This window comes from Methanolobus chelungpuianus, assembly GCF_024500045.1.
Classification (GTDB): domain Archaea; phylum Halobacteriota; class Methanosarcinia; order Methanosarcinales; family Methanosarcinaceae; genus Methanolobus; species Methanolobus chelungpuianus.
Genome location: NZ_JTEO01000002.1, coordinates 286366 through 694551 on the forward strand (window position 1 = coordinate 286366; position 408186 = coordinate 694551).

The 408186-nt window shown below is 48.9% G+C and carries 388 protein-coding genes, 12 tRNA genes, 1 other RNA gene and 1 pseudogene (1 of these 402 only partly in view); 196 read left to right on the plus strand and 206 right to left on the minus strand.

Annotation, left to right across the window (positions count from 1 at the left end; genetic code table 11):
* The 5 genes from PV02_RS02285 to PV02_RS02305 form a co-directional block, all read right to left on the minus strand.
* Positions 1–540: the 5' portion of a bile acid:sodium symporter family protein gene (locus PV02_RS02285; RefSeq protein ID WP_342765617.1), read on the minus strand. Its footprint begins 348 nt before the window's first position; 540 of the gene's 888 nt are visible here — the first part of the coding sequence; the start codon lies at positions 538–540; its stop codon lies off the left edge, out of view.
* 233 nt (positions 541–773) lie between these two features.
* Entirely contained in the window at positions 774–1202 is a 429-nt protein-coding gene (locus PV02_RS02290; RefSeq protein ID WP_256622136.1) for a nucleoside 2-deoxyribosyltransferase, read from the minus strand.
* Positions 1203–1294: 92 nt separating this feature from the next.
* Positions 1295–1918 carry a GbsR/MarR family transcriptional regulator gene (locus PV02_RS02295; RefSeq protein ID WP_256621759.1) on the minus strand — a complete coding sequence of 208 codons (624 nt, stop codon included), beginning with the start codon at positions 1916–1918 and terminating at the stop codon, positions 1295–1297.
* A 285-nt stretch (positions 1919–2203) separates the two neighbouring features.
* Positions 2204–2467: a carboxymuconolactone decarboxylase family protein gene (locus PV02_RS02300; protein ID WP_256621760.1), complete on the minus strand. Its 264-nt coding sequence runs from the start codon at positions 2465–2467 to the stop codon at positions 2204–2206.
* Complete coding sequence (locus PV02_RS02305; protein ID WP_256621761.1) at positions 2464–2805, minus strand: winged helix-turn-helix domain-containing protein; 342 nt, start codon at positions 2803–2805, stop codon at positions 2464–2466. Before PV02_RS02305 ends, PV02_RS02300 begins: the two co-directional genes overlap by 4 nt.
* 199 nt (positions 2806–3004) lie before the next feature.
* Between PV02_RS02305 and PV02_RS02310 the strand changes: the two genes are divergently transcribed.
* From PV02_RS02310 to PV02_RS02325, 4 genes are all read left to right on the plus strand, one after another.
* Complete coding sequence (locus PV02_RS02310; protein WP_256621762.1) at positions 3005–6049, plus strand: PAS domain S-box protein; 3045 nt, start codon at positions 3005–3007, stop codon at positions 6047–6049.
* A 76-nt stretch (positions 6050–6125) separates the two neighbouring features.
* The gene (locus tag PV02_RS02315; protein WP_256621763.1) at positions 6126–7163 is read left to right on the plus strand and encodes a GTP-binding protein; all 1038 of its coding nucleotides are present in this window, start codon (positions 6126–6128) and stop codon (positions 7161–7163) included.
* A 174-nt stretch (positions 7164–7337) separates the two neighbouring features.
* Positions 7338–7889, plus strand: coding sequence for a sugar O-acetyltransferase (locus PV02_RS02320; protein ID WP_256621764.1), 552 nt, complete (start codon positions 7338–7340; stop codon positions 7887–7889).
* Positions 7890–8063: 174 nt separating this feature from the next.
* The gene (locus tag PV02_RS02325) at positions 8064–8612 is read left to right on the plus strand and encodes a ferredoxin domain-containing protein (RefSeq protein ID WP_256621765.1); all 549 of its coding nucleotides are present in this window, start codon (positions 8064–8066) and stop codon (positions 8610–8612) included.
* A 171-nt stretch (positions 8613–8783) separates the two neighbouring features.
* Here PV02_RS02325 and PV02_RS02330 read toward each other — a convergent pair whose 3' ends face one another.
* Positions 8784–9143 carry a hypothetical protein gene (locus PV02_RS02330; protein ID WP_256621766.1) on the minus strand — a complete coding sequence of 120 codons (360 nt, stop codon included), beginning with the start codon at positions 9141–9143 and terminating at the stop codon, positions 8784–8786.
* Between the two features lie 358 nt (positions 9144–9501).
* On the opposite strand from PV02_RS02330, the gene PV02_RS02335 reads away from it, so the two are divergent.
* Positions 9502–10599, plus strand: a complete 1098-nt coding sequence (locus tag PV02_RS02335; protein ID WP_256621767.1) for a S8 family peptidase — start codon at positions 9502–9504, stop codon at positions 10597–10599.
* Between the two features lie 637 nt (positions 10600–11236).
* Here PV02_RS02335 and PV02_RS02340 read toward each other — a convergent pair.
* The gene (locus PV02_RS02340) at positions 11237–11761 is read right to left on the minus strand and encodes a hypothetical protein (RefSeq protein ID WP_256621768.1); all 525 of its coding nucleotides are present in this window, start codon (positions 11759–11761) and stop codon (positions 11237–11239) included.
* 616 nt (positions 11762–12377) lie between these two features.
* Here PV02_RS02340 and PV02_RS02345 point away from each other — a divergent pair.
* From PV02_RS02345 to PV02_RS02375, 7 genes are all read left to right on the plus strand, one after another.
* Positions 12378–12839 (plus strand): hypothetical protein, encoded by a 462-nt coding sequence (locus PV02_RS02345; RefSeq protein ID WP_256621769.1) that lies wholly within the window; start codon positions 12378–12380, stop codon positions 12837–12839.
* 132 nt (positions 12840–12971) lie between these two features.
* Positions 12972–13436, plus strand: a complete 465-nt coding sequence (locus tag PV02_RS02350) for a CBS domain-containing protein (protein ID WP_256621770.1) — start codon at positions 12972–12974, stop codon at positions 13434–13436.
* A 12-nt stretch (positions 13437–13448) separates the two neighbouring features.
* Complete coding sequence (argJ, locus tag PV02_RS02355; RefSeq protein ID WP_256621771.1) at positions 13449–14633, plus strand: bifunctional ornithine acetyltransferase/N-acetylglutamate synthase; 1185 nt, start codon at positions 13449–13451, stop codon at positions 14631–14633.
* A 15-nt stretch (positions 14634–14648) separates the two neighbouring features.
* A complete protein-coding gene (gene argC, locus PV02_RS02360) occupies positions 14649–15590 on the plus strand; it encodes an N-acetyl-gamma-glutamyl-phosphate reductase (protein ID WP_256621772.1) in 942 nt (313 codons plus the stop codon).
* A 220-nt stretch (positions 15591–15810) separates the two neighbouring features.
* Positions 15811–17301: an ADP-specific phosphofructokinase gene (gene pfkC, locus PV02_RS02365; RefSeq protein WP_256621773.1), complete on the plus strand. Its 1491-nt coding sequence runs from the start codon at positions 15811–15813 to the stop codon at positions 17299–17301.
* The gene (locus PV02_RS02370) at positions 17298–18650 is read left to right on the plus strand and encodes an ADP-dependent glucokinase/phosphofructokinase (protein WP_256621774.1); all 1353 of its coding nucleotides are present in this window, start codon (positions 17298–17300) and stop codon (positions 18648–18650) included. The genes pfkC and PV02_RS02370 overlap by 4 nt, the downstream gene beginning before the upstream one ends.
* Before the next feature lies 1 nt (position 18651).
* The gene (locus tag PV02_RS02375; protein ID WP_256622137.1) at positions 18652–19491 is read left to right on the plus strand and encodes a DNA-3-methyladenine glycosylase family protein; all 840 of its coding nucleotides are present in this window, start codon (positions 18652–18654) and stop codon (positions 19489–19491) included.
* A 56-nt stretch (positions 19492–19547) separates the two neighbouring features.
* Here the strand turns inward: PV02_RS02375 and cca are convergent, their stop codons facing one another.
* Positions 19548–20903 (minus strand): CCA tRNA nucleotidyltransferase, encoded by a 1356-nt coding sequence (gene cca, locus PV02_RS02380; protein WP_256621775.1) that lies wholly within the window; start codon positions 20901–20903, stop codon positions 19548–19550.
* A gap of 284 nt (positions 20904–21187) precedes the next feature.
* Here cca and PV02_RS02385 point away from each other — a divergent pair, with 284 nt between their 5' ends.
* The 4 genes from PV02_RS02385 (at position 21188) to PV02_RS02400 (ending at position 26655) form a co-directional block, all read left to right on the plus strand.
* The gene (locus PV02_RS02385) at positions 21188–23497 is read left to right on the plus strand and encodes a hydrophobe/amphiphile efflux-3 (HAE3) family transporter (protein WP_256622138.1); all 2310 of its coding nucleotides are present in this window, start codon (positions 21188–21190) and stop codon (positions 23495–23497) included.
* A complete protein-coding gene (locus tag PV02_RS02390; protein ID WP_256622139.1) occupies positions 23497–24594 on the plus strand; it encodes a COG1361 S-layer family protein in 1098 nt (365 codons plus the stop codon). The genes PV02_RS02385 and PV02_RS02390 overlap by 1 nt, the downstream gene beginning before the upstream one ends.
* Positions 24595–24621: 27 nt before the next feature.
* Positions 24622–25728: a COG1361 S-layer family protein gene (locus PV02_RS02395; RefSeq protein ID WP_256621776.1), complete on the plus strand. Its 1107-nt coding sequence runs from the start codon at positions 24622–24624 to the stop codon at positions 25726–25728.
* A 111-nt stretch (positions 25729–25839) separates the two neighbouring features.
* Complete coding sequence (locus tag PV02_RS02400) at positions 25840–26655, plus strand: TrmB family transcriptional regulator (protein WP_256621777.1); 816 nt, start codon at positions 25840–25842, stop codon at positions 26653–26655.
* Here the strand turns inward: PV02_RS02400 and proB are convergent.
* The gene (gene proB, locus PV02_RS02405; protein WP_256621778.1) at positions 26633–27775 is read right to left on the minus strand and encodes a glutamate 5-kinase; all 1143 of its coding nucleotides are present in this window, start codon (positions 27773–27775) and stop codon (positions 26633–26635) included. The two genes, PV02_RS02400 and proB, sit on opposite strands and share 23 nt — an antisense overlap.
* Before the next feature lie 58 nt (positions 27776–27833).
* On the minus strand, positions 27834–29189 hold the full coding sequence (locus PV02_RS02410) for a glutamate-5-semialdehyde dehydrogenase (RefSeq protein WP_256621779.1): 1356 nt from the start codon (positions 29187–29189) through the stop codon (positions 27834–27836).
* A gap of 189 nt (positions 29190–29378) precedes the next feature.
* Between PV02_RS02410 and PV02_RS02415 the strand changes: the two genes are divergently transcribed.
* Positions 29379–30095, plus strand: a complete 717-nt coding sequence (locus tag PV02_RS02415; protein WP_256621780.1) for a sulfite exporter TauE/SafE family protein — start codon at positions 29379–29381, stop codon at positions 30093–30095.
* Here the strand turns inward: PV02_RS02415 and PV02_RS02420 are convergent.
* Positions 30023–31084 (minus strand): hypothetical protein, encoded by a 1062-nt coding sequence (locus tag PV02_RS02420; RefSeq protein WP_256621781.1) that lies wholly within the window; start codon positions 31082–31084, stop codon positions 30023–30025. The genes PV02_RS02415 and PV02_RS02420 overlap by 73 nt on opposite strands.
* A 250-nt stretch (positions 31085–31334) precedes the next feature.
* Here PV02_RS02420 and iorA point away from each other — a divergent pair, with 250 nt between their 5' ends.
* A complete protein-coding gene (iorA, locus tag PV02_RS02425) occupies positions 31335–33161 on the plus strand; it encodes an indolepyruvate ferredoxin oxidoreductase subunit alpha (RefSeq protein ID WP_256621782.1) in 1827 nt (608 codons plus the stop codon).
* A complete protein-coding gene (locus PV02_RS02430) occupies positions 33158–33754 on the plus strand; it encodes an indolepyruvate oxidoreductase subunit beta (RefSeq protein WP_256621783.1) in 597 nt (198 codons plus the stop codon). Before iorA ends, PV02_RS02430 begins: the two co-directional genes overlap by 4 nt.
* 23 nt (positions 33755–33777) lie before the next feature.
* On the opposite strand, the gene galU is transcribed toward PV02_RS02430, so the two are convergent.
* Positions 33778–34659 (minus strand): UTP--glucose-1-phosphate uridylyltransferase GalU, encoded by an 882-nt coding sequence (galU, locus tag PV02_RS02435; RefSeq protein ID WP_256621784.1) that lies wholly within the window; start codon positions 34657–34659, stop codon positions 33778–33780.
* A 552-nt stretch (positions 34660–35211) separates the two neighbouring features.
* Here galU and rpl3p point away from each other — a divergent pair.
* The 30 genes from rpl3p to PV02_RS02585 all read left to right on the plus strand — a co-directional run bounded on the left by rpl3p (position 35212) and on the right by PV02_RS02585 (position 51865).
* A complete protein-coding gene (gene rpl3p / locus PV02_RS02440) occupies positions 35212–36225 on the plus strand; it encodes a 50S ribosomal protein L3 (RefSeq protein ID WP_256621785.1) in 1014 nt (337 codons plus the stop codon).
* A 5-nt stretch (positions 36226–36230) separates the two neighbouring features.
* Positions 36231–36992 (plus strand): 50S ribosomal protein L4, encoded by a 762-nt coding sequence (gene rpl4p, locus PV02_RS02445; RefSeq protein WP_256621786.1) that lies wholly within the window; start codon positions 36231–36233, stop codon positions 36990–36992.
* Positions 36989–37237, plus strand: coding sequence for a 50S ribosomal protein L23 (locus PV02_RS02450; protein WP_256621787.1), 249 nt, complete (start codon positions 36989–36991; stop codon positions 37235–37237). Before rpl4p ends, PV02_RS02450 begins: the two co-directional genes overlap by 4 nt.
* 11 nt (positions 37238–37248) lie before the next feature.
* The gene (locus PV02_RS02455; RefSeq protein ID WP_256621788.1) at positions 37249–37962 is read left to right on the plus strand and encodes a 50S ribosomal protein L2; all 714 of its coding nucleotides are present in this window, start codon (positions 37249–37251) and stop codon (positions 37960–37962) included.
* Positions 37963–37976: 14 nt separating this feature from the next.
* Positions 37977–38390 carry a 30S ribosomal protein S19 gene (locus PV02_RS02460; protein WP_256621789.1) on the plus strand — a complete coding sequence of 138 codons (414 nt, stop codon included), beginning with the start codon at positions 37977–37979 and terminating at the stop codon, positions 38388–38390.
* Positions 38391–38401: 11 nt separating this feature from the next.
* Complete coding sequence (locus tag PV02_RS02465) at positions 38402–38857, plus strand: 50S ribosomal protein L22 (RefSeq protein ID WP_256621790.1); 456 nt, start codon at positions 38402–38404, stop codon at positions 38855–38857.
* Positions 38857–39795, plus strand: a complete 939-nt coding sequence (locus PV02_RS02470; protein ID WP_256621791.1) for a 30S ribosomal protein S3 — start codon at positions 38857–38859, stop codon at positions 39793–39795. Before PV02_RS02465 ends, PV02_RS02470 begins: the two co-directional genes overlap by 1 nt.
* A complete protein-coding gene (gene rpmC / locus PV02_RS02475) occupies positions 39795–39998 on the plus strand; it encodes a 50S ribosomal protein L29 (RefSeq protein WP_256621792.1) in 204 nt (67 codons plus the stop codon). The genes PV02_RS02470 and rpmC overlap by 1 nt, the downstream gene beginning before the upstream one ends.
* Position 39999: 1 nt before the next feature.
* A complete protein-coding gene (gene rnp1 / locus PV02_RS02480; protein ID WP_256621793.1) occupies positions 40000–40311 on the plus strand; it encodes a ribonuclease P protein component 1 in 312 nt (103 codons plus the stop codon).
* 5 nt (positions 40312–40316) lie between these two features.
* Positions 40317–40646, plus strand: a complete 330-nt coding sequence (locus PV02_RS02485) for a 30S ribosomal protein S17 (RefSeq protein WP_256621794.1) — start codon at positions 40317–40319, stop codon at positions 40644–40646.
* Positions 40643–41041 (plus strand): 50S ribosomal protein L14, encoded by a 399-nt coding sequence (locus tag PV02_RS02490; protein ID WP_256621795.1) that lies wholly within the window; start codon positions 40643–40645, stop codon positions 41039–41041. The genes PV02_RS02485 and PV02_RS02490 overlap by 4 nt, the downstream gene beginning before the upstream one ends.
* 9 nt (positions 41042–41050) lie before the next feature.
* Complete coding sequence (gene rplX / locus PV02_RS02495) at positions 41051–41401, plus strand: 50S ribosomal protein L24 (protein ID WP_256621796.1); 351 nt, start codon at positions 41051–41053, stop codon at positions 41399–41401.
* 8 nt (positions 41402–41409) lie between these two features.
* Positions 41410–42120 carry a 30S ribosomal protein S4e gene (locus tag PV02_RS02500; RefSeq protein WP_256621797.1) on the plus strand — a complete coding sequence of 237 codons (711 nt, stop codon included), beginning with the start codon at positions 41410–41412 and terminating at the stop codon, positions 42118–42120.
* Positions 42121–42124: 4 nt separating this feature from the next.
* On the plus strand, positions 42125–42622 hold the full coding sequence (locus PV02_RS02505) for a 50S ribosomal protein L5 (RefSeq protein WP_256622140.1): 498 nt from the start codon (positions 42125–42127) through the stop codon (positions 42620–42622).
* Positions 42622–42774 carry a 30S ribosomal protein S14 gene (locus PV02_RS02510; protein WP_256621798.1) on the plus strand — a complete coding sequence of 51 codons (153 nt, stop codon included), beginning with the start codon at positions 42622–42624 and terminating at the stop codon, positions 42772–42774. Before PV02_RS02505 ends, PV02_RS02510 begins: the two co-directional genes overlap by 1 nt.
* A 10-nt stretch (positions 42775–42784) precedes the next feature.
* Positions 42785–43177: a 30S ribosomal protein S8 gene (locus PV02_RS02515; protein ID WP_256621799.1), complete on the plus strand. Its 393-nt coding sequence runs from the start codon at positions 42785–42787 to the stop codon at positions 43175–43177.
* Positions 43178–43194: 17 nt separating this feature from the next.
* Positions 43195–43728, plus strand: a complete 534-nt coding sequence (locus tag PV02_RS02520; protein WP_256621800.1) for a 50S ribosomal protein L6 — start codon at positions 43195–43197, stop codon at positions 43726–43728.
* Between the two features lie 9 nt (positions 43729–43737).
* On the plus strand, positions 43738–44127 hold the full coding sequence (locus PV02_RS02525; protein ID WP_256621801.1) for a 50S ribosomal protein L32e: 390 nt from the start codon (positions 43738–43740) through the stop codon (positions 44125–44127).
* 1 nt (position 44128) lies between these two features.
* Positions 44129–44587, plus strand: a complete 459-nt coding sequence (locus PV02_RS02530) for a 50S ribosomal protein L19e (protein ID WP_256621802.1) — start codon at positions 44129–44131, stop codon at positions 44585–44587.
* Between the two features lie 47 nt (positions 44588–44634).
* The gene (locus PV02_RS02535; protein ID WP_256621803.1) at positions 44635–45156 is read left to right on the plus strand and encodes a 50S ribosomal protein L18; all 522 of its coding nucleotides are present in this window, start codon (positions 44635–44637) and stop codon (positions 45154–45156) included.
* Between the two features lie 8 nt (positions 45157–45164).
* Positions 45165–45797: a 30S ribosomal protein S5 gene (locus tag PV02_RS02540; protein ID WP_256621804.1), complete on the plus strand. Its 633-nt coding sequence runs from the start codon at positions 45165–45167 to the stop codon at positions 45795–45797.
* Between the two features lies 1 nt (position 45798).
* A complete protein-coding gene (locus PV02_RS02545) occupies positions 45799–46260 on the plus strand; it encodes a 50S ribosomal protein L30 (protein ID WP_256621805.1) in 462 nt (153 codons plus the stop codon).
* Positions 46261–46265: 5 nt separating this feature from the next.
* Complete coding sequence (locus tag PV02_RS02550; protein ID WP_256621806.1) at positions 46266–46703, plus strand: uL15m family ribosomal protein; 438 nt, start codon at positions 46266–46268, stop codon at positions 46701–46703.
* Positions 46704–46832: 129 nt separating this feature from the next.
* On the plus strand, positions 46833–48308 hold the full coding sequence (gene secY / locus PV02_RS02555) for a preprotein translocase subunit SecY (RefSeq protein WP_256621807.1): 1476 nt from the start codon (positions 46833–46835) through the stop codon (positions 48306–48308).
* 15 nt (positions 48309–48323) lie between these two features.
* Complete coding sequence (locus PV02_RS02560) at positions 48324–48974, plus strand: adenylate kinase (protein WP_256621808.1); 651 nt, start codon at positions 48324–48326, stop codon at positions 48972–48974.
* Positions 48975–49012: 38 nt separating this feature from the next.
* Positions 49013–49633, plus strand: a complete 621-nt coding sequence (locus PV02_RS02565; protein ID WP_256621809.1) for a DUF106 domain-containing protein — start codon at positions 49013–49015, stop codon at positions 49631–49633.
* Positions 49634–50161 carry a (d)CMP kinase gene (gene cmk, locus PV02_RS02570; protein ID WP_256621810.1) on the plus strand — a complete coding sequence of 176 codons (528 nt, stop codon included), beginning with the start codon at positions 49634–49636 and terminating at the stop codon, positions 50159–50161.
* Positions 50162–50194: 33 nt separating this feature from the next.
* The gene (locus PV02_RS02575) at positions 50195–51220 is read left to right on the plus strand and encodes an RNA-guided pseudouridylation complex pseudouridine synthase subunit Cbf5 (RefSeq protein WP_256621811.1); all 1026 of its coding nucleotides are present in this window, start codon (positions 50195–50197) and stop codon (positions 51218–51220) included.
* A 1-nt stretch (position 51221) separates the two neighbouring features.
* Positions 51222–51305: transfer RNA gene (locus PV02_RS02580), tRNA-Ser, on the plus strand.
* Between the two features lie 101 nt (positions 51306–51406).
* The gene (locus tag PV02_RS02585; protein ID WP_256621812.1) at positions 51407–51865 is read left to right on the plus strand and encodes a GNAT family N-acetyltransferase; all 459 of its coding nucleotides are present in this window, start codon (positions 51407–51409) and stop codon (positions 51863–51865) included.
* A gap of 56 nt (positions 51866–51921) precedes the next feature.
* Here the strand turns inward: PV02_RS02585 and PV02_RS02590 are convergent, their stop codons facing one another.
* A complete protein-coding gene (locus PV02_RS02590) occupies positions 51922–52041 on the minus strand; it encodes a PEF-CTERM sorting domain-containing protein (protein ID WP_342765622.1) in 120 nt (39 codons plus the stop codon).
* A 386-nt stretch (positions 52042–52427) separates the two neighbouring features.
* Between PV02_RS02590 and PV02_RS02595 the strand changes: the two genes are divergently transcribed.
* The 7 genes from PV02_RS02595 to PV02_RS02625 all read left to right on the plus strand — a co-directional run bounded on the left by PV02_RS02595 (position 52428) and on the right by PV02_RS02625 (position 56292).
* Positions 52428–53537: an MFS transporter gene (locus PV02_RS02595; RefSeq protein ID WP_256621813.1), complete on the plus strand. Its 1110-nt coding sequence runs from the start codon at positions 52428–52430 to the stop codon at positions 53535–53537.
* A gap of 236 nt (positions 53538–53773) precedes the next feature.
* On the plus strand, positions 53774–54220 hold the full coding sequence (locus tag PV02_RS02600; RefSeq protein ID WP_256621814.1) for a 30S ribosomal protein S13: 447 nt from the start codon (positions 53774–53776) through the stop codon (positions 54218–54220).
* A gap of 9 nt (positions 54221–54229) precedes the next feature.
* Positions 54230–54775 carry a 30S ribosomal protein S4 gene (locus PV02_RS02605; protein WP_256621815.1) on the plus strand — a complete coding sequence of 182 codons (546 nt, stop codon included), beginning with the start codon at positions 54230–54232 and terminating at the stop codon, positions 54773–54775.
* Positions 54776–54789: 14 nt separating this feature from the next.
* Positions 54790–55173, plus strand: coding sequence for a 30S ribosomal protein S11 (locus PV02_RS02610; protein ID WP_256621816.1), 384 nt, complete (start codon positions 54790–54792; stop codon positions 55171–55173).
* A gap of 37 nt (positions 55174–55210) precedes the next feature.
* A complete protein-coding gene (locus PV02_RS02615; RefSeq protein WP_256621817.1) occupies positions 55211–56008 on the plus strand; it encodes a DNA-directed RNA polymerase subunit D in 798 nt (265 codons plus the stop codon).
* A 47-nt stretch (positions 56009–56055) separates the two neighbouring features.
* Positions 56056–56143 (plus strand) — tRNA-Leu (locus PV02_RS02620).
* Positions 56144–56207: 64 nt separating this feature from the next.
* Positions 56208–56292 (plus strand) — tRNA-Leu (locus PV02_RS02625).
* A gap of 59 nt (positions 56293–56351) precedes the next feature.
* On the opposite strand, the gene uppS is transcribed toward PV02_RS02625, so the two are convergent.
* The 3 genes from uppS to PV02_RS02640 form a co-directional block, all read right to left on the minus strand.
* Positions 56352–57233 carry a polyprenyl diphosphate synthase gene (uppS, locus tag PV02_RS02630; protein WP_256621818.1) on the minus strand — a complete coding sequence of 294 codons (882 nt, stop codon included), beginning with the start codon at positions 57231–57233 and terminating at the stop codon, positions 56352–56354.
* A 140-nt stretch (positions 57234–57373) separates the two neighbouring features.
* Positions 57374–57685 (minus strand): DUF2551 domain-containing protein, encoded by a 312-nt coding sequence (locus PV02_RS02635; protein ID WP_256621819.1) that lies wholly within the window; start codon positions 57683–57685, stop codon positions 57374–57376.
* A 119-nt stretch (positions 57686–57804) separates the two neighbouring features.
* Positions 57805–58860, minus strand: coding sequence for a radical SAM protein (locus tag PV02_RS02640; RefSeq protein WP_256621820.1), 1056 nt, complete (start codon positions 58858–58860; stop codon positions 57805–57807).
* A 90-nt stretch (positions 58861–58950) separates the two neighbouring features.
* Here PV02_RS02640 and PV02_RS02645 point away from each other — a divergent pair, with 90 nt between their 5' ends.
* On the plus strand, positions 58951–59136 hold the full coding sequence (locus PV02_RS02645) for a 4Fe-4S binding protein (RefSeq protein ID WP_256621821.1): 186 nt from the start codon (positions 58951–58953) through the stop codon (positions 59134–59136).
* 7 nt (positions 59137–59143) lie between these two features.
* Here the strand turns inward: PV02_RS02645 and PV02_RS02650 are convergent, their stop codons facing one another.
* Positions 59144–59713, minus strand: coding sequence for a flavin reductase family protein (locus PV02_RS02650; RefSeq protein ID WP_256621822.1), 570 nt, complete (start codon positions 59711–59713; stop codon positions 59144–59146).
* A gap of 729 nt (positions 59714–60442) precedes the next feature.
* Here PV02_RS02650 and xseA point away from each other — a divergent pair.
* Positions 60443–61663: an exodeoxyribonuclease VII large subunit gene (gene xseA, locus PV02_RS02655; RefSeq protein WP_256621823.1), complete on the plus strand. Its 1221-nt coding sequence runs from the start codon at positions 60443–60445 to the stop codon at positions 61661–61663.
* 14 nt (positions 61664–61677) lie between these two features.
* Positions 61678–61992, plus strand: coding sequence for an exodeoxyribonuclease VII small subunit (locus tag PV02_RS02660; RefSeq protein ID WP_256621824.1), 315 nt, complete (start codon positions 61678–61680; stop codon positions 61990–61992).
* Between the two features lie 50 nt (positions 61993–62042).
* On the opposite strand, the gene ccsA is transcribed toward PV02_RS02660, so the two are convergent.
* Together ccsA and PV02_RS02670 are read right to left on the minus strand one after the other, a co-directional pair.
* On the minus strand, positions 62043–63116 hold the full coding sequence (gene ccsA / locus PV02_RS02665) for a cytochrome c biogenesis protein CcsA (RefSeq protein ID WP_256621825.1): 1074 nt from the start codon (positions 63114–63116) through the stop codon (positions 62043–62045).
* Positions 63113–64042 (minus strand): cytochrome c-type biogenesis CcmF C-terminal domain-containing protein, encoded by a 930-nt coding sequence (locus PV02_RS02670; RefSeq protein WP_256621826.1) that lies wholly within the window; start codon positions 64040–64042, stop codon positions 63113–63115. Before PV02_RS02670 ends, ccsA begins: the two co-directional genes overlap by 4 nt.
* Before the next feature lie 158 nt (positions 64043–64200).
* Between PV02_RS02670 and PV02_RS02675 the strand changes: the two genes are divergently transcribed.
* The 8 genes from PV02_RS02675 to PV02_RS02710 all read left to right on the plus strand — a co-directional run bounded on the left by PV02_RS02675 (position 64201) and on the right by PV02_RS02710 (position 71431).
* Positions 64201–64758, plus strand: coding sequence for a CDP-2,3-bis-(O-geranylgeranyl)-sn-glycerol synthase (locus tag PV02_RS02675; protein WP_256622142.1), 558 nt, complete (start codon positions 64201–64203; stop codon positions 64756–64758).
* A 106-nt stretch (positions 64759–64864) separates the two neighbouring features.
* Entirely contained in the window at positions 64865–65410 is a 546-nt protein-coding gene (pyrE, locus tag PV02_RS02680) for an orotate phosphoribosyltransferase (RefSeq protein WP_256621827.1), read from the plus strand.
* Between the two features lie 180 nt (positions 65411–65590).
* Positions 65591–66895, plus strand: coding sequence for a phosphoribosylamine--glycine ligase (gene purD / locus PV02_RS02685; protein WP_256621828.1), 1305 nt, complete (start codon positions 65591–65593; stop codon positions 66893–66895).
* 15 nt (positions 66896–66910) lie between these two features.
* A complete protein-coding gene (argF, locus tag PV02_RS02690; protein ID WP_256621829.1) occupies positions 66911–67819 on the plus strand; it encodes an ornithine carbamoyltransferase in 909 nt (302 codons plus the stop codon).
* Between the two features lie 110 nt (positions 67820–67929).
* A tRNA-Leu gene (locus tag PV02_RS02695) sits at positions 67930–68017 on the plus strand.
* A gap of 526 nt (positions 68018–68543) precedes the next feature.
* A complete protein-coding gene (locus tag PV02_RS02700) occupies positions 68544–69122 on the plus strand; it encodes a flavodoxin family protein (RefSeq protein ID WP_256621830.1) in 579 nt (192 codons plus the stop codon).
* Positions 69123–69174: 52 nt separating this feature from the next.
* A complete protein-coding gene (locus PV02_RS02705) occupies positions 69175–70578 on the plus strand; it encodes a glutathione-independent formaldehyde dehydrogenase (protein ID WP_256621831.1) in 1404 nt (467 codons plus the stop codon).
* 145 nt (positions 70579–70723) lie between these two features.
* Entirely contained in the window at positions 70724–71431 is a 708-nt protein-coding gene (locus tag PV02_RS02710; RefSeq protein WP_256621832.1) for a DUF421 domain-containing protein, read from the plus strand.
* A 145-nt stretch (positions 71432–71576) separates the two neighbouring features.
* Here PV02_RS02710 and PV02_RS02715 read toward each other — a convergent pair whose 3' ends face one another.
* Positions 71577–72401 (minus strand): nitroreductase family protein, encoded by an 825-nt coding sequence (locus PV02_RS02715; RefSeq protein WP_342765623.1) that lies wholly within the window; start codon positions 72399–72401, stop codon positions 71577–71579.
* A 101-nt stretch (positions 72402–72502) separates the two neighbouring features.
* On the opposite strand from PV02_RS02715, the gene PV02_RS02720 reads away from it, so the two are divergent.
* From PV02_RS02720 to PV02_RS02735, 4 genes are all read left to right on the plus strand, one after another.
* Positions 72503–73276 carry a GTPase gene (locus PV02_RS02720; RefSeq protein ID WP_256621833.1) on the plus strand — a complete coding sequence of 258 codons (774 nt, stop codon included), beginning with the start codon at positions 72503–72505 and terminating at the stop codon, positions 73274–73276.
* 76 nt (positions 73277–73352) lie between these two features.
* Entirely contained in the window at positions 73353–73574 is a 222-nt protein-coding gene (locus tag PV02_RS02725; protein ID WP_256621834.1) for a DUF2769 domain-containing protein, read from the plus strand.
* Between the two features lie 54 nt (positions 73575–73628).
* Positions 73629–74363, plus strand: a complete 735-nt coding sequence (locus tag PV02_RS02730; protein WP_256621835.1) for a type 1 glutamine amidotransferase — start codon at positions 73629–73631, stop codon at positions 74361–74363.
* Positions 74363–74851 carry a hypothetical protein gene (locus PV02_RS02735; protein WP_256621836.1) on the plus strand — a complete coding sequence of 163 codons (489 nt, stop codon included), beginning with the start codon at positions 74363–74365 and terminating at the stop codon, positions 74849–74851. The genes PV02_RS02730 and PV02_RS02735 overlap by 1 nt, the downstream gene beginning before the upstream one ends.
* A 26-nt stretch (positions 74852–74877) precedes the next feature.
* Here the strand turns inward: PV02_RS02735 and PV02_RS02740 are convergent, their stop codons facing one another.
* The 4 genes and pseudogenes from PV02_RS02740 to PV02_RS02750 all read right to left on the minus strand — a co-directional run bounded on the left by PV02_RS02740 (position 74878) and on the right by PV02_RS02750 (position 77404).
* The gene (locus PV02_RS02740; protein WP_256621837.1) at positions 74878–75462 is read right to left on the minus strand and encodes a PHP domain-containing protein; all 585 of its coding nucleotides are present in this window, start codon (positions 75460–75462) and stop codon (positions 74878–74880) included.
* A 27-nt stretch (positions 75463–75489) separates the two neighbouring features.
* A pseudogene (locus PV02_RS13335) lies at positions 75490–75792 on the minus strand (PHP domain-containing protein); the annotation flags it as partial.
* A 72-nt stretch (positions 75793–75864) separates the two neighbouring features.
* Positions 75865–76197 carry a P-II family nitrogen regulator gene (locus PV02_RS02745; RefSeq protein WP_256621838.1) on the minus strand — a complete coding sequence of 111 codons (333 nt, stop codon included), beginning with the start codon at positions 76195–76197 and terminating at the stop codon, positions 75865–75867.
* 10 nt (positions 76198–76207) lie between these two features.
* Entirely contained in the window at positions 76208–77404 is a 1197-nt protein-coding gene (locus tag PV02_RS02750; RefSeq protein WP_256621839.1) for an ammonium transporter, read from the minus strand.
* Positions 77405–77790: 386 nt separating this feature from the next.
* Here PV02_RS02750 and purB point away from each other — a divergent pair, with 386 nt between their 5' ends.
* A complete protein-coding gene (gene purB, locus PV02_RS02755) occupies positions 77791–79128 on the plus strand; it encodes an adenylosuccinate lyase (protein WP_256621840.1) in 1338 nt (445 codons plus the stop codon).
* A gap of 55 nt (positions 79129–79183) precedes the next feature.
* Here the strand turns inward: purB and PV02_RS02760 are convergent, their stop codons facing one another.
* From PV02_RS02760 to uvrA, 3 genes are all read right to left on the minus strand, one after another.
* Positions 79184–79675, minus strand: a complete 492-nt coding sequence (locus tag PV02_RS02760) for a rubrerythrin family protein (RefSeq protein WP_256621841.1) — start codon at positions 79673–79675, stop codon at positions 79184–79186.
* Positions 79676–79714: 39 nt separating this feature from the next.
* The gene (locus PV02_RS02765; RefSeq protein ID WP_256621842.1) at positions 79715–80065 is read right to left on the minus strand and encodes a DUF2173 family protein; all 351 of its coding nucleotides are present in this window, start codon (positions 80063–80065) and stop codon (positions 79715–79717) included.
* Between the two features lie 179 nt (positions 80066–80244).
* On the minus strand, positions 80245–83076 hold the full coding sequence (gene uvrA / locus PV02_RS02770) for an excinuclease ABC subunit UvrA (protein WP_256621843.1): 2832 nt from the start codon (positions 83074–83076) through the stop codon (positions 80245–80247).
* Positions 83077–83337: 261 nt separating this feature from the next.
* On the opposite strand from uvrA, the gene htpX (PV02_RS02775) reads away from it, so the two are divergent.
* Both htpX (PV02_RS02775) and pspAB read left to right on the plus strand, forming a co-directional pair.
* Positions 83338–84219: a zinc metalloprotease HtpX gene (gene htpX, locus PV02_RS02775; protein ID WP_305891103.1), complete on the plus strand. Its 882-nt coding sequence runs from the start codon at positions 83338–83340 to the stop codon at positions 84217–84219.
* The gene (gene pspAB, locus PV02_RS02780; RefSeq protein WP_256621844.1) at positions 84219–84791 is read left to right on the plus strand and encodes a PspA-associated protein PspAB; all 573 of its coding nucleotides are present in this window, start codon (positions 84219–84221) and stop codon (positions 84789–84791) included. Before htpX (PV02_RS02775) ends, pspAB begins: the two co-directional genes overlap by 1 nt.
* Before the next feature lie 6 nt (positions 84792–84797).
* Here pspAB and pspAA read toward each other — a convergent pair whose 3' ends face one another.
* Positions 84798–85076 carry a PspA-associated protein PspAA gene (pspAA, locus tag PV02_RS02785; RefSeq protein ID WP_256621845.1) on the minus strand — a complete coding sequence of 93 codons (279 nt, stop codon included), beginning with the start codon at positions 85074–85076 and terminating at the stop codon, positions 84798–84800.
* On the minus strand, positions 85073–85771 hold the full coding sequence (locus tag PV02_RS02790) for a PspA/IM30 family protein (RefSeq protein ID WP_256621846.1): 699 nt from the start codon (positions 85769–85771) through the stop codon (positions 85073–85075). The genes pspAA and PV02_RS02790 overlap by 4 nt, the downstream gene beginning before the upstream one ends.
* A gap of 276 nt (positions 85772–86047) precedes the next feature.
* On the opposite strand from PV02_RS02790, the gene PV02_RS02795 reads away from it, so the two are divergent.
* Both PV02_RS02795 and PV02_RS02800 read left to right on the plus strand, forming a co-directional pair.
* Positions 86048–86545 carry a flavodoxin family protein gene (locus PV02_RS02795; RefSeq protein ID WP_256621847.1) on the plus strand — a complete coding sequence of 166 codons (498 nt, stop codon included), beginning with the start codon at positions 86048–86050 and terminating at the stop codon, positions 86543–86545.
* Positions 86546–86568: 23 nt separating this feature from the next.
* Positions 86569–86766 carry a hypothetical protein gene (locus PV02_RS02800; protein WP_256621848.1) on the plus strand — a complete coding sequence of 66 codons (198 nt, stop codon included), beginning with the start codon at positions 86569–86571 and terminating at the stop codon, positions 86764–86766.
* Positions 86767–86825: 59 nt separating this feature from the next.
* Here PV02_RS02800 and PV02_RS02805 read toward each other — a convergent pair whose 3' ends face one another.
* Complete coding sequence (locus tag PV02_RS02805; protein WP_256621849.1) at positions 86826–89873, minus strand: FAD-binding and (Fe-S)-binding domain-containing protein; 3048 nt, start codon at positions 89871–89873, stop codon at positions 86826–86828.
* A gap of 166 nt (positions 89874–90039) precedes the next feature.
* Between PV02_RS02805 and pyk the strand changes: the two genes are divergently transcribed.
* Complete coding sequence (pyk, locus tag PV02_RS02810) at positions 90040–91479, plus strand: pyruvate kinase (RefSeq protein ID WP_256622145.1); 1440 nt, start codon at positions 90040–90042, stop codon at positions 91477–91479.
* 189 nt (positions 91480–91668) lie between these two features.
* A complete protein-coding gene (locus tag PV02_RS02815; RefSeq protein WP_256622146.1) occupies positions 91669–93381 on the plus strand; it encodes a PhnD/SsuA/transferrin family substrate-binding protein in 1713 nt (570 codons plus the stop codon).
* 9 nt (positions 93382–93390) lie between these two features.
* Here the strand turns inward: PV02_RS02815 and PV02_RS02820 are convergent, their stop codons facing one another.
* The 4 genes from PV02_RS02820 to PV02_RS02835 all read right to left on the minus strand — a co-directional run bounded on the left by PV02_RS02820 (position 93391) and on the right by PV02_RS02835 (position 95851).
* Entirely contained in the window at positions 93391–94371 is a 981-nt protein-coding gene (locus PV02_RS02820; protein ID WP_256621850.1) for a formylmethanofuran dehydrogenase, read from the minus strand.
* A gap of 5 nt (positions 94372–94376) precedes the next feature.
* A complete protein-coding gene (locus tag PV02_RS02825) occupies positions 94377–94745 on the minus strand; it encodes an ATP-binding protein (RefSeq protein ID WP_256621851.1) in 369 nt (122 codons plus the stop codon).
* Between the two features lie 19 nt (positions 94746–94764).
* Positions 94765–95118 carry a CGGC domain-containing protein gene (locus tag PV02_RS02830; RefSeq protein WP_342765624.1) on the minus strand — a complete coding sequence of 118 codons (354 nt, stop codon included), beginning with the start codon at positions 95116–95118 and terminating at the stop codon, positions 94765–94767.
* Positions 95119–95191: 73 nt separating this feature from the next.
* Complete coding sequence (locus PV02_RS02835) at positions 95192–95851, minus strand: nitrite/sulfite reductase domain-containing protein (RefSeq protein ID WP_256621852.1); 660 nt, start codon at positions 95849–95851, stop codon at positions 95192–95194.
* A gap of 91 nt (positions 95852–95942) precedes the next feature.
* On the opposite strand from PV02_RS02835, the gene PV02_RS02840 reads away from it, so the two are divergent.
* From PV02_RS02840 to PV02_RS02855, 4 genes are all read left to right on the plus strand, one after another.
* On the plus strand, positions 95943–96299 hold the full coding sequence (locus PV02_RS02840) for a winged helix-turn-helix transcriptional regulator (protein ID WP_256621853.1): 357 nt from the start codon (positions 95943–95945) through the stop codon (positions 96297–96299).
* A 57-nt stretch (positions 96300–96356) separates the two neighbouring features.
* On the plus strand, positions 96357–96542 hold the full coding sequence (locus tag PV02_RS02845; protein WP_256621854.1) for a PspC domain-containing protein: 186 nt from the start codon (positions 96357–96359) through the stop codon (positions 96540–96542).
* Between the two features lie 135 nt (positions 96543–96677).
* Complete coding sequence (locus tag PV02_RS02850; protein WP_256621855.1) at positions 96678–97262, plus strand: YbhB/YbcL family Raf kinase inhibitor-like protein; 585 nt, start codon at positions 96678–96680, stop codon at positions 97260–97262.
* 30 nt (positions 97263–97292) lie between these two features.
* Entirely contained in the window at positions 97293–98621 is a 1329-nt protein-coding gene (locus PV02_RS02855) for a glycerate kinase type-2 family protein (protein WP_256621856.1), read from the plus strand.
* Between the two features lie 30 nt (positions 98622–98651).
* Here the strand turns inward: PV02_RS02855 and PV02_RS02860 are convergent, their stop codons facing one another.
* The 5 genes from PV02_RS02860 to PV02_RS02880 form a co-directional block, all read right to left on the minus strand.
* Positions 98652–99500, minus strand: coding sequence for a TatD family hydrolase (locus tag PV02_RS02860; RefSeq protein WP_256621857.1), 849 nt, complete (start codon positions 99498–99500; stop codon positions 98652–98654).
* Between the two features lie 89 nt (positions 99501–99589).
* The gene (locus tag PV02_RS02865; protein WP_256621858.1) at positions 99590–100633 is read right to left on the minus strand and encodes an AIR synthase family protein; all 1044 of its coding nucleotides are present in this window, start codon (positions 100631–100633) and stop codon (positions 99590–99592) included.
* The gene (locus PV02_RS02870) at positions 100626–100940 is read right to left on the minus strand and encodes an MTH1187 family thiamine-binding protein (protein ID WP_256621859.1); all 315 of its coding nucleotides are present in this window, start codon (positions 100938–100940) and stop codon (positions 100626–100628) included. The genes PV02_RS02865 and PV02_RS02870 overlap by 8 nt, the downstream gene beginning before the upstream one ends.
* Before the next feature lie 16 nt (positions 100941–100956).
* Entirely contained in the window at positions 100957–101559 is a 603-nt protein-coding gene (gene thiE / locus PV02_RS02875; protein WP_256621860.1) for a thiamine phosphate synthase, read from the minus strand.
* Between the two features lie 503 nt (positions 101560–102062).
* On the minus strand, positions 102063–102482 hold the full coding sequence (locus PV02_RS02880; protein WP_342765618.1) for a phosphate-starvation-inducible PsiE family protein: 420 nt from the start codon (positions 102480–102482) through the stop codon (positions 102063–102065).
* 407 nt (positions 102483–102889) lie between these two features.
* On the opposite strand from PV02_RS02880, the gene PV02_RS02885 reads away from it, so the two are divergent.
* Positions 102890–103918 (plus strand): isocitrate/isopropylmalate dehydrogenase family protein, encoded by a 1029-nt coding sequence (locus PV02_RS02885; RefSeq protein WP_256621862.1) that lies wholly within the window; start codon positions 102890–102892, stop codon positions 103916–103918.
* A gap of 131 nt (positions 103919–104049) precedes the next feature.
* Here the strand turns inward: PV02_RS02885 and PV02_RS02890 are convergent, their stop codons facing one another.
* Positions 104050–105393 carry a homocitrate synthase/isopropylmalate synthase family protein gene (locus PV02_RS02890; protein WP_256621863.1) on the minus strand — a complete coding sequence of 448 codons (1344 nt, stop codon included), beginning with the start codon at positions 105391–105393 and terminating at the stop codon, positions 104050–104052.
* Positions 105394–105649: 256 nt separating this feature from the next.
* On the opposite strand from PV02_RS02890, the gene trpY reads away from it, so the two are divergent.
* Positions 105650–106153, plus strand: a complete 504-nt coding sequence (trpY, locus tag PV02_RS02895; RefSeq protein WP_256621864.1) for a TrpY family transcription regulator — start codon at positions 105650–105652, stop codon at positions 106151–106153.
* Between the two features lie 8 nt (positions 106154–106161).
* On the opposite strand, the gene PV02_RS02900 is transcribed toward trpY, so the two are convergent.
* From PV02_RS02900 to PV02_RS02915, 4 genes are all read right to left on the minus strand, one after another.
* A complete protein-coding gene (locus tag PV02_RS02900; RefSeq protein ID WP_256621865.1) occupies positions 106162–107379 on the minus strand; it encodes an NAD(P)/FAD-dependent oxidoreductase in 1218 nt (405 codons plus the stop codon).
* Positions 107369–108061, minus strand: coding sequence for an HAD family hydrolase (locus PV02_RS02905; protein WP_256621866.1), 693 nt, complete (start codon positions 108059–108061; stop codon positions 107369–107371). The genes PV02_RS02900 and PV02_RS02905 overlap by 11 nt, the downstream gene beginning before the upstream one ends.
* Before the next feature lie 590 nt (positions 108062–108651).
* The gene (locus PV02_RS02910; RefSeq protein ID WP_256621867.1) at positions 108652–109521 is read right to left on the minus strand and encodes a helix-turn-helix transcriptional regulator; all 870 of its coding nucleotides are present in this window, start codon (positions 109519–109521) and stop codon (positions 108652–108654) included.
* Positions 109522–109696: 175 nt separating this feature from the next.
* Positions 109697–109768: transfer RNA gene (locus PV02_RS02915), tRNA-Arg, on the minus strand.
* Between the two features lie 165 nt (positions 109769–109933).
* Here PV02_RS02915 and thiS point away from each other — a divergent pair.
* The gene (thiS, locus tag PV02_RS02920; protein WP_256621868.1) at positions 109934–110128 is read left to right on the plus strand and encodes a sulfur carrier protein ThiS; all 195 of its coding nucleotides are present in this window, start codon (positions 109934–109936) and stop codon (positions 110126–110128) included.
* Between the two features lie 2 nt (positions 110129–110130).
* Here the strand turns inward: thiS and fdhD are convergent, their stop codons facing one another.
* Genes fdhD through PV02_RS02935 form a run of 3 tightly spaced genes read right to left on the minus strand, consistent with a single transcriptional unit; the run spans position 110131 to position 112464 of the window.
* Entirely contained in the window at positions 110131–110961 is an 831-nt protein-coding gene (fdhD, locus tag PV02_RS02925; protein ID WP_256621869.1) for a formate dehydrogenase accessory sulfurtransferase FdhD, read from the minus strand.
* Positions 110958–112148 (minus strand): aminotransferase class V-fold PLP-dependent enzyme, encoded by a 1191-nt coding sequence (locus PV02_RS02930; RefSeq protein WP_256621870.1) that lies wholly within the window; start codon positions 112146–112148, stop codon positions 110958–110960. Before PV02_RS02930 ends, fdhD begins: the two co-directional genes overlap by 4 nt.
* On the minus strand, positions 112120–112464 hold the full coding sequence (locus PV02_RS02935; RefSeq protein ID WP_256621871.1) for a transcriptional regulator: 345 nt from the start codon (positions 112462–112464) through the stop codon (positions 112120–112122). Before PV02_RS02935 ends, PV02_RS02930 begins: the two co-directional genes overlap by 29 nt.
* 166 nt (positions 112465–112630) lie before the next feature.
* On the opposite strand from PV02_RS02935, the gene PV02_RS02940 reads away from it, so the two are divergent.
* Positions 112631–113368, plus strand: a complete 738-nt coding sequence (locus PV02_RS02940) for a HesA/MoeB/ThiF family protein (RefSeq protein WP_256621872.1) — start codon at positions 112631–112633, stop codon at positions 113366–113368.
* Between the two features lie 11 nt (positions 113369–113379).
* Here PV02_RS02940 and nadA read toward each other — a convergent pair whose 3' ends face one another.
* The gene (gene nadA / locus PV02_RS02945) at positions 113380–114312 is read right to left on the minus strand and encodes a quinolinate synthase NadA (protein ID WP_425438340.1); all 933 of its coding nucleotides are present in this window, start codon (positions 114310–114312) and stop codon (positions 113380–113382) included.
* A 280-nt stretch (positions 114313–114592) separates the two neighbouring features.
* Here nadA and PV02_RS02950 point away from each other — a divergent pair, with 280 nt between their 5' ends.
* Positions 114593–116026: a sensor histidine kinase gene (locus tag PV02_RS02950; protein WP_256621873.1), complete on the plus strand. Its 1434-nt coding sequence runs from the start codon at positions 114593–114595 to the stop codon at positions 116024–116026.
* A 140-nt stretch (positions 116027–116166) separates the two neighbouring features.
* On the opposite strand, the gene rpsJ is transcribed toward PV02_RS02950, so the two are convergent.
* From rpsJ to coaBC, 19 genes are all read right to left on the minus strand, one after another.
* Positions 116167–116478 carry a 30S ribosomal protein S10 gene (rpsJ, locus tag PV02_RS02955; protein ID WP_015052947.1) on the minus strand — a complete coding sequence of 104 codons (312 nt, stop codon included), beginning with the start codon at positions 116476–116478 and terminating at the stop codon, positions 116167–116169.
* A gap of 32 nt (positions 116479–116510) precedes the next feature.
* Positions 116511–117779: a translation elongation factor EF-1 subunit alpha gene (gene tuf, locus PV02_RS02960; RefSeq protein WP_256621874.1), complete on the minus strand. Its 1269-nt coding sequence runs from the start codon at positions 117777–117779 to the stop codon at positions 116511–116513.
* A gap of 119 nt (positions 117780–117898) precedes the next feature.
* Positions 117899–120091, minus strand: a complete 2193-nt coding sequence (locus tag PV02_RS02965) for an elongation factor EF-2 (RefSeq protein WP_256621875.1) — start codon at positions 120089–120091, stop codon at positions 117899–117901.
* Between the two features lie 43 nt (positions 120092–120134).
* The gene (locus PV02_RS02970; protein WP_305891105.1) at positions 120135–120695 is read right to left on the minus strand and encodes a 30S ribosomal protein S7; all 561 of its coding nucleotides are present in this window, start codon (positions 120693–120695) and stop codon (positions 120135–120137) included.
* 5 nt (positions 120696–120700) lie between these two features.
* Positions 120701–121129: a 30S ribosomal protein S12 gene (locus tag PV02_RS02975; protein WP_256621876.1), complete on the minus strand. Its 429-nt coding sequence runs from the start codon at positions 121127–121129 to the stop codon at positions 120701–120703.
* 48 nt (positions 121130–121177) lie between these two features.
* Positions 121178–121603, minus strand: a complete 426-nt coding sequence (locus PV02_RS02980; RefSeq protein WP_256621877.1) for a NusA-like transcription termination signal-binding factor — start codon at positions 121601–121603, stop codon at positions 121178–121180.
* A gap of 15 nt (positions 121604–121618) precedes the next feature.
* On the minus strand, positions 121619–121906 hold the full coding sequence (locus tag PV02_RS02985) for a 50S ribosomal protein L30e (protein ID WP_256621878.1): 288 nt from the start codon (positions 121904–121906) through the stop codon (positions 121619–121621).
* A 100-nt stretch (positions 121907–122006) separates the two neighbouring features.
* The gene (rpoA2, locus tag PV02_RS02990) at positions 122007–123149 is read right to left on the minus strand and encodes a DNA-directed RNA polymerase subunit A'' (protein WP_342765619.1); all 1143 of its coding nucleotides are present in this window, start codon (positions 123147–123149) and stop codon (positions 122007–122009) included.
* A gap of 2 nt (positions 123150–123151) precedes the next feature.
* The gene (locus PV02_RS02995; RefSeq protein WP_256621879.1) at positions 123152–125794 is read right to left on the minus strand and encodes a DNA-directed RNA polymerase subunit A'; all 2643 of its coding nucleotides are present in this window, start codon (positions 125792–125794) and stop codon (positions 123152–123154) included.
* 12 nt (positions 125795–125806) lie between these two features.
* Complete coding sequence (gene rpoB, locus PV02_RS03000) at positions 125807–127621, minus strand: DNA-directed RNA polymerase subunit B (RefSeq protein WP_256621880.1); 1815 nt, start codon at positions 127619–127621, stop codon at positions 125807–125809.
* A complete protein-coding gene (locus PV02_RS03005) occupies positions 127614–129203 on the minus strand; it encodes a DNA-directed RNA polymerase subunit B'' (RefSeq protein WP_425438341.1) in 1590 nt (529 codons plus the stop codon). The genes rpoB and PV02_RS03005 overlap by 8 nt, the downstream gene beginning before the upstream one ends.
* 146 nt (positions 129204–129349) lie before the next feature.
* On the minus strand, positions 129350–129592 hold the full coding sequence (locus tag PV02_RS03010) for a DNA-directed RNA polymerase subunit H (RefSeq protein WP_256621881.1): 243 nt from the start codon (positions 129590–129592) through the stop codon (positions 129350–129352).
* A gap of 49 nt (positions 129593–129641) precedes the next feature.
* A tRNA-Lys gene (locus PV02_RS03015) sits at positions 129642–129718 on the minus strand.
* 299 nt (positions 129719–130017) lie between these two features.
* Positions 130018–131253 carry an adenosylhomocysteinase gene (locus PV02_RS03020; RefSeq protein ID WP_256621882.1) on the minus strand — a complete coding sequence of 412 codons (1236 nt, stop codon included), beginning with the start codon at positions 131251–131253 and terminating at the stop codon, positions 130018–130020.
* A 142-nt stretch (positions 131254–131395) separates the two neighbouring features.
* Positions 131396–132694, minus strand: a complete 1299-nt coding sequence (locus PV02_RS03025; RefSeq protein ID WP_256621883.1) for an amidohydrolase family protein — start codon at positions 132692–132694, stop codon at positions 131396–131398.
* A 26-nt stretch (positions 132695–132720) separates the two neighbouring features.
* Complete coding sequence (locus tag PV02_RS03030) at positions 132721–133353, minus strand: HD domain-containing protein (protein ID WP_256621884.1); 633 nt, start codon at positions 133351–133353, stop codon at positions 132721–132723.
* A complete protein-coding gene (locus PV02_RS03035; RefSeq protein WP_256621885.1) occupies positions 133344–134114 on the minus strand; it encodes a 4-phosphopantoate--beta-alanine ligase in 771 nt (256 codons plus the stop codon). The genes PV02_RS03030 and PV02_RS03035 overlap by 10 nt, the downstream gene beginning before the upstream one ends.
* Positions 134115–134149: 35 nt before the next feature.
* Positions 134150–135034 (minus strand): pantoate kinase, encoded by an 885-nt coding sequence (locus PV02_RS03040; RefSeq protein ID WP_256621886.1) that lies wholly within the window; start codon positions 135032–135034, stop codon positions 134150–134152.
* The gene (coaBC, locus tag PV02_RS03045) at positions 135031–136278 is read right to left on the minus strand and encodes a bifunctional phosphopantothenoylcysteine decarboxylase/phosphopantothenate--cysteine ligase CoaBC (protein ID WP_256621887.1); all 1248 of its coding nucleotides are present in this window, start codon (positions 136276–136278) and stop codon (positions 135031–135033) included. The genes PV02_RS03040 and coaBC overlap by 4 nt, the downstream gene beginning before the upstream one ends.
* 168 nt (positions 136279–136446) lie before the next feature.
* Between coaBC and PV02_RS03050 the strand changes: the two genes are divergently transcribed.
* From PV02_RS03050 to PV02_RS03090, 9 genes are all read left to right on the plus strand, one after another.
* A complete protein-coding gene (locus tag PV02_RS03050; RefSeq protein ID WP_256621888.1) occupies positions 136447–136983 on the plus strand; it encodes a GNAT family N-acetyltransferase in 537 nt (178 codons plus the stop codon).
* A gap of 141 nt (positions 136984–137124) precedes the next feature.
* Entirely contained in the window at positions 137125–137958 is an 834-nt protein-coding gene (locus PV02_RS03055; RefSeq protein WP_256621889.1) for a formylglycine-generating enzyme family protein, read from the plus strand.
* A gap of 271 nt (positions 137959–138229) precedes the next feature.
* A complete protein-coding gene (locus PV02_RS03060; RefSeq protein WP_256621890.1) occupies positions 138230–139270 on the plus strand; it encodes a Vms1/Ankzf1 family peptidyl-tRNA hydrolase in 1041 nt (346 codons plus the stop codon).
* Between the two features lie 51 nt (positions 139271–139321).
* Entirely contained in the window at positions 139322–139912 is a 591-nt protein-coding gene (locus tag PV02_RS03065) for a DUF7109 family protein (protein ID WP_256621891.1), read from the plus strand.
* A 31-nt stretch (positions 139913–139943) separates the two neighbouring features.
* The gene (locus tag PV02_RS03070; protein ID WP_256621892.1) at positions 139944–140720 is read left to right on the plus strand and encodes an SAM-dependent methyltransferase; all 777 of its coding nucleotides are present in this window, start codon (positions 139944–139946) and stop codon (positions 140718–140720) included.
* A 101-nt stretch (positions 140721–140821) separates the two neighbouring features.
* Positions 140822–141820 carry a tetratricopeptide repeat protein gene (locus PV02_RS03075; protein WP_256621893.1) on the plus strand — a complete coding sequence of 333 codons (999 nt, stop codon included), beginning with the start codon at positions 140822–140824 and terminating at the stop codon, positions 141818–141820.
* 97 nt (positions 141821–141917) lie between these two features.
* Entirely contained in the window at positions 141918–142559 is a 642-nt protein-coding gene (locus PV02_RS03080; RefSeq protein WP_256621894.1) for a histidinol phosphate phosphatase domain-containing protein, read from the plus strand.
* Positions 142560–142590: 31 nt separating this feature from the next.
* Positions 142591–143256 (plus strand): cyclase family protein, encoded by a 666-nt coding sequence (locus PV02_RS03085; RefSeq protein WP_256621895.1) that lies wholly within the window; start codon positions 142591–142593, stop codon positions 143254–143256.
* A 228-nt stretch (positions 143257–143484) separates the two neighbouring features.
* Positions 143485–144351, plus strand: coding sequence for an archaellin/type IV pilin N-terminal domain-containing protein (locus PV02_RS03090; protein WP_256621896.1), 867 nt, complete (start codon positions 143485–143487; stop codon positions 144349–144351).
* A gap of 152 nt (positions 144352–144503) precedes the next feature.
* Here the strand turns inward: PV02_RS03090 and PV02_RS03095 are convergent, their stop codons facing one another.
* From PV02_RS03095 to PV02_RS03180, 18 genes are all read right to left on the minus strand, one after another.
* Entirely contained in the window at positions 144504–144980 is a 477-nt protein-coding gene (locus tag PV02_RS03095; protein ID WP_256621897.1) for a hypothetical protein, read from the minus strand.
* A gap of 35 nt (positions 144981–145015) precedes the next feature.
* Positions 145016–145561, minus strand: coding sequence for an XTP/dITP diphosphatase (locus PV02_RS03100; RefSeq protein WP_256621898.1), 546 nt, complete (start codon positions 145559–145561; stop codon positions 145016–145018).
* Positions 145554–146153, minus strand: coding sequence for a Kae1-associated kinase Bud32 (locus tag PV02_RS03105; protein ID WP_256621899.1), 600 nt, complete (start codon positions 146151–146153; stop codon positions 145554–145556). The genes PV02_RS03100 and PV02_RS03105 overlap by 8 nt, the downstream gene beginning before the upstream one ends.
* Positions 146154–146158: 5 nt before the next feature.
* Positions 146159–147151, minus strand: a complete 993-nt coding sequence (locus PV02_RS03110; protein WP_256621900.1) for a bifunctional N(6)-L-threonylcarbamoyladenine synthase/serine/threonine protein kinase — start codon at positions 147149–147151, stop codon at positions 146159–146161.
* 38 nt (positions 147152–147189) lie between these two features.
* A complete protein-coding gene (locus tag PV02_RS03115) occupies positions 147190–150669 on the minus strand; it encodes a PGF-pre-PGF domain-containing protein (RefSeq protein WP_256621901.1) in 3480 nt (1159 codons plus the stop codon).
* Between the two features lie 171 nt (positions 150670–150840).
* Entirely contained in the window at positions 150841–151224 is a 384-nt protein-coding gene (locus PV02_RS03120) for a hypothetical protein (RefSeq protein WP_256621902.1), read from the minus strand.
* 134 nt (positions 151225–151358) lie between these two features.
* The gene (locus tag PV02_RS03125; protein ID WP_256621903.1) at positions 151359–155579 is read right to left on the minus strand and encodes a PGF-pre-PGF domain-containing protein; all 4221 of its coding nucleotides are present in this window, start codon (positions 155577–155579) and stop codon (positions 151359–151361) included.
* A 266-nt stretch (positions 155580–155845) separates the two neighbouring features.
* Positions 155846–155995 (minus strand): 30S ribosomal protein S27ae, encoded by a 150-nt coding sequence (locus PV02_RS03130; protein ID WP_256621904.1) that lies wholly within the window; start codon positions 155993–155995, stop codon positions 155846–155848.
* Between the two features lie 15 nt (positions 155996–156010).
* Positions 156011–156307, minus strand: a complete 297-nt coding sequence (locus PV02_RS03135; protein ID WP_256621905.1) for a 30S ribosomal protein S24e — start codon at positions 156305–156307, stop codon at positions 156011–156013.
* A complete protein-coding gene (locus PV02_RS03140) occupies positions 156282–156878 on the minus strand; it encodes a GTP-dependent dephospho-CoA kinase family protein (protein WP_256621906.1) in 597 nt (198 codons plus the stop codon). The genes PV02_RS03135 and PV02_RS03140 overlap by 26 nt, the downstream gene beginning before the upstream one ends.
* A complete protein-coding gene (gene spt4, locus PV02_RS03145) occupies positions 156879–157064 on the minus strand; it encodes a transcription elongation factor subunit Spt4 (protein WP_256621907.1) in 186 nt (61 codons plus the stop codon).
* A gap of 17 nt (positions 157065–157081) precedes the next feature.
* Positions 157082–157648: a DNA-directed RNA polymerase gene (locus tag PV02_RS03150; protein ID WP_256621908.1), complete on the minus strand. Its 567-nt coding sequence runs from the start codon at positions 157646–157648 to the stop codon at positions 157082–157084.
* 68 nt (positions 157649–157716) lie between these two features.
* On the minus strand, positions 157717–158094 hold the full coding sequence (locus tag PV02_RS03155) for a PIN domain-containing protein (RefSeq protein WP_256621909.1): 378 nt from the start codon (positions 158092–158094) through the stop codon (positions 157717–157719).
* Complete coding sequence (locus PV02_RS03160; RefSeq protein WP_256621910.1) at positions 158091–159317, minus strand: translation initiation factor IF-2 subunit gamma; 1227 nt, start codon at positions 159315–159317, stop codon at positions 158091–158093. Before PV02_RS03160 ends, PV02_RS03155 begins: the two co-directional genes overlap by 4 nt.
* A gap of 388 nt (positions 159318–159705) precedes the next feature.
* On the minus strand, positions 159706–159876 hold the full coding sequence (locus PV02_RS03165; protein ID WP_256621911.1) for a hypothetical protein: 171 nt from the start codon (positions 159874–159876) through the stop codon (positions 159706–159708).
* Positions 159877–159994: 118 nt separating this feature from the next.
* Positions 159995–161152, minus strand: a complete 1158-nt coding sequence (locus tag PV02_RS03170) for a formate--phosphoribosylaminoimidazolecarboxamide ligase family protein (RefSeq protein WP_256621912.1) — start codon at positions 161150–161152, stop codon at positions 159995–159997.
* A 126-nt stretch (positions 161153–161278) separates the two neighbouring features.
* A complete protein-coding gene (locus tag PV02_RS03175) occupies positions 161279–161884 on the minus strand; it encodes a stage II sporulation protein M (RefSeq protein ID WP_256621913.1) in 606 nt (201 codons plus the stop codon).
* Positions 161885–161888: 4 nt separating this feature from the next.
* The gene (locus PV02_RS03180; RefSeq protein ID WP_305891106.1) at positions 161889–162728 is read right to left on the minus strand and encodes a DUF63 family protein; all 840 of its coding nucleotides are present in this window, start codon (positions 162726–162728) and stop codon (positions 161889–161891) included.
* Positions 162729–162915: 187 nt separating this feature from the next.
* Between PV02_RS03180 and PV02_RS03185 the strand changes: the two genes are divergently transcribed.
* From PV02_RS03185 to cfbB, 7 genes are all read left to right on the plus strand, one after another.
* Complete coding sequence (locus PV02_RS03185) at positions 162916–163974, plus strand: NAD(P)-dependent glycerol-1-phosphate dehydrogenase (RefSeq protein ID WP_256621915.1); 1059 nt, start codon at positions 162916–162918, stop codon at positions 163972–163974.
* Positions 163975–163994: 20 nt separating this feature from the next.
* Positions 163995–164441, plus strand: coding sequence for a UPF0179 family protein (locus PV02_RS03190; protein ID WP_256621916.1), 447 nt, complete (start codon positions 163995–163997; stop codon positions 164439–164441).
* A gap of 85 nt (positions 164442–164526) precedes the next feature.
* Positions 164527–165150, plus strand: a complete 624-nt coding sequence (locus PV02_RS03195) for a DUF2150 family protein (protein ID WP_256621917.1) — start codon at positions 164527–164529, stop codon at positions 165148–165150.
* A gap of 117 nt (positions 165151–165267) precedes the next feature.
* A complete protein-coding gene (gene cfbE / locus PV02_RS03200) occupies positions 165268–166677 on the plus strand; it encodes a coenzyme F430 synthase (RefSeq protein WP_256621918.1) in 1410 nt (469 codons plus the stop codon).
* 252 nt (positions 166678–166929) lie between these two features.
* The gene (gene cfbD / locus PV02_RS03205) at positions 166930–168051 is read left to right on the plus strand and encodes a Ni-sirohydrochlorin a,c-diamide reductive cyclase catalytic subunit (protein WP_256622152.1); all 1122 of its coding nucleotides are present in this window, start codon (positions 166930–166932) and stop codon (positions 168049–168051) included.
* Positions 168052–168062: 11 nt separating this feature from the next.
* Positions 168063–168875 (plus strand): Ni-sirohydrochlorin a,c-diamide reductive cyclase ATP-dependent reductase subunit, encoded by an 813-nt coding sequence (cfbC, locus tag PV02_RS03210; protein ID WP_342765625.1) that lies wholly within the window; start codon positions 168063–168065, stop codon positions 168873–168875.
* Between the two features lie 32 nt (positions 168876–168907).
* Positions 168908–170410: a Ni-sirohydrochlorin a,c-diamide synthase gene (cfbB, locus tag PV02_RS03215; protein WP_425438342.1), complete on the plus strand. Its 1503-nt coding sequence runs from the start codon at positions 168908–168910 to the stop codon at positions 170408–170410.
* Between the two features lie 13 nt (positions 170411–170423).
* Here cfbB and PV02_RS03220 read toward each other — a convergent pair whose 3' ends face one another.
* Positions 170424–170645, minus strand: a complete 222-nt coding sequence (locus PV02_RS03220; RefSeq protein ID WP_256621920.1) for a DUF5652 family protein — start codon at positions 170643–170645, stop codon at positions 170424–170426.
* A gap of 84 nt (positions 170646–170729) precedes the next feature.
* Between PV02_RS03220 and PV02_RS03225 the strand changes: the two genes are divergently transcribed.
* Positions 170730–171224, plus strand: a complete 495-nt coding sequence (locus PV02_RS03225; protein WP_256621921.1) for a TspO/MBR family protein — start codon at positions 170730–170732, stop codon at positions 171222–171224.
* On the opposite strand, the gene PV02_RS03230 is transcribed toward PV02_RS03225, so the two are convergent.
* Positions 171214–172428, minus strand: a complete 1215-nt coding sequence (locus PV02_RS03230; protein ID WP_256621922.1) for a phage tail sheath family protein — start codon at positions 172426–172428, stop codon at positions 171214–171216. The genes PV02_RS03225 and PV02_RS03230 overlap by 11 nt on opposite strands.
* 23 nt (positions 172429–172451) lie before the next feature.
* Complete coding sequence (locus tag PV02_RS03235) at positions 172452–172751, minus strand: carboxymuconolactone decarboxylase family protein (RefSeq protein WP_256621923.1); 300 nt, start codon at positions 172749–172751, stop codon at positions 172452–172454.
* Positions 172752–172986: 235 nt separating this feature from the next.
* On the opposite strand from PV02_RS03235, the gene endA reads away from it, so the two are divergent.
* From endA to PV02_RS03255, 4 genes are all read left to right on the plus strand, one after another.
* Positions 172987–174045 (plus strand): tRNA-intron lyase, encoded by a 1059-nt coding sequence (endA, locus tag PV02_RS03240; protein ID WP_256621924.1) that lies wholly within the window; start codon positions 172987–172989, stop codon positions 174043–174045.
* 93 nt (positions 174046–174138) lie between these two features.
* Positions 174139–174528 (plus strand): DUF2209 domain-containing protein, encoded by a 390-nt coding sequence (locus PV02_RS03245; protein WP_256621925.1) that lies wholly within the window; start codon positions 174139–174141, stop codon positions 174526–174528.
* Positions 174529–174563: 35 nt separating this feature from the next.
* Positions 174564–175823, plus strand: coding sequence for a GTPase HflX (gene hflX, locus PV02_RS03250; RefSeq protein WP_256621926.1), 1260 nt, complete (start codon positions 174564–174566; stop codon positions 175821–175823).
* Between the two features lie 207 nt (positions 175824–176030).
* Positions 176031–176711 carry a CehA/McbA family metallohydrolase gene (locus PV02_RS03255; protein ID WP_256621927.1) on the plus strand — a complete coding sequence of 227 codons (681 nt, stop codon included), beginning with the start codon at positions 176031–176033 and terminating at the stop codon, positions 176709–176711.
* A gap of 36 nt (positions 176712–176747) precedes the next feature.
* Here PV02_RS03255 and PV02_RS03260 read toward each other — a convergent pair whose 3' ends face one another.
* From PV02_RS03260 to PV02_RS03270, 3 genes are read right to left on the minus strand one after another with little or no spacing between them, the layout of a single operon-like run.
* Positions 176748–177338: a DUF447 domain-containing protein gene (locus PV02_RS03260; protein WP_256621928.1), complete on the minus strand. Its 591-nt coding sequence runs from the start codon at positions 177336–177338 to the stop codon at positions 176748–176750.
* Complete coding sequence (locus PV02_RS03265; protein ID WP_256621929.1) at positions 177338–178309, minus strand: triphosphoribosyl-dephospho-CoA synthase; 972 nt, start codon at positions 178307–178309, stop codon at positions 177338–177340. Before PV02_RS03265 ends, PV02_RS03260 begins: the two co-directional genes overlap by 1 nt.
* Before the next feature lie 10 nt (positions 178310–178319).
* Positions 178320–179465, minus strand: coding sequence for a methanogenesis marker 9 domain-containing protein (locus tag PV02_RS03270; protein WP_256621930.1), 1146 nt, complete (start codon positions 179463–179465; stop codon positions 178320–178322).
* A gap of 208 nt (positions 179466–179673) precedes the next feature.
* On the opposite strand from PV02_RS03270, the gene PV02_RS03275 reads away from it, so the two are divergent.
* From PV02_RS03275 to npdG, 3 genes are all read left to right on the plus strand, one after another.
* Positions 179674–179880 carry a hypothetical protein gene (locus PV02_RS03275; protein WP_256621931.1) on the plus strand — a complete coding sequence of 69 codons (207 nt, stop codon included), beginning with the start codon at positions 179674–179676 and terminating at the stop codon, positions 179878–179880.
* A gap of 223 nt (positions 179881–180103) precedes the next feature.
* Positions 180104–181351, plus strand: coding sequence for a Glu/Leu/Phe/Val family dehydrogenase (locus PV02_RS03280; RefSeq protein ID WP_256621932.1), 1248 nt, complete (start codon positions 180104–180106; stop codon positions 181349–181351).
* A gap of 129 nt (positions 181352–181480) precedes the next feature.
* Positions 181481–182206 (plus strand): NADPH-dependent F420 reductase, encoded by a 726-nt coding sequence (gene npdG / locus PV02_RS03285; protein WP_256621933.1) that lies wholly within the window; start codon positions 181481–181483, stop codon positions 182204–182206.
* Positions 182207–182229: 23 nt separating this feature from the next.
* Here npdG and PV02_RS03290 read toward each other — a convergent pair whose 3' ends face one another.
* A complete protein-coding gene (locus PV02_RS03290) occupies positions 182230–184935 on the minus strand; it encodes a PEP/pyruvate-binding domain-containing protein (protein WP_256621934.1) in 2706 nt (901 codons plus the stop codon).
* A 192-nt stretch (positions 184936–185127) separates the two neighbouring features.
* Between PV02_RS03290 and PV02_RS03295 the strand changes: the two genes are divergently transcribed.
* Positions 185128–185679 (plus strand): TMEM165/GDT1 family protein, encoded by a 552-nt coding sequence (locus tag PV02_RS03295; protein ID WP_256621935.1) that lies wholly within the window; start codon positions 185128–185130, stop codon positions 185677–185679.
* A gap of 56 nt (positions 185680–185735) precedes the next feature.
* Positions 185736–185990 (plus strand): hypothetical protein, encoded by a 255-nt coding sequence (locus tag PV02_RS03300; protein ID WP_256621936.1) that lies wholly within the window; start codon positions 185736–185738, stop codon positions 185988–185990.
* A gap of 1 nt (position 185991) precedes the next feature.
* On the opposite strand, the gene PV02_RS03305 is transcribed toward PV02_RS03300, so the two are convergent.
* Positions 185992–186207, minus strand: a complete 216-nt coding sequence (locus tag PV02_RS03305; protein ID WP_256621937.1) for a hypothetical protein — start codon at positions 186205–186207, stop codon at positions 185992–185994.
* 187 nt (positions 186208–186394) lie between these two features.
* Here PV02_RS03305 and rnpB point away from each other — a divergent pair.
* An RNA gene (gene rnpB, locus PV02_RS03310) (RNase P RNA component) lies at positions 186395–186770 on the plus strand.
* Here the strand turns inward: rnpB and PV02_RS03315 are convergent.
* The 5 genes from PV02_RS03315 to PV02_RS03335 all read right to left on the minus strand — a co-directional run bounded on the left by PV02_RS03315 (position 186769) and on the right by PV02_RS03335 (position 191327).
* The gene (locus tag PV02_RS03315) at positions 186769–187926 is read right to left on the minus strand and encodes a geranylgeranyl reductase family protein (protein WP_256621938.1); all 1158 of its coding nucleotides are present in this window, start codon (positions 187924–187926) and stop codon (positions 186769–186771) included. The two genes, rnpB and PV02_RS03315, sit on opposite strands and share 2 nt — an antisense overlap.
* Positions 187927–187940: 14 nt before the next feature.
* On the minus strand, positions 187941–188573 hold the full coding sequence (locus PV02_RS03320; RefSeq protein ID WP_256621939.1) for a DUF116 domain-containing protein: 633 nt from the start codon (positions 188571–188573) through the stop codon (positions 187941–187943).
* Complete coding sequence (locus PV02_RS03325) at positions 188566–189204, minus strand: DUF116 domain-containing protein (RefSeq protein WP_256621940.1); 639 nt, start codon at positions 189202–189204, stop codon at positions 188566–188568. Before PV02_RS03325 ends, PV02_RS03320 begins: the two co-directional genes overlap by 8 nt.
* A gap of 80 nt (positions 189205–189284) precedes the next feature.
* A complete protein-coding gene (locus PV02_RS03330; RefSeq protein ID WP_256621941.1) occupies positions 189285–190529 on the minus strand; it encodes a (Fe-S)-binding protein in 1245 nt (414 codons plus the stop codon).
* 3 nt (positions 190530–190532) lie between these two features.
* Positions 190533–191327 (minus strand): disulfide reductase, encoded by a 795-nt coding sequence (locus PV02_RS03335; RefSeq protein WP_256622154.1) that lies wholly within the window; start codon positions 191325–191327, stop codon positions 190533–190535.
* Positions 191328–191614: 287 nt separating this feature from the next.
* On the opposite strand from PV02_RS03335, the gene PV02_RS03340 reads away from it, so the two are divergent.
* From PV02_RS03340 to PV02_RS03360, 5 genes are all read left to right on the plus strand, one after another.
* Positions 191615–192325: an RNA methyltransferase gene (locus PV02_RS03340; protein ID WP_256621942.1), complete on the plus strand. Its 711-nt coding sequence runs from the start codon at positions 191615–191617 to the stop codon at positions 192323–192325.
* 81 nt (positions 192326–192406) lie between these two features.
* Positions 192407–194497 carry a minichromosome maintenance protein MCM gene (locus PV02_RS03345; RefSeq protein WP_256621943.1) on the plus strand — a complete coding sequence of 697 codons (2091 nt, stop codon included), beginning with the start codon at positions 192407–192409 and terminating at the stop codon, positions 194495–194497.
* 13 nt (positions 194498–194510) lie between these two features.
* Positions 194511–194801: a DUF424 domain-containing protein gene (locus PV02_RS03350; RefSeq protein WP_256621944.1), complete on the plus strand. Its 291-nt coding sequence runs from the start codon at positions 194511–194513 to the stop codon at positions 194799–194801.
* 20 nt (positions 194802–194821) lie between these two features.
* Positions 194822–195496 carry a hypothetical protein gene (locus PV02_RS03355; protein ID WP_256621945.1) on the plus strand — a complete coding sequence of 225 codons (675 nt, stop codon included), beginning with the start codon at positions 194822–194824 and terminating at the stop codon, positions 195494–195496.
* Positions 195493–196410, plus strand: a complete 918-nt coding sequence (locus PV02_RS03360) for a coiled-coil protein (RefSeq protein ID WP_256621946.1) — start codon at positions 195493–195495, stop codon at positions 196408–196410. Before PV02_RS03355 ends, PV02_RS03360 begins: the two co-directional genes overlap by 4 nt.
* Before the next feature lie 31 nt (positions 196411–196441).
* Here PV02_RS03360 and PV02_RS03365 read toward each other — a convergent pair whose 3' ends face one another.
* The 4 genes from PV02_RS03365 to oadA are packed head-to-tail and all read right to left on the minus strand — an operon-like array spanning position 196442 to position 201252.
* Positions 196442–197011 (minus strand): S-layer protein domain-containing protein, encoded by a 570-nt coding sequence (locus PV02_RS03365; protein WP_256621947.1) that lies wholly within the window; start codon positions 197009–197011, stop codon positions 196442–196444.
* Positions 196998–197972, minus strand: coding sequence for a biotin--[acetyl-CoA-carboxylase] ligase (locus tag PV02_RS03370; protein ID WP_256621948.1), 975 nt, complete (start codon positions 197970–197972; stop codon positions 196998–197000). Before PV02_RS03370 ends, PV02_RS03365 begins: the two co-directional genes overlap by 14 nt.
* A 55-nt stretch (positions 197973–198027) precedes the next feature.
* Complete coding sequence (locus PV02_RS03375; protein ID WP_256621949.1) at positions 198028–199509, minus strand: acetyl-CoA carboxylase biotin carboxylase subunit; 1482 nt, start codon at positions 199507–199509, stop codon at positions 198028–198030.
* Between the two features lie 12 nt (positions 199510–199521).
* On the minus strand, positions 199522–201252 hold the full coding sequence (oadA, locus tag PV02_RS03380) for a sodium-extruding oxaloacetate decarboxylase subunit alpha (protein ID WP_256621950.1): 1731 nt from the start codon (positions 201250–201252) through the stop codon (positions 199522–199524).
* 597 nt (positions 201253–201849) lie between these two features.
* On the opposite strand from oadA, the gene PV02_RS03385 reads away from it, so the two are divergent.
* From PV02_RS03385 to PV02_RS03405, 5 genes are all read left to right on the plus strand, one after another.
* Positions 201850–204681: a methyl-accepting chemotaxis protein gene (locus PV02_RS03385; protein WP_256621951.1), complete on the plus strand. Its 2832-nt coding sequence runs from the start codon at positions 201850–201852 to the stop codon at positions 204679–204681.
* 17 nt (positions 204682–204698) lie between these two features.
* The gene (locus PV02_RS03390; protein ID WP_256621952.1) at positions 204699–205190 is read left to right on the plus strand and encodes a chemotaxis protein CheW; all 492 of its coding nucleotides are present in this window, start codon (positions 204699–204701) and stop codon (positions 205188–205190) included.
* Between the two features lie 125 nt (positions 205191–205315).
* Positions 205316–205603, plus strand: a complete 288-nt coding sequence (locus PV02_RS03395) for a CheR family methyltransferase (protein ID WP_256621953.1) — start codon at positions 205316–205318, stop codon at positions 205601–205603.
* Positions 205604–206093: 490 nt separating this feature from the next.
* A complete protein-coding gene (locus tag PV02_RS03400) occupies positions 206094–207194 on the plus strand; it encodes a rod shape-determining protein (RefSeq protein WP_256621954.1) in 1101 nt (366 codons plus the stop codon).
* Positions 207191–208999 (plus strand): coiled-coil domain-containing protein, encoded by a 1809-nt coding sequence (locus PV02_RS03405; RefSeq protein ID WP_256621955.1) that lies wholly within the window; start codon positions 207191–207193, stop codon positions 208997–208999. The genes PV02_RS03400 and PV02_RS03405 overlap by 4 nt, the downstream gene beginning before the upstream one ends.
* A gap of 103 nt (positions 209000–209102) precedes the next feature.
* On the opposite strand, the gene pyrF is transcribed toward PV02_RS03405, so the two are convergent.
* Entirely contained in the window at positions 209103–209756 is a 654-nt protein-coding gene (pyrF, locus tag PV02_RS03410) for an orotidine-5'-phosphate decarboxylase (protein ID WP_256621956.1), read from the minus strand.
* 28 nt (positions 209757–209784) lie between these two features.
* Positions 209785–210747 (minus strand): deoxyhypusine synthase, encoded by a 963-nt coding sequence (locus PV02_RS03415; protein ID WP_256621957.1) that lies wholly within the window; start codon positions 210745–210747, stop codon positions 209785–209787.
* Between the two features lie 172 nt (positions 210748–210919).
* Between PV02_RS03415 and PV02_RS03420 the strand changes: the two genes are divergently transcribed.
* The 4 genes from PV02_RS03420 to mtaA all read left to right on the plus strand — a co-directional run bounded on the left by PV02_RS03420 (position 210920) and on the right by mtaA (position 216268).
* A complete protein-coding gene (locus tag PV02_RS03420) occupies positions 210920–211330 on the plus strand; it encodes a hypothetical protein (RefSeq protein WP_256621958.1) in 411 nt (136 codons plus the stop codon).
* Positions 211331–211342: 12 nt separating this feature from the next.
* Complete coding sequence (locus PV02_RS03425; RefSeq protein WP_256621959.1) at positions 211343–212188, plus strand: metallophosphoesterase; 846 nt, start codon at positions 211343–211345, stop codon at positions 212186–212188.
* Complete coding sequence (locus PV02_RS03430) at positions 212185–215016, plus strand: DEAD/DEAH box helicase (protein ID WP_256622155.1); 2832 nt, start codon at positions 212185–212187, stop codon at positions 215014–215016. Before PV02_RS03425 ends, PV02_RS03430 begins: the two co-directional genes overlap by 4 nt.
* Positions 215017–215257: 241 nt before the next feature.
* Positions 215258–216268, plus strand: coding sequence for a methylcobamide:CoM methyltransferase MtaA (mtaA, locus tag PV02_RS03435; protein ID WP_256621960.1), 1011 nt, complete (start codon positions 215258–215260; stop codon positions 216266–216268).
* Positions 216269–216705: 437 nt separating this feature from the next.
* Here the strand turns inward: mtaA and mtaB are convergent, their stop codons facing one another.
* From mtaB to PV02_RS03490, 11 genes are all read right to left on the minus strand, one after another.
* On the minus strand, positions 216706–218094 hold the full coding sequence (gene mtaB / locus PV02_RS03440; protein ID WP_256621961.1) for a methanol--corrinoid protein co-methyltransferase MtaB: 1389 nt from the start codon (positions 218092–218094) through the stop codon (positions 216706–216708).
* 12 nt (positions 218095–218106) lie between these two features.
* A complete protein-coding gene (mtaC, locus tag PV02_RS03445) occupies positions 218107–218868 on the minus strand; it encodes a methanol--corrinoid protein MtaC (RefSeq protein WP_256621962.1) in 762 nt (253 codons plus the stop codon).
* A gap of 861 nt (positions 218869–219729) precedes the next feature.
* Positions 219730–220836 carry a GTP-binding protein gene (locus PV02_RS03450; RefSeq protein WP_256621963.1) on the minus strand — a complete coding sequence of 369 codons (1107 nt, stop codon included), beginning with the start codon at positions 220834–220836 and terminating at the stop codon, positions 219730–219732.
* 27 nt (positions 220837–220863) lie between these two features.
* The gene (locus tag PV02_RS03455; RefSeq protein WP_256621964.1) at positions 220864–222486 is read right to left on the minus strand and encodes a methylamine methyltransferase corrinoid protein reductive activase; all 1623 of its coding nucleotides are present in this window, start codon (positions 222484–222486) and stop codon (positions 220864–220866) included.
* 219 nt (positions 222487–222705) lie between these two features.
* Positions 222706–222984 (minus strand): FeoC-like transcriptional regulator, encoded by a 279-nt coding sequence (locus PV02_RS03460; RefSeq protein ID WP_256621965.1) that lies wholly within the window; start codon positions 222982–222984, stop codon positions 222706–222708.
* A 12-nt stretch (positions 222985–222996) separates the two neighbouring features.
* Complete coding sequence (locus tag PV02_RS03465; RefSeq protein WP_256621966.1) at positions 222997–223464, minus strand: hypothetical protein; 468 nt, start codon at positions 223462–223464, stop codon at positions 222997–222999.
* Between the two features lie 14 nt (positions 223465–223478).
* The gene (gene feoB, locus PV02_RS03470; RefSeq protein ID WP_256621967.1) at positions 223479–225476 is read right to left on the minus strand and encodes a ferrous iron transport protein B; all 1998 of its coding nucleotides are present in this window, start codon (positions 225474–225476) and stop codon (positions 223479–223481) included.
* A gap of 68 nt (positions 225477–225544) precedes the next feature.
* On the minus strand, positions 225545–225781 hold the full coding sequence (locus PV02_RS03475) for a FeoA family protein (RefSeq protein ID WP_256621968.1): 237 nt from the start codon (positions 225779–225781) through the stop codon (positions 225545–225547).
* Positions 225782–225974: 193 nt separating this feature from the next.
* The gene (locus PV02_RS03480) at positions 225975–226454 is read right to left on the minus strand and encodes a metal-dependent transcriptional regulator (RefSeq protein ID WP_256621969.1); all 480 of its coding nucleotides are present in this window, start codon (positions 226452–226454) and stop codon (positions 225975–225977) included.
* Positions 226455–226590: 136 nt separating this feature from the next.
* A complete protein-coding gene (locus PV02_RS03485) occupies positions 226591–227748 on the minus strand; it encodes a pyridoxal phosphate-dependent aminotransferase (protein WP_256621970.1) in 1158 nt (385 codons plus the stop codon).
* 175 nt (positions 227749–227923) lie between these two features.
* Positions 227924–228844 (minus strand): mechanosensitive ion channel family protein, encoded by a 921-nt coding sequence (locus tag PV02_RS03490; RefSeq protein ID WP_256621971.1) that lies wholly within the window; start codon positions 228842–228844, stop codon positions 227924–227926.
* Positions 228845–229057: 213 nt separating this feature from the next.
* On the opposite strand from PV02_RS03490, the gene PV02_RS03495 reads away from it, so the two are divergent.
* Both PV02_RS03495 and PV02_RS03500 read left to right on the plus strand, forming a co-directional pair.
* The gene (locus PV02_RS03495) at positions 229058–229861 is read left to right on the plus strand and encodes an HD domain-containing protein (protein ID WP_256621972.1); all 804 of its coding nucleotides are present in this window, start codon (positions 229058–229060) and stop codon (positions 229859–229861) included.
* A 32-nt stretch (positions 229862–229893) separates the two neighbouring features.
* Positions 229894–230823, plus strand: a complete 930-nt coding sequence (locus PV02_RS03500; RefSeq protein WP_256621973.1) for a hypothetical protein — start codon at positions 229894–229896, stop codon at positions 230821–230823.
* Between the two features lie 397 nt (positions 230824–231220).
* Here PV02_RS03500 and PV02_RS03505 read toward each other — a convergent pair whose 3' ends face one another.
* A complete protein-coding gene (locus PV02_RS03505; protein WP_256621974.1) occupies positions 231221–231625 on the minus strand; it encodes a cupin domain-containing protein in 405 nt (134 codons plus the stop codon).
* A 193-nt stretch (positions 231626–231818) separates the two neighbouring features.
* Positions 231819–233123 (minus strand): M18 family aminopeptidase, encoded by a 1305-nt coding sequence (locus PV02_RS03510; protein WP_256621975.1) that lies wholly within the window; start codon positions 233121–233123, stop codon positions 231819–231821.
* Between the two features lie 367 nt (positions 233124–233490).
* Here PV02_RS03510 and PV02_RS03515 point away from each other — a divergent pair, with 367 nt between their 5' ends.
* From PV02_RS03515 to PV02_RS03530, 4 genes are all read left to right on the plus strand, one after another.
* Positions 233491–234255 (plus strand): TrmB family transcriptional regulator, encoded by a 765-nt coding sequence (locus tag PV02_RS03515; protein ID WP_256621976.1) that lies wholly within the window; start codon positions 233491–233493, stop codon positions 234253–234255.
* Positions 234256–234459: 204 nt separating this feature from the next.
* Positions 234460–235329 carry an NmrA/HSCARG family protein gene (locus tag PV02_RS03520; protein WP_256621977.1) on the plus strand — a complete coding sequence of 290 codons (870 nt, stop codon included), beginning with the start codon at positions 234460–234462 and terminating at the stop codon, positions 235327–235329.
* Between the two features lie 271 nt (positions 235330–235600).
* Positions 235601–236266, plus strand: coding sequence for a flavodoxin family protein (locus tag PV02_RS03525; protein ID WP_256621978.1), 666 nt, complete (start codon positions 235601–235603; stop codon positions 236264–236266).
* 26 nt (positions 236267–236292) lie between these two features.
* Positions 236293–237081, plus strand: coding sequence for a DUF169 domain-containing protein (locus PV02_RS03530; RefSeq protein ID WP_256621979.1), 789 nt, complete (start codon positions 236293–236295; stop codon positions 237079–237081).
* 216 nt (positions 237082–237297) lie between these two features.
* Here PV02_RS03530 and PV02_RS03535 read toward each other — a convergent pair.
* From PV02_RS03535 to PV02_RS03555, 5 genes are all read right to left on the minus strand, one after another.
* A tRNA-Thr gene (locus PV02_RS03535) sits at positions 237298–237369 on the minus strand.
* A 105-nt stretch (positions 237370–237474) separates the two neighbouring features.
* Positions 237475–238476 (minus strand): class I SAM-dependent methyltransferase, encoded by a 1002-nt coding sequence (locus PV02_RS03540; RefSeq protein WP_256621980.1) that lies wholly within the window; start codon positions 238474–238476, stop codon positions 237475–237477.
* Between the two features lie 2 nt (positions 238477–238478).
* Positions 238479–239090, minus strand: coding sequence for a LysE family transporter (locus PV02_RS03545; protein WP_256621981.1), 612 nt, complete (start codon positions 239088–239090; stop codon positions 238479–238481).
* 112 nt (positions 239091–239202) lie between these two features.
* Entirely contained in the window at positions 239203–240216 is a 1014-nt protein-coding gene (locus PV02_RS03550) for a transcription initiation factor IIB (protein WP_256621982.1), read from the minus strand.
* Positions 240217–240312: 96 nt separating this feature from the next.
* Positions 240313–240573 carry an H/ACA ribonucleoprotein complex subunit GAR1 gene (locus PV02_RS03555; protein WP_256621983.1) on the minus strand — a complete coding sequence of 87 codons (261 nt, stop codon included), beginning with the start codon at positions 240571–240573 and terminating at the stop codon, positions 240313–240315.
* A gap of 300 nt (positions 240574–240873) precedes the next feature.
* Here PV02_RS03555 and ppdK point away from each other — a divergent pair, with 300 nt between their 5' ends.
* A complete protein-coding gene (ppdK, locus tag PV02_RS03560) occupies positions 240874–243552 on the plus strand; it encodes a pyruvate, phosphate dikinase (RefSeq protein WP_256621984.1) in 2679 nt (892 codons plus the stop codon).
* Between the two features lie 198 nt (positions 243553–243750).
* Here ppdK and PV02_RS03565 read toward each other — a convergent pair whose 3' ends face one another.
* From PV02_RS03565 to serA, 16 genes are all read right to left on the minus strand, one after another.
* Entirely contained in the window at positions 243751–244716 is a 966-nt protein-coding gene (locus PV02_RS03565) for a polyprenyl synthetase family protein (protein ID WP_256621985.1), read from the minus strand.
* Positions 244717–244749: 33 nt separating this feature from the next.
* On the minus strand, positions 244750–246096 hold the full coding sequence (locus PV02_RS03570) for an RNase J family beta-CASP ribonuclease (RefSeq protein WP_256621986.1): 1347 nt from the start codon (positions 246094–246096) through the stop codon (positions 244750–244752).
* A 77-nt stretch (positions 246097–246173) separates the two neighbouring features.
* On the minus strand, positions 246174–247277 hold the full coding sequence (fni, locus tag PV02_RS03575) for a type 2 isopentenyl-diphosphate Delta-isomerase (protein WP_256621987.1): 1104 nt from the start codon (positions 247275–247277) through the stop codon (positions 246174–246176).
* 5 nt (positions 247278–247282) lie between these two features.
* Positions 247283–248065: an isopentenyl phosphate kinase gene (locus tag PV02_RS03580; RefSeq protein WP_256621988.1), complete on the minus strand. Its 783-nt coding sequence runs from the start codon at positions 248063–248065 to the stop codon at positions 247283–247285.
* 1 nt (position 248066) lies between these two features.
* Complete coding sequence (locus PV02_RS03585) at positions 248067–248975, minus strand: mevalonate kinase (RefSeq protein WP_256621989.1); 909 nt, start codon at positions 248973–248975, stop codon at positions 248067–248069.
* A 37-nt stretch (positions 248976–249012) separates the two neighbouring features.
* A complete protein-coding gene (locus PV02_RS03590; RefSeq protein ID WP_256621990.1) occupies positions 249013–249810 on the minus strand; it encodes an MEMO1 family protein in 798 nt (265 codons plus the stop codon).
* A gap of 69 nt (positions 249811–249879) precedes the next feature.
* The gene (gene rpsB, locus PV02_RS03595; RefSeq protein WP_256621991.1) at positions 249880–250533 is read right to left on the minus strand and encodes a 30S ribosomal protein S2; all 654 of its coding nucleotides are present in this window, start codon (positions 250531–250533) and stop codon (positions 249880–249882) included.
* A 24-nt stretch (positions 250534–250557) separates the two neighbouring features.
* Positions 250558–250734 (minus strand): DNA-directed RNA polymerase subunit K, encoded by a 177-nt coding sequence (locus PV02_RS03600; RefSeq protein ID WP_256621992.1) that lies wholly within the window; start codon positions 250732–250734, stop codon positions 250558–250560.
* 211 nt (positions 250735–250945) lie between these two features.
* A tRNA-Pro gene (locus PV02_RS03605) sits at positions 250946–251042 on the minus strand.
* 1 nt (position 251043) lies between these two features.
* Positions 251044–251232 (minus strand): DNA-directed RNA polymerase subunit N, encoded by a 189-nt coding sequence (locus PV02_RS03610; RefSeq protein WP_256621993.1) that lies wholly within the window; start codon positions 251230–251232, stop codon positions 251044–251046.
* Between the two features lie 5 nt (positions 251233–251237).
* Positions 251238–251648, minus strand: coding sequence for a 30S ribosomal protein S9 (locus PV02_RS03615; RefSeq protein ID WP_256621994.1), 411 nt, complete (start codon positions 251646–251648; stop codon positions 251238–251240).
* 10 nt (positions 251649–251658) lie between these two features.
* The gene (locus PV02_RS03620; RefSeq protein ID WP_256621995.1) at positions 251659–252078 is read right to left on the minus strand and encodes a 50S ribosomal protein L13; all 420 of its coding nucleotides are present in this window, start codon (positions 252076–252078) and stop codon (positions 251659–251661) included.
* A gap of 9 nt (positions 252079–252087) precedes the next feature.
* Positions 252088–252468, minus strand: coding sequence for a 50S ribosomal protein L18e (locus tag PV02_RS03625; protein WP_256621996.1), 381 nt, complete (start codon positions 252466–252468; stop codon positions 252088–252090).
* Positions 252469–252605: 137 nt separating this feature from the next.
* Positions 252606–253079: a DUF2240 family protein gene (locus PV02_RS03630; RefSeq protein WP_256621997.1), complete on the minus strand. Its 474-nt coding sequence runs from the start codon at positions 253077–253079 to the stop codon at positions 252606–252608.
* Positions 253080–253562, minus strand: a complete 483-nt coding sequence (locus PV02_RS03635; protein WP_256621998.1) for a hypothetical protein — start codon at positions 253560–253562, stop codon at positions 253080–253082.
* 36 nt (positions 253563–253598) lie between these two features.
* Positions 253599–255170: a phosphoglycerate dehydrogenase gene (gene serA, locus PV02_RS03640; RefSeq protein ID WP_256621999.1), complete on the minus strand. Its 1572-nt coding sequence runs from the start codon at positions 255168–255170 to the stop codon at positions 253599–253601.
* A 393-nt stretch (positions 255171–255563) separates the two neighbouring features.
* Here serA and PV02_RS03645 point away from each other — a divergent pair, with 393 nt between their 5' ends.
* Positions 255564–257042, plus strand: a complete 1479-nt coding sequence (locus PV02_RS03645) for a sensor histidine kinase (RefSeq protein WP_256622000.1) — start codon at positions 255564–255566, stop codon at positions 257040–257042.
* 48 nt (positions 257043–257090) lie between these two features.
* Here PV02_RS03645 and PV02_RS03650 read toward each other — a convergent pair whose 3' ends face one another.
* Both PV02_RS03650 and PV02_RS03655 read right to left on the minus strand, forming a co-directional pair.
* Positions 257091–257396, minus strand: a complete 306-nt coding sequence (locus PV02_RS03650; RefSeq protein WP_256622001.1) for a YgaP family membrane protein — start codon at positions 257394–257396, stop codon at positions 257091–257093.
* 139 nt (positions 257397–257535) lie between these two features.
* Positions 257536–258858: an MFS transporter gene (locus PV02_RS03655; RefSeq protein ID WP_256622002.1), complete on the minus strand. Its 1323-nt coding sequence runs from the start codon at positions 258856–258858 to the stop codon at positions 257536–257538.
* A gap of 163 nt (positions 258859–259021) precedes the next feature.
* Here PV02_RS03655 and hsp20 point away from each other — a divergent pair, with 163 nt between their 5' ends.
* From hsp20 to PV02_RS03675, 4 genes are all read left to right on the plus strand, one after another.
* Entirely contained in the window at positions 259022–259549 is a 528-nt protein-coding gene (gene hsp20, locus PV02_RS03660; RefSeq protein ID WP_256622003.1) for an archaeal heat shock protein Hsp20, read from the plus strand.
* 217 nt (positions 259550–259766) lie between these two features.
* Positions 259767–261269, plus strand: a complete 1503-nt coding sequence (locus PV02_RS03665; protein ID WP_256622004.1) for a homocysteine biosynthesis protein — start codon at positions 259767–259769, stop codon at positions 261267–261269.
* 1 nt (position 261270) lies between these two features.
* A complete protein-coding gene (locus tag PV02_RS03670; RefSeq protein ID WP_256622005.1) occupies positions 261271–261663 on the plus strand; it encodes a 4Fe-4S binding protein in 393 nt (130 codons plus the stop codon).
* Positions 261664–261702: 39 nt separating this feature from the next.
* Positions 261703–262416: a UPF0280 family protein gene (locus tag PV02_RS03675; protein WP_256622006.1), complete on the plus strand. Its 714-nt coding sequence runs from the start codon at positions 261703–261705 to the stop codon at positions 262414–262416.
* Between the two features lie 59 nt (positions 262417–262475).
* Here the strand turns inward: PV02_RS03675 and PV02_RS03680 are convergent, their stop codons facing one another.
* The gene (locus tag PV02_RS03680) at positions 262476–263171 is read right to left on the minus strand and encodes an AIM24 family protein (protein WP_256622007.1); all 696 of its coding nucleotides are present in this window, start codon (positions 263169–263171) and stop codon (positions 262476–262478) included.
* A 215-nt stretch (positions 263172–263386) separates the two neighbouring features.
* On the opposite strand from PV02_RS03680, the gene PV02_RS03685 reads away from it, so the two are divergent.
* The 3 genes from PV02_RS03685 to PV02_RS03695 are packed head-to-tail and all read left to right on the plus strand — an operon-like array spanning position 263387 to position 265007.
* The gene (locus tag PV02_RS03685; RefSeq protein ID WP_256622008.1) at positions 263387–263632 is read left to right on the plus strand and encodes a glutaredoxin family protein; all 246 of its coding nucleotides are present in this window, start codon (positions 263387–263389) and stop codon (positions 263630–263632) included.
* Entirely contained in the window at positions 263629–264567 is a 939-nt protein-coding gene (gene trxB, locus PV02_RS03690) for a thioredoxin-disulfide reductase (RefSeq protein ID WP_256622009.1), read from the plus strand. Before PV02_RS03685 ends, trxB begins: the two co-directional genes overlap by 4 nt.
* Before the next feature lie 23 nt (positions 264568–264590).
* Positions 264591–265007 (plus strand): DUF2111 domain-containing protein, encoded by a 417-nt coding sequence (locus PV02_RS03695; RefSeq protein ID WP_256622010.1) that lies wholly within the window; start codon positions 264591–264593, stop codon positions 265005–265007.
* A 6-nt stretch (positions 265008–265013) separates the two neighbouring features.
* Here PV02_RS03695 and PV02_RS03700 read toward each other — a convergent pair whose 3' ends face one another.
* A complete protein-coding gene (locus PV02_RS03700) occupies positions 265014–265223 on the minus strand; it encodes a hypothetical protein (RefSeq protein ID WP_256622011.1) in 210 nt (69 codons plus the stop codon).
* 74 nt (positions 265224–265297) lie between these two features.
* Here PV02_RS03700 and larB point away from each other — a divergent pair, with 74 nt between their 5' ends.
* The 7 genes from larB to PV02_RS03735 all read left to right on the plus strand — a co-directional run bounded on the left by larB (position 265298) and on the right by PV02_RS03735 (position 272353).
* Positions 265298–266074: a nickel pincer cofactor biosynthesis protein LarB gene (larB, locus tag PV02_RS03705; RefSeq protein WP_256622012.1), complete on the plus strand. Its 777-nt coding sequence runs from the start codon at positions 265298–265300 to the stop codon at positions 266072–266074.
* A gap of 64 nt (positions 266075–266138) precedes the next feature.
* Complete coding sequence (gene larC / locus PV02_RS03710; protein ID WP_256622013.1) at positions 266139–267323, plus strand: nickel pincer cofactor biosynthesis protein LarC; 1185 nt, start codon at positions 266139–266141, stop codon at positions 267321–267323.
* A 105-nt stretch (positions 267324–267428) separates the two neighbouring features.
* Positions 267429–268325 carry a serine/threonine-protein kinase RIO2 gene (locus tag PV02_RS03715; RefSeq protein WP_256622014.1) on the plus strand — a complete coding sequence of 299 codons (897 nt, stop codon included), beginning with the start codon at positions 267429–267431 and terminating at the stop codon, positions 268323–268325.
* Between the two features lie 32 nt (positions 268326–268357).
* On the plus strand, positions 268358–270331 hold the full coding sequence (locus PV02_RS03720) for a DUF460 domain-containing protein (RefSeq protein WP_256622015.1): 1974 nt from the start codon (positions 268358–268360) through the stop codon (positions 270329–270331).
* 2 nt (positions 270332–270333) lie between these two features.
* Positions 270334–270939, plus strand: a complete 606-nt coding sequence (gene mobA, locus PV02_RS03725; protein ID WP_256622016.1) for a molybdenum cofactor guanylyltransferase — start codon at positions 270334–270336, stop codon at positions 270937–270939.
* Between the two features lie 25 nt (positions 270940–270964).
* Positions 270965–271489 (plus strand): hypothetical protein, encoded by a 525-nt coding sequence (locus tag PV02_RS03730; RefSeq protein ID WP_256622017.1) that lies wholly within the window; start codon positions 270965–270967, stop codon positions 271487–271489.
* Positions 271490–271690: 201 nt separating this feature from the next.
* The gene (locus PV02_RS03735; protein WP_256622018.1) at positions 271691–272353 is read left to right on the plus strand and encodes a tetratricopeptide repeat protein; all 663 of its coding nucleotides are present in this window, start codon (positions 271691–271693) and stop codon (positions 272351–272353) included.
* Here the strand turns inward: PV02_RS03735 and PV02_RS03740 are convergent.
* From PV02_RS03740 to PV02_RS03760, 5 genes are all read right to left on the minus strand, one after another.
* Positions 272346–273584, minus strand: a complete 1239-nt coding sequence (locus PV02_RS03740) for an MBL fold metallo-hydrolase (RefSeq protein ID WP_256622019.1) — start codon at positions 273582–273584, stop codon at positions 272346–272348. The genes PV02_RS03735 and PV02_RS03740 overlap by 8 nt on opposite strands.
* Positions 273585–273603: 19 nt before the next feature.
* Positions 273604–275829 (minus strand): DNA topoisomerase I, encoded by a 2226-nt coding sequence (locus PV02_RS03745; RefSeq protein ID WP_256622156.1) that lies wholly within the window; start codon positions 275827–275829, stop codon positions 273604–273606.
* Positions 275830–276392: 563 nt separating this feature from the next.
* Positions 276393–278651, minus strand: coding sequence for an amino acid permease (locus PV02_RS03750; protein ID WP_256622020.1), 2259 nt, complete (start codon positions 278649–278651; stop codon positions 276393–276395).
* An 896-nt stretch (positions 278652–279547) separates the two neighbouring features.
* The gene (locus tag PV02_RS03755; protein ID WP_256622021.1) at positions 279548–279685 is read right to left on the minus strand and encodes a hypothetical protein; all 138 of its coding nucleotides are present in this window, start codon (positions 279683–279685) and stop codon (positions 279548–279550) included.
* Positions 279686–280347: 662 nt separating this feature from the next.
* Positions 280348–281103 (minus strand): helix-turn-helix transcriptional regulator, encoded by a 756-nt coding sequence (locus tag PV02_RS03760; RefSeq protein WP_256622022.1) that lies wholly within the window; start codon positions 281101–281103, stop codon positions 280348–280350.
* A gap of 294 nt (positions 281104–281397) precedes the next feature.
* Between PV02_RS03760 and PV02_RS03765 the strand changes: the two genes are divergently transcribed.
* Entirely contained in the window at positions 281398–282171 is a 774-nt protein-coding gene (locus tag PV02_RS03765; RefSeq protein WP_256622023.1) for an exodeoxyribonuclease III, read from the plus strand.
* A gap of 38 nt (positions 282172–282209) precedes the next feature.
* Here PV02_RS03765 and PV02_RS03770 read toward each other — a convergent pair whose 3' ends face one another.
* Positions 282210–282665, minus strand: coding sequence for a TIGR00725 family protein (locus PV02_RS03770; RefSeq protein ID WP_256622024.1), 456 nt, complete (start codon positions 282663–282665; stop codon positions 282210–282212).
* 19 nt (positions 282666–282684) lie between these two features.
* Entirely contained in the window at positions 282685–283206 is a 522-nt protein-coding gene (locus tag PV02_RS03775) for a DUF367 family protein (RefSeq protein WP_256622025.1), read from the minus strand.
* Positions 283207–283409: 203 nt separating this feature from the next.
* Here PV02_RS03775 and minD point away from each other — a divergent pair, with 203 nt between their 5' ends.
* The 4 genes from minD to PV02_RS03795 are packed head-to-tail and all read left to right on the plus strand — an operon-like array spanning position 283410 to position 288215.
* Positions 283410–284204 carry a cell division ATPase MinD gene (gene minD, locus PV02_RS03780; RefSeq protein ID WP_256622026.1) on the plus strand — a complete coding sequence of 265 codons (795 nt, stop codon included), beginning with the start codon at positions 283410–283412 and terminating at the stop codon, positions 284202–284204.
* 22 nt (positions 284205–284226) lie between these two features.
* On the plus strand, positions 284227–286293 hold the full coding sequence (locus PV02_RS03785) for a type II/IV secretion system ATPase subunit (RefSeq protein ID WP_256622027.1): 2067 nt from the start codon (positions 284227–284229) through the stop codon (positions 286291–286293).
* Entirely contained in the window at positions 286286–287209 is a 924-nt protein-coding gene (locus PV02_RS03790; RefSeq protein ID WP_256622028.1) for a type II secretion system F family protein, read from the plus strand. The genes PV02_RS03785 and PV02_RS03790 overlap by 8 nt, the downstream gene beginning before the upstream one ends.
* Before the next feature lies 1 nt (position 287210).
* Positions 287211–288215 (plus strand): type II secretion system F family protein, encoded by a 1005-nt coding sequence (locus tag PV02_RS03795; protein ID WP_256622029.1) that lies wholly within the window; start codon positions 287211–287213, stop codon positions 288213–288215.
* Here PV02_RS03795 and PV02_RS03800 read toward each other — a convergent pair.
* The 3 genes from PV02_RS03800 to PV02_RS03810 all read right to left on the minus strand — a co-directional run bounded on the left by PV02_RS03800 (position 288208) and on the right by PV02_RS03810 (position 289723).
* Positions 288208–288786 carry a FumA C-terminus/TtdB family hydratase beta subunit gene (locus PV02_RS03800; protein ID WP_256622030.1) on the minus strand — a complete coding sequence of 193 codons (579 nt, stop codon included), beginning with the start codon at positions 288784–288786 and terminating at the stop codon, positions 288208–288210. The genes PV02_RS03795 and PV02_RS03800 overlap by 8 nt on opposite strands.
* The gene (locus PV02_RS03805) at positions 288783–289622 is read right to left on the minus strand and encodes a fumarate hydratase (RefSeq protein ID WP_256622031.1); all 840 of its coding nucleotides are present in this window, start codon (positions 289620–289622) and stop codon (positions 288783–288785) included. The genes PV02_RS03800 and PV02_RS03805 overlap by 4 nt, the downstream gene beginning before the upstream one ends.
* Before the next feature lie 15 nt (positions 289623–289637).
* Positions 289638–289723, minus strand: a tRNA-Leu gene (locus tag PV02_RS03810).
* Positions 289724–289985: 262 nt separating this feature from the next.
* Here PV02_RS03810 and PV02_RS03815 point away from each other — a divergent pair.
* A complete protein-coding gene (locus PV02_RS03815) occupies positions 289986–290198 on the plus strand; it encodes a winged helix-turn-helix domain-containing protein (protein WP_256622032.1) in 213 nt (70 codons plus the stop codon).
* Between the two features lie 166 nt (positions 290199–290364).
* Positions 290365–293784, plus strand: coding sequence for a DNA polymerase II large subunit (locus tag PV02_RS03820; RefSeq protein ID WP_256622033.1), 3420 nt, complete (start codon positions 290365–290367; stop codon positions 293782–293784).
* A 21-nt stretch (positions 293785–293805) separates the two neighbouring features.
* Here the strand turns inward: PV02_RS03820 and mmp10 are convergent, their stop codons facing one another.
* A complete protein-coding gene (gene mmp10 / locus PV02_RS03825) occupies positions 293806–295041 on the minus strand; it encodes a methyl coenzyme M reductase-arginine methyltransferase Mmp10 (protein ID WP_256622034.1) in 1236 nt (411 codons plus the stop codon).
* 337 nt (positions 295042–295378) lie between these two features.
* Here mmp10 and mcrB point away from each other — a divergent pair, with 337 nt between their 5' ends.
* The 6 genes from mcrB to PV02_RS03855 all read left to right on the plus strand — a co-directional run bounded on the left by mcrB (position 295379) and on the right by PV02_RS03855 (position 302559).
* Complete coding sequence (mcrB, locus tag PV02_RS03830; protein ID WP_256622035.1) at positions 295379–296683, plus strand: coenzyme-B sulfoethylthiotransferase subunit beta; 1305 nt, start codon at positions 295379–295381, stop codon at positions 296681–296683.
* Between the two features lie 39 nt (positions 296684–296722).
* Complete coding sequence (mcrD, locus tag PV02_RS03835) at positions 296723–297217, plus strand: methyl-coenzyme M reductase operon protein D (protein WP_256622036.1); 495 nt, start codon at positions 296723–296725, stop codon at positions 297215–297217.
* 4 nt (positions 297218–297221) lie between these two features.
* Positions 297222–297824 (plus strand): methyl-coenzyme M reductase I operon protein C, encoded by a 603-nt coding sequence (gene mcrC / locus PV02_RS03840; protein ID WP_256622037.1) that lies wholly within the window; start codon positions 297222–297224, stop codon positions 297822–297824.
* Between the two features lie 12 nt (positions 297825–297836).
* Entirely contained in the window at positions 297837–298589 is a 753-nt protein-coding gene (gene mcrG, locus PV02_RS03845) for a coenzyme-B sulfoethylthiotransferase subunit gamma (RefSeq protein WP_256622038.1), read from the plus strand.
* Between the two features lie 10 nt (positions 298590–298599).
* Positions 298600–300318, plus strand: coding sequence for a coenzyme-B sulfoethylthiotransferase subunit alpha (mcrA, locus tag PV02_RS03850; protein ID WP_256622039.1), 1719 nt, complete (start codon positions 298600–298602; stop codon positions 300316–300318).
* Between the two features lie 189 nt (positions 300319–300507).
* Entirely contained in the window at positions 300508–302559 is a 2052-nt protein-coding gene (locus tag PV02_RS03855) for a hydantoinase/oxoprolinase family protein (protein ID WP_256622040.1), read from the plus strand.
* An 11-nt stretch (positions 302560–302570) separates the two neighbouring features.
* Here PV02_RS03855 and aroA read toward each other — a convergent pair whose 3' ends face one another.
* Complete coding sequence (gene aroA, locus PV02_RS03860) at positions 302571–303857, minus strand: 3-phosphoshikimate 1-carboxyvinyltransferase (protein WP_256622041.1); 1287 nt, start codon at positions 303855–303857, stop codon at positions 302571–302573.
* Between the two features lie 206 nt (positions 303858–304063).
* Between aroA and PV02_RS03865 the strand changes: the two genes are divergently transcribed.
* Positions 304064–304312: a PAS domain S-box protein gene (locus tag PV02_RS03865; protein WP_256622157.1), complete on the plus strand. Its 249-nt coding sequence runs from the start codon at positions 304064–304066 to the stop codon at positions 304310–304312.
* 60 nt (positions 304313–304372) lie between these two features.
* Entirely contained in the window at positions 304373–304819 is a 447-nt protein-coding gene (locus PV02_RS03870) for a DUF488 domain-containing protein (RefSeq protein WP_256622042.1), read from the plus strand.
* 17 nt (positions 304820–304836) lie between these two features.
* On the opposite strand, the gene htpX (PV02_RS03875) is transcribed toward PV02_RS03870, so the two are convergent.
* The 3 genes from htpX (PV02_RS03875) to PV02_RS03885 form a co-directional block, all read right to left on the minus strand.
* A complete protein-coding gene (htpX, locus tag PV02_RS03875) occupies positions 304837–305694 on the minus strand; it encodes a zinc metalloprotease HtpX (RefSeq protein ID WP_256622043.1) in 858 nt (285 codons plus the stop codon).
* Positions 305695–305874: 180 nt separating this feature from the next.
* Positions 305875–306144: a hypothetical protein gene (locus PV02_RS03880; protein ID WP_256622044.1), complete on the minus strand. Its 270-nt coding sequence runs from the start codon at positions 306142–306144 to the stop codon at positions 305875–305877.
* 66 nt (positions 306145–306210) lie between these two features.
* Entirely contained in the window at positions 306211–307608 is a 1398-nt protein-coding gene (locus PV02_RS03885; protein WP_256622045.1) for a hypothetical protein, read from the minus strand.
* A gap of 464 nt (positions 307609–308072) precedes the next feature.
* Between PV02_RS03885 and PV02_RS03890 the strand changes: the two genes are divergently transcribed.
* The 7 genes from PV02_RS03890 (at position 308073) to PV02_RS03920 (ending at position 314709) form a co-directional block, all read left to right on the plus strand.
* A complete protein-coding gene (locus PV02_RS03890; RefSeq protein WP_256622046.1) occupies positions 308073–308819 on the plus strand; it encodes a helix-turn-helix transcriptional regulator in 747 nt (248 codons plus the stop codon).
* A 64-nt stretch (positions 308820–308883) separates the two neighbouring features.
* Entirely contained in the window at positions 308884–309384 is a 501-nt protein-coding gene (locus PV02_RS03895; RefSeq protein ID WP_256622047.1) for an amino acid-binding protein, read from the plus strand.
* A 10-nt stretch (positions 309385–309394) separates the two neighbouring features.
* Complete coding sequence (locus PV02_RS03900) at positions 309395–310390, plus strand: homoserine dehydrogenase (protein WP_256622048.1); 996 nt, start codon at positions 309395–309397, stop codon at positions 310388–310390.
* A gap of 15 nt (positions 310391–310405) precedes the next feature.
* The gene (locus PV02_RS03905) at positions 310406–312115 is read left to right on the plus strand and encodes an ATP-dependent DNA ligase (protein WP_256622049.1); all 1710 of its coding nucleotides are present in this window, start codon (positions 310406–310408) and stop codon (positions 312113–312115) included.
* A gap of 27 nt (positions 312116–312142) precedes the next feature.
* Positions 312143–312508, plus strand: coding sequence for a cupredoxin domain-containing protein (locus PV02_RS03910; protein WP_256622050.1), 366 nt, complete (start codon positions 312143–312145; stop codon positions 312506–312508).
* A 90-nt stretch (positions 312509–312598) separates the two neighbouring features.
* On the plus strand, positions 312599–313456 hold the full coding sequence (locus tag PV02_RS03915; RefSeq protein ID WP_256622051.1) for a phosphatase PAP2 family protein: 858 nt from the start codon (positions 312599–312601) through the stop codon (positions 313454–313456).
* Between the two features lie 23 nt (positions 313457–313479).
* Positions 313480–314709 (plus strand): MFS transporter, encoded by a 1230-nt coding sequence (locus PV02_RS03920; protein ID WP_256622052.1) that lies wholly within the window; start codon positions 313480–313482, stop codon positions 314707–314709.
* Here the strand turns inward: PV02_RS03920 and PV02_RS03925 are convergent.
* From PV02_RS03925 to lonB, 5 genes are all read right to left on the minus strand, one after another.
* A complete protein-coding gene (locus PV02_RS03925; protein ID WP_256622053.1) occupies positions 314706–315536 on the minus strand; it encodes a response regulator in 831 nt (276 codons plus the stop codon). The two genes, PV02_RS03920 and PV02_RS03925, sit on opposite strands and share 4 nt — an antisense overlap.
* A complete protein-coding gene (locus PV02_RS03930; protein ID WP_256622054.1) occupies positions 315536–317572 on the minus strand; it encodes a histidine kinase dimerization/phosphoacceptor domain -containing protein in 2037 nt (678 codons plus the stop codon). The genes PV02_RS03925 and PV02_RS03930 overlap by 1 nt, the downstream gene beginning before the upstream one ends.
* Positions 317573–317782: 210 nt before the next feature.
* Positions 317783–319096 carry a TldD/PmbA family protein gene (locus PV02_RS03935; protein WP_256622055.1) on the minus strand — a complete coding sequence of 438 codons (1314 nt, stop codon included), beginning with the start codon at positions 319094–319096 and terminating at the stop codon, positions 317783–317785.
* Entirely contained in the window at positions 319096–320427 is a 1332-nt protein-coding gene (locus tag PV02_RS03940; protein ID WP_256622056.1) for a TldD/PmbA family protein, read from the minus strand. The genes PV02_RS03935 and PV02_RS03940 overlap by 1 nt, the downstream gene beginning before the upstream one ends.
* 32 nt (positions 320428–320459) lie before the next feature.
* A complete protein-coding gene (lonB, locus tag PV02_RS03945; RefSeq protein WP_256622057.1) occupies positions 320460–322361 on the minus strand; it encodes an ATP-dependent protease LonB in 1902 nt (633 codons plus the stop codon).
* Positions 322362–322536: 175 nt separating this feature from the next.
* On the opposite strand from lonB, the gene PV02_RS03950 reads away from it, so the two are divergent.
* The 7 genes from PV02_RS03950 (at position 322537) to PV02_RS03980 (ending at position 328156) form a co-directional block, all read left to right on the plus strand.
* Positions 322537–322983, plus strand: a complete 447-nt coding sequence (locus PV02_RS03950) for a hypothetical protein (RefSeq protein ID WP_256622058.1) — start codon at positions 322537–322539, stop codon at positions 322981–322983.
* Between the two features lie 426 nt (positions 322984–323409).
* A tRNA-Val gene (locus PV02_RS03955) sits at positions 323410–323483 on the plus strand.
* 69 nt (positions 323484–323552) lie between these two features.
* A tRNA-Phe gene (locus PV02_RS03960) sits at positions 323553–323626 on the plus strand.
* Between the two features lie 18 nt (positions 323627–323644).
* Positions 323645–323716: transfer RNA gene (locus PV02_RS03965), tRNA-Gly, on the plus strand.
* 169 nt (positions 323717–323885) lie between these two features.
* Positions 323886–324080 (plus strand): MM0924 family protein, encoded by a 195-nt coding sequence (locus tag PV02_RS03970; protein ID WP_256622059.1) that lies wholly within the window; start codon positions 323886–323888, stop codon positions 324078–324080.
* Between the two features lie 714 nt (positions 324081–324794).
* The gene (locus PV02_RS03975; RefSeq protein ID WP_256622060.1) at positions 324795–325412 is read left to right on the plus strand and encodes a ferric reductase-like transmembrane domain-containing protein; all 618 of its coding nucleotides are present in this window, start codon (positions 324795–324797) and stop codon (positions 325410–325412) included.
* Between the two features lie 98 nt (positions 325413–325510).
* On the plus strand, positions 325511–328156 hold the full coding sequence (locus tag PV02_RS03980; protein ID WP_256622061.1) for a cation-translocating P-type ATPase: 2646 nt from the start codon (positions 325511–325513) through the stop codon (positions 328154–328156).
* A 39-nt stretch (positions 328157–328195) separates the two neighbouring features.
* Here PV02_RS03980 and PV02_RS03985 read toward each other — a convergent pair whose 3' ends face one another.
* Positions 328196–328711: a LabA-like NYN domain-containing protein gene (locus tag PV02_RS03985; RefSeq protein ID WP_256622062.1), complete on the minus strand. Its 516-nt coding sequence runs from the start codon at positions 328709–328711 to the stop codon at positions 328196–328198.
* Positions 328712–329004: 293 nt separating this feature from the next.
* Here PV02_RS03985 and PV02_RS03990 point away from each other — a divergent pair, with 293 nt between their 5' ends.
* Positions 329005–329985 carry a DMT family transporter gene (locus PV02_RS03990; protein WP_256622063.1) on the plus strand — a complete coding sequence of 327 codons (981 nt, stop codon included), beginning with the start codon at positions 329005–329007 and terminating at the stop codon, positions 329983–329985.
* 112 nt (positions 329986–330097) lie between these two features.
* On the opposite strand, the gene PV02_RS03995 is transcribed toward PV02_RS03990, so the two are convergent.
* Complete coding sequence (locus PV02_RS03995; protein WP_256622064.1) at positions 330098–332707, minus strand: S-layer protein domain-containing protein; 2610 nt, start codon at positions 332705–332707, stop codon at positions 330098–330100.
* A 199-nt stretch (positions 332708–332906) separates the two neighbouring features.
* On the opposite strand from PV02_RS03995, the gene glgP reads away from it, so the two are divergent.
* On the plus strand, positions 332907–334586 hold the full coding sequence (gene glgP, locus PV02_RS04000) for an alpha-glucan family phosphorylase (protein WP_256622065.1): 1680 nt from the start codon (positions 332907–332909) through the stop codon (positions 334584–334586).
* A gap of 20 nt (positions 334587–334606) precedes the next feature.
* Here the strand turns inward: glgP and PV02_RS04005 are convergent, their stop codons facing one another.
* Positions 334607–335104, minus strand: a complete 498-nt coding sequence (locus PV02_RS04005) for an inorganic diphosphatase (RefSeq protein ID WP_256622066.1) — start codon at positions 335102–335104, stop codon at positions 334607–334609.
* Positions 335105–335125: 21 nt separating this feature from the next.
* Positions 335126–336661 (minus strand): tetraether lipid synthase Tes, encoded by a 1536-nt coding sequence (gene tes / locus PV02_RS04010; RefSeq protein WP_342765620.1) that lies wholly within the window; start codon positions 336659–336661, stop codon positions 335126–335128.
* Between the two features lie 367 nt (positions 336662–337028).
* Here tes and PV02_RS04015 point away from each other — a divergent pair, with 367 nt between their 5' ends.
* Positions 337029–337391, plus strand: a complete 363-nt coding sequence (locus PV02_RS04015) for a PRC-barrel domain-containing protein (RefSeq protein WP_256622068.1) — start codon at positions 337029–337031, stop codon at positions 337389–337391.
* Between the two features lie 41 nt (positions 337392–337432).
* Here the strand turns inward: PV02_RS04015 and PV02_RS04020 are convergent, their stop codons facing one another.
* Positions 337433–338146, minus strand: coding sequence for a site-2 protease family protein (locus PV02_RS04020; protein WP_256622069.1), 714 nt, complete (start codon positions 338144–338146; stop codon positions 337433–337435).
* Between the two features lie 120 nt (positions 338147–338266).
* On the minus strand, positions 338267–339268 hold the full coding sequence (locus PV02_RS04025; RefSeq protein ID WP_256622070.1) for a TIGR03557 family F420-dependent LLM class oxidoreductase: 1002 nt from the start codon (positions 339266–339268) through the stop codon (positions 338267–338269).
* 241 nt (positions 339269–339509) lie between these two features.
* Between PV02_RS04025 and PV02_RS04030 the strand changes: the two genes are divergently transcribed.
* A complete protein-coding gene (locus PV02_RS04030) occupies positions 339510–339695 on the plus strand; it encodes a PLDc N-terminal domain-containing protein (protein WP_256622071.1) in 186 nt (61 codons plus the stop codon).
* A gap of 243 nt (positions 339696–339938) precedes the next feature.
* Here PV02_RS04030 and PV02_RS04035 read toward each other — a convergent pair whose 3' ends face one another.
* Positions 339939–341234, minus strand: coding sequence for an MgtC/SapB family protein (locus PV02_RS04035; protein WP_256622072.1), 1296 nt, complete (start codon positions 341232–341234; stop codon positions 339939–339941).
* Positions 341235–341543: 309 nt separating this feature from the next.
* Between PV02_RS04035 and PV02_RS04040 the strand changes: the two genes are divergently transcribed.
* Genes PV02_RS04040 through PV02_RS04050 form a run of 3 tightly spaced genes read left to right on the plus strand, consistent with a single transcriptional unit; the run spans position 341544 to position 342327 of the window.
* Positions 341544–341924, plus strand: coding sequence for a hypothetical protein (locus PV02_RS04040; RefSeq protein WP_256622073.1), 381 nt, complete (start codon positions 341544–341546; stop codon positions 341922–341924).
* A 43-nt stretch (positions 341925–341967) separates the two neighbouring features.
* Positions 341968–342096, plus strand: a complete 129-nt coding sequence (locus tag PV02_RS04045) for a hypothetical protein (RefSeq protein ID WP_256622074.1) — start codon at positions 341968–341970, stop codon at positions 342094–342096.
* A 39-nt stretch (positions 342097–342135) separates the two neighbouring features.
* Complete coding sequence (locus PV02_RS04050) at positions 342136–342327, plus strand: hypothetical protein (protein ID WP_256622075.1); 192 nt, start codon at positions 342136–342138, stop codon at positions 342325–342327.
* A 357-nt stretch (positions 342328–342684) separates the two neighbouring features.
* On the opposite strand, the gene PV02_RS04055 is transcribed toward PV02_RS04050, so the two are convergent.
* The 3 genes from PV02_RS04055 to PV02_RS04065 are packed head-to-tail and all read right to left on the minus strand — an operon-like array spanning position 342685 to position 346925.
* Entirely contained in the window at positions 342685–342897 is a 213-nt protein-coding gene (locus PV02_RS04055; protein ID WP_256622076.1) for a winged helix-turn-helix domain-containing protein, read from the minus strand.
* A 44-nt stretch (positions 342898–342941) separates the two neighbouring features.
* A complete protein-coding gene (locus PV02_RS04060; protein WP_256622077.1) occupies positions 342942–344933 on the minus strand; it encodes an amylo-alpha-1,6-glucosidase in 1992 nt (663 codons plus the stop codon).
* 24 nt (positions 344934–344957) lie between these two features.
* Positions 344958–346925: a glycoside hydrolase family 15 protein gene (locus tag PV02_RS04065; protein WP_256622078.1), complete on the minus strand. Its 1968-nt coding sequence runs from the start codon at positions 346923–346925 to the stop codon at positions 344958–344960.
* A 377-nt stretch (positions 346926–347302) separates the two neighbouring features.
* Between PV02_RS04065 and PV02_RS04070 the strand changes: the two genes are divergently transcribed.
* The gene (locus PV02_RS04070) at positions 347303–347497 is read left to right on the plus strand and encodes a hypothetical protein (RefSeq protein WP_256622079.1); all 195 of its coding nucleotides are present in this window, start codon (positions 347303–347305) and stop codon (positions 347495–347497) included.
* 276 nt (positions 347498–347773) lie between these two features.
* Here PV02_RS04070 and PV02_RS04075 read toward each other — a convergent pair whose 3' ends face one another.
* Together PV02_RS04075 and PV02_RS04080 are read right to left on the minus strand one after the other, a co-directional pair.
* Positions 347774–348175 carry a hypothetical protein gene (locus PV02_RS04075; protein ID WP_256622080.1) on the minus strand — a complete coding sequence of 134 codons (402 nt, stop codon included), beginning with the start codon at positions 348173–348175 and terminating at the stop codon, positions 347774–347776.
* A 46-nt stretch (positions 348176–348221) separates the two neighbouring features.
* A complete protein-coding gene (locus tag PV02_RS04080; RefSeq protein WP_256622081.1) occupies positions 348222–348488 on the minus strand; it encodes a hypothetical protein in 267 nt (88 codons plus the stop codon).
* Between the two features lie 653 nt (positions 348489–349141).
* Between PV02_RS04080 and PV02_RS04085 the strand changes: the two genes are divergently transcribed.
* Positions 349142–354541 carry an alkaline phosphatase family protein gene (locus PV02_RS04085; RefSeq protein ID WP_256622082.1) on the plus strand — a complete coding sequence of 1800 codons (5400 nt, stop codon included), beginning with the start codon at positions 349142–349144 and terminating at the stop codon, positions 354539–354541.
* Positions 354542–354575: 34 nt separating this feature from the next.
* Here the strand turns inward: PV02_RS04085 and PV02_RS04090 are convergent, their stop codons facing one another.
* The 11 genes from PV02_RS04090 to PV02_RS04140 form a co-directional block, all read right to left on the minus strand.
* Entirely contained in the window at positions 354576–355784 is a 1209-nt protein-coding gene (locus tag PV02_RS04090) for a glycoside hydrolase family 57 protein (protein WP_256622083.1), read from the minus strand.
* A complete protein-coding gene (locus PV02_RS04095) occupies positions 355781–356956 on the minus strand; it encodes a polysaccharide deacetylase family protein (RefSeq protein ID WP_256622084.1) in 1176 nt (391 codons plus the stop codon). Before PV02_RS04095 ends, PV02_RS04090 begins: the two co-directional genes overlap by 4 nt.
* Complete coding sequence (locus PV02_RS04100) at positions 356916–357863, minus strand: mechanosensitive ion channel family protein (protein ID WP_256622085.1); 948 nt, start codon at positions 357861–357863, stop codon at positions 356916–356918. The genes PV02_RS04095 and PV02_RS04100 overlap by 41 nt, the downstream gene beginning before the upstream one ends.
* The gene (locus PV02_RS04105; RefSeq protein ID WP_256622086.1) at positions 357860–358570 is read right to left on the minus strand and encodes a DUF432 domain-containing protein; all 711 of its coding nucleotides are present in this window, start codon (positions 358568–358570) and stop codon (positions 357860–357862) included. Before PV02_RS04105 ends, PV02_RS04100 begins: the two co-directional genes overlap by 4 nt.
* A 16-nt stretch (positions 358571–358586) precedes the next feature.
* Complete coding sequence (gene corA / locus PV02_RS04110) at positions 358587–359642, minus strand: magnesium/cobalt transporter CorA (RefSeq protein WP_256622087.1); 1056 nt, start codon at positions 359640–359642, stop codon at positions 358587–358589.
* Positions 359639–360802 carry a glycosyltransferase family 4 protein gene (locus PV02_RS04115; protein WP_256622088.1) on the minus strand — a complete coding sequence of 388 codons (1164 nt, stop codon included), beginning with the start codon at positions 360800–360802 and terminating at the stop codon, positions 359639–359641. Before PV02_RS04115 ends, corA begins: the two co-directional genes overlap by 4 nt.
* Before the next feature lie 25 nt (positions 360803–360827).
* Positions 360828–361805 carry a galactose-1-phosphate uridylyltransferase gene (locus tag PV02_RS04120; RefSeq protein WP_256622089.1) on the minus strand — a complete coding sequence of 326 codons (978 nt, stop codon included), beginning with the start codon at positions 361803–361805 and terminating at the stop codon, positions 360828–360830.
* A gap of 2 nt (positions 361806–361807) precedes the next feature.
* Positions 361808–363604 (minus strand): glycosyltransferase, encoded by a 1797-nt coding sequence (locus PV02_RS04125; protein WP_256622090.1) that lies wholly within the window; start codon positions 363602–363604, stop codon positions 361808–361810.
* 134 nt (positions 363605–363738) lie between these two features.
* The gene (locus PV02_RS04130; protein ID WP_256622091.1) at positions 363739–366465 is read right to left on the minus strand and encodes a cation-translocating P-type ATPase; all 2727 of its coding nucleotides are present in this window, start codon (positions 366463–366465) and stop codon (positions 363739–363741) included.
* Between the two features lie 64 nt (positions 366466–366529).
* Positions 366530–367171 carry a MarC family protein gene (locus tag PV02_RS04135; RefSeq protein ID WP_256622092.1) on the minus strand — a complete coding sequence of 214 codons (642 nt, stop codon included), beginning with the start codon at positions 367169–367171 and terminating at the stop codon, positions 366530–366532.
* Between the two features lie 550 nt (positions 367172–367721).
* Positions 367722–368681, minus strand: a complete 960-nt coding sequence (locus PV02_RS04140; RefSeq protein WP_256622093.1) for a cation diffusion facilitator family transporter — start codon at positions 368679–368681, stop codon at positions 367722–367724.
* A gap of 525 nt (positions 368682–369206) precedes the next feature.
* Here PV02_RS04140 and PV02_RS04145 point away from each other — a divergent pair.
* Complete coding sequence (locus PV02_RS04145) at positions 369207–369866, plus strand: MBL fold metallo-hydrolase (protein WP_256622094.1); 660 nt, start codon at positions 369207–369209, stop codon at positions 369864–369866.
* A gap of 52 nt (positions 369867–369918) precedes the next feature.
* On the opposite strand, the gene PV02_RS04150 is transcribed toward PV02_RS04145, so the two are convergent.
* Complete coding sequence (locus PV02_RS04150; protein ID WP_256622095.1) at positions 369919–370749, minus strand: hypothetical protein; 831 nt, start codon at positions 370747–370749, stop codon at positions 369919–369921.
* A gap of 373 nt (positions 370750–371122) precedes the next feature.
* Here PV02_RS04150 and PV02_RS04155 point away from each other — a divergent pair, with 373 nt between their 5' ends.
* Positions 371123–371782, plus strand: coding sequence for a peroxiredoxin (locus PV02_RS04155; RefSeq protein ID WP_256622158.1), 660 nt, complete (start codon positions 371123–371125; stop codon positions 371780–371782).
* Between the two features lie 57 nt (positions 371783–371839).
* On the opposite strand, the gene thiC is transcribed toward PV02_RS04155, so the two are convergent.
* The 3 genes from thiC to PV02_RS04170 form a co-directional block, all read right to left on the minus strand.
* Positions 371840–373126, minus strand: a complete 1287-nt coding sequence (thiC, locus tag PV02_RS04160) for a phosphomethylpyrimidine synthase ThiC (RefSeq protein ID WP_256622096.1) — start codon at positions 373124–373126, stop codon at positions 371840–371842.
* 230 nt (positions 373127–373356) lie between these two features.
* Entirely contained in the window at positions 373357–373758 is a 402-nt protein-coding gene (locus PV02_RS04165; RefSeq protein ID WP_256622097.1) for a hypothetical protein, read from the minus strand.
* 2 nt (positions 373759–373760) lie between these two features.
* Positions 373761–374165: a hypothetical protein gene (locus tag PV02_RS04170; protein WP_256622098.1), complete on the minus strand. Its 405-nt coding sequence runs from the start codon at positions 374163–374165 to the stop codon at positions 373761–373763.
* A gap of 155 nt (positions 374166–374320) precedes the next feature.
* Between PV02_RS04170 and PV02_RS04175 the strand changes: the two genes are divergently transcribed.
* Positions 374321–376687, plus strand: coding sequence for a DNA topoisomerase (locus PV02_RS04175; RefSeq protein ID WP_256622099.1), 2367 nt, complete (start codon positions 374321–374323; stop codon positions 376685–376687).
* 223 nt (positions 376688–376910) lie between these two features.
* On the opposite strand, the gene PV02_RS04180 is transcribed toward PV02_RS04175, so the two are convergent.
* The 9 genes from PV02_RS04180 to artC form a co-directional block, all read right to left on the minus strand.
* Positions 376911–377435 (minus strand): nitroreductase family protein, encoded by a 525-nt coding sequence (locus tag PV02_RS04180; protein ID WP_256622100.1) that lies wholly within the window; start codon positions 377433–377435, stop codon positions 376911–376913.
* A gap of 69 nt (positions 377436–377504) precedes the next feature.
* Positions 377505–378512, minus strand: coding sequence for a ketol-acid reductoisomerase (gene ilvC / locus PV02_RS04185; protein WP_256622101.1), 1008 nt, complete (start codon positions 378510–378512; stop codon positions 377505–377507).
* Between the two features lie 64 nt (positions 378513–378576).
* On the minus strand, positions 378577–379068 hold the full coding sequence (gene ilvN / locus PV02_RS04190; RefSeq protein ID WP_256622102.1) for an acetolactate synthase small subunit: 492 nt from the start codon (positions 379066–379068) through the stop codon (positions 378577–378579).
* Positions 379065–380762 carry an acetolactate synthase large subunit gene (locus PV02_RS04195; protein WP_256622103.1) on the minus strand — a complete coding sequence of 566 codons (1698 nt, stop codon included), beginning with the start codon at positions 380760–380762 and terminating at the stop codon, positions 379065–379067. Before PV02_RS04195 ends, ilvN begins: the two co-directional genes overlap by 4 nt.
* A gap of 44 nt (positions 380763–380806) precedes the next feature.
* Complete coding sequence (locus PV02_RS04200; protein WP_256622159.1) at positions 380807–382285, minus strand: (R)-citramalate synthase; 1479 nt, start codon at positions 382283–382285, stop codon at positions 380807–380809.
* 132 nt (positions 382286–382417) lie between these two features.
* Entirely contained in the window at positions 382418–383464 is a 1047-nt protein-coding gene (locus PV02_RS04205; protein ID WP_256622104.1) for a M42 family metallopeptidase, read from the minus strand.
* A 112-nt stretch (positions 383465–383576) separates the two neighbouring features.
* The gene (locus tag PV02_RS04210; RefSeq protein ID WP_256622105.1) at positions 383577–384062 is read right to left on the minus strand and encodes a PEF-CTERM sorting domain-containing protein; all 486 of its coding nucleotides are present in this window, start codon (positions 384060–384062) and stop codon (positions 383577–383579) included.
* A gap of 136 nt (positions 384063–384198) precedes the next feature.
* Positions 384199–386928, minus strand: coding sequence for a DUF1616 domain-containing protein (locus tag PV02_RS04215; RefSeq protein ID WP_425438343.1), 2730 nt, complete (start codon positions 386926–386928; stop codon positions 384199–384201).
* A 630-nt stretch (positions 386929–387558) separates the two neighbouring features.
* On the minus strand, positions 387559–388398 hold the full coding sequence (gene artC, locus PV02_RS04225) for an archaeosortase C (RefSeq protein WP_256622108.1): 840 nt from the start codon (positions 388396–388398) through the stop codon (positions 387559–387561).
* Between the two features lie 1063 nt (positions 388399–389461).
* On the opposite strand from artC, the gene PV02_RS04230 reads away from it, so the two are divergent.
* On the plus strand, positions 389462–390496 hold the full coding sequence (locus tag PV02_RS04230) for a DUF354 domain-containing protein (protein WP_256622109.1): 1035 nt from the start codon (positions 389462–389464) through the stop codon (positions 390494–390496).
* 17 nt (positions 390497–390513) lie between these two features.
* On the plus strand, positions 390514–391836 hold the full coding sequence (locus tag PV02_RS04235) for a nucleotide sugar dehydrogenase (protein ID WP_256622110.1): 1323 nt from the start codon (positions 390514–390516) through the stop codon (positions 391834–391836).
* A 166-nt stretch (positions 391837–392002) separates the two neighbouring features.
* On the opposite strand, the gene PV02_RS04240 is transcribed toward PV02_RS04235, so the two are convergent.
* The 4 genes from PV02_RS04240 to PV02_RS04255 all read right to left on the minus strand — a co-directional run bounded on the left by PV02_RS04240 (position 392003) and on the right by PV02_RS04255 (position 396531).
* Complete coding sequence (locus PV02_RS04240; RefSeq protein WP_256622111.1) at positions 392003–392872, minus strand: glycosyltransferase family 2 protein; 870 nt, start codon at positions 392870–392872, stop codon at positions 392003–392005.
* A gap of 13 nt (positions 392873–392885) precedes the next feature.
* Positions 392886–394226 carry a phenylacetate--CoA ligase family protein gene (locus PV02_RS04245; protein ID WP_256622112.1) on the minus strand — a complete coding sequence of 447 codons (1341 nt, stop codon included), beginning with the start codon at positions 394224–394226 and terminating at the stop codon, positions 392886–392888.
* 157 nt (positions 394227–394383) lie between these two features.
* Positions 394384–395565: a carboxylate--amine ligase gene (locus tag PV02_RS04250; RefSeq protein ID WP_256622113.1), complete on the minus strand. Its 1182-nt coding sequence runs from the start codon at positions 395563–395565 to the stop codon at positions 394384–394386.
* Between the two features lie 171 nt (positions 395566–395736).
* Positions 395737–396531 (minus strand): polysaccharide deacetylase family protein, encoded by a 795-nt coding sequence (locus PV02_RS04255; protein ID WP_256622114.1) that lies wholly within the window; start codon positions 396529–396531, stop codon positions 395737–395739.
* Between the two features lie 451 nt (positions 396532–396982).
* Between PV02_RS04255 and PV02_RS04260 the strand changes: the two genes are divergently transcribed.
* Together PV02_RS04260 and PV02_RS04265 are read left to right on the plus strand one after the other, a co-directional pair.
* Complete coding sequence (locus PV02_RS04260; protein WP_256622115.1) at positions 396983–398215, plus strand: ATP-grasp domain-containing protein; 1233 nt, start codon at positions 396983–396985, stop codon at positions 398213–398215.
* Between the two features lie 751 nt (positions 398216–398966).
* Complete coding sequence (locus PV02_RS04265; RefSeq protein WP_256622116.1) at positions 398967–399992, plus strand: hypothetical protein; 1026 nt, start codon at positions 398967–398969, stop codon at positions 399990–399992.
* A gap of 198 nt (positions 399993–400190) precedes the next feature.
* Here PV02_RS04265 and PV02_RS04270 read toward each other — a convergent pair whose 3' ends face one another.
* The 4 genes from PV02_RS04270 to PV02_RS04285 all read right to left on the minus strand — a co-directional run bounded on the left by PV02_RS04270 (position 400191) and on the right by PV02_RS04285 (position 405663).
* Positions 400191–401639, minus strand: a complete 1449-nt coding sequence (locus tag PV02_RS04270) for a lipopolysaccharide biosynthesis protein (RefSeq protein ID WP_256622117.1) — start codon at positions 401637–401639, stop codon at positions 400191–400193.
* Positions 401640–401892: 253 nt separating this feature from the next.
* Positions 401893–402906 carry a glycosyltransferase family 2 protein gene (locus PV02_RS04275; RefSeq protein ID WP_256622118.1) on the minus strand — a complete coding sequence of 338 codons (1014 nt, stop codon included), beginning with the start codon at positions 402904–402906 and terminating at the stop codon, positions 401893–401895.
* Positions 402899–404350, minus strand: a complete 1452-nt coding sequence (locus tag PV02_RS04280; protein ID WP_256622119.1) for a lipopolysaccharide biosynthesis protein — start codon at positions 404348–404350, stop codon at positions 402899–402901. The genes PV02_RS04275 and PV02_RS04280 overlap by 8 nt, the downstream gene beginning before the upstream one ends.
* Positions 404351–404904: 554 nt before the next feature.
* On the minus strand, positions 404905–405663 hold the full coding sequence (locus PV02_RS04285; RefSeq protein ID WP_256622120.1) for a cytochrome c biogenesis CcdA family protein: 759 nt from the start codon (positions 405661–405663) through the stop codon (positions 404905–404907).
* A gap of 1411 nt (positions 405664–407074) precedes the next feature.
* Between PV02_RS04285 and PV02_RS04290 the strand changes: the two genes are divergently transcribed.
* A partial coding sequence (locus PV02_RS04290; protein ID WP_256622121.1) for a hypothetical protein occupies positions 407075–408186 on the plus strand: 1112 nt, incomplete at its 3' end.

Consider the following 408186-nt stretch of genomic DNA (forward strand, 5'->3'; position numbering starts at 1 on the left):
TACTGAAAGTGCGGGGAAAGCATACCTGACCCTGTCGATATGCTCATGCAAGAGCGTATTGAAGGTTATTCCAAGGGTGACCGGCAGTACCACTATCTGCAGGATGCTGACGACCATGCCGTACATATCCACAGGAATGGTCTGGCCTATATAGAGCCATGTGAGCAGCGGAGTCATTACAAAGGCTATCAGCGTGGATACTGATGTAAGCATGATGGAAAGCGCCACGTCGCCCCTTGCAAGATAACAGATGACATTGGAAGCCGTACCCCCCGGGCAGCATCCCAGGAGCACGACCCCTGCAGTAAGCTCCGGAGAGAGGTCCAGTGCCACGGAGATAATGAAACCGATGAGTGGCATCAGTGTGTACTGCATGACAGTTCCCAGCAGGATCACTCCGGGCCTTCTGAGCACCAGCAGGAAATCCTTGATAGACAGTGTCATTCCCATGGCGAACATGACCATGCCCAGAAGCAGGGGGATAGCGTTACTCCAGGGAAGGAACACCTCTGGGTAAAGGAGTGCAACAGCAGAGAGCATTAATGCCCATAAAGGAAACAGGGAGGTGAACCTTTGTAGCATGGCTCCGATCCTAAATTCTTTTAATGTACTACGCTGGCAACTTTTAATAACATATCCTCGGTACCTAAAGTGACCGGTTGAGTATAATGTAGAAAGCGAATGCAGAATATGAGTTTAGGAAACTAATATAAAAAAATGCAAAAAAAGAATGTAGGAAAAGAAATGAAGGCCGGAAGGCGGCCAGACTGAACTTACCTGTAAACCTCAAGCACTTTAATTATCTCTTCCACATCCCTGGCCAGCACTTCGATCGACATCTCCATCATGAGGTTGACAATGCCCTCTTCTCCGAAGGTTCGGAAATCGGTCTTAAGCCCCAGGACTTTCTTGCCTTTTGCATAAGCGTATCCCATTTCCCATGCCGTCCCCGAGTCAACGTCACTTCCACCGTCAAGCACGGCAAGGACGATGTCTGACTGGTCTATTCCTTTGACATCATTCTCAAAAATGCACATCTGCTTCTCATGCATGCGGTTTTCAAGGTTATCCTCCCCGTCCACCTGTGGCAGAAAAACCTCAAATCCCATTTCTACGAGCCTGTCCCTGAGACTTAAATTAAAATCCCTCTCGGCCTTTGAAAAAAGGGGACCTGCAAGGTATATCTGTTTTTTATTTTCCATCATCTCATCCGTCCATTTCAGAGAGAACATAGATTATCGGGATGGTTAATAATATTGATCCAAGCGGGGTGAAAATGAATAGCCTGATCTTCTCATTTATCATCAAGAGCGATGTTTTCCATCGTATCAAGGAAATTTTCGACAATTGATTCGAGTTTTAGCATGTGCCTATAGTAGCGGGTGACTATCTCCAACTCGCTTTTGGCCTTGTCGGATTTTTCAAGCTCATATTTTCCGATGATGTTAGGCAGTATCTTCTTGGATGGAAGAATTATGTTATCGTATTTAATTCTCAGTGCCTGTGTACCAATGGCTGTGAGGTTTTTGTCAAGGAAAAAGAAAGCTTTCTTTGAACCGGTTTTTTGAAATCTTCTTACGATATGGAACTGCGAAAGATTCTTCATGGCTGTACTAACAGCAGATAAGCTATATCCGGTTTCGATGCATATCTCTTCAAATGACATTTCTTCAGGTTCTATGAAAAGTACACCGATAATCCTTGAAGATATTTCATCGAACCCTTCTGATTTTAAGTTCTGTGTTATGACTTGTATAAATTCTTCTTTCGGGCTTACCGGGTCTGAGGATATCATGGATACACTTTTTGCATCTTTTCTAGGTGAGAGCAGTGGGCATCGGTGTCTCTGATTGTTCCCTCTTTCATCGCCCGGATGCAGAGGTGCAATATTTGCTATTTCCTTTATTTTTTTATCCATGGAACTGCCTCAAAGCAAAATTACCGGAATGCTGTATATATAGTATTTTAGTCATGGACTTCGCGCCTATAAGCTTTTCTATAAAAAAGGATGTGAATTTTGTCAATTTCCGCATTCGCAGAAAGTTAATCCAAATCGGAATATAAATAGTCAGAATAGTAATTGGGAGGCTGGTAGAAAAAGAAATATTTCCCTTTTCCGACCCTTTCCCCTCCCGGGCGAGGAGGCAGCACCCTCGCTATCTTCTTTCCTAAGTAGTCTTCCTTGTCATTCATCCGTTATTTTCTATGTGTAGTTCAGTCCAGATCCCAGTCTGATGAGTGCAGCAACGAGTATTGCTTCATCAATTTCCTCATCCGAAATTCCGGCATTCCTTGCATATTTTTTCTGGGTGGAAAAACATGTATCACAGCCGACGGCAACAGCACTTGCCACTGCAAGCAGTTTCTTTGTTCTCCTGTCAATCGCTCCGTCTTCCATAATGGCTTTTTTCATGGACGAAAAGCCGATCTTTCTGTCGATATTATCGGCTTTTTGTTGTTTGTTCATAATTTCATTTCCTCTACGTTCTCAAGAAAACCTTCGCCTCTTAGGGATATCTGATACATTACCCGTTCACTGACCTCAACTTTGTCCACATAAAGTGCGTTTTCCAGCATTTCAACGTGGAATTTTGCCATTGAATTGTTAAGGCCCAGTTTATCTCCTATATCTTCCAAGCTAAGAGAACCCCTATACAACAGTTTGAGTATCTTCCTTCGCACCGGATTTTGCATTGTCCGAAGTCCAATAGCATGGTCTTCAGTGGGATTGGTCTTCATTCTTCCATCTTTCTCCATCTTGCTCAGCCATTCATGTTTTCTCTTTGCAAGGTCCTCATCAATCATATTATCACCCAGTATGTTTGAAAATATGTCATTTTCAGTATTTACTGAAAATAGTACCACTTAAGAATATTTAAATTTATGGTCAAGAATGAAACACTGGGTCTTTTTCTATGAATGCCTGTGAAGCACTTAAATACATATAAGAGGCAAATAATGTTGGTGTAGTAAGGATCTGCGGGGTTATAGCATCGTTGCGACAGTGAGTTCGGATATAGACTTTGTACGTGATATGCTTCAGGGAAGCTATTTCTCTCTTCTGTACGATACCACGGAGGAATTCACGAGCATAGTAGCGGTATTCCTCGAGGCGGGCCTGCAGAACAATGAACGCTGTGTGTGGGCAGTCTCGGGCCCTATCGATGCTGACCGCGCAAGGGAGTCTCTCAGTCAGAGGGGCGTGGATGTCGTAAGATATCTTAAGAGCGGACAGCTGATAATCACTTCCTGTACGGAATGCTACTTTTCGGGAAAGGGTCCCTTCCTGGGAAGTATTCCCGATATGTGGCATTCATTCTATAGCGAGTCTATGAATGCAGGCTATGAAGGTCTGCGTATCGTGGACAAGTTCACAATAGCCGGGGAAGAGGCATGGCACGCCTTTACAGGTTATCTCAAAGAAGGCATGGATGCAATACGCGGTAAACGTATCGTGGCCCTGTTCGCCTTTCTCAAGGATGCAAGGACGGGACAGGAAATACTGGATATAATAGGCATGCACGATGGCACAGTGATCAGGAGAGGTGACAAATGGACACTGCTCCAGAGTTCCTCCTACTGCAGGCCCTTCCTTAAAGAGAACCGTTTCCCGGATGATATGCTTGAAAATATCTGGACTGGAGTGTGGGCTGTTGACAGGAACGATAATATAGTATATTTTAACAAAGGCATGGAATCAATATCCGGCCTTTCAAGGGCCGATGTGCTGGGAAAGAAGCTGGTAAAGTTCATACCGAGGCAGCTGAACAATGAAGAACTCGGTTTTGTTGACCTTTTCCAGATAGCAAAAGAAAACCTGCAGTCAAAAAGCTATGACGTTTTTCCCTTCATCAAACCTGACGGTCAGTTCATCTACCACAGTGGCGTCCTGCTTCCATTGGTCGACGAGTACGGTAAGTATAAGGGAATGATGGGTACTATTGGTAAGGTTTTTGAGCAGAACATCACTCACAGCTTACTTCGGGACAGGCTTCGCTCCCTGGAAAAGCTGGAAGACATCTACAGGAAAAGCCCGGTGGTCGCTGTCCTCTGGAGGGCGGAAGAGGGCTGGCCTGTGGAATTTGTTTCCGAGAACATAAGTCAGTTCGGATACACCCCAGAATTTCTGACTTCCGGGCACCTGAGATATGAGGATATTGTGCATCCGGACGACCGTGATATGGTACGAAAGGATGTCTCACAGCTTGAGTTCGAAGGGAGGACATATTTTTCAAAGGAATATCGCCTGCTGACTAGGTCAGGAGAGGCACGCTGGGTGACTGAAAGATCATACCTGATAAGGGATGAGAAAGGAGCTCCCTCTTATTACCAGGGCATAATAATTGACATCAATGACCGGAAAAAAGCCGAGGAAGCTGCCCTGGAAGCTGAGAAGAAATATCACCTGATATTTGAGAACTCACCCCTGGGAATATTCCATTTTGATGAGAACGGTATCATTACCCATTGCAACGAGAAGTACCTGGAGATCATAGGACTTCAGAAAAAGGAGGACATTATCGGTTTTAACATGGTAACGACCGTAAAGGACGGAAACATGAAAAAAGCGGTTGATGCCGTGCTTTCAAGGAAAACCGGGCACTTTGAGGGAGAGTACCATACGGCAGTCAGCGGCATAACGGTAGCCATAAAAGGTCACTTCAGCCCGAATATCTCAGACGATGGCAAGTTCCTGGGTGGCATCGGCATATTTGAGGATATTTCGGGACGTAAGAAGGCTGAAGAGGCATTCCGCCTGGATGAGTCCAGGCTTGAAACACTGCTGAAGCTCAATCAGATAACAAATAAATCCCTCAAGGAAATAGCGGATTTTGTACAGGAGGAGGCCGTAAGGCTCACTCAGAGCAAAATGGGATATCTGGCCTTCCTCAACGAGGAGGGAAGTGTACTTACAATCTACTCATGGTCAAGGAATGTAATGATAGACTGCAATGTGGATGAAAAGAAATTTGATTACCTGCTCGAATCCACCGGCCTCTGGGGTGAGTCTGTCCGCCAGAAACGGCCTCTCATTATAAATGACTATACGGCGTCCAATCCCCTAAAAAAGGGTTATCCTCACGGCCACATCAAAATGAAGCGCTATATGAGTGTCCCGATTCTTGATGGTGATAAAGTCGTTGGGGTTGCGGGTGTTGGCAATAAGAGCAGCGATTACGACCAGGCTGATGTCAGGCAGTTGACCCTGCTCATGGAAGGCATGTGGCAGATAATCGAGCAGAAGAAAGTTGGTGATACGCTGCGCAGATATGCAGGTGAGCTTGCCCAGGTCAACAGGCAACTGTACAAGGCAAACCTTGAGCTATCTGCGGCTAATGAAGAACTGAAATCATTGGACAGGATGAAGGACGAATTCCTGTCCAATGTGAGCCATGAGTTCAAAACACCTCTTACTTCCATCCAGGGTTACAGCCAGCTCATATCCGACGGAACCCTCGGTGCGGTGAACGGGCAGCAGAAAAAGGCAGTGGATACCGTGATACGTAATTCCGAGAGGCTCAGGAAACTGGTGGATTCCCTATTATATATCAGCAGAGCGCAGGCGGGAAGTCTCACATACTCCTTTTCCGATGTATCAATAGTCTCGGTTATAGAAAACTCCATACAGGATCTTGCCCTGCAGGCTGAAAAGAAGGACATCACCATTAAAAAGGATGTAGCTGAAGACCTGCCTGTCATCTGGGCAGACAGGGACAAGCTTGTCGATGTAATGGTGAACCTTCTTGACAACGCGATCAAGTTCACTCCCCAGAGAGGAAGTGTGGAGATAAGCGCTTTGGTTGAAGAGGACCAACTTCACATCCGTGTAAGTGATTCGGGTATCGGTATTCCGGAAGACAAGTTGCCCAATCTCTTCGGGCGCTTCTACCAGGTGGATTCCTCCATCAGGAGAAGGTACGGCGGAACAGGCCTCGGCCTGTATATCTGTAAGATGATAGTGGAAGACCATAAGGGAAAGATCTGGGCTGAGAGCGAAGAGGGGAAGGGAAGCACTTTCCATGTGCTTCTGCCTTTGAAAAAAGCATGATCACCAAGGTCCCGCTAACCAAAATCCATATACATCTTCCTGCAATTCTTGTTTTATACAAGGAGAGGTGACAGAAATGAAAGTGATAATCATCGGTGGCTTCCTAGGAAGCGGGAAGACAACAGCCCTGCGGAATCTTGGTAAGCATCTCGTGGAGAAAGGTCACAAGATAGCGATAATCGTCAACGAGATAGGTGAAGTGGGTGTTGACGGCGAGACAATATCAGGTGGCGGGCTGGTGACAAAGGAACTCACCAGCGGCTGTATCTGCTGCTCCCTGCGCATCAGCATGGAATATACCCTGCAGACCCTTGTAGAAGAGTACAATCCTGATACCGTTATAATAGAGCCCACGGGCATAGCCTTCCCCATGCAGATAAAGGAGCACATAGAGCTGATGGATGTTGGGGATGTTTCCTTTGCTCCCGTAGTATCCCTGGTGGATGCCAGCAGGATCAACATGGAGATAAGCCAGGTCCCGACCTTCATAGCCAACCAGATCAAGGAGTCAGAGATTGTCTGCATCAACAAGATCGATCTGGTGGATATGGAGACCGTGGCCTCGGTCACCAGGACCGTAATGCAGCTTAACCCGGATGCTCTGGTCATAGAGATGTCCGCTAGGAGAATGGACGATAAGTTCCACATGTTCATGGACCTGCTTACGGGTGAGAGCCAGGCTGAACATATGGGTGCCGACCTGAATTCCATAGAGCTGTCAGGTGTCGGGAGCTATTCGGGAGAATATATCCTGCATGCTGATAACCTGCATGCAGACAGGGTCACTACCATGCTGGTACATCTGCTGTCCTCGATAAAGTCCGAGCTTCAGAAGATCAACCCGGAGTTCATCGGCCATGTGAAGATGACCCTGAAGTTCAGGGAGGGTCTCATCAAGGCAAACCTCACATCGTCACATGGTGAGCCCTTCGTGGAAATACTGGATGAGGCAGGGGATGGCGAGCAGCATCTCAGGTTCCTCTCAGCGGTGACACTTGTGCCCAAGGACAAGCTCATCGTGATAGTCGAGAACTCTATACGTGCTGTCCTTGAGAAGGAGGGCATCGGCTTTGAGAAGAGAATGCAGCAGGGCCAAACACCCATAAGCCTGTAACCGGCAAGGATTTCCGGGCTCAGATAAAAAGAATGCATAATCAGGGCTCTGTATAAAGCCATTTTCTGCTAAAACCGCATGTCCTTTTTAAAAGGATAAGCCCCAAAAGTGTTACTTGATATTGGCAAAGGAAGGTGATAGGCCCGGTACTAAACAAGATCAAGGAGGATCGTTATGAGGAGCGAAAAGGAGAAAATGTTAGCAGGCGAATTATACTGTCCTGAAGATGAAGAATTGGTAAAGGAAAGAAATTCTGTAAGAAACCTGATCTTTGAGCTCAATCACACAAGACCAGCTGAGAAAGAGCTGAGAGAAGAAATATTAAAACAATTGATTGTTGCGAAAGGTTCTTTTCACATCGAAGTGCCCTTTAATTGTGATTATGGGTACAATATCGAAGTTGGTGAGAACTTCTATGCAAACTATGGCTGCATAATCCTTGATGTAAATAAAGTTAGCATTGGAAAGAACGTACTTTTAGCTCCGAATGTACAGATATATACTGCCAGTCACCCTGTCGACCCAGAAGAAAGGCTTACTGGTAAAGAATTTGCTAAACCAATTAGTATTGGGGATAACACCTGGATCGGTGGAGGAACAATAATATGCCCGGGTGTAAGGATTGGCAATAATGTGACTATCGGTGCAGGAAGCGTAGTTACTAAGGATATACCTGATAATTCAGTTGCAGTTGGAAATCCGTGCAGAGTAAAAAGAATGATCTAAAATCGTATTATAAAGGCTTTGATTTGAGTATGTGATCACTTTTTTCCAAAAAGAATTGAGTGGCAAATATAATACATTCTTGAAATGCATTTCTGACCATTGCTATCCTTATTTAGTCCGGATAACGATGATTTCTGCAGAGCCCATAAATAGTAATATCTCCTTCCCTTCTCCATGAAAGTCAACGCCGAGATCGAAATCCTGGATTCGCTTGCAAAGGCCATCCTTGTAGCTGCAAGGACCGCACCAAAGGGCAAAGGTATCGATGATATTGTGACCTGCCTCCTAGACCATGATGACCAGGAAGAGCTTGCAAACAGGATGGAAGAGCTGAGCGACATCAAGGGCCTGAAGTTCCTGCTGCGTGATGCCAAGAACATCAGGGATTCCGATGCCGTTGTTCTCATCGGGCTAAAATCTTCAGGTGCAGCAGGTCTTGATTGCGGAGCATGCGGCTTCGAGACATGTAAAGGCATGCTTGAGGCCAAAAAGGTCAAAAAGGAATTTACCGGCCCTCACTGCATGATCAAGTACCTGGACCTTGGGATCGCAGTGGGCTGCGCGGCATCTAAGGCAAAGGACCTTTGCATTGATAACAGGATCATGTACAGTGCAGGTGCAGCGGCATGTTATTTTGAGATGATGGATGCGGATGTGGCTATGGCGCTGCCGCTGAGCGTGAAGGGGAAGAACGTTTTCTTTGATAGGACGTCTATGAAGTAGACATCCGACGGACCATCTACGAGGTAGATAGCCGATGGACTGTTGACGAAATAGAAATACTCACATGGAGAGAATCGAAGTCATTGCTACTGATTCAAGTAGATTTACCCGTAATCATTGTATTACTATCCATTCGGAATCATTACGTTGAGAAAGTACTGCGGTGAGTATTCACACTGATATCTCACCGATAAAAATTTGATTATCACTGATTTCTATCTCCGGTGTATTCCATAGCTGATAACCAATCTTATAGGAAGTGGAGCTATTATTATCAAGTGTTGCCACTACAACATAATCATCTAACGTTCCCTTAAATAGTGCTTTGAAAATCATTGAAAAGGGTTTTTCTTTTGATATGCTTTCATCTGGTTCGACAGTGTATTGTTCCCTGAGCAAAGATCTATCGTTCGAATCAAAAATTTGAATCGTCACTTCATGGGATACAACATCCCGGTTCCAGATTGTAAAGAACGAAGTTGGTGAGCCAACAAGAACGAAAGGGAAGACTATATAGAGCAATACCAGCACTGTTAGAATGCCTGTGACTATTCTGTAAAAGGTTTTGATAGTATCACCCTCAACTTATGTTGAATCAATGCGTGGAAAATGTAAATGATGCACAAAAATTTTGGGATTCACTTAAGGAAACAGGTTACATATATAAATATTTTCTCCTTAGCGTATAACTAGGACTATTATATCTGGATTAGAAATGATGATGGCTTTGTGAGTAGTTCATCGACTGATTCAGTTCAAGAAAAGGGCCATAAAGTTTTTATACGCTATTAATATTTTTTTTCTATTGCTGCGTGAAGAAATGTAGCCGAAATCCAGACAGTATGGTGATATCGTCCTGGGTTTTGGATTGCTCTGGAGATTAGAAAGCATGACTATTAAAACAATACTTCTCGCAGTAATGATAGTAGTATCATTTTCATTAGCTGTGGATGCAAAACCAGTTATCGTAGGATACAATGGAAACTTTGACTCTGCGATTCTCGAAAAACATAACATTTCGAATTATACTCTTCACAAAGAAATCAATGTTTTTTCCGCAGATATATCGGAGTCGACTATAGATGAATTGGCTTGTGAAAAGAAAATTCGCTATATTGAGGATGATGTCCTTGTCAGCGTTGAAAAGAATAATGTTCAATCTTCCCAAGTTATTGACTGGGGCGTTTCTGTAGTAAATGCACCAAGTGCCTGGACCAATTCCACAGGGTATGGGATCAGGGTTGCAGTATTGGATACCGGGATCAGTAAGAAGCACCCCGACCTGAGAGTTGCTGGAGGTGTCAATTTAGTAGGCGATACCTACAACAACAAATGGGATGATGATAATGGCCATGGTACACATGTTGCCGGCATAATCGGTGCCTGTAATAATTCAGTAGGGGTTGTTGGTGTGGCATATGATTCTGAATTGTATGCTGTCAAGGTCCTGGGCAGCAATGGCAATGGACGGATATCCGACGTGATAGAAGGCATTGAGTGGGCCGTTGCTAATGATATGGACATCATATCCATGAGTATTGGTACGACTTCCTATTCACAGGCACTTGAAGAGGCTTGTGACTATGCATACAGTTCTGATGCTCTTTTAGTCTCTGCGGCTGGCAATAGCGGAGATGGTGATCTGGCCTCGGATAATGTTGAATATCCTGCAAAATTTGATTCCGCCATTGCAGTTTCCGCTATAGATCACACTGGCGTTGCGCCGTTGTGGAGCTCTGAAGGGAATGAAGTGGAACTGGCTGCTCCAGGGGTTGATATCTATTCTACGTACCTTAGTGGAGGCTATGCTACCGAATCCGGGACTTCGATGGCAACACCTTTTGTAAGCGGAATTGCTGCCCTGGTCAAAAGTGAGAACCCCTCTTTGAGTTCACAGGAATTAAGAAATCTGCTTTGTTCGAGTGCAGTTGATCTGGGAAATTCGGGAAAGGATTCAGTGTACGGGTATGGATTGGCAACAGTTTAGAGGAGCCTATCGTTTTTGAGAAGACATCCACATCACTTAATACTACCAAGCCCGCATTACTTCCTCAGATCTGGATACTGGAAGAAAAACACCTGATCATTTATTGTAAAGGTGTTTGTGAGCTAACGCCTATCGGAGAACGGATAACCGAAAATGTGGTGTCTCTGGTAAGGATGATTGAGGTTCTTGATGCCGATATCTCCTATTTTGGACACCTAATTTTGATTTCATACCTGCTGACCTTTGAAAGCGCATCGCTGAACTTGGGAGATGCCGAGTATCAAAACCAGATGCATAGGAAATGTTGTCGATTGATAAGGAGTATGTTGATTCATGTTTGAGGTCAAAGGTTATTCATTTGTATGCCAGTTCTCCACCCAAATGTCGAGAAAATGTTCTCTTCTTTGGTGCGTCGGGACATCATGGTCAAGATGGTTGCGCATGAGGAATTGTTTTATAAAGTAAAGACGGAGCACTCTGCACTTTCAGAGAAATGATGAGCAGTCAACATCTCCATTTCTATGTCTGCCACAGAGAGCGAGGCCCGCGGTCCATTGGCCTGAATGATCATCGCTGCATTGTGCATCCATTTAAGAATGAAGGTACTTCCTATGGCAGGTGTATTTCAATCTCAGGCTCAAGTGCATTGAGATGCAGAGTCCCCATTTTCGCCTGCTGATGCATTTTCACTTGCAATAAAGCGTTCTGCCATGATCCTGTCTACCTCCTGTAGTACCAGATTATCTGTGACCACAAAACCATTCGGATACCTGTTCCAGATATCCTGTAAATCAGCTTTTAATTTTGCCTTCTTCCCGGCTTCAAGATCAGATTCATCGATTGCAGTCATATAGGCAGTCTGACTCTCTTTATCTGTTGCAGCAAATGCAATATAACTATAAGGCGATGCTTTCAAAGCATCCGGCAAAGAAGCCTGCAATTCTAAGTAATCATCAACTTCTTGCATGCCTTCCTCGCCCAGCTCCGTTCCCAGAGTCTCCATCTGCAACTGAGCAGTGTCTTTACTTATGTTATCTTGCAGTTCCTCGGCAGAAGATACAATGCATGACACAATAAATAATACCACGAAAATAACCATGTATAATTTTATTCTTCTGCCTTTAAGGCTCATTATTTCGTTTGTCGGTTTTAAGGAAACCACTATTTCACCTGCAAGTGGATATTAACTTATTTTTATCCTTCCCAATGTCAACAGAATCTGAAACAGCATTCAAGATGCAAAAACAAGCGTCTGCTGACTTGTTTCCTCCTCCTTACTTGACAGCAGGCTGACAGAAACGATTACCAGAAGTAAAACTCCAATTCCTATTTTGTGGAAGGTTTTCATTTGGTCGCCTCGTTCATTCTTGGACTAAAGTTAGAAAAGAATATAATCCTTTCTGTAATTTCATGCGACTGTTAAGTACACGCCATTTATATGTGTGTTTTCTTCATTCTGAGAAGGGCATGTTGTGCTATTTCAAAAGAAAAGGTAAAAAAGCTTGATGATTGCAATTATTTACATTTACTTATTTATATATTTAATTAGATTGCAAAAGATATAACTGCAATTACTACATATCTATACTAAGAAGTGTTCAAAAGAACACGTAACTGCCTGTAAAAACGTTCGCAATTGAACCAGGATAAGAGAGAACAGTTATTGGAATGCAGAAATGGCATTGAGATGCTTGTTGGTCCTGTTCAGTTGATATTATTTATGCTAGTTTTCGCAGAGTCTTGCAGTTAAAATTATGTGTTTCAAACGGAGGAAGTGGATGAAAAGGATATTAGTTGCATTAATGTTGATGCTTGCGCTTTTTGTTCCGGTGGCAAGTGCCGACATAGTCAGTGATCTTGGAAACAAGGTTGATGAATATAACCAGAATGCCGGATATGTGCCTTCTTACCTGAAAGCCCTCCTGGGAGAGGAGGTTATCCAGCTGGTTATAGTTACTGACGAAGGGGATGAGAGGTACATAAAAGTAGTGACCGAAGATTCCTATATTACTGCATTTGAAGAAGTTGACAAGGACACGGAGTTTAATGCAACCATGGTTGTAGGTGTAAACGAAGCTACAGCAAGAACTATTATTAATTCACAGGACCCACTGGATGAGTTTATTGCAGCAAAGGACAATGGAGAGATTGTGATTGAGCCGGTCGGCCTTGTAAACACTGTCAAGTATACTGTTGCAAACGTGGTAATGGAAGTTTCGCAACTGTTCGGTTTTATATGAGTCATAACGTTAGCTAAGTGGTACCGGGGATGGCTCACTCGACCATCCTAACCCTGTTTTTACAACAACTGGAAGCACACGTTTAGCTGCAGGCTGGCAATGCTGAAATAGAATTAAGCAATAGATATGTCCATGAAAGTTAGAGATGTGATGAATCCGGATGTCGTAGTATGCAGCCCTGAGGATACCATTGGGGATGTTGCACGCCTGCTCAAGCAGAACAACATAAGCGGGCTTCCTGTCGTGGATGATGGCAAGGTCGTTGGCATTGTGTCTGAGGGTGACCTGCTCAGGCTGCTCGAGATCCCGGACCGCAGCGGACTCTGGCTTCCCAGCCCCTTCGAGGTGTTTGAGGTTCCTATCCGGGAGCTGATCAACTGGGAGGAGACAAAGCGCATGCTCGACGACGTGGGTTCAAAACCCGTGGAGGAAATAATGAACAAGAAAGTGTACACTGTCTCCCCGGAAGATTCCATAGAGAAGGCATCCACTATCATCACAAAGCACAAGATAAACAGGCTTCCTGTCGTCGAAGGCGGCCTGCTGGTAGGTATTGTTACCCGCGGTGACATTATCCGCGGACTTGGCAAGTTATAAGAAGGGAATCATATGAAATTCATTGAGGGCGGTATTTGTGCGGTAAAGGGCGTGCGTGCCGGCGGCATCAAACCCGGAAAGATGGGAATTGCGGTCATACAGGCAGAAGGAAGTGCTGCAGGAGTATTTACAAGGAATAAGGTCATTGCAGCTCCTCTCATGCTCACAAGGGAGCGCCTGGCAAAGACCGGCAGGCTTTCAGGCGTTATCGTGAATAGTGGCAATGCCAATGCTTTTACTGGCGAGCAGGGAATGGCCGATGCAAGGACCATGGCTTCTCTGCTGGCAAGGAAGCTGGGAGTTGACGAGGAGCTTATAGGCGTATCATCAACCGGTGTTGTGGGACGCAAGCTCGATACCGACTGGATCAGCTCCCATCTCCAGGAGGCAATGGACTCCATGGGCAAGGATGCGGCAGCCAGCATGAGGGCGGCTCGTGCTATCATGACCACCGACACAATCCCTAAGGAGATTGCCATTGAGATGGAATCCGGTATACGTATAGGAGGCATTGCCAAGGGTTCGGGAATGATCGAACCCAACATGGGTACAATGCTTGCCTTCATCTACACCGATGCACAGATCCCGTCAAAGGAGCTGCAGTCATGCCTCACTACTGCTGTGGACAAGAGCTTCAACATGGTTGTTGTGGATGGAGACACCAGCTGCAACGATATGGCGCTGCTGACAGCTACCGGAAGCTCTGGCATCAGTCCCGGGATCGCGGACTTCCAGTCAGGCCTTGATCTTGTGCTGACCGAGCTTGCCAAGATGATAGCCGTCGATGGCGAAGGCGCCACCAAGCTGATCGAATCAAAGGTCACAGGCGCCGCCACGATAGAGGATGCCCGCCTGGTTGCCAAATCCATAGTCCGCTCCCCTCTGGTGAAGTCCGCCATCTTCGGCAAGGACCCCAACTGGGGCCGTATTGTAGTTGCAGCCGGCTATTCCGGTGCCAACATGGACCAGACGAAGATCTCCCTGTCGTTCTCAGCCGGCAGCGAGGTCGTCGAGCTTGTAAGGAGCGGCAAGGTCCTCCGCAACGACGAGGAGACCCTGTCCAGGCTCAAGTCCATCATGGGCAACGACGAAGTCTGCATTATTACCGACCTTGGCATGGGGCACGAGAGCGCAACGGCCTGGGGCTGCGACCTGACCTACGATTACGTAAGGATCAACGCGGATTATACGACCTGATCTGTTGAGGAAACGATGTACAAGATATATGTGGACGGCCAGCACGGGACTACAGGCCTGCTGGTGAACGAGCGTCTGGCGGATCATCCGGAAGTGGAGATCCTGGAGATCCCCTATGAAAAGCGCCACGACAAAGAACTGAGGAAGAAGCTGCTCAACGAGGCAGACCTGGTGTTCCTCTGCCTGCCGGACGAAGCCGTAGCAGAGGCAGTGGGTCTGATCACAAACCCTAATACGAAGATCATCGATGCATCCACGGCCAACCGCGTGAACGAGGCATGGGCTTACGGCCTGCCCGAGCTTTCTATCGCACACCGTGTCAGGGTGGCCGGAGCGAGCCGAGTCTCCAATCCCGGCTGCCATGCAACGGCGTCTATAGTTGCCCTATATCCGCTGGTGCAGGAAGGTATCATTTCCAGGGAAACCGCAGTCCCCTTGTTCTCCATCACCGGATACACCGGTGGCGGGAAGAAGATGATCGAGACCTATGAGACCACGACAGAGCGGGCCTACAAGGCACCACGGCAGTATGCCCTTGGCCTGAATCACAAGCATGTGCCCGAGATCATGGCCCACTCAGGCCTGAACGTCAAACCCATATTCATGCCTGTGGTCTCCAACTATCCGAGGGGACTGGCAGTCACACTGCCCCTGTCCGTGAAGGATCTGGAAAAACCCCTGACTAAGCAGGGCCTGCATGAGCTCTATCAGAAGTATTATGGGGATTCCATATTCATCCGCATTCATGTGGTTGATGAGACAAAGGATCTGGTGGAGAATGCCTTTGACGTGCAGGGAAGCAATGACACCAATTACCTGGACCTCTACATTTACGGCAACGAGGAACAGATACAGGTGCTATCCCGCCTGGACAATCTCTGGAAAGGCGCCTCGGGTGCGGCTATCCAGAACATGAACATCATGCTCAGCATGGATGAGACGACCGGCCTTTTGTGAGGCCGGTCATTTTACTGCCAGGGACTGCGATCTTGAGTATGGTTATGTGAGTAAGGCCAGCGGATTGATTATATAAATTGTTCCTAGGTCTTTTAGGGAGCAATCCATGTTTCATTCTCTTTTTTCAGTCCTTTACGTTGCAGAGTTAAACAGGATAGGTTCCCCATCCAATCCTTATATATGAATTCCTTACATAACTTCTATTCATTGGGTGAGATGCATGGAGATACAGGATTGGGAAAAGCATTACGAAGCTGCCTATTTAGATATAACCCGTTCTTTAAAGGATGTCCGCGGGGTGTTTGTGGCCTATAACAGCAATATAGATGCCATCAAGCATGTCAGGGAAGAAGAAGTGAGCAAGCTCGTTGACCTTCTCGGGTGCAGCGCCATCCAGGAGCAGGTCGTGCAGTATCCCCGTGAGATAAAGGATCCTGTGGAGCTTATGGCCAGGCTGGTGATATCCATGCGTGACGGGAAGGCTGCGGAAGTGCCGACATATGATACCGATATTCATGAGTGGCTGACGGACAATCTCGGGTTCGACCGGGCTCGCATGGGCGGGCAGGCGGGTATTATGTCCAACCTGCTGGCAAATCTGGGTGTGCAGAATGTCATCACCTATGTGCCCTGGCTGTCAAAGGAGCAGGCGGAGTACTTTGTCGAATCTCCCAATCTTGTGCATCCGGCAGTGGAGAACGGTCAGCTTGTCCTGAAGCACCCGAAGGAAATATACGATAAGAACCTGAAGCCAAAGGTGAACTGGATACTGGAATTCTCCAGGGGCACCAGGGTTTGCTGCTCAGGGGAATGCTTCACAGTTCCCAGAGATAACCGCCTGATAATATCATCCCGGCCCCAATGGCTGCACATCGATATGAGCAAAGAGCTCTATGAGAGCCTTCCTTACATAAGGAAGAAAATAGACGGGGCCCTGCTTGCAGGCTATCAGATGATCAGGGAGGAGTATGAGGACGGAACTACCTACCACGATTATGTGGAGAAGTCTGTCAATGTCATCTGCAGGCTGAAGGAATGTAATCCCAGGATGCAGATCCATGTCGAGTTCACATCCATACAGAACAAGGTCATCCGCAAGGCGATCCTTACAGAGATAGTCAAAGAGCATGCCACATCCCTTGGCCTCGATACCGTGGAAGTTGCCAATGCGCTCAACGTGCTCGGCTACGAAGAACTGGCATTTGCTGTCATGAGCAAGGACGAAAGAAGCGTGATAGCCCTATACGAAGGAGCTGTCAGGCTGCTCAGGGATTTGCAGCTGCAGGTGGTCAATATCCATTCCCTGGGTCACTATATCAGTCTTGTTTCCCCGGACCATCCCGTGGATGTGGACGGCCACCGCGATGCGCTGCTGTTCGCTTCGGTACTGGCAGCCACCCAGGCCTCTGTGGGGCATATCAACAGCATCGGCGACACAAAAGAAGGTCTGAAGGTGCCTGTCTACACAAAGGGTCATGAGGATCTTGCCAGCCTGGCTGAGTATCTTGTACGCAAGGGAGTGTGCTCCCTGGAAGAGTTCGAGGACGGATGCGTCAATGCAATGGGGCACAGCCTGGTGATCGTACCTACAAAGGTCGTAGACAAGCCCGCAGGTACCGTGGGAATAGGGGACGCAATTTCCGCGGGTGCCTTTGTGGCCTTGCTCACCAAGATAAAAGACAAAGGCGAAAAATGCGCGGAGCAGGCATGAACATCCTCTGTGCATACAATGCGAACATAGATGCCATCTATAAAGTGGAGGGTCCGCAGATAAGCCTGGTTGCCAGTGACTATGAGGAAGAGATAGCTGCAGGACTGAAGTGCCTCCCAGGCTCCATATCCTCGATACCTGACTTCTTTGCCGGACTCTTCTCCTGCATGCAGCATGGTACAGGGGCCGAATGGATGATTCTGGACAAGGGAGTCTACCAGTGGCTCAGGTCGAACTTCCTCGATGGCTCTTTCCTGCGCATGGGTGGCAATATGGGTATTATGGCGAATGTACTCTCGGAACTGGGAGCATCCAGAGTCATACCTAACGTTCCCAATCCTTCTCCGCTACAGATGTCTTTCTTCTCTGACAGGGCTATCTTCATCCCGTATGAGGGAAATATGAAAAAGAGCTCGCATTTATCTGAAGGTGATTCATCGGTGTCTGCCCCCGAACTGATACATTTCGTGTTCGATTTCAGGAAAGGGGATACCTTCATCCTTGGCGGGAAGGAGATAAGAGTGCCGAGGGAGAACAGGTTCATTGCCACCTACGACCTCCTCAACTTTGAACTGTATGCAGATGAGCACTTCAGCCGTTATGCCCGGGATAATATCAGGGATATGGAAGGGGCTTTGATAGCGGGTTACCACCTGCTCCGCGAGGTCTATCCGGACGGCAGCGGGTATGCGGATAAGCTTCGCAGGTCCCTGGACCAGTTAAGCTCATGGAAGGCAGACAACAGCAAACTGCAGATCCATGCGGAGCTGGGCCATTTCGCTTCTGTGAACATAGCTTCGGACGTATTTTCAGGCCTTGCTCCCATTGCTGACAGTATCGGCCTGAACGAGGATGAGCTTACCACACTTGCAGATATATATAAGGTCAGCAGTTCCGGAATACTTGATATGGACGCAATGTCCGTCATCAGGACCGCTGCATCCCTGTGCGATCTGTTCAACATCGGGAGGATACTGGTGCATACAAGGGAGTTCGTTATCTCGGTATCCAGGACGCCGGTCCCTTCATCACTGAAAACCTTCGAGGCTCTGCAATTCGGTATCAGGTGCGCTGCAGCATTTGCATGTACGGGGAAGCTCGCAGACAGGAATACGCTGGTGGCAGTCTCCTCCGAGATAGAGGAGAGCGGTCATGGCAGGATGCAGATAGCAGGACTGGAAAAGGAGATCCCTCTGGTGTACAGGGAGAACGGTGTTATTGCCGAGTATCGTAACTACTCGGTATGTGCTGTTCCAACCAGGCTATGCAGCCAGCCGGTATCCACAGTGGGACTGGGTGACACCGTATCTTCCGCCATATTCTTAAGGGAACTTGAACTTGGGTCCTGATATGTACGAGCTCTTCTGCGAGGATTTCAATCTTGATTACACTCTGGACTGCGGTCAGGTGTTCAGATGGGACAAGCCCGGTGACTGGTGGGTGGGTGTTGTGAAAGGCAGCGTCGTGCGGTTGCAGCAGGACAAAGTGACAGGTAAAGTGCTTGTCGACTCCTCCCTGCCAAAAGAGTTCCTTGAACACTACTTCAGGTTCGATGACGACCTCGATGATATCTTGCGCCGGGTCAACAGGGACGTTTTCATGGACGAAGCTATAAGTAAGTACAGGGGGCTCCGGCTTATACGACAGGATCCCTGGGAGTGCCTGATATCCTACATGCTCGCCACGGCCTGGAGCATTCCCAATATTAAGAGAGGCATATCCCTGTTATCAGCCCGCTACGGAAAGAAGATCGGGGATGGCTATTACAGCTTCCCGGAGCCGGAAACCCTTGCCGGCCTGTGTGATGGCGAGCTGAGGGACTGCAAGCTGGGATTCAGGTCCGGTCGCATTGTCAAGGCTGCAAGGCATGTGATGGGTGGCAATCTTGTACTGGACGAGCTCTTCAGCGCCGACTACAGGGAAGCAAGACAGAGGCTGATGTTCCTGGAGGGCATAGGTGAGAAAGTTGCGGACTGCATCCTGCTCTTTGCATTCGGGAAAATGGAAGCCTTCCCAGTGGACACCCATGTGGAAAAGGTCGTAAGGTACTATTATGGCAGCCATGAGTTCTTCAACGGCAGCGTCACAAAAAGCAAGATTGGTGACTGGGGGCGTATGTACTTCGGGGAGTACTGCGGCTACGCTCAGCAGTATTTCTTCTACCAGAAAAGGCTTGAAGGCCTTGTATGATCGTGGCCGAGGGAAAGCAAACAGGAAGGGGATGAGTACAATAGGGAATGGCAGGTTCAGTTCCCTTTCCATTTATTCAGGGACCGCCTGAAATCCTCCTCTTCTATAAGGCAGATCTCCTCATTCTCCAGTATCCTGAACCCCTGCCTTACGGATTCGGTAAGCTGTTTTCCCATAGAGCAGGCAGCCAGCTTTTCCTGGAGAAGGTCTTTTGCTGCCGTGAACTTCCTTTTTATATCTGCCACATAGTATCCGTCCTCTATGTAAAAGGCAAAAGTGTCTGCAGAGCCTTTGTACTTTGAAATGAAATTCTGTGCATGCTTACGCTCCCATACAGGAGGGCCCCTGTGCTTTTTCACATCAGGCAGCTTCGCACAAAGCAGTTCCACTACGATGGCGGCTTGTTCTCCTGCCCACCTGCTACTGTTCAATATACTGAAGCCATGCTGTTCAAGCAATGCTCTTACGCTCGATTCCATCTTGTCCAGCTGAGGATAGAGCACATCCTCAACAATGTCCGGCTTGCCGAACACTATTGCCACAAAGGAGCTTTCCCTCTCACTGATCATGCCAAGTACTTGCTGGTCTGTAAGCGGTATCTCCGGTTCGGGGAAGAAGAAGCTAAGGGAAGGTTCCTCCAGATATGAACAGCACGCGTCGATAAACCTGCAAAACCTGTCCAGGGAAAGTGCAGCAGCCACATTCCGCTTGGGGTCGGTGGGGTCAACGACTACAAGAGATTCGCTGTGTGTCACTGTCCCATGCCCGTGAAGGTCGATGACCACTCCAGGTTTCCAGTTGCATGCGCCGGATATGACTCCTTCGAAGGATTCATAGCTGATGATCAGCAGTTCTGTAAGATAGCCGGAAAAACCCTGGGTGCGCAGTTCCGAACCATATACTCCGGTCCCTTTCATGAACTGCTTCAGCTTGAGAACCTCGTCTTCCATCCCTCTGATATGCGTTTTGACAAACTCGCTGTGAAAAGGCGTCCTGTCAACAGCAGATTTCATATCGGAGGCGCAGCCGACTGCAAAACAGGGTACCATGTCAACATCGAACCCTCTGTAGTGCATATTAAGATAAGGATGTTCGGCATAGCGCTCTTCATACCTGTCTGCACCCTTTGCGATATCCCTTGCTATCAGGAGGCCATACTTTTCCAGTTCGTCTCTGGTCTTCTGCACAGGGAACGGGATAAATATGTCAAGGTCGTGCGTCCCGGATGTCCATGTATCCCTGGCAGCGGAACCTACCAGTTTTGCACGGATGCCACTGACACCAAGTCCGGCAGCGGTAGAATCCACTTTACTGAGCAGGTCCTGTACTACTGCCAGAAGCCTTTTTTTCTCTTCCGGGGATGGTTTCACCCTGCGGAGGACTTCATTTTCCACTTCGATTCTTCTATCCATCACTGAGGTAGTCATCCTTTTCTGATATCAAGTTTTGCATAATGCTGTACTTCAGCATCAATGGCTTTCACTTCTGTATCACACGTGCTCTGGCTTGCATACTTTGGTTTGTTGTTATTGAAATAACAACAGAAAACCGCATTTTGACAAAGTATTTATAGAATCAATCCTATCTATCCCCAAATCATAGATGTTCAAACCTGACTAAAAATCGAGGGGGCTTATGTATCAAAAATCTATTTGAGAAGCTTGGTCAGTTCATTGAAGATAATACTATCCCTATAATTCTCATCGCTTTTCTGTGCATCATCATATCATTCCAGGGTGCCCAGTTCATAGAAATGAAGTCGGGTACGGATACCTTCGTTGAGAAGACCTCAACTCTATATCAGGATTTTGATCATCTCTATCTCAACCTTTTCAGTACCGGATCCATAGTAATACTGGTGGAGGGGGATGATGTAGCAGACCCGGCCGCCTTGCAGGCAATGGACCGGATACATCAGATCACCCGGAATATTCCGGGCGTGCTGGAGGTTACATCCCCCTCCCAGGTGATAAAGGATGCCAATTACCGCAACACAGGCAGCCGTACGCTCCCGGATGATTCTGACACCCTCGATTCTATAATTGCCTCCGATATGCCTTCGTATATAATGCCTGACAGGACGCATGCTGTCATATCTGTTGTGTTCAGTGGTACAACTTCTGAAAGCATGCAGGAGGAAATCCTCAGGGAGACACAGGATGCTATCGGTTTTGCCGAGTTTCCTCCCGGCTACAAGGTAATAGTTACGGGCGATGTGGCCTTCGGCAATGCAATGAACGAGGAAATGAATACAAGCATGGGCACTCTGCTTGTTATTTCAGTGGTATTGATGGTTCTTGTATTATATCTTGTCTTCAGGCATGTTCGCTGGAGACTTCTGCCTCTTCCGGTGGTCCTGCTTGGCATTATATTCACATTCGGTGCAATGGGATACCTGGACATACCGATGACCATGGTATCTATGGCAGCCTTCCCTGTACTTATAGGCCTTGGTATTGATTATGCTATCCAGTTCCATAACCGCATCGAAGAGGAGTTCGAGCGCAATCATTCGGCAGCCACTGCAGTGATAGAGACCGTTAAGCATACAGGTCCTGCGGTACTGATAGCGCTCATCATTACAGCGCTTGGTTTTGCCTCGCTGTTCACATCCTCCGTCCCCATGGTGCAGGACTTTGGGAAACTGCTCCTGATAGGCGTAATAATGTGCTTCCTTGCCTCTCTCTTTGTGGGCGTTACGGTCCTCTATGGCTTCCATGAGTTTTCTCAGCATCCTGTTCTCAGTAAGCTTCCTTTCAGAAGGAAAATACCGGATGTGAACAAGAAAGCAAAGCATGAGGAGACAGTCCATGAACCCGACCTTACAGACAGGCTTCTGGAAAAGGCAGCCGTGCTCTCCATGCGCCATCCTCTCCTAGTGATAGGGGTTGCAGGTTTCCTTTGCCTCGGAGGGCTATATTTTGATGCACAGGTTCCTATACAGACCGATGTACAGACATTCGTTCCGCAGGATATGCCTGCGCTTATTGACCTGGTGCACATGGGTGAGATCCTTGGAGGGAGTGAGGAGCTCAATGTCATCATAAAAACAGACGACAATGCAAACCCGCAGCTGCTTGAGTGGATAGATCGCTTCTCTTCCCACGAGGTTGAGAACAGAGGTCACATCTACAGTTCTTCCAGTATCGTTGATGTTGTCAAGTCCATGAACGGCGGTACAATACCAGATGATTCCCGGGAGATCAGGGCATTGTATGCACAGGTCCCGGAAGTCCAGAGAGAGAGGCTGCTCCATGGCAACAACATGCTGATCCTTAACCTGGGAATCGGCAATGCCATGGGAGAGCTCGGGCTTGAAGGCATTAAGGACCTTACACGTGTGGTACAGGAGGATATAGGATGGATGCCGCCACCGCCGGGCACCAGTGTAACAATCACAGGTGGATCGGTTGTATTCTTCACGGTCATCTCGGCACTCACATCCGGGCGTATGCTCATGACCCTGCTTGGACTCGTACTGGTCTTTGCCGGCTTGCTTGTGATCTACCGTGATTACCTGAAGGCTCTGACGCCGGTAGTCACAATGTTCATGGTGATCGGTTGGTCAGGCGGCCTGATGTATTACCTGGGCGTGGAGTACACTCCCATGACAGCCACACTGGGAGCTCTTATCCTTGGTGTCGGCTCGGAGTATGCGGTGCTTATGATGGAAAGGTACTTCGAGGAAAGGGACAAGGGTGCGGCTCCCGAAGAGGCAATGAGGGAAGCCAGTGTCAAGATCGGAAAGGCGATCGTGACTTCCGGTCTTACGACAGTCTTCGGTTTCTCAGCCCTGATAGCCTCACCTTTCAGTATGACAAGCAATTTCGGCTTCATAACCGTCATGGATGTCATTCTGGCATTGCTCGCTTCTTTCATTGTGTTCCCGGCTGTTATCGTGTTGCTCGATAAGCATCGTGAGAGCCGCAGAGCCCGAAAGAGTGAGCGTACACTGCAAATTGCAGGTTCTGATGTAAAAACAGCCCATAAGGAGGCAGCGTTGTGATGGATATAAATGAAAGAATGCTTCTGAGGAGGTTTAGCCTGATTGCTGCAGGGATCTGTATCCTTATGGCTGCGATGATGCCTGTGGCAATTGCATCTGTATCAAAGGAATTCATACCTCCGTCTTATCAAACCACTACGAACTACTACCGGAGCTATGGTGAACCGGATATATCCGTTTCCGTATTGGGTGACACCGAACTCGAAAGAGGGGAAACGGCCAACCTGGAATTGGTCCTCTCTAACAGGGGAATATTCTATGGTGTCAAAAGCATCACCAGTGTAGGTGCGTCTACTTCGGCCCACGCTCTTTCTTTGCAGGAGCTGGAGTATGAAAAGCTCAGGACGACCGCATATGGGGTAAAGACGAGCCTGGTTTCCGGTACGGAATATATCAAGGTAGATCCCACTACCAGCAGCCAGACGCTGAAAGACCCCCTGTATCCCGGCTCATTGCCAAAGGATCCGCTCGTCTACACCATTACTGTTTCCAATAACGCACCTGCCGGAGTCTATGTGCTGGAAATGCCTGTTACCTACGAGTATCAGAGTGATGTAAGGATGACCCGGGGAGAGGCAGTGGCCCTGGGCCTGCCGGACCTGGACCATGTCAAATACTATTCTCCTGTAAACACGACACTTTCGGTTCCTGTTATCGTAAAGCCTGCCGCCAAATTCGAAGTGACGAATGTTTCAGGTGAACTCATAGCCGGCAGGCAGAGCTTTGTCAACATCACCTATACCAACATGGGCGAGCTTCCTGCAGCAGATGCGGTTGCCAGGCTGATAGTAATGAAGCCGCTCGCTACCGACAGCTCGGTAAGGCCCATGGGTACGCTTATGCCGGGTGAGAGCAGGACCGTATCTTTCAGCATATCTTCAGAGAGGGAGGCGCTTGATAAGATGTATGCCCTTGATACGGAAGTGAAATACCGCGATGTGAACGAAGACCTTGCCTACTCCGGGAATATGAAAGCCAATGTGGATATGCAGTCTTCGGAGAGACAATTTAACATTACCGCTCTGGCTCTGGCAGGTATAGTGGTAATGTGTATCGTACTGATCATAAAGACCGTGAAAAAGAATCGCAAAGGATAGCATCAATTAGGACAGAGGAGTAAGATCATGCCTAGAATAGGAAGCCTGAAGAAAGCAACTTCAATCTTTATATTAATGATTATAATTATGCAGGCCGTAGTGCCTGCAGGTGCGCAGATGGCCGTTATGGACATCAAGCTGCCTGATTTCTTCAATTTCGACGAGAACTACTATACGGTATATGGCGGTCCGGATGTGAGCGCCACATTCGTAGGAAGCAATGAGTTCTCGCGGGGAGATAAGGTAAGTATCAATCTCAACCTGATCAACAAGGGCGTTATTACAGGTTTCAAGTCTGAGACAAGATATGACTCCGTATCAACCCTCGATCAGAAGATCCAGCAGGCAGAGATGGGTTATGAATCACAGAGAACCACGGCTATCGGCATAGTCGCGGTGCTCAATTCAAGCACTCCCTATATCAAGGTCAAGTCCGGTCCTCAGGAAGCAGGGACGCTGCCCAGCGGCCAGCAGGTCGAAGATCCAATAAAGTTCAATATCGAGATATCAAAGAACGCACCTGCAGGCACTTATCCTCTCAGGCTCGACCTCTTCTATGGTTATCAGGAGAATGTGCAGATCAGCGGGGATGATGAAACCGATCTCGGAATAACCAATATGGAGGTCGGATTGTGGTATGCAGTGGGACATCAGAACCAGACAGTGAACGTTATCGTAAAGGATGAGGCAAAGTTTGAAGTGGTGGATGTAGAGGGCGATCTTTATGCAAACCAGGAGAACCTTCTCTACGTAATTTTCAGGAACAGTGGTGAGGAGCCTGTGAAAGATGCTATCGTAAGGATAAGCGCAGATACTCCCTTCAGTACAACGGATGACCAGGCATTCCTGGGTTCTCTTGCACCCGGGGAGACTGCACGGGCGCTCTTCAGGTTGAAGGTGGACGAGTCGGCCGTACCGAAAGATTATGCCATCAACAGCGAGATCAGATATGAAGACAGTGACGGGCACAGCCGGATCTCCGATACTCTCAAGATAAGGACACAGACACTGCCCGCAAGATCTGCCTTTGACGGGCTTGCAGCAAATGCAGGGATCCTGGCAGTTATAGTTCTCGCTCTTGTTGCTGTGGCAGGATACTTCGTATATGGCAGGTTCCTGAAAAAGAAGGAGTAAAAGAATGAGGGATAGGGCTTCCTTATCTCCTCCTTCCTCATGTCCGGTTCATCGAACACACTTACCAATCGTTCCTCTGAATCTCGTATATAGAAGAATTCTATCGATAACATGGCCACTTTATTTGATTCACTTCGTAACCTCGGACTTACCGCCTATGAAGCCAAAGTACTTGTAGCTCTCACTAAAAAAGGCAGCAGTACTGTTGCTGATGTTCACGAGCTTTCAGGCATTCCCAGGTCCGCTGTGTATGGTGCTTTGAAAAAACTGGAAGATAAGGGCATTGTTGAGATCCATAACACCAAGCCTCTGAAATATAAGTGCGTTCCTCCCGAGGATGCGATAGAGAGGCTGAAGCAGGATTTCACGATCGAGTCTTCCAATGCGCTCCGGCAGCTTGAGGATATTTACCGTTCAGCTGCTGCAGGTGATAAGGAAGAGGGCACCTGGACAATAAACGGGTATCGCCATGTGACAGAGAAGATGATACAGCTGCTCAGCAGCACAAAAGAAGAGCTCTTCCTGACAGCTCCTCATCCGTTCTACAGGAAGATACCAGGAGCTACTTCCAGGCTTGCCGAGAAAAAGCAGTGCATGATGCTTGGAATATTATCGGAGAAGATAAGCTCCGGCGTGAAGGTCCGTCTTATATCCTATGACCATGAAAAGGCCTTCTTCATATCAGAGGCCCTGCCCGGAGCTCATGTAAGGCTGTATGCCAGAAAGGAAGGGGAACTGCCTTCCAAAGGCGGTGTCATGGTTGTCGACTCAAGGGAAGTGCTCATAGATATAAAAGAAGCGGCAGGGAATAAGGAGGATCTGACTGCGCTGTGGTCTGACGGAAAGGAGTTAGTGACCATATTCAGGCACCTGCTGGAAGTCGAGTGGGAATCCTCGGAAGAGATCAATGCTTTTCCGAGTGATTGAATAATCCTATGTTCTCTTTTTTGACGACGTTATTGTAGTTCTTGTAGCCAAGGATGTCTGCTATCAGGTTGGTATGCTTGCCTTTAATCTTCTCAAGCTCCTCTGATGTATAGTCCGTTATGCCCTTTGCAAAAACCTCGCCATTACACCTGATCTCTATGATGTCTCCCCTATCAAAACTCCCATTGACATTGATTATCCCCGAAGGGAGCAGGCTCATGCTGTCAGTTATGGCATCCTTTGCACCCTGGTCCACTTCTACAGAACCTGAGGCTTTTGAAAGTATTATCCAGCGTATCCTGTTCTTGTGAACTTCCTGGTTCGCAAGGAACAATGTGCCTATATTTTCCCCTTCAAGCACTCTCCTGACAACGTCATCGGTGCTGCTGTTTGCAATTATCATGTTGCAGCCGGACATGTGGCATATCTTGGCCGCATCGATCTTTGTGCGCATCCCGCCAACACCTTTCATACTGGTGGGGCTGCCTCCATAACTCTCCACTTCAGGAGTTATATCCTCGATGACACTGATCATCTGGGCATCATTGTTGCGTTTCGGGTTCTTGTCATAGAGGCCGTCGATGTCGGAAAGTATTATCAGCAGGTCTGCCTCCGTCTTGCTCGCCACCACGGCTGAAAGCTTGTCATTGTCCCCGAAAGTGGCTTCGATCTCATTGACGCAGACGGTGTCGTTCTCGTTGATGATAGGGATGACCCCGTAGCTGAGCAGTGTGGAAATACTGTTCCTCAGGTTGAGGTAAGTGAGCCTGTTCGAGAATGATTCGTAGGTCAGGAGTATCTGGGCCACTTTCAGGTCATGCCTGGCAAAGGATTTGCTCCACTCCTGCATGAGCACACTCTGGCCCACTGCAGCGCAGGCCTGCCTGACTGGTATTTCCCTGGGGCGGCAACCAAGACCCAGTATGTCGATACCTATACCAATGGCACCTGAGCTTACCAGGATGACCTGCTTTCCCTGTCCATGAAGTGCAGCAACCTGGGCTGCCATGCCGTCCATGAAACGATGGTTAAGTCTCCCGTCCTCCGTACTGATGGAAGATGTGCCTATCTTCACTACTATTTTATTAAGGCCTTTAAACAGTTCTTTCCGATTGATCACGATCACTGCCTCTGTGTAAGGATATATTAGGTACTTGCTTCTGTGCGTTCACTGCATTTTATTCCCTATTGATGGTCTCCGAAAGGTCCTTGCTGAGCTTCCTGTGGGTGAACCCGCGGGCATCAGGACCAACGTAATCTGCTACCTTGTGACCGTCACCAAGTACTATATATTTGTATATCAGGAGTCCTTCCATACCCACCGGGCCTCTGGCATGGAGCTTGTTGGTACTGATGCCTACCTCCGCGCCCTTGCCATACCGGAAGCCGTCAGCGAACCTGGTGGACGCGTTCACCATTACGCTTGAGGAGTCCACAAGGTCTGTGAATGCTTTTCTGTTCAATGGGTTCTCTGTGATGATCACATCGGTGTGATGGGAACCATATGTGTTTATATGCTCAATGGCACTCTCGATGGAGTCCACGACCCTGATGGAAATAATAAGGTCGTTGTATTCTGTGGACCAGTCCTCTTCAGTAGCCCTGACAATGCTCTTGAGGAAATCGATGTGTTCAAGGATGGAGTAGGATCTTGCATCGCATCGCATCTCAACGCCTGCGCTGTCATAAATGCGTGCCATTGCAGGCAGGAACCTGTCAACTGCACTCTCGTGGATGAGCAGGGTCTCAATGGCGTTACAGACTGCCGGATACTGTACCTTTGAATCAAGGCAAACACTGTATGCTTTGCCAAGGTCCGCATAACTGTCAACATAGGCATGGCATATGCCGTCCGCGTGTCCCAGGACAGGTATCCTTGTATTGTCCTGGATGAATTTTACGAATTCGTTGGAGCCCCTGGGGATAAGCAGGTCTATGTATGCGTCCATGCTTAAGAGGTCCTTCACTTCCTCCCTGGTCTCTATCAACTGGAAAGCACCCTCCGGCATTCCCTCTACGGATTCTGCAGCCTCCAGCAGCAGGTCGAATATCGTACGGTTGGAACACGCTGCCTCGCTTCCTCCCTTGAATATTGTGGAATTCCCGCTTTTGAGGCACAGGGACATGACCTGGGGTACAACGTCAGGACGCGCCTCAAAGATGACTCCTATCAGGCCGATAGGGCAGCTTACCTGATAGAGGTCCAGGCCATTGTCCAGCTCAAGAGCATCGATCGTCTTACCTACTGGATCGTCCAGTCTTATGACATCCCTTATGCCGCTTATCATCCCGGTGATCTTGCTGTCATTGACCTTGAGCCTGTCGACCATTGCCTGCGGAAGCTCGCCTTTCCTTTTCAGCTTCTCCGCAAGCTCAACGTCCCTCCTGTTTGCTTCCAGGACCCTGTCGCGGTTCTCGTCCAGCGCCCTTGCCATAGCTTCAAGGGCAGCGTTCTTTGTCACCGTATCAACACTAGCTAGGACTATTGATGCTCTTTTTGCCTGTATTACCTTGGCCTCTATATCTGTAACCATGAATGATCATCCGGATAGATTCGTAAAATAGGATATGGGGTATGTCTCCCGTAACTAGGATATAAGCTATTGCAAATAATTCTTTACACATATATTTGTCGATTACGATTTGAAGTGGGCTCAGGTAGTAAAAAGAGTCAGCATAAGTGTCGAATAATACTTTTAATCTGTCCTGCATATATTCCTGTGATGCCAGAGCCGGATATCCTCTTTCTTTTAGCCTCCTTTTTCTCAGAGATAGTCGGCACCATGGCGGGCTTTGGCTCCTCGGCGATCCTCCTTCCGGTAGCCCTGTTCTTCTTTGATCTCAGAACTGCACTAATATTAGTAGCTATATTCCACATGTCAGGAAATATTGGCAGGATTGCCTTCTTCCGGCATGGCTTTGACAGATCCCTGCTTCTCAGGTTCGGTGTTCCAAGCATCCTATTCACGATTATCGGTGCACTGCTTGTAGATTCTGTCCCGCAGTCTGTCCTGAAGCTGATCCTTGGCATCTTCCTTGTTGGTTATGTCACTCTCTCCATTTTAAGGCCCTCTCTGTACAGCCAACACAAAGGAATACCCTGTTTGGCGGCAGTATCCCTGGCCGTGGATATCTCCAGGATACCGGTCTACCTGGCAGGCGGATATCTCCCGCAGGAGTACTACCATTTTATTCCGCTGCTTTTCTTGGCGGCTATCACGGGCTCATCCATTGGGAAAAGGACCGTGTCCCTGGTACCTCAGGAGAAATTCAGGACATTCGTACTGTTCTGCATAGGGGCGGTGAGCATGAAGTTCACCTATGATGGTCTTGACCACTTTTTTTATAAAGGAGATCACTACATCGTTCATATTACTCTTTCCGCCACCGCCATGATTATCTCAAATGCAATGAGGGCTATTACTATCCATTCCAGCTGATTGGAATGCTGGATGCGGACCTCTTCGGACAGCATGGAATAATTGTCCCTGATAACTTTGATCTTATGGTTCACGCTTTCACTCCACTGGCTGCTTCTCATTGTCTTCAGGACAGCCGCGTAGACCCTGGCGTAATAGGCATCCTCTGTTACCTTGACAAGGTTGTTGACCTTCTCGGTTATCTCGGACAGCTCTGCATTATTCTGCATGAGCTGCATCATTATCTTCCGGTACTTCTGCCTTCTTCTTAAAGGGGATAGCCTGTCGGCAAGCACGATATCTTCGTACATCTTTCCCATCTGGCGGCTCAGTTCCCTGTCATAGTAGCGTAGCTCAAAGACCTGGACGTTAGCAAACTCAATGAGATCGAAAAGATCGGTGGGGCTGTCAGGCTTACAGAGCAGCGCCGAGTCCCAGGAAAGGATGGCAATATCCTCTTTTGTATAGCTCTGCGAGTCCCTGAAGATCTCTTCTATCATCTGGGGGGAGAACTCCCTTTTTTCTCCTGCAAGCAAGGGTATCGGGTCTATGGAAGCATCCATCCAGTCCATGAGGTATACTGTGTAATCCTCAAAGAAATCAGGATTTAAAGCAAAACCCCTGCTGCGAGGTCTGAGTATATCCGCAAGTGTATTCAGGTGTGTCAGAAACAGGTCGGAAAGACCTTCCTGCCCTGCAAAGAGCAGTCCTGTTTCCTCCAGGAGCGCAAAATCCGATTCCGGTCTCTCATAGACAAAGCACAGGCTGATGGCCCCTATATCAAATATGCGGGCAAAGACATTGAAACTGAATGTTTTGCCTTCCTTTTGAACGACCGACTGCCCCATACCGATAGTCAGAGGCGTGACATCCATTAGAATAGATGTTGGCTTAACGCGCAGGAATCCCGTCCTGGCGGTAGTAAAACTCCTGGCAAGTTCTTTTTCCAGCCAGTCAAGATCTATTTCCAGCCCGATATCATAGATCCTGTAGAACCGAAGCATTATCAAGTTTTTCCATCTCCTGCAGCAGCACAATATGCTTATTTCTGCATGGTGTTCACTTGCACTCTCTTGATGCTGTTCATCCAGATATGGGCATTGGTCGGAGTAAATAGATCAGGGGATAACAGGGTATTATTGCCGGACCAATGATGAAACGCGTGAAGAGGAATATCTAAGCGACTCCTGAAGATTATCTCTTTTTTACGTAGGATATGTTTATTAATAATCGTTAGGTTAGGGCTAGCAGGAGATTCTCATGAGAAAACGCGAGTATATGCTGGGAAATGATGCGATAGCACGCGGTATAGTGGAAGCTGGGGTGCAGGTAATATCCGGTTACCCTGGCACGCCCTCGTCCGAAATTATCGGTACCCTTGCGTCAATGAAGGAAAGGAATTTCTATATAGAATGGTCGGTGAACGAGAAGGTCGCCTTTGAGGTAGCTGCAGGTGCTGCGATGGCGGGTGTGCGTTCCCTTGTGACCATGAAGCATGTGGGGCTGAATGTAGCTGCAGACCCGCTAATGACACTGGCCTATACAGGGGTCAAGGGCAGTATGATAATAATCGTGGCTGATGACCCGTCATGCCATTCCTCACAGAACGAGCAGGATTCCCGCAGGTATTCGCAGTTCTCACTTATCCCTTGTCTTGATCCTGCCACACCGCAGGAGGCAAAGGACATGATACCTTATGCCGTCGGCCTGTCCGGCAGAATGCAGCTCCCGGTGATATTCAGACCCACGACACGCATCTCCCACGGTAAATCCGATATCGAACCCGGGTCGGTGACAGAGAATATGCCGATTGCTGAATTCGAGAAGTCTCTTGAGAAATGGGTCATGATACCCAAGAATGCACGTATGCGCCATCCTCATCTGCTTCAGCTGCAGGAAGATATTTCAAGGGAACTGGAAGATTCACCATGGAACGAGCTTGAGATACGTGAAGGTTCAAACTTTGGTGTGATAGCCTCAGGCGTGGCTTCCGTTTATGCAAAGGAGGCGCTCCTCAGGCTGGGCGCCAATGCATCCTTCCTGAAAATAGGGACTTATCCTGCTCCCGAAGGCAAGATACGCTCCATGCTGCAGAGTGTCGATAAGGTAGTTATCCTGGAAGAGATGGAGCCTATGATTGAAGAGCAGGTGCGCATGATCGCCCAGGATATGGGTATGCGGGCCAATATCGTCGGAAAGATTAAAGGACCGGTCCCGAGGATTAACGAACTCAATGTCGAGATATGCATGGATGTACTTGCGGGCATACCTGAAGCAGGGTGCAAGCCGGAAGTGAGCATTATTGCAAGGGCCGAATCGGGAGGATGCGGCCTGGAACTGCCCCAGCGGCCTCCCGTGATGTGTCCCGGATGCTCTCACAGGGCTACCTTCCATGCCATGAAAAAAGCCTTTGGGAAAGACGCTATATTCCCCAGCGATATTGGGTGCTACACTCTGGGCATACTGAATGGGGCAGTGGACACCACTCTCTGTATGGGTGCAAGCATAACCGTTGCAAGCGGGCTGTACCATGCAGGTGAGAAGCGGCCCATATGCTGCTCCATAGGTGATTCCACATTCTTCCATACCGGGATGAACGGCCTGCTCAATGCCATCTATAACAAGGCAGATATCACTGTGACCATTGTTGATAACCGCATCACTGCCATGACCGGGCACCAGCAGAACCCCGGTATGGGGAAAACAGTCACCGGGGAGCCTACAGTGGAGGTCTCCATTGAGGCCCTGTGCCGTGGAATGGGTGCACAGTTCGTGGAAGTTGTTGATCCTTATGATATTGAAAGGACCGAAGAAGTCTTCAGGAGGGCGAAGGATTTCAAGGGTACTTCCGTGGTCATAGCCCGGCAGGCCTGCGTAATAGACGCAAAGCGTGCCGGCGTAAGGAGGAAGCCTTTTGCAATAGATGCCGCGAAGTGCACGGGTTGTAAGGTCTGTGTGAGGATCGGCTGTCCTGCCATTGAGTTTGACGCGGCTGCAAAACGTGCAGGCATTAATGCCATGTGCACCGGATGTGGTGTCTGTGCCAGGCTCTGCAGGTTTGAAGCCATAGGGGAGGTGAAGAGATGAGTGCTCAAGGAATATCTGTCTTCGATCTTGTGATAGCCGGTGTCGGAGGTCAGGGAGCAATCCTTGCATCTGATATCGTGGGCAGGGCGGCTGTTAAGGAGGGACTGTCCATCCGCGCCGCCGAGACACATGGCATGGCCCAGAGGGGTGGCTCAGTTGTCAACCATATAAGGATAGGCTGTGAGCTGGGTTCGATGATACCTCTGGGAGGTGCGGATGTATTGCTTGCACTGGAGCCCAGTGAAGCCCTCAGGTATCTTGATTATCTGGCTGAGGATGGAATAGTCATTGTGAACACGGCTCCGATACTGCCTGTGACTGTGACTTCCGGGCTTTGCTTATATCCTGGCATAGAGGAGATGATGGCATCGCTGGAGGGCAAAAGGAAAGTGATAGGTTTCAATGCAACCCGGGTAGCTCTAGGGGCGGGTAATGTGCAGGCCATGAATGTTGTCATGGTGGGAGCAGTCTCGAACTACCTGCCAGTTTCTCCTGAGGTCATGCTGGATTGTGTCAGGGAGCTTGTGCCTCCGAAGACAGTGGACGTTAATATAAAGGCATTTGAACTGGGGAGGGCTCAGACCAGGGTCTGAGCCGCAACCTAATTTTTACAACATTATTTTTTATCCTTATGCTTCAGGGCATATGTATTGATATGCTCTTTTATATGCTCTTTCATATCCTCTTTGTCAAGTGCAAAATCTATGATTGCTTTCACATACTCTGTCTTGTCACCAGTGTCATATCTTTTACCTGTGAACTTGTAGGCGTATATTTTCTGCTTACTGTTCAAGAGGCGTATCCCGTCCGTAAGCTGTATTTCGTTGCCGACCCCTATAGTGGTTTCTTTGATGCAGTCCAGTATCTCGGGCGTAAATACGTATCTACCAATAGCGCCTATGTTGGAAGGTGCATTTGCAGGCTCGGGTTTCTCAATGATGTCCTCAAGTATGTATAGTGAGTCGTCCAGTGGAACACCCTTAATTATACCGTAACTGCCGGTCTTTTCATGAGGTACCTCTTCAACCGCCAGCGTGGATCTTCCATATTTGTAGAAGTTATCTATCAGTTGCTTTGTACACGGTGTCTTATTAACGATGATATCATCGCCGAGCAACACTGCAAAAGGCTCGTCATTTATATGCTTATGGGCGGTAAGTATTGCATCGCCAAGACCCTTTGGTTCTTTCTGGCGTACGTAGTGCAGGTCAACCATTGAAGAAATGTCCTGGACGATTTTTAACAGGTTTTGCTGGTTCTTTTGTTTCAGATGGTGCTCAAGTTCCGGTGAATCATCAAAATAGTCCTCAATGGACCTTTTACTTCTGCCTGTAACAAATATTATGTCATCTATGCCTGAAGCAATGGCTTCCTCTACTACATAATGGATAACCGGCTTATCAATTATGGGAAGCATTTCCTTTGGCATTGACTTGGTGGCGGGCAGGAATCGTGTTCCAAGCCCTGCTACTGGAATGACGGCTTTTTTAACTTCCATATACTCACATCAGATATTTTTAATCTTAATAATGTATGGGGTATATAATAATATTTTTATCAAATTGTATAAGTTAAGCTGCGTTATAAATCATATTTATTTTAAGCCTGCGTGTATGCATCTTCAAGTTTCTCTGAAGCGTGCAAAGACTTTAAATACTTAATATACGTTTAATGGCGCAACGTTAGCTACAGTGAAGAGTATCTAACAAATTAAGATTACAGTGCGAAAAAGTCGGATTTAACATGAAGTATCAGGGCCTCTTCAAGAATGCCCGCCGCGCACCAAAATAGTGCGCCAAAGTGCAGATGTGTTTAAATCTTTTCGAGATGATCGCCGGAGTTTACCTGTTAAAGGGTATGCCAAGGTCCGTCAACAGTTAATGGAAAGCAGCAGTCCGCTATAAGAGTGCGTGCATATGTACGTGGAGTTCTTATGGCGATCAGACTCCCGGAAGCGGTGATTCTGGTAAACTTGATGGCTTTTTTGCATTCGGGCTGTGCAGTAATGCATGGTCGATTATGAAGAAAATGTAGAATCAGGAGAATAAGAATGGCAAAAGGACACAGACCAAGACGAGGTTCACTCGCTTACAGTCCTCGCAAAAGAGCAAAAAGCCACATACCGAGGTTCAACTCATGGCCGGAGTCTGCAGGAGCGCCAAGGCTTCAGGACTTCGCCGGTTACAAGGTAGGTATGACTCATGTTATACTGGTGGACGATGTTAAGAACAGCCTCACTGAGGGTATGGAGATATCCGTGCCTGTCACAATTGTGGAAACACCTGCTGTTCGCGTTGCTGCGATAAGGGCTTACGCTCACGACAGCTATGGAGACAAGGCTGTTGCAGAGGCATGGAGCTCCGAGCTTGACCCAAGCCTCGGGAAGACCATACACTTACCAAAGAACGCAAACACCGAAGCATCCCTTGAGAAGATTGGCAGTCTCATAGCAGACGGCACTGTTTCTGATATCAAGGTAGTCACTTATACTCTGCCAAAAAGCCTGACCGGTGTTCCCAAGAAGAACTCCGATATCATGGAAACTGCAGTAAGCGGCTCCGATGTCAAGGCAAAGTTCGAGTACGCAAGATCAATACTCGGCGGCGAGATCAAGATCAGTGATGTATTCAACAACGGTGCATTCATCGACGTGGCAGCTATCACTATAGGTAAGGGCACACAGGGTCCTGTCAAGAGATGGGGCATCAATCTGATGAAGAGCAAACACTCCCGTCAGGGAAGCCTCAGGCAGATCGGTACCCTCGGTCCGTGGCATCCTGACCACGTAAGCTGGAGAGTTCCTCAGCTTGGTCAGATGGGCTACCACCAGAGGACAGAATACAACAAGCGTATCCTCAAGGTCTCTACTAACGGTGAAGAGATCAACCCTGCAGGCGGTTTCATCAACTACGGCCTTGTAAGGGGAGATTATATACTTATCAAGGGAAGTATTCCCGGACCTTCCAAGAGACTTGTAAGGCTCAGAGATCCTGTAAGGGCAAAAGTGTCCGCGATGGGCGAACCACAGCTTCTCCACGTAAGCACACAGTCTCAGCAGGGGTGAAGTGAATGGCTACAGCAAATATTATCGATTTATCAGGGAATATAAAAGGCAATGTGGAACTGCCTGAGATATTCAACGAAACATACAGGCCCGACCTCATCAAGAGAGCGGTCGTCGCAGCACAGGCAAACAGGCTGCAGCCCTATGGTACAAAATTGTATGCAGGTATGGAAACATCTGCGGTGTCATGGGGTTCAGGCAGAGGTGCTGCACAGGTGCCAAGGATCGTCAACGGAAGCCGCGCCGCAAGAGTGCCGCAGGCAGTTGGTGGTAGAAGGGCACACCCGCCAAAGGTAGAGGCTGACAGGACCGAGAAGGTCAACAAGAAAGAGAGGCTTATGGCTATCCGCTCTGCCATTGCTTCAACCGCCAATGCGGACCTTGTGAAGGGACGCGGTCATAAGTTCGAAGCACAGCTTCCTCTGGTTGCTGACAATGCGCTCGAGAGCATAGAGAAGACAAAGGACGTTATCACTTTCCTGCAGGCTGCAGGCGTGTACGATGACGTGCTCCGCGCAAAGGAAGGCAGGAACATAAGGGCAGGCAGAGGAAAGCTCCGTGGCAGAAGATACAGGAACAAGAAGAGTATCCTTATTGTAGCTTCCGGCGATGCAGCAGTCTTCAGGTCTGCAAGGAACCTTGCAGGTGTCGATGTGGTATCAGTCAGTTCACTGAACGCTGAGATCCTCGCACCAGGTACCCACGCAGGCAGGCTGACAGTATGGACCGAGTCCGCAATAGCTGACCTGGAGGGAATGTTCCAATGACATCCATCAAGTACCCGTTCATAACTGAAAAAGCAATGATGCTCCTGGAAGACAACAAACTTCAGTTCATAGTTGATTCCCGCGCTAACAAGAATCAGATAAAATCCGAACTAATGAAGATGTATGGCTTCCCTGTAGCTTCAGTTTGTACGATGAGCACAATGAATGGCCTGAAGAAGGCTATAGTTACTTTCGAAGGCAGGGACGCTGCCCACGAAATAGCTACCAGGATAGGTCTGATGTGAGGTGAACTAGTATGGGTAAGCGAATAATTTCACAGAACAGAGGTCGTGGAACTCCAACATACAGGGCACCGTCTCACAGGTATAAAGCTTCAATGAAGCATCCCCGTGTAGATGAGAACGAGACCGTGTACGGTGTGGTACTTGAGGTTACACACGACCCGGCCCGCTCCGCACCTGTTGTGAAGGTTTCATTTGATAACGGAGAAGAACGCCTGATCCTTGCGCCGGAAGGAATTGCAGTCGGCGACAAGATAGCATGTGGTATCTCCGCTGAAGTAAAACCGGGTAACATCCTGCCACTGGCAGAGATCCCCGAGGGAGTCCCTGTATGTAACATAGAGGGCAGGCCGAACGATGGCGGACAGTTCGCAAGGGCTTCCGGAGTGTATGCAACTGTCGTTTCACACGAGCGTGGCAAGACTGTAGTACAGATGCCATCCGGCGAGATGAAATGGATGAACCCGAGGTGCCGTGCAACTATCGGTATCATCGCAGGTGGCGGCAGGGTTGACAGGCCGTTCCTGAAAGCTGGTAAGAAATTCCACAAGATGAGGACTAGGGCTGCAAAGTACCCGCGTGTAAGGGGAGTAGCCATGAACGTTATCGACCATCCCTTCGGAGGAGGTAACAGGCAGCACCCGGGAAGACCAACCACTGTAGGCAGGAATGCACCTCCAGGACGTAAGGTAGGACAGATCGCAGCACGCAGGACAGGAAGGCGTTAACGGAGGAATAGATCATGGCAAAGAAAGCATCATCAAAATTACCAAAACGAAAGGGTGAATATACATACCGTGGCAAGACGGTTGAGGAACTTCGCTCCCTGAGCCTTGAGGAATTTGCGGAGCTGCTGCCGGCACGTGAGCGCCGCACCATCCGCAGGGGATTCACTGAAGGCAGGAAGAATGTCATGCAGCAACTCAGGGACGGTAAGGACAGCATACGCACCCATCACAGGGATATCATAATATTCCCTGAGATGGTAGGCAAGCAGATAGAAGTGTACAACGGTAAGACATTTGTGGAAGTCGAAGTACAGCCTGAAATGATCGGCCACAGGTTCGGAGAGTTTGCACCAACACGTCCGAAGGTCACCCACGGAAGTGCAGGTGTCGGAGCAACCCGTTCAAGCAAGTTCGTTCCGCTGAAATAAGGTGATAGAGTATGGCAAGAATTGGATACACAGTGGACCTGGAACCGAAAACATCCTCCAGGGCAATGGGTTCGGAGCTTCACATATCACCTAAGAAATCCCGTGAGATCGGACATGCCATCAAGGGAATGCGCACCGATGTGGCACAGAGGTATCTCGAAGGAGTAGTAGAGCTCAAGCAGGCAGTTCCGTTCAAGAGATTCCACGACGGCACAGGCCACAGGAAAGGTCCGATGGCAACAGGCAGATACCCTGTAAAGGCCGCCGAGGCTTTCCTGAAGATCCTGGAAAACGCAAAGAGCAATGCCGAGTACAAGGGACTGGATGCAAGCAAGATGTATATCGCACACGTTGCCACAAAGCAGGGTCGTGTGATACACGGTATGATGGCCAGGGCCCGTGGACGTGGAAGTCCCAAGAACACGGACACAGTAAACATCGAGATTATCTTAAATGAGGTGCGGTAATGGCAATAGAGAAGAAATTCGTCCAGGAGGGATATGTTAAGGCCTCCATGGATGAATATTTCGCAAAACAGCTCAACAAGGCTGGTTACGGAGGTATGGAGCTCAACCGTACCCCTATGGGTACCCAGATCACCATCTACGCCGAAAAGCCTGGTATGGTTATCGGCAAGGCTGGTAAGGTCATCCGTAAGCTTACCCGTGATATTGACAGAATGTATGACATCGACAACCCGCAGATCGATGCACAGGAAGTCAAGAGGCCTGAACTCAATGCTCAGATGATGGCAACACGCCTTGCTTCCTCTATTGAGAGAGGCTGGTATTTCAGGAAGGCGGGCCACAACACCATGAGAGCTATCATGAACGCCGGTGCACTGGGCTGTGAGATCGTGATCTCAGGTAAGCTCACCGGCGCAAGGTCCAGGGTCGAGAAGATCGTTGATGGTTACATCAAGCACGCCGGGAAGCCTGTTGACGATATCGTTGACGAAGGTTTTGCGGTGGCTATCAAGAAGCTCGGAACCCTTGGATGCAAAGTAAGGATTATCCCTCCGGGAGCAGTATTGCCTGACTCCTTCCACCTCAAGGACATCGCAGAAGAACCAAAGGCTGAAGCAGCAGTCGTCAGCAAGGATGCAAAGGCTGGCGTAAAGAAGCTTGTTGAAGCTGAGGCAAAGGGCGAGGTCGCAGATGAGGAAGAGATCGCAGAAGCTCTTGAGAGTGAAAAATCAGAATCCCTGGGTCCGGTTGAAACAGAAGCGGATGCAGTGGTCTCTGATGTTACTGAAGACGCAAGCACCACTCCCGATGAAGGGCCGGCACCACTGGAAGACGTTGTCAATGAACAGCGCAGGCTTACAGATGGTGTATGGCAACACAAGCATGACGGCTATGATTACTGGCATCCCATTGCGCGTGTCCATAAGGAGGAGAAGTAATGGCGATTCTTCGATTGAATGAGATCAGGGATATGTCTCCCCAGGAAAGGATGGACGAACTTGACAAGATGAGGGACGAGCTTGTGCGCGAGCGTGCTCTCTCATCAGCAGGCGGCGCTCCTGACAACCCCGGCAGGATCGGGGAACTCAGGAGGACCATTGCCAGGGTCAAGACCATCCAGAAGGAAATGAAGGAGATATGAAGTGGAAATCACTGCTTCAAAACTGATATTCCATGAACTGATCGGATTAGGTGTTGAAGTAGTGGATGCCACAAACCCTGCGCTGATAGGTATCAGCGGAAGAGTGGTTGACGAAACGAAGAACATGCTCATTGTTCTGACAAAGGCTGGCAGCGAAATAATGGTTCCGAAGGCTGTCACGACCTTTGTGTTTCGGATACCTGCCCGCTTATCGGGCAAACATGCTGAGAGGCATGTAAAAATAGACGGGAACCTTCTGGTCTCACAACCTGAGAACAGGACAAAGAACATAAGAAAAATACGCATGAGGTAATAATCATGGCAAGAGATATAGGATTGGATGTCCCAGCCCCGGAAAAGGAGTGCAATGACGTCAATTGCCCCTTCCATGGGCAGCTCCCCGTCCGCGGACAGGTCCTTGTAGGAACTGTCGTCAGCAACAAGATGGACAGGACCGTGGTCATCCAGCGCAAGCACGAGATGCTTATCAAGAAATATCAAAGATACGAGAAAAGGCAATCCAAGATTCATGCACACAATCCTGACTGTATTGATGCAAAGGTAGGGGATATTGTGACGATCGCGGAGTGCAGGCCATTGAGTAAGACAAAGTCATATGTTGTCATCAAGGCGGAGGCACAGGCATGAGGGGTATAAGATCGACTATCCCGCGTGCTTTGAACAAAGGAGCACGTATCGAATGTGTGGACAACACCGGCGCACGTGTGGTCGAAATTGTGGCTGTCAAGGGATACAGAGGTGTCAAGAACAGATATCCAAAGGCAGGCATTGGAGACATGTGTGTCGTGTCCGTAAAGAAGGGCACACCAGAGATGCGTAAGCAGATCCTTCTTGCAGTCATAGTGCGCCAGAAGCAGGAATACCGCCGCCCCGATGGTCTCAGGGTTGCTTTTGAGGACAATGCCGTAGTTATCGTAGATAAGGACGGAGTGCCCAAGGGAACCGACTTCAAGGGTCCAGTAGCCAGGGAAGCAGCAGAAAGGTATCCGAAGATCGGAACCACCGCATCCATTGTAGCCTGAGGTGTGAAAATGGTATCAAATCAACCAAGGAAGCAGAGAAAGGCAAGATACAACGCTCCTCTGCATATCAGACAGAAATACATGGGTGCTGCACTTTCAAAGGAACTGCGCGAGAAGTACGGTTGCAGATCTGCAAACGTAATCGTCGGTGACACCGTAAAGGTCATGCGTGGAGACCACGCCGGCACTACGGGCAAGGTGGAAGCAGTCTCCCTGAAGCACGGTACTATCGTGATCGAAGGGGTCAGTGTGTCCAAGGCGGACGGCACTGAGGTTCCAAGACCTGTCTATCCATCCAATGTGATGATCACAACCCTGGAAATGAAGGATGAACGCAGGGAAGCAGTAATTAGGAAGTAGGTGGTTCTGTGGGCAAACATCAAAAGAGAATATCTGTTCCAAACAGCTGGCAGATATCTAAGAAATCCAATAAGTGGATCACTGCCACAAGGCCAGGTCCACACAACAAGCAGCAAAGTATCCCTCTCGCTGTAGTCCTGAGGGACATGCTGGGCGTCGTTGATAATCGTGCTGAGGCAAAGCGTGTGCTCTCAGAAGGTAAGGTACTTGTTGACGGAATAGTTCGCAAGGATCTGCGTTTCCCGGTAGGCTTACTGGATGTAATAAGCATCCCAGTGGAGAACGTAACATACCGCGTGCTGCTGGACGCTAAGGGAAGGCTTGGTCTTCACAAGATCAATGAAGCTACCGACAACAAGCTTTGCAGGATCAATGGAAAGACTGTACTTAAGGGCGGAGTGATACAGCTCAACCTCAATGACGGTTCCAATATCATCGGTTCCAATGACTACAACACAAAGGATTCTATCATCATCTCACTGCCTGACAAGAAAGTGCTCAAGCACATCAGGTACGAGGCAGGTAACCTTGCGATGATCGTTGGTGGAAAGCACACCGGTTCAATTGGTACTATCAAGGAGATCAACACGGTCCGCAGTTCCAGGCACAACACGGTATCCATCGCCGGAGATTACGACTTTGAGACCATCGAGGACTATGTCGTTGTCATCGGAGAAAAGGAGCCTGCTATCAAGCTGGGTGGTGAAGTAGTTGAGTAATGTAATGAAAGCACCTGTTGTTGAGAAGGTCGTTGTTCACATGGGTGTTGGAGAAAGCGGTCAGCACCTTGTGGACGCCGAAGGGATACTTGCGGAGATCACCGGACAGAAGGTCATCAGGACATACTCCAAGAGGACCCTGCCAGCCTTCAGTATCAAGAAGAACGAACCCATAGGATGCAAGGTCACCCTCAGGGGCGAGAATGCTGAGAAATTCCTCACCACGGCACTTGAGATAGTCGAGGGAAAACTTCGTCTGACCCAGTTCGACAAGAATGGGAACGTTGCTTTCGGTATAGAGGAACACACCGATTTCCCGGGTATGAGATATGATCCTAACATTGGTATCTTTGGTATGGACATCAATGTGGTCGTCAAGCGTCCGGGTTACAGGATCGCCAAAAGAAAGATCGCAAAAAGTAAGGTCCCTACATCCCACAGGATAACCAAGGATGACACGGTCGCCTTCTTTAAAGAGAGATACTCCGTGGAGGTCATTTAATGGTTCAGACCACTAAGAATTTCGGACGAGGCGCGTTCGAATGTAAGAGATGCGGCAGAAAGCAGGGTCTGGTAAGAAAATACGGTATTTACCTTTGCAGGCACTGCTTCCGCGAGATAGCCCACGATATGGGATTCGAGAAATATACGTGAGGTGTGACAAATGGTATTATTAGATCCACTCGCAGATGCATTATCCACAATAAAGAATGCAGAGGCTATAGGTAAGAGCTCCTGTACAATTCAGCCGGCTTCAAAGCTCATTGGAACCGTCCTGAAGGTCATGCAGTCCCGTGGATATGTTGGCGAGTTCGAGTTTATTGAAGATGGTAAGGCAGGAATCTACAAGGTGCAGCTTGTTGGAAGGATCAACAAGTGTGGTGCAATCAAGCCACGCTACTCTGTCGGCGCTGCAGACTTTGAAAAATGGGAGAAGCAGTATCTTCCTGCAAAGAACTTCGGTACCCTGATATTGACAACCTCCATGGGTGTAATATCACAGTACGAAGCCCGTGAGAACAACGTAGGCGGACAGCTTCTGGCTTATGTGTACTGAGACGACGGAGGGAAAGAATGGCAAAAGAGATCAGAACAACAGTTCCCATTCCCAGTGGTGTGACAGTCACACTCAAGGGGAACCTCATGTCAGTAACAGGTCCGAAGGGCTCCAACCAGAGGCAGTTCTGGTACCCCGGTATTAAGATAGAGATCGCTGATTCAAAGGTGATCATTGATACCGAGGTAACAAAGAAGACCCAGAGAGCAATGGTAGGTACCTTTGCATCACACATCGAGAATCTCATTACCGGTGTGACAGAAGGCTTTGAGTACCGCATGAAGATAGTCTACTCTCACTTCCCTATGCAGGTGAAGGTAGAAGGTAAGAAGCTCACCATAGGTAACTTCCTCGGTGAGAAGAAGCCCAGGTCCGCAAAGATCCTTGGTGAGACCAAGATAAAGACAAGCGCTGACGAGGTCCTTGTTACAGGTATCAACAAGGAGGATGTTGGCCAGACAGCAGCTAACATCGAACAGGCAACCAAGATCAAGGGATTCGACCCGCGTACATTCCAGGATGGAATATACATAGTGGAGAAGACAGCGTAGGTGATTTGAATGGATGTAAAAAGCAAACGCCTTTTCAAGGTAAGAAAAGTCCAGAAGGGTAAAAAGCCCCATTTCGTGAGGGCAGACTCTCATAAGTTCAAGCGTCTGGATTCCAACTGGAGGTGCCCGAGAGGTCTCCGTGGTAAAAAGCGCAGACACTACAAGGCAAAGGGTGCCCTCGTAGAAGCAGGCTATGGAAGCCCGCTCGCTGTCAAGGGACTCCACCCCTCAGGATACTCTGAGATCCTTGTATGCACAGCTGCCGATCTGGCAGGTCTGGATGCATCCTCCCAGGCGATAAGGATCGCCGCACAGGTCGGTGCAAGAAAGAAATCGATCATTGAGGCAAAAGCCCAGGAACTTGGTCTGAAGGTCCTGAACCCAAGCAGAGGTGAATAAGATGACCGATCTTACAAACCAGAAGAGGATCGCATCAGAGGTCCTCGGCTGCGGAGTTCACAGGGTATGGCTTAACCCCGAAGCAGCAGGTGATATAGCTGTTGCCATTACAAGAGCTGATATTCGTGAGCAGATCGAGAATGGTAACATCAAGGCAGAACCTATCAAGGGTGTCAGCCGCGGCCGCGCAAGGGCAAGGGATGCCAAGCGCAAGTATGGGCACCGCAAGGGCCAGGGTAAGAGAAAAGGTAAGAAAGGTGCACGTACCCCGAGCAAAGAGCAGTGGATAAAGAAGATCCGCGCTCTGAGACAGAAGCTCAAAGAGATGCGTGCAGACGGCTCACTGGATAAATCCACATACTGCAAGGTATACCGCAAGGCAAAAGGTGGAGAGTACCGCAGTGTTGCTCACCTGATGGCACACCTGGAGTCCGAGAAGCTTATAAAGCGCGAGGAATGATTGATGAAATCGAATTATGTATATGTTTCAATTAGGAGAAGTTAATCATGGCAACAGGACCCAGATATAAACTCGCTTTCAGGAGGCGAAGAGAAGGGCGCACTGATTACCACCTGAGACTCAGGTTACTCCTCTCAAAGGAGGACCGTGTGGTCGTGCGCAAGAGCTCAAAGCACATGCAGGTCCAGCTTGTTGCTCCTACCCCTGAAGGGGATGTAACCCTTTCATCTGCAATATCGACAGAACTGAAGAAGTACGGATACGACGCATCCACAGGCAACACAACGGCTGCGTACCTTACAGGTCTTCTGTTCGGTTACAGGGCACAGGCCAACGGATACGAATATGGTATCCTTGACCTTGGACTGCAGGTCGCATCACCCGGATCAAGGGTATATGCAACCCTGAAAGGCATCGTGGACGCCGGATTTGAGATCCCTCATGATCCGTCCATCCTGCCTTCAGATGAGAGGATAAGAGGAGAACACGTAGCAGAGTATATGGAAGGATCAAATCTGCCGGAACTGTTCGACGCAGTTAAGGAAAAGATCTCTGCTGACTTCAATTAGGTGATTATATGGCATATGAATATGAAGAAGAATGGGTTCCGCAGACAAGGCTTGGAATACTCGTTCAAGAAGGGCAGATCACTTCCATGGACGAGGCTATCGACTCCGGCCTCCCTATAAGGGAGCCCAAGATCGTTGATATCCTGTTGCCTGAGCTCGAGGATGAAGTGCTCGACATCAACATGGTCCAGAGGATGACTGACTCCGGCCGCCGTGTCAAGTTCAGAGCAACCGTCATTGTCGGGAACGGCAACGGTTTTGTAGGCCTCGGACAGGGTAAGGATGTCCAGGTCGGTCCGGCTATCAGGAAGGCAATAGACAATGCAAAGATCAACATTGTCAGAGTAAGCCGTGGATGCGGTTCATGGGAATGCACCTGTGGCCGCGAACACACCGTACCTTCAGAGGTAAAGGGCAAGGCAGGCAGTGTCATTGTTGCACTCAAGCCAGCTCCCCGTGGTCTTGGACTTGCTGCCGGTGACACCGCAAGGAAAGTGCTTGAGAAAGCAGGTGTCAAGGATGTATGGACAAGGACAGAGGGTACTACCAGGTCTACCCTGAACTTCGCAAAGGCAACATTCAACGCGCTGCAGAACACAGGCGTTGTGAAGCAGCCGCTCTGCATGGACAAGGAGGCCTGAGATGTACGCTTTAGTAAGAGTACGTGGTAATGTCAACGTAAGGGGATCCATTGAGGATACCCTTAAGATGCTTCGCCTGCACAGGGTAAACCACTGTGTGCTCCTCAGCGACAGCCCGCAGAACGTGGGTATGATCCAGAAGGTCAAGGACTACGTGGCCTATGGTGTAATTGATGCGGACACACTGGCAGAGATACTTAACAACCGTGGCATGCTCCAGGGTGGCGAAAGGCTCACCAACGAGTATCTGGCAGCAAATACCAAGTTCGCTTCCATTGAAGCCTTTGCACAGGCAGTATGTGAAGGCAGCGCAACCCTCAAGGATGTCCCCAACCTCAAGCCGGTCTTCAGGCTTCACCCCCCGAGGAAAGGCCATGCAGGCATCAAGAGGACAGTACAGCAGGGCGGTGTCCTTGGTAACCATGGTGAGGATATCAACCAGCTGTTGAAGAAGATGAGGTGATCTGGATGGTAAAAGGTAACACTAAAAAGTTCAGGGGATCACGCACATGCGGTGGAGGAACCGGTAAGAACAGGCGTGGTGCCGGTAACCGTGGTGGAAGAGGTAAGTGTGGTGGGAATGCCCATCATCAGACCCGTGCAATCCAGCGGGGCTACAACCTTGGTCTGGCAAAGGGATTTGTTCGTCCCTTCAAGACTCTCCATGATGCCTCCATCGTCAATGTAGGCGAACTGGACGAGCTGGCAGACCAGCTTGTGGAAGATGGCTTTGCCGAACTCCGGGACGGGGTCTACCACATAGATCTTGAAGACCTTGATATTGAGAAGGTGCTTGGTACAGGCCGTGTCTCTAAGAAACTGGCCATTACTGCATGCGAATTCTCAGCCACTGCAAAGGCCAAGATCGAGAGTGCAGGCGGTTCCTGCACAGAACCTGAAGAGTAATGCCCTCGGGCATTACCCGTTTATTTATTGTTCTATATCGCAAAGAAAGCGTATATTTATTAATATTTAAGATTATTAAGCCATACTCGTTTAATGAATCGTATGGATTTCCCAGCAAGGGTGGAATTAATGAGTCTTAAGGAAAGTTTAAAACCAATTTTTAATAAACTACCTGCGGTTGCAAGTCCCGAAGGGCACGTGCATTTCAAAAACAAGTTAATGTGGACACTTGGTATCCTCGTGCTTTACTTTACGCTTGCTAACGTTCCGCTGTTTGGATTGTCACCGGATTCGATAGACCTGTTCGAATCCTACAGAGCATTCTTTGCAGGAGCTTCCGGTTCCCTGATGCTCCTTGGTATAGGACCGATAGTCACTGCATCCATTGTTCTCCAGTTGCTTGTTGGTGCAGATGTAATAAAACTCGATATGTCCAATCCTGATGACCAGGCATTCTTCCAGGGTGCGCAGAAGGCTTTGGTTTTCGTGATGATAGTCCTTGAGGCTCTGCCACAGATAATAGGCGGCTTCGTCATGCCCGATGAAGCAATAGCGGCAGCTCTAGGAGTAGGTATCGGAGTTATCACATTCATCCTGTTCATCCAGATATGTATCGGCGGCATACTGATCCTCTTCATGGACGAAGTAGTTTCCAAGTGGGGTATCGGTTCAGGTGTCGGTCTGTTCATCGTGGCAGGCGTGTCTCAGCAGATAGTCACAGGTCTGTTCAGCTGGGTCGGAGATTCCACGGGCCTGCCAGCCGGTTTCTTCCCTAAGTGGATATACATAATACAGAATGTAGGTACTGATTATCTCTTCACTGGCGATGGCATAATGTTCATGCTTATCCGCGGAGGTATACTTGCCCTTCTGAGTACGATAATCATTTTCCTGCTTGTGGTGTATGTGGAGAGTACCCGTATAGAGATTCCCCTGGCACACAGCGCCGTAAGAGGAGCAAGGGGTAAGTTCCCGGTCAAGCTCATCTATGCATCAGTCCTTCCAATGATCCTTGTAAGGGCGTTGCAGGCTAACATCCAGCTCATAGGTCTTCTGCTCAGCAGCAGGGGCATTACCATACTGGGTGAGTTCCAGGGTTCTACGCCCGTTAATGGTCTCATGTACTATCTGGCTCCTATCAATAGTCCATACGACTGGATACCTTCCCTTGTCAGAGAGTCTTTCACCAGTTATGGTGTGGCTGCCCCTGCAACATGGCAGATCGGCCTGCACGTGCTGGTCGACGCACTGTTCCTGGTGGGAGGCGGCATAATATTCGCATTGTTCTGGATCGAAACCACAGGAATGGGTGCAAAGCCAACCGCAAAGAAGATATTCAATTCCGGTATGCAGATCCCTGGTTTCAGAAGGAACATAGGAAGTATTGAAAAAGTGATGATAAGGTACATCCCGAAAGTAACGGTCATCGGTGGAGCTTTCATAGGTCTCCTGACCCTGGTTGCAAGCCTTCTGGGTACTCTCGGAGGCGCGGGCGGTACAGGACTCTTGCTTGCGGTCAGTATAGTTTACCGTCTCTATGAGGACATAGCATCCGAGCAGATGATGGAAATGCATCCGATGGTAAGGTCCTTCTTCGGACAATAAGATAAGGTGTTGAACATGAACGTAGTATTATTCGGTCCGCCTGGTGCCGGGAAAGGTACCCAGGCCAAGGAACTGACCAAGAAATACAGTATTCCCCACATATCCACAGGGGATATCCTGAGGGCAAATGTCCGCGATGGGACCGAACTTGGCATGAAGGCAAAGGAGTACATGGACCGGGGCGAGCTTGTCCCGGATGCCGTACTCATAGGCCTTATAAAGAACAGGCTCAATGAGCCTGACTGTAAGGCCGGCTATCTTCTTGACGGTTATCCCAGAACTATCCCTCAGGCAGATGCGCTTGATACTATATTAAAGGAGATTGGTAAACCCCTGGATGTGGTGGTCAATATTGAGGTCTCGGATGATGAGCTTGTCAAGAGGCTAAGTGGTCGCAGGACATGCCCCAAGTGCGGTGAGAGCTATCATGTGATGTTCAATCCTCCCCAAAAGCAGGGGATCTGCGATGTATGCGGTTCCCAGTTGTACCAGAGGGACGATGACCGGGAAGAGGTTATCAGGCAGAGGCTTGCAGTCTATAACCAGAAGACAAAGCCTCTGATAGATTACTATGTGAAGGCCGGTATCCTTGTCAATATCGACGGCAGTGCCGGTGTGGATGAAGTATTCCGGCAGGTCTCCGGGGTAATGGACAATTACAAGTAAAAGATTGACTGATCTATTAAACAAGGTGATGATTACCTTTGGCAGCTGCCGAGTATAAGAAACAGATGGAGCGGGCCTTGCTCGCTCTGGGTATTTCCCTGATGATAGGCATAGTTATCCTGGGACAGGAGTTCAGGGACTCCCTGGGAAGTGCTGTAGGATTTATAATGGATCCTTTGGTCAACCTGCTGGGAGCTAACAACTTTCACATTGTATTATTCATAATGGCAGCCATAACTGCCCTCTATGCAACGCTTATCCAGAAATACACCATGGACTGGGAGCTCATGCGCAATGTCCAGGAAAAGATGCGCGTCTTCCAGAAAGAGTTCAGGGAGGCCCAGCTTTCCAATAACACTTCCCTGATGAAGAAGATGGAAGGCCAGCGTGCTGAAATGATGACGGAACAGCTTGAGATGTCCAAGCAGCAGTTCAAGCCGATGGCATATATCAGTATAATATCACTGCCACTTTTCATGTGGGCATACTTCTATATCAAGAGCCACGAAGCTGCATTCATGGTCTTTCCTTTCTGGGGAGAGCATCTGCTTACAGACACAATACTCGGTCCTTTCCAGTACTGGATATTCTGGTATTTCATAGCATCCCTGGCAGTAAGCCAGTTGATGAGAAAGGCACTTGATGTCGGTGGAATCTAATTGCTGTTGACAATAAGTGGCTTACCGGGCAGTGGTACAACCACTGTTTCCCGCATCCTTTCCCAGAAACATGGACTGGAGATGGTTTCTGCAGGCGAGGTGTTCCGTTCCCTTGCGAAAGAGTATGGTATGACCTTGGCAGAGTTCGGTGAACTGGCAGAATCGGATGATTCCATCGATCTTGAGATTGACGCGCGTCAGAAAGAGATTGCCGGTACAAGGGACAACATAATACTTGAAGGGAGGCTGGCGGGTCATATGGCACCACATGCTCTCAAAATATGGATCAAAGCTCCCGTGGAGCTAAGGGTCAGGCGTGTAGTTGCACGTGAATCCGGTTCCTTTGAACAGAAACTTGAAGAAACGAAACAGCGTGAAGCATCGGAAGCTATCCGGTACAGCACAATCTATGGTATTAATATAGGGGACCTTTCAGCCTATGACCTGGTCATTGATTCTGCCAGATGGGATCAGTTCCAGGTGGCTGATATCATCTCCTGTGCAGTTGAACGCTTTTCCGGGCAGTAGCCTTTGGCAGCTTATGATATGAGGTTCTATTAAATGAGTTCAGACATCAGGGAATCTGCCGGGAGCCTGCCCTCCGAATATCCGCGTGAGATGATCCAAAAGGCTGAAGCAACTACCAATCCTTCCTACGGATGCCCGCCGGCAGATCGTCCAATGCGGGAATATGTGGAAATGGGTGTTGTGAACCTTGATAAGCCGGGCGGGCCCACAAGCCATGAAGTCACTGCATGGGTCAAGAACATGCTTGAGCTTAAGCGTGCGGGTCACTCCGGATCTCTGGATCCGGGCGTCACTGGGGTCCAGCCGATCATGCTTGGCAGGGCTACCAAATGTGTTTCAGCTCTGCGTCTTTCCGGCAAGGAATATATCTGTCACATGCGCCTTCACGAGCCTGCTCCTGAGAAGAAGGTGCGCAGCGTATGTTCTGAATTCACGGGTCCTGTTTTCCAGATGCCTCCTGTCATATCCGCAGTAAAGCGGGAACTGAGGGTCAGGATGATCTATTATCTCGAAGTGCTTGAGGTGAATGACAAGTCGGTACTCATGAGAGTTGGCTGTGAGGCGGGCACTTACATGCGCAAGCTTTGCCACGATATTGGGATGGCCCTTGGCACCGGTGCCCACATGCAGCAATTGCGCAGGACCAAGACCGGTCCTTTCAGGGAGGATACGCTTGTAAGTCTGCAGGATCTGAAGGATGCCTATGTGTTCTGGAAGGAGGACGGCGATGAATCCTGCCTGCGCAGGGTTGTAAGGCCCCTTGAGGAAGGCCTGGCCCATCTGCCCCGAATTGTCATCCGCGACAGCGCCGTAGATGCCCTCTGCCAGGGTGCCGCACTTGCTGTGCCCGGAATAGTTAGCCTTGACCGGAATATTCAAAAAGATGATCAGGTATGCATCTTCACTTTAAAAGGCGAGGCTGTCTCCCTGTCAAGGTCCCTCATGGATGCCAGGGAAATGCTTAGTTCGGAGCATGGTATTGCCGCTCTGACCGAAAGAATAATAATGGTTGCTGGCACTTATCCGCAAGGCTGGAAGAGCAAATCCCACGAAACATAATGCCGAGGTAGTCTAGTGGTAGGGCGCAAGCCTGGAAAGCTTGTGGGGCATCCGCCCCTCGGGAGTTCGAATCTCCCCCTCGGCGTCATCCCAAACCCCGGACTGGTCTTAGTTCTTTTTACGTAACTCCTATTGTGGGAATACAGAAGCGATTCTTTTTAATCATTTTAAGATCCTACTTAAAATATGGCTGTTACTGGTGGATGTTCTTTTGATTTCTCCGGGATTCGTTTTGTTGAAGGTCCCGTGGGTGTAGACTGGAACGAAGCTTCCCTATTATTTGCGCGTGCTCCACTGGGCAGGCAAAGACGTGATCCTGAACAATTAAAAAGGGCTTTTGAGGCCAGTTATGCAGTTGCAGTTGCCTATGACCGGGACATGCTCATCGGTATGGGTCGCGCGCTCTGCGACGGTGAGTATCAGGCTGCCATCTATGATGTGGTAGTACTGCCGGAATATCAGGGAAAGGGTGTAGGGAAAGAGATAGTTGGCAGATTGTGCGGAAGACTGCCGGTTGAGAACATTATCCTGTATTCTGTCCCTGGCCGCGAGGGCTTCTACATGAGATGCGGTTTCAGGAAAATGCGTACTGCAATGGCAAAACTGAACCCTTCTATGTCAGAGCCGGATAGTGGATATTTCTGACAGATCCGGAGAATCATGTCTATGAGAAGACAAAGAAGAAAATAATAAGTTTACGCTTACTCTTCCTTGCGGCGCTGCATGAGGAATGCAAGACCGAGGATTGCTGCTACTGGGAGTGCAACTGTCGGGAACTCGGGGGTCTTCCGCTGAATCGCTGTGAGGCAGATTTTCAGTATCCCTAAGTTAAATTCTCATGCCTGGATACAACTCCGTAGTGCACATTCTCGCCCATGAAACTTTCTGACATTATAATGCCGTAATTTTCCGTAGCCCCAATCTTCTGGGTTACCAGCTTTGACGAACTTGTTCCGATGTCATCTATAAGTGTTACTGGATATTGGACACTTGCATTTCCTGCCGGCATCGCTTAAGCTGGCAATACTAATACTAATCGCTTCATATGTGCCCCTCCCGCCTAATATCGTGGAATAGTCATTTTTATTGGGCCTCTCACATCTATCATATTTTTATTAAACCCTCTCGCCTCAACTCTGCTGAACTCTCATTAAATTATAAATAAATAGATTGAAATAGACAAACATGGTTATGGTCTGGTTATAAGATGCGAATAAACACGATCCAGTTTCTTACGAACACATCGCACACAATGTCCAACGTGTTCGTTCCAATATTTGCAGCTTCTCTTGGAGCTTCCTTTTTTGAAATAGGCCTAATAAGCGCTCTTTTCGGCCTGACTTCTTTTGTGTCTTCTTTCATATTTGGTAAGGCCGCGGACATCAACCGTCTGCGCCCTATAGTGCTGATCGGCCTTGCAGTGTCCGGGATTGCTTTCTTTCTGCAGGTCCTTGCATATGATGCCCTCTCACTCGCGCTTTCCAGGGCTCTCGTGGGTTTCTGCATGAGCATATACCCGGCTGCCCTCACGGTTTATATCTACTACCAGAAGGGCAGTATCGGCAAGTTCACTTCTTTTGGCTCACTGGGGTGGATGATAGGCTATCTGCTTGCGGCTGTGATAGAGGATGTGCACTTTCTGTTCATACTTTCATCTGTCTTCTATTTTGTAGCTTTTCTCAATGCCCTCAAACTAAGGGATATAGAAAAGCCTTCCATGAAAATCAGCTATTTCTCAGTTGACACCTTTTCCCGCAATATCGGAGTATATCTCTCCATATTCGTAAGGCACATGGGTGCAGTTGCTGTCTGGACGATACTTCCTCTTTACCTGGTCCGCCTGGGAGCAACTAACTTCTGGATTGGCGTGATCTATGCAATCAATCCTCTTATCCAGTTCGTTATCATGCGCAGGATGGACGGACTTGATAATGAATGGCTTGTAAAGTGGGGATGTATCACTTCAGCTCTGGCCTTTACCTGCTATCTGCTTGCTCCCAGCTTCATCTTCGTGATACCGGGCATGGTCTGTGTGGCATTCGGGTGGTCGTTCCTCTATGTAGGAGGAAATCAACTGCTTGTGGAGCGTAATGCTGAAAAAGCCACAGCTACGGGTATTCTTAATTCAGTGATAGCTGCCGCCAGCATTGTTGGCTCAGTGGCAGGCGGTATTATGCTGGAGCAGTTCGGATATCAGGAAACTCTGATATTTGCGATAGTATGCTCTATGCTGGGAATGGTGTTCTTCAAGGTAAGGAACAGTTCCTCACTGACAGTTGCTGACAAGCAGCAGACGGGAAGTTCCCTGAACGAGTGATCCTATAAGATATTGTATGATGGTCATGTTTTCCGGGAAGTTATTCATCGGATTACAGACCAGTGTATTCTGCTTAAATACTATCTGTTTTACACAATAAGGTTAAATACAAAAGATAGTATATACTGCCGAGTCGTGTTCTATTATTAGAATAACATTACCCGCAAAGCCGGGTGTGCCGGACTTTCTGTGTTCCGGGGCTACGGGATGCATTGCATCCTTAAGGAGGAAATTTAATGGCAGACGAAGAAATAAGACATTTAGTCCGTATCATGAATACTGACCTTCAGGGAAGTCAGCCTGTGATGTATGCGCTGACCGGTATACGTGGTATCGGATTGAGGACATCAAGGATTATCGTAGACAGTACTGGTATTGACCCAAAAGGTGTAATAGGCTACCTTCCAGACGAAGATGTTGCAAAGCTGGATGCAGCTATTGCAGACCTTGAGAAAAGAATGCCCACCTGGATGCTTAACAGGCAGATGGACCCTCTGAGCGGAGATGACAAGCACCTGCTTGGACAGGACATACTCCTTACCTTCAGAGAGGACATAAACAACCTTAAGAAGGTCAGGGCTTACCGCGGTCTCAGGCACGAGAGAGGTCTCAAGGTAAGAGGTCAGAGGACAAAATCCACCGGAAGGCGTGGTTCCACCATTGGTGTGAGCAAGAAGAAATAAGGTGATCTTATGGGATATCCAGGTAAGAAGAGAAAGAGCTACGACACTCCAAAGCACCCGTGGCAGGCAGCCAGGATGGCAAGCGAACTTGAGCTTGTCAAGAAATACGGTCTCCGTAACAAGAAAGAACTCTGGAAGGCACACAGTGTCCTCAGGAGATACAGGGCAGATGCCCGCAGGCTTCTTGCAGAGGGTGAACTTCAGGGTCACAACAAGACTGAAGCTGACCAGATCCTTGCGAGGCTGATCCGCTTCTCCATGCTCGGCACTGATTCCAATATCGATGACATCCTTGGTCTTCAGACCAGCTCAATCCTTGAGCGTAGGTTGCAGACCCAGGTTCACAGGCTCGGACTTGCACGCAGTCCTAAGCAGGCAAGGCAGTTCATCACCCACGGCCACATTGCGATCAATGGTAAGAGGGTAACCGTTCCAAGCATGCTCATATCAAAGGATGAGGAGATGCTCATTGACTATTACGGTACTTCTCCGCTGACCAGTGAAACCCATCCGGAAAGGCCGGCACAGGTAGCATCTAATGTCGCAGGGGCATGAAAGGAGGAAAAGATATGGCGACAAACGGAATTTGGGGCATTGCTCACATAAAATGCTCATTCAATAACACTATCATCACGGTGACTGACATTACCGGTGCCGAGACACTGGCAAAGTCATCAGGCGGCATGGTTGTAAAGGCAGCACGTGATGAGAGCTCACCATATACTGCTATGCAGATGGCAAGCCAGCTCGCAGACATACTCAAGGACAAGGGCATCGAGGGAATCCACATCAAGGTACGTGCTCCCGGAGGCAACAAGCAGAGAAGCCCGGGTCCCGGAGCACAGGCTGCTATCAGGTCCTTTGCAAGAGCAGGGATCAAGATCGGCAGAATACAGGATGTAACTCCTGTACCACATGATGGGACACGTCCTAAGGGTGGAAGAAGGGTATAATTGTATATTAGATCAGTTAATTAATGGATATGAACTCATGACAATGGAAGTTGATGTACTGGAAATGTCAGAGAGGTCTGCAAAGTTCGTATTGTCCAATGTGAGCGCAGCTTTTGCAAACGGTATAAGGAGGGCAGCGCTCGCTGACGTACCGACCCTTGCAATAACTTACGTCAACATTTACAACAATACCTCTGTCCTCTTTGATGAACAGCTTGGATTAAGGCTTGCCCTTATTCCTCTAGCCGCAAACATTGAAGAGTTCGTACCTGTTGAAGAGTGTACATGTGGTGGCTCGGAGTGCCCTGGCTGCAGGGTCTCCCTGACACTGAGCGCTGAAGGTCCGAGGATGGTCTATTCAGGTGACTTTGTCTCATCCGATGAAAAAGTGAAGCCTGCAGACCCTAATATTCCTATCATCGAACTGAAGGAAGGCCAGAAGGTCGTGCTTGAGGCAATTGCCCATGTGGGTTATGGCAACCAGCATGCCAGATGGCAGGCCGGTGTTGCGTGCGGATACAAGAACATGCCAGTCGTGACCTTCACAAATTGTGATGGCTGCGGCGAGTGTGTGGAGGAGTGTCCCCAGGCGATCATTAAAATGGGGCCTGAGGGTGCAGAGATATCACAGGATGATATTCTGAAGTGTATACTCTGCAAACTCTGTCAGGGAATCTGTGAGATCGATGCAATCAAAGTTTCTCACGATGAGAATGCCTTCGTTTTCACTATGGAATCGGATGGTTCCTATACGATCCAACAGTTAATTATAAATGCAGGGAAGAACATTAAGGACAAAGCCGCCCGGATGGGGGAAATCCTAGAGTCCCTGTGATCCGGTCAGGAGAGCTATCTCCTGAAATTTATTTAATATGCACTCGTGCGGGGGTTGCCCAGCCAGGCCAAAGGCGCTAGGTTGAGGGCCTAGTCTCGTAGGAGTTCGTGTGTTCGAATCACACCTCCCGCACCAATCTTCTTTAACTTGAACAGGTATCATTCTGCGTATCCGCCAAGCTCATGCTTGCAAATCAGATGCGGGGGTTGCCCAGCCAGGCCAAAGGCGCTAGGTTGAGGGCCTAGTCTCGTAGGAGTTCGTGTGTTCGAATCACACCTCCCGCACTAGTTTTTTTATGTTACAGATAAAATCTCTGTCAGCTTCTACATTTTCAGCGCGGGGATCACTGATGCAGGCCTTCGATCTTCGTTGAGTGCCTGATCTCTGTGAGTTCGGCCTTCCCTAATGCCTTAAAGAAATGGGCTGCACGCATGGTTGCATGCTGTTCCCTCTCTTCTACCCGGGTCTGGTACACGCGTATGGAGCGCAGGAAATCGATCTTACGGAACTCAGGCCAGAAAGGGGCGCAAAAATAAGATGCGCATTCGTTCCCGTTTGCCTGCCAGGGCAGAAAGTTGGAGACACGCTCGTCGCCGCCTGTACGGATTATAAGGTCTACGTCAGGGAGGGCAGAGCCTCCTGCAGGATAGAGGTGGCTTGATATTGTGTCTTCGTTGATGTTGCTGAGCTCAATCTCCCCTTTCTGGAGCATGCCGGCTATTTCTTTGACAGCCTGTACTATTTCCTGGCGTCCTCCATAAGCTATTGCAACATTGAGATTGAACCTGTCATATCCGGACGTCACAAGTTCCACATTCTTTATGGATTCCCGGAGCATTTCAGGCAGCTTGTCCGTATCCCCTATGGCGTGTACGCGCATCCGCCTCTCATGCGTTCTCTCATCCTCGCCGATCTCATCGAACTTCAGCCTTATCAGTTCGAATAGCCTATCCTTCTCTTCATCAGAGCGGCTGAAGTTCTCTGTGGAGAATGCATAGATCGTCAGGTGTTCTATGCCCAGCTCACAGGACCACTCGATAACCTTCTCCGTAACATTTGCGCCTTTCATATGCCCAAAAGCAGCCATCTGCCCCAGTCTGCGTGCATATCTGCGATTACCATCCATTATAATGGCAACATGCCTTGGTATCCGGGCACTTTTGACTTCCTGTGTCAGAAGCCTTTCGTAGCCTTTATAGATCCACGGAGGTATGTGCTTTAGCATACGGAACACCATCTAATATGATCAATATCTCGCTCCAATATATCCCGTTTTGCTTTTTCAATTAAAATAAATAAGCCAATAAACGTTACTGGTTATTGAAGCTTTATAACAAAGATAGAGGCTCCCCAAAAGCCTGATAATTAATAGTTCTCCAGGACCGACTTAACGATATCCCTGTAATCTTCCTTCAGAAGATATATGTTATGGTCTCCGGTCACATCAATACTGAGAATCCCAAGCCTCGTGTTCATAAGGCCTACCATTGCAGAAACCCCTCTGTAGCTAACGTCAAAATCTGCATTGTTAAGATGTTCGTACACGTCACCTGTAGTGAATTTTCCTCCACTCAGGAACAACTTCAATACTACTTTACGTATACCTGTATCATCGCGACTGAGATATTTTATTAACCTATCCCTTACTCGCTCTTCTATCGTTTCCAGTACAAACACCTCTTTTTTTAAATATGTTATTTTATCTTATAAAACTATTGTACATGTCAACGCGCGCAAGTGTTTCGCGCGATGAAAATCGTACTACTTATATCATTCTAAGATATATAACTTGGCTTTTATAGGGGTATCTTCTCCACTACAAACCCATTCTCAAAAGGATATCTCTCCACAATGGACACATCCTCAGTGTTCTCTCTCACCAGCTCAGCGACATCTTCAAGTACCCACCAGGCTGTTTCAACAGAAAGACCTCTTACCTCCATCATCTCCGGAAGTATTCCTTCTTCTGTGAGCAATTCCGTTACTTCCTGGGCAGCCTCAGCATCCTTGCAAAGGATCTGCCCGTAAACAACGGTTCCTTCTTCTGTTATTTCATCGAACGCCCTTGCAGTGTTGCGGGCGACACGCACAAGGCGTTCCCTCAGTTGTACGGCGTCCTTGTATGTTGATGAACAGAAGTGCACTTTCCCTGCACCGCCTTTGCGGAACATGTCCCTTGCAAGTCCCATTGAACCGGCAACAGCATTAGATATGTCTCCTTCAAGTACAAAACCTTTAAGATTCATAGCTCCTGCATTAGAATCTGAAAACTCCAGCTCGTTGAGATTCAGGAAACAATCCATTTCCCTGGCAAAAGCTGCGACCTCTTCTATGCCCTCAATGGCAGGAACTTCTATTCCCGCTTCGATATTGCACTGCCTGGCATATCCTATGGAAGCAGCATAAGGGCTTGTTCCAAGCTCCCCCCACATAGAAACGGGAGGGTGGAACCTTATCTCATCCAGTCCTGCTTCGGCGAGCCTGCTGACAGTGTCCATATCAGGTGCAACGGATGTGTACAGGTGGATGTGATGCCCCCGTCCAAACTCCGATCTCAGGAGCCTGATGTAGCGAAGCACTCTCTCAGGCACGAGTAAAGGCTCCCCACCTGTAATCCCTGTGCCAAGGGCGTCCATGATGCGTGCCTCTTCTATCACGTCCTGGTCGCAGTTGACAGCCCTTTCATTAGCAAAGACCACATCCTTTCGCCTCTCGGCGGAAACCGGGCAGTAGAAGCAATCCCTATGGCACACCCCAGTGACGAAGAGCACCATCTTGGCACCCTGCTGGCATAGCCTGCAGCCTTCTGAAAGATATGTGTGGAATGATCCTGTATTGTTCACTTCGCTCATTGGCGGACTCTATACTCTGGTCATATATAAGGCTATTTAAACAGTGCAGGCTCAATACTTTAATGTAATATCCTCCCGATATGCTCCCATATGCAAGGAAAGGAGGGCCATATAGCGGTCATAGGCTGCAGAAGATGCCGGAAGTGTGACAGTGCCTGTACATGCAGGGCCCTGTACAGGGTTGATGGCCTTGCAAGGGTGGATTACAGCAAGTGCACCATGTGCATGGCCTGCGTGAAAGCCTGTCCAAACAAGGCACTGGTCCTTATCGACTGAAGCTGCCTTATTTCAATTCCCTTCCGATGGAGAACGCTTTGCCAAGGTTTTTTCCGATTCCATAATAATTCCTGGCCTCCGGGCCGAACACCAAGGGCCTCACCTTGTTAATATCAGGTACTCCATTCTCATCTATCACTGACTCATCAGCCTTGATATCCATTATCTCCCCGATGAACTGTGTATGGAGCCCAATCTCGAAACTATGGATCAGCTTGCATTCGATCACGACAGGGAACTCTGCAATATAAGGTGCATATACAAGGTCGCTTTTTACAGGAGTTAGTCCAGTGGTCTCGAACTTGTTCTCGTTCTTCCCGCTTGCCATCCCGCAGTAGTCCGTTTCTTTCACATGGTCTTCGGAAGGGATGTTCACAGTAAAGGCCTCCTTTTCCATGATATTGGTGTAACTGTAGGTCGCCTCCCTCAGGGAGATGCTGACGCAGGGTGGATTTGAACAGCAGATGCCTCCCCACGCAACGGTTGCAGCGTTAGGGGTACCGAACGCATCATATGTGCCAATAACCCACGCAGGTGCAGGATAAGCAAACGGTTTAGCTCCTATGGATCTTTTCATGATATCAACTCTCTAAGATATATCGGGCCTATCGATATTGAACTTTGCGGAGTGTGCTGCATATCAGACAAGTCCCCTGAAGCCCCCATCCAGCATATATCGGCTGTTCTTCCTGCCTGCAGGCCTCTTTCCATCCCGAGGGAATATGCTGTCGTTTCCTGCAGATACAGATAAACCCATTCAGGCACACTTCACATTCGGCATGTTTGCCGGTCCCGGTCAATAAGGCATTACAGGGATTGCAATGAATGTGGATGAGATAGCAGGCTTTCAGGGGTCGTGCCCGGATGTTGCAATTATGTCTGACAGCAGCTTTCTGTGAAGTTATAGTATCTCCTGCTCTCCTTATGGTCACAGCTCCAACATGCCAGCCTTGATGTGGAGCATGAGCTCAGTCTGTCGCGGAGCTGAGCCATGGCGTAAATCACGGAAAGGTCCTTTCCTGGGCCGGTATGGACAGGTCTTTTCTTCCGGTTCACCTCTCCTACCGGGAAATTGTATTCCGGAAATGACGGAAATCTATCTCCTGTTTGGATGTTCTCACAAGGAATTTCACTAAGCATTGGAACATTTAGAAATCAATCTGCAGGTTAATTTTTCGGCCGCTATTATTTTAAGCGTGCTCCTGACTCAGGGAACAATAATATAAAAGTTAGCCTAATACTTTCACACAACTTACTTAAGAGTATAATACCTTCAAAGCCTCCTGATAAAGGCCGGAAGATAAGGATGGGAATCTATACAGTTTCACAATTGAACGAGCATATCAAGCAATTGCTATGTCAGGATCCTCTGCTCAGCCAGGTCTGGGTGCGCGGTGAGATATCGAACCTCACAAAGCACAGCTCCGGTCATTACTATTTCACCCTGAAGGATAAGGGCAGCCAGATAAGCTGCGTCAGTTTCAGGTCAACCAACCGTTCCCTCAAATTCGAGCCCGAGTCCACAATGAAGGTGCTGATATTCGGTTCCCTAGACGTATACACTGTGCGGGGGCAATACCAGATCCACATCCTTGATATGAGGCCCGATGGCATAGGCGAGCTGTACAAGGCATACGAGCAGCTGCGTAAGAAGCTGGAGGATGAGGGCTTGTTCGATAAGGTCCGCAAGAAGCCCGTTCCCAGATTCCCGCAGAGGATAGGCATTGCCACATCTCCCACCGGTGCTGCTGTCCATGACATACTGCATGTGCTCAGGCGCAGGTATCCTGTGGATGTACTGCTGGCTCCTGCGATCGTACAGGGAGAGATGTCCGCCCCGAGCATTGTGAAAGCCCTGGAGCTCCTCAACAGGGCAAATGTGGATGTCATCATCGTAGGCAGGGGCGGCGGCTCACTGGAGGACCTGTGGTCCTTTAATGAGGAATCGGTTGCAAGGGCAATCTATGAGTCGCGGGTTCCGGTGATATCGGCAGTGGGCCATGAGACCGACTACACGATAGCCGACTTCACGGCTGACCTGAGGGCTCCTACACCGTCAGCAGCCGCTGAGATGGCAGTTCCTGACAGTACGGACCTGAAAAGGCACATCAGTTCCCTGTCACAGCGTATGGAGAAGGCTGCAATACGACATGTTTCCGACCTTTCTGACCGGCTGGATTATCTCTCGGGCAGGATAGGTCCTGAAAAGCTTAGTGAGTTCCTGAGGCAGAACTACCAGAGAGTGGACGAGCTAAACGTCCGGCTGGAGCGCCATGCGGGAAGGGTAATGGAATCCAAGCGCTCTTCCCTGGGCAGCCTGGCAGGCCGCTTGAACGCTGTCAGTCCTCTCAGCACGCTGGAGCGCGGATACTGTATAGCGATGAGTATCGACGGGGTCAGGCCCGTCCGCAGCGTGGATGATGTGGCCAAAGGAGAATCCCTGAGCCTGAAGGTAAAGGATGGAGCCATTCTTTGTAGTGTGAATGGTATAACAAAAGGCATAGTATTGAAGGACAAGCCGGATTGAGGAGATAAGAGATCATGGTCAAGGCAAAGAAGCTTGAGAAAGGTGCGGAAGATATGGCAACAGAGAATGCTGCCGGAGAGGGCCGGGGTGATATTGCTGAGTCCCTTGAAGACGATGCCACATTCGAGGAGTCCCTGGAAGAACTGGAGGCTCTCGTGGACAGGCTTGAACGGGGCCAGTTGCTGCTGGACGAGAGCCTGGAACTGTTCGAGAGAGGCATGAAACTGGCCCGCATATGCAACCGGAAACTCTCAAAAGCAGAAAGGAAGATTGAAATGCTCATTGAAGAGAACGGCAGCCTGAAGACCGGTCCGTTCATGGATGAATGATAGCTTCACAGGAAAGAAGAAAGGATTGTAAGAAAAGATGAGCTGCAGCTTTAAGTTGCAACTTCATCCTCCTCTTCAAAGTAGCGCCTGGCCAGCAGGACCGCACTGCTTCCCAGCAGGATCACAAGGAAGATCGCAATCACCATTCCCTCTGTACTGAAGTCCTGCCAGGAGTGGACCGAGGCCCACATGCCGCTGCGGGTCACGAAGGTGGCGAACACCACAAGTATGAATGACGCTATCGCCAGCAGGGGTGCGAGAAAACCATATTCTCCCTGGGATGTGCGCGTCCTCGCATGCAGGAAAGCAGTCGCGGTTATCCAGGGAATGAGGGACGAGGTTTCCACTGGATCCCATGACCAGTACCATGCTCCCCAGCCTAATACTTCATATGCCCAGAAACCACCGAGCCCGATCCCCAAAGTGAGGAAGAGCCACGCTGTGCGCATCCAGTCCCTTGCGATATCTGTCCATCTCCCATCCTTTGTCAGGAGGTTTGCAATGGCTGCAGCAAAGGGTATTGTAAAGGCCGCATAACCCAGGAACAGCATTGGCGGGTGTATGGCCATCCATGGATTGCGCAGCAGGGGGTTCATACCTTGGCCGTAGGGTACATTGTATAAACTGGCAAAAGGATTCCAGTTAGTGAGCACCGCGCCTGTGCCTGTGAGGGTGTAGCTTGCGAAGGGATTCTTCAGCACCAGTATCAGCAGGAACACGGATATTATTCCAAGGGACACCATTCTGGTGATGTTCATCAGTTTCGTGTCAGCAAGCTTCTTTGTATGTCCGGTGTACTGCACCAGCAGCAGTATGGCAAGTATGGCCCATGCCCAGAGCAGGAGCGATCCCTCCTGCCCGGCCCAGAGTGCCGAGACCCTGTAATACCACGCAAGGTCAGTGCTGGAATGGCTGTACACGTAGTAGTAAGATGCATTCACTCTAAGGAGATGTGCCACCAGCACCAGCATGGAAAGCGTGGCTGAGAGCATGCATGCTATTTCCATCTTCCTGGACTGACTGATGTAGCGCCGTTGCCCTCTGATGTGGTGGGCAAGCGAGAGGATTGTGGCCCCTGTCCCTGTGAGGAAGGCAACCCAGATCAGTATCATCCCAAAGTTCATCGTGATCCTCCCTTTGTTCCATTCTTCCTGCTTTTTGTGGGCTTTTCCTGTGTCTTCCTTGTGGTGCCGAAATCTGCTGCAATGAGCGCGATGATGCCTACCACCATCAGGTAGAAGCCGCCCCAGAGAAAGTTAATGTAGGGTACGGTCCTCATATACAGGTCAATTTCCCCTTTCTGGAGGCTGATGGCCCTTGGGGCAATGAACAGCTCTTCTGTGAGGCTACGGTGGATGTAGGTGGTGGTATAACTCTGCCCCCACTTGAAATCAGTGACGTATTGCACCTGACCTTCCTGGAAATAAGCTCCTTTCCTGTAGATATCAAGGTTGACCTCCGTGATGTAGGATGAGCCCGGGTAGTTCTGATACGGGTCCCCGGAATAATAGGAGTTCATGCTATTCACCCTGATGGCATAGTCCTGTCCGGGGAAATGCCCTATGTTACCGGAACTGACCGTATTGGACCCTTCCATTTTCATATTGGCGCTCAGAACGATCCCCAGCAGGATGAACAGTATCCCGAGGTGTATCAGGTGGGCGCTGACACTCCTGGCAGTAGCCCTGAAAGAATCCTTCTTAAGCGCTTTCCCTATCTTGTAAATAGTGGCAAAGACCGCAAGCGCGATAATGGGAACTGAGATATCTATTGCCAGATTCCTGAAGGGAGATATGAATGCAAAGAATGCTGCCAGTGCAATGTAACCTCCCACTACGGTCAGGGTGTTCCTTTGCCCGAGGTAGCCTGCCAGCATGCAGACGCTGAGCAGCACCACGAGGGCTGCGGTGGGCAGGGCTGTCCTGGCATTAAAATAAGAAGGTTCGAGACGTATCTCTGTCCCGGTGCCCAGTTTCGCAATTAACGGCGTTAACATGCCGACTAATATTATAGCCGCCAGAAGCAGGAAGACGACAACAGTAGCAAGCATGTTATTTTTCGGTGTCAGTAAAGGCCTTTTATTTTTCATCAGTTGTCTGCTTAAACCTACGATAAGTATGTGATATAGACTTTTCTCTTGCATCCACGATGTTTTAAATAGATGTTATACAATCATGGCATAGGAAACTGCGAAAACGGATGAACACAATGATAGAGATACTGGTTACTGCCCTGTGGCTTATGCTTCCGGCATATATCCCGAATTCATCTGCTGCTGTCTTTGGCGGCGGAAGACCCCTTGATGGCGGAAAGACGCTCAAGGACGGGCGTCGCATACTTGGTGACGGCAAGACCTACCGCGGCCTCATTGCAGGCACCCTTTGTGGCATGCTGCTCGGCCTGCTTCAGATGTACTACCTGTCAAGGCAGGATACAATGTTCGGAGTAACGCTGCCATCCTTTGGTGAGCTTCCCGGAGCCCTTGTGGTTATCTTCACACTGGCCTTCGGAGCACTTATCGGGGACCTTTCCATGAGTTTTGTCAAGCGCAGGCTGGGGCTGAAAAGGGGAGCTCCTCTGCCGGTTGTCGACCAGCTTGACTTCGTGCTTGGCGCATGGGTGCTGACATACCTGGTCTCTCCCGGATGGTTCACAGCCAGTTTCAGTTTTTACGTGGCACTTGCAGTGATCATTGTCACTCCTTTGCTGCACGTCTCTACAAACATTGTCGGCTATCTCATAGGAGTAAAGAAGGAGCCCTGGTGATCGCGGGGCTTGATTGTGTTCTATTGTAGTTTTAAGCAGTCAGGATGACATTGTTATAAGGTCAGTTCTTAATTGTTCATAAATCAGTATCAAACTGGTGATCATCATGCCGGGTTCGGAAAACAGCAAACAGTTACTTATCGATGCGCTCAAGGCCTGTGGCGCTGTCAGGTTCGGGGATTTCACGCTTGCCTCCGGAAAAAAAAGTACATACTATATAGATATCAAGAAAGCAAGCACGGATCCAGGGACCCTGAGAACCATTGCTCAGGAGGCCTCAAAGATCATAAAAGATATGCAGGCAGACAGTGTAGGCGGAGTTGTGCTCGGAGGAGTCCCGCTGGCTACTGCAGTGTCCCTTGAATCAGGGCTTCCGCTCCTGCTGATCCGCAAGGAGGATAAAGGATATGGCACAGGCGGGCGCTTTGTAGGTGAGCTCAGGCAGGGCTCCCGGGTACTGCTGCTGGAAGATGTGACCACCAGCGGCGGGTCAGTAAAGGATGCAATAGAGGCCATACGCGCGAGCGGAGGCGAGGTGGAGACTGTTATAACTGTCGTTGACAGGGAATCCGGAGCTACGGAAAGCTTGGCTTCCATGGGTGTGAGACTTGTGCCACTTGTGAGGGCAAGCGATCTGGTGAGCACTGCGTAGGTCCGGCCGAAACCAAAAGGTAAATTATTTATTACAATAGCAAGCACTTAATGCTATTCCAGTTTCGCATGAGACCATGGTGTAATTATAAGTTAAGATCATATCCTAACCAATATAGTCCTATTCAATGAATCCCTATGAGCAGCCTCTCAGAGGCAATTTAATAACGAGGTTTCAAGTATGAATGTTTTAATAGTAGGTGGTGGCGGGAGGGAACACGCCATCACGGCAGCACTGGCAAGGAGCAGCAAGAACCCCTCACTCTTTGCAGTGATGTCAAAGAAGAATCCCGGAATTGCAGGGCTTTGCAAGGATTTCCTTCTCTCAAAGGAAACTGATGTTGAGAAGGTAGTGGAGTTTGCAGTCAGGAAAAATGCAGAGATAGCAGTTATAGGGCCCGAGGCTCCTCTCTCAATGGGCCTCGCCGACGCGCTGGAGAATGCCGGCATCAGGGTGGCCGCCCCGAGAAAGGCAGTGGCGCAGATAGAATTCAATAAGGGCTGGGCCCGCAATTTCATGAAGGATAACGGGATAGCAGGCTGTCCGGCATTCGAGGTCTTCACGGAAAAGGGGCCAATGGACCAATTCATTGAGAAGCTTGGCGATGTCGCGATCAAGCCAGCGGGTCTTACGGGCGGAAAAGGCGTGAAGGTCATGGGAGACCAGCTGCCTCACCTGACCGCTGCCATGGAATACGCAGCAAGCCTGCTTGCATCCGGCAGCGTGGTCGTGGAGGAGAACCTTAAGGGCGAGGAGTTCACCCTGCAGGCCTTTGTAGACGGAGAGCACCTGGCTTTCATGCCCACGGTGCAGGACCACAAGCGTGCCTTTGAGGGCGACCTTGGGCCCAATACCGGCGGCATGGGCTCTTACAATGATGCGGGAGAGATACTGCCTTTCCTTGTGAAGGAAGATGTTGAGCAGGCAAAGCAGATAATGCTGGATACCGTGAAGGCCCTGCGCAAGGTCACGGGTATCGGCTACAAGGGCGCATTGTACGGCCAGTTCATGATCACGAAGGATGGCCCGAAAGTAATAGAGTTCAATGCCCGCTTCGGCGACCCCGAGGCGATGAACGTGCTGTCTCTGCTGGATACCGATTATGTGGATGTCCTGTATGCTATCGTTTCGGGGACCCTTGACAAGTTTGACGTGAAGTTCAGCAGGAAGGCTACCGTGTGCAAGTATGCAGTGCCTGCAGGCTACCCGGACAAGCCTACAAGCGACAGGGAGGTCATCGTTGGCGACATAGGCGATGCACTGCTCTTCTATTCAAGTGTCTATGAGGATGACGGCAAAGTCTATACCACGGGCTCAAGGGCGGTAGCGGTCGTTGGCATTGCAGATACCATTGCTGAGGCTGAGAAGGCCGCACAGCATGCTCTGGACAATATCAAAGGGGACCTGCATTCCAGGCGTGATATCGGCACTGCAGGACTTATACAGAAGCGCATCGATCATATGAAGAAGATCCGCGGCAAGTGAATCGGGGTTGACAGCATGAAACATCTCATTTCAATGTCTGACCTTACTCAGGAGGAGATCATAGCTCTCCTGGATGTGGCTACAGACCTGAAGGAAAAGCGTGCAAAAGGCAAGGTCACAGACCTGCTGAAGAACAAGAGCATAGGAATGATCTTCGAGAAGTCTTCAACACGTACCAGGGTCTCTTTCGAGGTTGCCATGAACGACCTCGGAGGGCATGCGCTCTACCTGAACCCGCGGGACATGCAGCTTGGCCGCGGGGAGACGATCGGGGATACTGCTAAAGTGCTCTCCAGATACCTCTACTGCATAGTTGCAAGGGTGTACAGCCACGACACAGTGACTGAGCTGGCGCTCCATTCGGATGTGCCGGTGATCAATGCTCTCTCAGACAGGGAGCACCCCTGCCAGATCCTTGCGGACCTGATGACCATCCGCGAGTACAAGAACAGGCTCAAGGGCCTGAAATTCGCCTGGGTCGGCGACGGGAACAACGTATGCAATTCCGCCATCCTCGGCTGCACACTGGTAGGGATGGAGGTTGCCGTTGCCTGCCCGCCCGGATATGAGCCCTACCCTGAGATTGTGAAGCATGCCAAGCGCCTTGGCGGTAAGGTCACAGTGACCAACAGCCCTGCAGAGGCTGCGAAGAACGCGGACATCCTCTACACTGACGTCTGGGTGTCCATGGGAGATGAGGACGAGCGCGATAAGCGTCTCACGGACCTTGCCCCCTACCAGATAAACACGAAGCTCGTCAACCAGGCAAAACATGATGTTATCGTGATGCACTGCCTGCCTGCCCACCGCGGCGAGGAGATCTCCGCAGAGGTTATGGACGGCCCTCACTCGGTGGTATTCGACCAGGCCGAGAACCGCCTGCACAGCCAGAAAGCCCTCCTGCTCAAACTGATGGCCTGCTGAGGCCGTCAGTAATTTTCCCTTCCGGTCTTTCCGCTATCCTCCCAAACCCCCATTCCAAACACAAAGTTTAACTAGAAAAAGCGCTACTAAGCATCATTCACATTCACCATGCGGGAGTCGCCCAGCCAGGCCAAAGGCGCTAGATTCAGAGTCTAGTCTCGTAGGAGTTCGTGCGTTCGAATCGCATCTCCCGCACCACTTTTATGAAATTTGTTTGTTATAATTCTTGCACTAAAGTGTAGGCACTGGCAAAAATTAAACTTTGGTATAATATTGGCCATTAGATTTAAATTTTTATGAACCTTCTTTTAATTCAATGCTGTATGCGAAAACAAGAGATGGACATAAATTAAGAGCCAATATCAAAAATAAAAGCAAGAGGATTGAGGAATTTCCACAGTATAGAGGCAAAGAATATTTTTTGCTTAATACAATAAAGCTTGGTTTTAAATGCCAATGGCATGAGATGCTAAAAGAAAACAAGTTATGTCGCACGTAATAATTTTATTTCCCGTACTGTATATTAAATATAAGACTTAGTTTATTTTGATATCTGAAATTAGCATCTCTCTTTTTCTCAACAAGGGACTAAGTTGGCTCTCTTTTTTTAATAAAAGGCATAATTCTACACTAATAACCTATTTCTTATTCAACTTCTAAGAAACCATTTTTACCCCTCCCGTCCATAAACTTCTCCACCTAACTATAAAAGAGGACCAACACCATGAAAGTAATAGCAATAAACGGCAGCCCCCGGAAAGAGGGCAACACCGCCGCCCTCCTGAAAGAGCTTCTTTCGGGTCTTGAGGACGAGGGCGTGGAGACGGAGCTCATGCACATAGGCGGGAAGAAGGTTCATGGATGCACAGCGTGCATGAAATGCTTTGAGATGAAGAACGGGCAGTGCGTGTTCGATGACGACCCGATCAACGAGTGCATCGCGAAAATGAGGGAGGCTGACGGGATCGTTATCGGATCGCCGACCTATTTTGCAGATGTGTCTACCGAGGTCAAGGCGCTGATCGACCGCGCGGGGTTCGTGTCAATGGCAAATGGCGGCTTCCTTGCGAGGAAGGCGGGGGCTGCGGTGGTGGCCGTGCGCCGGGCAGGGGCGATACATGCTTACGATTCCATCAACCATCTATTCGGGATATCCAATATGATCACCGTGGGCTCTTCCTACTGGAACCTGGGCGTGGGGCTCAGTCCGGGGGATGTGATCGATGATGCGGAAGGCATGCAGACCATGAGGAACCTGGCCTCCAATATGGCGTGGCTGCTGAAGAGGATTCATAATCCTTAGATTAAGTTCTGCGGCTCATTTATAGTCCCGGCTCGTCCTTGTCATAAGGATCATGCTGTATGGGGAAGGCGCTTTCAGCAGGTGCCGGAGCCTGTATCATGTATGGGGTGGTACTATAAGAGCTGTTGTTTACAAAGGACCTGAGAAGGTAGCCGTAGAGGAAGTGGATGACCCGAAAATAGAGCATCCGGCAGATGCCATAATCCGGCTGACCTCCACTGCCATCTGCGGAAGCGACCTTCACATGTATGAAGGCAGGACCGTCGAAAAGCCCGGCAAGATACTTGGCCACGAGCCGCTGGGAGTGATAGAGGAAGTCGGCAGCGCCGTCTATTCTTACAAGAAGGGCGACAGGGTGGTAGTTAATTTCAACGTGGCCTGCGGGCACTGCATGAATTGTGTCATGGGGTTCCCCAGCGCCTGTCTCACCATCAGGTCGGAGACTGCAGGAGGAGCTTTCGGGTATGCCAAGATGGGCAAATATGCGGGCGCGCAGGCGGAAAAGCTCAGGGTGCCCTTTGCCGACTTTAACTGCACCAAATTGCCGGGAAAGCCAAATGACAAGTGGGAGCATGATTTCGTAATGCTGGCCGACATCTTCCCGACCGGTTTCTTCGCCACAAAACTTGCATTTGTAATGCCCGGCTTCCCGGTAGCCGTCTTTGGCGCCGGCCCTGTGGGACTGCTGGCGGCATACTCCGCAATACTTCAGGGTGCAGGCCAGGTTTTCGTGGTGGACCACATCCCTGAGAGGCTGAAGCTGGCAAAAAGTATAGGTGCCATACCGATCGACTTCACCATGAGCGATCCTGTGGCGCAGATAGAAGCCCTCAGGGCCGAGTTCTCTGTCGTGGACACTCTGCTGCCCGGTGAGGAGAAGATTGAGAGCCTCATGTCCAGCATCTCGAAACTTGCCGGGAGTGCAGGCATCCAGCTTGACGTGGACCGGAGCGATCCTGTAAAGGTCATTCAGGCATTAAGGGCCGTGAATCCCATGGTCGCGCAGTCGCTGCTGCCTGGTGAAGAGAAAATGAAAGGGGTTATGTCCGGCATAGATGCTGTGGGATACCAGGCTCTTGACAGGGACGACCCTTCAAGGGAGAACCCCACTCAGGTAATAAGCGACCTGGTGAGGCTAATCAATCCAACCGGCCATCTTGCTTTGATCGGTGTCTACACTGCGGATGACCCGGGAGCTGCCAATGCACACGCCAGGAAGGGAGAGTTCATGCTGCCCCTCGGTGAGCTCTGGGAAAAGGGTATGACCGTGGGCACAGGCCAGACACCTGTGAAGAACTTCATAATCCTGCTCAGGGACCTGATAATTGCGGGAAAGGCCAATCCCGGTTTCATAGTAAGCCACAGGATATCCTTTGACGAGGTGCCGGATGCCTACAGGAAGTTCGCCAGGCGGGAGGGCGGCTACACCAAGGTGATAATAGACCCTGCAAAATGATCCTCTCCCTCTTTTATGCTTAAATCCGACACGCCCTCTACCGCTGTCCGGTATCGGCAGAGCGGTAATTGTCCTTAGCTGTAGCTGCTCTTTCGTAGCTGTCCTTCTGTAACTGTTCTTATATTCACGGGACAGAATATCTGTTATGACAACAGAGAATATTGTACCCTTTGACATGGCAAGGATATTCATAGGCTCCACCCCATGGGGCTTTCTTCTGGAGGTAATATTCAGGACTGCAGTACTGTTCATCATTTCTCTTGTTTTCATGCGGCTCATGGGCAGGAGGACTGTAAGGCAGCTTACCCTCTTTGACCAGCTCATAATCATAGCCCTTGGTACTTCCGTGGGTGAGCCGATGGTCTACCCGGACACGGCTCTTCTGTGGGGAGTTTTTGTGATAATTACTGTGGTCCTGATGTTCAAATTGCAGAATACCCTCCTGAACAGGAGTGCTTTTTACCAGGATCTTACCCTGGGCACGCCTCGTAAAATAATAAGCAACGGGGTAATAGATGTGGAAACGATGGGCAAGGTCTCTACAACCCGTGAAGAGGTTTTCCTCATGCTTAGGAACAAGAGCGTCAGGCACCTGGGAGAGATTGAGGCGGTGTATATTGAGAGGAACGGGAGCTTGAGCATTTACAGGCTTGAGCCCGATAAAGTGATTCCCGGCCTCACTACTCTGTCAGACGACCTGCCGGGACATCCCGAACACCACAAAACCAATACACATATTCCCAAATCTGACTACTACTCATGTTATGTTACAGGGGAAACAAAAAAGCTGGAGGAAGGTGATATGTTCCCTGCATGCAGGGGAGGTCAGTGGATAGAATCTACGGAACCATGACCCTTTAGAGGGTGGGTGGAAGGGCAGCTGCCTGTAAAGATAATGTCTCCAAGTTCTGTTCCCATAGAAGATGGGGTCTGCCCTTCTCAGCCCGCAGGGGATATCCTGCACTCAAAACAGAGTGCCAGGTCCCTCTTTCAGATGCTCATTTCCAGGTGATCCTGGCAGGTTCCCGTCCGGGAATGCTGCACACCTTGTACTTAGGATACCCGAACATCATTGCGTACTGCACTTCATGTCCTTCCGGCAGCCCCAGCTCCTCCTTCAGCTCCTGACAGGAGGATGCCGCTATCTTGAGGAAGCCTGCCCAGCAGGCACCCAGTCCGAAGGCGGGGGCTGCAAGCTCGAACCATGTAAGGGCAATGATGCTGTCAGTGAAAGCTATTGGATTTGCTGCAGCAGCATGTGCGACAGCCACATGAGGGGCGCCCCGGCATATCGGATCCTTCCCGCTCTCATATGCAGCTATGAGTGAGGGGATGACAGGCTTAAGGGGATGCTGCACATCGCTGTTCATCAGGCTGCGCATCCAGTCTATCGTAATGCGGGTGAGCCTGCGCACTTTTTCCGGGTCGTGGATGATGAGCCAGTGTACGGGCTGGTTGTTCATTCCGGAAGGCGAGTAGCGTACGATGTCAAGGATCTCCTCTATGGTTTCCCTGTCTGCCATTTTGCTCAGGTAGTTGCGTACGGACCTGCGCTGGCGCATGTAAATGCCCAGGGCTCCGGGAGTGATGCCCGGCTTTACTTCTTCGGCTATCTCCGGGTAGCGGGTACCGTATTCAGGGTATATCGCACCCTCAGGGCAGAAGGATTCGCAATTGCCGCATTTTGAGCAGAATGCTCCTGCCTCATCGGGCATGAATGGGATGCGTTCCTCTCCTTTCAATATAAGTCCCATAGGACATATCTGCAGGCAGGTGCCACATTTCGAGCAGGTGTCGGGATCGATGAAGATAGTGGCTATAATATCAACTCCGCTAGTAACTCACAAGAGAAACTAATAAACGTTTGCCCCATCCGATTGGGGCTGCGCAATATATCTATATCCTAAAATGCCGTAGCAATAGCATGGCAAGTTACAAGATGCTCGTAAAGGATGTGATCAAGCAGGCAGACGTCCTTCTTGAGATCGTGGATGCACGCTTTCCCCAGGAAACAAGGAACAGCCATGTGGAGAGTGATATCATCCGCCTTGGCAAGCCCTTTATCATAGTCCTGAACAAGTGCGACCTTGTATCAAGGAAAAGTCTCGAAAGGTCCAAATCATCCCTTTCCCCGGTGGCCCCCGCAGTCTTCATCTCAAGCAAGGACAGGTCAGGCACCACAATCCTGAGGCACAAGATAATGGAGATAGCTGCCATCAACGGCATAAAGGACCGGGATATCCTGGTGGGCTGCCTTGGGTACCCCAACGTGGGCAAATCCTCTGTGATAAACGGCGTGACAGGGCGGCACAGGGCCGGCACGTCTGCCATATCCGGCCACACAAAGGGAGTCCAGTTCGTGAATGCAGGCTCGCACATCAAGTTCATCGATACCCCCGGAGTGATTCCTTTTGACGAGCACGATGAGTACATGCAGGGTCTTCTTGCAATAAAGGATTCCACCCACCTGAAAGACACAGAAGGGGTAGCCCTCAGGATAATCGAGAAGATATGCGCTGAGAATAAAGAAGCCCTGGAAGCTGCGTACAATATTACTATTGAAGGTCAGGACTCTTATGGTATAATGGAGCTTATCGGTATGCAGAGCAATTTCCTCAAAAAGAAGGGCGAGATCGATGAAATGAGGGTGTCCAAGAAGATAATCGATGACTGGCAGCGAGGGGCGCTTGTCACATGACCTGTCCTCTCTGCATCCTGCCTGATCCTTCGGAACAGCTTTAATCCGGCTCACAAATCTTGGTATGAGGTGCCTTATGTCAGAGAACCGCGGAAAATATTTCGGTGTATGCACATCCTATCATCACTCCAAGGGCTGTAACTGTCCGCGCTGCCCTTCGTATCCTGAGAAAGGAGTATTCATGTTCTGTGCCAAAGGCAGCAGCGCCAAAGCAAAGCAAAAAGCGGGCTGCCTCTGTGCAGACTGCGAGGTTCACGGCAAGTTCGGTTTCAAAGGCGATTATTTCTGCCAGCCGTGATCCCTCGAAAAGGGTATAATCCGGCATGCACTTTAAGGTGGCATGGGAACTGGCATGAGGATACATTGCTTGCAGCATCTTGAGTTCGAGACCCTGGGAAATATTCCCGGGTGGGTGCATGACAGGGGGCATGTGCTCACAAAGAGCCTTCCTTATGTGGAAGTAGAATTCCCGCACACCGATGATTTTGATCTTCTGCTGATCATGGGCGGCCTGATGAGCATATACCAGGAGAATGAGCATCCATGGCTCAAAAAGGAAAAGGCATTCGTCAGGAGTTCCATCGAGGCTGGAAAAGCGGTCCTGGGCATATGTTTTGGTGCCCAGATGCTGTCGGAGGTACTGGGCTCATCCGTCCGCAGGAACAATCTCAAAGAAATTGGATGGCACAGCGTTGAAATGGTTGAGTCCTGGAAAGAAGAGTTCTTCCTGCAGGGCCTGTCCGGGAGCTTCACTGTCTTCCAGTGGCATGGCGATACCTACGGTCTTCCACCGGGAGCAAGGAGGCTTTTCACTTCTGCAGCCTGCATGGAGCAGGGTTTTGTTTACCGGGATAACATACTCGCACTGCAGTTCCACCCCGAGGTGAACGGGCAATGTTTATCAAACCTGGTAATGAACTGCAGGTCCGACCTGCAGACTGACGGCAGCTACGTCCAGTCCGAGGCAGAGATCCTCAACAGGCCGGAGATGATCGAAAGCTCTGCCAGATTAATGTTCTCCATTCTTGGCAGGTTCGAGGACCTTTACAGAAGCTCTCTGGCAGGAACTGAAGGGGGAAGGCTATAATGTCCTCCGATGAAGATCTGGCAGAGAGGCGGCCTGCAGTCCTCAGGGCCAGAGAACTGTGCAGGACGCGCCCTCTTATCTATTCTGACCTGGACCATCTCAAGAAAGGATCCACAGGATTCCTGCACGGGCTTGGTTTCACTGACGAGGAGATAGCTCTGGCTCTTGACCTGGAACTGCGGGAAGTTGAGAACAACCTTAAGGGGACCGGTTTTGAACCGGACCTTAAGAGGATTCTCCGGTTCAGTGACCGCATGCCCTCGAACATAGGCGACATCATCACTATCTGTGCTCCCGTATGGTTGCAGGAAGGTGCATGCACAACCACAAGGGTGATAGTGATCCAGTGCATTCCAAAAGGTGATAAATGCGGACTGCTGGTGGAGCTGCTGGAAGATACGGGCCCGAAACTTCCGGTACTGGGCGGTAAGAGAAAAGGTGAGGAAATAGTAGTGCCGCTGGATTGGTATGTGCCCGGGCCCCGGTGATGAAGCCGGCCCGTTCTCCGTGAAGTTCACGGGGGCATAATTTCTTTTTCAAGGAATCTTATCAGTTCTTTCTGATCAAATCCGGGCCCATGTACGTTATACTTCCCAAGCGGGCAGCGGCCTGTCCTTTCCGGGCCGTGGTAGTCCGAACCGCCTGTCTTCAGCAGCCCGTTTGCTTCTGATATATTGAACATTGTCTCTATATGCTCGATTGAACTTTTCCCGTAAAATACCTCAAAGCCATCCACTCCGCAGTTTATCAGGGTCCCGGCAACAAAGGATAGCATGTCCATCCTCTCATACATTTCCAGAGTCCTGAGCAGGTGTGCACAGATAGCTATACCTCCTGCCTGATGTATTGCCTTGATTGTCTGTGCAGCAGGGAACTTTTTCATCTCTATGGCATGGGGTGAGGTCTCAGCAAGCCACTCGTAATGGAAATCATAGTTGCTCATTCCCTTGTTCACCACGGATTGCGCGATGTCGTGACGCGTTGGGATGCCGCTGATATGCTCAAGGTTTTCATGGTCTATGATCCATCCATGTGACTCAAGCATAGAACATACTCTTTCGCAATATTCGTCTGCATTGCTCTTTGCCTCATCCATCATTCTGAGGAATGTTTCCTCTTCCCTGTCAAATCCGTATCCAAGAATATGCAGTTCGATGTCGGGAAGCTTAAGTTCGCTGGTGAACTCGATCCCGGGTATGAAGGTAAGGCCTCTTTTCGCACATTCCCTTTCTACGATATCAAGTCCCCCGATGGTGTCGTGGTCTGTGATGCTCAGTGCCCGTAATCCCGATTCGTGCGCCAGTTTTACGAGTTGTGCAGGATCCAGATCGCCGTCCGAGAATGTTGTGTGTGAATGCAGGTCTACGATGTTCTCTATTTTTACACCCTCATGAAAGTAAAGTGATTTTAAGAAAATATCAGCTTTTATCTATATAAAGCGATTTGAATAATAATATTCGATAGTAACAAAAAAAGAATGTTGAGGGTTGCCCTGGTATTTCTATGAGATTATCTCGTCATCTGTCCTGATGCCTACAACCATCTCCACGGGGGATACGAATATCTTACCGTCACCAAACTTCCCGGTGCGTGCGTTCAGCTTTATTGTATCGATGACTGTCTGGACATCTCCATCCCCGATGATCATCTCGATCTCAACCTTCGGGATCATATCGACCTTTATCTGCTTTCCTCTGTACTGCAGGCAGATACCTCTCTGGGCACCCCTGCCTTTTACCTCATGCACCGTCATTGCGAAGAATCCCTTCTCCTCCAGTGCTGCCTTGACATCGTTCAGCTTCTCGGGCCTTATGATCGCAACTACTCTCTTCATTATCATCACCTCAGGCTGTTGTGGACTCCCCATGCTGTGAGATATCCAGTCCTACGTACTCTTCTTCTTCAGTCACACGGAGTCCCATTACCTTGTCAACCGCCTTTGCAAGCAGGTAGGTCATACCGAATGCATAGGCAACAGCAACGAAAGCGTCAAGGATCTGAACGAGGAACTGGCTGACATTGCCGTTGACCAGTCCGTCAACACCTCCGATGGCTGCGCTTGCGAATATCCCGGTGGCAATGGCACCCCACAGGCCTCCCATGCCATGGATGGCCCATGCGTCAAGGCTCTCGTCAAGACCCCTGCGCACACGGAAGAGCAGTGCGTTGTAGCACAACAGTCCCGCAACACCTCCTATCAGGATGGCGGACATGGGGCTGACAAAGCCGCACCCCGGCGTAATGGCTACCAGTCCTGCGACAGCTCCGCTGATCATTCCCAGGGAGCTCGGCTTTCCCTTGGCCCATGCTGCCAGCATCCAGGTGATCGCACCTGCTGCGGCTGATATGTTTGTGGTCACAAGTGCGTTGACTGCTGTCCCGTTGGCCGAAAGTGCACTTCCTGCATTGAATGCGAACCAGCCGAACCACAGGAGTGCCCCTCCGAGCAGGGTGGTTGTAATGTTCTCTGCTTCCATGCTGTACTTTCCGTAATCCATGCGGTTACCTATGACAAGTGCAAGTGCAAGTGCACCAAATCCTGAGCTGATGTGCACCACGGTCCCTCCTGCAAAGTCAAGGGCACCCAGTGAATGGGCCCAGCCGCCTCCCCAGGACCAATGGGCAAGGGGATCGTATACGAGCGTGGTCCAGAGAAGGCCAAGCACTATGAATGAGCTGAGCTTGATGCGCTCGGCAACACCGGATGTAAGGATGGCGAGCGTAACTCCTGCGAACACGAGCTGGAATACCATGAAGAGCATGTCAGGTATGCCCTCGCCGTCAAGGCTGACCCCATTAAGGCCGATGTGGTCCAGCCCTCCGATAAATCCCGATATATCGGTACCGAAGGAGAGCGTATATCCCAGAAGTACCCACTGGATACTGACTATCGCAAAGGCGATGAAGGACATCGCTATCATCGAAATGACGTTCTTCTTACGCACCATGCCTCCGTAGAAAAGTCCAACGCCCGGCGTCATCAGCATAACAAGGGCTGTACAGACTATTATAAAAGCTGTGTCTCCCGTATCTATTGCCATATCAGCTCACCCTCTCATTGACTGCATGTGCCTTTCCTGAAGTTATGGACCTGCTTATTTTCTCTATCTTTTTTTCCATAAACTACACCAAGATTTGTGGTTTTCTTTTTTGTGAAATAATGTTCCTACTTCCTAGCTTCTAATATTTATTATTTTCTATTACTATCTGATTCATATCGATGAATTCTCTTTATTTCTTCAGGCTGCCATCGACAGTAATTCCAGAATGGCTTGCAGGTCGGTTATTGTTACATAGTCGAAAAATAAAAGGCATGGAGGGTCTCAGGAGCTTGTGCCCTTAGTCTTATTCAAAGGCTATTTATTTCCGTGAGTTATACCACTCCCATCAAGTTCACTGAATCATAGATCATCACGGAGAATCAAGAATGGCAATCCACCCAATAGAATACCGTTACGGGACAGACGAGATGAAACACGTCTGGAGCGAGGCGAACCGCCTTGAGAAGATCATGCAGGTAGAGGCAGCGCTGGCAAAAGCGGAGGCGGATATCGGGCTTATTCCCAGGGAAGCCGCAGATATGATCGAAAAGAGCATCACCGCCGTAAAGCTTGAGAGGGTTAACGAGATCGAGGATGAGATCCATCACGATATGATGGCTGTTGTGCTGGCTATCTCCGAGCAGTGTGCAGGGGATGCCGGCAAGTGGGTGCACTTCGGCGCAACGTCAAATGACATGCTCGACACCGCAACGGCCCTGCAGTTCAGGGAAGCCGTTGCCATACTGGAAGAAAAGATGTACAGGCTGCTTGACGTGCTGCTGGTGCAGGCTAGTGAGCACAAGCACCTGGTCTGCGCAGGCAGGACCCACGGGCAGATAGGCGTGCCCACCACTTACGGCCTGCGCTTCGCTATCTGGGCATCCGAGGTCGGGCGCCATATCGAGCGCCTGGAGCAGCTCAAGCCGCGCCTGCTGGTCGGGCAGATGACCGGCGCCGTGGGCACACAGGCTGCTTTCGGCAAGGACGGCATTGAGATCCAGAAGCGTTCCATGCAGTACCTTGGCATTGGCTCTGTGGATGTGTCCAACCAGATCATCCAGAGGGACCGCCACGCAGAGTTCGTGATGTGGATGGCCAGCACGGTGACCACACTGGACAAGATAGGTATTGAGATCCGCTCCCTGCAGAGAAGCGAGATCGCCGAGGTAGAGGAGAGCTTCAGGAAAAAGCAGGTCGGTTCTTCCACAATGCCCCACAAGCGCAACCCCATCAAGTCCGAACAGATATGCGGACTTGCAAGGATAGTGCGTGCGATGGTGGAGCCGGAGCTGCTGAATAACACGCTCTGGGACGAGCGCGACCTGACCAATTCCTCATGCGAGCGCGTGATCTTCCCCGAGGCCTGCGTCCTGACAGACCATATCATCAAGCTTTCTATCGGCGTGATCGGGAACCTGAGATTCTATCCCGACAACATCCGCCGCAACCTTGACCTGCTCAGGGGTCTCAACATGGGAGAGGCTGTTATGATCGAGCTTGCAAAGCGCGGCGTAGGCCGCCAGGAAGCCCATGAGCTCGTGCGCTCCAGCGCCATGGAGGCACACGAATCCGGCAGGCATTTTAAGGAAGTGCTGCTGGCCAATGCAGATGTTGCAAAATACCTGAACGAGCGGGATATTATGAACCTTGTGGACCCGGACAGGTACATAGGCACCGCCGTGGAACAGGTTGAAGCTGTCATCGGGAAGCTTAAAAGAAAGTGAAAAGAGGTGATTGAGGGTTAATAAACCCTCAACTGATTTTTTTTCTTCGAGGTTTTCAGTCCACTTTATCGTATTTGGACGGAGGCGCTCCGCAAACCGGGCAATTATCCTCGGGTTTGCCTTCGTGTGTATGGCCGCAGACACTGCAAACGTAGTAATCTGCTTCCTCATTCTTTCCGATATCCTCCAGGGCTTTTTCAAATAGCCTGGCATGGATCATTTCCACTTTGTTTGCGACCTCAAAGCTCCATAGAGCCCGTTTGTCTCCTTCCTTCTCTGCCTCTTCTATGAATTCCGGGTACATAGTCTGGAATTCATACTTCTCACCAGCGACAGCCTCTTTCAGGTTGTCCATTGTGGTCCCGATACCACCCATGCGCTGAAGATGGTTGTGGGCATGGACAGTTTCTGCTGCAGCAGCAGCCCTGAATAGCTTTGCTATCTGGGAATACCCTTCTGCATCTGCTTTTTTTGCAAACGCCAGGTAGGTCCTGTTAGCTATAGACTCGCCGGTAAATGCCGCTTTGAGGTTTTCTTTAGAGCCCATACATTATTTCTCCGTTCTGCTTTTTATATCGATTCGTATTTAACACATGCCCAAAGCCTTAAGAAGTTTCTCCAGGTCTGCTTTTGATGTCTGGACAAAAACACCTCTCGTCCCCGAGATAAGTACTGTCCAGTCCCCGCCGCTGTACATCCAGTTGTGCTGGGGCACCCAGTTCATCTTGAACAACTGAGTGTAGGCAGTGGCAAGGGCATCGAAGTTCATGTTCACTGCCCCGCAGAACTTTGCGGTCATTTCTGCCATTTCTTTGGACATTTCCATCTTGGCCTTGTAATCAGACAGTTTCCCGTCAGCGCTGAATATTCCGGCAGCCATAACACCTTCGAATTTCAGCAGTTCGTCTAATGATAGATTGCATTCTCTTCTTTCCATACTCTAACCCCACTTCAAGTTAAAAGGACCCAATTATCCTTATGAAAAAAGAGGCATATTGACTTATATAAAGGTATGGCAGTGCCTCTACAATTCCCTAAAAATCGCATACTATAGGTGTATTTGCTCATGTCGTAAACAGCAATAAAAGATAGAAGGGGCAGAAGATTAGAAGATGCTCATTTAGCAAGCATCTTCTTCAGGAACTGCCCAGTATGGGATACCTCGTTCTTTGCAACTTCCTCGGGCGTCCCTTCCGCTATGACTTCTCCGCCCCTTGCGCCGCCCTCAGGACCCATGTCTATTATCCAGTCCGCGGTCTTGATCACATCAAGGTTATGCTCGATGACGATCACACTATTGCCTGCCTCCACCAGCCTTTGCAGAACCTCGAGCAGCTTCTTCACATCATCAAAGTGCAGTCCGGTTGTGGGTTCATCCAGGATGTAGACGGTCTTTCCAGTGGATCGCTTGCTAAGTTCGGTTGCCAGCTTGACCCGCTGGGCCTCGCCTCCTGAAAGGGTCGTGGACGACTGGCCGAGTTTGATATAGCCGAGGCCCACATCGTAGAGTGTCTGCAGTTTGCGGCTGATGGCCGGTATGTTCTCAAAGAACTCCAGGCCCTCCTCCACTGTCATATCCAGCACCTCGGCGATATTCTTGTCCTTGTAGGTGACTTCCAGTGTCTCGCGGTTGTAGCGCTTCCCATGACACACCTCGCAGGGCACGTACACATCCGGCAGGAAGTGCATCTCGATGGTGATTATGCCGTCTCCTGAACAGGCCTCGCACCTGCCGCCGCGCACATTGAAACTAAAGCGGCCAGCCTGGTATCCCCTGGCACGGGCAGTCTTGGTCTGTGCGAACAGCTCCCTGATGGGAGTGAAGAGATTTGTATAAGTGGCAGGGTTGGATCGCGGAGTTCTTCCGATGGGCGACTGGTCTATGGTAATTACCTTGTCCACATGCTCCAGGCCCTCGATATCCCTGAACTTCCCGGGGATCTCCCTGGCCTTGCTGAGCTTTCTGGCAAGCACCTTATTCAGGGTCTCATTGATGAGCGTGCTCTTACCCGAGCCGGAAACCCCGGTGACGCATACGAGAATGCCCAGCGGGAACTCCACATCAACATCCTTGAGGTTGTTCTCGCCGGCTCCGTACAGAACAAGCTTGTTTTTAGAATTGCGCCTCTTTTCCGGTATATCGATGGTCACTTTTCCGCTGAGGTATTTTCCAGTAAGGGAGTCCTCATTTGCCATTATCTCATCAGGGGTGCCTTCGGCCACGATTGCACCGCCATGAATGCCAGCTCCCGGACCCATATCCACCACGTGATCGGCGCTGCAGATGGTCTCCTCGTCGTGCTCCACCACAAGCACGGTATTACCGATGTCCCTCAGGTGCCTGAGGGTGTTGATAAGACGCAGGTTGTCCCTCTGGTGCAGGCCAATGCTTGGTTCGTCAAGGATGTAGAGCACTCCCATGAGGCTTGAGCCTATCTGCGTGGCAAGCCTGATACGCTGAGCCTCCCCGCCTGAAAGTGTCAGGGTAGCCCTGCTCATTGTCAGATAGTCCAGGCCCACGTCCACCAGGAAGCCAAGTCTTGCTTTGATCTCTTTCAGAATAAGACGGGCAATGGAATACTCGCGCTCGTTCAGCTTCGTTTCCAGCAGCTGGAAGAAGTGCAGGCAATCCTCCACGGACATATTGGTGACTTCGATGATATTATATCCATCCACCTTAACCGCAAGGCTGGCAGGCTTGAGCCTCTTTCCATGGCATACCTGGCAGGGCTTTGTACTGATGTAGCGCTGCATTTTGTCCTTGCTGGTCTCGGATTCCGTGTTCTCGAATATCTTGGAAAGGCTCGCGATGACCCCTTTGAATCTGCCTGTATGCCGCCAGGTTCCTCCATTCCTGCCAACATGGGAAAAGGAGATGGGCTCATCACTTCCGTGGAATATGACATGCTGTATCTTGGGGTCCAGTTCGCTGAAGGGAACGTCCATGGAGAATTTAAAATGCCTTGCAAGCGATTCCACGGACTGCATGTAATAGCCGTCCTTGGTCTTGCTGTTCCAGGGTTCAATGGCACCCTGGGCAAGGCTGAGGCTCTTGTCCGGAACTATCAGATCAGGATCGAACTCCATTGCAGTGCCGAGGCCGTGGCATTCGGGACAGGCACCCTGCGGACTGTTGAAGGAGAACGCTGCGGGCTCCATTTCCTCAAAGCCTATGCCGCACTCGGAGCAGGCAAGGTTCTCGCTGAATGTCAGCTCCTCTCCGTCAATTATCTGTACCGTGAGAGTGCCGCCGCTCTTCTCAAGCGCCGTCTCCACCGATTGTGAGAGCCTTTCCTCTATGCCTTTCTTGATCACAAGCCTGTCCACAAGCACTTCTATGTTATGCTTGACATAGCGTTCGAGTTCGATATTGTCCGCATCTTCCAGTAAGTGGACCTCCCCGTCGATGCGGGCCCTGGTGAAGCCGTCGGCAAGCAGGTCTGTGAGGAGTTTCCTGTACTCGCCCTTCCTCTCCCTTACAACAGGGGCAAGCACGTGTATCTTTGAACCTTCGGGCAGCCTCATGATGCTGTCCACTATCTGGTCCACGCTCTGGGTGGCTATGACCCTGCCGCACTGGGGGCAGTGCCTTATGCCTATCCTTGCAAAGAGCAGTCTGAAGTAGTCGTATATCTCGGTAACCGTGCCCACAGTGGACCTGGGGTTCTTGCTTGTGGTCTTCTGTTCTATGGATATGGCAGGTGATAAGCCCTCGATGTATTCCACATCCGGCTTTTCCATAAGTCCGAGGAACTGCCTGGCATAGGCTGAGAGTGATTCCACATATCTCCTCTGCCCCTCGGCATAGATGGTATCAAAAGCGAGTGACGATTTCCCTGAACCGCTGAGCCCGGTTATCACAATGAGCTTATCCCGGGGCAATGTCAGGTCAAGGTTTTTAAGGTTATGTTCTTTTGCACCTTTTATTACTATATTACTCAAGGACATGTCTGTATTTTCATAAGGTGGTTAGTAAGTAAAGTTTGCGGTAACTATGTTCATGAATACGTTTCAGGCATATCCTGCTTTTCGCTGGCAGGCAAAACATGTCTTAACATGAGCTGGCAAAAATTAATTCGCTGCCCGCAAAAGTCTTTCAGACAAGGTTATATCCTGTAAAACACTATTAACCCAGGAGAGCATATCCTATAAGGATAACAGGACAGATGATACAAAGGATAATATACTGATGATACTGAGGCTTAGATTATGGTAAAGTGGAAACGGGACCTGGGACTGGAAGCAAGGATGGTAATTACGATGTTCCTGCTGGCTGCGGTTTACCTGTTTTTCCTGGCAGCTCTTACTTATCTGGAAACTCCTGCGGGGTTCATGCTGATATTCATAGCCTTGTTCATGGGGCTGCAATACTATTATTCTGACAGGCTGGTGCTGTGGTCAATGAACGCCAAAGTGGTTTCGGAAGCAGAGGCACCAAACCTTCACCAGACGATCACGAGGCTGTGTGCGATGGCCGACCTGCCCAAGCCCAAGGTAGCTATTGTGAGAACCCCGATGCCAAATGCCTTTGCAACAGGAAAGGGCCCCAAAAGCGCTGTGGTAGCGGTCACCACCGGGCTGATGGACAGGCTCAACCAGGGAGAGCTCGAGGCCGTACTGGCCCATGAGCTGAGCCACGTCAAGAACAGGGACATGACCGTGCTGACCATAGCCAGTTTCCTCTCCACAGCTGCCTTTTACCTTGTAAGGTATGGAATGTACTTTGGCGGTTTCGGCAACAACAGGAAAGGCGGAGGCAGTATAATCCTTGTATGGGTCATTTCCATTGCCGTATGGGTGATCAGCTTCCTGCTTATCCGCGTGCTTTCGCGCTACCGTGAACTTGCTGCCGACAGGGGTGCAGCCATGGTCACAGGCAATCCCGGCAACCTGATCTCTGCGCTGATGAAGATAAGCGATACTATGCCGAAGATACCTACGGAAGACCTGAGGAAGGCCGAAGGTATGAACGCGTTCTTTATCGTACCTGCTTTATCGGGTTCTTCTGTCATGAGCCTCTTCTCCACACATCCGACAACGGAAAAGCGTATAGCTGAGCTTGAGAAGATGCAGAGGGAGATGGAGTCCTGATGGGCCTGCGGGATATGTTCGACTCGGTGCTTGGAAAGAGCAGGCTTCCTGAAGCAAAGACGGACCGCTTGTTTGCAATATCCACAGCAGTTGTGACCATGGAGATGAACCTGAACCTGGCTCCATCTAGCTCAGCAGGCATTTGTTTTAAGTCTATGGATGTATCGCGCTATCAGGCGGTCAGGGAGGAGATAGAAGGCCTGCTCAAACACAGCGCGGCTGAGACGGGCACGGATTACCGGCTGGAGAAAGATGAGTACAATTTCCTCTGGGTAGTGCTTAAGGACCCTGATTTTGAGGATCTTGTGACCAATGTCCATATGATCTCCCAGACTCTCATTGAGAGTGGTTTCGGGGAACAGTTGCTGTGCGCCGTTTACAGGTTCGAGAGCAGCGGTCCTGTCTACTGGATATACAACTTCAAGCAGGGAAGCTACTATCCCTTCGTGCCAAGGGAAAAGAACAAAAGGGACAACTCCATGGAAATGAGGCTCAAGTCACTCATAGAGAAGGAGCTGCCCGTCGAAAAAAATCTGGAAAAATGGTATCCTCTCTGGGGAATGCCATTCTGAGTCTGTTCAGCCTTCCAGCAGACCGTCGCCTGCAAAAATTTGTCTTGCTTCCTTAAGGCTCAGGTCAGCAGGCGGGACTATGACATCAGACTCCTTGAGGTCGCTGTCATCAAGCTTTTTTCCCTTGGACCTTATGCAGTCAAGGAGCTTTGAGAGCTCGGTCCTGTATTCCTCCTCCTTTCCCTCTGCCACCAGTTGCACTATCCTGTTGTCGATGATATTGAGCTCATCGAACAGGCCGCTTGGCACCTCGTACTGCCCTTCCTCGGATATCCTTATTATCATTTTCCCGCCTCCTTCTTCAGCCTTGCAAGCTCGCTGTCCACGCCGGACTGTGCATTGAGCTTTGCAAGCTCCCGGTCTATATCGTCGCCACTGCTTGTGAAGTCTTCAAGGGTGCCTGCCTCGATGAGCTCATCAAGGGCTGAGGCACGGGCCTTCATGTCCTCGGTCTTGTTCTCGGCTCTCTCGATGGCAAGGCCCACATCGGCCATTTCCTCGCTGATGCCCGATACGGACTCGCTTATCTTGACCTGGGCCTCGGCAGCAGAGTACTGTGCCTTGATGGTCTCCTTCTTTGTCCTGAAGACCTCCACCTTGGTGGAAAGACGCTTCTCCGCAGCCACAAGTTTCTCCTGCTCCTTTTCCAGTTCCGCGATCTGCACATCAAGTCCCTGTATCTGTGTGCTGAGCGCACTCTTCCTCTCAAGTGCCAGCCTTGCAAGATCCTCCCTGTCGGCCTTGATGGCATCCCTTGCCTGTGCATCGAGCTTGTCTATGCTCTGCTGGAGCTTCGAGCGCTGCAGCTGGAGCCTCTTCTTGGAGGTGGCTACCTCCGCAACCCCTCTTTTCACATTTTGCAGCATCTCGAGCTGTTTTTCGTAAGAGTAGTCGAGTGTTTCCCTCGGGTCTTCCATCTTATTGAGCATTTTGTTCATTTTAGACTTAACCACGATTTCCATTCTATTGAATAAACCCATGATCTTCCTCCCGGTATATTTCCTCAAGTAGTGATATTGGCTTATGTTGTATCTGTCTGTCGGATACTTTAAATTTTCTTTACTGTGTACTATCTAAGTCACAAAAGCATATCATATTTATCCTGCAAGAGTGCCTGCTACTTTGAGCAATTATGATCTTCTCAGATGCAGGGTCACTATTTTGTACTTTTTCATACCAGGTGTATTTTTCTAACGCTCATCTATATTAATATGTAGAAACCAATCATAAGATACTAATTAACAGAAGGAATCGATATGAAAACACTGGTAACGTACCTCTCACAGACCGGAAAAACACAAAAAGTAGCTGAAGCCATCTATGGAGAACTCACAGAGGAAAAGGATATTAAGCCAATCTCTGAGGTCAAGGACCTTGCAGGATACGACCTTGCCTTCATAGGCTTCCCTGTGATGCAGTTCGACATCCCTCCAAAGATGCGTAGCTTCATTGAGAATAATACCAAAGGCAAGAACATTGCAGTGTTCATGACGCATGCTGTCCCGGAAGGTTTTGAAGCTATCCAGTCCTGGACAGGTTCAGTCAGGCAGACCGTGGCAGACGCTAATCTCCTTGGGATATTCGAATGCCAGGGTGAGCTTGCCCAGCATGTTATCGATATGCTGCTCAAGGCGGAAGACCCCCAGATGAAGGCATTCGGCGAGATGGGACCATCCACGAAGGGACAGCCTGACGAGAGCCGCCTTAAGAAGGCGCGCCAGTTCGCCAAGGAAATCCAGTCCAAGGTTAAATAAGCAAGTTTAAAGGAGACCGCCCCATGTCAGACCAAAAAAAAGCTCCGGTATTCTGCGAGAACTATTGCTTCATATGTAAAGGCGCAAGGGCCGGAAATAGTCTCTTTAAGAAGCTGCAGAACATAGAGTTGAAGATAGTCGGGAAGAACGGATGCATATGGGGTAAGGCAAGGACACAGTACTACGGTGTCACGCCAGACAAGCCATTGCCTAAAAAATAAGGATCAGATAAAAGGCCGGTTTCTGCCTTTTATCCTTCTTAGTCCTGTTTTTCTGTTCCTCAGTTAGCCTTGATGTACTCTATCATCTTCGGCGTCAGCAGCGGTGCGATCTGAGGCAGCATATTGGGCATCAGGTTCGCCATTGCCGCAGGCATGAGGTCAGGCATCTGCTCCTTCATGTGTGGGGGCATGGGCACTCTCTTCTCAACCGCCACGAGCATCTTCGGCATGACCTTGGGCATCAGGGACGGCATGAGCAGGGGCATCATTTTTGGCATCATGGGCTTCATGAGCGCATCCATGCCCGGCACGTACTTGACAGTCTTCATCATGGCCTGCATGTATGAAGGCATGGCGCCTATCATATCCGGCAGCAGCTCAACCATCATCTCTGTCATGTTCTCGGGCTCCATCAGCTCGATCATCTTCTCGAAGGTGACCCAGGCTCCCAGTGCCACATTGGTGGTGTCCGGGATATCGTACCCCAGGCTGCGGGCTGCCAGCGCTCCAAGGTCCTGTATCTCCATGTTGACATTGTTATCCCTTGCGGCCACCCTGAACTGTACAAGACAGCAGGGACAGAGCGCGGCCATGATATCAGCCTTCTGGTCCTTCGCCTCCTGCAGGCGAACGTTACCGATCTTACTTGCCACCTCCGGCTCATCGATAAGCGTCACGACGGAGCCGCAGCATAGTGCTCTCTCCCTGTTGTGCTCCATTTCCCTGAACTCCACACCCGGTATGGCCTTGAGCAGTTCCCTGGGGGCGTCGTATATGCCGGCACCCGCCCTTCCGATATGGCACGAGTCGTGCCATGCCACAACCTTGTTCAGGGGCTGCTTGAACTTCGGCTTGAGCACGTCAAGCTTATCGGCCAGCACTTCCGAGTAGTGCTTTGCCTCTATCCCGTACTCCATCCCCAGTTTCTCAGCCCACTGAGGGTAGATGGTCCTCCACATGAGCAGGCATGCGGGACATGAGGTGACAACCGTCTTTACACCCTTCTTCTGCATATTGGCGGTATTCATCTTCATGATCTTCTCGAACAGGTCCCATTTGCCTGCAACAAGCATGGGAATGCCGCAGCAGGATTCCTTATCTCCGAGGTATGTGAACTCCACTCCTGCCTCATCAAGCAGGCGCACGGTGCCCACGGCAACATCCCTTTCCACAAAGGAGGCAGTACATCCTGCAAAATAACCGATCTCTGCCTTGTCCTTGATCTTGGCCCTGATATCATCGGGAAGCCACTGATCCCTGTCCTTCCTGTAACTGGCCCAGATGTTCCTCTCCTTCTCCAGGCTCTGCGCCATGATCTCAAAGGGAGGGATGGTCATCATCTTCTTCTTCTGGACCAGATTCTCCCTGAGTGTCATCCAGGAACGCTCGATCGGCAGGTCCAGCTGGCAGTAATGATCGCACATCTCACATGTGGTGCATGCAAGGAAAGTGTCAGCCTGTTCCTGGTCCAGCTCCATTCTTCCCCCGACGTATTCCTTAAGGAAGAACCACTTGCCCCTGGGTGACTGGGATTCCCATCCCCTTCCATAGTACTGGTCGCATTCGTTGACGCAGTATCCGCACTGTGCGCAGGTGAAAGCGTGTGAGAGCACGTCCCCCGGAATGCCTTTCTCGTCCCTGAACTCCTGCCTGCCGACCCCTGACATGTTGCCCATGGTGCGTGCCATGGGTTCGAATGCCCTTGCAAAGGAAAGCCCTGTCTGCATAAGGGATTTGCCTGTCAGTGTCTCAGGATTCATGATGTCATCGGGGTCCGTGCTCTTCTTGAGTTCCCGTATGCTTTTCAGCCTTTCTCCAAAGACCTTTTCCGCCTTCCTGGAGAAGTACAGCCCCGATGAATAGATCCTTCCGCCGTTATCCTCTGCTATCTTTACAATACTCAGAGCCAGCGGGAAAGCAAGATTATATTTGGAAGACCTTTCGGAATGAGGTATGAAGCACAGCATAACTGCCTCGTGGCCCTTGACGACCATGCCTTCCACAAGTACCGGGAGGCCGATCTTCTTTCCGATCTCCTCGAACATCGTCCCTATGCTGCCAACAGGCACGACCACTTCGGCGGGTATGAAGGAAGGACCAAGCCTCTTGACCTTCATGGACCTGAACCATTCCTGTGTCTCATGTTCTGCTATCTCTTCCGGGAGCACCTCCCCGCCAGCTTCCCTTATGATATCCTTAAGGCCGCTTACATCCCTGGATGCCGGGTAAGCGAAATTGCATATATATAGTTCCGGCAGGTGAGGCCTGTGCTCGTCCACAGGCTTTCCGTAGTGGGTCTTAGGCGGCGCCTGGTTCTTCATATTCGCCCATTGAGGGTTCAGGAAAGAGACAGCCCACACCGGGACCTTCCTCTCACCGACTTTCTGTATGGCTGCCTGCATGCTCCGGGCATCCGGGAATCCTGCCGAGATGGCAGCTGTCTTCTCATGCTCCCTTACCCGGAGAGTGACCTGTGTGATTATACCGACGGTTCCCATGCTGCCTGTTATCTTGCCCAGCTCTTCTCCTGGGAAATCCCTTACCTCTCCGTTTGGCAGCACCACCCGGGCGGATTCCATGGTGTCCTGTGACCAGCCGTATTCGTAGCTCCCGTATCCCACACCATTCTGGGCAAGCCAGCCTCCGACGGTTGCTGATAATGCGCTTGAGGGAACGGCCTGCACTGCCAAGCCTTCCTCATTCAGTTTTGTCTCAAGATCGTACCAGATGATGCCTGCTCCCACGGTAACCCGGAAATTGTCTTTATCCACCTTGATTATGTCCCTCATGGGCGTGACATCGGCTATTATCCCTCCTTTTGTGGGAATGACGCCGCCGTAGCCTGAGGAGGCGCCTGCCCTTGGTACTACAGGTATGCCATATTTGCGGGCAAAATTCACAAGCTTTACCGCATCATCTTCATTTCTCAGTTTTACGATCGCAGCCGGTTTTGTGTTACCCAGCATCTTTTTCACAAGGGACGGCAGCGCACCCACATCGTGAGTGTAGAAATGTCTCTCCCTATCGCTGAAGTTTACCCCTTTGCCAAACATGGATGAAAGTCCCTGTTTTTGTTCATCCGTCAACTCATATGTCGTATTTGCCATGGTAGTCTCCCTAAATTCTTAATTGTCATCCGGTCAGTTTAAATCTTTTCTATAATGACTAATTTAAATTGTGAATATATATACTCAATTGAATACTGCAGAATAAGCCTTAATTCAATCAGTTCCATACTGTACAACATGGGTGTGAACGAGGATGAATGAGACAATGCATTTGCCGGACAACAAAAGCAAGATAGTGTGTACTATCGGTCCTGCGTCTTCTTCGGAAGAGGTACTACGGGAACTGATCATTGAAGGCATGAATGTCGCAAGGCTTAATTTCTCCCACGGGGATATCGAAGACCAGCGAGCGGTGATAAGGAGGATACGCAAGTTATCGGCTGAGCTGAACCGGGTGGTGGCTATACTGGCAGACCTGCCCGGTCCCAAGATAAGGGTCGGTACTTTCGAGAAGGAGCCTGTGTTCCTTAAAAAAGGGGAAAAGGTGACCCTGACATCAAGGGATGTAGTGGGAACCGAGACCCTGATCCCTGTTAATTATGACCGCCTGTCCAACAGCGTGCAGGCCGGCAAGCCGATATTCCTTAACGACGGCTTCATCCAGCTGCAGTGCACGGGCACGGAGGGTGAGGATGTCTATTGCGACGTGGTGGTAGGGGGTCCCCTTTCCTCAAACAAGGGCCTCAATCTTCCGGGTGCCAGGATATACATCGATCCTGTTACCAAGAGGGATCTGGAGATAGTCGACTTTGCACTTGAAGAGGGACTGCATATCTTTGGCGTGTCCTTCATCGAATCGGGGGAAGATATAAGGAAGCTGCGTGACCATGCGATCCGGAAGGGAAAGGAAATATTCATAATATCCAAGATAGAGCGGGAAAAAGCTGTCAGGAGCATCGAAAGCATAATGGCTGAGAGCGACGGCATCATGATAGCCCGCGGAGATCTCGGGGTGGAGATTCCCATACAGGATGTGCCCATCGTCCAGAAGAACATCATACACCGGGCCAACCTGCTGAGCAAGCCGGTGATAACGGCAACCCAGATGCTTGAGTCCATGATCGAGAACATCCGCCCCACAAGAGCTGAGGCTACGGATGTTGCGAATGCTATAATCGACGGTACCGATGCAGTCATGCTCTCAGCAGAGACTGCAGTAGGCAGGCATCCCGTCGAGACCGTCAGGACCATGGTAAGCATAGCCAGGTCCACCGAGGTTTGGAGAGCCAATACAAAAGAAGGCCTGACACTAATGAAGAAGGCGTTGAACCGGATGAATCCCGGTGTTGAGGACATGATATCAATGCAGGTGAACGATGCCCTGCAGGTGCTTCCTGTCAGGTATGTGGTGACTCCCACGGTTTCCGGGAAGACCGCGAGGAACGTTTCCCGTTTCAGGCCAGACAGGTGGATACTGGCGTTCAGCCGCAATCCTCATACATGCGAGCAGCTTGCACTCCAATACGCCGTACATCCTACTTTTGTCCCCGAACTTAAGGGTGACTGGGAAAACATGGTTATTGACTACCTTAAAATGTCAGGTGCTGCCGGGCCGGGGGATATGTTCATTCTGACGCAGGGGCAGCCCTCAGGGCGCGGCCGGCCCGGAGGCACCAATCTGCTGAAGTTTATTCAAGTGGAATAAAACAAATCTATTTTCATATCTTATTTTTTTATTCCAATCTAGTTATATACACAATTATATTTATATATGGATATAGCCATTCTAAGAACGACTAGTAAAAAAGCGCTGGAACATCAGATCCCTTACCACCGCGAGTTGCATAATGTAATGAAGCTATATCCGCTGTTTGTCCGATTTTCCTTGCTCTTGGTGCTTTTCGGCTTTTTTTTACTGCCGGCAGCATCGGGTGAAGAAAACGTGTATGTCATCGGGATACTTTCCCACAGAGGCCCTGACCACTCCCTGAGTACACTGGCCGGGACCGCAGAGTATCTTTCAGAGGAGGTTCCCAACTGCACTTTTGAAATATTGCCTCTGGACTATGATGAGATATTCGATGCTGTCAGCAATGACCGGGTCGATTTTGTCCTGACGGACCCGTTCCTGTACGTCGAGCTGGAATCCACTTACGGTATCAGCAGGATAGCCACCATGAAGAACAGCTGGGGCGGCAACGCCTATACGGAGTATGGCGGAGTGATCATTACCCGGTCTGACAACGATAATATCAATGAACTAAGCGACCTCAGGGGCAAGTCCCTGATGGCGGTGGATGAGCATTCATTCGGAGGCTTCTGGATAGGCGTGCGCACCATGGAGCATAATGACATCGACTACAGGGAGGATTTCAGTAATATCACATTCGGAAAAACGCATGACGCTGTAGTCTATGCAGTCAGGAGCGGAAGCGTCGATGTGGGGATCATCAGGACCGATGTGCTTGAGAGACTGGCGGCTGAAGGGAAAATTAATATTTCCGAGTTCAAGGTCATTAACCAACAACATGCGGAAGCTTTCCCTTTTCTGCTGAGCACTCAGCTCTATCCCGAATGGGCGTTCTCAAAGGTGAGTTCCACACCTCTTGAGCTTGCTGAGGAAGTAACCATTGCACTCCTCAGTATGCCATCCGATACTCCTTCCCCGGCAAATGAAAGCAATTCAACTCTGCGGTCAGGTAACTATGCAGGATGGACGATCCCTCTTGATTATACTCCCGTGCATGAGCTCATGAAGGAGCTGAGACTTGGCCCTTATGAGAACTATGGCAGGGTCCCCCTTAACGAAGCAATAGCGCAGCACTGGTACTGGGTTGTCCTCTTCTTCATGTTGCTTGTTATCATTGTCACTTATGACCGTCTGACCACAGAGAAGATAAAAAAGGACGAACTGGAAAAATCCAACAAGCTCAAGGATCTCTTTACCGATATCATGAGACATGACCTCCTGAACCCGGCGGGGACTATCAAGGGTTTTAATGATGTCCTGTACCTTAAAGAGGATGATGAGGAAAAGAGGAAGATCATTGAGGCAATAAACAGGCAGACCGATAAGCTGATATCCATGATCGATTCGGCTGCAAAACTTGCAAAGCTTGAATCTTCCCATGAGTTGGAGCTCGATAAAAGGGATCTCGGGGTTATATTGAAGAACGTGGCTGAAAGCCTTGATCACGGGCTGAGGGAAAAGGACATCAGGCTGGAACTTGCAATTCCAGGCAAATATCCTTCCCGGGTGAACGAAATAATCGAGGAGGTCTTCACGAATCTGATGTCAAATGCTATCAAGTACAGTCCTGAAGGAAGCAAGGTCAAAGTGGAGATCATCGATGCAGGGTCCTACTGGAAAGTCCACGTAATAGACAGCGGTGACGGGGTAGCCGATGAGAACAAATCCCGCATATTCGAACGCTTCACCAGGGCTGACAGGAAAGGTATAAAGGGATCAGGTCTTGGACTTGCTATTGTTAAAAGGATAATCGAGCTGCATAACGGGTTTGTTGGTGTGAACGACAATCCGGAAGGAAAAGGCTCTGTATTCTGGGTTGCCCTGAAGAAATACGATCATACATCGTCTCACAACTGACATAGGCGATCAGTCTGCCTTTCTCAGCACTATTGACCCGTCACGCATACGCACTTCTATATATTTTTCTTTCTCAGGCTCGAGCTCATACTTGTTGTAGAGGCCTGCATCTATCCTGCCTGCTTCCATTATCCTGCGCATGAGCGCAGCATCTTCCTTTCCCATCCTGACCTTTGCAACAGGAGAGTTTATCTTGACCCTGCTTCTGGAATATATCGTCCCGCCGCTCATACCTGCCCCGATGTAGCCTTTGGCATCCCTGAAGGCAAGAACACCGCCTTTCATGTAGGCGCCTGCGAACTCGCCCACGCTTCCAAGGACTGCCACAGTTCCTCCGTCAAGGTGTGACCCCGTGTTCATGCCCGCATCTCCGTTGACGATTATTGTACCCTCACGCATGAGCACGCCTGTGCCATTATGTGCTTTGCCTTCGATGCGGAGAGTCACGGGTTTGTCGCAGCGTGCACCCACCGTGGCCCTGAGGATACCGTCATTGAGCAAAAGCGTACTGTTCTCCGGGTCGTAAATGTTCAACAGCAGAATCTCATCTCCCGGTCCGTTGCATACAATGTCTGTTATGGAACGGAACTTGCGATATCCACTGATATCTGACCTTACTTCGATTATGTTGCCTAAGGGTTCACTTATGCTGCCTGCAACATATAGTGTCCCGGAGACCATGCCCATGCCGGCCTCAGGCCCTATATCTCCCTCCACGAAAACATGGCCTGCACTCTCCATGCCTCCGCTCCCGCCCATATGCTGCAGGTCGGCACCCATGCTGTAGGCAAAGTTCCTGCCCACGTTCCCTCTGATACGGACATCGTCCCCTCTTTTCAGCGCCAGCACAAGGTCCCGGTATGTAAGCTCAGTGTCTCTCTGGAAAGGGATCGTGCTGTCCGGGTCCAGTGCCCGGTTGTGCCAGTGGAAATTGAAAGTATAGTCCAGCAGATAGTCTGTGTCTTCTGTTATCTCTATTTCGACAGGCATCTTGATTATCCATGTATCAACTTTGGAAGGCAGCGTGTGCAGACCCAGATGCTTTCCATCTTGTGCCTGACAGGCATAAGATAAGCGCTCTCTTCCCCGCAGTCGCAACTGAAGCACCTGATGGACGTATCGGTCTTTTTGGGTTGAGCATGGGCTTTTTCCGGGTTGAATTCCAGCGTCTGCCTCTGTTCAATGGATATTGCCCCGACCGGACACAGCCCTATGCAGAATCCCATGCCGTCGCACAGCTCATCGGAAACCACTTTCGCCTTGCCGTTGACAAGCTCTATTGCCCCTTCAGCGCATGGGGATATGCATTTTCCGCATCCTGTACATTTCTCCTCATCGATCTTGACGATTGATCTTTTAACCATAATGAACTCCCCGGGAACATCAGTGATGTGTTCCCTCAACCATTTTTATACCTGCATTGGTAATAGTCCTTTTTATCTCTTCTATATGTGGGCACTTGGGATAGTTATCCATCTGCATGCAGGAGCTGAGGTGGATGACGTCAACTCCATGCCTGAGTAAGGATTTTACAAGCCTGTGCACCCTGCGCCCTGAACATCCGCCGCAGGTAAAGAACGCTACCATCTCGGTATTGCGGTCATAGTCCTTGAAGTGGACCGTACGCTTATTGAAAGCCTTGAAGCATCCTACTCCAGGGCATGTCTCCGATACGATATCGCATCTTATTACCGCAATCCGTGTTATATGCCCGCCATCCTCTGCAATGCCAGCTATAAGATCAGCTCCGCTCTAAACTCGCCCTGGAATAAAAGGGGATTGAAGATCGTCCCCTGAAAGATGCTGCTGCTTAAAGGCCGATCTCTTTCTTGAACTTGTCAAGGCCCATCTCATCGATGACCCTGCCCAGCCGGTGCTTTGAACCGTTGGTCTTGCAGAAGCTGATGATTTTATCAACGAGCTGGAGCACTTCATCCTCTGTGAGCTCATCTGCAATAACATCAGCAAGCCTTGGTCTGATAGCTGCATTCCCGCCGACCATGACCGTATATCCTTTAGGGGTACCCATGACACCGATATCCTTTATGGCCGGTTCCGAGCATGAGTTGGCACATCCGGAAACTGCCATCTTGAACTTGGATGGAAGTGGCATTCCGTGATATTTCTCATCAAGCTTTAGTCCGAGACCCACAGCATCCTGTTGTCCGCGCTTACAGAATGTCGTGCCCGGACATATCTTTATGCTCCTGACACAAATGCCAATAGCAGCACCTGGCTTTATCCCCAGGTCCTCCCAAGCCCTATCGAGGTCCTCTTCCTTCAATCCTACAATAGCAACTCTCTGGGACGAAGTCACTTTCAGTGTTGCTGCATTATATTTCTCAGCAACATCTGCGATCTTGCGGAGCTGTTCTGCCGAAACGATCCCCCCCGGAAGGTGTGGTGCAATTGCATATGTTTCCTTATCCCTCTGCAGGATCGCTCCTTTTTCAAGTAGGTCTTTTGACATTTTAAAATCACTCCTCATCCACAACTGTTTATGGATTATTGGTATATTGTGACGGGGGACATATATATCCGGTAGTTTCTAATTGGATACCATGAAAGACTGTACTATTTATAAAACAGTTGATATAATCGGAAAGAAATGGTCCCTCTGTATCCTTCTTGAGCTCTACAAGGGCGAAAGGAAGGAGAAACGCTTCAACGAGCTCAAGGCCAAACTGCAGGACGTTACTCCGAAAACACTCTCCCAGAGGCTAAGAGAACTCGAGGAACAGGGCTTCATTAAGAAGACCCTGGACGACTCCGCAGTGCCAGTCAAGTGCGAGTACTCCCTCACCGAAAGTGGCGAGGAGTTCCTGAACATTATCCAGAATATCAAGAAGTGGGGTCTGAAATGGAAATTCGAGAACCATGATTGCGAGAATTCTAACTGCAGATTATGTAAATTGTAATGGCTTTGATTCAGAAAGGTTAAGTAAAAGTGCGAATTAATCTTAAATTGTGATTATATGGCTAGACAATTAAGACGTTCCAAGAGTAACAGGATGATTGCGGGAGTGTGCGGCGGTCTTGGAGAATATTTTGAGATTGACCCCGTGCTCATAAGGCTGCTTCTGGTTGTTGCAACTCTGATGGGTGGATCAGGCATTATCCTGTATCTGCTGGCGTGGGTGCTCATACCTGAAGAGACATAAGGTTCCAGGGAACTGCAAGTGCTGATCACGCCAGGCAGAGGTATGCATCGTATCAGTTACCATAATCATAAATAGACGTTTTGTGTTTTATATATGGGGTAATGCGCAGTTTGTAGCAGGCACAGGTGATCCGATGTGAGCAGGCTTCCAAAAATGTTCCTTGTAGCGATTACAGTACTGTGGCTGGTTCTGGCAGCAGGGTGTATCGGCAATGACGGTAATGAGGCACAGGAAGGTTTGTCTGATACAGAGGATGATGGGTTACGTGAAGACCAGGAGGCAGTTGGTATGCTTATTTCCAGCAGCGCGTTTGATAATGGCAGCCAGATCCCGGTAAGATATACCTGCGATGGGGAGAACATCAACCCTCCGCTGGAGTTTGGGAACATACCCGAGGGAACGGAAAGCCTTGTATTGATAATCGATGATCCTGATGCCCCCTCCGGCAGTTTCACCCACTGGGTGGTCTGGGATATCCCACCGGTCTCCCGGATAGATGAGAACAGTGTTCCAGGCACAGTAGGAATGAACAGCTTTGGACAGACGGCATATGGAGGTCCATGTCCCTCATCGGGAATGCACCGTTATCAATTTATGGTGTTTGCACTTGATACTGAGCTCAACCTGACAGGCAGGGCTTCAGCAGACCAGATAGAAGGATCGATGCAGGATCACATCCTTGCACAGGGCCTGTTGACAGGCAGATATGGAAGAACCTAAGTTCCTTTACCGTTTCAGGAGAGATAGTCAATGCTAAATGATCTGAGATCTGATGCCATGGGAATTATATCACAGGCTATCGCTGCTGTGGATCCCAGTGCATGTGTCCAGCGGTCCGTGAAGAGGGATGGTGATCTTTTGCATATAGGCAGCAGATCCTATGACATCTCCTCCTACAATAACATCTATGCGGTTGCATTCGGCAAAGCTGCCATACCCATGGCGTCTGCCCTTGAGGATATACTGGGTGGGCAACTGACTGAGGGTTATGCGATAACCAAATATGGCTTTGCAGGCTCCCTTAAAAGACTGACCGTGATGGAGGCAGGTCATCCGATACCTGATGATAACGGAGTGCTTGCAGCAAAAAAAGTACGTGATTTTCTGGAGAAGACAGGACCCAGGGACCTTATTTTCTTCCTGATATCGGGTGGTGGCTCAGCCCTGATGACCCTCCCGAGAAAAGGCATCGCTCTTTCCGATATTGTCAATCTCACGGACAAGCTCCTCCGGGTGGGAGCCACTATAGATGAGGTGAACACGGTAAGGAAGCACCTTTCCGCAGTAAAGGGCGGAGGCCTCGCTAAGATGGCATACCCTTCCGAGTCCGTAAGTCTTATACTATCGGACGTCGTAGGCGATCCGCTGGACGTCATAGCTTCCGGACCCACTGTCCCTGACAGGTCGACATTCGATGATTTCCATGAGATAGTGCTCAGGTATGGACTGCAGCTATCCCCTGCTGTCCAGGGCTTGCTGGAGGACGGGCTTGAAGGTGTCATAGAGGATACTCCCAAATCAGAAGGTCCCATATTTGAGAAATGCTATAACTTCCTGGTAGGCAATAATTTCCTTGCGCTCCGGGAGGCTGAGAAGAAGGCGAATGAGCTTGGTTACAACACCCTCGTTCTCACATCATCGCTCGCAGGCGAGGCAAGGGAGGTCGCAAAGGTGTTTGCTTCCATCGCAAAGGAAGAACGTCGAAGGACCATTCCTCTGCCTCTGCCTGTATGTATCCTGGCAGGCGGGGAGCCCACTGTGACCCTGAAGGGAAGAGGTAAAGGCGGAAGATGCCAGGAACTGGCCCTTTCATTTGCCATAGAAACTGAAGGCCTTGAGAACATACTGTTGCTGGCTGCCGCAACAGACGGGAACGATGGCCCAACGGATGCGGCTGGTGCCTTTGCAGACGGCTACACCGTCGAGAAAGGACAGGATGCGCACATGGATGCAAGAGTGATGATTCAGCACAACAATTCCTACCAGTTCTTCAAGGATATAGGGGACCTTCTTGTCACAGGCCCCACAGGGACCAATGTGATGGACATATACGTCCTGCTTGTAAGAGAGGATCTCTGATCGTGGATCTCACTTGATTTCAGTTCCTCTTCAGATCTCGATGTCCACACTATATACTTTTTCGGGGTTTTCCTTGTGCACTTTCCAGAACACATCCTCCCCGTACTGTTCAGCAAGTTTTAGTGTCCTTTTTGGTATGGTCTTCGGACCCAGTACGGCTCCCGGCCTCTCAGGGTCGTCGATGTAATCCGTTTCCATCATGAACCTGGTGCCCTGCTGCAGGGCCTCTTCTATGGCTCCCTTTCCTGCAAGCACCCCGGGGAAGATCCCCAGTCTCTCACAAACGCTGACCATAGGCGGAGCGTAGTGCTTCACCACTCTGTGCAGCTGTATCCCGGTTTTCCTGGCGCGTTCAGTGATATCGACAAGTTCCGGCTCGCCCACGCTCTCAGTATGTAGCTGCACTGCACAGTCCAGATCAGACGCAAGGGTGAATGCATGTTCCATGACCTCGTTGGAGGCATCCCATACTTCAGGGCTTACCGGGTAGTGCGGCCTCCCGCTCTTAAGTCCGACAGCCAGTCCTCTCTCCACGTAACCTGCAGCTATGTCCAGCCCTCCTTTCATGGTCTCCTTTGCCTTTTCCAGGTCCATGTACTCAAGGAGCTTGCTGATCTCCGCAGGATGCACGCCCAGCACAGGGAAAGATATGACACCGGTCCGGTTGATCTGTCTTGATATGTCCACGGTCTCTTCAAAAACCGCAATATGGTCCTCAGGCCTTGTCACCTTTATCCCCAGGGTCCAGCTTGGCTTCATAACAAGGAAGATATGTGTACCTCCTGCATCCTGGAATTCCTTGACCGCCCTGAGCCCCTGGGCTCGGGGATCTATGTGCATGTGCTCGTCCGTTATGGGAAAAGGGGCTAAGGTTTTCATTGTTCAAGGATTGTTCCCATTAAGATAATAACCTTATGATGACATGATATCTCTCAATTAATTTAAATATCAGTTTTTATCAGTTCTTGTCAGGCTTCCGGTCCAAGACCTTTAAAGAATAAGTTCCAGAAGGGATCTGTCTCAGGCTCGGTCAGCTTTGAAGTTTTGCCGTTTCTGCAAAATATTGAATGCTCCAGCTTACTGTCAAAAACTCCAAGCTCAAAACTTTTAATACCAAGTTCATCCCATGCTCTGCGAATTATCGAAACGCTCTGAGGCTCAACGGCAGCAAGCAGGGTTCCCTCGCTGATAGCATACCATGGATCAAAATCCAGTGCTTTTGCAAACTCCGTGATATCAGCAGGCACATCGACTGAGTCCAGGTCTACATTGACAGCTATCCCTGCAGCCTCTGCCATTTCATATACGCCCCCGAGAACACCGCCTTCAGTTGCATCATGCATTGCATGCACTCCTCCGGCACTAAAGGCGCTAAGTGCATCTTCTACAACAGTTATTTCGGTGACGCGTTCAAGACACCTCTGAAGAGCATCTTCTGTCATACTTCCGGTCATGCGGTCTTTATAAAGAACGGACAGCAAAGCTGTGGCTTCTATTGCCGGCCCCTTTGTCATCAGCAGTATATCGCCGTCACGGGCCCCGCCTGGAGAGATCCAGGAGTCCTTATCGGCAATACCCCATACGGTAATGCCTCCTACAGTGGGAATATTGACAGCATCGTACCATCCTGTATGTCCTCCCGCAATACATATCCCAAGCTTTGCAGCTGCAGACGAAATAGATCGGATTATGGTCTGGGCATCCTCATCAGGGCAGGTGGGTGGAAGAAGCAGCGTATATGTCATGAACCGGGGATCTATGCCTGTTACAGCAACATCGCTGGCGCCTATATGCACTGTAAACCAGCCCATCAGGTCAAGTGGAAGTCCCGGAGCAGGGAATATCGGGTCTTCGGCAATAGCCATAACACTCCCGTCTTTCAGTTCAAGCACAGCAGCGTCAAGACCCGGGCCGGGAGGTACGAGGAGCTGGGCGTTTGGTGCTCCAAAGTTCGTCCCAAGCAAGGACTTCAGCCGGTCAGGTGAAGGTTTACCTGTACGGGTTCTACTCATGTACTATTCTCCTCTTAAGCACGGATTCCACGTCTTGGACCTTGCCTTTTAATCTTCCGGATGCACCGTTCCTGTCATCAATAGTGATATGTGTGAGAACGCGCGATGAGTGTGATCTCATATGATTGTGGCAGTCCATGATCACTCCCATGACCTTATCCTGATCGCCTTCTATGGTCGTCTGCATTGCCCCCATAATATAATCTACATCAGCAGCCTCAATTATCGGGATAAGTTCAGCTATCAGTTCTTTGAGCTCTTCTTTCTCTCCAATGGGTACCACTGAAAAACTTGCCAGTATTAACATCCTCTCCTATCAATAATTATGTGAAAAGTCTCTGAAAATAACTTACTGCTTTTTCTACATCCGGCTCTGCAACTGTGGCACTTACTGCGCATATCATATCAGCACCAGCTTTTATAACCTCGCCTGCATTCTCGGGAGTTATGCCCCCTATAGCTATTACAGGCAATGTACATGCATTCCGCACCTCCCGGATAAGCTGGATGCCTGAAGGAGGCCCGGCATCCTTCTTTGTAGAAGTGTGATAAACAGGGCCGACACCCAGATAATCAGCACCCTCCTCCTCAGCCTGAACAGCTTCTTCAAGATTGCGTACAGTAACTCCTATTATCTTGTCCGGGCCCAGCAGGTGCCTCACAATTTTAACCGGCAGGTCATCCCGGCCAATATGCACTCCGTCAGCATCTGTTGCAAGAGCGACATCTACACGGTCATTTACGATAAATCTTGCATTCCCACACAGGCTTTTAAGCTCCATGGCCTCTTTATACAACGATGCAGTTGTTCCATCTTTTCTTCTATACTGGACAATACTTGCACCCGCCTTTACTGCAGCCCGGACATCGCTTCTGTTGCCGGCAAGACTAAGGTTTGCATCAGTAATGAAATAGAACCCTTTCATTGATTTCTCCCGTATTACATCCGCTAGAGGCTCATTTTGGAAAGCTACCTTCTGTTCCCAATGTGATACTATTATTTAAAATTCGTCCTGCACCTTCTGTATACAGTGATACTGACAGTGTCTTCTGAGACTTTCCCCAAGTTACATTATAATCCTCCTTCCTTTATTGGTTATGAATCTGTCATTTGCACCCTGTCAAAATCCTGCCGTTGGCAAGAGGGTTTCAATGTTTTTGAGATGTTCCTGAAAATGTCCCGTGAACATCCTCAGGATTTAAAAGTTAAACATACATTAAGGGGGTCGGTTAAACTGCGTCTTTACAAAAGCAGGGCTTGGAATTCGAAAGATTTCTTTTCAACCTTTCCCTCTTCGCTGAGTTTATTTTATCTCTTTATCTTTTAGGTGCATGGCAGGTACTATTCCGGCAACTGCAGGGTTGCATACTTACAATTAAAGATAACCATGTCAGCTTTTTAACGGCACAGTCTAATGCGGGACACAGGCTAAATATCATTAGGATGGTATTTGATAGAGATAAACCTCATCAGGCTTAATACAAGCAACAATGCCGAAAGAACAACTAAAATGTCAAACTTAAAATCCTGACTATATACCATCACGGTGATTTCACGCATGATAATTAGGATAGTAGCATCTGTCACGTAGGTGAGCCTGATCCTCTCATGAACATCATAATCAGCAAAAGCCTTAAAAAGGTCAATAAGAACAAAGATCGTCAGAATACGGTATACCACCTGACTGAAATCACCCGTTTGCAGCAATACATATCCTATTGTCTCGAAAATGTTGACCATCGCTATGATTATTGCTAGCAGGAGTATGTAAAGTACTAAGACGGTCACTATGTGGATGGTCTTCTTATATATTTTATCATGTAGTATCATCCCGATTCTCCAAAGCATTCACAGATGTCTTGACTAACCATTTCCTTTTTTAAATATCAATATTATACCTATTATTTTCATATACCTATAAAAATTAATAAAACTAACCTATATATGATATATATATACCAAAATCTATTTATAAGCAGCAACAATATATAGAAACTACATAAGTATATAAAATGCAGAACTTGAACTGATTTCTTTGATCGTACGTAGGTATGTTTACTTACTCTGACGAATCCTATCAAGAAACTACTATAGATATTTCAAAAAGAGATATGTGTGACTGATCTGCCTTATTTGTAAAGAATGCTGGATACTGTACAAAGGGTTCAGAAATTATAGGCATGTGCCAAAATATCCCTGAAATGTCCCCAAGGCTTAAGAATCAGACATGCATTAAGGGGGTCGGTGAAAATAATATGGCCAAGAAAGCAGCGGTAATTAACGGGGACGGAGTAGGTCCCGAATTGGTCGATGCGATGATAAAGGTAGCGGATGCTGCAAACACAGGTGTCGAGTTCATCAGATGTGATGCTGGTGCCACATGGTGGGAAAAGCACGGAGGCAATTCACTGATCCCGGATGAGACATGGAATGCACTTGAGAACTCTGATGCATGTTTCAAGGGTCCGACAACAACCCCCGGAGTGGTGGGTGCACCGAGGAGTGTAGCCGTCTCCATCAGGCAGAAGTACAACCTGTATGCAAACGTCAGGCCCATCAAGACTTTTCCCAACACCCCAAGGCCACTTGGTGATGTTGACTTCGTGTGCGTCAGGGAAGGTACCGAGGGTCTCTATATCGGCGAGGAGGTCAAGCTCACGGACGATGTCTCCATAGCAATCAGGAAGATAACCCGCACATCCAGTTCAAAGGTCGCAAGATATGCATTCCAGGAGGCAAAGAGGAGGAACTTCGATACTGTCGTGGCCATCCACAAGAGTAACATTCTCAGGCGCACATGCGGACTTTTCCTCGAGGAAGTTGAGAAGGCAGGCAAGGAGTATGAGGGCATCGAGCTCTGGGAATACCACATTGACAACATCGCCCAGCAGCTCATCAAGAACCCGCAGCTGTTCAACAACAAGGTCCTGCTCTCCACGAACCTGTTCATGGATGTCATCAGCGAGGAGTGCTCGGCGCTGGTGGGTAGCATCGGTCTCATTTACTCTGCAAACATAGGCGACAACTACGCTATGTTCGAGCCTGCCCACGGATCAGTACCAAAATACGCAGGTCAGGATAAGGTCAACCCGGTTGCCACTGTGCTTGCAGGTGCATGGATGCTTGATTACCTGGGAGAGAAGGAGCAGTCAAAGGCTATTTTCAATGCAACCGAGAAGGTCATCTCAGAGGGCAAGTATGTCACCTACGACCTGGGCGGCAATGCAAAGATGAGCCAGATGACTGATGCTATCGTAAAGTATGTTGAAGCAGAGATGAAGTGATCTCCTGCTTTTCATTTTTTACAGATCTTATCTTTAATTGAAAAAGAGCATAATGGCGAGGCACATGCCTCGCCTTTTTACAGATAGGTCCGCCGGGCAGATGCCCGTCTTGGATATCCTGCTTATTCTCTTCAGTCCACACCGTGAAGATGCGGGTCCCTGCTGAACTTGCCTGTCGGCGCTTCCTGCGGATTATCATCTTCATCCTGCCTGTGCATATCCTTGCTTACCATGGGGTTGAACATGAAGTATTTCTTGACATAGGCAAGTATCTCCTCGTCGGAGATGCAGGAAACCCTCTTGTCCTCGTTGTAGAGCTTCTGGATGTCCGCCTGAATCTCCCTGAGGCGCTTGTCGTTCTTGTCCACTTCTATGTGCACATTCATCAGTTCATTGAGCGCTTCCTGGACCTTGTACCTGAGCACCTCTATGCCGGATGAATCACCGACAAGGAAGGTTCTCTTACCTCCGACTATCTCGGGCGGATATGGCTCGTATGTGAAGGGATTCTTGATGACACCTGCAGTGTGAATGCCCGACTCGTGTGCGAATACGTTCTTGCCTACCACTGATTTGTTCCTCGGTATCCTTATGCCGATCTCCTTTTCCATGAACTGGGCGAACTCCACAAGGCACTCTAGGTTGTATTTATCAAAGCCTTCAATGCGCCTCATGAGGAAGAGCAGGATCTTCTCCAGCTCCGCATTGCCTGCCCTCTCTCCGATACCAAGGAAGGTCACATTGGACCAGTTGGCACCATACCAGTATCCTGCAATGGAGTTGGGGACCGCAAGCCCGAAGTCGTCATGGCAGTGTGTCTCGATGTTCTTCACATTCAGCTCGTTCCTGAGGTGCTTGATAATAGCTGGAAGGCCGTAGGGCTCATCCACGCCTTCGAATGGCACCCCGAATCCGATGGTATCACAAATGCGTATGGTGCAGTCAGGGTCGATGTCCATGATCTGTTTGACAAGGGGGAACACGAAATTGTAATTGTCGGCGCGTGTCATGTCCTCGATATGGGCCCTTGTCCGCAGGCCGTGGTCAACGGCGTACTGGAGCGCATCAAGGTATTTCTTTTCCGCAGCCTCACGGCTTTTAAGTCCCATCTTGTCGAAGATGTGAGGGTCGGATACTGACATGAGGATGCCTGTTTCCTCTATGCCGTCGACGTTAAGGACCATATCGATATCTGCAGGGTTTGCACGTGCCCATCCTGTGATCTCCGGGAACTCATATCCCAGGTCCTGCATGAGCTTTATGGCTTTCCTGTCCCTCTCGTTGTACACGAATGTTTCCAGCTTCTCAATGCCGATCCTGTGCAGATATTCATATATCTTCACTTTGTGGTGGCTTCTTACAACTATGCCCGGCATCTGGGCACCATCACGTATCGTACTGTCGCTGATAGAGACTTCCTGCCCGAGTGGCAGTTTTATCTTCGGAAGGTCATCATAGTCCCTGTATATCTTCATTATGTTCCTCCTTCTTCGAGAAAGTTCCTCAGTTCCCGGAATAAGTGACTCTCTCAAGGGATGGCAGGATGATTTTAAGCCTGGGTAATGACCATTTGACTCCGGGCAAATATTTATTACTCACTAGCCAGTCTGGTGCTATACACATCTTCATGCTTAAAATGCTTTTCTTTCATACGGCTTCCCTGCGGTTTACAATCTTCCGTCCATAAACTAACCTTATATCTTTATAATTTAAAGTGCTAACAGGATACTTATGTGGAGTCTATTGCTCAAAAAGTTCGAAAAACACCCTGCGCAACAGAAGGTCCTGAGGCTTATGTTCGAGCGCGGCTTCCAGGTCAACGACGAAGGCAAGGTTACGTCAGGCAATATAGAGATAGCACACACCCAGCTCGCAAAGGAGGCGGGTGTTGACAGGCGCGTAGTCGATTCAACGACCGAGGTCATACTTGCCGACGACCTGCTGAGGAATATATTCCAGAACGTGAAGTCCATTCCCCTACTGCGCGAGGTTGCTCCTTTCCTCGGCCTGGGAGTCATCATCATCATCCCGGACGATGCGGCTCATGCCGGGATAATCTCTGACGTATCCACAGTGATCGCACGTCATAACATAAGCATACGGCAGGCTGTCTCGGACGATCCCTTTTTCACAACGGAGCCCCGCCTGACAATTATCACAGATTCAAAGGTTCCCGGAAGTATCGTTGAAGAGCTCCTCGCCCTGAGTTCAGTGAAAGGTGTAAGTATTTCCTGAGATGCCTGTCAGAGCACGGCCTTTGCAAAAGCCCTGAATACTCCGAAAAGATGCCTGGAATTACCCGGGCTCAGCATTTTCTTTATAAGTATGGATGGGTGATCCATGTCACCATAGGTCGTAATTGTCCCGAGCATCGAAGGCTTGTTCATGGATGCCAGAAGATCATTCAATTCAGCATCGTTCAGGCCGCCGATGAAATCATGTATCCTCATGCCGATGGCAAGTTCCCTGCCAAGTTTTGCCCGCCATCTTCTGTCGTATTCCTCAAGCCGCCTTGCCGTGGTGTCATTCTCAAGTGCTGCTGCCGCTGCAACTTCTCCGGCTATCTTTGCACAGGCAACGCCAGTGTATATTCCACCCCCTGATGTCGGTTTTACCTGTCCGGCCGCATCCCCAGCGATCATTACTCCCTGTGCATAGGTCTGGCCTAGAGGTCCTATGGGAATGCCTCCTGCCACCAGGTCAAGTTTCCCTCCTCCATAACGGGATGCCACATGGCTGTTATCCCTCAGCAGTCTTTCAAGGTACTCCAGGACACATCCGGGGTCCCTGTGAGCATCCCTGCTATCAACAGCCATTCCTATGCGGGCTATCTTATCGTTTACGGGGACTGCCCAGGCAAAGAATCCCGGTGCCTGGGAGCCCACGAACAGCTCCACGAAGTCCGGGTCGGTTGCGTCATAAGGAACTTCTATCTGCACACCGGGAAGGATCTTCTTTACCTGCCCGAGTCCTGCCATCCTTGCAATACCGCTGCGCACGCCATCGGCGCCGATGATCACTTTAGCTTTGATCGTTATGGGCGTTCCGTCCTTTATAACTGACAGGAGACTGTGGTCACCTTCATTACTGAAGCCGATTGCCCGCGTTCTCAGCCAGAGGTCCGCCCCTGCTGCAAGTGCCATGGAAGCTAAAGTGCGATCGAAAATCTTCCTTGATACCACATAGGCTTTTGTCTCTCCGCCATCTATGGGAAGGCAGTTGCCGTCCATGGAATGCACGAACGCGCCGCGCACCTTGTTAAGCACGAAGCTGTCCGAGGGTTCCACATCACATTCCTGCAATGCTCTCCTGCTGAGCAGGCCCGTGCAGCCTACAGGTGAGCCTATGAATGCATGTTCCTCTATCAACAGGACCTGTGCTCCGTGCTGAGCCGCATAACGGGCTGCCGTGGAACCTACCGGCCCGGCACCCACGACCACCACGTCATATTCAGTCCTCATCGTCCCTCTCTCTTATAAGCGTCAGGAGGTCACTAAAGCTGTAGAGTATGTGGTCGGGCTTCTCTTCGATATTAATCCTGTCCCTGTCCGGGTTCCTGTCGCCGTAAAGGGCATAGGCTGCTGCCATCCCAAGCTGCTTGGAGGGTGCGATGTCCCTTCTCAGGCTATCGCCAACGAACATGGTCTCATGGGGTTTCAGTCCCATGGAGTCCAGTGCGTGCATGAAGGTCCTGTGGGAAGGCTTCTTCCAGCCTGTTATGTCGTAAGTGAAAAGGGAATCGAACATTGAATAAAGGCCCACTTTCTCAAGCCTTACCCTGGCATTCTTCATCTCGGCATCTGTGAGAAGGCCAAGGAGGACCCTCCTTGACCGAAGCTCCATAAGAGTGCTTTCCACATCGGGATACAATTCAATTGACCTGGTCTTCTCGTGCTCATATATCCTGCAGCACTCCAGGAACCCTTCTTCTGAAAAACAGCCGTTGTCGCTCAGGTAGTCACTGATATTCCCAATATCCTCGAATCCGCGCCCCTCCCTGCGGAAATAATCGAGGAGTTCATGAGCATCACCCCTGCCAAGGTGCCTTATGATAGCTTCGCAGGCAATGGTCTTGACCCTGACAAAATCGAAAAGTGTATTATCCATATCGAAGATTATTCCTTTGATCCTGGTTCTGTCCATCAGTGCCAACTCTTTTTACTTTTTGCCTTTTCCGGCTATACGCTGGTCTGGATATGTCTGTTAATGTGCTGGGTGCAATAATGTGTTTTGTTGACTGCAAGTTATTTATACTTCTTTATTCATACGAATTTATATAAATACGCGAACTGTGCTTGTGGAGGATTGCAATGGTCAAAGGCAGAGATGTTAATAAACCGGAGTGCACGGCTTCAGAATGTCAGGCTTCAATCAGTGGCCGTGAAAACGATCGCATGAATGAGATTGAAGGCTTTCATTCGGTATGCGGGCAGGCATTTATTCGTGTTCCTTCTGATAAGCGTTCTAACATGCGCTCACTATGACGTGATCTATTGTAGGGATGAAAATTTCCGGGGAAAATACAAACTGCATTAGCCAATCTCTTATCAATGGTGCATTCCTATAAGGAATAAAAGGTACATGAAGGTTTGTTTTTATTTCATGAAGGCCGATTACTTCATGTACACGTCTTGACAACCTCAACCAACCGATTTTTAAGCGATGTGTACCGACCACTGAAGCACCTCTTTCAGGTGCTTCAAAAACTCCTTTACACGCACTGGATACGTTATCTATGAACTTCTCTTTGAGACCGATTGTTTATTCAGGATCTCGGACCTATCCATGTAATACTTAAAAAGGTCCTCTCCCCACTTCAATGCCCTTGGCGTGGAACTGACGATAATACGGTTCGTATATCTGCCATTCCTGTCCGATAGCGAGAAAGATAATACCCTGTCCGTAACTGTTATGCTCACAGGTCTTACATCCTTGCGGTATATGAGCACGTGTGAGCCCCCGCTGTTGAGAAGAGCTCCGATCTCTTTCTCATATTCCTTCTTCAGGGACGCAGAAAGGGGATTTTGATCCTGTGAAGACCCGGTATCTGTCCTCATGTCATCCTGCAGGATGTCATATACCTGTTCTGTCATTATGACGTTCAGTTCTATGCCTCTCTCCAGATAGCTGGAAAATGGGAGGAAGTAGGAGGGATGATATACAGAGATGAACGTGGATATCCTGCTGGACCCGTTTATCCTTCGGAGGATCTCTTCCTGCTGCTCGAATATGCTCGGAAGGTCCGGTTCCAGAATTTCGCACTGTTCGAGGTCCCCTATCCTGTAAAGCAGTTCCCTGGGAATGGGACCCAGATCATGGTCGGACCAGTATTCCAGATTCTCTTCATGGGTATTGAGGCTCATGATAAGATTTTGCATGTTCTCTACGATAGCTTCTCCTGTGGGGGTGAGGGAGTATGTATCATTCTCATAAGTAACAAGATTCCATTCCAGTAACTTCTTTATCTGCGGGATCATGGACTTCCATGGAAAAGCAAAATGCTCTCTGATCTCCTCTTTCGCCTTTGGCCCGTCTTTCAGGAATAACAATAGGTCCTTTCTTTTCTCCGAAAGGAATATAGTGTCAAGTAAGGAACACCTCATTATAACCCCCCTTACCTATTTTGCTTTGTATGGATATAAACTATTCCAAAAGCAGCCTGAAAAAACATTCCCCTGAAGTCTTTTAATTACGGAAGAGAGTTCAGTAGGAGGTACGAGCCAGATCACAGGGATTAATGAAATGTATCCTGAGAAGGCCAATGTTCCGGAGAACAGGCGGACCTGCCGGGACTCGAACCCGGGTTCTAAGCTCCGGAGGCTTAAGTGATATCCGCTACACCACAGGTCCGCAATGAAATGTGCTGAGCGTTTCATGGATACACTTCATTGATAATAAATCTGATGTAGGTGTGTTTTTTTGGCGGCATGCTTAAGTATCAGGGAAGTTATTTGCGGTCACAATTGTGAAGAAACATCAGCTCCAGCTAATTATTACATTCAAAAGTGATAACAGATGAAAATAAAACTCCATTCAGGAAAAACAGAGGAAATAAGCATAGAGTCCATCTCGGTAGAAGGGCTGCTCAGGCAGTTGGGCATCAGCCAGAGCGAGGTACTCGTAGTAATGAACGGCGAGGTGATCCCGGAGGACAGGATACTGGACAACGAGGCCCAGGTCCGTATCATTCATGTGGTCTTCGGAGGATGAGCTCAGTCAGCCCTCTCCCCGGATTCCTCCCCTGTACCTGGACCAGGTTCCGGACCCAGGTATGCAGCGCCTGAGGGTGAGACCTCTGATATCCTTTCCCCGCCGGAATAGATGTTCATCTTCTTTCCCCTGACAAAGCCTATGATCGTAAGACCCCGTGCTTTTGCTAGGTCCACGGCGAGGGTAGTGGTAGCACCTCTTGATACGATCACCGGTATATTGGCCACCAGGCATTTCCTGACCATTTCAGAGGATATGCGTCCTGAGCAGATAATGTATGTACGGGAAAGGTCAATGCTTTGTTCAAGCGCATAGCCAATGGCGCGGTCCAGAGCATTGTGCCTGCCGATGTCCTCTATTGCCTGTATCTTTCCTTCTGTGCCATACAGGCCCACGACATGGATACCACCGGTCTTAACGTGAAGCTCCGAATCAAGCCCCTCTTTCACAGCGTTTCTGATCTCCTCTGCACTGAGGATAAGACCGGATCTTATCTGCGGAAGTTTCCCTATGTCAAGGAAGGACATGCTTCCGCCGCATCCGCTCAGGACTGTCTTGTGGGACATCAGTATCCTGAAGGGATCAGTGGTGAGGACATCAGCTGTGTTTCCTTCTATACTGATGGATTCTATCTCCTCGATACCTTTGATGATGCGCTCGGTATAGAGGAAACCTATCACGAATTCCCTTAGCATGACCGGGCTTGTCATCGCTGTAAGGGCGTGGCGCCCGTTGACTTTTACAGCAAGAGGCATCTCCTCGATGACAGGATGGGTTTCCTCTGAGAATGATCCTCCGTCTCCCTTTATGCAGGGTATCTCCTTGAACATCATAACCTCCTTGTGATCTCTGCAAGGGTATCCAGCAGCAGATCTATCTCCTCTGCAGTGTTGTACAGGTAAAGGCTCACCCTGACGGTGCCGCCGGGAATTCCCATGTGATGCATCAGGGGCTGGCAGCAGTGTTCTCCGGAACGCGTCATGATCGCGGCTGCCTCATCCAGTATGTGCGAGACCTCATGGGGATGCATGCCTTCTATGTTGAAGGAAACGACACCTATTCTCTCTGTATTATCCGTGGGGCCGTAGATGCGGACATGTTCCATTGATGCTAGTCCTGTGAGCAGCTTGCCTGTAAGATGCTCTTCGTGCCTTCTTACGGAATCCATGCCTGCACCTTCCAGGTATTCCACAGCTCTCCCGAGCCCTATCATCCCTGCAATATGGGGTGTTCCGGCCTCGTAGCGCTGATAGCCTGCTGCAAGGGTGTAACTCTCGGCCGAAACGCTCTCGATCATTCCCCCTCCCACAAGAAGGGGATCGATATCGTCATCCTTCATCCAGAGTATCCCGGTGCCGGTAGGCCCAAGCATCTTGTGGCCCGAAAAGCAGAAATAATCACATCCTATGTCTTTGATACTGACCGGAAGATGAGGTGCCGATTGTGCACCATCGACGAGCAGCCTGGCGCCATGTTCCTTGCAGATGCCGGCGATCTCCTTCACAGGCAGGACGGTGCCAAGCACGTTGGATGCGTGCGAGAGGGCTACCAGGCGGGTGCTGTCATTAATGGCAAGCTCAAAGGCCGAAAGGTCGAAAGTACCATCAGCCTGCGGAACCACAACTTCCGTCCTCACTCCTCTGTCGCGCAGCCGCATCCAGGGAAGGAAGTTTGAATGGTGCTCCATGGCAGTTGTTACCACGGTATCCCCTTTCTTCCAGCTGAGCCCGCACGCCACCATATTGATCGCTTCGGTGGTGTTCTTGGTCAGTACGGTAGTGCCTTCCCCGGCACCTATGAAACGGGCGACTTTCTGATGAGCGTTGTGATATTTCTGCGAAGCGAGGCTGGTAAGGCGGTGCACTCCCCTTCCAACGTTAGCCCTGTACAGCCTCTCGTACTCATTCATGGCATGGATGACAGGTTCAGGTGAGAGGCTGGTGGCTGCGCTGTCAAAGTATATGATATCTTTCAGAAGCGGAAAATCTCTTCTAATCTCGGTGGATCTCACTGCAATCATCTTCTTCCCTGCCGCCACACCTGCCATCTGTATCACGTAACTGCATGCATATCCTGCATACCCTGGGTGTGATATCTGCGACGCGGTTATCTTTGATGTCCCGGGCGAGCAGTCTTATCGAATCCCTGATCTCATCCTCGAAAACTATCCTGTAGCCTCTTTTCTTGGAAAGGTACTGCGAGACGGCAGAAGGCGCCATGTCCAGTTCCCTGGCTATCTCCTGCTGAGTAAGGCCGCAGTTTGCGAGCTCCTCTGTAATAGCTGCCCTTATGGCAGGCAGGATATCCCAGACAACTTTCTCACAGGGCAGTTTCATATTGTAGTCCTCATTTGCCTTGGTCGGTATGCTGCTGACAATTTCACAATTGCGATTGAGCCTGTGACTTAAAGTATTTTTCGGCCTTGCTGCAGTCTAGGATCACAGATAACCCTGCCCTCCTGCCGGGATCAAGCTTTTGTGCTTTGAGGGGAAAGAATAGGGCATGTTAAGTGAACACGAACTTGAGCGCTATACAAGACAGATCATGCTGTTTGGAGAAGAAGGCCAGCTAAAGCTGAAACAGGCCAGTGTGTTCATAGCCGGAGCAGGTGGCCTTGGATGTCCTGTGGCACTGTACCTTGCAGCAGCAGGAGTGGGCCACCTGCGCATTGTGGACAAGGATGTGGCAGAGCGTTCAAATCTCAACAGGCAGGTGCTCCACTGGGAGCAGGACATAGGGAAAGAGAAGGTCATATCGGTTGAAGAGAAGCTGCTTGCTGTCAATCCCCATATAGGGGTAGAGGCCTTCTGCAAGGTCATTGATGGGTCCAATGTCTCCGAGCTGGTGGGAGACTCAGATCTGATCGTGGATGCAATGGACAATTATCCCGCAAGATACCTGCTCAACCGCACAGCCCATGAGAAGGGCATACCTCTTATCCATGGTGCGATACGCGGTTTTGATGGCCAGGCAACGACTGTGGTCCCTGGAAAGAGTGCATGCCTGAGCTGTATCTTTCCCTGTGAGCCGCCATCGGAAGTGTTCCCGGTGGTAGGTGTGACCCCTGGTATCATAGGCATGATACAGGCCAATGAGGTGATCAAGTATCTGACGGGAGCAGGCGATCTGCTCACAGACAGGCTTCTTATCTGGAATGGCATGTCCTCAGAGATGGAAACCCTGAGGTTCGGCAGGCGCTGCGACTGCGAAATATGCGGTAGTGCTGCCGGAAAAATATGAGCACAGGCGGCCTAACGGATATCAAGCATTCTCCGGATTGCCAGGCGTGCTCCCTCTGCAATGTCATCCGGCACTGTTACCCTGGGTTTAAGGGTCTCAAGGGACCTGTGTACTTTAGACAGGTCTGTCTTCTTCATGGTCACACAGACCGCGCCTGAAGACAGGGGATAGCATAACTTGCCGGGACAGTCCCTTTTCATACGGTGAAGTATACCCACTTCTGTCCCGATGATGAATTCCCTGCTATCGGTCGAGCATACATGCCTGATCATGCCGGACGTGGAGAATACGTGGTCTGCAAGGTCAATGACCTCGGGCCTGCACTCAGGGTGCACCAGTACCTCTGCTCCGGGATGATCCCTGCGGGCCTGAAGCACATCGGCAGGAGTTATCCTGTCGTGCACAAAGCAGAAGCCTTCCCAGGGAAGTATCCTCTTGTCCGTGAACCTGGCAACATAGCGCCCGAGGTTCCTGTCCGGGACGAAGAGTATATCTTCCTCTTTCAGTGACCGCACGACCTGCACTGCGTTCGCTGAGGTGCAGCAAACGTCACTCTCAGCCTTGACCTCTGCACTGGTATTGACATAGCAGACAACAGCAGCCTCAGGGAATCTCTCCTTGAGTACACGCAATTCCCCTGCGGTGATCATGTCAGCCATGGGGCAGTTGGCATCGGGAGCCGGCAGCAGCACTGTCTTCTCCGGTGAGAGGACGGCTGCTGTCTCTGCCATGAAGTCAACACCGCAGAAGACAATGATCTCATTGTCAAGGGTGGCTGCTTTTCTTGCGAGTTCCAGCGAATCCCCCGTGAAGTCCGCAATGTCCTGCACATCGGCTGTCTGGTAGTTATGTGCAAGTATGATTGCGTCCTTCTCTTGTTTGAGCCTTAGTATGCTCTCTTTCAGCAGGTCCATATCAGGGACCTTCTTGTCGATATCAATCATTATTGGACCTTTCTGGAATTGATTTTTTAATGGATACGCGATATCTGTTGATTCACAATTGTAAATCAAATGTGTCTATCCTGTTATCCGTATTTATACATATTGTCCTGTGGATTCCAAGTCTGACAATTATCAAAAATAATGTGCCATGGAAATATTTTATGGCAACTGCTTGTGTTTGTAGGATATCTTTATATTTTAAGCGATTAAATCCTAACTGATTGCTGGTTATGTCAACACCATTTGCCTAAAAGTATATGTTGTTTTTAAAGGTTCCAAAATGCCCATAATTGCCTCCGAGAAAAAGTACAAAGAACCTGCTATCGTGCTCCTGATCCTATTATCCTTGTACCTGATCAGTGCCAGGAATTACCTTTTATTTCACACCGTGGCTGAGATATTCAGTGTTGTTGTAGCATCAGCAGTCTTTGTCATTGTATGGAACTCCCGGTCATCCATGAAGAACAATTATTTGCTGTTCATTGGTATCGCTTATCTTTTCATAGGAGGTCTTGATCTGCTCCATACTCTCGGTTATAGGGGAATGGGTGTCTTTCCGGAGCATGATGCAAACCTCCCCACCCAGCTCTGGATCCTTGGAAGGTACATGGAAAGCATTTCCTTTTTGATCGCACCTTTTTTCCTGGAGCGTGCTCTTAATCCGAAGGCAGTGCTATCCGGATATTTCCTGATCACTGCCCTGGCGCTTGTATCTGTATTCACGGGATCCTTCCCGGACAGTTTTATTGAAGGTTCCGGGCTCACAACATTCAAGGTACTGAGTGAGTATCTCATATCCCTGATATTTCTTGGTTCGCTCATCGTGTTGAGAAAGCACAGGGACAGGTTTGACAGTAATGTATTGTTCCTTCTGTCGGTCTCTATAGCATTGACGATAGCTGCAGAGCTCTTTTTCACATTCTATATTGATGTGTACGATTTCTCGAATCTTATGGGTCATTACTTAAAACTGCTTTCCTTTTACCTTGTCTATAAGGCCGTTGTTGTGACAGGTCTGACGAAGCCGTATGAACTGCTATACAGGGAATTGAAACAAAGCGAGAACGATCTGCGGAAGGAAAAAGAAGCGCAGGCCAATCTGGCGGAAACCCTGTCCCTTGTGAACAGGATTCTTCGCCATGATGTCCTCAACGACCTTAATGTAATTTATATGGCTTTGGACAACCTGAGTGAAAGGAGCGAATCCCGGGAGACGGAGCTGTCTAAACAGGCCGTTAACAGGAGCCTTAAACTTATAGAGGAAATGCGTAACCTGGAGGATACCGGCTATTCCGGCTGCCTCAACTCATGTGAACTCAGGCAGATGATAGGCGAGATATCAGAGGACTTTCCCGTGCAGGTTAATATAAGTGGAGAGTGCAGTGTGATAGCTGACAAGGCTCTGAACTCGGTGATAGGCAATATTATCCGTAACGCCATAGTCCACGGTAAAGCTGATACGATAGATATCCGGCTGGAGCAGGGACCTGAGCTGTGTGAGATACAGATCGCCGATAATGGATGCGGGATCCCTGACGATGTGAAGGCACATGTTTTTGAAAAAGGATTCAAGCACGGAGAAACAGGACATACAGGTTTTGGCCTCTACATTGCACATAAGGTCATAAGCAGATATGGGGAGATAAGCCTGAAGGACAATTATCCTGCCGGGACTGTATTCATACTGAAACTAAAATCTGCTGAACCATCCTGAAAACTTCTGCAGCACACTGTTTCGCATAAGCACAGACTCCCGTCTTAGCAAAAAATCAAAAGAAGAATTGGGTTGTTACAGAATATATTCTGTAACTAGGCGGTGATGATAGTTATTGTTTGACAATAACTATACGTTTTTTAGTTCTGCAGTACTATCTCGATGTTGATGTCCTTTGGCACCTGGATGCGCATTAACTGCCTGAGTGCACGTTCATCGGCTGCAATGTCGATGAGTCTCTTGTGGACGCGCATCTCCCAGTGGTCCCAGGTTGCGGTACCGTCACCGCTCGGACTCTTCCTGACCGGAACTACCATCTTTTTAGTAGGTAGTGGAACCGGCCCTGAGATACTTACTCCTGTTCTGTCTGCGATTGCTTTTACCTGGTCGCAAACGCCGTCAAGGTTAACCGGGCTGATTCCTGACAATCTTATTCTAGCTTTCTGTGACATGTTCGTCTCCTAAAAAAGGAAATTTGAGTGTCTTACTTCTGCTTGACACTCATGCACATGCCGGCCGCAATGGTCATACCCATATCACGGATGGCGAACCTTCCGAGCTGTGGGATTTCCTTTACTGGCTCGATGACCATTGGCCTAGTTGGCTTCACGGTAACGATTGCTGCATCTCCTGCCTTGATAAAGGTTGGGTTCTCTTCCTTTACCTGACCTGACTTAGGATCAAGCTTCTTGTTGATCGCCATCAGTGTGCATGCAGTCTGTGCAGTGTGGCAGTGGAACACTGGTGTGTATCCTGCTGTGATCGCGGATGGGTGCTGGAGCACTACGATCTGTGCAGTGAACTCGTCTGCGACAGATGGTGGGTTTGCTGTCGGACCGCACACGTCTCCTCTGCGGACATCGTTCTTGCCTACGCCCCTTACGTTCCAGCCGATGTTGTCGCCAGGTACCGCCTGGAGGACTTCTTCGTGGTGCATCTCGATTGACTTGACCTCGCCGCTTGCGCCGCTTGGGTTGAAGACGACGTTCTCACCCTTCTTCATGACACCGGTCTCGACTCTGCCCACAGGCACAGTTCCGATACCGGAGATGGTGTATGCATCCTGCACAGGGATCCTGAGTGGGAGCTTGTCTGGTTTCTCAGGTTCCTTAAGTAAGTTGAGGCACTCAAGGATGGATGGGCCGGTGTACCAGGGTGTGTTTGCGCTCTTCTTGGACATGTTGTCGCCGGCGAATGCGGATGTTGGAACGAATGGGATCTCGCTTGCCTTGAAGCCGACCATTCCGAGGAGCTGACCGACATCTTTCTTGACCTGCTCGTACCTTTCCTGGCTGTAGTTTGCTGCGTCCATCTTGTTCACAGCGATGATAAGCTGGTTGATACCGAGGGTCCTGGACAGGAACACGTGCTCCTTGGTCTGGGCCATTACACCATCAGGTGCAGCGACCACAAGGATAGCTGCGTCTGCCTGGGATGCGCCGGTGATCATGTTCTTGACGAAGTCACGGTGGCCTGGGCAGTCCACGACTGTGAAGTAGTACTTGTCAGTGTCGAACCTTCTGTGGGCGATATCGATGGTGATACCTCTCTCACGCTCTTCCTTGAGTGAGTCCATGACCCATGCGAAAGCGAAGGATTCCTTTCCTTTCTCTCTTGCTTCTGCTTTGTATTTCTCGATCAGGTGAGCAGGAACTGCTCCGGTCTCGAACATCAGTCTTCCGACAAGGGTAGACTTGCCGTGGTCGATGTGACCGATGACTGCTAAGTTCATGTGTGGTTTGTCAGATGCCATTTATATGTCTCCTATATTTGATTATAAATACTTCAATTTGATTTGACCTAATAGACGTTTACACGTTTAAACCTTTCTGACGAAAAGGGGTTTACGGCAAATGCCGCAACCTCAAATCATCACGGGCTCAGGTAGTCGGATGCCTGTGGAAGCTCCTTCTTCAGACCCTTCCTCTGCCTTATGGATCCAATGATCTCGGCGGTCAGGTTTGTCGGAAGTGTCTCAAATCCTGTAAACTCTGTGCTCCACATCGCACGGCCTTCTGTTGCGGACCTGATATCTCCGGCAAATCCGAACAGTTCGGCTACCGGTGCTTTTGACTCGATGACCGTCATATCTCCTTCAGAGGTCATGTTAATGATTATACCGCGGCGACCCTGGATCTCTTTGGCCGCTCCTCCCATCTGGTCCTGTGGGACATGAATGAACACTTTCTGGTATGGTTCCAAGAGTGTGTCATCTGCCATCAGCATTGCAGCCTGGATTCCCTGCCTGGATGCGGGGATGATCTGTGCGGGGCCTCTGTGGACAGCGTCCTCGTGCAGCTTTGCATCAACGAGCTTTACTTTTACGCCCATGCATGGCTCCCTTGAGAGTGGTCCGCCCTTCATGACCTCATGGAATCCTTCAAGGATGAGTTCCATGGTCTCACTGAGGTGCTGGATACCCTTGGTCATATCGAGATAGATGTTGCTTTCAAAGATATCGACAATTCCCTTTGCTTCGTCCTTGTCCATACCTGCTGCCATGAGCTTCTCTCTGCGCTCTACCTCGCCCATGCGCATGGATATCTCGCCGCTTCTGATAAGTTCCCTGACGCCTTCTTCGAGGGGCTCGACGTGTACGTAGAACCTGTTGTGCCTGTTCGGGGACTTACCTTCGACCGGTCCCGCCTTTCCGCGGATGGTCTCACGGTATACCACGATAGGTGGCGTGGTTGTGATCTCGACTTTCTTGTCACGCTCAATCCTGTGTGCAATGACCTCAAGGTGCAGTTCGCCCATACCTGCCATCAGGTGTTCACCGGTCTCTTCGTTGAGGGTGATGCAAAGTGTCGGGTCCTCCTTTGCTACCTGCCTGAGCACATCGACCAGTTTTGGAAGGTCCTTCATGTGTTTGGCTTCGACAGCTACGGTGACCACAGGTTCGCTTGCGTGCTTGATGCTCTCGAAAGGTGTCATGCCGTCAAGTGTGGTGACGGTTGAACCGACGATTGCGTCCTTAAGACCCGTTACTGCTGCAATGTTACCTGCCGGTATGCTCTCCACTTCGAGTCTCTCGGGACCCATGAAGATACCTACCTGCTGGATCCTGTTGGGCTTGGCAGCGCCACTGACATATACTTCAAGACCGCGGGTGAGGGAGCCACTGAACAACCTTCCTGTTGCGACCTCTCCTGCATGCGGGTCCATGGATATGTCGGTGACCATGAATGCAAGGTGTCCCTTTGCATCTGCGGTTGCCATTGACCTTGCGATCTCAGACTTCCTGTCGCCATGCCAGATAACCGCAGTCCTGCCTTCCTGGGCCTGCAGCGGGTTTGGCAGGAACCTGATGACCATGTCGTTGACTGCCTCATGGAGCGGGCATTTCTCGGCAAGGGTCTTCATATCGCCTTCACGGCAGTAGTTGTAAACATCATTGAAGCTGACGCCTGTCTTCTTCATCATGGGCACACTGATAGCCCAGTTGTAAAGAGCTGAACCGAAAGCAACGGTACCTACTGCGGCATCGACCTTCCAGCCTGCCTTGTAACGCTCCTCGTTCATGCCCTTGATAAGCTTGTTCACGTGGTCGATGAGCTTCCCGAGCCTGATCTGCATCTCCTGGGAGTCGACCTTGAGCTCATTGATAAGACGGTCTACCTTGTTGATGAACAGCACCGGCTTGACATGCTCCCTGAGGGCCTGCCTGAGCACGGTCTCTGTCTGTGGCATTGTACCTTCCACAGCATCAATGACAACGACTGCTCCGTCCACTGCGCGCATTGCACGGGTAACGTCCCCACCGAAGTCTACGTGGCCTGGTGTGTCTATGAGGTTGATGAGGTAGTCCTTACCATCATACTGGTGTACCATTGAAACGTTGGATGCATCAATGGTGATACCCCTCTGCTGCTCTTCTTCATCGGAGTCCATGAAGAGCTGCTTGCCTGCAAGCTCCTTTGAGATCATGCCTGCACCTGCAAGGAGGTTGTCAGACAAGGTGGTCTTTCCGTGGTCGATGTGTGCAACGATACCAATGTTGCGTATCATTTCCGGCTCATTCATGAGCGCGGTCACACGCTCCACCATCTTCTTTCTTCTGCCCATATTGATTACCTTTCTTGTGAATATCTAAATGTAAAGGTCAGCATTAACGTGCTGCCTTTGCAACTCTTTCCTTAGCATCCTTCCTGTTGATGGAGAAGCATTTTGCGTCACGGTTTGCAGCAGCCAGTATCTCTGCAGCAAGGGCGCTTGCAGCGCTCTTCTTGGATTTGAAGGAGGCCTGCTTTGCACCCATGGAGATGTACCTGAGTGCAGTGTCTACACGTCTCTGGGAGGAAGTATCGACTGCCTTTGGCACGGATATGCCTCCGTACTTGAGCCTTACGACCTCTTCCCTGGGTCCGGCATTGGCGATAGCCTCAACAAGCACCTGTACGGGGTTCTTCTTTGTCTTTGTGTGGATGATGTCCAGAGCTTCGCTTACAACGGCCATTGCATTCTGCTTCTTGCCGGTGTTTGTCTCTTCCCTCATAATGTTGTTGACAAGGCGCTCAACGATGCAGATCTCTGATTTGTTGAACTGCTGCTTTGCATGCTTACCATTGCTGTGGGGAACTATTACAGGGTCAAGGTTCACGTACTTCTTGATCCCTGCATCTGCGACCTCTACCTCTGTCAGGTCCCATTTATTGAATAACTTCAGCATAATGATTATCTCCTTGGTTTTTCCTTGCGACCGATGACCATTTCCCTCAGGGAGACATTGTTCACTGCGATAACCTTGAAGCGTACTCCGGGGATATCACCCATTGCACCACCCATGCGGCCACCAATCCTCTCTACGGTGACCTCATCGTGCTCATCGATGAAGTTGATAGCTCCGTCACCGGGACAGAATGCTGATACCTGGCGCCCGTTCTTGATGAGCTGTATCCTCACACATTTCCTGATGGCTGAGTTGGGCTGCTTTGCCTCGACACCAACTTTTTCAAGTACGATACCTCTTCCCTGCGGGGCGCCACCTAACGGGTCTGCCTTAACGTCCAGTCCGAGTGTGCGCCTGTTGTAGTAGGGGTCTTTCCACCTTGCGTCTTTGCGAATGCTCTTAAGTGTATGAGCTGCATATTTTCCATTTGGCATGTTGATTCCTCGATTATATCTGTGAGTTGATTTAGTGTATGATCGTGATCATTGCAGGATGACGTCATCTATATCGTGATGGCGCTTTGCAACAAGCTTGACTTTCTCTATGTTCTTTCCGTTACGTCCAATGGCAAGTCCCTTGTCCTTATTGGATACTTCTACATAAGCTAATCGCTTGTTGTTCCTGTCCACAATATTAACTGTTCTGACCGTTACAGGGCTGAAAGCATTCTTTATGAATGCGACAGGCTCGTCAGAGTATTCCACGAGATCGATATGCTTGTCCACAGCTTTTTTGACGCGATTTATGTGATCACCATTTCTTCCGATAGCGGCTCCCATGTCACCCGCCTTGATCACATATATTATGCGTCCGTCATCGATTATGCAATCCTTGACAGTTGCCTTCGTCAGTTCTTCAAATAAAGCTATATACCTAAGCCCTTCCGTAGACAGCTTGATCTCACTCAAATAAGGCAACTCCCTTTAAGATGCAGCTAATATGTCAGACTCACCGCTGTCAATGATGGCCATTGCAGCAATGATGTAAGGCTTACCGCATGCAGGACCAAGCTCCATGCCGGTTCCCGGGTAGTTGAGGATAGGCACATTTGTGCTCTCTATCTTTGTTCTGACATCTTTCGGGCAGTTTGCAGCAAGTACAACCATTTTTGCCTCGTTGTTCACTGCAGCATCGATGGTGCGGTTTGATCCGATTATGACCTTGCCGGTTCTGATGACTTTGATAAGTGCTTTGTCAAGGTTAATATCCATTTATATCAACTCGTTTATAATGTGCTTTTAGATTTGTATTCTAATACCTGAATCCTTATATGAAGTTTCTGGTTGTTCTTTTTAAACAAGGTAACACTGTTCACCTGGAAATAAGGTGTACATCGCCTGTACCAAGCTTGATTGGCTGTCCTACGATAATGTTCTCCGTAACTCCGTTGAGCTCGTCAAGGTCACCGCGCATTCCGGCATCAAGGAGGTGGTTCACAGTGACCTCGAAGGCTGCACGGGCGAACACACTGGCCTTCTCACCAGAGATCCCATGCCTTCCGATCTGCTTTACCTCGCCGTCGCAGCACATGATATCTGCCACAAGCATGATGTGCCTTATATCCACAGTAAGACCCTGCTCGCCAAGTGTGTTGTTGGCTTCGGTAATGATGGCGTTCCTTGCAGCTTCTATGCCAAATACGGAATAGATCTCCTCTATGTTGTTAGTGTATGTCCTTGTGACATCCACACCCTCGATCTGCAGAACATCCTTGAGCTGTGAACCCTCTGTATAGAGTGTGTACTCGTCGCCATCCTTCCTGATAACAACCCTCTTGATACCTTCGATGCCCTTGAGGGTTATGCCATGGATGTTCTTTGCAAGCTGCAGGAGCTCCCTGTAAGAGGGAGCATTTGGTGTCAGAATGATCTGGTTTGAGATGTTACCGGAAACGGTTACCACCACATCCATCTTCTCGCGTACCTTGTCGGCAATCTCATCTGCTGTGAGGGACCTCTGCTGAAGTGTCTTTTCATTAAGGTCGATGATCAGCTGCATATTTGCGAGGTCTGTGGTTATATCTGCAAGGTTGTCGATGTGAGTTGCCTCTATCTCCCAGGCGAGCACACGGGCCTTATCCCTGTCTGTTGCATACTCCGGCTCAAGGGCAATTGTCATCATCGGTGTGCTTGGCAGTTTCCTTGCATCCACGATCTCGATAAGCCTGGGAAGGCCCAGGGTAACGTTGATCTCAGCGACACCGGCGTAGTGGAAGGTACGCATCGTCATCTGTGTGCCCGGCTCACCGATGGACTGGGCTGAAACGACGCCTACAGCTTCACACGGTTCGACGAGGGCATACCTGTAGCTTTCCCCAAGGCGCTCAATGATCTCCTCAAGTTCCTTCTTTGTAACATTGGCCTTTAAGGCATCTTCCCTGAGCGTCTTGAGTATGTTCTTCGGAAGGTCCAGCTGCGCGATCATAGAATCAATAGTAGCTTCACTAATGCTCATGTTTAGTTCACCTCTCTTCCTGTGACCATCCTCACAATGCGATGCACTGCCTCAGGCTTGCTGTAGTCACTCTTGGTGGAGTCGATACCATCCTCTCCGTACTTGAACTGTACGATGACCCCGCGTGTCTCACGTACAGAACCGTCGTACTGCACTTCAAGATCCTGCAGTGCGTTAACAAGCCTCCTCTGGAGGTAACCTGACTGTGATGTACGGACGGCAGTGTCCACAAGACCTTCACGGCCACCAATGGCGTGGAAGAAATATTCTGTGGGGTTGAGGCCGCTCTTGTAGCTCGCCTTAACGAAACCGTGTGCATCCGCTCCAAGGTCGCCCTTATCGAAGTGCGGGAGTGTCCTTCCGCTGTATCCTCTTCTGATCCTCTCGCCACGGACCGCCTGCTGTCCTACGCAGGCAGCCATCTGGGTAAGGTTGAGCATTGAACCTCTTGCTCCTGATTTAGCCATTATCACTGCAGAGTTCTCAAGACCCAGCTGCCTTCCGGCAATGTTACCTGCCTGGTCCCTGGCCTTACCGAGTTCCTGCATGATTTTCATCTCGATTGTCTCATCCATTGTACGTCCGGGGAGCGCTTCGAGCTCCTTCGCCTCATAAGCCTCGATAAGCCTCTGGACGTTCCCTTCAGCCTCGTTCAGCAGATTGATTATCTGCATCCTGGCAGTTGAGGGTATGTCCTCATCGCTTATTCCGAAACTGAGTCCCGTCTTCATGACCCCGCGTATTGCAAGCCTTGTGAAGTCGTCCACGAACTTGGCTCCTGCCTCGGTGCCGTATTCCTTTACGATCTTGTCAAGGATCTTGCCCTTGAAGGCTCCGATAGCCTGCTCATCAATGGTTCCCTGGATCATCTCACCATTGTCTATGACAACGTATGCATCATACTCGCAGTCCTTCTTTTTGCATGTGTCACACTTGAAGCAGACCTGAGCCGGGAACTCCAGGAAGAGGCCTTTGGGCAATATCTGGCTGAAGATCTGTTTCCCGTTCCATCTCGGCTCGCCGGATTCGGTATGTGCTGCAGGCTCGGGCAGGTCCCTTATATCGGACTTCCTTAGAAGTTCCAGTGCAGCGGTCTTTGTGATGTCGTTCTCATTCCTGGTGAGCAGGAAAAGCCCTGAGATGTGGTCGTGGATACCGCCGATGATAGGTCCTCCGAAACGCGGGGAGAGGATGTTCTCCTGCACCTGCATGAGAATACTTGCCTCGGCCCTGGACTCCTCGGTCTGCAGGACGTGCATGTTCATCTCATCACCATCGAAGTCAGCGTTGTATGGCGGGCACACGGCCGGGTTAAGCCTGAATGTCTTGTAAGGCAGTACCTTCACCTTGTGGGCCATGATACTCATCTTGTGGAGGGATGGCTGTCTGTTGAAGAGCACTATGTCGCCGTCCATGAGCTGTCTCTCGACGGTCCATCCCAGCTGTATCTTCTCCGCAAGCTCATCTTTATTTGTTTCAGACACCCTGATACGCCTTCCGTCCTCACGTATCACGTAGTTCGCACCCGGGTGAACTTCGCTGCCCCTGAGTACGTACATACGCAGCAGCTCGATGTTCCTGCTTGTGACCTTTTCGGGTATCGTCATCTGGTGAGCTATCTCAAAGGGTACGCCAACCTCGTTGATACTAAGGTTCGGTTCGGGGGACACTACAGTACGTGCAGAGAAATTGACACGCTTACCTGACAGGCTTCCCCTGAAACGCCCTTCCTTACCCTTAAGACGCTGTGTGAGAGTCTTGAGTGGCCTCCCTGATCTGTGTCTTGCAGGTGGCACGCCTGATACTTCATTATCGAAGAATGTTGTCACGTGGTATTGCAGCAATTCCCACAGGTCCTCTATGATAAGCTGGGGTGCGCCTGCATCCCTGTTCTCCTGGAACCTCTGGTTGATGCGGATGATATCCACAAGCTTATGGGTAAGGTCATCCTCGCTCCTCTGGCCGGATTCAAGGGTGATCGATGGCCTTACGGTGACCGGCGGCACAGGAAGGACTGTAAGCACCATCCACTCGGGCCTTGCACTGCTCGGGTCCATGCCCAGCACTTTCACATCATCGTCGGGTATGTTCTCAAAGCGGTCCCTGATCTCGGTAGGGGTGAGCTTGTGGCCGTCCTCTATGTAATCGCTGGGCTTTTCGAACTTGACCTCTTTCTGCTCTGCGGAGCAATAGGGGCATATTTTTGTCTTGCGGGCTTCCTTGAACACCTCGTTGACTATATCATCAGGCAGGTGGCCCATTTCCTTGGCACTGTTGAGCTGCATGAGGAAAGTGTTCTTCTGGTCGGCAGTGAGCAGAAGCCTGCTGCAGTTGTGGCATATTGAGCGCAGTGTCTTCCTGATGGTCTTGTTGAAACCCACATGGATGACCGGGGCAACAAGCTCGATATGTCCGAAATGTCCCGGACACTCGCCGGCACGGCTTCCGCAGGTCTTGCACTTGAGGCCGGGGTCGATGACCCCGAGTCTCAGGTCCATAAGTCCCATATCAATTGGGTATCCGTCATCATCGTAAGTGTCAGCAGTGACGATGGACGTCACGCTCATCTTTCTTACCTCTCTGGGTGACAGCAGACCGAACTTGATAGCTCCGATTCTTTTTGGGATAGATGGCAGGTCTTTCATTTCGTGTTCACCTCAGACAGCGTCCTCGAGCTGCAGCCTCGGGGCCACACCAAGGGACTTGATCTCATCAAGCAATAGTTTGAATGCATAACTCATTTCCACCGGATGGATATCTGTCTCAGCACCGCAGTTGGCGCAGTATCTGATGTTCCTCTTCCTGTCGAAAGTGGCGATCATTCCGCAGTGTCCGCAGACAAGCTCGACGACCTTGTCAGATTCATCCAGTAATCTTTCTTTCAATGTCATTGCAGCGCCATGGCCGATAAGCACATCACGCTCCATTTCTCCGAAACGCAGACCTCCTTCACGGGCGCGTCCTTCGGTTGGCTGGCGGGTCAGCACCTGCACGGGTCCGCGGGACCTTGCATGCATCTTTGAGGCAACCATGTGGTGCAGCTTCTGGTAAAGAATGACTCCCACGAACACGTCGGCACGGATCATCTGTCCGGTGACGCCGTCGTAGAACACTTCCTTGCCGGTGTGGGCGAAACCATGGTTCTTAAGTGCGGCGCGCAGGTCGTCCTCATACTCTCCTGAGAACGCTGTTGCATTGATGCGCCTTCCTTCCATGGACCCTATCTTGCCTCCGATCATCTCAAGCACATGCCCTACAGTCATACGTGACGGGATGGCGTGCGGGTTGATAACAAGGTCAGGCACCATGCCTGTCTGGGTAAAGGGCATGTCCTCATAGGGTACGATAAGCCCGATAACTCCCTTCTGGCCGTGCCTGGATGCGAACTTGTCACCGATCTCGGGTATCCTCTGGTCCCTTATCTTGACCTTTGCAAGGCGGGTACCGTTGATGGATTCTGTCAGCAGTACGGTGTCGACGACTCCTTTCTCGTTGGAGCGCATCGTGATGGCACTTTCCCTGCGCTGCTCCACGGTAATGCCGAAGTCGGACTGCTCTTCAAGGAAACGCGGCGGGCTGGTCTTACCGATGAGCACGTCATTGGGGCCTACAACGGTCTCAGGGTTAACAAGGCCGTCGACGTCAAGGTTTGCGTATGCTTCGGGGCTGCGGGCTCCCCTGAACTCTGAGTCGGGAATCTCGAACTTGTCTTCCTGGCCGCCGGGGTATCTTCTCTCCTCGCCCTCGAAGGTTCTCAGGAAATGGCTTCTTCCAAGCCCTCTCTCGATGGAGCCCTTGTTGAAGACCAGTGCATCTTCAATGTTATGCCCCTCGTAGGACATGACAGCTACGACGAAGTTCTGTCCGGCAGGCCTCTCATCGAAGTGGATCGCCTCGCAGGTCTGCGTCCTTACCATAGCCTTCTGAGGGTAGTGGAGCAGGTGGGCACGGGTGTCCGGCCTGAGCTTGGTGTTGGACGTGGACACGCCGATACACTGCTTTACCATCGCAGCACCCATGGTATTACGCGGGGATGCGTTGTGTTCCGGGTAGGGGACCATGCCCGTACCGATACCCAGGATAAGTCCCGGGTTGATCTCCATATGAGTGTGATTCGCAACTATTTCGTCGCGGTAAAGGGCGATGAATGCGTTCTCTTCCTCTTCCGCATCAAGGTACTCTATCTTTCCCAGGGTGAGAAGCTCTTCAAAGGACAGTTCGCCGACTGCGATCAAATCTTCCTCTTCAGGACTTACCATGGCCTGCCCGTTATCAACTACGATGAGCGGCCTTCTTGCACGTCCCATGTCAGAGTTGATAATGACCTCATGGATATCTTCGTACAGAGTGACGTTGATCTGGCTGGAGATAACTCCTGCTCTGCGCTGTTTCCTTATGTTTTCCACCAGGTCTGCAGGGTCGTTGTGTGTGCCTATCAGTTCCCCGTTCAGGAACACTTTAGCTTCATTCATCCAGTAATCCTCCTAAATTATCGTCCAGTGTATCGGAGTAGTTAGCATATCCAAGCGGCTCTGTATTATCTTCGTCGATGTGCTGGACACCTTCTTCATCAATGAACTCTTCCATCTCTCCATCATAGCCCGGTATCTTGTGGAAGGACGAACGGATCAATGTGGGAGTTACTCCCAGGTCAAAAAGTATGCTCTTGATAACCTTGTCCTCGTCGGACCCTGTGGACAGCTCGACCATCTGGGCGAAGTTCTTCACAAGTCCACAATTCGGCCCTTCAGGCGTTTCGGACGGGCATAGCCTTCCCCACTGTGTCGGGTGCAGGTCACGGGCCTCGAAGTGTGGCTGTGCCCTGGAAAGCGGGGAAATGACACGTCTCAGGTGGGACAGTGTTGAGATATAATCGGTCCTGTCAAGAAGCTGTGACACGCCGGTCCTGCCGCCAACCCAGTTGCCGGTTGCAAGCGGGTGCTGCAGGCGGTCGGTAAGCACGTCTGCACGTACCAGTGTGATGACGTTCAGCTCGCGGTTCCTCATGTTCGCTCTTTCGAGCTGGTACTTGATGTCGCGGGAAAGCCTGTTGAAAGCCACCCTGAAGAGATCTTCCATAAGGTCGCCTGTAAGCTTGAGCCTCTTATTGGAATAGTGGTCCTTGTCATCCTCTTTCCTCTTGCTCAGCGCAAGCTCGAAGCATGATTCCGCCATTCTGCCCAGGAAGTTCGCCTTGGCGACCCTGTTACCAGGCTCGTTGCCAAGGTGTGGCAGCAGGTATCTGTCAATAACGTAGTTGGCACGCTTGATCTGGTAATCCCTGGCCTGCCCGGAAGCGACGCGGGAGCCGATCTTCTCCATCGCCTCCTCCACTGTTGAGACCTCGGCCTCTTCCAGATTCTCGAACATGAACTTCATTATCTCCGGGTCAGTGGAAACCACCTTGACGAGATCCTCATCAGTCTCGACGCCAAGCGCCCTCATCAGGGTAATGAAATTAACGCGGCCTGAAATGGATGGGAATGACACCTCGAGGAGTGACTTCCTTCCCCTCTCTACTACCACGAGAGCCCTGTATCCTCTTCTCTGGGAGAACACTTTTGCGACCTCGATCATGTCGCCATATCTCTCACCATACTCGGTGAGGATCTTGTTCGGAGCAAGGTCTTCCAGTGTCATGACCACGCGCTCCGTGCCGTTGACTATGAAGTATCCTCCGGGGTCCAGCGGGTCCTCTCCATATTTCACCATTTCCTCATCCGTCAGTTCTGTCAGGTTACAGATGTCGGATTTGATCATTACCGGAAGCTGTCCTATCTTTGCTTCCTGCGGCTCTTTTTCTTCTTCTCCCACCACTACGCTCATCTGCAGGTAGAGGGGTGCGGAGTAGGAGAGGTTCCTGAGCCTTGCCTCGTTGGGGTAGAGCTTCTCAATAGCCCCGTCCGCTTCTTTGACAACAGGGTTCTCTACTCTGATCTTTCCCAGCTTGATGTATGTATCTTCAAGATCGGTCTCGATGATCCTTTGCTCATCGATAATCTTTTGGAGTCCGCTTTCCAGGAACTTGTTAAAAGAATCGATGTGATGCTGCACGATCTTTTCTTTCGTGAAAAACGAATTCGCTATTTGCCCTTTACTTAACGCTATGATAGCACCCTCTTTCTGTGATATGGTAATTGCGCAAAAAAATCATAATGATAATGTCCTTGTTTCTCTGTGAAATGAACAGTCCCGGGATTTCACGCGATGACAAGCCTATAGTAGAACGCTTCGCCAGCAGTCTGGCTGTTACGGGTGATCCTGACAACTTCTCCCGCCTGTGCCCCGATCTCTTTTATAACAGGATCCTCAACCTTTATTTTCGGAAGCTGTTCTTTCCCGATATTGTAACTTTTTAAAACAAGCTTTAATTCCTCTTCGGACATGATCTCATGCTTGGGAATTAATTCGTGGTTGAGCAGGCTATATTTTCTCTCTGACACTGTAGTTCCTCCCTCAAAAATGTGAACGTGGACACTCCTCGCAAAATCTTGGCGGGCTCGTAGGGATTTGAACCCTAGGCCGTCTGGTTAAAAGCCAGACGCTCTGCCTGACTGAGCTACGAGCCCATTTTGGTATGTCTTTATTCGCCGGAGGTACTGCACGTCCATTCTTCGGTGTAGCGGTGACTAGAGGTTCACATGTTATATATACTTTATGGAGGCCTTAAGTCTCTTGCTCATCAGAGCCTGTAAATGCTTTTTTACTATTTATATTTGTTTATTCGCCATTTTATTTTTATAACTCTAATAAATTATATCTGGCAATCTATATATATCATAAAACAGCGACTTTACAAAGTGAGGGGAAATCTCAGGGATATTTCCCCAACTCCGGCTTTCTGATTGTGGGACAGGATCAGGACCTATCAGGTCCCGCATTCCCAGCCTTCCATGTATTTTGTCTGCTCGGATGAAAGCCTGTCAATACTGATGCCCATGGACTTGAGCTTCATCTCGGCTACACTCATATCCAGCTCACGGGGCACTACATGTACTCCGTTGGGAAGCCTGTTCTCGGCTATGTACCTGACACATAGTGCCTGGTTTGCAAAGCTCATGTCCATGACCTCCGCAGGGTGGCCGTCGCCTGCTGCTAGGTTAACAAGCCTGCCTTCGGCAAGGACATATACTTTCCTGCTGCCGAGGACGTATTCCATTATGTTCTTCCTTGACGTACGCACTGATTTTGCCATAGATCCCAGGTCTTCCAGGTTGATCTCCACATTGAAGTGTCCCGCATTGGCAAGAATGGCCCCGTCCTTCATGACCTCGAAGTGTTCCCTGCTGATGATATCTCTGTTACCTGTGGTTGTCAGGAAGATGTCTCCTATTTTTGCAGCTTCCTTCATGGTCATTACCGCGTTGCCGTCCATACGTGCTTCCAGTGCCCTGATAACATCGATCTCAGTAACTATTACATTAGCTCCCAGCCCTTTTGCACGCATCGCAGCGCCTTTGCCACACCATCCGTAGCCTGCAACGACCACATTCTTCCCGGCAATGAGCAGGTTCGTGGTCCTCATGATCCCGTCCCAGGAAGACTGTCCCGTACCATAGCGGTTATCGAACAGGAACTTTGTCTGGGCATCATTGACTGCGATGACCGGCATCTTGAGTGCCCCGTCGCGCTCCATGGCCTTGAGCCTGTGAATACCTGTAGTAGTCTCCTCGCATCCGCCCAGTATGGTGGGAAGCATTTCGGTGCGTTCTGTATGGAGCTTGAAGATAAGGTCTGCTCCGTCGTCTATTGTGATGTCTGGCCCGAAGTCCAGCACCTTGTCGATGGCCTCGTAATACTCGTCATTGCAGCAGTCATACCTTGCATAACAGTCAATGTCCTTGCAGGCATCCAGTGCAAGTGCGACATCGTCCTGGGTGCTCAGCGGGTTGCACCCTGTTATAGCAACCTCGGCCCCTCCTGCCACCAGGGTCTGTACAAGCACTGCGGTCTTTGCCTCCACATGGAGTGCCATCCCCACCCTGTGCCCCTTCAGGGGCCTCTCCTTCTCGAACTGTTCCCTTATAGCTGCAAGCACCGGCATATGGCTGCGTGCCCACTCTATTTTCAGTCTTCCGGAATCCACCATTTCTGTTTCACTCATCTGCTATCTCCTCATGATGTATTGTAATTGATCACTCTATGGCCTGCTTTACGCCGGCCAATATCATCTGTATCTTCATTTCTCGGTCGGTCTGCACTGCATATACTTTTTGTCTATATTAAGTATCTACTGCGTGTCGGTCTCACGAGTCGATCCGTGATGCAAGGTTCTTTGATGTCTGCACTGCCTTCCCAAGGATGTCCTGTTCATCAAGGCAGGTGACCATGAAATCTTCCATGAGGACTTTTCCGGCCACGATGGTCGTCCTGACATCCTTGCCGCTTGCGGCATACACAAGCTGTGAGGCAACATCGTGCAGAGGTGTCAGGTGAGGCTTTCTCATGTCCACGATGATCATATCCGCATTGTGCCCTTCCTTCAGTACACCGCTCTTTATGCCAAGAGCCTTTGCCCCGTTGACGGTCGCCATCTCGAGCACCTGACGTGCAGGCAATGCCGTAGGGTCCATGGTGCCCACTTTCTGTAGCAGTGCTGCAGTCTTCATCTCCTCGAACATGTCAAGATTGTTGTTGGATGCGCAGCCGTCCGTCCCGAGGCACACGTTGGCACCGCTTGCAATCAACTTTGCCACCGGTGCTATGCCGGATGCAAGTTTCATGTTGCTTACGGGGTTGTGGGATATGTTCACCCCGTACTCTGCCAGTATCTTTATGTCGCCGTCCGAGAGCCAGACACAATGCGCTGCAAGTACGTCAGTACCCCAGAAATCAATATCCTTGAGGAAATGGATGGAGCACATGCCGAAGTTCTCTTTCATGTAGTTGAGCTCTGCCTCGGTCTCAAGCACGTGGATGTGTATCCTTATCTTATCCTTTACAGCCTGCTCCTTCACCCTTATCAGGAATTCCCTGGAGCATGTGTTCGGAGCATGGGGACCGTACATGGTGGTGATCCTGCCATCCGCTTTTCCGTTCCACTGGCTGACGAACCTGCTGCCTTCTTTAAGCTCAGCATCGGCCTTCTCTTTGCTCCCAAAGTCTATCATCCCGTAAGACAATGCAGCCCTGATGCCGGACTCTTTAACGGCCTGGGCAACCCTGTCCATGTGGATATACATATCTGCAAAGGAAGTGGTACCGGACCTTATCATCTCCAGGCAGGCAAGCAGGCTGCCTATATGGATATCATCGTCCGTGAGCTTGGCTTCCGCAGGCCAGATCCGATCCTCCAGCCACTCCTTCAGGTGCATGTCATCGGCATAGCCCCTGAACAGTGTCATGCCTGCATGGCAGTGCGTGTTGATAAGCCCGGGCATGACCACGCAGCCTCGTGCATCTATTATTTTGTCTGCGGTGCTGCCTGTCGATCTGCCGACCTCTTTGATCAAACCGTTCTCAATGACCACGACCCCGTTCTCAATATCGCCTAGATCAGGGTCCATCGTGAGCACATAAGCATTCTTGATGATAATATCTGCCATGTCAGTTCTCCTTCATTTTTACACATCTACTCCAGTTCGGACCTCAGCTCCTCAAGGTACAGGTGCATTATCCTTAACCTCTGCTCCGCTATATCCCTTGCAGTCCGGGTGTTCAGCCTTTCCATTATCCTGAAAGGCTTCCTTTGCATGTAATCGTAGAACCCGTCGAATGGGTCCTCCGTATAAGCGTTCATTGAGGTTTCCTTGATCGTACCGATGGTGCTCTTCAGAGCCCTCAGTGCTCCCATGGATACGAGAGAGCGGAAGATCCCCACGGCTCCGAGGGCATCCAGCCTGTCCGCATCCTGCAGTATCATGGCCTCGATGGTCTCGGCCTGCATCCCTCTGCTGAAGCGATGGGTGAGGATACAGGAAGCCACATGCTCCACCATATTCTCTTCCAGGCCCCGCTCGGCAAGGAACTGTCTTGCTATCTCGGCGCTGTAGACTGCGTGGTTTCCGCCTTCCTGATGCTCCCTTACAATGCCGGCATCATGGAGCAGTGCGGCAAGCTGCAGCACCTGCAGGTCTCCTCCCTCGGTCTCCCGGATGCGCAGGCAGAGCTTTTCCACGCGCTCGATATGCGAGATGTCGTGGGTGCTTGGCTCCCCTTCCAGCAGTCCGGAGACGAACTCCCTGGTCTGCTCGATCAGATCCATCGGATACCTCTCTCTTCGGACTGCTGTTTCAGCCTTTCCTGGATGGCATAGAGGGCATCTGAGATGACCTTGCTGTTATCATACGTTCCAACAACTTCCAGGAGGGACTGCCTGCTCTGCTGCTTCATGTCCCTGGCGAAAAGGGTCATGTTCTGCAGTGCCCGGGTCACATTGTCGACGATGGTCACAGTGGCGCTAAGTGAGGTTCTTGACAGCGGGTTCAGGTCAATGGCAATGACAGTCTTGCCCATCTCCACCAGTTTCTGGCAGCGGTCCCCATCTTCCAGGGGCACCAGCACCACATCTGCGCTGAAGATGCCCTCCTCGTCCACTATCGCCCTGTCATGGGACAGGTCCAGCCTCTTGTCGCCCTTGCCTCCAAGCACCCTGGAAGCGCCGTGGGACTTGAGCAGCTCCGTGATCTGATGCACTCTGGCATCGCTCCTGTGGAACAGGTTCACTTCAAGGGTCGCCCCGGTGATATCTGCAAGGGCCACCATGCTTTCGGGTACAAGCGCCGCAGTGTTCCCATTCACCGATATGATCGGGTTCCCTGCGAGGAGGATATGTGCCACGGCAGCCCTTTCCGCCACAGCGGCAGACTCCGTGGTCTTTTCGCCTATAAGGTAATCGAAAGCCTCACCCCTGCCCTGCGCCACCAGCCCTTGCAGACTTGTATAGCCCATCCTTACGCCTTCCACTATTTTCTCCCTGGTGATCAGGGACTCGTATCTCGGATGGTCCCTGGGAATCTCAGTCATATATCCGTCTCCTTGATCATTCTTGCGTCACCCTTTCAGATCATTCTGATACTGCCCGGATTTATCCTGTAGTGCAGCACCTGGCCGAAACCGGAGAGAACCTCCTTCAATTCTGCACCCGTGCTCTCTGTCCCGACTGCAAAGACCGTGTTGCCCAGCATGGCCTGGGATGCCATTCCACCTATGGCCTCCACAGCCTCAATAATATCCGTGATCTCATCAGTAGCAAGGTTTGCACCAATGGAAAAGTCCCTGGCACATCTCATGAAATTCTCCATGCAGGGTCTTACCATAAGCCTTTTCATGGCTTCCTTTCCTGCATCATTTATATTTCTCACAGCCTCTCGGCTTCCCAGCACCATGCCCGTGGACAGCTTTCCCAGGACCACACAGTATACATCCGATTCGCCTGAAGGTATCCTGTCGCATGAACCCACACCCGGAGCCCCCGGTGAGGTTCTTATCACGGCTCCTCCCAGTGACTGCGCTGCCACATCCCCGAGCCCGCTGCTGTTGCGGACTTCAGCAACATGCGCTATCCCGTTGAGCTTATTGGTGGTAAGGTTCAGCGACAGTACCCGGTTTAGCGCATAGGCCGTTCCAAGGGAGCCGGCGCCGGATGCACCCAGTCCGCATTCAACCGGCACCTGGGTAGTGCTCTCAACCCTGACAGGCCTATCGGTAAGCATTTCCACAACAGTCCTGCTGGTAATCCCTTCAACTTCTTTCCCGTTCAGCAGGATGACTGTCTCTTCGATGCCTTCACCCATGGTCACCGTTGTCTCGATCCCTGCACTGAGCACTATCCCGCAGCCTGTGGAGCCTTTTTTCATAGGGTCCGCATGGTCGTGCACTTCGAAAAAACCTGTTATGTGGGCAGGTGCAAAAGCTCTGGCACTGAGCGCATAATGACTGTTCATTTAATTTTATCCCCTGCAGAAAGCATCATTGCGATCTCGTCCATCAGGGCACCTGCGATCAGGCTCTTCGGACCCCTTATATTGCCATGCTCCTTCCTGTCGGGCCTGATAAGATACACACTGTTCTCATCCGTTCCCATGCCTCCCTGGCTGACATCGTTGGCAACTATCATGTCAAGGCCGGAGTTGGCGAGTGTCTGCAATGCACGGTGGAAAAGCTCTTCTCTGTCTATTCCTGTCTCCGCCTTGAACCCTATTATCCTTATTTCCGGGAACGCTTTCCTTGCTTCCGTTATCAGCTTGCGCGTGGGTGTAAGTGAGATTACGGGTGAGCCTCCGGACTTGATCTTCGTCCCGGCTGCCTCCAGTGTATAGTCCCCGATGGCTGCAGCGCTTATCAGCACGTCGTAACCTTCTGAGAGCTCCTCCAGCACGGCATCTGTCATCTGCCCTGCGCTCTCTGCGAAAATCTCCCGGATACCGCCCATGCCAAGCCTGTTCCTGTGAACGATTGTAACCTCGGCGCCCCTGCGATAGGCTTCCAGCGCCAGTTCGGCACCTGTCTTTCCCGATGCACGGTTGGTGAGGATCCTTATGGGATCAACAGCTTCTGCCGTCGAGCCGCTTGTGATGAGTATCTTCTTCCCTCGCAGGCTGTGGCCTTTTAACATCCGCTCGGTCTCAAGCACTATCTCTTCGTTGCTGCTTATCTTGGCGATACCCTCTTCCATCCTGGGCCCAACGATGGCTATCCCCCACGACCTTAATTTCTCCAGGTTATCTGCCACAGCAGGGTGCCTGTACATATCCTCATGCATGGCAGGCACCACCATGACAGGCTTGCCTGCTCCGATGGCAGTAGTTGCAAAGGTCGTTACAGGTGTGTCATCTATACCTGTCGCCATCTTTCCGACAGTGTTGGCAGTTGCAGGTGCCACAAGAAGTAGGTCGGCCCTGCCTTCTTTCCCAAAGAACTCCACATGCTCCACCTTTCCGGAGATCGCAGTGACTACCTCATTCCCTGTAGCGTAGTGCAGGGCCATGGGATTGATGATCCAGGATGCGGCCTCGCTCATGACCGCATATACGTCCGCTCCCCTGCGTATCAGTTCCCGTGCAAGCTCCACTGTCCGCACGGCTGCTATGCTGCCTGTGACCGCCAGCACTATGGTCCTGCCTTCCAGTGAGCCGGACTTTGAGGATCTGATCCAGAGGGTGGGATGTCTGTTTGGAATCTGGGGCATATTCCGTCCTTTTTTGATTAAATAAGTGGATTTTTAGTATTTAAGGAGGGTGGCCAGAACAGTTACATTTTTTCCGCAGGTCAAACCAGTTTAGTTTCTGTAATCCCTTATTATATGTGTGCCATATACTTATACAGGTTAAATAGCTGAAAAGCAGGTGCCTTTACATTGACCCCTCTGATATTTCCACGTCCTGGAACCCTTGAAGACAAGCACAAGCTTTTAGTCCTCTATCGTGAAGTTGCCACTCTTTCAGGCGGCATTATCCGGGAAGCCTCTGAGGTCACAGAGGAATATGTGGACAAGTTTGTCAGGAACAGTCTTACAGGCGGCATGATCTTTGTAGTCGATGATGCCGGGAGCGACAGGCTCATCGGGGAGATACACACCTACAGGCCTGCCCTCAAGGCTCTTTCTCATGTTCTTGAGCACCTGACAGTCGTAGTGCATCCCGACTTCCAGAGGAAAGGCATTGGGAGGACGCTTTTCAAAACAATGCTTGATAAGGTGAGGTCAGAACATCCCGGGGTTCTCAGGGTCGAGCTGATAGCAAAGGAGAGCAATTACGCTGCACTGAACCTTTACAGTTCTCTTGGCTTTATCGAGGAGGGCAGGATGGTAAAAAGGATACGGAGGCCTGATGGCAGTCTTGAGGATGACGTACTGCTGGTGTGGATGAATCCGGATTATAAAGGGATTCGGTAACATCGCAGAATCCAAAGATGGCTTTAGTGCCATTATTGTTCCGGAATTGCCCCTGAATTATTCCGGTATTGGCTGCCCCGGAGCTGGCTATATGGATACCTATTAATATATCATGTCTGAAAAATGCCATAAGTGGTACTTATGTGGTGCGATACTAAAAGAGTAATATCTATCCTTATAGTGCTCCTTTTAGCTATATCAGTTACAGGATGCACTTCAGATGACAATGGTGACGATAATGCAGATGGCAGTCTGTCCTCAGGCACTGGGGATGCAGGTGATGAGCTCACCAACTCCATAGGTATGGAATTCCGGTATGTGGAAGCCGGCACTTTCACAATGGGCTCTCCCAAGTATGCCGCTTCCCAGCCGGTACATCAGGTGAGGCTGCAGAAGCCGTTCTATATCGGCAGGTATGAGGTCACCCAGGAGCAGTGGGTCGAGATCATGGGCAGCAATCCTTCAGTATCACAGGGCAATAAGAAGCCTGTAGAGAGTGTGTCCTGGAACGAGGTTCAGGAATTCATAGCCAAGCTCAATAAAGAGGAGGGCACTGCCAAATACAGGCTGCCTACAGAGGCAGAATGGGAGTATGCGTCCAGGGCAGGCACGACCACTCTTTACTCGCTCGGCGAGATGGACGAAAAGGAAGGTCCCTTCCTGAGAGACTATGCATGGTATCAACCCAATTCAGGGGGAAGCACTCACAATGTCGGTGAAAAGCTTCCAAATCCCTGGGGACTGCATGACACATACGGCAACGTGGCCGAACTCGTGCAGGACAGCTGGGGAGATACCTATTCGGCTGCAAAGGAAGACGGCAGTGCAGTAGTGAAGAGCGGAAGCACACTTGTGGTCGCCAGGGGCGGAAGTTACTCCAGCAAGGATAATGCGCTTGAATCTGCCTACCGTGCAAAGAAGGACGCCCGCGATGGGGATGCTAATACCGGTTTCAGGCTCGTGATGGAGGCCTGAGATCCTTTTTTTCCTGCCTTGCATTCGCCGGAATTAACTATCCAGTAGCTGGATACAAAGTTGATAACAACAGGGTCGTGTGAACAATTGCATGGATATCATGAAACAGTAAAGGCGCTGTGGCCGGATTCTGCCGGTTTGTATTCTTTATGCAGGAGCCCTCATATCCCCCAGCGGGTCTGCTTCTGTTTGCAAAGGTGATGCTCCCGCTAACCGGGAAAGGAACAGGGATAGATAGGCTTTTTATATAGAAATTTCTATTGATGTTTTGATGGCAGAACAGGGCAAGCCTGAAAAAGGCAAACTTACGGGCAACATCAATTCCCTATTCAGCAGGTATACGGGGAAGGAAAAGCTGGAGGAAGAGATCAGCCGGCTGAACTCACGTATAGCTGAACTCGAAGCGGAGGCAGGCATCCTGCAAAAGCGCATGGATAAGTGTGCTGAGAGTGAAAAGAGAGCTGTGGCAGCAAAGCAAGCTGCGGAAGAGAGCCTTAATGCCGCAGAAGTGAGAATCGTCACCCTTGAGCACGAGCTTGAGTCCCATAAGGGTTCCGCTCCTTCGCAGGCAGGCTACAGGCTTGTCGAAACTCTCTCCCTGCGCAGGGCAAAGGATCACTTGCAGTCCTTATCCTCATTAAGGTCATCCTCTGCTGACCTGCTGACAGCATACATGCCTCCCGGGAGATCCCTGTCAGGGGAGGCATACAGAGATATGCCTGCAGCCCTGATCGACCCGGAGGCTCTGCAGCTTATCCAGAGAACTGACTCTTCCACAGGATGGGTGCTTTTCTATGACCCGGGTCACTTGGTCAACGAGTTGCTTGTCCCCCCGTTCCAGGTAGGACATGCTGAATGGTCTGCAGGGAGCTCTTTCAATGTGGAGCCTTTGCTGAAGCTGATAGAGCGGGAGGAAGCAGCCCTGGTGATTGTCGCCCATGCAGGCGAGTCCCTTGTAGCTTACTCCCGCGACTCGGGGGAGACAGACTTCTACGAACTTGTCCGGAGCAACGTTAAGTCCAAGCACTCGAAAGGGGGATTCAGCCAGAGGCGATTTGAGCGACTCCGGGATGAGGAAGTGGTTCATCATGCTGAAAAGGCACGGGCTGCCCTTATAAAGCTGCTTGGGTCCCTGCAGGTGGCTCCTGATTACTTCCTGCTCGGAGGCGATGAACAGCTGGCAAAGGCGATAAGCTCAGGTGTGGCGGAAGATACACCGCGGCTGGTGTCGTCTGCAGATGTGCGTATTGAAAAACATAATATCAATGAGATAATGAAGCAAATGCTCGTTCTGAGACGTTACAAGTTGTGAGTGTGTACTGAGAGCAGGCGACCAGATAGAAGATAGGCTGAGGCGAACCCCATGATCACAAAGGATGAACTGTCAGGTATAATTGATGCGCTTGGCGCTTTAAGCGAGAAGGAAGTGTGCTCCGTGGCACAGGAGATATCTTTTATCAGGAAGGAGGATTTCTCGCCGGACATTATCACTCAGATGTGCCGCGAGGCACTTGATGAGCATCTGCTCGAACTCATAGGCCCTGCTGAGATTCGTCCCACGTCAGCACAAAAGGCAGCATCGGATGGTGGCACTGAGGGACCGGCCTGTTATATTCCCGGTCCGAATGCGTTCCCTGATGTTCCATTCGAGCTGAGTGAGGCCATCGATATCCTCATGATCACAAAAAAGGAAGTGGACTGGGAAAAGGTCTCATCACGCTTTTCTGCAAGCCTGCACGCTAAGGCTATGCAAATGAGCGAGGACATCTCCTCTCTCCCCGGAGGCAGGCCGGCTGAAAAAGAGCTATCCTGTCTTTCCGAGCGGTACAGCAATCTGCTAAATCTCTACTACGATTACGATTCCTGGCTGCCTGATGGAATGGGCGACATGGAAGATGAACTGCAGGATCTTAGCATGAAGCTTGAGGATCTCAGGGCTGCACAAGGTATTTGATACTTGGATTTAATCAGGCTAACAGATCCATATGGCAAGAGACAGACGAGACAAGTATTACTGGAGGGCCAAGGATGAGGGCTTTCGTTCACGGGCATCCTATAAGCTTTTCCAGATCAACGAGAAACATCATATCATTAAGCAGGGAGATACCGTGGTCGACCTGGGAGCTGCACCGGGAGGCTGGCTCGAGGTTGCAAAACAGATCTCCGGCGGAAGGGTCATTGGAGTGGACCTGCAGAAGATCTCTCCTATCGAAGGTATCGAAACAATAAAAGGTGACATCACCTCCGACAGGACCATTGAGAAAATAGTGGGAATGGTAGGTGTAAGAGGTGCTGATGTCGTTATCTGTGATGCCGCCCCCAATCTTTCAGGCAACTGGAGCCTGGACCATGCAAAATCCATAGACCTGACCACTTCGGCCCTTGGCTGCGCCAAGAAGATCCTCAAGCCTGGCGGCAACTTTGTTGTCAAGGTCTTCCAGGGCGACATGTTCAAGGATTTCGTTGACAGGGTGGGCAGGAATTTCTCCTACGTACACTCCTATACCCCGGATGCGTCCCGCTCCCAGAGCGCAGAGATATATGTTGTCGGGAAAAAGTTCCTCACATCTCCTGTCCGCAAAGGCGATGAGTTCGATGTGGAAATAAACGAGCTTGGCGCAAGCGGTGACGGTGCAGTGCTGATCGATAATTTCGTGGTCTTCGTGAAGGATGTCAAAGTAGGCGACAATGTGCGCATAAAGATCGAAGATGTGAAGCCGAATTTCGCATTTGCTAAGGTCATGGGGCAGAAAGGTGAATAAATAAATATTGTTTTTATACCATCTCATCCATATCCTCTTATATCAGTTGCTCTGTCAATTGCTCTGAGCCTGTTTCGGTAATGTCCGGGTGAATATCATCGATGGCACTGGAAGAACTGTTCTCAAAAGGTGTTCCCAAACGCAGCATCCTGGCCATTCTAATCGTCCTCGTTATTCTGACAGGCTGCATCTTCATTGGCGATTACTCAAAGAAGCGCACATCCGCCGAGGTGGAGGCACGGTGGGAGCAGGCCCTGATCCACAGGCAACAAAAGGATTTCGGGAGCGCGGTCAGTACATATAACAGCGTTTTTGGGATCATCTCCTCGTCCGACTATCCTGATGAGTATGCAATGACCCATTACCATCTTGGAAAGATATATGAAGAGATGGCCCTGTATGGGAACACTTCCGCCAACCTTCAGAACAGTATCTCTTCTTATTCAAATGCACTCGCATTCTTCTCAAAGGAAGGCAGCCCTGCAGAGCATGCTCTTGTACAGTATAGCCTTGGAGATGCATATCTCCGATTATATGATTCAAGCGGCGATCCTGAAAGGCTGGACACTTCAATAACCGCTTACAAGGAGTCTCTCAGTTACTACACCTTTGCAAGGGACCCGGTATATTACGCCTCAGCAAATAATAAGCTTGGGAACGCATACAGGAAGAAGGGCCTTTCAGGCGGGGAAACGAATACACTTTCTGAAGCTATCGGCTTCTATAATGAATCGCTGAGGGTCTTCAGGAAAGACACCTACCCGCAGGAATATGCAGGCGTGCAGAACAACCTTGGTAACCTCTACATGGAGATGGCTCGCATGGAGGGCAGTCCTGATAAGCTTAACCTGGCTATAATTTCCTACAACAATGCCCTTGAGGTACTTACCCTGGAGAACAATCCGGTAGAGTATGTCACAGTCCAGAATAACCTGGGAAATGCCTATTTCGAGTTATCCGCGACCAGGGACAGGTCTGAGAACATTGAGAAGTCTGTGAATGCCTATCGCGAATCCTTGAAGGTCTTTACCATAGACCTCTTTCCGGTAGAGCATAAGGGTGTTCTGGCTAATATCGCCAGGGCCTATAAAAGCCTCTAAGCTGACAGCATATGAAGTCCTGCTTCTATGAATGGGTTTATTTAAGTGGAAAGCATAGGCAGGCATATACTAAACAAAATATCCTTGAGGTGTTGTCATGATAGATATGCATACCCATACGATTTTCAGTGACGGAGAGCTTATACCCAGCGAGCTTGTAAGGAGGGCTGTGGTCCATGGCTACAGGGCGATAGGCATCACTGATCATGTTGACTTCTCCAACGTGGAGCATGTCATAAGCAATGTTAAAAAGGCCAAGTACCTGGAGGATGAGTACGATATCCGGGTGCTGGTGGGTGTCGAGATCACTCACGTGCCGCCTGCCAGGATAGCGGCCCTGGCAAGGAAATCCAGGCAGCTTGGAGCGGAGATCGTTGTGGTCCACGGTGAGACCCTCAGCGAGCCTGTCATGCCGGGAACCAATGCTGCGGCAGTGGAACTGAGCGACGTGGATATCCTTGCCCATCCGGGATTCATAACAATTGAAGAGGCTGAAGCCGCATGTGATAATGATGTATGTCTTGAGATCACCGCACGCAACGGCCATAACAGGACTAACGGCCATGTCGCACGCATAGGTATGGAAGCCGGCGCGATACTGGTAGTGGACACCGACGCCCACAGCCCTGAGAATCTTATTACCCGGGACTATGCCAGGAAAGTTGCCATGGGCTCCGGACTTACGGAAAAGCAGGCTAACGGGGTGCTGGACAATTCCCTGCGCTTCCTGAAATATTAAGCACCCAGATCGTCTCAGCCGGGAGTGCAGCATGCATGGCAGGATACTCGACATCACTGTAGGTATCTCAAGGGACACCCCGGTATTTCCGGGCGACCCTGAAACCCGGATAGAAGCTGTTTCTTCAATACCGTCCGAAGGGTATGCGGTCTCAAGGGTAACATTCGGGACCCATACAGGAACGCACGTGGACTCACCAGCTCACATCTTTGAAAATGGGCTAAGTATTGACCGGGTCCCTCTCAGCTCCATGATAGGTAAAGCACTTGTCCTGGACCTCTCCGATGGGACCGCCGATATCTCTCAAAGGGAACTGAAGGCAGCTTTCATGAACTCGTGTGCTGAGAACACAACAGGTGTTGACATCCTGCTGCTAAAGACCCGCAGGGTCAGTAATGGCATGTGCCAAAGCACAAATGGTCACGACACAGGTATCCGCGGACTCATGCCTGACGCAGGGATCTGGGTGGCAGAGCAGGGGTTCAAGCTTATTGGTACGGATACTCTTTCTGTGGACGCGGGCACTTCTCTGGACAATCACAGGCTCTTTCTGGAAAACAACGTTGTCATCCTGGAGAATATTGACGTTTCCGAAGTGTCAGAAGGTTCATATCACTTCATCTGCCTTCCATTGAAACTGGAGGGCTGCGATGCAGCACCTGCCCGTGTTGTATTGATAGAAGGCGGATTCTTCTGATATGGCTGTTCTCTTATAGTCTGAATAAATGCAACTATTTATATATTACCAATTTTATTATATATGTGAGACAGCTGAGAATCAGTTTATAGTGCAGAATGTCCTTAATGTCCAAACCTGACAACGGTTAAATAACAGCATTAATATACTATAAACTATATACTCCTGTTACACGATTGCTACAACGTTTGATGAGGGAAGCGCACGAAAGCAAATCAAAAACAGTCAATGCACAGTGACAACCGTGCACAGGTAGGTATAGGTACCTTAATCATATTCATTTCCATGGTACTGGTAGCGGCAGTCGCATCAGCTCTTCTGATCAAGACCTCCGGCGTACTCCAGCAAAAAGCTGCCCAGACAGGTACTGAAACAACAAGAGAGGTTGCTTCCAACATGCGTGTTGATCGTGTGGACGGCGAACGTGCGGCTTATTTCACGGTGACCGTAAGTGGTGGTTCTCCCTCTGCTACTACTATCTATATTGATAAGGGCGCAGTGGTAGAGTGGATATCCGAATACGGTGCTTTCTACATATCTGTGGATGGCGTTAATGATTCGGTATCACATGGTTCCTATTTTGAGCACCGTTTTACCCAGTCCGGGGCTTATCCCGTTACAATTAATGGCAGCAGTGCAGGAATCGTTATCGTAAGCGATACCCTTGAATACGGGCAGGTCACGAAGTTACATATATCTGTGTCTCTTGGACCTGGAAGTGAGGATGTGGACCTGTCGCAGATCATTATTTATCTGTCAGATGGAGCTCATGTTTCCAATGTGAGGTATGACATCTCCGATACCAGCGCTGCCATACACAAGCCCACGGCAGAGTATTTCTCTGTTGAGCCGGTGCGCATCCGTGACCAGAGTACTTTCAAGGCCACCCAGCCTGTACTAAGGACCGGTGACATCATGGAGATTGTCGTTGATGTCCGCAAAGTGTTTGGTGAGGAAGACCTTGGTTATGAGGGTATAACTCCCAGGACAGAGGTATCCGTCCAGATCAGGCCCGAAGCAGGTTCTCTGGTGTTCTTTGATTTTATAACACCCGGAGCATACTTCGATCTCAAGTACATCTCGCTGAAGTATTAAGGACATCTTTTTAGATGTTCCCTTGATCGTTTTCCTCTTTCAGGAAATGATCCTCTCAAGTACCTCAAGTTTATCAGAACTGGGATGGGGTACATTTCCTGTATGAAAGGACCAGTTCAAAAACATAGTCTCCATTAACGGTCTTTCAATGACTATTCCATATTGTCATGAACCGAGTATGTGCCAATTACCCCGCTAGCTTTTGCATGCAGTCTTCCCTGCCTGAACATTATGTTCTCACCGCTGATGATGAACGGGTTCCTATGCCCGCTGTCATATCGGACAGGGATGGTATTATTCTCAGGCAGCCATAGGGAATTGCTCAGGTTCCCGTCTGCATCGGGGTCAGGGTCCACGCCCATAGCAAGGAATCTTACCTTTTCCGGCAGCAACAGCCTGACAATACACATAGAGCCTTCAATGCTTCCCGAGACCAGAAGGTTTTCCGCATGACCATTCTCTATAGAGAGCAGTTCCACCGAAAGACCGTTGATCTGATCTTCAGTAGGGTATCCTGCAAAAAGGGTGATATGCTGTTCCAGGAAGCAGTGTAAGGAAGATGATGGTTCCTGTGAGTACCAGATAAAACACCATCTTCCGGGGAACTGTATCGATAGCTCTTGCATCACGCAGGGTTCCCTGCCTTTTTACAGAATCTCCTCCTTCAGTCAAGCCACTCGCAGAACTTGTCGAGGGCTCTTCTGCGGTGTGAGACCTTGTTCTTCTCCTCGTCTCCAAGCTCACCGAAGGTCTTCCCGTTGTAATCAAAAATGGGATCGTACCCAAATCCGCCTGTCCCTCGCTCCTCAAGCGCAATAGTTCCTTCCACGGTCCCGGTAAATACTACCGGCTCCTTACCAGGCTCGCAGTAGCCTATCACCGACCTGAAGACCGCGGTTCTGTCCTTCTCATCCTCCATGAGCTTGAGGACTCGCCCGTTGCCAAGATGCTCCTCCACAAAAGCCGAATACGGCCCGGGAAATCCGTTAAGGGCTTTGATGAAGAGCCCGGAATCGTCCACCATGACAGGCATGCCCAGCTTCCCGGCTGCCCAGCTGGCCCCATAGGCCGCTATGGGTTCCAGTTCATCCTCCTGCAGCTCCGGATAGCCATCACTGTTCTGGATGACCTCTATGCCTTTTGAGGTAAGTATGTCCATGGCCTCTCTTAACTTTCCCTTGTTACGTGTAACAAAAACGATCTTACGCATATCTTCCTCTCTTCTCTATTTCTGTAACCCTTTCAAGTATCTCGTCAGCACCCGAAAAAGAGCGCCTGTAACCCCTGCAGAAAGCTTTGGCCAGTGATTCGTGGTCGCGATGGGTGCTCTCAAAGGTCTGGAACAGCACATGCACGTCCACTCCCCTTGCTTCTACTGCCGGGCTCATGAAAGCCAGCCCGAAATCTATCATGTAGAGCCTGTCATTATAATATATCAGGTTCGATGTGGTCAGGTCTCCATGTATGATGCCGCCTGTATGAAGAAGTCCTACAAGCTCTCCTAGGCGCTCGCTCAGTTCCTCGTTGATCACATGCTTCAGGGCTGTTCCGGGAATGTACTGCATCCTGATCATCGAGTTTTCCACATCGTGAATGATCGGCGTAGGCACTCCAAGGCGCCTTGCTTCTGACATTATGCGGCTCTCGGCTCGGTTCCTCTCCTTCCGTATGCGCTCGTCAAGCTCCGGAAGACGGTATCTTTTCGGGATCCTTTCCTTGACCACAAGCCCGTTCTCCATTCTCACACTTGCTTCGGCACCGTTTGTAAGCTCCATTATACCATCGCCAACTCTTAAAGCCATCCCGATCACTCCAGCCAGGTGACATCCACATCATCCGGCCTGAAATTAGGATTGACATGAGAATTCTCTATACTCAGGACATCTCCTGCCTCGTACATCAGAAGGCCAAGATAAGCTATCATTGCCCCGTTATCACCCATGAACCTTTTTTCAGGCACATGGAATGACACTCTCCTGTCATTGCACATGATATCCAGCATTTCCCGGAGTCTCATATTGGCTCCCACCCCGCCTGCCAGCAACACCTCGCTCTTGCCGGTATGCGCAAGTGCCCGCTCGGTGACTTCCACGATCATCGCAAAGGCAGTTTCCTGCAGTGAGTAGCACACATCCTCAAGGGAATTACTCTTGAGTGCCTCAGTGGCTGCTGTGGAAAGTCCTGAGAAGGAGAGATCCATACCCTTTACTACATAGGGCAAAGGTATGTAATTCGTGGACTTCTTCGCAAGCTGCTCTATCTTGGGGCCACCGGGATGAGTTAAGCCCGCGCTGCGTGCGAACTTATCGAACGCATTGCCAAGACCGATATCCAGCGTCTCGCCGAAAACCCTGTATCTTCCCATCCTGTAAGCCAGCACTTGGGAATTCGCACCGCTGACATACAGGGTCACAGGGTCCCTTGCAGGTGTTTTCCAGCGACCTACCTCTATGTGGGCCAGACAGTGGTTAACGCCCACAAGCGGCACGTCGTACGTTATAGCCAGCGTCCTTGCAGCCGTTGCCACAGTGCGCAGGCATGCTCCGAGCCCCGGTCCCCGGGAGAATGCGATGGCATCAATATCAGAAGGTGAGACTCCTTTCTCCTTTGCTCCTTCCAGCACTTTCCTGATGACCATGGAGGCATACTTTGCATGGTGCTGGGCAGCTTCACGCGGATGGATGCCCCCGGTAGCGGGGCTATAAATATCTGTAGCTTCTGCAATGACATCTTTCTCATTGACTATGGCTGCGCTGAGATTCCATGCGGTACCCTCTATTCCAAGGACTGTTCCTTTCAAAATCTATTCTCCAGCGCTTAATGGTCAGCTTCATAATATTAATTTTGCTGTCCTCTTCGTCTTAATATATAAGCACATGTAAGTGCAACGCCGGAGAGGCCCAGGAGTGTATCGGAAAGCATATCCTTTTCGGTGTTATCACTATTGTTTTCGTCATCTGTCAGAGATACCATGTTACCTTCCAGATCCAGTAATAGTTCCTGAGGCTCTCTTCCCTGCCTGGCAAGGGCGAACTGTTTGCCCGTAATGGCAAAAGGTGAGAATCCGGGGGTCTTTGCCTCGAAATAGAGGTAGTTGTCATCGAAACCCGTCTGTTCCGTGGCAAGCTCCTCCCAAGCCCCGCCGGAGTACCTGTTGAGCTTTACTGTATAGGGGTCAATGGCGTTACTGAGAACCCAGGCCTGGCTGACACGGAAACCTATGACAGGCTCCATTATATTGTTCTCCGTAGCATATCCTGTCTTGCCGACCCAGATATTGATATTCCTGTAGGTGAGGTCCGGGGCTGCGTTCGCTGCAAAGCCGGAAGTGTTCTTCAGTACTTCAATAGTGGTGCTTATCTTGCCCGAGTTCTTCAGTGACAGGTACCTTATATACTGTATGTCATTCACCTCGTTGTCAAACTCGAATGTGGTGACCGTATCTTTCATAGTATTGACTGCAAGCACATCCTTGAAGAGGATGTTCTCGGCGCTCTCTCCACTGGAACCTCCGCCACCTCCTCCGGAGCCAGGTGATGAGGTCTGACTTGTTGTTACACTGATATTGGACCATTCACCGACGTTGACAACGAAGTCAATCGCCCTGAGGCTATAGGTGCATGTGGTGCCCGGTGGCAGGCCGCTGTCAGTCAGGGTTGAGCCAGAAGTGGTAGTGAGTGGAGCGCCGTTCCTTCTGATTTCCACATGGTCGGCATCAGCCGAGTTTTTCCATGCAAGGGTAACTGACGTGGTAGTCCTTGAGCTTGAGAGACCAGTAATGACAGGCGCAGTATTGTCCTCAACAGGGGCATATACGCTCAGGTGGGTGATGTTTGTGGTAATGGTATGTGCGGAACTGTTAACCGCACTTCTGAAAGGCGTCCAGTTTTCTTCAACAGGGTCGTACCATGCAATAGCAAGTTTGTCTGCATTACCCACGAAAGTCGGGTCATATCCAAGGGTAAGGGAGACATTCTTCCTGAATTCGTATGTGCTCACAGGCTCAGAGTCATTCATCACTCTGATATCAATAGCAGGGCCTGTAAAAGTGGATCCGCTGCAAGGGTCCTGCCCTCTGACAACAGCCGCAGCCAGGCTTCCCGGATTGGCGGATGTGCCTGTTATGTTGAAATTGAGGAGCGGGTAGGGGACAGTCCCAATCCCGGGAACCGGAAGCATTGCTTCATCGCTTCCACCTGCAGGGAAGATCTCTCCCACGCTCAGGTATATCGTGGTGTTATTACTGAAATACTTCTGATTGGAATAGTTTAGGATGGAAGTAATGTCCACGGTATTTATACCATTCAAAAGTGGGATATTGTCAATATTGAATGCTCCGTTCGAGGCAGGATGATAACTGTTGTTGATCTCCCCGTTGACATAAACCGAGACATTGGTCGCTATTCCGGCATTGCCGCTTATGTTAAACGTATTGTCGGGCAGGTAATATACTGTGCCGGAAGCCGGTGAGGTGATGGCAGGCTGGCTTGTAAACACGGTGAAGTTGATGGCTGTGGAGATTGTCTCTCCTCCCATCTCACGGGCAAACACTGTTATATTGTGGCTTCCGTCTGTAAGGTTAAGTGTAGTATTCAAATAATACGCCCTGGTCATAGTAGAATTTACTGCGCTGTCGATTTTGTAGCATATGTCACTGTATTTGTGACTTTTTATGTTGATACTGGGGTTGTTGCACTGGATTACTTCATCTTCGGTGATTCCCTGAAAGGTGATATAATTATCTTCTTTGAATGACAGGACCAGGGAAAAACTCTGCGGCTCCGGCTGCGTATGAATCTTCGCAGCATTCACATAGATTGTATAATTTCCTACAGCAGGGGTGGGTATATTTATGCATTCTACGTTGTTCGTATTGTCAGGTTCACTTCCACCGTTTCCAAGGTATGGGCCTGCTGGTCCAATGACTGCGAGATCAAGGTCGTTGACAAGTGCCTTTGAGGAAGGTAGACTTGCAGGATAATCAGTCCACACAAGAGTGGCCTGGAAGGGCTCCGTTGAATAGTTTACGCTATATGTTACATTCCACGAATCCCCGGTATCATTTAACCTCAGATTGTCGTGGTATTTTAATACCACCGAGTTTTGAGGAAAGAGTGAATTTTCCACGTCGACACGACCCCAGCCCTGAGAATTGTCAGGCCTTCTTTGAACTTCCTGATAACTCCCGGTGCCGTACTGTCCGGGGGTCATGTCATAGGCACCATTGATCAGAGTAGCTTTTATCAGTGCAGCACTAGGATTTTCCAATCCTTCAATGTCTGTATAATATTGCCTGGTAAGTGCAGCAGCTCCGGCGGTGATGGGTGTGGACATGCTTGTGCCACCCATATACAGATAATTATTGTCAATGCCCCCCCAACCTGTACCAGTTGCTTGACTTGATCTTGTTGATACTATGAATGTTCCGGGAGCAACTAAATCAGGTTTGGTTCGATTATCGTTAGTTGGTCCACGGCTGCTGAAGGCTGCTATGCCTTCTCTATTATTGGCCATGTAGTCATTAGTTATTGGATTTACAGGGAAGAAGTAGATCCATGAACCGCTTCCCCAGGTAAGATAAGGAGTTATCCCGAAGTTATCTCCTCTCTCGTTCTCCGAGGCACCGATGGTAAGGCAGTTCTTAGCGGTTCCCGGTGAACCAATTGAATTCTGATCTATTACTCCATCTTCGTTACTATCTTTTCCACTGTTGCCTGCTGAGAACAGTATCAACATGTCAGGATGTTCCCACATGAATTGGTCTATGTCTTGAGAATAGTCAGTATATTCTCCATCCGATGATACTCCCCAGCTATTGGTGTGTATCCTTGCTCCAAGGAGATATGCTTCATAAAACATCTCGTAAAGGTCATCTGGAAGTGCCAGATAAGCGGTACCGTCTCCGGCAGCCTGGAACACAAGCTTAGCTTCGGGTGCCATTCCACTATACTGCCCGCCAGAAAGTGCCCCATTACCCAGTACGGAACCTGCAACATGGGTCCCATGCCCACTCTGATCAGCAACGCTTCCGTCACCCTTTGAATCAATGATCTTTAATACTCTTCCTCTAAGATCGAGATGTACTGTATTCTTATTTCCAGTGTCAAGTCCCGTATCGCACACAGCTACTATCTGTCCGTTACCAGTTAACCAATAGTTATCACGTGTATCACTCGCTTTAATAATACTGGCAGCTATATCATTATGAACAGTAGGTTGCACATACTCTTCGATCCAGCTGACCTCTTCGATGGAAGCCACATAAGGTATCCTGGAAGCTGGAATTTGTACTTTCAGAACAGTTTCCGAAGCTGACATGATATCTCCATCCAGTGATGCTATTGCAGAGGCTACCTTTTCATAATCTGCAGAAGAAAAGATGATTATATGGTGTGTGTTTTTAATTTCAGACCCGGCTTCTGAGACATATGTATTCTTATCATCCATTGATTCAGGCATATATTTGTACGATGGCTTATACTCTCCAATTCACTTGACAAAGTCAAGTGAATATACCTGATTTTTTACACTCTCATTCATCTTCATAACAAATGCGTTATTTGGGACATAACCATAGATGGAAGCACCTTTTGATTCAATATCCTGTTTCCACATCGATCGCGTGGGACCAGTAAACTGTACAATGTAGTATTTTCCCGAGTCTTCTATGGATTGGACGGTGTAATTCATGGATTCGGGCTCAGCACTTTGCACAGGCTTTCCTTCAATTATATCTGTGTTTACGTGTCCTGCTCTCAAAAGCAGAAGACTGCCATCATTGAGATCTGCATGATATGTATCACCTGCAGCACACAGGGAAGTTGTTAGAGTTATCAGAATAAGCGTAATGAGAATCTTGTTTTTAGAGCGCATGAGCCTACACCCGGGTTGTATATTACACAGAGTATAATATTAATAATATATTTATTTGTACTGCTCAATACAATTACTTAAAATAATGCTGTCTGCAATGGACCTGCCATAAAAAGAAAGGTTCTAAAAAAGGGTTACTGCTCCCTGAGAAGGAAGCAGGCAAAGACGAATATCAGCAGTGTGGCAGTAAAAGAAAGAGCAGGTAATGCTTTTTCAGGCTGGCCCACATCTGTTTTTGAGTCGCCCGAACTGTTTTGAATGCCGACCCCGCTTTCTGCCGAATCTGTGGAGAAGAGGGCATCAGGTGTGCTATGCAGTGCTGTATCTTCAGGGAAGCTCTCGCCTGTGATCGCAAAAGGAGAGAATCCCGGTGTTATTGCCCTGAAGTAAAGGTAGTCTGCATCAGAGCCTGTCTGCTCTGTGGGGAGCCTGTTCCAGGCATTGTCTGCGTACCTGTTCAGAGCAATGGACGACGGGTCGATGTTGTTACTGCTCACCCAATCGTTATCGACTCTGAATACAATTATGGGGTCCTTTATGTTAGATCCAGTGGCATATCCTGTTTTGCCGAGCCAGATGTTGATGTGCCTGTAGATTACTCCTTCAGGCGAAGAGCCGGCAAAAAAAGACCTGCCCTTAAGCACTTCAACAGTTGCAGTTATGGTTCCCGAGTTCTTCAGGGATGTATACTCTACATACTGGACATCGTTAGCCGGATTCTTGAAATCGAACCTCACAAGGTCCTTGCCGACAAAGATGGAGCTTACGTCTTTCAGTTCTATGTTCTCGGCTTTTTCTCCGGTTGAACCTCCGCCACCGCCTCCACCACTGCTGGATGCTGGAGTTGATGTGGACTGTTCCACCGTCAGTACAACTCCCACAGTTACGTTCTCAGCCGGCATTACAAATGAATAGCTGGTCCCTGGGCTTAGTGTACCTGTCTGCACGGTTCCGCTGTCACCTGTCACACTTATAGAGGAAAACCTTTTGCCAGCCTCAATACCGGCAATTGTCACATTCACCGCTTCATCCGCTTTTGCTATGGACTTATCGGCAGTAACATTCGCAGTGCCACCTGTGACCGGAGCCACAGTGATCAGATAGCTTGCGTCCCCAATAGGTGCAGCGGCCCTGTTCACGACTATGGTATAGGACTTTTTGGCCGATGCGTCCTCAGCGGTCACTGCAACCGTGACAGTAGTCTTGCTTCCGGCTGGCTGAAGCGCAATTGTTTTAGCCGTACCGCTGTTTGCATCTTGACCATTCATCTTCATCGATGCTTTCAAGTCCGAGAGGACTGCGGTTACGTCAATTGAATTCACTCTGTAGTCGACGCTGACATTGTAAGAGATAGCGTTAGTACTGAATGTAGGGGTCAATGTACCTTTACTGACCATCAGAGCGGCCAGGTTTGCATTGGTACTCGGGGCCGCTGTCTTGACAACAGTAACCGTATATTTCTGCGTAGTCTTGTCTGCGGCTGTAACTGTGTACACTACTGGGTTTGTGAAGTTCTGCGCCACGCCGCTATTGGGAGATATGCCCGATCCTGTGTGTTCAATGGTCGGTACCAGTGATTCAACATTTGTTCCATAGGGAACTGTTAACACTATTGTCTTCGATGCTTCGTTAACGACTCCCACGACATCCGGATCGAGTCCGTTGAATCTGAAGCTGGTAATTGATCTGGCCGAACTTGGAGCTACTGTTACCGTGACTACGTAGCTCTGTTTTGCTCCGTCTGAAGATGTTACAATATATGTTATGGGTTTGGTGAAGTCCTGTGCAAGCCCGGAAGCAGGTGAAACGCTGGCTGCATTGTGTACTATTGAAGGTACCAGCGATTTCAAATCTGTTCCGTAAGGCACTGTAAGAGCAATGGTTTTTGCATTCTCGTTAATAACACCGGGCACGGCAGGATTAAGTTTGGAAAAACTAAAACCCTTAATAACAGGTTTAACATTGAAGTCCCACCCGTAAGAGAATGCCTGCCCTTTTGCCGTCAGGGCTGTGATAGATACATTGTAGTCACCGCTTTGGTAAGGAGTAGCTGCATTGTACTGTATCCTGTAGCCGCCATCTATAGTCACAAACGAGGATACAGGCACGGGAGCACCGTTGATACTCATACGTATGGAGCTTTTGTTTACTCCCCCAGGATGGACGACATCAGCTGAAATCATGGTTGTACTGTTGGCAGTAGAAGAACCTGCTGCAGGATACTCATTGTTATTGCAGGTGAAAGAAAGAACAAGTGCGAAAGGTTGTTTTGGCTGAGCTTTCGGTTCAACGATGTTGTATCCGCTGACTGTGACCGTATAGTCTCCACCTGTAGCACTTTTGATCTCGACTCCCTCTACATTGTTCACACGGTCAGGTCTGCTGTTACCGTAATATGTGTTCGCGGAATCAGAGATCTTCAGATCCAGATCGTTGACAAGTGCCTTTGAGGAAGGCAGACTTGCAGGATAATCGGTCCATACAAGTGTTGCTCTCAACGGGCTCCCTGCTTCAATATAACTATATTTAGTAGTCCATGCTCCTGAAGTTCCTATGCCTGTCTTATTATCATAGTATGCAATGACCTTCGGATACTCCGGGAAGAGTGAGTTCTCAACATCAACGCGTCCCCATCCCTGAGAATTGTCAGGCCTTCTTTGAACTTCCTGATAATTTCCGGTGCCATACTGTCCGGGGGTCATGTCGCGGGCGCCATTTATTAGTGTAGCTTTTAACAATGCGGCGCTCGGGCTTGTCAGTTTCTCGTTGTCTGTATAATATTGTCTGACAAGTGCCGCTGCTCCTGCGACCAGAGGAGTGGACATGCTGGTGCCGGTCGAATATGCATATTCCGGATAACCAGGCATGCTATAGAGGTTGGATATACTGGATTTTGTAGATGCTATATATGTACCCGGAGCAACAATATCAGGTTTTATCCTGCCGTCATCTGTTGGCCCACGACTACTAATGGCAGCGATTCCTTCAATGTTATTGGCCTTTATGTCTTCTTTTATAGGAGAACCGTAAGAGCTCCCCCAAGTTGTTGAGGTTAATGAAGAGCGATTGTTCTCTGAAGCACCAACCGTAATACAGTTCTTTGACGTTCCAGGAGGGGTGATAGAGTTTTGGTCAACTACTCCGTTCTTATTTGTATCTACTCCTTGGTTACCTGCAGAAAAGAGTATCAGCATATCAGGGTGATTCCACATGAATGCGTCAACCTGTGATGAAACCAGGCTATAGTTACCGCTATCCCCTGTGTAACCCCAGCTATTGGTATGGACTCTTGCTCCCTCATTATACGCCTGCCGGAAAAGTTCACTCAGATTGGCCAGAACACCTGTAAGATTCCCGGCATCATCAGCTGCAGCTTGGAATACCAGTTTTGCCTCCGGCACCATGCCTTTATACTTTCCACTCGATGATATGCCGTTCCCAAGCAGAGATCCCGTCACATGGGTACCATGTCCTGTCTGGTCTTCAGCGCCATCACCAACTAGGTCAAAGATTTCCACTATTCTTCCTCTGATGTCTGTATGCATTGTATTATCGTTCACACCAGTGTCAAGCCCCGTGTCACACACGGCAACTATCTGCCCTGTCCCGTTCAGCCTGTAATTGATGTGCACCTGATTAACGTTGATTATTCCTGCAGCAGCATCATTAAAAACGATCGGCACCTCATGTTCTTCGATCCAGCAGATACCTTCTATGGACGCGAGCTCATCGATCATATCCCTGGGAATATTGATTCTCAGGAGAGTACCGGAGTACTCCATAATGTCCGCGCCGAGTGAAACGATCTCTTCCCTGATCTTTTCGCTCTCTTCTTCATCAAAGAGGACTACTATCAGCTCAGATCCCGGGCCAGCAGATGAGATCGCTGGCAGATCCTTGTTGGTTGTAATGTCCAGCTGATGTTTATAGGATGCCCTGTAGTTTCCTGTCCATTTAACAAAATCGAAGGAATCGATATGCTCTTTTTGTGAGGGGTTCATCCTTACAATAAAAGCATTGTTAGGGATATAATCAAACAGCATGGCTCCGGTCCCGGCAAGTTCCTCTTTCCATTCTTCAAGTACGGGTCCGTTGAACTGTACTATATAATAGCATTCGAGGCGGTCATCAATGTTTGCCATATCAACTGAATATGAGGCGATCGATGCAGCAGGTTCTTCATCAGTTGCTTCGCCGTATACGATGGGAAAAGTATCCGTATGTATAGGACCGGCCTTTAGAAGGATCAGGTTCTCATTGTTGACATCAGATGTGACATTCTCATTTCCTCCCGCCAGTGGAAGAATGAGGAAAAACAGGATTATACCCCACAGGAACAGTATTTTTTTGTGCATTGCCAGACATCCGGTTTTTAGTCGACACAGTGGACTTTTTTGTAACTGTCCACATATCTGCACTCAAACGTATATAAAATCAGATATGTATTTTTCTCGATTTATATTATTCATCCAATTTCAATTGAATGATGGGGTTGTTTCTTACAGAAGATTACGCAAACCTTCGACTATGGTTTACTTATCTTAAGGGACTATAAAAATAAGTTGATTGAATACAAAATAGAATAAGGTCACAACCGTGGTTGTGAACCGTAAAAGGAACCTTATTTCTTGAACTCGGTGTATCCGCACTTTCCACAGGAGCGCCTGTCCTTGTGCTCAGCGAGGAATACGCCTTCTCCACAGCGGGGGCAGAACTGGTTTGCGCGCTCGATGGAGTTTCCGCTTACCTTATAGTAATCTTTTGCAGCCATTATCTCACCTTGTGATTACTCTTCCTTTGCTTCTTCGGGAGCTGCGTTCCTTTTCAGCACATACTCGTTTTCGATCTGCTTCATGCGCTCTTCGTTTTCGTAGATCTTAACGTATGCCTCCAGTGCCTGCTTACCGAACTCATTTCCCATCTTATGGACTACCACAAGATCAAGAGGTACGTTCAGCATAGCTGCTATCTTTCCTCTGACAACGCTTCTTGCAGGAGTTGGTCCTTCATAATTTACGCTGAAGTTCATCTCGCGCCTGTTGAGGAGCGCGTTGGTGTTATCCTTGGTGATCTTTAAATCCATCCAGTTTCCTCCAAATAGTCTCTGTATCTTTATTATGGCCCTGTGCTTCAATGATTTTTGCTAACAGGTCCCTTATCTCTTCTTTTTTTGATTCTGTGATTTGTACGAGCACGACACCCTGGTCAGGTTGTCCATACAACACTGCAGAGCCTTCGGGCGCCATTATCATGGCAGGTACAGCTGCAAGGTCTTCTTCGCCGCGCACAAATATCCTCACGCGGCAGTTAGATGCTATCGCATCGCCTACAGCGTCTATCAGATCCCCGGTTATCACCCCGGCAGGATTGTCAACGGATATTTCTCTGAAGCCTTTGTGCTTTGTGCCCACCACGACCCGGTCAGAAGCCGGTCCGCGTTTTGTCCGGTCATCCACTATAAGGACATCCGGTATAATATCTGAACTGAGCAAGTGGAAGGTAGTAACATCACCCACGGATATAAGTTTTGTGGGACTACCCAGGTCTTTGGATAGTTTTCTGATGGTGTCATCACCACTGCCAGTGTATAAGATGCCAAAGAGCTTGCGAAAAAGCGGCCTGACAGATTCAGGCAAACTTATCTGCGCGCCCAATCAGCGCACCTTCAATGCATACTTGTCCGCTACCTTGACATCTATCTTTTTAGCGATCTCCGAACGCTCCGGGTCTATGATAATAACCATGCCGCTCCAGTCCGAGCTGAGATTACTGGAACCACAGATCGGGCATGTCTGGCCTGATAGTATACGATGACATTCACGGCAAACCTGTTCTCCCATCTACCGATCCCTCCGGATTACTGTGCCTTCTCTGAGCTGGGTTTTTTGTCTTCTTCCAGCCACTCTATCTTGCCGAGGGAATGCTGCCTCATTGTCAGGCCGATCTTGCTTTCCCTTGGCTCTCTTTCATTGATGCTGACAGCAACGATACGTGCCCTTACCCTGTCGCCTTCGCCAAGGGACCTTCCGCCGTTCTTGCTGACAAGCCTTCCATTCTTACCGTCGTAGGACATGAAATCATCGGTTATCTGGCTCACATGTAAAAGCCCGTCCATTGCACCGATACTTACGAAGGCTCCGAAGTCAACCGTCTCAACGACCTCGCCCTCAATGACCTCCTGGATAACAGGCACGAACACAATAGCATCAAAAGTAACGTCATAATATACAGCACCGTCACCAACGAGGATGTGTCCCTCTCCAATGGCATCGATCTCCGTGACAGCTACAATGGCACCTATGGCCTTGTCTATCCTGCCTTCGAGCTTATCCCTTAAGGCATTCTTCACATTTGCCCTCACATCTCCGCCCAGAAGGTCAGGAGCCACACGAATAGTGTCTGCGAGTCTCATCTTTTTATACATGTGATTAACTCCAATGAACTGTATGATTGTTAATTGCTATTAATTTACTTTAACTCTTTTTAGTTGAGCTATATCTCATCTGCGACATTGCCAAGTCTGTTCTTCTGGCGGAGACAGATAATGGGAACATTACTGCTTTCCAGTCTCTTCTTAAGTCCGATGTCATTTGTCAGCACTGCTGCACCAAGCTCAATGGCCAGTTCGACGATAATATCATCAGCATGGCCGGTAGCTTCCAAGATCTCACACCTCTGTGAAAGCGAAAGCGCGATCTTTGCAGCTGTCCTGTCCTTTCCGCGGAGCTTGTTCCCAAGTTTATCCAGTTCCCTTATCACAGCAAGCGGTACGATGAACCTGTTATATCCCAGTCTTCTGAGTTCCTCGAAGATGTCGACCCCGAACTGGGCAGGTATCATCAGGCCGTTTGTGTCGATAATTACCTTCAACCCTTGATTACTCCTACACCAATGAGGCGCCATCGGGAGCCGACACGCCTGCTGATGGCCACTGTTGATCCTATCTCTGCGCAGACAGGCCTCTTGAGCTTTACCTCTGCGATGTCCTTCCTTGCGCTGGTTACTGTTCCTACGGTGGTCGCAGTGCCCACATTGAGCATCAGTGGCTCGCTGGTCTTTATCGGGCCGATCTTTTCCTCGTCGGTGACACCTACAACCCTGTCAAGCAGTTGCAGATCAAGTGCAAAGGACTCATGCGTTGGCGGCAGTGTTCCGGGTATGCCTGCAACCTGCCCTGTAAGTGAGTCGCTCTTGGTAAGAGTGGGATCAAGACTTGTCCCGACCGCAAGAAGACCTCCTGGAGTAGCCTCTTTCACATTTTCCTTGCCGGCAACTATACGCGTTATCTTGGTCCTTACCGGCTTCCACCTGGTGGTTCCCTCACTCTCTATCTTGATACCCGGACATATCTCCAGCTCGTCACCTGGATGCAGGACTCCTTCTGTAAGGGTGCCGCCTATGACTCCTCCTGAGATGTTCGCGATGGCTGTTCCCGGCTTGTTGATATCGAACGACCTTGCAATAAGCATGTGGGCAGGCTTATCCTGTTTGTGGACCGGAGTGGGTATCATTTCCTCCATTGCCTGGATAAGGGCATCGATATTGGTGTTCTGCTGTGCAGAGATAGGGACAATGGGTGCGTTCTCAGCTACCGTGCCCTTCACGAACTTCTTGATCTGGTGATAGTGCTCTATAAGTTGCTCCCTGGAGACCAGGTCTATTTTGTTCTGCACGATTACCAGGTTCTTGATGCCGATGATATTGATCGCCATCAGGTGCTCCTTTGTCTGCGGCTGCGGACAGGGCTCGTTTGCCGCGATGACAAGTATGGCTCCGTCCATGATAGCTGCTCCTGAAAGCATAGTTGCCATCAGCGTTTCGTGTCCCGGGGCATCCACAAAAGAAACTGTCCTTAATTCCTCGGATGGTTCTCCGCATCCCTCGCACCTGTCCGAGACTGTGTAGCACTGGGGCTCAGGGCAGTTAGGGCATTTCCTGAAAGTGGTATCTGCATATCCAAGGCGGATAGATATGCCGCGCTTCATCTCTTCGCTGTGCGTATCTGTCCATACACCGGACAACGCGCTTACAAGTGTGGTTTTTCCATGGTCGACATGACCCACCATGCCGATATTAACACAAGGTTGACTCAATTTTTAAATTCCCTCCCGGTTGGGTATAAGGTCTCAAAGCATAAAATTACGGATGATCTGATCGACTGTAATTTAGGTTTGTGGTATCATTTCATTTATGCTATTTAAATGATTTCTACCATCTCAAAATACATCTGTTTCTATCCAGGGTCCTGAAATCCTTCTCCCTATTATTTTTATCATGTATATAACTTACTGTGGCAAAATCCGGCATAACTGCAGCCAATCCATCCTTCCGGCATGATGGCTTCATGTTCGGGATCTGACTACAGAGGAAGGTTCAGACTGCAAGGTCAAGAGCACCGCAGGGCACCTCATCCCTCTGGAATATCTTCTCTATCTTGATCCCGCAGGAATTATCCTGAAACTCATGGGTTCAAGGGAGATGTTAGTGCAGCGCATTTTCGGACGTATAGTTGCCGCAGCCCTTTCCAAGGAACCCTGTTCCGTTTCCAAGCCGGGAGGTCCCCTGACCAGAAGCCCGTGACCTGCCGGGATAACCACTCTCGAATAGCCGGTCAAGCTCTGCAATTCCTGTGGGGATTCTTTTGAAGGGCATTGCTCATTTATATAAGCACAAATATATAATTTGATATGAATATTGCAATTTTCTACACTACCAGATGGCATAGATATCAGAACAGCAGCTGCAAAAATAGGATTGACCTGAGCGGGGCTCAGGTGATTATCTTATCAAGCTGACCGGTCTCTATTGCCCTTCTGACCTCAAGGGCCAGGCGTCTGCCGGTGCTCATGGGCTTGCGCCAGGTGGTATTACCATAAGGGTGTCCAACTGACATGTGCACATTGGTGCCGCCTCCGACCCTTGGAGCGACGTCATATATGTAGAAATTGAGATCCTTGTCCACGCAGGTCTGCAGGCAGAAGGGACCTATCACACCGGGGTCGTAATGCTTCTTTGCAGCCTCGATGTATTTCTCCGCAAGGGCGAACGCCTCCTCCAACAGTGATTCCCGGAGTGTTGCGGAATTGTGGCCGCAAACCGTGTACTCAGGTGTGAGCTGGTGCGGTGCAAGCGTCATTTGCTGCGGAGCAGGCAGCCTTACGTGCCCGTCCAGACTGGTCTCGAACCTCCAGTCTACTCCAAGCAACTCTATGTTGCTCATCTCCGACTCAAGGGGTGAGTAGAACATGTCCAGGTTGAACACGGGCCCGATAATATATCTCTCTATCCTTGCATGCTCGAGGGCTTCCTGTGTGATCACTCCCTGCTTCAGCAGGGCTTGGGACTTTTCAAGATACTGCTCATAGGTCCCTGCCGTGAAGAATCCCCTTTCCAGTTTCTTGACAGCATGGGGAAGCTTGACCATCACAAGCTCATCGATATCCTGCGGGTCCTTAATCCTCTCAGGGAAGGGAAGCCCGGCCTTCTCAAGCAGCCAGTAGTAGTCCCTGTCGATACCTCTCTCCTCACTTCTGAGCATGTTCCTGCTACCTACGAGCGGGACGCGGAACTCATTCTCGATATCATCAATGCCGCAGTAGGACGTGAATGAGCGGTTCGGGATGAAAAGCACGTTGTTATCAACCAGTTTCTGCTGGTTCTCAGGACTTATCACTTCATTGAACTTCTTCAGGCACACAGACTCGTCCACTATCCCGCGGACAGCTTTTCCTTCAGCATCTCTCTGGGACCTGAAATACTTTGTATAGGTCTTGTCACGTCCCTGCTGGCAGACCGCAAAGGTCCTGAAGCCCTCCTCGATGGCACCGTCAAAGATGTCCAGCGCGGAATGTGAGGCAACGGAGCCTATCTTGATATTGTCGGTATCATAACCTTCTATTATCTCTATGATATCTTTCCTGTTGATCATGTTTAGCCTCGGTTTTCTCCGCAAATGTTCTTGACATTTATAAATCTGTTCACATTATCAATCGCAGTTATCAATTGCAATTCTAAATCGTATGTATTGTTGTCCTGCCAAATGCTTAAGTTCTTCTTATGCGCCTGAGACCAGGTACATTATCACCGGTGTTATGAATGTCTCGATAAGTGCTGCAAGGAAGATCAGGGGTACCATCCAGTAGAAGAAGAACTTCATCCCTTTCAGGAACTCCTGTTTTATATCCGAAGGCTTTCCGGCAATTGCGCGTAATACTTCAAACCCTATCCTCATACCTATCGAAGTTGAAAGAAGCAGTAAGGGTATCTCGATTATTCCATGCGGGACAAGTCCTGCTATAATAAAGGCAAGTCCATTGTCGATAAGCAGCATCCTCACTATAGTACCTATTATGAATCCGTTGAATACCAGCACCAGGAAGGGCACAATACCCAGCACTATCCCGAACAGCACGGCGATGAACATTGCTATGGTATTATTGATGAAGATGAGAAGCATGATCTCCAGGGGTGAGAGGCCTTCAAGCATCTGTACAAGCTCCTCAAGACCGGACACCGATTGCATTGCAAGTTCGGGGTAGAGCCCGTAAGCTATATAGCCTGCTGCAATGGACAGGGCAAAAACGAGCGTGCTGAGCATTATATATGGCTTTAGCTGATTAAGGAATATCTTTAGTTCTTCTCTTCTTTCAGTGCTAAACATTCTGTTACACTCCCAACATCATCCTGATGGTGTTCCTGCAGGCAGGTGCCAGTCCCAGCATGATTATTACCAGTTTGAGGAAGGTCTTCAGGGTCTTTGAATCCTCATCTTCCTCGAACTGTGTATCAAGTATATATATTACTGGCAGGAAGATTAAAAGTTTTAGGGGATACATCACAAGTGCCGTGCCTGTCAGGTCAATGAGCAAAGCAGGCACAACGTGTTTTTCATAATACCCAAGGAAGTCCACTCCTGCGAAAGTGGATGAAGCATCCAGCAGGTGTACTCCGAGTATGGAGAGATTGAGCCTGTTAGTGAATATTTCGCTCCCCGATCGACGGAATATCAGGTATATGAGATACAAGAGTACGCCGGCAGAAGCAATAACAAATATGGGGACCCATGGTCTCACGATATCTTCAAGATAAAGCAGGTAGGCTATGTTGACAACGAACCATGCTGACCCGAGTAATGCGAACACGGTCTCAAAGCCCTTATTTGCGGCCTTGCTCACCACTTTTGCAATGATGAGGAAGATCACCGTTATAAGGAATACCAGGAAATAGATGTTTGGAGTTATAAACAGATAACTGATTGGCGGTTCAAGCACGCCGGTATCCTCTATTACCCTGAGCGATGAACCTGCCAGTATGAAAGGGATCACTGACGCTGTCAGCCTGTCAGTGATATTGACATTCATTTTCCTTAGCAGTTTGACAATTCCGAATATGCATATTCCTAGTATGATTGCCCAGGTAACAGTGTTAACAATATTGTAGCCACTGTCATGCAGTATGGGGTCGATGTAATATTCATTGATTAGCTGGCTTATTTTATCTATCATTGGAACCACTTGTAATCACAGCAGCAGGATAATATAGGAATATCCTAATACAACAAATGTTTAATAGTTTATGGGAAAACTCCTGATAGGAGATCTATAGTGCTTTAGATTCTGAAAGCAACATATAATAACTTATAGTCGAATTTACTACCTTTAACTCTAACCAGCAGGTATAGAATTGATCCCCATGCAAGATGGAATGAAAAAATGGATGCAGCTCCCCCGGGATGTGCTGGTCGGCCACGACGTCATATACGATATAAAAGACGTCTGCAGAGATCTCAAAATGGGAAAGGATCCTCTGATAGTCACAGGCTGTACTACGAAAAAGATAGCCGGAGATATTGTTTTCGATCAGCTGAGCGATTGCGGTCAGAATGTCCGGATGGTGGTATCAGCAGAGGCTTCCATGGATGAGGTCGACAGGATAAAGGCCGAGGCACTTGAACATAACTCATCTTACCTTCTGGGCGTTGGCAGTGGGAAGTCTATAGATGTCGCAAAGCTTGCTGCCACACAGCTGGATGTTCCTTTCATGAGTGTTCCAACCGCCGCTTCCCATGACGGCATAGTGTCATCGAGAGCCTCTATACGCTGCAACGGGAAGACAAGCTCCATCGAGGCAAACGCTCCCATGGCCGTGGTGGCTGATACGGCTGTCATATCAAAGGCCCCTTACCGCCTGCTGGCTGCTGGGTGCGGGGATATCATATCGAATTATACCGCTGTCAGGGACTGGGAACTTGCGCACAGGTTGACGAACGAGCCTTTCAGTGAGTATGCAGCAGCCCTATCAAGGATGACCGCCAAAATACTCATCGACTCGGCTGATTCGATCAAACCTGACCTTGAGAGCTCTGTGAGGATGGTCGTCAAGGCGCTTGTATCCAGCGGGGTCGCCATGAGCATTGCAGGCTCCTCAAGGCCGGCTTCGGGCTCGGAGCACATGTTCAGCCATGCGCTGGATATGGTCTCTCCAAGGCATGCCCTGCATGGTGAGCAATGCGGTGTGGGTACGATCATGATGATGTACCTGCACGGGGGCGACTGGAAAAAGATAAAGGAGTGCCTTGAAGTGATAGGGGCTCCCACAACGGCTGAACAGCTGGGTATTGAAGATAGGTATATATTAGAGGCGCTTCTAGTTGCACATACTATCCGCCCGGAAAGATATACCATACTCGGGACGGGTCTCACACCTGCAGCCGCTGAAAAAGTAGCACGCATAACTAAAGTAATCTCATGATCAATCTTTCAGGTGACTATATGACCGATACCGATACTACGATAACCCTTGTTGGCTCAAGGCTCGCAAAAGAAGGAGAGGATTTCATGTTCCTTGGCGAGTCACGTGAGTGCCAAAAATGCAAACTCAAAAGGACCTGCCTGAATCTCGAACCCGGAAGGAAGTACCGGGTCGTGAAGATAAGGAGTGATACTGTACATGAGTGTTTCATACACGATTCCGGTGTCATTGCCGTAGAGGTTGTATCTTCTCCCATAGTGGCTGCCATCGACTCCAAAAAGGCCATCGCAGGTGCCAGGATCAGCTATGAGCATCCGAAATGCAGCAGCTTTGATGACCGTCTCTATGATCTGATAAACCCTGAAGGTATCAATAATGGTGATAAGTGTACAGTGGCTAAGGTTCTTGAGAGCATAGACGAGGGACTTTCGGGCTGCTCACTAAAGAAGGTTGAACTTAAGTTATAATCACGCGAAAATATATTTATCACAAAAAATCGTAGTAGTAGCGTAAACAAAGAAAAGGTGAATAATTCAAGATTGAGGTAAGCAAATGTCTGGTAGGGAAGATGAAGTCTTTCATCATGATTTTTATACTGAGGAACGCTGGAAGAACTGGCTGAACCAGGTCAAGGAAAGCAATTTCAAGTTTGATGAGTCCGCAGAGCCACAGGGAAAAGAGGGAGCTATTTTTGTCAACATGGAAGATGACATTATTCTTGCCTGCCTGAAGATAATCGCAAAGCATGACAGGAACCAGCTCTCTTCAGATGCTGCCCTTGATATGCTCTCTAGGGTGAGGGATATAGCTCTTGCCGAAATAGATCCTATATCCGAGGATGCGGACCTTATGATCGATTCGCTCCAGACCTCCCTTATGGGCAGTTTTGCGGCATGTGAGTGCTATCTGCGTAAGGAATACGATGAAAAGGACGACATTAACGACCTTGTAAAAGTTGCTCTTGAAGCCGAGGCATCGGATGATATAGAAATATCCCTTGCCACAGTGGCTGAGATAGGAGCGCTCATCCTGAGCGGCAAGGAACTGTCCGAGAAGACCATGGAGGATATACCCTACGGCCTTGTGGCGGAATGGCTCGATGGCATAGAATCCATAGCAGCCGCGATGGTGGGCTCCGACAGTTATAAGGATGACGAAGAGGATGACGAAAGTTAATCCTCATACCCATATCTTTGATCCTTATCCTGTTCTGCTTTCCTGCTCTGACCGGTGGTACTTTCATTGTTCCTGTGCCGAGATATTTTCTAGTACTTGTTTTTCCTGGCAGGCATCATGACCCTGAAATCCTGCTTTTCTGGCACTTCTCCTTTGAACCGCAAGGTCGCAGTCCTTGATCTTACGCATGCAGGAACTATCGTAGCCAGGAAACTGGCAGAACTGGGTCTTGATGTCACAGCTGTGGATGTCTATAATACAGTGTCAGAGGATGTCCTGCTTTCCATGAGGCAGGATCTCTGTATAACCGTTTCCAAAAATCCTATTCCTGTCAATCCCTTCGGCCTTATAGTGAGCCCGGTCCACCTGGACCCCGGCTACCAGATGCTTGTGGATGCGGGGGAGCAGGGCAAGGTGATCATCAGTCACCACCAGGCCGTCGGAATGGTCCTTTCCACGAGCAGAGTACTTGAAGGAGTTAAAGTCATAGAGGTCACCGGCTCCAAGGGCAAGACCAGCACTGCATCCCTTCTGGCGGACATGCTCTCAAGGAAAATGGCTGTAGTTCTGCACACTACCCGCGGCTTGGAGCTATGGGCTGATGGCAGGTCCCGGCTATTGCACCTTGGTCTGAGTATAGCACCAGGGAGCATCCTGCATGCCATTGACATAATGGGCTCCATGGATATTCATCCGGACTGCTGCATCTTCGAGGTTTCTATAGGAGGGACCGGCTACGCTGATATCGGCGTGATAACCACCCTCGAGCCCGACTATGCCATCGCAAAATCCACCTCCAAGGCAAGCGATGCAAAGATCAGGATGCTTGACTATGGAAAAGAGGGTAGCGTCTTTTTCCTGAAATCCAATGACCGCAAGTCACTCGACAAAGCCAGGGAGCTCGGCAGGGAATTCTTCACATTCACGGATTCCTGCTCACATGATCCGCAGGCCGACCTGCAGCTCACTTTTGACGGGAAGGGCATCACCTTGAGCACGGAGGAGGTGAGCCTGGCTGCTGAACTTGACCCCTCCTACAGCGCCTCATCCTATACGCTGGCCTTTGCGGCTGCCGGCGCTGTGGCGCTGCATATGGGAATATCTCAGGACTCTGTCAGGGATGTGATAGGAGGCTTTACCGGCCTTCAGGGCAGGATGCAGGAGAAGGATGTCAGTGGCAGGATTCTCATCGATAATTCCAATTCCGGAATGGATATCAAATCTGCCGAGCGGGCCCTTGACTACGGTCTCTCAAGGCTTGCCGGCGAAAACGCAGGAAAAGTGCTGATGGTGCTTGGCGAGGAAGCTGCACAGGTCTGTGAGGGTCTCCCTCCCGAAAAGGTGGCTGAGTTCATCGGAAGGCGCATTGGGGATATTGAACGCCTGATACTCATCGGGGAAAGGATGAAGGATATCAGGCATGAGAGGATAAGCCATGCTGCTCACCTGGAGGACGGACTCGGGCAATTGATTGGGATATCCGTGAAAGGTGATCTGGTGTTATCCTGTGTGAAATGCTTCAGGTAAGTTAAGTCCTCTTTTGCAGGTCAGACCATATCAACAGGCTTTTATCTTGAGAACATTATCGATATGGCATTCTTGCAGTGAACTTGCCAGGCAGGGATTCAAGATAAGGTTCCCTCCGATTTCTCTAGGGTAAGATGCTGTCAGCTTCAGAAAAATTGCCTAGACTTAAGTATACTATTTCACACTTATCCCGACAAAGTTATTAACACATTTCACTATTCATACTAATCAAAGCTGACAATGGTATTCACTATGATGGGAAAAGAATTATCGATCATACATCCGCGGCCAAGTTCCATCGTGGCTGCGTTATACACATTACGTGACCTGAATGTAGATGTGGCTATACTGCACGGCCCTCCCGGATGTTCTTTCAAACATGCAAGGCTTCTGGAAGAGGACGGGATCCGCGTTGTGACAACAGCCCTTGATGAGAACGGCTTTGTTTTTGGAGGGCGCCAGGAGCTTTCGTCCCTGCTGGAAAAGGTCAACGAGATGTTCAAACCCAGACTCATCGGAGTGGTCGGGACATGCGCCAGCATGATCATTGGCGAGGAACTGCGTGAACCTGTGGAGGATGCCAATCTGGACGTACCGGTCATCGAGGTGGAGGTGCATGCGGGTTATCCTGATAACACAAAGGGTGTGCTGATAACTCTCGAATCTGCCTGCGAGGTGGGCGTCATAGACAGGGAAGAGCTTGAGAGACAGAAGGTCCTTCTGCATGAGGCCACTCAGGTGGAAAAGCGCCACGGTGCCGCAAGCAGACAGTATCTTGAGCCTTCAAGGGGTGATGTCAAGTACAAGGTTGCTGAAAGGGTCATCCGGCTCCTGCAGGAAGGCAGGAAGTGTATCACCATCATGAACGCCAAGAAAGAAACCGGCTACATGTTCGCAGACATCACCGCTGCTGTGAACGAGGTCGCCCTGGCTCTGGGGAAGGAAGGCAACGTGGTCAATATGGCCAACGTTGATGATTCCCTCGGGCTTCCAAGGGTGCGCCACCATGCAAAGTGCATAGCTGCCGACCTTAAGGAGAGAGGTATAACAGTCCACGAGATAATCGGCGGGATGGATGAGTACCCGGTAACAGGAGAAAGGGTGAATGAGCTCATCAAGCAGAAGTACAAGGATTATGACTTTGCCCTTATCACAGGAGTGCCCCACGCAATCCCTATGGAGGCTCTTGAGGGAATGGAGGTAATCTCCGTCACCAATGGTCCAAGACAGGTCCTTCCCCTCAAGGAGATGGGTCACCAGCATGTCATCGTGGAGATAGACCTGCATCCCAAGACCCTTGGGGTCAACCATATAGTGGAATCCGAGTTCGGCGCAACCCTGCGTGAAGTTGCAAAGGACATGCTTGGCAAGTGATATCTCAGGAGATGCTCATGACGACCAGTGCTAAGAACCAGAAAAGGATAGCTATCTATGGAAAAGGCGGTATCGGCAAGTCCAGCACGGCCTCCAATGTTGCAGCCGCATGTGCCGATGAAGGCTACAAGGTAATGATAATAGGATGCGACCCCAAGAGCGACTCGTCCATCACCTTGCTTGGAGGTAAGAGAATACCAACCATCCTTGACCTACTGAGGCAGAACATCGATGTCAGGGAGAAGGATATAGTATTCGAGGGATACGGCGGAGTAAAGTGCGTAGAGGTAGGCGGACCTGAGCCCGGTATCGGATGTGCCGGCAGGGGTATCATCGTGGCCATCCAGAAGCTGCAGAAGGCATGTCCTTCCATGAGCGATATGGATCTTATCATCTACGATGTCCCGGGGGATATCGTATGCGGTGGTTTTGTAGCTCCCATACGCAAGGGTCTCGTTACCGAGGCCTACATCCTCACATCCGGTGAGTACATGCCTCTCTATGCTGCAAATAACATATGCAAGGGCCTCGCCAAGATAGACACGCCGCTTTCCGGCATCATCTGCAACTCCAGAAGCGTCACACGCGAGGAGGAAATAGTGCGCAGGTTCTCCGAGGAGATAGGCAGCAGGCTTGTAGCTTTCATCCCCAAGGAGCAGATAGTCCAGGACTGTGAGAGGGACGGCTTCTCGGTGCTTGAAAAAGCCCCCAGGTCGGACATCGCCCATGTTTACAGGAACCTTGCAAAGGCCATCATGTTCAATGATCAGTCCATCCTTCCCGGCTCACTTGACGATGAGCGGCTCAGGGAGCTCACAAGGTAAGGCTATTGATTTTGTTAATTTAGGATATCTCCATGATTCAAAACTCTCCCAGGGACGGAAACACTGAGACTGAAAAGGTACCGGCTTCGGCGCTCAAGGATATGCCCAGGATACTCCTGTCGGCAGGCAGTTCCTCCTCCGGCAAGACCACAATAACCATCGGCCTGCTCGCAGCCCTCACCGAGGCCGGCTATAATGTCCAGCCTTACAAGGTGGGCCTGGACTACATCGACCCGAGCTACTATTCAGAGATAACAGGCCGGAGGGCCAGGAATATTGACGGTTTCCTGATGGAGGAGGGGAGTGTCAGGGACGTGTTCGTTCATGGATGCGAGGTGGACGGGGAAGCTGATATAGCCATTATAGAGGGCGTGCGCGGTCTCTACGAGGGTTTTGACAGCTTCACGGATGTAGGCAGCACCGCACAGATAGCCAAGATCCTCAAGTGTTCGGTGGTACTAATTATCAATGCCAGGAGCATTACCCGCTCTGCTGCGGCGCTGGTCGGGGGTTTCAGGGACTTTGACAAGGATGTCCATATTGCAGGTGTCATCCTCAACAACATCGGCGGCCCCAGGCATGCTAAAAAGGCCAGGGAGGCAATAGAGTTCTACACCGGCATCCCTGTGATCGGCATAATCCCGCGCAACAGCTCGATGAAGATATCCATGCGCCATCTGGGTCTTGTGCCCGCGATCGAGGAGCGGCGCAGGGCCGATAATTTTGACGAGCGCACGAACTTCATCAGGGATGCGGTAAAGGAGGGTGTGGATATCGACCGCCTGCTGGAGACCGCGCACAAGGCCCCGCCGCTGGAGAGGCCGGAGAACACCGTCTTCCTGCCACGGGAGATCGAAGGTGAACGCCCGGTTATCGGCGTGGCCCTTGACGAGGCTTTCAATTTCTATTACCATGATAACCTGGAGCTGTTACAGCTTGCAGGTGCTGATCTGCGATACTTCAGTCCCATACGCGACCGCAAGCTCCCGGAGGTGGACGGCCTGTATATCGGCGGCGGCTATCCCGAGCTTTTCGCTGCCGAGCTTGAGAACAACTTTTCGATGAGGGAGGATATACTGGACGCCTCACGCAGCGGACTGCCCATATATGCAGAATGCGGTGGACTGATGTACCTCACGGAGAAACTGACCACAGGAGTGAAAGGCAAGGGAACCTACCACATGGCCGAGATGCCCGAATCCACCCATGATATGGTAGGAGCGCTTCCCGGCCATACACTCATGGGCCACAAGCGCGTGGTCAGCTATAACATAGGCTCCCTTTCCATGGACTCTGTCATCGGCAGGACAGGCAACTCCTTCCGCGGCCATGAGTTCCATCATTCCGAGGTCGCCGATATCCCGAAGGATGCAAAATTCGCCATAAAACTCTCCCGAGGCACCGGCATCATCAACGGCTGGGACGGGTTGACCGTGAACAATACACTGGGCTGCTACGCCCATCTGGTGGCGAGCTCGTACAGGGAGTTCGCGGGGAGTTTTGTGGATTTTGTTGTTAGGTCTTCCACTCTGTAGAACATGGGGAACCTTACACTCCCTTCTTACCTTTCTGGAATAAGAATATATACAATATCGGCAGAATGCCTGCAGTGTTTAGTACCAGCATTGCGATGAACCAGTATTTCTGCTCCTTTTTCGCTGCTTTCCACAGACCAATGCCTTTCCATAAAAGCTCCCAGATCGCAAGGACGATTATAAGGGCCAGAAACCAGCCCGACCCTTCTGTTGCCAGGGTTGACATATAACTCATAGTTCCCACCACAAAACAATTGGCTTTTACCTGCTAATAACTTTTCCGGGAAACTTATATAGCAAACAGTCAGAATTATATCGGGTGACATGTCTGGATCTCAGGGACATTGACTGGAAAAAGCTGATCGCATCTCTTGTGGTATGTCAGCTTGCAGGCCTGCTCGGGGCCATATTCACAGGTCCGGCAATCCCCGCATGGTATGCGGCCCTCGAAAAGCCTTCCTTTGTGCCTCCGGACTGGGCATTCCCGGTGGTATGGACCATCCTTTTTCTGCTCATGGGCATCTCCCTGTACCTTGTCTGGAATAAGGGTTGGGGCCGTCGCGATGTGAGGCTGGCGATGGGCGTGTTCGGGCTTCAGCTGTTCCTCAATTTCCTCTGGTCGGTGCTGTTCTTCGGCATGCGCTCGCCTCTGCTGGGGCTTGTCGGGATCGTATTCCTCTGGCTCGCCATTGCAGCCACTACGTGGCGGTTCTACAGGATATCAATAACTGCAGGACTGCTGCTCTTGCCCTACCTTGCATGGGTATCTTTCGCAGCCCTGCTGAACTATTACATATGGCTGCTCAACCCGTAGGATCCTGCCCTGCTTTCTGGCTCACCCTTATCACTACAAATTCGGCAGGCCTGAGAGGTGCGAATCCTATCATGATGTTTACACTCCCATTATCAATATCATTTTGCGTAACTGTTTCAGCATCGCATTTCACAAAATAGGCTTCCTGTTTTGTCCTTCCCTGGAACGCTCCCTGCAGGAACAGCCTGTACAGGAAATTGTCCGTTTCACTGCGTATCCGGGCCCATAGTGTCTGCCCGTTAGGCTCGTAGATCGTCCAGCGGGTGCCCCTGGAGATACTCTCCTCGATGAACAGTGCAAGCCTGCGCACGGGTATATATTTCCACTCCGAGGCCTGATCAAAGGCCGATTCCCTTGTGCGGGCGCCCCATACAACTGTCCCTGCTCCCGGAAGCAGGCGCATGCAATTGATGGCTGACTGGTTCAGCTGATTTACCTGAAATTCATTAAGATCATGGGCCGGTCCCATAATGCCGTTTACAACAGCGCCTGTTCCTGCAGCAGCTTTCCAGACACCTCTCTCGGCATCCGTGCGGGCAAACACCCCGGCAACAGCACCGGACACAGGTACGGATATGGGTCCGGCAGGGTCAGGAGGGTCCGCCACCCTGGCCTGAGGGAAGAACACGGCAGCGTTCCTGCTGGTAATGAAAGATGTCCAGCCTGCGATATCTGGAGGTTTCTTTGAGGGATCCGGGTCTGCCAGATAAAAGGCCCGCCTTTGTTCGCAGAGCCTGACAGCGGACTCAATGACACTCTTTGCTTCGTCTTCGGGCAGTCTTGCAGTGTCCGGGATCACCAGCAGGTTGAATATATCAGCATCAAGGAGCGCATACATGCCTGTCCTGCTCTCCTGCGATCCGATGATCTCCTTTGCACCGGGCAGAGTGCTGCCTGGAATGGGGCGGAGCATGGTGTATTTTGTGGAAGCCTTTGCTGCTTTTGCAACACGCACCACATAGGCCTGCCTGCCTCCGTTCTGGAAGAAGAGCCTGATAGCATAGCTTAGCTTGCTGTCAGGATCCGTTCCTCCGAACAAGCGCTCATACTCCCCAAAGCCGGAGACAGTGACGGCTTTATCTGCCTCTCCCTTTGGAGTATATCCTACAAAAGCGGTGATCGAAGTGTCCACGGCCGGGATCGTGCGGATTGCCTGCATCTCTTCGGTGTAGCAGCCTGGTTTTACCGGTATTGCTACGGGCATTGTATCATCAGCATCAAGTTCACTTAAAGTACATCTTTGAGCCCACGTGCCGCGGTATAGACACTACCCACTCCGCAAATGTAGTGGGCTATCCTTACGGCTTCCATGACCTCTTCCTTTGTTGCTCCCTGGCTCAGGGCCTGCATTGCAAGCACCCTGACCCCGTCGGCTGCACCCTCGGCTGCGTCCAGGGCCATGGCGATCAGGAATTTATACTTAAGAGGGATGCCGCTATCATTAAATGCGGCTGCGCGGCCCTTGCCTATCAGTTCGGACAGTTCGGGATCTGCATTCTTTATTATCTCCAATGGGTCTTCTGTCATCTTGATATCTCCTTTTATTCCAATGATCCAGTAAATGGATAATGTTTTCCCCCAATAGTTTATCATCCTCCTTCTTTTTTATTTTATCATATCTGGATACAATAGAAGCTTATGTAAAAAAGCTGTAACGGCAGATCTCATAAATAGCGACCTGTGATCCTCACTCCACTATTGTTAAATAGCTTGTCCTATATCTCAACCCTGTATCTATTTTCCAATTCCACAGGTGACATTTTTGATAGGCAGACTCGTAAAGGACCGTGTCCTCGCAGCCAAGCAGGCAATAAATGAGCTCTATAACACAGGATATTACGGCCGCCCCAAAGGTGATACCCTCGAACTGACCCTTATTGAAGCTGCGTATCTCCTTTACAAGAAGAAACTGGATATCGAGCTCAATGGCAGGATTCTTGGGTTCGAGGAGTTCTTCACCGAAGCTTCAAAAATGCAGCAGTACTTCGAGCTGAAATATATCGTTTATAAGGATCTACGGGAGAGGGGCTTCTATGTGCAGCCCAGTGTGACGGATTTCAGGGTATATCCGAGAGGAGGTCATCCCGGAAAGACTCCTGCCAGGAGTTTTGTCTATGTGAGGTCCGAGCGCATACCCATGCCGCTTCCTGACCTTTTCACATCCCTCAATGCAGCCGACAACGTTCACAAACAGATGGTGCTGGCGATAGTGGATGAGGAAAGCGACCTGACGTATTATGAGGTCAAAAAGGTGAACGTAAAGGGCGCAATGCCGGCCATCTCCTCCCAGGGGGATCTTATCAGGGCTACCCTGCTTGAAGACCGCGTGATCGTGTGGGATGCATCTTCCTCGCAGCACCTCCACCTAGATGGATTTTATGGCAAGCCGCTTGACGATGAGCGCCTGCAGTTGTCCCTGGTGGAGTCCGCATATCTTATGCAACGCGGTCTTATCAGCATTGGAAGCAGTGATACTGCTGGTTTCCTTGATATTGATGGCTTCTCGGTTGTGGCTTCATCCATCGAGCCTGATTTCCTGCGCAAGTACAAAGCTTATGCCAATCTGCGGGACAGCGGACTTGTGCCAAAGACAGGGTTCAAGTTCGGTACTCACTTCAGGGTATACTCTCAGGTCAGTCTCACGGGGAAGATGCCACACTCGGAATACCTTATACATGCGATTCCCTGGGACCATGTGTTCATGCTGCCTGTAATGTCCAGGGCCGTCAGGCTTGCCAACAGCGTCAGGAAGAGGATGCTCTATGCTGTAGAGGACAGGGACACAATCGCCTATGTCGATATCGGCAGGATAAAGATGTAGCTTATCAGCAAGCACCGTTTAAAAGCTGCAGGCGGTTTCATCATGCGGTGTCATACTTATGCTTATATAAGATAGTGTCTCTACCTTCAAAAGATGTTTGATATAATAGCCGTGGATATCTCAGGCCGGCATAAGCTCGACGGATACTACCTGATGGTCTGCGCGGCAGTGGCAGCATCGGTCACTGCAGACCATATAGAGAAGGTCAACCAGGTCAATGTACGTTCCTTCAGGAGTGAGTCCCCACCCGATGTCCCGTCAGTGGTACGCATGATGGAGGAAACGGTCTCAGAGATAGGTTTCAGTGGAACTATCGTCACGGAACCCGGCGATATGTTCAATAAGCCCCAGTGGCTTGTGGACAGTATGTTCTCAGGCAATTTCAAGTACGAGGAATCACTTAGCGAAAGGCGCTGCATGGAGCTCGCACATCATATATCCCTGAGTGCCAGGCGTCTTCTTCTCCGGGAGCTTGACCTCTAATACCTTATACATTGAGCACAGATATTCCATTACCTATGAAACGAGCCATACTGGTAAAGAGGAACGACCCCCGCAGTGACGAGCGCAAGAATGAGCTCCAGTTGTCAGAGTTGAGGGAACTTGCCCATTCAGCAGGTTACACTGTAGTGGGCGAGATAGTGCAGACAAGACATCCTGATCACCGCTACCAGATAGGCAGGGGAAAAGCCGAGGAGCTGGCGCTGCAGGTCCGGGACATGGATGCGGAGAAGGTCATCTTCCATAACCCGCTTACCACCATGCAGATATACAATCTATCGGAGACATGCAGGCGGGAGGTCATCGACAAGTTCCAGCTAATCCTCGAAATATTCGCAACGCGGGCCACAACCCACCGCTCCAAGCTGCAGGTGGAGCTTGCAAGGCTCGAGTACGAGCTCCCCAGGGCGAAGGCTGTCATTTCAATCCTCAAGAAAGAAGAGAGGCCTGGTTTCATGGGCCTGGGAGGTTATGAGAACTCATATGCCCAGGATGTGAGAAACAGGATCAACCGTATCAGGGATGAACTGGAAAGCATGGAGAAGGACAGGGATTCCCTGCGCAGGCTGAGGCATGCCAAAGGCTTTGCACTTGTGGCCCTCGCAGGCTACACAAATGCAGGTAAAAGCACACTCTTCAATTCCCTTGTAAAGGAAGATGTCATGGTAAAGGACATGATGTTCACGACCCTCGTACCCACGACAAGGTCGCTTGACGTGGAGGGCAGGAGCGTCCTGCTGACAGATACCGTGGGCTTTATCGAGGATCTGCCTCACTGGATGGTGGATGCGTTCCGCTCCACGCTCAATGAGATATTCCTTGCCGACGTGGTCCTTCTGGTTGTGGATTCCGCTGAGCCTCCGGAGACCATCCGCAGGAAGCTCCTTGTAGCGCATGAGACCATGTGGGAGCAACTTCAGGAGGTGGAGATAGTCACGGTCTTCAATAAAACCGACATGCTTAGCCAGGAAGAACTGGATGGGCGTATGCTCGCCCTGGGGTACCTTGCGCCAAACCCGGTTGCAGTCTCTGCCAGGACAGGCGTTGGCCTGGATGCCCTGAAAGAGGAGCTGCGCAGGCACCTGCCCAGGTGGGAAAGGATCAGTATTTCCCTGCCGCTGTCTGAGGAAGGCATGTCCATGACTGCCTGGCTGTTCAAGGAAGGAGTGGTGCACAGCATCTCTTACGGGGATTCGATCGATATTGACCTTGAAGCCAGGGATGGTGTGATAAACAAGGCGCGCTCGTTTGCGAAAGAACATGCAATGGTTCCTTAGTCTGAAATGGGATCAATGCGCAAGATATATATGCCATAATGTTGTTTGTATCCTTGCGAACGGGTAATTTCTCTATGTACCACCAATCCTATCCAACCACCCAACCAACCAAAACTTCTATCTTCCCGTTCGCTTAAACCTCTTTTTTAAAGCCATTGTCCGGCTGAGATAAAAATACTTATAACTTTCGGACTCTTAAATGCTAGCATGCGATTCGATCTCCATGTACATTCTCATTTTTCCAAGGACAGCAATGCAAGCCTCGACGATATCCTTGAGCATGCATCAAGGAACGGGCTCGATGGGTTTGCTATATGCGACCATGATTCCATTGAAGGTGGTATGGCGTGTGTCCGGAGAGCAAGGGAAACAGGCTCCGGCCAGATAGTCATTCCCGGTATCGAAGTAAGCACATCTGAAGGACATATTCTGGTCCTTGGCGTTAAAGAAAGGATTGAAGCCGGATTAAGCCCGGAGGAGACGATAAGAAGGGCACGGGCGCAGGGTGCTGTGCTTATCCTCCCTCATCCTTTCAAAATGACTTCCCACGGGATAGGATATGTGGAGGGACTTGCCGTAGATGCCGTGGAGGTTATCAATTCCCGCTGCCTGACGGATGGTCCTAACAATAAGGCCCGTGAAGCTGCAGAAAAGCTGGGCATTCCGCAGGTGGGCGGCAGTGATGCACATGAAGCTGCGATGGTTGGCAGGTCCTATGCAGAAGTGGATGTCTCCGAAAGGAGCGTGGAAGCCGTCCTGGATGCCATACGCCAGGGCAAGACACGCGCCGGTGGATGCAAAACCCCTCCTTCCTTTGTGGTCAAACAGATGTTTGCAGGCCACATGAAGAAGGCTAAAAAGCGCATGGTCAGGTTGATGAAGAAATAAATATGGAAGGAATACTTAGAATACAGGGTCTTTTCCTCATAGGAATTCATATACCTTCTTCAAAGCATCTTTTTCGACATCCCCTCCACATTTTTCCACAATGTCACCATATGCCTTGATGAGCTTGAGATATTTCTCATCGCCTGTAAGCTGGTATCTGGTTGCATGGATGCAGGCCTCTATAACCCCGTAGAAGCCTCTGTTAGGGGCTTTTACCCTGCATGTGTTCATACGGGCATGGACCGGCACAAGTTCGGCAACCAATGCTTCTGATGTTATTTTGATGTTCATGCACTCAAAGGCAACCCAGCTCAGTGCTTCTCTCAAAGGGTACATTGTATAGTTCTCATGGACTGTTTGCTCAAATGCGGAATCCTCCAGGTCGGAGAATGTTGATAGTGCAAAAAGCATGGGGTCATAGCTGATGTTTGCGACCAGGAATTTTCCAGCAAGTACGTTCTCGTATGTGCTCGAACCCTTGAAGAGCCTGACATAGAGCTTGTCCTTTCTGCGGATAATGCCCATAGGTGCTGCATTCGGGGTCCAGCCATTGCATGTAGTTACAATGGTCTCACATATCCCGTCGCATATCCCGAAATCATCCAGATCGAAATCCTTTTCCAGCATTAGTACCTGAGCCCTCCGAGCAATGAAATGAACAGGCCCGCGATTACTATATCGGCAGTGGACCCCGGGTTTATCTTCCTTTCCAGGAGTTCCCTGTCCATCTCCTTTATCAGTGGCCTTACAGCATCAAACTCATGTCCATTATTATATATTTTATGCAGCTCTCTTAAATTCTTCATCTTCTCGATTATGGATCCGGCATGCCCGGATACATAGTTTGCAGTCCGGGCATCGAACTTTGTGGTGATGAATGTGTCCTCGTTCCCGGACAGGATATGCAGGAAGGTGTACACAATAACGTCATTGATATCGGCACCAGGTCCGGGAGTAATCCTCCCATTCATGCCCTTAATGATCATTTCCGCACACTCCGCACACCTGGGGAAGCCTGAGGTCCATTCATTTGCTATCATGTCATAACCCCTGGCAATCTCCATAAGATCGTAAAGACTCACGTTTTTTTCCAGGAGTTCTCCTGCGGCGCTGCTATCCCGTAGGTCGTACTCCTCCGCTGGATTGACACGCACACCGGCGGTTTCAAAGCAACTGTAAAAATCCACAGCATCCTCCACGCACGTTCCCTTTACGATCTCATGGGCGCATGTCGTCAGTTCGCTGATAGCGAATGTATCTTTCCCGGCAAGTATCTTCCCGGCAGCCATGGCAAGCGGTACAAGTAGTATGATTGCGCCAAAATGGGTATTGCCGCCCTTCTGCCATCCTGTGCTCTCTGTTACGGCATCTTTTATAGCTCTCCCAATGCCGTATTCTCTTCCCGAGGCCTCCTCTATCACCGGGTATATGCTCACAGCAGATGCAAGGAAATGCTCGTAGCGGGTATCCTCATAATCATCCTGCCTGTCGATGTTGCCGGGTTTGGGGGATGCTGAGACTTCCAGGCACATCGCAAGCTGGGTGCAGCGCGCAATGTATGATGCAAGTCCGAACTTTCCCATGCTGGCGGTTAACACGGGGTTATCCTCAGTTCTTAGGACCGCTTGAGGACTTCCTGGCCTGCTCAATGATGTAGTCTCCAAGTTCTTTTTTGAGGCGCATGTACTCTGCGTCCGAAAGCCCCAGGGTTTCCAGCACTCCGTCCCTGAGGAAGCAGGGTTTGGATATCTTGCAGCACCACACGAGGCTCCCAAAACATGTGCTGTCTCCGTATTCAAGCATGGTCCCCTTTGCAAAGTCCATCTTGATGTCTGCGAATTGCTGCGGGGTCAGCCCCAGCTTCTTTATGTTACTGTGCACGGGGCATGACTTCACAGGCAGGCAGCAGAATGTAAGCCCTCGCAGGTCACCCTCGCCCCTGCACACATGCTTGGGTGCGTTGTACCATCCCATGTCCCTCTGGACGGCGGATATATCCCTGACAAGGCTGCTGATGAGTCCTGGATCCTCCAGCACTCCCCTTGCAACAGAGACCATGTCTGCCCCCCTTGAGAACATCTCTTTTGCATCCTCAGTGCCGGTGACAGAATTATTGCATATGAGGAACATGCGTGTTGAATCGCGTATCTCCTTGATGAGTTTGAGGTCGGCTCCCTGGCCTGCTTTCATTGCATCGAGGTGCAGTATGTCCGCTCCTGCTCTCTCGATCGCTTTCACCAGCATGATATCCTCTACCACGTTTCCCCGTATCTTTACGGAGAGCACGACACCCGTTCCTCTGATCTTTGAGATCCATTCGGTCAGCCTGGGTATATCATTGAGCAGTGCCTGGCCGGCGCCTGTATCTGTCATTTCCTCCTGCCTGCAGTGGGCGTCCAGCTCAAGAATGGCACCCATGTTCTTGATAGCAGTTGCAGCTTCAATCAGAGGTCCAATACTTGTGCTCCTGACATTGATGCCAATAACTGCACCGCTTTTTACTGCCCCGATCTCTTCTTCTATGAGCCTGAGTGGATTCTCTGATATGAACTCCTCTCTTCCTCTGGCAAGCATCTTTGAAGCAGCTTCCTGTGTTCCGGGGTCCAGGTTGTACCCTCCGAGTATCACAAGTCCTGCATCAGAAGCATACTGGTTTGCGAACTTGCTGTCAGTCATACCGCCCATTGGGGCCAGTGCGATGGGATTCCTAAAGGACACGTATCCCACTTTCAGATCGAATGGTTTATCAGGCACGCTTTACCTCGTTAATGTTATTGTATTATGCTGCTCAGTAATGAGCGTTTTGATATTAATATGACGCTGAAGCTCGCCCGGAATAGGTATTCCATCTCTGTAGCCCTCTTTCTGTAAAACCTGTCAAAATCTATCCTGAACAGGTCACTGTTAAATAGTATTGCCGCACACTTTAAACTTAGCAGCCCATTGCTGCGGGGGTTTTCATATGAAGTGTGTTGTTTGCGGAGTAGAAAGCGAGAACAGGTACTGTCCAAGATGTGGAAAGGTAATGGCCGATCTGGTGAACATTGTGGGTGAGGAACGCTGGAGCAAGATCTATGACTGCGCTTATATTTATCCCTCGGTGTTGCGTGTTGCAAGAGGGGAACTTACTGTGAATGATATTATCCAGTATCTGGAGGAAGAGGACTGATTGATGTACCTGCTGCTCTGTAAGCTTTTGCCGGTAGCAGGCATGCAATCTTCCCCATGATCCAAAGCATTTTCTCTGTCTGAAGATTGCTAAAAACATCATCTACCTCCTTATTTAATTTCCCGTGTGACAGGAATGCGCATAGAAAGCGTCTTATACTTAGAAGTCGGTTACTAATCACCTTATTTCAACATATATATATCGCATGTAAAGAGGTAGACCAATGTCCACAGAAAACCCATTTGAAAATTCAAGAAAGCAGTTAGCAAAATGCGCTGCAATTCTTGGGCTGGATGAAAGCGTACATGAAATGCTCAGGCACCCGATGCGCGAACTGCGCGTCACCCTTCCCGTCCGTATGGATGATGGTACCATCAAGGTGTTTGAAGGTTTCAGGATACAGTACAACGACGCCAGAGGTCCTACAAAGGGCGGTATCAGGTTCCACCCTGAAGAGAATATCGACACCGTAAGGGCACTTGCAGCATGGATGACATGGAAGTGCGCAGTTGTAGACATTCCACTTGGCGGAGGCAAGGGAGGAGTTATCTGTAACCCCAAGGAGATGTCCGATGGCGAACTTGAGCGCCTCAGCCGCAAGTATATCGCAAGCATCTCCCAGATCATCGGCCCCAGGAAGGACGTTCCTGCACCTGATGTGTACACCAACCCCAAGATCATGGCATGGATGGTTGACGAGTTCTCAAAGATATCCACATTCAACCAGCCTGGCGTAGTCACAGGTAAGCCCCTTACAATGGGCGGCTCACTCGGCAGGGGAGACGCAACCGCAAGAGGAGGTCTCTACACTGTCCGTGAGGCAGCCAAAGTGCTCGGGATCGAACTCAAGGACGCAAAGATCGCGATCCAGGGATACGGAAACGCCGGATACTACGCAGCAAAGCTCGCAAAGGAAATGTTCGGCTGCAAGATCGTCGCTATGAGTGACAGCAGAGGCGGCATCATGAACATGGACGGTATTGACCCTGAGGCTGCAAACCAGCATAAGGTAAAGACCGGATCTGTCGCAGGCCTTGCAAACACCACCCCGATCAGCAACGAGGCCATCCTTGAACTCAATGTGGACGTGCTCATCCCTGCAGCTCTTGAGAACGTCATAACTGAGAAGAACGCACACAAGGTCAACGCCAAGATCGTCGCAGAACTGGCAAACGGCCCAACCACTCCTGCAGCAGACGAGATCCTCTTCCAGAAGGGTGTCCATGTAATTCCTGACTTCCTCTGTAACGCAGGTGGAGTAACAGTATCATACTTCGAGATGGTCCAGAACTTCTACATGTACTACTGGAGTGAGATCAGGGTCCACACCCGTCTGGACAGGAAGATGACCGAGGCATACAAGGCAGTGTATGCAGCATCCCAGAAATACAACATTGACATGAGGACTGCTGCTTACGTTGTTGCTATTGAGCGCGTTGTAGTTGCAATGAAAGACCGTGGATGGATCTGATCCTTCTTGGATCCAATCCTGCAATACAACCAGTAACATTTATATGGTCTGCATTCACAGACCATATAGATCCTTCCATTTTTAGGTCGGACCGTTCATATCAGTTGTATTGTTGTTGATGGGATTATCATGAAGATTGCAATAATCGGCGGTACAGGCAGCATAGGTAAAGGTTTTGCCCTCAGGTGGGGACAGAAACACCAGGTGATAGTGGGTTCAAGGGAGCAGGAAAAAGCCCGGGCCAAGGCAGCAGAATACAACGGCATATTGAAGGACTATGGCTTCAAGGCAGACATAAGCGGTGATGTCAATGAAAAGGCAGCCTCAGAGGCCGACGTCGTGCTCCTTGCCATCAGGTACGGGCAGATAGCTTCCACCATAGAGCAGATCAAACCGGGACTTGAAGGCAAGATAGTCATATCCGTGGTCGTTCCCATGGAAAAGGATCGCTGTATCATTGTTCCTGAAGGAGTCCCTCTGGAAATACCGACAAACTCCAGAGAAGACTACAAGGCAGACTACTTCTGTTATGTCACTCCTCCTGCCGGAAGCGCCGCACAGGAGATAGCTCCTCTGCTGCCGGAAAGAACCGAACTGGTATCTGCTTTCCACAATGTCCCTGCAGCCAAGCTTGCCAATCTTGACATCGAGCTAAATTACGATGTCGGCGTGTGCGGTAACAGCATGCACTCAAAGAATATCGTCTTTGGCCTTGTCAGGGATATCCCGGGAATGCGGCCCATGGATATCGGCCCCATTGAAACTTCCTCCATGGTGGAGTCGATCACCCCGCTTCTTGTCAATGTGGCTATACGCAACCACATGAAGGATGTTGGTATTAAGTTCGTCGATTAATACCACTTTTTCATGTTTTCTTTTTACTGCCACTGACCTTTCAGTTTATCCAGTTTCCACGTTCTGCCAACTGCAGGTTTCTCAAGGTAGCACACTGCATCCTGTTCATAGAGGTTTGCGATCACTACGGCATGAGCCCCGAACGATGCCTCGCGGACGTTGATAACCTTGACCACATGGCTGAATCCCTCATGGTCCGGCAGTATGTCTGTAAGCATGTTCCTGGAATCCCTGAAGAAGGCCTCATTGAACTTCGACCCCTTCGCATCCGGGTAAACAGGCATGTAGATGATCTCCTCTTCAACGATGTCCTGGAAGAAATGGGTCCCGTAGGAGACCTCCGGGGTATGGCCCGCTTTCTCACGTGCGATCTCCACCAGCAGTGATGTGTGTTCTATCTCGCTGTATGTCGCATTCACTCCAAGCTCAATATTGCTGCTGCCCCATCTGCCCGGGCCCATGAGTATGAACTCTGATCCCATGCCGCCTATCTTCTCATTTATGCGCCCCACGACACGTCCGATGGATCGCTTCAGGTCCATGTCCGCTGCTTCATATGCCTGGGGGTCGATGTACACTATGTATTCCACATTTTCCACCTTTCCCTGGTTTATCAGCATGCCGGACCTGAAAAGTATGTTCTCGTCCTTTATATTGTCCGGGATCTCTATGTTCTCATCGCTTCCGGGAGTTGTCATGGGCCTGCACTGGACTATGTTTATCCTCACGTTTCCCTTTTGATCGAGGGATGCCGTGAACTCGATGTCTACAGGCTGTTCATAGACTTCCTCCACGATCCTGAGTATCTGTCCCATGATATCGACAAATCTTGTGTTCTTTATCAGGTTATTGAATGTGAGCACTACTTCCTGTGAACAGTCAATGGTATTGGTATAGGGGTCAGTAAGATATCCGTCGTTCATGACAGATACAAACATCCTGAGGTTGGGATAATCACAGCGGCTGACAAGGTCGTAGAAGGGTATGGTTATGAGGTCTTTCGCATCGAGATCCAGAACATCCACATCCCACTGCGAGTATTTTATCAGCTTCGAGCCGGTCTCAGGGCGAAGTGCCGGATGGCTGACCGCTATCATCCGGGGATAATCCCTGCCAACACGATCCACGGAGCGCGTCCCAAGTCCAAAGACAAGTCTGATCAGGCCTTTCTCGGGGTCTATGCGCTTTGTCCAGCGGAACAGGTTCTTTGAGAAAGCAACTCCTGCAAGCGCCGGGAAGAAGTATTGTCTGTAGGACATACCGGACACACGCTGCACCAGTATTGCCATTTGCTCATCATGGTAGTGCAGCCCCCTGGTCCTGCGGTATGCAAGGGCATCCGGGTTGAGGGCGCTGGCATATACAAGCTTGACCGCATGCATGAATGCTTCCAGGCGCTCTTCCGGGCTTCCCTGGTTGGCGCAGAACTCGCTCCTGTACTTGCCCGCGAATGCGTTCCCGTAACTGTCTTCCTGCAGGCTGCTCGACCGGACTATGATGGGCGCCTGTCCGAAGTAGTCCATCAGATCCTTGAACTGCTCCATTATCTCTTCGGGGAACTTTCCTTCCAGGAACCTCTTTTCGACTTCCTCGAACTCATCCTTGGTCATGCTTGAGCTATCGGACAGGCGGACCTTGAGACGGAACAGGTCGTTGTTTATCATGAAAGTGAAGAAGACATCAGAGCCAATGTAGAACGAATCATGCGCCTCGATTATCTCTGAGAACTCCTCCTTCCTGTCGCTGTTGAGGACTATATTGCGTGACAGCAACATTCCCACGGCCTTTCCTCCGATGCGCCCGGAGCCTATCATCCTGTCCCTTATGCCGAGCAGGTCCTCAAGCGTGAGATATATATCTGCAAGGCGATTGAAACGGGGGTGTTCGCCTATGATCATCCTTGAGAGCTCCTGCCTGAGCGCCGTAAGCTCAGGATCAGGAATCGTGTCAAGTATCCCCATCTCATAATGGAACTTGAGCTTCGTATACACGGTATCCCAGGGGGCCGTACCACGGCTTCCCATGCGGATGACTTTCCTGCGATCGATAGAAGATATGCTGGCAGCCTTCCCGCTGTCGAATATGGGCTCCCAGTTCTCCCCGGTGACCACGTGGGGCAGGAACATGCTCTGTGAGTAGCGGTCATAGACCTTCAGCGGATGGATGTATGCCCTGTCACCTATATGATAGTAATCAAGAAGTACCTGTGTTGTTTCCCTGATGCTTGCCACGGTGGAATGACTGTGCTTCCCGCGTGTGAGGCAGAAATAGCCTATGGTTTCAAGTTCGAACAGGTAGGGGCATGTGGCTTTAAAGAAGTTGGCCACCAGTTCGTCGGTAGCCCACTCCACCATGAGCGAGGAAAGGTTATCAAATACATAGTAGACCTTCTCGCCATAATGTTCTATTGTCCTGTGGACCTGACTGCTGAAAAAGTCAAAACCGTTTCCGGGGTCTATCTTTACTATATCGAGTCCTTCCATTGGCTCAAGGATAGGGTCGTGAGGCGCGAATCTCACGTAGACGCACTTAGATCCCGAGCTGATGGCCTGGCGGATGAGCTTACCCGCAAAATACCTGTAGTCTTCAAGCTCCTCCACTTCCCATACCACGTTGTCTCCAAGACGGTATGACTGAAGTATTCCGTCAAGCTGGGGAACTCCGCTTGTGATCTTCTCCTTGTCTGCGTACTTAAGGACCCTGCTTTCTACCGTGCCAGTTTCGTTCACACTTTTTCCTTCCTTCTTTCTACGAGTAACCGGATATCGGTTAGTTGATATGTATATATAGTACTTTTGTTATTAACCATAACATTCTTTTATATTTACAGGGAAACTGATTTCCTTAGTCTCAGGGTAAATTTAAGTATTCCATGACATTTCTGAGCAAATTTAATATCCCATAAAGGCTAGTGCATATGCATGATACAGGATATATTGCTCCCTTTCCTTCTGGTGGGACTTGCGGAACTCGGTGATAAGACCCAGCTTGCCGTACTGGTCCTTTCCACCAAGACCCGCAGGTATGCATCACTACTGGCAGGTGTGATGCTGGCTTTTATCCTTACTGACGGGATAGCCATACTCTTCGGTAATTACATCTCCCAGAGAATTCCTATGGACTATGTACGCATAGGTGCGGGCCTGATGTTCATTATATTCGGTTTGATGACCCTTCATAACAGGAATAAGAATGAAGAGGAAGGCTCCTATGAACTTAAAAGCCCTTTCATGTCAGGGTTCTGGCTTATCCTTCTTGCTGAGATGGGAGATAAGACACAGCTTGCAGCAGCCCTGTTTGCCACACAGTATAATCCGCTGCTTGTGTTCATCGGAGTAATAGCGGCACTGTTCATTCTCTCTGCCACGGCTGTTTATCTCGGAAAGATGGTCATGGGGAAGGTGGACAAGAAAACCATATCCACCATTGCCGGTGTCCTGTTCATACTGATAGGTGCTTCATTCTTCCTTTAACAGGTAGTGTGAAAACACTATCTTCTCATTTTGTTCAAGCTGAACAAGGTTAATAAGTGATTAGCATCTATTTTTCATCGGGAGGTTTTAACATCGTCATTATAATGAAATGCAGGGACCTTGGCTTCAACGACGATTTCATAGTCATTGACAATGATCCGGAAACCGTGAAGGAGAAAATGTTCCAGCACATAATGGATAAACATAAGGAAGAGTATGATCTGCTTTCTGATTTCCATCAGGATGAGATCAAATCCAAGATGGATTTCCTTATAAGGCGTGGCTGCGGCTGTGGTGTCCTGAAACTTTGAACTAGCTGTCAGTGGCCTCATCCTTTTTCTGTTTTGCTATTATATAGAGCCCTGCTGCTGCAGAGGGAAGGAGTATACCCACGACCATGCTGATATATCCCGTTTCTATATCGTTCGGACTTCCTGATGGTATGTGGCCGGATAATGGGTGGAATATGACATATGCCTCGGCAGTCAGAATAAGAACGATCGCAGTGAGCAGGATAACTCCTATCATCAGGTATCTGTTGTATCTCGTCTAACCACCAATAAATAAGTGGGACCTGCTCAGTAATAAATGTTGCCGGACTGCTCTGTTGGATCGCAGTTTTCCACAGGGCCATTCATTTATTATTAGGGCCTGTTATCTATTTTACATGCATGGATAGCTTTATATCATATCATGGGACTTAGTTTTATTCCGTGAGAGAGGAAGGGCGGCCGCCGGGCCTCTGGCCTGAGGAAAGTCTCCCCACCATCTGAATACACGAGTGCCTGTGAAGGGCACCGGGCGAGAGCCCGGGCAGTTGCAATGCAACTCATGCAGATCCTGCATGCTGGCACAGAAACGATACCGCGCCATGTCAATGCAGTGATGCCGGAAGGCTGAGGTCGCATGGAATGCGGATGGAACGGCGAATCCTCGTGGGTGCAAGTCGGAGAGGGATAAATGGTGTTCAGACCATCCCTCGGTAAATGACGCTTAGCCGAATGCCGCCAATGCAGCTCTAAAAGAGCGCACTGTCCCGCCAGGCAGGATGGTGTGCTGCATCAACAGAAGGGAGCTTATTCTCCTCACTCACTCAAATTCCACACTTTTTCTTTTGAGAAACCAGCGCGGCTTGAAATTAATGATTAGCCACTTCATATACTGTCTGTAGTCCATCCTGAACGCAACCACTTCAAGGAACCTGTCAACGACACTGGCTTCCCGGGTAAATATGCTGAAGGCCCTTTCAGGAAAACGGTGCATGATGCTGGCAAAATAAAGGGAATACCTGAGATGCTTCCCAAATTCGGAATGGCATTTGTCCTCATAGCCTTTAAGGCTTGCCGGTCCTTCACCTGAGGCCAGTGCATCTGCCACGACCTCTCCCGCTATCTGTCCTGACCTTATGGCATAGGCAAGACCTTCTCCTGTAAAAGCGTCAACAAACCCGGCTGCATCTCCTACGAGCATCATTCTCCTGTTCACAAGCTTCCTTTTGTATCCGCCACAGGGGATGACATGGCCATTGAGTTTGTAATTGCCATTAAAGTTGTTATCCTGCAGGTATTGCTTCATTGTGCCTCTCGGGTCAGGCAGCAGGCTTGCAAGCCCACCCGTACCGACGGAATAATGCCTCTCATGCGGGAATATCCACCCGTATCCCATTCCTGCAACTCCGAAGCGCAGTTCTACTGCATTGCTGATGTACCTGTCAATAGTCTCGTTGGCCTCAGGTATCTCTGTGACCATGCATACGCCATATTCCTTTTTTTCATCCTTCTTACGGACCAGTTCCTTCAGTGTTCCCTGGGAGCCCGTTGCCAGGATAAGGTATCTGGACTCATAGGAGGCTTTTGCAGTCCTTACTGTAACACAGTCCTCGCTTTCCTTAATGTCTATGACCTTCTCCCCGTTAAGAACTCCGATACCTGTTTCCCTGGCTTTCTCGAGAAGGAAATGATCAAGCTTGCTGCGGCTTACAATAACAGAGAGGCGGTAATCCTTTGAACGCTCGATGACCTTATCGCGGAAGCAGATCCTGGCCCCGAAGATCTCTCTTTCGATAAGCTCTCCAGGAAGCTCGAAGTCCAGGAATGAGATGGCATGTTCGGAAAGGGCGCCTCCGCAGGGTTTGTACCTTGGGAATGCTGCCTTTTCGATCAGTAAGGTTTTCAGGCCTTTCTTTCCTGCTATTCTGGCTGCAGCGGAGCCGGAAGGGCCGCCACCTACTATTATAAGGTCATACATGCTGTTTCTCCGGATCAGTGATTGGATTTGTCCGAGAACATTTCCAGTGCCTGAAGTACTTTCCAGTACTCGACTCCCGTATTGAAGCACCCGTCATTGGACATGGGGATGCCGTATGTCACGATGTTCTTTCCCTTAAGTCCCATCATGACCTTGTTAAGCTCGTAGTCACATGCTATCAGAAGTGCACCGTCGTAATTCTCCTCTTTGATAACATGCTTCACGAATGAGGAGCCTGTTACAATGTAAAGCCTGTATCCAAACCTTGCAGCGTCTTCCTTCAGTTTTGCGAACACGCACTTTCCACAGGAGATGCACTGGATCCCGGTCCTTGCGGATGATGCAGGGCATTCCAGGAAACGCATACAGTGAGGTGCTATTATCATGCGGTTCTTCGTTTTTGCGAATTTGTTCTCATTTGCTATGTTCTTCAGGGAGACCATCCATTTATCAAGGACCTTTGTATCCGACAGCCTGAAAAAGAAGAACTTAAGGGGCAGGTAGAAGAAATCAAGCACCCCGGCAAAGAAGCCTGCAAGCCATACATTCCTGTTCACGCTCAGCCTGCTGACCGCAAGGGCGATAGCTGCCAGGACCACTGAAATGAGGATCAGGACTGTTATGATCTCCCCAAGAAGCCTATACATCGCATTCCTCCATTTTCCTGATGACCTCTTCAACATCCACCTTTGTATCGAAACAACCGTCTCGTACGAGGGAAACGCCTTGGACTACCATGAAAGGTGAAGCTCCCTGCATCGACTCCGAGAGCTCGGGATAGCAGGCCACTCCGATGCAACTATCAGGCTGCTGGGTCTTAATGATCTTCTTGACAAAACTGCCACCAGGTATCACATACACTTCGAAGTGGTGTTCTTTGGCAGCTTTGCAGATAGTTCCGATATCGCAAAGGCCGCACATCCTGCATTCATATCCGATTATGGGATCGCAGCGGGCCTTGCATTTTGGATGGCGCATGCATTGAGGCAGGAATATTACCCGCTTACCTTTTGTGTTCCTGAACTTCTCAAGCATCACCGCATTGCGCACCTCGACCAGTATCTCATCAACAAGTGTTTCCTTTATACTGAAAATGCTGCAGATGAATTTGGCCGGGCCGTAGAACATGTAAAGTATCAAAAGGACGAAGTTTGGAAAGAGTATCCTGTGCTTGTTGAAGCTGTACACTCCCAGGATGAGTGCAACCAGTATGCCTGCTATTGCAAGCAATGCAATGGTAACAAAGAACTTTCCTAATATCTCGTACGGGATTTCCATAAGTAAGCAGAATAAAGAAAATGACTATATTTAGATTATCCTCAGCGTTTACTATAAAAAAAGTTAGAGTGACCCCGGGATCACTCTGGTGCATCGCTGAGGTCTATTCCCATTGCCTGGGCAGCAAGAACTACGACATCCTCTACTTCAAGCTGCTTTGCGCCGATGGCGTCCCTTCCGTCGCTGAGGTTCCTCTTACAGAACGGACATGCGCTTGAGAGGAGGTCTGCCTTTGTTGCAAGTGCATCTTCAACACGCGTTGAAGCAACACCGAGTGCAAGGTCCGGGACACCTGCTTTCACACCGCCGCCGGCTCCGCAGCAGCGCTGGTTCTCTTCTATCCTGTCCATTTCGACAAGTTCGATGCCAGGGATTGCCCTGAGCACTGCCCTTGGTGGCTCGAATACTCCCACATGGCGTCCGAGGTGGCACGGGTCGTGGTAAGTGACCTTCTTGTCAATGGACTTCTCCCACTTGATCTCGCCCTTTTCGATGAGTTCCTGCAGGAACTGGGTGATGTGGACCACCTTGAACGGGAGCTTCTGTCCGGTGAGCCTTGGCCAGTCAATCATTGATGCCCTGTAGCAGCCGGCGCATGCGTAGAGCACTGTCTTTGCGCCCTTGGCCTTGATATTGTCGATGTTCTTCTGGGCGTTCACCTTTGCTGTATCATTGATGAAGTACTGGCCGGTCCTGATAAGTGCAGAGCCGCAGCAGATCTCATCCTCGCCAAGCATTGTGAACTTGATCCCCAGCTTGTTGAGCAGGCGTGCTGTTGCAAGTGCAAGCTTCCTTTGCTTGAGTTCGGCTGTACATCCTCCGAAGTAGAGGATCTCTGCCTTGTCCTCGACCTTGACGTCTTTCGGGAACCAGTTGACCCTGTTCTTGTTGTCTTCCATGTACGGGTTCTTGTACTGTCCTATGAGCTTGAGGAAAGCACCCTGCTTACCGAAAGGACCGTTACCGCGCTTGACAAGGTTTGCGCGCATGGATTCCCAGAGTTCGACGGTGTTGATGGCGGACTCGCACACTGTTGCGCACATTCCGCAGGTCGTGCACTTGTAGACATCATCCTTGAACTTCTCTATGTCTTCTTCCGGTATCTCCTTTGGTCCGAAGAGCCTTGCACGCAGGCCGTAGGACTTGTTCATGAACTCTCTCCATCTGAGGATCTTGTCTCTTGGTGCAAGCCCTGGGTCCTGTTCCGATGCATCGTAAGTCGGACACCAGTTCACGCATTCTCCGCAGCGGCTGCAGGAGTCAAGTTCCATGAGCTGGACGGCTGTTAAATTCTCCGTATTAACTGAAGGTTTGCGCTTTGCCATTATTTACTCTCCTCCTTTGTTCGCAAGGAGTGCAAGCGGTATTGCTATCATGTGTATGTATTTGCTGAATGGTATATATGCGATACAGAAGAGCAGTGAGATTACCACGTGGAACAGGGCCATGGGCGGTGCAAGGGTAGTGTCGTCGATACCAAGGCTCCAGAATCTTCCCGTTCTGATACCGTCTGCAACGAATCCTGATATTGTGATCACTGTAAGACCTATGAGAAGGATCGAATCATAAGCAATGGTCGATTCCCTTACCTTGGCAACGAACAGTCTCCTGTATATTGCTATTATTATACCTGTGAGCAGGATGTAGCTGAATATGTCGTTTGGAACTGAGAGAATTTCCCTGAACACTTCTGGGCTCATGAATGCCGGAAGGGAATGTGCATATCCTACTTCCTCACCAATCATGTATATCATTTCCACAAGGAACATCGCAAGGGACATTACAAAAAGAATCATCCATCCTGCGAATATTGTGAAGTGCATGAACCATCTTAGCGGGCTTCTCCTCAATATCCTTCTCTGGAAGAGGATGTCAAGTACAAAGGTTTCCAAGACTGATTGATTATGCACATGTGCATGTTCGCTCATCTGCTGGACAAGCATTCTGGGGAATGCAAGGATGCTTCCGGAAGGCTGCTGTCCATAGCCTGTGGAACCCATCCCCCATTTTTTCAGGTTTATATACATTCCTATAATAAAAATACCAATAGACAGGTTAGCCATTATCATAACCTGCACGAATGTAAGTCTTAAGGCGTCAGATACGCCTGCAAAGTACTCCATGCTCATTTAGTTTTCTCCTGATATATCATAAACTATAATTATCATACTTTCAGAATCGGGGTGGTTTTTACTTATAAGTAACCGGTATGGTTTGCATGAGTGTAGTATCGATATTATTTAAAGATTTGCATTAAATATATCTGCATCAGGCGACAGGGTCTTCAAAAAGGAATAAGTATGCGGGCATGTTCATGTTTATATTTTTCATTGTCTTCCATCCAGTGTCCAATTACACTTATATGCAGGCAGCACTATAGAATGCCCTAAATTCAGAGCAGTCTTAAAACATGTCCCCTGATATCAGAGTAGTGCTTGTAGAGCCCCTTTACCAGGGGAATGTCGGTTCTGTGGCCCGTGCCATGATGAATTTCGGTTTCAGCGATCTCGTACTTGTGAATCCCTGTAAACTGGAAACAGAAGCAAGGGCAATGTCCTCGCATGCGTGGAGCCTGCTCCAGGGTGCTACTGTTGTTGGATCCCTGGGGGAGGCAATTGATGGTGCGAGTGTTGTCATAGGGACCACCGGTATTTCAGGTGTGAGGTTTGACCGGCATCTTAGGATCCCTGCCTATTCTCCGCGGGAGGTGAAGGACCGCCTCTCGGGTAGCCAGGGCACTGTGGCAGTGCTCTTTGGCAGGGAGGATCACGGCTTTAACAGGGAGGAGCTGAAGCTGTGCGATATGATCATGACGATCCCCACTTCGGAGGTCTACTCGGTGATGAATATGTCACACGCTGTCGCTGTGGTCCTTTACGAGCTGAGCAATATCGAACATGGGGAGAACAGGCTTGCTGACGCGTTTGATGTTCACCTTTTCTACGATCACCTGTTCGAGCTGCTTGATGACATGCGGTATCCTGCACATAAAAAGGAGAAGACCAAACTCATGCTGAGGAGAATATTCGGAAGGGTGGGGTTGCTGGAACGGGAAGTACAGACCCTGAGGGGTGTTGTCAGACGCATTCAGCGCAACCTTGACAAAGACCAACGACACTGAATTGTGTTTCGAAATATTCATATTACTTAAGGTCCATCTTGCATCGGCTTGGATTTATAAACATAATATTCTGTGTAAAACATGACTGAAGGTAAGTGGGACGAAAAGTTCAGGACTTTTCTGAAAAAATATTATTGGGACAGTATTCTCCAGCTTGCAAACGATTATCCTGACCAGCGCAGCATTTACGTTGATTTCTCGGATCTGGAGATATTCGACAGGGAGCTTGCGGACGAGCTTCTGCTCCGGCCCGATGAGGTTCTGCCCTGTGCCGATAATGCGCTCCAGAGCATCGACCTGCCCATTGAGAAGTCAATGGACAGTGCAAAGGTCCGTTTCGTCAGGATACCCAACAAGGTTCCCAACAGGGACCTGAGGAGCAAGCACCTCCTGCAGCTCGTAGCTATCGAGGGCATGATACGCAAGGCAACGGAGGTCCGCCCCAAGATAGTGGACGCGGCATTCAAATGCATGCGCTGCGAGCACGTTACGAAGATACCCCAGACTGAACTGAAGTTCGTGGAACCCCTGGAATGTGAGAACGATACATGCGGCAGGAAGGGGCCTTTCAAGCTGGAGATAAATGAGTCGGTCTTCATTGATGCCCAGAAACTGCAGGTCCAGGAGTCTCCCGAGAACCTCAGGGGAGGCACGCAGCCCCAGAGCCTGGATGTGGACGCGGAGGACGACCTGGCAGGTATAGTCAAGCCGGGTGACCGCGTTGTGATCAATGGTGTGCTCCGTTCCCACCAGCGCACTACCAGGGAGGGAAAATCTCCTTTTTACGATCTGGTGCTGCACGCCAACTCCATCGAATATACCGATCAGGAATTCGATGAACTGGACATAAGTCCTGAGGATGAGGAACAGATCATAGCTTTAAGCCGCAATCCTGACATATATCATAAGATAATAAAATCGATAGCTCCTTCCATTTATGGCTATGAGGACGTGAAGGAAGCCCTTTCACTGCAGCTCTTCTCCGGGGTGGCTAAACACCTGCCGGATGGATCCAGAGTGCGCGGTGACATCCATATGCTTTTCGTGGGTGACCCCGGTGTTGCAAAAAGTCAGATGCTGCGTTACATGGTAAAGCTCGCTCCCAGGGGTGTCTTTGCATCAGGTAAGAGTGCTTCCTCAAGCGGTCTGACCGCAGCGGCGGTAAAGGATGACCTGGGGGACGGACGCTGGACACTGGAAGCAGGTGCCCTTGTAATGGCCGATATGGGTATAGCTGCGATCGATGAGATGGACAAGATGAGCTCCGAGGATAAGAGTGCGCTGCACGAGGCCATGGAGCAGCAGACCATCAGTGTAGCAAAGGCGGGCATCCTTGCCACACTGAAGTCCAGGTGTGCACTGCTTGGTGCCGCAAATCCAAAGTACGGGCGTTTTGACAGGTACGAGGGCATAGCCCAGCAGATAAACATGCCGCCTGCGCTCATGTCCAGGTTCGACATGATCTTTGTGCTCCTTGACACTCCCAATGAGGAAATGGATACCAAGATCGCAAAGCATATCCTCAAGTCACATTACGCCGGCGAGCTTTCCGAGCAGCGTAAGAACATCCCGGCAAGTGGGGTCAGTCAGGAACTTGTGGACGAGCATATGGAAGTAGTGAAGCCGGATATCGACCCTGAGCTCATGCGCAAGTATGTTGCGTATGCACGAAGACACATCTATCCCATAATGGAGGATGCGGCACGTGAGCACCTGGTCAAGTTCTATATGGACCTGCGCAAGATGGGTGAAGGCAAGGATTCGCCTGTTCCTGTGACAGCGCGTCAGCTGGAAGCCCTTGTGAGACTTGCGGAGGCAAGTGCCAGGGTAAGACTGAGCAACGTGGCAACCCTTGATGATGCAAGGAAAACGACCCGCATTGTCTATTCATGTCTTAAGCAGGTGGGTGTCGATCCTGATACCGGTGCTCTGGATGTGGACATTATCGCTTCGGGCACCACCAAGAGCCAGAGGGATAAGATTAAAGTCATTAAGGAAATCATTAAAGCGGTGGGTGACAGGCATCCGGGAGGAAAGGCACCTCTGGAGGAAGTCTTCGCTGAAGCTCAGGCACAGCAGATAGACCGTCAGCATGCAGAGGAGCTCATAGCGAAAATGAGGCGCTCCGGGGACCTGCTGAAGCCTGATAACGACCACATAAAAGTAGTATAATTGATGTGATTCTATGTATCTTAAGATCCATAAGGCCGGAGAAAGCGTTATTGTTGCAGTATGCGACAGGGAACTGCTTGGAAAGAGCCTCAGAGAGGGAAACCTCAAGGTGACGATATCCGAGGAATTCTATAAGGGAGACCTCGTATCGGAAGATGATGTAATGGCGGTCATTACCAAGGCAGGCAATGTCAATCTCTTTGGCGATAAGGCCGTATCCTGCGCTGTTAAATGCGGTATTGTGGATCCTTCGAGCGTGAAGATTATCGATGGTGTGGCGCATGCCCAGGTATTCAGAATATAGAATTGCTGTGAGGTTGGTTTATGAGCGATGCAGAGAATAGGAACGATACTGTTCCTTTAAAGACCTATGACGGGAATGAGCTTATAGCTAAAGTGATCGAAAAACACAAAAAGCTGTTAGATGATTACGGAGCACAGTTCAGCGAGATCGATGGCAGGGTTCGTTCAGCAAATGAAAGGATCACATCCTCCAAGGAGAAAAAGGAGCACGTTGCCACCAGGACCGAGGTACTGACTGAGAAGAGACAGTTATTTTATCATCAGGCCGAGAAGGTGCTTGAGGAAATGGGATCGTCATATGGCAACGATCCTCTTGTCCAGAAAGAGCTGAAGCTTGTTGCAGAGGAATTCCCCAAACTGAAGGGCACTCTCTCACCTGAAGACGAAAAAAAGCATGCAGATCTTATCTTTGCCAGTATTTCCTCAGTCCACTCCAATCTTATAAAAGCCCGTGCTGCTGTAGACTCCTTCAGGGGCAGGATAAACGAGGCCATGGATGCGAATGCTGAACTTGCCTCCCTGAAGAATCCCGAAGAGAACCCGGACCAGGCCCGGGAAGATGCTGAAAAGGAACTCGGTGAACTTGAGCAGAAACACAAATGGCTTGAGAACCGGATCAACAGTCACAGGGAAGCGCTTGCCCACTGGGAGAGGGTGTCTGTAAGTGCTCCAGGTGAAGCAGAGGTGAAATCATGACCGACATCTCATCAATGACAGAGAAAGATCTCAAGGGCAAGGCAGACGAGCTCCGCACCCAGATAGGGCATCTTGACCGTGAACTGAAATCCATCTACAAGCAGTTAAAGCTCCATCGTACCAATATGGATGAGATGAAGACCAAGCGCGATGAGCTCAATTCAAAAGTGAAGGAGCTTGTTGCAAAGGCGCGCGACGCAAAGTCCAGGAGGGATTCCCTTAACGCCAGGATATCCTCGCTCAAGGCTTCCCGGAATGAGGTGGAGGACAAGAAGCGCCAATGCTCGGGCGAGATATCCGAGCTCAAGAGCAAGCGTGACAGCCTGAACAGTCTCTCTAAGGGCAGTGTGGAAACGCTTTCAAAGGCTTATTTTGCCGATCTGGACACTTTCTTCAATGCAGATATCCCTCTCAAGCATGAGACGGACCTCTTTGACAGGCTCGTTGCAATGAAAGAACGCCTTGATGCGGCTTTTGATGCCAATGAGGTCCATAAGAAACTCGTTGAGGCCTATGAAAGCTCAAAAGATGTCTTTGCATCCAGGGAAGACCTTGGAGGCGAGATACACGAGCTTGCAGAGCAGTCTCAGAAGTATCACCTTGAGATGATCGATCTCTATAAGCAGGTGGATGATCTGCGCAAGCAGGCTGATCTTGCACATTCTGAAATAACATCAAAGATATCTGTCACTGCACCTCTGAGGGAAAGGATAGACCCCCTCAAGACCAGGATGGCCCAGCTCAGGGAAGAGCTTGGTGTCTACCTCGGAAAACTGGAGGATATCCATCTTGAGAAGGATGAGAAAAAGCAGGAAGAGCATCTCGTGGTGGCAAAAGAGAAACTTGACAAGAATGCAAGACTGAGCCTTGAAGACCTCAAGGTGCTGATGGAAAAGGGTAACCTTAAGTTCTAAACCCTTTTCTTCCTTCTTTTAGGAAGGTCCCTTATCTTTTTCTGTGAACGGCAAGTCCGGTCAGTCCGACTAACGCAATCGTGGCAAGTGTCTGAAACATACCATATCCGGGCATGGGTAAGATATCATCGCCACTGCTGTTTGCCTGGGAACCGTTGCTTTCGTCCTGCTCCTGCCCGTCCCGGACCTCAGGTGCAGGAAGCTGTGGGTCAAGATACTGGTATACCGGAGTGAATGTGACCAGTTCTCCGCTGGGGCTCGAATATACAGTATCGAGGGTGATGTTAAGGATCTCCGTATCACGGGAGTACACAAGAGTATCCCTTTCCCGGAAGATGCCTTCCCTGAGGATCATTCCGTCCAGTGACAGTTCCAGCCAGACTTCATTTGTTCTCTGGTTGACGCTTTTAATTGTAAGGACATAGCCCTGATCAAACGTCCATGCTTCTCCTGTGGTGAGGAAGATGCTTTCCCCATCCATCAGGACAGTATCCTGGGCCGCTGATGTGATGGGTAGGCTGCATATCAGGATCAGGGCTAACAGGAGCTTCGCTGCTGCCGACCTGTACATTAAAAGCAGTGCTGGCTCAAGTCTTAGCATACCTGCAACGCCCGGCAATGATCTCTTCTCTTGTATTGTTTCTTGTTTTTACAAGAAGTGCTCCTTTATCAGTGACACCGACAGCCTTGCCCTCAATGATCTTCACAGGCGTGGTGACGGTCACTTCCTTTCCGATGGTGTCGGAAAGGGATATCCATTCACTGACAATGTTCGAGAACTGCTGGGTCTTGAACTTTATGTACTGCTGTTCGAGCTCATAGAGCAGGTCCTTGATAAGCTCTATCCTGTTGACCGGCTTACCTAGCTCTGCCTCAAGGCTCGTGGAACTTTCCTTGACGTCCTCCCTGAAATCCTTCATTCTGACATTTGCATTAATGCCTATTCCCAGTACCAGGTAGTCAACCTTCTCGACCTCGGCATCCACCTCGGTAAGTATGCCGCAGACCTTTTTCCCGTTGATGAGCACATCATTGGGCCATTTTATCCGGGCATCAACCCCGAATCTTCTCAGCGACTTTGCAACGGCCAGGCCTGCAACCAGTGTGATCCTGGGGGCGTACTCTAGAGGGATGGAAGGCTTAAGGATCAGTGAGAACCAGATCCCTCCGGGGGTGGACTGCCATTCGCTGCCCAGGCGGCCACGGCCTTTTTTCTGGGTCTCTGCAATAACCATTGTCCCCTCTGGATATCTGTTAGCGATATCCTTGGCAATGCTGTTCGTGGATTCGATCTCGTCGTAATACACGATCTCTCTCCCGAAGAGACTTGTCTCAAGCCCTATCTTTATCTGTTCCGGGTATAGCATGTCAGGCGAGGATATCAGGGTATATCCTATCTTCGGAGAGGACTGGATATCGTATCCTTCCTTTCGGATATCCCGGACATACTTCCAGACCATTGCCCTTGTTATCCCGAGTTTTGCCCCGATCTCCTGCCCTGATACCGCCTTGTTCCCTGCAGCTTTAAGTATCCTGATTATTTCGGTCTTATTGTCATTCACAGATACTCACCAGTGAATATTTGTTTGCTATTATATATTATACTCACAGGTTTAATTATTTTGTCTGCTTCTGGGCGTTGCTCATGTACGAGCCCACGGCTGCAGTGATGGCCGCGATCTTCTGTTCCTTGTTCTCGAGTGCGGAAGCCAGTGTTGCTCCTTTTGCGGAGTCTTCAATGACTACCTGTTTCACGTCCTCTATGATCTTGTAGTCGTCAATGAAGTGTGTCGTAAGTCTGCCTTCCCTGAACACCGGATTGCGCAACACGGCCTTATGGAAGGGGATATTCGTGGTCACACCAACAACTACATATTCATAGAGTGCGCGCTTCATGCGGTCTATTGCTTCTTCCCTTGTCTGGCCCCATGCGGACAGTTTCGAGATCATGGAATCATAATAAGGGGATATCGTATACCCCATATGGACTCCGCTGTCCACGCGTATTCCCGGTCCGCCGGCTGAACGGTATCTTCTGATCTTGCCCGGGGACGGCGCAAAGTCATTGAGCGGGTCTTCTGCATTGATGCGGCATTCTATGGCCCATCCGCGTATGGATATATCTTCCTGTTTGATCGACAGTTTCTCTCCGCATGCAATGCGCAACTGCTGTTTAGCCAGGTCGATGCCTGTTATCATTTCGGTTATAGTGTGCTCGACCTGCAGCCTTGTGTTCATTTCCAGGAAATAGAAGTTGCCTTTGGAATAAAGGAACTCGACGGTCCCCGCATTCTCATAGCCGATCGCCTTTGCCGCCCTGACCGCAGTCTCTCCCATCTGCTTGCGCAGTTCGGGGGTCATTACGGGGGATGGAGCCTCCTCGATGAGTTTCTGGTGCCTGCGCTGGATGGAGCATTCCCTTTCCATCACGTAGACCGCATTCCCGTACTTGTCAGCCAGTATCTGGAACTCTATATGCCTGGGCTCTTCAACGTATTTCTCAATGAATACCGTAGGATCCCCGAAGGCAGACGCCGCCACAGACTGAATGGACTGAAGGGCATGCTTGAAGCCTTCTTTGGAGTGGACGATCTTCATGCCTATGCCGCCACCTCCGGCGGATGCCTTGATTATGACAGGATATCCTATAGAGCTAGCTATCTCGATAGCTTCTTCCTCACTGGCGACAGCCTTGTTAGTTCCGGGAACCACTGGGACGCCTGCCTTTACCATGGCATTCCTGGCGGCTATCTTGCTCCCCATCTGCTCTATGGCATGGCTGGAGGGCCCGATGAACACAATGCCCGCATCTTCACACTTTTTGGCAAATGTGCTGTTCTCCGAAAGGAAACCGTAGCCCGGGTGTATACCGTCCGCCCCGCATTCAAGGGCAACCTGTATTATCCTGTCCATATTCAGGTAACTCTGGCTCGAAGGCGCAGGACCTATGTAGTACGCCTCATCTGCATATTTTGCAAAGAGGGCATTCCTGTCCGCTTCTGAAAAAACCGCCACTGTGGCGACTCCCAGCTCCCTGCAGGCACGCATGGCCCGGATGGCTATCTCGCCACGGTTTGCAACAAGTACTTTCTTGAACATGTGCACTCTCCCTTACTCTATGCACATAATGACATGGCCGGAGCCGACCGCATCACCCTCAGCAATGAATATCTCTTTGACGATGCCGCCATGAGGCGCATGTATGGCGTTCTCCATCTTCATGGCCTCGATGACGCACACTATGTCGCCTTCACTGATGTTGTCTCCGACATCGACCTTTACGGACAGCACCATTCCCTGCATGTGGCTTGTAACTGCCCCGGGCAGTGATGCAGCATCCGGTTTGAACGCTGCCTCAGAAACGCTTACGGCTCCTCCCACGGGATTGACCTTGACATTGAACATTTCGCCGTCCACTTCCACCTTGAACTCTGTGGGAACGAATGTCACTTTAGAATCAGTTGCACATGGATGCTGCTGGGTTTTAACAGGCACAAGCTCCTCTTCCTTTGCCTCACCTTTGAGGAAAGCAGGTGCTATCGCAGGATAGAGGATGTATGTGAGTATGTCCTCCTCCTTCTTTATAAGGCCCATCTTCTCGGCCTCGGCCTTCATCTTCTCGTATTCGGGTTCAATGAGGTCTGCCGGCCTGCATGATATCGGTTCTTCGTTGCCGATTATTTTCCCGACTATAGCATCATCGATCTTCTGCGGCGGCCTTCCGTAAAGCCCACGCACGTAATCCTTTACTTCTTTCGGGATGACCTTGTACCTTTCACCCATCAGGACATTGAGGACAGCCTGTGTTCCAACTATCTGGCTGGTGGGTGTCACAAGTGGCGGATAGCCCAGGTCAGCCCTCACCTTTGGCATCTCCTCAAGCACGTCCTTGTATTTATCCAGTGCATTCTGTTCCTGTAACTGGGACACAAGGTTTGAGAGCATGCCTCCGGGGATCTGGTAAAGCAGCACGTTGGTGTCTATCTGCTCTGAGATCGGGCTGAGGATGCATCTGTACTCTTCCTTCAGGTCCTTGAAATAGGCAGAGATCTCTGAGATAAGCTCCAGGTCCAGTCCGGTGGCGCGCTTCGTCTCGGCAAGTGAGGCAATGATGGATTCGGTAGGCGGTTGTGAGGTTCCCCACGCAAAGGGTGACAGTGCCGTATCCAGGATGTCAACACCGGCCCTGCAGGCGGCCATGTAGCTCATGGGCGCCATGCCTGAGGTACAATGGCTGTGTAGATCCACAGGCAGGTTGACCTCGGCCTTGAGTGCTTTCACAAGGTCGTAGGCCTGCTGTGGAGATATAAGCCCTGCCATATCCTTTATACAAATGGAATCACACTCAAGTTCCGCAAGCCCTTTTGCAAGCTCGACATATTTGTCTATGGTGTGCACGGGGCTGATGGTATAGCATATGGTTCCCTGCACATGGGCGCCTTCCTTCTTGGCGACTGTAATGGCTTTTTCCATGTTGCGGATGTCGTTCACGGCATCAAAGACCCTGAATATATCAATACCGTTCTCATAGGCCTTTTTCACAAACTTCTCGACAACATCATCCGAATAATGCCTGTAGCCAACAAGGTTCTGCCCGCGCAGAAGCATCTGGGCAGGTGTGTTCTTCATATGCTTTTTCAGTTCTCTCAATCGCTCCCAGGGATCTTCATTAAGATATCTTATGGAAGTGTCAAATGTTGCACCGCCCCACATCTCAAGTGAAAAGTATCCAACTTCGTCCAGCTTGTCGACAACTGGCAGCATGCTGCGGGTGCGCATGCGGGTGGCTATGAGGGATTGATGCGCATCTCGAAGAATGGTTTCTGTGATTTTTACTTTCATGTAAATCCTCCGGGAACATATATTATAGTATCAGTGCGAATACTGGATCAGGAAGTCATCTGGTGCCTGGTCTCAGATGAATTTCTATCTTATATATCATGTTCTTTTATGTAGTTTCTGGTATACAATGCACTATGTCATGAACATTTCCTGAGCCAGCATTAGATTTCATGCAGTAATATATTTTTCAGATAGGTTTACATTATCTGTACTTATTTTGGTTCCTGCTTACATTGCTGTTGATTAAAAGGTCTGCAAAGCCCTGCAATTCTACTCAATGGACGAGGCATCCGCCATCTCAGAACGGTCTGCAACAGATGCACAGGAAGCCTTCGTCTTTTTTCAGGAACAGACTGCTTCCATGCAGGAACTCTCAACATCTGTCCAGGATCTTACGCACGTGGCAGACAGCATGCAAGCTGTGTTTTTGCCAAGAGGAGGTGCACATAGCCTCGTCTGTCTCTTTTAGCTTAGATAATGTGTAATGTTTTTATATCAGCACTTTTATCTATACTATTAATATTATATTTTGAGTATACTTTATGCCCGGGTGGGCCCTGTTGAATATATTGATTATTGCTTTGATGAGGGTCAAAAATGCTAGGAATGAACAACAAACTGAACAAAGAGATTGCCCATGTGCTTGAAAGCATTAACAATGGTCATCTTAATAGCAGGATAGATCTCGATCTGTCCGGAAAGGACAAAGAACTTGCTGAGGCGTTCAATGCTTTTATTGACAATGCCATGCACTGGAGAGAAGCTGCAGATTCCCAGGCACTGGTCACCACTGAGGTCAGCAGATTAATGAGATGTGTCCAAGAAGGCCAGCTTGAGGCCAGGGTAGATGCTTCTAAGTTTGATGCAGAAGCAAAAGAACTGATTAATGATGTGAATGGCCTGATGGATGCCATGGTGAAGCCATTTGTTGCTGCATCAAAGTTCGTAGAGAAGATATCCAAGGGAGACATCCCCCCGAAGAGCACAAAGGAATTCAAAGGCGCCTTCAACGATCTTAAGAACAATCTCAATACCTGCGTGGACGCCATTAATGCTCTTGTTGTTGACTCTGCAAGGCTTGCAGAAGCAACTGCCGCCGGCAAGGTCGATGTGCGTGTGGAAGCTTCCAAACACGGCGGTGATTTCAGGAAGATCATTGAGAGCATGAACAGCAACCTTGATGCAATATCAAAACCGCTCAACGAGAGCACATCCGTTCTTCTTAAGCTTGCAGTCAATGATTTCGAGAACGGTGTGACAGGTGAATATCCGGGTATCTTCAAGGACAATGCATACGCTGTCAATGAGGTCAGGAACAGGCTGCTCAACATCGAGCGTACCTTTGAGTACATGGCTGCGGGTAATTTCAGTGACCTTGAAAGGTACAGGAAGGTGGGCAAGCGCTCAGAGAACGACAAGCTCCTCCCGAACACTATAGCAGTGATGGAAACGGTCAAGGGCATGGCAGACGAGTTCATTGCACTGGGTAAGGCTGCCGAAGAAGGCGATCTGGCACACAGGACCGATGCTTCCCAGTTCGAAGGTCTTTTCAAAGAGGCTGTCGTGACTGTCAATGAAGCATTTGATGCTGTGATCACACCTCTGAATCTCACTGCAGAGTATATTGACAGCATATCCCGGGGAGAGATCCCTGACAGGATCACGGATGACTACAAAGGCGATTTCAACGTGATCAAGAACAACATAAACGCATGCATTGAAGGCCTTGAGGGGCTTCAGGAAAGCAATGGAGTGCTGCAGCTCATGGCGGATAACGACCATACACGCAGGGTGGAAGGACAGTATCAGGGCATCTTTGCAGACGTGGGTACTGCCACCAACTCTATCCGTGACAGGATCCGAACGGTCATGTCGGTCAACAAGAAGATCGCTGTAGGCGACCTCAGCGATCTTGCGGGCCTTAAGAGGATAGGCAAGCGTTCGGAGAACGACGAGCTTATTCCCTGTTATATCACCATGATGAGCAATATTGAAGGGATCGTTGATGAGTTCATAAAGCTTGGCCATGCCAGTGAGGCTGGGAATCTCGATTACAGGGCTGACGGGTCTGCTTACCAGGGAGCTTTCCAGGAAGCTATCAACACTGTCAATGGGGCAATCGATGCGCTTGTCACCCCGCTCAACGAAGCTATCAGGATCGTAAATGAATATTCCGGAGGCAATCTGGATGCAAGGGTAAGCTTTGAGACACAGGGTGATTTCAAGGTTTTCGCCAGCGCTCTTGATACGTTCGGTGAGAACCTCCAGGCAATAATAGAAGATTCCAGCGAGGTGCTGGGAGCGATCTCAAACAACGATCTGACCCGTGCAGCTCAGGTGGAAGGTGTCGGTGAGTTCAAGTTGCTCACGGACGGTATCGAGAACACAAGAAGGTCCCTGAACGATGTGGTTTCCATGGTGCAGGGCACCTCCAAGAATGTAGCTGCAACCGCAGAGGAAATGTCCGCATCCGTGGAAGAGCTGACCTCTTCGTCATACCAGATCGCAGACACGGTCTCAGAAATATCCAAGGGAGCACAGAACCAGGCATCCAAGACTGAAGAGGTTTCCCGTGCAATGGTAGATATGACCATGACAGTGCAGGAAGTAGCCACCAACTCACAGAAGGCGGCAGAGACCGCGAAGGAATCCAATGAACTTATCCACGAGCTGGGTGTGATCGCAAAAGACCTGTTGAAGAAGATGGAGGGAATCAAGGAAGCCTCTTCAGATTCTTCTGAGGTCATCATGGAGCTTGATGGCAAATCCAAGCAGATCGGCGAGATAGTCAGTCTTATTACAAGCATTGCCGACCAGACCAATCTGCTTGCGCTCAACGCAGCCATCGAGGCTGCAAGGGCTGGCGAGCATGGGCGTGGGTTTGCTGTGGTTGCCGACGAGGTGCGCAAGCTCGCTGAGGATTCAGGTAATGCAGCCAAGCAGATAGCTGGCCTTATACACCAGATCCAGGCAGGTACTGCGAATGCGGTGACAACCATGCAGCAGGGTGCTGTCGAAGTCTCCAATGGTGCTGCGGCTCTCAACGAGGCTGCAAATGTGATCGAGAAGGTCGTCAAGGCCGGGGATACGATAGCTCACATGGTCCAGGACATAGCAGCGGCAGCCCAGGAGCAGTCTGCCTCGATTGAAGAGGTGACCTCCTCAGTGGAAGAGGTTTCTGCCATATCCGAGGAGTCTGCAGCCGGTACCGAGGAAGCGTCGGCCGCCGTGCAGGAGCAGACAGCCACCATGCAGGAACTTTCAAGATCTGCAGAGGGCCTGGCACAGGTTGCAGGGGAAATGAAGGATGTGGTTGACAAGTTCCTTCTGGATGAGAACGCAGGCAGTGTCCAGGGACAGCAGCATGCCAATCCAAAGAACAGGGGAAGTCCCATTGCAGGTAAACGCAAGGGCCACGCCCTTCTATGATCATCAGGGGCATTAATATGGCTGATATGTCATTTGAAGGAAAAGGTAAAGCTGCCGACCTGCTCCAGCTCGTGGTGTTCGAGCTGGGCGGTGAGGAGTTCGGTGTAGAGATCATGAACGTGCAGGAGATCATCAGGATGCCTGAGATGACTCAGATCCCACAGTCCCCTGATTTTGTGGAGGGCGTGATAAACCTGAGAGGCAGGATCATTGTAGTAGTGAACCTGAGCAAACGTTTCAACCTGCAGTCTAGGGTAGCTGACGAGAACTCAAGGATAATAGTTGTGGAGGTAGGAAAAACTGTTGTCGGTATGATCGTGGACTCGGTCAATGAAGTGCTGCGGATCCCCAAATCCGGTGTGGAACCCGCTCCTGAGCTCGTCATGTCTAAAGTCAGTAAGAACTACCTTAAAGGTGTCGGGAAGATCGACAAAAGACTCCTTATACTACTGGACCTGGCCAGGGTCCTGACGCTTGAAGAGGTAGCTGAGATTTCCAATCTTGCCTGAAAGGCAAGATACTTTTTCTATTGATATTAAGTCATGCACAGCAGGATGCACATTTCCATGCTTATTGCTGAAGCTGCAACCTTTAAAGAGAGGTATTTACGGCTTTTACATATTTCTTCAGGTAGATGCAGACTCCTGAAATGATCCGGGACTCTGTGATCCCGAACCTGGGGACCCGCAGGTACATCCGCATGTGGGACGTCGGCTGCGCCATGGGGCGGGAACCTTATTCCATGGCAATAACGCTGCGGGAAAATAAGGGCATGATCTTCAGGAATATAAGGATCCGTGCAACAGATATCGGCAACAGCAACCCGCTCTCTGACATCATCGAGAGGGGAACATGTCCTCTGGAAGAGGTACAAAGGATACCCGGGCCAATATTCGAGAAGTATTTTTCTCCTGCTCTGTGAACCGGCTATTTCACTATACCGGAGGAAATACGTAAAAGTGTCTCTTTCACAAAACCTGATCTTCTTAGCATGAAACCGCTAAGGTAAGACCTGAAGCTGATCCTGTGCAATAATGTACTTCTTCACTTCAATCAAAAAGAACGCGTCAAGGTGATCGGGATGTTCCGTGATTTACTGGATGAAGGTTATTTTGCAACAGATCATACCCAGAAGCTGCCTGAGTACTGGAAGGCTATTTTCAACTGGTGGCAGCTAATGCACGGCTTTACAGGAAGATCAACATGTAATATCCTGTTGCTATTAATATTATGAGGATGTCATGAACATGTGATACGGATAAATTCCGGGGGTATGCATGCAATTCCTCATTTCTTTTTTTCATGGCAGTCCCTCTTCAGCGCCATGGAGGAAAATTTCATGTTCATAATATATAAATACTGATTTATCTCACATCTTCTGTTATCAATAAACAAAGTCGTGAGGCATTATCGTGGACACTGCTGAAAGTTTCCAAAATGAGAATGAAGCTACTGATTATCCTGCTGCGTCCGGAACAGACAGGGAAACGTCCTATCTCGGGATTGACCTGGGTACGTCGGTAATAACAATCTGCAACAATAAGGGGTCCACGTTCTCAGAGTACAGCCTGATTGCTCGTGATAATAATCCCGATTCAGAAAGAGATGATGAGGACAGGCTCTATGTTGGAAAGGCTGCACTCGAAAGAGCAGATCTTGAGTTGAACTGGCCTGTAAAGGACCTTCTGTATAAAGGAGGGAACTGCGGGAACCTCAGGGCACTAATTGAACATTGTGTCCAGGCTGCAGGCATTACTGCGGAACATGAGCACAGGTACGCTATGATAAGTGTTCCTCCGTGTGCTGATGCATCTTACAGGAGAGCGGTGGTGGATGCGGCAAGACCGCTTTTCAGAGGCCTGATGATTGCCAACGGGCCCTTCTGTGTTGCTTACGGGAATAAGAAAATCAACGGCTCAATTATCATCGATGCAGGCGCATGTAAAACCGATATCTGTCGCATTCATGATTGTATGCCTGAAGACAGGGATTATCTGAATGTCCCGGTAGCCGGAGAGAATATCGATCAGGAACTTGTCGACCTGCTGGCTGAGAAATATGAAGGCTCAACAGTGACAAAAGAACTTGCGAGGACGTGGAAGGAGACCTACGGGTTCGTAGGGGACGCGGATGAAGAGTGCAGGGTCGAGCTGCCGATCGGTGATTCAACGGAGGATGTGATGATCAATGAGGAGCTCCGGCTTGCCTGCGAATCAATCATTCCTGATATCGTCTCAGGTATCCTGAGAATTGTATCCGATGCAGAACCTCAGTTCCGTGAAGCATTAAGGAACAATATCTACCTTTGCGGCGGCAGCAGTAAGATAAGGAACATCAGCAGTTTCATTGAGAACGAGTTAAGGGAAGTCGGTGGTGGCAAAGTCTTCCTCCTGGACAGGCCTGAATGTGCCGGAGCCTATGGAGCTTGCATGCTTGCAGAAAAAATGCCAGGGGAGTTCTGGGAAAAATTGAGTAACCTTGATAATGCAAAAAAATCTGATGTGATACTATGAGTTCATTAAGCTGGTCAAAAAATGGGAAGCAGGCTGCAAAAGGTCGCACGAGTCAGGATTTCACTCCCAATATATATCGTAAGCCTGCGATCAATGAAGATGACAAAGACAAAAAAGGTGATTCCCAGAATGTTGACGGTCCCGGTATATACAACCAGAGGACAATCGTAAAAACTCTGGAGACGGATCTGGGACAGTTACAGGAAAGATATGAGGCCCAACTCAAGGAGTACAGGGAAAAAGAGGCTGTACTCGCCGATGTTAAGGCAAGGTATGATTCCCAGATGGAAGAGTACGAAGAGAAACAGAAGCAACTTGACACACTAAAGGAGGATCTCTCCAGGCAGGAGGAGTTGCTTAACCGCAAATGCACTATCCTCAAGTCTGCAGTGCAGAAAGCTGAAGATACCATTCCGACGGAGCAGATCCGTGAACTTGAAGAGAAGCGCTCCGAGTTCGAGAAGAATAAAGCCGAACTCGAGCAGAGACTGGAAGAGTTCGAAAGGACTCAACAGGAGTACGAACAGCAGTTTACCCTGCTTGAGAGCAACAGGTCTGAACTTTCCGGCATGAGGGCCCAGTATGAAGAAGAGCTGCAGGATTATCTTGGCAGGAAGAAAGAGCTTGAGAAGAAGGCACATTCTCTGGAGGAACAGCTTGCAGCAGGGAACGATGCTTCGCTGGGTATTGAAGGCCTGAACTATGGTACTGCCATAGATCTTGTAAAGTCAAAGTACTACAGTGAGCTGAAGGAACTAAATCGTAAGAAGGCAGACCTTGCAACCCTCAGGGAGGAACTGGAGAACGAGGAATCCCTGCTCAATGCCAAAAGTTCCAGCATAGCAGAGATAAAGGCACAGATCGAGAGCGAATTCAACAGACTGATACCACAGACTTCCGAACTTGAAGCTGCAATGGCGGCTTATGATGAGAAGGTCCGCATCCATGAGGAAAGGGAGCAAAGGCTTTCCCAGCTGACACGGAAATATGACCTCGACTATGCCACCTTCACCCAGAACCGGCAGGAGCTTGAGGAGTTGCTTGACCGGCAGGCAAAAGAAGAGCTTGACCTGGAGGAAAGGAAGATCGCAGCAAGCGAATCACGCAGGCAGCTGGAACTTGAGATAGAAGAGATCAATTCAAGGTCTGCCGAGTTCCGGGAAAAGGTTGCTGCCTTTGAGAGGAATACAGAGCTTTACCAGCATGATATTCTTGAATATGAGGAGAACCTGCGCATCTATACTGAGAATAATAACCTCTTACAGGAGTCTCTTTCTGTGTACGGGGAAGAGCTCAGGTCGTTTGAAGAAAGACGTGCCGAACTTGAAAGTCAGAAAATCTCCCTGTCAGGTGAAGAGGAATCCCTCCTGCAGAGAAAGTCCGATATAGACGACAGGCGCAGGGAACTCGAATCCGAGGAATCGATGATCGTTTCCTGGAGAGCTGAGGTCGAGTCAGAGAAAGCTTCCCTTAAGTCCGAACTGGAGAGCATCAAAACCAAACGCGAGGGTAATTCTAAGCTGGAGAGTGAACTGGAATCCGGATTCAGTGAACTGGAGTCCCGCCGCAGGGAGCTTGAAGCGCTTCTGGAAACAACTGAAAAGGAGATCGGGACACATATCACCCTTCATCGCCAGAACCTCGATATCCGCAAGGTCAACACCAAGCTTGAACAGCAGTCTGTCTACATAAAGAGTCTTGAAAAATCCATAAGTGAGATGCAGAGGGCTCTTGATGAGGCTACGTCGGATGCAAGGAAACACGAGATGTTCTCACATATCCTCAAAATGAACATGGAAATCTGACAATAAGAGTAGTATGTGTGCCTCAGAACTCATAGGGTTCATCACGAATCAGAAAGATTCTCTCATCACAGGCACACTTCCTGTTTTTTTATTTATCTTTAGTTCAGATCACTTCTTTTATTTCACTCACAAGCTTTGCAGCAACTGCTGCCGGGTCATCTGACTGGTAGATGCTCCTGCCCACTATGACCCAGTCGGCGCCGGCTCTGATAGCATCTGCAGCACTCCCGCCCTGCGTACCCACGCCCGGGGAGATTATTGTGAGGTCGCTGCCGATTATATTCCTGATATCCCTTACCCTTTCGGGCCTTGTTGCGGGTGCAACCACGCCGGAGGCTTGCTCATCGGCAGCCATCTTTGCTATAGCTTCGCCTGCAGCCTGCATGAAATCAAGTGCACCGGGGTGGCTCATCTCAGTGACCACGAAAATATCCTTGTTGTTGCTCCTGGCCACCTCCACGGAGGTCCTTAGGCTGTCGTGTCCCGTGAAGCCCTGAACGATGACAGCATCAGCGCCGGCTTTGAACACCTGCTCACAGATGAGGCGATTTGTGTTGGGTATGTCCGCAACCTTGAAATCTGCAATGATCGGTGCATATCGGGACAGTTCGGTTATTATCCCTAGTCCTGTTGCCAGTATGAGGGGGTAGCCCACCTTGATGGCGTCCACATGCCCGGCCACCACCTGGGATATCCTGAGGGCTTCAGCGCTGTCCAGTACGTCCAGTGCGAGTATGAGTCGTGTATCTTTTTCCATGTGAATCTCCTTTTCCGAACCTGCAGGCTTAGTCCTGTCCCTGTTCCTTTGCCAGCCTTGTCCTTGCAGCCGCAACCAGTATTGGCAGGGTTATCGTGGCATCGGAGTGTACTGTGACCGAACGTGCAGTCTCGCTTACCTTGCCCCACGAACGCGCTTCGTCGAGGGTGGCTCCGCTCAGGCCGCCGGTCTCCGGCGTGTCCATGGTCAGCTGGATGGCATATTCGAACTCCTGGTGGGTGATGAGCATGGACTGGAAGATGTAGTTCTTGGGAACGCCGCCGCCAATGAGCAGTGCGCCGGGTCTCTTAGCCTCGTAGCACAGGTCGATTATCTCCCTCATATCCTCGAAGGCGTCGACCTTCAGGGGATTCTTCTGCTTGTAGAGCCAGGCCTGCAGCCCGATCATGGAATCCTGGATGGCCGGGCAGAACACGGGCACGTTCATGTCCGCCGCAGTTCTGAGAATGGAGTCCTTGTCATCAATATGGTTGCCTATATGGGTCATCATCTGCCTGATGGAAATAGGTTCGCTGCCCATGTCGGCGAAGATTGCCTGCATCCTTTCCTCAAAATCCACAAAGTATGGCTCGGGAAGGTAAACGTCATATATCCTGTTGATCTCCTCGTGCTTGAGCTCTATATCGTCGCATTGGGCGCATCCCTTATAGTGGTGAAGCCCCATGGATTCCACGATCTCATGCACCATGTTGGCTCCTGTGGTCACAAGCACGTCTATGTAGCCGTCCCTGATAAGGTCAGCCACGATGCCTCTCATGCCCGCCGGTACCATGGCTCCTGCAAGCCCGAAGAAGCTCGTGGAACCCCCGGCCAGCATCTCGTGGTATATGTCCACAGCGTCAGCCAGCTTTCCTGCACCGAAGGCGCATCCGCACATTGCCTGGACAAGCGAGTCAACATCCATGCCCTCTGTGATCCTTGCCTGCTTTATCGGGTTCTGGAGTTTTTCCTCAGGTGAATGATGTTCCATTTGTTATCATCTCTGTTTTGTTGGTTCTACGGCAAGCTCCTTCATTAAAGTTTCTTCTTCAAATGCAGGTCAATACTGCTTCCCGGAAAAAAGAGTATTAAATACCGGCTTGAATTATTTTTCCTGGATGACTGCACAATTTAAATAATACATAAACCGCATATAAACTGCAATGAGTTCCATTCTTTCCAGAATAGTCCCGAAGCAAAGGAAGATGTCCACCCAGCTTGGCGGCCTGCTTATCATAGTGGGTGAGACCATGTTCCTGTTCTCGATACTTAACTTCCTTATGATAACAAGGCTGCAGTACTATAGTTCAGGGGATAATTTCTTCAGGCTGCTGTTTCCCAACTACCTGCTGTTCCTGTTCGGCCTGTCTGCAGTGGCATTCATCGGCATGTGGCTTACCTATGTCTATATTTTCCCGAGCAAGCAGAAGTTCTCCCAGGAGCAGGCCATTAAGGATGACCGCAGTCCTATGTATAATACTCTACTGGAAATGCAGAAGGATCTCCGCGAGATGAGGTCCACGGTGGAATCGCTCTCAGAAAGAGTGGACATGATGGCTGAAGAAAGAAAATAGTTTCCTGTTCAAATGACAATAGAATTCGAACCTCTCATAGACGAGCCTGCACTTCTTGTAAAGAGCGCCACCACTTCACTGGTGGTTGCAGACATACATCTTGGTATCGAATGGGACCTTTACAGGAGCGGTATATCAATACCCAGCCGCATGAAATACGGGCTTGAACGCATCATTGGCTATATAAAAAGCAGATCTCCTGACAGGGTCATCCTGCTGGGAGACCTGAAACACAATGTGCCGCAGATCTCGTGGCAGGAGAGGGATGAGATCCCTTATTTCCTGGAGTCCCTTGCGGAACATGCCCGGATAGACATCTTTCCCGGCAACCATGACGGAGGTATCGAGCATCTGGTTCCCAGGAGGCCTGATATCACAATACATCCGGTGCGCGGCTCAGTTATCGAGGGAGTTGCTTACTTCCATGGGCATACCTGGCCGGACCCATCCCTGCTTAGCGCGCAGTATATAGTGACAGCCCACAATCATCCTACTATCAGGTTCACAGACAGCCTTGGCTATTCCGTGACGGAGCAGAGCTGGATCAGGACAAGACTTAATATGGATGTACTGGGGGAGCATTTCAGGGATAAAGGGATGCAGGAGCGCAAGGTAAAAGACAGTCCCGAGCTCATAATTGTCCCTTCTTTCAACGAGCTGTGCGGTGGAGTTGCCTTTAACGAGTCTCTCCATGATGACCTGCTTGGCCCCATGTTCTCATCTGGGGCAGTGGACATTGACAATGCACAGGTCTATCTGCTTGACGGGACATGTCTTGGGGCACTGAAGAACATCCGCAGGCTGGAGGAAAGCAGGCCCGGCGCCGGAAAACGCAAAAGGAAGGTATCGAGGAAATGAGCTTCGGGAACATCTTTGATTCATTGCACCCGCGGATACAGGAGGCTCTCCGGAAGCAGGGCTTCGTGGCTCCCACGGAACCCCAGGAGAAGGTCTTGCCGTTCATTATGAAAGGAGAGCATACTTTCCTGGTGGCTCCCACCGGCTCCGGAAAGACCGAATCCGCCATGCTTCCCATATTCAACGCCATCCTTTCCAAGAGTGAGGAACAGAGGGCCGGCATCTCGGCACTCTATATAACACCTCTCAGAGCGCTTAATCGTGACATGCTCTCACGCATGAACTGGTGGGGTGCCGAGCTTGGTATCGACGTGCAGGTACGGCACGGGGATACTTCCCAGTATGAACGGCAGAAGCAGTCACGTAAGCCCCCGGATTTCCTGATAACAACTCCCGAAACCCTTCAGGCCATGTTCACCGGCTCCCGCCTGCGCAAGAATCTGGGATCGGTGACCCACGTGGTGGTGGATGAGATTCACGAGATGGCATCCTCCAAGCGAGGCACCCAGCTTGCCGTGGGCCTTGAGAGGCTTGTGGAGATAGCAGGCGAGTTCCAGAGGATAGGACTTTCGGCAACAGTGGGTAATCCGGATGAGGTGGCAAAATTCCTGGCAGGTACGGACCGCAGTGTCACTGTCGTATCCGTGTCGATGCTCAAGCTGCTGGAATTCAATGTGGTGAGCCCCTCTGTTACAGACGAGGACCTGGATATAGGCGGCAGGGTCGGCTCAGAGGCGGAGTTCGCTTCGCAGCTCAGATGCATACGTGATATTGTCGATAAGAACATATCCACGCTGGTCTTTGTGAACACAAGGCAGAGTGCAGAGGCTTTGGCTGCCGGTTTTAAGATGCTCGGCCTGCCCATCGGGGTGCACCACGGCTCCCTGTCGGTGGATGCACGTATCGAGGCAGAGGAATCATTCAAAAGCGGCGACCTTAGGGGCCTTATCTGCACCTCGTCAATGGAACTGGGGATAGATATCGGGAACGTGGACCATGTAGTGCAGTATGGCTCCCCGAGGCAGGTTTCCCGGTTGCTGCAGCGTGTAGGTCGCGCAGGTCACAGGATACATGAGGTTTCCAGGGGCACTATCCTGGCCATGGGCCCTGACGATGTGGCTGAGAGCATGGCTATCTGCAAGCTTGCGCTGGAAGGCAAGGTGGAGGCAGTGTCGCCACACATGAACTCCCTGGACGTACTGGCAAACCAGATATCCGGACTTGTTATTGATTTCGGGGATGTGGATATCGAAAAGGTGTTCGCCATTCTCCGGCGTGCATATCCTTTCAAGGACCTGAGCGAGAGCACTCTCAGAAAAGTGGTCTCACAGATAAACGACTATCGCATGGTATGGAATGAGGAAGGCTCCGATGTCCTTTCTCGAAGGAAGAAGAGCTGGCAGTATTATTATGACAACCTGTCCATGATACCTGACGAGAAGAAATACGAGATCTTTGATATCGTCACAGGGAGGCCGGTGGGCGTGCTTGATGAGGCATTTGTCATCAACTTTGTGTCACTCGGTGCTGTCTTTATTACCAAGGGGGACATGTGGCGGGTCATTGAGATGAACAGTGAACGTGACCGGATAAAGGTGGAGCCGGTGCGCGGGATGGGTGAGATCCCGAGCTGGGTGGGCGAGGAGATACCCGTGCCTTTTGAGGTTGCCGGGGAGGTAGGTTCCATCCGGGAGACCATCGCCGGGCAGGTTCTGGAGGGGCGCGGGGACAATGAGGTAGTTGCATCCCTGCGCAAGGCCTATCCTGTGGATGTCAATGGGGCTGAGTCACTGATCTCCCTTGTCAGGGAACATGCTGAGGGCGGTTTCCCTGTCCCTCATGCAGGTCTGCTGGTGATAGAGAATGACGGCGATGCTGTCCTGATCAATGCGTGCTTCGGACACAATACCAATGAGACCCTTGCAAAAGTACTCACATCCCTCCTGGCTGCAAGATACGGGAGCAGCGTGTCCCAGGAGATAGACCCTTACAGGATACGTTTACAGCTTCCCCGGAGGATACGGGCTAAAGAGATATCAGACCTTCTGGCTGAAATAAAGCCTGAGCACATCGAGCCTATCATAGAGATGACACTGAAGAACACTTCCCTGATGAAGTGGAAAATGGTGCATGTGGCAAGGAAGTTCGGGGCACTGGGCAAGGATATCGACTATGACAGGATAAGCATGAAGAAGCTGCTTGAGATATACAGGGATACTGCCATGTATGACGAGGTCATCCGGGAGATATTCCATACCATGCTGGATATCACGCGTGCCTCGGAAGTGCTGGAAGGCGTATCCTCCGGCAGGATCGCAGTTTTGGTAAGTCCTTCGACACCGTTGGGCAGGGCCGGTTTTTCCATGAAGAGGGACCTTGTGGCGCCTGAGAAGGCTGACAGGTCTATCGTGATGGCACTCAAGGAGAGGATCATGAATGACAGGGTGATCCTGTTCTGTGTTCATTGCAAAAAATGGACCTCCAGGAGGCAGGTGAAGAACGTCCCTGACTCTCTCGTATGCCCGGTGTGCGATTCCAGGATGATCGCATCGCTCAAACCCTGGGAGGAGGAAGAGATAAAGCTTGTGCAGAAGCAGCAAAAGACAGGTTCGGAGGAAGAACTCAAACGTATAAGGAAGGTTTACAGGAATGCCAATATTGTGATGACCCATGGCAAGCAGGCCGTGATAGCCCTTGCCAGCAGGGGTGTCGGTCCTGAGATGGCAACAAGGGTGATACAAAAGATGAGGCAGGATGAGGAAGCTTTCTACCGGGATATACTTGTGGCTGAGAGGAACTATGCCAAGAACAAGAGATTCTGGGGTTGAAAGATGCAATGATTATCATCTATGTTTAAACAAGCGTTTCATATTTGGCTGGTATCTGATGGATTAAATGCCAATAGGCATAATCTTTTATAACATTATACGAATATTATTTTTCATAAGTGCCTGGCTTCTCACGATTTTTATTGATAACTAAGCAAAAGCGGCATAAATCCAATAGTTTTATATCTGATGTCACGCAAATCAAGATGACTAAAATCTACTCAACAGAGAAGGTTTCATTATGAACATGAAAGAAAGGTTTATCAAAGCATTAAAAGGTGAAGAAGTCGATAAAGTTCCGGTAGTATCTGTAACACAGACCGCTATCGTTGAACTCATGGATAAGACCGGTGCTGCATGGCCAGAGGCACACACCGATGCGCAGAAGATGGCCGACCTTGCAATGGCAACATACACTGAGTGCGGTCTTGAGGGTGTAAGAGCTCCATACGACCTTACAGTTCTCGCAGAGGCAATGGGCTGTACAATCAACATGGGCACAAAGAACAGGCAGCCATCTGTCACAGACCACCCATATCCAAAGGGTCTTGAAGGCGCTGCAATGCCTGAGAACCTCCTTGCACAGGGCAGGATACCCGTAGTGCTTGAGGCCATGAAGATCCTCCGGGAGAAGGCAGGAAACGATTTCCCTGTAATCGCCGGTATGGAAGGCCCAGTTACCCTCGCATCCGATCTTGCAAGTGTCAAGAAGTTCATGAAATGGTCTATCAAGGACCAGGAATCTTTCCAGCAGATGCTCGACTTTGCATGTGACGCATGCATCCAGTATGCAAACGCTCTTGTAGAGGCAGGCGCAGATGTCATCAGTGTACCTGACCCGGTAGCATCCCCGGACCTGCTGGCCCCTGAGACATTTAACACAATCCTCAAGCCAGTACTGCAGAGATTCGCAGATGGTGTCAATGCACCAATGATTCTCCACATCTGTGGTGACGTTTCCCCTATTCTTGAAGGCATGGCAGACTGCCACTTCGAGTCAATCAGCATTGAAGAAAAGGTCAAGGATCTCAAGGGAGCAAAGGCAAAGGTTGCCGGCAAAGTAACGATCTGCGGTAACATTTCAAGCCCGTTCACCCTGCTTGCAGGTGACGAGGCAAAGGTCAAGGCTGACTCCAGGAAGGCTCTTGAAGACGGTATTGATGTACTTGCACCAGGCTGCGGAATTGCACCGGACACAAAGTGCTCCAACCTCAGGGCAATGGTTGCAGCAAGGGATGAATACTTCGCATAAATTCTATCGGCATGCATAGTTCACTATGGCATGCCTTCCTTTCTTTTTTATATGCCTTCTTACATGATTCTGCCTAGCTGCTTACTTCGGTCCTGAAGGTTCAAATTAGATCTGCTCAGTTTAGCATAGCATTTGCCAGATTTAATATTGGGATTTGAGATAGAAACTGGCTTAAACACTGCACTAGCAGCAGTTACTGTTATGCAGTTCAGTTTTATACTGGTGCGCGCAGATGGCATCATTTCTGCTGCCGGGGTCTAAAGGTCCTGATTAAGAAGTTAATGGAAATCTATTCTCAATATTATGTAACCACCCGCAACTGGGAGCATGACTCTCTGGAAAGTGGATTACAGTTGTAGGAATAGGTTATTCGAAAGACTTAATAAAAAAGAGAAAAGGAACAAGTTCTGAACTCAGAACTTGCCTTATTTTTGAGTTTACCACTTGTAGTTGGTTTCTGGCCTGAAGACCTTGACCTCTGCCTTGTACTTGGCGAGGCTGTCGCTCATGAAGGTGTCCTTCTCGTTGGTCAGTGCGTCGACAGATGCCTTTGCGTCTGCAAGTGCATTCTGCTCGAAGCGGGACATGATGAGCTTGCCTTCCTTCTTGGATGCTTCGAGGATCTTGATTGTCTCGACGACTGCGTTCTTTGAACGGAGGTACAGGTCGTTTCCGTCCTTGACAATTGCCTGGCCTACCTTGAATGCGTTGTCGTATGCAAGGATGTAGCCCTGTGGGTCTCTGTACTTGTCAGAGAGAGCCATCATGTCACGGAGCACCTTTGCGTTTCCGGTCTGGATTGCAGTGTTCATGAGGGCTGCGTCCATGTTCAGGGTCTGGGACCAGCACTGTACGCTTGTACCACCGAATTCACCGTGGTATTCTACGGACTCGTTGGACCACAGGTCACAAACCTGCATCGTCAGGTTACCCATGACATCTGCGTGTGCGCAGGTTGCGGACTTTCCTTCCTGGGCGATCGGGCATCCGGTGATGGCCTTGACTATGGTGTTCTCATAGCCGCAGTCCTTTCCTGGGCCCTGTGCGCCTGCTTCATATCCTACCAGTGTCCTTGAACCAGCAATTACTCTTGCAAGGATTGCGAGTGTGTGTGCGAGGTTCTTGTCAAGGAGACCACCGGCGATGAACATTGCAGTGTTTGCCTGGGCACAGTCTGTGTCACCGGCTGCAATTCTGCCTTTCTTGTCTGCGATCTTCTTGATGTCGGTCCAGATCATTTCCATGTCCATTCCGCCGAGGCAGCCGATGGCATAGATCATACCTGGTACATCGTTCCTGAGAACTGCGTAGTCGAGGATTTCCTTACCACCCATTGTCTCGATGGACAGGAAGTCTGCGCCGCCTTCTGCTACTGCTTCGAAGGACTCCATGAGTTTGTCGTACTTGTCGCCGATCAGTGCGAGCAGGTCACGGTCCTCACGGATGTCACCGGGGGTGTGCCTGAGACCGCACTTTATGCCGTACTCTTCGTGGTATTCTTCGAGGATTGTCTTCTGGACGTGAGCGATCTCGCCTCCCCAGGAGGGGTTGTTGGTCATCTGCTCGACGTGTTCTGTCTCGAGTGAGACTGCTGGGAAACCGATCTGTACGGCCCTTGCCATAATGTCGGTTGTCAGCTTGCGGTATTCAGAAACGAGTTTCTCCTTGGAGACACCGGCCTCTGGCCTTGGTGCATAGTTAACTTCTGCTGTAACGTATCCAGCACCGACCTGTAATCCGAGTTCGGCTTTTACCGGGTGGACAGCAGTTCCGAAAATCATATCGTCAGCATTCTTGTATGCCATTGAAGTGTATCTTTTGACCATTTGCTTCACCTCTTAGTGCTTGTGGAACATGTCCTTCAGCTGTGCAAGGCCCTTGCCTGCCAGTATTGCGTTTGCCATCTTTGGTGCGTCTGCTGCTTCCTCGCCATATATACCGAGCTGGTATGATGCGACGAAGTCCTGGTTGACTGCTCCGCCACCGCACTGGAATGGTATCTTGATGCCTGCTTCGAGGAGTCTGTCGTTGATTTCCTTGAATGCATACATGGTGGTTGTCATGAGTGCTGTACCGGTGAGCATCATTGGGCTCTCCTTCTTTACAGCTGCAATGACTTCATCTACTGGGACATCACGGCCGAGGTCTACAACTTCGTATCCGGCAGATCTGAGAAGAGCTGCTACGATTGTCTTTCCGATGTCGTGGACGTCACCCTCTGCCACGTGGCATACTACTTTGCCCTTTGGCTTTGGTGCTGAGCCTGCGGATTCCTTACAGAACTCGATACCTTCGAGCATTGCATCTGCAGACATCATGACGTTTGGCAGGAAGACTACACCCTGGTCATATAAGTCAGTTACAATCTTCATTCCTGGCATGAGTACGTCGTCAATGAGCTTTATGGGGTTTGCTCCCTTCTCGATTGCCTTCTCGAGGCCCTCGATAACGTCGTCCTCTTCACCCTCAAAGATTGCCTTTGCAATTGATTTTGCAGGCTCGTCTTTCGGGAACATCTCAGCTGCCATCTGATCAGGTGTCTGTGCTTTCTCCTTCTGCACATTGTACCTGACTAAAATTTTGGTTGGGTCTATATCCATCTATTCTACCTCCTTAGTATCTAGATTGATTTTTCCTGCCACCCTATCGTTCAAAAACCTCACGATCAAAGCAGCAGATGGATTTCAGCCGATCTCAGGCACCTTTTATTGCATAAGGATCTCCACAATCCTTGTACAATCATTATACGCCTTTGACCAACTTCATCTTTCCACATAATCACCTAATCAAAGTTGGTATATAAACCTAGCGGTTTTAGTTATTTATAAAACAGTTTTAATAATACTATCTGCTACATTTTGATGAAGTTCCGTCTGATAACAGTTTTTTTGACAAAATCAGGCTTAATAACTCATTATATTTTAAGAGTCATACTCCATTCTCCAAAATTAAATTATGGAGTATATGGTTTTGAGGAATAGACTTAAATACATCTATTTTTCAACACAATGTTCCTTGCTTTATGTAAAATTTAGTTGATTTAGTGTGGTCTACTTTGTTTATTTATATTTACAGAGCATTGTCTTTTTTCATTGGTACTTCAAAAAATTCGAATCAAAAAACTGTTAACGCGGTTAACAAGGCTACTTTTCCTTGAATGTCATAATGCCCGGTTATTTTGTTTACCGTATAGTTTAAGTAGGGGTGTGTTTTTGTCGACATTTGCTTCTCTTTTACTGTTTGATGACTGTAGGCCGCTCAGCTCTCAAAGGCGTTATGCTTAAATATGATTGCTTGAACCTGCGCACAGGACAACAGATCTAGCCTGCCTAAGAATAGAATACAATTGAATTCTGGATGTAAGGAGCATAAAAAAGATCATCACCTCTGGCCCCCTTACATTGCTCTAAGGTCTTTTTTCCAGAGGTTATATGGTTACAGGACCGTTCCATCGGTTTTTTTCATGAAGTCTCTTGGTGAGCATGTGAATTGTGCGCGAAACTGATATTCACTGCCCTGAGATTATCCTCAACAGCATCATTCACTATACTGATCAGCCTGTCGCGTTTGATGTTAGATACGGCTGAGAGTATCTTCAGCTTGCGGGAATGTGCATTCCCGAGGGGGATGAGCTCATATGTGACATCCTTGTCGAATGCTGTCAGATTAGCTTTTACTGTATCGGTTTCGGATTCCATGAACAATTTGATGTGGCCCACGAACTCAGGACTGGATTTCGTCACTTCGGCCTTGATGGTTTCGATCAGGTTCCGGACAACCGATCGGGCATTGTCGGTCGACACATCTCCAATATTGTACTCAGTGGCATAGCTGGTAACTCCTGAAGCATTAATGGAATTCATATCGTATTCTACAGGCTCGCCGGTTGCCCTGTCCACCATCTGGATTCCGGGGATGGTGGTCTTCAGTTCTGTATCTCTCTTCTCACTGAGTATCTCTTCGGCACCTTCTCCAAAGAGGAGCTTCACAAACTCATGCCAGTGCTCATCCTCATATGTGGCAGAAAGCAGAACCACCCTGGCCTTCGGGTTCAACTGCTGGACAGATGCTTCGATGATGGGAATGCGTATTTTTTCCACCAGGTCCAGTTTGTTTATCCCCAGCACCTCCGCATCTATTATCTGCCTCATGGCGAAGTGCTTGACTTCCTTCATAAGCTGCTTGAACCTGCTTCCGTCTATGAGCGTCACCAGCGGCTGAATGCTGACGTCCTTTAGGTCCATAAGGTTGATCTCGTTCCTGATGATCTGGGGGAAAGCAATACCTGTCGGCTCTATGAGAAGTATGTCCGGCTTATAGTCCTTCATCAGCAGGCTTATAGTGGTCTTCATATTCACCTTCAGCGAACAGCAGATACATCCGCTGGTAAGTTCCGTTGTCTGAAGGCCATATTTGGAGATCACGTCCCCGTCTATACCCACCTCGCCTATCTCATTGACGATAATGGCAACTTTCTTTCCTGCATTGCTGAAATCCCTTCCAAGCCTCAGAACGGTGGTGGTCTTACCGCTGCCTAAAAAGCCTCCGATCACCAGTATTTTCATCATGGGGTCCTGCTCCTGTCCGAAAAAAGATCATGCCGGGATTTCCAGCACTTCAAGGTTCTCCCACTTGAACTTGTCCTTGGGACATGCATTGATGCATCTCTTGCAGTTGGCGCCGTCACAGAGGTCCGAGCTTATCATGACAACTCCCTCGTCATCGATGCTCAGGGCATCCGTGGGGCATACCTTGACACATTTCTTGCATTCGGGGCATTCCACTTTCATTGTTAGGAAGGTACCCACCCTTTCAAGTACCTGAAGCCCTTCTTCCCCAAGCACAGGTATGTCCCTTATCACACGCTTGTCCACGCGGGTTGTGTGCTCGGGCAGGTCGATCTGCGGCAGTCCCTTCTTCTTCAGGAACTTCTTGAGCATCTTAAAGGGCATGCCTTCGGTCCAATAGGATATCTCTTGGATATATGCATCCTTGAACCCGGGGTCAGTTGCAAACATTATGTGGTTGCTCAGTATCTTCTTTGCGATCTCCTGCAGTTCCCATAGTCTTTCTTCGGAAAGGAGAATCTCCCTTGCCACGATAAGTGAGGTGTTACCTATCTGGATCACCTCGTCGACGTTAAAGGGCACCATGCCTATCTGATGTGCCTTGACAGCATCCATGTAGGTACCTGCAGCCCCTGACATGTACGCCTTCTTCACTTCACTGACCTCGATGCCTGCAGCGTTACACAGTGCAAGGTGGCCGGCACGTATGGCACCGATAGCAAGCCCTGCTTCCTGTACATCGTTCTCGAAGAACTTGACCTTGTCCTGAAGGTAAAGTATGTGGTCGGGTGTGTTGATCTTCGGAAGCTGTATGATCCCGTTCTTCATTCCGGCATCGAGGATGGCAATGACTCCCGTGCCTGTAATTCCCTTTGCGGTAAGGTCGCTGTCCTCGATCACTTCTCCGCTCTTCGGGTCCACGAGCTTTGCCTTGACAGTGTTCATCTCAGCGTCAAGCACGTAGTTGCGCAGGTTGCCGTTCTCGAACTCGGCATCCGCAATGACGAAGGGGGATGCAAGCTTTCCGTACTTTATCTGCTGCCCTTCCAGTGCAGGACCCGCCGCAGCCGAACCTGTATAGATGGTTCCCTGGTGGATGAGTGCCATCTCTGCGTTGGTACCATAGTCAGTGGCAATGGCTGTCTCCTGGGTGTCAAGGAAGCCTGATTTGATAATGAGGGCGAGGGCATCTGCACCGACCTCATGTCTGATGGCAGGCGGTACCACCAGCTTTGCATTGGGATATACTTCAAGGCCAGTGATCTCAGAACAGTCAATGATGCGTGCGCTCCTGTCTGATTCTTTAATGTTGAGCTTCTCTTTCTTCCTCTCTCCTGCATATGCAAGGTCATCTATGGGAATTCCCTGGAATATGGATAACTGTATAGGATTTCCGCAGATGGCCATTCTCTGAAGTTCTTCAGGTGCTATTCCCAAAGCCTCGATGACCTTTCTGACCGCATTCACATGGAGGCCGTGGGCAAGATCCAGCCCGTAGGTGATGGCAAAATCAAGGTGATCCATCACATTTGCTCCCGGAAGCGGATTACGGAGGGTGATCACGGTCTTTTTGATCTCTCCTGAATCCAGGTCGATCTTCTGTGCTCTTATACCACTGGTTCCTAAGTCGATTGCAACTCCTGTTCTCATATGTATCCCTTGAAGTTTTTGTGAAGTTAGTAAGTTAGTATTTGGGTCTTAACTTAAAAATACTATGCTACGGTACTGATGTTTGAAGGCAGTACTATTTAAATTGATTGAAGTACTTATGTAATCGTAAAAAAATGACAGTACCTGCAATCACTTAACGGTGTGTACTCCAAGTTAACTGGATTTACGCCGGAGGCGTCTGTCGCAATAACTAAATATTCATTCCCTGCAGCATACTCTTTTCCCCTTCTCCGTCAGGACATATTTTTTACCAGGGGGATAGTTTGATCCTTTATGGCATGATGTTGCTGCAGTGCAGGCGCAGGTTCCCGGGCAGGTGCCGGGCGCGCCTTCATCACATACTTCCCTGATGTATCCCATATGCTCCATGTTGTGCAGCATGTCTTTCAGATTATCGGGGCTGATGCCAAGCTTCAGGGCAAGTTCTCCCGGAGCAAGGTTCTCAATGAAAAGTCCTTTCAATGTCTCTTTGATCATGATGGCTCCGCCTTAGCCCCCTCCCACTTCAAAACTGTCCTTCCACTTAAGGTATGTGAGCAGGGACATCACTCCCAGATATATCTCCGGCCTAAGCGTATCAAGCAAGGTCCAGCCTGTATATTCCTCGTTTTTCAGTAAATGAGCTTCGAGCAGTTCTCCTGTTGCTGCAAGTACGTATATGCCTCCAAATATGAGGGACAGGATGATCCCTACGTATACATATGCGATCCCTTCCCTGACCCCTGCACGGATCTCCGATACCCCGTACAGGAAAACACTCCCTATCAGAATAAGGATAAGTCCTGCGATGATATCAGCAGGTATGAACAGGGCATCTGCAATCAGGTGCTCCTGATATACTGACCCGTAGGCTTCTGAGAAGGCCTTTGAGAGGCCTGTCACTGTCTGTACGATACCAATGAGTACATAGGCACATCCCATCATAAGAGCGAACAGCATTTTGCCTTTATTCATCATTCCCATAGCCTCCTTTAGTATCCAAGCAGTCTCCCTCCCTGATATACAAGGAAAGCCATTATCCAGGCAACTGCAACTCCATAGGCGAGCGCAAATGCGGTCCATTTCCATGAACCTGTCTCCTTTTTAATAACTCCCAGGGTCGCCACACAGGGCATATACAGCAGACTGAACACCATCAGGCTAAGCGCGCTAAGGGCGCTGATTGAAGGGTCTGCAACAAGGCTTGCTGTCAGAGCCTCAGGATTGTCTCCCACCCCGTACAGCACTCCCATTGATGCGACAACTATCTCCTTTGCCACTAAACCAAAAACAAGGGCAATTGTAATCCTCCAGTCAAATCCCAGGGGCTCAAGCAGAGGTGCAAACAGGTGGCCGAGCATGCCTACGTAGCTTTCCTCGCTGCCGTACTCTGTCCCCCACGGGAAGGATGCCAGGGACCATATTATCACAACGCCCAGCAATATGACGGTTCCTGCCTTCTTGATATACATGGCTCCGTTGTCCCACATGTGCACCACACTCGCTCTCAGGGTGGGCACGCGGTAGGGCGGCATTTCCATGATGAACGGTGCAGGCCTTCCTTTTATGATGGTTGTCCTGAGCAGCTTTGCCGAGGTGACTGCGATCACTATGCCAAGGATGTACATAAAGAATACAACTGTTCCTGCCTGGCGCCCGAAGAACGCTCCTGCCAGGAGTATATATATAGGAAGCCTGGCTCCACAGGAGACGAAAGGCACCACCAGGAGGGTGATAAGCCTGTCCTTTTCATCCTCTATGCTGCGCGTGGCCATGATGGCGGGTACGTTGCATCCAAAACCCATCAGCAGGGGGATGAATGACTTTCCGTGCATGCCTATCTTATACATGAGCCTGTCCATGATGAAGGCTGCCCTGGCAAGATACCCGCTGCCCTCAAGCAGGGACAGCAGGAAGAACAGGATGAATATGTTAGGGACGAAGGTCAGGACGGCTCCCACGCCTCCGATTATGCCGTCCCCGAGCAGGGATGCCAGCCACCCGGGCTCCAGGCCGGAGCTTACATTTATGGCCAGCCACACAAATGCCCGCTCGATCATATCTGTAAAGGGTGTGGCGAATGCGAAAGTGAGCTCAAAGGCTCCCCACATAAGAGCAAGGAATATGGGTATCCCCAAGTACTTGTTTGTCAGGACCCTGTCTATCATATCCGACTTTGTCAACCTGACATTGCACCGGGTGCATATCTGTGGGAAAATAGCGTTGATAGCGACATATCTCTTGTCTGCGATCTCTGCCTCGTACTCCTCCTGGTCGATGGAAGCAAGCAGTTCGCTTATTGCTCCGGCTGCGGTACTCTTCTCTATCTTTGCCCTGACATTGCTGTCGCCTTCAAGCAGCCTGATGCTCATCCAGCGCATGGGGTACTTCTTAGTAAGTTCAGGATCAGTTAGCAGGATCTTCTCAATTTCAAGGACTTTGCTCTCTATAAGGTCGCCGTAGCCTATCTCACGCCCGTGATACTTCTCATCGTGCTTCTGTTCGATTACCCTGTCGAGAAGTTCGTTGATGCCTACGTCCTTACTTGCCACGGTCTGTACAACAGGTGCGGCAAGGATCTCCTGCATTTTATTGATGTATAGCTTGTCCCCCCTTTCCAGGGCGAGGTCGCACATGTTAAGGGCGATGATCATCTCGGTCTCAAGTTCCATCAGCTGTGTCGTAAGATAGAGGTTCCTTTCAAGATTTGAGGCATCCACTATCTGGATCACTATATCCGGCTTTTCCTCTATGATATAGTCCCTTGCGACGATCTCATCCATGGAGTATGCCGTAAGGCTGTAAGTGCCCGGAAGGTCGGTGACCTCTATCTCGTATCCCCTGTAGGTCCTTACACCTGTCTTTTTCTCAACAGTGACCCCGGGCCAGTTACCCACATGCTGCCGGGAGCCAGTTATTGCATTGAACAATGTGGTCTTACCTACATTTGGATTGCCGGCAAGGGCAACTCTGATTTTCCTGTTTTCCATAAGTCCTCGCTCATTGCTATGATCCGGGCCTGCAGATATTATTTGTGATTTCTGGCGGACCATTGTCCCTACTCGATCATCTGGACGAATATCTGGCTTGCCTCTTCCTTCCTGATCGAAAGATGATATCCCTTTATCTGGAACTCAATGGGGTCTCCCAGGGGAGCTTTTCTTACCAGTTCCACTTCCGAGCCGGCGACCATCCCCATATCGAACAGCTTTCTCCTGGCAGGACCTTTTACACGCACTTTCGTAATCCTTGCCAGGTCACCCGGTTTAAGTGTATCAAGCGTGATCTCGGTCATTTTAAGCAGTTCCCTCTTACTATGCGTTTCTCTGAGTAGCGTAATCAGACTTTTAATATATAGCAATATCGCGATAGCTAATATGTTTCTGCATGCAAAACAATCTCAACGATTATCCCGTATACTGTCCTCAGCTGCTGTTACTACCTGCCCCTGCTTCATTATCGTAATGTATTTCACGATAACAGTTACTTTACTTTTTCTTGTGGATAGGGCAATTCTCCTTAGGAGACGGCTTGCAGTCGATGTATTCTCCTGTAGTATAAAAATGCCTGAAATGGTCCAGCCAGTAGGGCCACTCACTTCTCATATCGATGAATTCAACAAATTTTGTCAGGATCTCAAAGGTTTCGGGTGCAAGCACGTGTTCTATCTTGCATGCGTCAAGGTTGGCGTTCTCCTCATCCAGTCCCAGCAACAGAAGAAAATCCCTGATGACCCCGTGCTTTTCCATGGTGCACTTGGCAATCCTCTCCCCCTCTTCGGTAAGTGTCACGCCGCCGTATTTCTCATAGTTGATGTATCCTAGCTTGGTAAGCTTCTTGAACATCCCGGTAACGCTCGGGGAACTGAGGTCAAGCTCCCGGGAGACATCCTTTACCTGGGCATAGCCTTTTCTCTCCACAATTTTCTCGATGGCTTTCAGGTAATCTTCCGTTCTTTCAGTCGTCATAAAAACCTACCATTTTTCGGATTAGCTATTGAAGTAGAGATGGTCTCCCAATAGTATATAAATATGACTGTTTTTGCCGTATGGGTCGTAATAAATATAACCCGTTTATCTTTTGCTGTTCTTTTGAATGACCATTTTATCTGATGCGGCTCAGGTAAGCCTCGAGCCTGTCCATGCCTTCCCTGATATTATCAAGGCTGTTCGCGTAGGAGAAGCGCAGGAAACCTTCTGCACCGTCGCCGAAATCTATTCCCGGGGTAACCGCAACGTCGATATCTTCGAGTATCCTCCGGCTCAGTCCAAGCGAATCCTCCGAGAACCTGCGGGCATCAGCAAGTATGTAGTATGCCCCCACAGGTTCGCTCTCAACCTCAAGTCCCATTCCCCGCAGGCGCCCGAGCATGTAGCGCCGCCTCTGGTCATAGGCAGTGACCATCTCCTTGACCCTCTCCTGTGGCCCTTTGAGGGCGGCAACACCCGCATGCTGAACAAAGGCATTGGTGGAGATGAAGAAGTTCTGCTGTATCTTCTGCAGCGTGCGGATGTATCTCTCAGGAGCTATAAGGTACCCCAGTCGCCATCCCGTCATAGCATAGAGCTTGGAAAAGCCGTTAAGCACAAAAGCATTCTCAGTGAACTCCAGAATGGTGTGGTCCTCGCCCTCGTACACCAGTCCCTGGTATATCTCATCAGATATTATAGGCACATCTCCGGCTACCTCGGCCAGTCCCCGCATAATCCCGGACGGTATTACCTGGCCGGTGGGGTTGGAGGGTGAGTTGATCAATATAGCTCTTGTCCTCTCAGTGATCCTGCCTGCAACCTGCCGGGGCTGAAGCATAAAACCGCTCCCCCGGTCCGTATAGATGAAATCAGGGATCCCGTTCACTGCCCTGACGAAATTGGGATAGCATGCATAATGAGGGTTTGACATTATCACTTCATCCCCCGGATCAATAAGGGCCAGGAAAAGCGAAAGCATGGCAGGGCTCGTCCCTGATGTGATCATCACCTGTTCGGGAGCCACCACAACGCCAAACTTATCCCTGTACCTTTCAGCAATAGCCTCCCTGAGTTCCGGGATGCCCTGGCTGTGGGTATACTTCGTGTTCCCTGAACACATAGCTGCAGCAGCGGCCTCACAAATGTGAGGTGCTGTGGGAAGATCGGGCTCTCCAATTTCCAGATGGATCACCCTCCTGCCTTCTCTTTCAAGCTCCTGTGCCCTCTCAAGTACTTCCATTACATGGAAGGGCGGCATATCCGCCACTCTGTCAGATATATTCTTTTTCATCCTATAGGCCCTGACCGGTCAATATATTCAGGAGAGGGCTGGACTATAAAAAAGTTCGTATCCGCCTATCAGGGCATTGCCGGTAAGCTCCGGGCAGTAATAAAATAAGGTCAGGTCTGCCATGCATGACAGACCTGATATATCCGGGCTTCGTACTCCAGACAATGTTCTTCTATTACTTCTTCTCTCTGGCGTAGGCAACAAGAGCATCCTTTATGCCCCACTTGAATGCTATCACAATTGCAATACCCCATGCAAGCGGGTTGAGCAAGATATAGAATATGCCTGTATCTATCAGCATTGCATCAAGTGCAAGCAGTATCACTACAAGTGCAAGGAAACCCCTCAGGGCGGGCACCCATATCTCACTGCCTTCCACATTCATATTCTTCATGAAGCCACCGATGTAATCTGCGAACAGATCTATGGCCAGGAGTCCTATGACCAGTATCAATATACCTGCAAACAGGTTTGGCAGATATGCTATCATGGCTGCCACAATACCTGCAATGAGCCCCAGGTTGAGTATGTCCAGTGCTGCCATTATGAATACAAGATAACCGAACACTTTCACAATGCCTGCTATAAGACCAGAGAATGTGATCCCGCTGGTTCTCATCCCGCTGCCTATGGAGGTTCTCTCCAGGCGTTCATCAATGCCTGTGGCAATGAGGACATTCTTTACGAGCCCTGCCAGGAAATCCACAAGCAGCAAACCTATTATCAATACTGCGAGTGCTGAGAGTATGAGGGGTATATATAGGATTATACTTGTGATAAAGGCTGCAACAACCTGTATCTGCAAGAGGTCTATAATAATTACCGCAAATACAAGATAAACGAACCATCTTATGGCCGCATCGAAGAGTTCCACAACAGTGAATTGTGTCCGCTCTATCATTCTTCCCAGAGACGTCCTGTTGATCAGGTCGTCCAGACCTATCTTGTCCAGGATCTTTGATCCTATCTTTCCCAAAGCCCTTCCTGCTATCCAGCCTATGATGATCAGCAGTATGACTGCTATCAGAAGCGGGATAAAAGCGATCAATACATTTATCAGACCATATAAACTGTTCATTATAGTCGATTCTACCATATCATGTACCTCCCTACTGAACGCGACCACTATAACCCTTTTTAAATCGTGGCGCGCCGGACTGGCATTATGGACGCCTTAAAATTAAGGACATCAACCCCAATCTACAGATTAAATTTTGTTACCAATGGTATTTATACTTAGTGTGTAAGGTAGTTTGTATTTACAGTTCATGCAAAGACCCAATAAGGATGAACCCTTAATCAATGGCCGATGATCGAAGAAGAGTTCCATTTATTTGAAAAGTGGTTCACGGGATATGTGAGCTCTTTCTATTCGGAGGACATGTTTGTTCTTCGCAATGTCAAACTCAAGGAAAGGCACAGTCTGGAGGTATGCAGGAACGCTTCCATCATCTCCGGTCCGGAGGGACTGGATACCGAAGAACGCTATCTTGCCATGATCATCGGCCTTTTTCATGACATCGGCCGCTTTGAGCAGATAACGCGCTACAGGACCTTCAGGGATTCGGAATCTGAGAACCATGCGCTTCTGGGTGTGAAGATCCTCAGGTCCGCGGATGTACTGGCCCGCCTGCCGGCTACACTACAGGATTTGATCTGCCAGGCCATCGCAAATCATAATATTTACGCAATCCCTGAAACATGTGACAACAGGTGCCTGTTCCACTCAAGACTTGTCAGGGACGCCGATAAGCTGGATATCTTCCGCGTACTGGCTGATTATTATACTGAAAGGGATTCTTCCCCTAATCCTCCACTGGATATGGGCCTTCCGGACATTCCCGAATACTCTTCCCGGCTGCTTGGAGACCTCTTTAACAACAGGATGGCAAGTACTGCAGATCTCAGAACATGCAACGATATGAGGCTTGCAAGGCTTTCCTGGGTGTTTGATCTCAATTTTAAAGAAAGCTTCCGGCTTGTCAGGAAGCACGGTTACATAAACATGATTATCTCAAGGCTTGCGCAGGACGACAAAGTGGAAGACCTTCGTATCCACATTGAAGATTACATTGATTCAGTCCTGGCTTCCGGCAGTGGCATCAGGGGATAAACCGTTTAAGATCTGGGGCCGTATAATATCATATGAAATCTTTTTCTTCGGGAACTATCGACTCAAGAATAAACCTCGTTACATCCCTTCCTGTTATCAGCGGATATTATCTGGTCCTGGGCGGCGGAAAGATCGGTGACAGTTTTCTAAGATACGCAAAAAGATCGCGCTTCCCTCTTGTGCTTGTCATTGATTCGGATGCAGATGCACCAGCCTCATTGAATGCTGTTGTACTGGATAAAAGGGAAGAGGTCGTTGAAATTATCCGTTCTGTGGCTGCTGCAAAGGCAAACACAGGCCGGGCCGGGGAAGGGGATGCCGGAACAGGTAATGGAGACACCAGAGGATCGGGGGATGCGGGCATCTATTTCTACAGGATGGACGTGAGTGATGTATTCTCTCTTCTTGCCTGCGGGATACCGGAATTCGTTATACCGGCTGTACCTTCACATGCTGCGGCTGATATAGTCGAGGCTTCCATGGACCTGGGTAAGGGGGGACTTGCGCGCAAGCTTTCCATCAACAGGGATGATGAGGTTCTGGCCTCTTTTTTCCAGGGTCTTGTGTCAGCGTTTCCGGAGAATGTAATTGCCGGGACCTACCCCGAGCACGGTGCCATTTTCCTGTCCTATGCGCAGCCCGGTGAGACGTGCCCTGACAACTGTCCCGGGCAGGAGGATTACTGCCGTACCTTCTCCAGGGAGAAACCCAGGACCATTACAAGCTATGCCATGGAAGCTACCCTGACACATCCGGGGCAGGTCTTCAATAGTTACCAGATGAAGCCGGGTATTGGCGGCATTAAAGGCGTTCACCTGAAGGAGAACATGATATCTGCCATGAGATATGTCCGTTCCGTCATGGAGAACCCGCTTGAGCATCCTTTACTCAGGGAAAGGTCCTTCTTTATTGCAACCACCTGCAATTGCCATGGTATCCTGACACTGTTGTATGTCGTGTGAAGTTCCTTCAGGGAGCGGCTTTGAAGGAATGATTGGGAAGAAGAGGTTGGCCGGATGGAAAAATGGTGGTTGGTTGGATTTTTGTGGTTGGTTGGTGGTACGATATGAACCCGGCCTATTTGTAATTAGTTTATTAATATAAATATATATCTACTCTTAAAAATCACCCGGGTCCAGCCGGGACCGGAATGTCGCTCCATCTGACTGGTTATTGCAGTCAGTAGCATCGACCGTATGAATTATAGATGGGATATAAGGATAAGAAGCCTCCGGGAGAGCCGGGTGTCTGCTATCTCTGTAGCAATGTCTTTACTCCATTTCCTGGAATGCCTGCCTGCTCCTGGTTGCTGCATTATAAAGAGCACGGTGATAATAAGTTGACATCCCTCGAAGAATATCAGTCCGAAGGGACGGGGACAACGAAAAATGTGCAGAACCCGCTGCCTGTATTCCTTGTCACGTGACCTTTGCCTGAAGTATCTTCCAGCAGGACCAGGTCCCCCGGCTCAAGTCGCCTGACCGTTCCATCTGTAGTCTCCATCTCCACGGCACCTGACAGGAGGGCCAGGAACTGCCGGGTTGGGGCCGGGTGCAGTTCGCCGACCCAGCCAGGTTCAAATGTATAAAAACGATACTTTGATGCAGGCCCATCCCCGGAGACATAGAATGGGGCAGCCGGCGGCGCTGCCTGTGCAAGGGTCTGTCTGACCGTCACGATGTCGAAGTGAGAATCGCCCCGTGAGTCTGCATATATCCTATGGTAGCTCACCTGAGCGAGTTCAGAGGAACTTCTTTCAGTCATATTAGGTTTCTCCCATTGCCAGTTGAGTTTGCTTTCCTGCATAACTCTCCTGCATAATTACATTTTGTCCGAGAATAGATAAAAGTTACGATATCTCCGGATATATAGCCTGTTCCTCAAGTTCCAGGAGTAAGGCGCTGCTATCCTTTTTACAAGCCTGCTTCGAGATCAGGCCAGGCGAGCTATGGTCCTATTATTTCTCCAGCTGGAAAAACGTCCTGAATATCTCAATGGAATCCCGGAAGTCCTGTTTGCCCATCAGCTCCCTGGCCGAGTGCATTGCCAGCATCGGCACTCCAACATCCACTACCCTGACGGGCACGTATTTACTGAGCAGGGGGCCCAGAGTCGTTCCTCCCGGCTGGTCTGAATGGTTCACGAACTTCTGGTATTTCACACCGGCCCTGTCACACAGCTGCTGGAAAGCTGCAATGGTCTCCACTTCCGATGCATAGGAGCGATTGCAGCTGATCTTGATGGCTATCCCACTGTTCATTACAGGTTTGTTGGTGATATCGCTCTTCTCTCCGTAATTGGGATGCAGGCCGTGGGCACAGTCAGCAGAGATCACAAAGAAGTCCGTATCCTCCAGGGTGGGTAGTGGTTCCTTTCCCACCGTTCCCAGACGGATCCTTTCCAGGATATTGCTCAGCATCACCGAGTCAGCACCCTGCCTGGTCGCAGAACCGATCTCCTCATTGTCCATGAAAGCCACCATGTTAATCCCGTCCATATGCCTTGATCCCACAAGAGCTTCCATAGCAGCATAAACCATGGACAGGTCGTCGATCCTCGGGCAGGAGATGAATTCCTCCCTTGATCCGACCAGCATGCCTTCTTCACTGCAATAAACGTTCAGATCCATGTCCAGGATGTCTTTACGATCGACCCCGGCCTCCTCCGCAACCAGACCCAGCAGATAACCATCCCTGATTTCGTCTTCGATCAACCGGGTCAGGAGAGGTTGCATTTCTTTCTGGACCTTGATCTCCACGCCTTTATTGACATCACGGTTCATATGGATGGCCAGATTGGGGATGATAAGCAGCGGTCTCTGAAAATCCAGGTGGATCACTTCCGGCCTCAGGATCTCATCGGATCTCACCGCTATTCTTCCGGCAATGGATAAGGGACGATCGAACCATGTGTTCAGGATGGGTCCGCCGTAGCGTTCCACATTCAGTGTCAGCATCCCTTCACTGTTCACCTCCGGATTGGGCTTGATCCTGAATCCGGGGTTATCGGTGTGGACAGCGATCATCTTCACCCTTTTTGCCGGAGACTGGCCGCTTCCGATAGTAAAGCCCACCAGCATGGAGGGATAGGGGGACAGATAGTATTTCCCCGATGCATTCAAGGCCCAGGGCCCATTCATTCCCAGCTCCGTAAAACCTTCAGCTTCCATGCGTTCCCTTATGGCATCCACCGTCTGAACGGATGTTGTTGCTTTTTTCATAAATGCAAAGAAATCCCTGATATAATCCCTGGTATGTTCCATGCTCGCCACCTTTCTCATGTTTTTAGCATCATTGTAGATAAATAAACTCTTGGAATACTTAATACTGCAACTCTATACTGATAAGAAATCACATGGAGGAAAATGCCACGGATGCTAGCTATTTACTCTGAATGCTCATGAAAGGAAAAGGGTGGAGATGCTGGAAGGATGCTGAGTGCACTTTAACTTTATTCTTCAAAGACTATTGATTTTTATGTTTGGATGCCGAATAGCAATTATAACATGTGACCAGATAAGGCTGCTACTTACAAGTCATCTGCTTTGCATCTGGTTTAAAAGACACTGGTATTAACCCTCAGCATGCAGGAACGAATAATACAAAGTATCAAAATGGGGATCATGGGATATGTTGCTTGATGAAAAGACATTAGTGACATTACAAAAATTGGGATTGACATACTATGGCGCAAGGGTTTATACAACGCTTGTCTCCCTAGGCCCGAGCGATGCAACTGACCTTGCCATTGAATCAGAGGTTCCGCGGACAAAGATATATGATGTCCTCAGAAGGCTCGAAACCGAGAAATGGATAACCGTCGAACATACAAGGCCTATCACTTATACTGCTAAGTACCCTAAGGATATAATCGAAGAGCAAAAAGCCGTCTTTAATTCCGAAATTGACGATGTATCCAATCAACTGTCTATGCTGTATGATAAATTAATGGATAAGGAAATTCCTAAGGTGTGGCTTTTAAGAGGAACGGATAATATTACGGCAAAAGTGCTTGATATGGTGGGCAGAGCTAAAAAAGACATAATGCTTCTGGGAGCCCTTTACTCTGCAGACGAGCTTGAGCAGCTCAGAACAGAACTATCACTCGCTAAGAAAAAAGGGCTGAATATCCGTGTTATCTCTAAACAGAGTATAAAACTGAAAGATGGAAAATTGGACATCGTTGAGAAGTTATCTCCAGTCATACCTGAAATTAAAATATCAGGGCCTTCATTTGCAAAATATGTAATAATCGATGATAAAGAACTGCTAATCGTATACTCTAAGGTAGAAGGCGATGTTCTGGATGTAGATAGCATAATAGCTATATGGATTCCAAATGTGTCAGTTGCATCATATCAGGCAAGCATATTCAATGGCATATGGAACGAGTGACCAGAAATTAATAGCACGGATTTTTCCTTATTCCTTATTTTGCTGTAATTCTTTTTTACTGTATTATTTATTGATAAGATTAGAAAATCGAAATTAGTCACGAATACCCGTCCGAGAGTTACAAAATAAATATAAAGCCTTAATCAGAGATTCATTATCAACCTCGCATGAATAAAAGAGCCAGATATGAAATAGGAGCAAAATATGATACTGTTAATCGGTGCAACAGGAAATATAGGCATGCCAATAGTCAAAAGCCTCCAAAAGAAAGGTGTGGAGATTCGCCTGCTTGTACACAATGAGAAATCAAGTGCAGTAATCGAATCATTGGGGCAGATGGAAATTTTTGCAGGGGATTTTCGCAACGACTCTGATCTGAGGGAAGCCATGAGAGGTTGCAGTTCAGTATTCCATGTTGTCCCGCCTTTTACACAGGATGAAGCTGAGATTGGTTATCGCGTTATAGAGAATGCACGTCATGCCGGTGTTGAACATATTGTCTTCAATTCGGTCCTTCATCCACAGCTGCGCAAGATGGAGCATCATGCCCGGAAACTATTGGTCGAAGAGGCAGTGATCGAATCCGGCTTGGCTTTCAACATAGTTCAGCCTGCAATGTTGATGCAGAATCTTCTGATGGTGTGGAAAACAATAAGAGAAAAAGGTGTATATCCGGTCATTTCCTCTCCGGACAAAAAAATGTCTCTTATTGATTCGGAGGATATCGGGGAAGCGGTTGCTAATATCCTGACAGATCCTTCATTGCGTAATGCTACCTTCGAGCTGGCAGGATCTGATCCGCTCACTTACAAAGAGATGACCTCTATTATCAGTGAGGAGCTGAAGCAGCCGGTAAAAGTCGTGGCGATAGATGATAAAGGCAGGGAGGAGCTGGCATGGGCACAGGGCATGTCCTCTCATGCTATCAATACATTCCTTAAAATGGCAGAGTACTACGACAAACATGGATTTGCCGGTGGCAACTCCTTGGTGCTCACGTCAATCCTGAAGCGGTCACCTAACAGTTATCGTGATTTCATCAGGCGTTTAATTATAGAAGATGGCTGTCTTTGAAAACCTGCCCGTCTATCCATTAATTTATCCCATTCAGTTGCTCAGTAGATAGGGGGAGATTGTCCTGCTCGCCTTACCTGCCTACAGGATAGGAAAACTTTTCATATTTATGCTTTTGTTGTATTTTTTTCTCACTGTATCATTTATTATAAGCGCTATTATATAGCAAACTGAGATCAGTCACTAATACCCCTCTAAAAGTTACAAAATGCATATAAGGTCTTAATGAGATGATGCCTTGTCAAGTTCACATAAACAAAGGAGCAAAAACATGAAGATAGTCGGAATACATTCAAGTCCAAGAGGTAAGAACAGTAATACATTAAAGTTGTTGGACGCTGCTCTGGCCGGAGCTGCGGATGCCGGGGCCGATATTGAGTCTATTGATATTACAAGACTTAATATCAGTTACTGCATTGCCTGTGACGTCTGCCACAAAAAGGGTGGATGCCCGATAAAAGATGACTTCAATAACGTAATGGATAAACTTCTGGCTGCAGATGGCATAATCTTAAGCAGCCCTAATTACATAATAAATATAACAGCGCAACTCAAGACACTGTTCGACAGGAGTCCGCGTATTGTTCATGAGCAGCTCTTTGAAGGGAAATACGGTTTCTCATTGACAACGACAGGCAGCGGTGACGTCGATTTTGTACTTAAGATCATGAATGACTATATGGTGATCTGCGGAGGCAACACAGTTGGAGGGGTCGGGTGCGCAATGGCAGAGGGTCCTTCAGTATTGGAAGCGGCTGTTGAGAACTCGCATGAGATGGGAAAAGACCTTGTTAAGGCCATAAGGGAGAACCGGCAATACCCTGAACAGGATACTGTGCATAAAATGTGGAAAGAAGGATTCAAGTATGCCATCCTTAATAATAAAGATCAATGGGCTCATAACTACGATTACTGGCTGGAGAAAAGCTGGATCTGAAAATAAGTTTCTCTGAAGATGAGCATATGGCATCAACAGCTCTGCTGGATATAAAGAAAGTGGGGGAAAAGCTTACAGAAGCCGGCAGGTTAAAACTGCGCCCTCTATGCGTCTACAGCACGGACAAAATTCCGAATAACGCAGTACCCTCATATAAAGTAGATCGCTGCATAGCAAGAGCTATTTACTCCTCTGCCCTTTTTGAAGAAATCCCTCCATTATATGTTGAAGCATCTCATGAGCAGTGCTGCGCAGGCGGACTGGTATGGACCGGATTGGCTGAACCGCACCCGAAACTGAAGTACTTCGTGACAGTGGGAACTCCTGATTTCCATGGAGGCGCTGCCGAGCATTTAAAGGCAGGTCCTGAACTGTTCGATGAGCAGAAGAAGCGGGCAGGAAAAATCACCCCTCACGGCAAGTACACAGTCATTGCTCCATGCACTGATGCCCTTGCACCTGAAGATGTCATGTCTTTTATTCTTTTTGCAGGTAGTGAACAGATAAGAAATCTCTGTGGGCTGGCGCAGTTCAATAGTTCCGATCCCTTCTTTAAAACATTGATACCCGGAGGACCGACATGCGCTGTTATGATCGCTTTTCCGGCAGGTATTGCAGAGAATGCTCCGGGCGACTCAGCTTATGTCGGGCCTGTCGATCCTACAGGAAATTCCTGGCTGCCTCCTGAGTTAATGATTATGGGCATCCCGGCATCACTGGCGCAGCAGATGGCAGCCGATCTGAAAGAGTCTTTTATTGACAAAAGAAGCAAAGTAGCATACCCGGAAAAACGTATCATAGTACAATCAAAGTGAAATGCATATAAGGGCATAGGGAAGTGTAATACAAGGAAATATGATGAGGAGTATGAAGAAAAGTTCCTGCTCAGTCTTGAGATGCAATCTGATAAAGAATTCACACCTAAACACGCAGGTTTAATCCTTGTCGTGCCAACCTGCACTCTCGCTTATCTATTATTTCCATTAAGGATAAGAAAAATCAAAAAAGTGGCTTCCGGCCCTGTGATTTAAAGCCCCCGGGGGGATTTGAACCCCCGACCTGCTGATTACGAATCAGCCGCTATACCGCTAAGCCACAGAGGCAGGTGTGGATGACCTTATAACCATATATATCGATTTAATGATTTCGCTTATCTGCCGTAATACTCGGTCATTTGATACTTATACTACTTATATTACTTATATTACTTATATTACTTTCACTTCTATGCAGACATTGAGCTGATGCGGAGCGTAAGAGCGGACAATACGTGTGTCAGAGACCTCAATGATCCTGCCAGCCCTGCCGGCAGCTTGCCCGATTAGCTCAAGTGAGCTTCCGAAAAGGTCATCCTCAGGCGTGATACCATAATAGTGAATGATGGCTTCAGGCGCACAGAGCCTCATGGCGGCGTCAAGGAACTCATGGGCGTTGTGGGGCAGGTTCATAATGACATGGTCCGCAAGGCCTGAGAACCTCTCAGCTTCACGGTTCGCATCACCTTCAATTGCCTCCACGTTGGATACTGAGTTAAGTTCGATGTTACGGCGCAGGAACTCCACGGCATCAGGGTTCTTGTCAACGGCAATGACCCGTATATCAGGGCTCTTCTTTGCTATCATGATACTGTAAGGGCCGACACCCGCAAACATGTCAACTACGGTCTGGCCCTCCCGGACCTGTGCCAGGATGCGGGAGCGCTCCGTTGCCAGGCGGGGGGTGAAGTATGCCTTTTCAAGGTCAATGTAATACCTGCAGCCGTATTCCCTGTGGATGGTGGAGGTCTTGTCCTCTCCTGCTATCTTCCTGAACCTGCGTGTCCTGAACTCTCCCTCCACGGGTCCGAGAGCAGCAAGCACGGTCCTTACGTTGTTCTTTACCTTCATGATGGCCTCTGCCACTTTCTCAGGCTCGGGGACATCATCTTCTATAAGCGCGATATCTCCTATCACTTCAAAATGGGGGACCCGACCCAGAAAGTCTTCCAGCTTCAACTGTTCTTTCTGTGGCTCGAAATCATACCCGGACAGTTCGAATTCCCCGGGAATCTCCCAGAGTTCGTTTTCATGTGGTTCCCTTACCAGCGGCAGACAGAGGGATTCTCCATCCGTGCATATGCGGAGTGAATTGTCCAGAAGGTCCATCTCCAGCAGCGCCCTGCGCACAGGCTCTCCCTTTTTCCTCAAAACTCTGATGCAGATCCTTTTCATGCTTACGTACCTATGATGAACCATGACCCGAACAGGACAAGGAACAGACCACAGGATATCAGTACCATTTCATAAAGTTTTGGGGACATGAACTTCTTTCCCCTGCTGAATGAAGTGGAAACGACTGTAAAATAACCCAGGTCCGCCAGCCAATGACCTGTTACGAACATTGCCGCAGCAAGTATACTTATCTCAAGCCCGCGCAGGACAAGAGCGCTTCCGGCTGCAAGCCACCATAGCCAGAAATAAGGGTTCGAGGCGGAAGCTACCACTCCTGCAAGCATCGGACTCGCACTCGCCCTGCCATGTCCATGCATTGAGCCTGCTGCACTCTTTGCGTTCTTCACGGTAAGGACACCAAAGATCACCAGTGCCGCTCCTCCTATAAGGGATATTGCCGTGACAGCGTAATCACTTACTGATGTGATGCCATAAATTATCAAAAGGCAGACCAGCAACTCCAGCGCGGCGTGGCCCGCGAATATCTCCGGGCCTGCCTGCCATCCTCTTTTCAGGGATGTGTCTATGGTGGCAAAAAGCATTGGTCCGGGCACAAGAGCTCCTGTCATTCCCACGGCAAATCCGATGGTCAGCATTTCCAGTAGTTCCAGCATAGTTAGCACTGCCTGATCGGGTTAAGCATTAAAGACCATTGTCAAAAAAGATATCTACAAAGGAAGTACGAACGACCTTCCTTTGTTGATGGACTTCCATTAGCTTGCGTGCTCAGAGAATAATCTCTATATCGAGCTCTTCTGCAAGTTCCTTGTACCTGTTGCGGATAGTGACCTCGGTCACACCTGCAACATCTGCGACCTCGCGCTGTGTCCTGCGTTCTCCGCACAGGATGGATGCGATGTAAATGGCTGCTGCAGCTACACCGGTCGGGCCACGGCCACTGGTAAGCTCTTTCTCGGAAGCCTGCCTGAGGATCTCAACACCCCTGGACTGCACTTCACCCTTGAGGTTAAGTCCTGAGCAGAACCTCGGGACGTAGTCTATGGGTGATGTGGGCATAAGCTTGAGTGACAGCTCCCTTGAGATGAAGCGGTATGTCCTGCCTATCTCTTTCCTGCTCACTCTTGATACTTCTCCTATCTCGTCAAGCGTCCTCGGGACACTGCACTGGCGGCATGCTGCATAGAGTGCTGCTGCGGCGACGCCTTCAATGCTCCTTCCACGGATGAGGTTCTTGTCGACGGCTTTCCTGTAGACCACGGCCGCGGTCTCACGCACTGTCCTTGGCAGACCCAGGGCTGATGCCATACGGTCCAGTTCGGACAATGCAAACGCAAGGTTCCTCTCGGTAGCGTTACTGACACGTATCCTACGCTGCCATTTTCTCAGTCTGTACAGTTGCGCCCTGTTCTTGGAGGAAATGGATTTCCCATAGGAGTCACGGTTTCTCCAGTCGATCATTGTGGAGAGACCTTTGTCATGTATGGTGTAGGTCATCGGCGCACCCACACGTGAGCGTTTCATTCTCTGGTCGTGGTCAAATGCACGCCATTCGGGTCCTTCGTCCACGAACTCGGCGTCTACGACAAGTCCGCAGTCGGCACAGACCAGCTCGGCTCTCTCATAGTCCTGTACAAGGCTGCGGCTGCCACACTCAGGACACTGGACCTTAGCCTTCTCAACGTCCATGTCTTTCTCTTTTTCCTTGCGTGCCTTGATCATTGCACGTATCTTCTCCCTTTCGGAAGTATCGGAATACCGTACCCTTTCAACTTCGACCATTTTCATTCACCTTCTCTCTGTAATCAGAAAATATATTTCTTCAGTCTTCTCTCAGTCAACCACAGCTCACAACAAACAATTTAAAAGGCTTCGTATTCACTGAACGTATACCCGTTCATTAACCAGTTTTTGCAGATCAGAACCGGCAGTTCCTTTGTTCGGTCTAACAATATAGTATGGCCAGTCAACGGGTCCGAAAACACCGGTGACCTTTCCTATTCGCTTAATCGATTTATCAAGAACAAAAGAATGTATTCTAGGCATTTCTTTCATAGATCCGGAAAACTTCTTTGCTTCCCCTCTGATGATCAGCTCATCCTGTTTCGAAATATGTGATACTTTACCCAGTCGTTTCATATCTTGTGCAGGTTCTACCTTTATTATTTGGAACTATTCTTGCGTTAATAGTATATATACTTTACGCAGGGGTTTTAATATTGCCAGTTTTCCATACAAAAAGATATCGTTAATATGGAGAATAAGTTCCCTATTTCTTTATATTTACCTTAACCGCTGGCCGTGCTATTTCTTCGCAGACCACAACCTTAAAGTGATAACAGAACCATCTTGGCTCGACTTTATTAGCTTTATAGCATCTTTATATTGAGTTCATACTAAAAACTATCCATCATATATTTTATGCGTGGAGGAAATCTGGTGGCAGATAGAAAATTCGTATACTTTTTCGGGAAAGAAGAAACTGAAGGTAAAAATAGCATGAAAGACCTGCTTGGTGGAAAAGGCGCCAACCTTGCGGAAATGTCCAATCTTGGAATACCGGTTCCGCCCGGATTCACCATCACAACTGAAGTATGTGTCCTCTACCTTGAAAAGGGGTCATACCCCGATGGTATTCTTGATCAGATAGATGCTGCTATCGAGAAGCTTGAGAAGGTGAATGGCAAGAAGTTCGGCGACATAAATGACCCGCTTCTGCTCTCAGTCAGGTCGGGTGCGCGCGTTTCCATGCCCGGTATGATGGATACTGTTCTCAATCTCGGTCTTAATGATCAGTCTGTAGTGGGGCTTGCAAAGAAGACCGGTAATGAGAGATTCGCCTATGACAGTTACCGCCGCTTCCTGATGATGTTCGGGGACGTTGTGCTGGACATCAAGCATGAGTACTTCGAATCGGCTATAGATGCCAAGAAGAACGAGCTTGGAGTAAAGCAGGACACGCAGCTTACCGCCAGCGCCCTCAAGCAGCTGGCTGATAAATTCAAGGATATCATAAAGAAGAAGACCGGCTCTGAATTCCCCCAGGACCCACGCAGGCAGCTCCAGATGGCTATCGAGGCAGTCTTCAACTCATGGAACAACCAGCGTGCCATCAGATACAGAAAGCTCAATAATATTCCGATGGACTGGGGTACTGCCGTCAATGTGCAGACAATGGTCTACGGTAACATGGGCGAGACCTCAGGTACAGGTGTTGCTTTCACAAGGGATCCTGCAACAGGAAAGAAAGAGTTCTTTGGTGAGTACCTTATGAATGCCCAGGGCGAGGATGTCGTGGCAGGTATCAGGACCCCGCTTACAATCGCAACTCTTGCGCAGAAGATGCCGGGAGCTTACACACAGCTTGTGGACATCTGCCAGAAGCTTGAAAAACACTTCAAGGACATGCAGGATATCGAGTTCACCATTCAGGAAGGCAAGCTCTACATGCTCCAGACCAGGAATGGTAAACGTACTGCTGCTGCAGCCCTTAATATTGCAGTTGATATGGTCAACGAGGGCCTGATAGACAAGAAGACCGCCCTTATGAGGGTCAGGCCTGAGCAGATAGACCAGTTACTGCACCCCATGATAGATCCGAGTGCAAAGTATGAGGTCATTGCAACAGGTCTGCCTGCGTCACCGGGTGCAGCAGTTGGTAAGGTTGTCTTCACGGCAGAACACGCTGAGGAGATGGCAGCGCTTAACAAGAAGGTGATCCTTGTCAGGGCAGAAACCTCTCCTGAGGACATAGGCGGTATGGACGCGGCCCAGGGCATATTGACAGTCCGCGGAGGAATGACTTCCCATGCTGCTGTGGTTGCCAGGGGAATGGGCAAGCCCTGTGTTGCAGGCTGCGGTGCTCTGAGCATTGATATTCACGAGAAGGTCTTTACTGTGAACGACCTCCGTATAAAGGAGGGCGACTATATTTCCATTGACGGTGCCACAGGGAGCGTTATCCTTGGGAAGGTCGCTCTTGTTACGCCAGGTGTGAGCGAGGAGCTTAAGACCCTGCTCTCATGGGCCGATGAGATACGGAAAATGGGTGTAAGGACCAACGCCGATACCCCTCATGACGCAGCCGTGGCAAGGGATTTCGGTGCAGAGGGTATCGGCCTGTGCAGGACTGAACACATGTTCTTTGGTGACGACCGGATACCTGTTGTAAGGGAGATGATCCTGGCAGAGGATGAGTATGCAAGAAAGGAAGCCCTCAGTAAGCTTTTACCCATGCAGAGGGAGGACTTTATCGGCATATTCCGTGCCATGCAGGGTTATCCTGTAACCATACGCCTGCTTGACCCTCCTCTACACGAGTTCCTTCCAAAGCACGATGAACTGGCAGAGAAGTTCCGTCTGCTCGAGGCAGGCGGCACAGCAAGCCAGGCAGCTGCAGCTGAACTCCTGAGCCTTAAGGAACTGATGGAGCGCGTTGAGTCGCTCACAGAAATCAACCCCATGCTGGGACACAGGGGATGCCGCCTTGGCATAACCTATCCTGAGATATACGATATGCAGGTGCAGGCAATTGTCGAGGCTGCATGCGAGCTCAAGGCCGAGGGCATGGACATCGTACCTGAGATCATGATTCCTCTCATATGCCATGTGAACGAGCTCAGGACAGTGAAGAAACATGTTGTCAATGTAATCGAATCCGTGCTGGCCGAGAAGAATGTGAAAATGGACTACATGGTGGGCACGATGATAGAGCTCCCCAGGGCTGCCCTCACAGCAGACCAGATCGCGCAGGAAGCTGAGTTCTTCTCATTCGGAACGAACGACCTGACCCAGACAACCTTCGGTTTCAGCAGGGATGACGCAGGCAAGTTCCTCCCGTGTTATCTTGAGGATAGCATTCTGGGGAATGATCCTTTTGCAGTCCTTGACCAGGAAGGCGTGGGTCAGCTTGTGAAGATCGGTATTGAAAAAGGCCGCTCAACAAGGCCGGACCTGAAGATCGGAATATGCGGCGAACATGGCGGAGAGCCCAGTTCCGTAAAGTTCGGCTACAGGATAGGGCTTAATTATGTGAGCTGCTCGCCATTCCGTGTACCAATTGCCAGACTTGCTGCAGCACAGGCAGTCCTTGAAGACGAAGGCAGGACCCTGCAATAACATACGGGCATCTGTCCCGTATCACTTCTTTTTTGATTTCTTTTTTTTATATGTGCTTATACTGAGCTTTGCAGTTATCTCTTGTCACTAGCAGCGCTGATCGAAAATGGCTGTTAATGAGCGGAACCGGGAAGATCAATGAATGTAAAATCCGCTAATATAAATGAAGAAGAGCACTCTGCTCTTCTGAAAAAAGGTTCAGTGGGATCTCTGGATCATGTAGTCTGCGATTGCGAGAAGTATGTCCTTTGACCCGCTATCCTCAAGTACATCAAGGAGACTCTTGCCTTTTGTTACATATGATATCGCAAGGTCCCTGGCGTAATTGATGGAGCCGGACTCTTCCAGCAGACGGACCGCCTCGTTGATCTCTTCGGTGCTGGCTTCTCCCCTGCCGAATATATCCAGTTTCAAACCATTACTCAGCGCATGGATGGCGATAAGGGTTTTCTTACCTTCCATAAGGTCGCTTCCCCTTACCTTGCCGAGTATCTCTTCAGGGGTTATCATGTCTATGACGTCATCATAGATCTGGAAGGCAATACCTATGAGCCTGCCGAACTCATACAGGGTCTCTGCTGTTTCGTCGGATGCGCCTCCCAGGATGGCGCCGATCTTGCATGCCGCAGCATAGAGGACACCGGTCTTCTTCTCGATCATATCGAGATACTCTTCCTCGGTCACATCCGCGCGGTCCTCGAACTCCACATCCATCCACTGGCCTTCACAGATGTCCCTGCAGGTCTTGGACAGTATATCCACACACTTAAGCAGATTCGCAGGATCGCTCTCTGCACGTGTCATTATCTCAAAGGCTTTTGCGTATAAGGTATCTCCGGCAAGGATGGCGCCGGCCTCTCCCCATTTTACATGGACTGCAGGCATTCCCCTGCGTATATCGTCCCTGTCCATGATGTCGTCATGCACGAGTGTGAAGTTATGGACCAGCTCCACTGCAACAGCGGCCGGAAGGACCTTTTCAGGTTCCGAACCTACTGCTTCGGCTGTCAGTATCACGATCGCAGGGCGTAGCCTTTTCCCGCCGGCATCCGGCAGGTAGCGGGCTGCCTTATACAATTCCACCGGTCTGGACACCGGGAGGTAATCCTCAATGCCCTTATCGACACGAACCGACCTTTTCTTGATCTCTCCTATCAAATCCATAGTTGATCCCACTGTTTTTCCTTATAGTTAGCTCTACTCTTCTTCGATATAGAGTTCCTCGCCGTTCCTCAGCAGGTGCAGCGTGTCTCCAAGCGAATAGCCTGCATCCTCAGCCATCTGGATATACTCGCTGTGCATTTGTATGGTGCCGTGAGCGGGAATGACATGTTCCGGCTTGAGCATCCTGAGCAGCTCCCAGTGGTCTTCCCTGTATGCGTGTCCGGAAACGTGCACGTTATCATATATCCTTGCACCCTTCATCTTGAGCTTTGTCTCAAGGGAATAACGGTTTGCCTGTGTCATAGGGTTCGGTATCACATTTGCCGAGAATATGACCCTGTCCCCGGTCTCTATCTTAAAGGGAGTCTCTCCGTTCGCTATCCGGCCAAGGACAGCTCCGGGCTCGCCCTGGTGTCCGGTCATGACAGGCAGGTACTTGTCCTTACCCTCTTCCATTATCTTCTTCAGTGCGTTGTCGATGTCGCGGCGTGAGCCATATATCTCCACGCTTTCCGGGAGGTCTATATATCCCAGCTGGTAGGCGGTGCCTACGTACCTCTCCATGGACCTTCCCAGCAGCACCGGTATCCTTCCCATCTCTTCCGCGAACTGGACAATGGAGTTCATGCGTGCGATGTGGGACGCAAACGTCGTGACGATCATGCCTACATCTGCCTCCTCGGTGCCCAGCAGGACGTCCTTGAGCATCATATGTGCTATTAGCTCAGAAGGAGTCTTCCCGTTCCTGCCTGCATTGGTACTCTCGGTAATGAGTGCAATAACACCTTCCCTTCCAAGCTCTTTAAGCCTTTCGAAGTCAGGTGCCTCTCCAACTGTTGGCGTCCTGTCCAGCTTGAAGTCACATGCGTATACAACGGCGCCGCTGGGTGTGTGGATGGCCGCGAACACAGTATCTATTATGCTGTGCTGGGTATTGATGAACTCGAGAGTGATATCCTTTGTAATTTCCAGGGTTTCGCCTGCCTTCAGGGCAACAATGTTGTTCTTGACCCCGAATTTCCTCTCGGACTCGATCTGGTGCTTTATCAGGGCGGTAGTGTACGGGGTAGCTATTATCGGTGCTGTGTAGCGATGTGCGAGTTTGGATATTGCGCCGATATGGTCCAGGTGGCCGTGTGTACATACAATTGCACGCACGTTCCCGTTAACCTCATTCATTATCGTGTCATCAGGAATTGCTCCCATCTGTATCAGTTCCAGGGAGTGCATCCTGTCGATGTCCACATCCTCGTGGATCTGGACCCTGTCCAGGCGAATGCCCATATCGATGATTATTATATCTTCGTTCACTCTGATCGCAGTCATATTGCGGCCCATTTCGTTATATCCGCCAACTGCTATTATACCTATTTCAGTCATGTATTATCCTCTGTTGATCTATAAATCCGATTATGTATCGACTATACTAAAGCTATACCAGCTATACTGAATGACAGTTAAACGACCTGAAAATCACTGCTTTCAGATCTCATTGCAAATTCTTTTACCTTAAAGCCCCGTAGCTCCATGTACTCTCTGGTCCAGCCGGTTACTATTGCCGGGGCAGAATGCATCTTTTTGATATTCCTGCATCCGCACAGGAACATCGCCACTTTGAGTTCATCAAGCATAAGCGAAATACTCTCTGCGACCTCTTCTTTCCCTTTCATCGCAGGTGCCACGAAAGGCAACGCTGCGCTGGCAAGTGACGCCCCCATGGCAATGGATTTGGCTATATCGAGCCCTGTCCTCACACCGCCGGTGGCAATGACCGGCAGGGAATCGCTGCATTCGACTATGCTTGGTACGGTGGGTATCCCGAAATCCCAGAACAGCTCGCCGAGCATTTCGGACCGGGTGTCTTCCCTTGCTCTGGCACGGTACACTTCCACGCCTGACCAGGTGGTACCGCCGACACCTCCCACATCTATGGCCGAGACCCCTGCCTTCTTAAGGAGCAGCGCATCCTCGTGCGATATGCCGGCGCCGGTCTCTTTGACTATAATGGGTGTGCTGAGGGAGCATATCTCCCGGATACTTTCAAGTGCATCGGATGCGTTCTTGTCACCTTCAGGCTGTATGGCCTCCTGCAGGAAATTCAGGTGTATTGCCATCGCATCGGCATCTATCATATCTATAAGTTTCTCCACACCTTCCACACCATACTGCCTGATCTGGGCAGCACCTACGTTCCCATATACAAATGCATCCGGTGCTTCGTCCCTGACAACCCTGAAGGAATCTTCCAGGGCAGGGTCTTCAATGGCAGCTCTCTGGCTGCCTACTCCTATGCCGATGCCCAGTTCCCCGGCAGCCCCTGCCAGTGCGGCATTGATCGGCGTGGTATCAGGGTGGCCTCCTGTAATTGAAGCTATCATGAAAGGTGCAACCATCTTCCTTCCAAGGAACTCTGCAGAAATGTCAATATCATCCATGCCCATTTCAGGAAGTGCTCTGTGCACAAGCATGATGTCTTCAAATCCGGCCCTCGCCTTCCTTGATTCAACAGGGCTTGTGGCACATAGCTGGAGATGTTCGATCTTTCTCTGGGAAGTGCTCATGGTCCTTAACCTTTATCCTCTGCTTTTGAGATAGCAGTGCCTATGTTCTTTCCTTTGAGGAAGCCGGCAATATTCCCTTCATTGCCTGCGTTGAATATATATGAAGTTATACCTGATGTTTCACTAAGTTCCAGCAGTTCAAGTACCTTTCCCAGCATCCCTCCGGTGACATCGGTTTTGGCGGAGCCGCCAATAAAATGCCGGACCTCCTTGAAATTGGATGGGTTGATACTCTTAATGGTGTTGCCGCTGTCATCAAGTACTCCATTCTCGGCGCTTCCTATCCCTATGCGTTCCGCACCCAGTGCCGCTGCGAGATATGGAACTATCCTGTCGCCTGAAAGCACGCATGTGCCAAGTGATGCATCCATTACCACATCCCCATGCAGCACCGGTACAAAACCATTGTCCAGCATAATACGAATATGGTCCAGGAACATTTCCTTTATCCTGCCGTTATCACAGACGATGCAGTTCATGGGATGGACTCCCACTGCTTTGACACCTGCACTGTTGAGAGCATCCGTAACCATCCTGTTAAGCTCTTTGACCGACACGTGGGTTACAATAGAGCCAAGCGGATCGAACTTAGCTGTCAGGCCATAGCGCTTTGCCTGAGGGTGTCCGAAAGAGCCGGCACCATGCACTATCACAAGCCTGGAGTCTGCTCCTGCGATCTCTCCTGAGATACGCATGATATCCTCCATTCTGGCGCTACCTTCATCTGTGCTCTTGTCAGTAATCACACTTCCGCCTATTTTCAGTATCGTAATGCTCTTGTTATTCATGCTATGACTCCAGCCGGACCCCTTCACCTGTATTCCTTGTAATAAGCGCTTCAGCTCCCGTATCCCTGATGGCCTTTGCAATCCTCTGTGCACTGTTCTCATCAGCAAGTGCGACCATGCATCCTCCGCCACCGGCGCCTGTGATCTTGGCTGCGGTGGCTCCGGAATTGCGTGCTGCATATACCAGCGCCGAGAGTTCAGGCCCTCCGACCCCGATGGCATCCAGGAGCCCGTGGTTTACGTTCATGAGTCTGCCGATGGTCAGGTAGTCCTTCCGGTTGACGTATTCTTCAGCAATAGCTGACATGGACCCGATATCCTCGAGTATCGGGTCGATGATCTCCGGGAACTCTCCTTTGAGCTTTGCGACATTGGCCACAAGTTCCCTGGTCGATGAGAACCTGCCGGTATTGCCGATCACAATAGGACAGTCCAGGGCCTGCAGTTTCCTGCGCTGCGGGATCATGACAACTCCTCCCATCGTACTGACATATGTATCAGTGGGACTGGCATTGCCCTGAACCTCTTTCTCTATACTGTGCCCTATGCGCGCTATATCCTCAAGCTGCAGGCCGCACCCGAACAGATGGTTCAGCGCCTGTATGCCTGCAACCGTAACGGCCGCAGATGACCCGAGACCGGAGCCTACAGGCAGTTTTGAGTCTACCCTGACCCTCAAGCCTTTGAACTCTGCATGTTCCTGCATCTTCTCTATAACCCTTGAGACATACGGGTGGATGTCATGGTCGATGCCGGTCCTGCCAAGCACCGACTCGATGACAATGGAGTCACATTTTTCAACCTGCACCCGTGTGCGGATATCTATCGCACAGCATATGGCGCTATGTCCATAAACAACCGCATGCTCCCCGAAAAGGTATATTTTCCCGGGTGCAGAACATGTTATCATCGTAACTCCTGTAATAACCGTTATTATTCCTTAGTGTTCATTCAAAGACTATCGCAGCGTATCCCACAACCTGTGACCTGTCACCGGTGACATCACCGCTGGTTGCATACCTCAGCAAGCTTGCCTTGACGGCTCCGGATTCCCGGGATGCTGCCATGGTGGCTGCTATCGGTCCAAAACCACAGGCAGTGATATTGCGCTCTTCTCTTCTCCTGTAGAACTCGGGGATGTCCATCCTAATGACCGGCTCAATGAGGTAGTGGTCGTTATCGGATGCCCTTTCTGCAGACTGGTAGTGCGTAAAATCGCTGGATGCTATGAAGACTACCCTCTTACCGGATTCTCTGGCTGCCCGCGCAACCTCCCTTCCTACCTCGATAGCAGTTTCCTCGTCCTGGAGTCCCATGCAGATAGGAAGTATCCTGAAGCCTTCCCCAAACCTGTACTGAAGAAAAGGTATCTGAACTTCAATAGAGTGTTCGAAGCGATGGGCTATTTCGTCATAGTCCACTATACTTCCCGCAAGGAGTTTTCCCAGCTCCCTGTCGGTCTCTACATTCCCAAGAGGTGTGGTCCACGTATCCTGTGAAAGGGCTACGGCAGACCCGTATCCTGTATGGTTCGGGCCAAAGAGCACATAGGTATCAGCTTCGGGAAGCAAGGCATAGGCATGCGCTGCAACCTCTCCCGAGTATATGTACCCTGCGTGAGGTGCAACTGCGCCTTTTATCTCCCTGGGCTGAACTTCTGTGTTCCTGAAGCATCTGCTAAGTTCTTTCTTAAGGTCCTTCTGGTTCTTCGGATAGAACTGACCCGCAACAGCTGTCTGTCTCATACTACTGATCACCCAATAATTAATACGGGTTTTGTTCTATTTGTAGTATGCACGTACAGGTGGGAATCCTCAGACGCCTGCCTCGAAGCTCTCAAGCTCGTAGTTAAAGACAGATCCGTTGGCTTTTGCGATTTCCCTTGCCAGCAGCCAGTAGACAAGTGAGAGTGCCTTTCTTCCCTTGTTGTTTGTCGGGATGACAAGATCGACATCTGATGTCATGTTGTTGGTGTCGCAAAGTGCAACTACCGGTATGCTGATGTCTACTGCTTCCTTGATGACCTGTGCATCTCCGGTGGGGTCTGTGACGATGATCACGTCAGGCTCGAAGAAGTGTTCCACAGTAGGGTTTGTAAGCGTTCCGGGAATGAACCTTCCGACCATTGATCTTGCGCCTATGGCCTTTGCGAACATCTTTGCAGGGAACTGGCCGTACTGCCTTGCAGACACTACGAGTATCCTTGAGGGGTCATACTTGGACAGGAAGTTTGCAGCCATCTTGATCCTTTCATCGGTTGCCTGGATATCCAGCACATACAGCCCGTCGGTCCTTACACGGTACACGAATTTCATCATGTTCTCGGTCTTCTGCTGGGTACCGATGTGTACTCCGGCTGCAAGGTACTCATCTATGGGGACTAATGATGTTGATTTCTGTTCTTCGCTTGCATCGGTCGTTTCTATATTTTTTGCTTCAGTGAACTTAATATCTTCAGTTGTATCCATTCAATCACCTTGATTATTGTAAATTCATATCTTTCGCTTTACAGTGATAGGAATAACATCCTGCTCGAATTCTACTTTGGCAAGATGTAATGAGTTTGTACTTGGGTCATCTATGAGCACTGGCGCTCCCATTGATATCTGCAGTGACCTTGCTCCAATGATCCTTGCTTTTTCATATCTAGTATAATGTTGTGTGTTCAATAGATCACCTAACGTAAAATTACCTAATATTGATGATAATGATAAAATAGTGTGGCCATAGTTACTTCTATCTGTATATGAGCAGCATTGGTTGGCTGATCGCCCGTACTATGGTTCCCTTATTACCTTGAATTAAGTTTATCCGGAATCCCTCCGAAAGTGGTCGTCTGCCTATGCCAGCATTCCTCCCAGCATTTTACCGGAAAGGGTATGGGACCGCTGAGATTTGAACTCAGGTTCCGGCGTAATTCGCATGGACTGGCCATGTCCCGAACGCCGAAGGATGGACCAGGCTACCCTACGGTCCCTTTACTGGTATGGAGCCAATACGTCTACAAGTTCCACGTGGGAAAGTATCATTCTGCGGCAGCAGTAACGTGAAATGCCAAGGTGGTCTAACACCTTGGCAGGCTCTTCGCCCTCGTTAACACGTCTCTTGAATTCTTCCCAGCTGCTTGAGATGACTTTTCCACAGGTGAAACACCTTACTGGAATCATTGCGCTTACCTGTATGATTTCTGATATCTGGAACGTGCACCAGGTCCGCCGAACTTCTTGGTCTCCTTCTGCCTTGAGTCGTTGACCAGGAGGTTGCGGTCGTATGCCATGTACATGTCACGGAGCTCGGTGTCGTTGGTCCAGTCCACGATGCCTCTTGCGATAGCTGTTCTGACAGCGCTTGCCTGGCCCATGATTCCGCCTCCACTGACAGTGATATCTATATCAATGCCGGATGCCGCCTCTCCTGCAAGAAGCACTGCCTCATCGATCTTCATCCTTATGAATGCAGGGTCATAGATCTCAAGTGGCTTCTTGTTGATGCGCACTCTTCCAGTTCCCTTCTTAACAGTCGCGCGGGCGATTGCTGTCTTCTTCTTACCTGATGAGGTTACAACTTTATTATTGGTAGTCATTTTGATCTCCTCAGAACTTTGAACCCAGTTTGGTGCTGACTTCTCCAAGGGTCAGGTATTTGTTAGAGCTCAGGCGGTTCATATCTGCCTCAGCAACCCTTACGATCTCTGCATTCCTGAACTCTACAGGAATGCCAACATACACCTTAAGGCGTCCCATTGCGTCCCTTCCTCTGACGCGCTTGTACGGGATCATTCCCCTGATGGTCCTCTTAAGTATCCTTTCAGGCCTCTTGGGGAAGTAAGGTCCGAACTCTCTTGTGCCCCTGGTGATCGTCTCCTTGTATTCCTGCAAGGTGCTTGCCCTGGAACCGGATATGATTGCCTTGTCAGCATTCACTATGTCGATCTTCTCGCCATCAAGCAGTTTCTTTGCAACAACGCTGGCAAGCCTTCCCATAATGAGACCTTCTGCATCTATAACTGTCATCCTGGTCACCTACTGTACGATCCTTACTCCGGAGCCCTTGGGGTTCTCTGCAAGGAGCTGTTCTATTGTCATGCACTTTCCACCAAGGCCGGTGATCTTGTCCTTTGCGGTGGTGCTGAAGCTTAATGCTGCCACGTTGACCGCTTTACCAATAAGGCCGGAGCCAAGTACCTTGCCTGGTATGAGGATAGTCTCATTTTCCTGTGCGTACCTGCTGATCTTACTGAGGTTGACCTCGGCGTAGTTCTGCCTGGGGGCTTCAAGCCTTTTGGCGATGTCTCTCCAGACCATGACCTCGTTATCACGGGAGCCCTGCTTCAGATCGGAGATCAGCTGCGGGATCCTTGGGTTTGTTTTTCTTGTGATCTTAGCTCGTGTACTCTTGCTCATAATGTTCCTCCGCAAGATTATGTCTCACTCACGCATGAAATGCGTTCGAACATCCGTAAGGTGCCAATAAAGTAAGAACATGGTGAATCTACATTACATAAATTCGTCCTTTCAATAACATTACTAGTACATAAATCTTATGTGCTCTGTGCATGGAAGAATTTCGCATGTATCTTCTCATAGACAGCTGCAGTGTCGCATCCTGCATCCTTTGCGGCGATGAGGCCCGCGATCTCTATATCGATAAGGTCGCCCAGTTGCTCCTGCCTGTTATTGATTATGGCTATTGCTTCCTTTTCATTTTTGCCGCTCATGATGCTGATCATTGATATGAGCTCTTCCAGGACTGTCCTTTCCGCAAGGAGCCCCGGTGAAGGTTTGAACCCGGTAGGTATCTCCACCTGTGCGGTCTCAAAAGAAGGTACCAGTTTGTTCCCTTCAAACCTTAGAAGGCCGGAAGCTATGGCCTTGTCCCTTACTTTAGAAGCAAGGGGCGGTGCCATCCATTTCAGGTCAAAGGAAAGTGTGAATTCGAAATCCTTTATGGAAAGGGATGTTGCTGCCTTTTTCTTAAAAGGGGTTGCAACAACCATTTTAAGTTCTTCATCCATTTATGACCCACGTCTCAGCTCGTCAATAATGGTGTCGGCAACCCTGCCACACTCAGTTCTCTTCTGGCCGTCTATATGGTGTATCTGGAGCACCAGCAGCTCATTCTCTAGGATGGCGCGCACGAGGTAAACGTCCCCCCTGAAAGCCACCCTGTTGTACTTGCCATCAAGGTAACTGTAGTGTAGCTGGACCCTGAAGTCAATGATCCCTTCTCTTTCGATGGTCTCAACTATCTCATCAACGTTCTCATAGTTAAGTGGCCCGAAATCGACGCCATTTGTGACAATGTCCACACGTATCTCTCGTTTGGCCTGTATCCTGTGCCCTCTCTGGGTCACAGATTCGGTCACGAACATACCGAACTTCCCGTCCATGTTCGCCATGACCCTCGTAAAAAAGGGCAGGTCGGAATGGTAACGGTACTTTTGTTCGAACTCCACTTCCCTGTGAGGGAACCGGTGATAGATTCGCTTTCTCATCATTGGCTGATCGTCTTCCGCCCACTTGTATTATGTAACTCAGAGCTTTATAAGCTTGGCATCAATGATACCTTCAACGGACTGCATTTCCTTAAGAATGGCATCCGAAACCTCGGAATCCACATTCAGGGCCATAATAGTGACCTGTCCGATGGGTACTCTTCCTACCTGCATTCCTGATATGTTGATATTGTTCTTTCCCAGAACTATGCAGCAGGGCCCTATCACATTGGGCTTGTTGACATGCTTGACAACTATGATGTAGCCGGATGGTGCCAGGTCGACGCGCTCCTCATTGATGCCGATTATCTTGGCAGCGTTTCCGACAACAGTACCGGTGATGGACTGGCTTTCACTGCCCTTTGTTATCCTGACCTTGATAGAAGAGGCAAACTCATCTGAAGTCTGTGACTTGCTCTCAATGACCTCCACTTTCCTGGACTTTGCGAGGCTGTTCGCGTTCACATAGTTTACCGCGGAGCCGAGCGCTACCTGAAGCATGCCCTTGACAGCTGCCACAGTAACCGGCCTCGTATCCTTGCCTGCGATCTCCCCCTGGTAGAAGATCTCTATCCTCTCATAGTTCTTCCCGAGCAGTTGTGCACAGGCCTTGCTCATGGTCTCAGCAAGCTGGATATAAGGTGCGAGCACTGCCATGACATCTGGTTTGACCGAGGGTATATTGATGGCATTCTTGGCGACGCCGCCATTAAGGACGGATACTATCTCCTCGGCAACAGATACTGCCACATTGATCTGAGCTTCCTCTGTGGATGCGCCGAGGTGGGGAGTAGCTATAAGGTTATCACATCCCAGCAGGGGGCTGTCAAAGGGCGGTTCGTTGACAAACACATCCACTGCAGCACCGGCTATCCTTCCGGACTGGAGTGCTTCAGCCAGAGCCTCCTCATTAATGATCCCACCGCGTGCACAGTTGATTATCCGTGCATTGCTCTTCATCATCCCGAACTCTCTTTTATCGATGATGTTCCTGGTCTCCTTTGTGAGTGGCGTGTGAACGGTAATGAAGTCAGCCGCCTTTACGATCTCATGGACTGTTGTAAGCTTTACCCCAAGCTCTTTTGCCTTCTCCTCCGAGATGAAGGGGTCATATGCAAGGATATTCATGTTTAGTCCCTGCGCCCTTTTTGCAACTTCAGCCCCGATGCGCCCCAGGCCGATGACACCTAGGATCTTGCCGTTGACCTCAACACCCATGAACTTGTTGCGCTCCCATTTTTTGGATTTCAGGGAAGCATTTGCCTGAGGTATGTTCCTTGCAAGCCCCATCATCATAGCAATGGTATGTTCTGCGGCTGAGAGCATGTTGCCCTCAGGTGCATTGGTAACAATGATGCCCTTCTCAGTTGCAGCCTCTACATCCACATTGTCAACGCCTACTCCTGCCCTGCCTATTATCTTCATTTTATTGGCAGCTTCTATGACCTTTCTTGTGACCTGTGTACCGCTGCGGATTACGAGAGCATCGTAATCAGCTATCTTTTTTATAAGCTCTTCTTCTGAGAGCTTGGTTAAAACATCTACTGTAAAATGCTCGCCAAGTATTGCTAATCCCTGTTCTGATAACGGATCGCTGACTAATATTCTCATTCTATTTACTCCATGGATGAATGTGGATTCTTACTTGATATGTATGTACAGTTTTAAGTATAGAATTGCAACCATACATTTTATAATTGTCTGCAAGATAAGTATAAACCTACGACATAAACTTACGGTTCATATAGTATGACCTTCCAGACGCGCAACCTTACATGTGTATAACTGCTTAAAAACTTAAGCATTAAGGGATGTTTCCCTTCTTTTTTCTCTTTGCTATTCATTTATTTATGCTGGCTTTTATTTGATGCATATAATATTTGTGTAATGGTATGCATTTATTTCCGGTCAGGCTCTTTGTATATGTGAAGTTTTATATATGTGTGCTTCCTGCCTATATACTATTGGCAGAAAGCCTGGTTGAAGGTATTTGATTGGTGGCCTATGAGAAATAATCTGTTCATTGCAAGTATTACAATGTGCATACTTCTGTTCATCTGTCTCTCATCCCTGCTGCAGGCTCCTTTCACAGAATTTTCCTTCTTGTCCGATAGTGCTCTCCCTCCCGCTCTGCTTGCATATTTTCCAGGAGGAAGACTGTACCTTCACTCTTTGATCCTCATCATATTCCTTTTATCGGGTGTCACTCTTTCCCAGCTCACGGTCCAGTACCAGAAAGCTGAAAAAAAAGTGAGCAAAAAAGACCGGGAACTATTGATACTTCACTCTGCATCCTCTATATCGGCCAGCTCCCATGATGTTGATGAATTTCTGGAGAATATCCTTGATGAGCTTTTCTTTTATCTTGATGCAAAGTACGGCTTTGTCCATCTCATAAGATCGGATGCCGATAAGGCTGTATTGTTCAAGGACCTTCAAATGCCTGTCCACCTTAAAAAGGGTCTTGCAAGTATCCCGCTTGATCATCCTTTCCTGATAAAGTTACTGGAAGTGAATAAACTTTCACGTACCCGGGAGACACCACACGTATTTACAGAGCTTCCTGAGCTTTTCCCTGAGCAGAATATGGATAACTTCATTGTGATCCCCATGATTGCAAGGAATGTGGTGACAGGCTTTTTCACATTCTCTCTGAAGCAGCGGCTAAAGCTCAGTGAGGATGACTCGTATGTGCTTGAGAGTCTTGGAAAGCTTGCCGGGATTACCGTAGAGAATATACAGCTTCTGGAGAAGACTACCAAGGCCTACGAAGAACTCAAATCACTTGAAAGAATGAAAGATGAGTTCATATCCAATGTTACTCATGAACTGAAGACTCCTCTTATCTCTATAAAGGGGTATAGTGAGATAATGTACGAAGGCATGCTGGGCGATCTGAACGAAAAGCAGAAACATGGCCTGAAGGTGATAGTCTCAAACTCCGAGCGCCTGAACCGGCTGATCGAATCGCTCCTTCACATGAATGCCTTCCAGTTCAAAAAGCAGCATGTGTTCGCTCCTCTCAGCCTGGCCGATGTATTGGATAATGCTCTGAAGAGCCTGTCCTCCAGGATCGAGGAAAAAGGGATGTTGCTCGGTACCGCCTACGAAAAGAGGATACACTTCGTCTACGGTAATGGCGAGCTGTTAAAACAGCTCTTCGTTTATCTTATAGACAACGCTGTAAAGTTCTCGCCGTATGGTGGCAGGATCAGTGTATCCGCCTGTGAGGAAAACGGAAACATGCATATAGAGGTATCGGATAACGGTATAGGGATACCTGAGAACCATCTTTCCAAAGTCTTTGAGAGATTCTATCAGGTGGATGGCTCGATGACCCGTAACTACGGAGGCAACGGCCTGGGTCTGTATCTTGCCAAGAACATAGTTGAGGTCCACAAGGGGAGTATCTGGATAGAGAGCACTGAAGGTGTCGGTACTAAGGTTCACGTGCTACTTCCACTGTACGATGAGAATGAATAGCTTAGAGCCGGGTGTCAGTAACGTGTTCATTCCCGGAAACGTAAGTTCTCAGAACATGGTCTCCTGGAACATCTCATCTTTCCGGGTGGTCTCATGCCCTTGAATATAATCCTTTCCTTTGCTCTCTTTTGGGGTCGCTGTGTTTATCCCAAGTAGTACGTAGGGCGTGCAGTGGCGCGTGATGGATGAGACAAGGCCGGTGAGGCCTATAAGTGCCAGCACCCATTTCCATTTGCTGTTCCTTGCAACTCCAAGTGCAAGCGCAGACAGCGCAAGTGACCCGAAGAATGCCCTCAGGACCAGGTCAAGTCCCCCAACGTTCTCTTTAAGCAGAATTTGCTTCAGGCTTACCATAAGACAACCTCCTTCAATTTCCCCAGGTTCTAAATGTTCTCTTTCTTTATAAAAAGCTCTGTCGGCCGAAATCATTGCTTTCAGACCTGCTTTCAGGACCGTGCTTCTCTTCTGTCCTCTGTTTACTTTCCTGACTCCGTTAATTTCCCCTTTCTATCCATCTGAGCCTGAAAGACAGGGCAACCACAAAAAAGATGATAAGCGCAGCTATAAGGAAAGCGGTGGTCCCCAGTTGCGTATATAGCAAGCCGCCTGCAAGAAGTCCCAGTATGCTCGCAAGGCTGCCTGCGCTCATGGCAAAGCCCTGTACGGATCCCTGGTAGATGCTGCCGGCGAATTTGGAGAGCACCGACAGGATGCATGGCCACATCACCCCGTTGCCAAATGCAAAGAAAACAGCCGCAAGATATAGCAGGTATGTGTCCCCTGGCATTATCAGGAGAAACTGCAATCCGAGGATGAACCCTCCCGCGATTATAAGCACTGATTCTGTGTATCTGGCAGAGAGCCTGGCAAGCACAGGTCCCTGGACAAAGGCCATCATGGCGCTGATGACAGAGAAGTATATTCCCAGCTCGGCAGGGCTCCATTCCAGATCCACGGCAGCGAAGATCGGAAATGCCGTATAGTATATATTGAACCCCAGGAATATCAAAAAGTACAGCACCAGCATGAAGGGTACGTTCTCGATCCTGAACACGTCCCGCAGGGCCAGCTTTTTTCCCTGTCGTGGTGCATTACACTCTTTGTGCTCCTGGCCAATTACTTTCGTGATATCTTTCCGGACAGGGTGATCTTGCAGCATGCAAGCTCCGGGTTCGGGGAGGAGGAATATTATGATCAGTACACCAAGGACTGAAATGAACAGGGCCGCTGAAACGGGCAGTACCTCTCCGTAAACGGTGGCACCCAGGGCGCCTGCAAGCGCGGGACCAAAGACATATCCAAGGTTCGAAGCCACGGACATTCTTCCGTAATTCTTATTTCTTTCTTCTTCGGATGTGACGTCTGCCAGGTATGCGTTGGCTACGGAAACATTCCCTCCTGTAAGGCCGTCAAGCGCCCTTGCAAAGAAGATGACTATCAAAGGAAGGGTTACCACAAATGATCCGAGCAGCCTGGACTCGACATCAAGTAAACTGGTGGCTGGGATGAACAACGCCGCAAGGAAGATGACCCATGCGGCAAGGGTTCCCAGCTGGCTGAGAAGCAGGATCTTCTTTCTTCCGTAGATATCCGACCAGCGTCCAAGCAGCGGAGCTCCCAGCAGCTGGAAGGCCGGATATGTGGAGGCAAGCAGGCCATACACAAGTGCGTTGCCTCCGTAGTCCGTGACGAGGAATACCAGAAAAGTTAGTATGATGCCAAATCCCAAGGTCCCGATGAACGTAATGGTGTACAGGGGGAAGAGTGCTTTTTGATCTGCGGGGCCTCTCGGATCGTTCCTGAGATCAGATGTCACTATAATATAGCACTGCCCTGTAAGGATATATAATTGGCTTTTGTTACCATGTGCTTCATTGATCTGATTTCTGCATGGAAAAGCAAAATAGTTAAGAATGCATACCTATTTAGGGTGCATAGTCCATTGTAGACCATTCCGTTTATCAAAGTGGTGTTCATCAATGTCAGATAAAAGAAGAAGGCGAAGTTTTTTTGAAGATGTCCTGGATGATGATGACTTCAGGGATATTGAAGATATCATCGAGCACATGATGGAAAGGTTCGGTGTTGACCTGGACGACCTTTCAAGACAGCCCTTTGTCTATGGTTTCTCCATATCGCAGCGCCCGGGTGAGGAACCGGAGATCAACGAGTTCGGCAGTATGCTCTCGCCAGATGAAGACCGTTTCACAAGACCGCAAATGCGTGTGGATGAAAGAAAGCCGTTCATAGACGTCTGCGAGATCGATGGCAGCGTCCATGTCACTGCAGAACTGCCCGGTATAGAGAAGGAGGAAATTGAGCTGCGCGCAACAGAGGATTCCCTGAACCTTGTGGCGGTCTGTGAGGAGCAGAAATATGATGAGAGCATCAAGCTTCCGGCCACTGTGGACCCGGACAGCGGAAAAGCCACTTACAGGAACGGCGTTCTTGAAGTGATCCTGGAGAAGAAAGATTTCGGCAGGCAAAGGCCGGTCCGCATAGACTGATGCAGCAGACACCTTTTATTTCTCTTTTATAAGGTGCCTCTTCTTTAAGCACATTCTGTTCATTTTTGTTGGAACCATGGGCATTGACGTGTTCTTTAGTGTTCTGTCACGGAGTGTAGTCGTGGAGTGTCAAGGAAAAAATCTCCAACAGGAATTACCACAAGTAATTTATACTAGGCTAAATTATTAATTTTTCATAATCCCGAGGGTATAACGCATGGTCAAAAAAACAATTCATGAAATCAACGCTAGGATCAGGGACGGAAGTGTGAACGTTGTCACTGCCGAGGAGATGGTGAACATTGTAGGTGAACTCGGCCCCGAAGGCGCTTCCCGGGAGGTCGATGTTGTCACTACAGGCACCTTCGGCGCAATGTGCTCCTCGGGTGTCTGGTTCAACTTCGGCCACTCTGAACCTCCTATCAAGATGCAGAAGGTCTGGATGAATGATGTTGAGGCATACACAGGTGTTGCAGCGGTGGACGCATACATGGGTGCCACCCAGCTCTCCGAATCACAGGGCATGGACTATGGCGGAGCGCATGTCATCGAGGATCTTTTGCGCGGCAAGTCCGTAGATGTGCATGCAATATCCCATGGGACCGACTGTTATCCCCGCAAAGTGCTTGATACTTCCCTTAGCCTGGATGACATGAATCAGGCAATTATGATCAATCCCCGCAACGCCTACCAGAAATATAATGCAGCAACCAATAGCTCCAAACAGACCATTCACACTTACATGGGCTCCCTGCTGCCAAGACTTGGCAATGTGACATATTCGGGTGCAGGTGTCCTGTCCCCACTTTCCAATGATCCGGAATACCTGACCATCGGTACGGGGACACGCATCTTCCTCGGAGGCGCTCAGGGCTATATCGTGGGACAGGGGACCCAGCATGCTTCAGCGGGCATGTTCGGCACTCTCATGGTGCAGGGCGACCTCAAGAAGATGAGCCCCGACTACATAAGAGCCGCCAATTTCACAGGCTATGGCACATCCCTGTATGTAGGAATGGGCATTCCAATCCCGGTGCTTGATGAAAGGATAGCACAGGCTACCGCGGTAAGGGATGCCGATATTACAACCAGCATCCTTGATTATTCCGTACCCAGCCGTGACCGTCCGGTCCTGCGTAAGGTGACATACGAGGAACTGCGTTCAGGCCATGTTGAGCTTGAGGGCAGGGAAGTCGCAACGTCCTCACTCTCAAGTTTCAAGAGGGCACGGGCGATAGCCTCCGAGCTCAGGGACTGGATATCCAGGGGTGATTTCTTCGTGAGCATGCCTGTGGAACGATTGCCCGGAAACACATCATCTCATGCCATGAAAGAGACCGAAGGTGTTTCTTTTGTTTCCGACATCATGTCCGTCAGCGTGGTGACAATAGAAAAGGATGCAAGTGTCTACAAAGCAGCAAAGATCATCATGGAGACAGCTTTCAATCACCTGCCGGTGGTCAGCAAGGACAATGTCCTGGTGGGTATAGTGACGGCCTGGGATATCTCAAAGGCAGTGTCCCAGAACAAGTTCGACCTTGTGGAGGACATCATGACGCGCAAGGTCATCACTGCCAGGGGGGATGAACAGGTTGCAGTTGTCGCCAGGCGTCTTGACCAGCACGGTGTCTCGGCACTCCCGGTCGTTAACGGCGGGAACCACGTGGTAGGCATTATCACAAGCGATGACATAAGCAAACTGTTTGCCAGGAGGCACTGATATGAAGATAAAAATCAACATCTCCAGCGAAACCGTAGTAAAGCCCATAATAGCCGAATCGATCCTTGAGACCGGCGTCCTCCTGAATGTTTCCCAGGCCCACTTTGACCGCTCCCATGGGGAGATCGTGGCTGATGTGATGGAAGAGCATTACGAGAAGATGTACAAGGCTTTGTCATCAAGAGGTGCACGTGTCACAAGGCTTGATTCTCCCATCGAATGGAACGAGGAGGAATGTGTTGAATGCAGCGCATGCATATCCGTCTGCCCCACCAGGGTGTTTTCCCTGGAAGAGGACTACAGCCTTAAGGTAGACAAGGCAAAATGTATCCAGTGCGGAACCTGTGTCGAGATGTGTCCCCAGCGGGCGCTTACCCTGATAAACAACAAATGAGGTAGTTCAGGGTACTACTTCCCGTGTTATACTTCCCTTATGAAAGAACACTACAGGCTGAAAGAGACCATAGTCAGCATCCAGGCGGATGAACGCTCCCATATAGAAGTGGCCAAAGAGGAGATAATCCGCCAGAGGCTGGAGCTTGAAAGGTATATCTCCTTCGATCCTTTTTTCAGGACAAGCCTTGAGCCATATTCCATAAAAGGCAGGGCTCCTGATATCGTAAGGCGGATGACCGAGGCAGCCACAACCATGGGCATCGGCCCCATGAGCGCTGTGGCAGGCACCATCTCTGCCTTTGCCGTTGAAGCAATGGTTGAGGCAGGGGCCAGTTTTGCCATTGTTGATAACGGGGGTGACATTGCCATTATCAATGACCGTCCGGTTATGGTAGGTATCTATGCAGGCAACTCGCCGTTGAAAGATCTTGGCTTCACAATGGAGGAAAGGGATACTATCACCGGCATCTGTACATCCTCGGGTACAGTCGGCCCATCCATAAGTTTCGGGATGGCTGATGCGGCAGTGATTCTCTCGGACAATGTGTCCCTTGCAGATGCTGCGGCCACTGCCCTGGGGAATGCCACCGGCATCGGAAAGGATGCAGTGGAAGCTTCCTTTGAAGCTGTACGGCATGTTCCCGGGATCAAAGGTGCCATCGTGATACAGGGGGAGTATATCGGTCTCTGGGGCGATGTCCCTCCAATGACAAGGGTCAATGTGGATTACGACTGCATCACAAAAGCCTGAATGCAGGTGTGAGTTCCCTGCAAGGGTCTGTCATTGTCCGCTGCTTAAATGTTCATGTATCAGGCTGCTGTGGTAATGTAGGTGACCTCTTCAAAGGGCTGCACGACAACGAATCCCTCTCCCCTGAAGGCCATCTGCACGCTCTCGCCGCTGGACCTTCCCACAAAGGTCTTTAACGAGATATCTGTCTTGAGTTCGGGAACAAGGTTTCCTGACCATGCCACCGTTGCGTTGGGGTCGGTATAGACGGGCTGGTCATTTGTCACTCTCAGTGTCAGAGGGTCGTAATGGGTCGTGATGGCAATCATGCCTGTTCCTTCCATCTTTACATTGAAGAGTCCCCCGGACATCATGCTTGCAACTCTTTTCATGAGCTTGATATCCCAGCTGACGCTGTCCTCAAAGGCAAGCAGGTCGTTCCCGTTGACAAAAATAGACTGGTTCTCCAGGTTGATGATGGATATCTTCTTGCCGGTATCGGCCAGGTATACTTTGCCCGTTCCTTCGGCCTTTGTGAGAGATACTCCTTCCCCAGTAAATGCCTTTTTTACAAATTTCCCAAGGCCGTGCTCCAGTACTCCTTCACGGATGAACTTCACATTCCCAAGGTATGCTACCATTGCGCCTCTTTTTATCCATACCTTTCCGTTAAGGTTGATTTCAAGCAGCCTGTCTCTTTCCAGTTCGAACTTACCCTCACCGAGGTCTTTCTGCCTGGTGGTCCTTATGAACTCTTCCATTGTATAGCGTGGCATTCAATATCTCCTGTATTTTAAAAATAATTTTCACTGCATATAAGATATTATCATTATAACATATCTCATTATATTTATTCCTGTTTTTGCCCTCAGCCTTCCGGAGCCAGCATCAGCAGTCATTCTATGAGTAGCGGTACTTAAACCGGAGTCAATAATTAGATATACTTTTCAGATAATAGATTGAATGAAGAATCTAACAGGAGTGGTATATTTTGGTAAAGGTAACCCTTGTTCATTCGGAATGGTGTCATTTCTGCCCGACCGCGAAGGAACTCTGGCGCGAACTGAAGGAAAAGTATGACTTTGAGTATGAGGAAGTCGAGCTGGACACACCTGAAGGTAAAGAGCTTGCGAAAAAGTTCAAGATCCGCTCTATTCCTACAACGATAATCGATGACAAGGTTGTATTCGTGGGTGTGCCTGACAGGGAAAAGGCAAGCCATGTCGTTGTGGTATGACGGTTGAGAGTATGTATGACCTGATCATTATAGGAGCAGGGCCTGCAGGGCTGGCTGCATCTATATACGCCGCAAGGTACGGACTGGATACGCTGGTACTCGAGCAGTCCGCAGTCCCCGGGCAGATATCCATGGCAACGGTGATAGAAAACTATCCCGGCTTCATTTCTGCTTCCGGAAAGGAACTCATGGGCCGCTTCAAGGAGCATGCCCTGGCTAACGGGGTCACAATAAAGAAGGCCGATGTTATAAAAGTTGAATCTGTAACCGATAAGAAGCTTGTTCTCACCCGAGAGGAGGAGCTCCATGCACATGCGGTCATCATTGCAACAGGTGCGAACCCGCGGCTTCTCGGCGTTCCGGGTGAGAGAAAGCTGCTGGGGAAAGGTGTATCTTACTGTGCTACCTGTGACGCTCCTTTCTTTGAGGACCAGGAGGTTCTGGTTGTGGGCGGGGGCGAGTCAGCTGTCACCGATGCCCTGATCCTGTCAGGTATCGCAAGCAAAGTCTATGTTGTCCACAGGAGGGATACTCTCAGGTCGTGTAAGGTACTGCAGCAAAGGGCTTTCCTGAAGGAGAATATCGAATTCATCTGGGATACCGTTCTCGAGGAGATCATAGGCGAGGATGCTGTGGAGAAGGTCATCCTGAGGAATCTGAAGACAGATGAAGTGACCGAAAAGAACATTGACGGGGTCTTCATATATGTAGGTATCAATCCCAATACCTCACTGGTTGAGCTTGACAAGAACGAAAACGGCTTCATAAGAACAAACGCGAGGATGGAAACTTCTGTTAAGGGTATCTATGCTGCCGGTGACTGCCGTGAGACATCTCTATGGCAGGTTGTCACGGCGGTTGCTGACGGGGCCGTGGCGGCGGTCTCAGCACAGGAGTACATTACAGGCCTCAAACTCAGGCCACAGGATATCTGAATCCATAAAAAGGGATGATCAAGATGAACGATAACAACGAATATGACCAGTATTGTCTCAGGATATGTGCAGACTCGACAGCTCAAGAACTGCAACCTGTAGCCCAGGTGGTACATGCCCTGCTGGGAATACCTGTTACTATCCGAAGCAGGAACCATAAGGGCATCCGCATGGAGAGGGGCGTGGTCCTTGAAACGGAATACACGGGTCCGGTCCTGGAAGAAGCGCTCCAGACAAATACTGTTATCAGGAAGGTGCCATCCGAAGGGACCTATAAGGGGAAAGCTGTAGTAGTGGTTCCCATAAGAGGACATGTAGGTGATGCGATAGCTGCCATAGGTGTTGTGGATCTTGTAGCTGCAATGGATATACTGTACATGTTCAGGGAATATCCGGGAGTCATCGAGGAAGTGGAGGAAGCCAGGAGCAGGATGAAATAATCCCTCTTAAAGATCCCTGAATTTCTGGAGCTTGATGGCCTGTCCTATCACAAGTGCAACTATGGAGATTGCGATGGCAAGCAGTATGACCATTATTATATTCCCTGTCTCTGCATACTTCATCATGCTGTAGAACAGGAAAGCACTCAGTAAAGCACCAACTGCAAGCAGGATTGCGATCGGCAATGAATATAATTTTCCAAGCGGTCCTTCCATAAAGGGAACAGAGCTTTATTCATATTATACTTTTCTATTACAAACAATCATGCTTTTATGACACGGAGTCTCAAATGGAACTAAAGAACATACTTAGCAAAGTACATGATAATGAGCTGGATCTGGAAACCGCAGAAGCGCAGATACGCTCTATGGGCTATGTTCCTGTTTCCGATATCGCGAAGGTGGATATTTTCAGGAGGCATCGCACCGGGATAATGGAAGCCATCCTGGCTGAGGGCAAAGACCCTGAGGATGTGGTGCAGATAGCAAAGGCGCAGGTTGCTGCTACTGGCAGGGTGCTCATAACCCGCCTGGGTGTGAAGCACAGGGAGGCGCTGGAATCCGACTTCAAGCCGGTAGAGATCGAATGGAGCCTGCACCGGAACGCAGCAGTTGTCCACGACGGTACGCCCTCACCAAGGACCGGGGGTGTTGTCGCCATTATTACAGCCGGTACTGCTGATATTGACGTTGCCGAGGAGGCCCGCATGGTGGCCCATGAACTGGGCTGCGAGACCATTGCCATCTATGATGTGGGTGTTGCAGGCTTCCACAGGCTGGTAGGGGAGATGCTCAAGCTCCAGGACCGCAAGCCTGATGCCATAGTTGTGGCAGCCGGAAGGGAAGGAACCCTACCGACAGTAGTCTCCGGCCTTGTGGATGTACCCGTTATTGGTGTTCCGGTATCAACCGGCTATGGAGCAGGGGCAAAAGGCGAGGCTGCCCTGCTCTCGATGCTGCAGTCATGCTCTGTCCTCTCGGTGGTTAACATTGATGCAGGCTTCGTGGCAGGCTCTTTTGCCGCAAGGATAGCAAACACAGTGGCAAAGGCCAGGAGCAGGGAATAGTCCTGAAGTCCGTCCTGCAGAAGTAAAGCCGGATGGACGCCATTAAATGAAAGGATGTGAAAGCATGAGATCACTTATATTCGACCCTTTTTCAGGAGCAGCAGGGGATATGATACTTGCAAGCCTTATCGGGCTTGGTGCGGACAGGGAAAAGGTAAGGGAAGTAATAGAATCCGCAGTCGACGTTACGGTATCCGTGGGTAGTGCCGATAAGCGTGGTATAAGGGCGGTTGACGTAAAGATACATGCCCCCCGGGAGACTCACCACCGGCATTACCACGACCTGGTGGATGTAATTAAAAGTGCAGGGCTTCCTCCCGCAGTGGAGCAGAGTGCCCTTGGGGTGTTTGCCATAATGGCCGAAGCTGAGTCAGGTGTGCACGGTGTGCCTCTTGAGGAGCTGCACTTCCATGAAGTGGGTCAGAATGACGCCCTTGCGGATGTGATAGGTTCTTGTTATGCCATCCATGAGATTGCCGCAGATGCAGTGCTGTGCACGCCAGCAAATGTTGGCGGGGGAAAAGTGAAGGCTGCACACGGAATGATGTCAGTTCCCGCACCTGCAACCCTGGAGATCCTGAAACAGGGGGGATTGCTGTTCTATGGTTCCGGCAGCCGGGAACTGCTGACACCTACCGGTGCGGCCTTGCTTGCCTATTTCGCAAAGCCCGTGGAGAATATTCCAAGGGGACAGGTCATATCCGTAGGTTACGGTGCAGGAGATGCCGATACCGAGGACCCGAATGTGCTGCGTGCGATACTGATGGATATGCATGACACACTGTCCCGGGACACTATAGAAGTCCTGGAAACCAATGTGGATGATGTCACCGGTGAAGTTCTCGGGAACCTGTTCGACCGCCTGCTCTCGGCCGGTGCAAGGGATGTCACCATCACTGCCGCGATAATGAAGAAGGGCAGGAGCGGCCATATCATTAAAGTCATAACGAAGCCTCAGGACAGCGATAATGTTGCAAGGGTGCTGATGAAGGAAACCGGAACCCTCGGGGTGCGCGTGATCCCCACAAAACACCGCTACATTGCAGACCGCCGCATGGAAAAGGTCCCCGTCGTCCTGCGGGGTGAGGAGTTCGACGTTCCTGTCAAGATAGCCCAGGACCGGACAGGGGAGATACTGCACATGTCCGCGGAGTACGAGGACTGTCGCAGGATCGCCGAAAAAGTGAAGCTGCCGCTCAAGGAGGTCATGAGGAGGGTCGAGGAGGAAGCCTGGGAAAGATTTGCCTAGCATCGCTTCCTTTCTTTCCTTCCTTTCTGTTCGCAAGACACGTAAGGCAAATTCCTTACAACTTCACCAAAAGCAATCTAAACCATACAGCCAATTACACAGCAGATGATAGACGATGTCATAAAACAGTTCAAAGAACTGGACAACAAGGACCTGCGCATACTGCAGGGCATTGAGATGGGCATGAAACACTATGAATGGGTGCCTGTGGAAGAGCTTATGAAGTTCACCAGGCTGCCGTTCGCCGCGCTGGAACACAAGCTCAGGCAGCTCATGCGCAAGAAGATGGTCGTGGCAACCAACACTCCCTACGAGGGATACCAGATATACTTCGATGCATACGACGCCCTTGCTCTCAACACATTTGTCAAGAGAGGCACCGTGAGCGCCATAGGGGATGAGATCGGCGTCGGTAAGGAGTCCGTCGTTATCGAGGCTGTACGGGAGGCCGAGCTTGGGATCGGTGAGCCCCAGGGAGTCATCATCAAGTTCCACAGGGAGGGCAGGACCAGCTTCAAGAGCGTAAAGAGGGTACGTTCCCACCTGGATGACAAGGAACACTTCTCATGGATATATGCCGCCAGGCTTGCTGCCAAAAGAGAGGCAGACATAATGAAGCAGCTTTATCCGGATGTCGCTGTGCCTAAGCTGATAGACAACAACCGGCATGCACTTGTCATGGAAGTTGCACCCGGCTCCCTTCTCTACCGGACGAAACTGGAAGATCCGGAATGGTTCATGAACACGATAATCGATCAGCTGAAGGCCACTTACGGAAAAGGCATCATACACTCTGATATCAGCGAGTACAATATCTTCGTATATGACGGTGGAGTGCAGATAATCGACTGGCCCCAGTATGTGGATACAGGCCACCCCCAGGCCGATGAGCTGCTTGCCAGGGATGTGCTCAATGTGCTCAAATACTTCAAGCGTAAATACAATATCAGCAGGGATCAGGATGAAGTGATGGCCTATATAAAGCAAGTCCAAGAGTCATAACTATATGCTATCGCCAACATAAGTTACATTGTATGCAGAACGGGGTTATTTACGGTATTGATATCGCCAAAGGTTCCTCCAGGGCTCAGGACGTGCCACGGTATGCGGTTGCAGTCCTCCGGGAAGGCGAGATCACACCATATACCATGCTGCGCAGGCATAAGATCCTGGGAATGGTGCAGAGGGATCGGCCTGATTATATTGCTGTTGACAATATATATGAGCTGGCCGCTGACAAGAACGACCTGATGCAGTTCCTTGGCAGGCTGCCTGAGAACACCAAGCTGGTCCAGGTTACAGGTGGTATCCATCAGAAGCCCCTGCTGCGCCTTGCCCAGGAACACGGAATCTCCTTCAACCAGTTCAATCCGGTCGAGGAGGCAGAAGTTTGTGCAACCCTGGCAAGCCTGGGCGTGGGCTGCGAGGTATCCCTTTTTGAGGATGTCACAAAGATAAAGATAAGCAGGGCACGCTCTCTTGGAAGGGGTGGCTGGAGCCAGAACCGCTATCGCAGGAAAGTGCATGGCGGGGTGAAGGAGAAGAGCAGGGAGATAGAGAACGTATTGCGGAGATTCTCCAGGGAGACCGGCTTCACTTACAGCGCAAAGGCTACAGAGGGCTTTGGTGGCTATGTGAGGGTGGAGTACACGGTAAATGCAAGAAGGGACAAGGTGCCTGTAAAACCTTCCAATACCGCCGATGTTCAGGTGACCGTCAAAAGCGTGGAAAGGGACAAGATAAAGTACCTGCCTCTGAAGAAGAAGGACAGGAAATACACTATAGTAGGGATAGATCCCGGAACAACGGTTGGCATAGCCATACTTTCCCTTGAGGGGGAATTACTGCTCTCGCGCAGTATCCGCGGGATATCACATGATGAGGTCGTCAAGCTGATCGCCGAATACGGTAAACCGGCGGTGGTTGCCACTGATGTCTTTCCCACCCCCGCGGCCGTTGAGAAGATACGCCGCAGTTTCAATGCAGTCCTGGGTACGCCCGGCGGGGAGATGAGGGCAGAGGAGAAGATAGCGCTGGCCAGGACATTCGGCTATTCCAATGACCATGAAAGGGATTCCCTTGCAGCGGCGCTCACAACATACAAGAATTACAAGAATGTCTTCTCCAGGATCGAGAAAAGGACTCCTAAGTACCTTGATATCGACAGGGTGAAGTTCCATGTGATACATGGCGCTTCCATCGAGGAAGCCATTGAAAAGGTGCTGCCCTCGCCTAAGATGCAGAAGGATGTCAGGCCGGCACCTGAAAAGACCGAAGCGCCTGATGTTGACGAGCAGGTGAGCAGGCTGAGGGAGGAACTGAGCCAGAAGAATGCCCAGGTAAAGCAGCTTAAAGAATATGTGGCCGAGCTCAAATACGAATCCGGCCAGAAGGAGATCGAGATCGAGGCACTGGAGCATCGCATCAGCAAGATGAGAACTTCCGAGTCCCTTAAGGTGCGCAGGGACAAGGAGATACAGATAAGGGACCGCGAGATCGAGCGCCTTAAAAAAGAGCTGGCCGGCGCCCGCAAATCCCTGAAGAACCAGCGCTTGCATACAAAGCGCCTGAAGCAGATGCATAAGAAAGAGATGAAAGGCGAGGGCCTGCCGGTAAAGATCATCACGTCCTTCGCAAAGGAGGCCATACAGCATACAAAGGACACCTACGGCCTTAAAAAAGGCGACCTGGTATATCTTGAGAATCCCAGCGGCGGAGGCCCCGTTACCGCTTCCCTGCTTGCAGATTCAGGGGTCCGTGCAGTTATAACCTCAGAAGAGATACCGCACGCTGCCCTGGAATATTTCTACGACTCCAACCTGCCTGTGATAAGGGGCCTTGAGGTGCAGAGGGTGGATGATTTTGCGATGGTCGATCCAGCGATGCTGGACGAGGCCATCAGGGAATGGGATGAGAAGATACGGGCGCATGTGCGGGAAAAAGAGCATCAGCAGTTCAAATCGATACTGGACGAATACCGCAGTGAGCGCAGGCGGGGGCTTGCATAGGCTTGAAGAGATCCTCTGTATTGCTGGCAGGCGGCCTGGGAACAAGGCTTCAGGGAAGGGAGAAGGCGCTTCTTCCCTTTAAGGGAACCACTTTTATTGAGAATACCCTGCAGGTGCTGGAAACTGTATGCGATGAGGTGATCATCTCCTTCAGGGACGAAGCCCAGCGGAAGTACTTCGGATCTTATGCCCGCGGAAGGGACACCGTACTGGACAGGATGCAAAACACAGGTCCCCTTGCAGGCATGCTTGAAGGGTTCAGGGCTGCCCGCGGGGAATATGTACTTGTCACAGCCTGCGATATGCCTTATATCAGTGCGGATATCATTGAGCTCATGTTCAGGATGGCAGAAGGCCACGATGCAGTGGTCCCGGTGAGCGCCTCCGGTACAAGGGAACCCCTGCATGCCGTATACAGGAGAGTCCCGATGCTGCATGCGATAGCAGCCTCCCTGCAGGAGGGGGATAGGTTTGCCATGTCTCCTGTACTGAAACTGGATGACGTGTTGTATCCCGGAGCAGAGGCCTTATGTCACGGAGGCAAAGAGCTCATGTGCTTTGCCAACATAAACACTCCCGAGGATCTGGAAAAGTTAGAGGGCGACTGATATTTTGTCTGGTCCGGGTGATCTGATGGACAACTGCATACTGATAGAAAAAGCTGTAAGACGGATTGCCGATGCATATGATCTCGACCTTGATAAGGTTGAGAAAGCCATATACGGGTCCGAGTTCCCCCTCGACCTGCCCGGGATGATGGATGACGGATTGTATTGTTTCCGGGGACCCGATGATGAGGTAAGATACGATAACGCTTCAATCTGCCTTTCCAACAGGATCCTGGCAAACCCGGGAGTTGCCAGGGTCCTGCTATCCTCTATACGTTCCAGAATGGACCAATGGGACAGGGAGGATATCAACGATCTTCTCTCACTCCTCAGGCAGGCTGTCAGCATAATGGAGCTGAATCCTGACTTCTACACGGTCCCGGGATCGTATATAGATATCAATCACTTGCCCTCGGAACGCATCCCTGAAGATGTGAATGCCAGGTACAGGATATGGTCCATGGATAAAAAAGGGGTATGCCTTGTAGGTATTGATGCGGACCGGCTTATGCATATAGATGATATCCGAAAGTCTTTAAGTATGATCTGAAGTGGCCTGTCCCGAAACATGAATGGCGTAGATGTTGCTGTTTTTAACTAGTTTTGGCATGCTATCCCCTCTGATTCTCAAGAGATTCATATAAAGCTGCCTAAAAGATTCGATAAGTTAATAATGTTGATGTGCGTTAACAAAATAGGAATAGTTCTAATATACTGATACTTGCATATTTATTATTCCTTTATCCTGATAGTGGAGCTGGTTGGCAGGATGGAGAGCGATACACCGGAAGAATGGTTCAAACTGGCTTTTGACTCGGATGAGCCGGAAGAGAAAATAGAGTATTTAGACCTCATACTCGAATGTGAGACAAGGGACCCTGCTCTCTGGAGCGATGATGCTATTGCTCTTGTATGGAACAATAAGGGAATTGCTCTCACTTTTATGGGAATGTATGCAGAATCACTGGACTGCTTCGAGAGGTCCCTGAATCTTAACAGGAACGATACTGACGTATGGTACAATATGGGAGTTGCCTTTTTTAATCTGGGACTATTCGAGGAAGCCATTGATTGCTATAACAGGATCCTGCGCATCGATCCGCGCAATGACAATGCATGGATAAACAAGGGTGATGTCCTCGTATACATTGGCAGGCATAACGAGGCTCTGGATTGTTACACCAAGGTTCACAAGGAAATAGAGCTTGACAACAAATTCGCGATAGTGTGGAATAAAAAAGGGATGGTCTATCTCGACCTCTGCCTTTACGAGAATGCTGCCGAATGTTTCTCAAAGGTGCTCTCAATAGATCCTGAACATGAGAGCGCCATCGAGAATCTGAGGCTTGCCATGGAAGAAGCTAAAATGAAGAACAGCCTCGTGATCCATGCGCAGACACAGACATTCAGATGATGAAACTATCACCCAGCTCAGGTGCGTATGCGTCTACGCCGGTCTCATTGCTGACCCATTCTGCAAAAGCCACTGTGTCTTCCCCGTGCATGGTGAACACATGCTCAGTGCCCCTGTCACAGAAATCCTTCACAATTCCCTTAAGCTCCCTGTCTCCGCAATGAGCCGAGAAATCATACTGCTCGACCTTTATTGCAAGCTGCTGGATGACCCCATCATTATCTATTATGCCGTTATCAAGGGCCATCCTGCCATTGGTGCCCTCAACCTGGTATCCGGTTATCAGGATCTTTGATTTCGGGTCCTTGTACAGCCTTTTAAGGTAATGGAGCACCGGTCCTCCGTTCAGCATTCCTGCGGTGGTCACTATCACTGAGGACTCAAGCTGCACTTTGTCCCTTTTGCTCCCGTCCACCGCAATGGCATTTGTAAAGGCCCTTCTCAGGTGCGTGGGGTTGCGCAGGGCCTCAGGGTGCTTGATCATTATCTTGTAGGCGGAAACCCCAAGTCCGTCGACATAGGCTGTAATGCCGTGCGCATCCAGGAGCATGAGTATCTCCTGTGTCCTTCCTATGGCGAAAGCCGGGATTATCACATTTCCTCCCATGTCGATTGTGTCCGTGAGCGAGTCCATGAACGCCTTTTCTATCTCTTTCCTCGGAGGGTGATCTTCCCCGAAATAAGTACTTTCAATGATCAGCGCATCCGCATCCGGGAAATCGGTGGCACCTGACACAAGTCTAGTATCTATCGTGTTAATGTCCCCCGTATAGAATACGCTCTTCCGGCTCCTGTCCTCTATATGGATGGCTGCGGCGCCGGGTATATGACCGGCATCATAGAACTGCGCCCTGTAGCCATGTACATGGAATTCCAGGCCTGGTTCGATACGACGTGTGTTCTCTACGAATCTTGAAAGATCGGTGCTGTCGTATGCGGCAATCTCTCCGCTTCTCTCCGCGATCCTCAGGGTATCCCTGGCAAGCATGCTTGAAAGATCGAATGTGAGTGGCGTCATATAGATGTCAGGTGCAATGTCCATCAAACTGGGAACTGCGCCCGAGTGGTCAAGGTGCGCATGCGAGACGAGCACAGCCTCAGGCCGTGCGCCGCTCACCGGGTACTGGGCGACCTCGCCGGGTTTTATGCCGTAGTCCATCATTATCCTGTCATCGACCAGGACGGCCGAGCGTCCTACTTCCCTGCATGCTCCTTTGAATTCCAGTTTCATATGATCACCTTTTCAGTGTTCAGGCAACGGCATCCTGCCAGCTCCTGATCTTCTTTACCGGAATATTCGTAGTTCTTGAAAGTTCCAGTGGATCGATACTGACCAGGTCCTTGACATCGGATACTCCCGCCTCGGTAAGTTTTTCGGCGGTAACCTTCCCTATACCTGATATGTCGGTTATCTTTTTAGGTTTTATCTTACCGTTGTTATTCTTCTTCTCCTCTTCCTGCACTTTCTGCCACTCAAGGAAATTACATTGCGGGCATCCCAGGTTCCAGGGTCTTTTGCCGGAGTTGATGATGCTGATATGGTAGAGGTCATGCTGGTCGCATGTCTTCTCGGTCACTATCACTTTCCCGCCACGGGGCAGGGGCAGTGAGAAATTGCACTCCGGGTACCCTTCACAGCCTATGAAACGTCCTCCTTTCTTTGAGCGCATGACCATAAGCTTGGAGCCGCATTCAGGACATACTCCTATTATCTTGTCCTCTCTCAGGCCGGCACGCAGTGACTCACTTATATTGTCCCTGTTCTCGGCAAGGTCCCTGAAGACCGAGAACAGCATCTCCCTAGATTCATTGAGCACCTCTTCCTCAGGGATCTCACCTTCCGCTATCCTGTCCATATCTGCTTCCAGCTTGCTTGTCATGTCGGGTTTTGATATGGTGGGTGCGAACTTTTCAAGCGACTCGACCACGGCAAAGGCTGTCTTGGTAGGCTGGAGAGGGTTCCCATGTATATATGCCCTGGAGTATAGCTTGCTGATGATCTCGTGGCGTGTGGCCTTTGTTCCGAGGCCGAGTTCCTCCATGATCTTGATAAGCCTGCCCTGCCCGTATCTACCCGGGGGCTGCGTCTCCTTCTCTGCGACATCCTTGCTCAGGACCGCAAGCTGATCGCCCTCCGTGAGTACCGGGAGCAGCCGGTCCTCCGGCGCGTTGTAGGGATAGTACCAGCGCCAGCCGGGGACCACAAGCCTGGCCCCGTTGGCCTTGAACTCCTCTCCGCTGATATCGAAACGAGCCTTTATGGTCTCCCACTCTGCAGGCTCGGCAAATGTTGCGAAAAAACGCCTGACAACAAGTTCGTAGACTTTCCATTCCTGCTCGCTCAGCTCTGATTTCTTTGCAAGGGATGCAGGATAGATAGGCGGGTGGTCTGTTGTTTCCTTCTTGCCCCTGGTGGGCACGAGTTCCTTCTTTGCAAGGAGCTTCTCAGCATACTCCTTGAAAGGACCTTTGGCGAATATCTCGATCTGCGCCCTAAGGTCGATACTTTCAGGATAGACAGTATTGTCAGTCCTTGGATATGAGATAAAACCGTTCATGTAGAGTGATTCTGCAATGTTCATCGCACTTGAGGCAGTGTAACCCAGGGCACTTGCCGCACTGATGAACTCGGTGGTATTAAAGGGCGTGGGTTGCTTGTCAGTCTTGGTGGATGTCGTTATGCTTGAGACCAGTGCAGTGTCTTTAAGTTTCTTAAGGATACTGTCAACCTCTTCTTTTTCCCAGAAGCGGCTGGTCTTATGCTCTGCCTGGAAGATCTCTCCTTTCTTTGTCTGCAGGCTTGCTGAGAGTTCCCAGTACTTCTTAGCCACGAAGGCGTCCCTCTCCTTCTCACGTTCCACTATGAGTGCAAGCGTGGGTGACTGTACCCTGCCCACGGACAGGAACATGTTGCCCAGGCGTCCGGCGGCAAGGGAGATGTACCGCGTGAGGGAAGCACCCCATACAAGGTCAATGACCTGCCTTGAATGTCCGGCATCAGCGAGGTTGAAGTCTATCCGGGAAGGGTTCCCGAAGGCATCATGTATCTCCTTGGGTGTGATTGCACTGTAGTGAACCCTGTCGAATTCGATATCGGGGTTGACACTTTTAAGTATGTCCACAGCTTCGACACCGATAAGCTCTCCTTCCCGGTCGTAATCAGTGGCTATTGTCGCTTTTGTTGTTTCCTTACCCAGTTTCTTGAGTGCGGACACTATCTTGACCTGTGTGGATGTGGTGATCACCTGGGCATCTATCAGCTCTTCTGCCTCGACCTTCTGCCAGTTGTTGTATGCCTTGGGAAAGTCAAGCTTTACAATATGGCCGCTCAGGCCGATGAATACCTTTCTCTCTTCTCCGCTACCGAACTCATAGGTGTCGACCCCGCTTACCCTTATCTGTTTCAGTTTGTCCTGGGAAAGGATGCTTGCTATCCTTTTCGCCGCTATATGTTTCTCTGCTATGATGAGATGCATATTATCTCCAAAGTCCCTCATGAGATGAATGAATTCTAGAACGTTGTTCAAGCCTGAAATCCGCAAAAAGGTTTTTTGTTTTGAGCGGTTTTCCAACTTTTAAATGTAAAAATCATTCTGCTAAATATAGTTATCGCAAAAATGATCGCGACAGGAGATATGAGACGGTCATCAGGTGATTGATAATACAGGATTGCGCATCCTCTCAGGATCATAGCCCGTAAGAAGGAATGGCCGGGTAAGTCCATTCCGGGCCATATCATTTATCTTTACTGGAAAGGTTCGATGTCTTCGAGAATTGCTTGGAGGTCATATTCTCATATTTTGTCATATTATCGCAGTAAACGATTTAAGATTGTTTCATTATTAATTAATAATAACTTATTTTCTTGAAGGAACACCAATTCCTCCGGTTTACAGTAAGGACCGGGTCAGCGCCGGATCAGAAGCAGACCAAGGCTTTTATAGGAAAGTTGCAGGAAAGTAGAGCCATTAGCAGGGCTGAAAGAATGTTATCAGGTCTGAATATAAAAGGGATAAGGACAGACACCACCAGTGCAGATTCAGAGGCCCGGCAGGCCATTATCCTGTGACTCCTTCTTTCTGTTCACTCTGGCTCTGTACCTGCGGATGTACTTTTTGAGCATGTAGTTGAGACTTTCCTTGGATATTGGCTTGGACCTCTTGACTATAAGTACAGGTTTCTTGGAGTGCCTGGCAATTCTCTGGGAAAGTGTCCCGAGAAGAGATATCTTGAACCTCTGGCTGGAATCCCCGATAATTGTCAGATCGTTGCTTTCAGCAGCTTCCAGTATGGCATCCTCGATCGAGTACCTTTCCAGTATCCTGCACTCAAGAGGTATTGTGTCCTCCTTCGTTGACAGTTCCGATATCCTGGCAGTGATCTCTTCCTTCATATCCGGTTCCATATCGGGGCTGATGACTGCCATTACAACGATCCCTGCTCCTGTATTGGCAGCCAGTCTCTTTGCAAGATGGAGGCCGTATACAGCATTTTCCTTCCCATTGTATGCGACTAGGATCTTGCTGATCCTGTCAGGCAGGTATCCTTTCATAAGGAGGATCTGCTTTTTAGAGTAAGTGAGCACTTCGCTTGCGACCTCGCCAAGGGAGTACTGGAATCTGCTTGACTCGTGCCATCCCATAATTATGCTGTCAACGTTCTCGATCTCTGCCTGCTCTATTATCGAGTTTGCGACGTCATGGTCAAAAGCAACGATGTAGTCCCTCTTGTGACCAAGGATCGCAGGATATCTGTCAAATTCCCTCCTGAAACTGAAATCCATTTCCATATGCCTGTCATGGTATGTCTCGCGGGCCACCTGCAGGCTTGTCTGGCTCGGCACTTTGATCACGTGAAGTCCTATCATCTCACTTCCCAGGCAGTCAGCCAGTTTAAGCAGATCACGTTCGTGCCTGGGGTTGGATATGGGTACAAGTACCTTGGCAAAAGGCCCGGTCTTTATAGTAGGTTGATCGATTGTGTTTTCCAGCAGATCGAACAGGTTGTACCTGGGCATGGCCTTCCCTCTTCCGTAGTACCTGAACCAGCCCGCCCCTGCGAACACCATGATCAGTGCGAAGAACAGGGGCAGCATCCCAAGAAGCGGTAGCAGTATAAGGCTTCCTGCGATCCCTATGATCTGGGTCAACGGGAAGAAGGGATCCCTGAAAGTAGGCTCATATCCCGGCAGGGTGCGCTTCCTGAGTATTATCACAGCCACATTGAGCAGCACAAAGATAATTATGTTGAAAGCGCCCCCGAGCCTTGCCAGCTGCTCTATGTCGAACAGGAACAGAAGAAGGATCATAATGATACCCGTGACAAGTATTGCATTGGAAGGCGTTTCGAATGTCCTGTGGATCCTTATGAACCACTGCGGCATGAGCGCATCCCTGCTCATGGCAAAAGGGAATCTCGAGGACGACAGGATGGCCCCGTTGGCTGTGGAGAGCGTGGCAATGAATGCAGCAAATATAAGCATAATCCTTCCTGTGTCTCCTGCCAGGGTATTTGCGATATCTGCAAGAGGGGTGACGCTGGATGCAGATGCTCCAGGGGTGGCTACTCCGACCACCACTGCCATTATGCCTACATAGAACAGGGTAACTGTCACTGCAGAGGCAATGAATGCAAGCGGAAGATTCCTTGATGGGTTCTTGACCTCTTCCGAGACCGCAGAGATCTCTGCAAGCCCGAGATAGGATATGAAGATCATCCCGGTGGTGGTGAGTACGGACACAGGTCCGTAAGGCACTGCAGGCCTGAAGTTATCCGGTTCTACGAAGAGTGCAACTTCGTATATGAAGGCAAGAAGGATAAGTATCAGCAATGCAACAATAACGTTTTGCAGCGAACCGCTGCTTTTTGCACCGCGGTAATTGATCACAAGCAGGATGATGCCTGCTGCGACTGCAATGAGGTATAGCGGGAGATAATAGAATAGCTGGAAATACTCTGCAAGCCCGATAAGGGCAAAGGAGCCTTTGAATATCAATGCCAGCCAGGAGCCAAGGCCGATGACCGTGCCAAGTACAGCTCCCATTGTGCGGCTTATATAATAATAGCTCCCGCCCGCAGAAGGCATCCCGGTTGCCAGTTCCGCCATGCTGATGGCTGTAGCGATCGATATGATGCCACCCAGCAGGAACGATAGTATCGCGCCCGGGCCAGCGTTTGCCATGGCGATGCCCGGGAGGATGAATATCCCTGCGCCTATCATCGTGCCGGTGCCAATGGCAAAGGTCGAGAAAAAGCCCAGGCCACGTCCCAATCTTTCCTTAGTTTCCACTGCGGCCATTTACACCCTCCCTCCGGTTATCTCTGATCATATCTCTGTGTGTGCTAAATACAACACGGTCATGGGCGTATTACATGCAAGAGGTATATGAGTTTAATGTATATAGATGAAGGCAGTCCGGGCACGGCATATAGGCACTTGCACGCCAGGGAGAGTTGCAATCTATCTGTAAGCTGCAAGAGAGTCACTAGTTCGTCTTTATCAGACACACTTCATTGTGCGGATATTAAATTGGTCAGTTCATAGCTGTCATCGATCCTTCGTACAAGATGCCTTTCATTCAATAATCTTCATCTGAGGAAGTAGCACCTGTCTGGACGTATCCAGTGCTTCCATAATGGCCGTTGTTTCCTGCGGCCCCTCCTGTAGCATTAAAAGCGCATTCATTCTCTTCTCAGATGCAAATATCAGATCGATCAAAGGTCTCATTAACTGCCCACTCAGGAAACCATTCTACACTATACAGTTTTTAGTAGCGGGTTATTTAGTGGAAAGAAACTTTGATCCTGAAGCAAAAGTAAAAAGGAAATCACGTTTTTTATCTCAGTAGTGAATTAACTCAAAGTTACTTACGTTCGGAAAGTCGTGTTGGAATACATGTTTAGCCTCTGCCTCCGTGTCTGCATGCACGGGCACCTCTCGAAATGTGTTTTCATCCTGCCTGAACTTTATCCAAAAGCACATGTAACAAATCTCCTTAATCTATACGGGTATTCTACTTGATACGTAAGCAATGTTCTTTGCATTACAATTCGATACACATTCCATCATCAGGAGACGAATGGCACTCACAATCCGAGCAGCGATAGAGTGTGTTCGGGCCCACTATCTCTTTTGTAAGGATTGCCTTACACCTGCTGCAAGATCCTATTTTTTGTTCTCTTATACTCCCACCTCTATGCAAATACCATCAAGGAATCCAGTCTGGCTGTCCCCTTACGGGTCCAGTATCCGCATATTGCGCAATGCTGCAGGTTCTGGTAAAGGTCACGCAGACGTGCTTTACACTCAGGACATTCATTTAATTGCTTCATTTATTCACCCCACTTTTAACAGGAATCATTTCTCAACCCACTGCTGAGGAATCATCCTGACTTCTCTTGTCAATTACATATTCCTACTTAACATAACCCGTCCTGAATTTCACAAGCGCGGTTATAATCATAAGACGCTGGAATATGCGATAACAAACGATTTGCATGGATCGTAAAATATCTCCCATCCCCTGAATTTTCAACAGCATTGAATCTTATGTTACCGCGGGAATATGATCTGATACACTCATTTCTGATTCTGGCTGAAAAACATGGCCCTGCCAAAAAGAACCTCATGTCAGATATTAAACCGGGTTCAGGTTATATAAAAAAAGCAACTACTAGGTATTACGGGTCGTGGGGTAAAATGAGCCGCAAGGGAGCGGAGTAGGAAAGAGATGTTGGGGAACATCCCGGATTCGTAAGGAGAGAGGCGCCTTAAAGCGTGGTGGTTTATCGGCGCCTCATTCTATCCAACTTGGTAAGCCATTAAGACGGCTTGAGGGATATTGGGGAATATCTCGGATCCGTAGGGAAGAGTGGTGCTTCAAAGAGTAGTGGCTTCAAGCACCTCTCCTTACTTATCAACTAATCCAGAAAAGGTTTTTTTAGTATAAAACAGTCTCGTAGTCGAAAATATTTTCACGCGGGGAATATTTTGATCAAAGTTCTGTGGCCGGTATTGAAGCCTTGAGATAATGGTCATATAATTCAGTTGTCCATTCTACTGCGCTGGAACTGAAGCAAATCAACTGTTTGTTGTCATATTCGCCAGTTTTCGACAGCAACCTGAAAAAGGCACAGTAGTCATTATAACCGAAAGAAACAAAATTCGTGTCATGATTATAGACAAACAGGTCAAACTTCCCTGTACTGATATATCTGTTAAACTCATCCTTATAATTAGAGCTTATCCTTTCAAAGAGCTCCTTGCTGGCAATATACTTTATGCGGTCCACGTTATCTATCCATTCGCTGTAGATCTCGGGGAAATTAGGATAGAGGAATGTGAAAAAAAGGGACAGTGCCTTTGATTCCACAGAAGTCTTGTGAAAATCTTTATTAATATCATATAACTCCATCAAAGGAGGATTTATTATACTGCAGGGACGCAAATGATCCAACCGGTTGACCAAATGAGGCGGGATAAAACCAAGGTTATGTGTTCCCCAGTAATCAATATCATTATCCAGGACATCCACTGTGCTTGTTAGAGGAGCCATGTCCTTAACGATCAATTTTCCAATGGGCGTCAGCTCATAAGTCTCTTTGTTGTGAGAAACAAGATAATGCTCTTCCAGTACTCTTATCTGCGGAAGCAGTGCCTGTCTAGTGGTGTCAAGAGAGCCGAGAAGATATTCCATTTCCTGAGGTCCGTCTTTCAATAATAAAAGAGTGTTCTTTCTCTTCTCTGACATAAAAATAACATCAAGTAACGCCTTCCTCATTATCTCTGCTTCCTTCAGAATACTGAATCATAGAATAAGTATATAACCATATTTGTGTGACTGATTCTATTTATAGTGTTTTAAGGTAAATCCTCTGAAAACTGGAAATTCGCCATGAATAAGGTTGAATAAAAAGTCCAGAATCAGATGTACAACACAAGTCTGTTGCAATCTGTGAAAAATCCATTCCTTTGTTCTGTGCCTATATGGTGCATCCTTTCCCATCGGTTTTAATAGATGAGGCCCATTTGTACATGGGTCACTATGGAAAAAATGAAGATCATCTCATGGAACGTCAATGGAATCCGGTCCGTGCAGAAAAAAGGCTTTTTTGAATGGATGCGGCAAGAGCAACCTGATATCCTGTGCATCCAGGAAACAAAGGCCCAGAAGGGACAGCTGGGTTCCGGGTTCACTGAAGTGCAGGGTTATCACAGTTATTTCTCCTCTGCTGAAAAGAAAGGTTACAGCGGTGTGGCCATATACACCAAAAGGGAGCCCTTAAGTGTGAAGTGCGGTTTCGGTATCCCCAAATTCGATACTGAGGGCCGGGTCCTGATAGCAGATTACGGGCAGTTCGTGCTGTTCAACATATATTTCCCCAATGGCAAGGCCTCCCGGGAAAGGCTTGATTACAAAATGGAGTTCTATGATGCTTTCCTGGAATATGCCCGCGAACTGAAAGGGCAGGGGCGCAAGCTCATAATATGCGGCGATGTGAACACGGCCCACAGGGAGATCGACCTGGCCCGCCCGAAGGAGAACGAGACCATATCAGGCTTTTTGCCGGAAGAGAGGGCATGGATAGACAAGTTCCTCTTACAGGGATATGTGGATACCTTCAGGTTCTTCCACCCGGAGCCGGGCCAGTATACCTGGTGGAGCGTCAGGGCGGGGGCAAGGGCACGCAACGTGGGCTGGAGGATAGACTATTTCTATGCAAGCGAGAACACCATGGAGAACATCCGTGACTCGTTCATAATGCCGGACATCCAGGGTTCCGATCACTGTCCGCTGGGGATCATAGTGGAGTTCTGACCGTCACATGTAGTGGAAACTATCAGAGTATGCGCCGATCAAACACCAAGGCCATTCATTGCCAGCTCGACAGCCTCTGCGGGACTGCAGGCTTTTACAGTCCCTTCTATTTCCCATTTTGACCGGAATGTAACTACCTTTTTACCCATTTTCAGGGCAAGCGCTATCTCTGAAAGTGTTCCGTACTCCCCTCCTATAGCTATCAGCACATCGCATGACTGGGCTATGATGGCATTGCGGGCATGTCCCATATTGCTCAGTATGAAAATATCTATGAATGGGTTTGCGCCATGGCGGCTATCTCCGGGAAGTATACCTATGGTGGTCCCACCCTCCATTTTCGCTCCCCTCGCAGCAGCTTCCATCACGCCGCTGCGTCCTCCACATATAAGGGAAGCGTTCCTTTTTGCTATCTCTCTTCCCACTTCCTCTGCTGCCTTCCCGACTGACTCCTCACAGGCACCCGCACCTATCACTCCTATCTGCGGTCTCATGGGTCTTCCAGTCCTCTTATTACATGTACTCGCTCTGGATCCGCAGTATTTCCTTACTGTCCTTTGCCCGGGAGTATTCCTCAAGGGGCTCGTGGTTAAGCTCAAGGAAGGTATGTCCCCAGTTGAACTTGTCCATCACTGCCTGAGCCTGTGTTTTGTTGCCAAGGATGTACAGGGCGGCGGCAAAGGCTTCTGCAGACGTGAGCTTGAATGGCCTGCCAAAATTCACGGGGTTACCTGCAACCAGGTAAGGCAGTGCACGGTGCTGGAGGTTGAGCCTGACCAGCTGGGGGAAGACCTCCTCCACGTGCTCCCATGAGCAATCAAGTACAGTTATTCCCTTTCTGGCATTATCTTCGGGAGAGAGCGCTTTCTCTGCCATGGGGTCCAGTAAAATGGATTCCCGTGGTATCCTGTTCACCTGTTCAAAAAGGCGGGCAAGTTCAAAACGTGCCATTTTCTTTCCTGTGCATTTCTTCGGATCACACTGGCTTGCATGATAAATGAAGAGCCTAACATCCTTCCCATTCTTTTCTTGCATGATTCTCCTTCTTTTATCATAGTATAATACTGCTTGTGTTGCTTAGTCTGCTGAAAGTGCTCCTTTATAAATCCTGATGCTTGCATAGGTATCTTTTTATATTTACACTACCTTATTTTAATAAATATATTTATATTTGAGATATGCTGGCCTGTCAGGTCGGCACAGAAAACAACTCACTAATATTTATAAAGGGGTGCTCAATGACTGCAAAGATATATACTGCCATCTCCGGAAAAGGTGGTACCGGTTCGACTACTGTTTCAATAAATGTTGGCGCTGCGATCGCAGGTTTTGCCAAGAAGACACTTCTCATTGATGCGGATATAGGAATGCCCACAGTCGGGCTCATGCTTGGCATTGAAACCTCCGGAGCCACACTGCACGATGTCCTTGCAGGTAACGCTGATGCCAGAGAAGCCATATATGATGGGCCGAACAACATGAAAGTGATGCCTGGCAGTATATCCCTGCAGAGCTTTCTTAACACGGATCCCGATAGGCTGGCTGATGTAGTGGAAAGTCTCAGGGAAGGCTATGATTTTATCATAATTGATTCTCCCACGGGTATCACCAAGAATTCCATTTCAGCGATATCCCTCGCAGATGAACTTATACTTGTCATGAATCCTGACATTGCTTCCCTTGCAGGTGCAATGAAGGTAAAGACCATTGCCGAATCCATGAACAAGCCCTTCCTTGGCTTTTTCCTGAATCGAAGCGCAGTAACCTCCAATGAACTTAACGCAGAAAGGATAGAGGGTACCCTCGGTATCAGACTACTTGAGAATCTGCCTGAGGATATCAGTGTCAAGAAGTCCCTGGCTTTCAAGGCCCCTGTTGTGGTGAAATACCCGGGCTCCCCCGTCTCAGTGGGATTCAATCGCCTTTCAGCATCAGTGGCAGGGCTAAAAGTACCTGCAGTTGAAACATATCAAGAGGGCAAGAAAGGAAAGAAAGGCAAGAGACTCTCTTTGTCTAAGAGCAGAAGCTCATGATCTGTTTGCACGAGGAGATAAAATGGATCATCATTCTGATAAGGATATATCCGATAAAGCGGATCCTGCTGTGCGTTCTGACCAGGAGCAGGGTAGTGAGCACGTACAGCATGCTCAGGGAATGAAAGACAACCAGCTAACTGAAAAAGAAAAGCTGGGCTCCCGGCTGTCGGCCTTAAGGGGTAACACTTCAGAAAGCAGCGGGCAGGAAATATCTGCTGATGACCGGCCTTCTGAAGATCTGGCAGACGATAACACAAGTGAGATCATCCCCCGTATCAATGAAGACTCTTTTGTGGATGAGCTTGCAAATCTCATACTTCCTGAGGATGAGACTGTAAGCGTCGAGGAGCTTAAAGGTAAGATAGATCTTCCCTACGAGGACATTTTCGAGGATGATGTCCCCGAAGAAAAAGAAACCTACTGGGGAATGATACTCAAGGAGATCTTCGAGCTGCCTGTCATTGATGAGGAGGATATTGAAGAGGAAGAAGAGAAGGAAGGCCTTAAGGACCGCATGAACAAGCTCTTCTCAAGGAAGAAGATCAACAGCGATCCTTACGATATGATAGAGCACGGGCCGGTGGTTGATTTTACCATTCCTGCAGACAGCCCTTACAAGGAAGTGGAGCTGTACGATGTAAACGCGCCTTATGCTTATGTAAGGATAGCATACAACCCGGAATCACACGAGTTCCAGTACCAGGCGCTGGAGCCCCGGCTTTCCCCGAAGGAACAGGAACTGCTGGATGCTATAAAGATCAGGTTCATCGAGTCCCTTGATATAAATCTCAAGGAAGTGTCCCGGCAGAACGCAGAGAGTTTCCTCAGGGAAAAGACAATGGATTATCTCCAGGAGTACCAGATCGATATCTCTCCTAAGAAACGTGAAAAGATAATGTACTACATCGTCCGTAACTTTGTAGGCTACGGAGAAATAGACGTGTTCATGAGGGACCCCAACCTTGAGGATGTGTCATGTGACGGCCCCAACACGCCTATTTATGTCTATCACAAGGTTTACAACTCCATTCCCACCAGCGTGGAGTTCGCAGACGACGAAGAGGTCGACTCCTTTGCCATCAAGATCGCCCAGATATGCGGAAGGCACATTTCCATAGCGAACCCGCTCCTGGATGCAACCCTGCCGGATGGTTCCCGTATACAGCTCACACTCGGGCGTGAGATAACCACCCGTGGGAGTACCTTCACCATCAGGAGGTTCAAGGACAACCCCATAACACCTGCAAACCTGATAGACTACCATACATTCTCAACGGCAATGCTGGCTTACCTGTGGCTGGCTGTGGATTCAAGCAAGAGCCTGATATTTGCAGGAGGCACTGCATCAGGAAAAACGACCGCAATGAATGCCGTATCCCTCTTTATCCAGCCTGAAATGAAAATAGTGTCCATAGAGGATACAAGGGAGCTTAACCTGTCCCACCCCAACTGGATCCCCGGTGTCACAAGACAGTCCTTCGGAGGCGCTGACAAGGGTTCGATCGAGATGTACGAGCTTCTAAGGGCTTCCCTGAGGCAGAGGCCCGAATACATACTTGTGGGTGAGGTGCGCGGAGTAGAGGCATTGACACTCTTCCAGGCAATGTCCACAGGACATACCACTTTCTCGACAATGCATGCAGACTCGGTTGCCTCGGCCATCCACAGGCTGGAAAACCCGCCTATCAATGTTCCAAGGATAATGATCCAGGCGCTTGATCTTATAGCTATCCAGGTTCAGGTCAAGGTAGGAGATAAGCGTGTCAGGAGATGCAAGACGCTCACGGAGATCGTAGGCGTTGACCCAAGGACCGGCGAACTGCTGACAAATGATGTGTTCTCATGGGATGCAGCAAGGGACATGTTCCATTACTCCGGCAGATCCTATGTTATTGAAAGTGTGATGGAGAGCAGGGGATGGACAGAGGAGAGGGTACGTGATGAGCTGAAGCGTCGCCAGGAGATCCTTGAGTGGACCAAGAGCAAGAAGGTTGCTCACTTCAGGGACTTTGCCAAGATAGTGGTTGCATACAACCGTGAACCGGAAACAGTAATGAAGATGGTGAGGCAGGATATGTATGTCTAACCTGTATTTTACGTTTGCATTCAACATCTTTGGCAAGTACTATACAAAGAGAAGAGTGGAATACTTCGGTCTTCGCTATAACCTGATGAAGAACAGGATGGACATGGCATATGATACCTATATGTCAGGTGCCTTGCTTAGTTCCCTCCTCTGCTCGGTGATATCTCTTATTGGCTTTACGGCAATTCTTATGTTGCTGGGAGTGCCTGAGATACGGGCCTCGCGCCTGATGCTTCCTGCCTGGACTGCTCCTTACATGGTATACAAACCCCTGCTGGTCGCTCTGGTTGGTAGTATACTTCTTGTGGTCCTGGTATTTATTGTGGTCTACAAGACATTCCTGCTGTACCCGCTAATAATGGCCGGTGACAGAAAGAGGAACATCGATACGATGCTGCCCTACGCTGTGAACTACATGTCTGCAATGTCAGGTGCAGGTGTGCTTCCTGTGGATCTTTTCCGTTCTCTTGCCAATAACAGCATATATGGGCAGGTATCAGTTGAATTCAGATACCTTGTACGTGATCTCGAAGTACTTGGCCACGATCTTGTTACTGCTATGAAGAACCTCTCGGCGACGACCCCCTCCTTAATGCTGCAGGATTTCCTGCAGGGGGCAATAACCGTTGTTACTTCAGGAGGTCAGATCGAGACCTATTTCCAGGTTAAGGCAGACCAGTACCTGCAGGAGAACAGGCAGAACCAGAAAGAGTTCCTTGAAACCCTGGGTCTGCTGGGGGAGACCTATGTGACTGCTTTTGTGGCAGGTCCGTTATTCCTTATAGTAGTGATGTCGATCATGTCGATCATGGGCAGTGCACAGCTTATATTCCTCTACCTGATCATCTATGCATTGATCCCTGTTGGAAGTATCATGTATGTTATCCTTATAAGCAGTCTGACCCCGGAGGCATAAGATGAAAGTAATTGACTTGATCCGGAAAGACCTGGTCCGGCGTGAACCTCCTTCTGACGAGCTACTGAGCGAGGAAGAATTATGCATGCTGGAAGACGGCCTGATAAATTCCAGGATGGAAGAAGCAAAGAAGAATGTAACTATCAAGGAATTCCTGAAAAACCCTGGCAGCACTTTCTATGCTCATCCGGAATACACTCTTGTGATCAGCCTGCCGGTGGCCTTGATCGTCTTCTTGCTTGGGTTGAGAATGACCTGGGGCACCCCTCTCATAGATGATGTCATGATCTTCACGGTCCTGATCATTGTCACCCCGCCAGCAATCGCTTTTCATAAAAAGTTCACGAATATAGACAAAGTAGAGGAATATCTGCCGACCTTCCTCAGGGACCTTTCCGAGCTCAGCAGGGCAGGACTTACTCTTTCAAAGGCTGTGGGCACGGTTTCGAGAGGAGAGTATGGCGCCCTCACGAAGGAGGTTCAGCAGATGGACAGGTCCATGTCATGGGGTATCTCCTTTGAGCAGACGCTGAAGAACTTCTCAAAAAGGGTCCCTACTCCTGTAATCGTGAGGTCGGTCTCGCTTATCAATCAGGCAAGCAGGGCAGGAGGACGTGTGTCCTCTGTGCTGGAAGCGGCTGCCCGGGATGCCAGGGAGGTCAAGCTGCTTGAACGTGAAAGGCGCGGGAACATGATGGTGTATGTGGTCATCAGCTACATGTCCTTCTTTGTCTTCATTTTCGTCATAGCGATGCTGACATCCACCTTCGTCCCGACCATGGCAGAAGCTGCAAAAGCGGCGCAGGGTTCAGGAGCAGGCTCAAGTTTTATAAGGGGATTTGACCCGGCCCAGTATACAAGGCTCATGATGCATGCGGCCGTAATTCAGGGTTTCATGAGCGGGCTTGTTGCAGGACAGATGGGTGAAGGGGCTGTGACCCAGGGACTGAAGCACTCTGTTATCATGACAATGATAGCATGGACGATCTTCACATTCCTTATCTGAGGCCGGAGAACACCTTCCTGGCCCTCTCCTCTATTTTTGCGAACAGATCGTTGCCCTTTGCATCTATGCCGACTATGAGCGGTCCGAAGTTCTCGACCCTGAGCACCCATACGGCTTCCGGCATTCCCAGGTCAGGCCAGTGCACAGTCTCTACCTCACGGATGTTCTCTGCAGCAAGGGCGGCACATCCACCCGTAAATGCAAGGTAAACGCATTTTCCTTTTAGCGAACCTGCGACATTGTCCATCCCGCCTTTCCCTATAAGGGCGGTGACATTATACTTGTCAAGAAGCCGGGGTGTCATCTTTGACATACGTGCGCTGGTGGTGGGACCTGCGGCAACGACTTCCCATCTGTCATCCTTTTGCCGCATCAGGGGCCCGCAGTGATAGATGGCAGCGCCTTCCAGGTCGAAGGGAAGCTCTTCTCCCTTTCCGGCAAGCTCGAGTATCCGGGCATGAGCTTCGTCCCTGGCTGTGAGGACCGTGCCTGTAAGATACACCACATCCCCTGTCGAGAGCTGCTCAAGTTCTTCTTTCTTCAGAGGCATGCTGAGATGGAACTCGGTCATTCGCCACCTCCCAGTGTAACCGAAGCATGCCGGTTGGCCCAGCATTGTATATTGACAGCCACAGGCAGGGATGCTGTGTGGCAGCAGGCCTTTTTGATGTGTACCGCAAGTGCCGTGGTGTCTCCTCCAAGTCCCATGGGGCCGATACCCAGGGCGTTTATATCTTCCAGCAGGCTCTTCTCAAAATCATCCATCTTGTCCGTGTCCTCCAGCAGGGCGAGCTTTGAAAGTCTTGCTGCCTTGTCAAAAGAACCTCCGATGCCTATACCTACAATGATCGGAGGGCAGGGCTTGCCGCCTGCCTTAAGTATGGTCTCAAGCACAAATTCACGGATGCGGTCTGCCTCAGTGGGATTGAACATCCTTATCGCGCTCATGTTCTCAGACCCCGCTCCCTTTGGAGCCGCAGTGATCCTTATCATGTTACCCTCAACGAACTCGTACTTTATGTCCGGGATCCCGTTGCCTGTATTGGTTCCGGTGTTATGGCGCGTGAGCGGGTCCACTGCGTTGGGGCGGAGAGGAATGGTCTTTGTGGCTATCTGCGCTCCCTCGATGATGGCTGCCTCAAGGTCGAAATCAAGCTTAACCTCTCGCCCGATCTCTACAAAAAAGATGAGTATTCCCGTGTCCTGGCAGACAGGCACCTGCTTTCGGGATGCTATGTCAATGTTCTTCAGAATGGCCCCGATCTGCTCCCTTGCGATATCCGAGGACTCCTGCGATGCGGCCCTTTTCAGGGCATCGGTAACATCCTGTGGCAGGCCTGTCTGGGCTTTCTTCAGTATCTCAACGACAGAGTTCACCACAGTATCATATGAAATGTCTGCTGCCAAAAAAGATCACCTGTATGGTGCGGGAGAAGGGATTCGAACCCCCGAACGCCTGCGCGAGAAGATCTTGAGTCTACCACCGTTGGCCGCTTGGTTACTCCCGCAATATGAGATTTTCGACATTTCTACATCGGTATTTATTATAAATCTATCTGTTACATGCCCGATGGTGAATATAGCTGCGCTGAACGCTGTTATTGCGTTTATATAAAAAGGTTTTTTGTTCTTTAATGGTATTTGCAAAGAATATTCCAAAACGATTAGGTTAAATATTTGTGACTCAATATTCATTTATCAGCCCGAAATACTTAATCGGGGCTTACTGTATAAAAGAAGCTGGGGGGCATTCTTATCAGAAGAAGTAGATTGGACATTACGCTTGCGATTTTGAAGATTGCTATGAACGGCGCCAAGAAGACGCAAATCGTATATGGCGCCAACCTTAATTCAACGATAGCGAACAAATATCTGGAACGACTTGAAGACAAGCAGCTCATCGAACAAAAGGGTAACCTGTTCGTGACGACTGACAAAGGCCGTGTGTATAAAGACCTTGCCAGCGAACTTGATGTTCGCTAGGTGCAGGTTTTTTTTGCAGCTGTAAAAACGACTTGTATTTTATAGTAACTGCTTCTCATAGTAACTCCTGAACTATCTATCACCGGTTCTCTTTTTGCAGGACAATACTTTTTATCCTCAGGCACAATAGGGAATAGGTAAAACAGGTCATGTGCAGAGGTTGTAAATGGGCGAGATAGTTGTAAGCGACTCCATGAGGGCTTATTTTGAGACTCTTGAGTCGGAGTTGAAACACGAGATCGAGATTGCCAACAGGGCGCGCTCCAGGGGCAAGGACCCAAAGCCCTGGGTGGAGATACCTCTCGCAAAGGACCTTGCGGACAGGGTGGAGAACCTCATCGGCGTAAAAGGCGTGGCAGCCCAGATACGCATATTCGATGAGACGATGTCCCGTGAGGAAGGCGCACTTGCTATCGGTAAGGCAGTGGCCGAGGGTGTTGTAGGTGAATTCCCTTCCCGGGCCGCGGCCATTGAAGCTGCTATCCGTGTTTCGGTTGCGATGCTCACCGAGGGTGTGGTTGCGGCGCCCATTGAAGGTATAGACCGTGTTGACATAGGCAAGAACGACGACGGTTCCGAGTATATAAGTATTTTTTATGCAGGCCCCATACGCAGTGCGGGAGGCACGGCCCAGGCCCTGTCCGTGCTTGTGGGGGACTATGTAAGGCGCGCTGTGGGCATTGACAGGTACAAGCCGCGCAAGGAAGAGGTTGAAAGGTACGTTGAGGAGATTCTGCTTTACAGGCGTGTGGCTACGTTGCAGTACACTCCCAGTGAGGATGAGATCAGACTGATAGTCGAGAACTGTCCCATATGTATAGACGGGGAGCCCACCGAGGCTGAAGAGGTGGAGGGTCACCGCGACATGGACAGGATAGAGACCAACAGGATACGCGGAGGCATGGCCCTTGTGCTTGCCGAGGGCCTGGCCCTGAAAGCACCCAAGGTCCTGAAACATGTAAATAAGCTGGAGCTTGACGGCTGGGACTGGCTCAACAAGCTCATCTCCGGTACAAAGGGCGGCGAGAGCAAGGACGAGACAAAAGGTATCAAGCCCAAGGAGAAGTATCTCACCGACCTGATAGCAGGCAGGCCTGTGTTCTCTCATCCAATGCGGCCGGGAGGCTTCAGGCTGCGGTACGGAAGATCCAGGAACACATCATTTGCCGCGGCCGGAATAAGCCCTGCCAGTATGGTAATTCTGGACAGTTTCATTGTCGCGGGCACGCAGCTTAAGGTAGAGCGCCCCGGCAAGGCAGCGGGCATGGCCCCGGTGGATTCCCTGGAAGGGCCGACGGTAAGACTGAAGTCCGGAGACCTGCTCAGGATAGATGATGAAAAGACTGCCTATGAGCTGCACCCTGAAGTGGAGTATATTATCGACATAGGCGAGATACTTATAAATTACGGTGACTTCCTGGAGAACAATCACCCTTTGATCCCCGCATCATATTGTTTTGAATGGTGGATACAGGAATTCCATAAAATCGCTCCTGATAATGGTCTGGATGTCTCTGTCCTGAAGGACCCGTCACAGGAGTTCGCACTTGAACTGTGCGAGGCCTATGGAGCGCCCCTGCATCCGAAGTTCACTCATCTCTGGCACGATATTAATGCGGAGGATTTTGCCAGGCTGTCGGCATTCGTGTCCGGGCATGGTTCGCTCAATAAGGAAGAGGGCTGTCTGGAACTCCCGTTCGACCTCGCATGTTCTGCTGGCATTAAGAATATCCTTGAAGTGTTGCTTGTGCATCACAGGATCAGGGGCGAAAAGATAACAATTGTCGATCCGAAGCCTTTCATACGCTGCCTCGGACTGAATGAGGAACTTGGCAGGTGTTGGGAGAATCTTCAGTCCGGGGACGCCCTTGAGGCTGTCAACCAGGTGAGCGGCCTCATAGTCCGCGCACGTGCTCCCATGAGGATAGGCGCAAGGATGGGAAGGCCTGAGAAATCCAACAAGAGGAAAATGTCCCCTGCTCCCCATGTGCTGTTCCCGATAGGCGATACGGGCGGGAATACCAGGAAACTGGAGAGCGCTGCCAGCTATAAGGAGTCTATGAACGACAGGATAGGTCTCATAAAAGTGGAGCTCGGCAACAGGGTATGTCCCTCATGCGGGACCCAGACCTATGAATACCGCTGCGGCTGCGGGGAATTCACCATCCCCAAGCTGTCCTGCCCGAGATGCGGCATATCGGTGCAGAAAGAGGAATGCCCGAAATGCGGCACCAAGACCACATGTGTTAAGATCCAGGCGATCGACTTCAAAAGCATCTACCAGGGAGCTTTTGAGAGGCTTGGCGAGCGCGATAGCAGCATAGAGCTCAAAGGCGTCAAGCGCATGATGTCCAGGGATATGACGCCGGAGCCCCTGGAAAAAGGTATATTGAGGGCCAAGTATGATGTATTCACTTTCAAGGACGGGACTGTCAGGTACGATATGTCCGACATCCCCCTGACACATATCCGGGCCGATGAGCTTGGAATAACTGTGGACATGCTGCACGGGCTGGGATATTACGAGGACGCCTATGGAAAACCCCTTGAGAGGGAGGATCAGGTAGTGTGCCTGAAGGTCCAGGATATTGTGGTCTCCTATGACTGTGCAGAGTACCTGCTGCGTACAAGCAAGTATATCGATGACCTGCTTGTGAAGTATTACAGGGAGGAGGCATTCTATAAGGCCGAGCATATCGAGGATCTGGTAGGCGCGCTAATTATGGGACTTGCTCCCCATACATCTGCTGGAGTGCTGGGCCGGCTTGTCGGTTTCACGAAAGCTTCGGTGGGCTATGCACACCCTTTTTTCCATGCTGCAAAGAGGCGTAACTGCGACGGTGACGAAGACTGCGTTATGATGCTCATGGACGGGCTTTTGAACTTCTCCCGTGACTATCTTCCTGAGAAGAGGGGAGGCAAGATGGATGCTCCCCTCGTGCTGACCACAAGGCTCGATCCCAGTGAGGTGGACAAGGAGGCGCATAATATTGACGTGTGTGATCATTATCCGCTGGAGTTCTATGAGGCAACCCTTGAGTACCCAAACCCAAAGGACTTCGAGAAGGTCATAGACCTTGTAAGCCGCAGGCTTGGCACGCCCCTCCAGTATGATAATTTCATGTTCACCCACGATACGACTGACATCGCTGCAGGACCCCTGAACTGTGCCTACAAGACACTGGGCAGCATGGTGGAGAAAATGGACGCCCAGCTTGCCCTTGCAGATAAGCTGCGCGCGGTCGATGCTGCAGATGTCGCGGAACGGGTGCTGATATCCCATTTCCTGCCGGATATGTTCGGTAACCTCAGGGCATTTTCAAGGCAGGGTACACGGTGCATGAAATGTGCCGCCAAGTTCAGAAGGCCGCCACTGACGGGAATATGCCCCAAGTGCGGTGGGAACGTGATACTCACAGTCCACGAAGGCGCTGTAAAAAAGTACCTTGAAGTCTCAAAGAGGGTTGCTGAGAAGTATAACGTATCGAATTATACGAAACAGAGGATTGAGCTGCTGGGTCTGGACATGAAATCCCTCTTCGAGAACGACAAGTCCAGGCAGCTGGGGCTCTCCGAGTTCATGTGATCATGATATTATATGGGTATGTTACTTTCTGACCGGAAGCCCTATGGCATTGATCTCACGGATCAGCTCGGTGAACTGTTCGATCTCGAAAGCGAGAACTTCCTCTTTGCTCATCCCGATGGACATCTCGCCATCATAGCTTAGCATATCAGGACCCCTGCGCACGAACCTGTCGATACCGTCCCTTGAGAGCACCTTCTTCGCCTCGGGATCATGTACGAAGGCCCTTCCGGGAATTATCACCGTTTCCTTTACATCATTAAGGTCCAGGGCTTCCAGGTCCTCTATGGTGATGAGGCATCCTATGTCCTTTCCAACCGCAACCACGTTGACACTGCTATTGAGCCTGGTAAAGACTTCAGAAAGGCGATCTGCCGCAGCCCTGCTTGTCAGCAGTGTCGCATCCTTGATGACCGCGGGAAGCTGTGCAAGCGCCTCATCTTCCTTCCTGATGGCAAAGGGTGAGCCGATAAGCGGGTCCCCGAGGGGCGTACCGGTTATTCTCATGTCGTATTTCCCGGCAGCCTGGTGTACAATGCCTGCAAAATCCTCTATGCTTTGGCTATCTATTCCTTCCATGACCGGTGCGTTGTCGAGTATAAGCCCTTCCTCGCGTCTGTTGGCAAAACGCATGAGTATGGCTCCCTTCGCCCCCATGGACTCCAGATCACTGAGTGTTTTTTCAAGGGCTTGTCCGTCGTTGACTCCGGGTATGAGCACAATGGCTGCATAGACATCGCAGCCGGCGCAGAGATCCCTGAGCACCTGCAATGATTGCTCAGGATGCGGGTCATGCATGTATTTTCCACGCAGGGCGGGGTTCGTTGAAAAAACCGTGAATGAGACTTCAGTAACTCCGTATCTCAGGAAGAACTCTGCTTCGTTGCCTTCGATAAAGCCTTTGCCGCTGGTGTATCCCAGGTGGATGGGCAGACCGAACTGGGAAAGGTTGGCCACCAGTGGCATAAGCTCCGGGTAACAGCTTATATCTCCTCCTCCGCTGATGGTTATCTTGTCGATATCCTCCTGGCTGAAGCGTATCTTCTGGTAGGTTTCCTGGAATACGTACTCTGCAGGCTTGAACCCGGAGTATGATTCACGCACGCCTCTCGTACAGTAATCACAACCTTTCAGGAAAGGAAAACAATGTTTGCATCCAAAGGGCTGCACTTCCTTTACCTTCTTGAAATAGCAATAGGCACAGAATCCCTTGCAATCGACACCGGGATTCCCCCCCACATCTGCGATGATTTCCATAGTGTTTTTTAGACACTATATGTACTACTTAAACTTTTGCGATAGATTCTTATCTGTCCTCAGGGGGACCCTGCCGGAGTGTAAATGAATATATTATTCATTATAATTGGAGGGTCTTATCTCAAAAGTATTTTACATTAATGTCCGGTGATTACGTGATTGGGAACAGTATGATGCAAAAGGTTTAAACACCATCGTTACTTAATAGTTCCGAGAATTCCCGATGGAAAATTTTCGTACAGGACATATGTGGTACAGAGTAATTGTTCATCAGTAACTCGGACTGTACATTTCCAGCTGGGTGATTTCTGAATAAGAACATAGGAGGAAAATACACGTGTCTGATAAAATAGACATTTACGACGATAGAGGTAAATTGCTGGAAAGTGGTGTCGATCTTATGGATATTGCGCCAACAAGGAATGCAGCAATTCAAAACATCATTAAAGACACCAAGAGAACCGTTGCAGTCAACCTTGCCGGTATCGAGAAGGCTCTCGAGAGCGGAAAGATGGGCGGCCTCGGACGTAAGATCCTTGGAAGAGAACTCAAGTACGATGTCGTTGCCAATGCAAGCGCAATCCAGGATGCTGTCAAGAAATTCGTGATGGCAAAAGAAGGCGATGACACTCAGGTAAAGGTGCTCGCAGGCGGAAAGCAGCTCCTTGTACAGGTACCAAGCGTAAGGGCACTTGTAGGCGCTGACTATGTATCTGCAAGCACTGTGACCGGTGCAGCAGTCGTTCAGGCAATCATCGACATGTACAAGACCGATATGTTCGATGCACCAATCGTCAAGTCCGCTGTATGGGGAAGCTACCCGCAGACCATGGACATGATGGGCGGAAACATTGCATCAATCCTCAGTATCCCACAGAACAACGAAGGTCTCGGATACTCCCTGAGGAACATCACCACCAACCACATCGCAGCCATCACCGGCAAGAAGGCAATGAATGCAGCAGCACTCTCATCCATCTTCGAGCAGGTAGGCATGTACGAGATGGGTAACGCTGTCGGTCCTTTCGAGAGGCACCAGTTACTTGGTCTTGCATACCAGGGTCTCAACGCAGGCAACTTCGTCTACGAGATCGTCAAGGAGAACGGTAAGAACGGTACAATCGGTACTGTCGTCCAGTCAACAGTCGAGAAGGCACTTGAGGCAGGTATCATCTCCGTTGACAAGACCGCACCATCCGGATACAAGTTCTACAAGGCAAATGACGTTTCCATGTGGAACGCATGTGCAGCAGTAGGACAGCTTGCAGCAACCATGGTAAACTGTGGTGCAGGCAGGGCGGCACAGAACGTTTCATCAACTCTCCTGTACTTCAACGACATCCTTGAGAAGGAAACAGGCCTTCCAGGCTGTGACATGGGAAGGGCACAGGGTACCGCAGTCGGATTCTCCTTCTTCAGCCACTCAATCTACGGCGGCGGCGGACCGGGTATCTTCAACGGTAACCACGTTGTGACCAGGCACTCCAGAGGTTTCGCAATTCCATGTGTTTGTGCAGCAGTATCACTTGATGCAGGCACACAGATGTTCTCAGTCGAGAAGACATCAGCACTCGTGGGCAGCGTGTTCGGATCAATACCAGAGTTCAAGGAGCCAATCAAGGCAGTAGCAGGAGCTCTCTAAGACACAAAACCCAGTCAGGATATCAAAGGTTAAACAGATATGTCAGACCCTTCAACAGATACAGATTACCTGCAGCTTGAAATATATCCGGGCAGGCTGTTAAACCCGGATACTGCCGAGGCACTGCTCAATGAGATCGCAGAGCTGGAAGGTGTTATCAGGTTCTTCGTCCACGGACCGAGGATACCCAAAACAGTACCCTACGGCCCTGCTACCGGCGAAACGGTGAATCATCCCGCAAGGAGGATTATCATGGTTGCCGGCCAGGAAATGGATCTTGAAGTGAGCGTAGGTGGTATTCGTCTGGAAGTCGCCGATGCCGATGTAAAGGAGAACGTCAGGGAAATCTGTGACCGGCTGCTTCCGTTCTCATATGAGTTCAGGGAAGGCCTTTTCATACCAACCACACAGACCGTAACCGACTACGCAAAACGCGGACCGGATGCGGATCCTCTCTTACTTGGAATGACCGATCCGAAGGGCAAACTGAGAAATAAGCCCGTATGTATCCTTAAAAAGAAAGACAGCGAGTGATTAAATGTTCGACCGGGAGACACAGGTTGTTGATTGCAGGCACGGCATGGGCCTTGGCAGAGGAGGAGGGCTCGCCCAGCGCGGGACTTTGTCCGAGACCGGAAGGGCCGATGTGATCGCCATAGCAATGAGTCCCGGAAGAAGGCACATCACAAAGCCGGTATGTGAGCTCACATACGGCATGCGTCGTGAAGAGATACAGGTCAGTGTAATGGTCCTGAACACGGGTTCAGGGGTTCCGGACACCAACATGGGCTCCGGTTCGTTCGGGATAAGTCCCGAAGAGATTGCACAGATCAACAGGCACAAGGTCGCGGTGATCCACACCGGTAATATAAGAGAGCACGTTGTAAGAAAGGTAAAGGCAATTCTGGAAGAAGCGAACGTTCCTGCAGTAGTTGTCTGCCAGACCCTCGTGGATTTTGAGGATTTTGCAGAGGCAGGAGTCAAGACAAAGATCGTAAAACCCAAAGATAGTGATATTCTGACAAAAGGAAGGGTTATGGAAATTGTGACAGGAGTTACACGAGGAGAATCATGTTCAAGGGAAAAACTGAACGAACTCGTGAAAGCTGTAAAGATCACAATGAGATCATTAGAGAATTAGGAGTGAATGATTATGGCATATAAACCCCAGTTTTATCCAGGAGCAACATCCGTTGCAGAAAACAGAAGGAAGCACATGTCAGGTAAAGTGGAGAAACTCAGAGACATCTCCGATGATGACCTGACACTCGTACTCGGGCACCGCGCACCGGGAAGTGACTACCCAAGCACCCACCCACCACTCGCAGAGATGGGTGAGCCGGATGATTCTATCAGGCAGCTTGTCGAAGCAACACCAGGAGCAAAGGCTGGTGACAGGGTAAGGTACGTACAGTTCGTTGACTCAATGTACAACGGTCCGTCAGTACCATACTTCAGATCCTACAACGCAGCAATCAACTTCAGAGGTGTCGACCCGGGAACACTCTCCGGTCGTCAGGTCGTTGAGGCACGTGAGAGGGACATGGAACAGGTTGCAAAGTTCCAGCTGGAAACAGAGATGACCTGCCCGGCACTGTCAAGCCTCAGGGGCGCAACAGTCCACGGTCACTCCCTGAGACTCCCTGAAGACGGCGTGATGTTCGACATGCTCGACAGGGCAAGGAAGGAAGGCAACAACATCATAATGCACAAGGACCAGGTAGGCAGGCCCATAGACAAGAAGGTCAACCTCGGCAAGCCAATGTCAGATGCAGAGGCCGCAAAGAGGACCACTATTTACCGTGTCGACAATGTCGCATTCAGAGATGACAAGGAAGTCATTGAGTGGGTCCACAGAGTATTCGACCAGAGAACCATCTACGGCTTCAAGCCTTTGAACAAATGAGGTGATGATAATGGCAAATGACAGAAAGAAGATGTTTGCAAAGCACATGGAGATCAAGTTCACAAAGGAACACGGAAACAACAAAATGGAGGGTGGCAAGATCACCGATATGGTCGGTAAATACTACCGCCTTGGTGTTGACCAGAACCCCCGTAAAGTTGAAATGAAAAAGGCCGGTCAGGAGATCGCAAAGAAGAGAGGCCTCGTCGGTTACAACCCAATGATGCACTGCGGTGGTATCCCACTCGGTCAGAGAGCACTTACCCCGTCCTTCATCTCAGGCACTGACATGATGGTCGAGATCGATGACCTCCACTACGTCAACAACGCTGCAATGCAGCAGATGTGGGACGACATCAGGAGGACTGTGGTCGTCGGTATGGACCTTGCACACGAGACCCTTGAGAAGAGGCTCGGTATCGAGGTTACACCTGAAACCATCAACCACTACCTTGAGACCCTCAACCACGCACTCCCGGGAGGAGCAGTAGTTCAGGAACACATGGTCGAGACCCACCCGGCTCTCGTAGATGACTGTTACGTCAAGGTCTTCACCGGTGACGATGAGCTTGCAGATGAGATTGACAAGCAGTTCCTTATCGACATCAACAAGACCTTCCCTGCAGATCAGGCAGCAACCCTCAAGGCAGCAATCGGAAAGACAACCTGGCAGGCAGCCCACATCCCAACCGTCGTCAGCAGAGTAACCGACGGTGCACAGACCAGCAGGTGGATGGCCATGCAGGTCGGTATGTCCTTCATCTCCGCATACAGCATGTGTGCCGGTGAAGCAGCAGTAGCTGACCTTTCCTATGCAGCAAAGCACGCAGGTGTGCTCTCAATGGGTGAAATGCTCCCCGCAAGGCGCGCACGTGGTCCAAACGAGCCAGGAGGTATCTCCTTCGGTCACTTCGCGGACATCATCCAGACCAGCCGTGTAACACCTGAGGACCCGGCAAACGTAGCCCTCGAGGTAGTTGGCGGAGGATGCATGCTCTACGACCAGATCTGGCTCGGATCATACATGTCCGGTGGTGTCGGTTTCACACAGTACGCAACCGCAGCATACACCAACAACATCCTTGACGACAACCTCTACTACGATGTAGACTACATCAACGACAAGTACAAGGACGCAGCAAAGACCGGTAAGGACAACAAGGTCAAGGCAACCCTCGACGTTGTCAAGGACATCGCAACAGAATCCACCATCTACGGTCTTGAGAACTACGAGAAATACCCGACCACACTCGAGGACCATTTCGGAGGTTCCCAGAGGGCAACCAGCCTCTCCGCAGCAGCAGGCTGTGCAACTGCAATCGCAACCGGAAACGGAAATGCCGGTCTCTCCGCATGGTACCTCTCAATGTACCTGCACAAGGAAGCACACGGCCGTCTCGGATTCTTCGGTTACGACCTGCAGGACCAGTGTGGTGCAACCAACGTGTTCTCATACCAGTCAGACGAAGGTCTGGCAATCGAGCTCCGTGGACCAAACTACCCCAACTACGCAATGAACGTCGGACACCAGGGTGGATACTCCGGTATCACTTCCGCTGCACACGCAGGCCGTGGAGACGCATTCGCAGTCAACCCACTCATCAAGGTCTGTTTCGCAGACGAACTCCTGCCCTTTGACTTCACTGCTCCAAGGAAGGAATTCGGTAGGGGAGCTCTCAGAGAGTTCGAGCCTGCTGGTGAGAGATCACTCATCATCCCGGCAAAGTAAGTTCAATAAGACCAGAGTAGGCTTCATGCCTACTTCTCTTCTCTTTTTTTATCATTCGTTTTCATAGCTCTTATTCTGGCTTTTTTCTTATCCTGCGCTATTGATAATGCTTAAATATTGCAAAACCATTGTTTTTAGCATACTTCCTAAATTCAACTTATCATATTTATTTTCGAAGGAGAGCGCAACATGCAATACAGTCTGGGAATAGATGCCGGTGGAACGTTTACAGACGCAGTTATCGTTCGTGATTCGGATGGCGTGATAGTGGAGTCTGCCAAGGTGCTCACCACATATCCTGACCCCATAGCCGGCATTAAAGGTGTCATTGATAAGCTGTCGCCCGAGTATGTGAAGGATGTCAAACTGGTTTCCGTCTCAACGACCCTGTCCACGAATACCATACTTGAGGATACGGGTTTTCCGGTGGGTGTGATTCTGGTAGGGGATTATGTCATCCCGAAGGAGGGTTTCCCTGCGAAGTACTACGTCCGGCTCAGCGGAGGGCACACCAGTAACGGCGAGGAGGCTGCGCCTCTTGACGAGGAAGGGGTCAGGAAGTTCGCAATGGAGATAAAGGACCATGTGGCCGCGTTTGCAGTATCCTCCTTCTTCAGTAACAGGAATTCCGAGCACGAGCTTCGGGTCAAGAAGATGATCCGTGACCTTACCGGCTTGCCTGTGGTATGCGGACACGAGCTCTCCCAGGAAGTGGGAGCATATGACCGCTCCATAACAGCCTATCTTAACGCACAACTGCTTCCTATCACGCACAAGTTCATCCAGTCCATCATGCAGGACATCCGTTCAAGAGGTATCGATGCCAGCCTCCTCATGCTCAAGTGTGACGGCTCGGTAGTAGGCATGGAGGAAGCCCTGGAAAGGCCCATAGAGTCTATCTTCTCGGGGCCGGCTGCCAGTCTTGTGGGCGCAGCCTATCTCACAGGATATGATACGTGCGCCATGGTGGATGTGGGAGGTACAAGCACCGACGTGGCGCTTATACGCAACGGCATCCCGGAGCTGAGCGACCAGGGAGCCGTCGTGGGCGGCTGGAAGACAATGGTAAAGGCCATCAGGATGGAAACATCTGCTACCGGCGGCGATAGCCATGTGTGGGTACACGATGAGAAGATGTTCATCGGTCCCAGGAGGGTAATTCCATTATGTCGCGCCGCAGTGGAGTACCCGGGTTTCATGGCCAAGCTCCAGGAGTGCAAGGCGCCTTCCCGGAAGCTGTTCTGTGAGAATGTACAGCCAACTAAGTTCTTCGTGAGGACGGCCAGCAGGCCTCTGGAGCTGAGCAGGTTCGAAGAGGAGATATACGATGCCATACAGGGCGTACCCGTATCCTACCACGAGCTCTTCATCAGGCTCAAGAAACAGCCCAGTGTCAGGTCGCTGGACAGCCTTATCCAGAAGCGCCTGGTGCAGGCCATTGCATTCACTCCCACAGATGCATTGCACGTGCTCGGCGAGTTCAGGCTATGGGATGCCCAGGCATCCAGGATAGGAGCTGAGAGGCTTTCCAGGTTTGTCAAAATGGCACCGGAGGAGTTCTGTTCCGAAGTGCGGCGCAAGGTTGCAAGGAACATGGCCCATGACCTGATATCCTATCTGATAGAGGGCATCCCGGAATCCGTGGTTGACAGGATACTGTCAGGTGAGAACTTCACACGTTTCAAGATCGAGACTCCTGTAGTGCTGCTTGGTGGCCCGGTGGGCGCTTTCAGGGAGGAGATGGGCAGGCTCATAGATGCGCAGATCATAGTCCCGGAATACTCAAGCGTCGGCAATGCAGTGGGTGCCCTCGTAGGTAAGGGCATCAAGCGGGTGGAGATACTTGTGAAGAGGGACTTCGCCCCTATAACAGGTGAGGATGTCACTCTAGAGGAACTGAAGACCGCGAAAGAGGTCGTGAAGTACTTTGTGTTCACGCCTGAAGGAAGGTACATCTTCTCCGAGCATCTGGAAGCCATTGATTTTGCGATCAGCACCGCGAAGAAAATAGTAGCCGACTACATGCAGTCAGCAGGATATTCTCCCGGTGACGTGGATATAGAAGTCACAAGGAAGGAACTTTCCATCAGGGAAGGAGAAGAGCCTGTTGAGACCAAGGTGATTGTTGTGGGTGTTGGAACATCAAGGGCGGTGGTCGAGAAGGATGTTATCCCTGACTATATGAGAAAGAAGGCTATCAGTTCACGCAAGGCCTCAGAGTATTCGTATTCAGGAAAATGAGTGAAGGGTATTCACCCTTCAAGCATGCTCAGGTTTGCCCCGAGTCTTTTCATATCATCAAAGAATCCGGGATAGGATATGTCCACGGACTCAACCGTATCGACAGTGGTATCTCCTGCCACCATGCCCGCTATTGTAAGTGACATGACTATCCTGTGATCGTGCCATCCGTGCACCTCGGCACCCTGCAGTTTTCCTCCTGTAATGGTGAGGCTGTCCCTTTCTTCTTTTACGCTGATACCCATCTTTGCAAGTTCCACTGCCATGGCGTGCAGCCTGTCTGTCTCCTTGTAGCGCACATGCTCGGCATTCTTGATATGGGTGACACCTTCGGCGCACGCAGCAAGTACCGCAACGGTCGGCACAAGATCAGGAGTGGCGCCTGCATCAAATGTTATTGCTTCCAGTTTTCCTTTTCCTGTTATCTTCACAGTACCTTCTTCCATGTCCCATGTTATGTCGGCACCCATACGCCTGAGCACGTCAATTATTTCTACGTCTCCCTGTTTTGAAGGGAACAGGTTCTTCACAAAGACTGTGGACCCCGTCATGGCTGCGGTTGCAAGAAGGTAAGAGGCTGATGAGAAATCCCCCGGCACGGTGTACTCCCTGAGGTCGTAGACCTGGTTTGCGGGGATAACGAAACTGATACTGCCGTTCTCTTTCGTGATTATTTCCACGCCTGCCTGCCTGAGCATCTCTATGGTGACATCCACGTATGGCCTGGACTTAAGATCGCCTCTTATCGAGATAGTGGTGTCCCTTCCTGTGAGGGGAGATGCTATGAGCAGGGCGGAGATGAACTGGGAACTGATGGAGCCGTCTATCGTGGCATTGCCGCCGTTGAACCCGCCGCGGACCACAAGAGGTGCACACCCGTTGCCACGGGTAGAGAATGCCTCAACCCCCAGATCGTTGAGCACTTCGAGCAGAGGTTTATTGGGACGCGTCCTGATGGAACTATCACCTGTCAGTACTGTGCTGCCTTTTGCCAGTGCGGAGATGGCTGTCATGAACCTTAACGTCGTGCCGGAGTTGGCGACGTCTATAACATTATCAGGCACATTCAGCTTTCCCCGGAACCCGTGGACCACCAGCCTGTCATGCTGCTTCTCAATGCGTGCACCAAAGGCCTCGCAGGCCCTGACCGTTGCAAGCGTGTCAGCTGACAGAAGTGGCCTGTAGACGATACATTCTTCCGAGAGTGAGGCTATAGTGATGGCCCTGTGTGTATAGCTTTTTGAAGACGGTGCAAATACTTCACCATTGATCCTGGAGATGCCGGCAGATACTTTCATTTTGACCTCTTGTCCCGGAACCTACAGTCCCGGTTTGTTCCGGTTCGTTTTCATAAACAGCGACGCATGTGTTCTTTTTGCTGTCAAGCAGGAAGCGATGTTATATATACGTATCTGTTTCAGAACTGACTGGATCCCACAAAGCAGTATCTTTAAGATAAAGGATATTTGGCTGCCTGTCCAGTTTCTTCATTTGCAGGTATTGCATTCATGATAAGGGCACTATTCTTGACTGTAACCAGAGCCTTGCGGAAATGTCAGAGTATACTGTCGGGGAGCTGACAGGCATGAAAGGATTGCTGCTTATAGCAGAGGATTTTCATGATGATGTAATGAAAGATATATTATGCTGTCTCGAAGAACCATATGAAGTGATGGCTCGGGTGGAAGCCCGAGGAAGGAAAGGGAGCACTTTCATATCCGTTATTGTGGATCAGAAGCCTGATTTGCGTTGACAGGTCAAAAGCCTTTCCTTTCGAAGTATTCAATAACATTAACGCCAATCAATATTACTGATGGTGCGAAAAACTAAATGCTACAGCATAGGATATGGCAACCGGTCCTTTAATGATTTTGTGTGGATGCTTATGCAGAACGGGATAACAAACCTTGTGGATATCAGGAGGTATCCACAGTCAACTTTTGATGAATTCAACAAGGAGTCTCTGGAAAAATCCCTTCCCCTGCACGATATAATCTACAGTCACTGCGAAGGTGTCGGGGGAATGCGTGAGTCTCCATATGTCGAATATATGGGCACCGACGAGTTCAGGAGTAGTTTTTCAAAGCTACTGGCATATATAGCCAGAGTTAACGAAGCCGGTGGAAAAGTAGTGCTCATGTGCGCGGAGAAAAGCCCAAAGGGATGCCACAGGCATTATCTTTCCATAAAGCTGGAAGAAAACGGAGTAGAGGTCATTCACCTGATCGAGCCCGGCCAGGTGAGCCTCTTTGACTTCTAATTCCGGATATATCTTGTTTACATTGCGCGGAGGCGCTTGATGCGCTCCTCGGTCACGGGGTGTGTCCTGAACAGGTTCATAAGCGAGCTTCCCTTGAGCGGGTTCACTATGAACATATGCGCAGTGCTCTCGGATGCATGCACATCCCCTCTCCTCTCCACATAATGCGCAGAGCCGTACTCAAGTTTCTCAAGCGCGCTTGCAAGCGCCCATGGTTTCTGTGAGATGCGTGCTCCTTCAGCGTCTGCGGCGAACTCCCTTGATCGTGAGATGGCAAGCTGGATTATTGTGGCTGCAATGGGTGCTACGACCGCCAGCGCGATGAATCCGATTATATTGCTGCTGCCTTCATCATCCCTTCCGCCGAGACCACCGAAAATGGCCGCCCACTTCACCCAGGTAGCTATCATTGTGATAACACCTGCTATGGTTGCGGCAACTGCACTGATCAGTGTGTCACGATTCCTTACATGTGCCAGTTCGTGTGCCAGCACGCCTTCCAGTTCTTCTGCATTGAGAAGGCTGAGTATGCCTGTGGTTGCAGCTACCGCTGCATGCTGGGGATTTCTTCCTGTTGCAAATGCGTTAGGCATTGATGTGTGGACGATGTACACCTTAGGCATGGGAAGGTTTGCACGGAGTGCCAGCTTCTGCACGATCCCGTATAGCTGGGGATGGTCCGCAGCTGTCACTTCCTGCGCGCGGTACATTTTGAGGACTATCTTATCACTGTACCAGTAAGTACCAAAGTTCATGATAACTGCGAATATGAAGGCAATTATCATTCCTGAAGTTCCGCCAACCATCTGACCGACAATGACCAGTAAGCCTGTAAGCGTGGCCAGCAGTAACGTTGTCTTAAGCATGTTCCCCATTTTTACCTCGTAGAGATATTGTCATATTTACTCATAAGCAGGATTCAATTGTTTGTGCTTCTATATATGCTTTCCTATATAGTGGTTCTACAGGTAATCATATTTTCAAGAACTATATTTATCGTCTGCAACGGTATTTGTAAAAAGAAAAGCAAAAGAAGAGACATGAGCAATACTTGCTCATATCTCTTCGACGGATATATTTTCCCCTGTGCTCATCTCCACTAGGAGCGTTTCAAACGCTGCCATCTCGGCCTCAAGCTGCACGATCTCAGGGTCGGTGACACCGATCCGCTCCTCACTTAACAATGCATCTGCTTCGGATAACTCCGCCCCACTTGCATCCCCGGATGAGGTGTCATCTCCTTTCACATCACTGTCCGTGCAGCCTGAAACTATAAGGCCCAGCAACATAATTCCGAGTATCAGAACGTACTTTTGTTTTAGCATCAATCATCATCCCCTTTATTAATATTTTTATATTACTATTCCCTTATATCAGATTAATGCTGCCGTTCAGATACCGGTCAGGTTGCCGGATACGGAGGAATTGCCTTCTGAGGTGTTATTGAAGGAGCTGTTCACGGACTCGTTCTCTGGATTCTCGTCATCCTCATCCATGTCAGACTCTTCGGAACCCTCATCAGATTCTTCCTCTTCATCATTTTCATCGTCATACTTTGCCCACTCTTTGGTGATACTTTCGAGCTCATAGGAGCCATCACCAGAGAGGACTGCTGTGCCTTCTCCGTCAACCGAGAGGGACATATCCTCTGAGCGGATCATCACTGTAAGGCGGCTGCCTTCAATAGTGACTGTTCCTGTAAGGTTGTGGAAGACAAATGCCCTGTTATTACTTTCACTGTTACCTGCATCTATGTTAGATAATGCGTAGGATGCATTGCCTGTGTTGATAACTGCATCTCCGGCCATATCCTTTACCACGAGCTTTGCATCAGTTGCATTGAATTCCAGTGTAAGGTTGCCTGAAAGTACTGCAGTACCATTACCTTCAGCTGTAAGGGTGTTGTTCCCGGTAAGCACCACCAGTCCCTCACGGTGCTGCCTGAGGCCCTTGAGCATATCTTTCAGGAGGGCGTTTGCTTCTTTTATCTTCTGCCCTGCCATGTTCATGTTCCTGATAAGCTCGGCCTTTTCATCTGCATCAGTAGCATTTGCTGCCTGCAGCTGGTATACTTTTGCCTCCGCGATCAGTGATCTGTATTCCTCAAGCATTGACCTGAGTTCCGCTACATTCTCACCGTTGCCTTCCAGGCGTGCAATCTCATTTTCAAGACGTAGTGCCATGTTTTCGGATGTCCTTATGACAGCACTCAGTTTATTATCTGCAGATTTTGACGCGGATGCTGTTTTCTGCCTGTTTGCATCCTTCCAGATATCCCTTATGTCCCTGGCGCACTCCGCAAGTTCCTTCCTTGTATCTGCTGCAGCCACATCCTCTTTTATCAGTTCCAGCTGTGTTATGTATTCCTCATCTTCAAGGGAAACGATCATATAATCTATGGTGCTGTTCAGGTAATCCTTTGTGGCCTCAATAGCTTCTTCCGAATCAAGGTTCTTGTCATTGTTCTTCATTTTCACGAAGTTGTCCCTTGCATCAAGGTAACCTGCCTTCACATTATTGTTCCCTTTAGCCCTGTTCATCAGGGTCGTATTATTCAGATCCTGAGTCGTGTTATTCAGGCCCTCTGCCTGTTTGCGCAGGGCATTCCCGTTAGCATTGATCATGTCGCGGTCCCTGTCCTTGATCTGGAGTCCTGCCTTCTGTGCGTTGTCCGACGCAGCAAGAGCTCCTGTGGAAAGGATACTTGCCACCATAAGTACTATTGCAAGATATGTAAATAATTTAATTCCCATTTTTCTCATGTGTTCCCTCTCGTTGGCGTTTTTCATGGAATTTCAGTAATCAGAACTGCTGGATTCTTAGAATCTGAAGAATTCCCGTCAAGCAGGTACCTATGTACCAAGTTCCACCCAATATCTGCTTGCAGCTTACAGATTCTAAGAATCCGAGTTTTGATCTGTCCGTTTTTGCCTTTGTTCTCAACGTTTTTTACAGGACATTGTGCTTAACTTACTGTCTCTGCACTTGCGCCTGCAATTTACTGATTGTCAGGCGAGCATATAAGCATACTTTACTTTACGTAATCTTTACTGAACTTTTTCATCAGATCTAAGCCCAATTATGGCTCCTTTTACTTGATGAAACTTTATATTTCTTCAGTTATCTTTTAGAAGAAAATATTATATGCATGTACTTAATAAATACACAGTTTGTGTCAACCCGAAAAACCCCGTGCATTTTAACTTTATTTATTCTCCTCCTGGCAAGCATCCATTTTGCTGCCGCTGCAGACATGGCAACTGTCCATGGTGTTATATATGAATGGGGCACCTTTGAACCTCTGGAGAATGTCATCGTGGAGGTCAATTCCACACCACCCCAGTCCATGCTTGCACGATATGGACTCTATTCATTCAATCTGTTACCGGGAGACTATGCTGTATCTGCGAGCTATTATCGCAATAGCACGCTCATACGCTATACGCAGGAAGAGATAACAATAACCGGTTCAGGCGATTATGTCATTGACCTGATCCTTCTCCCTGCATATTATGATGAAGGTCTGAATGAAGCCGAGTTCACCGAGCTCGATGAACTTGCCGACCTTGCAGAAGATGAAAGCAGTAACTCATTCTCATACGGCACTCTGTCCCTCCTGATACTGACAGCCCTGGCATTTGCTGCGGGTACATACCTGCTGTCAGTACGACGTAAGGCCAGTCCTGTACTGGCTGAAGATGATATCAGTCCTGCTGATGAGACAATCCCTGATATTAATGCCGGATATACTGGCCTGCCTGATGACCTGCGGGAAATGGTAAGCGTAATCTCCCGTAACGGTGGCCGCATTACCCAGAAGGATCTCAGAGGGGCCCTGAAACATTCGGAAGCAAAGGTCAGCCTGATGATATCCGACCTTGAGGACCGCGGGGTTGTACGGAAATTCAAAAAAGGCAGGGGAAATGTCGTATTCCTGGTACATCCCGAAGAGAATGGTGCTGAGCGTATTCAGCCTGAAGGGACAAACCAAAATATATAACTGTATTTGATGCCTAAGGATACAGAAATCATCAGAGTATCTTATCGACTCTTACGAGGTATATATGCGAGTTTCTATGGACCTTGAACTGAAAGACATCCCGGGGCAATTAGTCCTTGCACTGAAGCCCGTTTCTGAATTTAAGGGCAATCTCATATCTGTCGTGCATCATCATGAGAAGAGGACGCCCCGCGGCAAGATCCCTGTGCAGCTTGTGTTCGAGATCAAGTCCGATCACCTTGACAACATAATCTCCCTCCTGGAGGAAAGCGGGATCAGCGTGGTGAGCGTAGACGAGAAGAGATATCTTGAGCACGGTGCAGTGATACTTATAGGCCACATAGTACACACTGACATCAAGGATACCATTGATAAGATCGATAATACAGGGTATGCGGAAGTTGTTGACCTGAATCTGGCGATGCCGCGTATAAACAGGCCTTCCTCAGCCTCCCTGAAGATCGATGCTGTGAGCAAACAGCATATGAGCGCTGCGATAGAATTGCTGAAATCCATTGCAAAGGAGAAGGATCTGCTGGTCATAGAGCCTATAGGTGTCAACTGAGGGTGATATAATGAAAACGATACGTGCATCAATAATAGGTTTCGGGGCTGTGGGTCAGGGTGTTGCAAAGGTGCTTCTTGACAAGCGTGACTACCTGCGCGGCATCGGCATAGATATGAAAGTGATCGCCATAGCGGATTCGAGGACAGCGGTCGTTGACGCTCAGGGTGTGGACCTTGCATCTGCACTGTCCAGGAAAAAAGAAACAGGCGCAGTGGGGAGCGATACCATTTCCGGTACTGAGATAATAAGGACCGTGGACCATGAGCTGGTGATAGAGACCACCCCTACGAACATCGAGACAGGTGGCGTGGGACTTGTCAATATGATGGCCGCCTTTGAGAGAGGTATGGATGTCGTGACGTCCAACAAGGGCCCCCTTGCTCTCAAATATGGTGAGGTGATGGCGGCAGCTAAGAGCTCAGGATCTTACTGCAGGTTCGAAGCCACCGTGGGCGGTGCGATGCCTGTCATCAACCTTGCATGTGATGTGCTTGCAGGTAACAGAATGATCAGTATGGAAGGCATTTTCAATGGAACCTGCAACTATATCCTCAGCCGCATGATGGAGGAACAAGCCCCTTACGAGCAGATGCTGGCCGAGGCACAGGAACTCGGGATAGCTGAAAAGGATCCTTCATATGATGTTGAAGGTATTGACACAGCATCCAAGCTTGTGATAGTCGCCAATTCCATCTTCGGCATGAACGTTTCTTATAAAGATGTAACAGTGACCGGTATCACCAGGATAACTCCCGAGGCGCTCTCACTTGCGAACGCCGACGGCTTTGCCATCAAGCTCATAGGCGAGGTTAACGACAGCAGGATCAACGTCGCACCCAAACTGGTGCCGCTGAGCCATCCACTTGCAGTGGGAGGCACACTTAATGTGTTCTCAGTACAGACCGATCTCGCAGGTCCCATAACCATCACAGGAAGGGGCGCAGGCTCAATAGAGACAGCCAGTGCCATCCTGAGCGATATCATCAGCATCTACAGGAACTAAGGTTAACTGATCGACATGACAAGCTTCAGGGAATTTGCACAGGCCTGTAAGGTGATAGAGGCGACCCCGGGCTCCCTGGAGATGACCTCACAGGTTGCAGAACTGCTGAAAAAGGTAAGCCCTGAGGAACTTCCAATTGTCACTCACTTTGTCATGGGTGAAGTGTTCCCTGCATGGAGCTCCCAGGAAGTGGGCGTAGGCGCAGGCATCCTGTATGCCGCGCTTGCCAGGTCTTCCGGGCTTTCGGTTGGTGATATCGAGAACCTTGTTAAGGAAACGGGAGATATTGGCAGGACCGCAGTGAAAGCACTGGCACGGAAATCAAAGGGCCAGGCAACGTTCTCATCATTCCTCGAGGAAGCCCCTGAGCTTTCCCTCCATGAGGTCTTTGAGCGTTTCCAGGCCATTTCCAGATCGTCCGGTAAGGGTTCCCAGACATCCAAAATCAAGAACCTGCAGTATCTTTTCAACTGCTCAGGCTCCGAAGAGGTCGGGTATATCGCCAGGCTTGCCGTGGAGGACCTCAGGATAGGGGTCGGTGAAGGTATTGTGCGCGATGCCATAGCCTCTGCGTTCAATGTTCCGGTGGTTTCCGTGGAGCGCGCCTTCATGCTCACCAATGACATGGGACTTGTAGCTTCCACAGCCCGGGAGGGAGGGACCGAAGCTGTGGAGGGACTTGGTCTTCAGCTGAACCGCCCTATCAGGATGATGCTTGCGCAGATCGCTCCCACCATCGAGTCAGCTATTGCGGAAGTAGGCGAAGCGGCCATCGAGTGGAAGTTCGACGGTGCAAGGGTCCAGATCCATAAGGATGGCGACAGGGTGACCCTGTACTCCCGCAAGCTTGAGGACATCAGCAGTTCCCTGCCTGATATTGCTGCATCTATCAGGAAATATGTTCATGCGGACTCGGCCATTCTTGACGGGGAGGCGGTTGCCCTGGATGAAAGGGGCCATCCCCGTGCCTTCCAGGACATACTCAGGCGCCTGAGGCGAAAATACGAGGTTGACTCCACTGCAAAGGAAATCCCTTTATCGATCAACATCTTTGATATAATGTACCTCAATGGGGAGGATCTGATAGATCTGCCTTTGATAAGGAGAAGGGAAATGCTTGAAAACTGTGTGGAGAACGGCGATTCCATTAGTGTGGACAGGCAAGTGCTTACCAGTAATTATGAGGAGATCAGTGTGATCTATACTGAGGCTCTCAAGGCAGGTCATGAGGGTATCATGATCAAGAATCCCCAGTCCCCTTACTCTCCCGGGAAGCGGGGTAAGAACTGGCTCAAAAAGAAACCTGTCATGGAGACCCTGGATCTGGTTGTAATAGGTGCCGAATGGGGTTATGGGAAGCGTACAAGCTTCATGGGGTCTTTCGCCCTCGCCTGCCATGATCCCAGGACGGGACGCTTCCTGCCGGTGGGAAAGGTGGCTACCGGATTCTCGGACGAGCAGCTGGCTGAACTCACGGCCATCTTCTCGGATCTCATAGTAATGGAATCGGGTATCAGGATAGAGCTCAAACCCCAGGTCATCTTTGAAGTTGCCTTCGAGGAGATACAGAAGAGCACCAATTACGAATCCGGTTATGCTCTCCGCTTCCCCCGGCTTGTGAATGTGCGGGACGACAAGTCCCTGGAGGATGTTGAGACCCTGGGCAGGCTTGAAGAGATGTACCGCCTGCAAAGGGAAAGGGGAATCGGCCCCGATACTGCATAAGAGGCGGTAGACCATGAGAGGTGGCAAATGAATACAAAGTTGATAACAAAGCTGATAACACTTACTCTTATATCAGGTTTCCTGATCCTTGCCGGCTGCCTGGAGAACCTGTATGAAAGGGATACATCCGTAAGCGATATAGAGCCTGGTGTAACGATAGTCTATATAGACAACTTCTCTTTCAATCCCGACTCCGTGACAATAGCAGAGGGTGAAACTGTAAGGTGGATAAGCAATGATACTGCCGCATCAGTCATAAGCGGCAGCTCATTCCAGTCGCCTGCTCTCAGAAGGGGTGACAGCTATAATGTCACTTTCAATTCCCGTGGGACCTACAACTATTACCTGCTCTCACATCCCTGGACAGGGAGCGGGATTGTTATCGTGGAATAACGCTTTCTTTCATCTCGTGCCTCCCTCAGGCACAACGATTATTTTCTTTAAGGATTAATAAATATCCGGTTTAAAGGACATCATTGAGGAGTGGATATACTGACAGCTGTTGCCCTGATGACTGTAATGGCTCCTGTAGTCGTTCTATTGAGCATCATAGCTTATTTCACGCTGATGCCAGAGGAGTACAGGCTGGGTATAAGACTACGTGATCGTGGAACGTCTATGAATGTCGTTTCCGAGATGCTTCCTTATCTCGTACTGGTCTCTCTTGTATACATATTTGCCAAGTCCCAGGAGACCATCACAGCTGCCCTCGGGATAACTCCCACTCTGAGGTTAGCTGAGATTATTCTTTTACTGGAAGGCAGCACTGTTAGTGCATTCCAGACCATAGCAAGTCCTGCACTGACATATTTCAGTGCCTTCATCTACCTGTTCGGTTTCTCGTTCCTGCTAATCTTCACTTTCGTGGCTCTTATATGCAGCGGTAAGGTATCTGCACTGCAGGAATATGCAATTGCCATAACGGTGGCTTATGTAGTTGCTTTCCCTTTCCAGGTACTGGCTCCGGTAAAGGTCACGGGTTATACACTTCCCAATGTGGTTCCCCTGCTTTATCAGTTGAGCCCTGTGATACTGGAAGGCTTAAGGAGCGTTGACCCGTATTTCGACAATTGCTTCCCGAGCCTGCACGCTGCGCTTTCCATCATAGCGATGCTGCTCGTTGTGCTGAGGACGGACCTGAGGAAATATAAAATAGTTGCTGTCCTGCTGACAATTGCCATACAGTTCACTATCTTCTACCTGGGCATACACTGGATAACGGATTTCTTTGGAGGGCTGCTGCTGGCAGCCATAAGTTATGCTATTGCAGTCAGGTACAGGGACAGGATAGTAAGGACGATAAAAGCGGTCAGGAATACAGCACATCCTTCTTCGGAGTGAGGCCTGTCCGCAGGAAATTTAAAATGAAAGGAATCCCGCAAAGGCCTGAAGAATTGACTGCCTCTCCCGCAAAGAACCTGGACCCCCAGCTTTACATCCTTTCCGTTTCCAAATTCTTTAAGGATCTGGGCACAGGAATGCTTGCCTTCCTGATCCCTCTCTACATAGTAGACCTCTACAGCCCTTTCTTCGGATCGACTCCCGTTGTGGTGAAGGCAGGCATCGTCGCAACAGCCTATGGCATTTCCAACAGCATTTCACAGCCTTTTATGGGAAAGCTGTCCGATAGTCTCGATCGCAGGAAAGTATTTGTCCTTGCAGGCATGGCAGGTTTCACGATCCTGTCATTCATATATGCAAACACCAGCCGGTTCGAATATGTGGTCTTCTTTCGATTTGTGCAGGGGATAACCGTAGGTGCGGCAGTTCCTGCAATTTTGGCGATGATAACACACTTTTCCACAAGCAGGACCCGAGGAAAGGCTATCGGGATATATTCTTCCCTGAGGGGACTGGGCTTTGGCAGCGGTCCCATCGTGGCGGGTGCTGTGGTGAACTACTACGGGTTCGGAACAGCTTTTTACGTGTGTGCTTCTCTGGGTATCCTGAGCACGTTCCTGGTCCTTTTCTTTGTACGTGAAACACATGGCAGTGCAGAGAAGAATGTATCTTCCGGTGTATCGGTCTCAAGGGACCCGCAGTTCTTCGTCCTTGCCCTTGCAATGTTCATGATGATGGTGGGCATAATGATCATATTCGCTTTCCTGCCGGAATACAAGCTAAGACTGGGCGCAAGCGAGCTTTCCTTAAGCATTGCGGTGTCTGCCTATGTATTTGCAAGGGTGCTTTTCCAGACCCCCCTGGGTATCATCTCGGACAGGATGGGAAGGAAAAGAATGGTGGCTTACGGTCTGCTGCTGAATGTCCCCATAGTCATAGGACTTGCTTATGCCGGCAGCATAACAGAGCTCATCATCCTGCGTGCATTGCAGGGCATCTCCATGGCTGCAGTGGAAACCCCTGTCATGGCCCTGGCAGTGGAGCTGACAGGAGGAAGGGCTGTGAGCTCGCGGGTCAGTATCATAACTGCGGCACAGGCCGGCGGCATGGCACTGGGGCCACTGCTGGGGGGGCTGCTTGCGGGATATGTATCGTTCCGAACCCCTTTCTACCTGTGTGCTGCGCTGATCCTTCTGTCCTTCTTCCTGATACTTGCAAAGGTAAAAGAGCCTGGCGCATTTAAAAATGCTTAATGGTTGACTGTCTGGCTGAGCCCTGGGCCTATAATGTAGTCCAGAAAAGACCTTTCAATATCCCTTCTTTCAGTTATGTCGCAGAAGACAATGATAGCCCCGATGGTCTCATTGTGGATATTCCTGATAGGCGAGCCAATAACATCTACCGGTATGTGGTTCTGTTCTTTTGAGATAAGTACGGTTCCTTCACAGAGGCCATAAAAAGTTCCTTCCCTCAGGGCTTTCTTGGTAGGATTTGGAACGGCTTTTCCTGTAGTTTCGCATATTACCTTGAAGACACGATCAACTGGCTCTCCTATTGCCTCTTCAAGCCGGTAGCCGGTGAGCGCCTGGGCAAGGAGATTAATGTGCGTGACCCTTCCGCTGGCATCCGTGGAAATAACGGCATCTCCCACATTATCCATCAGCGAGTTGATCCAGCTGTCATTGTTGAAGAGCTTCTCCTGCTCCAGTGCTCTCTTGTGCAGGGCGATCTCTATATTGGTCCTGAGCTCCCTGTTATCAAAAGGTTTCAGTATGTGGCCGAAGGGCTCGGTCATCTTAGCCCTTTGCAGTGTCCTTTCATCGGAATAGGCGGTGAGATATACGACGGGGATCCTGCAGTTATTATGTATGACCGTAGCAGCCTCGATACCATCGATGTCGCCTTTGAGCACTATATCCATCAATACAAGATCAGGCTTGTATCTCTTCGCCATCTGTATGGCATCCTCTCCGGTTGATGCCATGCATGGTACAACATAACCAAAACTTTCCAGGCTATGCTTGATGTCCAGGGCAACTATCCTCTCATCCTCAACAACCAGTATCTTTTCGTTTGCCATCAGCAGTCCCTTCTTACGTAGGAGAGTTCCTTGAAAGTTATTCTGAATTCCGTACCATTGTTCCTATAGAGCTCGATCTTCCCCTCTATCTGCTCCACAAGCGAGTTCACCAGTTGCATGCCAAGCGAATCTGTGTTCCTGAAATCTATATTCTCAGGGAATCCTTCTCCATCGTCACTGATACTCAGGATGAAACCGTCTCCTTCCGGGTATATCCCTATCGATATCTCTCCGCCGCCTTTATGGAAGGCATGCTTCAGGGAGTTCGAAACGATTTCATTTATTATCAGGCCAAGGGGAATGGACGTATCTATACCAAATATAACGTTTTTAATATTTAAATTGATTCGGACAGTATTTCTGGAAAAACCATAAGAACTGACAAGATATTCCACAATGCTCTTGATGTAGTCCTCAAGTTCCACTTTTTCGATGTCCTGCGACCTGCAAAGTCTCTCATGCGCCAGTGCCATGGATCTTACGCGGTGCTGGCTCTCCCTGAATGCCCCGACAACTTCGCCGTCGCTGAATTTCCTTGACTGGAGGTTAAGCAGGCTGGAAATGACCTGCAGATTATTCTTTACCCTGTGATGGATCTCCCTGAGCAGGATATCTTTTTTGTGGGCTTCTTCTGCCTTTTTGATATCCGTGATGTCCTTTACCACGGACATTACCTCGTCCTCTCCGCTTACAACTATGCGTGCCTCATAATCCCTCATCTCCCCTTTGACGGGAAGCTGGTATTGCATCGTCTGCATCTTCCCTGTGCTTAAAACTTCATTGATGATGCTGATTTCTTTTGCACCCAGTTCCGCAGGCAGTACGTCATCAATCCTTATGCCCGGGATGCCTTGCGGGGATTCATAGAGGCACTCCCCGGTGGAAAGCTTATAGTTGCATATTGTCCCATCCCTTCTGATCCGGAATATCATATCGGGCATGGCCTGGATGATAGCTTTGAGCGTTGCATCCTTTTCCATGACCAGGTGCCTGGAATGTTCAAGCGATTCAAGCAGCAGGTTGATGGATCTGCAAAGCTCGGATATCTCATCCTTTCCCTCCTCATAGATACGCCGGGAGAGGTCCCTGCTTTCTCCGATGTTCTTTATGCTGGTATTGAGGTCATTGAGCCGTGAGAAGAAAGAGTTCTCATAAAGGTGCAAAGTCACGGAGCCAAAAGTACCGGCCACGAGCAGCAGGATCATAAGGATATAGGTCATCGTGGCTTTACCCTGCAGGTGTATGCTGCGGTTTTTGTCTACCATGAGTGCAAGGTTGTCCTGTCCGTAGACATCCTTAAGAAAAATGCCTCCGGTGACCGTACTTTCGTTCACGGAGTTCAAGTAGACTTCCTCGCCGGAACTTAGACTCAGCCCGGTGTCTTCCCTCTCCCCGGCAGCTGCCTGTGAGGAAAGCAGTTCCAGTGACAGGTTTGATTTCTCACCAAGAAGTCCCTGTTCAGCCTCATCCATGAAACGTCCCATGAGGACGACCCCTCCGATGGTGCTGTCCCCGCTGCCTGTGACTATGGGCTGGGACGTGACCATGACCGGCATGTCCGCAAGATACAGCAGCCCTGTCTTCCGGCTGGCCGCATTCTCATGCTCCAGCAGGTACCTGTTACTCTCAAGATGCTCAATAAGGAATTGAGGTGGAGGTGTCTGCTTTTCGCCGGACAGGTCCATACCTTTTGAGTATATCAGGGAACCGGAAGAGTTGTAAAACAGGGCGAAGTTCAGTCTCTGGTTAATGAAAGTCTCATCCATCAGGTAACTGCTGACATAGCTGCTGTTATTGTCAAGGACGAAATAATAGGTCTCATCCCAGACAGACCAATCCGCAGTTTTTCTTTCAAGGTCCTTCATGTCCCAGTAAAGGGTATTTCTTGCGTTCTGCACATCGTTTTTCAGCTCTTCCTTTTCAAGATGGTCAAAACTGTTTATGATGATTATCTGAGAACCCAGAAAGAGCACTATGACAAGCCCGGCAAGCGTGGCACCAAGGATAGCAAGTGTTTTTCTGCGCAGGGTCGTCATGTTGGCACGGTCCTTATATTGAAGGGTTAATGCAGTAGAGGTATCTCATTGATTGTGGTCCATAGAATAATTGAACTTCCTTTATGGTATTATATATATTTTAACATTTACTTTAACAACAGTAGGTGTATATCCCGCAGTCCTCGGATCCTACCTTCAGTAAGATGGGTCAGGAAAACAGGATGAATTGAAGAAAAAAAGGTAATTGGCTCAGCCTACAACGCTCGTGTCGGGGAACCTTATCGATGGAGTGAGCACGCCTCCAACCTTGCGGATGTCCGTGCCCGCGCCGTTGATCCTGCCAAGCATCTCGAATATATTGCCTGATATCATAAGGGATCTCACCGGCTGGTCGATCTGACCATCTTTTATTGTAAAGGCGTTTCTTGCCTCCACGGAGAAGTCCCCTGAGATCGAGTTGGCTGTATGGGCACCGATGACAGTGTTGACATAGATCCCCTTGTGTGTGTCCTCTATCACATCAGTGCCGGGATGATCTATGATGAAATTCCTGGGGCCGACGGAGGGCGTCGAGAAATATGAGCCTCTTGAGGCATTTCCGGTGCTTTTGACATTGTCCTTGCCTGCAGTATAAGTGTCATATAGGTATGATCTGAAGACGCCGTTCTCTATCACTTTTGTCCTTTGTGAGGGCACTCCCTCATCATCCGACCTTCCGGTCTCGATGCCTCCTTCAAGCAATCCGTCATCTGTTATTGAGAGATTTGAAGTGGCTATCTGCTCCCCCAGCCTGCCTTTCAGATTGGAGCGTCCTTTCTGGACATTATCCGCATCAATAGACGGTATAAAAGCGCTTCCCAGCAGGTCCGCAAATGCAAAGGGGTGCAGGATCACATCTGTCCGGTGCGGCTCAATGCTGATTCCGTGCTGTGAGCTGCGGGAAAGTTTAGCTGCATTCCTGCCGATAGCGGCAAAGTCGATATCATTTCTTCGGGAGATGGCAAAGTCATAAGCTGTGGATATGTCCCCTTTTGTGGTGATGACATCAGCAAAACCCGAGACGCCTGTGGAGCTTTCCTCAACCTCCACGCCGTTTGTATTCATTATCACACGCTTTCCGGCACTGCGGGAAAAGCTACCCGAGGTTACAATAACGCCGGGGACTTCCTTTGCCCCTTCAACCATGTTAAGGGCCTGCAGGATACAGGCATCCAGCCCCATATGCTCAAGTTCCGGGTCCATAATGCCGGATACTTTGGGATATTCACTTGCATAAGGTAATGACCTCCAGTCGGGATCCCTCTCGCGGACCTTGGCAGACCTGACCGCGCTCCTGGCTGCGTCTTCCGTGTGGCTCATGATGTTGGTGCTTGCAAAGCCGACAGCTCCGTTGACAATGGCACGGATGCCCAGTCCCTGGGAGATGTTCTCCTTTGCACCTTCGATCTCATCCTTACGGATGTCCACTGAAGTCTTGTGGTCCTCAATGATAAGGATCTCAGCTTCATCGGCACCGGCGTCCACTGCGGCCTTAAGCCCCCTGCGTGCAAGCTCGTACAGCATCAGGCACCACCCACCAGGGCTTCTGAGACCATGAGATGGGGTGAACCATCTGTTACAGGCACCAGCTGTCCTCCCTTTCCACACCTGCCGGAGTTGAGTGTAAGGTCGTTGCCTACCATTCTTACGTTGTTGAGTATCTCAAGGGTATTGCCTGAAAGTGAAACGTCCCGGATCAGGGAGGTAAGTTGCCCGTTCTCTATAAGGTAGCCTTTTTCAGCATTGAACTGGAACACTCCTTCGCCGGTGTTGACCTGCCCGCCCCTGGAGCCTATGAGATATACGCCGTTCTTTATCTCTTCGAGCATCTCCTCGAACCTGGAGGTGCCGTTGTCGATATAGGTGTTGCTCATCCTCACAATCGGCTTTGCATGTCCCTGCGCCCTGCAGTGACCGGCCTGTCCGCCAAGCTTTGCAGCTGTCTCCCTGGAGTGCAGGTAGGAACTGAATATGCCATCCTTGATCAGGACAGTTTTCTCTGACTGTGTGCCTTCGTCGTCGAAGGGAAAGAAACCATATTCATGCAGTGTCGGGTCATCAATGATATTCACAAGTGGTGAGGCTATCTGCTGCCCTATCCTGTTCTCAAGTATCGAGCTGCCTTCAAGCACAAGATCGGCTTCTGAAGCATGGCCGACGGCTTCATGAGCGAACACGCCTGCAAGCTCCGGATCCAGTATGACAGGCATTGTGCCACCTTTGGCGGGCTTTGCATCGAGCAGCTGGAGGGCTGTCTTTGCAGCAGACTCTGCAAGTTCGAATGCATTGTGCTTTTCAAATATCTCGTACCCGTTGACTCCGAACCTGCTTTCCCTGCCTGCCTGGTACATCCCTTCCCTTGATGCCACGGCGCTGATCGCAAAGCCTGTCCTTATGAGCTCGTACTCTCCTTCGATGCCTGTGGAATCGGTATAAAGCACCTTGTACGAAGATTCGCTGTAGACCGCGCTGGTGCTGGAGATACCTTCGATCTTTGCCCTTGCACCTATCTCTTTCAACAGCCCGACCTTCTCCTCAAGGGATATGTCCCTTGGATCGACCTTTATCCTGGGCATGTTCCTTGCGACGGGCTTTGAGATGTCGAGCATTTCCACCTTTTCCTTGTGTGATCTCTCGTCCATCCCCACCGCAAGCTCTGATGCTGCACCGATGGCCTTGTTAAGATCAAAATCCCCGTCCACGGAAGTGTATCCCCAGGACCCTCCGCTCAGGGCACGCACTCCGGCTCCCTTCGTGTAGTTCTCGGATACTTCCTTTATGTTACCATTATCGAGGACTATCGATGTTGTTGTCCCCTCAATTATCTTTGCATCGAAAAAGTCTACCCTGTACATGATCTACTCCCAAAATAGCAAAAGGTCCCTGTTCACGCAGGGACCACATCTGGCATATCCAGATTGAATTTAAAGTTGGTTATACTCTGAAGCTTTTCCATGATACGGTTCTTTTCAGGACCGACCAGGCTGTGCTCAATTACTTCGATAATGCTTGTCACAGGCACTATCTGTATCCTGTCCCTGTAGGCCTCTTCTATAAGCACATCATCCTCATTGGACTTGGGGATGATGACCTTCTTTATCCCTGCCTGTGCCGCAGCCTCTATCTTGTATGTCACACCCCCGATGGGCAGGACATCACCGCGCACGGAGAGCGATCCTGTCATCGCCACCGACTGGTCGATGGGTATGCCTTCCAGTGCAGATATCACGGCAGTTGCTATTGATATAGAGGCACTGTCGCCCTCCACTCCCTCATAGGTACCTATGAACTGGATATGGATATCGTGGTTGATGACGTTCTTCCCGGTAATGTTCTTGATGACCGCGGATACGTTCTGGACGGCTTCCTTTGCGATGTCCTTGAGCATGCCCGTGGCAATGACACGGCCTTCGGAGCTCGACTGGGAAGGTGTCACTTCAGCTATTATCGGCAGGACTATGCCCGAATCTCCTCCGAGGACCGCAAGACCGTTCACACGGCCGATGGCTCCTCCCTTCTTCTTGAAGAGCTGGTAGTCTTTCTTGCGCTCGAGATAGCTGTCAGCAAGCTGCTGCTCTATGGACCTTGCCATCTTCTTGGCTGCAAGCACATGCTTTGCAGTGGCTACAGGCACACCCTCTGAGTGTGCTATATCCCCTGCAACCCTTACGAGACCGCCAAGGTCACGCAGCTTGAGAGTGAGGTGGCCTTTCCTGCCTGCCCTCCTCTGTGCCTCGCGTATGACTTCGTCCACTGCGCTCTTGTCAAAGGGCGGTATATGCCCGTCCCTCATGACTTCCTGCGCAACGAATCTCACAAGGTTCTTACGGTTCTCAGGTGTATCCTCCATGGACTCGCGCATGAACAGCTCGTACCCGTATCCCTTTATACGGGATCTCAGGGCAGGATGCATCTTTTCCATGGCATCCAGGTTACCTGCCGCCACCATGATGAAGTCACAGGGGACAGGCTCTGTCTTGACGAGGGCTCCTGAGCTCCTTTCGGACTGACCGGTGATCGGATACTCCTTTTCCTGGAGTGCAGTAAGCAGGCTCTGCTGGGACTCGATGCTGAGTGTGTTGATCTCGTCAATGAAGAGCACACCTTTGTGTCCCTTATGGATGTCTCCGCTTTCCACCCTGTCATGGGCCGGCGTCTCAAGTCCGCCGGACTGGAAGGGGTCGTGCCTGACATCACCGAGCAGTGCACCGGCATGGGTTCCTGTTGCGTCTATGAATGATGCGTGTTCCTTCTGATAATTTGAGACGATCATTTTAGGGATCATCAGATCATCTTTCGGAAGGAACTGGCGGGTAAGCAGCAGTATCATTATGGCAGCAATAATACCCCAGAGCAACTGGCCGACGTAGAACGAGTAGATTATGATACCAAAAACCAGTATCATCATCAGCATGTTCCTGGACTGCACCTTCTTCTGTGCCTCCATCTTGTGGGCCATGACGATCTCCCTGCCCTTTCCGGCGGGGACAGACCTTATCTTGGGGTTATTGTTGTCCTCCGGGTTAGGGTAGGCAAGTATGTCCTGAAGCTCCTCCTTTGGCAAAAGCTCTGCCATGGCCTTGGCCAGCAGGGACTTGCCAGTACCCGGGCTTCCTATCATCATTACATGTCTTCTCTGGCTGGCTGCCTTTTTGACAACCTCTACTGCATGTTCCTGCCCGATGATCTGATCGATCAGGAGCTTTGGAACATCAATGGAGTCCGTCGTATCAAAAGTATCACCATAGAGTTCTTTCTCATCGCCAGAAACGGTTATTTCATTCTCCATAGTCTACTCACAAGTTTCTAGTTTGTTCACTGAAGTACGTACAAAATATATACTTGACGGTTTTTTATTAATTTGTGAATCACCTTATATCAAAGTACCTCAAACAAAACCAACATTTATTAATGCTGGCACCGTATAAGAATCTACTTATCCTAAATAATATGTCAGGTATAGCATGAAGCAGGCTCTCTTGTTGCTCTTTGTCTTGATGTTTGCAGTCCTTTCCCTGTCCATGACCGGGTATGCTCTCAACGAGGAGGGACAGTATATACATCTCACCCAGATGAACATCAGGTTCGAAGGCACAGATGCAGAGGTGACCTTTCACTATGACCTGGATATGTTCTCCAGGGTGTATGTGTTCCTTCTCGGGAGTTATAATCTCCAGCCTACCATCGAGAACGTCCTGTTCGACTTTGAACACGTGGAGGTAAGGGAAATAGGCCGTAATCATGCAGTGGTCCATGTGACCAATATTTCCAGGCAGAACTCGGAATACTACCTGCACGACTCACGCGCGCTTGGGGCAAGGGTGGACATGCTTACGCTCCAGTATCCCGACGGTTCATCAAGGAACGTGCCCGGAGCCACGGCAACTCCTTACACCTTCTATGGCGGATGAGGTCTTCAATCTGGTCTGCTTCCTGTATTCATGCACCCACCAGGCAGGCACTCAGGTGCCGCCTTTCTCAGTTGTATTCCCTCCGGCAGGGCATTGAATCTGTTATATGCCGGATGGCATGATTTGTTCCTCCCATGGGTTCCTATAATTAAACTCTCTTATAGGTGCTTATTCTCTACTAAATCCCTCATAAAGGCATTTAATGCAAATAAAGGCATTCTAACAGCTGGTATTGTGGAAAAAACCTGTTAAAATGCTCTTATTACCTTGCGGTTTTCATGCGACGGTTTGCACAAAGACTGTCAGCCCAAAACCTTTATCAACAATAATGCATTATGAGGGTTGCTGTTAGGCGCCTGATGCTTGCGGTAATGTGCAGGGCACAATGCGATCATCGGGAGGGTGTGACAGCAAATCGAATGGCATGGGCTCGTGGTCTAGCTGGTCATGACGTCGCCTTGACATGGCGGAGGTCCTGAGTTCGAATCTCAGCGGGCCCATCACGAATCCCCTCGCGGGACTCGATAAGTTTAAATGCGAAAACACCTATTAGGTGCAAGGACACTCAAGCCCAGGTAGCTCAGTTCGGGAGAGCGCTGCCCTGAAGAGGCAGTTGTCCCCGGTTCAAATCCGGGTCTGGGCACCTAGAAGTAAACGCAGGACATCAGTAGTGTAGCGGTCATCACCTGGCGTTGCCAACGCTAGAACCCGGGTTCGAATCCCGGCTGATGTACTTCTTTTTTTAGTTTTCTCTTGATTGAATGCTTCTTGCTTGAGTAGTCTCGGTTTAGATTTATCTTTTCGCTTAGGTATAAGTATGATAAACTTCCCTTCTTCAAGTGAACAGGATGTAAGCAACATTTGAGGCTGCATTCTGCTCGCAGTCAGAGGGGGAATTTCGGATGAAGCAGTCTTTCATTGAAAGGTACTATATGCAAAAGGAAGTTGAGATCGACATCGGTGGAGAGGAAAATTACAGGGGTATAGCTGCAGAGTGCAATGACGGTATCCTCAGCCTTAAATGGGATATCGGTAAGGAAGGATACACTCATATCGATATAGATAGCATCAGAGCCATCTGGCTACAGCCCGAGTGAGTATTCCTGCTCGCCTGAATGTTCTCAAGTGTCTGTTCTTGCTTAAAGGCATCATAAGCTTCCAAAAACAGATCTATTTTTTATGTCCGTTTAACCGGGCATATTATTGAACGATAAGTGGTTCCAGTCTTAAACCTCCAGGTCCATGATATCGCCCGGCCCGGAATTGTTATTTTCTATATGGCCTGCTGATAGAAATTACAATGGCGTGTTATGTTCAGAGAGGTTTGTTTTATATCCCTCGGAGTACATCCAACAGTCGGAGTTGGTGGAAGTAAATGGCAGCAGGTTGTGAAAACCTGCTCTTTGCGAATACAGGCTGTGTAATAGCCGAAGCTGTTCTTCCGGCCAGCTATCGTCAAAAGGAGTGGAGGTGTCATCCCGTGGAAGTTTTAATAAACTGTCCCAGCTGTGGTATGAAGTTACTTAATGCCGCCAGAGGCGTTCAGCACTGCAACGAATGCGGATACTGGACAAAGAAAGTATGGGTCTACGCTTGAATTAATTCCGTGAAGCGTTATCCGATTAACGAGGAAAGCTTAAAACACTTTGTAACAGGATCCGATATCAAGAGCCGTTAAATGCAGGTCTCCCGAAGGCCCGAAAAAACATAAGTTTTCCCAATTCTATTTTTTTCTGGCATAATTGCTGCTCTCATATCCTGAAAGGTTAACCTGGTTAAATTCATATTGTTTGCCTGTAAAAACATCATCTATGAAATATGAACGTGAGGTCATAGTTTCTTCTGTAGCGGTAGTGGTTGGGATAATGCTCTTCTTCCTGTACCAGGAAAGAAGCTCGGCTATTAATATCATTCTCAGGGCAGCAGCACTGTTTGGCTATCTATTCCTGTTCCTCGGGATACTGTCATCTGAGTACAGGGTCCGGATGAAGAAGGTCTTTGGCAGTCCTTTTCTGAATATCCATCATCATCTCGCAAGGGCAGGAGTCGCGCTTGTCCTGCTTCATCCCCTGCTTGTTGCCTACCGGTCTGGCCTAAGCTCTTTTCTGCCTGTGTTCTATCCTGTGATGGATTTCCTGATGCTTGCAGGAAGGCCTGCATTCTACATTATCCTGATAGCAGTGCTGGCTGGTGTTTACAGGAAGAGGATACCAAAAAAATGGAGGGACATCCATGCACTCAACTACCTGGGATTCGTGCTTGTCTTCTTCCATGCATGGCTTATAGGCACGGACCTTCAGTATGCTCCGATGCAAGTCATCTGGCTTGCCATGGCACTGGCAGTACTTGCAGTCTATATACACAAGCATATCATGCCTGCACCGGTCCGAAAGAAGAATGCCGGGAAGGGCCAGGATAAGAGCGCATGATCATAAACACATTGCTATTGCTGAAAGCTGTGTCAGGGCCAATGTGAAACAAGAAGACAACGGTAACTTATTTATCATTTTGGCAATCTCTTTTTCCTATGGCAGAAGAGCAGTGGTGCAGTATACCTTCGGAAGATGTCTTTTCCTTGTTCAATAGCCACCCGGATGGCCTGAGCCGTGAAGAGGCTGAAAAGAGGCTTTCACGGGACGGCTATAATGAGGTGGAGTCTAAGAAGGAACATGGGCCTGTTTATAGATTTCTCCGGCAGTTCGCCAGTCCCCTGATATACCTCCTGCTCATAGCTGCTGCCATAACATTCTTCCTTGATCTGTATGTCGATACTATCGTGATCCTGTTCGTGGTCCTGGCAAATGCGGTCATAGGTTTCATCCAGGAAGGAAAGGCCCGGCATGCCCTGGAATCCCTGTCAAAGCTGCTGGTGCCTGAAGCAAGGGTCCTGAGGGGTGGCATGAGTATCGTATTGTCAAGCAGGGAACTTGTGGTCGGTGATATCGTGCTGCTGGAAGCAGGCGACAGAGTGCCTGCTGATCTGCGCCTGTTCTATACCAAGAACCTGAGGGCGGATGAGTCCATACTGACCGGGGAATCAGTTCCCGTGGAAAAGAGCACAGCTGCTATTGCTACCGGCTGCGCGTCCTTTGGGGACCAGAAGAACATCTCCTTTGCGGGTACCCTGATAAGCCAGGGGCAGGGCAGGGGCATTGTAGTGGCCACCGGCAACGGGACCCAGATAGGCCGGATATCCGAGTTCATCAGGGAGAGTAAGGAAATATCCACTCCTCTGCTGCGCAAGATGGCCCAGATGAGTGTCGTACTGTCTGTGGTCATCGTTGTCGTGGCAGCGCTCACCTTTGCCATAGGCCTGCTGAGGGGACTTGAGACCATCGAGATATTCATGGCTTCCGTCAGCCTTGCAGTTGCAGCTATCCCGGAAGGGCTTCCTGCGGTCATAACGATCTCCATGGCCATCGGCGTGAACCGGATGGCATCAAGGAACACTATCATACGCACGGTTCCAGCAGTCGAGACCTTGGGAAGCGCCACTGTGATATGCACGGACAAGACCGGCACCCTTACCAAGAACCAGATGACGGTGACCCAGGTATACGCTGCAGGCAAGCTTTATGAGGTCACAGGCGCAGGTTATGATCCGGAAGGTGAGTTCCTGCTTAACGGAGCCCGGGTGGATCCGATTGCCGACAGGGCCCTGACAGAAACCCTTAAAGCAGGAGTGCTGTGCAATGACGCATCTTTCCGGGGCGAGGACAACATTGACGGGGACCCCACGGAAGGTGCACTGCTGATCTCAGGCCTCAAGGCCGGAAAGTTCTACCTTCCGCGGGTGGATATCGTACCCTTTGAACCTGAAGAGAGATATATGGCCACTCTGCATGAAAACGGGGACGGCTCGAAGATAATTTACGTGAAAGGCTCTCCTGAAAAGATCCTCCAGCTGTGTGTCTCACAGTTTGATGGTGAACGCACGGGTCCCCTGGACATACGGGGTGTCACCCAGACATCCGAACAGATGGCCTCTGATGCATTAAGGGTGCTGGGCATGGCCTACAGGCAGGTGCCTGCTGAGATGGACCGGATAGAACCGGAAGACATAAAGGATCTTGTCTTCGTTGGTCTGCAGGGCATGATGGATCCCCCGAGGGACGGAGTGACCGAAGCTGTCCGGCAGTGCAAGACAGCAGGTATCAGGGTAATAATGATCACGGGAGACCACCTGAGTACGGCTTATGCCATTGCCACTAAGATCGGCATTGAGACCGAAGGTGGCCTTTCAGGAAAGGATCTCGAGGTCATGCCGGACGAGCAGCTGAGGCAGCGTCTGAGGTCGGTCTCGGTATTCGCAAGAACCTCTCCCGAAGACAAGTTAAGGATAGTCAAGCTTCTGAAGGAAATGGGTGAGGTGGTGGCAGTCACCGGTGACGGCATAAATGACGCTCCTGCTCTCAAGACCGCCGATATAGGCATCTCCATGGGCATAACAGGCACGGAGGTTGCCAAGGAAGCCTCCAATGTGGTGCTTGCAGATGATAATTTCTCCTCCATCGTTGCAGCCGTCGAGGAAGGCAGGGATGTCTATAGCAAGATACAGAAGATATTATTGTGGACCCTGCCAACCAACGGAGGACAGGGTCTGTCCATAGTGGTTGCAGTGCTGATGGGACTTACACTGCCCCTGGTTCCGCTCCAGGTCCTGTGGCTGAACACGGTCACGGCTGTCGGCCTGGGCGTCCCCATTACCATGGAACCAAAGGAGAGAGGTATACTCAGGAGACCTCCCAGGCCCCCAAAAGAGCCTATACTGACCGCGCTGATAAAAAGAAGGATCGTGTTCGTGTCACTGCTCATAGTTGCAGGCGCTTACTTCAATTTCTTCAGGAAACTGGAAGATGGGGGAGACCTGGATGCAGCGCGTACCGTTGCACTGAATACCATCATGTTCTTCCAGATATTCTTCCTGTTCAACTCCAAGTCCCTTTATGACTATGTCTACAGGGATCTGTTCTCGAACAAGTTCATGTTGCTGGGTATTGCTATTGTGCTCTTCCTGCAGCTGTTGATAACCTATGAGCCGACAATGAATTCGGTGTTTTCCACCGCTCCAATCCTGCCGGCTGACTGGCTGGACATACTGCTCGTATCAAGTACGGTGTTCTTCCTGATAGAATTTGAGAAATACCTGCAAAAAAGGGGATATCTTCACTGAGATAATACACGTGAACGGGTCAGGGCTGGCAGGCCCGGCCTATTTCTTGCGCAGGAAACTCTCGTCAATAGGGTAGTATTCCGTAGCTGAGTTGATAAGCTCCGAGGCCGTGTTACGCTCGAAGGAGTATACTTCCACGCGCACACCGGAGGCTTTGAGATGGTTCACAAGGGCTGTGAAATCGCCATCCCCACTCACCAGTGCCACGGTATCGACCTTGCCTGAAATGGATATCGCATCGATTGCGATCCCCATGTCCCAGTCGCCTTTAGTGGAACCGTCAGGGCGGATCTTCAGCTGCTTTGTCCTGACCTCCCAGCCAATGCTTTTAAGCAGATACTTGAACCCGGACTGGTCTACTTCTTCTGTCTCTACAAGGTAAGCTATAGCTCTCACAAGCGGCCTGCCTTTCAGGACGGCAACAAGCAATTTCTCATAGTCCAGCCTGCTGTCGTAATAGTTGCTCCTGGCAGAATAGAACATGTTCTGTACATCGGCAAATACAGCCACTCTCTGGTTCTTATATGGGGCGCTTCCGTTTTGAGAAGTGTACATAGCTCAACTCCCTTATATTCTGGTAGTACATGTAGTTATTACTCTGTCATATATAAGCACCTTCTATTGTGCTCTATCTGTTCTATGCATGATATCAAGAACCCCTGTATTTCCACTGGAAAATACATATATTCTATGCATGTTTTATACTTATTAAAGTATATTATCTCTGCTAGAAGGATGTGCTGTATAGGAACATATCCAATGGCTATATAATAAGCGATGTAACACCTATATATTTTTATTCAAGGATATCTATTTAAATTTAGGATGCATTACAGGTCTTAACCAATATGCAACTTAAAAACGGACGCTACTCCTATCTTGAGCTGGTCATAGCATGTACTATCTTTGGCTCAAGCGGTGTCTTTTTTAAGCATGTCCACGGAATGGGTGTGAGCTCTGTTATCTTTTACAGGCTCCTGTTCGGCTTTTCATTACTGGTGGCATACCTGCTCATTACAAAAAAGTATGAAGTTTTCCGGCTTGGAAAAAAGAAGCGGTATGTTTTGCTCATAGGTGCGTTCAATGTAATTACTGCATACGCCTATTTCAGCTCCATCACATATGCCGGATTTTCCACGGCTGTCCTTCTGCTATATACGGCACCAGTGTATGTTACTCTGATGTCGCCTCTTATCCTGGGAGACAGGATCACCAGGCGCGGTATGATGTCATTGTTCCTGTCGCTTGCAGGCATCCTGATGGTAGTGATGCCCGTGGGTGGGCTCTTAGGAAGCGGTAACCATCTTGCTATAGGTGTGCTGTTTGGTCTTGTTTCGGGCCTTTCCTACAGTGGCACTATAATGATTGTCAGCTATCTGAAGACAGACTATTCAGGTACATCCCAGCTCTTCTGGTCAGCACTCATAAGCCTGTTGATATTGATGCCCTTCGGGAGCAGGATTCCCGGTGAAGTTCTTGCGCCCAATCTCCCGGTGCTGATCGTTTTCGGTATCGTTACAACAGCATTTGCATCCCTGTTATATCTCAACAGCGCTGCGAAGATACCTGCCCAGACAGTAAGCGTGCTGGCACTGCTTGAACCTGTGAGCGGCATAATATTCAGTTCCCTTTTTCTGCATGAACCAATACTGATGAGGACCATGCAGGGGTGCCTGTTCATTCTGCTTGGCGCCCTGATACTCGTCCTGGATGACCGGATGATATATATAGACAACATGAAAAAACCGGTTCCGGGCTTTCCTAATGTAACGAGTGCCAGATTTCCATATATTTCCAGGATAACTGCCTGGCTATTCAGGAAATACTGAACATCCACGGATTTCAGGAATGGTCACACGGACCAAAAATAGCATACAGATGCCTGCTGTGGAACAGGCATCCATATTTACTCTGGTTTACTTTTTGCTGCTGTTGTCTGTTTCAGCTCCGCTTCCTCAGTATCCATACAGCTGCGATGACCACTACAAGCAAGCCCATTGCAATGCCTGCTGCAGGTATGCCACGGCCCTCCTCTACTTCAAAAGTGCCATTGAGATTTCCTATGCTTGCATTATAAATGCCTGCCTCATCCATGCTCACTGTGAAGTTAACGGTCTCTTCCTGTCCGGGATCCAGTATCACTTGTTCGGTTGCCATCACGTTCCCGTCGATGAGAAGCTGCACGTCCTCTTCCCCGGTCTCGGTACCTATGTTCCTTATACTTGCAGAGATCGTTACATCGTCTCCGGTCTCTGCAACAAGGGGCTCTATAGTAAGGTCAGAGTAGGAGTACCTGGCTTCCGGCCCCTGAACCTCTATGTTCAGTTCAGCTTCAAGGTACTGGTCTGAAGAAGTGCTTATCCTGTGCATGCCTGCATCCATTGCTGTGTGGTTGACCCTGCCCTCGGTACCTGTAGTACCCACCAGCCTGCCGTCATACAACACTTCCACGTCCCCTACAGGTCTTCCGTCTATCAGTGTCGTGACAGCTATGCTGATGTTGTCTCCCACGTTCACTTCAGAAGGTGATATATCTATAGCAAGCCTCCTGCTCAGGTCGTCGGGGGATATGACCTCAACTTCGGTACTTCCGGGCGCGAATCCCTCTTTCTCTGCTGTAACAGTGAAGGTGCCTGCTTCTCCCGGAGTGAATGATATAGTCCCGTTGGCAGAGGTATTGCCCACTTCCGTGTTCCCGAACATCACTACTGCATTCTCCACTGCCGCTCCCCGTGAAGTGACCTCTATGCTCACGGACCTGTTCTGTGCGAGAGCCTTTGGAATGTTGATCTCGAGAGGATCGGCATCTTCTGCAGTTGTGACCGATACATATGGATAGAATCTCACAACACCGGAATCTGCAACCATGAACATCACGTTGTCCATGACCGATATACTGCTGTCTCTTGAAAGCGTAATGGAGCGATCGCTTGTCATGACTATCTCATCCGAGGAGACACTTGAGATCTCCATCCTTCCGAACCTCTCGCCGGATTCGATATCTATCACATTTTCAGATATCTGGAATATGCCTTCAACGAATACGGCGTTCGTTTCAGTGCCTCTGAATATCTCCCTGAAGTGTACGATTATTACGGGTATGCTGTCGGCGTCGCCAACATCTGCCTCATATACATAATCGCCTCCGGAGGAGATAACACCTGTATCGACCTCGCTGCCGTCCTTATCCAGCCTCACAAGCACCCTTGAACCGTCAAGATCGACCTCCTCGATCACCAGCCTGTATCCTTCGCCCAGCACAAGTGAGGAGCCGGTGTAAAGGGAGGCCCTGCTGTCACTATCTATAAGGACCCTGGAAAGCTGGCCGCCCGAGAGAAGGCTTTCGTTACCTGTGAAGCTGTTCTCCACATACCCTGCGAAGTACTTCTCTGCAAGGAAGCCGATCACACTGAAGCTTCCCCAGGGGCTGTATTCAAAGCTCACCTGCTGCGGCACGCTCCTGTAGACAAGATCCCCTGAACTGATAGTCCTGCCGTTGAGTTCGGTTATTTCCAGGGATTCGGTGCCTACTCCTTCGTCAATATTGTAGTAGAATCCTTCGAAGTTCAATGGTGTCCATGTGTATGCCTCTCCTTCGACCACAGTCCCCCTGAGCTCATAGCTGCCGGGCTGTGATGTGTCCACTACAGGTCCGAATCTCAATATGCTGTCATCCGCAACAACGAACTGCAGCTTCCCCATGACAGGTATGGTGTTTCCTCTTGTGAGGGATATGGAATTGGTGTTCTCCATGCTGATCTCGCCCTCACTGAACGAGCGGATCTCCATCCTTCCGAACCTGTCACCGGTCTCTATTTCCACATAGCTCTCGGATATCTGGAAGATACCCTGTATGAACACCGCATTGGTTTCCGTTCCCCGGAATATGTTGCTGAAATGGACAGCTATCAACGGGACATCCTGCTGCGTGCCCAGTTCAGCCTCGTAGACATAATCGCTGTTCCCGGAGATAATGGCAGTATCAACCACCTGTCCATCCTTCACCAGGTTAAGCAGCACACTGTCCCCGTTAAGGTCCACTTCCACAACGTTGAGCCTGTAACCTTCATTAAGGACTATTGCAGAGCCGGCAAAAACAGACCTTCGTGTATCCTCATCCACAAGGACCCTTGTTAGCTGCCCGTTGGACATGAGGCTTACATCGTCATCCGCAAACTGTGAGTTATCGGTATAGCTGGCAAAATACCGCTCCGCCATGAACCCTATGACCTGGTAGGAACCCCAGTCGCTCCGATCGAAGCTGGTGTTGATGGGCGTGGTAGAGTATTCAAGCGCTCCGGCCGGTATGGTCCTGCCCGAGGAACTTTGCAGGCTGACTGTCAGTGTCTCCGATCCTTCGCCCGAGTCAAGGTCGAAGTAAAATCCTGAATAGCTCTGGGCCGTCCATGTATATTGCAGGGACAGGTTCTCATCTGCAGACCAGATGCGATTTCCCGTTGTATTGTTCTGAGCTGTGGCAGTTGCTGCCAGAAAGATTGCTGTTATTATCAATACACTTACCAGTAAAGATAGATTAATGTGTCTTCTCATGTTAACCCCTGACCTCAATAATCCTTCGTTCTAATGTTTAATAAGTTTATTCCCGAAAAGGCTGCACATGTTTCTTTCCTTGAATAAGGGCCTAAAAGGCGTGAAAAGCAGTAAACCCAAGCATCTTTAAGCTTGCATGCCCATGTTATTAAAGAGGACTGACAGTCTCTCGTCAGCAGTCAATCATGGGGGAGTTTATATGAGTGAGTTAGCGGAGATCTTGGGTAAGGACAGGATCGCTTATTTTTCAATGGAGATAGCGCTTGCTAAGAATATTCCGACGTACAGTGGCGGTCTTGGCATACTTGCAGGGGATACGATACGCAGCAGTGCGGAACTGAACCTGCCTCTGGTAGGGATTAGCCTGGTTAACAGCAGCGGCTATTTTCTTCAAAGGCTCGATGAGAACGGAATGCAATCAGAGGAAGCCCAGAACTGGTCTCCTTCTGAGCATATGGAGCTGCTGGGCGCTGAAGCAACAGTCCTTGTGGAAAGAAGGGACGTAAAGGTCAAAGGATGGCTGTATGAGCACAGGAGCTTTACCGGGGGGATGATACCTGTCATTTTCCTTGATACGGATGTTGAAGGCAACTCCCGGCAGGACAGGGAGATCACACGTTACCTGTACGGAGGAGATGAAAGATACCGACTGATGCAGGAGCTCATACTCGGGACAGGTGGAGTGAGGCTGCTGGAGAAGCTCGGCTTTTCCATAATGAAATATCACATGAATGAAGGCCACTCAAGTTTCCTGACACTTGAATTGCTGCAGCGTTACGGGGGAGACGAGGACCAGGTGCGCAGGACATGCGTCTTCACAACCCACACACCTGTCGCAAGCGGACACGATACCTTTCCTTTTGAGATGGTTGAAGGCGTTGTGAATGACCCCGGGCAGATGGAACTTCTCCGTAAGTTCGGTGAAAGTGAGGGCAGGCTGAACATGACTGTCCTGGCACTCAACCTTTCCGGCCATGTGAACGGGGTGGCCAAAAGACATAAGGAAGTATCTGAACAGATGTTTCCCGGCTATAAGTTCAATTCCATTACCAACGGGGTCCACTCATACACCTGGGTCTGCCCTCAGTTCAGGGAGCTCTACGATCGCTATATTCCCGGCTGGGCTAATGAGCCTGAGCTTCTGGTGAGGGTCAGGAATATACCCAATGGAGAGATATGGAGGGCTCACAGGGATGCAAAGAAAGAGCTTATCGATTATGTCAACCGGGAAAAAGGTATTGGCCTGTCCCATGATGTACTTACCATCGGCTTTGGGCGGCGCATGGCTGAATATAAGAGGCCTGCTTTTGTGTTCTCCGACCTGAAAAGGCTGAGGAAGGTCAATGATGCCGGAAGGATACAGTTCATATTCGCAGGCAAGGCCCATCCCAGGGATGAGCGGGGGAAAGAGATCATCCGTGAGATATTCGGTTATATGCATGAACTCAGGGAAAGCGTAAAGATCGTCTTCCTGGAGAACTATGATATGGACCTGGCCCTGAAGATGATCGCAGGCGTTGACGTATGGCTCAATACCCCCAAGCAGCCCTATGAAGCCTCGGGTACAAGCGGCATGAAGGCCTCTCATAATGGCGTTGTGAACTTCAGCGTACTGGACGGCTGGTGGATAGAAGGCTGCGTTCCGGGAGTTACGGGTTATGCCATAGGGCCGGCTCCGGGTATGGAGAGGTCTCCTGAAGAGGCTGAATCCATGGAACTTGACGACCTCTACTACAAACTGGAATATGTCATCATCCCGGAGTATTACAACAGGCGGGATGAGTGGATCAACATAATGAAGAACTCTATAGGAATGATAGCCTACTATTTCAATACCCACAGGATGATGCGCAGGTATGTGACAGAGACTTACTTCTGAGCGCCGGTCAGAGCCTCAGTTCACTTATTTTGTTCCTTGTATCTGGACTTAGCTTCCCTGAGTATCTTCACGGCCGCGTCCAGGCCTTCCCAGCCGATGATCTCCACATGCTTATTTTCCAGGTGCTTGTATGTCTCGAAGAAATGCGGTATTTCCTTTAGCAGATGAGGCGGAACCTGTTCAATGCTCTCTATATGGTTCCACAGCGGGTCGCTCTCCGGGACACAGAGTATCTTCTCGTCCCGTCCCTTGTCATCCTCCATATCAAACAGTGCGACAGGATGAACATCTATGAGACATCCGGGAAATGTAGGCTCCCATGTAAGCACCAGGACATCAAGGGGATCACCGTCAAGCGCCAGGGTGTCCGGGAAGAAGCCATAGTCGCACGGATACACCATTGAGGAGAAAAGCATCCTGTCAAACTTGACCATTTTCTTTTCCTTATCATATTCATACTTATTCCGGCTTCCTTTCGGTATCTCGATGATCACGCTCTCGATCTGTCTTTCAGTCATTTCAGCAATCTCCTCAGTAATTTACTCTTTCAGGGCCATGGGCATTGGATCCTGTTCCGTACACTCTTCTTTGGCTGGTACGTAAGGTCTTGAGAACAGGGCTTCCACTCTTTCCCGGTGAAGCGTATTATAGGTGCAGAATGGTATGACCTTGCCATCAGGTGTTGCATAGTGTATCCCGCACCTTTGTATCCTCTCCATGTCCAGGTTGTACATATCCTGGAAGTGCATGGCACCCAGGAAGAGGCTCTCCCTGTGGAACTGCTTTACCACGCTTTCCCCGCCTTCCCGCAGGACGTTGAGCAGCATCCTCGTAACATTGACCGATCTTGGCTCTTTGTCATGATCTATGAAACCGGGCACCTTGCGCAGTACATTAGCCAGCACGAGCAGGTTCCGGCTGTCATGGTTAAGTTCATGGGAAGCTTCATCGATCATCTCCATGAACCCTTCCACATCCACAAATTCAGTGATGGGGATGATATTGCCTTCATCCACGAAGATATAGGTAGCTGCCCCGCAGTGGGGATGTACTGTCATTTCAGGCAGGGGTTTGTGCCTGGCCTTTGAAAGGAACCTTGATATGGGCACCACAAAGGGTACAGGGTACCAGGCATCACACGGTATTTTCCCATCCGTCTGCTCCTCTGTGAGCTTGGCAAGGTCAGGGATAGTGATCCTGCTCATTTCTCTCTCTTCCTGTCGGATGCGTCCTGTGAACGATACCGGCTGGAAGTTCACCCCTTTGACAACATCCCTGTTCTTCACAGCGTACCTTATCAAATCTCCCACCTGGTGGTCATTGACACCTTTTGTAAGAGTGGGGACAAGAGTGATACTGCGGATGCCTGCATTCCGCGCATTCTCTATTGCCTTCTCTTTGATCGGGAAGGCGTTGAATCCCCTCATCCTTATATATGGATCAGGCGTTACCCCGTCAAACTGCAGGTATATGGTATGCAGCCCTGCCTGTACCATCTTTTCTCCGTAGGCAACGCTTTGGGCAAACTTTATCCCGTTGGTGGCAACCTGTATCTGCACAAAACCAAGGTCTTTGGCCATCTCCACTATCTCCGGGAGGTCTTCACGCACAGTAGGCTCTCCTCCCGAGAACTGTACCGCGAAACATGGTACAGGCTTCTGGTCCCTCAGCATTGTCATCATGCTGCGTATCTGTTCCATGTCAGGCTCATATATCCTTCCCGAGACCCGGGCGTTTGCAAAGCATACGGGACATGACATATTGCACCTGTTAGTGACATCGATGTTTGCCAGGATAGTGCCTGTCTTATGGGATGTGCATAATCCGCACTGGAAGGGGCAGTCCGAGTTGAAGTTCACATTAGGGTTCAAAAGGCCGCAGCCAATACGTGAGAACTTCCCAAATCTCCTGTACATGGCAGCGTCCGACCAATATACCTCCCTGAAACGACCATGAAGAGCGCATGTCTTTTCCATGATGATCCTGCCATCCTCCTCCAATAGGGCAGCATCTATCAATTCCCCGCACAGAGGGCACACTGAGCAAGTATGTTCTTTCAGATATAATCCCCACACTTAATGTATCCACTACCCATAAATGAAATGTATGTAGTTGGTTTGTAGTAATCTTATTTATCTTTTTGCAGCTTGTTCCATTTTTAATACCTGAAGCAGGTGTAACATCCTTTCTTAAGGATTTATATGCAACAGAGACAGATAGTTTCTTGCGAGAGGGAGTTGGGGTTATCATTACGAGCGAAGAGCAGTGCAAATAGCTGCAGAAGCAGTTCATGCAGGGTCTGTATCCTTAATAGTCAACTTTCCACGATAAATTGCCACATCGCTCGTCTCTCTCGCAAATCAACGATCTGATGAATATTCCGTTCACATTTCCCATCTGCCGGGCTTGAGGCAGTTTACTCGGACATAGGTGGAGGAAAGCATGAAGACTGGTACCGCGCAGGGTTTTCTGCCTGCGGACAAGATGATAAACGTCAAAGTAAGGAATCCAGAAGGTGAAGATCTTGGTAAGATAAAGGAACTGATGATAGACCTGCGGTATGGCAGGATCGCTTATGCGGTGCTGTCTTTCAGCGGCCTGTTCGGCATAGCTGAGAAATTGTTTGCCATTCCCTGGAAATCGCTCACCTATCTGAAGGAGGATAAGCAATTTGTGCTTAATGTGCACAAGAGCATTCTTGAGGAGTCAGTGGGCTTTGACCGGGTAAACTGGCCTCTCAGCGACCGGAGGTGGCTGTGCGACCTTTATGAGGAATATAAGTGCGAGCCTTACTGGACAGAATGAGTTTACTCTTTTATATTGTTAATAATTCCTCTTTTATATTCTTAGTACCTGACGCTCTTTACCTGTCTTTCCTCTGCGCTTGCACCCATGTAGATGAATATGGCTATGATCACGAGCCAGAAGCTGGTCAGCAGGCCGACCACTCCCATAAGGAGGGCAAGTATCTTCCCTACTGCTGCTGCTTTCTCAGTGGCTTCCACAAAGCTCATACGGCTTGCAAGCAGAGCCCGCAGTATCCTTCCACCGTCCATGGGGAAGGCAGGTATGAGATTGAACAATGCAAGTACCACATTGATATAACCCAGGATGAAGATCATCATGAACAGGGCATTTCCTTCCGCCGTACTTGCAGCAGGATTGAGGAGATAGTTGACTGCAAGAAGCACAATTCCTATGACCAGGCTGGAGAAAGGCCCGGCAAAAGCCATGGCAGCTTCTTTTGAAGAGTCCCTGAGCTCACCTTCCATCGCCGATACTCCGCCTATGAGGTATAGCGATATCTCTCTTATACCAGTCCCGTATCTCAGGGAAAAGTATGAATGGGAGAGCTCGTGGACAAGTACGGATGCAAACAGCAGTATCGCTGTGGCCAGGGCAAATGCGTACTTCAACACCTCAGGATGTGTTCCCGCAAATCCGTAAGGTTCGGGCTGCACTGCAAACACCCAGGCAAAAAAGGGCAGTACTATCAGGAACGATACATGGATCTTGATCGGTATGCCAAATATCCTGGCGATCTGGATCGAATTTTCCATCAGTTTTTCTCCCTCATATCCTCTGCATAGGATCTCTTGACCGTGCTCTTATTGCTGCTATAGGTGTGCCCGGACTTATGTCTTTCCTGCCTTTCTCCGTCCCGTGAGGTCGCTGGGATCTCATGCTGATCTCTGTTCCCTTATAAGTGGCAGCACATCCTCCGCATAGGATTTTATGAACTTCAGTTCATCGGGGCCGGCATAATGGATGTAGATATGTGTGAAACCTGCGTTCATATACTGTTTTATGTACTTTGCGTGCTCTTCAGGGTCTGATGAGATGCATGCCTTCTGCCTGAGGATATCATCGCCCACGACCTCCCCGTTCTGCTGTGACATTGCGGGAGTGTATATCTTATTAGTGAACAGGGCAGGAATGAAAGCGCCGGCCCAGTATTTATGAAGTCTTTCCAGAGACTCTTCAAGCCGGTCTCCGTATGCCACGAAGAGCTCGACCATCCGTGGCATGTTTGATATATCCTTGCCTGCCCGTTTTGCCCCGTTCTCGAATTTCTCCATGAGCTGCTTATATACCTTCATCCTGGAGCCGCCCACCGATATCATGCCATCCCCGTGGTACCCTGCAAACTGCGCACTCTCGGGCACCATGGTAGAGATATATATGGGAATATCCCGGGGAGGCAGTGTGTATAGTTTTGCGTCCTGGGTGCAGTAGTACATGCCGTCAAATGTGATCTTTTCCCCGCTCCAGAGTTCCCTGATGAGCTTGATGGACTCGGCCAGCATCTCCTGCCTCTCGTTATATTCAGGCCACTCGCATGTCACAGGATATTCGTTAAGGGCCTCCCCTGTCCCCAGACCCAGGTAAGTCCTTCCCCCGGCCAGCGAAGCTACGGTTGCAGCTGCCTGGGCAATAATGGCAGGATGATACCTGAGGATAGGACAGGTGACACCGGTGCCTATCTTAATCTTCTTTGTACTGACCGCAGCGGCTCCCAGCCAGCTCCATGTAAAGCAGGACTGCCCTTCCTCGCTCCAGGGATGGAAATGGTCACTTACGTCTATACTGTCAAAACCGTTTTCCTCCACTGCAATTGTCTGCTCCAGCATCTCGGATGGAGTATACTGTTCGGGACCTATCTTGTAACCTATCTTTATCATTACAATACCCCCACTTTAGATCAATTCAAAACTTTCCCGAATCTATATTGGTATCTGACTTTATTTAAGATCGGAGTAAACTTGTTTAAGTAGCATCTTTACGCCTTCTGCTTCTCCTGTCATAATATATCATAGAACCGTATCTGTCTTACAGGTTATGCTTTCCGGAAACGGTTAATTACTTAAGTGGAAAGTCTTATCTTACTTTAAAAAGGATTCTGAAGTGCGGGAGAAGAGTTCAATGAGCGTAGTGGAAACTATATGGGGCCTGATATTACTCCTTTCAATCATCTGGGTGATATATGACCTGTTCACTTACAACAGAGCGATGAGTACACTCAAAAAGGTATTGTGGATAATTGTCGTTCTATTGCTGGGCATACTAGGGGTTATACTTTACTATCTTATCGGAAGGAGGAGAAGGTAAAGGCCGGAAAAAAATCATCTCCGGCAGACCGGCTGGTGCTGTACCGGCCTTCCCTCCGGCCTTTTTTATTTTTATCCGGGCCGGAGTTTAGCATTTTTAATTATCATTTCTGCCTGCCTTCTTCGCTACTGTTCTTACCCACCACTATCTATATTACTACCATTTCATCCGGATTGAATACAAACCTTCATCGCGCTGCGCATGAGCAGGCAGGCGCAGGAAAAGATGTGGTCCTCCGTCTGCTCATAATCTCGGTGAGACTGTATATATACTCCATATAAGAAGAGAAACGGCGCCAAAAGCAGTTATTATCACAAAGTGGATTGCAGCTTTGCGGAAGAGCTGGTCGGCACCCATGAGCTTCATATAGAACGGCTTTGCCAGGGTGCTTATCAGCCCTGCCATGACTGCTATCTGGGCAGCCTGGTTATAGGGGATGATACCGTTCAGTGCAAGCGTTGCTATAGAGACTGTGACTGCTGAGCTGCTTACTACCCCTCCTATGGCGGTTGCGTAAATTCCCATGTTGCCTCCATGGGATTGGGCTATATCGGCGACCATCGTTATTATCATGAACAGTATGCCGAATCGCAAAGCCGGGACAATGGCAAAAGGGGACCTGAGTTCTATGGTCTCGTTGACTGGTGTTGCTTTTCTTTTCCGCCATGCTATCAGAAGAGTAGTCAGGGACATCACCAGAAAAGGTGGTATCATCAGGAAGGCCATCTTTCCGGAAGTGTCGATAAGGAAAGCAAAAGTAACATCCCGGATGGTCATGGAGACAATAGTCAGCAGAGCTCCCGTGCATATATGGCCTGTCAGTGACACTCTTCTTTTCGAAAGGTTTGAAAGTGAAATGACAGCTGCTCCGCTGCTTGCCAGCCCTCCCAGGAAACCGGAGTAGGCGATTCCTCCACGGGCGCCTATTCTCTTGAGGAGCACATAGCTGACAAAACTGATGGAGGATATGAGCACGATAATAAGTATTGTAGATTTCAGGTCTATGACCCCAAAGGCAGGCTCCTCCGGAACCACAGGGTACAGAATGAAGGCGATTGCTACGAACTGGAGTGCGTCAATGATATCCCTCTCTGACAGATTCTCGGCCAGGGAGTGGAGTGGTTTTTTCTCGATAAGCAGGAATGTGATTATGACTGCGCTGACAATGGATATTATGTAAAGGTCTGCTGCGATGAGCACTCCCAGAAGGTAGGTGCAAAAAAGGGATATGGATGTTGTAAGTCCCAGGCTCCCTTGCGCTTTGTTGATGTTGTAGGCAAGGAAGATACAGACCACTCCCGTGAATATCGTGGTTATCAGCAGGATAGAGGTCCCGGCATAATCAATGAGGAAGGCAGACAGCATGCCAAGGATACATGTGAGCGTAAAAGTCCTGACGCCTGCGAAAAGTTTCTCCCCGCTTCTCTGCCTCTCCCTCTCAAGACCGATAAGGATACCTGTCATCAGTGAGAGAATGATCTTCTGCATAAAGTCCACTATAAGCGGATCCAGGCCAAACCTCAGTGCTATATCTACCATTTTATCTTTCCGTGCTGAAGTATCTGATATCCATCAGGTTATTCCAGGTGTCCGGTCTACACCTGTCATTCTGCCTATAGTCATTCGGCGCATCGCTTAAATAGCCATATATACAAGCTAAGGGAAATATATTTACCGGATAGAAGGTAGTTTTAAATAATATCCTCGTTAATCCTACATGGGAGATATGGGTTCTGCATTCGGAGACATTTTGTCAGCTGGCACTTTTCTTATGAATAATGTGAATGCCAGGCTGTCCGGGTCATAATACCGGTGGATAGTATCTTCTCAAAGGGATGGAGTAATCTAATGGCACACAGTGGGGTAAGGGATTTTTTGTCAGGTACAACTGAAAGCGTAGTCAGGATGGACGAGGGAAGCTTACGGAATGTTCCTGCGACAGCAGAGAGCACACGTAACACTGCCGGGAGATATGCACGGGCGAGGAACCTGAGTGACTGGGCAAAGGATTACTACCGTATCAAGGTCACACCCAAGAACCAGTTCTCGACTTTCAGGATAGAGCACCTGACAGAGAATGATTCCATGCATATAACGGGCCAGCTGGATGACGGTTCATGGGGCACTCAGCAGTGGCTGATCAATAAAAAAGATGTCTACCTTGAGGATGGGAAGCTTGTTGCTGATAACCAGAGGATACAGGATGCCCTGAAGCATTTGCAGCGCTGACAGGTTCCTCTTTTATGCTCACACATTAAGGGGTATCGTTCCGGTGGAAGAGCCTATGAGGATAGTGGTCGCATATCCGATAGTTTTGCAGCTGGAGTATCACAGAGAACTGGAAAGCATGGGTGACCTTAAGGTCTACAATACCTGCCTCTGTCAGACGATGAGTTCATAGAGAGGGTCAGGAATGCAAATATTGTCATTGTTGGCAGATATGGTTTTTGAGTATGAGCTTCTGCCTGCCAATAGTCCGCTGCTTGGTCTGGGCAATGTGCTCCTGACACCGCATATTGCTTTCCTTTCTGAGGAGTCGCTGGACGAGTGTACATCAGTGACTGTGGACAATATCAGGCAGTTCCTTAAGGGAAGCCCGCAGAATGTGATAGATTCGGAAGTCTTTCAGTAGTATGAATAAGTTCAGCTGAAGGCAGGAAACTATAAGAGTCATAGTGACCTAAGTCTAATGGGGAGTGATTTGAATGCTTTACTGGATAATTCGTATTCTGATTGCCATAATCGTCCTTGTGATATTATGGCAGATATTACTGCTTCTGCTCTAAGTCGGATTGACTGTCAGTTATATGACAGGCTGCAGATATAAGTGATATCATACGTTAAATTTCAGCAGGGATTCTGTTAGAATTCCAGCCTTATTTTTATTGCCATACATGTCCGCTCAGCCCCAAGGCCGGCTGTATCATGTTTACCTTGCCGGTACACCTGCAGGCAGTCCGCTTATTCTCTTCGGGTTGCTGGCCAAGTTCTATTTGAGATTTATGGACCAGGCGTTACCATTCTTTTGCATGCAGATCTTGTCTTCCCTTGCAAGCCAACCTATAGCCATGAAGACAGTCTGGGAATCAAAACCGCTCTCCTTGAGTATTTTCTTTACGTTGGTAAGATTGGACCCGCCCTTTTCAAGCAGCCTGTAAACATGTCCGGCTGCATCCCCTATGTTAAGACATACCTCATCCATAATATTCACTTGACTTAATTGTTTATAAGCTTTTATGAGTCATATCAGTCCCTACTGCCGATATCCTCTACATAGGCACGCAATATTTCAGCCACGCTCCATGCCTGGGAGATAGTACCTCCGGGATTGTGGGGTGCGTCTCCGTCGAATACTTCGGAGACGGTGCCGATGCCTGCTTCTTCCAGATGCACTTCTATTCCCTTGAGCAGGTTCCTCATTTCATCCTTGCTTCGATTTGAACGTCCGTTGACCTTAATGTATGCCGTTATATATGGGCCGAGCAGCCAGGGCCAGACAGTACCGTTATGATAGGCTGTGTCCCTGCTTTCCGTATCGCCCTGGTAGATACCCATGTAGAACGGATCTGACGGGGAAAGTGTCCTGAGGCCATATGGAGTCAGCAATTCATCCTTAACAATTTGCATTATGCTTTTTTCACTGACATGAGGAAGCATTGTAAAAGGCAGTGATACGGCAAGCACCTGGTTTGGTCTTACAGAGGCATCTTTCAGGCATACAGGTTCATTGCTGCCGGGCTTCTCAGGGCAGGGGATGCAATCATAGAGGCAGCCTTTATCCTCATTCCAGAATGCCCCTTCGAAATTCTCTTTCGTAAGCTCTGCAACCTCATAGAAAGCAGAGGTATCTTTGCCAAGTTTCTCCCCCATTGTCGATGCCTGCAGCAGGGCATTGTACCACAGAGCATTGATCTCGCATGTCTTTCCCCGGCGTGATGTCAGTTCCCTGCCTCTTACTTTTATATCCATCCATGTGAGCTGCCCGCCCTGTGATATCAGGCCGTCTGCTTCCATTCTTATGTCATGTTTTGTTCCCCTGCAATAGTGGTCGATTATGCTCTCAACAGTGTCCCATACACCTGCTACAAAGTCCAGGTCTTCTGTGTAGTCCAGGTACTTTCTGAGGGAATGGATAAACCACAGGGAGGCATCCACCGTATTGTATGCAATCTCACCTGAAGGGCTTTCCGGGAAAAAATTGGGTATAAGTCCCCCACTGCAATTGGCTGCGAATGTTGCGAGTATGCTCCTAGCATCATCAAATCTTCCGGTAACAAGGGTGAGGCCGGGCAGTGAGATCATGGAATCCCTGCCCCAGTCCGAATACCAGTGATAGCCTGCTATGATAGATTTTGAACCGGTCGATTGCCGGTGTACTATGAATGAGTCTCCGGCCCTGATCAGCCTGTTAAGAAGATCGTCTTTATGGGCCTGCTTTTCAGTGAGCTGGTTCCGGCGCCGCATTTCATGGTTAAATATCCGGTCAACGTCATTCATATCCAGCGATATCCCTGAAGTTGAAGCTGCAATGAAGAACGATGACTCACCCCTGCCGACCTCAGTCTCGAAGTAACCCGGATTGAAGTTATCCTCCCGGAATGGATATCCTCTTGAGAGCTCTGTCATGTATTCCATATTGTAATACCAGTAGGCTTTAGGCGTGAAGGGAATGTCCGAATCAATGTAGAGCCTCTCCCCTTCCCTCTCAAGAACCGTGCCGGTGTCGTGTAGTTGCTGCTCAAGCCGCAGATCTCCCGAGCTGGTAAGTTTATGTATGTCTCTGTTATTGACTAGCGGAAGCACCCTGAAAGTGACAGTGTCATGTGAAGGGTTGGAGATATCATAGCGGACAACTGTCGTGTTCTCGCCGTGAACCATGGTTATCTTCTTTCTGACAGAGACGTCCTCCGCAAAATACCGGAATTCCGGAAAAGGTTCTGTGGAAAAGTTCTGAAGATGGCGATAGCCCTGCGGGTGCAAAGCGCCCGGGTACTGGTGTGCTGCAAACTGGCATGCCCGGCTGCCGACCTGTATCTCCTCGTCAAGGGATGAGAGCATCACTCTCCTGCGTACCGGGGGATTAATGGCTGCCACAAGCAGGCCATGGTATTTTCTTGTATTCATTCCTGTGGCTGTGGATGAAGCATAGCCGCCAAGACCGTTGGTTATTATCCATTCCCTGTTTATGCCTTTTGCAGGCAGCTTTTCACTGTCTGTACTACCCTTAGTACTGTCCATACTGTTATCCCGCTCCTCTTAAGATCATATTGACCCGGAATCTATTAATAATGCATTATCCAGTTCATCCAGTACTATTAAGTTCTCGAGCATAAGGGCGCAGCTCCAGCTTAAGGGAATGGCCCAAGCAGGTTCGCCGGTGTGCCTGTTTACCTGCTCCGGCAATAAACCGGTACTTGTAGCACCCCTGAGTGCCCATCTGATATATTCCAGAGCCTCCGATTTGGCTTTCCAGCCTTCGGTTTCATTTCCTGTCCTCTCACCTGATCCTGCAAGGGCCAGCAGAGCCCTGGACAGCCATAGGGTTGTAACAATCCAGGGATTTCCATCAATATAATTGTCGGTTTCGTAGCGTTTTATCCCCCGATGTCCGTTCACAGGCACCCCTAGCTTTTTCTCAACAGTGCGGATGGTCGAGAGTATCATCTCCCTTTCCCTTTCGTCGTCTGCACTGAGCATGCCGAAAGGTACGAATACCCCAAGGATACTGGCATCGACTTCGGTGTCCGTCCTGCCGTCCACCCTGCCCCTTGCGAAATACCCTTCAGGCAGCCAGAACTCTCGAACAGTCGCCTCCTTGATGAGCTTCGCCCTTCCAAGCCATCTGCTTGCGAGTTCCTGCTCGCCGTATTCAGCAGCAATGTTCGCAGCCCCCGTAAGCCCTCCGTATATGGCAGCATTTGTGTGAGTGAACGTGCCCTTGTATGATTCCCACAGGCAGGTGCAGGAATCGTGAAGGCCACCGGTAGTTCTCCTCATCAGGTATTCGGCAGCAGGCAGTACACTTGGCCATATCTCGCTGAGAAAGGCGCTCCGGGACGCTGGTTGCAGGCCCTGGAAGTATCTGCCCATTGCAAAGAGTGTCGCCCCGGTCTCGTCCATCTGCGTGGAGAAGCTGAAGTTCCCCCAGGAAGAGCCCAGGCTCCCGTCCAGCCAGTAGCGCTGGAACCAGGAGCCGTCGGACAGCTGCGTCTTCCTGCACCATCTGAAGAAACGCATGCAGAAGTCAGGATAACCTGCATTGAGGAGCGCAAGCACTGTCTCGGCAGCGTCCCTGTTCCAGCAGTACCCATATCCTCCGCTCAGCTCAAACTCATGGTCGAACTCGGGAGCTGCGACAAAAGAACCTTCCTCCGGGTCGCTCAGAAGGGACAGGGTCAATAAGGACCGATTGAAAGCGCTGATAAGATCCTCACGGTTGTCATCCACGATCTGTGGTAGCGTGATCCTTCTGCTTCCCGACAGCCAGCCAGTCCGTTCCTCGTAAACCTTTTTTACCATTCTTTCCACATTTTCAGTGCCTGCTGTTCTCATTTTACTGTAGAGCATCTCCCTTGTGGGTGCTGCACCGATGAAAACTGTTATCTCCCTGCCTGAGCCCGGCTCTATGTCCAGCTTCCATCCAATGGCGCTGTTGAGCCTGCCTATCTCCTCACGCTTGTTGTGCAGTTGCCCGTCCCGCATATCATATAGTGCGTTGGTCCATATATCCGAGTCAAGGGCCCTGCCCACCTGCCATTCTTCGAATGAGGGTCTTGAGCTAAGTCCCAGGTGATAGTTTCTCCAGTAGTGTACAAGTATTCGGGCTTCGGGGTCACAGAAGGCGGAGTTCTTCTTAACTGTCTCTCCTGCCTGGAACTTCGAGTAGTAATAGAATCTGCCATGGAATCCTTCAGAAGCGCTGATTCTGTAATTACGCACCATTATGGGATGACTGGGATGAGCGAGGTCCAGGATGTCCATGCTCAGCCCTCCCTGCCGGCGGAGGTGAGTGACCACGACATTTGTATCTTCTATGTAGCTCTGGGTCGCATGCCATTCATGGTCATCGGACCAGATAAGCCTCTTCCCGTCATGCAGGCATGCCTGCGATTCCTCTACATGCTGGGCAAAGTCCCTGCCGGGATAGAAGAAACCGAAAATTTCCGCCTTCTTTCCCATTGTAACAAGCAGTTTCTCGTTACCAAGTATCGCATTGGGTTGCCTTATCATCTTGAATCTCCCCTAATAACAATTCCGGTTGCCGGGCACTGTCTTCGGAATACGTGCCCGTCCCTTCTTTTAACTTCGAGAACAGGTCCGTATTTCCATATGCTATTGAATACATATACACGCTCTGTAACACCTTTACCCGGCACAGAGGATTATATTTTTATGACGACTTTGCAAATGAAGATTCCGACTAAATGATAATGTTACTCTTATTAGTTATTAACTTAAGTCTGTATTTGAAACTATTACTGGAAGCCGCTGATTTGTCTGATTGTAGGTTTGTAGGACGTTGAGACTGATTCGAAACAGTATATTTTGTGCAAATAGCGAATGAACTGTACAGCAGTTACAAGTTTCATACGAATCTAAACGTAGCAATGATGCAAATAATGACCCAGATAAACCATAAAATGGCGGTTAAAATTCCAACAATGACTGCTTTTGATAGATTTTTTGTTAGTATTGCATATGCGATGGCTGAAGTGATGCCAGGTAGCATAAACCATAGAGTTGGTATATTTCGCAGAAGCCCTCTCAGGAGTTGGCTTTCTAGAGAAAAAGATGCAATGTGATATAGTGCCACTGTTCCTAGAATGAGAAAAACTCCAACCGTGTTTTCACTTAGATATTTACCTTTGATTTGCATAGTCCTCTTTGTCACTATATTTTATAAGAATAGATTTCTTTCGTAATAATCCTCTATTTCTAGGCTAGAATGTGAATTATCTGGAGATGCAATTGCAAAGTGCTTCATTGTAAAAAATTGTCATAAACTGATATGGAGGATATGAAATGAAAGACAGGTTTTTCTGATTTGAATATTGCGAACCCAGCTAGTTGTTCTTACATTATTGAACTATTTTATTTTTCAGGATCTTGATCAGCCGGGCAATTGAAATGCCTATAACTGACCCGATCGATATGGTGAGGACCAGCGGCAACACAACCATTATTACAAGAAGCAAAACAGTTGTTATATCATTCCCTACTAAGATTTTCAATGTAACTGAAATAAGGGTGAATATATATTCAATAATAGGCTCCACGATGAGTACTACTATGGTATCAGCGATAAATGCTGGAAGTGATGCTAGAGCGTATATTGTATTTGTGGTGAGAGCCCGGATATAGTCATCGTATGCAATATGGGAAGGTGGATATGATGCATAAGCACTAAAGACGTAAAGCATGCCACTGTATAAACCCCATACTGCACCTAGTACCCCTCCATTTTTTTCGTAGTTATCCATGTTTTCCCCAAATTAATAAAACAAATCTTCCATTAAATTGCAAATATCAGTTTAATTCAAATGTAGCTAGCATATAAGCAATAGCCCAGATGAACCATAGTATATTTGTTAAAACTCCAACAACAATTGCTTTTCTTATGTTCTTTGTCAGTACTGCATATATAAGAGATGAAGCGATTCCAGGAATCATAAATACCCATACAACCGATATACTTCTTCTAAACTCTTGTAGTATGTCACTTTCCATATTCAGCATGTGATACAGTACCAGTGTTCCGATTATGACAAGAATACCAATAGTATTCTCGTTCAAATATTTCATTTTTGACTGCATGTTTATTTTCCAAAAAATTGAAATCATTGTGAATATGTTATAAAATTCTGTGCAAATACTACATTATATTAACTTACTGAGCTAATTATGTTTAATGTACTTTGAACCTACATCTAACAACCATAATTAATTATCGTGTTTCTACTCAAGTGCAAAGTTTAACAATTCGCCTTGAATGTTTATTCCATGTCATAAAATATGAGTATTGAGATCTGTAAATATTCTTATTCTATTTTCTACTTTTTTTAGTATATAAAAGTAATGGAGCCTATTGTCAACTCATCATTTTTACTCTTATTTTTTAGCAGAACCTGATAAATTTTCTCTTCCCTGCTTTTACTTGTTAAAGTAAAGTTATGAAAAGTTCAGTTTAAATTTTTCTATTTAATATTGATTTGTAGAAATGGCTTCTAAGTTTTTAAAATAATGTACGTATATTAAACACAAGAAATTAATTTAGAAATATTTAAGTATTAGTTAATATTTTTAAATCCTCTGTAATGGACTCTGTCTAAAAGCAATTATAATTATCAATCTATTTCAATTATTTGGGTAGGATTGTGACAAAATCTATGTTCACTTTAGACTAGTTTAGACATGTGTTGCATTAATTATGTCAAAGAGGAGTAAAAATGAAACAAAAAACAAATTCTGACTTTAAACACAGAAGATGTATAGAAATATGTATACTGATAGCGCTTATACTACTTTGTTCGGCTATTCCTGCATTTGCTGCTGAAGACACCATCGATGTAAACATCATTGCGCCAACTCAAGTGGCGCCGGGTAGTTTATTGAAGGTTCGCGTATCCATATTCAATACGCAAGAACTTCCCTCACTTCAGGCCGAATCTATGAGCATCGAGGAGCAAATAAATAATCAGGACGCTGAGTTGAAATCTGAAAAAAAGAAGATTACAATTAAAGAGATAGACTATGAAAATCCTTTCCAGCTTGTTGAGGAAAAGACAGTTGGCAACAAAGTTTCAGATGCCAATTCCAAGGATAAGCAAGGTAATGATCTTCTGGTCCAGTCTTTTGAGACTACAAATACTTCCATATTCTCAATCTCAAAGCCAAAACCTGAAAAAAAATCCGTTAATCAAAAACTTGAGCCAATAGGCAATACATTGAAGATCAGAAATAATCTCAATGAAGAGTTTAATGCTAAGATTAAAAAAGAAAATCTTTCAACCGAGCAGATTGAATATTACGTTGATCTGGACAAAAAACTTCAAAAAATGATAAGTAAGGGAAAGACAAGCATAGTTCTTGAGGTTCCTGTTCCTGATAAATTCCCAGAAGGTGAAATTCTCACTATACCTGTTGACGTGGTATATTCAACAGAGTCATCTGCAACAGAGACAATTTCCACATTGGCAACTGTTACTGTTACCTCTAATCCTGTACCAAAAAGAGCTATAATCATAGATATAGATGGTCTGAAACGTGACGCTCTATACAATTCTCTTTCAGACATGCCAAATATGTCTGTAATCGCTGATAACGGTGTCAGGTTTACAGATGCAAAAACTGTGTTTCCATCGGTAACTTTGGCAACACAAGCATCCATCTTCACAGGTAATTATCCTAAACAACATGAAATTGCTGGAAACAGATGGTTTGAAAAGAGTAGTCGAACTTATCGTGATTATTGGCTGGAGGTCTGGTATGACCTAGATTTCAATTCGTGGTATGGTCTCTTCTGGTATCCTATTTGGACCGAAGGAACAGCAAACAAAGACTTAAGCAGTGATGTCGATACTATATATGAAGCTGCAAGTAGCATTGGTATGGATAGTACAATAATCTATAATCATTATGGTAGACATATTGATGATGTTGGCGATAAGACTAAGTGGGTAAAGCCTTTATTAGCGGGATGGTACCATTATGACCATCAACATGATAAGGAGGATGAAAAAGCAATATCTGCAGCTATGTGTGAACTTGATGATCATGCACCGAGTATTTTTACTATTTACCTGCCTGGGTTAGATGGATATAGCCATTATTATGGATCAAACGGAGTGGATCCTTACAACCAAGAATACTATCTAAAGAATCATGTCGATATAGAAGTCGGTCGTCTTCTCTATGGAGGTGAGTGTGATTATTTTGAATATTACGATGGTCTAATTGATTCTGGTCTTATGTATGAAACCCTGTTTATAGTTGTGTCAGATCACGGCCATATTTCTGTTGATAATGAATTGGACATAAATAAAACTGAATTAGAAAACACTTTGACAATTGCGGGGTTTATAACTGACGATGAAGAAGATGATTCTGATGATTACGATGCAACAGCGGCACCAAATGGAGGCATGGCACAGATATATATCCGCGATACGGATACTAATGATTGGAACGACCAGCCAGAGTTGGATGATCTGCTTCCTGCTTTAGATGCATATAAGTCTCACTCGTATGTTGATGTGATATTGGTCAGGTACTCAGGGTCGAACGGATACAGGGTTTATACAGGAGACGGCAATACTCAGGACTTAAAGACCTTCTTTGCAGGTAAAACGGATTATGTTGACGCTGTTAATCGTATAAACGGATTGAACTCCGCGAGAAGCGGGGACATAGTTTTACTGGCCAATTCTGCGGACGGATGGTATTTTGATAACGACGAACAGGAAAGCGAACATGGTGGCCTCAGTCCTGATGAGTCGTACATTCCATTGATATTCTCAGGACCGACTATAAGAAAAGGCGTGGATACAACACCTGCAAGCAATATCGATATGGCAACAACGATTGCAGATCTGCTCGGTTTCTCAATGCCTAAAGCTGACGGAAAGGTTTTGCCGGTGCAGGATTCCTTTGGATACAGGGTAAAGGACAGTAACACATACGGAGGACCTGACTATGACTGGATAGAAATCTCACAAACCGGTACGGGGATATTGGCCGATTCCGATGACGGCATAGTCAGTAATATTGACATTGGTTTCTTCTTCAATTATTATGGTACGGACTATAGCAGGCTGGGTGTAGCAAACAATGGTCTCCTATTCTCCGGTGCAACAACGTCTACATATGTAAATGAACCTATAGGACAATCTGCTTCTGCCCACGGTTTCATTTCACCTTACTGGGATGATCTTGTGACATGGGAGGGAGGTCGTGTTTATTATCAAACTCTAGGAACGGCTCCTAACAGGATCTTTGTTGTGGAATGGGTGGACAATCAACACTATTCTAGTTCTACGAGCGGAATAACCTTTGAAGCTATATTGTATGAGGGAAGTAACAATATCAGGTTCCAGTATAAGGATGTGGATTTTGGCTCAGTATATTGGGCAACCAGTTATGACCGCCCTCCCTACAATAAAGGGGGTTCAGCTACAGTTGGAATTGAATCACCTGATGGAAATGGGGGAATTCAGTATTCTTACAATAAACAGGTGATAAATCCCGAACTGGCGATTCTCTTCAAATTCCCGCAGTATGCAGGAACCAATCTCTATCTCTCAGCACAAGCACCTGTAGCCAAAGACCGCGGCAGCAATATGACTTATAGGCTGTACTACCACAACTTTGGGGACTCAGCAGCTCAAAATGCAGTGCTCACCGATAGCTTACCCAGTCAGGTTGAATTCATCTCTGCATCAGGCAACGGGATCTATAGTCCGGTTTCTAGGAAAATAACATGGAGCCTTGGAACTATAGGTACTATGGGCTGTGGTTATGAGACCGTAACTGTCAGGATACCCGAAAGTGTGGACGTGGGTGCGGTTCTGCTCAATCATGCAGAGATAAGCGCCTCAAATATCGAAGTAAGGTATGATGATAACGAATTTGAGACACAGACAAAAATTACAGGTTCACCCCTACCGGCAAATGTTAGAATAGAGCCCGTTAACTTCATTGGCAATACTCAGTCAGTCTACTGGGGTACCCCGGTTACATTCTCATACCTGAGCTGCGAATCTGCAACTGGTGTTGATATAACCATACATGTCAATGATGGTGGAAGCGATATTACTGGCAGCATGGCGGGAGGTCCGGAGCGGTGGAAGTATACGACCACTTTCTATCCACGGCACGGGTATGCAACAGTGACTTACCAGGTTCACGGGTGCGAAAACGAAAAGATTGTGTTCAATTTATACATCGATCCTGCCGGCTGCGTATATGATGTAGCCACAGGTCAGCGTATTGAAGGTGCTGCTGTATGGTTGCAAAGGCCCGACGGAGAAGGAGGTTGGGAGAATGTTCCAACAGGACTCGAACCTCCCATTTCTCAACCTGATATAAATCCTCTGATTACTGATGAAAATGGCATGTATCAATGGGATGTTCTTGAAGGTTCATACAGAGTGCATGTTGAAGCTTCAGGCTATTATCCTGCAGATAGCATTGTGGTCAGTATACCACCACCAGTGACCGATCTCCATATAGGATTGACTGCTTTACCAAGTGCAAACCACCCTCCCGTAGCAAACGCAAGCGGTCCATATATAGGAATAGAGGGGCATTCCATCTCATTTAATGCCAGTTCCTCCTATGATCCAGATGGTAATGAGGATATAGTCAGTTACGAATGGGACTTTGATATGGATGGAATTGCAGATTCCACAGGAATGGAAGTCGCACATATGTGGGATGATGATCATAACGGGCAGGTTAGCCTCAAGGTTACTGACAGCAATGGGGCAAGTACTACTAATATCACCAATGTAACTGTGTTAAATGCGTTGCCTGTAGTGGACTGCAGCAACTTTACTGTGCAGTGGGGAGATACTATGACTCTCTCTGGAAACTCTACAGATCCAGGAAACGATTCGTGGAGTTGTGAAATCAATTGGGGGGATGGCAGTCCGGTTGAGCCTGGAACGATGTCTGGCAATGAAGTAAGCGGAGTCCACATGTACTCCACACCAGGGGAATATGAAACTATGTTAAAGGTATTGGATGATGATGGTGGTTTAGGTTCAGCAAGTTCGCATATCAATGTGTCTTGCCGTACCACTAGGCTTGAGTATATTGGAAATTTAACTGCTCAGTACTCGGACAATACGACGCTGAAAGCACAGTTGAACGACTACGGAAACAGCACTCCACTTTCAGGCAAACCAATCAACTTTATTCTTGGTGATCAGACCGTCACAGCTGTTACGGGAACAGATGGTGTTGCCTCAGCGGCTTTAAAAATCGATCAGTCAGCAGGCAACTATAATGTACAGGCGGAGTTTGCCGGGGACAGTCACTACAGTGCAGATAGGCTTACAGAGTCATTCTCTATCAGCCATGAAGATGCTGCTATTACCTATACCGGTGACATGATCGTTCCAGTTACTTCTAGTTCGGTTGATCTCAGGGCGACCCTTGAGGAAACTGATACTGACTATGGTGATCTGACCCAAGTAAAGGTGAATTTCACTATATACAAAAGCAGTGATGCGACATATTCAAATCCTATCACTACTGTGCCAGCCGTTGCATTGGTTACTGTGACTTCTTCGGGCATGGGCGTTGGGACAGCTAAAGCAACGATCAATAATCTTCCGGCAGATGATTATATGATAATAGCCAGAATCGTGTCGGATGGCTATTATAGCCCAACGACGTCAGCACCTGCTCTGTTGACAGTTTATGAACCAACCGGCCAGTTCACGACAGGCGGCGGATGGATTTTGGATCCGACAGGAAGCCATGGCAACTTCGGTTTCACTGCTAAATATAACAATAAAGGAAATGTTCAGGGTAACTCTGTATACATATATCATCAGGATGGCCTGGACTATATTATTAAAAGCAACGCCTGGATAGGATTGGCAATTACAGGTGCTACATCCAGATTCCAGGGGAAAGCCTCGCTACAGATATATGACTCGACTACTGGCTTGTTACAGCCAGAAAGCAGTGGTAACTTCCAGTTTATCGTGGAAGCTGTTGATAATGAATCGAGTGGAACTCCAGATTCCTATTATATAACAGTACTCGACAAAAACGGAGTCGTTTACCACACGGCATCGGGGCAGCTACAAGGAGGAAATATAGTAATACACGAAAAATGATTGGTAGGAAGTATTGTACCTCCTTGACTTCTTTTTATCCGTTCCTTCTATTTTCCTTCAATTTACGGAACACCTTTTCCTTGAAATCCATCATCACAGCCATGAAGTTGACTCCTGCATCATAGGGTGAGGAGTGGATGCTGAAATATGAGTGCACATCCCCGTCCCCGAGCCATTTTGTGCTCATGTAGTAATAGTGGTCCGAGGTGAGCAGGTACTTCCAAATGCTGATGAGCTCCCAGTCTCCGGTGGCTTTTACATAAGGCCCCAGTAATTTAGCTTCCTCAAAGCAGCGCCTCTGCATATCGTTCCCCAGCCAGGCGCTGGTGTCTCTTTCGATATCCGCCCATGAGATTGTGGAGAAATCTCCTACGTCGATATCTCCTGCAGGAGCGTACCTGCTGACGGTTTCCGAGGGTGTGAGAAAATCCACCCCTCTGTCTGTGACCTCGCCCGGGAGTGCCCTGAGGAATGCGAATATGCCTGTATCCGCCCACTGGTGCTCACCGAAGGTCTCATAGTCCATGAAAATATTGGCTGTCTCCCCTGCACTACGGGATAACCAGCTTGCCCATTTGTCAGCCGTGAGCGGGTACTCTTCCCACCAGCGTGATGAGAAGCGATATCCGATGTCATCGCTCAGTTTGTAGTTCCTCAGCAGGACAGCTATATTGCTGTCCCTGGCGCTGTAGACATGGTTGGGGGACCGGCCTTCAAGGACCCGCTCGATCCCTTCCATGAGTATGGCCTTGTATCCCATTTCAGAAGCAAGGGCGGCTATGCTGTTGTTATACAGCAGTTCTGTGTTCCTGAACACCTCAGGCACCACGCCAAGGAGGTCCGACATTGCCCTGCGATGCTCCGATACCTGGTCCATAAACTCATCACCGGACTCGAACAGGGAGGCAAGGGAGTGATAATATGTCTCGTCGATAAATTCCATGCATCCGGTATCTGCGAGATCGCGGAAGCTTTCCAGCACATCCTCGCCCCATCTTTCGCACTGGTTCAGGAGAGTGCCCGTGACGGACATGCTGAGCTTTAGTTTTCCGTCACTCTCATCCATAAGTTCCAGGATTGTGCGGTTTGCAGGCAGGTAGCACTTCTCGGACACCCTCCTGAATATCTCCCTGTTGACATCGTCATCGAAATATCTCCCGAATCCTTCCGACCTGCTGTCGGGCCAGAACCACTTGAGCCTGTGGGGCTGATGAACCTCAAAGTAGAAACAAACCGATTTCATGTGCCAGCCTCTGTCAGTACGCGCTTTACATCCGAAAGTATGGAGAAATTATTGACCGCCTTCTCATACCCTAAACGCCGGCCTTCGGCGTTCATCTCCAGGAAGATGTCAGTCTGCTGCAGGTAGCGGTAGATGGACTGCAGCTTTTCGTATTCCTCATGTGACTTAAGATTCCCAAGCTCATTTCCTATGCTCTGCAGCTCATGCATGTAGAGGTGCTGGGCGTGGTTCCCCAGGAGGTTATGCATGCCGTAACGTGCTGTCTTCTTTGAGTAAAGGGAAGGCAGTTCCTCCTGCCTGAACCTGCCGACGGCCTCTTCCGGAAGAAGCATTTCTATGCCATGCCGTGCCAGAGAGAGGGGCAGTTCTTTCAGGAACTGCACGATCTCGGCATTTCTCTGGAGATGTACCTGAAGTGAATCGTACTTGGTGTATAGTGTTACAACATCTCCCTCCATGCCGGCTACCCATGACGCGAACTTCTCTGCTATCAGGGGATACCCGGGCCACTTCCTGTCCGACAACCTTTTTTCCACGTCCTCGCTGAGGTTTATATGACGCAGCAGGGTAGGAACCTCGTTCATGTAAACGTGCACCGGATCGCACCCGTTAACGATATTATGGGATCCTTCCGAGATAAAGCACTTAAACCCGAGGCCCCTGCAAATTCCTATCGTCCTCTGATCAAGAAGAAGTTCCGGATTGGTGAAACTGACAGGCTTTACTCCAAAAATGTCCCTCAGGGAGTCCATGTGCATGCTGACCTGTTCCCTGAACTCCTGAAGGTCCGGTAATATCGGGCAGATGGAGTGATAATAGGGCGATGCCATAAACCCTGCCCCCTTATCGGCAAGCTGCCTGAAACTGTCAAGTATCGCCGGTTCCCACTTGCATTGTTCCAGAAAGATCCCGGAGATATCAAATGCGTACCTGCCCCCTGCCTCCATGGATGCCAGCAGGGCACTGTTAAGTATACTGGTATCCTTTTCTAGTCTCAGGAAACTGTTATAGCTCCTCCCTATCTCGAAATATTTGTCAAGTGCCGGGGCGCCGTATCCTTCCCGCGGCCAGTACCACTTAAGAGGTAAGGGAAGATGGACTTCAAAGCACACGCAGACAGCTTTCACTGGTTCAACCTTCCTTTGTTCCTTCCTGCATTTCCGGGAGGCCATGTATTTCCTCCGTAAGGTCTGTTCTTTCCGCCAGGGGATACATGTTCCGGGCTTCAGGCAAAAGTTCTGTTTGTGTATCGGTGACCTTCCTTGTCTGGAGTTCGCCTGCAAACCATACGGTCCTCTGAGGGAAGGCTATCTCTATCCCGTTCTTTTCCAGCGTCTTCTTGATGACCCATAGCAGCCTGGTCTTCATCTCGAACCATTCTGTGATAGGCGCCCATATCCTGACAATTATGTTAACCGCATTATCCCCGAGGGTATCCACAAACACCCCCGGAGACGGGTTCTTCAGGGCGAAGGGCTCGTTGTCAATGATCTCGCGTATGATCTTGATGGCCTCCTCAGCGTCGTCGCTATAACGGATGCCTACCACGTATTCGAATCTCCTTGTAACGTTCGCGACATAATTGGTAATATTAGCTGTAAATACTGTCTGGTTAGGTATTCTCATGTAGAGTCCGTCATATGTCCTTATTATCGTGGAGAATATATTGATGTCCTCCACAAACCCGATGTTATTGGCAATATTGATCTGGTCGCCTATCTTGATAGGCCTCTCCACTATGAGGAAAAAACCTGATATGAGATTACCTACGATACTCTGGCTGGCAAAACCAATGACTATACCCAGCACCCCTCCTGTAACCAGAAGGCCGGAGCTTTCAATCCCTGTCAGCGGTAAAATGAAAACCACAATAACCAGTGTAATGAGGCCGTAATAACCAACTTTGAGTATTATATCGAGATGCCCCTTGTCAACCTTGTCCTTCAGGGATCTCTGAAGGTAAATGGTCAGTGCTTTTCCCATTGCGATGGCTATAATAAGCACCAGTATGGCACCTACTATCTTGAGCACGGTCTCAGGGGTCTCCGGGAGGGAACTGATGGTTTCAGTAACATTCATAGGCCATGCTCCATTATGCCTCTGTTCCCGTTCAATATTATCTTACGGGATGTGTAGAGCTCGATGGACCTTTTGAACTCCGCTGTAGTAGTGTAAGTCATAAACCCGGTCTCAGCGAGATTCCTGTTGATGATCCTCATGAAAGCTCTCATTGATAGCTGTTCTTTCCCGTAATATATCTTCATGCCGTAGGCATTGAACACAGCTTTTGTTACTTCCATCCAATAGGTTGTGTCATTGATGATATCAAGTTCTATGTCTCCCTCATATCGTGTATCCGGGTGGGGGTAGGATGTAAAGGCCTTACTTTTCCAGTATCTGCACACAACCCCGTTGTTAGGCGCCCCGTACAGGGTGTATTTTATATTACTGAGGGTAAGCACATCTATGAGCTCATGGTCTCCGTTCCTGCCGATGATAAATATCCCCGTCTCCACAGGGAATGTCAGGTATATCTTCTGCTTTGTTCCCGGGCCTACCACTACAGGGTGTTCAAAATCGATAAGCAGGAAGGAAGTTATGGGTTTTGGCAGGTTCACAGGTTCAATGGGGTTGATAAGAAAGTCTCCCTGAGTATTGAGGAGTATCTTTTCAACAGTCTCGTAACTGCAGGTCCTTCTGTATATGAGGTTTTCCCTGTCCTTCTCTACCGATATCTCATGGCCTTCAAAGTTTAGAGTGAAAGGGGGGGTATATTTGTCATACATTTATATCATTCATTTATTACAGCCATTTCTTCCTGCGGAAGTACATCAGCATGGAAACGGATACAAGTAGCATTGCTATCCAGGCTGCAGGATATCCCCATTTCCAGCCCAGCTCAGGCATGTGCTCGAAGTTCATGCCATACACTCCGGCTATAAATGTGAGCGGGATGAAGATGGTTGCTATTATTGTCAGGGTCTTCATGACCTCGTTCATCTTATTACTGACGCTTGACAGGTAAACGTCCATTATGCCTGAGGTTATGTCACGATAGGTCTCCGCAGTCTCTATTATCCTTATAGTGTGGTCATACAGGTCCTTGAGGAACTCCATTGTGACCTTTTCTATAAGTGGTGATTCAGAGCGCTCCAGCCTGCTTATGACTTCCCGGAGAGGCCAGACTGATCTGCGGAGGTAGATTATCTCCTTTTTTATCCCGTGGATATCCTCAAGGATCTCCGGGGTAGGGTTCTCTATCATGTCCTCCTCGAGCAGCTCAAGGAACTCGCCGATCTTCTCAAGCACTATGAAGTAGTTGTCCACGATCGAGTCCATCAGAGCATAGGCAAGGTAGCTGGGACCTACAGAGCGTATGCGTCCCTTTGAGTTCCTGAGCCTTTCTCTTACAGGTTCAAAGGTATCTCCTTCATCCTCCTGGAATGACAGGATAAAGCTGGGACCAAGGATGATGCTCACCTGCTCCGTGGTAACGGCTGCAGTTGCATCGTCAAATTGCAGCATTTTCAGCACGAGGTAAATGTAGGATTCGAACTCCTCCATCTTTGGGCGCTGGTCCGTGTGAACTATATCTTCCATTACAAGCGGGTGAAGCCCGCAATGCGTCCCTATCTTCTCAACAATGTCAACCTGGTGGACACCATCAATGTTTATCCATGTGACTGAGCTGGAATCCTTGCAGAGGAAGCATGTTTCGATATCCTCAACTACGCGCTCTTCGTAGTTGTTCCTGTCGTAATTGATCAGGGTGATCTTCGGTCTTTCTGTCCTTGCCTCACCCACATGGACAATGGTACCGGGGGCAAGGCCGGCCTTTTTTGAATAATGTTTTTTCATCCTGTTGCCTTCAGATAGACCTCGACTGTTTTTTCAGCTATCTTTTCCCAGTTGTACCTGTCCCGCAGGAGTTTCCTTCCTTCCCTGCCAAGCTGGCCGTCGGCATAGTTATCCAGCACATGGTTGATCCCCCATGCTATGGATTCAGGCTTCTGGTAGACGGTAATGCCGTTATGGAAGTTGTCAATGAGCTCCACTGCGTCAGTGGCCACAATGTTCTTGCCTGCATCCCAGGCTTCCAGCAGCACTATCCCGAAAGGTTCATTGCGGCTTGGTACGCACATAAGGTTACATGCATTCACCCACTCCTTCTTCACGCTCTCTTTCGCGTAACCGAGGAAATGGCAGCTATTATAGACACCGAGCTTACGGGCAAGGTCCTCGCAAACAGGACGCATTTCTCCCTCCCCTATCAGGACAAACCTCGCATCCCACCTGTTGCTGAGAACCGCTGGTATGGCCTTCACAAGGAGGTCGGGGCCTTTCTGGTAGTTCATGCGGCCAACGAACAGGATCACAGGGGCGTAAGGATGGATACCATAGGCGGACTTCACCTTGCCAGGGTCCACATCCATCCTTATCTTGCTCTCGTTGAGTCCGTTTGGTATTATCGATATCTTGTAGTCGGGTATCTGGTACAGGTGCTGGATCTCAGCTTTCAGTGCCCGGGAAGTGGATATCACCTGAGATGATTCATATCCTTCTCTCCATTCCCTATGGCTTATCTCAATTGCTTCCCACCAGCTGCCGTGGACGTTCCCGTTCCTTCCCCACTCAGTGCTGTGGTATGTTGTGACAAAGGGCAGACCAGCATCGGCTTTGAGCCTGCTGACCACGTTCACAGGATGCCAGTCGTGAACATGCATTATATCAAAGTTCCCGAACCTCTGCACGCTTTCCCAGAAAGCGGAATGCATGGCATCGCACATACTGTCCATCTGCTGGACTATGCCACCGGAGAGTGAATGGCTGACCCTGTGATAATGGACTCCGTTAACTATCTCATAGGGCATCATGTCCTGGTTACGGGTGAATATATGCACTTCATGGCCATGTTGTGCAAGGGCCTCCGCAAGTTCCGAAACATGAGGCGCAAGCCCTCCTACATTGACTGAATACAGGCTTTCCCATGAGAACATGGCAATTCTTAAGGTTTTCATTATTTCACTCCCATTAGTATTAACATCAGGCTTTTTCCAGAAGGTGTTCTACTGCTATCTCGGGTGGCATCGTGTTTATGTATATCCCTGTGCCCCTTTCAAATCCCGCAGCCACGGATGTGACCGGCTGTATCCTCAGATTGAGGTGGTAGTCCCGGTAGTCTTCTGTCTGGAAGAACATGTAATTATATGCAAGTCCGGGGATTGTTGCATCCAGCCTTGAGATGGCAAATCTGAGGCAATCCCCCAGAGAAGAGAGCATCTCCCGGGTAAAGCCTGACAGGTGATGCACATGCTTTAACGGGATTACCCAGAGCTCGTAGGGCACCCCCGAGCAGTAAGGTGCTATCACAATGAAATGCCCGTTGCTGTACACCTGCCTCCTGCCGTTCTTCTCCTTTCCTATCATGTCACAATACGGACACTTCTCAAGACTCTTTATCGCATCAAGTTCCCTTTGAACATAGGCAGGCATGACAGGCAGTGCGATGAGTTGTGAATGGGTGTGCTCGATAGAGGCTCCTGCCTTCTTACCCCAGTTCTTGAACAGAGACACATACTTAATCCCTTCCTGTGTCCCGTAGTGCATGACCCTGTCCCTGTACACCTGCATCAGTAGCAGCATCCCTTCATCGGAGAACAGGTGCAGCCTGCTGTCGTGCGCAGGATGCTCAATGATCACTTCATGAAAACCGTAGCCTTGCAAGGCCTCAAACTCAGGTTTTACCAGTTCAGGTGCATCGGGAGAGAGCGCAGGATACATATTGGGGATGCACCTGACATCCCATCCAGTGACCCGCTGGTCTCCGGTATCCCTTAACACATGTCCACCCTTATATACCGCAGTTGCAGGAGGTGTCTTATCTTCCTGTCCCCGGCAGAACACACAGGATGATGAGTTTTTTCCAGCACTGCATGCCTCCGGCGCGGAGGGCCTTTTAGCCCTGCCGGTAGCGATGATGCAGTGCTCGTCAAGGAAGTAGTGCTTGCGTATCTCGGACATTTTCACTCCATGCGTGTGCCCGTGAGAAGCTCAAAATATTCCCTGGTAGGCGCTTTCCAGTTCATGTCCTTTGCAAGCAGGCTCGCCTCCTGACAGAGCAGGTTGTACTTAACCTTGTCATCCGTATAGGTATCGATGAAATAGTCCATGGCAAGGGCATAGTCCGCTATTGATTCTATATAGGAGAGGTTGATGTTGTCCACCACGATGACACCGCCCATGCCCATCACAAGCCTTTTGAGGGTGCTGAGGGCGTCGCTGAACCCACACACCTTGCTGACTATACTGGGGGTCGCCTCTTTCCCGGCCTCCAGTCCGGTGAGCAGGAACGGCTCATACCTGGAAGGGAAGACCCCGGCGATACATCCGGACATGAACTCATCCGTTGTCATGTTCAGGCCGCCGTCGTGGTCTGAGAGCCACTGTGGGTATAGAACAGCGGCCACATGCCGGCTGCCATCAGGGATCCTGGAGCACTCAAGTCCCCTGGAGTTTATCATCTGCTGAAGTCTCATCTCTTCGCCTATCAGTATCTCTTCGGGCAGGTAGATGGGGAAGTTCTCTGGTGTGTTTGTCTTTGGCCCGTGGGCTGCAACAATGAAACATATCACCCTGAAATTCTCATCAAGGTGACCTGCGTCTATCTCTGTCCTGACCATCCTGTCCAGCACCACAAGGGCATCAAGCAGGTCGGGGTATCCTTTGTTCTCTATCTCTATGCGGGATATGGAAAAGATAGGCACGATCCTGTCCGGGAGGATCACCCTGCTGTTGAATACATTATATATCTTCTCTGACAGGAATTCCTGTATCCTTTTCCGGTTCCTGACCTTCTTGGGCCAGTCAACGTCGCTGCTTTCCAGGTCTATACCGTTGCGCACTACAATTGCATCGATGCCATAGAACAGCTTTACCTCCTTGCGCGTGGAATCACCCACGGCAGTCACCACATCGGCATACGATGACAGTGACTCCAGTCTTGCGAAGTTGACAGGGACCCCGCTGTCCCAGGAACTGTCCTTGTCCCTTATTTTCCGGATGGATCGATGGCCTGCCACCCTGCCTGGAATTGTCGCATGATAAGTTGCAACCGTGTGCACGCTCACACCAAGTCTCTCAAGCCGTGCAGCTGCATAGAAGGCCCCGAACTCGTGACAGTGAAGGGAGACCTCCACAGAAGGCATCAGGGAAGCCGCAAAATCAGATATGGCCCTGTCGCTGTATACGGGCGAGGCCGACCTGCCGGCATCCACAAGCAGGCGGACAAGTTCGGATATGGCGTAGGACAGGTTGAGGTAATGAGTGTATTCCATGCCGTTATTCATGGTTTCGTAGTGGAGCGAGTCCAGTCCGGTGAGCTCATATGCCTCGGCTTTCACTTTGCCTGAAAGGTACATTTTCTGGCCTTTGTATTCAGAACTGATCATATTGAAGTCGTTCGTTTTGAACATGATGTAAATGACGTCCGCATCATCCACTTTTACGGACCCGGTATGTGCTTCTATACCCATGGAACCAAGCTGCTCCAGGGCAAAGAGCAGTTCCCCTTCAGGCTCGTATTCGCTGAACCCGCTCATGTCAGTTATCCTGTTCAGTCCCTTGTTCCAGTCTGCTCCTGCGTGCCCGTAATAAGGGCCTGCAACAATTATCCGCGTTGTCTTATCATCCCCGCTGACACCGTTGCTTATCATCTGTGCAAGGTTCCTGGCCTCAGCATCAATGACATTCCAGATACCTCCCATCTTGTTCGATCTTGGCCCTGCTTCCTCGCCTGCTATGACTATGAACCTGCTTTCCATTATTGATAACTCCCACTCTCATTATATTGACACTTATATATGAGAATATCTCAAAAGTTAGGCAGGGATAGATCCGGAACAGATATACACGGATCAAAAGTACCTGACCCTCAGTACTGCCATGGCGACAGGGGTCACCATCCCAGCACATCACGCACGGATGCTGATCCGTGCCTTATGAGATATTTCCGGAGCTCGTCCGCAGTGAAGAGCAACAGGGCGAAAGGCACAGCCAGCAGTACATATTCCATTGATATGGGGGCTGTGTTGAATATTGTGTTCGCAAATGGATGCAGGACTATAAAGGCCAGTATCAGTAACTCACTGGCTATACCAAGCAGTACCAGCCTGTTACTGAACATCCCTTTAGCGAACACCGATTGCCTGCGGGTCCTCGACGCGAACACATTGGCTATCTGGCAGACGATCACGGCAGCAAAGAACGCTGTTATAGCCTGCCTGTACAGGGGATCTGAGAAGGCAAGCTGCTGACCCCAGCTCCATCCACCTCCGTACATGACCGCAAAGTAGCATGCAAAACCAGCGACTGCTTCTATGGGACCCTTGAGGCCGTAGGATGTGAGCAGCACCTGGGGTGTGAGCAGTTTCTCCTTACTGCTCCGGGGCGGGCGATCCATGATATCCCCTTCTCCCTTTTCCACGGCAAGTGCAATGGCAGGCAATATGTCCGTGCCAAGATCGATGGCAAGTATGAGCTGGACATTCATGGGAAGGGGAAGACCTAGCAGCACAAAGGCAATGAAGGGCAGTATTTCAGGCACGTTGCTTGTGAGGATATAGGCTATGAACTTCTTGATGTTATCAAAGACCGTTCTGCCCTCTTCCACGGCATTGACGATGGTTGCAAAATTGTCATCCAGCAGGACCATGTCTGCTGATTCCCTGGCAACGTCCGTGCCGCTGCCCATGGCAACGCCCATGTCCGCATTCTTGATCGCAGGCGCATCGTTGACCCCGTCCCCGGTCATTGTGACGATCTCGCCTGCTGCCTGGAAAGCCCTCACGATCTTGAGCTTCTGGAGAGGGGAAGTACGGGCGAATATTATGCTCCTTGACTTTAGTTTATGGCTGAGCTCCTCCGTTGGCATCAGCTCCAGTTCCGTGCCGGTGATCATCACCGGGTCGCCGTCCTCATTGGTGAGCCCCACCAGCGAGGCTATGGATCTTGCTGTCACGGGATGGTCACCTGTGATCATGACAACCTTGATGCCGGCCCTGTAACACCTGTTAATGGCCTCTCTTGCTTCGGGGCGCGCAGGATCGAGTGCTCCGGAGAACCCCAGGAAGATGAAATGTTCCTTATACTCCTTTACCTCACCGGCTTTCCTGAAAGCGTATGCCAGCACTCTTTCCCCCCGCTTTGCCATCTTGAGGTACTCCTCTTCAAGCTGCCGCTTCTTAGGACCGGTCAGCTCACTCTCGTTCCCGTCTGCCATTATGCGGTCGCACATTTCCAGAAGCACTTCCGGAGCGCCCTTAAGGTAGGAGTCCATGTTTCCTTCCGGGGTCTTGCAAATGACCTGCATCCGCTTTACCCTGGAATCGAAGGGGTACTCAGCCAGCCGGGGGTATCCTTCCTGCATCTTCCTGATATCGCGGAACCTCTCCGCGTAGACCAGCAGGGAACCTTCTGTTGGATCTCCCCTGTAGCCGGGCGGCTCTTCCGACAGTCTTGCATTATTGCAGACCACGGCAACGCGGAGGAGGATCTCGGGTGGCTCCTGTCCGCTGGCAGCATCCATATAGCCGGAGCCGGTATATACGGTGTGTACCGCCATCTTGTTCTGCGTAAGGGTGCCTGTCTTATCTGTGCATATGACCGTGGTGGAGCCAAGTGTCTCTACGGATTCAAGCTGCTTTATGAGTGCATTCCTTTTAGCCATCCTCCTGGATGCCAGGCTCAGTGCAAGTGTCACTGTAGGCAAAAGGCCTTCAGGAACGTTGGCAACGATGATGCCTATGGCAAAGATGAGGCTGGCAAGGACAGTGTCCTGGATGAAGAAACCGATAATGAAAAATGCTATCCCCAGGAAGATGGCGATGGATGATATTATCTTGACAAAATGGTTCAGTTCCCTGCGTATGGGTGTGTCCACGGAGGCAGTTTCCTCGGTGAGCAGGGACAGTTTCCCGATCTGCGTGTCCGACCCCGTGCTGAAGATGACCGCTTCCCCGTTGCCTGTCTGCACCAGGGTACTGGAGAACACCATATTCCTGCATTCAAGCATGTCCTCGTGGGTGCACTCAAGGGACCTTAACTGCGGCTCGGCTTCTCCTGTTATGGGTGAATTGTCCACTTTCAGGGTGTTCTGCACTATAAGCCGGCCGTCGGCGGGTATCTTGTCTCCCTCCTCAAGGTAGACTATATCCCCAACGACAAGCTCGGAAGCCGGCAGCTCCACGATCTCCCCGTCACGCTTCACCCTCGCAGTGGGTGGCATGAGGTTCTGGAAACTCTCCATTATCTTCTGGGCCTGGTATTCCTGGATGAACGTGAAGGTCGCATTGAGTATGACCACTCCAAGCAGGGCGATGGCGATGAATATATTACCCTGTCCCGGGTCCAGGTACTCCGCAGCGAAGGAAAGCACAGAGCCAAAGAGCAGGAGGAGGGCGAAAAAGTTCCCGTATTGTTTCAGGTATTTCTTCAGAAGGCTCTCTTTTTTTCTTTTTTCAAGCAGGTTAGGGCCGCAGAGCTCCTTCCGCCGGAGCGCCTCTTCGCTGGAGAGACCTTCGGCTGTGGTGTTCAGCCTTTGCAGGAATTCATCCAGCCCGATGAGATGCTCATCACCCTGGGAAGTACATTGGAAACTATTCTCTTCTGCTGTCCTGTCCCCCATAACCATCAGGAGTTATGTGAGGTTGGCATAAAAGGGTTGTTGATTTAAAATTAAAACACATTTTCTAGGTGAAACTGCTGAATGCCACATAAGTGTTCCATATACCTGTGGCAACAAAGTTCACAGCCAGGGCCGCAAGCAGGAGTCCCATGAGCCTTGTGAAGACCAGCATTCCGGTATATCCCACGAACTTGTATATCCTCCTTGAGAACCTGAACAGTATAAGGCTGATCAGGAAGGTAAGCAATATAGCTACAATGACACTGGCGCTCTGGATAATGGAATCAGCAGTGTTCATCAGCACAATGACAGTGGATATCGTACCCGGGCCGGTGAGAAGGGGCAAAGCTATCGGGAATATCCATACGTCACTGCGGTCCATGGAACTGTCTATCTCGCTCTCGGTTATACTTTCCCTGGACACTTTCCCGAGTATCATGTCAAAAGCCACAACAAAGAGCAAAGTGCCACCTGCGATCCTGAGGGCGTCTATGGTTATCCCGAAAAAATCCAGGATAAGCCCTCCTGTGAACGCGAAGAACAGGGCTATGATGCAGGCAAGTGTTACTGACTTGTTTGCAAGCGTATTCTTATCCTCGAATGTTATATTGTTAGTGAGTGAAACAAAGGTAACGACCCCGCTCAGAGGACTGACTATTGCAAAGAGGGAAAGAAAGGAACCAAGAAAGAATGCCAGATCCTGCATGTTGATAACTCCGTCCTGTTTTTAAGATGCTGCTGTTTCTATAAATATCAGTTGTGGTCTTCATGGTCAGACTTATTCACGTTTATTCATATTTATTCAAAGGTATTACACTTATTTAAACTATCATTTTTATTTTTAGAATATAAACAATGTCAGCTTAACATGTAATGGTATTAAAAAAGCGGATTCCTCATGAATATAATCTTCCATGCAATGTTAAGCAGCCACACCAAATTAAATAAGGTTTAGGTTATATAAAAACAGGACTTACTATGTGTAGCGGGTCGTGGGGAATGAACTGCAATGGGAGTGGAATGATAGAGAGATGTTGGGGAACATCTCGGATTCGTTAAGGAGAGAGGCGCCCTAAAGCGTGGTGGTTTCCGGGCGCCTCATCTTACCTTGAAGTTCTCATGTTTTACTGCCTAGAGTGGGCATACTCATATAAAAACTGATCTAATTGATCTTTTTATTATCCTCATAAGGGATAAATCGTATTGTTGATCCTTTTTTATTGTCCTTGCTGTCACTCCGTTACATAGGAAGGAGTTCAGACCTGTAAGCTGCATTTTCCCGTCGCTTCCAGCGGTTCTACATGGATCGTCGTACCGGAAAGGTAGGTCACATGCCGGGTAAGTGATTCCCTTACCTCTATGGTTATGTCGTGGCCTTCACTGACAGAGAGCCCGGAGTCTACAATAACTGTGATCTCCGCATGCATCCTGTGTCCTATCCACCTGACCTTCACGTCTGCGATCTCCATAACTCCTTCAATATGGCCGATGGCATGTATTATATCATCAACAACTTCAGGGTCTACACTGTCCATAAGCCTGCCAAAGACCAGTTTTCCTGAGTCCCAGAAGACCTTCAGTATGGCAAGGGTGATAAGAATCGCAACAACAGGGTCTGCCAGGGGATAGCCGAGCCAGACGCCGATAGCTCCCAGCACGACTGCCAGGCTTGTCAGGCCGTCAGTTCTGGCATGATACCCGTCAGCTATCAATGCTGCGCTGCCGATCTCCCTTCCTGTCCTGATCCTGTACTGCGCTATCATCTCGTTACCTGCAAAACCCACTATGCCGGCAATAGCGACAACTTCCACATAGGCTATGGTGGCAGGTTCAAGTATCAGTCTGATGGCGTTATATGCAGCAAACAATGCGCTTATAAGGATCAGGAATACAATGGCCAGCCCTGCCACATCCTCCGCGCGCCCGTAGCCGTATGTGAATCTTTTGTCAGGCTTCCGGTTCGCAATGGAGAAGGCTATCCATAAAGGGACAGCAGTAACAGCATCGCTTAAACTGTGGAAAGTGTCTGCAAGCAGAGCCGAACTCCCCGAAATGAGTGCAATTACTACCTGTACTGATGCGATAGCCGCCAGTCCCAGAAAAGATACTTTGATGGCCTTTTTGCCCTTTTCTGTGCTGAGTATTAAAGGATCGATCGTTCCGTGCTCGGTACTGTGCGCATAATTCGGCTCATCCGGAAATACTTTACTAACCATCTTCCCTCCTTTCCATCTTCCGTCCGATCCCATTCCTTTGATTTAGTAGCGTTATGTATATATCTTGTTCCCTTTTTTCCATTATCGGGTCAGGTCAGACCTACCTGTATTTGCTATCTGCCAAATCACGGCAACTGATTGTGCTTACAATGGCAAATCAGATTTATTTGTTTAATCATTTCACCGATGGGCTCTATTTAAGGGCAAGTTTTAAATAGAAGTTGTTATAATAACGGCGTCAACCTGAGTAAAGTAATACTCGGGTATTAGTGGTATGGGGTCTATTTCCATCTAAACTACCTCCTAAATTATACCTCCACTAACCCCTCCACTAAGGGAGAGTTCCGCCGATGCGGGGCTCTCTTCTCCACACACTTGTTCCATTATCCTTATCGTTATCCTTTGTGTCATTGCTTGTTTCTTGTTCATGCATTTGAGTGGTCTTCAGGAAAAGACTTTTGTATTTGTTATCAGCTGACAACTGCTTGTCTTTTGTTGGTCAATATGCCGGGTATGTGGTTCATAATGAAACTGACAGTGGTTTATGATAATGAGGCAAGGACAGGTCTAAGGAGCGGATGGGGCTTTTCCTGCTTAGTTGAGGTTCCGGGTCACAGGATTCTCTTTGACACCGGCTGGGATGGCCACCTATTACTTGATAACATGCGCAAACTATCGATATCTCCCGCAGATATTGACACTCTTGTATTGTCCCACCAGCACTGGGACCACATCGGGGGCCTGCCGGCTTTACTCAATTCAAGTCCGGATCTGCATATCTACGTACCATCAGGCTTTTCCTCAAATCTGAAAAAAGAGATATCCTCAAGGTGTGCAATTCTCCATGAGGTCAAAGATCCCCGGAATATATGTGAGAGCGTCTATACAACAGGAGAACTTGGTACAGACATCAAAGAACAGTCCCTTGTGCTCGACTCTGCTAAGGGGCTGTATGTCATTGCAGGCTGTGCACACCCCGGGATTTCCTCAATACTGAGTGCAACATCCCGCTTTGGTACTGTTGCCGGCATAATAGGAGGGCTTCATGACACTCAGGAGCATTGTTTGCTCAAGGGGTTACAGCTCATCGGTGCAGGCCATTGTACTGTCCATAAGAACAAGTTCCGGGAAATGTACCCTGGGAGTTTTAAGGATATCTTTGCAGGTTATTCTATGGATCTATAACAAGCACCTTGATCCGAAGCTGGAAAATACATGGTTGTATGTTGCCTGATGTTCACACTTTGAATGTGTTCCTGAAACTGTAAACAAGATAAGCCAAGGCCGTATTGATCGCGGAGAATATCACGGACAGCACCGTGAATATCAGCAGGTACATGGTGTAGAGGAATATCCTTGCCAGCATATCCTCCGTATTCACTTTTAAAATGTATGCCAGCACATTTCCAATCACCAGCAGAAGGAATATTGCAGGCAGTCCCTTTGTGGCTCCCTTGAGGTCAGCAGTGCTCAGGGCCATGTGGGATGCAATACCCAGGGACAGGAACACGTATATCCAGAAGTTGACGTTACTGGCATTGGGTAAGCTGAACAGTCCAGAAAGAAGGCCTGTTAAAAAACCTGTAACATATTCAAACCCGGAAGATCCTAGTGCGCTGCTGCTACTGAACAGCAGCATCCTGCCTGTGATGTCCTCGAAGATCCCCGGAAGCAGCATATACATGCTCAGGATAAGAAATATGTTGGCGCTTATAAGGGGGCCTATTCCTATGAAGAAGTTGCCCATGTTCTGATAGAGGCTTTTCTTGTTGTATGTGTGTTTTACGTAGCCTAGGGTTCCGTCCTTGCCCCTGAGGTCAAGCAGCTTTACCTTTGTTACCTTGTGCCTGAAGAGCCAGCACATCAGCAGGTGTCCTGTCTCATGCACAGGCACTCCTATCCAGGCGGTCATCAGAAGGGCAGTCTTCCCAAGGCTCTTACCCCAGTATTTGTTTGCATGTTTTTCCATACTTCCCAGCAGGAGGCCGAGCAACAGCACAGGACCGACGAATGCCAGCATTTCGAGGAGGCTCAGTTCCAGTATTCTCAGGATATCCGCTGTTACCAATTATTCCTGCTCCCTGTATACATCGTTTTTATTCTTATCTAATGTTACTTCTACAGTTAAGTACTTATTCCATGAACATAGGATGTTCTTAGGATGTGGGGACATCAGAGGCCGGGACATGTCCGGTCATTCTGGCCTTGCTTCACATCTCATTGAGTTGATACGCATGGACGAGAAAAGGGATACAAGGAAGTATATTGAGGATCAGTTCAGAGAACTGAAGGATAACATCTCCCGTAACATCCGGGAGCTTGAGCTGGATAAGGAGTTCGAAAGGCAGACAAAGGATCTGAACGAGTATATGGAGACCAATGTCCGCAGGATCAAGGAAAGTATTGCGGAGCGGACTTCAGGCGAGCCGGAAGTTACCATCATGCCCCTGATAGGTGAGGATGCCCCTTCATTCAAAGCTGTCACCACTGCAGGAGAGATAAACTTCCCACGGGACTATAAAGGCAAGTGGGTCATTCTCTTCAGCCATCCTGCAGACTTCACACCCGTATGCACCACCGAATTCATGACCTTCGCGAGCATGGAAAATGAGTTCAATGCCCTCAACTGCCAGCTCATCGGCCTGTCCATTGACAGCATCTACGCTCACATCGCATGGCTGCGCACCATCAAGGAAAAGATAGAGTACAAGGGAATGAAAGATGTGGAGGTAACTTTCCCTGTGATAGCTGACCTCAAGATGGAAGTTGCAAAGAAATTCGGGATGCTCCAGGTAACGGCTTCGGACACCCAGGCTGTGCGGGCAGTGTTCGTGATAGACCCGAAGGCCAAGATCAGGGCCATACTCTATTACCCGCTCTCGACTGGCAGGAACATTGCTGAGATAAAGAGACTGCTCATGGCGCTGCAGAAGGCAGATGCCGAAGGCGTCGCAACACCTGCGAACTGGCAGCCGGGTGACGATGTGATCATTCCGCCGCCAGGTTCATGCGGAGTTGCAAAACAGAGGATGGAGGCCGCTGAGGAAGGCAAGTACTGTCTCGACTGGTTCATGTGTCTCAGGAAAGAGAGGACTGAGTAAGCGGATATTTCTATCCGCTATATTTTTACGATCTTTTAATAAGACGCCGAATCGTATTTATTTTCCTTCTTCCTCTTCTTCAAGCGCCTTGTTCACGATCTTCATAGCGCAGAGGTCTCCGCACATGGAGCATGCTCCGCTGCCGGTTATCCTGCTTTCCCTGATCTGCCTTGCGCGCTCGCCGTCTATGGCAATGCTGAACTGTGTGTCCCAGTCGAGGTTCCTGCGGGCGTGTGCCATCCTGTCGTCAATGGCCCTTGCACGCTCCTTCTGTCCTTCCTTTGCAAGGTCGGCTGCGTGGGCTGCTATCTTTGTTACGATGGTGCCTTCCCGGATGTCATCGTTGGTTGGGAGGGCCAGATGCTCAGCAGGGGTGGTCATGCACAGGAAATCCGTACCGCACATGCCTGCGAATGTCCCGCCGATGGCTCCGGTGATGTGGTCGTAGCCGGGTGCGATGTCGGTTACCAGGGGACCTAGCAGGTAAAGGGGGGCGTTGTCGCACAGGTTCTTCATTCCTTTGACACTAAGCTCTATCTCGTCAATGGGGACATGCCCGGGACCTTCCACAAAGCACTGCACATCCGCTTCCCTTGTCCTTTTCACAAGCTCCCCGAGGGTGATGAATTCCATGAATGAGGGCCTGTCCGATGCGTCATGGATACAGCCTGGCCTCATGCCGTCTCCAAGGCTCACGGCCATGTCGTACTCACGGGCTATGTCGAGGAGATAATCATATTCTGAATAGAATGGGTTGTCCTCACCATTATGTATCATCCAGGCGTAAGTGAAAGAACCTCCTCTGCTGACGATATTGGTGATCCTGTCTCCCTTTTTGAGGCGCTGGATGGAGTTGAGGTTGACGCCTGCGTGCACGGTTACAAAGTCCACGCCGTCCCGGGCGTGCTTGCGTACTGCATTGAACATATCATCGGAAGTCATGTCGACAACAGCCTTCTGGCTCGCTGCCGCCTGGTAAATGGGGACGGAGCCAATGGGCAGTTCCACAGCATCCATGATCCTTTTTCTTATAAGGTCCAGATCACCTCCCGTGGAGAGGTCCATGATGGCATCGGCACCATATGCCTGTGCTGTTCTTGCCTTTTCCACCTCGTCATCTATGTTGATATAGTCCCTGGAAGTGCCTATGTTGGCATTGACCTTGGTGCTCAGGTACTTCCCGATACCTATCAGGCGGCACTCTCTCTGGGTGTTGTTCGGGATGGTTATCGTGCCCTTCGCAATGCAGGAACATATCATCTTTGCCTCCACTCCTTCGCTCCTGGCCACAGCTTCCATCTCGGAGGTGATCACACCTTTCTTTGCGTCTTCCATTAATGTCATTCTTACTGTTCCTGCATTATGTCTGTTTACGGCAGCATGTATAGTTTAGGTAGATATATATGTTTCATATTCTTATGTCTGTATCGCTGTTCTCCTGCCTTTTTAAGAGGTCAGTCACATTCACAGAAAAAACAAGGGCGAAGTGGTGCAGATAGCGGAATCTTAAACCAAAAGTTCTTCACCTTGTGTTCAATAAGACCTTTGTTTGCGTATGAAAGGATAAAATTTTACTACAGTGTCTCTACTTCATTATTGTAATATTTTACACTATGAATTACTGACGTTTTATGAAACCCGGCCTTAGTAACTTCATTTATTCCTTCTTCAACATGCAAAGAGTAAAGCTGCTCTTTATAAAAATCAACATCTATCGACAACCAGCTGTCTTCATCATTCATAGTCACATCCATGATGATGTACGGCTTCTCTTCATCAATAGGAAGTGGTTGCTGTGCATAAGCATATTTGGAATTTATCTCGTTTGCAACCGTTTCTACCTTATTTTCATCCAGGATGACTGTATAGTCCGACAGCACAAACATGATCTTGTTTGTTAAGGGATCGATTAGTTCTAAGGAGTTACCCTGTATGTTATACTTGTAGTCTTTTCCCTGCCCGTATGTTTCAGGCATTGTTACAACATTTTTATCATATATTCTTCCATTCTCCGGTTGCACATAGTAGGTGTGAATATCATATCTATCAAGGTCTGCTGCAAAAAACGTAACTGTTTCATCTTCACCAAAGTCAGCATGAGAGTAACTACGCCGTTAGAGTACCTCTTTGCCCCCTCAAACTTTATCATGATATTATCTTTCGTTTCATAGTAAATGGTTGTAAGATGAACATACTTTGTATCAATACCTTCGTCTCCGATAGCTTTCTCGGCAATATCTGTTAAGTTTTTTCCATATTCCGATTGAGGGTCAATTACCACCGTTTTTCTGGCTTCAGATATCGCATAAACAGTCGTAATACATAACATCGAGATTAATATAATGCTAATCAGTGTGAGTTTGTAGTTCTTTTTATATTTCATATACAAACCTCAAAATATACATTTTTATAATAATACAAATAATATGTTATCTATATATTATATTTTTGACAGGAGTTCTCCACAGGAGACTACGATAATATTACTTTCACTCCGCAAGCTCAACTCTTATCTAATATCAACTCATAATGGCGTGCATGTCTATCGTCGTATTCACGGAAAAGAACAAGGCAGCAGCGCAGATAGCCGGCATACTGAGCGAGGGGGGTTTCAGCCGGGCATCCATAGAAGGCGTTCCCGTGTACGACTTTAAGAAGGACGGCAAGGAATGGAGGATAATGGGCCTCTCCGGCCACATCATGGGATATGACTTCCCTCCGGAGCTCAACAACTGGCGTGGCTGCGACCCTTCAGTGCTGCTTGATACCCCTCCTGTCAAGACCGTCACAAAACAACCTTTCGCATCGGCCATCGCTTTGCTCTGTAGTGGCGCCGATCAGATAATCCTGGCATGCGACTTTGACAGGGAGGGAGAGAACATTGGCTTTGAGGCCAAGTCCCTTGCCGAGAAAGTATCGAACTGCCCTATGAAAAGGGCGCGCTTCTCCACCCTCTCCCCCGGAGAGATCAAGCAGGCATTCAGCAATCTTGTGGAGCCGGATGTCAACCTGGCAATGTCTGCAGAGGCGCGCCAGATACTGGACCTGAAGATGGGTGCGGCCTTTACACGCTTCCTGACCCTGGCGGTGCAGCAGAGGGCACGCACCAAGGAAATAATCTCCATCGGTCCCTGCCAGACACCCACATGCGGCTTTGTTTACGAGCGTGAGAAGCTCATCAGGGATTTCAAGTCCAAGGATTTCTGGAAGATAGAGGCCACTTTCAATCACTCTGGCATCGACTTTACAGGCATGCACCGCAGCGGCCATATCCACGATAAGGCCAAGGCAGACGAGATATTCAGCCGCATTAAAGGTTCCAAGACCGGTATCCTTGTAAAGAAGAGTGTCAAGGAGTCCACGACAAGTCCTCCCTATCCGCTGAACACCACCGAGTTCCTGAAGCGCGCTTCCAAGTTCCTCGGGATAAGCCCTGAGAATGCCCTTGAGATTGCGGAGCAGCTCTACCTATCAGGTTTTACCAGCTATCCGAGGACCGAGACCAATAAGTATGCCGATGATTTTGATTTCCAGGCCAAAGTCTTAGGTTTTGCTTCGGGAGAGTACCGTGAGTATGCCCTGGCTATACTCTCAAAGCCGCCCGTCACCTGCAGGAACGGAACCCGCGACGGTCATGACCATCCGCCTATATATCCGATCAAGGCTGCAACGAAGGCTGATATTGAGAAGAGCGTGAGGATACCGGATGCCTGGAAAGTATATGATCTGGTCGCCCGGCATTTCCTTGCTAACCTGATGCAGCCTGCTGTGTTCGAGAAGACGCATCTTGAGATCGGAGTGAAAGAGGAGATATTCGATACCACGGGTTCTGTAATGAAGGACCCTGGCTGGCTGGCCGCATATCCTTTTGAGACCAAGAACGATAAGTTCCTTCCGGATATAGCCGTGAAGGAGGAAGTTGTTATAAAAAAGCTGAGCAACACCAAATCCCAGACGACCCCTCCCAAGAGACTGACCGAGGCCGAGCTGCTCACGCTGATGGATAAGAACGGTATCGGCACCAAGGCAACTGCTCCCAGTCATATCGAGACGAACAAGAAGCGCGGTTACTTTGAGACGAAGGGTAAGACGATTTCCATCCTTGACACCGGTTTCACCCTCATGGAAGCTCTTGACTCCAGCGTGCCCATACTTGTGAAGCCTGCCGTCCGTTCCCGTATCGAGGCCCTTATCCAGGAAGTGGAGGACGGAAAAAAAGGCTTTGAGGATGCACTCGAGGAAGGTTCGGTGCTTATCCGGGACATGTATTCACACCTGATAACAAACAAGGACCAGATAGTCAGGAATATCGCAGGCACCATAACCGACGAGCAGATAGCAGCGGATAAGAAGAACTTCATAGGGCAGTGCCCCGAATGTGGCCGGATGCTGCGTATGGTCAAGACCGACAATGGCAGGTTCGTGGGCTGCAGCGGCTACTCTGATTGCAGGAAGACGTATCCTCTGCCAAAGGAAGGTGCTCTTACAGTAGCCAGGTCGAAGGAATGTAAAAACGCAGGTATAGCCGTGCTGAAAGTCGGCACCAAGTACTTCTGGTCCGTGGGCGTGGGTCCCTGCTTTAAGTGTGAGCACGAGAAGGAGTGCTTCCCGCCTGATGTGGTAGGCCCGTGCCCGAAGTGTGAAGGTTCGATGTTCATCCTTGAAATGAAGGAGAATCGTTTCCTTGCCTGTACCAGGAAGTGCGGGCATACGCAGTCTCTTCCCAAAGAGGGTAAACTGACAATAGCCGGTGAATGTGAACAGTGCGGCTGGAAGAGACTGAGCATAAAGGAGACCGGAAAGGATAAGAAGGGAAAAGCCGTGGCAAACCCGGAAAAGGAGGCGGGTGTGCGGGAGCTCTGCATCAACCTCCGATGCCCCTCCAGGACGGGCAGGAAAGCTTAATCAAGCAAATTTGATTTACTCTTATATCAAACAATCTTGAATTACTCCAAATCTGACAAAAACTTATATATATGGAACACATTTTAGAACTTGGAGACGAAGAGCAATCCATAACTACACGATATACACAAATCGCAATCAATGACCTTCATCGGTTGGGTCTGCGAAAATCTACCTGCTTTCTCCACAACCATTACCTTCGTCTCCATACCTCCATAGCGCTTTACTTCCATGCTTCTGCATAACTTTCTTCATAGCATATATCCCTGAGCTCCTTTCTTGAAGACACGGCGTTCTTTTCCGCAGGATGTCCTATTGCCAGTACCGCCATAAGCTCCATGGACTCGGGACAACTCAGAATCAAGTTAACTTTATCTTTCTGGTTCAGGATTTCTCCCAGCCAGACCGCTCCGAGCCCCAGCTCGCAGCAGGCAAGCAGCATGTTCTGTATGGCAGCCCCAATGGCCTGCAGGTCCTTTGTCCTGTTGTACATAGCGGCCTGGTCAAGGTACACTGCTATTAGCAAGGGGGCATTGCTGACGATATTTCCATAATGGGTGCATTCGGCCAGCTTTTTCCTGGTATCCTTTTCCTGGATGACGATAAACCTCCATGGCTGGTTGTTGAGGCCTGAGGGTGCCCACCTGCCTGCGTCCAGGATAGTAGCGATCTCTTCCCTTGTGATCTTCCCTTGCGTGTATTCCCTTATGCTGCGTCTTGAAAGGATAGTATCTATAGTTCCTGACATTGAAAACCTCCGGTTATCCGCTAAGAATTATCTTACATCAAAAATAGAAAAAGGTAGCAGGCCGGGGGCCTACTTCTCGTTGAGCCCGCTGTTGAGCCAGGGCATCTTTGCTCTGATCTGCTTGCCGATGACTTCAACCGGGTGCTCCCTGTCCATCCTTTCCATAGCTGTGAGCACCGGCCTGTTCGCCTTGCCCTCAAGCACGAACTCGCGGGCGAACTCGCCGTTCTGGATCCTGTCGAGCGCTTCGTACATGGCTTCCCTGGAAAGCTCATTTATTATCTTTGGACCCACGGTCATGCCGCCGTACTCGGCAGTGTTGGAAACGGAGTACCACATCTTCTCAAGACCGCCCTCGTGTATGAGATCCACAATGAGCTTGAGCTCATGGCAGGTCTCGAAGTATGCCATCTCCGGCTGGTATCCTGCCTCGGTGAGCACTTCAAAGGACATCTTGATAAGTGAGGCGACACCGCCACAGAGGTCGACCTGCTCTCCGAAGAGGTCGGTCTCGGTCTCCTCGCGGAAGGTGGTCTCATAAACTCCTGCGCGTGTGCATCCCACACCTTTTGCATGTGCAAGTGCCAGCTTCTTTGCATTACCGGTAGCGTCCTGGTAGACTGCGATAAGGCCGGGCACTCCTGCTCCGTCCCTGTAGGTCCTTCTTACCAGGTGCCCGGGGCTCTTTGGTGCCACCATGTAGACGTCGATGTCCTTCTGGGGGATGATCTGGTTGTAGTGGATGTTGAAACCGTGAGAGAACACAATAGCGTTCCCCGCTTCAAGGCCGGGCTCGATCTCGCTGTAGTATACCTGTGACTGGGTCTCATCGGGCAGGAGTATCTGTATGATGTCAGCAGCCTTTGCAGCATCTGCCACGGTCATGACCTTGAGACCGTCGTCCTCAGCCTGCTTCCAGCGCCTGCTGCCTTTCCTCAGGCCCACGACCACATCAAGGCCGGAGTCATGGAGGTTCTGGGCCTGGGCGTGTCCCTGGCTTCCATAACCCATAACTGCTATCTTCTTACCTTTCAGAACATTCAGGTCTGCATCGTTATCGTAAAACATCTGTGCCATTATCTAGTACCTCTCTATGTGAATTGACGTTAATGAACAATTAAATTTGCTGTAAACTGTACCTTCAGCTTGAAACACCTTTCGCCCCTCTTCTCAGGGCGACCTTGCCTGTCCTGACCATTTCCTTTATCCCGAAGGGGCGCAGGAGCTGCTCTATGGCCTCTATCTTTGTCTCGTCGCCTGTCACCTCGATGATCATGGACTTTGGAGCCACGTCGATTATCCTTGCACGGAATATGTCCACTATCTGCATGATCTCGGAGCGGTTGCTGACGTCCGAGCTCACTTTGAACAGGGCCATTTCCCTCTCAACAGTGTCCTCCGCCTTCAGGTCGCTGACCCGGATGACGTCGATGAGCTTGTTGAGCTGTTTTGTGACCTGCTCCAGGACCTCGTCATCTCCCCTGACAACGATGGTCATGCGGGAGATGGTCGGGTCTTCGGTAACTCCGACTGTCAGGCTGTCAATGTTATATCCGCGCCTTGCGAACATGCCGGCTACCCTTGCCAGTACTCCGTGCCTGTTCTCCACCAGAACTGAAAGTGTATGCCTCATTCTTTTCTCTCCAGGTCAAGTATCTCGTTGATAGCGGCACCTGCAGGCACCATGGGTGAAACGTTCTCCTCGCACTCGACTATGAAGTCTATGAGCGTGGGCCTGCCTGAAGCTATGGCCTTCTCAAGGGCCGGGCGGACTTCACTGCACTTCGTGACCCTTATTCCAAGGGCACCATATGCTTCCGCAAGCTTGACAAAGTCCACGCTATCCCTTATGCAGGTCGATGAATACCTCTTGCCGTAGAATATCTCCTGCCACTGCCTGACCATGCCCAGGAAACCGTTATTGAATATGGCTATGATGACCGGGATATTGTTCTGGACAATAGTGGCCATCTCCTGTGAGTTCATCTGGAAGGAGCCGTCACCCGAAACGTCGATAACGACCTTGTCGGGCCTGGCGACCTTTGCGCCTATGGCCGCAGGGAAGCCGTAGCCCATGGTCCCGAGCCCGCCTGAGGAAATGAATGTCCTGGGTTCGGTATACTTGAAGTACTGGGCAGCCCACATCTGGTGCTGGCCGACCTCGGTGACTATGATGGCATCGGGGCAGACCTCATTGATCTGCTCGATGATATACTGGGGCTTGATATCGTCCCTGCATGCGGATTCCAGGTAGTGGAGCGGATACTGTTCCTTCCACCCGGCTATCTTCTCCAGCCATTCCTCTGACTGGGCTTTTCCTGTATGCTTGAGCAGATGGGAAAGGATCCACTTAGCATCTCCCACAATGGGGATATCGACCTTCACATTCTTGGATATCTCTGCAGGGTCAATGTCGATATGTATTATCTTTGCGTTGGATGCGAAGGATTTTATCTTGCCTGTGACCCTGTCATCGAACCTCACGCCCACGGCGATGAGCAGGTCTGCCTCTTGGATGGCATAGTTCGCATATTTAGTGCCATGCATTCCCGGCATTCCCATGAACAGGGGATGGTCTCCCGGGAAGCCGCCCATGCCCGTGAGGGTTGTGGTCACAGGTGCCCGGATCTTCTCAGCGAGCTTCTTAAGCTCTGTTGCCGCACCTGAGCTGATGACCCCTCCGCCTGCGTATATTACGGGGTTACTGCACTTCTCAATCTCTGCTGCGGCTTTCTTTATCTGCTGCAGGTTGCCCTGGTAGGTGGGGCTGTAGCCTCTCAGCTCCACCTTTTCCGGGTAATGAAAATCTATCAGGTCCGTTGTGATGTCCTTGGGCAGGTCAACAAGTACAGGCCCGGGCCTGCCGGTGGATGCTATGTGGAACGCCTCCTTGATGATGCGAGGCAGTTCCTTCACGTCCTGCACAAGGTAGTTGTGCTTGGTGATGGGCATGGTTATGCCCGTGATATTAGCTTCCTGAAACGCATCGTTACCTATGAGCGAGCTGGGCACCTGTCCGGTGAATGCCACCATGGGTATGGAGTCCATGTATGCGTTAGCTATGCCGGTGACAAGGTTGGTTGCCCCGGGCCCGGATGTTGCAAGGCATACCCCTGTCTTGCCGGTGGCTCTGGCATACCCCTCGGCTGCATGCGCTGCAGCCTGCTCGTGCCGTACAAGTATGTGGCGTATATTGGAGCTGTACAGCTCGTCGTATATGGGGAGCAGCACGCCTCCGGGATATCCGAAGATGGTGTCGACTCCCTCCCTGTACAGGCACTCGATAAATGCTCGGGCGCCTGTCATTCTTTCGGTGGGTCCGGTCATATGAATCCTCTGATTATTTTTGTAATGGATAATGTGATCTGTTCTCAGATAAGGCGGTTAATACCGTTCAGGACAGCTTCCACGGATGCCATGACAATGTCCGTGCGTGCACCCCTGGATGTTACCATCTTCCCGTCCTTTGAGAGCTTCACAAGTACCTCGACGAGTGCATCCGTACCTCCGGTGATGGCGTCCACATGGTACTCCTCAAGCTGCACGTCTCCCAGGCTCTGGATGCCTTTCTTGATGCTTGCAAGGGTTGCATCCACAGGCCCGTCGCCTATGCTAGCCTCGATGACCTCTTTGCCGTCAACCTTCATTCTCACGGAAGCCGTAGGGATGACCTTGTTGCCTGAGACCACGGTGTACTCTTCCAGGACGACCTTTGCCTCCTTCTGGATGTTGAGCACGGTCTCTGCTATTGTCTGCAGGTCTGCATCCGTCACTCGCTTTCCATGGTCTCCCATCTCCTTTACCCTGTCGAGCACTTCATGGAGCTGGGTGTCATCAACGCTGAGCCCCATCTCTTTCAGTGCCAGGGTGACAGAGCTCTTGCCTGCATGCTTGCCAAGCACTATCTTGCGTTCCCTGCCTATCACTTCGGGTTTGATGGGCTCATAGGTGGATGTGTCTGCCAGCAGGCCGTGCACATGGATGCCTGCCTCATGGGTGAATGCGTTCCCTCCCACAAGGGATTTGTTCGGGGCCACAGGTATGCCTGTCAGCCTGCTCACAAGCCTGGAAGTCTTGAAAATCTCCTTGGTGTTAATGCCGGTCTTCTGCTTGTATAACCATTCAATGGTCATGACCACTTCTTCCAGAGACGTATTCCCGGAGCGCTCCCCAATACCGTTGATTGTCACATGGGCCTGCCTGGCGCCTCCCCGAAGGGCTGCAATGGTGTTCGCTGTGCCGAGTCCGAAGTCATTGTGGCAATGAATGCTCAGGGGTGCGCGTACTGCGGATGTGATGTCCCTGAACAGGGCCTCTGTCCTTTCCGGGACAAGCAGCCCTACGGTGTCACAGAAGCACAACCTGTCGGCTCCTGCTTCTACGCAGTCTATGTACAGTGACTTAAGGAAGTCCATGTCGGCCCTTGAAGCGTCCTCGCCGCTCAACTCCACAATGAGGCCGTGCTCCCTGGCATACTCGGTTGTCTCAATGGCCATCTGCCTAACGGTCTCCCTGTCCTTGCGCAGCTTCACGCTGATATGCAGGTCGGATACAGGTGCCACGAGGTGGATGGAGTCCACATTGCTCGCCAGGGCAAAGTCAACGTCCTGCTTCATAATCCTGCAATAGCTGCAGATCTCTGCGTTAAGGCCCTCGGCCGCTACTGCTCTGATGGACTCGCGTTCACCCTCGGATGTGATGGCAGAGCCTGCTTCGATCACATTCACACCCAGCTCGTCCAGTTTCCTGGCAATTGCTACCTTGTCCTCGCTGGTGAGTGCCACGCCTGGTGTCTGTTCGCCGTCTCTGAGAGTAGTGTCTAAAAACCGGACATTTTCAAATAATATAATCCCTCATGATCTGTTGTCTGTTTTGAATAACAGCGTAGAGGGATATACTGAAGTGCTATATATGCGTGACGATTATTTTATCACGATTGTTCACAAAAAAGAAGAATGGGAAATTTCCCTTCTTCTTAGCGATTAGAAATATTCGTTCACACTGATCATTGCCTTTGCGATAAGGTCCGAGCAGTGCTTGAGGTCGGCAACATCAAGCACCTCTACAGGTGAGTGGATGTACCTTGTTGCCACGCTGATGACCGTGGATGGGATACCTTCCCTTGTGAGATGGATGGCCGTGGCATCGGTGGTGCCTCCGTCCCCGACATCCGTCTGGAAAGGGATGTCGTTCTTCTTCGCCGTCTCGACCAGCCATTTGACTACCTGCGGTGAGGCTATTATGCCCCTTCCCGCAGCATCAGCTATGGTGATGGCCCCTCCCTTGCCTATGTCAAGCACGGAGTCCTTCTTGTCGATGCCGGGGTGGTCTCCGGGGATGGTAGTGTCTACTGCTAAGGCAATGTCCGGATTGAGGCCGAATGCGGATGTCCTGGCACCCTTAAGGCCCACTTCCTCCTGCACCGTACCCACTGCATAGACAGTAGCCTTGATGTCCATCTTTGAGATCTGGCGCATGGCATCAATGATGATGGCACAGCCTGCCCTGTTGTCAAAGGCTTTTCCGGTTATCTTGCCGTTCGCGAGCTTCACGACCTCGCGGTCCATGGACACAGGAGTGCCTATTGAGATGCCCATGTTCATTGCATCTTCCTTGTCCTTTGCACCCACATCGATGAACATGTCGTCCGCATTGACCGGCTTCTTCCTGTCCTCATCCTTCATCACATGGGGAGGCTTTGACCCGATGACTCCCGGTATGGGTCCTTTCTCGGTGTGCACTATGACCCTCTGGCTGTGCAGTGTCGGATCGAACCATCCTCCAATCTTGACAAACCTTAGGAATCCCTTATCATCGATGTACTTAACCATGAGTCCGATCTCGTCCATGTGCGCAGCAAGCATAATGGATGGTCCGTCACCTTTTTTCACAGTGATGAGGTTACCCATCTTGTCGACCCTCATCTCGTCCACATAGGGCCTGAGCTCTTCCTCAAGGATGGCCCTGATGTTCCCTTCACTGCCGGATATGCCGTGGGCATTCGATAATTTAGTGATCAGTTCTTCCATGCTTATCATCTTCTGATATTATCAGGGAAGAATGGGATTGCAGGAATATAAGGTTTGAGTAAACAGAAAAGAAATGAAAAAAGAAAGAAAAAAGCAAGAGTAAGTTATTGGCTTACTCTTCCTTGCGGCGCTGCATGAAGAATGCAAGGCCGAGGATTGCCGCTACAGGGAGTGCAATTGTTGGGAACTCCGGAATTTCGGATTCAACATTTGTTGTCGAAGTAGCCTTCTTTGCTATCCTGGCACCAGTGGCAATGTTCTCGAATTCCAGCTGGTAGTATCCGACAGGAGCATTGTTATTGGTGATTTCCACCTCGAATGGGATGTCAGTTCCTTCCCAATATATCTTCTCACCAAAAGCAGCATTGTTGCCCTGTACCTTTAGACTGAAATACTCAGAGGCATCATTGAAGTTTTCATCAACAATTTTCACGCTGAAATTGCTTGGGCTTGCTGCTCCTGTTACTGTGACCTCATAAATAACTGTATTTCCTACTTTCAGGATTGTATCTTCTGGAGCATCAAGTGAATATGCACTGGCTGCACTTATGGATGCCAGGGCAATCAAAATGGCAATTATTAATGCCTTTGTTCTCATTTTTGTACCACCTTTTTACCTTAGTTATATTGTAATTTTAAACAGTCACTTTCTCTTTCTCTCTTTCTATTTAAATAATTCGGGATAGTGCCGGATGATCATCATCATGATCATCATAACCCCTCTTTACAGAGTTTCAGGCAGCACTTACAGTGAAAGACCACCTCTTACTGTGACTATTGCCTGCTTGGTCAGTGACACTTAGATATACCTCGGCTTGTCCGTTCTCAAGTCCTGCTGCTTTATACGATATTGAACTCGATTTCACATCTGCAGAAGAAGTTACGTCGATGCCGTTTACCATAAGTATGACACTGCTTCTGTCTATACCTGCGCGATCGTCAGAATATGATGCTTTGATGGTTGGGCTGCCTGTATTGACAGTTGTACCTTCGGGGCTGTTGTTTTGTATGGTGGGTTTAATCCTGTCAATTACAAAACTGTCTTCTTCATAAAGGTTCTGTGAGTTAATTGACTTTGCAGTTACAATAATCCTTGCGGTGCCATCTGTGATGCTGTCATCTATTGTTGCACTATACCTGTATTCGTTATCTGACATAGTCAGATATTCTGTTTCTATAACCTTGCCAGTCCTGTCTTTCACGGTTATTGTGGGTATGTCCTGCAGGGCACTCGAAGAAGCTACACCTATCTCCACATCCCCTGATGTTTTTTCAGGGTAGGTTTGTATAACAAGTTCCTCAACTGATGTGCTGTAGTAGATTGTACCGAAGGCATAGGCAGTATTGTTTGAGAAGTCCTTGCCTATAACTTCTATGTCATAGTTGCTCTTCACTTCAAGAGTGTACTTGCCTGTCCAGGTCATCCCTCCGTTTATTGTGGCCAATTTAAGCGTATCTGAATCCCCAAAACTTTGCGAGTTTATGATACAGGTAACTTCATTCAGCGGACGGGTGGATTCCACTATCAGGTTTGTGGATCCGCTTGTAGGGTTGGGTGTGATATCGAGCGTCAGTTCCAGCCGGGACACATCTACACTGGTGCTGGTATCTGCAGCCATATGCTCAGGCTCCTTATTTAGAGCATTATCGACCGCTCTTGACCTGAAATAATAGGTTGAGCCGGCCCTGCCATTGAACTGGGCGGATGTCGCAGTCGTGTCGCCAAGCCACCTCTGCCATGTTGTGCCATCGGTACTGTAGTCTATATTATAATATGCAATCCCTGAGCCTGCATCAGTTCCATTCCAGCTGACCATGAAACTATTCGTACTGACATATTTCGGAAGTGGCAGCACATATGAGACAGGGAGCTCAAATTCTATTGTATTGTTCTCCCTGAGGTAGGGCGAGATATGGGATACCGGCAGGAAACTGATCTCGTCGATCACCATTCCCACTGGCTCAAGTTTCTGGTTTCTGTTCTGCAGCAGTGTGAATGTCAGCGTGTTAGTTCCTTTCTTTACTTTCACAGGTACCTGCAGGCGCTGCCATCCTTCATTGCCGTTGATGCCGTCGGTCCATACGACTGCCCCGTTAAGCAGTACCTGCTTGAACTGGATCTCGTTTTTGTCTGGTGTGCCTTTGGTATATGTGTCTTTCAGGTACACGGACAGGAGCACATTCTCGTCCCTGTCGCTCTGGAATTCCTGGTATATCGCGTGCCTGTTGGTAAGTGGCAGGGTTCCCTGATAAGTGCTGTTGATAACGTATGCTCTGCCGGAATATATGCCTGTGCCGTTCATGTATAAGCCGCTGGCGACGGACTCATTGGTTGTTACGTATGCCCATCCGCTGCTCAGGTCCATGGAGGGATTATTGATGTTGATGAAATCTATTGTCTCGATTTTTCCACCGGAGTTCGAAGGGAATTCCTCGGTACCGAATTCTTGTGTGACCCAGAGGTGGACCGAGCGATAGGCTGGCCCGGCTGCTTTGTCTTTATAAAGTGCAAATTCCAGCTTCTGCCTGCTAGGGTTATATGCTTTTGGTATTATTTCCAGTTCATGTTCCCATTTCTCGTTATGGCTGAGTGCTATTTCCTGCTGGTTCAGGACAGTTCCATCCAGCTTTACTTGAAGTACGTAGTTGATATTCTCATGTTCGTGGTTTACTATGCCGGCTACTATTTTTGTGGGTTGGCCTATATACAGCACTGAAGGATAATCCTCAGCTTTTCCGCCATCTCCTAGTATATAAAGTGCCGTGAAAGTTTCTTTTTCGCGTGCAATGTTTGCATAAACGAGCATTGCACTGGCAATAATAATGGATAGAACCAATGTGATAATAAGCGCCTTTATTAATGCAGGCGGGACTCTTTCAGAAGTATTGAATCTATATTTTCTTATCTTATTTTCCGATACTGTTCTAATGGCGGATACCTTTGTGCGGCTCTTTGCCCTGAACCTTTTGTATCCGAACTGCACTGTATCATTTTCCGCTTCTTCCAGTTCTTCCTGTTCCTCAGGCACGTCTCCTTCCGTTTTAAGAGATCTTATAAAGCCTCTATATGAAAAAATAAACTGTTCCTCTTGCGGCAGTCGGCGACGAGAAAGGTATGCCAGGGTCACAAATAGAATTGTTAACAGTGAAAGTGAGATGGTAATGGAGTCGGGCCTAAATCCCCATTGACTTAAACTTATTATAAATCCGCCAAATACCATTAACAGCATGCTGAAACCCACGCTCAGGGTGATCCTCTCAATGCCTGATATCTCTCTGTTGCGGGGAAAAAGGACTGATATGAAGGAGTATCCGGGTACAAAGAATATTATTAGGAGCGCAAAAATTACCCTTAAAGGTGTGTTATTAAATGGGGAAACCAGAATAAAAACAATTGACAAGAATGCCAGGGCCAGCATTATCAACAGGTCCTGCGTGTACAGACATTTTTTAGAGTTTGGCATCGACTCACTGTATCCTGAATTACTTCCTTAGGTCCGTATTTGATCTACATCTGCGAAGGTTACTATACTCTCACAGCAGGTAACAATTTACTTAAATATATATGTATGGCCTACTATGTAAAGATAAACACCCGTACGTTTAATTGTGCTAACATCGATCACTGAAAGGTAAAGTAAAAGTGGTATTCCATATATAATAATTAACGTTTTATTTGATATGACTTCAGGCAATTCTTCCTGTTGCCTTTACGATTATCGTGTTCATAGTCTCCCAGATTTAAACCATTTTGACCCGACTGTAGTGGCAGGTATCATTATCGGCCTTTATATTATCTAATGCCTTTCATGAGTGTGAGAAACATTAATCCGACGTCTTAAGCCGTGGCCTCCATTGGACCTGAATATTTTTATAGTTCTCGCTAGAGATCAGATGAATATCGGTTATTGAGCAGATCAAGGGCAAAACTATAAGGGCGGGCATCAACCAGTGAAGAGTGATTATACTGGATAAATAAAAGAATCAAGACTCTTCTGAGTTGCTAAAAATGAAATACATGCGGAGATCAAAAAGATCCCCGGGTCTTCTACTTGCTTTACTTTAACAAAATACTTCCAGGATTCTGCATATCTTCATAGCAGATCCTTTCGGTTCAAAATGTACATTATGATACCTGCAGTTCCCGCAAATAGTATCCACCCCAGATGCGTGTGGAACGTCATCATTGTCTGTATGCCGTATTGATAAGCTATCACATATAATGCGAACACTCTTGCAAGATTGGCAACATAAGCGATGCAAACAGCAAATACTAATAGCAGGATTGATTTCTCCATTCTCATTTTCTCTATTCTGGAGTAAGCTACCACAATACCGACCAGCAGGAACATTGAGTATAGTCCCGAACAGGGTCCGCCAATCACTATAGTCATCGTTTCAGTGAGCCCATATAGTTTGATGGTTTCAATGGAGGTAATCTCTACAGGAATGTTGACAAGTTTGAGCAGGATGACCGTCGGCATAAGTACAAAATAATGATCGAATAGATGTATGAAGTTTATTTTGAGCATCCCTAAGAATGAGTAGAATATGAAGAACAGACCTGTGAAGACAGTCGATATATATAAGCCAAATTCTCCAAGCTGCCTTACTTCTTTTTTGGAAGTTCCCATTGCAATAAGAGAAGCGCCTATCAGGATCGTCATCGAATCAAGGGTACCTATGCTGCCTTCAGTGGCAATATTATATGTGACAATTGCAGCTACAATGCATAAGCCGCTGAAAATGTATGTCTTAGAACTTCTAAATGCCGAATTTTCTCCTGTCAGTTTAATTCTAGAAATTAGTCCAGCTGCTATTATAAATAATAAAATTCCAATGGCAACTGATCCTTCACTATACTCGATTGTAGCTCCTGTAAAAAGAGCAAGTGCCACAAGGATTAGAACTATGTTTTTACTTTCATCCTTCATATTGAAACCTTGCTTTACTCCTATCTCCCAATTGATTCTGATAGAATATAATCTTAATGATTAAATATAATTTTGACCTATTATTGTATGGCTCGATGTCATGTTTTTCCGAGTTTTTCATTAATAAAAGACCATCAAGTGAGATTTTCAAATGAGATTTTTAATTTAAAAGCCGATATTATTCCTGAAGAACTGTATTTAATTATCCTGCATATTTTACTTGCCTTTGTTTCTTCCCTGTATTTCTCTTAAGGACTGAAAAATTGTTTCGGCCAAGTCTCTTATATTATAGATCCTTCATTTAACTCCTTGCCGTTTTCCTGCAGAACTTACCCTTGATCCTTTTTCTCTTTATTTTTCTTGGAAAATGCCTCGCGTGTTTTGCATCATGAACAGGTTCTTAAAGTCGTTGATGACCAACTTCTCAGACAAGCAACGCTTTGGGGCTTTATTCTTTTTAAAGCACCCTGATTCCAGCAGAAGGTAGGCTTTCTACAGAGCTATTTTTATTGGTAGTAATCTATTTATTCCAATAAACACCACAACATCTGAACTATAACGAAAAAGGCCCTGGTGTGCAGGTTCAATTTAAAATCTGGAAATAAAGTATTATTAAGGAATGGGCACAAAAATCAAGTTTAAGGCAAAAGCTGTCTGATAAGCTGAAAATGCTATACCTTCTCGCGAACATAAAAATCATTAATTATTTGCTTCAGGTGAATCATACATCGTTTAAAATCAGGTTGATATCAAAGCTAAGTGAATATTCTGAAAAAGGTACTTATATCTAGCCTATTTTCTATAAGTGCATGATTAAAGTCTTTGCACATTGGATTAGTTGTCCAACTATATATTTATAATAAATAGATATAATCAATTATCGGGATTATCTTAAAAATGGAGAAATTATATATATGCATTGTCTCATCGCCGGCAATACATGCTGATTTGGGTCTCTTCCACGAGCAATCTCATGTTTTTGCCAGTGATCCAGAAATCAACAGAATGTCTAAGGTTACCGATAAACTAGTTTATAGAAGCTGTACATAAATGAGGGTTGATAATGAATATTATGGTTGAGCTCCAGCATCCTGCACATGCACATCAATTCAGATATTTCATAAAGGAAATGGAAAAAAGAGGGCATAAAATCCATATCATTACTACAGACAAAGAAATAACTCTTCAACTGCTTGATTCTTTTGGTTTGAAATATGATGTGATTCGAATAAGTGTTGGCAGTCTCTTTAAGAAACTAATCTCTTTACCAGTCTGCTGCTGGAAGGCCTATAAGATATCCAGGAAGTTCAAGCCTGACATATTCGTGAGCAGGGAGTCTCCCATCTCAGGAGTGGTCAGCAGGGTCATTAACAAACCACACGTAGGCTTTTCAGATACCGATCATGTAGTGCTTTTAAGCAAGATTACAAACAGGCTGACGGATATAATAGTAACCCCTGCCTGCTATACGCGGGATCTGGGAAAGAGACAGGTGCGAATTGCAGGATATAAAGAACTGATGTACCTTCATCCTAATTATTTTACACCTGATCCCCGGGTTTTGGATGAGTTGGGATTATCTAGGAATGATCGATTCATTATCCTGCGTTTTGTGTCCTGGAAAGCATACCATGATGTCGGACATAGCGGAATCAAGCGCAAAGTCGATCTTGTGAAGAAACTCGAAAGATATGGGCGCGTAATAATTACTTCAGAAAGTCCGTTGGAGCCTGAATTAGAGCAATATAAGTTAAAGGTGCCTCCTGAGAAACTTCATGATTTGTTGTATTATGCTACCTTGTATATTGGTGAAGGGGCAACAATAGCGTCAGAATGTGCCATATTAGGAACGCACGCAATATACGTGAATCCACTGCGCCTCGGTTACACTGATGAAGAAGAGAAAAAGTACGATCTGGTGTATAATTTCTCAAATCCTGAAACAATGGAGCAGGATTCATTCGACAAAGCTGTTGAATTATTAGAAAACCCGGATCTTGCTGCAGAAGGAAAGAAAAAGAGAGAAAAGCTGCTCAATAATACGATAGATGTTACAGACTTTATGGTAAACATCGTAGAGCAGTACAAAGTATTGTAAAGTAATCGGTGAGATATATGAAGAACTTAATTTCACTTATCAGTAAGGGAGATGCATGTATAGGAATAATCGGTCTTGGATACGTAGGACTGCCTTTAGCGATTGAATTTTCAAAGAAGTTCAATGTTATAGGGTACGATGTCAATAAATCGGCAATTGATAAACTTTTGAGTGGACGATCATATATTCAGGATATTCCTGACTCCCTGATCTCTTCGCAGACAGGTGCTTCTTTCCATCCTACTGCCAATGAGAAAGAACTTTCGAAATGTGACTTTATAATAATCTGTGTTCCAACACCTTTGACTGCAGAGAACGAACCTGACCTGGGTTATATTAAAAGTGCTTGTGAGACTATAGTTAAAATACTGAGGAAAGGACAGTTTGTTATTCTTGAGAGTACTACTTACCCAGGTACCACCGAAGAGATAGTACTTTCAATACTCGAGTCATCCGGCCTTAAGGTTTTAGAGGACTTTGGCCTGGCTTATTCACCTGAAAGGATCGACCCCGGAAATCCATGTTTCAATGTATCGAACACAGCTAAAGTGGTAGGTGGCATTGATCAGGAATGCACGGATATTGCTTCCAGGCTTTACGGCAGCATTATCGAACAGATCGTTCCTGTAAAGGACGCCAGGACTGCCGAGGCTGTAAAGATCGTAGAGAATATATTCAGGAACGTCAACATTGCACTTGTAAACGAACTGGCTCTCATCTTCGAGAGAATGGATATCGATACATGGGAAGTCATTGACGCAGCCGCAACAAAACCATACGGTTTCATGGCATTTTATCCGGGGCCCGGCATTGGAGGTCATTGCATCCCTCTTGATCCGTTCTATATGTCGTACAAAGCAAAAAAGTACGGTTTTATCCCCCGGTTCATTGAAACTTCCGGCGAGATCAATAATTTCATGAGAATCCATGCGATCAATCTGATAGAAAGGGGGTTAAAGCAAGTAAATAAAGGCCTATATGGTTCAAATGTGACTGTAATGGGACTAGCTTACAAAAAGAACATTACCGATACAAGGGAGTCTCCCTCTAAAAAGATCATTGAAGAACTCATTAATCTTGGAGCGCACGTAAAAGCTTATGATCCCTATGCTTCTTCAATTACAACCCATTATGGAGTGATAGCCTCTGAGGAAAATATGGAAAGTGCATTAGACAAAGCTGATTGTGCCATATTTGTTGTTGATCATGCCCAGTTCAAGGAAATTGATATCCAGGATGCAGTCAAAAGAATGGTATCTCCGGTCATAGTTGATTGCAAGAATATGTTTGCAAACACAGATAGCCTGATATATCTGGGAATTGGGAAAAGCAACAAATAAGGATCTTTACATGATAGATAATATCTGCCAGAAGCCCCTGAATCCCATCCGTTCCGGTGAACCGGCTCCTGGCAGATATTATTTTATACCGATCGTTACGCAGGCATTCCGGAACAGCCTCCAAAGGTTCCTTTTTTGAGAACCGGATGCTTTATTCCCTTACATTTCATTTCTTCCGGATAAGCTCTTTGGGTCTCATATGCCTGTAATAGTGCAGTATGTCCTTCTCCTGAATCTGCTTGCCCTTCAATAGAAATGAGAAATACCCTGAAAGATAAGCGGCCCCCAGGTAAAACGGTGGCCTTACAGAGTGTTTCAACGCTTTCATAAATGCGAAATACAATGGGAATCCCAGGTAATAATTCCTCTTGCCAATGGAGGCCCATCCATTCCATAATCCTTTAGCGCTGGCTGTCTCCCTGAGCTGGACAAAGGATATCTCGCTGCAACGCCTGATAGACCATCCCTTCAGTTTTGCTTTAATATTGGAAACGCTGTCAGGAGCAAATGCAGGGATGTAACCGCCGGTTTCCTCAAAGCATTCCTTCCTCCACACCCTTGCCGCCCCTGAGGGTAGTTTCTCACTTTGGTCGGGACATATGAACTTGTCATTAACGAGGCATGTGGTGCTGCCGCTCAATATCCCAAAAGATGGATACTGAACTAATTTCTCTATCAGATACTCATAGTAGTTGGTAGGTAGAACAATATCCGCATCCTGTAAAGCGATAAACCTGTAATCGATGTTCTCTCTGCTGCATATATCGGTAGCTGCCTTGAAGCCTTCTATGCACACATAGGAATAATGGGCACCAAGATCTCTTTTACTGGGTCCCAGCCTGACACTCTTTATCCATTGATACCTGGAACTGGCCTTTTGAATAATTTCGGGAGTGCCATCATCACTGCCATCGTCGACTATGACCCACAACGAAGGCAATTTGATTTGGGATGCCACAGACTCTATGCATTTATCAAGGATTTCTTCTTCATTCTTCGCAGGAGTGACCAGGATATAATCATTCATTTCGGGCATATAACCACCCATTTCATAGTTCTAGAGGTATATTGGATATAACCAGTTGCAACTTACCGGACCTTGCAGGTTCGATATGGCTCACATGGCTCAGGTTGATATCGAACTCCCCAAGGTTCTCTCTCAGGAGTAAGAGTATCTTTTCTCTTTCTGAGGCATCGGAGCCCTGTATACGAACGTCAGCACTGCTGGGGCTGTTTTGTATTATCTGGAAGTTCTCAACTAAGTGTGAATCTATCAGAAGGTCTGCAAAGAATGAACTTTTCAATAGTCCCTTATCCTTTGTCTGGACAATACTGTTCGATCTTCCCTCGATCGAGTGTAGGAGTGGTAAACCTCTTCCACAGGAACACGTTTCATCAGAAGGGATGCCAACATCGCCTATCCTGTATCGCAAAAAAGGCATTGCGAAGTTAGTAAGGTCTGTAATTATAATCTCGCCGAGCTCTCCGGGGGAGGTCTTTTCGCCATTGCTCAAGAACTCGATCACGACATTCTCTACCGATATATGATAACCGCAGTGTTCTTCACATTCATAGGCCATTGCTCTTATTTCATTACTTCCGTAGCTATCGAAGACATCACAAGAGAAGATCGATTCTATTCTTTTCCTCTGGAAGGAATACAGTTTTTCAGCAGCTGTAAAGAATGCCATGGGACTTGGCCTTTCCACACTTTCTGCTCCAAGGAATTCTGCCATTGCAAAACCTGCTGAAGGAGATGACCTTATTATTTTGGGTTTGTACTTGTTCAAGGTAACAGCATGTGCATACATATTTTCCCGGCCAATGTCGAAACAGTTCAGCAGTAAGTTCCGGCGCAATGCATTTTGCACTCTGTTTATCCCTGAACTGTACTTATTGATAGTATCGGGTGATCTCCATAAAGTTGCATATCTGTCACCGGGGTTATATCCCCCCCAGCTCCAGCCCCTATACGTTGAAGATAAACTGCAGCCCATGGTGTTCAGATCTTTGTATGATACCAGTGGATCTCCTGTAGTCCCGCCGCTTGTGTTCCGATACATTCTGGACACGGAACTTGATAAAAGATCGGGGCCATTAGCTCTGATCAGATCTTTGGTCAGTGGAGGTATCTTTGACAAATCATCTACCGTTCTTATCTGATCGGGCGTTAAACCATTGCTCCTGAATAACTTATGGTAGTATGGTACATTATTATAGGCATACTCTATAAGGTGACGCAGTTTTTGTTCCTGTATTTGCCTGAGTTCTTCAGGCTTCAACCACTGGGTCCTGTTCAGGTACTTCAGGTATTGCAAGCTTTTTGTCCGCTTGATGTAATCCCCTGCAGGAAAAATCAAATGTCGTGATAATATAGAATCAATTGGCATTAATATACATCCCGTATAATGTTACTTGTTCCCCTTGTGTGATACTATCTTGCAGCTCTTTCATAGATATCATTGCATGCGCCAAAGAGGCATCAGGAAAATGTCAAATGCAAATATCTTATTCAATCCTGACAATTATCCTCGTTCAAACCATCGCCTAACGTGTGAGCCACAGATAAGGAAGGAGCAATGTTTCTGCTATGAACGGCAAGGGGTCATCCGTGGAGAACACAGCAAGCTCTTTTTCACCTTTGACCGAAGAGAGATACTCTTTAATGCTCATCCTGCTATTCAAGATCTCCCGGAGCACCATAGCGCTGTCTGTATAGAAGTGGTACCATTTTATGTCCACTTTGAAGGAATCGACGGTTATAGTCTCATTTTTGATCATATCGGAATACAAGATATATGGCAGGTCCACGCCGCATCTGATGGCCAGACTTACCCACAGCCAGGTCCTTGCATTCATTTCCAGTAACTTGAACACGCCATCCCTCGGATCAAGTTTGAACTCGATCTCTGAAACTCCATAGTAACCCATTGCATTCAAAAGTCTGGACCCGTATTCCAAAAGAGAAGGATCATGAACACTCTCAGCTAATGTGGCTGTGCCATAGAGCATTGGATGAGCGCGGATCTTTTTACCGGACCACCAGGCGTAGACCTGACCTTCCTTGAAAAAGGAACAAAAGGAATGAACATTCTCTGTAGGGCCATCTATCAATTCCTGTATGATGGTATCGGAAGGTTGTATCGACCCTTTATATTTTTGATAGAAATCAAGTATTTCCTCTTTGCTGTTCACTACAAACAGTTTGGTTCCTGTCGTTTTATAAAAGATGTGGCCTATAGAGCCTTTTATAATCAAGGGGTAGGACACATCGGATAAAAGGGTATCTAGATTCTCAACACTGCTTGGGAATATGGTGTTAGGGATGGGGACGCCCAGTCTTTTCGCCAGTTCAAAGGTACGTCTCTTGTTGTAGATCAGTTCAATTGCATCTAGGTTCGGAGTTGAGATCGTGTATATGGAAGACAGAATCTCTTTGTTCTTTGAGACGATACGGACAGCAAGGTCATTTGTTGGTATTATAAGGAACTTATGCAGTCCTTTCCTTTTTCCTATATCCATCAAATAAGATACCAGTCCTTGCTCATCATTGAATTCTGGAGATTTTAAGAATCCGGTAAGGAAGCGGGAAAATCTTCCAACGCACAATCCCTTGTCATTTACAAGGTAAACTGGTATTTTCTTTCTTCCAAAACAGCGAATTATTCCAAGACCTTGGACATGGTCTCCCAATACAACGACTCCCTCTTGCACGCCTGCATCATTCATACGATTACCTTCCGTTATTGTAAGAATCGCCCCACTTATGAAGTCTCAGTCAATATTATTTTGTTTAACTCGCGAGTTTGAATATTATTCAGTAGATTGAGAGCATTCAGCATATTGGCCTACTTAGTTTATGTAAATATTTGAGTTTTATGACACGAGAATTGAAAGTATTTATCTCACAGTTGTTTTTGATCTGTATCGTATGATCCCCGCTTTTCCAATATTTTTAATATTCTGGAAAACAAGTTCTGTCATCCATCCATATATGTTGTCACACCATCTGTTAGGATGCATAAGTATACATATCTGATCTATTTCTTCGGATCTTATCAATTCGCATACATCTTCCGTTGATCTTATATTACTGGCATGCTGGTTGATCTTTCCCTGATAGGAGGTATTCACGACATCTTTAACACGTATATTGGTGTTTGCCCAGGTTCTTCCGGTGTCAGTTAAATAAAACACCTTCCCATAATCGATTGAAAGGTACGGCTCTCCTATGATTCCAAATTCCGTGAAGTCATAATTATTCCACAAATCTCTGTTAGACCAGGAGGCAAAAGGGTTCCCATGCATACAGATAGTCTTTACGTCTGCATACTTGCGTAGATCTTCCAATTCCTCCCTGAAGATCTGAATAGCTTTTTCCTCATCTCCTTTTGCTTTGTCCAATACTTCATAATGATATCCTATTTCGTGCCCAATACTGGATATTTCCTCAATGACAGCAGGGATGAAAACGCCCTTTACATGCCTGAAATAATAAGTTGATTTTATGTCATACTCAGCTTCAAGCCTGGCTGTCGAAAGATTTCTCCCCACTTCTCGGTCTACATCATGTCGCAGAATTATGCACTTCTTCTTAGGCGCAACTAGAAAATCGTGAACTGTTGTTGTTTCATAACCTGACGATTTTATAGTTTCAAGCAATTCTTTATATTTCATTAATGTGAAATCTCTCAATGTAGAACCTCTTTTGACGTATTGGATACAGCAATTGACTGTTTATTTTTATCGATAATTGGAGATTATATCCATTATTAATTGCAGCATACTATATTAGACTTAGCATACATATTTTTCTATGCTTATAAAAATAATTAAATCCGGGCTATGTGAAACTAAGACCCATGCTCCGTTTGTGACCTGCAATATTGTGATTATAATATTGGCGCAAGACTTTTAATTGTTAACTCCGATAACACGTAAAGATGGGAGATCATAGTAAAAAGAGGATTGGATGGATTCTGAAAAGTTTTATGTGTATCTTTGAGCTTTAATTCAGAGGAATATAAAGCAACTCATTATTGGTGGGAGATATTTAATGAACGGCGTTGTTAACAAAAATACTTTTTTTCATTTGAATGGGAAATAATGTGGATTTAAACAACAGCTACCCAAGGAGTTTTCGCTCATGAAAAAAGTTATGATTCTTGGAGCCGGCATTAATCAGGTTCCGATAATTAAATTAGCCAAGGAACGTGGTTTTGAAACGGTCGTCGTTAGCATCCCGGGTGATTATCCCGGTTTAAAATATGCAGATAAGATATGCGAAATTGACATAACCGACAAAGAAAAAGTATTGGAAGCTGCTGCAAAAGAGCAGGTTGACGGGATAGTTACGGATCAGCTTGATTTCCCGGTTCCAACCATTGCTTATGTCACTGAGAAACTGAGCCTGCCAGGTATCGGATATGACTGTGCTCTGAAATTCACTAATAAGTATTTAATGCGCAACGAGTGCACTAAATTAGGAATAAAGAACCCGGAATACTATAGGGTTTCAACTTTGGACGAGGCCAGGGAAAAGTGCCTGGATATTGGTCTTCCGGTGATCATAAAGCCCACGGATAGTGCGGGCAGCAGAGGCATATATGTCATACGGAACATCAATGAGCTGGAGGATAAATTCAAGCATTCAATTGCTTTCTCTAAAGAGGACTGCTTGATAGTAGAAAAGTACATTGAGGGGCCAGAGTATGTAATTGCAGGCTTTGCTTCAAATTATAAACATACGAATTTAATGCTGGGAAAAAGAGGATTCTTTGACATCTCTGGTCTATTCATCCCCAATAAAACCCTTTTTGCCTCTGTTGCAGAAAATGACACCGAAAAACAAATGTTAAAAATAAATAACCATCTGATAGAAGGGTTTGGTTTAAAGTTTGGTGTTACCCATTGCGAATACATAGTTGAAGAAAGAACCGGGGAGATATACCTTGTGGAGTGCGCTGCGAGAGGCGCAGCACACGCTATATCGTCCGACCTGATACCATTGGTCACGGGTATTGATGCAAACAGTCTCTTACTTGATGTTGCTGTGGGGAATGCAGAGGAAATATACATTCAAACCGCAGAGAGCACTACTGTAGCAGGATATCTGATGTTTGCATTGCCAGAGGGCACTATCAGGGACATCAGAGGTATAGATGATATCAGGTCATTACCAAACGTGCATAAAGTGTTTTTAGATAATCTGCATGTGGGGATGGAGGTCGGAGTCATGACCGATAAAGGTCATCGTATGGGTCCTATTCTCATCAAAGGCAAGAACAAACAGCAATATGAAAACACAATAGATGAAATAAAAGCTTTGCTTGATATCGATGTAAAGACCTCTGAGGGAATAAAAGGCATAATATGGTGATCACACAAACGCGATTTAATAAATGCTCGTTGTTTCTTAGAAAGTTCCCGAAATCCAATTCTCCTCTCTACAAGCAATTATGGACAACGGCATCTATAGTTTTGACATGCCGGGAGCAATAGAATAAATCGTCGTGCATGTAACTGCCAAACATGCATCTATTATAAATATCAGGAATCCCTATTACGTAAGGCTATATAATTTATGTGATGGTAGTATGATCTTTAGCAAAAAACATTTGTTTTTCATGTTCATTTTGTTGTTCTTATTAAACATCATTCTGCGGTTACCAACAACACCACATGAAATCGGATGGGACTCCTTTGCTATTCATACTACTGCTAACACTGTGTCAGAATTCGGATCTGCTAAGTGGTGGTTAAACTTAAGCTCTGTATTTGGCTTCTATCCATACTCTTATGCAAGTGCTGTTCCTTTTCTGCTATCTGGTATCTCCCAGCTTGCTTTAATGGAAATGGAATTGACGATCTTGATATTTTGTATACTTATTGGAATATTGAGTGCATTAACAGCCTATCTGATGGCAAACTCTATATTTGAGGATCAATTGTTTGCTTTCATTGTAGCTTTTCTGTATTCGACATCCAGTGGAATCCTTTATTTTACAACATGGACAGTCTCCACGAGAGGTCTATTTATAGTACTACTTCCTCTTTTTTATTACTTATTGCTTAAATCAAGGCAATCTGTCAAATATATGTTTTTATTAGTGCCGCTCTACATTTTTCTGATGGCTGTTCATAAACTGTTTTTTTTCCTGGCCATCCCTGTAATAGCTCTGTTGCTGTCAGGATTAATATTTAAAGCAAGAATAGTTGACTATATTGAGGATGTTCATCCACGCTTTCAGTTGCTCTTAGTTGTTGCTGCTTTTTCCTTAATGCTTATCCTTCCTCTTTTTGTTCCCGGGTTCATAGGTTCGGGACCACTTTCTGAGCTGATTACCACACAAATCTTGGAATATCTCCGCTTTATAGGCATTTTGATTGTCCTTTTTGTGGTATCACTGCTCTATCTGATCATGAAGAAAAAGAAAACCTTTGGGGAATGGTTTATTTTAATAAGCCTTATAGGTTTCACTCCATTTTTCTATGTGGCTAATTATGGAAAATGGTTCTTTTTGTCGTTAGCATTTATAATGATAGGTATTGGACTGATGAATATAATCTATATTTTCCTTAAAAGAAGTGACAAATCCCTTTTTGTAGTATTATCTGTAATAATCATATCTGGTTTGCTTTTCAGTTCATATTTCCAGTTCATTAATTATCTCGAAAACACTGATGACAGATATATGGATGAAGAAACGTATCAAGTTTCATCCTGGATGAAAGGGTCTATTAATAATAATGAATCTGCATTTGCGGGTGAGAGATTCTTTGGTATAAGGGTATTGAGCATAGCGGAAGTCCCTATGCTATCGGGTCAGGGATTTAATGACATATCCTATGGTTTTGTTGACCCGGACTCTTTAGAGATAACAAGAGTTCATTCTGTTTTTTCACCATCTTTCTATCTCTATGACCCCTATAAAGAAGCAAACTCCTCTTCAAGCTGGAAACTCTGGGCAATACAAACAACTTCATTCACCACTCCGAACAGCTACGCTCAAAGAATCATAAAGCATTATGGTTTTACTTATTTTGTGGATAATCTCCGTTATCCGAATACTTTCAGTAGGTCCATACAAGCAACAGAATCTAAATTATATGACAGCGGTTCAATTAATGTCTGGATGTTGTCTGAACTTCCATAAGTGGAATTTATCACTCTTGGAATAAAAGACCCAGCCGTCTCATTTTAATGAGTGGATCAGTGGTGGACCAGGCTCAAAAAACTTCTACAAGCTTTACCGTATTGTACTGGACAAGCTAAATAGCGAAGGAATAAAGAACAGTGCTTTGAATAAGATAGACCCGGATTGGACTGAATCGCCTTATTTCCATGGTATGTTTCAAGTGGTCTTTTTCAACTTATCTGCTATGATCAGTTTTGCGATTTTTACTGCTTCCATCTTAAAGGCATAACCTATTGCGATATACAAAACAGCTGCTGTTGCTGCAAGAAGTGGCAGCTCAATCAGAACAGGCAGAGTTGAAATACTTAAAGCAAAAAACACTACAAGTGCAATGCTGCCTGATAAGCACAATCCTGGGAAGATGTCTTTAAGTTGTTCCGAAGCAGTGTAATTTATGAGCTTTCCAGAATAATAGCTATTAGGAAGGTAGGAGAGTACAGAAGCTATTATTTGCCCTATAAGAATTGCTATAACTCCAAATTGTGAGCTCATTATTAAGATCACTGTAATATTAAATTTTTCAAGCAGTCCCAGTCTTAGATATATATCTGAGCGTCCTTTAACTTTAAGCATATTCACATTGATTGCATTCAGTGGGTATATTAGGCCTGCAATGCACATAAGCTGGAGGTACGGCACAGCAGGTAGCCACTTTTCGCTAAACAGCGCAAGAAGCAAAGGTTCTGCCAAAGCTGCAGTTAGTGTTATTACAGGAAAGAATACAAAAGTAGTTACTTGTATTATTTTACGGTATCCTGCTTTCAATCGGATATCATCATCCTGAACAGTTGACAATGACGGGTATGTGACTTTTTGGATCGAGTCTACTAACTGAAGAAGGATCAGATCTTTTATCTTCGTGGCAAAAAAGTAATGGCCAGCGATCGATGTTGAAAATAATTTGGCGATGAATATCACGTAGATATTCTTAAAAATAATGTCTAAGAAGCCGGAAACAAATAGCTTTGAACCGAAATCAAACATCTCCGACAGTGAATCCCAGCTGAAGGAAAATGTAGGTTTCCATATATCACTCATTGACCAGAGAAGGATTGTTATGATCAGGGAAGAAACTATCGTCTGAGTGATAAGGGCCCAAACGCCAAAACCAGCATAAGCCATAATTACTGCGCAAAGCCCGGAAATGAATGTTGCGGGAACTGTGGCTTTAAGCTGTGTCTTGAAATTAAGATCGCGTGTAAGTACTGATCTGGGAACGAACTGAAAAGAGTTGATTATAATTACAATGCCTGCTGCTCTTAGGAGAAGTGTGAGTGGCGTTTCATTATAGTATGCAGCTATTAATGGTGCAGAGATAAATAGCAGCAGATATGATACAATGCCTAAAATAAAATTGACATAGAATGCTGTACTGAAATCTACTTCAGTGGCATCTTGTTTACGGATAAGGGCTTGATTGAAGCCCATGTCCATAAGACTGTTGGCAACGGCTAGAAACACAGCCATCATGGCTACCAGGCCATAATCATCCGGAGTGAGGAAATAGGCAAGTAGCAATGTAACTACTATGCTTATCCCTCTGTTACTGAACTGCTCTATAAAGGTCCAGACAAATCCGCCTATGGTTTTTTTGGTAAGTGACACTTTTAATCGCTTTCTCTAAAAAATTAAGCTGTTAAATACGTTTCAAGTTTATTAAATGAAAATAATTATGCTCAGATTCACTCTTCGGACTCTATTTGTTGTCCTTATACTAATTGTTTTCCATATCTGAGCCAGTGACTATTATCCTTTGAATCCACCAATTCATCTTTTTTATAGAATATCGTTCCCTTGTAGGAGTATGCTTTCAATTTATGAAATCCATTTGATCCTTGTATCCATTCCCGTTGAACTATTATCTTACCAGCCTGTATTTTAAATCGAAAGGTAGCGTTTCTTTCAGGAATGTTATTAATCGGGGGAAATAAAGTCTTATGTATAAGTTAATCTTTTCTCTGCTGCCCAGTTTTCTGAAATAATCCTTATATCTCTCCTCGCTAAGCATTCTCTTATTGCCTTTTGCCAGTTCCAATCTCAATTCAAAAGAAGTTTTTGATTCCTCTATTTCATTTCCAAACCTATGGTCTGTCCACTTATCAAAGGCATCTAAAGTACTTACGAAGCCTTTGATCCTTTGGATTTTTTTAGTGCGGTCTTCTTTCTTCCACTGGGCAGTCATTGAACTTTGAACATTGATTCTATAGACACTCATTATTTCATTTATGTAGTATGCGTATCCGTGACTTGTAGCTATTAGTTTTATAGCAAGGTCTCCGGCTGGTGCATCAAAGTACCAGTCTGGAAGGTCATTCACAACCTTCTTTGGATATAAAAATGAGGCTGTTGGAATAAAGCCCAGCAATTGAAGTTCTCCTGCATTATATTTTCTGTTTTGGTTCGAATAATACTTCTTATTTTGATCTGTATGTGGCACCATTGCTTTTTTAAGCAGGCCAGCTGTATCATTCTCTAAGAATGCATTATGAAAGCAAAATGTACAACCAGGATTCTGTTCCATGTGATCCACTTGTTTTTTTAATTTATGTGGATCGGTCCAATAGTCATCACCTTCGCAAAGTGCAATATATTTCCCTGTAGCTTTCGGGTAAATAAATGTCGGCAGAACTCTTACACCTTTTGAATGCTGATTTATGGTTTGATAAATAGGTTTGATGATCTCGGGATATTTCTGTTCGTAAGATCGAATAATGTCCGCAGTATGATCGGTTGATGCATCATCATGTACCACTACTTCATATTTGAAGTCTGTTTCCTGCATCAGGAACCCTTCTATTGCTTTAGCTACATACTTTTCATGATTATATGTTATGCAGCATATACTAACCATTATCCGTTCCTGTTTATCCATGTGTTTTCCTTCTGAATTTTTCTCTAATAATGTGTTCTAGTATATTAACCGCTTGCATCTTGAAAATGTAGCTTGCTAAAATATATGTAGCCCCTGCTAAAAAACCAAAGAGTGCCAGTTCAAATAGTGCCGGCAATGTGGATATCTCTACGCCTATATAGATAGTGACTGCAATTGTTCCTGATATCAGGAGGTTTGGTAAGATGTCATAGATCTGCTCTCTGGCAGGATAATTGATCAGTTTTCCCGAGAAATAGCTGTTGGGAATATATGCAATAAATGATGCTATTATCTGTCCTATTAGAATGCCTATGACTCCATATTGGAAACTCATTGCAAGAACAGCTACTGCAAAGATCTTTTTGATTATCTCCAGATATAAGAAAAGATCTGAGCGGCCTTTCACTTTCAGGATGTTCAGATTAATCGAATGCAGTGGGTACATTATATGGGACAGACACATCAACTGGAGGTATGGATATGCCGGTAGCCATTGATCATTAAGGAAGACCATAAATATGGGTTGTGCTAGGGCAGCCATGAAAAGCATGGATGGGAATATCAGGAAGGTAGTTACCTGAATGATCTTCCTATAGCCGGATTTTAATGAGGCGTTATTTTCTTGCAGTGACGCCAATGCAGGAAATGTCACTGTTTGTACAGAATTGACCAATTGATTAGCGATAAGCTCTTTGATTTTCTTGGCGAAAAAAAAGTGTCCAGCTATTGTTGCTGTAAACATTTTTGCTATCACTACAATATACATGTTCTGGAACACTATGTCAATTAGACCTGATATAAAAAGTTTAGATCCAAAACCAAACATCTCGAAGAGTGAACCCTGACTAACTGTTAGAGTAGGAGTCCATAGTCTCATCAACCACAATGAAACTGTCGTCAAAAAAGCAGAGACTATCATCTGGATAATCAGTGACCATACACCATAACCATTGAATGCCATGAAAATTGCAATCACGGCCGAAATGATACTTGCCGGAACAGTGGCCTTGAGCTGTGCTTTGAAATTGAGCTCACGGCTGAGGATAGCACTTTGAATTACCTGGAAGGAATTTATCGGGATGACAATACCAAGTACCCGTATGAGAACGATAAGTCTTGTTTCCTCATAGAAGTCGGCTATCAATGGTGCTGAAAAGAACAAGAGCACATATGCCAGCGCACCCAGGAAGAGATTGGAATAGAATGCCGTGTTGAAATCTTCCTGTGTAGCTCCTAATTTCCGGATAATTGCCTGCTTGAATCCGGACTCCATGATCTGACCGGCCACGGCTATAAATACTGCCATCATGCTTATCAAGCCGAAGTCTTCCGGTGTAAGGAAGCGGGCAAGCAGTAAAGTTGTTATTACGGCAAATCCTTTTTTACTCATTGTTTCAGTAAAATTCCAGATAATGCCGGTAGTTGTTTTTTTGGCAAGTGACATTTTCTAATCTACCATGGTAGGCTCCAATCTGTGACTGAACCTTTTTCGTAATATGAATAAATAGTTACATATTTGGATCTTATTCTCTGATAATGTAACTCTTCTATGCCTTTACTCAAATGTGATGAAATATATACTCAGCTATCTCTCTATACTATCTGTGGAATATTAATTTAATCTCCTTATCAATATAGTAAGTGTAAAATTCCATATTCATTCTTAAGATACGCTTTATATAGTATTTGGTTCTGTAGAAATCCTCAGTATTTTCAAGCGATCAACATTTGGTGCTTATTCTAACGTACCATTCAATATTTATTGGTTTTGCCGGGCTTAAACGAAGATGGCAAATTTGATAGGTCGATATGAGATATTTTTCATTTTCAGCATAAGTTATTCTGATGGTATGTGGGAATACCATCGATATATTGAACAACAATCCCATTTTGCGCCAAGAAGGAGTAAATATTTAATTTAACTATCCCTTTAGTCCGAGATAATTCAGATATAATCTATGAAAATCTAACCTGAAATTATGATATTTCAGGCTTGGATCAGATTACTTTAAAATGAAGCAGCATAGCCAGAAGAAGAAGTGTCAATCCGGTTATGAAGCGTATCTCTACACGTCTTCTTTCCTTTAAATCCGAGACCTTTTCAGGATCCATCCCGAAAGCAAGCATGCCACCAAGCAAAAGAGTCGGTAATACTAAACTAAAATTATGGATACTCAAATAAATAGCATCATGTATATATATGTCATATGAAATTAATATTTCCAGGATAACAACGTATAATGCTCCGAGAAGGGGGACCTTTATCATCGAGAAAAGTGCTCCTCCGAGGAATGACAATGCAAGAGATTTTACCCCTTTGATTTTACTTGTGAACTTTATGAACCTTGTGAACAATCTGGGTGTAGTGAATATGGTCTCTCGGTGCACCTTCATGTAGTATGTATCATAAAGGTACACCAATCCTAAGGTAAAAACTATTACTATCATCACAGTGGCAATATTCTCCTGTATTCCCACGAGAGAGTTAACGGTATTGAGGATCCATATCCCTGCTATTGTGTAGGTTGAAAAGATCCCTGCGCAAAAGCCGAAAATAAGGAATATCATATCTTTTCTTGTACCTTTTGAGGAGATGAGGGTAGAGTGCATGTAAACTATGACTGCTAGGAGGCATGGATTGAAGCCTATGAACAGGCCTGCAATGAAAGCAAACAGGATTAACTTCTCAAAGACTATATTATTATTCACTGCCTCCATAACATATTGAAGAGGAAAAAGAATAGCAGCCACTACCAAGATAATGATAATTACAGACTGCTGAGATTTGTATTTCATTCTTACAGCTTACCTCCAATGACTCATCTGTTTATACCAAGGCTTTTCCTGTGCCACTACTTACATAACGTTGAAACAAATAAATACGGAACTCATTTTTAATCTGCCGGAGCCAGAAGATTTTGCGATGAGGATCCTAGGTAAATGTTCCTTATAACATAGAAGTGGAATAATTCCTATAACTGTTGCCGGAAATATCTATCTTTTTGAGGAAAACATAGCTATTTCAAGATTATAAATATTGCCTTTGCAGGAATTCCCGTTTGATGAAATCTTACCTTTGATCCTTTTTCTCTTTCTTTCTCTTGGACGGATCATACTGCTTGCAGTTACTCTCTTATTAGTGAACGGACGGCAAAGGAGAGACATCGTTCAACTTCTTGGGATATAAGGTGGCAGATTCGGACAGTCCTTCTAACCCAGATGCTGATAGTTCAGATGGGATAAAGAACTCTTCTTTATTCCTCCCCGATGAATCAAAACCAGCGAAGGTGAGTCCTCCGGTCGTTAGTGCCGGCGCAAGATATGCCTATATAGCTCTGTCACTTTCTATGACGGCGGACCCGATGACATGTAAGGGGACAGCCTTATATCATAGGACTTTGACGCATCCGATGACATATACAAGATGCCATAGACATGAAAATCCATATCTCTGAGAAGGCAGGCATTACCCCCATATAGTGAGCAACACAATAGCTCAGGAGGGACATGGATATTTTAATGGTGATCATGGACTGATAAGAACTGGAACAAATACAGCTGAACTGACTCAGCTTTGTCTCTTTTCTGTTAAGCTTAATGGTAGGCAGTAGTATCTTTCAAGATAAGTTCCCCGTAGGTCCTGTAAGCGGGCATGAAGATATCAAGGCTACCGCTCTCCCTTTACCAGAGCGTATTATATTATTCTTCAAGCATTCTGAATTGTGTTGTTTGCTATCAATTATTACTCTGCAGCCTGAAAAACCACGACATGCTAAATATAATTCCTATCTAAAGCAAGTATGCGTTCCTGTTGTCTATCATATTTATCACTATGTAGTAAAATAAAAACTGTTACTTGGCATTACTTTTTCCAGAGTACTGCTTGATATCCATTTTTATTTATATTTATCCGCAGTTGTAGGATGTCAAAGTTACTTATGCGAATTTTTGCCTATGAAAATTATATATATAGTACTCGATATTAATAATTATCTTGTAATAAAATACCCGAAACAGGATTCATGTGATCTTGTAAGCAGAAATTGCATTGTGATTATTATATGGTGTTTCTGCAGCTGGTAAGCAAGATTTCCATTAAACAGCGTCTTTCATGGGTTGTTCCGAATAAGTAAAACCCTCTCAAGAAAAGACATCTAGGAGGTCAATAATGTATGTTAAAAGAAAAAGACTGGTTACATGTTTATTTTTAATTCTTTTGATAGCTTTAACAGCTTCTGTAGGTGTAGCTAAAGCCGGTCCTGCAAACGAGATCAATATTCTGAGCGGCGGATCAAGCAATCTGCTCAAAAGCCCCACAGCTAAAATGGCTATTAAATACGTGGCTCCGGCTGATATTACACTCGATAAGGTAATGCTGCTTCCGGGATGTGGTATTCCAGCAACCAACCAGCCTTCGTGGAGCGTTCAGATACAGACCAACTCCGGAAGTTACCCAAGCGGGACAGCACTTGGGAAAGGCACACTTACCAATCCAAAAGATGATGTATGGTCTACAGTTGATATTTCCCCTAATGTAGCCCTGAAGAAAGGCCAGACCTACTGGATCGTTGTTCAATACCTAAGCGGACCAACCCCTACAAGCACCAAAAGCTGGCTCGGCCTTTATGCATCCAAGCCAACACCTGATGGCACCTTAACAGATATACACCTTCCTTATAACTACGCCGGAACAAATAAGGGCATAAATGACGTTACTGCAAAGACAAACGTAGCTTATTTCAATGGAAAGATCTGGTGCCCTGAGCCAAACGGGCGCATTATACCTACTTTTGTTATTCAGTTCACCGACGGTACTTACCACGGACAGCCTTATCGCCACAACTATGCGAAAGTATATGGAGCCAATAAAGTAGGTCAGTTATTCACCAACTATGAATCAAAAGTGGTTACTCAGCTCTCAGTTCCATGGAGCACTTACCACGCTACTAATTCATTAGTTCGTCCAAAAGACAATTTATACTATTATATATGTGAAAACAATTATAACGGGAAAGTTCTTGCAAGTGGTGTTTTTTTGACCCCTTCTCAAGTATATGTTTCTGGAAGTGGTACCGGAGTGTTTGACAGAAAGTGGTACACTGTAAAACTGTCCAGATCAGTTACCTTGGAAAAGGGCAAAAAGTACTTCATATATTTCAGCAGCCCTGGAACAACGACAACCTCTTATTGGTGTACGGATGCGGGTAACAGTCTTGCAGATAGCAGCGCCCTGAAGTCCTCTGGCTATGGTGGAACATCAAGCTATGTAATGAGAACTAC

Coding starts and splice junctions, on each gene's coding strand:
- PV02_RS02290 (WP_256622136.1), bottom strand. CDS start 1,202: ATGGAAAATAAAAAACAGATATACCTTGCAGGTCCCCTTTTTTCAAAG.
- PV02_RS02295 (WP_256621759.1), bottom strand. CDS start 1,918: ATGGATAAAAAAATAAAGGAAATAGCAAATATTGCACCTCTGCATCCG.
- PV02_RS02300 (WP_256621760.1), bottom strand. CDS start 2,467: ATGAACAAACAACAAAAAGCCGATAATATCGACAGAAAGATCGGCTTT.
- PV02_RS02305 (WP_256621761.1), bottom strand. CDS start 2,805: ATGATTGATGAGGACCTTGCAAAGAGAAAACATGAATGGCTGAGCAAG.
- PV02_RS02315 (WP_256621763.1), top strand. CDS start 6,126: ATGAAAGTGATAATCATCGGTGGCTTCCTAGGAAGCGGGAAGACAACA.
- PV02_RS02320 (WP_256621764.1), top strand. CDS start 7,338: ATGAGGAGCGAAAAGGAGAAAATGTTAGCAGGCGAATTATACTGTCCT.
- PV02_RS02325 (WP_256621765.1), top strand. CDS start 8,064: ATGAAAGTCAACGCCGAGATCGAAATCCTGGATTCGCTTGCAAAGGCC.
- PV02_RS02335 (WP_256621767.1), top strand. CDS start 9,502: ATGACTATTAAAACAATACTTCTCGCAGTAATGATAGTAGTATCATTT.
- PV02_RS02345 (WP_256621769.1), top strand. CDS start 12,378: ATGAAAAGGATATTAGTTGCATTAATGTTGATGCTTGCGCTTTTTGTT.
- PV02_RS02350 (WP_256621770.1), top strand. CDS start 12,972: ATGAAAGTTAGAGATGTGATGAATCCGGATGTCGTAGTATGCAGCCCT.
- argJ (WP_256621771.1), top strand. CDS start 13,449: ATGAAATTCATTGAGGGCGGTATTTGTGCGGTAAAGGGCGTGCGTGCC.
- argC (WP_256621772.1), top strand. CDS start 14,649: ATGTACAAGATATATGTGGACGGCCAGCACGGGACTACAGGCCTGCTG.
- pfkC (WP_256621773.1), top strand. CDS start 15,811: ATGGAGATACAGGATTGGGAAAAGCATTACGAAGCTGCCTATTTAGAT.
- PV02_RS02370 (WP_256621774.1), top strand. CDS start 17,298: ATGAACATCCTCTGTGCATACAATGCGAACATAGATGCCATCTATAAA.
- PV02_RS02375 (WP_256622137.1), top strand. CDS start 18,652: ATGTACGAGCTCTTCTGCGAGGATTTCAATCTTGATTACACTCTGGAC.
- cca (WP_256621775.1), bottom strand. CDS start 20,903: ATGGATAGAAGAATCGAAGTGGAAAATGAAGTCCTCCGCAGGGTGAAA.
- PV02_RS02390 (WP_256622139.1), top strand. CDS start 23,497: ATGGATATAAATGAAAGAATGCTTCTGAGGAGGTTTAGCCTGATTGCT.
- PV02_RS02395 (WP_256621776.1), top strand. CDS start 24,622: ATGCCTAGAATAGGAAGCCTGAAGAAAGCAACTTCAATCTTTATATTA.
- PV02_RS02400 (WP_256621777.1), top strand. CDS start 25,840: ATGGCCACTTTATTTGATTCACTTCGTAACCTCGGACTTACCGCCTAT.
- PV02_RS02410 (WP_256621779.1), bottom strand. CDS start 29,189: ATGGTTACAGATATAGAGGCCAAGGTAATACAGGCAAAAAGAGCATCA.
- PV02_RS02415 (WP_256621780.1), top strand. CDS start 29,379: ATGCCAGAGCCGGATATCCTCTTTCTTTTAGCCTCCTTTTTCTCAGAG.
- iorA (WP_256621782.1), top strand. CDS start 31,335: ATGAGAAAACGCGAGTATATGCTGGGAAATGATGCGATAGCACGCGGT.
- PV02_RS02430 (WP_256621783.1), top strand. CDS start 33,158: ATGAGTGCTCAAGGAATATCTGTCTTCGATCTTGTGATAGCCGGTGTC.
- galU (WP_256621784.1), bottom strand. CDS start 34,659: ATGGAAGTTAAAAAAGCCGTCATTCCAGTAGCAGGGCTTGGAACACGA.
- rpl3p (WP_256621785.1), top strand. CDS start 35,212: ATGGCAAAAGGACACAGACCAAGACGAGGTTCACTCGCTTACAGTCCT.
- rpl4p (WP_256621786.1), top strand. CDS start 36,231: ATGGCTACAGCAAATATTATCGATTTATCAGGGAATATAAAAGGCAAT.
- PV02_RS02450 (WP_256621787.1), top strand. CDS start 36,989: ATGACATCCATCAAGTACCCGTTCATAACTGAAAAAGCAATGATGCTC.
- PV02_RS02455 (WP_256621788.1), top strand. CDS start 37,249: ATGGGTAAGCGAATAATTTCACAGAACAGAGGTCGTGGAACTCCAACA.
- PV02_RS02460 (WP_256621789.1), top strand. CDS start 37,977: ATGGCAAAGAAAGCATCATCAAAATTACCAAAACGAAAGGGTGAATAT.
- PV02_RS02465 (WP_256621790.1), top strand. CDS start 38,402: ATGGCAAGAATTGGATACACAGTGGACCTGGAACCGAAAACATCCTCC.
- PV02_RS02470 (WP_256621791.1), top strand. CDS start 38,857: ATGGCAATAGAGAAGAAATTCGTCCAGGAGGGATATGTTAAGGCCTCC.
- rpmC (WP_256621792.1), top strand. CDS start 39,795: ATGGCGATTCTTCGATTGAATGAGATCAGGGATATGTCTCCCCAGGAA.
- PV02_RS02485 (WP_256621794.1), top strand. CDS start 40,317: ATGGCAAGAGATATAGGATTGGATGTCCCAGCCCCGGAAAAGGAGTGC.
- PV02_RS02490 (WP_256621795.1), top strand. CDS start 40,643: ATGAGGGGTATAAGATCGACTATCCCGCGTGCTTTGAACAAAGGAGCA.
- rplX (WP_256621796.1), top strand. CDS start 41,051: ATGGTATCAAATCAACCAAGGAAGCAGAGAAAGGCAAGATACAACGCT.
- PV02_RS02505 (WP_256622140.1), top strand. CDS start 42,125: ATGAAAGCACCTGTTGTTGAGAAGGTCGTTGTTCACATGGGTGTTGGA.
- PV02_RS02510 (WP_256621798.1), top strand. CDS start 42,622: ATGGTTCAGACCACTAAGAATTTCGGACGAGGCGCGTTCGAATGTAAG.
- PV02_RS02515 (WP_256621799.1), top strand. CDS start 42,785: ATGGTATTATTAGATCCACTCGCAGATGCATTATCCACAATAAAGAAT.
- PV02_RS02520 (WP_256621800.1), top strand. CDS start 43,195: ATGGCAAAAGAGATCAGAACAACAGTTCCCATTCCCAGTGGTGTGACA.
- PV02_RS02525 (WP_256621801.1), top strand. CDS start 43,738: ATGGATGTAAAAAGCAAACGCCTTTTCAAGGTAAGAAAAGTCCAGAAG.
- PV02_RS02530 (WP_256621802.1), top strand. CDS start 44,129: ATGACCGATCTTACAAACCAGAAGAGGATCGCATCAGAGGTCCTCGGC.
- PV02_RS02535 (WP_256621803.1), top strand. CDS start 44,635: ATGGCAACAGGACCCAGATATAAACTCGCTTTCAGGAGGCGAAGAGAA.
- PV02_RS02540 (WP_256621804.1), top strand. CDS start 45,165: ATGGCATATGAATATGAAGAAGAATGGGTTCCGCAGACAAGGCTTGGA.
- PV02_RS02545 (WP_256621805.1), top strand. CDS start 45,799: ATGTACGCTTTAGTAAGAGTACGTGGTAATGTCAACGTAAGGGGATCC.
- PV02_RS02550 (WP_256621806.1), top strand. CDS start 46,266: ATGGTAAAAGGTAACACTAAAAAGTTCAGGGGATCACGCACATGCGGT.
- secY (WP_256621807.1), top strand. CDS start 46,833: ATGAGTCTTAAGGAAAGTTTAAAACCAATTTTTAATAAACTACCTGCG.
- PV02_RS02560 (WP_256621808.1), top strand. CDS start 48,324: ATGAACGTAGTATTATTCGGTCCGCCTGGTGCCGGGAAAGGTACCCAG.
- PV02_RS02575 (WP_256621811.1), top strand. CDS start 50,195: ATGAGTTCAGACATCAGGGAATCTGCCGGGAGCCTGCCCTCCGAATAT.
- PV02_RS02585 (WP_256621812.1), top strand. CDS start 51,407: ATGGCTGTTACTGGTGGATGTTCTTTTGATTTCTCCGGGATTCGTTTT.
- PV02_RS02595 (WP_256621813.1), top strand. CDS start 52,428: ATGCGAATAAACACGATCCAGTTTCTTACGAACACATCGCACACAATG.
- PV02_RS02600 (WP_256621814.1), top strand. CDS start 53,774: ATGGCAGACGAAGAAATAAGACATTTAGTCCGTATCATGAATACTGAC.
- PV02_RS02605 (WP_256621815.1), top strand. CDS start 54,230: ATGGGATATCCAGGTAAGAAGAGAAAGAGCTACGACACTCCAAAGCAC.
- PV02_RS02610 (WP_256621816.1), top strand. CDS start 54,790: ATGGCGACAAACGGAATTTGGGGCATTGCTCACATAAAATGCTCATTC.
- PV02_RS02615 (WP_256621817.1), top strand. CDS start 55,211: ATGACAATGGAAGTTGATGTACTGGAAATGTCAGAGAGGTCTGCAAAG.
- uppS (WP_256621818.1), bottom strand. CDS start 57,233: ATGCTAAAGCACATACCTCCGTGGATCTATAAAGGCTACGAAAGGCTT.
- PV02_RS02640 (WP_256621820.1), bottom strand. CDS start 58,860: ATGAGCGAAGTGAACAATACAGGATCATTCCACACATATCTTTCAGAA.
- PV02_RS02645 (WP_256621821.1), top strand. CDS start 58,951: ATGCAAGGAAAGGAGGGCCATATAGCGGTCATAGGCTGCAGAAGATGC.
- PV02_RS02650 (WP_256621822.1), bottom strand. CDS start 59,713: ATGAAAAGATCCATAGGAGCTAAACCGTTTGCTTATCCTGCACCTGCG.
- xseA (WP_256621823.1), top strand. CDS start 60,443: ATGGGAATCTATACAGTTTCACAATTGAACGAGCATATCAAGCAATTG.
- PV02_RS02660 (WP_256621824.1), top strand. CDS start 61,678: ATGGTCAAGGCAAAGAAGCTTGAGAAAGGTGCGGAAGATATGGCAACA.
- ccsA (WP_256621825.1), bottom strand. CDS start 63,116: ATGAACTTTGGGATGATACTGATCTGGGTTGCCTTCCTCACAGGGACA.
- PV02_RS02670 (WP_256621826.1), bottom strand. CDS start 64,042: ATGCTTGCTACTGTTGTCGTCTTCCTGCTTCTGGCGGCTATAATATTA.
- PV02_RS02675 (WP_256622142.1), top strand. CDS start 64,201: ATGATAGAGATACTGGTTACTGCCCTGTGGCTTATGCTTCCGGCATAT.
- pyrE (WP_256621827.1), top strand. CDS start 64,865: ATGCCGGGTTCGGAAAACAGCAAACAGTTACTTATCGATGCGCTCAAG.
- purD (WP_256621828.1), top strand. CDS start 65,591: ATGAATGTTTTAATAGTAGGTGGTGGCGGGAGGGAACACGCCATCACG.
- argF (WP_256621829.1), top strand. CDS start 66,911: ATGAAACATCTCATTTCAATGTCTGACCTTACTCAGGAGGAGATCATA.
- PV02_RS02700 (WP_256621830.1), top strand. CDS start 68,544: ATGAAAGTAATAGCAATAAACGGCAGCCCCCGGAAAGAGGGCAACACC.
- PV02_RS02705 (WP_256621831.1), top strand. CDS start 69,175: ATGCTGTATGGGGAAGGCGCTTTCAGCAGGTGCCGGAGCCTGTATCAT.
- PV02_RS02710 (WP_256621832.1), top strand. CDS start 70,724: ATGACAACAGAGAATATTGTACCCTTTGACATGGCAAGGATATTCATA.
- PV02_RS02720 (WP_256621833.1), top strand. CDS start 72,503: ATGGCAAGTTACAAGATGCTCGTAAAGGATGTGATCAAGCAGGCAGAC.
- PV02_RS02725 (WP_256621834.1), top strand. CDS start 73,353: ATGTCAGAGAACCGCGGAAAATATTTCGGTGTATGCACATCCTATCAT.
- PV02_RS02730 (WP_256621835.1), top strand. CDS start 73,629: ATGAGGATACATTGCTTGCAGCATCTTGAGTTCGAGACCCTGGGAAAT.
- PV02_RS02735 (WP_256621836.1), top strand. CDS start 74,363: ATGTCCTCCGATGAAGATCTGGCAGAGAGGCGGCCTGCAGTCCTCAGG.
- PV02_RS02740 (WP_256621837.1), bottom strand. CDS start 75,462: ATGATGGATGAGGCAAAGAGCAATGCAGACGAATATTGCGAAAGAGTA.
- PV02_RS02745 (WP_256621838.1), bottom strand. CDS start 76,197: ATGAAGAGAGTAGTTGCGATCATAAGGCCCGAGAAGCTGAACGATGTC.
- PV02_RS02750 (WP_256621839.1), bottom strand. CDS start 77,404: ATGGCAATAGATACGGGAGACACAGCTTTTATAATAGTCTGTACAGCC.
- purB (WP_256621840.1), top strand. CDS start 77,791: ATGGCAATCCACCCAATAGAATACCGTTACGGGACAGACGAGATGAAA.
- PV02_RS02760 (WP_256621841.1), bottom strand. CDS start 79,675: ATGGGCTCTAAAGAAAACCTCAAAGCGGCATTTACCGGCGAGTCTATA.
- PV02_RS02765 (WP_256621842.1), bottom strand. CDS start 80,065: ATGGAAAGAAGAGAATGCAATCTATCATTAGACGAACTGCTGAAATTC.
- uvrA (WP_256621843.1), bottom strand. CDS start 83,076: ATGTCCTTGAGTAATATAGTAATAAAAGGTGCAAAAGAACATAACCTT.
- htpX (WP_305891103.1), top strand. CDS start 83,338: ATGGTAAAGTGGAAACGGGACCTGGGACTGGAAGCAAGGATGGTAATT.
- pspAB (WP_256621844.1), top strand. CDS start 84,219: ATGGGCCTGCGGGATATGTTCGACTCGGTGCTTGGAAAGAGCAGGCTT.
- pspAA (WP_256621845.1), bottom strand. CDS start 85,076: ATGATAATAAGGATATCCGAGGAAGGGCAGTACGAGGTGCCAAGCGGC.
- PV02_RS02790 (WP_256621846.1), bottom strand. CDS start 85,771: ATGGGTTTATTCAATAGAATGGAAATCGTGGTTAAGTCTAAAATGAAC.
- PV02_RS02795 (WP_256621847.1), top strand. CDS start 86,048: ATGAAAACACTGGTAACGTACCTCTCACAGACCGGAAAAACACAAAAA.
- PV02_RS02800 (WP_256621848.1), top strand. CDS start 86,569: ATGTCAGACCAAAAAAAAGCTCCGGTATTCTGCGAGAACTATTGCTTC.
- PV02_RS02805 (WP_256621849.1), bottom strand. CDS start 89,873: ATGGCAAATACGACATATGAGTTGACGGATGAACAAAAACAGGGACTT.
- pyk (WP_256622145.1), top strand. CDS start 90,040: ATGCATTTGCCGGACAACAAAAGCAAGATAGTGTGTACTATCGGTCCT.
- PV02_RS02820 (WP_256621850.1), bottom strand. CDS start 94,371: ATGCCTGTCGAAATAGAGATAACAGAAGACACAGACTATCTGCTGGAC.
- PV02_RS02825 (WP_256621851.1), bottom strand. CDS start 94,745: ATGGTTAAAAGATCAATCGTCAAGATCGATGAGGAGAAATGTACAGGA.
- PV02_RS02835 (WP_256621852.1), bottom strand. CDS start 95,851: ATGTCAAAAGACCTACTTGAAAAAGGAGCGATCCTGCAGAGGGATAAG.
- PV02_RS02840 (WP_256621853.1), top strand. CDS start 95,943: ATGAAAGACTGTACTATTTATAAAACAGTTGATATAATCGGAAAGAAA.
- PV02_RS02845 (WP_256621854.1), top strand. CDS start 96,357: ATGGCTAGACAATTAAGACGTTCCAAGAGTAACAGGATGATTGCGGGA.
- PV02_RS02855 (WP_256621856.1), top strand. CDS start 97,293: ATGCTAAATGATCTGAGATCTGATGCCATGGGAATTATATCACAGGCT.
- PV02_RS02860 (WP_256621857.1), bottom strand. CDS start 99,500: ATGAAAACCTTAGCCCCTTTTCCCATAACGGACGAGCACATGCACATA.
- PV02_RS02865 (WP_256621858.1), bottom strand. CDS start 100,633: ATGAGTAGAACCCGTACAGGTAAACCTTCACCTGACCGGCTGAAGTCC.
- PV02_RS02870 (WP_256621859.1), bottom strand. CDS start 100,940: ATGTTAATACTGGCAAGTTTTTCAGTGGTACCCATTGGAGAGAAAGAA.
- thiE (WP_256621860.1), bottom strand. CDS start 101,559: ATGAAAGGGTTCTATTTCATTACTGATGCAAACCTTAGTCTTGCCGGC.
- PV02_RS02880 (WP_342765618.1), bottom strand. CDS start 102,482: ATGCTTTGGAGAATCGGGATGATACTACATGATAAAATATATAAGAAG.
- PV02_RS02885 (WP_256621862.1), top strand. CDS start 102,890: ATGGCCAAGAAAGCAGCGGTAATTAACGGGGACGGAGTAGGTCCCGAA.
- PV02_RS02890 (WP_256621863.1), bottom strand. CDS start 105,393: ATGAAGATATACAGGGACTATGATGACCTTCCGAAGATAAAACTGCCA.
- trpY (WP_256621864.1), top strand. CDS start 105,650: ATGTGGAGTCTATTGCTCAAAAAGTTCGAAAAACACCCTGCGCAACAG.
- PV02_RS02900 (WP_256621865.1), bottom strand. CDS start 107,379: ATGAGGACTGAATATGACGTGGTGGTCGTGGGTGCCGGGCCGGTAGGT.
- PV02_RS02905 (WP_256621866.1), bottom strand. CDS start 108,061: ATGGACAGAACCAGGATCAAAGGAATAATCTTCGATATGGATAATACA.
- PV02_RS02910 (WP_256621867.1), bottom strand. CDS start 109,521: ATGAGGTGTTCCTTACTTGACACTATATTCCTTTCGGAGAAAAGAAAG.
- thiS (WP_256621868.1), top strand. CDS start 109,934: ATGAAAATAAAACTCCATTCAGGAAAAACAGAGGAAATAAGCATAGAG.
- fdhD (WP_256621869.1), bottom strand. CDS start 110,961: ATGATGTTCAAGGAGATACCCTGCATAAAGGGAGACGGAGGATCATTC.
- PV02_RS02930 (WP_256621870.1), bottom strand. CDS start 112,148: ATGATTGCAGTGAGATCCACCGAGATTAGAAGAGATTTTCCGCTTCTG.
- PV02_RS02935 (WP_256621871.1), bottom strand. CDS start 112,464: ATGAAACTGCCCTGTGAGAAAGTTGTCTGGGATATCCTGCCTGCCATA.
- PV02_RS02940 (WP_256621872.1), top strand. CDS start 112,631: ATGTTAAGTGAACACGAACTTGAGCGCTATACAAGACAGATCATGCTG.
- nadA (WP_425438340.1), bottom strand. CDS start 114,312: ATGATTGATATCGACAAGAAGGTCCCTGATATGGACCTGCTGAAAGAG.
- PV02_RS02950 (WP_256621873.1), top strand. CDS start 114,593: ATGCCCATAATTGCCTCCGAGAAAAAGTACAAAGAACCTGCTATCGTG.
- rpsJ (WP_015052947.1), bottom strand. CDS start 116,478: ATGTCACAGAAAGCTAGAATAAGATTGTCAGGAATCAGCCCGGTTAAC.
- tuf (WP_256621874.1), bottom strand. CDS start 117,779: ATGGCATCTGACAAACCACACATGAACTTAGCAGTCATCGGTCACATC.
- PV02_RS02965 (WP_256621875.1), bottom strand. CDS start 120,091: ATGGGCAGAAGAAAGAAGATGGTGGAGCGTGTGACCGCGCTCATGAAT.
- PV02_RS02970 (WP_305891105.1), bottom strand. CDS start 120,695: ATGCTGAAGTTATTCAATAAATGGGACCTGACAGAGGTAGAGGTCGCA.
- PV02_RS02975 (WP_256621876.1), bottom strand. CDS start 121,129: ATGCCAAATGGAAAATATGCAGCTCATACACTTAAGAGCATTCGCAAA.
- PV02_RS02985 (WP_256621878.1), bottom strand. CDS start 121,906: ATGGATATTAACCTTGACAAAGCACTTATCAAAGTCATCAGAACCGGC.
- rpoA2 (WP_342765619.1), bottom strand. CDS start 123,149: ATGAGCATTAGTGAAGCTACTATTGATTCTATGATCGCGCAGCTGGAC.
- PV02_RS02995 (WP_256621879.1), bottom strand. CDS start 125,794: ATGAAAGACCTGCCATCTATCCCAAAAAGAATCGGAGCTATCAAGTTC.
- rpoB (WP_256621880.1), bottom strand. CDS start 127,621: ATGAATGAAGCTAAAGTGTTCCTGAACGGGGAACTGATAGGCACACAC.
- PV02_RS03020 (WP_256621882.1), bottom strand. CDS start 131,253: ATGAGTGAAACAGAAATGGTGGATTCCGGAAGACTGAAAATAGAGTGG.
- PV02_RS03025 (WP_256621883.1), bottom strand. CDS start 132,694: ATGGCAGATATTATCATCAAGAATGCTTATGTGCTCACGATGGACCCT.
- PV02_RS03030 (WP_256621884.1), bottom strand. CDS start 133,353: ATGGATCTGATCGAGCAGACCAGGGAGTTCGTCTCCGGACTGCTGGAA.
- PV02_RS03035 (WP_256621885.1), bottom strand. CDS start 134,114: ATGACTGAGATTCCCAGGGACCATCCGAGATACGAGTCCCTGATCACC.
- PV02_RS03040 (WP_256621886.1), bottom strand. CDS start 135,034: ATGAACAGTCATTATGCGCTCAGTGCCAGAGCTTTTGCACCTGCCCAC.
- coaBC (WP_256621887.1), bottom strand. CDS start 136,278: ATGCCCCAGATTCCAAACAGACATCCCACCCTCTGGATCAGATCCTCA.
- PV02_RS03055 (WP_256621889.1), top strand. CDS start 137,125: ATGTGGTGCGATACTAAAAGAGTAATATCTATCCTTATAGTGCTCCTT.
- PV02_RS03060 (WP_256621890.1), top strand. CDS start 138,230: ATGGCAGAACAGGGCAAGCCTGAAAAAGGCAAACTTACGGGCAACATC.
- PV02_RS03065 (WP_256621891.1), top strand. CDS start 139,322: ATGATCACAAAGGATGAACTGTCAGGTATAATTGATGCGCTTGGCGCT.
- PV02_RS03070 (WP_256621892.1), top strand. CDS start 139,944: ATGGCAAGAGACAGACGAGACAAGTATTACTGGAGGGCCAAGGATGAG.
- PV02_RS03075 (WP_256621893.1), top strand. CDS start 140,822: ATGGCACTGGAAGAACTGTTCTCAAAAGGTGTTCCCAAACGCAGCATC.
- PV02_RS03080 (WP_256621894.1), top strand. CDS start 141,918: ATGATAGATATGCATACCCATACGATTTTCAGTGACGGAGAGCTTATA.
- PV02_RS03085 (WP_256621895.1), top strand. CDS start 142,591: ATGCATGGCAGGATACTCGACATCACTGTAGGTATCTCAAGGGACACC.
- PV02_RS03090 (WP_256621896.1), top strand. CDS start 143,485: ATGCACAGTGACAACCGTGCACAGGTAGGTATAGGTACCTTAATCATA.
- PV02_RS03100 (WP_256621898.1), bottom strand. CDS start 145,561: ATGCGTAAGATCGTTTTTGTTACACGTAACAAGGGAAAGTTAAGAGAG.
- PV02_RS03105 (WP_256621899.1), bottom strand. CDS start 146,153: ATGGCTTTAAGAGTTGGCGATGGTATAATGGAGCTTACAAACGGTGCC.
- PV02_RS03115 (WP_256621901.1), bottom strand. CDS start 150,669: ATGTCAGCTTCGGAAACTGTTCTGAAAGTACAAATTCCAGCTTCCAGG.
- PV02_RS03120 (WP_256621902.1), bottom strand. CDS start 151,224: ATGCGCTCTAAAAACAAGATTCTCATTACGCTTATTCTGATAACTCTA.
- PV02_RS03125 (WP_256621903.1), bottom strand. CDS start 155,579: ATGCACAAAAAAATACTGTTCCTGTGGGGTATAATCCTGTTTTTCCTC.
- PV02_RS03130 (WP_256621904.1), bottom strand. CDS start 155,995: ATGGCTGCAAAAGATTACTATAAGGTAAGCGGAAACTCCATCGAGCGC.
- PV02_RS03135 (WP_256621905.1), bottom strand. CDS start 156,307: ATGGATTTAAAGATCACCAAGGATAACACCAACGCGCTCCTCAACAGG.
- spt4 (WP_256621907.1), bottom strand. CDS start 157,064: ATGGGAGAACAGGTTTGCCGTGAATGTCATCGTATACTATCAGGCCAG.
- PV02_RS03150 (WP_256621908.1), bottom strand. CDS start 157,648: ATGTATAAAAAGATGAGACTCGCAGACACTATTCGTGTGGCTCCTGAC.
- PV02_RS03165 (WP_256621911.1), bottom strand. CDS start 159,876: ATGCCCTTCAAAAGAATCCCCACAGGAATTGCAGAGCTTGACCGGCTA.
- PV02_RS03170 (WP_256621912.1), bottom strand. CDS start 161,152: ATGATCAACAGGAAAGATATCATAGAGATAATAGAAGGTTATGATACC.
- PV02_RS03175 (WP_256621913.1), bottom strand. CDS start 161,884: ATGTTTAGCACTGAAAGAAGAGAAGAACTAAAGATATTCCTTAATCAG.
- PV02_RS03180 (WP_305891106.1), bottom strand. CDS start 162,728: ATGATAGATAAAATAAGCCAGCTAATCAATGAATATTACATCGACCCC.
- PV02_RS03185 (WP_256621915.1), top strand. CDS start 162,916: ATGCAAGATGGAATGAAAAAATGGATGCAGCTCCCCCGGGATGTGCTG.
- PV02_RS03190 (WP_256621916.1), top strand. CDS start 163,995: ATGACCGATACCGATACTACGATAACCCTTGTTGGCTCAAGGCTCGCA.
- PV02_RS03195 (WP_256621917.1), top strand. CDS start 164,527: ATGTCTGGTAGGGAAGATGAAGTCTTTCATCATGATTTTTATACTGAG.
- cfbE (WP_256621918.1), top strand. CDS start 165,268: ATGACCCTGAAATCCTGCTTTTCTGGCACTTCTCCTTTGAACCGCAAG.
- cfbD (WP_256622152.1), top strand. CDS start 166,930: ATGATGGGAAAAGAATTATCGATCATACATCCGCGGCCAAGTTCCATC.
- cfbC (WP_342765625.1), top strand. CDS start 168,063: ATGCTCATGACGACCAGTGCTAAGAACCAGAAAAGGATAGCTATCTAT.
- cfbB (WP_425438342.1), top strand. CDS start 168,908: ATGATTCAAAACTCTCCCAGGGACGGAAACACTGAGACTGAAAAGGTA.
- PV02_RS03220 (WP_256621920.1), bottom strand. CDS start 170,645: ATGAGTTATATGTCAACCCTGGCAACAGAAGGGTCGGGCTGGTTTCTG.
- PV02_RS03230 (WP_256621922.1), bottom strand. CDS start 172,428: ATGCCCGTAGCAATACCGGTAAAACCAGGCTGCTACACCGAAGAGATG.
- PV02_RS03235 (WP_256621923.1), bottom strand. CDS start 172,751: ATGACAGAAGACCCATTGGAGATAATAAAGAATGCAGATCCCGAACTG.
- PV02_RS03245 (WP_256621925.1), top strand. CDS start 174,139: ATGTTTGATATAATAGCCGTGGATATCTCAGGCCGGCATAAGCTCGAC.
- hflX (WP_256621926.1), top strand. CDS start 174,564: ATGAAACGAGCCATACTGGTAAAGAGGAACGACCCCCGCAGTGACGAG.
- PV02_RS03255 (WP_256621927.1), top strand. CDS start 176,031: ATGCGATTCGATCTCCATGTACATTCTCATTTTTCCAAGGACAGCAAT.
- PV02_RS03260 (WP_256621928.1), bottom strand. CDS start 177,338: ATGCTGGAAAAGGATTTCGATCTGGATGATTTCGGGATATGCGACGGG.
- PV02_RS03275 (WP_256621931.1), top strand. CDS start 179,674: ATGAAGTGTGTTGTTTGCGGAGTAGAAAGCGAGAACAGGTACTGTCCA.
- PV02_RS03280 (WP_256621932.1), top strand. CDS start 180,104: ATGTCCACAGAAAACCCATTTGAAAATTCAAGAAAGCAGTTAGCAAAA.
- npdG (WP_256621933.1), top strand. CDS start 181,481: ATGAAGATTGCAATAATCGGCGGTACAGGCAGCATAGGTAAAGGTTTT.
- PV02_RS03295 (WP_256621935.1), top strand. CDS start 185,128: ATGATACAGGATATATTGCTCCCTTTCCTTCTGGTGGGACTTGCGGAA.
- PV02_RS03305 (WP_256621937.1), bottom strand. CDS start 186,207: ATGATAGGAGTTATCCTGCTCACTGCGATCGTTCTTATTCTGACTGCC.
- PV02_RS03315 (WP_256621938.1), bottom strand. CDS start 187,926: ATGTATGACCTTATAATAGTAGGTGGCGGCCCTTCCGGCTCCGCTGCA.
- PV02_RS03320 (WP_256621939.1), bottom strand. CDS start 188,573: ATGTATAGGCTTCTTGGGGAGATCATAACAGTCCTGATCCTCATTTCA.
- PV02_RS03325 (WP_256621940.1), bottom strand. CDS start 189,204: ATGGAAATCCCGTACGAGATATTAGGAAAGTTCTTTGTTACCATTGCA.
- PV02_RS03330 (WP_256621941.1), bottom strand. CDS start 190,529: ATGGCAAAGCGCAAACCTTCAGTTAATACGGAGAATTTAACAGCCGTC.
- PV02_RS03335 (WP_256622154.1), bottom strand. CDS start 191,327: ATGGAGTACTTTGCAGGCGTATCTGACGCCTTAAGACTTACATTCGTG.
- PV02_RS03340 (WP_256621942.1), top strand. CDS start 191,615: ATGTCCCCTGATATCAGAGTAGTGCTTGTAGAGCCCCTTTACCAGGGG.
- PV02_RS03345 (WP_256621943.1), top strand. CDS start 192,407: ATGACTGAAGGTAAGTGGGACGAAAAGTTCAGGACTTTTCTGAAAAAA.
- PV02_RS03350 (WP_256621944.1), top strand. CDS start 194,511: ATGTATCTTAAGATCCATAAGGCCGGAGAAAGCGTTATTGTTGCAGTA.
- PV02_RS03355 (WP_256621945.1), top strand. CDS start 194,822: ATGAGCGATGCAGAGAATAGGAACGATACTGTTCCTTTAAAGACCTAT.
- PV02_RS03360 (WP_256621946.1), top strand. CDS start 195,493: ATGACCGACATCTCATCAATGACAGAGAAAGATCTCAAGGGCAAGGCA.
- PV02_RS03365 (WP_256621947.1), bottom strand. CDS start 197,011: ATGCTAAGACTTGAGCCAGCACTGCTTTTAATGTACAGGTCGGCAGCA.
- PV02_RS03375 (WP_256621949.1), bottom strand. CDS start 199,509: ATGTTCAAGAAAGTACTTGTTGCAAACCGTGGCGAGATAGCCATCCGG.
- oadA (WP_256621950.1), bottom strand. CDS start 201,252: ATGAAAGTAAAAATCACAGAAACCATTCTTCGAGATGCGCATCAATCC.
- PV02_RS03385 (WP_256621951.1), top strand. CDS start 201,850: ATGCTAGGAATGAACAACAAACTGAACAAAGAGATTGCCCATGTGCTT.
- PV02_RS03390 (WP_256621952.1), top strand. CDS start 204,699: ATGGCTGATATGTCATTTGAAGGAAAAGGTAAAGCTGCCGACCTGCTC.
- PV02_RS03395 (WP_256621953.1), top strand. CDS start 205,316: ATGCAGACTCCTGAAATGATCCGGGACTCTGTGATCCCGAACCTGGGG.
- PV02_RS03405 (WP_256621955.1), top strand. CDS start 207,191: ATGAGTTCATTAAGCTGGTCAAAAAATGGGAAGCAGGCTGCAAAAGGT.
- pyrF (WP_256621956.1), bottom strand. CDS start 209,756: ATGGAAAAAGATACACGACTCATACTCGCACTGGACGTACTGGACAGC.
- PV02_RS03415 (WP_256621957.1), bottom strand. CDS start 210,747: ATGGAACATCATTCACCTGAGGAAAAACTCCAGAACCCGATAAAGCAG.
- PV02_RS03420 (WP_256621958.1), top strand. CDS start 210,920: ATGAGTTCCATTCTTTCCAGAATAGTCCCGAAGCAAAGGAAGATGTCC.
- PV02_RS03425 (WP_256621959.1), top strand. CDS start 211,343: ATGACAATAGAATTCGAACCTCTCATAGACGAGCCTGCACTTCTTGTA.
- PV02_RS03430 (WP_256622155.1), top strand. CDS start 212,185: ATGAGCTTCGGGAACATCTTTGATTCATTGCACCCGCGGATACAGGAG.
- mtaA (WP_256621960.1), top strand. CDS start 215,258: ATGAACATGAAAGAAAGGTTTATCAAAGCATTAAAAGGTGAAGAAGTC.
- mtaB (WP_256621961.1), bottom strand. CDS start 218,094: ATGGTCAAAAGATACACTTCAATGGCATACAAGAATGCTGACGATATG.
- mtaC (WP_256621962.1), bottom strand. CDS start 218,868: ATGGATATAGACCCAACCAAAATTTTAGTCAGGTACAATGTGCAGAAG.
- PV02_RS03450 (WP_256621963.1), bottom strand. CDS start 220,836: ATGATGAAAATACTGGTGATCGGAGGCTTTTTAGGCAGCGGTAAGACC.
- PV02_RS03455 (WP_256621964.1), bottom strand. CDS start 222,486: ATGAGAACAGGAGTTGCAATCGACTTAGGAACCAGTGGTATAAGAGCA.
- PV02_RS03460 (WP_256621965.1), bottom strand. CDS start 222,984: ATGATCAAAGAGACATTGAAAGGACTTTTCATTGAGAACCTTGCTCCG.
- PV02_RS03465 (WP_256621966.1), bottom strand. CDS start 223,464: ATGATGAATAAAGGCAAAATGCTGTTCGCTCTTATGATGGGATGTGCC.
- feoB (WP_256621967.1), bottom strand. CDS start 225,476: ATGGAAAACAGGAAAATCAGAGTTGCCCTTGCCGGCAATCCAAATGTA.
- PV02_RS03475 (WP_256621968.1), bottom strand. CDS start 225,781: ATGACCGAGATCACGCTTGATACACTTAAACCGGGTGACCTGGCAAGG.
- PV02_RS03480 (WP_256621969.1), bottom strand. CDS start 226,454: ATGACGACTGAAAGAACGGAAGATTACCTGAAAGCCATCGAGAAAATT.
- PV02_RS03485 (WP_256621970.1), bottom strand. CDS start 227,748: ATGAAAAAGAATATATCTGACAGAGTGGCGGATATGCCGCCCTTCCAT.
- PV02_RS03490 (WP_256621971.1), bottom strand. CDS start 228,844: ATGGTAGAATCGACTATAATGAACAGTTTATATGGTCTGATAAATGTA.
- PV02_RS03495 (WP_256621972.1), top strand. CDS start 229,058: ATGATCGAAGAAGAGTTCCATTTATTTGAAAAGTGGTTCACGGGATAT.
- PV02_RS03500 (WP_256621973.1), top strand. CDS start 229,894: ATGAAATCTTTTTCTTCGGGAACTATCGACTCAAGAATAAACCTCGTT.
- PV02_RS03505 (WP_256621974.1), bottom strand. CDS start 231,625: ATGACTGAAAGAAGTTCCTCTGAACTCGCTCAGGTGAGCTACCATAGG.
- PV02_RS03510 (WP_256621975.1), bottom strand. CDS start 233,123: ATGGAACATACCAGGGATTATATCAGGGATTTCTTTGCATTTATGAAA.
- PV02_RS03515 (WP_256621976.1), top strand. CDS start 233,491: ATGTTGCTTGATGAAAAGACATTAGTGACATTACAAAAATTGGGATTG.
- PV02_RS03520 (WP_256621977.1), top strand. CDS start 234,460: ATGATACTGTTAATCGGTGCAACAGGAAATATAGGCATGCCAATAGTC.
- PV02_RS03525 (WP_256621978.1), top strand. CDS start 235,601: ATGAAGATAGTCGGAATACATTCAAGTCCAAGAGGTAAGAACAGTAAT.
- PV02_RS03530 (WP_256621979.1), top strand. CDS start 236,293: ATGGCATCAACAGCTCTGCTGGATATAAAGAAAGTGGGGGAAAAGCTT.
- PV02_RS03540 (WP_256621980.1), bottom strand. CDS start 238,476: ATGAAAAGGATCTGCATCAGAGTTTTGAGGAAAAAGGGAGAGCCTGTG.
- PV02_RS03545 (WP_256621981.1), bottom strand. CDS start 239,090: ATGCTGGAACTACTGGAAATGCTGACCATCGGATTTGCCGTGGGAATG.
- PV02_RS03550 (WP_256621982.1), bottom strand. CDS start 240,216: ATGGTCGAAGTTGAAAGGGTACGGTATTCCGATACTTCCGAAAGGGAG.
- PV02_RS03555 (WP_256621983.1), bottom strand. CDS start 240,573: ATGAAACGACTGGGTAAAGTATCACATATTTCGAAACAGGATGAGCTG.
- PV02_RS03565 (WP_256621985.1), bottom strand. CDS start 244,716: ATGGATTTGATAGGAGAGATCAAGAAAAGGTCGGTTCGTGTCGATAAG.
- PV02_RS03570 (WP_256621986.1), bottom strand. CDS start 246,096: ATGACTGAAATAGGTATAATAGCAGTTGGCGGATATAACGAAATGGGC.
- fni (WP_256621987.1), bottom strand. CDS start 247,277: ATGAGCACTTCCCAGAGAAAGATCGAACATCTCCAGCTATGTGCCACA.
- PV02_RS03580 (WP_256621988.1), bottom strand. CDS start 248,065: ATGAATAACAAGAGCATTACGATACTGAAAATAGGCGGAAGTGTGATT.
- PV02_RS03585 (WP_256621989.1), bottom strand. CDS start 248,975: ATGATAACATGTTCTGCACCCGGGAAAATATACCTTTTCGGGGAGCAT.
- PV02_RS03590 (WP_256621990.1), bottom strand. CDS start 249,810: ATGAGACAGACAGCTGTTGCGGGTCAGTTCTATCCGAAGAACCAGAAG.
- rpsB (WP_256621991.1), bottom strand. CDS start 250,533: ATGGATACAACTGAAGATATTAAGTTCACTGAAGCAAAAAATATAGAA.
- PV02_RS03610 (WP_256621993.1), bottom strand. CDS start 251,232: ATGATTCCAGTAAGGTGTTTCACCTGTGGAAAAGTCATCTCAAGCAGC.
- PV02_RS03615 (WP_256621994.1), bottom strand. CDS start 251,648: ATGACTACCAATAATAAAGTTGTAACCTCATCAGGTAAGAAGAAGACA.
- PV02_RS03620 (WP_256621995.1), bottom strand. CDS start 252,078: ATGACAGTTATAGATGCAGAAGGTCTCATTATGGGAAGGCTTGCCAGC.
- PV02_RS03625 (WP_256621996.1), bottom strand. CDS start 252,468: ATGAGCAAGAGTACACGAGCTAAGATCACAAGAAAAACAAACCCAAGG.
- PV02_RS03630 (WP_256621997.1), bottom strand. CDS start 253,079: ATGGATGAAGAACTTAAAATGGTTGTTGCAACCCCTTTTAAGAAAAAG.
- PV02_RS03635 (WP_256621998.1), bottom strand. CDS start 253,562: ATGATGAGAAAGCGAATCTATCACCGGTTCCCTCACAGGGAAGTGGAG.
- serA (WP_256621999.1), bottom strand. CDS start 255,170: ATGAGAATATTAGTCAGCGATCCGTTATCAGAACAGGGATTAGCAATA.
- PV02_RS03645 (WP_256622000.1), top strand. CDS start 255,564: ATGAGAAATAATCTGTTCATTGCAAGTATTACAATGTGCATACTTCTG.
- PV02_RS03650 (WP_256622001.1), bottom strand. CDS start 257,396: ATGGTAAGCCTGAAGCAAATTCTGCTTAAAGAGAACGTTGGGGGACTT.
- hsp20 (WP_256622003.1), top strand. CDS start 259,022: ATGTCAGATAAAAGAAGAAGGCGAAGTTTTTTTGAAGATGTCCTGGAT.
- PV02_RS03665 (WP_256622004.1), top strand. CDS start 259,767: ATGGTCAAAAAAACAATTCATGAAATCAACGCTAGGATCAGGGACGGA.
- PV02_RS03670 (WP_256622005.1), top strand. CDS start 261,271: ATGAAGATAAAAATCAACATCTCCAGCGAAACCGTAGTAAAGCCCATA.
- PV02_RS03675 (WP_256622006.1), top strand. CDS start 261,703: ATGAAAGAACACTACAGGCTGAAAGAGACCATAGTCAGCATCCAGGCG.
- PV02_RS03680 (WP_256622007.1), bottom strand. CDS start 263,171: ATGCCACGCTATACAATGGAAGAGTTCATAAGGACCACCAGGCAGAAA.
- trxB (WP_256622009.1), top strand. CDS start 263,629: ATGACGGTTGAGAGTATGTATGACCTGATCATTATAGGAGCAGGGCCT.
- PV02_RS03695 (WP_256622010.1), top strand. CDS start 264,591: ATGAACGATAACAACGAATATGACCAGTATTGTCTCAGGATATGTGCA.
- PV02_RS03700 (WP_256622011.1), bottom strand. CDS start 265,223: ATGGAAGGACCGCTTGGAAAATTATATTCATTGCCGATCGCAATCCTG.
- larB (WP_256622012.1), top strand. CDS start 265,298: ATGGAACTAAAGAACATACTTAGCAAAGTACATGATAATGAGCTGGAT.
- larC (WP_256622013.1), top strand. CDS start 266,139: ATGAGATCACTTATATTCGACCCTTTTTCAGGAGCAGCAGGGGATATG.
- PV02_RS03715 (WP_256622014.1), top strand. CDS start 267,429: ATGATAGACGATGTCATAAAACAGTTCAAAGAACTGGACAACAAGGAC.
- PV02_RS03720 (WP_256622015.1), top strand. CDS start 268,358: ATGCAGAACGGGGTTATTTACGGTATTGATATCGCCAAAGGTTCCTCC.
- PV02_RS03730 (WP_256622017.1), top strand. CDS start 270,965: ATGGACAACTGCATACTGATAGAAAAAGCTGTAAGACGGATTGCCGAT.
- PV02_RS03740 (WP_256622019.1), bottom strand. CDS start 273,584: ATGAAACTGGAATTCAAAGGAGCATGCAGGGAAGTAGGACGCTCGGCC.
- PV02_RS03745 (WP_256622156.1), bottom strand. CDS start 275,829: ATGCATCTCATCATAGCAGAGAAACATATAGCGGCGAAAAGGATAGCA.
- PV02_RS03750 (WP_256622020.1), bottom strand. CDS start 278,651: ATGGCCGCAGTGGAAACTAAGGAAAGATTGGGACGTGGCCTGGGCTTT.
- PV02_RS03755 (WP_256622021.1), bottom strand. CDS start 279,685: ATGAAGCAATTAAATGAATGTCCTGAGTGTAAAGCACGTCTGCGTGAC.
- PV02_RS03760 (WP_256622022.1), bottom strand. CDS start 281,103: ATGTCAGAGAAGAGAAAGAACACTCTTTTATTATTGAAAGACGGACCT.
- PV02_RS03765 (WP_256622023.1), top strand. CDS start 281,398: ATGGAAAAAATGAAGATCATCTCATGGAACGTCAATGGAATCCGGTCC.
- PV02_RS03770 (WP_256622024.1), bottom strand. CDS start 282,665: ATGAGACCGCAGATAGGAGTGATAGGTGCGGGTGCCTGTGAGGAGTCA.
- PV02_RS03775 (WP_256622025.1), bottom strand. CDS start 283,206: ATGCAAGAAAAGAATGGGAAGGATGTTAGGCTCTTCATTTATCATGCA.
- minD (WP_256622026.1), top strand. CDS start 283,410: ATGACTGCAAAGATATATACTGCCATCTCCGGAAAAGGTGGTACCGGT.
- PV02_RS03785 (WP_256622027.1), top strand. CDS start 284,227: ATGGATCATCATTCTGATAAGGATATATCCGATAAAGCGGATCCTGCT.
- PV02_RS03790 (WP_256622028.1), top strand. CDS start 286,286: ATGTCTAACCTGTATTTTACGTTTGCATTCAACATCTTTGGCAAGTAC.
- PV02_RS03795 (WP_256622029.1), top strand. CDS start 287,211: ATGAAAGTAATTGACTTGATCCGGAAAGACCTGGTCCGGCGTGAACCT.
- PV02_RS03800 (WP_256622030.1), bottom strand. CDS start 288,786: ATGACCGAGTTCCATCTCAGCATGCCTCTGAAGAAAGAAGAACTTGAG.
- PV02_RS03820 (WP_256622033.1), top strand. CDS start 290,365: ATGGGCGAGATAGTTGTAAGCGACTCCATGAGGGCTTATTTTGAGACT.
- mmp10 (WP_256622034.1), bottom strand. CDS start 295,041: ATGGAAATCATCGCAGATGTGGGGGGGAATCCCGGTGTCGATTGCAAG.
- mcrD (WP_256622036.1), top strand. CDS start 296,723: ATGTCAGACCCTTCAACAGATACAGATTACCTGCAGCTTGAAATATAT.
- mcrC (WP_256622037.1), top strand. CDS start 297,222: ATGTTCGACCGGGAGACACAGGTTGTTGATTGCAGGCACGGCATGGGC.
- mcrG (WP_256622038.1), top strand. CDS start 297,837: ATGGCATATAAACCCCAGTTTTATCCAGGAGCAACATCCGTTGCAGAA.
- mcrA (WP_256622039.1), top strand. CDS start 298,600: ATGGCAAATGACAGAAAGAAGATGTTTGCAAAGCACATGGAGATCAAG.
- PV02_RS03855 (WP_256622040.1), top strand. CDS start 300,508: ATGCAATACAGTCTGGGAATAGATGCCGGTGGAACGTTTACAGACGCA.
- aroA (WP_256622041.1), bottom strand. CDS start 303,857: ATGAAAGTATCTGCCGGCATCTCCAGGATCAATGGTGAAGTATTTGCA.
- PV02_RS03870 (WP_256622042.1), top strand. CDS start 304,373: ATGGTGCGAAAAACTAAATGCTACAGCATAGGATATGGCAACCGGTCC.
- htpX (WP_256622043.1), bottom strand. CDS start 305,694: ATGGGGAACATGCTTAAGACAACGTTACTGCTGGCCACGCTTACAGGC.
- PV02_RS03880 (WP_256622044.1), bottom strand. CDS start 306,144: ATGCTAAAACAAAAGTACGTTCTGATACTCGGAATTATGTTGCTGGGC.
- PV02_RS03885 (WP_256622045.1), bottom strand. CDS start 307,608: ATGAAAAACGCCAACGAGAGGGAACACATGAGAAAAATGGGAATTAAA.
- PV02_RS03890 (WP_256622046.1), top strand. CDS start 308,073: ATGGCAACTGTCCATGGTGTTATATATGAATGGGGCACCTTTGAACCT.
- PV02_RS03895 (WP_256622047.1), top strand. CDS start 308,884: ATGCGAGTTTCTATGGACCTTGAACTGAAAGACATCCCGGGGCAATTA.
- PV02_RS03900 (WP_256622048.1), top strand. CDS start 309,395: ATGAAAACGATACGTGCATCAATAATAGGTTTCGGGGCTGTGGGTCAG.
- PV02_RS03905 (WP_256622049.1), top strand. CDS start 310,406: ATGACAAGCTTCAGGGAATTTGCACAGGCCTGTAAGGTGATAGAGGCG.
- PV02_RS03910 (WP_256622050.1), top strand. CDS start 312,143: ATGAATACAAAGTTGATAACAAAGCTGATAACACTTACTCTTATATCA.
- PV02_RS03920 (WP_256622052.1), top strand. CDS start 313,480: ATGAAAGGAATCCCGCAAAGGCCTGAAGAATTGACTGCCTCTCCCGCA.
- PV02_RS03925 (WP_256622053.1), bottom strand. CDS start 315,536: ATGGCAAACGAAAAGATACTGGTTGTTGAGGATGAGAGGATAGTTGCC.
- PV02_RS03930 (WP_256622054.1), bottom strand. CDS start 317,572: ATGACGACCCTGCGCAGAAAAACACTTGCTATCCTTGGTGCCACGCTT.
- PV02_RS03935 (WP_256622055.1), bottom strand. CDS start 319,096: ATGCTGTACGAGCTTGCACGCAGGGGGCTTAAGGCCGCAGTGGACGCC.
- PV02_RS03940 (WP_256622056.1), bottom strand. CDS start 320,427: ATGTACAGGGTAGACTTTTTCGATGCAAAGATAATTGAGGGGACAACA.
- lonB (WP_256622057.1), bottom strand. CDS start 322,361: ATGGAGAATGAAATAACCGTTTCTGGCGATGAGAAAGAACTCTATGGT.
- PV02_RS03950 (WP_256622058.1), top strand. CDS start 322,537: ATGAAGCAGGCTCTCTTGTTGCTCTTTGTCTTGATGTTTGCAGTCCTT.
- PV02_RS03970 (WP_256622059.1), top strand. CDS start 323,886: ATGAAGCAGTCTTTCATTGAAAGGTACTATATGCAAAAGGAAGTTGAG.
- PV02_RS03975 (WP_256622060.1), top strand. CDS start 324,795: ATGAAATATGAACGTGAGGTCATAGTTTCTTCTGTAGCGGTAGTGGTT.
- PV02_RS03980 (WP_256622061.1), top strand. CDS start 325,511: ATGGCAGAAGAGCAGTGGTGCAGTATACCTTCGGAAGATGTCTTTTCC.
- PV02_RS03985 (WP_256622062.1), bottom strand. CDS start 328,711: ATGTACACTTCTCAAAACGGAAGCGCCCCATATAAGAACCAGAGAGTG.
- PV02_RS03990 (WP_256622063.1), top strand. CDS start 329,005: ATGCAACTTAAAAACGGACGCTACTCCTATCTTGAGCTGGTCATAGCA.
- PV02_RS03995 (WP_256622064.1), bottom strand. CDS start 332,707: ATGAGAAGACACATTAATCTATCTTTACTGGTAAGTGTATTGATAATA.
- glgP (WP_256622065.1), top strand. CDS start 332,907: ATGAGTGAGTTAGCGGAGATCTTGGGTAAGGACAGGATCGCTTATTTT.
- PV02_RS04005 (WP_256622066.1), bottom strand. CDS start 335,104: ATGACTGAAAGACAGATCGAGAGCGTGATCATCGAGATACCGAAAGGA.
- PV02_RS04015 (WP_256622068.1), top strand. CDS start 337,029: ATGAAGACTGGTACCGCGCAGGGTTTTCTGCCTGCGGACAAGATGATA.
- PV02_RS04020 (WP_256622069.1), bottom strand. CDS start 338,146: ATGGAAAATTCGATCCAGATCGCCAGGATATTTGGCATACCGATCAAG.
- PV02_RS04025 (WP_256622070.1), bottom strand. CDS start 339,268: ATGATAAAGATAGGTTACAAGATAGGTCCCGAACAGTATACTCCATCC.
- PV02_RS04030 (WP_256622071.1), top strand. CDS start 339,510: ATGAGCGTAGTGGAAACTATATGGGGCCTGATATTACTCCTTTCAATC.
- PV02_RS04035 (WP_256622072.1), bottom strand. CDS start 341,234: ATGGTAGATATAGCACTGAGGTTTGGCCTGGATCCGCTTATAGTGGAC.
- PV02_RS04040 (WP_256622073.1), top strand. CDS start 341,544: ATGGCACACAGTGGGGTAAGGGATTTTTTGTCAGGTACAACTGAAAGC.
- PV02_RS04050 (WP_256622075.1), top strand. CDS start 342,136: ATGGTTTTTGAGTATGAGCTTCTGCCTGCCAATAGTCCGCTGCTTGGT.
- PV02_RS04055 (WP_256622076.1), bottom strand. CDS start 342,897: ATGGATGAGGTATGTCTTAACATAGGGGATGCAGCCGGACATGTTTAC.
- PV02_RS04060 (WP_256622077.1), bottom strand. CDS start 344,933: ATGGACAGTACTAAGGGTAGTACAGACAGTGAAAAGCTGCCTGCAAAA.
- PV02_RS04065 (WP_256622078.1), bottom strand. CDS start 346,925: ATGATAAGGCAACCCAATGCGATACTTGGTAACGAGAAACTGCTTGTT.
- PV02_RS04070 (WP_256622079.1), top strand. CDS start 347,303: ATGATGCAAATAATGACCCAGATAAACCATAAAATGGCGGTTAAAATT.
- PV02_RS04075 (WP_256622080.1), bottom strand. CDS start 348,175: ATGGATAACTACGAAAAAAATGGAGGGGTACTAGGTGCAGTATGGGGT.
- PV02_RS04085 (WP_256622082.1), top strand. CDS start 349,142: ATGAAACAAAAAACAAATTCTGACTTTAAACACAGAAGATGTATAGAA.
- PV02_RS04090 (WP_256622083.1), bottom strand. CDS start 355,784: ATGAAATCGGTTTGTTTCTACTTTGAGGTTCATCAGCCCCACAGGCTC.
- PV02_RS04095 (WP_256622084.1), bottom strand. CDS start 356,956: ATGGCCTCCCGGAAATGCAGGAAGGAACAAAGGAAGGTTGAACCAGTG.
- PV02_RS04100 (WP_256622085.1), bottom strand. CDS start 357,863: ATGAATGTTACTGAAACCATCAGTTCCCTCCCGGAGACCCCTGAGACC.
- PV02_RS04105 (WP_256622086.1), bottom strand. CDS start 358,570: ATGTATGACAAATATACCCCCCCTTTCACTCTAAACTTTGAAGGCCAT.
- corA (WP_256622087.1), bottom strand. CDS start 359,642: ATGAAAAAACATTATTCAAAAAAGGCCGGCCTTGCCCCCGGTACCATT.
- PV02_RS04115 (WP_256622088.1), bottom strand. CDS start 360,802: ATGAAAACCTTAAGAATTGCCATGTTCTCATGGGAAAGCCTGTATTCA.
- PV02_RS04120 (WP_256622089.1), bottom strand. CDS start 361,805: ATGTCCGAGATACGCAAGCACTACTTCCTTGACGAGCACTGCATCATC.
- PV02_RS04125 (WP_256622090.1), bottom strand. CDS start 363,604: ATGGAAAGCAGGTTCATAGTCATAGCAGGCGAGGAAGCAGGGCCAAGA.
- PV02_RS04130 (WP_256622091.1), bottom strand. CDS start 366,465: ATGGGGGACAGGACAGCAGAAGAGAATAGTTTCCAATGTACTTCCCAG.
- PV02_RS04135 (WP_256622092.1), bottom strand. CDS start 367,171: ATGCAGGATCTGGCATTCTTTCTTGGTTCCTTTCTTTCCCTCTTTGCA.
- PV02_RS04140 (WP_256622093.1), bottom strand. CDS start 368,681: ATGGTTAGTAAAGTATTTCCGGATGAGCCGAATTATGCGCACAGTACC.
- PV02_RS04145 (WP_256622094.1), top strand. CDS start 369,207: ATGAAACTGACAGTGGTTTATGATAATGAGGCAAGGACAGGTCTAAGG.
- PV02_RS04155 (WP_256622158.1), top strand. CDS start 371,123: ATGCCCCTGATAGGTGAGGATGCCCCTTCATTCAAAGCTGTCACCACT.
- thiC (WP_256622096.1), bottom strand. CDS start 373,126: ATGACATTAATGGAAGACGCAAAGAAAGGTGTGATCACCTCCGAGATG.
- PV02_RS04165 (WP_256622097.1), bottom strand. CDS start 373,758: ATGCCTGAAACATACGGGCAGGGAAAAGACTACAAGTATAACATACAG.
- PV02_RS04170 (WP_256622098.1), bottom strand. CDS start 374,165: ATGAAATATAAAAAGAACTACAAACTCACACTGATTAGCATTATATTA.
- PV02_RS04175 (WP_256622099.1), top strand. CDS start 374,321: ATGTCTATCGTCGTATTCACGGAAAAGAACAAGGCAGCAGCGCAGATA.
- PV02_RS04180 (WP_256622100.1), bottom strand. CDS start 377,435: ATGTCAGGAACTATAGATACTATCCTTTCAAGACGCAGCATAAGGGAA.
- ilvC (WP_256622101.1), bottom strand. CDS start 378,512: ATGGCACAGATGTTTTACGATAACGATGCAGACCTGAATGTTCTGAAA.
- ilvN (WP_256622102.1), bottom strand. CDS start 379,068: ATGAGGCATACACTTTCAGTTCTGGTGGAGAACAGGCACGGAGTACTG.
- PV02_RS04195 (WP_256622103.1), bottom strand. CDS start 380,762: ATGACCGGACCCACCGAAAGAATGACAGGCGCCCGAGCATTTATCGAG.
- PV02_RS04205 (WP_256622104.1), bottom strand. CDS start 383,464: ATGGAAGAACTGATCACTAAATTATCGAATGCCCACGGCATATCCGGC.
- PV02_RS04210 (WP_256622105.1), bottom strand. CDS start 384,062: ATGAGAACAAAGGCATTAATAATTGCCATTTTGATTGCCCTGGCATCC.
- PV02_RS04215 (WP_425438343.1), bottom strand. CDS start 386,928: ATGCCAAACTCTAAAAAATGTCTGTACACGCAGGACCTGTTGATAATG.
- artC (WP_256622108.1), bottom strand. CDS start 388,398: ATGAAGGATGAAAGTAAAAACATAGTTCTAATCCTTGTGGCACTTGCT.
- PV02_RS04230 (WP_256622109.1), top strand. CDS start 389,462: ATGAATATTATGGTTGAGCTCCAGCATCCTGCACATGCACATCAATTC.
- PV02_RS04235 (WP_256622110.1), top strand. CDS start 390,514: ATGAAGAACTTAATTTCACTTATCAGTAAGGGAGATGCATGTATAGGA.
- PV02_RS04240 (WP_256622111.1), bottom strand. CDS start 392,872: ATGCCCGAAATGAATGATTATATCCTGGTCACTCCTGCGAAGAATGAA.
- PV02_RS04245 (WP_256622112.1), bottom strand. CDS start 394,226: ATGCCAATTGATTCTATATTATCACGACATTTGATTTTTCCTGCAGGG.
- PV02_RS04250 (WP_256622113.1), bottom strand. CDS start 395,565: ATGAATGATGCAGGCGTGCAAGAGGGAGTCGTTGTATTGGGAGACCAT.
- PV02_RS04260 (WP_256622115.1), top strand. CDS start 396,983: ATGAAAAAAGTTATGATTCTTGGAGCCGGCATTAATCAGGTTCCGATA.
- PV02_RS04265 (WP_256622116.1), top strand. CDS start 398,967: ATGGCTGTTCATAAACTGTTTTTTTTCCTGGCCATCCCTGTAATAGCT.
- PV02_RS04275 (WP_256622118.1), bottom strand. CDS start 402,906: ATGGATAAACAGGAACGGATAATGGTTAGTATATGCTGCATAACATAT.
- PV02_RS04280 (WP_256622119.1), bottom strand. CDS start 404,350: ATGTCACTTGCCAAAAAAACAACTACCGGCATTATCTGGAATTTTACT.